This is a genomic window from Gordonia terrae (assembly GCF_001698225.1).
In the GTDB taxonomy this organism is placed as follows: Bacteria; Actinomycetota; Actinomycetes; order Mycobacteriales; family Mycobacteriaceae; genus Gordonia; species Gordonia terrae.
In genome coordinates, this window is sequence record NZ_CP016594.1 from 4,712,429 (window position 1) to 5,173,801 (window position 461,373).

The following is a 461,373-nucleotide window of genomic DNA, read 5'->3' on the forward strand; positions in this document are numbered from 1 at the left end:
GGTGACCGTGGCCGACGTGAATCTCGAAGCGGCCGAGGCTGTTGCCGCAGACCTCGGCGGTAGCGCACAGGCGCGGTGGGTCGACGTGACCGACGAGGAGTCGGTGGCCGCGCTCTTCACCGGGCTGACGGACGACCTCGGCGGTGTGGACATCGCGGTGAACTGCGCCGGGTTGAACATCCCGGGGTTCATCGTCGACCTCGACGCGCAGCAGTGGCAGACGACCATCGAGTTGTGCCTCACCGGTTCGTTCCTGGTGACCAAGCACGCGGGACGAACGTTGAACGACGGCGGATCGCTCATCGGCATTGCCTCTCTCAACGCCCGCCAGCCTGCGGCCGGCTTCGCGGGCTACTGCGCGGCCAAGGCGGGCATGGTGATGCTCGCCGAGGTCGCCGCACTCGAGCTGGCCCCGCGCGGCATCCGGGTCAACTCGATCTCCCCGGGACTCGTGGACACCCCGCTGGTGCACACCCTCACCTCGATCCCGGTCATCCAGGACGACTTCACCGAGAACACCCCGCTCGGGCGGAACGGCCGGCCGGACGAGATCGCCGACGCGGTCCTCTATCTCGCCTCCGACGACTCGCGGTGGGTCACCGGGGAGACGATCAACATCAACGGTGGTGCGCACCTGCGCCGGTATCCCGATGTGATGCGCCACCTCGCCGACCTGGCGGCTGCCGAATGACGACGCCGACCGACTACCGTCTGGCCGAGCAGACCCGGCTCCGCGCACGCCTCGACGGAGACGCCCCGGCGCTGTCGGGGGCCGGGGTGCAGCTCACCTACCGGCAGCTCGACGACCGCGCCAACCGTCTGGCGAACGTGTTGCGCGACCGCGGTATCCGAGCCGGCGATCGGATCGCCGTGTTGGGGAAGAGCTCTCCGGAGATCATCGAGACGGTACTCGCCGCCGCGAAGATCGGCGCGGTCACCGTGCCGCTGAACTGGCGGCTCTCGGTCCGCGAGCTCGGCGAGGTCGTCGACGACGCACGGGCACGTCTTATCGTCTGCCACCGCGACTTTCTCGATGCGGTGACGGAGATCCTCTCCGGTGCAGACACTGTCATGGAACCGATCGCGTTCGGCGATCCACGACAACCGCTCTCGTACGAACAGTTGCTGGCGACGTCGTCCCCGGATGATCCGGGCCACGTCGGCGACGCCGACGACGTGGTCCTCCAGCTCTACACCTCGGGTACCACCGGCCGGCCCAAGGGCGTGCTCACCTCCAACACCAACCTGGGCGCCTGCACGCAGGCCGGCGGGCCGTGGGGGTTCGACGACTCGTCGGTCAGCCTCTGCGCCATGCCTCTCTTCCACATCGGCGGACTGGGCTGGGCGCTGGTGGGGCTGGCCAACGGCGCACACAACGTGGTCATCGCCGACTTCACCCCGGATTCGCTCCTGGACACCCTTGTCCGGGAACGCATCACGAACGTCTTCCTGGTACCGACCGTCATCGGCATGCTCGTGGACGTACCGGGCGCCGACCAGGCCGATGTCGGGGCATTGCGGTCGATCGCGTACGGGTCCGCGCCGATCACCCCCGCCCTCCTGCGCCGGACGCTGCGCACCTTCGGCACCCCGCTGTTCCAGGTGTACGGACTCACCGAAACCCACGGCGCGGTCACCCAACTCGACGCCGCGGACCACAGCACCGACCCCGAGCGCGCACATCTGCTCCGCTCCGTCGGCCGCCCGTACCCCTGGGTGGAACTGACCATCAGAACCGCATCGGGCACCGAGGCGACGTCCGGCGAGCAGGGCGAGATCTGCATCCGGACACCGCAGGCGACCCGCGGCTACCACCGGCGCGACGCCGAGACCGCGGCGACCATCGACGCCGACGGCTGGCTGCACACCGGCGACATCGGCCGCGTCGACGCCGACGGTTACGTGTACGTCACCGACCGGCTCAAGGACATGGTCATCACCGGCGGTGAGAACGTCTATCCCACCGAGGTCGAGGCGGTTCTCGGCGACCACCCGGACGTCGCGCAGGTCGCGGTGGTCGGGCTGCCGCACGACACCTGGGGCGAAGAGGTGACGGCGTTCGTCGTGCCCGCCCCGGGGCACGAACCCACCGAAGCCGATCTCCGCGCCTTCGCCCGGTCCCGGCTGGCCGGCTACAAGGTCCCCAAGACCGTGCACATCGTCTCGGCGCTTCCGCTCGGCGCGACCGGGAAGATCCTCAAACGCTCTCTGCGAGAACAATTCGCAGCACGACGCGGGCCGGTCGCGTCAACTCCGGCGACCGCCGACGAGTGACGTCACATAGCGCGCGGGGACATCGAACCACACCTCGCGCGCCGGCGTCCGCTGCAGTACCGATTCGGGCAGCTCGGTGGAGTAGGTCAGACTCAGCGTCCCGGTGAAGTCGGGATGGACGCGATCGAGCGCCGGGATCTCGATGACGAGACCGCCGGGGACGATGACCGCGCGGACCATCGAACCCGGCGGGGCCGCCCACTCGTGGTCGACGGCCCGGCCGGCGCGCCCGGGAACGGTCGACATCGTCGCCAGGACTCGACGAGGCGTCAAGACGAGGGCACCGGTGAAGGGCCGGACGCTGCCCTGCGCCGATCGGCCGGGCACGCGGCCGCTGAATCGCAGTGTCACGGGCACGAATTCGACGATGTGGTGGGCCTGCTCGGAAGCGGCTTCGGCGCGAAGGTCATCGGGGAGCTTGCCGATGCCGAGCATCCGCCGCAGGGAGGCCATGGCAGCACCCTAGATCCCGCGGCGACGCTCCGTCAGGAGAATGCCGCGGCCACGTCCGCGGCTCGCCGCAGTTGATCGGGATCGGAACTCGTCGGGATGAGTTGGACCTCGTCGGTGCCGATGTCGGCGAAGCGCCGTAGGATCTCGGCCAGCTCGGCCTCGGTGCCCGCCCACCCGGTGGTGGGTGCGATCGCGTCGACGAACTCCGAGGGGATCCAGTTCATGTAGTGGTGCAGGTGCCGGGTGACCTGCGCGCGCGGACCGTCGCCGTCGCCGATCGCGAACCAGAACGACGTCGCAAGATGCGGTGCCGCCCGCCCGGCCTCGGCCCACGCCGACCGGGCGACGTCGAAGAGTTCGTTCTGCTTGACGGTGTCGAGATCCAAGGTGACCCCGGCGATCCCGTCCGCCCAGTCGACCGCGCTGCGGATGGTCTTGGGTCCGGTGGTGCCGACATGCAGTTCCGGCCCACCCTTGCGGTGCGGCGGCGGACCGACCGGCAGGACCGACTCGGTCAGCTTCTCTCCGGCCCATACCCGTTTCATCGTCGCCGCGCGGTCGGCGAGTTGACGCATCGTCTGCGTCGACGGGTCCGCGCCGACCGCCCGATAGTCCTCGTGTCGCCCGCCGACGCCGAGGGCCACGGTGAGGCGGCCGGCCGACAGCATGTCGCCGGTCGCCAGTGACTTGGCGAGCATCACCGGGTCGTGCAGCTGCGGCACGACGACCGTCATCACCAGCGGTACCCGAGCCGTCCAGGCCGCCAGCGCCCCGAGGAAGGTCAGGCATTCCGGGTTGTCGAACGCGATGCGTTCACCCCAGCACAGGGAGCTGAACGGACCGTCGTCGATGGTGGTGGCCCAGGAGTGGAGCATCTCGGCATCGAGATCGGGCTCCATCACGGGCATCGTCATCCCGATGCGCACGAGCGCCATTCTGGCACGGACGACCCAGGACCGGACAAGGTTTCGCAGATGCCGCGCATCGTTGCGGCAAACGCAACGATGCGCGACATCGGTTCTGTCAGTGCTGGTTCCGCCCCGGACTACCGGACGCGGCCCGGCCCACATGCGCGGCCCGCACCGGCGAGTTCTTCAGCTCACGCAACGCGGTCCGCAGACCGCGGCGCTTGCCGGTCTCCGGGTCGACGCCGAAGTGATCGCTCATCCCCTCGCGGATCGCGAAGCGCAGCTCCGACGCCGTCTCGGGCGCGTCGTCGGACGTGGCCTTCAACAGTGAGTTCGGCAATGCCAGCTTCGCGATGGTCCGGAACGACTGCGCATACTGGCCCAGGAGGGTCCCGGTCGTGTACGGCAGGTCGTACTTGTCGCAGAGCTCGCGGACGCGCACACCGATCTCCTCGTACCGGCTGCTCGGCAGGTCGGGGAACAGGTGGTGCTCGATCTGATGACTGAGGTTGCCGCTCATGAACCGCATCAGCGGGCCCGCCTTGAAGTTGGCCGATCCCAACATCTGCCGCAGGTACCAGCGCGGCTGATCCTCGTTCTCGAACTCCTCGACCGTGAACTTCTCGGCGCCGTCGGGGAAGTGACCGCAGAAGATCACCATGTACGCCCAGTAGTTGCGGACGATGTTCGACGTGAAGTTCGCTGTGAGCGTCGTCTTCCAGTTCGGTCCGGCCAAGGCGGGGTAGATGAGGTAGTCCTTGGCGGCCTGCTTGCCGACCTTGGTGCCGATCACCCGGAGATCCTTGGCCGCCTGGCGGTAGGTCTTCTCCTTGTTGCGCAGCTTCTCCGTCTCCAGATGGTGCAGCGCGACACCGTATTCGAAGAACGTACCCAGCGTCAGGTTGTAGATCGGGTTGCCGACGTTCCACCACTCCCAGGGCTGGTCCCGGGTGACGCGGAGGATACCGTAGCCCACGTCGTCGTCCATCCCGACGACGTTCGTGTACTTGTGATGGACGAAGTTGTGCGAGTGCTTCCACTGCACGCTCGGGCAGGTGGTGTCCCACTCCCACGACGCCGAGTGGACCTCCGGATCGTTCATCCAGTCCCACTGACCGTGCATCACGTTGTGGCCCAGTTCCATGTTCTCGATGATCTTGGCCAGCGAGAGCATCGCGGTACCGGCCGCCCAGGCGACCTTCTTGTTGCTGAACATCAGGGCGAGCCGGCCGCCGGCCGCGAGACTCCGCTGGATGGTGATGGCCCGCCGGATGTACTTGGCGTCGGCCTCGCCACGCGACTCCTCGATGTCACGGCGGATGGCGTCGAGTTCGGCGCCGAGGGTCTCGACGTCGCTGTCGGTGAGATGTGCGTACTGATCGATGTCGGTGATGGCCATGAAGCCTCCTACAGATCGAGGGTGCATTCACCAGACACGGCGCTGATGCATGTCTGGATTCGTTCTCCTTCGCGACGCTCCTCGCCGGTGCGCAGGTCACGAACGTAACCCCCGGCGAGTGGCACGACGCAGGTCTGGCAGATGCCCATCCGGCATCCGAATGCCATCTGGATGCCCAGGTTCTCACCCGCCTCGAGCAGCGTTGTGGCGCCGTCGATCTCGGCCTCTTTGTCCGAGATCGCGAACTTCACGGTGCCACCCTCGCCGCCGTGGTCGGTGCGCGCGATGGCGAACCGCTCGACGTGCAGCCGCTCGCGGAGACCACCGTCCTCGTAGTGGCTCTCCATCGCGTCGAGCAGCGCCACCGGCCCACAGGCCCAGCATTCGCGCTCGCGCCAGTCCGGCGCCCACTCGTCCATCCGGGAGACGTCGAACTTCCCCATCTCCTTGGTCAGCTGGAGGTTGAGGTCGTAGTCGTCGGCCTCCTCGGCCAGTTTCTCCATCTCGTCGAGGAAGATCACGTCGTCGCGCGTGGGCGCGGAGTGGATGTGCACGATGTCGGGCGTCTCACCGTGCGAACTCAGCTGTCGCAGCATGGCCATCACGGGGGTGATGCCGCTGCCCGCGGTCACGAACAGAATCTTGCCCGGCACCGGTTCGGGCAGGTGGAAGTCACCCTTGGGTGACTGCAGCCGGATGATCGTCCCGGGGCTGACGCCGTCGACCAGGTGCGACGAGAGGAACCCGTCCGGGTTGGCCTTCACGGTGATCGCGATGGTCTTGTTCTCGCCGGCCCCGATGGACGTCAGTGAATACGACCGCCAGTGCCATTTGCCCTCGATCTGCAGACCGATGCCGACGTACTGGCCCGGTTTGTACGAGTCGGGGAAGCCCCAACCCGTCCGGATGGTGACGGTCGCGGTGTCGTCGGTCTCCTTGGTGACGTCGAGCACCTTGCCGCGGAGTTCCCGTGCGCTCCACAGCGGATTGATCAGGTGTAGATAGTCGTCCGGCAGGAGCGGAGTGGTCGCTCGCGCCACCAGACCGCGGATGATGTTGACCTCGGGCTTGCGGGCCTCGACCCCCGCTGCCGGCCTCTTGCTCCACTTCAATAGGTTCACACAAACTCCTCCCCTGGAATCCCCTTGGCTGGAGTTACTGACGGGTATTTACCCTTCGGTGCACGACTGTACACATGCAATCGGTGACCGCGGTCACAAGCTTCGATATTGCCAGTTCAGACGCGGATCGGCGACCCCCGCAGGTCACCAGACGAAGGCGCCGCCGGTCCAGATGCCGGTCGCGATCAGCGCGAAGAGCAACTCGATGCCGATCGTCTTGACGGCGGCTCTGAGTGCCGAGAACGCGCCGCGCCAGGCTCCGTCGAAGCTCCGCGTGCGGACCAGTTCCGACGCCAGTGCGCCGACGATGAACCCGAGCAGCAGACCGATGACCGGCACGACGAAGAAACCGACGATGCCGACCAGGCCGCCCACCACGATCGTGCGGTTCGGGATCGCGTCCGCGCGCAGGGACCGCCCGGCGACCAGGTACTTGAGCACCTCACCGGTCGCGATCACGACGAGGGCCAGCGCGAACACCGACCAGGCCCAGCCGCCGACGATCAGCGCCCACACGAACAGCGCACCGACGATGAGCAACGTGCCGGGCAGGATCGGCACGACGATGCCCACCAGTCCGACCATGATCACCGCTGCGACCAGCAGCTCACCCCAGAACGGCACCCGCGTGTCGTCCGGTCACTCGCCGGGTGTCGACGACGCGTCGGGGCGTACGTCGGTGGTCCGGCCACCGGTCTTGACGATCGAGGTCATCGCCGGAGCCGGTTCGTTCGGGGACTGGTCCTTGGGAGCCGTCCGCGGCGGCGGGCCCGCGGGACGCGGGGGCGTTCCCGGCGGGGGTGTCGAGGGCGGGGGAACCGGGCGTGGACCACCTGCCGGCCGAGGGACCGGTCGAGGCTGCGGCGGCGGGCCCGGCCGGCGGGGCGGCGGACCCGGCGGTCCACCCGCAGGCTTCGGCACGCCGGGTGGCGGGCCCGCGGGTCCACGCGGTGGGCCGACCGGTCCGGGCGGCGGCCCGGGCCGTCGGGGAGGCGCCGTCGGGGGCGGGGTCGGCGGAAGTGCGGTGACGGTGCGGACGGCGGCGCGACCCGGCACCGGGGTGACGAGCGAGGCGGCGCGGACGGCGCGCTCACGGGCGGCCGGGACGTCGTCGGCGGTCGCGGTGATCACGCCCATCCGCCGGCGGTGGAAACTCTCGGGCTTGCCGAACAGCCGGATGTCGGTCTCGGGGACCGCCAGCGCCGCGGCGACGTTCTCGAACCCGATCGCCGGCTCGTCGAGCTGCCCGTAGATGACGGCCGACGCGCCCGGGGACGCGAGTGTGACGTCGACCGGGAGGCCGAGGATCGCCCGGGCGTGCATCTCGAACTCCGACAGGCGCTGCGTCGCCATCGTCACCAAACCGGTGTCGTGGGGTCGCGGACTGACCTCGGAGAAGTAGACGTCGTCCCCCTTGACGAACAGCTCCACACCGAAAACCCCGCGCCCGGCGAGCTTTCCGTCGCCGAGCGCGGTGGCGATACGCGCCGCGATCGACGTCGCCGATGCATGCGCGTCGCTGCTCATCTCGTGCGGCTGCCAGCTCTCCACGTAGTCGCCGTTGATCTGCCGGTGACCGATGGGCGCGCAGAAGTGCGAGGTGAGCCGGCCGGTGGCCGGATCGATCGCCCGGACCGTGAGAAGGGTGATCTCGTAGTCGAATTCGACGAAGCCTTCGACGATCACCCGAGTACCCCGTACACGACCACCGGTGTTCGCGGTCTCCCACGCCGACGCCAGGTCCTCAGGACCGCGCACCACCGACTGCCCCTTGCCCGACGAGGACATGACCGGCTTGATGACGCACGGGAACCCGATCTGGCGCGCGGCGACGGTGACTTCCTCGAGCGTGTCCGCGAAGAGGTATGGCGAGGTCGGCAGGCCGAGCTCCTCGTCGGCGAGGCGCCGGATGCCCTCACGGTTCATCGTCGCGACGACCGCGCTCGCGGTCGGGATGACCTCGGCGATACCGCGTTCGGCGATGTCGACCAGGGCCTCGGTGGCGATCGCCTCGATCTCGGGTACCACATACGCGGGACGATGTTTGTCGACGACGGCGCGCAGCGCATCGGCATCGGTCATGTCGATGACCTCGGCGTGATGGGCGACCTGGTGGCCGGGTGCGTCGGCGTAGCGATCCACGGCGACTACCTCGACACCGAGGCGCTGGAACGCGATCACGACTTCTTTGCCGAGTTCACCGGCTCCGAGGACCATCACCTTGGTCGCGGTCGGACTCAGCGGCGTGCCGATGACGTCCGGTGGCCCGGTCGTCGGCGCCGGCTGGGCTGCGCTGATCGCGCTCTCGCTGTTCGACGTCATCCTCAAATCCTACTTGCCGTCAGCACACATCCCGACGCACTCATCCCGTCACCTCGTGCACGAAGCACCACCGCCACACCTCACCCGGTTCGGCCGAACGCATGACCGGGTGCCCGGTGTCGTGGAAGTGTCCCGTCGCGTGCCGGCGCGGGCTGGAGTCGCAACAACCGATGTGTCCGCACGTCAGGCACTTTCGTAGGTGGGCCCAGTGGGTCTCCCCGATCGCGACGCAATCCTGGCAGCTGCGGTCGTCGCCGGCGGCCGGGGCCGGGTCGTCGGCCGGCGCGGCGCCGAACGCCTCCAGTTCGGCGCAGCGTGCGGTGGCGGTCGAGCCGGCCGACGCCGACTCCGGCGGACCGGACGAGGACTTCCGGCGAAAGATCTGCATGCTCGACATTATCCACCGCGCCGGGCGCCATTAGAGTCGCTCGAATGGGCGCATCGCTACTGCTGGTCGCGGTCATCGCCGTGGCGATCGCGGCTCTGTGCCGTCGCTACGGGTTGTCCTCGCCGCTCGTGCTGGTCACCGTCGGGCTGGGCATCGGCTGGATTCCCGAGCTGCCGTCGGTGGCCCTGGAACCGGAGCTGGTGCTGTTCCTCATCCTGCCGCCGCTGTTGTATTCGGCCTCGCAGGAGAGTTCGTATCAGGCGTTCCGCGCCAACTGGCGCGCGATCGGGTTCCTGGCCGTCGGCCTCCCGCTGGTGACGACGCTGGTCGTCGGGTACGTCGCCTACCTCGTCGTCCCCAATCTCCCGCTCGCCGCGGCGCTGGTGCTCGGCGCCGTCGTCGCGCCGCCGGATGCGGTGTCCGCGCAGGCCATCGGCCGCCGGTTGGGTCTCCCGCGTCGGATGATGACGCTGCTCGGCGGCGAGAGCCTGCTCAATGACGCGACGGCCTTGACCGCCTTCCGGATCGCGCTCGCCGCAGCGGTGGGGGCCACCGCGACGGTCGGCGAAGGGGTCCTGACGTTCGCGGTGGCCGCCCTCGGCGGCCTGATCATGGGGCTCCTCGTCGGGATGGTCGTGTCGTGGGTGCGCGTCTGGCTCACCGACCCACCGATGGAGACGGCCATCGGCATCATCGTCCCGTTCGCCACGTATTACGCGGCGGAGGAGCTGCACGGTTCTGGTGTCATCGCGGTGGTCACGGCCGGTCTCTACCTCGGCCACCGGTCGGTGCGGCTGGGTTATGCGACACGCCTGCAGGACGAGGCGGTGCGCAAGTCGATCGACACCATCCTCGAGTCGTTCGTCTTCCTGCTGATCGGCCTCCAGCTGCCGATGCTCATCGAGGGTGTCGAGAACGAGTCGTGGACGCAGATCGCCATCGACGCCGCGGCCGTCCTGGCGGCGACGATCCTGGTACGGATCGTCTGGGTCTTCCCGGCGACGTATCTGCCCCGTCTGCTCTCACGACGGATCCGCGACCGCGAACCGCCACCCACCCCGGCGTCGGTGTTCGTCGTGTCCTGGGCGGGTATGCGCGGTGTGGTGTCGCTGGCCGCCGCCTTTGCGATACCGGTCTTCACCGAGATGAACGAGCCCTTCCCCGCCCGCGCGGAGATCTTGTTCCTCACCTTCGTCGTCGTGGTGGGAACGCTGCTGATCCAGGGCACGACCCTGCCCTGGGTCATCCGATTCCTCGGGGTCAGCGGCGACGAGCATGCGCAGGACCGGCTGGCGTACGCGGCCGCCCAGGACCGGGCGTCCCGGGAAGCCGAACGCCGTCTCGACGAATACGCCGCCGAGCTGACCGACGACGACCCGCGCCGCCTTCAGGTGGTGATGCTGCGCAAGTGGGTCACGACGCAGCGCAACGTGGCGTGGGAGGAACTGGGCCGGGGCCCCGAAGATCTCGGGGAGAGTCCCTCGTCCGCCGGCGCGCGCCTGCGGACGGAGATCCTGCAGATCCAGCGCGCGGCGTTCATCGCCGAACGCGACGCGGGCCGCATCGACGACGAAGTACTGCGGATCGCGTTGCGCCGCCTCGACTTCGCCGAGGGGCAGGGCGACCGGGACGTTTAACCCCTGAGGAGCCCGGAGCCTGCGGAGCGCGCACCGTCGCCCACCCGAACGACTCCGGGGAGTTCTGCCCATTTCGCGTTCGGCGGTCCGGCCCTACCGTCGGTTCCCATGACCACGACCCTCACCCGCCTGGCCACTGCCGGCGCCTCCCTCGTCCTCACCGCAGGCGCGCTCGCCGTCGGCACCTCCGCCGCGGCTGCTGCGCCGTCCGCACCGTCCTGCGACGCCGGGCAGCGGCTCGTCACCTCCGTTGTCACCGCGCAGTCGGCGGCGTCGATCTGCCAATGGCGCACCGACGGCGCCCTCGAGTACCGGGGTGTCGCACGCTCCACCGGGAACACGCTGTGCATCCCGGTGTCCGAGGTGCACGTGCAGGAGAACGGCAGCGGCCGCGCCTATTACGTCGCCTACAACAACGGATACAAGTACCTCGTCTTCGACGGGCTGGGCCTGAGCATCGTCGGCCCCGACGGGTTGCTGATCAGCTCCGAGGACGCGATCGGCTGAGCGGGACCGTCATCCCTCGCCGACGAACGCGGCGAACACGGTGGTCTCCTCCGTACGACCCCGCAGTGACGTGGTCTCCTGCTCCTCCCAGCGGTCGGCCTCTGTCCGCTGCGCGGCCTCGACCGCACGCCCAGAGGCCAACGGCCGCCGCGGATCCCGCTTGGCCAGCTCCGACAACCGGGCACTCTCGTTCACCGGATCGCCGATGACGGTGTACTCGAATCTCTCGATGGCACCGACGTTCCCGGCGACCACGGCCCCGTGACTGACCCCGATCCCGGCAGACAGCTCCGGGACCTCCTCGGCCAACCCGTACGCGATGTCGCGGGCGGCGGCGAGTGCGCTGCCGGCCGCGTCGTCGAGGTCGATGGGCGCACCGAAGATGGCGAGCACCGCGTCGCCCTCGAACTTGTTGACCAGGCCGTCGTGTTCCTCGACCGCCCGCACGATCACGGCGAAGAACTTGTTCAGGATCTCGACGACCTCGGTCGGACGCCGTTGCGCGGCAAGCGTCGTCGAACCGATGACATCGACGAACAGCGTGGCGGCCAGGCGTTCGGTGCCGCCGAGTTCCGGGCTCGACGACATCGCCGCCTCGGCGACGTCGTGTCCCACATGACGTCCGAAGAGATCCCGGATCCGTTCACGCTCACGGAGTCCGGCGACCATCGAGTTGAAACCGACCTGGAGATCGCCGAGTTCGGTGCCGTCGTAGACGACTAGGTCGGCGTTGTCGAGGTCGCCGTTGCTCACGCGGTTCATCCCGGCGCGCACGCTCCGGATGGGTCCGGTCACGCTCATACTCGACAGCAGTGTGAGCAGCAGGCCGGTGAACAGCGCAGTGATCCCGAGGACCGTCGCCCCGACGAACAGATCGAGTTTGGAGGTCTCGTCCCGCGCGAGCCCGAAGGCCAGCACGAGCAGGATCCCGATGATCGGGATGGCCGAACCCACCATCCACGAGACGACCGAGCGCGCCTTCACACCGGTACGTTTGCGTCGGCGATGCCCGGCCGAGATCAGTTCCGCCGCAACGGGACGCAGCGTGAAGTCGATGAACAGGTACGAGATCGCCACCACCACGACGCCACTGAGGCTCACCACGAAGAGCGTCTTCGGGATCAGCTGCGGGTCGACGATCCCGTACATGATGGTGAGCATGACGGTGGCGATGCCCCACAGGAATCCCTGCACCAGCGACAACCGCCACGGCAACCGCATCGTCCGACGGGCATCGCGTTTGGTCGGCGCGACGTCGCGGATAGCCCAGCGCAGGTCGCGGACGCCGACGTAGGTGCCCCACCCGATCCCCACCACGAAGGCCGCGGTGATGTAGACGGGCACCACGATGAAATTGACCCACCACAGTTCGGCGGTGAAGATGGTCGGCTGCGGGATGCCGACCGCGGTGAGCGAGACCGCGACGATCGCCCCGAACAGATTGGCCACCACGATCGACCCGGTCAGCAGCGTCTGGATGCGAACCCGCTGTTTGACCGAGCTCTCGCCGACGGAACCGAGCAGGATGGACCCGTAGTCGCGGCTCCCCCGCTTCGCACGCATGGGCACTAGCTAATCACGAGCCGTGCCCGGATCCGCGACGAGCTTCGCGGAGCCATTTCCGGAGCGTCACCCCGCCCCTGAGCGGGAGCACCCCCATTGCTCCCTGAGGTGCGAGGAGCGCAAGCGACGAGCCACGAAGGGCCTGGTGACGCGCCTCGCCAGCCCCTTCGTGGCTCGCTTCGCTCGCACACCTCAGGGAGCAGGAATCCGGCTCTCAGGCGGCTCTTTCGTGGTTCACGACGGCCGCCGGGCCGCAGATACTGAGAAGCGAAGTGTCAGACGATCTCGCGCCGCACGATCGTCTGATCCCGACCCGGACCGACGCCCACGCACGAGATGTGCGCACCCGAGAGCTCTTCGAGCCGCAGGATGTAGTTCTGCGCGTTCTGGGGCAGTTCCTCGAAGGTCTTGCACTGGGAGATGTCCTCCCACCAGCCGGGCATCTCCTCGTAGATCGGCTTCGCGTGGTGGAAGCCGGTCTGCGTCATCGGCATCTCCTCGACACGTTCGCCGTCGACTTCGTAGGCCACACAGATCGGCACGGTGTCGAGGCTGGAGAGGACGTCCAGCTTGGTGAGGAAGTAGTCGGTGATGCCGTTGACGCGGGTCGCGTAACGGGCGATCACGGCGTCGAACCAGCCGCAGCGGCGGGCACGTCCGGTGGTCACGCCCACCTCGCCGCCGGTCTTGGCCAGGTATGCGCCCCACTCGTCGAAGAGCTCGGTGGGGAACGGTCCCGATCCCACGCGCGTGGTGTAGGCCTTCAGGATGCCCAGGACGGTGGTGATCTTGTTGGGGCCGATTCCGGCGCCCACCGCGGCACCGCCGGCCGTCGGGTTCGACGACGTCACATACGGATAGGTGCCGTGGTCGACGTCGAGCAGGGTGCCCTGCGAACCCTCCAGCAGCACCGTCTCGCCGTTCTCCAGGGCCTGGTTCAGCAGCAGGCGGGTGTCGGAGATGCGGTGCTTGAAACCCTCGGCCTGCCCGAGGACCTCGTCGACGACCTGCGCCGGGTCGAGAGCCTTGCGGTTGTAGATCTTGACCAGGATCTGGTTCTTCAGCTCGAGCGCGGCCTCGACCTTCTGGGTCAGGATCTTCTCGTCGAGGACGTCGGCGACGCGCACACCGACGCGGGCGATCTTGTCCTGGTAGCAAGGGCCGATGCCGCGACCGGTGGTCCCGATCTTCTTGTTGCCCAGGAAGCGCTCGGTGACCTTGTCGATCGCGACGTGGTACGGCATGAGCAGGTGCGCGTCGGCGGAGATCAGGAGGCCGGAGGTGTCGACGTCGCGGTCCTCGAGGCCACCGAGTTCGGTGAGCAGCACGCCGGGGTCGACGACGACGCCGTTGCCGATCACGTTCTGCACACCGGGCGTCAGAATGCCGGACGGGATGAGGTGCAGCGCGAAGGTTTCCCCGTTGGGGAGTACGACGGTGTGCCCGGCGTTGTTGCCGCCCTGATAGCGGACAACCCAGTTGATCCGGCCTCCGAGGAGGTCGGTCGCTTTGCCTTTGCCCTCGTCACCCCACTGGGCTCCGATAAGCACGATCGCGGCCATGTCCGGTACTCCTTTGTGTGGCGCGCTTGGGACCAAACCTGACCAACACTACTGGGTCGGCGCGCTCGATACGCTATCCGCGTGCCGTTTGCCCTCCTGACCCAGACCAGCCGCGCCGACGACAAGAAGGCCGTCCGCGCCGCGGTCGCCGATGCCCTGGCCGATCCCGACGTCTCCCGCCTCGTCGTCGAGCCGCGCGTCGCCGAGCGGTTCGCGCCCACCGTGGCCCACGAGAACGACATCTTCCTGTCCCAGGTGCTCGCCGCACTGATGGTCACCGAACGACTCGACGTCGAGGTCGCGTACGTCTCCGCCGAGGCCACCCCGGCGACGCGCCGCTACGGGTTGCCGCACGGGCCGGCAGCACGCGACCTGGCCGAGCACGGCACCGCGGTCGCGGTGCCGCTCATCCGCGACGACGCCGCGACGGTCGTGGTCGGCAGCGCCCGCCACCTGGGTGCCGAGGGCGCGAAGCTGCACGGCGAGACCTACGTCGACAACGAGCGCCTGTTCGACGGCGAGGTGCGTTCCGTCCTCATCGAGCCGACCCTCACCGCGCCCGGGCTGCGCGCACAGGTGGAGCGGATGTTGTTGCCGGGCAAGTGGTTCGCCGGACGGGCCTGCCAGACCGGGGGCACCAACGTCGTCGTCGAACGCGAAGGGGTGGTGAACCCACGCGTCGTGAAACGGTCGACGTTCTACCGACACGTCACCGATCTGCTGCTCGTGCGTCCCTGACGGGTAGCGCCTCCGGCCCCGTCGTGAGGTGGAGGTCGTCGCGTCGGATGAGGGCGGTCGCCACAACGCTGATGATCGCGGTGAGCACCAGGTATCCGGCTGCGAGCCACGGCGACCCACTCGCCGCGCCGATCAGCGCGGTGAGGATGAGCGGCGTCAGACCCGATGCGTAGATGCCGGAGAACTGGTAGACGACCGACAGACCGGTGTAGCGCACCGGGGTCGGGTACAGACTCGCGAACAATGTGCCCTGCGCGCCGTAGAACAGTGCGTGGATCACGCCGAAGACGATCACCAGCCCGACGGTGAACCACAGCAGGTTCGACGTCCCGAACAGCACGAACACCGGGTAGACCGCGACGCCGTAGGCGGTGATCCCGACCAGATAGATCGTCTTGGCGCCGTAGCGGTCGGTGAGCAGTCCGGAGAACGGCAGCAGGGCCGCCATGACCAGCGACGCGATCGTCACGGCCACCAGGACCGGGACCTTCTCCATGTCGAGTTCGGTGGTCGCGTAGGCGATCGCGAAGACGCCCCAGGTGTTGAAGGCCGATCCCTCACCCCACCGGGCGAGGAGGCCGAGGACGGTGTTGCGTGTGTTCGGCGGGACCACGACGTCGCGCAGCGGTGCCGTGGACTTCTTCGCGAGTTCGGCGACCTCGGCGAAGGCCGGCGTCTCGTCGACCTTGAGGCGTACGACGAACCCGATGACCACCAGCACGATGCTCACCAGGAACGCGATACGCCAGCCGTAGGTCAGGAAGGCCTGATCGTCGAGCGCCACCTGCAGCAGCGCGAACACACCTGTGCCCAAGGCGAGTCCGAGCGCGAGACCGATTTGCGGGATGCTCCCGAACAGACCGCGTTTGCCGTCCGGGCTGTGCTCGACCGACAGCAGGACGGCGCCCGCCCACTCCCCGCCCAGCGCGAACCCCTGAACGATGCGCAAGAGCAGCAACAGGATCGGGGCGAGCACGCCGACCGACGCCGCGGTCGGGAGTACACCCATGAGCGCGGTCGCGACGCCCATCATCACCATCGTGATCGCGAGCGTGCGCTTGCGGCCGATGCGATCGCCGATGTGCCCGAACACGATTCCGCCGATCGGACGCACCACGAAGCCCACCGCGAAGGTCGCGAAGGACAGCAGGGTTCCGACGAACGAACTCTGGTCGGGGAAGAAGAGCTGGTTGAACACCAGGCTGGCCGCGGTCGCGTAGAGGAAGAAGTCGTACCACTCGACGGTCGTGCCGAGAAGGCTTGCCGCGACGACGGTCCGGAGCCGCTTGCGACGCTCGGCCTCGGTCTCGCCGGCCGCGGCGGGGGTGAGTGTGGAGGTAGCCATGACCGACACACGGTAACGACGCGACGTCCCGATCCGGCGACTACGAATCAGGGTGAGCGAAAAGTTGCGGCCGTGTGCAACCGTCGCCGGTCAGGGCAGGAGGCAGGAAGTCGCGTCGTTCCATGCGCCGCAATGTAAGGCATAACCAACATTCACGACGCAGTGACGAACGGTCACCAGGTCATCTCGTCCCGACATCGTCGCTGGTGGTCGTCGGGATCGATCTGCACCGTCGCGTGCTCGAGTCCGTGCCGGGCCAGGACGGCCTGCGCGGCGGGCAGCACCTCACCGTTGGGGCGACTGCTGCCGAGATGGACGGTGGCCACGTCCATCCCCGTCGTGAGCGTCCAGACATGGAGATCGTGCACGTCGTCGACCACGGGGATGTCGGCCAGATCGGCCCGCAACGCCTCGACGTCGACGTGGGCCGGCGCCTGCTGGTTGAGGATGCGAAGCGCATCGAGCGCGAGTCGCACCGCGCGCGGGACCACCCACAGCGCGATCAGCACCGCGACGACGATGTCGGCGTAACCCCATCCGGTCGTCATCGCGACGATGCCGGCCACCAGGACACCGACGCTGCCGACGGCGTCGGCCAGGACTTCGAGGTAGGCGCCGCGTACCGCGATCGACTCCTTGGCGTCCGCGCGCAACAGCAACATGACCCCGAGATTCACCAGCAGACCGATCAGGGCCACGACGATCAGCGTGAGTCCCGGGACCTGCGGATCGCTGCCGATGCGTTCCACCGCTTCGTAGAGCACGAACGCGGCGACGCCCATCAACAGCACGGCATTGGCGACCGCGGTGAACACCTCGGCGCGGTGCCAACCGAAACTACGGGTGTCGGTGATCCGCCCGTGCCGGCCGAGCAACAGCGCGATCAGCCCCATGACGAGCGCGACGACGTCGGTCAGCATGTGTCCCGCGTCGGCGATCAGCGCGAGCGAGTTCACCAGGATGCCGGTGACGAGTTCGACGACGAAGTAGCTGCCGATCAGTCCCACCGCCAGCACCATCGGCCAGAGCCGCCGCTGCCCACCGCCCGCGGGAGCGTGCGAGTGCGAATGTGAATGCCCCATGATGCCGGTCAATATATGCAGAATTTCGCATATGTGGCAACAGGCCGGTCAGCTCCGCAGGGTCGCCAGCGCCGAGGACCTGCGCAGACCCGCCGTCATCAGCAGGTCGACGAGCAGCGAGCGGATCTCCGCGAGCAGCGCAGCCTCCGACAACTCGCTGTTGGTGACCAGGTCGATCCGGGCCTTGCGCACGATGCTGCGGATCACCCTGGCCGCATCGGCCTGATCGGGTTCCTCGCCGGGGTCGGCCATCATCATCGCGCGCAGCACCTCGAAGGCGCCGGCGAGATCGTCGATGATCTCGATCAATTCGGGGAGCACCGGCACCCCCCGCTGGGTCATGCCGAGCGAACGCCGCGCGATGATCCGGAAATTGCGCACGGCGTTGTCGATCGGGTCGGCGGTGGCCGAGATCCGGTCCAACCGCATCCGCGAACCCCAGTAGAGCGGTGAGATCCGGGTGACCTCGCGTCCGCCCGTCATGTCCGACCGCATCTTGTTGATCTCCGCCTGCGTCCCGCGGCCGGCTTCGAGTGCGGCCGCGATGAGTTCCTCGTCGCGCTCGCGGAGTCCGGTGGCCAGCTGGCGGGCGGCGTCGCGAACCGTGGCGAGGACCCCGGCCGCGTCCCGGCGCGCCCGGCTCGCCGGGTTCACCGGCAGCAGCGCCCCCACGAGGATGCCGACCAGCCCACCGATCAGCGCGTCGAGCGCGCGATGGAAACCCGCCACCCCGCCGGGCGGGAGAAGCGTCGCGACCAACGCGGCCGACGAGGCCGCCTGCATGGGGACGAGCGGACCGTCGTCGAGGAAGACCGCCACCGTCATCGCCAGGGCGACGACGATCATGATCTGCCACGCCCCCTCACCGACCAGGCTGATGAAGAGGTCGCCGACGAGGATCCCGATCGCGACGCCGCCGACGAGTTCGGCTGCGCGCCGCCACCGCTGCCCCAGCGAGAGGCCGAGCGAGATCACCGCGGCGATCGGGGCGAAGAACGGGTCGGGATGGATGAAGATCTCCACCGCGATCCACCAGGAGACGCCCGCCGCGAGCGCGCACTGGACGATGGGGACGAGCGAGACACGCAGCCTGCGCAGCCGGTTCTTCAGCGGCGCGGGCATCGCGTTGAACACCCGGCGCGGGTACGACGGGTTCGCGGCGCTCGATCCCATCAGGCGGACGTCATCCCGGGATGACCGGTCGTCTCGGTGCCGTCACACAAGGCCGAGTTCGGCGGCCGCGCGTGGATCGCTGTCGTTGAGCAGGTCGAGGCAACGCAGGTGCTCGTCCTCCTCGCCGACCAGTTCGGCGGCCCGGGCCAGCGCCCCGACACACCGCAGGAAGCCGCGGTTCGGTTCATGGCTCCACGGCACCGGACCGAAACCCTTCCAGCCGTGCCGGCGCAGCTGATCGAGGCCGCGGTGGTAACCGGTCCGCGCGTAGGCATAGGCCGCGATCACCGCGGGCATGTCGATGTCGCCGCCGGCCGCGGCGCCCTTCGACGACTCGAGAGCCGCCTCGGCCAGATACGCCCAGGCGATCGACGCGGTCGGGTGCGCGGCCGCGACCTCCGCCGCGACGGCGCCGTTGAGCAGGTCCGATTCGGCGTCGTCGTCCCCGGTGAGCAGAACCGGTTGTGGGCCGAGAAGATCTCCGAAAGACGTCATGCCCTCTATTCAAGCATCGTGTCGCCGGGGACCCTTCGTTCGATCAAACGCCCTAGTGCTGGATTGTCGGGCCATTCGCTAGGGTGAATGGCGCAATCGGTCCTGCTGCCCTCCCGCTGATCCGGTGTCGTCGGGCGGCCGGACCGAAGTCGTGCAATGGCGGAATGCGGGGTGAATCAGTCGATGGCGCGATCTGAGAGGCCGAGAGCTGCTGTCACCAGGGCTCTGTCGACCCTGAAACAGGTCCGGGAGGATCGTCGTGCTCGCCTGGCGGGTGCCCGACCGACCCCCGATACTGTTCCGACCGGCACCGACGCCACGCCACCCAGCACCAGCAGAGAGGGCCGCGAGCCAGCTGTGGACGATTCCACCCAGAACGAGACCGCCGAGGGCAAGGCCACCGAGGACACGGCCACCGGGACCGAGGCGACCGCAGCGGAGTCCACGACAGACGCGTCCACTGCGGCCGGCGCCGCGAAGAAGTCCCCGGCACCGAAGCCGAAGGGTGGACGCGGTATCGACGGCGCCACCCAGGTGATCAATCGCGACAGCCTCCCGTCTGCCGAGGATCTCGAGGATCTCGACGACATCGACCCGCTGAGCGACGAACCCGAGTCCGCCTCGACCGAGGAGACGGCGACCGACGACGCCACGAGCGAGGACGCCCCCGCCCCGAAGCGCCTCGGGCCCAGCGATTCGAAGACCACGGTCATCCGACGGTCGGACCTCCCCGACGCCGAGGGGCTCGAAGACCTCGACGACATCGACCCGACGGCCCCGGAGCCCGAGGCAGCCTCGCCCGAATCCGAGGCCTACGCGGAGGGTCCGACAGACGAGGCCGCCGAGGCAGAGCCGTCCGAGTCCGAGTCCGAGTCCTCCGCAGCGGAATCGACGGAAAAGTCGGATCTGGACGACGAGGCGGACTCCGACACCGACGCGGCGGCTGAGCCGGTGGTCCCCGAGGACGACACCGACCCGTCGACGGGTACCGCGGTCAGCGCGGGTGTCGCAGCGGCCGGCGCGGCTGCCGTGGCGGCCGGCACGACCGAGACCGACGACGACGTTGCAGACGCGGAGTCGACCACAGACGAGTCCGCGACAGACGAGGCCGGGGACGCCACCGAGGCAATCGAGGTCCCGGCCGCCGAGTCAGACGCCGAAACCGGGGCGATCGAGACCGAGCCGATCGAGGACGAGCAGACCGAGCCGACCGAGACCGAGCCGACCGAGGACGCCGCGGCGACGGACGATACAGAGGCTGAGGCAGAGTCCCCCACCGAGGCGATCGTCGTGCCCGCCGGCGGGACCACCGGCACACCCGAGACCGACACGGCTGTCACGGACGACGCTGCTGACGACGCCGACGCCGACGCCGACGCCGAGGAACCGGACGCCGCCACGACCGTCATCCCCGCGGCTGCGGCTGCGGCGGCCGCCGCGTCCGCCCGAGACGAGCCCGCCACGGCAGATGACGAGGTCCGGACCACCCCCGAGCCGGCCGTTCCCGCCTCGACCGCGGGGTGGACGACCACCGACCGCGAACCCCAGGTCATCCCGGGAAGCGGCCCCGCGTCGCAGAAGAAGAAGCGCGGCAAGGGCCTGCTGATCGCGGCGGCGGTCGTGGTGGTGATCGTGGCCGTCGTCGGCGGCATCTTCGCCTACAACAGCCTGCGCGGCCCAGCACCGGCCGACGAGGCCGCGACCGTCGCGATGGACTACACGACCGCGCTGTATGAGGGCGACCTCTCGACCCTGCGGTCGGTCACCTGCGGTGAGCTCAACGCGTTCTACAGCGACTTCGACGATGCCGCGTACGAGCGGACCTACGAGGCGCAGCGCGCCCGCAACGAGCTTGTACAGACGCAGGCGATCAACGCGGTCCGGGTCGTCGAGGGCGGCAATCAGGCCGTCGTCGAGGTCGTCGCCGTGCACACCAACACACCCGACCAGCCCGAGACCGTCACCCTCAACCTGCAGCGCGACGGCGACGACTGGAAGGTGTGCAACCCCACGTGACGAACGGACACCGGTGCGGCCCGCCGCCGGCCGGCCCGGGTGACCGTTCTGCACCTGGATACTTCACGCCGCCGGCCCGACCGGCGCCGGCCGTGGGCACGGCGCCCAGCCGGACTCCCGGGCCGGACAACCGGGTCCGCACCAGTCGGATCCGTCCCTACGAGGTCGGTCCACCGCAGCGGACCCGGTCACGCGTCGACCCGGCCGTCGTGATCGCGGCGCTGGTCATGATCGCGCTCGCCGCCGCGGTCGTCGTGGGTCTCGCCCTCACCTGAGTGCACGGACAACACTGCCCGCACCCCTCGTCGGAGTGCGGGCAGCGGTTGATCACCTCTGTCAGGCGGTCAGGGACTTGCCGTTGGACTTGAGGTCGTTGCACGCCTCGACAACGCGCTCGCTCATGTTGCTCTCGGCCTTCTTCGACCAGCTGCGCGGGTCGTAGACCTTCTTGTTGCCGACGTCGCCGTCGACCTTCAGCACACCGTCGTAGTTGCCGAACATGTGGCCGGCGACCGGGCGGGTGTAGGCGTACTGCGTGTCGGTGTCGACGTTCATCTTGATGACGCCGTAGCTCAGCGCCTCGTCGATCTCGCTCTTCAGCGAGCCCGAACCGCCATGGAAGACGAAGTCGAACGGCTTGGCGCCCTCGGCCAGACCCAGCTTCTTGGTCGCCACTTCCTGGCCGGTGTTGAGCACATCGGGACGCAGCTTGACGTTGCCCGGCTTGTAGACGCCGTGCACGTTGCCGAAGGTCGCGGCCAGCAGGTAACGGTTGCCGCTGTCGCTGGCACCGAGCGCCTCGATGGTCTTCTCGAAGTCCTCGGGGGTGGTGAACAGCTTGTCGTTGATCTCGTTCTCGACGCCGTCCTCTTCGCCACCGACCACGCCGATCTCGATCTCGAGGATGATGTTGGCGGCACCGGCCTTGGCCAGCAGTTCCTTGGCGATCTCCAGGTTCTCGTCGAGCGGCACGGCGCTGCCGTCCCACATGTGCGACTGGAAGAGCGGATTGCGGCCGGCGTCGACGCGCTCCTGCGAGATCTGCAGCAGCGGCCGGACGTAAGTGTCGAGCTTGTCCTTGGGGCAGTGGTCGGTGTGCAGACCGATGAGGACGTCGTACTTGGCCGCGACGACGTGCGCGAACTCGGCGAGTGCGACCGCGCCGGTCACCATGTCCTTGACACCCTGGCCGGACCCGAACTCGGCGCCACCGGTCGAGAACTGGATGATCCCGTCACTGCCTGCGTCGGCGAAACCCTTGATCGCGGCGTTGATCGTCGACGACGAGGTGCAGTTGATCGCGGGGAATGCGTAACCGCCCTTCTTCGCCTTGTCGAACATCTCGGCGTACTGCTCCGGGGTTGCAATGGGCATCGACGAATCCTCCAGGGTGTTGATGTGCTCTGGTGTTCGGGTTCTCTCGCCTCGAGTGGTGCTTCGGTGGCGAGCAGCCGGACTTCCCGCGGCCGGACTCCCCCCAGTATGGCAGGTGCCACATCGCCCGGCGCGGGCACCATTCGTGCCCGGACCTGCTGGAAAACGACGATGGCGGAGCCGTGAGATTCTGTCCTCGACGCACCCGCAGGTACTCTGGGTCCCCGTGATCGACTCCGCTCTTGCCACCACGACCACCAACCTGGCGCTCCTGCCGGGATTCCTGGATCCGGTGAACCTGCTCAACTCGTTCGGCACATGGATGCTGGCCGGTCTCCTGCTGGTCGTGTTCATCGAGTCGGGTCTGCTGTTCCCGCTGCTCCCCGGCGACTCGCTGCTCTTCACCGCGGGTCTCATCGTGGCGGCGAAGTCCGCGGAGATCGAACCGTTCGCACCGCTCTGGGTGCTCCTCGTGCTGATCCCCATCGCGGCGTTCCTCGGCGACCAGGTCGGCTACTGGATCGGCAAGAAGGCGGGGTATTCGCTGTTCCGGCCGGACGCGAAGATCTTGAAGCAGGTCTACATCGAGGAAGCGCACGAGTTCTTCGAGAAGCACGGCCCGGTGACGATCATCCTCGCGCGCTTCGTCCCCATCGTGCGGACCTACGCACCGCTGGTCGCCGGTGCCGCGAAGATGCGGTACCCGATCTTCCTCACGTACAACATCATCGGCGCGATCGCCTGGGGCGCGGGTGTCACGCTGCTCGGATACTTCCTGGGGCAGATCGAGTTCATCCGCGACAACATCGACTACATCTTCCTGTTCATCGTCTTCATCTCGGTTCTGCCGATCATCACCGAGATCGGCAAGCGCATCCTGCGCTCGCGCAAGAAGGTCGTCGAGGAAGCTCCGCTGCCCGCGTCCGACGATGCGACGAATCAGACCGCCGAGAACTGATCGGCCCCTCGGCCGGCGCGCCGAGTCATCCCGTCAGCTCGATTCTTAACCTTCCGCCGGGGCGCCTGCGCGCTTAGCGTCGCCGATCATGGCAACTCCGACCGTCACGGCGACGGGTCCCGTGCTCGACGCCGCCCCGTCACAGATGCGTCTGGTGGGCCGTCGCCGCCCTGGGCGCTGGGTCGCAGCGACGGTGGCCGTCGTCCTGGGCGCGATGTTCGTCAACACACTGGTGACCAACGAGCGCTTCGAATGGCCCACGGTGGCGCAGTACTTCACCCAGGAGTCGGTGCTGCGCGGCTTGTGGCTCACACTGTGGCTCACCGCGGTGACGTTCGCCGCCGGATTCGTGCTCGGCATCGGACTGGCGGCGATGCGCTTGTGGGGCGGCCCGCTGCTCCAGTCGATCTCGTTCGGATTCGTGTGGATCGTGCGGTCGGTGCCGCCACTGGTGCTGCTGCTGTTCTGGTTTCAGCTCGCTTCGCTCTATCCACGCCTGTCGCTGGGCATCCCGTTCGGGCCCGAGTTCACCTCGGTGGACACCACTCACCTCATCGGTCCGCTGACAGCAGCCTTCATCGCGCTGACCATCGACGTGGCAGCGTTCGCGGCCGAGATCGTGCGCGGCGGACTCGTCTCGGTCGACGACGGACAGACCGAGGCCGCCCGCTCGCTGGGGCTCGCTCCCAGCCGGATCTTCCGGCGCATCGTCCTCCCCCAGGCGATGCCCGCGATCGTCCCCGCCTCCGGCAACCTGCTCATCGGCTTGCTGAAATCGACGTCGCTGGTCAGCGTGATCGCCGTGACCGATCTGCTGTATTCGGTGCAGCTGGTCTACAACCAGAACTTCAAGGTGATGCCGCTGCTGCTGGTGGCCACCATCTGGTACATCGTGATCACGTCGCTGCTGGCGATCGGTCAGTACTTCGTGGAGCGGCGTTTCGCCCGGGGCCGACGCGACGCACGTCCGTTCGCCGACATCCTCCGCGACGCCGCGCGTCTGCGCCCGCGCCTGCCCGGGACGCCGCGATGAGCGCCGTGGAGATCCGCGGCCTCGAGAAGTCCTTCGGCGGCCGGGAGGTTCTACGCGGCATCGACCTCGATGTCGCCACCGGGGAGGTGGCCATCGTGCTCGGACCGTCGGGGTCCGGAAAGTCCACTCTGCTGCGGTGTGTCAACCATCTGGAGCGCCCCGACCGCGGTCATGTGCGGGTGCACGGCGATGTCATCGGTTACCGCGAAGCGCGCCGACGCAACGGCGAGACGGTATTGCGCGAACTGCCTCCCCGTGAGGTCGCTCGACAACGCCGCCGGATCGGCATGGTCTTCCAGCAGTTCAACCTGTTCCCGCACTTCACCGTCCTGGAGAACCTCACCGAGGGTCAGCTCGCGGCCGGCACCTCACCGGACGAGGCGGACGAGCGGGGGCGGGTGTTGCTCGCCCGGGTGGGCCTCGCCGGACGTGAGAAGTCGTACCCGTCGCACCTGTCCGGCGGCCAGCAACAGCGGGTGGCCATCGCTCGCACCCTCGCCATGCAACCCGACGTCGTCCTGTTCGACGAGCCGACCTCCGCGCTCGACCCCGAGCTGGTGGGCGAGGTCCTCGCCGTCATCCGCGACCTCGCCGAATCCGGAATGACCCTTGTCGTCGTCACCCACGAGATCGGTTTCGCCCGCGATGTCGCCGACACCGTGATCTTCATGGACGACGGCCTGATCGTCGAGACCGGTTCGCCCGAGCGCATTTTCGCCGCCGCCGAGCACCCCCGCACCCGCGAATTCCTCGCGGCCGTGCGCTGACCTTCCCACACCACTGACGACGCCAAGGAGAACCCATGCGCAGCCGCGCTCTGCTCGCCCTACCTCTGATCGCAGCCGCGACGCTGATGATCGGCGCATGCGGTGGCTCGACCGACCCGGCCGGCGAGAGCTATGCGATCCCCACCCAGGACGTGGTGTCGTCGGTGGCGGTCGATCCCGCCGCGCAGGCCCTCCTGCCGCCGGGGACCAGCGAGCTCACCCTCGGCCTCACCCGCGCGCCCGGGGTCAACAACCTCCCGCACGCGGGCGAGGTCCCGGAGGGCAACCCGGTTGGCCTCGATGTCGACCTGCGCAACGCGGTCGCCAAAGCCCTCGGCGTGACGTGGAACGAGGAGGTCGGCACCTTCTCGACCATCATCCCCGGCGTGCAGAACGGCCGATATCAGGTGGGGCAGGGCAACTTCGGTGTGACGAGGTCTCGGCTCGAGGTGGTCGACTTCGCCACGTACCTCAATGACGGACAGGCCTTTGTCGGCTCATCCGGGTCCGGTCTGACCTCCGTCACGACGCTGGAAGACCTGTGCGGCAAGAAGATCGTGACCGGATCCGGCACCACCTTTCAACAGATCCTGGAGAAGGGCGTGCAGGAGTGCACGACACACGGCAAGCCCGCCTACTCGGTTCAGTACCTCGACGACCAGGGCGCGATCATTCTCAGCCTGCAGAACAACAAGGTCGACGCCTACTTCGGCCCCACCCTGTCGCTGCGGTACCTCGTCGACAAGGTGCCCGGGACGACGTTCCTCGGCGAATACTCCACCACCGTCGTCGGATTCGTGACGGCCAAGAACTCCCCGGTCGCCCGGGCGATCAGTCAAGCGGTCAACACCCTCATCGCCCGCGGCGAGTACCAGCGGTTGTTCGACAAGTGGAATGTCCCCACGTCGGCGCTGCCGAGGTCCGAGATCAACCCCACCGCAGGATTCTGAGCCGCCCGTCACCACGCGGCGTCGAGGTCGGCGTGCTGCCGGACCCACGCGTGCATGGCGATTCCGGCGGCGACGCCCGCGTTGATGCTGCGCGTCGAGCCGAACTGGGCGATGGACACCGTGAGATCGGCCTCGCGCTGCGCGTCGTCGCTGACCCCCGGGCCCTCCTGACCGAACAGCAGCACGCAGTCGCGCGGTAGATCCGCCGTCTCGAGGGGCCGCGCACCGGGCGTGTTGTCCACCGCCACCACGGTGAGTCGCGCGTCCCGAGCCCAGGCGATCAGGTCGGACACCGTCTCGTGGTGCATCAGGTGCTGGTATCGGTCGGTCACCATCGCTCCGCGGCGATTCCAGCGGCGCCGTCCGACGATGTGGACGGCGGCCACCGCGAAGGCATTGGCGGTGCGCACCACGGTGCCGATGTTGGCGTCGTGCGCGAAGTTCTCGATGGCGACGTGGAGTGGATGCCGCCGGGCGTCGATGTCGGCGACGATCGCCTCTCGCGACCAGTACCGATACGCGTCGACGACGTTGCGGGTGTCCCCGTGGGCGAGGAGCTCGGCGTCGAGGCGCGGATCGTCGGGTACGGGCTCGCCGGGATGCTCGACGGTCCAGGGCCCGACCCCGACGGCCGGCCCGGTCTGCCACTCGGTGGGTCCCGCGGCGTCGTCTCCGCCGTGACCGGCCGACTCGTCAGGCAAGCCCGAGATCGCCGAGGTCGAGGAGGGAGCGGTACGGCACGCCGAGGGCCGTGATGACCGCGTCCGCGCCGGTCGCGCGGTCGACGACGGTGGCCACCCCGACGACGTTGCCACCGATACCGCGGACGGCTTCGACAGCCGTGGACGGGGAGGCCCCGGTCGTGCTGGTGTCCTCGACGACGAGCACGTCGCGGCCGACGATGTCGGGCCCCTCGATCTGACGTTGCATGCCGTGCGCCTTGGCTGCCTTGCGGACGACGAACGCGTCGACCGACCGGCCGTCCGCGTGCATGATCGACGTCGCCACGGGGTCCGCGCCGAGGGTCAGGCCACCGACCGCGGCGTACTCCCAGTCCGCGGTCAGCTCCCGCATCAGCGTGCCGATCAGTCGCGAGGCCTCGTGGTGCAGCGTCGCCCGGCGCAGGTCGACGTAGTAGTCGGCCTCTTTACCCGACGACAGGGTCACCTTGCCGTGGACGACGGCGAGGCCGCGGACGAGCTCGGCGAGCCGCGCCTTCGCGGTCGGGTCGACCTGCGGGGTCTCGGCGGGAACCGGGGCGGACGAGGACATGCGGCTTCCCTCTCGGTCGAACATGGAGCGTCAGGCGATCAGTTGCGGTGCCGGTTGGGCCGCTCGCCCGTGTCCCGGCGAGGTGCCTCGTCGGAAGTCGCGCCGGACCCGCGGACGGGCATCGGCGACATCCGGCGGCCACCGGTGGTCGGTGACGGGGGTGTGCGCGTCGGTGCCGGATTGTCGGACTCCGCCGACGCGCCGGCCGGGGAGCCGCCGGCCCACGACTCGCCCTGGGCCTGCCGCCTGCGCTTGTCCCGCAACGATTCGGTCTTCTCGTCGGCGAGTTCGGCCCGCGTGGGTCCGTGCGGGTCGCGCGGGTCGGGCGAGTCCTCGGGTTCCCGGACCGGCGGCAGCACTCGCAGCAGATCGGCGAATCGGCGGACGACCTCCAGACCCGTGTTCAGCTTGGCCGGGTCGTTCGTCACCGGCATCGAACCGAGCGCCCAGTTGCCCTCGTTCCACAGGACCTCGACGAACGCGGGCGCCTTGTTGGCGAGCGCGACCATCCGGCGGTCGCAGACCCGACGGGCGACGTCGAGATTGTTGGAGAACATGACACGCGGGCCCATCGCACCCAGCAGTTCCACGTCTTCCTCGGCGGGGGCGAGGACGTCCTCGTGCCGGAGGTCGACGACGACATGCGACGGCGAAGAGCGTCGGACGGCGATCACGGTCGCGGTCTCGGCGAGGTCGAAGACCACGGCCTCCACCCCGGCGAAGTGTCCGTATGCGACGTCCTGGACCGGGATGTGGTCGCCCACGTTCATGGTGGCGCGCCGAAACACCTTGCGCAGCTTGGTGTCCGACTCACGGAACTTGAACTCGTGTTCATCGCCCCAGACCGCACGCTGGTGCCGTGCATCGCTCGACCGCTGGCGGTCGAGCCACAACAGGACACCCGCACCCAGTAGGGCCACGGCGGCGATCAGGAAATAGACGGTGGTCATCGCGCTACAGCCTACTATCGGCGGGCCCGCGGTGAGGTCATCCGCCTACCCGGATGTACCCGCGTTCCTTGTCGACGACGTTGACCAGCACGTCGGCCGGCTCCTCGGTGCCCGCGGCGACGTAGCGCCGGAGGTTGTCGAGGACCTGCTCGGCCAACGCATCGCGCCACCCGACGGCGTCCCCGCTCATGTGCGCCGAGATCGCGACCCCGGGCAGGTCCCACAGTTCACTGTCGGCGGGCAGCGGCTCGGTGACGAAGACGTCGAGCGTGGCCGCGCCCAGGTGTCCCGATCGGAGCGACCGCACCAGGGCCGGCTCGTCGACGAGCTCGCCGCGTCCGACGTTGACCAGATGTGCGCCGGGCTTCATCGCCGCCAGCACGGTCGCGTCGATCATTCCGGAGGTCTGCTCGGTCAGCGGCGCGATCGCGACGACGGTGTCGAAGTCGCCCACGTGCGCGGCGAGGTCGTCGGTGGCGACGACGTGTCCGAAGTCCGGGTCCGACGCGCGCTCGGTCCGGCCTGCCCCGGTCACCCGTACCCCCACGGCGCGTAGCAGTTTCGCGGTCGCGCGGCCGATCCCGCCGGTGCCGATCACGAGCGCGGAGGTGCGGTGGGTCGCCACGGTCTCGCGGTGCCGCCATTCATGGTCGCGCTGCAACGCCATCGACTCGTGTAAACCCTTGTGCCGCGCGAGGACAGCGGCGAGGACGAATTCCGCGATCGGCCGGTCGAAGACGCCGTGCGCGTTGGTCACCACGACGTCCGAGGCCCGCAACTCGTCGAAGAGCAATGAGTCGACGCCGGCCGCACACACATGCACCCAGCGCAACGATGCCGTCGCGTCGCCCCAGTGGTCGGCGAGCCCGCGGGAGAAGAAGTCCCACAACACGAAGACGTCCGCACCCGGCAGGGCGGAGCCGAGATCGTCAGCCGTGCAGAGCCGTACCGTCGCGAGCTCCTCGATCTCGGCGAGGTTCCCCGGCAGAGGGGCGTCGGGAGAGATCAACAGGGCAACCACGGGCGCATGCGGGGTCATGACCCCACCGTAGGTGACGGGTCGGTGTGTTCGTCGATCACGAAGAGCAGCAGCGTCACCGCGAGGAAACCGGCGGGCACCCAGGCGGCGCGACCGCCCAACAGTTGGGTGCAGACCGCCCCGACGAGTGCGCCACCCGCGAACGCCCCCACCAGGCGGCCGTAGACCGCGAGGGCCTTGCGCGCATCCGGCGACCGGTCGACGGTCACCCCGTAGCCGGCCTCCACGAGCCGCATGAGATTCCCGGTCGTGGCCACCGCGATGTAGTTGAGATCGCCGATGTTGCGGAACAACTCGATCTGCATCGCCGTGATGAACGAGATGGGGATGGTGACGAACGAATGCGGCACCGAGGTGGGGACGAAGCCGATCACCACGAGGATCGCCACCTGCAGCGCCATCGTCACCCGGATCGGATAGACGAGCAGGCGGTCGAGCCGGCCGGCCTTCACGTGCACCGCGAGCACGACGCCGACGAGAAAGGCGAGGATCGGCCACAGATGACCGGACGCCTGATGCCATTGCCGCTCCGACAGATTCAGCGCGAGGAGGATGACGTTTCCGGTCTGGGCATTGGCGAACACCCCGCCCCGGGACAGGTACGTGTAGCTGTCGAGGAAGCCACAGGCCGCGGTGATCAACAGGGCGAAGCGCAGCGAGGTCGACGTGGTCATCTCACAGCACCACCGGAACCGAGCCCGTGCGGCAGCCCGACCGGTCCAGCAGTGTTCCCAGCCGCTTCGGGGTCTCCAGGGTGACCGAACGGTCGGCGACGACGAGCCCCGGCACCCGGCTCTCGAGCTGCTGCTCGAACTCAGACAGTTCGCCGACGGTGTGCAACCAGACGCCCATCAGGATGTTCGCGGTGCCCGTGACCTCGCAGCAGACACGCACCTGGGGCAGTTCGTCGAGCGCGTCGACGAGCGCCGAGATCGACCTCGACGACGCGCGTGCCCACACGTTCGCCGTGACGGGCCATCCGCTGATGACATGGGCCACCTCGCATCTGATCGACAGGACGCGTTCGGCGACGAGTGCGGTCAGTCGGCGTCGGACGGTCGGTGCGCTCAGGCCGCTCGCAGCCGCCAGATCGACCGCCGAGCGTCGGCCGTCCTCGGCCAGTGCGGCGATGAGCCGCAGATCCATCTCGTCGGGTTCGTGCGCCAGCGGGCGGTGCTCGGGACGGTGCTCGACGAGCACCGATTCGTCCGCGTCGGACAGCGTGTGCACCCGCCAGCGTTCGCTCTCGCCGAAGACCCGCATCACCAGCCTCGTCCGGGTCCGGGCGACGCCCTCGGTATCGGCGAGGCGCTGTACCCAGTCGCCGAGGAAGCCGAGGTCGGGCACCATCACGGTCAGCAGCAGGTCGCCGTCGCCTGCGGTGCGCTGGATCGTGGCCACGTGTCGGTCCCCCGCGAGTCGCTCGACGAGCGCCTCCCGCCGCGACGACGCCTGGACCTCGACGAACGCGCTGCAGCGGGTGTTCAGGTACGCGGCCCCGGGATAGGTGACGATCCAGGCGAGACCGCTGTCGACGAGCCGCTCCCAGCGGCGGGCCGCGGTCGCCGCGCTCACGCCCACGACGTCGCCGACGACGCCCCACGGCGCCCTCGGCGCGACCTGCAGGGCGTGAACGATCTGATAATCGAGGTCGTCCGGCACGCAACAATCCTGCATCACGAGGTGAACTTTTTTCGTGTTCGGCAGACGCCGGGACAGTCCGCGGCAGCGCTCCTACGTTTCCTCCCAACACCCCAGTGGCCGCACGGGCGGCCCGAGATCGAGGAGGACGATTCGTGAAGGTCTGCATCATCGGCGGAGGTCACGGCTCTTATGCGGCCGCGGCCGAGCTCAGCGAGAAGGACCACCATGTCACCTGGTGGCGGCGGGACGGCGCGGCGTTCTCGTCGCTGGTCGAGCGCGGAACCCTCGACCTCGACGACCATCGCGGCAGCAGGCAGATCACCGTCGACAACGGTGACGGCAGGGGCATCTCGATCGTCACCGACCTCGCCGAGGCGGTGTCCACCGCCGAGGTCATCGTCGCGCCGGTTCCCGCGTTCGCCCACGAGTCGCTCGCCCGGCAACTCGCCCCGCATCTGCGCGACGGTCAGGTCGTCTATCTGCCGCCGGGCAGCTTCGGATCCATCGTCTTCGCGCAGGCGGTACGCGCCGCGGGCAACCCCGCCGACGTCGCGTTCGCCGAAACCGGGACCCTGCCCTACCTCGCACGCAAGCACGGCGACACCCGCGTCGTGGTCAGCGGATACGCCACGCGTCTGCCCACCGGCGTCTTCCCGGCGCGGCACACCGACCGGGCGCTGGCGGTCCTCGGCGAGGTCTACCCCGCCGTCGAGCGCGTCGAGGACGCCCTCAGCGGCGCGCTGATGAACGCCGGACCGATCATCCACCCGCCGCTCATCCTGATGAATGCCGGTCCGCTGGAACACTTCCCGTCGTGGGACATCCACAACGAGGGCACCCAGGACTCCATCCGGCGGGTCACCTCGGCGCTCGATGCCGAGCGCATCGCGGTCCGCGAGGCGCTCGGCTATGCCGCACCGCATTTCCCGCTCGCCGACCACTACACCGCCGACGGCGACGAGTGGATGTACGGCAACGCCGCCCACGAGAAGCTCACCGACAGCGGCGACTGGCGCGAGAACATCGACCTGCACACCCACCGCTACATGGTCGAGGACGTCGAGATCGGGCTGGCGCTGCTGAGTTCCGTGGCGCGGTGGGCGTCGGTGCCGTCTCCGGTGGCCGACGGTCTGCTCGCCCTGGCCGGCGCGGTCACCGGCCGTCCCGCCGCGACCGGCGGGCGGACCCTGGAGAGCCTGGGGTTGGCCGAACTCGACCCGTCCGGCATGCGGGCACTGCTCCACGACGGACCGGCGCGGTGACGGGCCGTCACGTCGCCGTGGTCGGCGCCGGCCGGATGGGCCAGGGCATCGCCGCGGCACTGGCCTTCGGGAACGTCGCGGTGTCGGTCGTCGACCTCCGTGACCGCGGCGCCGACGCCGCGGCCTACCTCGAGGGAGTCCGTGCGTCGATCCGACAGGCACTGGCGCACAAGGTCACGCTCGGCCTGCTCGCGGTCGAGGACCTCGAGGATGTCGCCGCGCTGGTGACGGTCGTCGGCGAGGTCGACGCCCTCACCCCGATGGCCGCGGCGGATCTCGTCTTCGAAGCCGTGCCGGAGGTCGCCGGGATCAAACGCGATGCGCTCGCGTGGATCGAGGCGATGGTCGGCGACACCGTCCCCATCGCGTCGACCACGTCGAGCTTCCTCGTCGACGAACTCGCCGGCGCATTGTCGGCGCCGGCGCGTTTCCTGAACGCGCACTGGCTGAATCCGGCCGATCTCATGCCGCTCGTCGAGGTGGCGCCCGGCACGGCGACGGGTCCCGGGGCCGTCGACGCCACCCGTGAGCTGCTGCTCGGGGTCGGCAAGGTGCCCGTGGTGTGCGCGCCGTCGCCCGGATACATCGTGCCCCGGCTCCAGGCGCTGGTGATGAACGAGGCCGCACGCATGGTGGCCGAGGGCGTGGCCAGCGCCGAGGACATCGACACCGCGGTCCGCATCGGATTCGGCTCCCGCTTCGCGGTTCTCGGCCTGCTCGAGTTCATCGACTGGGGCGGCTGCGACACGCTCTTCCACGCGTCGAACTACCTGAGCCGCGAACTCGGCGAGAGGTTCGCACCCGCGCCTCTGGTCGAGACGAACATGACGTCCGGGCGCCGCGGGATCTCCGACGGCGCAGGCTTTTACGAGTTCGACCCGTCGACCGTCGACGACTATCGAGCACAGCGCATCGCCGATTTCGCCCGTGTCCTCGACGCGGTCGGACGCCTCGCCCGCCATGAGGAGTTCAGCACGGCCGACTGACGTCTCGGGCGATCCCCGCACCCCGCCACCGGGCCGGACCCGGTGGCGCGGTGAAACGCGCTCGAACGCGTCCAATAGCTCGGCGTTGTAAAGCTTTTCCCGATTCCCCGCGTCGCGCGGATTCGACACAATCGATCCATCCACGAGTACAGCCAACGAACGCCGGCCTCGACGGTCCGTTCGCCCACCGATGAGGAGTGATCCGTGGTAACTCTCGACAATTCTGCACCGCCCGACCCGACGGCACCGAGCACCGAGCAGCCCCGGCGGGAACGGACCACCCGGGTCGCCGTCGCATCCGGCGTCGGCACGATCATGGAGTTCTACGACTTCGCGATCTACGGCACCGCGACGGCACTGGTCTTCAACAAGATCTTCTTCAACGTCGACGATCCCTGGTTCGGCACCTTCCTCGGATTCGCGACCTTCGCGGTCGGTTTCGTGATGGCGCCGATCGGCGCCCTGATCTTCGGACATTTCGGGGACAAATTCGGCCGACGAAAGGCGCTGACCGCGGCCTTCCTGCTCATGGGCGGGTCGACGCTGGCGATGGGCATCCTCCCCGACTACCAGGCCATCGGGATCGTGGCACCGATCATCCTGGTCTTCCTCCGCATGGTGCACGGCATCTCGCGAGGCGGTGAGATCGGCGGCGCCGCCCTGCTCGCCGCCGAACACGCGCCGGCGCACCGGCGTGGCCTGTACGGCTGCTTCGTCACCCTGGGCTCGCCGGTCGGCGGCATCCTGGCCAACCTGTCGTTCGCACTCGTGCTGCTGATGCCGATGGAGCAGGTCCTGGCCTGGGGTTGGCGCATCCCCTTCCTCATCGGCGGAGTCGTGCTGGCGATCGGGGTGTGGACGCGATCGAGGGTGAGCGAGACACCGGACTTCGTCGCGTCCAAGCAGGCCGAGGAGAGCTCACCGCCGGCCTTCGCCGTGCTCCGGCAGAACTGGCGTCGTGTCGCCCTGGCCGCCGGGATCAACGTCGGGCAGAACTGTTACGCCTTCCTGTTGTTCACGTTCATGCTCTCCTTCCTGACCGAGACCGATCCGGGACGCGGCTTCGAGCGGTCGCCGGTGGTCCTCGGCAGCACGCTGGCGCTCGCCTGTCATGCCGCGACCGTCGTGCTCGGCAGTTACCTGTCCGACCGGCTGGGCCGCAAGACGGTGATCGGATTCGGCATGATCACCTCACTGCTGTTCGCGCCGATCCTGTTCTGGGTCACCGCATCCGGGTCGCTGACCGCCTGCATCACGGTCATCTCGATCGGCTTCGCCCTGACCGGCTTCGTCTACGGTCCGATGCTCACGACCTTCGCGGAGCTGTTCCCGATCACGCAGCGCTACAGCGGCATCGGGATCGGCTTCCAAGTCGGCGCGGTGCTGGGCGGCGGGCTGGCCCCGATGATCGCGAACCGGATCGTTAGTGCCACCGGCAGCGTGATTCCCGTCGGGATCTATGCGGCGGTCCTGATGGCGATCAGCCTCTGCTGCCTGATGGTCATCCGGGAGACGGCCCCTGCCCTCGTCGGCCGACCCTCGCGCGGGCAGCGTCTGCGCAACTGACGCACACCTCGGACGATTGACAGCATCCTGTCATATATGACAGGATGCTGTCAATCGTCGTTCACGAGGAGGCATCATGAGAACCGTCCATCTCGCCCTGTATCCGACGCTCGCGGACTGGGAGTTCGGCTATGTCGCAGCGGGCATCAACAACCCCGACTACCAGGCTGAACCCGGATCGTTCCGGATCGTGACCGTCGGCGCGTCCGCCGAGCCGATCCGCACGATCGGCGGGGTCACGATGGTGCCCGACACCACACTCGACGCCATCGGACCCGAGGACAGCGCGATGCTGCTGCTGCCCGGCGCCCAGATCTGGGAGTCCAACGACGCCTTCGTCGACGCCGCCCGGCGGTGGGCGGACGCCGGGACACCGGTCGCCGGGATCTGCGGCGCGACACTGGGACTCGCGCGCGCCGGACTGCTCGACGACCGCCGCCACACCAGCAATGCGCCCGAGCAGCTCACACCCACGGGATATGCGGGCGCCGCACACTACGTCGACGCTCCCGCCGTCACCGATCGCGGGGTGATCACCGCCGCGGCGATAGCGCCCGTCGACTTCGCCCGCGAGGTCTTCGCGCTGCTCGGTCTCTACACACCGCCGGTTCTCGACGCCTGGTATCAGCTCTACGGCCATCAGGACCCCAGCGGCTTCTACGCCCTGGCCGGGGAGCAGTGAGAGACCATCAGGACCTGCTGTCCGCCTCGGCACTGACCGCGTTTCGCCTCAACGGCCAGTTCCTCGCCCTCGCCGAGCGCCTCGCCGCCCCCGCCGAGCTGACCGCCACGCGATGGCAGGTTCTCGGCGCGGTCCTCGACGAGCCGCTACCGGTCGCGGGCATCGCACGGGCGATGGGGATCACGCGGCAGAGCGTCCAGCGCACCGCCGACCTCCTCGTCGCCGACGGACTGGCCGAATACCGGGACAATCCGGCCCACCGCCGGGCCAAGCTCGTCGCGCCCACGGCAGCGGGACTCGCCGCCGTGCGAGCGATCGACCCCGGGCACCGCGAGGCGGCCGATCGCTTGGCGACCGTCCTCGACCCCGCGCGGTGGGAACAGGCCCTGCACGCGCTGCATGACCTCAGCGCCGCCCTCGACACACTTGATGACCAGGACTGATGTCCAATTGTTGACAATCGTACGATCGAGCGTCACCGTGTACCCATGACCGCCAGTGTTGACTCCCCGATCCGCTCCGGCCAGACCGCGTCGCTGAGCCCGGCGCTGAAGCAGGCGACCCCCGTGGTCGTCGACACCGCGGCTGGCTCGTGGATAAGGGGCACCGACGGTCGCGACTATCTCGACTTCACCACCGGTATCGGTGTGACCAGCACCGGACACTGCCACCCGCACGTCGTCGCGGCCGCGCAGGCACAGTGCGCCAAGGTCATCCACGCGCAGTACACCACCGTGATGCACACCCCGCTCCTCGAGCTCACCGCGCGCCTCGGGTCGGTACTGCCCGCCGGACTCGACTCCGTCTTCTATGCGAACTCCGGTTCCGAGGCCGTCGAAGCCGCTGTCCGCCTGGCGCGGATGGCCACCGCGAAACCCAACATCATCGTGTTCCAGGGTGGTTTCCACGGCCGTACCGTCGCGGCGGCCAGCCTGACGACCGCCGGGACGCGTTTCTCCGCAGGCTTCTCCCCGCTGATGAGCGGCGTGCACATGGCACCGTTCCCGTACGCCTACCGCTACGGCTGGGACACCGACACCGCCGTCGATTTCGCGCTGCGCGAGCTCGACTATCTGCTGCAGTCGCGGGTCGCGCCCAATGACACGGCCGCCTTCCTCATCGAACCGGTTCTCGGCGACGGTGGATACCTGCCCACCCCGCCGCGCTTCCTCCAGGGTCTGCGGGATCGCGCCGACCGCCATGGCATCCTCCTCGTCCTCGACGAGGTGCAGGCGGGATTCGGCCGCACCGGCAAGTTCTGGGGTCACCAGCACGCGGCGGGCCTGACCCCCGACATCCTGATCACCGCCAAGGGCCTGGCATCGGGATTCCCGATCTCGGCGATCGCGGCACCGAGGGAGTTGATGAGCAAGGCCTGGCCCGGCTCGCAGGGTGGTACGTACGGGGGCAACGCCGTGGCGGCGGCCGCCGCGATCGCCACGCTCGACGTGATCGAGTCCGAGGGCCTCGTCGAGAACGCCCGCGTGCGCGGTGAACAGTTGCTCGCCGGCCTGCGGCAGGTGTGCGCCGCCTTCCCCGGCGTCGGGGACGTCCGCGGCCTGGGACTGATGGCCGGCATCGAGTTCATCACCACCGACGCCGCCGGGAACACCGCGCCCGACGCGGCGGCCGCGCTCGCCGTGCAGCAGGCCACCACCGCCCAGGGGTTGCTCTCGCTCACGTGCGGTCCGGCGGCCAACGTCGTGAGACTCATTCCCGCCCTCGTGGTCACGGCCGAGGAGATCGATCTCGGTGTCGCCCGTTTCGGCGCCGCACTCGCCGCGGCGCTCGGCCAGAACTGACAGCTCGGTCACACATGCCACGGGTGGACATCGCAGCCGAACTCGCCGAACTCGGTGTCGACGCGGACTCCTCGACGCGTCGCCTCGCCGAATACTCTTACGACGCTTCCAATTACCGGGTCCCACCGCTCGCCGTCACCTTCCCCCGCACCGCCACAGAGGTCGCGACGGTGGTCGAATGGTGTCATGACCGCCGGATCCCGGTGGTTCCCCGCGGTGGCGGAACCTCCATGGGCGGCAACGCGATCGGACCCGGCGTCGTGATCGACCTGTCTCGGCATCTCGACCACGTCCTGTCCGTCGACGCCGAATCCGCGACCGCGGTCGCGGGTGCCGGCATCGTCCTGACCACCCTCGCCGCCGACGCACGAGCCGCCACCGGCGGCAGGCTCACCTTCGCGCCGGACCCGTCGTCGGCGTCGCGCGCGACGCTGGGCGGCGCGATCGGCAACGACGCCTGCGGCAATCACTCGGTCCGACACGGCCGCACCAGCGATCACATCGTCGAACTCCATCTCGTCACGGCAGAGGGGTTGCTGCTCACCGCAACCCGCGACGGCCTGCGGGCCACCGATCCCGCCGACGCCGCGGCGGGGGCGCGAGCGGCCGAGATCACCGGGTCGCTGCGTGACCTGGCCGCCGCGAACCTGGCGATCCTGCGCACCCAGCTCGAGACCATTCCGCGACAGGTCTCCGGTTATCATCTCGCGAAGCTGCTGCCGGAGAACGGGTTCGACGTGGCGCGCACCCTCGTCGGCAGCGAGGGAACCTGCGCGATCGTCGTGTCGGCGACCGTGACGCTCGTGCCGGTCCCGACCTCGCAACTCCTGCTGTGCGTGGGCTACCGCTCCCCCGCCGACGCCGCCCGGGACGTCCCGGCGATCCTCCCGTTCGCGCCGTCGGCCATCGAAGGCATCGACCGTAAGATCGTCGCGACGATGGCGGCGCGACGTGGCCGCGAGTCCGTCGCCGGTCTGCCCGACGGATCCGCATGGCTCTTCATCGATCTCGACGACCACAGTGCCACCGTGCAGTCGGAGGCCGACGTGCCCGCGACCGCCAAACGCCTTCTGGATCACCTGCGCGCGCAGGGTCGGATGATCGACGCAACGGTTGTCGACGACCCGGCCCGCCGCAAGGCACTCTGGCGGGTTCGCGAGGACGGCGCGGGGCTGTCGTCGCGCCTCGCCGATCCCGATGACGAGAGCATCGGCGACGGTTACGAATCCTGGCCGGGCTGGGAGGACGCCGCCGTCGCACCCGAACGACTCGCCGACTACCTCGACGACTTCGCCGAACTGCTCGACCGGCACGGCCTCACCGGCGTCATGTACGGGCACTTCGGCGCCGGTTGCATGCACGTGCGGATCACATTCGACCTGCGCTCCCCCGAGGGTCGTGCGGTGATGGCACGCTTCTGCGCCGAAGCCGCCGAACTCGTGGTGCGCCACGGCGGTTCGCTGTCCGGCGAGCACGGTGACGGGCGGGCCCGATCGGCGCTCCTGCCCGTCATGTACACCCCGGCGATGATGTCGACCTTCGCCCGGTTCAAGGCGATCTGGGACCCGCACGGAATCCTCAACCCGGGCAGCATCGTCGACCCGCCCCCGATCACCACCGACCTCGCTCTCGCCGAGGTGCCGCGCCGGAGCTGGCCCACGGCTTTCGATCTCGGACCCGAACTTCCCCTGCTCGACCCGTTCGTGCACGCCGTACAGGGATGCATCGGCGTGGGGAGGTGCCGTGCGGATTCCGGCGGGGTGATGTGCCCGAGCTACAAGGCCACTCGCGACGAGAAGGACTCGACCCGCGGCCGGGCGCGCGTGTTGCAGGACATGGTCCGCACCGCGCCGAGCGTCGACGAGGGCTGGCGGTCGACCGATGTCGCCGAGGCCCTGGACCTGTGCCTGTCCTGCAAGGCCTGTTCCACCGACTGCCCGACCGGCGTCGACATGGCCACCTACAAGTCCGAGTTCCTCCATCACCACTATCGGCGCCGGCTCCGGCCGCTGTCGCACTACTCCCTCGGCTGGATGCCCGCGTGGTTGTCGGCGGCCGGGCTCACGGCACCGGTCCTCAACCGCGCACTGCGATCCCGGCTCAGCGGTCTCGCCGCGCGCGCAGGCGGACTCGACCCCCGGCGCACGATGCCCGCGTTCGCCACCCGACGGTCACGGCGCACCCACCTCGGATCGCTCTCCCCCGTCGATGACAGTTCCTCGGTCGTGCTGTTCGTCGACTCCTTCACCCGCGCCTTCCGGCCGCACGTGGCCACCGCCGTGGCCGAGATCCTCCGAGCCGCCCACCCCGTCGACCGTGCGTCGGATCCCGTCGGCTGTACGGCCGACAACTGTTGCGGTCTCACATGGATCTCGACGGGACAGCTGGATCGGGCCCGAAAGGTGCTGCGTCGCACCGTCGCCGATCTCGACGACGGGACGGACCGGCCGATCGTGGTGGTCGAACCCAGTTGCGCCGCGGCCCTGGCGAAGGATCTGCCCGAACTCGTCCCGACGGAGGCCGCACGTCGCGTCGCAGCACGCGTCCGGAGTTTCGCCGCCCACCTTCCCGCACTGCTCGACGCGGGGTGGCGACCACCGCCCCTACCCGATGAGGTGACGGTGCAGACCCACTGTCACGAGTACTCGGTGTTCGGCGCCCGGGTGGGCGTCGCCGCTCTCGAGGCGCTCGGAATCACCGTGCACACCGCAGACGGATGCTGCGGTGTCGCCGGCAACTTCGGCTTCGAGAGAGGGCACTACGAGGTCAGCATGGCCGTCGCCGAGAACAGTCTGGCTCCGGCCCTGCGGAGCGCCCCCGACCGGCCGGTGATCACCGACGGTTTCAGCTGCGCGATGGCCGTCGAACACCTCGCGACCGTGGACGACGGCCTCTCCCCCGGCCGTGTCCGCGGAGTCCATCTCGCCGAATTGCTCACCTCAGCACCCGACACAGCCACCGACCTCCGAGGAGTACGACCGTGACCGCCTCAGTGACCGCAACCCCCCACTCCGCACCCGATGTCGTGTCGCGCGTCAGCACCGATCTCTTCATCGACGGAACATGGACCCCGGCCGCCTCGGGTCAGCGATTCGACGTGGTCAACCCGGCCACCGGCGACGTACTCGCCCGAGTGGCCGACGCCGACGCCACCGACGCCCGGCGCGCACTCGAGACCGCGGCGGCACATCAGGCCGACTGGGCCGCGACCTCGCCCCGCCACCGCAGCGAGATCCTCTACCGCGCACATCAGTTGATCATGGCGCGGGTGGACGAGATCGCCGCGGTGATGACCGCCGAGATGGGCAAACCCCTCGCCGAGGCCAAGGGCGAGGTTGCCTACGGCGCCGAGTTCTTCCGCTGGTTCGCCGAGGAGGCGGTCCGCATCGGCGGCGACTCCACCACCACCGGCGACGGATCGCACCGGATCGTGGTGACCAGGCAGCCGGTGGGGCCGTGCATCCTCATCACGCCGTGGAACTTCCCGCTGGCCATGGGAACCCGCAAGATCGGTCCGGCGGTCGCGGCCGGCTGCACCATGGTTCTCAAACCGGCCGAGTTGACCCCACTCACCACACTGTTGCTGGCCGACATCCTCGTCGAGGCGGGTCTGCCGTCGGGGGTGCTGAACGTCGTCACCACCAGCGACCCGTCGACCGTCGTCACCGAGTGGATGGAGAGCGGACTCGCCCGCAAGATCAGCTTCACCGGGTCGACCGAGGTGGGGAAACTCCTCCTGCGCCAGGCTGCGGGGACGGTCATGCGAACGTCGATGGAACTGGGCGGCAACGCGCCGTTCATCGTGTGCGCCGACGCGGACATCTCCCGAGCCGTCGACGGACTCATGTTCGCCAAGATGCGCAACATCGGCCAGGCGTGCACGGCCGCCAATCGGGTCTTCGTGCACCGCAGCGTGATCGACGAGTTCACCGATGCCTTCGCCGCGAAGATGTCCGCGCTGCGGGTGGGTGATGGTGCGGCCGAGGGCGTCCAAGTCGGGCCTCTCGTCGAATCGAGAGCCGTCGAGAAGGTCTCGGCACTGGTGTCCGACGCCGTGGCGAAGGGCGCCTCGGTCGTCTGCGGGGGCGAGAACCCGGCCGGCCCGGGCTTCTTCTATCCGCCGACCGTCCTGACGGATGTCGGGCTCGACGCGGATCTCACGCGCACCGAGATCTTCGGACCCGTCGCCGCGATCATCCCGTTCGGCGACGCCGACGACCCGGGCGATCCCGCGGCCGACGACGAGGTCCTCGCGCTGGCCAACGACACCCCATGGGGGCTGGTCGGTTATCTGTTCAGCCAGGACGTCGACCGCTGCGCCAGACTGTCGGCTGCGCTGGAAACCGGTATGGTCGGGGTCAACACCGGCGCCGTGTCCAATCCGGCAGCCCCGTTCGGGGGTGTCAAGGAGTCCGGACTCGGCCGCGAAGGCGGACGCGTGGGCATCGAGGAGTTCCTCGACGTGAAATACACGGCCACGCCGATTCCCCGTCGCTGACAACACTTCCCGGAACCAGTCCCGTTCAGACAGGAGCGCGAAGACCATGTACCTGGGGGCTCAGCTCTTCACCGACAGCGAGTACGAACAGCGCCTGACCCGAGTCCGTGAGCTCATGGACCGACAGGGTCTGTCGGCGATCATCGTCACCGATCCGGCCAACATCTTCTATCTGATCGGGTACAACGCCTGGTCGTTCTACACCCCGCAGATGCTGTTCGTGCCGATCGACGGCGAGATGGTCTTCTACGCCCGCGAGATGGATGCGCATGGCGCACACCGCACGACGTGGTTGTCCGCCGACCAGATCGTCGGCTATCCGGAGAGCTACGTCCACCGGCCGCACCTGCACCCGTTCGACTGGGTCGCCTGGTCGTTGCGTCAGCGTCACCTCATCGCCCCGGCGTCCAACACCGGGTCGGTGGGCCTGGAGATGGACTCGCACTTCTTCTCCCCCAAGGCCTACCGCGCGCTCTTCAACGCGATCCCGGAGTGGAAGCTCGTCGACAACTTCGAACTCGTCAACTGGGTACGATCGGTCAAGTCCGAAGCCGAGGTGCAGCTCATGCGCCAGGCGGGCATGGTCTGCTCGAAGGCGATGCGCGCCGCCATCGACACCATCGACATCGGTGTCCGGCAATGCGATGCGGCGGCGGCCATCTCGCAGGCGCAGATCACCGGGACCCCGGAGTACGGCGGCGACTACCCGGCGATCGTCCCGATGATGCCCACCGGCGCGGCGGCCGACACCCCCCATCTCACCTGGCATCAGGGAACTTTCGCCGAAGACGAGGCGGTGGTCATCGAATTGACCGGTGCGCACAGCCGATACCACTGCCCGCTCGCCCGCACGGTTTCGCTGGGCACCCCGAGCAAGGACCTCGACTACGTCGCCAAAGCAACCGCCGAGGGGTTGAACAACGTGCTGGAGGCCATCAAACCGGGCGTGGCCACCCGCGAACTCGCCTCCACGTGGAACTGGACGCTCGCGAAGTACGGCCTCGAGAAACCCTCACGTCTGGGTTATTCGATCGGGATCGGCTATCCGCCCGACTGGGGTGAGCGCACCATCAGCATCCGAAGCGAGGACGAGTCGGTGCTCGAGACCAACATGACCTTCCACATTGTCTGCGGAATGTGGATGGACAACTACGGTTTCGAGTTGTCCGAGTCGGTGCGCGTCAGCCCGACCGGCGTCGAGACCTTCACCGACTTCCCCCGCGAACTGATCCAGAAGTAGCCACAAACCATGCCCCCTGAGAGTCGACCCCAACACAACGACCGAGCACAACCCTGATCCCTGAGGTGCGAGGAGCGCAAGCGACGAGCCACGAAGGGCGAGAGACGAGGTGACGAGATGACCACAACCGAAACCGCCTACCAGAACCGGCATTCGGCACCGACACTGCCGCTGGCGGGCCGCGCCAAGGACCTCGTCGGCTCGATGATCGACTCGTCGACCTCGCTGCTGGCCGCCCAGTCCCACGACATCGTGCGTTTCGCGATGGGTTCGCCGGCGGACGAGGCCGTGCCGGCCGACGAGTTCCGGCAGATCGCCGGGGAGATCCTGGACAACACGTCGTTCACCTACGGGGCGACGGAGGGCGAGCCCCGACTGCTGCAGCTCCTCGTCGACTATCTGGCCACGACTCCCGATCCGTCGTCCCTGGACCGGCTGGTCATCACCACCGGGGGAATGCAGGGACTCGACCTCGCCTGCAAGCTGTTCGTCGACCCCGGCGACCTGGTCGTCGTCGAGTCCCCGACGTACACCAACGGCAGCGCCACCGCGCTGTCGTATGGCGCGCAACTGCTCGAGGTGCCCGTCGACGACGACGGCATGCAGGTCGATCAGTTGGAGGCGCTGGTTGCTCGTACCCGTCAGACGCCCAAGGCGATCTACACCATCCCGACGTTCCAGAATCCGTCCGGCGTCACCATGTCCGAGGAACGACGCCGCGAGCTGCTGCGGCTGGCGCACACCTGGGGGTCGGTGATCATCGACGACGACCCGTACGGGTTGCTGCGGTTCGCCGGCACCGACATCCCGACCTTCCAGACCCTGAGTCCCGGTGATCCGCTGATCTTCTCGGTGCGCACCTTCTCCAAGATCCTCGCCCCGGGCTGGCGGGTCGGCTGGGTCGACGCCGATCCGTCACTGCGTCAACTGCTCATCAACGGCAAGCAGGCGATGGACACCTGCACCAACGTGCCCAACCAGCACATCGTCGCGGAGTACATCGCACGCGGCGGTCTCGAGGACCACCTCGCCGGGATCCGGGTGCTGTACCGGGAGCGCAAGAACGCCATGCTCGACGCCATCGGGCGTCATCTGGGCGATCGGGTGGTGACCACGAATCCCGAGGGCGGCTTCTTCCTGTGGGTCACGCTGCGCGACGAGTTCGCCGAGATCGACACGCGGGAACTCTTCGAGGTCGCCCTCGCCGACGGGGTCGCGTTCATCCCCGGACCCGCGCTGTCACCGGGCGGCCGCTTCCGCAATTCGATGCGTCTGTGTTTCGCGTCGAGCACGCCCGAGCGAATCGACGAGGGTGTTCGACGTCTCACGGCCAGTCTTGAGAAGATGGCCGGGTGAGTGGTGAACAGGACCTGACCGCAGCCGAGTCCGCAGTACTCGGTTTCATCGACGAGGCCGCCATCACCTCGCTCACCTCGGCCCTGGTCGAGGCGCCCAGCGAAAATCCCGGCGGCACCGAATCGGCCGCGGTCGCGGTGCTCGGCAACGCCTGCCGCGCGCTCGGTTTCGAGGTCACGACGCATGAGGTGGCCCCCGGGAGACCCAATCTCGTCGCCACCGTGGGTGCCGGGACAGCACCGGGATTGATGTTCCTCGGTCATTCGGACGTGGTCCCGGCCGGACCCAACTGGTCGGCCGACCCGTACACGGTCCGCATCCGCGACGGCCGCATCTACGGTCGCGGTGCCACCGACATGAAGGGTGGACTCGCCGCCGTCGTCGCGGCGATGAGCGCGCTGACTCGGACTCCTGAGGTCGGCACCGACCTCGCCGGACCGGTCCGACTGGTGTGCACGGTCGACGAGGAGGAGCACGGAATCGGAGTGCGGGACTTCGTGAGCCGTCCCGCCGATCATGAGTTCCTCGGTTGCGTGGTCGCCGAACCCACCGCCATGCAGGTCGTCCGCGGCTGCCGCGGCGCGTCGTACATCGAGATCGAGGTGACCGGACGCGCCGCGCATTCCGGACGCCCCGCGGACGGACGCAGCGCCATCGACGCCGCCGCCGCCATCGTCGAGATCATCCGCGTGGACGCCGCGCGACTGGCCGGGAACTCCGACGACCTGCTCGGCCACGGCACCTGGAATGTCGGGACGATCGCGGGCGGGCAGGGCATCTCGGTGGTCGCACCGGGTTGTTCGCTGGGCATCGACCGGCGACTGATGCCCGACGAGGACCCGCATCGGATCGCCGAGATGCTCCGAACCACGATCCGCGAGAAGGGGATAGACACCGACGGCATCACCGTAGACGTCCGGGTGACCATGGAGATGCCCGGTTTCGCCACCGACGCCGCACATCCGCTCGTCACCACGGCCGTCGGCGCGGTCATCGATGCCGGTGCCGACACGTCGGTCGGCGGCTGGACCGCCGCCTGTGACGGCGGGTTCGTCAGCCGCGACCTCGGCGTCCCGTCGATCGTCCTCGGTCCGGGCAACATCAACACCGACGCCCATCAGCCCGACGAGTCGGTGGCCATCGCCGATCTGGTCATCGCGGCGAGAGCGTACGCCCTCGCCGCGATGCGATTACTCGGCTCATCCGCCGGTCAAGCCGGCTCCGCCGGTTGAGCCCAGCTCCGCCGGTTGAGCCCAGCTCCGCCGGTTGAGCCTGTCGAAGCCCCCCGCCTACTTCCCGACTTTCTGACCCTGCAGCGCCGCGAAATCGTTCTCGAGGCTCGGGATCTCGGTGCCGCGGAGCGAGGCCCCCGCGGTCTCCTTCAGGAAGCACAGGGCGACCATGCCGATGGCACACGCGCCCATCATGTAGACCGCCGGGAACAGGTTCCAGTCGGTGCTCTCGACGACGGCATCGTTGACCAGCGGGGCTGTGCCGCCGAAGGCGGCGGTCGCGACGTTGTAGGAGATCGCGAAACCGGCGTACCGGACCTGCGTGGGGAACATCGCCGGGAATGTCGCCGAGATGGTCGCGAGCTGCGGTATGTAGAGCACGCCCAGGATGACGAATGCCACGATCGCCCAGGCGAACCCCTGCCCCATCAGCCAATAGAGCGGCAAGGCGAGGACGAACAGGCCGATCAGCGAACCCCACCACATCGGTTTGCGGCCCGTCGAATCCGACCACCATCCGAAGAACGGGATCAGCAACATCATGACCAGCTGACCGATGAGGTTGACGACGCTGGCGGAGGTCTCGGACAGATCGATCGTGTTCTGCAGATAGGTCGGCTGGTAGGCCAGCAAGGTGTAGTTGGCGACGTTCAGCGCGATCACCAGACCGAACATCGTGATGATCGGACGCCGGTAGTTGACCAGCAGGTCCTTGAACCGGGTCCAGGCCGACCCCTTGATCTCGTTGTCCTGCTCCAGTTCCTGGAACACGGGGGTGTCTTCCATCTGCGACCGCAGGTAGAGACCGATCAGGCCCATCGGGAGAGCGAGCAGGAACGGGATACGCCAGCCCCACTGGTCCATCTGGCTGTCGGTCAGCGCCAGCTGCAACAGCAGGACGAACAGTGTGCCGCCGCAGAAGCCGGCCAGCGTTCCGAATTCGAGGAACGATCCGTACTTGCCGCGCTTGTTGTCGGGCGCGTACTCGGCCATGAACGTTGCGGCACCGCCGTATTCACCGCCGGTGGAGAAGCCCTGGATCACCCTGAGCAGGATCAGCAGGACCGGCGCCCAGAAGCCGATGGACGCGTGTGTGGGCAGCAGACCGATCAGCGCGGTCGCGCCGGAGATGAGCAGGATGGTCATCGCGAGAACGGATTTGCGGCCGATACGATCGCCGATGGGTCCCCAGACCATGCCGCCCAGGGGCCTCAGCACGAAGGAGATCGCGAAACCGAGCATGGTGCCGACGGTTCCGAAATCGCCCGGGAAGAATGCCTGGGTCAGATAGACCGAGGCCGCGGCGTAGACGCCGTAGTCATACCACTCGGTGGCGTTGCCGATCGCCGAGGCGCCGATGGCCTTTCGGAGGAGTTTCTTGCCCTCGGGAGAGTTCGGGTCCGGTGCGAGCTGCTCGTATGTGTCTGCTGTCGTCGTGTCGCTCATCTGCGCTTCCTGATTCGTGGGGCCGCTGAGGGTCGAGCTCGTCGTGCAGCGCTCGGTGGACCCACGAGATGCACTCAGCGACGTTCTCGACTGTGTGCTCTCCGGCCGCGGGCGATCAGCCCCTGGCCACCTGAAGGTTCGCGGCGTCCTCGCCGTCACCGATCAGGCGACGCAACCCGTCGGCCATGTGCTCGATCATCAGAGCATCCGCCGCCGCGGCATCTCCCGCGGCGATGGCGTCCACCAACGCCTGGTGTTCGTCGATCCGATCCTTTCCCGAGGAATACGTTCCCCGCATGGCTCGCAGGCACATTCGCGTCTCCACGAGAATCGTCTCGTGCAGGCGCGAAAGCCTCTGACTTCCGGCGTATTCCACCAGGGTCTGATGGAAAGCCATGTCCGCCTCCGCCATCCCGGCGCCGTTGGGCTCGCCGATGTGGTCACGCATCGCGTCGACGGCCTCACCCAGCGCCTGCACCGCCTCCTGCTCGCGATGCGCAATCACCTGCTGCGCGGCAGCACGTTCCACGGCGGTCCGCGCTACGTACATGTCCCGGATGTCCTCGTCCTCCATCGACACCACGAACAGCCCGCGGTTGCGGTGGCTGACCAGCAACCCCTCGGCGGTGAGACGCTGCATGGCCTCGCGGAGGGGACCACGACTGACGCCCAGGTCGGCCGCCAGCCCCGACTCCGTCAGTTGCGAGCCGGGTGCGAAGTCCCCGTTTGCGATCGCATCGTGCAACTTACGCGCGATGATCGCCGGTGTCGATTCCTGAACCAGCGGCGACAACACCCGGCGACGTGGCGATTTGCTCCGTTTTGGCTGGTGAACGACGGTTCGATCAACTCCCGGATCCTCCGGACCCGGAGTCTCGGCCCCCACCTTCATCGTCACCGTCATCCCCTCTTTCTTACCGTGAATGGCGCGCATAAGTCAGTGTTTCCCCGCGCGCGCCGCCCATCCAGACGTCGTTGCAGGCAGCTGCGAACTCGTCGAGACCCTCGACGATGGTCGCGAACACGTTGCCCGGGACCCAGCCCACATCGCCGTTGACCAGCAGATTGTTGCGGCCGTAGAACACCGCGAGGTCGATGAGCAGCCGATGCTCGGCGGGGGCCGATCCGCTGTCGTAGCCGTAGGCCGGGTTCTCGAGCACCCCGTCGAAAGTGAAATAGCACAGATCACCCGGGATCGGGGTGATGGTGGTGTTCTCCATCCCCGGTTCCGCCGGAGCGAAGGCCGGCAGCAGCGTGTAGATCTCGTTGCGCGCGAACTTGCCGTGGAAAACCTGCCCTCCCAGCGGCAGTGCGTCCCAGACCGCGGCGGCGGTGCGCGGCGCCTCGGCATCCAGCATCCGCGCCACCGCGCGCACGCCTCGCTTCTCCAGTGTCACGGTGATGAATCGGTCATCTCGGGACCGTGCGCCCGTCCGCTGTTCCTCCGTCACGGCCGATCCCCCAACATGGTGAAGCCGGCGGCCGCCTCGTACGCCGCCGCGACGCGCAGAACGGTTGCGTCATGATGGCGTGCGCCGACGAACTGCGCCCCGGTCGGCAGACCATCGGCGAATCCGCTCGGCACGGAGATCGCCGGTTGGCCGGTGAGATTGAACGGGTAGGTGTAGGGGGTCCACGAGGTCCAGTCGGGAGATGCCGACCCGTCGGGAACCGTGCGACCGGCCCCGAATGCGACGGTCGGCATCGACGGGGTCAGCAGGACGTCGAATTCCTGGTGGAGAAGGCTCATCTGGGTGCCAATCTCCATCCGCAGGGCGGTGGCACCGACGACATCGGCCGCGCTGAGGTCGCGGTGGCGCTCGAGCGCTTCGATCAGCAGCGGATCCACCCGCTCGGCGGCATGCGGGCCGAGCCCCCGCACGACGACGCCGGCACCGGCGAACCAGATGACGTGATAGGCCCAGGCGGGGTCATCCCAGCCCAGATCGACCTTCTCCACCGTCGCCCCGAGCTGCTCGAGGACTGATGCGACCCGATCGGTATTCGCCTGGACACCTGGGTCATTCGAGCCGAATCCGAGATCGGCGCTGTACCCGACACGGAGATCCGCGAGGTCGCGAACCTCGTGGACCGCCGTGGCCATACTCGTCGACGACGGGGGCAGGGCGGACCAGTCGCGCGCGTCGAATCCGCTCAAAACATCCAGCAGCGCAGCACAATCCGACACGGTCCGTGTCATCGGGCCGACGTGTGCCACCGGCGCGAACGGACTCGGCGGATACATCGGCACCCGTCCCATCGTGGGTTTGAACCCGACGACGCCGCAGTAGGCGGCCGGTATACGGATGGAACCGCCACCGTCGGTGCCGACCGACAGCGGCCCCAGACCGGCGGCGAGGGCCGCGGCACTGCCCCCGCTCGACCCGCCCGATGTCCGCGTCGTATCCCACGGGTTGCGGGTGACACCGGTCCGCGGACTGTCGGTCACGCCCTTCCAGCCGAACTCCGGCGTGGTGACCTTGCCGAGTAACACCGCACCGGCCTCACGCAGACGGGCGACGGCCGGCGCGTCGGTGTCCCAGACCATCTGATCGGGTTCGATCATCAGCGAACCGCGCAGTGTCGGCCATCCGGCGGTGAGGAGGAGGTCCTTGATCGAGACGGGCACTCCGTCGAGTGGACCGATGGGCGTCCCGGCCGCGAATCTCGCCGTGGATTCCACGGCCGCAGCCATCGTCCGGCCCCGGTCGACCAGGCAGAACGCATTGATCGGCGGATCGACGTCCTCGATGGCGTCGAGCAGCTCCGTGGCCACCGTCTCCGGTGTGAGCGCACCGGTACGGTAGGCCTCGGCCAGTTCCGTGGCGCTGAGCCACCGCGTGGCGTCCGACATGCGCCCCCTCGAAGAGTTGGTAGATTGTTGACAATCTACCTTGGAGGTGTGGGCGTGACAACTGCCGTCGCCATGCTGTATCCCGGCCACGCCGCCGAGGACGACTACGAACTCATCGAGGCGGCCATCGGTGCCGCGGCACCCTCCCTCGGGGTCCGATTGCCGGTCCTCATCACCGAGGTGGACTCCGACGATCACACCGTCGAGGCCATGGCGGCGGTCGGCGAACGGGGCCGCCTCGCCGACGGCGTTCGGCGAGCGCTGGACCACCATCCATCGGCGGTCATGTGGGCGTGCACCTCCGGCAGTTTCGTCTACGGCTTCCACGGCGCCCGACGCCAGGCCGCCGACGTCGCCGACCGGGCGGGCCGTCCGGCCTCGTCGACATCGCTAGCGTTCGCCGGGGCGTGCCGGCATCTCGGCCTGTCGCGGGTCGCGATCGCCGCGACCTACCCGGAGCCGCTGGCCGCCCGGTTCATCGGGTTCCTCGCCGACGCCGGTGTCGAGGTTGTTGCCCTGCGCGCCAACGACATCGGGACCGCCACCGAGGCAGGCACGTTCGACGGTGACGGGTTGTTCGAGATGCTCGCGGCTGCCGACTGCGATTCGGCACAGGCGATCGTGGTTCCCGACACCGCATTACACACCGCGACGTGGATCACCGGCCTCGAGGCCTACGTCGGCAAACCCGTGCTCACGGCGAACCAGGTCACCGCGTGGGAGGGGCTCCGGCTTGCCGGTCTCTCGGTCGAGGTGCCCGGCCTCGGGAGCCTGTTCACCTCTCCGCCCGACCCACCCGCTGATTGAGCAGCGAGGAGCCCAGCGAAACCACATGCCGCACAACAGGTTGCACTGGTTCCGCCATAGCTCCGCTGTCCCCAGCCCCGAGGGATGAGATCGTCAGAACGGCGGCGGGTCGAGGCGGTCGAGTTCTTCGCGGGCTCGTTTGTTGCGGGCGCGTTCGTGTCGCCGGCGGGCCAGTTTGGCGTCCAGTCGGCTATAGGGGCGCTCCGAGTTGTCGGCGGAAGCGATGATGTGTGGGGTGGGTGGGGCTTGAGCGGCTTGTTCGAACCGGATTCGCCGCAGGTTGGGGAAGGTGTCTTCGAGGGTTTCGGCATCCCCGGGCAGGGTGACCCCTTCGGGGGTCTCGTATTCGGTGACCAGGCGGCCGTCTTCGTCGCGGTATTGCACGTCGACCCAGTCACCGTGGGTTTTGAGGAGATGACTGGGGCGGCATTTGGCGTTGAGGTTCTCACTCGACGTCGCCCCACCCCGGGCAGGGTCGGTGTGGTCGTATTCGGAGACGTGGTCGAGATCGCAGGCGAACGCTGAACGGGTGCAGCCGGGTTCGGTGCAATAACCGTCCCGCACCCGCACGAAGTCAGCGCACGACGTGGTCGGCCGGTACCCGTTGCCGGGATGGGTTGCCGGATACACCACTGCGACCGATGCGGTGGTGGCATCGGTCGAGTCGTCGAATTGCGCTGCGGTGGGATAGTTTTCGCTGTCGGACTGCGGTGTCTCGTCTGGTGCCGGGCGCCCGGCGGTCCGCCGCTGCGCATCGTCGCTGCTGCGGGCCACATAGGTCGGTTGGGTGCGGGCCGGGGTGACCGGGGACAGCGTGGCGTCCGGGCGGGCCGCGAGGTCACGCACATGCTCATCGGAGATTATGCCGTGCTCATCGAGGAACCCCACCCCCGGCGCACCAGCCAGGGTCGCGGCATCGGTCACCACATGAATCACGACCTCGGCGCGGATCGCGTCGAGGACACTCTGCGGGTCCGGGATGTCCGCGGTGCAGGGCTCGTCGTCGGCGCACTGGCACTCGAATGCCGTGCGGGTCAACAGCGCGAACATCGCATCGGACTGGCGGTGCCCGCGCTTGCGCCCGTCTCGTTTGCATACCGCATCAGCGAGGACGCGGACGGCTTTTGCCGAGATCCGCACGTTCTCTGCCGACATCACGGCGGTGAGTTCGGCGGTGCCGTCGGGCAGTTCATGGGTCCACACCCCCCGTTGACCCATCGCGTCTTTGCGGCGTTGGCGTACCGCATCGGGGTCGTGCCGGAAGACCAGTCGGTCGACCATGTCCCGTAGCCGCGCCCGGTCCCACACGCCCGAGCGCCGGCGAATCGTCGCGGCGATCTCGGCATCCAGGCCGGGGGTGATCGGGTCATCGGCGGGGATCAACTCGGTGCGGGAGATGATCAGCCGAATCTGCCACTGCGACAGGATCCCGTCACGCAGGGTGTCCGCGACCTCGGGGAGCCGGTCTCGTAGCGCGGTAGCGTCGTCGATGAGTATCTCTGCCTGCCGTCGCGACACCGCGGCTTGACGGGCGATCCGGGCGGCGCAGTCGGCGTGGCCGTCCATCACGAATCCCGACGCGCTGGTGGTGACCAGGCGGTCGACCATCACCGCGATCGTCTGATACCGATGCCAGGCGAGATAGGACTCTCCGCGTCGTGACGCGTCGAGGCCGGCCATCAACATGACCATGTCGGTCTCGGCCGCGCAGGCAGGGTCGACCCCGGCGACGAACTCGCCCGGCAGATCGGTCCACACCCTCACCACGCCCCCCGACGCCTGTTTCGTCACCCGCCCCGATCGCGCGTGATCTGTTACCAACCAATGTAAACCCGACCACCGACAATTTCGAAAGAGTCTCCACCGCAGGTGAGATCGTCGTCGACGAAATGAACTCTGCGAGTTGCAGTATGGTTCTGGCCGGTTTGCGGGTGGCTGAGTTCCTCGGGTCACCAGGTGGTTTCGACACGGCGCCTCGCTCCGCTCGGGGCCGGCTCAACCAGCGGGTTGGGGGCTCAACCAGCGGAAGGGGCGCCGGTTCAACCCCACAGGAGGCGAACTGTCGAAGAAACCGGAGGCCGCAACAATGCACAGTCAACGGGATCCGACGCATAGTCGACACAATCGGACGCACGGTCGACGAGAACTGACGCACAGTCGACGAATCACGACACCCAGTCAACAGGATCGGACGCACGGTCAGTCGATCACTGCCTTCGCGACCGTGACGCACGTCGTGATCCACTCACGGTCGGTCGGGCGCAGTGCGCGCGACGCACGGTCGGCATCCTCGATCGCCCAGTGCGCGTGGAGGATCATCCGCACGATGACCCAGTCGCGCGCACGATCCGGATCGAGGTTCGCTGCGTCGGTGATCGTGGAGAAGCGCCGGCGGATGTCGTATCGCACGTCGGAAGCGCGCGTGTCCAGACGGTTCCACAGCATGGGGGCGAGTTCGTAGTGTGCATCACCCGACATCGGGCTGGGATCGATGGCGACCCAGCGGCCGTCGGCATCGGCGAGGACGTTCTCGTGGTGGAGGTCGCCGTGCACGATGACGCCCACGGTGGCGGCGTCGGCGAGGAAGTCCCGGCCGAGGGAGAGCGCTTGCTCGACAAAGCGTCTCGGCACCGGCGCGTCGCGCGGGATGCCGGCCAGGTCGTCCAGCCACCGCTCCAGATGCGCGGTGAGTGGCGTGAGCCGGCCCGGCGCCGGGATGTGCAACCGGCCGTAGAGACCGGCGACCACCAGACAGGCCTCGTCGTCGTCGACGGTCGTCAGGTCGCGTCGGGTGAGTCGTTCGAGGAGGATCGCGCGGCGACGGGGATCGGCGCGCAGCATTCGCACCGCCCCACGACCGTGCCAATGGTGCAGTCCCAGAGCCTCGTGCGCGCCCTCGTCGTCTCCGTCGAACGCCACCTTCAGGACAGCCGGCGCACCCTCGCGATCGAACACCGGGACCACGAGCGATTCGAACCCGTGCCACAACTCGTCGCCGTCGCGGCGCAGGGCCCACTCGTCGAGGAGTCCCGAGATCGTGACCGGGAGGCGTCGCAGCCAGTCCGCCCAGAGCGGCCCCAACTCGGCCTGATCCGACAATCCGGCCGGGATGTCGGAGGCGGCGATCATCCCGGCCCCGACCGGACGAATCGGTAGCCCATCCCGGCCTCGGTGAGGAGGTGGCGGGGATGTGCTGGATCCTCTTCGAGTTTGCGCCGCAGGCTCGCCAGGTAGACGCGCAGATAGTTGCTCTGACCGAGATATCCCGGACCCCAGACCGAGGTCAGGATATCGCTCTGCGACACCAGCTTTCCCTCGTGACGTACCAGCAGTTCCAGGATGCCCCACTCGGTCGGCGTGAGATGGACCGGAACTCCCCCGCGAGTCACCTGTTTCGCGGCGAGGTCGACGACGAACGCGCCCGCGTCCACCACCGGGGACTCCGACGTCGCGTTCGACGCGGAGCCACGCCGCAGTGCGGCCCGCAACCGGGCCAGGAACTCCTCCATGCCAAAGGGTTTCGTCACATAGTCATCGGCCCCCGAGTCCAGGGCGACGACCTTGTCGGCGGCATCGGTCCGCGCCGACAGGACGATGACGGGAACGGTCGTCCATCCGCGCAACCCCTCGAGAACCGTCAGGCCGTCGATGTCGGGCAGGCCCAGATCGAGCACCACCACGTGCGGGTTCTCCCGCGCCGCCGCCGTCAGCGCGGCGGCACCGGTGGCCGCGGTCGTCACCGCGAAGCCGCGCGCGTTGAGGTTGATCCGCAAGGCCCGCAACAACTGCGGCTCGTCGTCGACGACCAGGACCCTCGTCTTGTCGGTCGTCGATGTCTCCGGGTTCATCCGGCCGGCCCTCCCGCCACCACGGGAGCGTCGTCGTCGGTCGCGGGCAGGTCGACGACCATCGTGGCACCGCCACCCGGCGTGTCCTCGATGGCGAGCACTCCCCCGATCGCGGTGACGAATCCCCGTGCCACCGACAACCCCAGACCCACCCCCGACGACGCGCCGCTGGTGTCACCTCCCTGATGGAAGGCCGCGAAGACCCGGTCGCGGTCCTCGACCGGGAGACCCGGTCCATGGTCCACGATGCGGATCACACATCGGGGCGGGTCGGCCGCGGTCAACCCGGCGGTGATCTCCACATGGCCGCCGGCGTGGCGCCGCGCGTTGTCGATGAGGTTCGCCAGCGCACGTTCGAGCAATCCGGGATCCGTGTAGGCCCAGGCGTGCCCGAGGTCGAAGGACAGGGCGGGCTCCGGATCGAGTCGGGCCACCGCCGCGGCGGCGCGATGCACGACCTCGGGGAGGAAGGTGCGCTGCCGGTGCGGCCGGACCGCGCCCGCGGCGAGCCTGGAGGAATCCAACAGGTTCCCCACCAGCGAGGTGAGGTGGTCGACCGACTCGTCGACGGTCGCCAGCAGTTCTGCGGTGTCCTCGGCGCTGAAGGTGACGTCGTCGCTGCGCAGGCTCGACACCGCGGCCTTCGCCGCGGCCAGTGGTGTCCGCAGGTCATGGCTGACCGCCGAGAGCAGAGCTCGGCGTAACTCGTCGGTGCGCGCGAGCGCCTCGGCCGTCGCCGCCTCGGCTTCCAGGGCGTGACGCTGCACCGCGCCCGCGGCCTGCCCGGCCACCGCCGCGAGTACACGGCGGTCCCGCGCACCGAGTTTCGGTCCGCGCAGGAGCAGTTCGAACGTCTCGCCCGGCACGACGCACACCGTGTCGGCGTCCTCGGGTGTCGCCGGTGGCGAGGGACCCACCGCGGCCTCGACCGTGCGAGTCGAGCGTGAGGTCCGCCGCACGACCGCCACCGCCGCCTGGTCGTAGGTCTCTCGGAATCGTTCCAGCAGGACCGGCACGTCGGCACCGCCGAGCACGACGCTGGAGAACAGCGCCAGCAACTCGGCCTCGCGCGCGGCGTCCTGCGCCTGCGCGCGCCGGACGGTTGCCGAATCCACCAGCGCGGCAACCGCGATCGCGATCATCAGCATGACCAGGATGGTGATCAGATTGTCGGGCTGGCTGATCGTGAACGTGAATCGCGGGTCGGTGAAGAAGAAGTTCAGCAGCAGCCCCGAGATCACTGCCGACAGAGCAGCCGGCAGGATGCCGCCGAGCATCGACACCGCGAGCACCGCGACGAAGTACAGCGCCGACTGGCTGGCGAAGCCCAACCACGGATCGAGTGCCTGCAGCAGCCCGGTGAGACCGACCGGGACCACGACCGCGAACACCCAACTCAACGGCCGGTGGAAGCGGGTGTCCCGGATGTCGAGCCGGGACCGTCGTGTCGTCTCGTCATGGGTCACCATGTGCACATCGATGCGGCCGCTCTCGCTGACCACGGCGGCCCCGACACCCTCGTCGAAGATCCGCTGCCACCTCGGTCGCCGCGACGTCCCGAGAACGAGCTGGGTGGCGTTGACCCCACGGGCGAACTCCAGCAGCGTGCTCGGGATGTCGTCGCCGACGACGGTGTGGATCCGTGCCCCGAATCCCGCGGCGAGCTCCTTGAGCGCGGCGAGGTCGATCCCCGCACCGGTCAGCCCGTCGCCGCGGACCACATGGACGGCCAGCAGTTCCGCGCTCGAACGCGATGCGATCCGACTCGCCCGCCGGAGCAGCGTCGGCGACTCGGCGCCGCCGGTGACGGCGACGACGACCCGCTCACGCGCTTCCCACGTCTCGGTGATCGAATGTGCCGCACGGTAATCCGCGAGCTTGTCGTCGACCTGGTCGGCCAGCCACAGCAGCGCGAGTTCGCGGAGCGCGGTGAGATTGCCCTGCCGGAAGTAGTTGGCCAGGGCACCCTCGACACGCCCGCCCGGGTAGACCTTGCCCGCGGACAGGCGCTGCCGCAACGCCTGCGGATCGATGTCGACGAGTTCGATCTCGTCGGCACCGCGCACGATGTCGTCGGGCACGGTCTCCCGTTGCACCACTCCGGTGATCTGGGCGACGACATCGTTCAGGCTCGCCAGGTGCTGGATGTTGATCGTCGAGTACACATCGATGCCGGCACCGAGCAACTCGTCGATATCGGCCCACCGCTTGCGATTTCGAGATCCGGGGACATTCGTGTGCGCGAGCTCGTCGACGAGTGCCACCTGCGGTCGGCGACCCAGCACCGCGTCGAGATCCATCTCCTCCAGCGGCGTCCCGCGGTACGACCGGCTGATGCGCGGAACGGTCTCCAGTCCCTCGGCAAGCGCGGCAGTGGCCACCCGGCCGTGGGTTTCGACGATGCCGATCACGACATCCGTCCCCTCGTCGACGAGGGTTCGGGCCTGGGCGAGCATCTCGTAGGTCTTCCCGACACCGGGTGCACAGCCGAGGAACACCCGCAGTGTCCCCCGCCCCTCGGAGAGTCCGGCCGGTGAGGTCATCGGCCGAGTCTAACGTCGGTCACGGGGCGCGACAGCCGGGCGGCGCATGACCCAGCGCGAGGTTCACCTCGAGGACGTTCACGCGTGGTTGCCCGAGGAATCCGAACTGTCGGCCCTCGGTGTGCTCGTCGATGACTGCCTCGATCTCCGCGGGCGTGCGACGGTTCTCGCGGGCCAGCCTTGCGACCTGCAGACCGGCGTATTCGGGACTGATGTGCGGATCGAGTCCCGAGCCCGATCCGGTCACCGCGTCGGCCGGGACCTGTGCCGGTGCGACCCCCTCCCGTTCGGCGATCAGCGCACGTCGCGCGGCGACGTTGGTGAGCAGGACCTCGCTGTTGGGTCCCTGGTTGGTCGCCGCCGACGCCGACGGTTCGCCGGTCGCCATCGGCTCGCCGGCAGCCCCCAGGACCCGGGCGTGCAGGTACGGGTCGGGCGCACCCGGTTCGACCTGCGGATCGAGACCGATCAGCGTGGATCCGACGGGGCAGCCCGCGGCGTCGGAGACCTGCGACCCCTCCGCGCCTGCGGTGTTCACCCGCGAGATCGCCCACACCGCAGCCGGATAGGCGAGGCCGAGGATCAGCGTGAGACCCAGGATCATTCCCGCGGCGGCGACACATTGCCGGACGAAGCCGGACCAGACAGTGTTCATGACGTCATCCCATTCCCGGAAGCAGACGGACGACGAGGTCGATCAGCCAGATGCCGACGAACGGCGTGACGACCCCACCGACCCCGTATACAGCCAGATTGCGGCCCAACAACTTCGACGCCGTGTCCGGCCGGTAGCGCACGCCGCGCAACGACAGCGGGATGAGTGCCACGATGATCAGCGCGTTGAAGATCACCGCGGACACGATCGCCGACTGCGCCGAGTGGAGACCCATGATGTTGAGGGCGTCGAGCTGCGGATAGACGGCGGTGAACATGGCGGGCAGGATCGCGAAGTACTTGGCGAGGTCGTTTGCGAGCGAGAACGTCGTCAGCGCACCCCGGGTGATCAGCAACTGCTTGCCGATGCCGACCACCTCGATGAGTTTGGTCGGGTCGGAGTCGATGTCCACCATGTTGCCGGCTTCCTTCGCCGCCGAGGTCCCGGTGTTCATCGCCAGCCCGACGTCGGCCTGTGCCAGCGCGGGTGCGTCGTTGGTGCCGTCACCGGTCATCGCGACCAGACGTCCGGCGGCCTGCTCGGCGCGGATGAGGTCGAGTTTCTGTTCGGGGGTGGCCTCGGCGACGAAGTCGTCGACGCCTGCCTCGGTCGCGATCGCCCGGGCGGTGAGCGGATTGTCGCCGGTCACCATCACGGTGCGGATGCCCATCGCGCGCAGCTGCGCGAACCGTGCCGTCATGCCCGGTTTCACCACGTCGGACAACGCGATCACACCCATGACCCGGGCCGGTTGCCCGTGGGTGCGAACCCCGACCACGAGCGGTGTACCGCCCGCCGACGAGACCCGCTCCACATCGGCGGCGACGGTGTCGTCGACGGTGCCCTCGCCGGCGGCGACCCATCGGGCGACCGCATCGGCGGCGCCCTTGCGGTACTCGACGAGTGCACCACCGTCGTCGGAATCCACGCCGCTCATCCGCGTCTGCGCGGTGAACGGGATGGTCGTGTCGGCCCCGCCGTCCGTCGTGACGCCGTACGCGGACCGGCAGAGGTCGACGATGCTGCGGCCCTCGGGTGTGTCGTCGGCGAGGCTGCACCGACAGGCGACACGCGCCAGTTCGTCGACGGACACTCCCGGTGCCGGGTTCAGGTCGGTGGCGCGGCGGTTGCCGTAGGTGATCGTCCCGGTCTTGTCCATCAGCAGCGTGTCGATGTCACCGGCCGCCTCGACCGCGCGTCCCGACATGGCCAGGACATTGCGCTGAACCAGCCGATCCATGCCCGCGATCCCGATCGAACTGAGCAGGGCGCCGATGGTGGTCGGGATGAGGCAGACCAGTAGCGCGATCAGCTTGACCGGATCGGGCGATTGCCCGGCGTACTCCTGCATCGGCGCGACCGCGACCACCGCGAGCAGGAAGATCACCGTCAGGCTGGTCAGCAGGATGTCGAGCGCGATCTCGTTGGGGGTCTTCTTGCGAGCGGCACCCTCGACGAGGGCGATCATCCGGTCGACGAAGGTCTCCCCGGGTGCCGTGGTGATCCGGACGACGATGCGGTCGGAGAGCACCACGGTTCCACCGGTGACCGCCGACCGGTCGCCACCGGATTCACGGACGACCGGCGCGGACTCACCGGTGATCGCCGACTCGTCCACGGTGGCGATCCCGTCGACGACGTCGCCGTCGCCGGCGATGACCTCGCCCGCCTCGACCAGGACGAGGTCGCCGACCCGCAGGTCGCTGCCGGAGATCTCCTCGGTCGCCCCGACCCCGGCAACGTCATCGCCGTCGATCAGTCTGCGGGCGACCGTGTCGCGCTTGACCTTTCGAAGGCTGTCGGCCTGCGCACGACCACGCCCCTCGGCGACGGCCTCGGCGAGGTTGGCGAACAGAACGGTGAACCACAGCCAGGCGGCGACGGTCCAGCTGAACCAGGACGGATGCAGCGCCGCGAGCACGGTGGTGACGACGGCTCCGAGGAACACGACGAACATCACCGGGTTCCGGGCCTGGGCCCGCGGGGCGAGCTTCCGTAGCGCGAGTGGCATCGACGTCACCAGCGAGCGGATGTCGAAGGCGCCGCGCGACACCAGTGGCGATGCCGGTTCATCGGACTTCTCGGCGCCCGGCGTCGCGGGTTCGTCGGTGGGGACGAATTGTGTGGTCACAGGAGTGCCTCGGCGATCGGTCCCAGCGCCATGGCCGGGAAGAAGGTGAGTCCGGCGACGAGCACGATGGTCGCGGCCAGCAGGAATCCGAACAGGAGACCGGAGGTGGGCAGGGTCGAGCGCGCCTCCGACGCACCGACATCCGGAGCGATCTCGGTCGGCCCGGGCACCACCGCGGTCGACGATCCGCTCGCGCGGTTCACCGCGACGGCGACGGGTGCGACGGCAGGTGCAGCGGTGCCGCCGCCGCGCGGGATCTGCCGGGCGAGAAGTCCGGCCAGCGCGAGCACCACCACGATGGGCAGGAACCGGCCGAGCAGCATGGCCATGCCGAGCGAACCCTGGAACCAGTCACCGGTCGCCGTGAGGCCACCGAAGGCGCTGCCGTTGTTGTTGGCCGCCGAGGCGTAGGCATACAGGACTTCGCTGAAGCCGTGGATCGAGCCCGGACTCCCCGGGTCCCCGCTGTTGCCCTGCGCCTCGGTCGTCGATCCCAGGATCATCGAGATCCCGGTGCCGGTCAGCACGAGGGCAGGCATCACCAGCACATACAGTGCCGCCATGGTGATCTCGTGCTGTCCGATGCGTTTGCCGAGGAAGGTCGGTGAGCGTCCGACGAGCAGCCCCCCGATGAACACGGTGATCATCGCCATGACGAGGATGCCGTACAGACCCGACCCGACGCCGCCGGGTGCGACCTCGCCGAGGAGCATGTTCCACAGGACGGCGCCGCCGCCGACCGCCGAGAAACTGTCGTGCGCGGAGTTCACCGCGCCGGTCGACGTGCCGGTGGTCGAGACCGCGAACAGGGCTGATCCGGGGATCCCGAACCGGACCTCCTTGCCCTCCAGCATCGCCCCGGCGGCCGCGGAAGCGCTTCCGGCGGTGCGGCTCTCGAAGACCCACACGAGGGTGAGCATCAGCGACCAGATGGCGGCCATCACGGCCAGCAGTGTCAGACCCTGCCGCCGGTCGCGGACCAGGGTCCCGTAGGTGCGCGTCAGGCAGACCGGGATCAGCAGGAGTGCGGTGATCTCCAGCAGGTTCGACAGCGGCGTGGGGTTCGAGAACGGGTGTGCCGAGTTCGCCGACAGCGTCCCGCCCCCATTGGTGCCGAGTTCCTTGATGGCCTCCTGCGAGGCGAACGGACCGAGCATGCTGCGCGCATCGGCACCGTCGAGGGTGGTCCACCCGAACCCGGTGTGCCAGGACTGGACCAGGCCCTGCGTGATCAGCAGGGTCGCGAGGACCAGGCTGAGCGGCAGCAGGATTCGGATCGATCCACGCACCAGGTCCACCCAGAAGTTCCCGATCTCGCCGGTCCCACGACGACTCACGATGCCGCGGATGACCGCCATCGCGACCGCCATGCCCACCGCTGCGGAGACGAAGTTCTGGACGGCGAACCCGACCATCTGCGTCAGGTTGCTCATCACCACCTCGGGCGAGAACGACTGCCAATTGGTGTTGCTCACGAAGGAGATGGCGGTGTTGAACGCCATCGAGGGAGGCACGCCGGACTTGCCGTCGGACCACGGCAACACCCCCTGCAGACGCTGCAGCAGGTAGACGACGAGGAACGAGATCAACGAGAAGGCCAGCACCGCAAGCGCATAACCCACCCAGGTCTGCTGACGACGCGGGTCGACCCGCGCCATCCGGTACAGGACGCGCTCGACTCGGAGGTCTCGAGCACCGGTGTATACCCGCGCCATGTAGTCGCCCAGCGGGACGTAGGCGACAGCGAGGATCACGAGGAGAGCGGCCACCTGGAGGAGTCCCGCAACAGTTGTGTTCACGCCGTCAGAACCTCTCCGGGAACACGAGCGCGACCAACAGGAACAGCACCGTCGCGCCAGCCAGGGCCAGCAGCACGATGGTGGTCACCCCGTCCGCGGTCACGACTTGGTCCTGACATCGAGGGCTCGCACCGCCGCCACGCACAGGGCGAACCCCGCGAGGGCCGGCAGCACGTACACGAGGTCCGCCACGCAGTCACTCTCCGATCACATCGACGTCCACCGATTCGGTGGCCACATCGAAGGATCACGCAACCCGGCCGGCTGCGGGAGAGTCCTTAACGCGTTCCATACGCGGACCGCGCGGTTATTGACGCTGCGTTGACGTCTCGCTCGGTCCGCCCGGTCGGGGAGCGCTATGCCGCGGGCGTGATGACGATCCCCACGCTGCCGTGCTTGCCGCGGCGGATCTTGCTGCCGAGGATGGTGATCTTGCCGAGCAGTCCGTACTTGCGGGCGATAGCGCGCTTCACGCTGTCGCTGCCGGCCTCGTCGAGCACCTCGGCGGTACCGCTGACGGGTTCGCCGAAGGTCTTGTGGCCCCGAACATCACAGGCCTGTACGACGACGCGGGGGTCGCGCCGCAGGCGCTTGACCTTCCATGAGTCAGCGACGGTCCACATGACGAGACGGTCGCCGTCGAGCGCCGCCCACAGCGGTGAGGTCACCGCGGTGCCGTCCTTGCGATAGGTCGTCAGGCTCACGTACTTGGCCGTGCCTGCTTCGCCGAAAGCCGCCGCGCTCGAGGTCATGCGGCCATGCTACGGGCAAACAGCGCCTGCGAGTGGCCTCTCGACGCGCCCGCGAACCCGGCGCTGTCACCGAGCACCCCGGCGTCGCAGAGTGTCGCCCAGGCGGTGACCTGATTCGCCGACAGGACCGGTTTGCCGAGCTCGGCTTCGAGGCCGGCGAGGATGTCGTAGGTCCAGAGGTTGGTGCAGGACACGAAGATCGCGTCGGCGTCGGGGTGGTCTGCGGCCCGGATGAGGTCTGCGGTCACGGGGTACGGGATCGTCCAGATCTCGTGGTCACGACCGAGTCCCGCCTGCGCGACGACGCCCCGGCCGGATTCGGCGAGGAAGTCGCACAGCAGCCCGGTGAGCGCCGCGGTGTACGGGGTCGCGACCGAGAGCGTGCCGATGTCCAGCGCGTCGAGGGCGCGGATCAGGGCCTCGGATGTCGTCACCGCCCGGTCGGCACCGGCTGCGACCATGCAGTTCGAGATCTCGAGCGCGCCCGCCATCCCGTAGACGAAGCTGCCCGACGCGCAGGCGTAGCCGAAGGAACGGGGTCCGACGGACGACACGGCTCGCACCGCGGCGGCGATCTCGGCGTGATTGTTAAGGTCGCGACACAGCTCGACGTCGACGGGTGCGTCGATGAACCCGGTGCGGGTGAAGTACAGGGACACCGAGTCCGGCATCCAGCGCCACAGCTCACGATCGAGAGCCATGTCGAACGGGCACACCATCCCGATGCCGATCTGGGCGGTCATGCAGGGATGATGGCATATTGTCAGATTGTCTACAATCGCTGGGGATAGGCGGCCCGGAGCGCCGCGTCCACGTCCGCCCGGATCACGCAGTCGTAGGCGTGGTCGTTGACCATGCCGGTCGCCTGCATGAGGGCGAACATCGTCGTCGGACCGACGAACCGCCAGCCACGCTTCTTCAGGTCCTTCGACAGCGCCACCGACTCGGGCGAGGTCGTCATCGAGCCGGGTTCATGCTCCCCGGCAGGGGCGTATCCCCAGAAGTAGGACTCGAGCGACCCGTGCTCGTCGATGAGCTCGATCGCCCGGCGCGCGTTGTTGATCGACGCCTCGATCTTGCCGCGGTGCCGGATGATGCCGGCGTCGGCGAGCAGCCGGGTGACGTCGGCGTCGGCGAATCGGGCCACCTGCTCGATGTCGAATCCCGCGAACGCCGCCCGGAAGTTCTCGCGCTTCGTCAGGATGGTCCGCCAGCTCAGCCCCGACTGGAAACCCTCGAGGCAGACGCGCTCGAACAGCGCCGTATCGCCGGCGATCGGAAATCCCCACTCGGTGTCGTGGTAAGTGGTCTCCGGCTCCCGCGCCGCCCACAGGCAGCGCGCCCGACCGTCGGCAATCGTTATGGTGTCGTCAGGCAAGGCATGCCCCTCTCGTCGCGAGGAGGCTACTCCGCGAGACCGACAGCCCTGCTCATCGCCGCCACGCGGCCCCAACGCATCGTCGTTATCTCACCGTTACCAAGTATTGCGAAACCATCCCGTTGTGTCTCGCGATGATCACTCCACGGCGCCACCCGCCTAGCGTTGGACACATCGCATCGCAGGGCACCCCGGACTCACCGACGACCGGACCCGCGATCGCCACAATCCACCTTCGGCAAGGAGCTTCGTGATGAAAGACACCGATCTGAGCGCCCTCCTCGCCCGGGTGGCCACCGGCGACATGGACGCCTTCGCCCAGTTCTACGACGCGACCTGCGATCGGGTGTACGGCATGACACTGCGCGTGCTCCGCGACCCGGGCTACAGCGAAGAGGCGACGCAGGAGACCTTCCTCGCGGTGTGGCGCAACGCCGATGCCTACGACCCGGCATCCGGTTCGGCGCTCTCCTGGATACTGACGCTCGCGCACCGCCGAGCCGTCGACCGTGTCCGCTCGGAATCCGCCGCGACTCGGCGCACCGTCGCCTATGGCATCGCCGACACCGGCCGAGAGGTCGATGAGGTCAGCGAGTCGGTGGAGCGACGCGAGATCGCCCGTCTCATCCACACCGGCCTGGAGACCCTCACACCGCTGCAGCGACAGGCCATCGAACTCGCCTACTTCCACGGGCTCACCTACCGCGAGGTCGCCGAACATCTCGAGGTCGCCCTGCCGACCGTCAAGTCCCGCATCCGCGACGGCCTGATCCGACTGCGGCAGACCGTGCCCGGCCGCGCCGCCTGACACCGGCCCGCCCCCACCCCCGCCCGTTTCCACAGACCCCGCTCGACGGCGATCTCCCGCCACCCGAGTGGGGTCGAGTCATGTCGTGACCCATGGGGTCCCACTGTGTCCTCGACCACACAAATTTTGAGACGCAGGCCAGGTCACAGCCGTTACCACCTCGAGTTCTGTCCGATTCCACCCACCACGTCTCCCGCCGTTCGCGGTGGACAGGCAAAATCATGGGTGGATGTCGCACGGGTACATCCCCGTCGTGATATCGGTAAAGCCGGACCCACAAGGCCGCACACTGAAGCGTCAACCAAGACAGAATCGAGAACACATCGCATGAGTGCCGAACAGCCGACCATCATCTATACGCTGACCGACGAGGCACCCATGCTCGCCACTCACGCGTTTCTGCCGGTGGTGCGCACGTTCGCCGGAGCGGCCGGGATCGCCGTCGAGACGAGTGACATCTCGGTCGCGGCTCGTATCCTCGCCGAGTTCTCCGACCTCCTGCCCGACGACCAGAAGGTCACCAACAATCTCGGTGAGCTCGGCAAGCTCACCCAGGCTTCCGACACCAACATCATCAAGCTCCCCAACATCAGCGCATCTGTCCCCCAGCTCCTCGCCGCCATCAAGGAACTCCAGGACAAGGGCTACGACCTCCCCGACTTCCCGGGCAACCCCAAGACCGACGACGAGCGCGCCATCCGCGACCGCTACACCAAGTGCCTGGGCAGCGCCGTCAACCCCGTTCTGCGCGAAGGCAACTCAGATCGCCGCGCGCCGAAGGCGGTCAAGGAGTACGCGAAGAAGCACCCGCACAGCATGGGCGAGTGGTCGATGGCGTCGCGTACCCACGTCGCCCACATGCGCGAAGGCGATTTCTACCACGGCGAGAAGTCGATGACCGTCTCCGGCGACCGCAAGGTCAAGATGGAGCTCCTCACCGACTCCGGCGAGACCCTCGTCCTCAAGCCCGAGGTGTCGCTGACCGACGGTGACGTCATCGACAGCATGTTCATGAGCAAGAAGGCCCTCATCGAGTTCTACGAGGAGCAGATCGAGGACGCCTACAAGACCGGCGTGATGTTCTCGTTGCACGTCAAGGCGACGATGATGCGCGTCAGCCACCCGATCGTCTTCGGTCACGCCGTCAAGGTCTTCTACAAGGACGCGTTCGAGAAGCACGGCGAACTCTTCGACGAGCTCGGCGTCAACGTCAACAACGGCCTGTCGGATCTCTACAGCAAGATCGAGTCCCTCCCCAGCGCGCAGCGCGAGGAGATCATCGACGACCTGCACAAGTGCCACGAGCATCGTCCCGAGCTGGCGATGGTCGACTCGGCCCGCGGCATCACCAACTTCCATTCCCCCAGCGACGTCATCGTCGACGCCTCGATGCCGGCCATGATCCGCGCCGGCGGCAAGATGTACGGCGCCGACGGCCGCCTCAAGGACACCAAGGCCGTCAACCCGGAGTCGACCTTCTCCCGCATCTACCAGGAGATGATCAACTTCTGTAAGACCAACGGGCAGTTCGATCCCACCACGATGGGCACCGTCCCCAATGTCGGTCTGATGGCGCAGAAGGCCGAGGAGTACGGCTCGCACGACAAGACCTTCGAGGTCCCCGCGGGCGGCACCGCCAACATCACCGACCTCGAGACCGGCGAGGTCCTGCTGACCCAGACCGTCGAAGAGGGCGACATCTGGCGTCTGTGCATCGTCAAGGACGCCCCGATCCAGGACTGGGTCAAGCTGGCCGTCAACCGCTGCCGCGACTCCGGGATGCCGGTGCTGTTCTGGCTGGACCCGTACCGCCCGCACGAGAACGAGCTGATCAAGAAGGTCCACAAGTACCTGCCCGATCACGACACCGAGGGCCTCGACATCCAGATCATGTCGCAGGTGCGCGCGATGCGGTACACCCTCGAGCGCGTCGTCCGCGGCCTGGACACCATCTCGGCCACGGGCAACATCCTGCGCGACTACCTCACCGACCTGTTCCCGATCCTGGAACTCGGCACCAGCGCCAAGATGCTGTCCATCGTCCCGCTCATGGCCGGCGGCGGCCTCTACGAGACCGGCGCGGGCGGCTCGGCCCCCAAGCACGTCAAGCAGCTCATCGAGGAGAACCACCTCCGGTGGGATTCGCTCGGTGAGTTCCTCGCGCTCGCGGTGAGCCTGGAGGACGTGGGCAAGAAGTTCGACGACAAGCGCGCCGTCATCCTGGCCAAGGCCCTCGACACCGCCACCGGCAAGCTGCTCGAGAACGACAAGGGACCGTCGCGCAAGACCGGCGAGCTCGACAACCGCGGCAGCCAGTTCTACCTCGCGCTCTACTGGGCGCAGGAACTCGCCGCGCAGACCGAGGACGCCGACCTCGCCAAGCACTTCGCCTCGCTGGCCGAGACCCTCGCCGCCAACGAGGACAAGATCGTCGACGAGCTCAATTCGGTGCAGGGTGAGCAGGTCGACATCGGCGGCTACTACTACCCCGACTGGGACAAGACCGCCGCCGTCATGCGTCCGAGCACGACGTTCAACGACGCACTCGCGAGCGCGCAGCGCTGATCGCCCGCCTCATGGCGAGGGGTGCCGACTACGGCGCCCCTCGCCGTGAGGGATACACGTAGTGTCGGGACATGACCGACGCCGACGTCTACTTCTACTTCGACCCCGTCTGCCCGTTTGCATGGATGACCAGCAAATGGGTGCGAAAGGTGCAGTCCCAGCGCGATTACACGGTCGACTGGCGTTTCATCTCGCTGCGCCTGCTGAACGCGCACGTCGATTACGACGCGCAGTTCCCGCCGGAGTACGAGGCCGGGCACACGGCCGGGTTACGGCTGCTGCGAGCCGCGGCGAGCATCCGCCGCGACCACGGACGAACCGCCATCGGCCCGCTCTATGAGGCGCTCGGGACGCGAATCTTCGACGCGCACATCGGTTCTTACACCGCCGATGCCACCGACTTCCGCGGTACCGCGGACTTCCTCGGACCCGTCCTGGAGGAACTCGGGTTGCCCGCACATCACCTGGACGCCCTGGACGACACCGCCTTCGACGCCGAGATCCAGGCGGAGACCGACGAGGCCCTGACATTGACCGGCCGCGACGTGGGTACGCCGATCATCCACTTCCAACCGCCCGAAGGCGTGACGTTCTTCGGACCCGTGATCAGCCGGCTACCCGGCGACGACGAGGCGATCACGTTGTGGGACCACGTCATCGGGCTGGCGAGCTTCCCGGGCTTCGCCGAACTCAAGCGCAGCATGCGGGAGAAGCCGCAGCTGCGGGCCTTCGGCGTATCCGATGACGAGACGGGCGTCGAGGAGGACTGGCACGGCGGAAGCCGGCGCACCCACAAGTGAGCCTGGACGTTCCTACTTGAACGGGTTGAGCGTCCGGCCGAGAAAATACTGGACACCTGGCGGGAGCGGCCGCACAGCCGCCGTCACCAATTTGTTCACCGTGCCGGTGACGCACACCGGGTCGCCCTTCATCACCGCGTTCCATCCCTCGCGCACGACGTCTTCGGGCTCCTGCCACAGCACACCCGGCAGTCGATCGGCGGTCTTGCGGGTCTCGGCGCCCATCGCGTCGTGGAACTCGCTCCGGGTGAATCCGGGACACAGCGCCGTCACGTGGATGCCGTGCGGCTTCAGCTCCATGTCCAGCGACTGCGACATCGTGAGCACATACGACTTGATGGCGTTGTAGAGCAGGCCCTCCGGCGGTGGCAACAGCGCCGTGATGGATGACAGGTTCACGATCCGTCCCCACCTGCGCTCCTTCATCCCCGGGAGCACTCGATGGGTCAGCTCGGTCAGCGAGGTGAGCATCAATTGGAGCTGACCTCCCACCTCCTCCCACGGTGTCTCGCCGAACTTCGTGCTCAACGACATCCCGGCGTTGTTGATCAGCACGTCGATCCCCGACCCCAGCTCGTCGGCGTGTTCGATGATCGCGGCGGGCGTCGTGGGATCGGACAGGTCGCCGGCGAAGGTCGCGCATCGGACACCGTGTTCTCGACCCAGTCGCGCGGACAGGTCATCGAGCCGCTCGGCTCGGCGGGCGACCAGGATGAGGTCGTATCCCTGTCCTGCGAGATGGTCTGCGAACGTCTTGCCGATGCCGGCGGAAGCGCCGGTGATCAGGGCCGTGCGGTGGTCAGGCGACCCGTCTCGATCCGATGACATAGCGGACTTTCTCCTCGATGGACGATGCCGCGAGTTCTACCAGGGCGCACGTCGCGTCATTGGCGACAACAGCAGGATTCGTTCCAACGCCCGGCCGCCGGTCTCAGGACACGTGACCGTACGGGTGCCATCCGGAGGGGTTCCATTTACCGCCGCGCTCCCGCCGGACCTCGCGCAGGCTGGTCCCGACGTATCGCGCCTCGAGGTCGGGGTCGGGTTTCCCGGTGTACACCCACCGCTTCGGGTCGAGGTTGCCCTCGGCGTCGCGATAGGACTCCCAGTAGTCGACGCGATGGACCGCACGGACGAGGTCGTCGGCGAAGACCAACACGGGCAGGTCCGGAACGGTCCGGTGCGGTCCCGCGCGCCAGGCGCTGCGAGAGAGTTCGTAGATGACGTCGGCGGTGGCGTCGCCCCGGGCCGCCGGGTCGACCTTCACCAGGACGCACGGATCCGGTAGCGGCGGCGACACCGGCGCCGCATATCTCAAGACGAGTTCTTCGATTCGCCACGGCCCCTGCGCGTTCGGCGCTTCCGACGAGCCCGGCCCGGCGAGGGCGACGACGTCGAGTCCCGAGCGTTGCAGCGAGGTCGCATGCAGCTCAGCAGAATCCGCAGTGCCGATGTCGTAGTGCAGAATCCAGTGCTCGACGCCGAACCCGTCGGCATCGATGTCGCGGATGCGTTCTTCGATCGCATCCGCGATCGCCACCGGATCGTCGTCACCCACGATGTCGGCGGGGTCCGGCACGACGCCCGCCAGTGCGGCGGCCGAATGGCGATGCACACGGTCACCACGACCCGCACCGACGTGGAACAAGGACGAGTCCCGCGGATCGACGAGCGCGTACACATAGACGCCGAGCGCGGACTGCGCCTCGTACGGAACCGGTTTCGGCGGGCCGGGTGGCGGGACCGTGACCGGTCGCAGCAGGGCGAGCACCTCGTCGACAACCGACGGCCGGACACCGAGCCCGCCCCCGGTGACCCCGCCGAAGACGACTTCGCCGGCACGCTCCCGGTCGACGAACCGCCGGCCGGCGAATCGGTCGACGGCGCGTATGACATCGGCGACCTCGGCGCGCCGCGCCGCAGCGCTCCGAGATGCTGTCCGCTCATCGCCGGGGTCGAGCATCTCGGCGAAGGCTGCCGACGAGAGGAAACTGTCGAGTGCCGCCCGTGGCAACTCGACCGCATCCATCCTGCGCACCGCCATGGTCGCATGATGCCAGCACTCGGTCCGGAAACCGCCGAAGCGTCAGTGTACGTTTGTACATGTACATACGTACATCAACGTCGAGAGGACCGGACCGTCATGAGAAGACCGTCATGACCGAGGCCCCGGTCCGTCGCCGCCGGAACCCCGAAGAACGTCGTCGCATCATCGTCGAGGCCGCCGCCACCCTGATCACCGAAGTCGGTTCCGACGGTCTCACCCACCGACTCGTCGCCAAACGCGCAGGTGTACCACTCGGTTCGACGACGCAGTACTTCGCCACGCTCGACGATCTGCGCGAGGCTGCGCTCGCCCATCTGGCCGACGACATCGACTCGGGCCTGGCCGACGTCGCGGAGACACTCGGCGAGCACGGCCCGTCGGCCGCGGTCTTCGCCGAGGCGCTCCACGAGTACCTGTCCGACGAGCGGCTGATCCGTGCCGACCTCGCCCTCGTGTCGGCCGCGGTGATCGACCCCTCGCTCCGTCCGCTCGCGATTCGGTGGACCGACGGACTGGTCGAGACGCTGATACCCCATGTCGGGCGGACTGCCGCCCGCGCCATCGCCGCGTACACCGACGGGGTGGCGATGCACGCACTCCTCTACGGGTCACCGCTGTCAATCGACGACCTGACGGCCACCCTGACCGCTCTCACCGCGCTGCCCTCCACCCCCTCGACCACCGATCAGAACCGGAGCCGACGATGACGCAGCATTCATCGAAGACCACCTCGTCACCCGGCATGCCCGGCGCCGGACAGGACCTGTCCGTCCGGCGCCGGTGGGCGTCGGCCGCGGTGCTGTCGGCCAGCCTGCTGGTCATCACCGTCGATCTGACGATCCTCAACGTCGCGCTGCCCGATCTGGCCGCCGACCTCCGCCCGACCGCCGATCAGCAGTTGTGGATCATCGACGCCTACTCGCTCGTCCTGGCCGGCCTGCTGCTCTCGATGAGCTCGCTCGCCGATCGGTGGGGCCGAAAGCGGATGCTGGTCACGGGCTTCGCGGTGTTCGGCGGCGCCTCGGCACTCGTGCTCCTGGCCGATTCACCCGGAGCGGTGATCGCGGTGCGGGTGCTGCTGGGTGTCGGCGGCGCGATGATCATGCCGACCACACTGTCGCTGCTGCGCAGCATCTTCACCGACCCCGCCGAACGAGCCACCGCACTCGGGCTGTGGGCCGCGGTGTCGGGTCTGGGTGCGGCCATCGGCCCGATCGTCGGCGGCGTTCTGCTGGAGTACTTCTCGTGGCGCGCCGCGTTCCTGGTCAACGTTCCACTGATGGCCGTCGCCATCGTTGCCGCCCTGCTGATCCTGCCGGAGTCGAGGCATCCGCAGCCGGGCCGGTGGGATGCTGTCGGCGCATTGATGTCGATCGTCGGCATGGTGGCGCTCGTCTGGGCGATCAAGCGGTTCGCCAAGGAGGAGAGCCTCCTCGCACCGGCGGCCTGGTTGGCCCTGCTCGGCGCGATTCTCGTCCTGACCCTGTTCGTGCGGCGATGCCTGCGTCGCACCGAACCGCTCCTCGACGTCTCCCTCTTCCGCAGCCGGCCCTTCAGCGCCGGTGTCCTGGCAGCGCTCGGGTCGATGTTCGGACTGGCAGCGGCACTGCTGCTGCTGGCGCAATGGCTCCAGCTGGTCGAGGGCCACTCCCCGATCGCGGCCGGGATCCGGTTGCTGCCGGTGGCGGGAGCGGCGATCGTGTCCTCGATGATCGCCGCCCCGCTGTCCCGCCTGATCGGCGCGCGTGCCGTCGTGGCCGGCGGCATCGGCATCGCCGGTGTCGGCATGGCCCTGATGTCGCTCGGTTCCGACGGACTCGGTTACGGCACGGTCGCCGTCGCCCAGGTCCTCGTCGGCTTCGGCATCGGCTCGCTGGCGATCGCGTCGGCGATGATCATGGCCGGGACCCCGGATGCCAAGGCGGGCAACGCCGCTGCGCTGGAGGAGACCGCGTACGACCTCGGCAACGTGCTCGGCGTCGCCATCCTGGGCAGCGTCGCGTCGATCCTGTACCGGTCCACACTGACCGCCGAACCGATCCCCGGTGTACCGGATGAGGTGACCGATGCGGCCGCCGAATCCCTCGGCGCCGCGATGGGTCTCGCCGAGGCGGCCGGTGCGCCGGGCCTCGCGGAGCGGGCGGCGACCGCGTTCACCGACGCCATGCAGGAGACGAGCCTGATCGGCGGGCTCACGCTCGTCGCCGTCGCCGCGGCCGTCTTCGTGCTCGTGCCGCGCGGCACGGATGTCACGGCCGCGCAGCACTGACGCCCGTCACGACGCGGTGACGACAGCCTCGGCCGAGGGGAGAACAGCCTCGCGCACCCGGACGGCCCGCGGGAGCAGACCGTTCGCGTGGAGGAGGTCGGCGGCACGCTGCTGCTCGTCGAGGAAGTCCTCCGTGACGGGCCCGATTCCGAACGGCCGGTTGCGGATGGCGGCTTCCCAGGCGTCGAGACTCGCGTCGCCACCCCGATCGACGACGTCCTGCACGAAGTACTCGGCCGCCTCTCGGGGATGATCGACGATCCACTGATCCGACTCACGGAGCGCGTCGACGATGGCGGCCAGTTCCGCGGGATGCTGTTCGGCGAAGTCGCGTCGGGTGAACCACAGCGACGGGTGGCTGAACAGGCCCTCGGTGTCGATCAGAGTCCGGAGTTCGAGATCACGCTCGACGGCGGCCAGGCCGGGGTAGGCGCCGACCCAGGCGTCGATCGTGCCATTGCGGAACAGGTCGGCGCCATCGGTGACCGAGGTGTTGACGGGAATGATGTCGCGCCAGGTCAATCCGACCGAGTCGAGCGCGAACAGCAGCAGTGTCGTCTGCCACGAACCGTGGGCGATGCCCACCCGCTTGCCCTTCAGTGCGGTCACCGAGTCGATGTCCGAGTCGGCCTTCACGACGAGACGCCCGTTCTCGGTGCGCGGTCCGGACACCCCGACGTAGACCAGGTCGCGCTCCTGCGCCAGACCGGTGATCGGCGGCGTGAAGCCCGTGCCGATGAAGTCGTATCCGCCCTCGGTGAACAGCCAATCCGAGTGCAGCGTGGGCAGGCCCGTGGTCGGGTCCGGCTCCGATGTGGCGGGCAGGCTGCGCAGATCGACCCACTCGACGTCGATGCGCTGCTCCAGGATGCCCCGGTGGCGGAGCACGAACAGGGAATTGTTGTGCGGGAAATAGCCGACTCGAACGGTCATTGTCTCTCTCGATTCCGGCAGCCTCGCGGCCGTCATTGTTGGTATTCCTGGTGACTGCGATAGCGACCACACCCCTGCTCCCTGAGGTGCGAGGAGCGATAGCGACGAGCCTCGAAGGGCTGGCGAGGCGGGTCATCACGCCCTTCGTGGCTCGCTTCGCTCGCACCTCAGGGAGCAGTGGTGGGTCACTTCTTCTCGGATGGGGGCATAGGGAGGCTCGCGCCTCAGGCAGGGGTCAGAGTTCGGGGATGAGGCCGCGCTCGCGTGCCTCGGACAGCAGACCGCTGCGCTTCCACTGGACCTCGAGGTTGGTGGGGTGGAACTCCGCCGACCCGCCGAGTCCTTCGGCGATCGCCTGGAACTGGGCGCCCTCCTCCAGCAGGACGATGAACTTCGCGGTGTCGAGCAGTCCCCGACGGCCGATCACGTTGGACCCGCCGTTGGCCTCGAAGATCGCGGCGAGGTGCGGATCCTCCTGGAGACGCTCGAGGATGAACTCCGACGCCGGCTGGTGACGATTGATGTGCGGCTTGATCTCCCGGGACAGCGTCAGCCGCTGGGAGGCCGCGTACCGGATCGGGAGGGTCCGGTGGGTCTGCGCCCAGGCACCCAGCCAGGGCGTGTGAATGTGCACGACGGTCGTGATGTCCTCGTGGGCCCGGAACACCGGCGCGTACGATGTCACGAAACCCGCTGCGCCCGATCCGGACAGGATCTCCCCGTCGAAGGTCGCGACCACGGGGTGCACGGTCAGGTCGTCGGCCCAGGGACCCGGGTCGTTCAGTGCGACGGCGATCTCACGGCCGGGTACGCGTTCGACGAAGTTGGCGGTGCCGTTCGCCGACACCGTCCCGGTGGTCCGGAAGACGTCGAACGCCTTCTGTGCGTGCTCGGTCGCCTCGGCGACGAATTCGGCGACCTCGCGGTCGAGGCCGGTTTCTACGGTGGTCATGTCTCTCCTTGCGTCACATGGGTTGTCTGTCTTCGGCGATGGCGTGTGATAGAGAAAGCGCTGCTGCTCAGGCCACGCCCAGAGCGGAACCGGCGGTGTTCTCGGCGCGGCCGAGCCGCGATCGTCCCAGGAGCGGGAGGACCTCCTCGCCCACGCGGTAGGCCTCCTCGAGATGGGGGTTGCCCGCCAGGATGAAGGCGTCGACGCCGAGATCGATCAGCTCGTCGAGCCGTTCGGCGACCTGCTCATAGCTGCCGACCAACCCGAACGCCGGGCCGCCGCGCATCAGGCTGAATCCGCACCACACGTTGGGCTGGACCTCGAGATCGGAATAGTGGGTGATGTTCTCGGGCACCCAGCCCTTGATCCGGCCCGCGCCGACGGAGTCGCCCTGCGCCTGGCGGTTCGCCGCCGCGCGGTCGACGTGCTGCCAGCCCTCGGCGATCTCCGCCCACGCCGCCTCGGCGGTGTGCCGGGCGAGCACGTCGATGCGGACGGCGAACCGCGGACGCCGTCCCAGCCGCGCCGCGTGCTCGCGTACCCCGTCGAACTTGGCACGCAGATCCGCGAAGGGTTCGAGCCAGGACAGGTAGTAATCGGCGTGGCTGCCCGCGGCGTTGACCGCGGCGCCGGACGACCCGGAGAAGTAGATCTCCGGAAACGGTGTCTCGGCGAGTTGTGGTGGCAGCACCGCACCCTCGGTGGCGAAGAAGTCGCCGTCGTAGTCGAACGGCTCACTCCCCCATACGCCCTTGAGGACGTCGAGGAACTCGCTGGTCCGGCGATAGCGGTCGTCGTGGGCGACCTTGTCACCCCACCACAGCTGCGCCGGGCCGCCGCCCCCGCTGATGATGTTGTAGACGAGGCGTCCTCCAGTCGCGCGCTGCAGGCTGGCCGACATCCGGGCGGCCTGCAGCGGATGCAGGAACCCCGGCTGGAACGCGACCATGAACCGGTATGTGCTGGTCTCTCGGGCCAGCGCCGCAGCAGCCGCCCACGGATCGTCGGTCCCGGGGAACGACGGGAGCAACCCGCCGACGAAGCCGGCGCTCTCCGAGGCCTTGGCCACGGCCGCCATGTGGTCGATGTAGCTGTACGAGTCACGTTCTCCCGCACGGATCGCCGGCGTCAGGTTGCCCGGCTGGACGCCGCGCCAGTCGCCCCGGTTGAGCCGGCGCGGCGTGCGCAGGGTGGCATGGTCGCCACCCATGCCTATCCGCCAGTAGAAGTCGATGGTCATGGGTCTCCGCTCGTCGATGGGAAACGGGTCGGTCAGGGAACGGTCAGGACAAGACGCGGTTTCGTTCGTCCGCCCGGAAGAGGAGGTGCTCGGTGTTGCGATTGAGTTCCTCGATGTTCGGTATGCCGGACAGGACGAACCGCTGGAAACCCTGCTCGGACAGTCCGACGATCCGTTGCGCGACATCGTCGTACGAGCCGACCAGACCGATCGGGTGGCGGTGGCCGATCCGGTCGAACCCGGCGAACGTGAGGTCGTCGACCCAGAGATCCTCGGCGCGGATGTCGGCGTCCGCGCCGTAGGCGTCACGCCATTGACGGCGCAGGCGTTGCACCGCCTCGTCTTTCGTCGCGCGTGCGATCACCGGTAGGTAGAGGCCCGCCTCGACGGTCCGTCCGAGTGCGGCCGCCCGTTCGGAGAGCGATCCGATCGCGGGTGCCGCGCCGGTCGAGGACAGTTCGAACAGATGGATGTCGCCGTGCCTGGCCGACAGCGCGAGCGCGTCGTCGCTCTCCCCGGTCAGGCGGACGGTCGGGAATCGATGGCCGTGCACCGACCGGTCGAGCCCGCCGTCGATGACCTCGTAGAACTCGCCCGCGTGGTTGAACTCGCCACCGTCGAAACCACCCTGGCGTCCTCCGGCCCCGTCCCACACCCCTTTCGCCACGGTCAGGAATTCGTCCGCTCGGCGGTAGCGCGCGGTTTCCGTCAGTCGATCTCCGCGAGCCCGGTTGTCCGCGGCGTCGGTCACCACGCGCACCTGCCACTGCAGCCGGTCGTCGGAGTTCCGCTGCAGGGTCGCCGACACCTTCGCCGCGTAGACGGGTGTCCCGAAACCGGGATGGAACTCGACGGCGACGCGCGCATGTCGCGTGCGTCGCAACGCGATACCCGCCAGGATCCACGATTCCTCTCCGGCGGGGTCGTACGGGGCGATCACCGAGTCGTAGCCTGCGGTGTCGATCGCGGTGATCACCTGCTCGGTCGGATCGAACGGATCCCACCGGCCACCCGTTCGCAGGTCGGTGGCCACCGCGGATCCGGGCGTGGGCGCCCAGCCACCGCGGTGCCTCCCGACGGAGCCGACGTGCCTGCTGTCGCCGCGAGTCGGCACCTCCCATTCGAACGCGACCATCACGCTTCTCCGGAGATCTCTGAGATGGGTGTGGCCCCACCGATCTCGGCGCGCGCACGCCGCAGTGGCTCGACGTCGACCCAGCTCTCGATGTCGAAGTCGGCGGGCAGGAAACCATAGGTGTAGAGGAAGCGCTTCTGGACTCCCAGCAGATCCAGCCGCTCCTCGGAGAGCGATGGGTGTAACGAGGTGTGGAAGCCGTCGCCATACGCCGCCGCGACGCCTTCTGGCCCCGAGAACGTCTCCTGCGCAAGCACTTCACGGACCGTTCCGAGATTTCCGGCCGCCCAGTCGGCCGCACGGAGGCTGGCGGCGAGGAAACCGACGACGACCTCGGGATGATCCTGCAGCAGCGACTCGTGGACGGTGATCGGCCGCGGCGTACCGTTGTTGACCCGCGACCGCCTCGACTCGGTCGAATCGAGGTCGACGAGGACCCGCAGACCGTGCTCGGCGGCGGCCTCAGCGGCCCGGGCACCCTTCACGTAGATGGCGTCGACGTCACCGTTGAGCAGTTCCGGGAAACCGGACGGCACCGATCGCAACCGAGCCGCTTCCTCGGTGCGTACGCGTGGTTCCCAGTTGCCGGCCGTCTCGACGACGATCACGTCGCCGAACGAGAGTCCGGCGAGTGCCAGCGCGGAAGCGAAGCCGTGCAACGACATCGCGCGCGGAAAGCTGCGTGCCTGGTCGACCGCCCACGCGGGAACACCGACTCGTCTACCGCGGAGCCCGGCGGCATCGTCGATGTCGGAGTCGGGTCCCACCAGAATCGACTGCGACTCGTCGATCCAGGTCAGTCCGATCAGACGTGTCGGCGAACCCGAGGCGCGGGCGACGATCGCCGGCACGTTGCCGCCTTCGCGGATCAGGCCCGACAGCTGATGATCGAAGTGGCGGGGCGCGAGTTCGGCGCCCGCGTCCTGGAGGATCGAGAATCGCAGGCCCGCAGCCGATGCCGGCTCGCCGAGCCAACCCAGGCTGTTGGCCAGACCACTGGCGGTGGGGACCGGGCACCGGGTGTACCAGACGGTGTCGGCATCGGTAGCGCCCGCCGGGGTGGTCGCGGTGTCGATGGGAGTCACGCTGTCGATGGTCATGATGTTCCTCAACTCTCGGTGTCGGGATGTATGCGGCCGACGCCGAGTTCGCGGAGGAACTCGGCGCGGTAGCGGAGCGATTCGGGGTCGGAGCGGTCACGTGGGCGGGGCAGGTCGATGTCCTCGTCGACGCCGAAGGTGCCGTGCGACAGGATGATCACGCGGTCGGCCAGCCGGACCGCCTCGTCGACATCGTGGGTCACGAGAAGCACCGCGGGCTGGTGTCGGGCCACCAGGTCGCCGACCAGGTCCTGCATCTGGAGCCGGGTGAGGGCGTCGAGTGCCGCGAACGGTTCGTCGAGCAGCAGCAGTTCCGGTTCGCGGACGAGAGCCCGGGCCAGCGCGACACGCTGCGCCTCACCGCCGGACAGAGTCGCCGGCCAGGCGTCGGCCTTGTCCGCGAGGTTGACCTCCGCCAGCGCGGCCCGACCGCGGTCCTTGGTGCTCTTGCCACCACGCTGACCGATGGTCACGTTGGCCAGCGCCCGCTTCGAGGGCACCAGCCTCGGCTCCTGGTAGACCGTCGTGCGTGCTGCGGGGACGAGGATCTCGCCGGAGTCGGGCTCTTCGAGGCCGGTCAGCAACCGCAGCAGCGTCGTCTTCCCGGTTCCCGATGGACCGAGCAGCACCACGAACTCGCCGCGCCTGATGGTCAGGTCGACCGAGTGCAGCACGGTCTTCGGTCCGAAGGTCTTGGTCACTCCGGTCAGCGAGACCGCAACCGGTTGGCCCGCACGACGTTCGCGCGCGGTGACCTGCGTCGGCTGCCGTTCGAGGAGTGGGGGCAGCGGAGCCTCCGGGCTCATCGGACGGTCACCCCCGCCCGCCACGGCATCGAGTACTTCTCGAGGATGCGGACGATCAGGTCGAAGATCAGGCCGAGGATGGCGTACAGCACCACGCACAGGATCATGTAGTCGGTGCGGTTGTACTCCTGCGCCAGACTCACCAGATAACCGATGCCCTCTCGGGTGCCGACCTGCTCGGCGGCGATGAGTCCGGTGATCGAGATCGACAGGCAGATCCGGAGTGCCATCAGGATTCCCGGCAGCGCCGCCGGGATGATCACGCCGAGGATCAGACGGCCCCCGGTGAGCCCGAAACCCTGTGCCGCCTCGATCATCTTGCGGTCGACGTTGCGGACCCCGAGGTAGCTGTAGGCGTACATCGGCGACACCGTGGCGATGGCGATCAGCAGCACCTTGAAGGTGTTGTCGATGCCGAACCAGGCGATGAACAGGGGTACCAGCGCGAGGAACGGGATGGCCCGGTTGATCTGCATCGTCGAGTCGATGAGTTCCTCACCGAGGGTGTACAGGCCTGCGAGCACCCCGAGGATCAACCCGACGCCGACGCCCAGACCGACACCGAGCGCAGCGCGCTCCAGCGACGCCAGCGCGAAGTCGATGAGCTGACCGGTGCGGTAGAGCTCGACGAACGCGTCGAACACCGCCCCGGGTGAGGCCAGCACCGACGGTGAGATCGTGCCGGTGGCGGTGCCGATCCACCAGACGGCCACGATGACCCCGGGCACCAGGAACCGCAGCGGCAGCGAGAGCCAGACGGGCCGGCTGCGTTGCTTCCGAGTCCGGGGGGTCTCCAGACCTATCCGTGACACCCGCTGCGATGCAGCGTCTCCCGCGGTGGACTTCGCGACCGTTGCCGAGGTCACTTCTGTCCGCTCTCGTACTTCTGCAACTGTGCGGGCAGATCGAAGAAGATGTCCTCGGCGGTGACCGGCTTCTGGATCACGCCGGCTTCGACGAACAGTGCCGACACCGATTCGAGGTCCTCACCGTCTTCCGCCGTGGGGTAACGCGGGGTCGACGCGTCGGCGCCGAGGGCGAGGGCGCGGGTGAGCCGGTCTCCGCTGAGCGCCCGAGGACCCGCCTTCTCGAAGACGTTCTCGTAGTCGTCGGGATTCTCCCGCTGCTGATCGGTCAACTGCTGCAACGTCTTCAGGTACACGTCGGCGACGTCTGGCCGCTCTTCGAGCACCTCGGTCCGGAAGGCGACGATGGTGTTGTCGACCGAACCGATGCTCTCCTCGGTGGCGATCTCGACCCCGCCGGCGGCCTTCGCCTCCTGGTAGGGCTGGTTGAAGGACGCCCACGCGTCGACCTGACCGGTGGAGAACGCCGACCCTGCCTCGGCCTGCTGCAGGGGCACCCGCTCGACCTTGTCGAACGGAATACCCGCCTGCTGCAACGCCTTCAGCGTGATGTACTCGCCCTTGCCCGCCGGATTGACCGCGATCCGCTTGCCGACGAGGCCGGCGACATCGGTGACCCCGGAGTCCTTGGTGACGAGGATGCCGTTCTGGTCCTTGCCGGCCGGGTCGGCCACCGCGATGATCTTGACGCCGACGTTCTTCGACAGGGCGCCGACGACCGGGCTGTAGGCACCGCCGGACACGTCGAGCTGGCCGGTGTTGAACAGCTTGAGGTTGGACGAGAAGCCCGGTGTCGAGTTGACCCATTCGATCTTGGCGCCGAGCGGGGCCAGCGCCTCGTCGAAGGTCCCGTCACGTTTGCCGACGGCCAGTGGCCCGGCGTTGCCCGGGTCGGTCACCTTGAGCACGTACTGGTCGCCACCGCCGGCAGCGTCGCCGTCCGAGTCGCCCGACGCACACCCGGTGGCGACGGTGAACAACGCTGCCGCTGCGACCGCGGCGGCGGCGAGGCGAAATCGTGGGGATCCGGGCATGAAGGGCTCCTGTTCGACAGGTGGAGACCGTGTTCAGGCGAACACGAGGACTGGGCTACCGCAGACGCTATGTGGACTCGGGCGCCGCGCACACCTCTGCGTTTCCATCAGTTGGAAAGCTTGACAACTTCGCTGAAGGCTGGGTCAGTCGGCGCGTAGCTCTCCCACAGATCGCGGTACGGACCCGGCCTCGACACCAGATCGGCATGGCGCCCGACCTGGACGGCCCGGCCGTCGCGCATCACGACGACCCGGTCCGCCCACGCGGCGGTGGTGAGTCGGTGCGCCACGAGGACCGTTGTGCGACTGCGTGCGACGGCTCGCAGCGCGGCGAGCACCTGGGCTTCGGTACCCGGATCGATGTCGGAGGTCGCCTCGTCGAGGATCAGCAGGTCCGGCTCGACGAGTTCGGCGCGCGCGAGACAGATCAGCTGCTGCTGTCCCGCAGACAGGGTGGCCCGGCCCGGCCCGACCGGTGTCTGGTAGCCGAGCGGAAGGGCCGCGATGCTCTCGTGCGCGCCGACCGACCTCGCCGCGCGCTCGATCTCCGCCTGCCCGGCGTCGGGACGCCCGAACGCGATGTTGGACGCGACCGTCCCGGCGAAGAGGTAGGGATCCTGTGGCACATAGGCGATCCTCGGCCGGGTGCGCGGTGAGCCGGGATCACGCAAGTCGACGCCGCCGACCCGGACGACGCCGCGGTCGGGCGAGTAGAACCGCAACAGCAGCTTCATCACGGTGCTCTTGCCCGCGCCGGTCGTGCCGACCACGGCCGCGGTCTCGCCGTCGGGGATGGCCAGGTCCAGCCCGTCGAGCGCAGGACGACCACGCGTCCGCGTCGTCGACGAGTAGCCGAACACCACCCGGTCGAATTCGACTGCTGCGCCGCTTGGTCCGGCTGTTCCGGTCGCCTCCGGCCGCACGTCCGCGTCGGCGGAGGTGTCGACAGGGGTGTCGAGGAAGCCGCGCATCCGCTGGGTGCCGACCCGAGCCTGAATCCAGAGGTCGAGCACGATCGACAACTGTTGGAGCGGGGTGAAGAACAGATCGACGTAGAGGAGCGCGGCGACCAGCACACCGGTGGTGAGCGTGCCCGCGTCCATGAGATGCGCGCCGACGATCAGGATGAGCGCCTTGGCCACCACCGCGAGCAGGTTCAGGAAGGGGAAGAACACCGAGATGTAGAGCATCGAACGGCGGCGCGCGTCGCGGTAGCGTCGCGAGTGCCCGTCGAAGGCGCCCGTCGCCCACTCCTCGGCGTTGTGCGCCTGGGTGACCCGCACCCGCCCGAGGTGTTCGGAGAGCAGCGCGGTGACGGTCGCGATGCGTGAACGTGCCTGCAGATAGGCCCGATTCGAGCCTCGGACGAAGACCCACGACCCCACCGCGAGCAACGGGATGGTGACGAGCATCGCGGCCGCAAGCCGGATGTCGAGCAGGGCCAGCACCGCCAGGATGCCAGCACACGTGCACACGTTGACGATCGCGTTGACCATGCCCTGCGTCATCAGCTGCCCGACCGCGTCCACATCGCTGGTGAGCCGGGTGACGATGCGGCCCGACTGCCGCCCGTCGAAATAGTCGATGCGCAGTCGCTGCAGGTGCCCGAACAGCCGGAGCCGCAGCGCGAAGAGCACCCGCTCGAAGACCCGCGCCGCCCGCAGCGCCAGCACCCACGAGTTCAGCCAGGACACCAGCGCTATCACCAGGACGATCGCGGTGGTCACCCAGAACACGGTCGTCGCGTCCACCGAGACACCCTTGTCGATGGCGTGGCGGAAGAGGGCGGGGACGGCCAGCGTCGTCGCCGCGTCGACGATGACCAGGACGACGCACAGCGCGACGGGCCACCAGAACGGCCGCAGGGAACCGGTCAGTCCGAAGACCCTGGTGCGCGCCGACCTCGGCGGCGGACGGTCGTCGCCGGGTGCGGGCACCTCGGTCAGCGGCGGGAGCGCCAGGAGCGCCTTGCGCAGGTGCGAGTCCACCTGCTGGACCTGCTTGCCGCTCTCGTCGGCGTCGAGACCCAACCGGGCCCGGATCACCGGGTCGGCGCCGGCCTCGTCGACTTCCGGCCAGCTCTCCGCACTCGGGATCGCCTGCCCTTCGTGAGGCCTGGTCGCGCCCCGGACCGCGCCGCCGGCCAGGAGCTCCGCGACGCGCGGGTCGGCGAGCACCGCCGACGGCGGACCGTCGTGCGTGATGCGACCTGCCTCGAGGACGATGACCTGGTCGGCGAGTTCGGTCGTCGCCGGCCGGCGCGCGATCAGGATCGTGGTCCGGCCGACCATCAGCCCTTCCAGGCCCGCCAACACCGTCCGCTCGGTCGTCGGGTCGAGCGCCGACGTCGTGTCGTCGAGGATCAGGACCGCCGGGTCGGCGAAGAAGGCGCGGGCGAGCGCAATCCTCTGGCGTTGACCGCCCGACAACGAGATCCCGCCCGGTCCGACCACGGTGTCGTAGCCCGCGGGCAGCCGCTCGATGAACTCATCGGCCGCGGCGGCGCGGGCAGCAGCGGCGATTCCCGCGTCGTCGGCCGGGGTCCCCATCGCGATGTTGTCGCGGAGGGTGCCGGAGAACAGCAGGCTCTCGTCGAACACCATCATCACCGCCGACCGCACCGACCGTGGCGACACGGCGCGCAGGTCGGTGCCGCCGATGCGCACCGTTCCCCGATCGGGATCGAACTGACGGGCGATGAGTGCGCCGAAGGTCGTCTTGCCCGCGCCGGACGGACCGATGATCGCGACCCGGCTGCCCGGGGCGATCGAGGTGGTCACACCACGCAGGACGGGGTGGCCGCCGAGCGCCAGGTGGACATCGGTCACCTCGATCGTCCCGCCCGGCGACGGGAGATCCGGACCGGTGGGGTCCACGGCCGGCACGGTGTCCAACAGCGCGAACACCCGGCGCGCCCCCGACCGAGCCAGCTGCATCGTCGTCACCATCGCCGCGAGCAGCCGCGCCGGAGGCGCGAATTGCAGTACGTACGAGGCGAATGCGAGGAAGACACCCACCGAGACGTGCTCGTTCATGGCCAGCCAACCGCCGACCACCAGGACGCCGAGCTGGGTGAAGACGGGGATCGCGACCATCGCCGCGCTCCACCGCGCCGAGATCCGCGCACTGCGCAGCCGCGAGGAGAACAGGCGGGTCGCGCGGGCGCGGAACCGATCCAGCCGCGTCGACTCCTGACCGAACGCCCGGATCAGTTCGACCCCGGAGATCTCCTCGTCGACCGCCGCGGCCACCTGGCCCAGCAACACCTGATCGCCGAACGACGCGGGATACAGTTCGCGGCGGAGCCGGCGGGTGACCCAGAACAGGACCGGGACGCTGGTCGCCACGACCACGAACAGCGGCGGGGACAGCGTGAACATCACGATCAGCCCGACCGCGAGCAACGTCAGGTTGGCGACGAACAGCGGCACCTGCGAGAGGAACATCTGGATCAGGTTGAGATCCGACGTGCCCCGCGAGATGACGTCGCCCGCAGCGAGTTCCGCGCGGCGTCGCGCATCGAGCGCGTGCAGGTGACGGTGGACCGCAACCCGCAGATCGTGCTGCACGTCGACGGCGCACCGGCTGCCGATGTAGCGGCGCAGCGCGTGGGAGACGAAGCTCAGCACGCCGATGGAACACAGGATCGCGATCCAGAACGCAAGGGACTGCGTCGGGTCGAGCAGGACGTCGTCGACGATGATCTGTTGGACCAGCGGCACCAGCGCCAGCAATCCCTGCCCCACCACCGCGAGCACGAGCGCCACCGACACCCGCCCGCGGTACGGGCGGACCCACTGCCAGAGCCGTCGCAACCAGCCCGCTCCACTCTCGTCGGTCACACGTCTCCTCATCGATCTCGCGATTGCCCTGATTGCTGAACTGCCGAGCTCGAACCGCGCTGATCCTGATGTCGACGGCTCACTCCGCGAGGAGTATCTTCCGAATAGTGGAAAGTGGCCAGGCACTGAATCAGGCCGATTTCTAATCGGGAGGCACGGAGGCGATGGCGGGTTCTGGTGTGCAGACCGTGTCGAGGGCGCTCGCCGTTCTCGGCTGTTTTCGCGGCGGGGACGAGCTCGGCGTCACGGATGTGGCACGCGCACAGGGCCTCGCCCTCAGCACGACGCACCGGCTGCTGACCGCGTTGGTCGACGCCGGGTTTCTCGAGAAGACCGCGGAGGGCAACAGATACCGCCTCGGCGGCGCGTTGGCGCAGTACGGCCAGATCGCCTACCGCCAGCACCGGATCTACCTCACCGAACCGCACCTGGAACGGCTCGCGGCCACCACCGGCGCATCAGCCTCGGTCGCGATGCGATACGGCAACGAGGTGGTGCTGCTGGGTACCAGCCGCTGGCGCGAAGCGGAGGGGCATGCCCTCCAGGGCGTCCTGCTCCCGCTGCACGCCTCCGCACTCGGCAAGGCGCTGCTCGCCTTCTCGAATGTCGGTCAGGACGAGCTCGAATGCCTCCCTTACGGAGACGGCACCGACCGTGCCGTCCGAAACGCCGACGAGCTCGCGAAAGAACTGGCCCTCACCCGCGAGCGGGGTTATGGCTTCAACGACGAGGAGCTGAGCCCGGGCCACCGCACCATCGGACTCCCCATCTTCCCGGCATCCGACGACCAGGAGGTGCGCTTCGCGTTGGGTATCCGTGGCGCAACCGAACTCATGAGTCCCGAACGCATCCCGTTCCTCGTGGATCTCGGCCGGTCCACCGCTCGCGACATCGGCGTCGCACTTACGCAGTGAGCGAAGAGGTCTAGACTCGAACCCGTGCCAGCCTTCAGCCCCCTCGAATGGCCGGTGTTCCGCCAGCTGCGGTCGGGCGACGTCTTCGGACGCGGGCCGGCGGTCACGTCGGCGAAGACACGCGGCATCGAACCGCGCACCGCCGCCGCGGACCGCGTGGTCCAGAGCGTGTGCCCGTTCTGCGCGGTCGGTTGCGGACAGAAGGTGTACGTGAAGGACGAGAAGGTCGTCCAGATCGAGGGCGATCCCGACTCACCGATCTCGCGCGGCCGCCTGTGCCCCAAGGGGGCGTCGAGCGAGCAGCTGGTCAACAACCCGATGCGGCAGACCGCGATCCGCTATCGCGCCCCATATGCGACGGAGTGGCAGGACCTCGACCGCGACACCGCGATCGACATGATCGCCGATCGTTTCCTCGAGGCCAGGCGCCGCGGATGGCAGGACCACGACGACGAGGGCCGGTTGCTCCGGCGCACGATGGGTATCGCCTCGCTCGGTGGCGCCACCCTCGACAACGAAGAGAACTACCTGATCAAGAAGCTGTTCACCGCCGCGGGTGCGATCCAGATCGAGAACCAGGCACGTATATGACACTCCGCCACGGTCCCCGGTCTGGGGGCCTCGTTCGGACGCGGCGGCGCGACGCAATCACTGCAGGACATGGCCAACGCCGATTGCATCGTCCTCATGGGCGGCAACATGGCCGAGGCGCACCCGGTGGGTTTCCAGTGGGTGTCGGAGGCGAAAGCCAAGGGCGCGAGGGTCATCCATGTCGACCCTCGCTTCACCCGCACCTCCGCGGTGGCGGACAAGCACATCTCGATCCGGGCCGGTTCTGACGTCGTCCTGCTCGGCGCGCTGATCAACTACGCCATCACGCACGAGAAGTACTTCCGCGAGTACGTCGTCGCCTACACCAATGCGGCGACCCTGGTCTCGGCGGACTTCCGCGACACCGAGGACCTCGACGGCCTCTTCTCCGGGTTCGACGCCGAGACCGGCGAATACGACGCCTCCAGTTGGGCATACGAGGAACCGGCCGCCCAGTCGGACGACAGCGGAGGCGGCGAGGACGGCAAGGTCGAGTCGCCCGGACACCCCGACGACGGACCTCCCGTCAAGGACCGCGCCGTCGGCCACGAACACGGATCCGGCGGGCCGCCGCTGGAGCACGGTGCGACGGTGCGCGACGACTCGCTCGAACATCCGCGCACCGTGTTCCAGATCGTCAAGCGCCACTACTCGCGCTACACCCCCGAGATGGTGCGCGACATGTGCGGGATCTCGGTACGCGACTTCGAGTATCTGGCCCGGGCCGTCACCGACAACTCCGGCCGCGAGCGCACCACGTGCTTCGGGTACGCGACCGGCTGGACCCAGCACACCTTCGGAGCCCAGTTCATCCGCGCCGCGTCGGTCCTGCAGCTCCTGCTCGGCAACATCGGGCGCCCCGGCGGGGGCATCATGGCCCTCCGCGGACACGCGAGCATTCAGGGGTCCACCGACATCCCGACGCTGTTCAACCTGCTGCCCGGCTACCTGCCGATGCCCTCGGTGGGTAAGCACGACAGCTTCGCCGACTACATCGACGCGATCACGTCGAAGGCCGAGAAGGGTTTCTGGGCCAACGCCGAGGACTACACCGTGAGTCTCCTCAAGGCGTGGTTCGGCGATGCCGCGACCGCCGAGAACGACTGGTGTTACGACCATCTGCCGCGACTCACCGGCCCGGCGGGCACCTTCCAGACGACCGTCGACATGCTCGCCGACAAGGTCGACGGCTACTTCGTCCTCGGTCAGAACCCCGCAGTGGGTTCGGCCAACGGCCGCCAGGCGCGGATGGCGATGTCGCACCTCAAGTGGCTCGTCGTCCGCGATCTCAACATGATCGAGACGGCCACCTGGTGGAAGGACGGACCGGAGATAGAGTCCGGCGAGCTGCGCACCGAGGACATCGCCACCGAGGTGTTCTTTCTGCCGGCGGCCACACACGTCGAGAAGGCCGGCTCGTTCACCCAGACCCAGCGCATGGTCCAGTGGCGTCACCAGGCCGTCGAGCCACCGGGCCAGTGCCAGAGCGAGATGGACTTCTTCTACGAGCTCGGGCGACGCATCCGCGAACGTCTCGCCGGGTCGACCGACGAGCGCGACCGTCCGCTGCTCGACATCACCTGGGACTATCCCCTCGACCAGCACGGCAACCCCGATCCCGAGGCGGTGCTGTCGGAGATCAACGGCTACCACGTGACCGGTCCCGACGCAGGCAAGAACCTCACGTCCTACACCCAGATGCGACGCGACGGTTCGACCGCGGGCGGCTGCTGGATCTACACCGGCGTGTACACGGGCGCCGACACCGACGGGCCGTCGAACTCCGCCGCCCGCCGGGTCCCGCAGGGCGGTGGCGGTGTCACCCAACACGAGTGGGGCTGGGTGTGGCCTGCGGATCGTCGAATCCTCTACAACCGCGCATCGGCCGACCCCGACGGCCGGCCGTGGAGTGAACGCAAGCGGTATATGGAATGGGACGCCGACGCGGGTCGATGGGTCGGTCCCGACGTACCCGACTTCCCCGTCGACCTCGCACCCGACGCGCGACCCGACCCCTCGGTCGGCGGCGTCGAAGCCCTGTGCGGCGACGATCCGTTCGTCATGCAGGCCGACGGCAAGGGTTGGCTCTACGCCCCGCGGGGATTGGTCGACGGCCCGCTGCCGACGCACTACGAGCCGCAGGAATCGCCCGTGGTCAACACGCTGTATCCGCAACAGCAGTCGCCCGCCCGGGTCCTGTTCCCCCGCGCGGACAACCTCGACGCGCCGAGCGGCGATGTCCCGGGCTCCGAGGTGTACCCGTTCGTGTTCACCACGTACCGCCTCACCGAGCATCACACCGCGGGCGGCATGAGCCGGTGGTCGCCGTATCTCTCGGAGCTGCAGCCGGAGATGTTCTGCGAGATCTCGCCCGAGCTGGCCGCGGAGCGCGGCCTGACCAACGAGGGCTGGGCGACGATCGTCTCGCCACGCGGCGCGATCGAGGCACGCGTGCTGGTGACCGACCGCATGATGCCGCTGACGATCAACGGCCGGCAGGTACATCAGGTCGGTCTCCCGTACCACTGGGGCGTCGGTTCCGACGCGGTGGTCAGCGGTGACGCCGCGAACGACCTGATCGGGGTCACACTGGATCCGAACGTCCAGATCCAAGAATCCAAGGTCGGTTCGTGCGATGTCGTCGCCGGACGCCGACCGCAGGGTCGGGCACTGCTCGACCTGGTGCGCACCTACCAGGAGCGAGCCGGGGTCACGGTCGAGACAGACAATCAGCACATCACCGGGAAGGTGGACGAGTAGATGGGGCAGCTGTCCGGACCCTCCGACCCCAGTGTCGACGCGCACTGGGCCACGCACGAATCCCGGAAGGGGTTCTTCACCGACACGTCGATCTGCATCGGCTGCAAGGCCTGCGAGGTGGCCTGCAAGGAATGGAACTCCAACCCGCGCGACGGCGACCTGGCGCTGACCGGGATGTCGTACGACAACACCGTCGCACTCGGTGCGAGCACCTGGCGGCACGTCGCCTTCATCGAACAGAACTCCGACCGCATCGCCGAGGCCCGCGAATCCGGCCGCATGCTGGTCGGTCTCGGGATGCCCGCCATGCCCGAACACGAGGGATCCGGTGGTGCCGATCAACCGGTCGGTACCACCCTCCCGCCGGCTGAGCCGGCGAGGAGCGAAGCCGCCGGGCCGAGCAAGCGACGAAGGAGCGCGTCGAGGTCGACGAGCCGAGTCGAAGTCCCGGACACCCCCGAGTTCCGCTGGCTGATGTCGTCGGATGTGTGCAAGCACTGCACCCATGCGGGATGCCTCGACGTCTGCCCGACCGGCGCGCTCTTCCGCACCGAGTTCGGCACCGTGGTGATCCAGGACGACGTCTGCAACGGGTGCGGGACGTGCGTCGCGGGATGCCCGTTCGGCGTCGTCGAACGTCGCGCCGACGGCACCGCGGCCCCGACGACGCGTTCCGGCGAGCGCAAGGGTGAACAGCCCGATGTGCCCAAACGCGGTGTCGCACAGAAGTGCACGCTCTGCTACGACCGCTTGGTCGACGACGAGACGCCCGCGTGCGCCAAGACCTGTCCGACCACGTCGATCAAGTACGGCGACCACGACGACCTCGTCGACGACGCCCACGCCCGCGTCCGGGCGCTGCACGATCAAGGCATGACCGAGGCGCGGCTGTACGGTGCCAACCCGAATGACGGTGTGGGAGGCACGGGTTCGGTGTTCTTGCTGCTCGACGAACCGGAGGTCTACGGGCTGCCGCCGGACCCGCGGGTGTGCACCGCCGACCTGCCGGCCATGTACAAACGCGCCGGGATCGCCGCCGCCGGAATGCTCGCCGCCGCCGCACTCTCGTTTCTGCGGGGCGGCCGATGACCTCGTCGGAGTTCGACTCGTTCCGTCCGCCGGAGCCGCCCCGGCGGCGCGGCCGGGGTTTCGGCCGTGGCGGACAACGCAAGCCACGCAAGAACTTCGGCCAGGACGACGGCAACCGTGAGATGTCGATGGTTCCTGACGCCGAGTTCACCTCGTACTACGGACATCCCGTGGTCAAACCGCCGCCCTGGGACGAGAAGGTCGCCGCCTACCTGTTCCTGGGCGGTGTCGCCGGCGGTTCCGGTGTCCTCGCCGCCGGCGCACAGCTCACCGGACGGGATGTGTTGCGCCGCAACGCCCGTCTCGGCGGCCTCGGCGCTGTGGGCCTGGGTGCGATCGCGCTCGTCGCCGACCTCGGCCGGCCCGACCGCTTCTACAATATGCTGCGAACATTCAAGGTGACCTCACCGATGAGCGTCGGCTCGTGGATCCTGTCGGCGTTCAGCGGCGCGCTCGGTGTGGCCGCGGTCGGCGAGATCGACCGGATGTCCGGGGCACGTCTCCCGCTGGGGCCGCTACGTCCGGTGCTTCGCGCCGTCGAGGCCCCGGCCGGGCTGGCGGCGGGTCTCGCGGGACCGCCGCTCGCGGTCTACACCGCGGTGCTGCTCTCCGACACCGCCGTGCCGACCTGGAACGCCATGCACCGCGACCTGCCGTTCGTGTTCGTCAGTTCGGCCAGCCTGGCGTCGAGCGGGCTGGCACTGGTCACCACGCCCACGCGCCAGGCGGCCCCGGCGCGCACCCTGGCCGCCATCGGCGTGATCGGCGACCTCACCGCGATGCGACTCATGGAACACCGGATGGACCCGGTGACGACCGAACCGATGCACGACGGTACCGCCGGAAAGCTGCTGCGGTGGAGTGAGCGGCTGGCCGTGGTCGGCGGCGTCGGCGCCCTCCTCAGCAGCCGGTCCCGGCCGCTGGCCGTCGCGTCGGGACTGGCGTTGCTCGCCGCGTCGGCGTGCACACGTTTCGGCGTCTTCGATGCCGGGATCGAATCCGCGAAGAACCCGCGCTACACCATCGAACCGCAGAAACGGCGCCTCGCGGCCCGTCGCGCCGCCGGGATCACCGACGACTCGATCACCACCGGACCGCCCGCGCCCTGAGTGTGGGTAGCGCTTCTGCTCCGTGAGTGCCAGGAGCGTCAGCGCACCGTGATCCCGGAGTCGGCCACCGTCTCCCCGATCACCGGATAGCCCGGGACCTCACCGACCACGAGGAGCCCGCCCGATGTCTGAGCGTCGGCCAGGAACAGCAGGTCGTCGTCGCTGATCCCGGCACCGAGGGTCAGGTGCGGGCGCACCCAGTCGAGGTTGCGGCGGGTTCCACCGGACACGAACCCGTCGCGCAGGGCCTCGGCCGCGTCGCTCACCGCGGGTACCGCGCTGCGGTCGAGCACCGCGCCGACGCCGGACGCGCGGCACAACTTGTGCAGGTGACCGAGCAGGCCGAAACCGGTGACGTCGGTCGCCGCGCGGGCACCGGCTGCGACCGCGGCCGTCGAAGCGTCGCGATTGAGCGTCGTCATCAGGGCGATCGCCTCGTCGAACACCTCGCCGGTCTGCTTGTGCCGGTTGTTCAGCAGCCCGACCCCGATCGGTTTGGTGAGGGTGATCGGCAGGCCCGCCTCGGCGGCGTCGTTGCGCAGCAACCGGTCGGGGTGGGCGACTCCCGTCACCGCCATGCCGTACTTGGGTTCCGGGTCGTCGATGGTGTGCCCGCCGATGACCGGGCAGCCCGCCAGCGCCCCGACGTCGAGACCGCCGCGCAGCACCTCGGTCATCAACTCCATCGGCAGGACACCTCGTGGCCACCCGACCAGGTTGATCGCGACGACGGGGGTACCGCCCATCGCGTAGATGTCGGACAGCGCGTTTGCGGCGGCGATGCGGCCCCAGTCGTAGGCATCGTCGACGACCGGGGTGAAGAAATCGGCGGTGGAGAGCACGGCGAGGTCGTCGCGGACGCGCACGGCCGCGGCGTCGTCCCCGGCGTCGAGCCCGACGATGATGTCGTCGCCGACCTGGCCGGTCAGCCCGGCGACCGCCTGCTCGAGCTCGCCCGGCGGGATCTTGCACGCGCATCCGCCACCGTGGGCGTAGCCGGTGAGTCGGACGGGAGCATCATCACGCACAGTCACCGTGCCGAGGGTAGCCCTCACGCAATCAGACATGTCCCCGACCGCGGATCGCTACCATCGGGCACATGAGGCAGGCAGACGGCGAGTACTTCGTCACCGCAGACGAGTTACAGGCGTTCTGGGAGTCGGGTCACGACTACTGGTACATGCGGGAGGACGGTTCCACCGACCTGTATGGCGACGAACTCGACATCACCCACGGCTGGCCAATCTTCCTGATGAAGCGGGACGACGACTGGTTTGCGAAGTGGGACGGCGATTTTCGACGAGCGGTCGAGGATGATCTCAATCCGAAGCTGATCCGCCACTTCGAGGAGCTGATCACCCAGGGGAACTGGCCGCACCAGCAGGACTGACGGTTCTCGCCGTCGGATACGTTGGACGGCGCAGGGAGGCGTATGGGTCCTGGTGGGCTCCCCGGTCTTCAAAACCGGTGAGATCGAGTATCTCGGTCTGGCGGGTTCGATTCCCGTCCGCCTCCGCCACCCACCGCCGGCTGAGCCGGTGACAAGCAGGGCGAGAGCCACCCACCGCCGGCTGAGCCGGTGACGAGCGAAGCGAGGAGCCGTGTCGAAGCCCCCCGTCACCGACCCGCGTCGCCGGATTCCACGCACCGATGCCCTGCTGTCGCTGCCCGCCGCGATCGACGCGCGAAAGCGGCTGGGCGACGGGACGGTTCGCGCCACCATCCGTGCCGCCCAGGACGCCGCGCGGCGCGGTGAACTGCCGCCCGACGACGTCGAGCAGGCGGTCGTGGACGCACTCTCCGGTCACCGCGCGTCCTCGGCACGCCCGGTGCTGAACGCCACCGGCGTCGTCGTGCACACCAATCTGGGTCGGGCGCCACTCTCCCCCACCGCACTCGAAGCAGTGGTCGCAGCATCGGGCTATGTGGATGTGGAACTCGATCTTCGGACCGGGACGCGGTCGAAGCGCGGGGCGGCCACCCGCGCGGCGCTCGTGAACGCGTGTCCCGCCGCCGGAGATGCGTTGATGGTCAACAACGGTGCCGCTGCGCTGGTGCTCGCGACGACCGCGCTGGCCGCCGGCCGGGCGGTGGTGATCAGCCGTGGCGAGATGATCGAGATCGGTGCCGGCTTCCGGCTCACCGAGCTGATCGCGTCGACCGGCGCACGGCTGCACGAGGTCGGTACGACCAACCGGACCCATGCACGCGATTACGCCGACGCCCTCGCCTCGGACGACGTCGGTGCCATCCTCAAGGTCCACCCCAGCAATTTCCGCGTGGAGGGCTTCACCAGCGACACTTCGCTGGCGGAGCTGCGCGACCTCGGCCGGGCGCACGACGTGCCCGTCGTCGCCGACATCGGCAGCGGACTCCTGCGACCAGACCCGCTGCTGCCCGACGAGCCGGACGCGACGACGACACTGGAATCCGGTGCCGATCTGGTGATCGCGAGCGGCGACAAGCTCCTGGGCGGTCCGCAGGCCGGACTCCTCCTCGGTGATCCAACCCTCGTGCAACGGTTGGCGAAACACCCTCTGGCGCGGGCGGTTCGCGCGGACAAGCTCGCACTCGCCGCCATGGAGGCCACCGTCGGCGGGCCGCGGCCGCCGGTCTGGAAGTACCTCCATGCCGACTCCGAGAACCTTCGCGTACGCACTGAATCCCTGGCTACTGCACTCGGTTTCCCGGTCGTCGCACACGACGGGCGGGTAGGTGGCGGTGGCGCACCCGGTGTGCCGCTACCAGGGTGGGCGGTGCGGCTCCCGGTCGCCGCGGCCGGGCGCCTTCGCCTCGGCGATCCCGCTGTGCTGCCCCGCGTCCACGACGACGCATGCCTCGTCGACGTGCGGTGCGTCCCCGAGGCCGACGACCCGCGACTCCTCGCCGCGATCGTGCAGGCCCTGGACGAACTGTGATCCCCGAATCATGAAGTTCAGCGCATGAAGTACTGCTCATGAAATACGTGGTCGCCACCGCCGGACACGTGGACCACGGCAAGTCCACACTGGTGCGGGCTCTGACCGGCATCGAACCGGACCGGTGGGAGGAGGAACGACGCCGCGGCCTGACCATCGACCTCGGCTTCGCCTGGACGACACTGCCTTCCGGCGCCGATGTGGCTTTCGTCGACGTCCCCGGTCACGAGCGGTTCATCCCGAACATGTTGGCCGGCCTGGGACCTGCGCCGGTCGTCCTGTTCGTCGTGGCCGCCGACGAGGGGTGGCGTGCCCAGTCCGACGACCATCGCGACGCCATCGCCGCACTCGGCATCCAATCCGGGTTGCTCGTCATCACCCGCGCCGACCGGGCATCGGCTGATCGCATCCGCGAGGTGATCGACGAAGCGCGACACCGGCTGGGCGACACCGGTCTTGCCCATGTCCCCGCGGTGGTGGTGTCCGCAATCGACCACTCCGGCATCGACGAGTTGCGCACGACCCTCGATGATGTTCTCGCGCAGTCACCTTCGCAACCGTCCTCCGGTCGTGTGCGGTTCTGGGTCGACCGGGTGTTCACCCGCACCGGGGCCGGTACGGTCGTCACGGGCACCTTGGCGTCGGGAACGATCTCGGTCGGCGACACCCTGGAACTACATACTCCCCACGGCGGCCGCCGGGTCGATGTTCGCGGATTGCAAAGCGAGGGAACGACTCTCGCGACCGCTGGTCCGGTCAGCCGGGTCGCGGTCAACCTCCGCGGTGCGGGTGTCGACGACGTCGCGCGCGGTGACGCGCTCGTGACTCCGGGCGCCTGGCACGCGTCCGCCCTCATCGACCTACGACGCGCGAGCGGCACGCCGTTCGACGAGGCCCCCGAGCACCTGATCGCCCACATCGGCACGGCCGCGGTACCGGTGCGCGTGCGACCGCTCGACCCCGATCATGGCCGACTCACGCTCGCCCACGCTCTCCCGCTGTCGAACGGAGACCGGGTGGTACTGCGTGATCCCGGGCAGCGGATCGTCGGCGGCGGCGTCGTCCTGCACCCCGATCCGCCGCCACTGACTCGCCGGGGTGACGCCGCACGTCGAGCGGCAATCCTGGCGGCCACGACCGACGGCGCGGGAGCTGCCGAGGAGGTCATGCGACGGGGCGCGGTGCGCGTCGCCGATCTCGCGCGACTCGGTCTCGTCGGCGACGCGGACTCCGTACCCCGGTCCGTCCGCGTGATCGACGGATGGTGGGTTGCCGAGGAGTCACTCGCGGCCTGGGCCGGACGACTACACACCTCCGTTCTCGAGCTGCACGAGCGGGACCCGTTGTCCGCGGGCATGTCCGCGGCGGGAGCGCCCGCACTGTTGGGTCTGCCGGACTCGGCGTTGCTGGACGCCGTCGTCGCCGAGGCGGGTCTCGCGTCTTCCGATGGCCACCTGTCGGTGCCCGGCCACATCCCCTCCCTCGGCGACGCAGAGGACGCGGTCCGCGCCTTGGAGCGACGTCTCACCGACCAACCGTTTCGTGCTCCCGAGGCCGACGACCTCAGCACACTCGGACTGGGCGCCAGGGAACTGGCCGCAGCCGAGCACACGGGACGAGTGCTCCGGTTACGCGACGGGGTCGTGCTGTTGCCGGCCGCCCCAGCCATGGCGATGCGCATCCTCGCCTCGCTCGATCAACCGTTCACCACCAGTGCCGCCCGTCAGGCGCTGGGAACAACTCGGCGCGTGGTGATCCCGCTGCTCGAGTATCTCGACTCCCGCAGGTGGACCCGACGCATCGACGCCGGGCACCGCGAGGTCGTGCGGTGAACTCGACGCGAGGCGGCTCGACGGACTCGTCCGAGTCAGCTGCCGGACGGCGGCCCCGGCACCATGAGGTCGAACATGCGCCGAAGACAGTGCCCGAGCTCGAGATCGTCTCGTCGGAGCCACATCTCGTGTGCAGCAGATGATCCGGCGATGACCGCGTACGCCACCGCGGTCGGGTACGCGTCATCGCCACGACCGGCGGCACGCGTCCGGACGTGGTCGGCGATGACCGTCCGCCACCGCCGATAGACGATATTCGCCTGCGCCTGCACTGCGGGCACGGTGAGAATGAGTTGCGCCCGATGACGCGCCCACCGCTCTTCGGCTCGTCCGTGATCGATCGCCGTGATGAACGCTTCGGTCACCGTCAGGTGGGGTGGCGTGTCGGTGGACGCCGCTGCGACGAGCCGGCGGAAGTGATCGAGTTCGGCCGCCGACTCGACCCACACCACGTCGGCCTTCGTCGGAAAGTAGCGAAAGAAGGTCCGGCGGCTGACTCCCGCCGCATCGGCGATGTCGCCCACACTCGTCTTCTCGAAGCCGCGCTCGAGGAACAATTCCTGTGCTCGTGCGGCGAGCTCATGCGCGCTGGTCGTGGCGGGACGGCCGCCCCGGTCGACGCGCACCTCCTCAGACCGTGCGGTTTCCATGCCCGCCATCGTGTCACCCCCGCCTGCCGCGGACGCCTGACACCGGAAAAGTCGGTTTCGGCACCGTTATGGCACGCTGTGACATATCGTCACCGGTGAGACGTGCATCACTCGTCGCACGTCGTGTCGAAGGGATCACCATGGGCAAACTCGAGGGCAAGGTCGCCTTCATCACCGGAGCCGCACGCGGTCAGGGACGCAGTCACGCGATACGCCTGGCCCAGGAGGGCGCGGACATCATCGCGGTCGATGTCTCCCAGCAGGTCGAGACCGTCCCCTACGACACCGCCCGCCCGGGCGACCTCGAGGAGACCGTGCGCGAGGTGGAGGCACTCGACCGCCGGATCATCGCCACCGAGGCCGACGTGCGTGACCTGTCCGCGCTGAAGCAGGCCGCCGACGACGGGGTGGCACAGCTCGGCCGCATCGACATCGTCCTCGCCAACGCCGGTATCAGCACCATGGCGCCCACTCTCGAGATGGACGAGACCATGTGGCAGACCATGATCGACATCAACCTGACCGGAGTGTGGAAGACCGTTCGCGCGGCGGCACCACACATCGTCGCCGGTGGGCGCGGCGGCTCGATCGTCCTGACCAGTTCACTCGCCGCGATGTGGGCCAACGAGAACATCGCGCACTACTCCGCGGCCAAGGCAGGACTGATCGGCATGATGCAGGTCCTCGCGAAAGAGTTGGCGCCGCAGAGTATCCGCGTGAACACGGTGCACCCGACCACGGTGGCGACCGAGATGATCCTCAACGACGCCACCTACAAACTCTTCCGTCCCGACATCGAGCAACCCACCCGAGCCGATTTCGAGGAAGCCGCCCGAGAATTGAACAGGCTGCCGGTGTCGATGGTTGAACCGGTCGACATCTCGAACGCGGTCCTCTACCTCGTCTCCGACGACGGTCGCTATGTCACCGGGACCACCCACGTCGTCGACGCCGGCGGACGACTCTAGGAAGGGATACTGACATGGGACTCCTCGACGGCAAGACCGTACTGATCACCGGCGGAGCCCGCGGCCAGGGTTGCGCGCACGCGCTCACCTCCGCCCGCGAGGGCGCGGACGTCATCCTGCTCGACATCACCCGGCAGCTCGACTCCGTCGAATATCCGCTGGCCACAGCCGATGACATGACCGAAACCGTGCGCCAGGTCGAAGCGCTCGACCGGCGGGCTCTGACCTTCGACGCCGACGTCCGCGATCAGACGCAACTCGACGACGCGGTGGCCGCGGGGATCGCCGAGTTCGGCAAGATCGACGTCCTGATCGCCAACGCCGGCATCTGGACCCGCGCCCCGTTCTGGGAGATGTCCGAACAGATGTGGTCGGACATGATGGATGTCAACCTCACCGGGGTGTGGAAGTCCGCCAAAGCCGTTGCACCGCAAATGATCGAGCGACAGAGCGGGTCGATCGTCATCACCTCGTCGGTGAACGGACTCGAACCCGGCATGAACTACGCGCACTACGTGGCCACGAAACATGGCGTGATCGGGCTGATGAAGAACATCGCGCTGGAGCTCGCGCCGCACGGAATCCGCTGCAACTCCATCAATCCGGGCGCGATCCGTACCCCGATGACCGATCAGCAGGGCGCGTGGGACATGTTCGCCGGCCACGAGGGCGGCACCCCCGACGACCTGATCGAGGGCGGATATCACTTCCACGCACTCAAGGGGCACTCGTTCATGCCACCCGAGGTGATCGCGAACACCGCCCTGTACCTCAACTCGGACCTGGCAGCTTCTGTCACGGGCGTGACCATCCCGGTGGATGCCGGTCACCTTCTCCTCACCGGGGTCAACCAGGAACCGGTCAGGTGACCTCACTTCGGCCGATGGAGACACATGGCCTCGCGGCGATCCGGGCACGGATCGCCGCCGAGGTCGTCGGCCGCGATCGCGAACTCGACCTCGTCCTGGCCGCGGTGGCCGCAGGCCGGGACCTGATCCTGGAAGGCCCACCGGGAACATCCAAGAGCACACTGCTGCGCTCGATCACCGCCGACTGGGGCATCCCACTCGTCCTGGTGGAGGGCAATGCCGACCTGACTCCCGGACGCCTGGTGGGGCACCACAACCCGGCGCGGGTCTTGCGCGAGGACTACTCCCCCGACAACTTCGTCGACGGCCCGCTCATCGAGGCCATGCGCGCCGGCGGGTTCCTCTATGTCGAGGAGTTCAACCGCGCGCCGGAGGACACCATCGACACTCTGCTCACCGCGATGGCCGAGCGGACCATCACCGTCCCGCGCGTCGGCACCATCGCCGCCCAGCCAAGTTTTCGCATCGTGGCGTCGATGAATCCCTTCGACAATGTCGGCACCACGCGCCTGTCGACCTCGGTCTACGATCGCATGTGCCGGCTGGTCGTCGACTATCAGGACGACGCGGCGGAGCGCGAGATCGTTTCGCGCAGGACAGAATTGTCGTCGGCGAGAGTGGTCGCGGATGCCGTCGCCGTCACCCGCGACACCCGTCGACACGACGCCGTCCGTCAGGGCAGCAGCGTACGCGGAGCGATCGACACCGCACTCCTCGCGCACCAGCTGTGCGAGATGCGCGGCACAACCGTCCCGGTCGACGACGCGGTCGAACCGCCACGCGACCTGCCGTCGGCGTACACCGCCACCTTCCTCGACGCCATGCAGGTTGCCCTGTCCGGGCGGATCCATCTCGACGACGTCGCGTTCACCACCGCCGAACAGGTGCTCGGCGAGATCTGGCAGAACCACTTCCTACTGGCGCCGGCGGCGGCCGAACCGGGTTGAAGAGCGGTCGACGCCGATTCACCGCTCCGGCGCGATGAGGTCAGCACTCAACCCCGTCAACGGAAGCCACTGCGGCGCAGACCCAAACAGCTGTCGGAAAGCCCGGTGTTGTTCGAGCCCGCGGGCCGCGGCGGCGCCGTCGCCCCGATCGGTCGACGTGGACGTGCCCGGGACGTGCCCCGCGGGACCTCGGGTGCGGTCGTCGCGGTCACCGATGACGCAGGTACCCGTGACGACGATTCCCCTGCAGCACAGACCGACCCGGTCGCGCGAGAGCGGGCGATCGGACTCGCCAGACGACTCCGACTCGCACGTCCCGTGGAGACACGGAACGCACGCCGCAGCGCCAACGGTGTACTCACGAGCCAGCGTTGGCGGGGTGGCTCCGATGAGCTCGATCTCGACGCGACCCTCGAGGCACTCATCGGCAACCCGATTCCTGAGGACGACGACATCCGCGTGCGCGAGCGCGTCCGGCGCCGACGCTCCATCGTGCTGGCGGTCGACGTGTCCGGCTCCGCCCGCGGCGAGCAGGTCCGCACCGCGGCCGCGACAGCCGGCGCACTCGCCGGTGAACTCGGTCGCGACGACCTCGCCGTCATCGCCTTCTGGTCCGACGCCGCGCTCATCGTCCCTCTCGGCCGACCGGTCACCACCGAACAACTCGTCGACGAACTCCTCGCACTGCCCGCACAGGGCCTGACCAACGTGGCCTTCCCGCTGCAGACCGCCCTCGAACAGTTGGCCGACGCACCTTCGGCCGACGCTCGCGTGATCCTGTTGAGCGACTGCGTCCACAACGCCGGACCCGACCCCCGGGACGCGGCCGGCCGGTTGCCCCGCCTCGATGTGCTGTTCGACATCTCCGGTGAACATGACGCCGAACTCGCACAAGACCTGGCGCTCATCGGCCGGGGGCGGTGCCGGCCGATCCGGGACCACCACGACGTGGTGCCCGCCCTCCAGGCGATCTTCGCCTAGGCGGTGGCGGGCAACCAGCCTTACCACACGGCACCGACAGAATTTGATCACTCAGATCCATTGCACACCAACACTTTCGGTGTTGTCAGACGGCCCAGGTCGTGTACACTCGAAAGCACATTCGCATCAACGGCTCCCGGGGGAGGTGACCGTCATGACAGATACCCAACGACACGATGGCACCGGCGTGCCGTCCCCTGGTGCGGTCGAGTTGGTGGCCGAACTGCACGCGATTCTCGACAAACTGCAGACCGTCGACCTATCGCCGTGCACCGATGCCGAACTCGCCGACATCGCAGCCGACACCGAATGCGCCATCGCACGACTTACCGTCGCCGGCGACCGGCAGATCGATCAAGTCGAAGCCCGTGACCTCCCCCGCAAGGCCGGTTGCCGAACGCTCATGCAGTTCATGACCCACCGGCTGCGAGTGTCGAACCCGACGCGTCGCCGCAAGCAGATGGACGCCACCGCCACCCGCACCAGCCTCGGCGGTGACATCTTGGAGCCCGAACACCCCTGCCTGGCTGAGGCATTCGCGCGAGGCGCCGTCGGCACCGCACACGTCCAAGCCGCCCTCGACGTCCTCGACCGGATCCCGAACGCTGTCGACCACGACGTGAAAGTCGCTGCGGAACGGCAGATGGCCGAGATCGCCATCGATCACACCCCGGCCGACATCACCCAATTGGGCGCGCGCTTGTTGGCCCATCTCGACCCGGACGGCACACTGGCCGACGACACCGACCAGAAACGACGCCGCGGCGTGTGGATCGGGCGGCAACGCGCCGACGGCACCGCCACCATCTCCGGCACCCTCAGTCCTGAACTGAATGCCCGGCTGACGATGATGTTCGCGGTCTGGGGCAAACCCGGACTCAACAATCCCGACGACCCCGCCTCACCCAGCGGACCGGCCGGCACCGCCGACCCCGACGCCCTCGCGCTCGCAGCCGATCGTGACGGCCGCACCCTCGCCCAGACGAATCACGATGCGCTCGACGCCGCACTCACCGCTGGCTTTTCAGACGGGATTCTCGGAAAGTCGCACCGCGGCCTGCCCGCCCATCTGATCATCAAAGCCGACCTCAATGATCTGATTCGTGAAGCCGGGCTCGCCACCACCGCCACCGGCACCCTGCTGCCCATCCCCGACCTGATCGCGATGGCCGACGAGGTTCAGCCGTGGCTCGCGATCTTCAAAGATCACACCGCCGTGCCACTGTACTTCGGGCGCGGGAAACGCTTGGCAACCCGCGAACAACGCCTCGTCTCCTTCGCGCGCCCCGACGGCGAAGTGTGCTCGGCTCCCGGGTGCGATCAACCCGCCACCCACGTCGAACTCCATCACGCCCACAAGGATTGGGCCAAGGGTGGTCTCACCGACATCGACGACCTCGCACCCGCCTGCCCGCGACACAACCGCATGGTCGGCGACCAACCCGGCCAATACACCACCCGGATCGAACGGTCCGGACCCGACGAAGGCCGCTGCGTCTGGCGGTTGAATGCCGAGCCCGGCGCGCCACCCAACCCCGAACACATCAACCGCCGACCCGACATACCCCGGCGATTCGCAGAACATCTGAACACCGTGCGCACCGAGATCCACGGACCGCCAACCCGGCCCGACGATCAAGCACGCCAATCATGGCTGACAATCAGCCACGTCATCGACGTCCGACCACCCCGACCCGGACCACCCTCACCCCGGCCCTCGCTCGTCGAAGCACACCTCATGGAGCTACTCGCCACCCTTTGAACCATGCACAACGACAAAGGGACCCATCCCGAAGGATGGGTCCCCTGTCTTGCGATGAACTCCGCTGGGCTGAGATCAGCCGAGCACCAACGAGTCTCCGTCGGCACTGACGTTGACCGGCACCACGTCACCGTCGCGGATGTCTCCGGCGAGCAGTTGCTTGGCGAGCTGGTCACCGATGGCCTGCTGCACCAACCGGCGCAGCGGGCGCGCACCGTACAGCGGGTCGAATCCACGTGCGCCCAGCCATTCCTTGGCCTTGAGCGACACCTCGAGGTCGAGGCGACGCTGCGCGAGGCGCTTCTTGAGCTGGCCGAGCTGGATGTCGACGATCGACACCAGTTCCTCCGGGCTCAGGGCATCGAAGATCACCACATCGTCGAGACGGTTGATGAACTCCGGCTTGAACGCCGACCGCACCGCCATCATCACCTGGTCCTTGTCGCCACCCGCACCGAGGTTCGAGGTGAGGATCAGGATGGTGTTGCGGAAGTCCACCGTCCGGCCCTGGCCGTCGGTCAGTCGGCCTTCGTCCAGCACCTGCAGCAGTACGTCGAAGACGTCCGGGTGGGCCTTCTCGATCTCGTCGAACAGGACCACCGTGTACGGACGACGCCGCACCGCCTCGGTCAGCTGGCCGCCGGCCTCGTACCCGACGTAACCGGGCGGGGCACCGACGAGCCGTGCGACGCTGTGCTTCTCGCCGTACTCACTCATGTCGATGCGGACCATCGCCCGCTCGTCGTCGAACAGGAACTCGGCGAGCGCCTTGGCGAGCTCGGTCTTGCCGACACCGGTGGGGCCGAGGAACATGAAGGAACCGAGCGGCCGGTTCGGGTCGGCGACGCCCGCGCGGGCACGACGCACCGCGTCGGACACCGCCTGCACCGCGTCCTTCTGGCCGATGACCCGGTGTCCCAGTTCCTCTTCCATGCGCAGCAGCTTGGCGGTCTCACCCTCGAGCATGCGTCCGGCCGGGATTCCGGTCCACGCCGACACGACCTGGGCCACATCGTCGGGTCCGACCTCCTCCTGCAGCATCACGTCCTGTGACGGATCGGTGCCGGTCTTCTCGATCGCGGCCTCGAGTTCCTTCTCCAGGCCGGGGATCTTGCCGTACCGCAGCTCGGCAGCGCGCCCGAGATCACCGTCGCGCTCAGCCCGATCAGCTTCGCCGCGAAGGCGTTCCAGCTCCTCCTTGAGGTCGCGGACCGCGTCGATGGCGGTCTTCTCCGACTGCCACCGGGCGGAGAGCTCGTTGAGCTTCTCCTTCTGGTCGGCCAGCTCGGCGCGCAGCTTCTCGAGTCGATCCTTCGACGCCGCGTCGGTCTCCTTCTCCAAGGCGACCTCTTCGACCTCGAGTCGGCGGACGATCCGCTCGACCTCGTCGATCTCGACGGGACGCGAGTCGATCTCCATCCGCAACCGCGACGCGGCCTCGTCGACGAGGTCGATGGCCTTGTCGGGCAGGAAGCGCGAGGTGATGTACCGGTCGGACAGCGTTGCGGCAGCGACCAGTGCGGAGTCGGTGATGCGCACACCGTGGTGCACCTCGTACCGGTCCTTGAGGCCGCGGAGGATGCCGATTGCATCTTCGACCGACGGCTCACCGACGTACACCTGCTGGAAGCGACGCTCGAGTGCGGCGTCCTTCTCGATGTACTTGCGGTACTCCTCGAGGGTCGTGGCACCGACCAGCCGCAGCTCACCACGGGCGAGCATCGGCTTGATCATGTTGCCGGCGTCCATCGCGGAATCGCCTGTCGCACCGGCACCCACGATCGTGTGCAGCTCGTCGATGAAGGTGATGACCTGTCCGGCCGACCCCTTGATCTCGTCGAGCACGGCCTTCAGGCGCTCCTCGAACTCGCCTCGGTACTTCGCGCCGGCGACCATCGATCCCATGTCGAGGGAAATGACGGTCTTGTTGCGCAACGACTCCGGCACGTCGCCGGCGACGATGCGCTGGGCGAGGCCTTCGACGATCGCGGTCTTGCCGACGCCGGGCTCACCGATGAGGACCGGGTTGTTCTTGGTCCGACGGCTGAGCACCTGCACGACGCGACGAATCTCGGTGTCGCGGCCGATGACCGGGTCGAGCTTGCCCTCGCGGGCGGCCGCGGTGAGGTCGGTCGAGTACTTCTCGAGAGCCTGGTAGGTGGATTCGGGATCCTCGGAGGTGACCCGCGCGCTGCCGCGCACGGCGACGAACGCCTCGCGCAGGGCCTGCGGCGTCGCACCGAGGTTGTGCAGCAATTTCGCGACATCGGAGTCGCCGGTCGCCAGACCGACGACGACGTGCTCGGTCGAGACGTACTCGTCGTCGAGTTCACCGGCCAGCTGCTGGGCTGCGGTGATGGCCGCGATCGATTCACGGGATAGTTGAGGCGTCGAGCTGGCGCCGGACACCGTCGGCATGCGATCGACCAATCCCTGGGCCTGCGCACGAACGCTCGACGGGTCCACGCCCACTGCCTTCAGCAGTGGCGACGCGATGCCGTCGGACTGATCGAGCAGTGCCACGAGGATGTGGGCCGGTCGCACGTCGGGGTTTCCAGCGCTGGCCGCCGCCTGCACAGCAGCGCTCAATGCTTGCTGCGTCTTGGTGGTGGGGGTGAAGCTGTCCACTCGCGTGCACCTTTCTCTTTAGTCCAACAGGCTCAAGTATGAGCCATACGTGGTCTACAACGCCAACAGAGTTGAGTCCATTCCGCTCATGTTAATTGGGCGTGCGATCTGCATCACTCCTTCCCGCGTCGGCGAGCAGGTTCGCTCTCCGCGCGTATCCGACCTCCGGCAGCGTCGATGGGCACTATTGATGCATGACCGCAGACAGCTCCGCACCGGAGAACGCGACACCGTCCGATTCTGACGCGGACTCAGCAGTGATCTTCGTACTCTTCGGGTCGACCGGCGACCTCGCGAAGCGGATGGTCCTGCCGTCGCTGTACGAACTCCACCGCCGCGATCTGCTCCCCCGCGGATGGCAGCTCATCGGCAACGGGCGGGGCGACCGCACCGACGACGAGTTCCGACAGCACGTCAAGGATGCGATCGAGGAGTTCGGTGCGGACGGGTCGGGCTCGTCGGACGAGTGGAAGTCGTTCGCCGAGACCATCCGGTTCGCCGGCGGCGGGTTCACCGCGGACGACCCCGGCCGTCTGCTGGAGGTGATCGACGCCGCCCGCAACGCCGTCGGGGACACCGCTCAGCTGGTCCACTACCTCGCCCTCCCGCCGACCACTTTCGTCGACTACACGAAAGCCATTGCCGCGCATGGTCTCGCGAAGGGTTCGCGGGTCGTCTACGAGAAGCCGTTCGGGACGTCTCCCGACGGATTCCGGGCACTCGACGAAGCGGTGCACGAATCCCTCGACGAAAAGCAGATCTACCGGATCGACCACTTCCTCGGGAAGGAGAGCACCCAGAACCTGCACGTCCTGCGCTTCGCCAACGGACTGTTCGCCGGGGTGTGGAACCGCGAGCACGTGGCCGAGGTCCAGATCGACGTCCCGGAGACCCTCGACATCGCCGACCGCGCCGCGTTCTATGACGCCACCGGGGCCTTCCTGGACATGATCGTCACGCACCTGTTCCAGGTGGCGGCCGAGGTCGCCATGGAACCTCCGGCGTCGCTCGGCGCCGACGACCTGCTCGACGCGCGGGAGTCGGTCATCGCGGCCTTCCGTCCGCTCGACCCCGCCGAAGTGGTCTACGGCCAGTACGAGGGGTATCGCGACACCAAGGGGATTCCGGACGATTCCACCACCGAGACGTTTGCGGCAGTCCGCCTGTGGGTCGACACCGACCGCTGGCACGGCGTCCCGTTCCTGCTCCGGACCGGCAAGATGCTCGACCACAGCTCGCAACGACTCAGCCTCGTGTTCCGCGCCCCCAGCGACGGTCCGCTGACCGATACCCCGGAGGACGGCACCGTGCTGACCTTCGACCTGGCCGGTGACGGTGCCATCGATCTGGCCGTCACGGTCAAGGAACCGGGGTCGGGCACGGACCTCTCCGTCGCGCACATGACCGAACAGCTCGACGAGGTGGCCGACGGCCTGTCGCCGTACGCGCGACTCATCGTCGACGTGCTGCGCGGTGACCGATCGCTGTTCACCCGGCCCGACGGCCTCGCCCACGTGTGGGAGGTGGCCGCGCCGGTGCTGGACAATCCGCCTGCTCCGCAACCGTATGCGGCCGGATCGACCGGCCCCGCGGCCGCCGACGACCTGTGCGGCGGGTCCGGCTGGATCTGAGGCGCGCCGGCTCTACTCGCCGAGGCGCCGATCGAGATTGATGGCCGCGCTGATGAGGGCGAGGTGGGTGAACGCCTGCGGCATGTTCCCGAGTTGTTCGCCGGTGAGGCCGACCTGCTCGGCGTACAGGCCGAGATGATTGGCGTGGGTGAACATCTTCTCCAGCGCCAGCCGGGCGTCGCCGAGCCGGCCGGTCCGGGTGAGCGCTTCGACGTACCAGAACGAGCAGAGCGAGAACGTCCCCTCGGCTCCGTCGAGGCCGTCGTGTCCGCCGTCGGTGTCGTACCGGAACACCAGGGAGTCGCTCACGAGCTCTTCCTCGATCCGCTCGAGGGTGCGGACGAAGCGCTCGTCGGTGGGTGACAGCAACTTCACGGCGGGGATCAGCAGCAGCGCCGCATCCAGACGGTCGGAGTCGAGGGTCTGGACGAACGCCCCCACCTCGTCGTTCCAGCCGCGCTCCATGATCTGCACGAAGATGTCGTCGCGCGCCTTCATCCAGCCGGCGATGTCGCCGGGTAGTCCGCGCTGCCGGCTCATCCGGATCATCCGCTCGAGGGCCACCCACGACATCACGCGCGAGTAGACGTAGTCCTGCGGCTTGCTGCGCACCTCCCAGATGCTCTGGTCCGGACGGTCCCAGTTGTCGACGAGCCACCCGGCCACCGTGCACAGATGGGTCCAGGCCCCGTACGAGATCCCCGGTCCGTATTTGTTGTAGAGGTACACCGAGTCGATGAGCTCGCCGTAGATGTCGAGCTGGAGTTGGTCGGCGGCGGCGTTTCCGATCAACACCGGGGAGGTTTGCCGGTAGCCCTCCCAGTGGTCGAGTTCGGTCTCCTTCGGTGGTGGATCCCCGTCGAGGGTGTACATCAATCGCAGCGGCCCCAGATCTCCCGACTCGTCGGCACCGTCGTCGAACCGGCAGGTCAGCCAGTCCATGAACGCGCCGGCCTCGTCGGTGAAACCCAACCGGAGCAAGGCATACAGCGTGAACGCCGCATCGCGGATCCACACGTAGCGGTAGTCCCAGTTCCGTTCGCCACCGATCTCCTCGGGAAGCGCGGCGGTCACCGCCGACACCACTGCCCCGGACGGTTCGTGCGTCAGCAGTTTGAGTGTGAGCGCCGACCGATGCACCATCTCCCGCCACCGACCGGTGTACGACGACCTCGACACCCAGTCCTGCCAGAAGGCGACCGTCGCGGCGACGACGGCGGGCGAACTGTCGTGGTCGAGCAGCTCGTCGTCGACGGGGTCGGGCGCGAGGACGAACGTGACGCACTCGCCGGTTTCGACGGTGAAGTCGGCCTGCGCGTCCCGATCGTCCATCGTGTCGACATCGACCGTCGAGACGAGATGCAGCACCAGGCCGTCGGTCTCGAAGCGAACCCGACGCCCGTCCTCGACGACCAGCTTGTGTGCCTCACGGCCGTAGTCGAATCGCGGTGCGATCGTCACGCGAAATCGGACGGAGCCCCGGACACAGGAGATCCGACGGATGATCCGCGTCCGGTGGTCGGGGTCGTGTGGTCTCGCGATCGGCATCAAGTCCTGCACCTCGGCGACGCCGTCCTCGCTCAGGTAGCGGGTGACGAGCACGTTGGAGTCGGGCAGATAGAACTGGCGCGTGGTGACGTCGCCGTCCACCGGTTCCACCGTCCAGGCGCCGCCTCGTCCGGCGTCGAGCAACGAGCCGAACACGCTCGGCGAGTCGAATCGCGGACAGCAGAACCAGTCGATGCGCCCATCCACCCCCACGACGGCTGCGGTCCGCAGGTCACCGATCACACCGTGATCGGCGATCGGTAGGTAGTCGCCGGTGGCGTCGGCCGTCGTGGCGCCGTCGCATCGGGAAGTCGGATTCGCGTCCTCGCCGGATTCGGTCGCGGTGCTCATGGCGGCGATTCGGCGCGCGCCCTATCCCGGATGGGCCGCGACAGCCGAGCCCGATCCGATCGGCTTCGTCAATCCGGCCAACTGGAACACCCCGATATCGGACACTCGGATCCAGAATCACCCTCGACCGAAGGACGCACCCGTTGACGACAAGCGACGTGAGCACGAGCACGGCAGACGACGCCGCCACCATCTTCGCCGACGCCAAGGCCTACACCGACGAGCCGCGCCTGTACGCGGCGATGGCATATCTGCGGGCACACAATCCGGTACCGCGCGTCGACCACGGCCCCTACCGACCGTTCTTCGCCATCACCAAGCACGCCGACATCATGGACATCGAGCGCGACAACACCCTGTGGCTGAGTGAACCGCGTCCCGTGCTGACCACCGCCGCCGCCGACGATGTCGCACGGGCGCAGCTGGAATCCGGTGCGGGCCTGCGCACCCTGATCCACATGGACGATCCGCACCACCGCAAGGTCCGCGCGATCGGCGCCGATTGGTTCCGGCCGAAGGCCTTGCGCGACCTGCAGACCCGCGTCGACGAGCTCGCCAAGCGCTACGTCGACCGGATGCGCGACATCGGACCGGAATGCGACTTCGTCGAGGAGGTCGCGGTCGGCTTCCCGCTGTATGTGATCCTCTCGCTGCTGGGCCTGCCCGAAGCGGACTTCCCCCGAATGCATCAGCTCACGCAGGAACTGTTCGGCGCGGACGACGTCGAATACCGGCGAGGGGTAACACTCGAGGAGCGGATGGCGACGCTTCTGGACTTCTTCGCCTACTTCAACGAGCTGACCGCGTCCCGACGCGCTCACCCCACCGAGGACCTGGCCTCGGCCATCGCCAACGGCCTCATCGACGGGGAACCCCTGTCCGACGTCGACACCGCGTCGTACTACGTGATCGTGGCGAGTGCGGGCCACGACACCACCAAGGACGCCATCTCCGGCGGGCTCCGGGCGCTCATCGAGAATCCCGCCGAGCTCGACCGTCTCCGCCGCGAACCCGAGCTCATCGGCACCGCCGTCGAGGAGATGATCCGGTGGACCACGCCGGTCAAGGAGTTCATGCGCACCGCCGCCGCGGACACCTCGGTCCGCGGTGCACCGATCTCGAAGGGTGAATCCGTCTATCTCGCTTACACTTCGGGCAACCGGGACGAGGAGGTCTTCGACGATCCGCACACCTTCGACGTCGGCCGCTTCCCCAACAAACACCTGTCGTTCGGGTACGGCGTCCACTTCTGTCTGGGCGCGGCGCTCGCGCGGATGGAGATGAGGAGTTTCTTCGCCGAACTGATCCCGAGGCTCGATTCCATCGAGCTCGCCGGAACACCCGAACTCGCCGCGACCGTCTTCGTGGGAGGACTCAAACACCTTCCGATCCGGTACTCGCTGCGCTGACGGCGAGCGAGACCCGTTCGTCGTAGAAGCAGATGAGGTCGCGCACGGGCTCGGCATCGGTCAGCGGGTCGGTGTACGTCCACGCGACGTCGGACACCACATGGTCGCCGACGACCGCCGACCAGTAGGTCGCCTGGCCCTTGTACGCGCACACCGTCACGGTGTCCGACGGCACGAGAAGGTCCACCCGGACATCCTCGCGCGGGAAGTAGTGGCGCGGCGGCAGATGGGTTTCGAGCAGCAGGGTCGGGCGGCGGCTCTCCGCCAGGACCGTGTCACCCACCGTCACCACCACGTGTCTGCTGGTGGCAAGGCAGTCGATGCGCTGGAACGGATCGTGCGGGTGACCGATCGCCGTCTGGTCCTCTTCGCGCCATTCGTCGAAGGCCGACCAGTCCAGGAGAACGTGGCCGGCGAGGTCCGGATCCCGCGGGCGGAACCCGGCGCCACGCAGCGTTCGTCCGTCGGCCTGCAGGTCGTAGACCGTACCGGGTGTCGTGTGAATCGCGAACGGGTCGTCGGGTGTCAGGATCGGCGCATGCTCGGCGACGGCGTCGACCACCTGCGGATCACCGAGCGGCGCAACGACATCGGCAGTCGGTACCGCATAGCATCCGACCACCCGGTAGGGCTCCCACACCTGGATGGCCGATGCCGAATCGACGACGACCTGCCCGTCGACCATCGCGCGCACCCGCCTGCGCATGTCGGCCCAGCGCAGCGAACCGAGTTGGGACATCGTGAGTTCATCCATCGACGTGGCCATGGTCCGATGGTCCTCCGATCACGCGGCACGCGCCAGGCCGCATCGGGTTCCCGGCAGTTCGCCGGTGGTGCCCAAGCGACCGTTCGGCGAGGCAGCGAAGAATTCGTCCACCTCAGCTCCGTGGAAGGGCACCATCGGGCTGTCGGGATTTGTTGGCCACGATTCACGGGTGTCGGACCTCTAAATCGGGCTTTGAACTGCGATGATGTGTGGATGGCGAAGAATTATCGGCCGGTTGATCGTGACCAGGTATTCCTGCTTCCTCCGGATATGCGGGACTGGGTCGGCCGCGATGACCCGGTATGGCTGGTGATCGCCACGGTGCAACGGATGAACACCGCCTCCGTGCACAAGCTGCGCAAGACCGGCGGTGTCGGGCGGCGTGGCTATGACCCGGACATGTTGTTGACCTTGCTGATTTGGGCGTGGGCTCATGGGCAACGGTCCTCGCGGCAGATCGAGCGTTTGTGCCATCGGGACCTGACCTACCGGGTCATCTGCGCTGGCGATGTCCCCGATCACTCCACGATCGCCCAGTTCCGCAAAGATGCCTCGGCGGTGATGGCTGATTTGTTCGCTGAGTCGTTGACGGTGTGCGCGCAGCTAGGGATGGGCCAGTTGGGTGTCGTCGCTCTTGATGGAGTCAAGATCGCCTCGAATGCCTCGCAGTCGGCCAACCGCACAGAGAAGCATCTGGTCAAAGAACGTCAGGCAGAGGCTCAACAGCTCCGCAGCAAGCTCAAAGACGTTGGTGCACAGTCGGATGCCGAACATGCCGCCAACGATGACGATGGCGATGGCGATGGCGGTGACGAGATCCCGCCGGGTCTCATCAATGCTCCCGGCGCTGAACGGCTCGCCCGAATCGACGCTGCGTTGGCTTCGGCTCGCGAGCACAACCAGGCAGCGCGAGACGCCAAGCCGACCCAGACGCGCGCAGAGATCAACCGTGATCACACGGTTCGGCGCCGCGCGGCCGAAGACGCCAAAGCCCAGCAGTGGGTGGTGGCCTACACCGCCCATCTCGCCGGTGACGGCGACTATCCAGGGGCGCCGCCGATGGCGGCGCAGCTTCAGGCCGCTGTGCTGCGGTTGAGCAAAGCACGTGCTGATCAGCAGACCAAGATCGATGCGTGGGAACGCAAACCGCGTAAACGTAGGCCGCCGAGCGCAGTTGATGACCACAGCTCAGTTCGACAAGCGCGCACACGTGTTAAGCGGGCCGAGGTCCTGGACGCGCAGCTGCGTGCCCGGCGTGTGGCCGAGGACGAAACCTACGCCGCCGCGATCGTGGCCGCCCGCAACCACACTCGCACACCACATCGGGCCAATACCGACACCCGCCGCAACATCACCGACCCGCAGTCCCGGGCCCTGTCGTTGCGTGGTGGTGGCTGGATCCAGGGATACAACTGTCAAGCCGTCACCAGCAGCGACGGCTTGATCATCGCGACCATGGTCACCAACGGGGCCATCGATACCCCACACTTCGTACCGATGATGAACAAGGCCGTCGCCGCCGCTGAACACATTCAGTCCCACCAGCACCCACCACCGGACACGCCGGGAATCGGGCTCTTGCTCGCCGATGCCGGCTACCACTCTGAAGCCAACATCACCGCCGCTGGACCCGACCGGCTCATCGCTTCGACCAAAACCCACAAACTTCGCGTGGCGCGCGCCGAACACTCCACCACCGAAACCACGGCATCCTCACCGGCCCAATCAGATACCGTCGCCACCCCGATCGAGGCAATGGCAACCCGATTGCTCACCGAAGAAGGCCACGCCGCCTACAGCAGACGCAGCCACATCGCGGAAACACCGTTCGGGTGGGCTAAACACACCCTCGGTTTCCGTCGATTCACCGGCCGCGGACTCGCACGAGCAAACGCCGAGTTCACCTTCCACGCCATGGTCAACAACATCTGCAAAGCCCTCACCGCCGGCCACCTCGCCACAACCTGACCCGTCACGGGGGCCACACCCCCTCACAGCCCAGAGCTCTCGTGATCCCCGGAGACCACCGGGAAGACCACCGGGAACTTCAAATCCCGACAGCCCGCCATGCCCTTCGGTCATCGTCAGCTGGACGAGAATTTCGGACCCGCCTCGCCCCGGTACGGTCCGACGTCATGGGCGAGGACAGACGGGCGCACCATCGCTGGACCGAAGCCTCGGCCACGATCGACGTCTCCGACCGTCCGTCGTGGGCGGAACTCTGGTGAGCACCAGCACTCTTCGCGTCGCCGCAACAGCATAGACAGCACAGCCGAGTGATTTACGAACCGTTTACTTTGCGGTATTCCGACCGAATCCAGATCAAATAATATTAGAACTGGCTCGGCCACAGCCCTCGCGACAAGGTCGTCGCGAAATCAGCCGGCTTTCCTTTCCGCTTCCTTGGACATACGAAGCGGCCTGCATTCGAGGAGCACCCTTTCGATGACCGACCCCTTGTTCGACGACGTCCTCGCACGTCTGGATCGCCTCGAGTCCCAAGACGCCATCCGCACCGTCAAGGCGAACTACATGCAGTGGGCCGACGACAAACGACGCCTCGGCATGGGCGGGTTGTTCTGGGACGACGCGATCTGGGAAGAGGTCGACGCCACAGGAGAGGCGATCGCCGGTGCCCGATGGGAGGGGCGCGACGCAATCGCCGAGATGTTCAACCTGAGCCCCGACCGGCTGTGGTTCACCGTCCACTATCTGACCAACGAGACGATCCAGGTGTCTGGCGATCGGGCGGTCGGCCGATGGAAATTGTTGGAGCCCTGCACTATCCGCGACGAAACAGCCGTATGGCAAGGAGGCCACTACGTGGACGACTTCACCCGGCGGGACGGGATCTGGAAGATCTCACACCTTCGCCTGACCTTGGATTTCCAGACTCCCTACGACGAGGGCTGGCTGCGACGCCGCCACCTCTCCGACTCGACGGCCCCGGCCTCATGAAATATGCACGCTTCGCCCAGGGCGGCGTTGTCGGTGTCGGCGTCGTCACCGCAGACGTCGTCCAGCCGATCGGTGAAACCCTGGACGACATCATCCGCGGCGCCCAACCCACACCTATCGGTACTCCGGTGCCGCTCGATGATGTCGGGCTGTTGGCACCGGTTCCCGAATCCAGCCGCGGCGTCTACTGCTTCGGCATCAACTATGTCGCCCATCAGCGAGAGTCGGCCGAGCACTTCGCCGCGACGGTTCCGTCTGACCCGATCGTGTTCTTCAAGACTCCGTCGGCCCTGACAGGACCCTTCGCCGACATCGTCACCGACGACGCGGTTTCTGCCCAGCTGGACTGGGAGGTCGAGCTGGGAGTGCTCATCGGTAGAGCCGGACGGAACATCGCGCCCGATGCCGTGGCCGACCACATCTTCGGCTACACCGTGGTCAACGACGTCACCGCACGCGACCTCCAGAAGCGGTTCTCGCAGTGGCACATCGGGAAGAACCTGGATGCGACGACACCGGTCGGACCGTGGATCGTCACCGCCGACGAGATCGCCTTCCCCCCTCGTCTCGAGATCGCGCTACAGGTCGACGGGGTGGTCAAGCAGCGAGCCGTCACCTCCGACATGATCTTCTCCATCACCGAGCAGATCTGCGCCCTGAGTCGCTACATCGAATTGCTTCCCGGCGACCTGATCGCCACCGGCACCCCTGCCGGGGTCGGCTTCACCCGCACTCCGGCCGAATTCCTCGCGCCGGGATCCGTGGTCACGGCGTCCATCTCCGAAATCGGCAGCATCGTCAACCCGGTTCGCCGGGAGATCGACATCGCATCACTCACCGAAACCCCCGCCGACCTCACAAGTATCGAAGGAGTCCGATGAACAGCGCCGTCTTCACCGAAGCCGAGACGGTCGGGTTCTACAGTCCCGCGGTGGTCGCCCCGGTCGGCGCGCAGCTCGTCGCGATTGCCGGCGTGCTGAGCACGGATGCGGCCGGGAACTCGGTCGGCACCGGCGATTTCGAGAAGCAGCTGCGAACCGTGTTCACCAACATGGCCACGACTCTCGAGGCCGCGAACTCCTCCCTCGTCGACGTCGTGAAGTTCACGACGTATCTCGTGGACCCCGACCACATCGCCGAGTTCTACCGCGTACGCGAACTGATCTTCGCCGACCTTTATCCGAACCGGCGCCCGCCCGGCAACACACTCTTGGTCGTCGCACGCCTCGTCCGTCCCGAGTTCCTCGTCGAGATCGAGGCCATCGCCACCACACACACCCCGCTCTCGGAAGGCTTCCCCCATGTCGGATAGTCCCATCTCCCCAGAGGTTTCCGGTGACACCGCCACCTACCCCAGCGGAAGCCGCCTCGTCGACTCCGGTCTGGTCGCCGACAACTCGGAGTCCGCCGGCGGCGGATCCGGCTCGCTCGCTCGCGGTTCGGCGGCGTCGGCCGGTGGCATGTGGATGGGTGTGAGCAAACTTCCGCCCGGACACCAGTCGGTTCCACATCATCACCAGGACCAGACCTCGATCGTCTGCATCGTCGACGGTGCCATGCGGTTCCGCGTGCATGGCCCTGACGGCGCCGAGGAGTTCACTGCCTCGGCCGGTCAGATCGCGGTCATCCCAGGAGGATTGGTTCACGAGGAGTTCAACGACCTCGACATCGAGTGCGTATGCGTCGTCACCCGCAACAACGAGAACCCAGTGGTACGGAACGTCTGATCACGAGCCGTCCGTCCCGCTCACAGCCCACATCCAGGAGCACCCATGAACACCATCCACCAGCTCGTCCAGGACGTCCTCGACCGTTTGGGCGTCCCCGATGCCGACTTCGCGGCGACCCGCACCATGCCCACCGAGGTGTACACCTCCGAAGAGTTCTTCGAGTTCGAGAAAGAAGCCATCTTCGCGAAGGAGTGGCTGTGCCTCGGCCATGTCAGCCAGGTCCCGAATGTCGGTGACTTCTACTCGATCACGGTGGGTGACGAACCACTGATCGTCACCCGTGACAACGACGAGAACGTCCGGGTGATGTCGGCCATCTGCCAGCACCGTGCCTATCCGGTGGTCGATGCGAACGAGCAGGGCAATACCAAGCAGTTCCGGTGCCCCTACCACTACTGGGCCTACGATCTCGACGGTCGACTGAAGGCGGCCCCCGAGATGAAGCAGACGTGCCCGATCTCGCAGCTCCGCTCGGAGACACGTCTACCGAACCTGAAGGTGGAGATCTGGTACGGAATGATCTTCGCGAACATGGATCTCGAAGCCGAACCACTGGCGTCGCAGCTGACCAAACTCGCGGGTGAGATGGAGATGTACGACGTGGCGAATCTGGAGATCACCTCACCGCAGGAGTTCCCCGGATTGGAGTGGAACTGGAAGGGCATGCACGAGAACGCCCTCGAGCCGTACCACACGTCGTTCGTGCACATGGGCTACCACGACATCGCGCCGGCTTCGATGGCCGAGTTCGTCGAGTTCGAGGATTCCGACAACGTCATCATGCACCCGACCAACTACCGCTACATGGATGCCGGATTCAATCCGACCGGCAAGGCGATCCTGCCGATCCTGCCCGGTCTCGACGAGTTGCATCGCAGCCGGATCATGTTCGCCTCGATTCTGCCGACGGTGTTCTTCGCGCTCAGTCCCGAACAGGTCTTCTACTTCCTCATCACGCCGGAAGGAGCCAACAAGATGACCTTGCGGGTCGCGTGGCTGTTCCCGGCCGAGACGAAGAAGGCGGCCGGGTTCGACTGGGCCTTCGAGATGCAGAATGCGGTGAACCAGGTGATCAACGACCAGGACATGGTCACCAACAAGCGCATGCAGGACGGGCAGCGGTCGCGATATGCCAAGCGCGGACGCTACTCGTGGCAGGAAACCACCCTCCCCCAGGTCAATCGCTGGCTGGCTCTGCGGTACCAGGCACATGCCAAGTCCCTCAGCGAAGTCGACTGAGCCGCCGACCGATCGGAAAGGTTGCATCGCCATGACTCTCGGAGAGATCAGCTCGCCGGCGACCGTGGGCACGCTCGTCGCCCCGGCTCGGCCTCGCGCCGGGGCCGAACGGTCGGTGACATACCGCCGGGCCCGGTCACTGCTCGGCGTCGGCATGTGGGGGGCGGCAGCCGTCCTCGTGATGGTGTCCGTGTTCGAGGCGGCCAAGGCTCTGTTCGGGGTGTCCGACGTCACGATGCCGCACAGCTGGTCGATCGTGTCCGCGTTCGCCGACACCACTCCGAGCGGACAGATCCGCGCGGCGGCATTGGCCGAGAACATCGCGGTGACCCTGCAGCAGTCGATTGTCGGCGTGGCGCTGGGCATCTCGGTGGGTGCCGTACTCGGTTTGGTCACCGCCAGATCCGAGTTCATCTCCCGAACGCTGACCCCGGTTCTCGTCGCCACGCAAACCCTGCCACTCGTCGCGATCGTTCCGGCCTTGATCATCCTCCTCGGCGACGGATGGTTCTCGCGGGCGGTCATCGCGTCGCTGCTCGCGTTCTTCCCCGTCTATGTCGCGGTGGCGAGAGCGCTCGGCGACATCGGGGCCGACCGGCGGCAACTCTTCGCAGCCGCCGGCTTCTCGCGGGGCAGAACACTTCTCAGTCTCGACCTACCGGTTCTCACGCTCGCTGTCACGTCCACGGTCCGGACGGCAACCGCGCTGGCGGTGACCGGATCCATCGTGGCGGAGCTTCCCAGTGGCAGCGACCGAGGAATCGCCGCAACCATGCTGACCGCCGCCTCGTACTACCTCACCGACCCCGAAGCGCTCTGGTGCTCGGCCCTGGTGGCCATGGCCGGTGGCGTCGCCCTGGTATTCGTGCTCTCCGCCATCGCGTCGTACACCACCCGCACCATGCTTCGCATGCCCGCCGACGGAAAGACCGGACAATGACAACCTCCGCCAGCCGGATCGACGACCTGTCGGTCGACCAGCCACCTCGCCCTGACGGGATCGTGCTCGACGCGGTCACCAAGTACTACGGCGACAAGCTGATCCTCGACGCCGTCGACCATGTCTTCGAGCCCGGATCGTTCGTTTCGTTGATCGGACCGTCGGGGTGCGGCAAATCCACCCTGCTCAGGATGATCGCCGATCTGGAGCCGGTGAGTTTCGGGGAAGTGCGTATCGGCTCCCGTACGCCTGCCGAGGCACGACGGGACCAGACCATGTCGATGGTCTTCCAGAGCCCCAATCTGATCCCGTGGCGGTCGGTTCGGCGCAACGTCGAGCTGCCGCTCGAGGCGATGGCCATGGACAGGGCACAGCGTCGGCTACTGGCCACCGCAGAACTCGAGCGGGTCGGCCTCGGTCAGTACCTCGATGCCCATCCCCGCACGCTGTCGGGCGGGATGGCCCAGCGTGCCGCGATCGCACGCGCTCTTGTCAGCGATCCGCGAATCGTGTTGATGGACGAGCCGTTCGGCGCGCTGGACGAGATTCTGAGGGAGCGCCTGAACTACGAGTTGCACGCGTTGTGGGCAAGTACCGGCAAGACGATCGTGTTCGTCACCCACAGCATCGCCGAAGCGGTCGCGTTGTCGACCGATGTCGTCGTGATGGGCCGTAACCCCGGACGAATCCATGCCCGTCTCCCGGTCGATCTTCCTCGCGAACGCACCCCCGAACTGGCCCAGACGACTCAGTTTTTCGAGATGACCAGCGAGGTTCGTCGACTGCTGGCGAGTGCCTCATGACCACGACCAGATCCGCTGTTCGACAGTCGTTTCCGGCGGCCGACCGTGCCGGGTTCGGCCAGCGGATACTCACTGTCGCCGGCCCGATGGGCGTCGTCGTCGTCGCACTGCTCGGGTGGGAGCTATGGGTCGAGGCGGCCGGCATCAAACCGTTCATCCTGCCGACACCCACCGGAATCTGGGAGGCATTCGCCGAGCGTCCCGTGTTCTTTCTCGACCTCGGACTGCACACCCTCCAGGAAGCGTTGGCGGGGTTGGTGATCGGTTCGGTCACGGGGGCGATCAGCGCTCTCGTGGCGTTCCGGATCCGAGCCCTGGACCAGACCGCGGAGGTGGCTTGCGCGGCGATGCTCGCGCTCCCGATGGTGGCCCTCGTCCCCATCTCGAATGTCTTCTTCGGGCTGACGCCGTCGTCCCGGATCTTCGTGGTGTCGGTGGCGGTGTTCCCGATCGTGCTCTCGTTTCTGCTCCGCGGCCTCCGCGACACCGATCCCGGGCTCGTCGAGGTCTTCCGGTCGATGTCGATCTCACCGGCGCGCACTGTCCGCGACCTCTACCTCCCGTCGATGCTTCCCGCCTGTATGAGCGCGCTCCGAGTTGCGTTACCGACCGCATTCTCGATCGCGATCGTTGCCGAATTCTTCGGTGGTGAGCTGAACACTCTCGGGACGTTCATCAAGTCCTCCGCAGTGCAGTCGCGAGTTGCCGACACCTGGGGTGCCGCATTCGTCGCATTCGTTTTCGCAGTGGTGCTCTACCTCGCTCTCGCGATCATCGAGCGCCGAATCCTGCGATGGCACCCGTCCCGAACCGATTGACCCACACCCTTACCGACCAGTCCAGCAACCCCAGCTCCACCACAGCCACACGGCGTCAACCGCCAGTAAAGGAAACCATCATGTCGATTCTCCGAGCCCGGCCTCACTCTGCTGGGCCCCGATCCCGAGCCCTGCGGCTCGCCGGCGCAGCAGTCGCCACCGCTGCAGCCATCTCCCTGACCGCCTGCGGCAGTGGCGATTCCGCAGGAAGCGACGGCAAGGTCGACGTCGTACTGGGGTGGGTGATCCAACCCGAGTTCGCCTCCGTCTACGCCGCCGAAGCACTCGGTTACTACGACGAGGCCGGCCTCGACGTCACGATCAAGCCAGGGGGTCCCGAGGTCAACGCCGAGCAGCTGGTCGGCGCCGGGAGCGCCCAGTTCGGGGTCGACAACGGCTCGAACGTTTTCTTGTCCAACGACGTCGGAACCGGCCTTGTCACCCTTGCCCAACTCGAGCAGGAGACCTCCCTCCGTCTCGTGTCACGGGCCGCGGATGGCCTCCAGGGTCCCGAGACGTGGGCAGGGAAGCGCATCGGCGTCTGGTCGTCGGCGAACTCGCTCTATGCCTCGCTCGCCAAGCACGACATCGACAAGGACACCGACGTCACCCTCGTCGAGCAGGGCTTCGACATGTCGCAGTTCCTGAACGGTGAGATCGACATGGCATCGGCCTATGGGTACAACGAGGTCGGCCAGATCCTACAGGCCGGCGTTCCGATGTCTGATCTGACGATCTACGACTATGCGGACGACAGCACTGCCACCCTTGGACTACAACTGTTCGGCAACGGCGAATTCGTGGAAGCCGAGCCCGAGAAGGCCGCCGACTTCACCGCCGCGACCATCCGCGGCCAGGTCTATTGCCGCGACAATCCGGAGGAATGCGTCGACTTCGTCAGTGACGCAGGCGCATCGATCGACCGGGACTTCATGCTGTGGCAGATGAACGAGGTCAACAGGTCGGTGTGGTCCACCGAGGTTCCGATCGGGACGCTTGACCGCAACTCGTACCAGCAGACCGCCGACGTCCTCACGGGTACCGGGGTCATCGAGAACCAGCCGGACCTCGACGCTGTGATGGGTACCGAGATCTACGACGCGGCGGTCGCGAAATTGACCGACATCGACCTCACCAACACGGGCTTCGCCCCCAAGGAGAACCTCGTCCCGTGACCACCATGCGCGACATCATCTTCACCAACGTCTACCATCCACTCACCGGCGAGCACTCCGACATCCCCATCGCAGTACCATCGCCGCCTGCGCCTGAACCCACGACCGTCGACGGTTCCGAACTCTGGGCCCTGCCCGGCATCTACGACGCCGACGCGCACATCCCGCTACTCAGCCTCGGGCTCCGCCACCAAGAGATGCACAGTCCGCGGATGGGCGGGATCACCCACGTCAACACCGCCCTTCAGTGGCAACAGCTTCGCGGGTTCGACGTGGCCGCCATCGGTGACTACTGCGCCGAGACCGTGCTCCCCCGGTACATCCCGACCCTCTCGGTGGAGCCCGAGGACACCGACGGATTCGCCGACTGGCTCGATGCCAATGCGCAAACGTTGCAACAGCACTGGGCCAAGGTCTGCAAGTTGTACTCGCCCGACCCCAATTTCGAGGCGAACATCGAAGCAGTGTGGCGAGCGGGACTCACGGCAGTCGTCTACTCCTGGGACGACGACGATCTGGATCGGGTTGCGGCACTGCGTGGCGGGCCACTCCATCACCGACATGCACGGTCGAAGACCTCAGCGCAGGTCATGCAGTCGACCCCGGGCGCCACGCTGCAGACCTCCCCGCACTACCTTCTCGAACTGGTCGACGAGCACGCTCGGGACCTCCATGTTCTGCCGCCGGTACCCGGTGGAGGCGACCGCACCTCGCTGCTCGACATGCTCGTGTCCGACATCGACATGATCGCGACCGACGACAACGCGCCCGTTTACGGAAACACCGGGCCGGGCCTCTCCAGTCAGCGGTATCTGTTGTCCACTCTGCTCACCGTCGCCAAGATCGAGGGAATCCCACTGGCGGCTCTGTGGGAAAAGGTGACCACCAAGCCGGCGGCGATCTTCGGAACAGCGCATATGATCGACGAGTCCGTCATCGTCGTCGACCCGAAGCGAAGGACCCCGGTCGGTTTCGAAACCGGTGAGGGCCCTCGAAACCCCTACGTCGGACTGGTATTGTCCGGCGCGGTTGTGGCCATGGCCACCGGCGGGCAGGGAGTGGTGCTGTGACGATCGGGGGATCGAGATGACATGTACACATCAGTCCACGGCACGGCGGCCAGGATGACGGCCCTGCCGCCGCGGATTGCCAAGCCCGCTCCGACCCGTGCGACAAGCACCGCCAATCTCGATGTGGCCGAACGTCTTCGTCGGGCGATCGTGAGCGGAAACCTGCCCGCCGGTTCCCGAATCGTGCAGTCGGATATCGCGTCACGGCTGGGGGTCAGTGTCACGCCGGTCCGTGAGGCTCTCCGGCAGCTCGAAGCAGAAGGACTGGTCGACTTCGATGCGTTTCGGGGGGCGACGATCCATCAGATATCGCGAGAAGAACTCGTCGAGGTCTACCAACTCCGCAAGACACTGATTCCGTCGAGCGTGACCGCCGCGGTGCTCGAAATCACCGAGCAGCAACTCGACGAGGCCGAGATGCTGGCGACCTCGATGACCATGGACATGCCGGCGAGCGATTGGGTCGAGGCGAACCGTCGGTTCCATTGGCTGATGGACACCTGCGACAGCCAGCCCCGGACCCGCGTGATCCTCGGCAATCTCACCGACCTGTCGACCCTGTACGTCGGGATGGCGATCGTGTCGGAGCACGCCCGCCGGAGTCGAGCACAGGTGGATCACCTGGAGATGGTGCGCATCACTCGGCGCCGGGATGTGGACGCCGCTGTCGCACTGGCCGTCGATCACCTCGACGACACGCTGCGTTCCGCACTGAAAGCCATGCCGGAGTAACACTTCCGCGTCACCCCCCGGCCACATCATCGCTGTCGGCGCCGGTGGCAACTCCTCCTTCATCGAAAGGTCAGACCCTCCCATGCCCACGACTGACAGCCGCCCGCTGCGGGTTGCGATCGTCGGTGCCGGTCCCGCCGGGATCTACGCCGCCGACGCGTTGATGAAGTCCGACACCGCCAAGGACCGCGGCGTCAGCATCGATCTGTATGAGCGGATGCCCGCTCCGTTCGGTCTGATCCGCTACGGCGTCGCACCCGACCACCCGCGCATCAAGGGCATCATCACCGCCCTGCACAAGGTCCTCGACAAACCACAGGTACGCCTGCTCGGCAACGTCGACTACGGCACCGACATCACCATCGACGAACTGCGCGCCCACTACGACGCGGTCATCTTCTCCACCGGCGCCACCGACGACCGCGTCCTCGACATCCCCGGCATCGACCTCGACGGCAGCTACGGCGCCGCCCAGTTCGTCGCCTGGTACGACGGCCACCCCGACTTCCCCCGCACCTGGCCCCTCGAGGCCGAGAAGGTCGCAGTCATCGGCGTCGGCAACGTCGCCCTCGACGTCGCACGCGTACTCGCCAAGACCGGCGACGAACTGCTGCCCACCGAGATCCCCGCCAACGTCTACGAAGGACTCAAAGCCAACAAGGCCATCGAGGTCCACGTCTTCGGCCGCCGCGGCCCCGCGCAGGCCAAGTTCACCCCCCTCGAACTCAAAGAACTCGACCACTCCCCCAACATCGAAGTCATCGTCAACCCCGAAGACATCGACTACGACGAGGGCTCGGCCGTCGCGCGCCGCGGATCGAAGATCACCGACCAGGTCGCCACGATCATCGAGAACTACGCGATCCGCGAACCCAAACAGGGCGCGATCCACAAGCTGTTCCTGCACTTCTTCGAAAGCCCCACCGAAATCCTCGGCGAAGACGGCAGAGTCGTCGGTCTGCGCACCGAACGCACCCAGCTCGACGGCACCGGCAACGTCAAACCCACCGGCAAGACCACCGACTGGGAAGTCGGCGCGGTCTACCGTGCGGTCGGCTACCTCTCCGACAACCTGCCCGAGATCCCGTTCGACTCCCAAGCCGGCGTCATCCCCAACGAAGCCGGACGCGTCTTCGACGAAGGCCACCAGCTCACCGGCATCTACACCACCGGCTGGGTCAAACGCGGCCCCGTCGGCCTCATCGGCCACACCAAGGGCGACGCCAACGAGACCGTCGACTGCATCCTCAAAGACATGGAAGCCGGGGCCCTCAACCAACCCGGCAAACCCGGCGAGGACGCCATCATCGAACTCCTCGAGTCCAAGAGCATCCCGTTCACCACCTGGGACGGCTGGTACCGACTCGACGAACACGAACGCGCACTCGGCGCCGCCGAAGGCCGCGAACGCGTCAAGGTCGTCGAACGCGAGGACATGCTCGCCGCCAGCCGGGGCTGACGCTCCCCGACCCCGAGTGGTGACCGCTTCGAGACCCCACGGCACGGCTCGACGAGACCCGACGGTGCGACGATGAGCAGGTGACCAGCCCGTCGGACACCGACCGCACCCGCTCCGGCGCAGGCGACGCCGAGTGGAATCGCGCCCAACGCGACGAGACCGAAACACAACGGCTGGACCGCAACTGGAATTCGCTCCTCCAGGAGCTCCGCGTCGTGCAGACGGGAGTTCAGATCCTGACCGGGTTCCTGCTCACCCTGCCGTTCCACGACGGGTTCGAGGAACTCGGCGGCACACTCCGCGTGATCTACCTGATCACCGTGTCGTGCGCGGTCGGTGCGGCCATCCTGCTCGCCGCGCCGGTGGCCCTGCACCGGGCACTGTTCCGTCAGCATCAGCTCGCGCTGATCGTCACCTACGCGCACTATCTCTCGTTCGCCGGACTCACCCTGTTGGGACTGGCGCTGTCCGGCGCGGTCACGGTCGTCTTCGGTGCGACCGCCGGACCGGTCCCGTCGGCGATCGCCGGGGTCGTCACGCTTGTCGTGTTCTCACTCGCGTGGCTGATAGTCCCACTGTGGCTGCGCGCGATGACCGACTCGCCGGCGGGTTCCACCGACGACCCGCGGCGTTGACAGCGTTCACCTGCCCGGGGTACGCAGACGACGTGACCCTCGCGCCGAGTTTCATCCAGAACCGCTACGACGAGGTGACCGTGCTCGCGTCGTCACACGGCGGCGCGTTTCCCTACGGCAACACCGTCGTCGTCCGCGGCTCCGCTGCGACCCTGGTGATCGATCCCTCCCTCGAGGTCGACCACGATCCTGTGCACCCTGACGCGGTGATGATCAGTCACGCCCACGAGGACCACATCGCCGGCCTCCGGCACTTCGCCGCGGACAAGTTCGCCCACCACGCCGATGTCGACGGCGTGCGATCCCTCCAGGTCCTCCTCGACAACTACGGTCTGACCGACGAGCAGCGAGCAGGTGTCGACGCCCAGATCGGTGACACCTTCGACCTGACGCCCGGCTTTCCCGACGCCGCCGGAGTCGACGATGGGCACGTCTTCGACCTGGGCGGCGTCACGGCAACGGTCGTACACCTGCCCGGCCACACCGCGGGACATTCCGGCGTACTCGTCGAGCCCACCGGCTTCCTCTATCTCGCCGACATCGACCTCACCTCGTTCGGCCCTATGTACGGCGACCTGGGGAGCAGCGTCGACGACTACCTGGCGTCGATCGCGCGGGTCCGGGACATCGATGCCCGTTGGTACGGGACCTTCCATCAGAAGGGTGTCGTCACCGGCGCCGACGACTTCCGCGCGCGGCTCGCGGACTACGAGGGCGTCATCCATCGGCGCGACGATCGGCTGCTGGAACTGCTGAAGCGGCCGCGCACCGTCGACGAGATCGTCGTCGAACGGCTCGTCTACCGCCCGCATGTGCGGCTGCCCTTCGTCGACGCGGTGGAGAAGCGCACGGCCGAACTCCATCTCGAGCGGCTGATGCGCCACGGGCAGGTCATCCGCTCCCCGGAAGGTGTCTACCACCGCACATAGACGATCGCCTGCTCTCCGCACGTTTACCGGATGTCCGGTTCGGTCACCCTGTGTCGACGACACGAGCGAGAGTGAGGAGCTACAAGTGCCCACCGACACCACGCGCCCGAACAGCTGGGACTTCGGCCTGGACAGCGCGATCCCCGACCTCGGCAGCTCCGGCGACGTCGAGGTCTCGTCAACCGATTTCAGCGACACCTACTATGACACCGAGGACCGGGACCTGCTCGCGCACGGTACGACCGTCGTCTTCCTCGACGGCGGGGACGAGGAGGGCCGGGAACCGGGGTGGCGGGTCACGACGCCGTCCACCGGCGAGGACATCGCCGAGCAGATCGACGCACCCTCCACCGCCGTGCCGTCGGTGATCGCCGACGCCCTGTGGGGTCTGAGCGGCGGCAAACCGTTACGCGTGGCGGCGATCGTGCACACGCACCGGACCCGCCACCGGCATCTCGACGCGACGGGGGAACACGCCTACGACGTCGTCGACGACACCGTCTCGGCCACGGTCACCGGCCCGGTGGCCACCGCCACGTCGTGGCGCGAGGTCGGGGTGCAAGCGGAGTCGAACGCGATCCCGAAGAGTGTGCGCAAGCGGATGGCCGGGGCCGGCGCGCGACCCGCGTCGGCATCGTCGACCTTCGAGCGCGCGATCGGCCACGAGGTCCCGCGCCCCGCTGCCCCTGCGTCGCCCGCCGCAGGCGCGGTTCTCGACTACGTCCGGGAACAGATCGCGACGATCTTCGCCGGTGACGTCGCCCTCCGACGCGGCGCGAACCCGGTGCACGGCGTCCGTGTGGCCATCCGGCGGCTGCGCAGCACGCTGCGGACTGCCGCTCCCCTCTTCGTGCCGGAGGGTCTGTCGGACCTCGACACCGAACTCCAGTGGTTCGCGGGTGTGCTCGGCGAAGTGCGCGACCGTGAGGTCTTGCGCGCGCGATTCGCCTCGGCGGTCGCCGATCTCCCTGACGAGTTGGTGCTCGGGCCGGTCGCGGCACGGATCGAGGAGGAGCTCTCCGCGCAGCAGCACCATCACCGGCAGACCGTCACCGACGAGATGCGGTCGGACCGGTACCGCGGACTGTTGTCGACCCTCGGGACCTGGAACGAGTCGGTCCCGCTCGCCGACGACCAGATCTCGACGAAGCAGGTACGTCAGATCGCCACTCGCGCGGCGCGCAAGGCGGACAAGCGTCTTGCGCACGCGCTGGAGACCGGGAACGAGGAGGACCTCCACCGGGCGCGCAAGGCGGCGAAACGGGCCCGGTACGCGGGTGAGCTGGCCGCGCCGGTCGTCGACAAGTCGATGGGTCGGTCGCAGGCCAAGCGATACAAGAGGATTCAGACCGTCCTGGGCGAACACCAGGATTCCGCGGTGGCCGCCCGCGCGCTCCGTGAACTCGGCGCGGGCGCCGGAGTCCGCAAGGGAGAGAACGGCTTCACCTACGGGATCCTGTATCAACGTGAACTCGCCGCCGCTGCCGCGGCGCGCGAAGCCGTGCTGTCCGGGAAGAACTGACGTCGGCCGCGCCGCCCGCTACGACGTCTCGAGGATCGCGCGCCGCAGCTCGGTGTGATCGTCGAAGAACGTCGTCGCCGGTCCGTACCGCCGGAAGGTGTCACTACCCCGGCCGGTGACCACGACGACATCGTCGTCACCGGCCATGGTCGTGGCGATCGCGAAGGCGGCCTGCCGGTCGGGTTCCTCGATGACGAGCGCCGACGCCGCGCGGCGTGCACCCCGGAGCACCCGGGCCCGAATGGCATTCGGGTCCTCGTCTTCCGGGCTCTCATCGGTCACGATCACCACGTCGGCGTACTGTGCCGCGACCTCGCCCAGGGGTTCTCGCTTGCCCGGGTCACGCCCGCCGGTCGCGCCGACGACCACGATCAGTCGCCCGCCCTCGGTCAGCGACCGCAGATACGGGAACAGCGCATGCTGACCAGCGGTGTTGTGCATGTAGTCCACGATCGCCCGGTAGGGCTGCCCCGCGTGCACGGGTTCGCAGCGGCCCGAGATGCCGGTCACCGCCGAGATCCCCTCGGCCGCGGCAGCGAGGTCGACGCCGTCGGCCACCGCGGCGGTGAGCGCGAGCAGGGCGTTGCCGACCTGGTGCGGACCCAGCACCTGCAGGCCCATCCGGGCCCGCCCGTGCGGCGTGTGGACGGTGAACTCGGTCCCGAGCCGGCCGGTCCGGATCTCGGTGGCGACGACATCGGCATCCGGGCGGGAGGTCGAGCACGTCCAGGTCTCCGTCGTGGTGCCCGTGGCCAGTCGCGCGCCCCAGGCGTCGTCGATGTCGATCACGGCGATCTGCGTCCGTTCGGCGGTGAACATCGCGGCCTTGGTCGCGAAATAGTTCTCCACCGAGTCGTGATAATCCAGGTGATCATCGGACAGATTGGTGAACGCCATCACCCGGAACACCGTGCCGTCGACCCGCCCCTGGTCGATTGCGTGAGACGAGACCTCCATGGCGCAGCAGGTGACGCCGTGGCGCCGGAACATCGCCAGTGTCCGTTGCAGCATCGGCGCCTCCGGCGTCGTGCGCAGCGGGACGACGTCGCATCCGGGTCCTCGGATGCGCGCGCCGGAGATGAGTCCGGCGGCCTCACCCCCCCGCAGCCAGCGCGGCGTCGACGAAATGAGTGGTGCTGGTCTTCCCGTTCGTTCCCGTGACACCGAAGACCCGCAGGTCTCGCGACGGCTCGCCGTGGAACCAGGAGCTCAGCGGCCCCATCACGCGACGCGGTTCATCGACGAGAAGTGGGGCGGCCGAAACGCCGGCCGGTCGCTGATCACCAGCACGGCACCGGCGGCGGCCACCTCTCGCTCGAAGTCGAGTCCGTGCCAGCGGCTGCCGGGTATCGCCAGGTAGGCGTCCCCGGGACGGATCGTCCGGGAATCGTCGTCGATGTCGCGGACGATGATCGAACCGACGTCGGGTCCGCCGACGATCGGCGTTCGGAGATGGTCGGCGATCTGCGCAACGGTGAGATGCGCACCCGGATGGGGGTCCATCCTGCGACTCCGCTCCGGGTTCATCGCGCCGAGGTACCCGGGCCGCGGGCGAGCCCAAACCTCGACGTCGGGGTGCCGTTCGGTCGGTATCCGCCCCGGTACCGAGCAAAGCTCGACAATCGGACATGGACCGCCCGGTCGGGCGCAACTGTGACACGCTTCACATACGTTCGGAAACGTTGTGACACTTGCTCTTTGCCGACCCGACCAGGGCCGATTCCGGCCGAGGTGTTACATCTGCCCTCGTCGTGGCAACACTCGGGTTGTAGCCCATTCCGACCCGCACCAGAGGGGAGCAAGAACCGATGACCGTTTCCACCACCACCGTTCACCAGCAACTTCGCGCGATCCTCGCGCTGACCCACACCGAGATCCAGATCGCCGAGACCCGGCAGGCCCAGGCACGCACCGACGCCATCCGCAAGGAACTCGCACAGAATGCCGAGAACGCACGCGAGCGTGCCCTGACCATCGAGAACGCGCTGCGCGACCGCGGCGGCCTCGTCGATGTGGTCCGACCGGTCCTCGGCCGCTTTGGAGCCGTCGCCAAGACCCTGGCCGAGCAGGCCCAACCGCTGGACGAGGCCCTGCTCGACGACCTCGCGCTCGAACAACGACTCGTCGCACGCGCCACCTACCTGAAGGCATTGGCCACCGGCCAGGAGGACCAGGCACTCGTCGCGCTGGCCGATCAGCTCATCGACGCGCACACCGCCACTGTCCACTGGCTCACCACCGTGCTCGCCGAGGAGGCGCTGGGTGGCCCGGCTGCCCTGCGTCGCGGGCCCTCGCAGTGGGCCAGCGGCCTCGCCGCGCGCGCTCTCACCGCTCCCGCACTCGGCGCATCGTGGGCGATCGACCGGACCGCCGAATTCGCCCGCCAGCTGCCCGACCCGGTGGACTCGATCCGCAGCCGATTCGGGCGCGCCGTCGACGACGCATCGGAGACCGCGGCGCGGGCGACCGACGCCGTGAGCAACGCCGGCGCAGCCGTCTCCAAGACGGTCGCGGCGGGACGCGACGCGGCCCTCGAAGCCGTCGAGGACAGCGCCCGCGACAATGGCGCCGACGGTGCCGCCGACGCGCTCCACCAACTGCGCGAGATCACCGGAACCGTTGAGGCCGAGGACCTCCCGATCGAGGGATACGTCGACCTCAACGTCACCGACGCGGTCGCCGCGGTCAAGGAACTGACCAAGCCGGCCGACCTGCGGGTCACCCTCGCCTACGAGGAAGCACACAAGAACCGCCAACGCGTGGTCTCGGCGATCGAGATCCGATTCGCCGAACTCGCGAAGGACCTGGTCGGCATCGACAGCTGATCGCTCCGCACCGACCCGACGGCCGCCATCCATCTGATGGCGGCCGTCGTCGCGTGCGGACCGGAAAGGAATTTGGATCAGATCCAGAAAAACCGTGCGCGGTCGCGACGACGCCCCTATGGTGGGTCACGTGGCATCGACATCGGACTATGCCCAGCAACTCCGGGCCGCAGATCTTCGTGTCACCCAGCCGCGGGTGACGGTGATGCACGCCGTCGACGATCACCCACACGCCGACACGGACACGATCTACCACGCGGTGCGCGAAACCCTCCCCAAGGTCTCACGTCAGGCCGTCTACGATGTGCTGCACGCCCTGACCGAGCGCGGTCTCATCCGCCGAATCCAACCGTCGGGTTCGGTGTCGCGCTACGAGTTTCGTACCGGAGACAATCACCATCACGTCGTCTGCCGCGCCTGTGGCGCGATCGCCGACGTGGATTGCGCAGTCGGGGAAGCCCCATGCCTGACCCCATCCGAGGACCACGGTTTCGCGCTCGACGAGGCCGAGGTCATCTTCTGGGGACTCTGCCCCGAGTGCGTCAGCACGGCCCCGACCTGATCGCACCCTGTGATCATTCAGCCCATCAGCAGTTCCCCCTCGAAAGGAATGTCGTGACCTCCGACAGCCGCCCGCCCAATTCCGACGAGCAGACCCGTAGCAACAGCGAGAGCGAGAACCCGGTCATCTCGTCGCCCGAGCCGAAAGCTCATGCGCCGCTGACCAACAAGGACTGGTGGCCCGAGCAGATCGACCTCTCGATCCTGCACGCACACTCCTCGCTCTCCAACCCGCTCGGTGAGGATTTCGACTACTCGGCGGAGTTCGCGAAGCTCGATGTCGAGGCCCTCAAGGCCGATCTCGTATCGCTCATGACCACCTCGCAGGACTGGTGGCCCGCCGATTACGGCCACTACGGCGGCCTGTTCATCCGCATGAGCTGGCACGCCGCCGGCACCTACCGCATCTTCGACGGCCGCGGTGGCGGTGGCCAGGGTGCGCAACGCTTCGCCCCGTTGAACAGCTGGCCGGACAACGCGAACCTCGACAAGGCACGCCGCCTGCTGTGGCCCATCAAGCAGAAGTACGGCACCAAGCTCTCGTGGGCCGACCTCCTCGTCTTCGCCGGCAACGTGGCGCTGGAATCCATGGGCTTCAAGACCTTTGGATTCGGTTTCGGCCGCGAGGACATCTGGGAGCCCGAGGAGGTCTTCTGGGGACCGGAGGATGCCTGGCTCGGTACCGACAAGCGGTACTCAGGTGAGCGGGAGCTCGCGAAGCCGCTCGGCGCCACCACGATGGGTCTCATCTACGTCAATCCCGAGGGCCCCGAGGGCAAGCCGGACCCGATCGCCGCAGCTGAGGACATCCGCGAGACGTTCAGTCGCATGGCGATGAACGACGAGGAGACCGCCGCCCTCATCATCGGCGGTCACAGCTTCGGCAAGACCCACGGTGCCGGCAACGCCGACCTCATCGGACCCGAGCCCGAAGGCGCACCCATCGAGCAGCAGGGACTGGGCTGGAAGTCGGGTTACGGCAAGGGGAAGGCCGAGGACACCGTCACCAGTGGCCTCGAGGTCGTCTGGACCTCCACCCCCACCCAGTGGGGCAACGGCTTTCTCCAGAACCTCTACGGCTACGAGTGGGAGCTGACCAAGAGCCCCGCCGGCGCCTGGCAGTACGTGGCGAAAGACGGTGCGGGAGCAGGAACCATCCCCGATCCGTTCGGCGGACCCGGGCGCGCCCCGACGATGCTGGTCACCGACGTGGCACTGCGTGAGTCGCCGATCTACGCCGACATCACCCGCCGCTGGCTCGACCATCCCGAGGAGCTCGCCGAGGCCTTCGCGAAGGCCTGGTACAAGCTGCTCCACCGCGACATGGGACCGGTCAGCCGCTACCTCGGTCCGTGGGTTCCCGAGCCGCAGATCTGGCAGGACCCGGTGCCCGTCGTCGATCACGAACTGATCGACGACGCCGACATCGCCTCTCTCAAGAGCACTCTGCTCGACGCCCTCTCGCCGACGCAGCTGGTGAAGACCGCATGGGCATCGGCCGCCAGCTTCCGCAGCACCGACAAGCGCGGTGGCGCCAACGGCGCACGCATCCGCCTGGAACCGCAGAAGAACTGGGAGATCAACGAGCCAGGCGAACTGGCCAAGGTGCTACCGGTCCTCGAGCAGGTCCAGAAGGACTTCAACGACTCGGCGTCGGGCGGCAAGAAGGTGTCGCTCGCCGACATCATCATCCTCGGCGGCGCGGCCGCGGTCGAAAAGGCCGCGGAGGCGGCCGGATTCCCGGTCACCGTGCCCTTCACCCCGGGTCGCACCGACGCGTCGCAGGAGAGCACCGACGTCGACTCGTTCGAGGTTCTCGAGCCACGCGCGGACGGCTTCCGCAACTACAGCAAGGGCGGCGAGAAGACACCGCTGGAGTCGCTGCTCCTCGATCGCGCGTACATGCTCGATCTGACCGCGCCCGAGCTGACCGCACTCGTCGGCGGTCTGCGCGTACTCGACGTCAATCACGGTGGCAGCAAGCACGGCGTGTTCACCGACCGCCCCGGCGTCCTGACGACGGACTTCTTCCGGAACATCGTCGACATGAACACGGAGTGGAAGAGCGGCTCCGACGAGAACGTCTACGAGGGAACCGATCGGGCCACCGGTGAGAAGAAGTGGACGGCAACGGCTTCCGACCTCGTCTTCGGTTCGCACTCTCAGTTGCGTGCCCTGTCGGAGGTCTACGCCCAGGACGACTCGGCGGAGCGATTCGTGAACGACTTCGTCAAGGCGTGGGTGAAGGTCTCGAACAACGATCGGTTCGATCTGGCCTGATCAGCCACGGCCGTCACGACACAGAACACCCCGCGGGCCCGTTGCCCGCGGGGTGTTCCGCATTCAGCAGCCCTTCAACTCGGCCGAGCTAGGTTCACGGTGTGGACACCATCAACGGGCTCCCCCTTCACCCACTCCTCGTGCACCTGGTCGTGGTCCTCGTTCCCCTGACCGCGCTGATGGCGATCGCAGGTGTGGTGTGGCCGGCCGCGCGTCGTCGGCTCGGCATCCTCACCCCGCTGGTCGCGCTGGGCACCCTCGTCGCGGTCCCGCTGACCACCTCCGCGGGCGAATCGCTGGAGGAACAGGTGCCCGCGAGTGCGGCGGTCGAACGTCATGCAGGCCTCGGTGACCAGCTGATCTACTGGGTCGGGCCTCTCGTCGCCCTGACCGTGCTGTGGTGGGCTGTGCACGACGACCGGTTACTCACCGCCGTCCGCACGAGGGTGTCCAGAACGACGATCCCGACGAGCCGACCCGTCGCCATCGCTCTCGGCGCGCTGCTCGTCGTCGTGGCCGTGGTGTCGGTGATCATGGTGTACCGCATCGGCGAGAGCGGGGCACGCGCCGTCTGGACATGAGACGCGCGGGGTCGACGGGTCCGCGGGCTGCGACCCCAGCCGGTGATACTGGGACGCATGCGCGTGCTGGTGATCGAGGACGACCCGCGGGCCGCCGAGACCCTCCGCCGCACCCTGGCGGCCGAGGGCTGGACGGTCGACACGGCCGACAACGGGGTCGACGGCGTCGAGTGCGCCTGCACTCGGACCTACGACGTGATCGTCAGCGACATCATGATGCCGCGCCTCAACGGGTACGAGGTCGTCCGCGAGCTCCGCAGGCGCGCCGTGTGGACGCCGGTCCTGATGCTCACCGCGAAGGACGGCGAATACGACGAGGCGGACGCCTTCGACCTCGGTGCCGACGACTATCTCGTCAAACCGTTCTCGTTCGTCGTGCTGTCGGCCCGCCTCCGGGCGCTGGTGAGACGCGGTGCGCCCGAGCGTCCCGCCGTGCTCCGTGCCGGTTCGCTCACCCTCGACCCCGCGACGCGGGAGGTCCGGCGCGGCGACACCCCGATCCGCCTCACCGCCCGTGAGTTCGCCGTGCTCGAGTTCCTGATGCGGCACAAGGGAACAGTCGTCAGCAAGACCGAGATCCTGCAATCGGTGTGGGACGCGCACTACCGGGGCGACGACAACATCGTCGAGGTGTACGTCGGCTATCTGCGCCGGCGCATCGACACCCCGTTCGGTTGTCGAACCATCGAAACCGTCCGGGGCGCAGGCTATCTCCTCGCCGGTGACGGCGGGGGCCCGCTGTCGTGAGGTGTCGTGCGCGGTAGCGACAGCTCGATGGCGAACCCGTCGCCCCCGGTGTCGGCGACCGCGACCGTCCCGCCGTGCGCGTGCACGATCTCGGCCACTATCGACAGGCCGAGACCCGTCCCGCCGCCGCGTTCACGAGCTGTGTCCAGGCGGACGAACCGGTCGAAGATCCGATCCCGGTCCTCGTCAGGAACGCCGACACCGTCGTCGGCGACGGTCACCGCCACCCGCTCCGGTCCGACCGCCATCGTGACACTGACCGCGCCGTGGGCGTGCCGGGTCGCGTTGTCGCCGAGATTCCGCAACGCTCGCGCGAGTTGTCGCCGGTCGCCGGTCACCCGCACCGGGAGAACCGTGGCGTCGACGTCGAGTTCGGTCGTCAGGTCGAGCCGGGTCACCTCGTCGTTGACGATGTCGTCGAGATCCACGTCCTCGAACTCGGGGCGCAGCCCGTACTCATCGGCGCGCGCGAGCAGCAGCAGGTCGTCGATGAGGTCTCGAAGGCGGTACGCCTCGGGTAGCAGAAGCGTCGACACCGAATCGTCGTCGATCGGCTCGCCGGTCCGGTCGGCCAGCTCGAGCAGTCCGATGATGGTGACGAGCGGGCTCCGCAACTCGTGCGACGAATCACCGACGAAACGGAGCTGCTGGTCACGAGCGAATGCGAGCCGGTCCAGCATCTCGTTCATCGTCTCGGCGAGGGTCGCGATCTCATCTCCGGTGTCGGGGACGGGCACCCGACGGGCGACGCCCGCACGGGAGATGTCGGCGACTTCGGCGCGGATGGACTCGACCGGACGCAGCGCTCGCCGTAGCAGCTGATCGGTCGCGATGACGGCCGCCGCGAGAATGATCGGGAACACGACGCACAGCACGGCGAACACCGTCCACACGGTGGCGTGGATGCTGCCCTCCCCGGCTCCGACCACCACTGTGACGAGGTCACCGGACACCTCGGCACCCTGGACGGTCGCGCGATACTCGGTGTCGCTCCCGGGGAATGCGGCGTCGATCACGTGGCTCACACCGGCCCGGCCCGCGGGCGGGACGAGCGCCCGGTCCTGCTCGACACCGGGCGTGGCGGCCAGCACGTCGCCGTTGCGACCGACGATCTGGACGATGTCGACGGCCTCCGTCCGTTCCAACAGCGACGGATCGAGTCCGGCGACGCCCGACCGCGACATCGCATCGACGATCTCTCCGCTGCGTGCGGCGGTCGCGCCATCGGCGGCGGTGTTCAACGAGTGGTACAGGACGAACAGCACGATCGCGCCGGCGATCAGCAGTGCGGTGAACAGCATCGCCGCGCCGACGACCGTCAGTCGCATGCGAACGCTGGCCGCCCGGAATCGCCGTCGGCGGTCGGGCACCGCGGGTGTCACGCCCGGCGCACGCACGCGACGACCTCGGCGAGGACCTGCTCGACCCGGGATTCCGCGAGGGCGGAGGCCGCACCGGTCACCAGGACCTGCAGCTCCCCCTGCGCGGTCGGCGAGCCCTCGATCTGCAGCATCCATCGCGTGATCCGCGGGGGGAACACGTACAGATGACCACCCGCGCTCGGCCGGGTGATCGTCGGGACCCAGCCCAGGAGAACCGGAACCGGGAAGAGGCGACCGTCGACGACCGGGCGTCCCAGTGCGTCCAGCACGTCTTCCATCGGCCCCGTCGCCGCGCCGATGCACCGGCGGGTCCGCTCCACCGAGTCGCGCGCATCCGCTCGGGCGTCCAGCGGCGTCATCGCGGAGATCACGAAGTCCCCCACGGTGTGCTCGGCACCCGCCGGCCGCGTCGACGCCGCGGTGGCCGCCATCACCCGATCTTGTCCGGTCAGCCTCGCCAACGCCTCGGACACCGATCGACCGAACGCCTCGAACGACGTCATGCCCCGCTCGGACGCGTCGGCGTGGAATCGTGTGTGGACATCAGCGTCGACGAGGGCTCGACGGCGGATCGCCGCTGACTGTGTGCGCGAGACCGGGTTCACCCCGTCCAGCGTGAACGATTGCTCGGGCGGCAAGCCGAGCAGCTTCTGCCACGACGCACCGTCGACGCCGCGGTCGGCGCAGGGTGCGGGCGGCGAGATGGATTGCACGGCCGGGACATCGGCCCTGCGAGCGATCAGGTCCGCCTCCCGAGCCAGTGTTCCGAGCGACTGACCGTCGACCGCGATGTGATGGAACACCGCGACCGCGGCCTCCACATCGCCGTCGGCATCCGACAGGATGCGGACGCTGAACGGCGGAGTCACCCGGACGTCGAGCGTCGCCGACATCTGCTCGGCCAGTGCACTCAGCCGCTCGCGTGTCGGGTTCGGATTCGACTCCGAAACCACCTGCACGGCACCATCGATCGCGGCGTCGGCGCCCCCCGCCAGCGCCCGCTGGACCGGCCCGGCGGGGGTGTCGGGGTAGATCGACCGCAGGGCAGGGTGCCGAACGGCCAACGTGCGGAGCAGTTCCCGCAGTTCGGCTGAGGTGGGTCGCCCGGTTTCAGGGGGAACCCATGCGACGCGGACGAGCTGCCCGTGCGGGTGCCCCGGCGCGCGTTCGACCGTCCGTTCCGCGGACGTGAGCGGCCGGTCGTCGTCGGACCCGGCCTCCCGCGGTGAGGCGATGTCCGAGTACACCGGCGCGACCATCCGCCCGGCCAGTGTCTCCAGGTCGGGGGCGGTGAGTATGTCGTCGGGCCCGATCTCGGAATGCCCCGCCGCCGTGAGCGAGCCGACGACCCGCATGACCGCCAGAGAGTCACCGCCCTGCTCGAGGAAGCCGGCGAACAGGTCCACCGCGTCGGTTCCCAGCGCCTCACCCACGACCCGCACCAGGAGGGTCTCGTGCGAGCCGATGGGTTTACGCGCCGACCGGCGACCGGGGATCGGGTGGTCCGCCAGCTTTCCGACGTCGAGCTTGTTGTTGCTGGTACGGGGCAGCGCGTCGATGCCGACGACGAGCGCAGGGACCATGTACGACGGCAGCACACCGGCGACCGCGCGACGCAGCCCGGGTGCGTCGACGTCCGTTCCGGTTCCCTGCGGCACGACGAATGACACCAGCGCGGTACGGCCCGACGGCAACTCACGCAGGATCGTCGCGGAACTGCGCACACCGGTGCATCGCCCCAGCGCGGCGTCGATCTCGGCGAGTTCGATGCGCAATCCTCGCAGGGTCACCTGGCTGTCGCGCCGTCCGAGCACACGGACTTCACCGGCCTCGGTCCACTGGGCAAGGTCCCCGGTCCGGTACATGATCTCGTCGTCGGAGAACACACTCTTCGCGAAGACCTCGGCCGTCGACGCCGGGTCGTCGAGGTAGCCGTCGGCCAGTTGCGGACCCACACAGTGCAGGGTGCCGAGCGCACCAGGAGGCTGTGGCCGCCCCCGGCGATCGAGGACCGCCTCGCCGACCCCGACCATCGGCGGGCCCACCGTGATCGCCCCGCCCGGAGACAGCGGCGCGGAGATATTGATGCTACATCGAGACTCGGTGGGTCCGTACGCGTTTCGTAGTCGGACGCGCCCTGCCCACCGGTCGACCAACCGCGGCGAGGGCGGTTCGCCGCCGATGATCACCTGCACCAGGTCGTCGGCGAGATCCACGGGCAGGGTGTCGAGGACCGACGGGGTGACGATGAGATGGGTGACGCGATGGCGTCGGATCAGGTGTGCGAGACCATCCCCGCCGGGAGTCGAGTTCGGCGCGACGACGACGGTCGCCCCACAGACGACCCCGCACAGCATCTCGACGATCCCGGTGTCGAAGGTCGGGGACGAGGCGTGCAGGATGCGTGACCCGGACGTGAGCGCATACGTCTGTCGGATCTCCGCGATCAGGGCGGGCAGGCCGCGGTGGGTCATGATCACGCCTTTGGGGGTTCCCGTCGACCCCGATGTGAACAACAGGTAGGCCGCGTCGTCGGGCCCGCAGTCCAGTCCCGGCCTCCGGTCGGCCTCCGGGGAATCGGGGTCGCTGTGCTCGAGATCCAGCCACCGGATCGAGCCCGGGCGTGGGGCGCCCGGCACGCACAACCCGACCTTGGCGCCCGAGCGATCGAGCAGATCACGCGTTCGCGCCTCCGGTGCGAACGGGTCGCCGATCGGCACCCATACGCCGCCCGCACACAGCACCGACCAGAACGCGACGACGGAGGCCGCCGACCTCTCGATGGACACCGCCACCCGGTCGCCCGCACCGACCCCGGCCTCCACGAGCAACCGGGTCCCGCGATCCACCCGGCGGGCGAACTCGCGCCGGGACACCGAGACCTCTCCGTCGATGATCGCGATGGCCTCGGGGTCCGACGTCCAGTGGTTCTCGAGGTGGCTCACGGTCGGCGTGAAGGGCGGCGTCGGCGGCCCGCTCACGCACCGGAACCGCTCCCATTCGCCGTCGACGAACACCGAGTCGTCGGGAATCGTCGGGCCGCCATCCAGTTCAAGGAGGGTGGCGGTGAGATGTCGGTCGAAGCGTCGGGCGAGGGTGGCCAGCGCGTCGCTGTCGAAAACGGCAGCCGGGGCTTCCCAGGTCACCGCCTGACGCCCGTCCTGGTCCGCGGGGTGCAGGGTCACCGCGACGTCGGAGATCGGACCGGTCCGCATCACCTCGAGTCCCCAGTGCAGACCGTCGACGGCGGGCGGATCGAAACCCGGCAACAGGTTGACCACCGCGCCGAAGTCGTTGAGCTCCTTCCGGTTCCGCAGCATGTCCTCACGATGAAAACGCTGATGGCGCAGCGCGTCGACCAGGGCCGACGACACGTCGGCGAGGGCCTGACCTGCGCCCCGGTCGCCGATTCCGGCGAGGCGCAACGGCACGACGTTCGAGACGGGTTGCACCGCCCGTAGACGCGCCGCCGAGGTACGTGCCGCCACCGGAAGACTCAGACCCACGTCCGGGGTGTCGAGGAGCCGGGCGCACAGACCGGCGAACCCGGTGACGAACTCCGCCGATGACGCGGTGCGCGGACCGGTCAGGGTGTGGGTGACGCGCACGATCGACGACGTGAGGCGCGGGACGGTACCGGCGAGCCGAGAGGGTTCGAGGGCGTCGAGTCGTCGCGCCCAGTGTTCCTCGTCGACTCCTCGGCGTCGCGAGTCGCGATACCTCTCCTCTTCGGCCTCGAGTTCGAGGTCGTCGGCGAGGGGCATTTCATCCGCCCGCGCGGCACCCGCGTAGACGGCGGCGATGTGCGCCATCACCCGCAAGGCGCCGGCGCCGTCGGTGAGCACGTGATGAACACGCACGATCCACCGGTGGAGGTCGGGAGCGAGAACGTGCAGTTCACTGCGGAACAGCGGGAGTCCGAGGTCGGCGCCCGCGGGATCATCGAGGAAACGCTGCGCTCGCGACTCGCTCTCCGCCGCCGGGTCGGCACACGCGGACAGGTCCACGCACGCCACCGGGTCCAGTCCGGAGCCGGCGGGTTGCACGGGATGCGGATGACCGTCGGCCGGCGAACGGTCCGGACTCAGACGTACGTCGCACCAGCCGACGTGGTCGAGCACTGCGCCGGCCGTGCGGCGGAGTAGTTCGGCATCGAGCGGGCCGGACAGGGTCAGGCCGAAGGCGACGACGTGCGAGACCTCGGGATGCAGCAGTTGCGACAGCCACAGGCCGCGGCGGGTGACGGTCATCGCGGATCGCCCCCTGGACATCGTCTGGTGGAGCCGTGCCCCGAGATCACGTCCCGACCGTAGGTCCGGCGAGTTGAACGGACGCTGAAACGCGAGGTCCGGCGGTCGACGGCGACCGCCGCCCGCGGTGCATCTCCCGCGGCGTCACGCCCCGAGCGCGCGGGCGAACATCGGCCAGGACTCATGCATCTGGTCCTCCCAGTACCCCCAGGAATGCGTACCGGTCGCCGGGAGCCGGACGACGGCCGGGATGCGGAGCGCGGCGAGACGATTCGCCATCGTCACCGTGCACGATCGTGCGGTCGCCTCCGCGAAACCGCCGGCGGCGACCTGCTCGGCGAGTTCGCCCACGTTGCCGGCAACTCGCCGGTCGGACAGGTTGTCATGCGCGCCGGGCAGACCGGTCGCCGCGCTGATCCACAGGGCGGGGGTGCGGCGAGCGAGCTTGTAGGCGTTGATCACCGGGTCCTGTGCCGCCCACTGCGGATCGCCGGGCGGCCCGTACATGTTGCTGGCGTCGGCGAGTCCGGGCACGAACGCCACATTGCGCAGGAGCAGCTGTCCGGTGGGCGACGCGGTGTCGGCGCATCCCGAGTAGGAGCCCACCGCCCGGTAGAAGCCCGGGTGGTTCTCGGCGATCCGGAGCACCGCCGTACCTGCCATCGAGATCCCCGCGACGCCGCGCGAGCGCCCCGGACCAGATCGTCCCCCGTGCGCGTTCTCGAACGCCGCGGGCAATTCCGACGTCAGGAAGGTCTCCCACCGCAGGGGCCGGGACGACTTCACGCCGAAGCGGAAGTTCGCGGCCGGATCGACGCGGCGCCAGTCGGCGTAGTAGCTCGCGGCACCGCCGATCGGGGTCACGGTCCACACGTTCTTGTTGGCGTAGAAGGAGTTGGCGTCGGTGGCGTGCGTCCAATCGTCGTTGTCCTCGCCGCCCGTCGATCCGCTGAGCAGGTACATCACCGGTGCGGCCTGGTTCCGGTTGGCCGGCGTCTGTACCAGCGACGGGACCTGGGTCTGCATGGACCGCGACCACACCGACACCACCAGGTTCCGCGGCGACACCCAGGTCTCCCGGTACGGCGCGCCCGCGGTCGCCTTGGCGTAACGGACCCCGGCGAGGGTGTCCGCGGCCGCGGTACCGGCCGACGGCACCAGCAGCCCCGTCACACCGAGCACCGAGCAGAGGAGGGCAGCGCCGACGACGATCGCGACATGGGACAAGCGAGACATCCACGGCTCCCTGGGTTCGGGCCGGGTCATCGACCCGGCTCCGCCATCGTAGGCACATCGACCTGTACCCAGAACCGTTCGGGTCAATCGTCCAGAGCTGTCCCCCAGCGGAATCGGACGAATCGGTTATCCCCTCCGCCCGGTCGACGTACGGTCGGACGATGACACCTCTCCTGCGCACCGCCGTCGCGACGCTCGCCGCCGCGGCCGCTCTCCTTACACCCCTCGCGATGTCGTCGACGGCGGCGAATGCCACGCCCTCGTCCGGGATCTCGGCGGTCAGCCTGGCCAAGGCGGACATCCCGGCGGATCTGCTGCCCTTCGTGCCCGACGGCGTGCACGTCGAGGTCCGCGAGATCACCATCGCTCCCGGCGGCACCACGGGCTGGCACTACCACGACGGCACGCTCATCGGCCTGGTCCGCCAGGGCACGCTCACCCATCCCGGCTCCGACTGCAAACCGGTCGTCTACCGGACCGGCGAGATCATCCAGGAGCCCGGGGGCAAGGCGAACACCCATGAGGGAACCAACCTCGGGACCACCCCGGTCGTCCTCGACGTCCTGTACCTGATGCCGCTGAACAAGCCGCTCTCCGAGGACGCCCCGGCACCCCCTTGTGCGACAGGCCCATCCGCTCCCTGAGGTGCGAGGAGCGCAAGCGACGAGCCACGAAGGGCCTGGTGAGGCACTTCGCGTGACCCTTCGAGGCTCGCTTCGCTCGCACCTCAGGGAGCAAGGAGCCTCGTCGCTCGCACCTCAGGGAGCGGGGGGGTTACGTCAGCAGCCCTCCGAGTTCGGTTGCGAGCGTGCGGGATTCCGCGGTGAGGAGTCTGCCGTCGCGCACCACCCACCGTCCGCCGACCATGACGTCGCGGGGTCGACGGCCCGGGCCCGCCCAGAGCAGTCCGTCCACCGGGTCCGGGACCCCGGCGTCGAAGACGTCCGAGCAGTCCCAGACGCACAGGTCGGCCGCGGCGCCGGGCCGCAGGTGCCCCAGCTCGGCGCGGCCGAGTCCGGCCGCCGAACCCTCGGAGGCCATCGCGAGAGCCGCACGGGCGGTGACGGGTTCACCGATCAGTCCCGAGACCTGCACGGCCAGACGGGCGTCGGCGAGCAGGTGCCCGGCGTCGTTGCTTCCCCCGCCGCTGGTGCCGAGCCCCACCCGCACGCCCGCCGACATCAGCGCGGACACCCGCGCGACACCCCAGCCCATCGGCACGTCGCATCCGGGGGCATGAGTCGCCGACGCGCCTGATCGCGCGAGCACGCCGACTTCGTCGTCGGTGATGTCGCACAGGTGCGCCACCGTGACGTCGTCATCGAGCCAACCCCACTCCTCGAGGAGGGCGAGGGGGCGTCGACCGTATCGTTCCGCGGCGACCTGCACATCGATCTGCTCGTTGGCCTGCGTGCGGCGACGGAGGCGGAGCCGGGCCGCCACCTCGGCGAGCGTCGCGAACGTCTCCGGCCCGTCGGCGTGTACACCCGACGGCCCGACGGCCAGCTGGAGCATGCCGTCAGCGCTCGTCCCTCCCGCTGCCGCACCGAGATACATCCGATGGATGTCCTCGACCGATGCGGCAGCCAGATCCGGGTCGTCACGAGCGGTGCCCCGCACGAACACGAGCCGTGCGCCGACCCGCGCGGCGGCACCGATCGTCGCACCCGCCAGCGCGACCGGGTCCTGATCCCGTGGCCAGGTGAGGTGGTGGTCGGCCACCGTGGTCACACCGCACAGCAGCGATTCCGCGAGTCCGACGGACGCCGCCGCGGCGGTGAGTTCAGGGTCCACACCGATCGACGAATAGCGCTGCGCCATCGAGTCGAGCCACTGCGACATCGGGACGGATCGACTCTCCGGGCGCGATCGGAACGCGGTCTGCAACAGATGATGGTGGGCGTTCACCAGGCCGGGGGTGACCACGCACCCCGAGACGTCGACGACCTGATCTGCCCCGTCCTGTCGGTCGGCGCCGTTGCCGATCCACCCGTCCACCACGACGACCGGGTCCCGCGCGACCGTCGAGGCGTCGCGCAGCACCGCCGCGGCCCCGGTGAGCACGGTCGTGGTCACAGTTCGAGAACCAATCGGCCACTCGTGCACCGAGACACGCAGATCATCATGGACTCGTTCTCGGACCTCTCCTCCGGGGACAGGATCGAGTCCCGATGGTCCACCTCGCCGCTGACAACCCCCGTCTCACAGGTTCCGCACACCCCCTCGCGACACGACGAGGGTGCCACCACCCCACGCCCATCCAGGACGTCGAGGATGGTGCGGTCCGCCGGCACCGTCACCGTCACACCCGAGAAGGCGAGCGAGAGTTCGAACTCCGCGTTGGCCTCGGACTCCGTCGACGTCGCGGTGAACTTCTCCGCGAACGAATCGACCGCCGGTTGCGGTTCACACACGCGCGCAACCGCATCCAGCATCGACGGCGGGCCGCACGTGTACACGGCGGTACCGCGTGCCAGCCCGGCGAGCACGTCGCCGACATCCAGGCGACCCGATCTACCCGACTCGTGGACCGTCACCTGCCCGGGGTACCTGGACTCGACGTCCTCGACGAAGGCCATGTCCGCGCGGGACCGCCCGACGTACACGAGCCGCCACGGCCGGCCCGAGCGGTGGGCCTCGTCGACGAGGGCGAGGACGGGAGTGATGCCGATGCCGCCCGCCACGAACACGTACCCGAGTGCGCGTGTCAACGCGAAGTGGTTGCGCGGCATACTGATCGTCACCTCGGCGCCGACCTCGACGTCGTCGTGCGCGGAGACCGAACCCCCGCGGCTGTCGAGCCGGCGTTCGACGGCGATCCGATACTTGTCCGTGTCATCGGGCGCGGACAGCAGCGAGTACTGCCTCACCGGTCCGGCAGGCGTGTGGAGATCGATGTGCGAACCGGCGGTCCACGGCGGCAGCGCCTCACCTCCGGACGACGTGAGGACGAATTCGTCCACCCGCCGGGCGATCCGGCGCCGAGACACCACACGAACACGTACGGTGTCCTGGATGTCGTTCACTGACAATGACATCGGAGATCTCCTCGATACTTCGACCTCCGCCGGAATCCCAGCCACGGGAACCAGCCCCACCACCGCGGGTCAGGGCACCTGCGCCGACGCCTGGACAACGATCAGGCGAGCAGCCACGGCACCGATGAGCCGCCATCGGTGGGGAATGCCGCCAGCGTAGTAAAGGCTGTCGCCTCTTCGCAATTCGAGAACACTGTCATCCCCGAGGTCCACCTCGATCTCGCCGTCGACGACGTGCAGCCATTCGTCCTGCTCGTGCTGGAAGTACTCGCCGTGGTCCCTCCTGTTCAACAACTGCTCCTGCGGGAAGAAGACGGCGTCGCCGCGGACGAGCAGGCGCGCATATCCGGCGTTGTCCCCGGCCTGCGGGAGGGTCGCGCCCTCTCCCGCGCGTACCAGTTGTGCCCCCATCGGTGCCGCGGGCGGGACTCCTGCCACGTGCGTGGGATCGGCGGCCAGCATGAGACTCACCTGCGTGGTGTCCAGGGCTCGGGCGATCCGTTCCAGCGTCGTCATGCTCGGACGCGCGTAACCGCGCTCGAGCTGGGACAGGAACGGGTGCGAGATACCGGCCTGTGCAGCCAGATTCGCCAGTGTGAGGCCGTGCTGCTTACGGCGTCGGCGGATTTCGGTACCGAGTGACACCTGCGCGAGATCCGGCTCATCGAGCGCCATGCGGCCACCCCTTCCTCCGGCGAGAAATCGCCACCGATGGTTACACGCCCGCAGCGCTGGTTAACGTCGCGGCAACAGCGCATTCCTATATTCGGTCGTGTTGACGTGATCAACAAGTATCACGAACCGCCCCACCCCCGCCGACCCCAGCCACAGCGGGACCACCGACCTCTCGTGCACCGTCGCACGCCATCGCACCGTCTCGAGGAAGTTCCGTATGCAGGCTCCGCAGACCACGCCCGCCCCGGGCATCACCGGGTCGCTCGCCGATGGATCAGTGGTCGACGTCGAGTTGTCGACCGATGTCGACGGTATTCGTCGGGTACGGGCCGTCACACCGTTCGCGCCCGACGCGTCGCGTCCGGCCGATTGGCTCGATCTCCGCGGCCACCTGCTGCTGCCGCCCGCGGCCGAACCCCACGCACACCTGGACAAAGCCCTGTCCTGGCCGGAATTGTCGCCTCCGAGTGGTGATCTCGCCGATGCGATCGCCTCATGGCGGGCGGGCAGCATCTTTCTCGACGAGCAGTCCTTCCGGACGCGTGCGCTACAGGCGACCTCGTCCATGCTGGCCAACGGCATCACCGCGGTGCGCACCCATGCCGATGTGCTCGCACACGAGGATCCCCTGCGTGCCGTACGTGTGCTCACCGAGGTCCGGGACTCCGTGAGTGGACTCATGGACATCCAGATCGCCGTCCTGGTCAGCCCGTCGACGCCGACCGCACACATCGAGGCCGCTCTCGACGCGGGCGTCGATCTCATCGGCGGCGCACCACACATCGCCGACGATCCGCTCTACGAGCTCACGAGGCTGCTCGACCTGGCCGAGGAGCACGGCATCGGCGCCGACCTGCACGTCGACGAGTTCCTCGACGGCGACCACCTGACGATCGAGGTCTACGCCGACCGTGTCGCCGACTGGCCCGAGGACCGGATCCGCACGGCAGGCCACTGCTGTCGCCTCGACACCCTGCCCACCGACGCCCTTCAGCGCGTCGCACGGGCGCTCGCGCGCGCCCGCGTCTCGGTGGTCGCGCTGCCGGTGACGAATCTGTATCTGCAGGGCCGCTCCGGTCCCTCGGCCGGGCGTCGGGGGATCACCCCGATCGACGTACTGCGCGACCACGGCGTCCGTGTCGCCGGCGGCGCCGACAACATCCGCGACCCGTTCAACCCCGTCGGCCGGGCCGACCCCCTGGAGACTGCCGCCCTGCTGATCACCGCAGCACATCAGAGTCCCGACACAGCAACGGATCTGGTGACCGGCCAAGCGCGTGCCGTGCTCGGACTCGAGCCCGCGGGACCAGTTGTCGGTGCGCGAGCCGACTTCGTCGCGATTCGCGGCGCCGACCTCACCGAGGTGATCGCGACCGCCCCGGCCGACCGCGTCGTCATCGTGAACGGCATCACGGTGGCGCGCACGGAGACGACGACCTGGTCGGCGTTCCCGTCGCTACCGGATCTTTCCCCAGCAGGAGTGACCCGACCACAAGTGATCCAGCCAGCCATGTCCCCCGTCGGTATGGAGAGATGATGAGTTCACCCGCAACGACCCCCAGACCGGCACTCGGTCACCCGCTCGTCGGCTTCGAACACGTGGAACTCACCTATCCGGACGGCACCCATGCCCTCCGGGATGTGAACCTCACCGTGCGCGAGGGCGAATTCGTCAGCGTCGTGGGCCCATCCGGCTGCGGCAAGTCGACCCTGCTGCGCTTGTCGTCGGGATTGGAGACGATCACCGACGGCTACCTGCAGAGCGGAGCCGAGCGGATCGGTTACGTCTTCCAGGACGCCACCCTGCTCCCGTGGCGGACGGTGGCCGACAACGTCGCACTGCTCGGCGAGCTCGACGGCGCACCGAAAGCCGAACGGCGCGAGCGAGTTCGCGCCGCGCTCGAGACAGTCGGCCTGACCGGCTTCGACAAACACCTTCCGCACATGTTGTCCGGCGGGATGCGGATGCGGGTGTCGCTGGCCCGGTCACTGACCCTCGACCCCGACCTGTTCCTCTTCGACGAGCCGTTCGCCGCCCTCGACGAACTCACCCGCGAGCGACTCGGCACCGATCTGACCGAACTGTTCGCCGTCAAACGCTTTGCCGGCCTGTTCATCACACACTCGGTGGCCGAGGCCGCGTTCCTGTCCACCCGCGTCCTGGTGATGTCCGGACGTCCGGGGACCATCGTCGACGAGATCGAGGTCCCGTTCGACTACCCCCGGTCGCCCGACCTGCGCTTCGAACCGGAGTTCGGCGCGATCGCAGGCAGGATCTCCCGCGCACTCCGAGAGGCACATTCATGACCGCCCCCGAGACCGACACCGACACCACCGCGAGCGTGCGAACCCCGAAGCCCGGCAAGGCCGGGACCCCGGACCCTGGATCCACCACCGAGCTCGCCGTGGCGGCGCGCACGAGCCGACGCGGACGATCTCGCTCGAAAGCAGTGGGGGTCGCCGCACCGCTCGTCGTCCTGGCACTGGTCATCGGTGTCTGGTACCTCGTGAGCTACGCGGTCCTCGATCCCGGGCGACGATTCCTGATGCCACCTCCACATCAGGTCGTCACCGACGGCCTGCTCGGCGATGCCGCGCCGGCGATGTGGGAAGCGTTGAGCCGTACGGCGACCGTCGCACTGACCGGTCTGGTGATCGCCGCCGCCATCGGCATCACCTGGGCCGTGATCATGTCGCAGTCGCGCCTGATGGAGAACGCCCTGTTCCCGTATGCGGTGGTCCTGCAGTGTGTCCCGATCCTCGCACTCGTTCCGCTGGTCGGATTCTGGTTCGGATTCGGTTTCAGCGCCCGCGTTTTCGTCTGCGTGCTGATCTCGCTGTTCCCGATCGTGTCCAACACGCTGTTCGGCCTTCGGTCCGTCGATCGGCAGATGCGCGACCTGTTCGCCCTGCATCATCCGAGCCGCCTCACCATCTTGCGCAAACTCGAGTTCCCTGCCGCGATGCCGGCGATCTTCGCCGGCCTGCGGATCTCGGCCGGCCTGTCGGTGGTAGGCGCCATCGTCGGGGACTTCTTCTTCAAGCAGGGAAATCCTGGTATCGGCATCCTGATCGACAACTATCGGTCTCGGCTGCAGGCCGAGGAGTTGTTCGCCTCGATCGTGCTCGCCTCTCTTCTCGGCGTCGCCGTCTTCTGGTTCTTCGGGTGGCTCGGCAACCGCATCGTCGGACGCTGGTACCAGCACTGACCACCCTCGATCTCCGATCCGCCCCTGCCTCTTTCCTCACCCCTGACCACCTCATCGCCCCGAATCCCCCTGCACGAAGGAAGAACTCATGAGCACACACGTCTGGCGTCGTCTGTCCAAGACCACCGGTGTCGCGGCACTGGCCGCCGCCCTCGCGTTCACCGCAGCGTGCGGTTCCGGTGAGAGCACCGAGTCGTCCGGTTTCAGCGGGGCGGTCGGGCCGGTCGATCTGAGCGCGAACTGCCCGGAGAAGATCGTGGTCCAGACCGACTGGAACCCGGAAGCCGAGCACGGCCACCTCTATCAGCTTCTCGGCCCCGAGCCGACGATCAACGCCGGCAACAAGCGCGTCGTAGGGCCGCTGTTCGACCGCGGGGAGTACACCGGAGTCGACATCGAGATCCGCTCCGGCGGACCGGCAATCGGCTTCCAGTCGGTGACCTCGCAGATGTACTCGGATCCGGAGATCCTCCTCGGCTACGTGGACACCGACCAGGCGATCCAGAACTCGAAGGACAACCCGACGACCGCGGTGATGGCACCGCTCGACATCAGCCCGCAGATGATCATGTGGGACCCCGCCACCTATCCGCAGGCGCAGGGCATCGCCGACCTCAAAGCCGCGAACGCGCGCGTCCTCTACTTCGAGGGCGCCACCTACATGGACTACCTGACCGGTTCGGGCGTCCTCTCCCCCGATCAGGTCGACGGCAGCTACGACGGGTCACCGGCGAACTTCGTCTCCGACGGCGGCAAGACCGCCCAGCAGGGATTCGCGAGCTCTGAACCGCAGGTCTACCAGGAGGAGGTCGAGGGTTGGCAGAAGCCGGTGAAGTACCAGCTGATCCACGACGTCGGCTTCCCGTCCTACAAGTCGGCGGTCGCGGTTCGATCGGCGGCACTGGAGGAGAACGCCGCCTGCCTCGAGCAGCTCGTCCCCGTGTTGCAGCGCGGGTCCGTCGACTACCTGGCCTCGCCGCAGGCCGCGGACGCGGTCATCCTCGACGCCGTCGAGCAGTACGACACGGGCTGGGTGTACTCCCAGCGCAATGCCGACTACGCCCGCCAGACGATGGCCGACCTGAACCTGATGAGCAACGGCACCAACCAGACCATCGGCGACTTCGACACCGCCCGCGTCGCCCGCGTGATGGAGGTGACCGGTCCGATCTTCACCGAGCAGGGCACCCCGGCCGCCGACGGCCTGACCCCCGAGGCGATCGCGACCAACCGCTTCATCGACACCTCGGTGGGCCTGCCGTCATGACCGCGCCGGTGGTCGCCGTCGGCACCGATGAGGGTCGCCCCGACTTCGGACCCGACGACGTCGACGCGCTGGCCGACGACCTGCTCGCCATCGTCGGCCCGCGCGGCATCAGCTCCCTGCCCCGCGCACTCGAGCGGGCGGGGCGCGACGGCTCCGGAATGAGTCCGATCCTGTCGGCGCAGGACCTCGGGCAGCCCGACCTCGTGTGCTACCCGCGCTCGGCCGATGCGGTGCCCGCCATCGTGCGCGCAGCGGTCGCGCGCGGGGTGCCGATCACCACGCGCGGCAAGGGCACCGGCAACTACGGTCAGGTCATCCCTCGCTTCGGCGGCCTCGTCCTCGACATGACATCGTTGACCGAGATCAGCGACGTCACCGAACGTTCGGTCACCGGACAGGCCGGCGCGCGGATGATCAACCTGGAACAAACCGCCTGGGCCCACGACCGCCAACTGTGGATGTATCCGTCGACGGTCCAGTCGACGCTCGGCGGGTTCCTCGCGGGCGGCTCGGCAGGCACCGGCACGATCGTGCACGGACGCAACCACCAGGGCTTCGTGGACGCGCTCGACGTCGTCCACGCCACCGGCGATGCCGAGGTGGTCCATCTCGAGGGCGACGACGCGACTCCCTTCGTACACACCTACGGCGTCGCCGGCATCATCGTCGGCGCCACCATCCGCATCGAACCGTTGCAGCAGTGGCGTTGTGTCTATGCGAGTTTCGAATCCGGGCGGGAGGCGTTCGACGCGGCATACCAGCTGGCGGCGGTCGAGCCGAAGCCGCGTCTGCTGTCCGCGGACGGTCCGGTCATCACCGCGGCGCTGCCCGACGACCCCGCACTCGTTCGTGGACGCGCCAGCGTGCGCGGGATCATCGACGCTCGGGCGCTGACGGAGACCGCCGACCTGATCGCGGCCGCAGGCGGCCGCGTCGAAGCGATCCGGGAGGGTATCGCCGAGACGGTCAAGCTGTCGACGCTGTCCTACAACCACCCGACGTGGTGGTTACAGAAGTCGCAGCCGGACAGGTGGTTTCACATGGAGGTACGCGGCGATGCACTTGTCACCCGGCTCGACGAGGTCGAGCAGGTCTACGAGGGCGGGATGCTGCACCTCGAGGTCGGCCACGAGATGATGTTCGGGATGCTCAACGGGATCTACCGCAGTCCCCAGCAGGTCATCGACGGGGTCGCCGCACTCGAGGAACTCGGGGTCGGGGTCCACTCCCCGCACCAGTGGTACGTCGATCTCGACGCCGAGCGCGTGCGCGCGCTCGCTCAGCAGACCGATCCGAAGGGGTTGCTCAACCCGGGAAGGTGGATGTGAACGTGGTGGACACGGTGAACACTGCGAACCCAGGGACCGCGAGTCCGGCCGCGCATCGGCGGTACGCCGAGTTGACCACCGACGAGATCGACACCGCCCTGACGCGGGATTCGATCCTCGTCCTGCCCACGGGCGCAATCGAACCGCACGGACCCCACCTCCCGCTCGCCACCGATCTCATCGTCGCGGAGTCGGTTGCCGAGGCCGTCGTCGACCGCGGTGCCGCGGCGGGGCACGACGTCTGGCTGCTACCCGCGCTGGGATACACCAAGTCCGACGAGCATTCGCGGTTGCCGGGCACGATCTGGCTGCGCGCGACGACCCTGTTCGAGACGATCGTCGACATCGGCGCCTCGCTCGCACAGACCCCCGCGCGGCGGGTGCTGTTCCTGAACGCCCACGGCGGCAACTCCGCCTTGATCGAGGTCGCGGCGCGCGAGCTCCGGCGGCGGTTCGATCTGCAGACGTTCTTCTCCTCCGGCCCGGGGCATCCCGGCCCCACCGAACGCGGCCTCGGCATCCATGCCGGGTGGGCGGAGACGTCGATGATGCTGCACCTCCGACCGGATCTGGTGCACATGGACAAGGCCGTGGCATCGGTGGCGGACGCTGTCGCCGACGCCACGCACATAGGATTCGCCGGGACCGTCCGATTCGGCTGGCTCTCCACCGATTTCGCGGAGTCGGGCGTCATCGGCGATCCCACCGGCGCCGATGCATCGATCGGCGCGGAACTCTTCGACGAGCGCGTCGACGCCCTGGTCGCCGCGCTCCCGGAGATCGCCACATTCGACCCGGGCCGGGTCGGGCGGTGATCACCAGCGGCACCGGATTCGGAACCGACTGCGCGACCGAGGATCAGCTCACGATCCACCCGATGAGACTACTGCGGGAGTGGCTGCCGGCACCGCACGAGCCGCGTCCGTTGATGGCACTGGCCACGTGCGGGCGCGACGGCTATCCCCGGGTTCGGCACGTGCTGATCACCGAAGCCGACGACACCGCGGTGTACTTCCACACCGACACCAGGTCGGCAAAGGTCGCCGAACTCGCCGAGAGTCCGCGCGCCTCGGTCGCGATCGCCTGGCCCGCCGCCGGCCGTCAGGTCGTCGCACACGGTGACGTCCGGCGGGCGCCGGATGATGAGCTACACGAGGCGTATTCGCGTCGGTCTCGCTACCTGCAGCTGTTGGCGTGGCTGAACGACGACGACCTCGCTGCACTGTCACCCGACGAGCGACGGCGACGCTGGGCCGACTTCGACGCGACTCACCCTCGACTGACCGCACCGCCGACCTGGACCGGGTACGCCGTCGACCTGCGCGAGATCACCTTCTGGCGCGGCGACCCGGATGGACCGTCGCAGCGAGTACGGTTCACCCACAACGGAAATCATTGGACATCGGAGGTTCTACCGGGATGACCGGCACTTATCACAACGCCCTGATCCTGCCGGTCAGCGGAGAGAAGCCGTGGTTCTGGGGATGGCTGTCGGTCGGGGACGACGGCCGGATCTCCGGGATGGGCGAGGGCTCTCCCCCCGCCGACGCGCCATTTCCCCGTCACGACCTCGACGGCGCCTTCCTCGCACCCGGTTTCGTCTCGGCGCACAGCCACATCTACACCGCCGGGATGCGCGGGGTCGCCCCGAACAGTCCGTTGTACGAATGGGTCACGCTCAACAGCACGATGCTGCTCGGCGCCGAGGCGGAGGACCTGTATTGGATGACGCTGGCCGGCGGGCTCGACCACCTGTCCTCCGGCATCACGTCCGTGTACAACTTCACCCAGTCGCGCGTCCTGGCCCTCTTCGACTACGACGAATCCGTCTTGAAGGCGGCACGGGTGCACCCACCGGAATTCGTCACCTCCCAGGTGGACGGCCTGGCGGCCAGCGGAATCCGGTTCGTCACCAGCGTGCGACTCGACGACGAGCAACTCGGCGAGGATGCGGCCTTCGCCGGTTTCGACGAGGTGATGACCCACCTGGCAACAGTCGACCGCGGCCTCGATCTGGGCGGTTCGGTCTACGGCTCGGTGCAGTGGTCGTCGTCACAGGCGACCGCGGAACGCGAACGCGCCCTGATGGATCGGTACGGGATCACCAATCAGGCGCACTTCGTCGAGACCGCCGAACAGATCGAGATCCAGCAGTCGAAGTTCGACTGGTACGACGCCGCGGGCGTGTTGGGTCCCGACTTCGCGTTCGGCCATTTCGTCCATCCGACCGAGGACATGTTCACGCGCGTTCGCGAGACCGGGTCGGCGGTGGTGTGGCAACCGATGTCCAACGGACGCCTCGGCTCCGGGATCGCCGATGTACCCCGCCTGCTGCGGGATTCGGTCACCGTCGGCATGGGCGTCGACGACCAGTCGTGCACGGACGTGTCCGACCCGTTCGAGAACATGCGCACCGGGCTGTTCCTCCAGCGCGGAAAGCGCAGTGACGCAGCGATCCTGACGCCGATCGAGGCGCTCACGCTGCACACACTCGGTTCGGCGTCGGCGATGGGCGTGGCCGACCGGGTCGGTTCGCTGGAGGTGGGGAAGTTCGCCGATCTCCTCGTCGTCGATCCACGCTCGCCCCATCTCGGACCGATCTGGGACCCGATCGCCACCTATGTCCTCGGGTGCGGATTGCGGAACCTGCGCGAGGTCGTCGTGGGCGGTCGGTCGGTCTGGCACCGCGACGTGGCCGACCCCCGACGTGCACAGGCGGATTCCGAACTCACCGAACGGATGATCGCGTCAGCGGCGCAGTCCGGGATTCATCCGGTCGTGCCTGCGCTCCGCGGTCCGGACCGCACGAGCGCCGATGACCAGCGGTCGGTGTAGTCGGCGATCCGGGAATCGGTGGTGTAGGTGGAATCCATCAGGTACAGGCCCGGAGCCGGGCACACCGCGCCGAGTTCGACCAGGACCGGTTTGAGCAGCAGGTCGGGTGCCATCGCATGCGCCGGCCCCGCCCCCAGCATCAGTGGGACGGCCGTGACATCGCGCAGGCCCTCGCCGGTGGCGAACTGGTCGAGGAAGAGTTTGAGGACGCCGGTATAGGTCGCCTTGAAGGTCGGGCTCGCCACCACGACGAGGTCCGACGAGGCGACGGTCTCGACCGCACCCTGGACCGCGGTGTCACCCCACGCGAGCACGCCCGGCCCGAGTCCGATCACGTCCACGACATGGTCGGGTTCGGTTCCGGTCAGCGCTCTCGCCAACCGGCGGGCGGCGTCGAGCGTGCGCGAACCGGGCTTGGGGTTCCCGGCGACAACGGTGGTGGTCATGGTCCGCCTCTCGCAGTATCGGTCTCGCCTATCGTGCCGCAGCCGGAGCGGGCGCACCCGCCCGGCGCCGCAGTATCGTCACCGCCGCCGTGGTGACGACCAGCGCGACGATCGTCCCGACCGCGACTCCCACGACGGCCGTCGACTCACCCTGCGCGGACACGATGATCCCGACGAGCGCCCAGATCAGCGTGAGCGGGTAGGCGACGAGCACCGACCCGACGACGGCGGTGACCGCCAGCCCGACCAGGGCGCACGCGAGCAGGACGGCCAGCTGCCATCCCAGGGACTGCGGATCCGCCAGGTCGGCGCCGATCGCCGCGGCCCAGTTCTGGAACACAGCCGCGGTCGCCCACGCCGCGTAGACACCCACGAGGACCCGGGTCAGGACCGTGAGCCATCGAGGCGCCGAATCGTCGGCCGGCCTCGCGGCGATCCGGGCCGCGTCGAGCAGGACCACCGTCATGACCGTCAGCACGATCGGTGTCACCCATGTCCACTCCGCCGCCGACACGAGAATCCACACCGCTGCGCCGGCGAACGCGACTTCGAGGTCGACGAGCAACCGCCGCGGGTCACCGGTCCCGGTGGCCCCCTTCCACACCACGGCGACGGCGAACACGATCGACAGCAGGTAGATGAGGCTCCAGATAGAGAACGTGTAACCGGCCGGGGTAATCAGCAGATCGGTCGTCGACTCGTTGGGCGAGGCGCCGAAACCGGAGAACGGGACCACAGGCGCGAGTACCTGCGCCACGGCGAGCACTACGGCGAGCCAGGTGATCGGACCGGAGATGCGCGTGGGTGTCATGTGTCCCAACGTAGGCGTAATTTGTCGGATTCACGCGCGGAGTGTCGTCGAGATGCGAGCGAATCCCCTTGCTGCCTGGTCCGAGAGAAACCACAGAAAAACTGATCCCTGAGGTGCGAGGAGCGCCGACGACGAGCTGGTCCTACACCCGGTCTCACTGCCTCGAAGACATCCCAGGGGTGCAGGGTGTCAAGCGGCGAGGTTGGTGCGGTGGTTCCAGGCGGTGTGTTCGTTGTAGTGGGTGCGGTGGGCCAGGCAGCCGTGGAGGATGCCGACGAGCCGGTTGGCGACCGCACGCAATGCTTGGCTGTGGGACTTTCTCTGGTCGCGGAGAGTGTCGTAGTAGACGCGGGCGCCGGGACTGCCGGTCAGAGCGCTTTGCGCCATGCACAGTGCGGCGGCGTTGAGTCGGGTGTTGCGGATGTGGCGGGCCAACACGACGTGCCCTTTGCCTGAGGCGATGGTGCGTGGTGAGGTGCCGGCATAGTTTCTGCGAGACTTGGCAGTGGCATAGCGTTCGGGGTCATCCCCGAACTCGCCGAGCATCCGGGCGCCGGTGATGTCACCGACTCCGGGCATGGACAGGTAGATCTCGGCGTCCGGATGCGCTCTAAAAGACTGGGCCATAGTGGTTTCCAGTTGGATGATCTGGGTGTTGAGAGCGGCCAGCATTTCCACGGTCGCTGTCACGGTCGCCGCGTAGGCGGCGGTGAGTGCCTCGGGTGCGCCCAGATGGCCGCCACCGCGTAGGGCGTGCTGGATGTCGCGGGCACGGGTGTCGATATTGCGTTGTCGGCCACCCTTTTTCAGAGCCGATCGGATCGCCGCGACCGATAGTGCCGCACCCTGTCGTGGGGTGGGAGCGCGACGCAACACCGCCAGACAGTCTTTGTGGGCGAGGTCGCCGCCGAAGGCATCGACCGCGGCCGGGTAGTAGGCGCCCAGTTGGGAGCGCAACACATTCTGTTGCGCTGAACGCGCCCACACCAGGTTCTGGTGCGTGCGGGCCATCACCGTGATCGCGTCCGCGGCGACGGTATCGGCGGCGACGAGCCGATGGTTGTGCCGGTCGGTACGCACCAGATCAGCCAGCGTTTTCGCATCAGCCTTATCGGATTTGGTGCCCCCGACATGGTGGCGGTCGCGGTACCGCGATACCGACAACGGATTGATCGCGAACACCTGATAGCCCGCGGCGACCAGGGCGGTGACCCACATGCCGTGATCGGTTTCGATCCCGATCACTACCTCGCCAGGCTCTTGGGCATACCGGGCGATCAGTTCATGCATGGTGGTGGCGCCGGCAGCGTTCTCGGGTATTCGGCGGGTGGCCAGGGTGGTGCCGTGCTCATCCATCACGCACACATCGTGATGATCTGATGCCCAGTCGTTGCCCACAAAGATCATGACACTCGTTCACCTCGTCTTCGGTCGTCTCGACGATCTCGATGTGAACCTTGTGTGATCACCCTGACGCGGCCTAATGGATCAGTGCTCACCCACACGTTCAACGGGGCACGACATCCCAGAAGCGTTCTAGCGGGTGATCCTCGCCCGGCCGGGCCACGGTCTTCGTGTAGAAATCCGACACCGTTTCAGGGCCTGGCAGTGGTCACCGACCGGGAAGGCTCACACGACCAGCATCCCCCAAAAGGAAGCCGATCCACCCCCATTAGGGTCGCGCGAGCAACCCGCCGACTGATGAACCTCATCTCGACCGATCGACTTCGATCGAGGTTCATCGGTCGAGTTCGAGTTCATCGGTGAAAGGTGCAGTGCCGCAGGACCGGGTCGGCCCGGCGAGGGTCGTGCATCACATTTCCACACTGAATGGCGCCGCAGGAACCATCAGTCCGCGTCCCGAACCCGACGGCGCCGACCTCGGCGCGCCCTTCTGCTCCCTGAGGTGCGAGCGAAGCGAGCCTCGACGCGCTCCTTCTGATTGGAGACCGGTGGTGGGCGATATCGGCCGCATCGGCGCAGCAACTGTCGTGTGACGGCGGAGTCGCCGAGATCGTCGTCGACCCCGATGCCACAGGTCCTTTGACAACTCCACAGTGTGACACCTCCGTCGCATCAACGGGATCCCGTGGATCGGGAGGATGAACCATCCCCGGAAGCGCTTGCCAGAACATGGATTCCACGATCGGTTCTCGGAGCAGTTGTCATCGGAGAACTCGAACCGATGGTGTGACACCGGGAGTGATCAACCCACCGGGCGGAGGTCCGAGGTCGTACCCGGACGCGGTCCCCAGTACTTCTCGACCCAGCTGTCCGACCCGGCCCGTGGATCGGTCTCGGTGATGTCCCAGTCCACGAAGTCGTAGAGGTCGTGCGACATCTCGACGATGACGTCGTGGAGTTCGAGGGACTTCAGCCATCGCGGCGGGATCGCTGCCGCGCCATCGCGGGCCCCCAGCAGATTACCGGCGATCGCGCCCGTGGAGTCCGAGTCGCCGTCGTGGTTGACCGCGATGATCACCGCGTCCTCGAGGTCATCGGCCACGAGCGCGGAGTAGGTCGCGATCGCGAGTGCTTCCTCTCCGACCCAGCCTTCGCCGAGGCGTGCGATCGCCGCGTCGTGGGACAGGCCCGAACCGGCCAGTGCCTCGGCGGCGTCGAGCGCCGCCAGGGTCTCCCCGTGCCCGGCACGAGTCCGGAGAACCCCTTTCGCGACCGACAGCGCGTCGGGCAGGCTCGCCCCGCCGACCAGATCGCGGATCGCGACCGCGAGGACTCCGGCGGGGAGCGACCCGGAGGGATGTCCGTGAGTGAGCGAGGCGAGGGTGGCCGCGAGATCGAAAGTACCTGCGGCAGACCACTCTGCGCGTGCCGCGAACAACCCCACGGGCGCAACGCGCATCACGCCGCCGCACCCCTTGCTGTCATTGTCGGCGCGGGCTCCGGGGCGAGTGGTCACCCGGAGCGCTTCCAGACAGGTGGTGCCGGGTGCGCGACGGTCGTGCAACTCCTGGTGTCCGGACAGCCAACTCGACCTCTCGGCCGTCGCCAGCACACCGTGCCGGGGGTGACCGCCCTGGGTGATGAACCAGCGCAGATAGGCGCGGGCGGTCGTGGCCGCGTAGCAGGAGATTCCTCCCGCACAGTCGCGCGCCCAGGAACGCAGCAGACCCTCCGCGGTGAAGAGCGTCATCTGCGTGTCGTCGGTGACGGTGCCGACACCGCCGTACGCCTCGGCGTACGAGGTGATCCCGGTAGGCCCGAACGCGTCGAGAATCGCATCCCGCGTCGAGAACTCGACCGCTCCGCCGAGAGCGTCGCCGGCAGCCCCGGCGAGTAGACATCCGGTGTATCGATCCATGGTCGCCCCCTAGAGTTCTCCCCGGCGTTTCCCCATGGTCACACGCGCGGCCGAAACCTGCTGAACAGCGGACCGGCGGGGTATTTTCGGAGAACCTCGAGACGAAGGGGCCGGTCGGTGCTCTCCCTCATCCCCGATTCACAGCGACGCACACTCGACGAGATCGGTGAACGTCTCGACTTCTCCGTCGGCGACCGCACCGCCAAACGCAGCGCCTTCTGGCTGATGCTCACCCTGTCCGGGATCATCGCGGTGTCCGGAGTCGTCGCCGACAGCACGGTAACGGTCATCGGCGCGATGATCGTCGCGCCGCTGTCGACTCCGATCCTCGGCGTCGGCCTCGGGATCGTCACCGGCCGCGGCCGGCTCGTGCTCGCGAGCCTGGGTTACGTGCTCGCCGGGGTGATCCTGGTGACGATCCTCGGCGTCGTGTTCGCGCAGTTGCTGCCCAATCCGACCAGCGTGCTGTCCAATTCGCAGGTTCTGGGCCGGACATCACCGACGCTCGTCGACCTTCTGGCCGCACTGGCCACCGGCATGGCCGGCGCGGTCGCCATCACGCGTCGCGACGTCGGCGACGTGTTGCCCGGCGTGGCCATCGCAATCTCCCTGGTGCCGCCGCTCGGGGTCGTCGGGGTCTGCCTCGGGTCGGGGGCGCCGTCGCTCGCGATGGGAGCGCTCGTGCTGTTCGCCTCGAACGTCGTCGCGATGATCATCACCAGTCTGATCGTGCTGACTGTCGCGGGTTACGGCCGGGAAGCCGCCGAACACGCCCGCGAGCACCACTCGAGACCCTCGCCACGACGGGCCTACGCGGTACTCGCCGTCGCGCTCGTCGTCGTCACCGTCCCGATGGTCGCGAACTCGCTCTCCTCGCTGTGGTCCCGCCAGATCGCGACCGCGGCGGACTCCTGGCTACAGGCAGGCGGGAACGACACCGCGCAGGTCACCGACGTGTCCTGGACGGGCAGCACCGTCACCGTCAGTGTGCTGTCCCCGCAGGATCTGCCATCGGTCGGCGAACTCCAGACGACGGTCGATGATCTCGTGCCCTGGAACCCGGAGGTGGTGGTCGTGCACACGGTCGGCGAACGCGCGACCGCCGATTGAGAAACCCGAACCCAGGCAAGGCACGTCGACCTCTGCAAGAGTCGTACCCACGCAGTCGGACACCCACATCAGAATGGCGAGGTCAAGTACATGGCACTGTCTCGAGACGCAAGCCCCGCAGTGGCAGAAGCGAATTCGGTCGCCCGCGCCGAGCTTCCCTTCGAGGACACGCGAGACCTCGACGCCACCACCCGTGGATTCATCGCCGAACTCGATCCCCCGGCCATCGCGGACGCCGACGGTAACCCGGTGTGGGATTGCGATGAGTTCTCCTTCCTGAACGACGAGGCGCCGTCGACCGCACACCCCAGCCTCTGGCGGCAGTCGAGGCTCGTCGCCCAGCAAGGGCTGTTCGAGGTGACCGAACGGATCTACCAGGTCCGCGGGCTGGACTTGTCCAACATGACCGTGGTCGAGGGGGACACCGGCGTCATCGTCATCGATCCGCTCATCTCCGAGGAGACCGCAGCCGCCGGGCTTCGCCTGTACCGCGAACATCGTGGCCATCGCCCGGTGACCGCGGTCATCTACACCCACTCGCACATCGATCATTTCGGTGGCGTCAAGGGAGTCACCTCTCAAGAGGCCGTCGATGCGGGCAGGTGCCTGGTCATCGCACCTGCAGGCATGGTCGAGCACGCGGTCGCCGAGAACGTGTACGCGGGAACCGCGATGGGGAGACGGGCCGCCTACATGTACGGCGCCGCGCTGCCGAGAGGCCCACGAGGTGCCATCGGCGCCGGGCTCGGCCAGTCCACATCGACCGGAACGGCGACCCTGATCGCGCCGACGCTCGACATCACCGCCACCGGACAGACCGAGACCGTCGACGGCGTCACCATAGAGTTCCAATTGACCCCCGGGACCGAGGCGCCTGCGGAGATGAACTTCTACTTCCCGCAGATGCGCGCGCTCTGTATGGCCGAGAACGCCACACACACCCTGCACAACCTGCTCACGTTGCGCGGTGCCCTGGTGCGCGATCCGCACGTGTGGTCGCGCTACCTGACCGAGGCGATCAACGACTTCGCGGCGCGTTCGGACGTGCTCTTCGCCTCCCACCACTGGCCGACGTGGGGCACCGAGGAGCTGACAGAGTTCCTGTCACTCCAGCGCGATCTCTACGGCTACCTCCACGATCAGACCCTGCGGCAACTCAACAAGGGGAGGACCGGCCTCGAGATCGCCGAGGACATCGAGTTGCCTCCCGCGCTCGAGAACGTCTGGCACACACACGGTTACTACGGCTCGGTGAGCCACAACGTCAAGGCGATCTATCAGCGCTACATGGGATGGTTCGACGGCAATCCGGCACATCTCTGGGAGCATCCGCCGGTGGAGTCCGCGACGCGGCACGTCGAATTCATGGGCGGCGCCGATGAGGTCGTGCGAAAAGCCCGCCGCTCGTTCGACGCCGGCGATTTCCGTTGGACGGCACAGGTTCTGAACTACGTGATCTTCGCCGACCCGTCGCACGAGGAGGCGCGGGAGCTTCAAGCGGACACACTCGAGCAGCTGGGCTACGGCTCCGAGAACGGTACCTGGCGCAACTTCTTCCTCATGGGGGCGTACGAGTTGCGCAACGGACCGATCGGGACCCCCACCACCGCCGCAGCCGCCGACATCGTCGCCGCCATGTCGGTCGACCAGCTCTTCGACGCTGTCGCCCTGCGGGTGGACGGACCGGCGGCCTGGGACGCCCACATCGTCCTCGACTGGCACATCACCGATGTCGACCGCCACCATCGGTCCGAACTCCGTAACGGCCTCCTCGTGCACTTCGACGTCGATCAGCCCGACACCGACGATCGTGCAGCGGCGACGTTCACGCTGACGAAGCAGACCCTGCTGGCACTACTCCTCGGGCTGGTGGACCTGAGCACCGCCGTCGACGCCGGAAACGTCGCAATCGAGGGCGATGCAGGTGCGTTCGGCGAACTGGCCGGCTACCTGGACAACCCCGATCCCGACTTCGCCATCGTGACACCCTGACGCCGACCGCCCCTGCTTCTGCTGCCGTGCGGTCCCTCGACCGGAGGTGACACCACTCGAACACACGTGCGAAACTGTGCGGGTGGGCATGCAGTGGATTGGCGGGGACAACGGCCAACCACACCGGCCCGCCTTCGTGCGGGTCGGCCACAAAGCCGTGCTCATCGACCTCGGCGCGCTGTATCCCACCGCACCGCACTTCAGCGGCGAGTACCACCCCGACGGGTTACAGATCCGGTCCGTGCACCTCGGGGTCCTCACCGAATGGGGGCGGGACGAGTGGGGCGCCTGGTACGGCAAGGTCACCTACACCATCACCTCCAAGGACCGGCAGGAGAAGGTCACACACTGGGTGCCGTCGTGGGCACTACGCCCGGCCGGTGACCGGCCGCCCGGGCGACGAAGGAGCGACAAAACCACTGGTCCCCAACCCGAGTGACCTGTTGCCCCCTTGCTCCCTGAGGAGCGCCTGGAGCTTGCGGAGGCCGTCTTACTGCTCCCTGGGAGGCCGGAGCTTGCGGAGGCCGTCACGAAGGGTCTTGGTGAGATGTGTCGCCAGGCCCTTCGAGGCTCGTCGCTATCGCTCCTCGCACCTCAGGGAGCAAGGGGCTGGGACCTTTAGTTTGCGGTTCTTTCGGATCAGGGAGCAGAGGGGACGGCGTCTCAGCGGATGAGCGGGTCGCGCGGCAACCCGAGGATGCGCTCGGCGATCTGGTTGCGGGTGATCTCCGACGTCCCGCCCGCGATCGACATCCCGCGGGCCCCGAGTATCAGCAGGCCGGCCAGCTTGCCGGGGCCGGCCGAGAACGCGACATCGGGTCCGAGCAGTTCCGCCGCGAGATGGGCACGATCGCTGAGGTGTTCGGCGAGCAGCAGTTTCGTGACGTTGCCCTCGGGTCCGGGGGCCGCGCCGACGACGGACCTGGCGGCGCGACGCAGATTCAGCAGTCGCAGCGCATCCTCGACAGCGAGGAACTCCCCGACCTTCGTCGCCGCCCCCTCGACCCGGTCCCCGTAGCCCTGGACGAGCGCCACCATCTGCTGCACCGCGCCATCGCTGCCCGGTGCTCCGCCGCCGATGCTGACCCGCTCGTTGCCGAGGGTCGCGCGGGCCACGGCCCAGCCATCGTTCGGGGTGCCCACCACGTCGGCGTCGGGGACGAAGACGTCGGTGAAGAACACTTCGTTGAACTCCGATCCGCCGGTGATCTGACGCAGCGGCCGCACCTCGACCCCGGGCGCCTCCATGTCGATCAGCACCGCGGTGATGCCCTTGTGTTTGGGAGCTTCCGGGTCGGTCCGGACCGTCGCCAGGCCGCGGCGACACAGGTGCGCGCCGCTGGTCCACACCTTCTGGCCATTGATACGCCAGCCACCGTCGACGCGTGTGGCCCTCGTGGTGACCGCCGCCGCGTCCGACCCCGCGCCCGGCTCGGAGAACAACTGACACCACACCTCGTCACCGAGCAGCGCCGGCCGTACGAGACGGTCGATCTGGTCCTGCGTGCCCTGTTGGATGAGGGTGAGGATGACCCACCCGGTGATGCTGTAGTCGGGCCGCTTCACCCCCGCCGCCGCCATCTCTTCGTCGATGACGAGCTGTTCGACCGAGTCCGCGGCGCGTCCCCACGGCGTGGGCCAGTGCGGCATCACGTACCCGGTGTCGATCAGCTTCTCGCGCTGCTCGGACTCGTCGGCCGCTGCGATCTCGGCGATGTCGGCGCGCACGCGCGTCCGCAGTTCCTCGGCCTCCGGCGGGAGGTCGAGGCTGTTGGCACGGGTGATGCCGGCCGCGGAGAAGGCATACACATCGTGCGCCGGCCGCTGCCCTCCGAAGAAGGCCTGCAGCACGGTGGCCCGACGCAGGTGCAGGTGCGCGTCGTGCTCCCAGGTGAAGCCGATGCCGCCGTGCACCTGGATGTTCAGTTCCGCATTCCGCGTGTACGTGGGCAACGCAAGCGCCGCGGCCGACGCCGCCACCAGTCCGAGGGCGTCGGCGTCCTCGTCGGCTGCCCGCGCGGCGTCCCACACGACCGCCGTGGCGGCCTCCGCGCCGACGAGCATGTTCGCGCAGTGGTGTTTGACGGCCTGGAACGACCCGATGGTCCGACCGAATTGTTCGCGGACCTTCGCGTAGGCGACCGCGGTGTCCAGTGCATCGCGTGCCCCGCCCACCGCTTCGGCGGCGACCAGCGTCCGCGTGAGGGCCAGGGCGGTGGCGGCGAGTCTCGGCAGACGGACGACGGCGGCATCGGTCAACGACACCCTGGCCGAGCGCCGGGTCGGATCGAGGTCGGCCTGCGCACCCACGTCGACGCCGGCCGCCGTCGATTCGATCACCAGTACGTCGTCATCGGTGATCAGCACCAGAAGGTCGGCGAGCGGTGCGCCGAGCACCGCGTCGACGACACCGGACGACTTGCCGTCGGACTCGGTCAGCCCCGGGGCGAGTCCGAGACCCGCGGTGATCGTGCCGTCGACGAGTGACCGCAACCAGCGGGCACGCGCCTCGTCGTCGGCACGGGCCAGGATCGCAGAGGCGAGCACGGTGGGCAGGAACGGCCCGGGTGCCACAGCGCGACCCAATTCCTCTGTCACCACGACCAACTCGGCCACACCGAAGCCGGACCCGCCGTACTCCTCGGCGACGTGCAGGCCCAACCACCCGAGGTCGGCGATCTCCTGCCAGAAGGTGGGCCTGGCCTCCTCCGACGCGTCGAGACGATCTCGCGCCTGCGCTCGCACCTTGCGGTCGACGGCGAATTCGCGTACCACCGAGGCGAGTTCGACGTGGTCTTCGGTCAGGGCAATACTCATGGCGACTCCCGGGATCGTCGGTCACCCGATCACACCATCTACCCGGCCCGCGGCGGGCCGCCTTGGGACAAAACGTCCGAGTTCGTCCCATCAGAGCCGGTTGCGATGAACGTCCTCAGGGCCGGTCGCCCTCGGCGACCGGCCGCTCCGGGTCCGACGACCACTGCGAGAACGACCCCGGGAACAAGGACGCGTCGATGCCGGCGACGGCGAGGGCCGCGATCTGGTGCGCCGCGTTGATCCCGGAACCGCAGTACACCACCACCCCGGTTCCGGCCTCCGCGTCGATGCCGACACCCGCGAACCGCCGCCGTAGCTCGTCGGCCGGATGAAATCGGCCGGACGTGTCGACGTTGTCCGCGGTCGGGGCGTTGATCGCCCCGGGAATGTGACCCGCACGCGGATCGACCGGTTCGACATCGCCCCGGTAGCGTTCGGCGGCCCGGGCGTCGAGCAGGTGGTCCGGTCCGGCCGCCACATCGTCGATGGTCGCGACCGGCAGGTGTCCGGCGGTGAGCGTCACCCGACCGGCCCGCGGGCGACCGCCGTCTCCCGTCGTCGTCCGCAGACCTTCGGCGCGCCACGCCGCGAGACCACCGTCGAGGAGTCGCACGTCGGCGACTCCCGCCCAGCGCAGCAGCCACCAGGCCCGGGCGGCGGCAAGATTGCCGGAGTCGTCGTAGACCACCACCGGGACGCCGTCGTCGATCCCCCATCGCCGGGCCGCCTCCTGGAGATCGGCAACGGCAGGCAGCGGGTGCCTACCCCCGACCGGCCCGGAGGGCGGGGCGGCCAGTTCGGAGTCGAGGTCGACGTAGACCGCGCCGGGGATGTGCCCCTCGCGGTAGGCACCCCGGCCGTCGAAGTCGCCCAACTGCCAGCGCACGTCCAACAGGACCGGTGGAGTGGACAGGAGCATCTCGGCCAGTTCGAGCGGGGCGATGAGGACCTCAGCCATGGCGGCGAGGGTACCAACGCACACCGATGGCAGAATTGGAGCAATCCGCCCATGCCCGGGCGCTGGCCATCCGCCGCCCTGTCGTCAACACCCTCAGGAGTCCATCCGTGGCGTTGTTTCCTGCCGTCGTCTTCGGACTCATCACGTTCTGGCTGCACCGGCGCATCGTGCGAGCGACTGCGATGCCACGTCCCTGGTCGATCATCGCCGACGTCGCGCTTGTCGTCCTGTGGGCGCTCGCCCTCATCGGCTTCGCCACCGGACGCGTGCTCGACCCGTCGTGGGCGCGACCGATCGGCACCATCGGGCTGATCTGGCTCGCCGCCGTTTTCTACCTGTTCCTGGGCCTCGCGGTGGTGGGTCTCGTCTCGTTCGCCGCGCACGTCATCCGCTCGATCCGGCGTCGCCGTTCCGGCGTGCAGGACACCCCGGCCCTCGCCGCGCGTCGGGTCAGCAAGCTCCGGTTCGCAACCGCCGCGGTCGTGGTCGTCGCGCTCGGAGTCACCGGCTACGGCGTGTACGAAGCGTCTCGCCCCCAGGTCGTCGACGTCGACGCCACATTCGCGAGCCTGCCCCAGCAGTTCGACGGAACGCGCATCGCGGTGATCTCCGACCTCCACGTCGGTCCGGCCCGCGACGCGTCGTTCACCCAGCGCGTCGTCGACGAGGTCAACGAGCAAAAGCCCGATCTCGTCGTCCTCGTCGGCGACCTGACCGATGGCACGATCCCGAACGTTCGCGACACGCTGGAACCCCTTGCAGACCTGCAGGCACCGCTCGGTGTGTTCGGCGTCAGCGGCAACCACGAGTACTACGCCGACGACGGCGGCCGGTGGCTCGACGTCTGGGAGGAACTCGGCGTGCGCACGCTGCGCAACTCGCGGGTCCCCATCGAGGTCGACGGCGCGACCATCACACTCGCCGGTATCTACGACGCCACCGCCCCGGAACCATATGAGCCGGACCTGCCGGCGGCCCTGGCCGGATCGTCCCCCGACGACTTCACCCTCCTTCTCGCCCACCAGCCCAAGCAGGCGGTGGAGGCCTCCGATCTCGGCGTCGACCTGCAGCTGTCGGGGCACACGCACGGTGGCCAGCTCTGGCCCATCCGCTATCTGGTGCGCGCCCAGCAGCCGACGATCACCGGGCTCGACCAGATCGGCGACACCGTCATCTACACGACCCGTGGCGCCGGCGCGTGGGGCCCGCCGGTCCGCGTCCTGACGCCGCCCGAGATCACGATCCTCACGCTGCGATCGGCGCCCGCTGCGCCCTGAGGTTTCGCGCACGAAATCCGTTCCCGATCACCTTCTTCGATGAGCGGGAACGGACCGTCAGCCGTTGATGTCCGATGGATGGGTTGCCAGCGGGGTGACCTTGATCTGCATGTACGGGAACAACGGCAGACCCGAGAGCAGGGTGTGCAGTTCGTCGTTCGACTCGACGTCGAATATCGAGTAGTTGGAGTACTCGCCGACGATCCGCCAGATGTGCGGCCACTTCCCTGCACGCTGTAGATCCTGGGAGTACGCCTTCTCCCGCGCGACGGTTTCCGCACGTACCTCGGGATCGAGGTCGTCGGGGATGGCGACGTCCATCCGCACGTGGAACAGCATTACTTCGCCGGGTCCAGCACGAAGTCGTAGGAGATGGTGAAGCCGCCCTGGCCGTCGTCCTTCGGGTCCAGCACCAGCTCGGGCTTGACCGCGCTCGCGACGTCGTCGTCGTTGTGCGGGTCGCCCGGGAAGTACAGCTGCGCGGTGAGCTGCTCGTGGCCGGGCGCCGACACCTTGAGGTGCAGGTGCGCGGGACGCCACGGATGCCAGCCGGCAGCCGAGATCATCTTGCCGCACGAGCCGTCGGTCGGGATCATGTACGGCGCGGGTCGGATGGTGGTGATCTCGAACCGGCCGTCGTCATCGACGGTGAAGGTGCCGCGCAGGTTCCACTCCGGGATGCCGGGGGCGAACTGCGAGTAGTAGCCGTCGTCGTCGGCGTGCCAGAGCTCGACCGTGGCACCGGCGAGCGCGGAGCCGTCACAGGAGCGAACCTGACCGGTCCACACCAGCGGATCACCGGGCTCGTCGTCGCGCATCGGAACCGTGCCCTTGGCGCCGAGCTCCGGAGCGTCCGGAACGTAGTACGGGCCTTCGATGCTGCCCTTGTTGCCCTGGCGGTGTTCGGTCGCAACGTCTTCGACGACGTGCTCGACCCACACGTCGAGGAACAGCGGCCACTCGCCGTCCTCGCCGACGTTGATGAGCCACGCCTTGAGCGCGTTGTACTCGTCGTAGGTGACCTTGTGCTTGCGAATGGTCTCGTGCACGCCCGCGAGGACGTCGTTGATCAACATCGACACACGCTCGGGCGGGGTGTCCTTGACGGCCTCGAACGGCGACTTGTCCGCATGGAACCGTTCGGTCGCGGAGGCGCCGGACGCGGCGGCGGTGGCGACTTCCTGGGGATGCTCGGTGGTGGTCATGTCCTTCTCCTTGTTGCTCCGAGTTCGTGGGGCTGCCACGAGACGTGTTGTGGGGTCGTGCTTTCAGTTGTCGGTGCGGTACTTCTCGAGCTTCTCCGGGTCGACCTCGAAGCCGATGCCCGGCGCGGTCGACCGGTGCAGGTGGCCGTCGCGGATCTGCAGCGGCTCGGTCAGCAGGTCGTCGCTCATGTCGAGGAAGTTCGACAGCTCACCCGCGTAACGCGAGGTCAGCTCGAAGGCGCTGCCGAAGGCGAGAGTGCAGGCGGTCCCGATCTGGCCGTCGATCTGGTTGCCCATGACGACCGGGACGCCGAGACCCTCCGCGAGATGGTGCGTACGCCGCGAGGTGGTGAAACCCGAACGCGCGGTCTTGATGCTGATGGCGGTCGCCGATCGGCCGAGGACCTCGCGGGTGACGTCGGCCGGCGTGGGCACCGATTCGTCGGCGATGAACGGTACCGCCAGCTGTTCGACGAGCCAGCGTCGGCCGAGGACATCCGCTGCGTCGCACAACTCTTCGGCGAACAGCAGATCGAGGTCGGCCATCTCCCGCATGGCGCGCGCCGACTCGGCCGCCGTCCAACCCCGGTTGCCGTCGACGTACAGTTCGACGTCGCCGCCGAACCGCTCGCGCAGCGCGCGGACGACCGCGGTGTCGAGGGAGGCGGGATGACGTCCGACCTTCACCTTGAACGTGCGGATCCCGTAGGTGTCCACCATCTTCTCGGCTTCGGCGACCATCGCGGCAGGCTCCGCGAAACCGAGCATGTGACTGACCCGCAACCGATCGGTGTACCCGCCGAGCATGTCACCCACCGGAAGCCCGAGGACCTTGCCGAGTGCATCCCAGATCGCCATGTCCACAGCGGATTTCGCAGCGGGGTTGCCGACCGTCCGGGCCATCCGGGCGGCGACCACCTCGCGTTCCAGCAGGGTGAGGCCGACGACCGCGGGCGCGAAGATGCCCTCGATCACGGCGATGATGCCGTCCTGGGTCTCGCCGTAGGTGAACGGACGGGGCGGCGCCTCGGCGACGCCGACCGCGCCTGCGTCGGTGTGCACCCGTACCAGCACGTGGGTGGCGGCGTGCACCTCGCCGGAGGCGAACCTCAACGGCTTCACATACGGGATGGCGAACGGGATCGCCTCCACAGCGGTGATTTTCACGATTTCTCTCCAGATCGAGCACCTGTCCGGGCACTCAGGGAACGATGGTCGGCGACCCGATCGCCGCCGGCTGCGGTGACGAAGGCCGGATCGGTGTCGATGGCGTCATCCGGGGCGAAGGCTGCGGCGATGACGTCGGCGACCGCGGCGACGACCGGGTCGCCGGATCCCGATCTCCGGGCGAGTGCGACCTCGACGGTGTCGGCGTCGGCGAGGTCGCGCACCACCAGCCCGTCGAGCGGGAGCGAACGCACCGAAGCCGGGAGCAGGGAGACCCCCAGCCCCGCGGCGACGAGGGCCAGCAGCACCGCGGTGCCCGGCGCCTGGTGCGCCCGATGCGGGACGAATCCGGCTGCGCGACAAGTCCGCATCGCGGCATCGTTGACCGCCGAGTCCCGGCTGTCGTAGAGCACGAACGGTTCGTTGCGGAGGTCGGCGACCGAGACCACCGGCTCGACGGCCAGACGGTGATCGACCGAGACCGCGAGCACCATCGGCTCGACGTCGATGACCCTCGTCTCGATGTCCTCGCCGATCGCCGGCGGGCGGAGCACCCCGAGGTCGAGGACACCGGCACGCAGGGCGTCACACTGGCCCGGTGTGAGCATGTCGGACTGGATGCGGAGATCCACGTCAGGCAACTCCCGTTTGACCACCCGAGCGATGCGCGGGAGGTGCGAGAAGGCGGCGATGCCGGTGATGCCGACCCGGACGACGCCGCTGCGGCCGGCGGCGATCCGACGCACGCCGTCCACGGCCTCGTCCACGCCCGCGAGAATTCGTTCGGCCTGGACCCGAAGGTATTGCCCGGCCGGGGTGAGCGACACCTGGCGGGTGGTCCGCGTGAACAGCGTGACGTCGAGCTCGGCCTCGAGCTGGCGAATGGCGTAGGACAGCGCGGGTTGCGCCACGTGCAACGACTCCGCCGCCTGTCCGAAATGGCAGGTGTCGGCGACGGCGGCGAAGTACCGCAAGTGCCGTAGCTCCATGACCTGCCTCGTCTCGTACCGATCGACACCGCGGCTGTGACCGCGGACACGTCTCACGGTAGAGCGTCGATCCATACATGACAAAGACACAAATTGCGTCGATTGATGAATCAGATCGATCAATCGACTACTGGGCCAGGACTGGCAATAACCCCGGTGTGATCGCCACCACGTGCTGCCACAGTGCAGAGAGCAGCCCACTTTCTGGAGGTATACGACCATGACCGCGTCAGTATCGGAACACCTGAACCATGTGAACTCGGTCCTCGGCGACGCGGTCGTCGACGACCGTGACGCCGGTGTCTACCGCGCCAACCGGCGGATCTTCACCGATGAGGACATCTTCGAGCTGGAGATGAAGCACATCTTCGAGGGCAACTGGATCTACCTCGCACACGAGAGTCAGGTCCCCGAGCCCGGCGACTACTTCACCACCTACATCGGCCGGCAGCCCGTGGTCATCACCCGCGACAGGAGCGGCGAACTGCACTGCCTGATCAACGCCTGCGCGCACCGCGGCGCGATGATCTGCCGGCGCAAGACCGACAACCGGATGACCCTCACCTGTCCGTTCCACGGGTGGACCTTCCGGAACGACGGCACGCTGCTCAAGGTCAAGGATCCGGACGGCGCCGGGTACCCGGACAGCTTCGACGTCGACGGTTCGCACAACATGACCAAGGTCGCCCGCTTCGACAGCTACCGCGGCTTCCTGTTCGGCAGCCTGAACGACGACGTCAGTTCGCTCGGCGACCATCTCGGCGACACACGCGTCGTCATCGACATGCTCGTCGACCAGTCCCCCGAGGGACTCGAGGTCCTGCGCGGCGCATCCACCTACACCTTCGACGGGAACTGGAAGGTGCAGGCGGAGAACGGCGCTGACGGCTACCACGTCACCGCCACCCACTGGAATTACGCGGCCACCACATCTCGACGCGGCACCGGCGAGTCGAAGAACGACACCAAGGCACTCGACGCCGGCGGCTGGGGGAAGTCCGGCGGCGGCTACTGGTCCTACCCCAACGGTCACCTGTGTCTGTGGACCTGGGCGGCCAACCCGCAGGACCGTCCGCTGTGGGATTCGCTGGGGCAGCTCAAGGAGATACACGGCGACGCCAAGGGCGAGTTCATGGTGAAGGGTTCGCGCAACCTGTGCCTGTACCCGAACGTCTATCTGATGGACCAGTTCTCGACGCAGATCCGCCACTTCCGCCCGATCTCCCCGGACAAGACCGAGGTCACCATCTACTGCATCGCCCCCAAGGGGGAGAGCGACTCCGCACGGGTGCACCGCATCCGCCAGTACGAGGACTTCTTCAACGCCTCCGGCATGGCCACGCCCGACGACCTCGAGGAGTTCCGCTCGTGCCAGCTCACGTTCCGGGCCCAGGCCGCCCCGTGGAACGACATGAGCCGCGGTGCCGAGCACTGGTTGACCGGACCAGACGCCGTCGCCGAATCGCTGGGCATGTCCGGTGTCATCTCGGCCGGCGTCAAGAACGAGGACGAAGGCCTCTACCCCGTCCAGCACGGCTACTGGCTCGAGACCATGCGTGCTGCCGCAGCCGCCGAAGAACACGCCGCCGCGAAGCACTGAAAGGGACGGCCATGACGAACATCCGCACCGATTCCACTGCACCGATATCCACCGGAAGCAACGCCGAAGCGCCCGGAAAACTCATCACCCAGAACATGATCGAGCAGTTCCTCTACCGCGAGGCGCGCCACCTCGACGATCGCGAGTTCGAGAAGTGGCTCGACTGCTACGCCGACGACGTCGTCTACTGGATGCCGTCGTGGGACGACCGGGACCGTCTCACCGAGGACCCGCACCGTGAGATCTCACTCATCTACTACGGCAACAAGGGTGGCCTCGAGGACAGGGTGTTCCGGATCCGTACCGAGCGGTCCTCGGCGACGTCACTGCCCGAGCCGCGGACGAGTCACAACATCACCAACGTGGAGGTCATCGACCGCCGCGGCGACCTCGTCGACGTCCGATTCAATTGGCACACGATGTATTTCCGGTACAACACGGTCGACCCGTACTACGGGACCTCGTTCTACACGATCGACTTCTCCGGCGAGCAGCCACTGATCCGGCGCAAGACGGTCGTGTTGAAGAACGACTACATCCATCACGTCGTCGACGTGTACCACTTCTGATCCAACACAATCGATCACCGATCCCTATCTGAGCGAGGACCGACCCATGACTGTCACCACCGAGGCGGGTGTCCGCAGCGGCACCGGCGACGCCGACACGGCCACCCACCAGGTGGCGCTCTCCTTCGAGGACGGGGTCACCCGATTCATCACGTGCCGGGAGGATCAGACCGTCGCCGACGCATCGTACCGCCAGCGCATCAACATCCCACTCGACTGTCGCGACGGCGCATGCGGCACGTGTAAGTCGTTGTGCGAGTCCGGGGACTACGACGGCGGTACATACATCGAGGATGCGCTCACCGACGACGAGTCGGCACAGGGCTACGCGCTGCCCTGCTGCATGAAGCCCCGATCCGATCTGGTACTGCAGATCCCGGCGACGTCGGACATCGCCAAAACACAGGCGGCCAGATTCACCGGGACCGTCGCCGAACTCGACCGACTGTCGGAATCGACCTTCCGGCTGGGCATCCGGATCGAGAACCGCGGCCGGCTGGCGTTCCTGCCGGGACAGTACGTCAACATCGAGATCCCCGGTACCGACGACGAGCAGGGCAACCCGGTCACCCGGTCCTACTCGTTCGCCAACGGACCGCACGAGGATCGGCTGATCTTCCTGATCAAACTGACGCCCGGCGGTGCCATGTCGACCTATCTCACCCAACGTGCCACACGGGGCGAGCCGATCGCCTTCACCGGGCCGCACGGCTCCTTCTTCCTCCGCGAGGCGGACCGGCCGGTGTTGTTGCTGGCCGGCGGAACCGGCCTCGCCCCCATCCTGTCCATGCTCCGGAAGATGCACTCGGACAACAGCCGGCGCAAGGTCCACCTCATCTATGGAGTGTCGACAGATACCGACCTGGTGGCAGTCGACGAGATCGACTGGTTCGTCGGCAAACTGCCTGGATTCACATGGGAACACTGCGTCTCCGATCCCGCGAGCTCGGCACCCAACAAGGGTTACGTGATGAGTCTGATCGAACCGGCCCACCTCAATGACGGCGACGTGGCGATCTACCTGTGCGGGCCTCCTCCGATGGTGGAGGCGGTACGACAGCACGTCGCGCAGGCGGGTATCGAGCCGACCGGCTTCTACTACGAGAAGTTCGCACTCGCCGCGCACACGGCTCCGGATACCGAGGCCGGCTCAGACGCCGGCAGCGAGATCAACACGGAGGTCGTTCGCGACGAGGTGTCCGAGGTCGCCGCGCCGGAAGCCGCTCTGTCGCACGATGCTGACGCCTCGGGTTTCGTGGATACCCTTCTACTCGCACCGGACGCACGGGCCATCGCGGGACAAGAGACGCTCCCGTCCTCGGACCTCGACGCGTGGTCTGGCCCCCGCCCGGTCGCAACCGAGGACACCCGCACCTGTATCGGTGGTCAACCCGTCTGGCGCAGCGGTTCTGGCGCCACTGCACTCGACTCGGCGACGGATTGGTTGCAGGCCACCGCCGCGCAACCGGGTGGAGCGGCCCGGTCGATAGCCGGGCAGGAGATGTTCGCCGCGACGGACATCACCCAGCTTTACGAGTCCATCGAGGCGACCACCAACCCGCCGGTGAGTCCCGACAACGAAGCGCCGCCCGCGTCGACCGTCGTCGGATCACACGGATATCAGATCGGCGAGGAGCATCCGGGGATCTCGGAGTCCGACGCACTCTTCGAGGCGCGGGCCGCCCTCGAATTGGGCGCACTGGAACTGACTTTCGGCCGGTTGTCCACCCAGCAACTCGTCGGCTACCGACTGCTCGCCGACGCCACGGCGCCCTACGTCGACGGTGACCGGTTCGTGGATTCCGCCGAGTACACCGAGACCAACGCCGCGTTCCACGACTATCTGTTCACCCTCACCGGCAACGACCACCTACTCGAGGCCTACAAAGCTCTCGGTGTGAAGGGCCGGATGAGCGAGGTGTTGCGGAACGCGACGTGGTGCCATCCCCGTTGCGCCCAGGACCACCTCGACATCGTGACCGCGTTCGAATCCGGCGATCACGACGCTGCGCGCGGGCTGATCGTCGCCCACGCCGACCGCTCGAAGCAGACCATGCGACGAGCGATGTCCGACGAGATCGGCTCGCCGCGTCCGCGTTTCGTCACGCCGGGTCGGTTCGCGGGCAAGGTCGTGGTGATCACCGGTGCCGCGCAGGGCATCGGGGAGCAGACCGCGCGACGGATCAGCGCCGAAGGCGGGCGGGTCGTGCTCGCCGATCGTTCCGACCTCGTCGACGAGGTCGCTCGCGATCTCGCCGACACGGGCTCCGGGGCGGTGTCGGCCGTCGCCGATCTCGAGACCTTCGCCGGAGCCGAGGCCGTCGTCCGGCGCGCCGTAGACACCTTCGGTCGCGTCGACGTCCTCATCAACAATGTGGGCGGCGCGATCAACTTCAAACCGTTCACCGAGTTCACCGACGAACAGATCCGCGCCGAGATCGACCGGTCACTGATGACCACGCTGTTCACCTGCCGCGCGGCGCTGCCGTCGATGGTGCGGTCAGGACGCGGCGTGATAGTCAACGTCTCGTCCGCCGCCACCCGGGGAGTTCATCGAATTCCCTACTCCGCGGCCAAGGGTGCGGTCAACGCGCTGACCGCGTCGCTGGCGCTCGAGTACGCCGACCACGGCATCAGGGTTGTGGCCACGGCACCGGGCGGAACCGAGGCACCACCGCGTCGCATCTCACGCGGCACCCCGGAACCGCGCAGCGTCACCGAAACACAGTGGTACCAGGCGCACATCGACCAGACCCTGTCGTCGTCGACGATGCACCGGTACGGCACGCTCGACGAGCAGGCGGCAGCCCTCTGTTTCCTCGCCTCGGACGAGGCGTCCTACATCACCGGGACCGTGCTCCCTGTCGCCGGCGGTGACCAGGGTTGAGCCGCCCGGCGAGCCCCTAGTATGGACCGATGATGGTCACCGGCGGGTGTGTCGGCCGCGACCGCGAGATCGAGTTGCTGTCCTCGCGGCTCGATGCCGTGTCGGAGGCAGGTGTGCTGGCCGTCACGGGAGATCCCGGCATCGGCAAGTCGACACTGCTGAGGCACCTGGTCCGGCGGCGATTGTCCGCTCCGACAACCGGTCCCACGTTGTGGGCCGCGGTGTCACCATGGCGAGCGCACACGCCCGGCGCGCTCATCCGGCAGCTGGTACAGGACCGGTCCGACGTCACACCTGCGACCGATACCGTCCCGTCCCCGGACGACCTGCTCGACGGACTGCTCGCAGCGGTCGCGGCTCCCGCGGAGCCATCGAGCGAGATGACGAGTGACATGGCCGCACTCATCGCCATCGACGATGCCGACCTCGCCGACGAGGAGTCCCTGCAGACGCTGGTCTCGCTGACGCGTGAGCACCGGGATCGTCGAATCCTGGTCATCGTCACCATGTCTCGTCCGGGCGCCCGGCTCATCGGCAGTGCGCTCGAGGAGTTGCGGCTCGACGGCCTGGACACACAGGGCACGGCGGACATCGCCGCGCAGCGTGGCATCGTGCTGCACCCGTCGATGCAGACGGAACTGGCCCGGCACACCGGCGGTAATCCACGCGACATCGTGGCCCTGCTCGACGAGGTCCCGGCGCTCACCTGGTCCCGCACCGGCGTGGCGCTGCCTGCACCGTCCCACGTCGTCGTCGCGGTCCGAGACCGATTGCCGGACAACGGCACGCCCGCCCGATCGCTGATCGAGGCGCTCGCCATCCTCGACCCTGCCGAACCCCTGGCCACCGCGATCGCCCTCGCCGGGATCACGGACCCGCTCGGCGCCATCGACGACGCGCAGGCGACCGGACTGGTGACGGTCGACCGAGCGCTGACACCCGCAGAGGCGCAACCGCGCCTGGCCGGCCCGCTGGTCCGAGCCGCCGTCCTCGAGGTCCTCGGCACGAAAGCAGTGGGCGAGGCCCACCGCCGGGCCGCGGACACGGTCGACGACCCCGCCCGGCAACTCCATCACCGCGTCGCGGCCACCTCGACCGTCGACGCCACCCTCGCCGACGACCTCGCCGCTCTCGCACGGGCCCGCGGCGCCGACGGCGCGTGGGCCGAGGCCGCCGGGCTGTACCGGCAGGCGGGCCGACTCACCCCCGACCCGCTGCGGCGCGACACCAGGATGACGCTCGCGGTCGATTCGCTACTCGCCGCGGGAGATTGCACAGGCGCCGGCGCCCTGGTCCCGACCGTGGAGAGCCTGCGCGAGACACCCCTGCGCAACGCGACCCTGGCGTACCTCGCCATCCTGCGGGGCCGGTCGGCGGAGGCACAGCTGCGTCTCGACCGGGCGTGGGCGATCGTCAACGTCGAGCGCGAACCCGATGTCGCCGCCCTGATCGCGCAGCGTCACGTCCTGCACAATCTGGTCCGATGCCAGGGCACCGAACTGGTCGACTGGGCCGATCGCGCGAACGCGATGGCCGACGCCGGGTCGGCCGCCCGAGTGGAGGCCGCCGTCATCCGCGGGCTGGGACTGGCGTGGTCGGGACACCCGGATGCCGCACGCGCCGAGTACGAGACGGTCTCGGAGCGCGTCCGCTACGGAGCGCAGGCGCAGCGCGCGATCATGGGACGCGGCTGGCTGCGCCTCGGTCTCGACGAGATCGACGCCGCCCGCAGCGATCTCGAGACCGCCGTGTCGATGGCACAGCTCGGCGGGTCCACCCGGATCACCCTGTGGGCACTGGCCTGGCTCGCCCGCGTCCAGTTCCTCACCGGCGACTGGGATGGCGCCCTGCGTGGCGTCGAGGCCGGTCGCGCTCTGGCCCGCAGCAGTGGCATCGCGTTGACCACTCCCCTCCTCAACTGGACTGCGAGCCAGATCCATTCGCTGCGCGGCGACTGGGAGGACGCCCACCGGAGTGTGGCACAGAGCAGCACCTCCATCGGCGACTACGAGATCATGCGGATACCCGACCTGCTGGCCCGGGCCCAGCTGGCCGAGGCCGCAGCGGATTACGGCAAGGTCCGACGAGTACTCACCCCGCTGGTCGCAATGGCCGAGTCCGTCCCGGCGCTCTCCGAGCCGGGCTTGTGGCCGTGGGTCGACGTCCTCGCCAACGCACTGGTGCTCGAGGGGCGACACGACGACGCCGACGATCTGCTGTGTCGCTACGAGTCCCGGTCCGCCGAGCGGGGACACCGATCGTCGGCTGCCCGGATGAAGTACGCACGTGGTCGCCTCCTTGGCGCGACCGGTGACATCCACGGCGCACGACGGACCTTCGAGGAGGGCATCGAACTCCTCGACGGTCTCGGGCTCCGCTACGACCAGGCACGGGTGAACTTCGCCTACGGCCAGACGTTGCGACGCGCCGGCAAGCGCCGCGCCGCGGACGCCGTCATCGGGACTGCCCGCGATCTGTATCTGTCGCTGGGCGCCACCACCTATGTCGAACGCTGCGAACGCGAACTGAAGGCCGGCGGTCTCGCGACGTCTCGTGGCGAGAACCACACCGTCGCAACGGGTGCCGTCGAACTCACGCCCCAGGAGGAGGCGGTGACCGCCCTCGTCGCGCGTGGCCTGTCGAACCGGGAGGTGGCGGCCGAACTCTACATCTCACCGAAGACGGTGCAGTACCACCTGACCCGGATCTACGCGAAACTCGGCGTGAAGTCCCGCGCCGAGCTGGCGGCCTCGCGCCGGTGAACTCCCGGTTTCAGTCCTCGATCGCGTCGACAAGGCCCCACGACAACGCTCGAGAGGCCTCGATGGTCTCGCCGGTGACGAAGAGATGCAGCGCCCGCCACCGGCCGATGCGCCGGGGCACACTCACGGTGCCACCGGCACCGGGGATGAGTCCCATGGACACCTCCGGCAGTCGGAGCCGAGTGTCCGGTCTCGCGACGACCCGTCGCGCAAACGCGGGAATCTCGATACCTGCGCCCACACAGTGCCCGTGCAGCCGGACCTCGACGCGATCGGCCAGAGCAGCCATCATCCGTCCGGCCCCGCCCCGCGTGCGAACGAGATGTGCCGTCGTCGCGTCGGGCATGTGACCGAACTCGTCGAGATCGCCGCCCGCACAGAAGGAGCTTCCCGCGCCGTCGAGGACGACACGGCGGATCGTGCCGTCGACGACCGCGACCCGCAACGACTCGACCAGTGCGTCGCGCACCGCCATGCCGTAGGCGTTACGGCGCTCGGGCCGGCTGAGGGTGATGTACAGGGTGTCGTCGACACGATCGAGCAGGACGGGGTCGACCGTCATCGGCGGAAGTGGTCGTCCCTGGGCGCGCCGCGCGGTGAGCCACGCGCCGAACTCGGGGCCCGCCTGCAGTGTCGAGTACGCGAACGACTCGACGTCGATGGCCGGGATCGGTTCGAGGGGCTCGGCGGCTCGGAGCACCTGTGCCGCCACCAGAGCCGCGGTCGGGGTCCGGCCGACCGATTCCAGGAACCGTCCGATCGCCGCATCCACGTCGTCGACGGCGACGACGGCCCGGTCGTCGCACCCGGGCGCGTACGTGACATCGAGTGCGGCGAGGACGGGGCGCAGCGCGGGGTCCGGCGTCCGTCGAGAAACACCGACGAGGATGGTCTCGGCGGTCGCCGCCCGTTCGGCGGCGCCGGCGATGTCGGTGACCGACCGATCGTCCGCATCGAGGTCGACCACGACAACCGGGTCGGTCAGCGCCGCGTGGTGACCGAAGAGCTCGCCCCCGCCGATGGCCGGTGTGCCCGCCAGATCGGCGATCGAGAGACGGCGACTGCCCATGCCATGACCTCCTGTGTGCCCGTGCGGACGGTAGCATTTCGGCCGTGCACAGCGACGCGCCCCGTGACCCGGTGCGTGCATGGGCAGACAGCGGGATTCCCCACCTGACCGGCCGCCCCGACGGCCCGCCCGTGATACCGATGGGTGACGCCGCGGCCCGGGCACGGGATCTCACCGACCACATCCGGCTGGCCAGCGACGGCGCGGTCGACGTCGACGGGGCCGTCCTGCTGTCCGAACGAGCCGCTCTGACCGGATTCCACCGCCGCGGTGCGGTGACCCTCGGCGGGACGGGACGACTGCTGCCGGCCACCGACGGGTGGGTCGCGGTGAACTGTGCCCGCCCCGACGATGTCGCGCTTCTCGGCGCTGTCGTGGGACGCGACATCGGGAATGATCCCTGGCCGGCGGTCGCGGACTGGCTCGGCGAACACAGCCGGGCCGAGTTCGACGAACGAGCGGCGATGCTCGGCGTCGCAGCCGGTTCGGTGGCCCGCGACGACGAGGTGACTGCCGCCGCGTGCGGTGCCCCGACGCCGACGGGCGACCCGCGTTCGGTCGCGGACATGCTGGTGGTCGACTTCAGCGCGCTGTGGGCCGGCCCCTTGTGCGCACACCTGCTGGGTTCGGCGGGTGCGCGCGTGGTGAAGGTGGAGACCCCGCAACGCCCCGACGGGGCGCGCAGCGGGAACGCCGACTTCTACCGGCTACTTCACGGCGGCCACGAGTCCGTCGTCCTGGACCCGGCGGTGGCGGCCGAACGCGGCGCTCTGCATCGGCTCGTCGCATCTGCCGACATCGTCATCGAGGCGTCGCGTCCACGAGCCCTGCGCGGGTTCGGTCTGGACAGCGCGGAGTTCGTGTCGGCCGGCGCCACGTGGATCTCGATCACGGCCGCGGGACGTGGTTCGGAGCGAATCGGTTTCGGCGACGACGTCGCCGCGTCCGCCGGTCTCGTCGCCTACGACCACACCGGGGCGATGTTTGTCGGGGATGCCATCGCCGACCCGTTGGCCGGACTCACCGCCGCGGCTCTCGCCATGAGTGCCACCGACGGCGGTGTGCTGTGGGACGTCTCGATGCGCGCGACCGTGGCCGCGACGGTCGGCGCGACACCCACACCGGCGGCCCGTTCCGACGCCGGGCGATGGATTGTCGACACCGCATCCGGTCCCGCGGTCCTGGCCCCGCCCACGCGACGTCCCACGGCTCGGCACGCACCGCGGTCCGGACGCGACACGTCCGCGGTCCTCGACTCTCTCGGGATCCGGCTGTGAGTCGGCTCGTGATCACGAACGTGACACTCCACGAGGGCATTCGGGACGTGGCGGTGGAGAACGGACAGATCTCCGAGATCGGGGTGGGCCTGCCGACGACCGGCGCCGAGGTCATCGAGGGCCGCGGCGGCGCGCTCATCCCCGGCCTCCACGACCACCACATCCATCTGCACGCACTGGCCTCGGCACGCAACTCGGTCCGGTGCGGCCCACCACACGTGACCGGCCCCGAGGAACTCGCGGCCGCGCTCGCCACCGCACCGTCATCGGACAATCAGGGATGGGTGCGGGGCGTCGGTTACGTCGAAACCGTTGCCGGACTTCTCGATCTGGCCGCGCTCGACCGATTGCACGCCCGGCGGCCCGTCCGCGTGCAACATCGGAGCGGTGCGGTGTGGTTCCTCAACTCTGCCGCCGCAGCCGCGGTGGACCTCGCGTCCGGAGACCACCCCGGCATCGAACGCGACGAGTCGGGTTCACCGACCGGGCGCCTCTGGCGCGCCGACACCTGGCTGCGCGAGCGACTCGGCGGCGCGGGCCCGCCCGATCTGGCAGGCGTGGGAGCCGAACTCGCCCGGTTCGGTGTCACCGGCGTCACCGACGCGACGCCGGATCTCGCTCCCGGCAGCCTGGTCCACCTGATCGACGAGCACGTCACAGGTGCACTGCCCCAGCGTCTTCATCTCCTCGGCGCCGAGCAGGGGACCCCGCTGCCGCGTCCGACGGTGACCCTCGGACCCCACAAGATCGTGCTCGCCGACTCCGCCCTCCCCGACTTCCCCACCCTGTGCCGCGCCATCCGCGACGTCCACCTCGGAAACCGAGGGGTCGCCGTGCACTCGGTCAGCCGAGAGTCCCTGCTCCTGTTCCTCGCGGCACTCGACGAGACTGGCGGTCACCCTCAGGACCGGGTCGAACACGGCGCGATCATCGCCGCCGAGACCGTCCACGAACTACGGCGACGAGGCCTCACCGTGGTCACCCAGCCGGGTTTCATCTCCGACCGCGGCGACGACTACCTCGACCGGCTCGACGGCGATGACATCGACGATCTGTACCGGTGCCGCTCTCTCGTCGACGCCGGCGTCACCGTCGCCCTGTCGAGCGACGCCCCATACGGACCCACCGATCCCTGGTCGGTCATCGCGGCCGCGGCCGACCGACGAGCTCCGGACGGGCGCGTCGTCGGACCCGGTGAGCGAGTGGACCACGCCGGCGCCCTGGGCATGTATCTCGCTCCGCCGGAGGCACCGGGGAAATCCCCACGCACCGTTGAAGTGGGCCGGCCCGCCGACCTCGTCCTCCTCGCGGAATCTCTCGAACACGCGCTGACCGACGGATCAGATGCAGTGCAATGCACCATGATCCGTGGCGAGGTCAATTATCATCGCTGACTCGTGGCCAGGGTCCGGTCGACCACAGGCGCACCGGTCTTGTCCGCAACGACTTCCAGGTCGACACCCGGGGCGAACTCCACGACGTCGAAACCTGTTCCGGCGATGTCGAACACACCGAGGTCGGTGATCACGCGACTCACCACACCGCGGCCCGTCAGCGGGAGCGCGCAACCCTCGAGCAGCTTGGGTTCACCCTTCTTGGTGACGTGGTCCATCAGCACGATGACCCGGCCTGCGCCGTTGACCAGGTCCATGGCGCCACCGATGCCCTTCACGAGGGCCCCCGGCACCATCCAGTTGGCCAGGTCGCCGTTCATCGCGACCTGCATGCCACCGAGGACCGCGACGTCGACGTGGCCGCCCCGGATCATCGCGAAGCTCGTGGCCGAATCGAAGTACGACGCCCCGGGCAGCACCGACACGGTCTGCTTGCCGGCGTTGATGAGGTCGGGGTCGACCTCGTCGTCGTAGGGAAACGGTCCGACGCCGAGGATGCCGTTCTCGGCGTGCAGGTGAACACCCGAGTTGTCGGGCATGAGGTCGGGAATCATCGTGGGCAACCCGATTCCCAGGTTGACGTAGTCGCCGGGGGCGAGTTCGCGGGCGGCGCGGGCGGCCATCTCGGTGCGGTTCCAGGTCATCTCGACACTCCTAGGCTGACGGTGATGCGGTGGGACGTTCACGGACGGTGCGCTTCTCGATCCCCTTGCGTGCGACCTGCTCCGGGGCGAGTTCGACGATCCGCTGCACGAAGATGCCGGGCAGATGGATCTCGTCTGGTCCGAGTTCGCCGACCTCGACCACCTTCTCGGCCTCGACGATCGTGACGCGGCCGGCCATAGCCGCCGGCGGGTTGAAATTGCGTGCGGCAGCGTGGAATCGGCAATTACCGTCGGTGTCGACGACCGCGGCTCGGATGAGTGCGTAGTCGGTGACGATCGACTCCTCGAGGACCATCTCCCGACCGTGGAAGGTCCGAACCTCCTTGGGCGGCGACGCCTCGGCTATGGTGCCGTCGGAGTGGTACCGCCAGGGCAGTCCGCCCTCGGCGACGAGCGTGCCGACCCCGGTGGGGGTGAAGAACGCACCGATCCCGCTTCCGCCGGCGCGCATGCGTTCGGCGAGGGTGCCCTGCGGGGTGAGTTCGACGGTGACCTCGCCGGACAGGAACTGGCGCCCGAACTCCTTGTTCTCCCCGATGTAGGACGCGACCACCCGGTCGATGCGACGGGCCTCCAGGAGCAGCCCCAGGCCCGCACCGTCGGCTCCGCAGTTGTTGGAGACGATGGTCAGGTTCGCCGCACCCTGCTCGAGAAGCGCGTCGATCAGGAAGCCTGGGATCCCGGCCAGCCCGAAGCCGCCGACCGCGATACTCGCACCGTCGGGGATGTCGGCGACCGCGACGGCCGCCGACGCCGCTAGTTTGGCCGGACCGCCGCCGAGACGGTCGACGACCGTCGTCGTGGCGGCACTGTCGCGAGTGCTCATTGCTGCTCCAGGTGTTCGAGAAGTGCGGGTGTGATGGCGCCGGGTTGTTCGGCGTTGGCGAGGTGGGCCGAGTCCGGTACCACCAGCAGGCGCGCGTGCGGCACGGCATCGACGATGTCGCGCAACAGATCCGGCGGGGTGGCCGGGTCGTCGGCGCCGGCGATCGCCAGTGTGGGCGCGATGATCGACGACAGTTCGGCCCGCTGATCCATCGCGGCGATCGCCTCGCAGCAGGCCGCGTACCCCTCGGCGGGGGTGGCGGCGACCATGGCCTCGTACCCCTGTTGCGCTTCGGTGTTCGCGGCGAGGTATCCGGGGGTGAACCACCGCTGGACCACGGCCGCGGCTACCGCCGATGTACCGTCGTTGCGCACGAGCGCGGCCCGGTCCGTCCACCCCCGTGCGGGAGGCAGATACGCCGCAGTGCACAGGAGGGCGAGCCGATCCACACGTTCGGGATTCCGCGCGGCGGCGCGCATCATGGTCATGCCGCCCAGCGAGAGTCCGACGAGGTGGGCACGTTCGATATCGAGTCGATCGAGAAGCCCGATCACGTCGTCGGCCAGTTCGTCGATCGAGTACGGGCCCGGTGGTACAGGCGAAGCTCCGTGCCCGCGGGTGTCGTAGCGCACGACGCGGAATCGCTCTTCGAGCGCGGCGATCTGGGCGTCCCACATCCGATGTGTCGACCCCAGCGAGTTGGACAAGACGACGGCCGGTCCGTCGGGACGACCCGTGACGACGGCGTGGACCTGCTCGCTCATCGGGTCGCCTCGAAGATCGCGGCGAGGCCCTGTCCGCCGCCGATGCACATCGTCTCCAGGACGTACCGAGAGTCGCGGCGGCGCGCTTCGTACGCCGCCGTGGCGAGGATGCGGGCGCCGGTGGCTCCGATGGGATGACCCAGCGAGATACCGGACCCGTTGGGGTTGAGCCGTTCGTCGGTCGGGTCGATCTTCCACTCCGCCAGGCAGGCGAGCACCTGGGCGGCAAAGGCTTCGTTGAGTTCGATGAGGTCGATCTCGTCCAGCGTGAGGCCGGCGCGGTCGAGGGCGGCGGCGGTGGCCCCGACCGGGCCAATGCCCATGACCTCGGGCTCGCAGCCGGTGACCGCCCAGGAACGCAGCGCCAGAAGGGGTTCGAGCCCGCGGCGCTCGGCCTCGGCGCGCGTGGTGACCACGGCCATGGCCGCGCCGTCGTTCTGCCCGGATGCGTTTCCGGCCGTGACCGTCGAGTCAGCGTCGACCTTGAGTCGCACGGGGCGCAGGGCCGCAAGCGATTCGACTGTGGCGTCGGCGCGCGGGTGCTCGTCACGATCGACGATGGTGTCGGGGCGGCCGCGGCGGCCGGGGATGGTGACGGGCACCAGTTCGTCGGCGAAGCGGCCGCTGTCGTGCGCCGCGATCGCCCGTTCGTGGGAGCGGGCCGCGAACTCGTCCTGCTCGATCCGCGAGATGCCGTATCTCGCACGCAGGTTCTCGGCGGTCTCGATCATCCCGCCCGGAACCGGGTGCGACTCGCCGCTGGCCGTCAGACGCCCGCGATCGAGACGATCGCGGAGGTCGACGCCGCCTTGCCTGATTCCCGACCGGAGACCGAGCGCGTAGTGCTCGACGGTCGACATCGACTCCGCGCCACCGGCGACGACGAGGCGGGCACCACCGGCGCCGACGGCCGCGGCCCCGGTCAGGATCGCCTGCAATCCGGATCCACAGCGACGGTCGATCTGCATCCCCGGTACTCCGACACCGAGACCGGCGTCCAGCGCGGCGATCCGCCCGAGCGCCGGTGACTCGCCGTTGGCGTAGCCCTGCCCGAGGATCACGTCGTCGATGTCGCCCTCGCCGAGTCCGGTCCGATCAGCGAGCTCGCGCAGGAGGTCGGTGGCCAGGCGGGTGACGGGCACCGTCGACAGCGCGCCGCCCATGCGCCCGACCGGGGTGCGCAGCGGAGAACAGACGACGACGTCGGTACCGGCGGCCGTACTGGAAGAAGCCATGCGTCCACCCTAGGGACCAGGGTCGATATGGAGAAGTATCCGTATCGGGACGTTTGATATGCAGCAGATATCAAGCGCCTAGACTGGCAGTATGGAACTGCGACACCTGCGGTACTTCCGCGCCGTCGCCGAGGAGCTGCACTTCGGCCGGGCCGCCCAGCGCCTTCACATGGCCCAGCCACCGCTGTCTCAGCAGATCCGCCAACTCGAGGACGAGCTCGGTGTCGCGCTGCTGGTCCGGTCGACGCGGCGCGTCGAACTGACCCCGGCGGGCGCGGATTACCTGCAGCGAGCCGTCGCGATCCTGGACTCGGTCGACGCCGCATCCCGGCAGGCGCAGCGGATTGCCGACGGGCGTCAGGGCAACCTCGCGATCGGCTGCGTGGGTTCGGCCACCTACTCGCTGCTGCCCGCACTCGTGCGCGCACTGAGCGACGAACTGCCGGATGTGGACGTCAGCGTTCGCGGCGAGATGCTGGCGCCCGCCCAGATCGCCGCGCTCGCATCGGGGGACATCGACCTCGCGTTGCTGCGCATGCCGATCGACACGAGCGGACTCCAGGTCGAATCGATCCGCAGCGACCGCCTCATCGTGGCACTGCCCCACGACCATCCGCTCGCCCACGGCGCACCGGATGCGACCGTCGACCTCGCACTGCTGGCCGGTGACGACTTCATCGTGCACGCGGGCGGCGGGAAGTCGATCATGCACGGGGTCCTGTCGGCGGCCGCCGGACGCGCGGGATTCGTCCCGCGCATCCGGCACGAGGTCGAGGAGACGTCGACCCTCGTGACACTGGTCGCCGCCGGGGTGGGGGTCGCCCTGGTGCCCGAACCCACCTCGGCGCTCGGGGTACCCGGCGTCGTCTACCGGCCGCTGGCCACCGACGACGAGGTCGAACTGGCCGTCGCGTTCCCGGACGGGCGCCGGACCCCGCTCGTCGACCGGGCCCTGGCGGTGCTGCGCACCCTCTCCTGAACGCCGCAATCCCACCCCTTTTCGGCAGATCCACCCACCGCACAGGGGGTGGAGATACCGAAAATGGGTGGGTTTGCGGACGTTTCGACTCAGCGGTGGGTGAAGTTCGGGTCCCGCTTCTCGACGAAGGCGGCCATGCCCTCGGTCTGGTCGTCGGTCGCGAACGTCGAGTAGAACAGCGCGCGTTCGGCGCGGACGCCTTCGACCAGGCTCGACTCAAAGGCGCGGTTGACCGCGTCCTTGGCGGCCGCGGACGCGATGAGCGACTTCGAGGCGATGACCTCGGCGACCTCGATGGCGGCGGCGCGGCAGTCCTCCTTGGGAACGACCCGCGACACGAGGCCGAGGCGTTCGGCCTCGTCGACCTTCATCTGCCGGCCGGTCAGCACCATGTCCATCGCCTTGGCCTTGCCGACGGCGCGAGTGAGACGCTGCGAGCCGCCGATGCCGGGGATGACACCCAGGTTGATCTCGGGCTGGCCGAAGACGGCGTTGTCGCCGGCGATGATGGTGTCGCACAGCATCGCGAGCTCGCAGCCGCCGCCGAGTGCGTAACCGGTGACCGCGGCGATGATCGGGGTGCGCGCCCGCGACAGCTCATCCCAGGCGCCGAAGAACTGCTCGTTCACCACGTCCGCGTACGACTTCGACGACATCTCCTTGATGTCGGCGCCCGCGGCGAACGCCTTCTCCGAACCGGTGATCACGATCGCGCCGATCCCCTGGTCGACGTCGAATTCGCGGACAGCGCCGACCACTTCGTTCATCAGCTCGGTGTTGAGAGCGTTCAGCGCCTTCGGGCGGTTGAGGGTGATAATGCCCACCCGGCCGCTGGTCTCGACGACGATGGTCTGGTGTTCGGTCATGGTGAGTCCTCTTTCGGTCGGTGACGGCCCGGGATCGTACGGGGCTGGTCGTACGGGGCGGGATGCTACGGGTTGATCGCGAACGCCGGAAGGTCCGGCGTCGGACCGGGGAGTGCCGCGGTCAGCGTTCGCCGAACGTGAGGTCGTCGGGAAGCGGCGCGAAGAAGGCGTCGACGGCATCCTCGGAGAATGCCGCCCACTTCGGATTTCGGTCCTTGTCGATGACCTGGGCGCGGATGCCCTCGGCCATGTCGGGATGCAGCAGGCACCGCACCGAGACGCGGAATTCACGGACGAGCGTGTCCTCGAGGGTCGCGTCGCCGGCTGCCTCACGCAACGATCGCAGCGTGACGGCCAGTGCGGTCGGGCTCTTCGCGGCGATGGCGTCGGCGGTCTTGTCGGCGAAAGGTGTACCGATCGCGCGGCAGCGTTCGATGATCTCCGAGACATTGTCGGCCGCAAACGCTTCCGCGATCCACTCACGCTGCTCGGCGAGTTCGGAGGCCGGCGCGTCGACGGCGTGGGCGGACAACGCCGCCTCGACACCCGACTCGCCGATCGCGGCGAGAAACGCCGGGAGGGACTCGGACGGGACGAAGTGGTCGGCCAGCCCCATCGCGATGGCGTCGGCGCCGCGCAGGTGACCGGCGGTGAGACCGGCGTACGTTCCGAGTCCGTCCGGAACGCGCGAAAGAAGATGAGTGCCACCGACATCGGGAACGAATCCGATACCCACCTCGGGCATCGCGAGCTTCGTGCGGTCGGTGACGACACGGATGTCGCCGTGCGCGGAGACTCCGACACCGCCGCCCATCACGATGCCGTCCATGATCGCGACGTACGGCTTGGGGTAGCCCGAGATCAGCGCGTTCAGCCGGTATTCGTCGAACCAGAACTTCGCCGACGGCGACTGCTCGGCATCACGGTCGGTCGACTCGGGATTCCCGCTGAGCGCGGACGCGTCGCGATGGATGGCGACGATGTCGCCACCGGCGCAGAGCCCCCGTTCACCGGCACCGGAGAGAACGACGGCCTCGACCGCGTCATCGTCGGCCCAGGCCGCGAGGTGTTCGGCCATCGAGCCGACCATCTCGTGATCGATTGCGTTGATGGACTTCGGACGGTTCAGGACCAGCGACCGCGCCGACCCGTTCTTCTCCGTCACGACCGATGGTTCCGACACGGACGAACTCCTCTCCACACCGACAGACGTCGCAGATGGTTCTTCTCAGATAGTTGCATATCCTAGTAACCCGGGTCCAGACAAGTCAGGTTAGGGTTACCTCATGGGCTACTCCAGAGCACGCGTTGCCGACGTCGCCGACCTGACGCCCAATCTGCGTCGTATCGTCTTCGACGTGGCCGATCTGCCAGGACTCGGCTTGCCCGGCGGCGCCGACGAAGCCGTGGGCATCTACTTCCCACACGACCCCGAGCGTGTCACACCGGATATGGAATGTCGTGACGGCACGTGGGCCTACTACGACATCGACCCGGCACCCGACGGCCGGAACTACTCGATCCGGTCGGTCGACCACTCCGCCTGCACCATGGTCGTCGACTTCGTCATCCATGCGGCCGGCCCCGCGACGCTGTGGGCGCAACGCGCCGAGGCGGGGCATGACGTGGTGATGACGCATGCGCGGAGCTGGTACGCGCCACCCGCCGGCGTCGAACGCCTGATCCTCGCCGCCGATCTCGCCGGGCTCCCCGCTCTGGCACGCATCCTCGACGAACTGCCGTCGACCGACGGGGTGACCGCCGTGGTCGAGGTGCCCGCGCCGAGCGAACTGTCCTACCTACCCGAGCGGGATGTCGAGTTGATCACGCTCGTCGGCGGAAACTCCCGTACGCCGAGCCGGCTTGCCGACACGGTCTGCGGGCTCACCCTGCCGGACTCCGGCGCGTACTGCTGGTTCGCCGGCGAGGCAGCGGAGTCGCGCGCGATTCGCAAGCACCTGCGCGGCAATCTTCGCTGGGACCGCGGGTCCTACGACGTCATCGGCTACTGGCGTGTCGACGCCGAGCGCTGGACGCAGGCCTATGTACAACGAGGCGCCGAACTGTTCGCCGTCTATCGTCAGGCGCTCGAAGACGGCAAGAGCGAGAAGCAGGCTTCGGAGGAGTTCGACGAGGCGCTCGAACGGGCGGGGCTGTAGGCGCGACCCACCACTAGTACTCCGCGACCATTCCCCTCCTTGGGGCGCGGTACATCGTCCACAGGAACCGTGGCACCGCCCGCAGTGGCAGCCGAGACGGCCAGTCGCGTGCGCGCATGAGGGCATCGGTGCCGCCGTCGACGGTGACGACCGCGCCGGCCATGAAATCGGCCGCCGGCGACAGCATGAGCAGGACCCAGGACGCGAGTTGCCCTGGAGTCCCGTACTCGCGCACCGGCACCGGGAACGACTTCACGTGTCCGCCCTGCGGACTGTCGAGTTGGGACTGCAGCAGTGGCGTCATCACCGGGCCCGGCGCGATGACGTTGACGCGGATACCGGCGCCCGCCCACTCGGCCGCTGTGCCATGGATACGGCACCACTGCGTGATCGCGATCTTCGACGACGCATACGCGACGGGGCCGGTGACGCCCCGTCGGCGTCGGATCACCCGGGTGGCCCCCTCGGGGTCGTCGTTGAGCAGTCGGCGTATCGCGGACATCGGCACCAGCGGCGTCACCGTCGTCGAATTGGAGCCGAACACAACCACTTTCGACTTCGTACCGGCGGCCAGCGCCGAACGCCAGGCGGTCAGCAGGTCGGTCACGCCGAACACGTTGACCTCGACGATCTCCCGTTCCCGCCCAGCCGCGGGGCCCATGCCTGCGGCCAGCACGGCCCCGTCGAGCCGCCCGCCGGATCGGGCGAGGACCTCATCGGCCGCGCCGCGTCGACCCTCGGGTGTCGACAGATCGGCGATGACCTCGGCGTCTCGCTGATCGACCCCGATCACGGTGTGCCCCTCCGCGCGCAGGGCCGCGGCCACCGACGCACCCATCCCCGACGCCGAACCGGTCACCACGTATGTGCCGGCCGAGGTCACGCCGATCCTTTTTTCCCGGTGTCGGATTCGTCGGTGGCGCCGTGCCGGTGCTGGGTCCGTTCGTACGCGTCGTTGAAGGCGCGCAGTTCGTCGAGCAGCGCCTGCGGGGAGCCGGGGGCCAGGTCGGCGAAGACCTGCTCGAGACGCTCGGCACGCAGCAGGCCGTCGCGCCGGAACGCCGCCCGCCCGGATTCGGTGGGACGGATCATCTTCGACAGCGAATCCTCGACCTCGAACCGCTCCACATACCCGTGTTTGATGGCGGCGTTGACCTGGCGGTTGACCGTCGACTGCTCGAGTTCGAGGTCGGCGGTCAGCTCCCGCAACGTGCGCGGCCGTCCGTCGGAGAGAACCCAGAGGATCGCGAAAGCCGAGCGTTCCAGCCCGACGCCGGGGTGCACCAGGCTGCGACGCCGTGACATCCGCAGCAGTTCCTGCGCCAGGTCACGATGCACCGGCGACTGCCAGGGCGCGTGGTCCTCCGACATCTCTCCTCCATCTGTCGACGTGGACAATCTACTGTCCGATTTGCGTGTGTACATTACATATGTATGCTGCATACCTCGAAGGAGGTCTCTCCCATGGGCCAAGTACGAGGTTCGGCACCCGAACTGACCGACGACGCGTCGGACGCCATCGAGATGGCACCCGCGGGCGCCATCGGCAGCGTCGTGGTGCTCTGTTTCGGCGGTCTGGTCGCCTCGCTGATGCAGACGCTGATCATCCCGATCCAGCCCGACCTGCCCCGTCTCCTCGGGACGTCGATCGGCAACGCCTCCTGGATCATCACCGCCACCCTGCTCGCCGCCGCCGTGGCCATGCCGATCGCCGGACGCCTCGGCGACATGTTCGGCAAGCAGCGCGTCCTGCTGGTGAGCGCGGTGCTGCTCACTCTCGGTTCGCTGATCTGCGCGCTGGGCGATTCGCTCATCCCGCTGATCATCGGGCGCGGCGTGCAGGGCCTGGCCATGGGTTTCATCCCCGTCGGGATGAGCCTCATCCGCGAGATCACCCCACCCCGGATCACCTCGATGGCCGTCGCCGCGATGAGCGCGACCCTCGGTGTCGGTGGCGCGATCGGCCTGCCGCTGGCGGCGTGGATCGTGCAGACCTGGAACTGGCATGCGCTGTTCTATGTGGCTGCCGGCCTCGGCGTCCTCGTCACGCTGGCGGTGCTGATCCTGGTCCCGCGCGTCAACGACGCCGCCGGCGGTCGCATCGACATCCCCGGCGCCATCGGCCTGGCCGTGGGTCTGTCCGCCTTCCTCATCGCGGTGTCGAAGGCCAACGACTGGGGCTGGACGTCCGGCGCCACACTGGGACTGGGCATCGGCGGGATCGTCGTCCTGGTCGGTTGGGGATTCGTCGAACTGCGCCGGAGTGAGCCGCTCGTCGACCTGCGCACCACCGCACGGCCCGCCGTCCTGCTGACCAACATCGCCGCCGCGGCAATCGGATTCGGCATGATGGCCCAGTCCATCGTGCTGCCGATGCTGCTGCGCCTACCCGAGGCCACCGGTTACGGCCTGGGGCAGTCGCTTCTGGCCGCAGGTCTGTGGATGGCGCCCGGCGGACTGATGATGATGATCTTCGCGCCCGTCTCGGGCATCCTCATCAACCGGATCGGCGCCAAGATCACGCTCGCCATCGGCGCCGCCATTCTGGGATGCGGCTACCTGCTCGCGTTCTTCCTCATGGACGCCGCGTGGAAGTTGATGCTGGCCTCGATCGTGTGCGCCATCGGAGTGGGCGTCGGCTACGCGGCGATGCCGACCCTGATCATGGGGTCGGTCCCGGCCACGGAAGCCGGCGCCGCGGTGGGTCTCAACGGACTCATGCGTTCGTTGGGCACCACCATCGCCTCCGCCGTGATGGCGCTGATCCTGGCCAGCGCCACGATCTCGCTGGGCGGCACCGAGGTGCCCGACGAGTCGACGTTCACCTGGTGCTTCCTCGTCGCCGCGGCCGCCGCCTTCGTCGGCATGGCGATCACACTGACCATCCCCTCGCGTCGCGGATCGTCGAATGTGCCCGAGGAGCAGCCCCTTCCGGCTCGGGGTTGACAGGGATACCGCCACCTGAGGCCCGGCGAGCCACCAACCGCTCCCTGAGGTGCGAGCTTGCGAGCGTCACGAAGGGTCTCGCAACCTGGACCACCAGACCCTTCGTGACGCGCCCTCCGCAAGCTCCGGGCGCTCCTCAGGGAGCAGAACGCCTGCGCAGAGTCACCCGGTACGTGTAGTGCTCGGGGAGGAAGTGGCTGACGGCGAGTTCGACTGCCCGACCCCGTGAGTCGGTGTACAACCGGTCGACGCGCAGCACCGCGTGTCCGACGGGGCATCCGAGTCGGGCGGCGGTCCCGGCGTCGGCGACGGTGGCGGTGATCGACTGCGCGCACTCCTCGATCGGATGCACCAGATGGGGTTCGAGCAGTCCGATCATCGTGTGTTCGCTGCGCGCACCGGCTTCGACCTCGGGGGCGTCGATCACCAGGCGCGCGACCGACTCCGGCCACCACACGGTGGTCACGACGAACGGGACCCCGTCGTGAAAGCGCTGGAAGACGATGCGGTACGCCACGTCGGTGTCCAGTCGCAACCGTCCCGCGGCTTCGAGATCGACTCGGCGCGCGGGTGCTTCGAGGACCTGCATCTCGGTGTCCGCGGACAGGTTCATCAGGTCTTCGATCGAACCCAGTTGGCGCAGGTACTGTCCCGCGTTCTCGGTCGCGAAGGTCCCGCGGCCGGGGACGCGGTAGACCGAGCCCTCGGTCACCAGCTCCAGGAATGCGCGGCGGACGGTCTGCCGACTGAGCCCGTGTTCCTGCGACAGTTCGGATTCGGTGGGCAAGCGGACGCCGCCGGCATATCTCCCCGCGACGATCTGTGAGCGCAGCTCGGCGGCCAGCGTCTTGTACGCAGGCGCGGACTGATCTGGCTCGTCCATGGAACCCACTCTCCGGCCGGGTCGACGCTCGTCGACTCAGATACCGCCGCGCGAGACGAGCTGGGCCGCGATCACGTTGCGCTGGATCTCGTTGGTGCCCTCCCCCACGATCATCAGCGGTGCGTCGCGGAAGTACCGCTCCACATCGAACTCGGTGGAGTAGCCGTAGCCGCCGTGGATGCGCACCGCGTTCAGGGCGATCTCCATGGCCACCTCCGAGGCGTAGAGCTTGGCCATGCCCGCCTCCATGTCGCAGCGTTCGCCCTTGTCGTACTGCTCGGCGGCGTGCCAGGTCAGCTGCCGCGCCGCGGTGAGCTTGGTGGCCATGTCCGCCAGATAGTTGCCGATCGACTGATGCTTCCAGATGGGCTGCCCGAACGACTCCCGTTGCTGCGCATACGCCAGCGAGTCCTCCAACGCTGCGGTCGCCACCCCGAGCGCGCGGCACGCCACCTGGATGCGGCCGGTCTCCAGACCCTTCATCATCTGGCCGAACCCCTTGCCGGGAACCTCGCCCAGGATCGCCGACCGCGGTGCGCGATAACCGTCGAAAGACAGCTCGCAGCTCTCGACGCCCTTGTAACCGAGCTTGGGCAGGTCGCGTGAGACGGTCAGTCCCGGACCGTGTTCGACGAGCACGATCGAGATGCCCCGGTGCCGTGGCTGCGCTCCCGGATCGGTCTTGCACATCAAGGCGATCAACCCGGAGCGTCGCGCGTTGCTGATCCAGGTCTTCGACCCACTGATGACCAGATCGTCTCCGTCGACCTTCGCGACGGTCGTCATCGCCTGCAGGTCCGATCCCCCGCCCGGCTCGGTCAGCGCCATCGTTGCCCGAATCTCGCCCGTCGCCATCCGCGGCAGATACTGCTGCTGCTGCTCCGCGGTGCCGAACAGCGTGAGGAGCTTCGCGACCACGGTGTGCCCGCCCATCGCCCCGGCCAGACTCATCCATCCGCGCGCGAGCTCTTGGGTGACCCGCGCGTAGCACGGCATCGACACCGGCGAGCCGCCGAACTCCTCGGGAACGGCAAGTCCGTAGATCCCGATCTGCTTCATCTGATCGATCCACTTCTCGGGATAGGAGTTGGCGTGCTCGACCTCCTGCACGGAGGGCCTGACCTCCCGGTCGACGAACGACCGCACGGTGTCGACCAGGAATGACTCTTCGGCGGACAGCGTGCTCATGACGGGTTCCCTACGACGTGCGGTCAGATTTGTACGGCCATTTTGTCCACCGGAACGGTCGCTGTCAACACTTCCAATGTAGGCGTCGGTCTGATAGAACCGGAACGGCATCGAATTTGGCCGCACATTTGACCTCACACCTTTGGAGCAGCAGTGCAGAGAAGACGAGCCGTCCTGGTCGCGCCGGCCTCCGACGACCGCAAGGCCCGCAAGGCCCTGGGCTCGATCGCCGACGAAGTGGTCCTCGACCTCGAAGACGCGGTGACTCCGCCGAACAAGGACTCCGCGCGCGCGGCGGCCGCCGACCTCGTCGCCGAATTCGGTGCCGAACGCGCGATCTCATTGCGCATCAACGCCATCGACACACCCTGGGCTGCCGCCGACCTCGCCGCGTGTGCACAGATGCCGAACCTGTCGTCGGTCGTGCTGCCGAAGGCCGACTCGCCTGCCGACCTCCGGTCCGCCGACGAACAGCTCGGCCGAGCCCCGGTCCGTCTGCAGGCGCTGCTCGAATCGCCCCGCGGCATCCGCGACGCGGGTGCGATCTGCGCCGCCACCACCAGGCTGGACGCCGTCCTCATCGGATACGCCGATCTCGCCGCGTCGCTGGGACGCAGCTCCGGCCTGCCGATGCAGACCTGGCACGTAGTCCAGGACTCGGTGCTGCTCGCCGCCCGTGCGGCCGGCGTCGACGTCATCGACGGACCGCATCTGACCATCGCCGACGACGACACCTTCCGCGACGCCAAGCGCTGGGTACGCGACCTCGGCTTCGACGGCACCTGGGTCATCCACCCGGCGCAGCTGCAGTCCGCGATCGAGATTTTCACCCCGGACGCCGGGGCCGTGGAGGACGCACGCCGGGTGCTCGACGCGCTCGAGAAGGCCGCCGCCGCGGGTGCCGGCGCCGCCGAACTCGACGGCCGGATGCTCGACGAGGCGCTGGCCGTGTCCGCGCGGCGCGTCCTCGCGAAGGCAGCCGAATGACCTCGCCCGATCGGACCGGCAGCGAGGCCATCGCCGTCGGCGGGCCCTACTTCGACGAGCTCTGCCACGGGCAGGTCTTCGACGACGCCCCGTCGCTCACGGTGACCGACGGCCTCGCCGCGGCGCACCAGATGATCCTCGGCGATCGTCTACGCCTCGCACTCGACGCGCATCTGTCCGATCGGGTGATCCACGGTGGCACGCTCGCTCATCCCGGACTCATCACCGACATCGCGATCGGGCAGTCCACCCTGGCCACCCATCACGTGAAGGCGAACCTCTTCTACCGCGGCCTGCGGTTCCTGAGCCACCCCCGGATCGGCGACACGCTGACAACCGCGACCGAGGTGGTCGGGCTGCGCGAGAACAAGTCCAAGCCGGGCCGCGCGCCGACCGGGCTCGCCGCGCTGCACATGGTCACGACCGACCAGCACGGCGCCACCGTCCTCGACTTCTACCGCTGCGCGATGCTGCCGCTGTCTCCGGATGCCGATCCCGGGCGGACCGTCCACATGGACGACCTGAGCACCATCGGACCGGGAACGGACGTGCCACCGTTCCTCCCCGAGTGGGACCTGGCGGTCTACCGTACATCCGCACGCGGACAGCACTTCTCGCCCGACCTGGCCGGCCGCTCCTTCACCTCCAGCGCCGACGTGGTGTCCAGCGCGCCGGAACTCGCCCGGCTCTCGCTGAACATCGCGGCCACCCACCACGATGAGCGGGTGGCCGGCGCGGCCGCCGGCGGACGCCTCGTCTACGGCGGCCACACCATCGGACTGGCTCTCGCGCAAGCGAACCGGGCGCTGCCGAACCTGGTGACGGTCATCGGTTGGGACTCGTGCGATCACACCGGCCCGGTACACGAGGGCGACACCCTCAGTTCGACGATCCTGGTCGAGGAGGCCACGCCGCTGGCCACCGGCGGCGGTGTGCTGCGCCTGCGCTCCACCGTCGTCGCACATGGCGTCGACGCCGACCGGGATGTCCTGGACTGGCGTTTCCGCGTCCTGATGGCCTGACCTCACTCACCGCACCGCACCCCCCACGTCCCAGGAGTCTGTCGCATGAGCTCGAATCCCCGTCCGCTCGAGGGTCTCCGCGTCGTGGAGGTGTCGAGCTTCGTCGCATCGCCGCTGTGTGGCCTGACGCTCTCGCAACTCGGCGCCGAGGTCATCCGCGTCGACCCGATCGGCGGTGGCGCCGATGTCAACCGATGGCCGCTCACGGCAGACGGCCACTCGATCTACTGGACCGGGTTGAATCGCGGCAAGAAGTCGGTCACAGTCGACTTCCGCGATCCCGGTGGCCAGAAGTCGGTGCAGGACCTGGTCATCGACAGCGGGCCGGGCGGGGGAATCCTCGTCACCAACGCGGGTGGGCGGTCGTGGATGAGTCACGAGACACTGTCCGCACGGCGGTCCGACGTCATCACGCTGGAACTGCTCGGCCGCACCGACGGCACCCCGGGCGTCGACTACACGGTCAACGCGGCGTTGGGATTCCCGGCGATCACCGGTCCCACCGATTACGCCGGCGTCGTCAATCACGCACTGCCGGCGTGGGACATCGCCTGCGGTCTGTATGCCGCGCTGGCGATCACGGCGGCCGTCCGCCGCCGGGAACAGACCGGTTCCGGGGCACAGATCACCCTGCCCCTCGAGGACACCGCCCTCGCCATCGCCGGGGCGCTCGGATATCTCACCGAACCGCAGCTCGGCGGTGGCACACGACCGGCGACCGGAAACGATGTATACGGCACCTACGGAACCGATTTCGTGGCAGCCGATGGCGGCCGGTTCATGCTCGTCGCGCTCACCCCGCGCCACTTCCGCGGCCTCGTCGAGATGACCGGGACCGGTGACGCGGTCGCGGCCGTCGAGCGGGCGCTGGGCGCGGACTTCAGCACCGAGGACGACCGGTACATCCACCGTGGTGTTCTCACCCCGTTGTTCGCAGCATGGTTCGCGCGGCACACCACCGCGGAGGTCGAGGCCGGCCTGGCAACGGCATCCGTACTCTGGGAGCGGTACCGAACCTTCGACGAGGTCGTCGAATCGGGCGTCCTGGAGCGCAATCCGCTCTTCGGCGAGTTGGACCAGCCCGGGATCGGCACCTACCTCGCGGCCGGCCTGCCCGCCCGGTTCGACGGTGCGCACCTCTTCGCCGGACCGGCTCCCGACCTGGGTTCGTCGTCCGGGTTCTGAGGAGCGACGCCCGTGCTCCTGCGAGGAGCGCAAGCCACCCCCTCCTCCCCCTGAGCGCAAGCGACCCCCCTTGCTCCCTGAGCGCAAGCGACCCCCCTTTGCTCCCTGAGCGCAAGCGACCCCCCTTTGCTCCCTGAGGTGCGAGGAGCGCAAGCGACCCCCCTTTGCTCCCTGAGGTGCGAGGAGCGCAAGCGACCCCCCTTTGCTCCCTGAGGTGCGAGGAGCGCAAGCGACGAGCCTCGAAGGGTTTGGCGACGCATCTCGCCAGGACCCTTCGAGGCTCGCTTCGCTCGCACCTCAGGGAGCAGAGGGTGGGCCTTCGCTCGCACCTCAGGGAGCAGGGGTGGGCCTTCGCTCGCTCCTCAGCTCAGGGAGCAGGGGTGGGCCTTCGCTCGTACCTCAGGGGCAGGGGGCGGGCCTTCGCTCGCGGGTCAGCGCACATCCGAGCTCACCTGTGCGCCAGATGATCCGGACGTGGCGCGGTCCCGCCGTACGGCTCCTGCAAGGCGTTCGACTTCGCGTTGAAGACGACGAACAGGTTGCTGCGCGGGTAGGGCGTGATGTTCCCGCCGGACGCGTGCAGGCAGTTGGAGTCGAAGTACAACGCAGACCCGGCCGGTCCGGTGATCGTGTCGATACCGAGTTCATCGGCGAGGCTCGCGACGTCCTGCTCCTCCGGCGTCCCGAACGGCGGCCGGTAGGACGTCAGCGATTCCCGGTGATAGTCGCCGGGTGTCGAGCCCACACAGCTGACGAACCGCCGGTGCGAACCGGGAATGATCATCAGCGGGCCGTTGGTCGTGACGTTGGGTGTCAGGGCGAGGGACACACTCAGCGCGCGCGGCGCGGGCATCCCGTCCTCGGCGTGCCAGGTCTCGAAGTCCGAATGCCAGTAGAACGGACCGCCCGCGAACCCCGGCTTGAGGTTGATCCGGCTCTGGTGGATCGTCACGTCATCGTCGAGGATCTGACGGGCGACGCCGACAATCGATTCCCGCGCACAGATCTCGGCGATGACGTCACTGAGCTGATGCGCCGCGAACAGCGACCGCACGTCCCCGCTGGACGACTCGCGGATCACCCGGTCGTCGTCACCGAGCCGCTCGGTGATCGCTTCCACCTCACGGAGACACTCCGCGATGTCGCCATCGGCGAGAACGTTTGTCTCCGTGTGGTATCCGCGATCGGCGTATCGGCGGAGCTCAGGGGCGGACAGCGGTCCGGGGTTTCCCATGCTCCCCCACACCGTGTTGTGCGGTCGCGGTTCGATCTGGCTGTGGTGCGCGAGCCGCGTGCGGTAGACGTCGACACCGACGCTCGTCGACCGGGCGCCCGCCGAGACGGTCGGCGCTGCGCTCGTTCCGGCGGTGTCGGGCATCGTGGTTGCTGTGTGAGTTGTCACGATCTCTGCGATCCTTTCCCTCATCCGGCAGGCCGCTCTCGAAGCAGGTGCGCCTCGGCGGCGGGCAAGGTGATTGTGTTGTGCGCGAACGTCGGACGGCGACGCATCGCGATGTGACGGCATCGGTGGCGCGAACGATTTTCACGCGCGCCGGAATCGGCCGTATGTCTGCACCCTGCCAGGGACCGACAACCCCCGCAACCATGCAGGTATGCCGCACGCGAGAGCTCAGATGTGCTGGAGCACGACCGTCGCGATCGCCGCGGGCTTGGCTCCGCGGTTTGCCGCCACCACGCGCACCACCGACAGCGATCGGCCATGGTGCATGACCTCGGATGTGAACGTCGCCGTCTCAGCCGCGTCGCACGGGCGGACGTAGGTGATGTCGACGCTTGTCGTCCGCATGTCGCCTGCGGCGCGGACACACGACGCGGCCGCGAGTTCGGAGGCACAGACCAGGATTCCGCCGTGCACGCTGCCCATCCCGTTGGCCGACAAGACCGTGGGCGCCATGCTCAGGACGTTCGGCGCGACCTCGACGAGTCCGAGCTGCTGACGGACCGGCTCGTCCGGGATCTCGAGGACCCGCGCTGACGCCCGCGGGCCGGGAGTCCTCGGCGCGTCGATGAGGTGCGACCGCTGGATGATCGTGGCGATCGTCCGGCCCGACGGATCAAGGACGGCCCCGGTGGTCATGGCACCCCGGTCATCTCGCGCCACGAGTTCACCGGAGACATGCAGCGAGGACCCATCGAGGGGCGGGTCGGCGAGGAAGTCCATCCGGATACCGAGCGAGACCGGCCACCGGTGCCGTGGACCACCGGCGGCGACGAGGTATCCGGTGACGTCGTCGCACGACACGGCCAGAGCCCCACGGCTCACTCCCGCCGCAGGGTCGGCCAGCCACGGTCCGGCCTCGGTGTGGGCCTCACTGCGTTCACCGGAAACGGAGACCTCGCCGATGCGGAGCATCACTTCGGGACCGCCGAGGTGGAAGGCGGATGCGGACGTCGTCATGGCTGCCGGGCGCCCTGCCGACGGCGCTGCGCGTGCTCCAGGATGATGTCGACGGCCCGGGCCGCGCTCTGGCATGCCCCCTCCATCGTCGTGGTCCAGTCGGTGCGGGTCCAATCGCCGGCAAGGGCGAGGCCATCGACCTCGGTGCGCTGGTCGGGACGTAGACCGAACGTTCCGGGTCGTTGCGCGAAGGTCGATTTCGGCATCCGGACCACGTGGCTGTGGACCACCTCGGCGTCGGCAGCCTGCGGAAAGTACCGGCGCAGCATATCCATCTGGATCTCGGTGATCTCGGCGTTGGTCTTCGAGATCAGCTCGTACGAGGCCGACACCGTCGTCGAATAGAAGTGATTGTCGCGCGATTCGCGACCATGCATGCGCTGGCGGTCCCAGACCTGTTCCAGCACACCCTCACCGCCGTAGAGGATCTCGCCCCAGTCGGCCATGCCGATCGAGCGGTCGAGGTAGAGGTTCACACTGACGATCGGAACCGGGGTCAGGTTCTCGACGGCCCGATAGATGCGATCGTGCCCCGGGACCTGGTCGAGGAGCCCCTTCACACTCCACACCGGTACCGCGCAGATGACGGCATCGGCGGCGATCTTCTCGCCGTCGGCGAGGGTCACACCGCTCACGACCCCGTCGGTCACGTCGATCGACGACACCACCGCGCGGTGGCGGACCTCCACACCGGCGTCGGCGAAACGCTTCTCGGCGCCCTCGATGAACAGCGTGTCGAGATCGACGGTGGGGTACCCGATGGAGATCGGCGTGCGCGTCTCCCGTGCCCGCCGGGCGCCGGTCACCAGCAGATCGGCCGGGACCTTGGCCGAGGAGATGTCCGGCTTGTCCCCGGTGAGGCCGATGACGATGCCGTCCCACAGCGCGTCCCGCGCGGACTGCGGCATGCCGATACGCCGGAACCACTCGTCGGCGGTGATGTCGTCGAGCCAGTCGGGTTGCCGAAATGCCTGGCGTATCAAAGTGATCTGTGCCCGAGCGGTCCGCAGCCGGTCGAGGCCGGTCACGCCGGGCAGGTCGCCGAGCGCCGCGCGGAGTCCGGACACGCCCGCGAATCCGGATCTGCGGGTCGCCCCGCCGGGCATGCGCACCGTCATGTGCCCCGGGAACGCCACGTGTCGGCGGGTGCCCACGCTGTCCAGGTAACGCATGAGGTGCTCGTATCCGCTGGCGAACACATGCTGGCCGTTGTCGGGGACATCGTCGACGACATGCAGGGGCATCGAGATGGTGCGGCCGCCGAGTGAACCGCGCCGTTCGAGCAGGGTGACACGCTGACCTGCCTCCGAGAGCCACACCGCCGACGCCAGACCGGCGAGTCCCCCACCCACGACCACACAATGCATGCGCCACAGATTAGCGGTCAGGGCTGACCGGTACCGGCGTTGCGCGGATCCGCCTGCGGCATCGGGCCGGCTCGGGCTCAGCCGGTCATCTTGACGTTCTTGGCCGCGCCGAGCACAGAGACGGCCTGCGGCACCAGCACGAGACCGAGAACCGCCATCGCAAGCGTCCACGAACCCGTGACGTCGTGAATCCCGCCGATGGCGATCGGTCCGGCTGCCGCAGCCAGATAGCCGACGGATTGTGCCATCCCGGACACCTGCCCCGTCTGCTCCGAACCCGAGCTCCGCAGCACCATGAAGAGGAGAGCCAGACTGATCGACGAGCCGGGCCCGACCATCACGCAGGCGGCCCAGAACCCGGGCCACACGTCGGTGCTCAGCAGACCCACGAAACCGATGGCACACACGGTGATCACCGACAGGGTCACGACGCGCTGATCGGCGAAGCGGCCGGCGACGATCGGCGCGAGCAGTGACATGATCAGCGCGACCACCTGCGCCGACGCCAGAACCGCACCCGCCCGCAGTGGCGACATCCCGGTCTCGACGAGATATTGCGGCAGCCACGCCACGAACGTGTAGAAGATCAACGACTGCGTGCCCATGAACACCGTGATGGCCCACGCGATCGGGTTCGTCAGCAACGACGTCGTCGGCGAGGCAGAGGTCACCCGGTGAACCGAGGGGAGCTGCGGAATCCAGACGACGACGGCCACCACCGCGAGGAGTCCCCACGTGGCGAGCGCGAGACGCCAGTCTCCGCCCAGTGCATCGTTGGTGGGCACGCTCACCCCGGAGGCGACCGCGGCTCCACCTGACAGCGTCATCGAGTAGAGACCGGTCATGAGCCCGGAGCGGTGCGCGAAGTCGCGTTTGATCAGCGCAGGCAACACGACGTTGCAGGTACCGATGGCGGCTCCGATGATGGCCGAGCCGGCGAAGAGTGCTGCTGCGGAGGGAATCAGACGCACGAGGATTCCGGCGATCAGCACGAGCAGCGCGCCGAAGATGACCCGCTCGATGCCGAAGCGGTTGGCCAGGCGCGGCGCAACCGGCGCCGAGATCCCGAAGAACAGGACGGGCAGGGCGGTGAGTAGCCCGGCGACCGCGCTGCTGAACCCGGCGTCGTCGGAGATCACGCCGATGAGTGGCCCGACGGCCACGACGGCCGGTCGCAGATTCGCGGCGACCAGCATCACCCCGACCGCGGTGACGATCACCCCGATTCCGGTCCGCTCATGCGTGGACAGACCCCGCCCGCTCATTCCGGCACCTCGGTGAAGTCGACGTAGGCGTACACCGCCGCGCGCGCCGCGACGGCGTCGCCGCGTTCGATCGCATCCACGACGTCGCGATGGCCACGCGGGTGTGACTGCTCGGCCAACGGACGACGCAGCACCGACGGATGGGTTCGAGCGATCGCCTCGGCGATCCCGTCGTACATCTCGATGAGCAGCACGTTGCGGGACGCGAGGACGAGTTCGGCGTGAAAAGCGATGTCGGCCTGTGTGTATCGATCCAGATCGCCGTCGGTCAGCGCATCCTCGGTGCGCGCGAGCAGCGTCCGTAGGCGTTCGACGTCGCGGGCATCCCCACGACCGGCCGCACCGGCCGCCGCCTCGCTCTCGAGCGCACGGCGCACTTCCAGTAGATCGCGTAACTCAGATGGCGCCGAGCGTCGCGCGATCGCTCCGGCGAGCGGACTCCGTCCACGTACATAGGTGCCGTCGCCGCGCCGCGGCTCGAGCATGCCGGCGTGTTCGAGCGCCCGCGCGGCCTCCCGGATCGTGTTCCGTCCCACCCCGAATTGCGCCACGAGCTCGGGCTCGGCGGGTATCCGCTCGCCGATCGGCCAGGTGCCGTCGGCGATCAGCTCCTGCATCCGTTGCACGACGAGCTCGCTGGTCCTGCGGGGCGGGATGATCTGGCCGGTCACGCTAAACAACCTAACATCCCATGTTTGAGTTCAGGAGACGCCCGGTCTCGCCGCCCGGATACCTCAGGCGGTGGCCGCCCGGTGCAGCGCACCGGTGAGGTCGTCGATGGTGTTCGGCATGAGGCGCTGATCGTCGAGAAAGAACGTAGGGGTGCCCTGCACGCCCAGGGCCAGCCCGTCCGCGACGTCGGCGCGAATCCGCTCCAGCGTGGCCGGACTGTTGTACGCGGCGTCGAACGCGGGCATGTCCAGTCCGAGGTCGATCGCGAAACCGCGGAACACATCGTCGGCAGGAACCCGCTGCTCACCCCAGTGCGCCTGGGTGGCGAACATGCGCTGGTACATCTGCTCGAATCTGCCCTGTGCCGCAGCGGCTTCGACGGCGCGGGCCGCTCGCTCGGCGTTGACGTGGCCGGGCATCGGGAAGTAGCGGACCACGAAGGCGATCCGGTCGCCATACGTGCGCCGCAGGTCCTCGATGATCGGGTAGACCGCGCCGCAGGCCTCGCATTCGAAGTCGAGGAATTCGACGAATCGCGCGCGCTCGTCGGCCGGGGCCGTCAGGCGATGGCTGTCCGGGCGCACCAGGCGATCGACGGCGACCGTCGTGTCCGCGGGCGCGGGGGCGGGTTCGCGGTCGATGAGCACGGCGACACCGAGGACGACGACGATGGCCACGAGGGCCGCCCATGCGATCTTGGTCGGTCTGCTCATCCGTCCAACGTAGAAGCAACGGGGTCGGCGGCCGGACCGACCCCGCAACAGACAGCCCTCACCGGCCGCCGGGAGGACAGCTTCGGTTGATCTGAATGATTGGTTACCCTAACCTAATCTCCATGCATCCGAAGCGGTATCTCGCCGCCCCGTTCCTGCTCGTCGCCGTGCTCGTGTTCGCCCTGGGATGTTCATCCGGGAATGACGGCAACTCCGGCAAGAACTCGACCGAGTCGACCGGCTCGACCACCGTCGACCATCAGTACGGGTCGACGGTGGTCGAGGGCACGCCTGAGCGGGTGGTCACCCTCACCGGCGCGACCGCCTGGTCCGATTCGCTCATCAGACTGGATGTCCCCATCACCGCCGAGTTCGTCTCCACCGGATACTCGGGCCCGGGCAACCGGTTCGCGTGGACCCCACCTCACGAGTCCACCGTCATCCCGGTCGATGTCGGCGCCTCGCCGGGCGTCGCCGAGATCGCGAAACTCGATCCGGACCTGATCCTGGCGGGGTACCTGCCCGATCGTGCGGCGTACGACATCCTCGCCAAGATCGCGCCGACCATCCCGGTGATGAGCACCGAGACCGTCAACGACACCTGGCAGCAGGTGTTGAGCACCGCAGGAAAGATCTTCGACAAGGAAGAGCAGGCGGCGGAAGCGCAGACCGAGGTCGAGGCGAAGATCGACGCGGTCAAGAAGAAATACCCTGCAGCACAGGGCAAGACAGCGACCTTCGGCCAGCTGACTCCGGAGCGGCAGTTCGGTGTCGTCACCTCCGACAACGACCCGTCGGCCAAGCTCCTCGCGGAGGTCGGCCTGCGCTTGGACCCCGCGGTCACCGGGCTGTCCGACAACGGCCAGCGCGTCGTCGTCTCGAGTGAACGGGTGGATCTGCTCGGCTCCGATCTGCTGATCTTCTGGCCGTTGGTCGGCGGACCCGAGGTCTTCGGGACGATCCCGGGATGGGATTCGCTGACCGCGGTCCGCTCAGGCGCGACGGTCTTCCTGACGAACGACACCGCCTCCGCGTTCGGCTCGCCGACGGTGTACTCGGTTCCGTGGGCGGTCGACGCCCTCGAGCCCGCACTGGCGAAGCTGACCACATGAGCGGTGCGGTGGACGACGTCGCTGTTGGGTGACCTCCCCCATCCCGGCCCATTCGATGTTTAGATGAGCCATGTCGTTCGGGGTGCGCACGAGTTGGCTGCGCGTGGGAGTCATCGGTCTTGTCGTCGGCGTGATCGCCGGAGTGCTCGCAAGCGCACCTCCCGCGCAGGCGGCACCCGGCCCGGGTTCGCCGCTTCCGTCGGCCGATCCGTTCTACTCGTACAACGGCTCGTTGGCCGGGGTGGCACCCGGCGCGGTGCTCCGCAGCCGCCCCATGCAATTCCGGACACCGACGCTGTCCACACCGATCACCGGCTCGCAGGTGCTCTATCGCACCACCGACCAGTTCGGCGAGAGCGTGGTGACGGTCGCGACGGTGCTCCGACCGCTGACCCCGGGCCCCACCCGACTGGTCTCGTACCACATGGCCTACGACGCGCTGGGTTCGCAGTGCGACCCGTCCTACACACTCAGCGGTGGCTACACCAACGGCACCGCGACCGCCGAACAAGGCGTCATCGCAGGCTATCTCGCTGCCGGTTACACCGTCGTGGTGCCCGACTACGAGGGCGAGAAGCTGCAGTGGACGATCGGCAGGCAGTCGGGGTACGCCGCGCTCGACGGCGTGCGCGCCGCGCAGTCGTTCCTGCGGCTGCCGCGGTCGACCCCGGTCGGCCTGGTCGGTTATTCCGGCGGGTCGATCCCGACGCAGTTCGGCGCCGAGGTCGCGCCGCGATACGCGCCCGAACTCAACATCGTCGGCGCCGCCGCCGGCGGCCTGCCCGTGGACCTCGCACACAATCTGCCGTACATCAACGGCAGTGCGAAGTGGGCGGGCGTGATCCCGGCACTGGTGGTCGCCTACCAGCGGACCTATCGCCTCGACACCTCGACCTTCCTGTCGGCACGCGGCAAGCAGGTCGCCCAGGACGTGAGCGACGAGTGCATCTCGGGGTTCGCGTCGAAGTACGCGGGTCTCACGAGTGCGGACATGGTCAAGCCGCCCTACACCGGGTTGCTCGACGTGCCGCAGGTGGTGCGCGCGATCAACGACAACATCATGGGCCGGTCGGGCACCCCGTCGACGAAGATGCTTCTCGCGGTGGGTCACTACAACGCGATCGGCGACACCCTGATGATCACCGGCGACGTCATCGGCCTGGCGAACGAGTACTGCTCACGCGGCGTCGACATCACGTACCGCCAGATCAACGGCCTCACGCATCAGGAGGCGTTCCTGCCGTTCGAACCCCTTGCCCTGCAGTACCTGACGGAGCGGTTCGCAGGTGCTCCGACGCAGAGCAACTGCGGTTCGCTGCCGCGCGGGAACAGTTTGGCACCGCTCCCGGTGCCCTGAACCCGCGCCTAGCCCGGGAGCGTCTCGCCGCCGATCGGCGCGAGGACCTCGCCGGTGTAGTACGACGACAGCTGTTCGGCCGCGAAGAACACGTATGACGGCGCGATCTCGTCGGGCTGGGCGGCGCGCCCCATGGGCGCCTGCGTACCGAAGTCCTTGACCGCGTCAGCAGGCATCGTGGCCGGGATCAGCGGTGTCCAGACCGGGCCGGGAGCGACACAGTTCACGCGGATCTTCCGCTCCATCAACGACTGTGCGAGCGAATAGGTCAGCGCGAGAACCGCTCCCTTGGTCGCCGAGTAGTCGATGAGACTGTCGTTGCCGCGCAGGCCGTTGATGGACGACGTGTTGATGATGGCGCCGCCGCCGGTCAGGTGCGGGACGGCGGCGCGGGTGGTGTGGAAGAAACTGTCGATGTTGACGGCGAACGTGCGGCGCCACTGCTCCGGCGTGAGTTCCAGGAAGTCATCGACGATCTCCTGGTAGGCGATGTTGTTGACCAGGATGTCCAACGCGCCGAGTTCATCGACGGTTCGCCTCACGATGTCCGTGCAATGCGCCGGGTCGGCGAGGTCGCCGCGATAGGCGCGTGCCTGCCGTCCCTGGGCCTCGATGAGCTCGACGGTGTGCCGGGCGTCGTTGTCCTCTTCGAGGTAGGCGATGGCGACGTCGGCACCCTCCTTGGCGAAGGCGACCGCGACTGCGCGGCCGATACCCGAATCGCCACCTGTGATGAGCGCGGTCTTGCCCATCAACAGATCGCGACCGCGGTACTCGCGCATCTCGTCCCGTGGGCGGTCACCCATCTCGTCGGTCTCCCCGGGGTACGGGATCGTCTTCGCCACGTGCTCGGGATTCTCGTCACTCATGGGCGGCGGATGCCCGAGCGGGCGGAGCCGGAAACATCACCCGGAGGCCCGCCGCGCGCGGCTCAGGGATGCTCGTCGGGAATCTCCTGGTCGAGCTTGTCGTCGAGGGACTCCCCTTCGCGCTGCTCCCGGGCGGTCGTTCCGGTGCGGTCGCTGGCCGACCAGTCCTCCGGCGGATCCATGCCCTCCTCGAGCGGATCCCGACCGAGACGGTCCTCGTCGAGGTCCTCGAAACCCGCCGTCGACGTCAGATCGGGGTTGATGCCCTCGGTCGCTGCTGTCGCGCTGTCACCCACGTTGTCGGTGCTCATTCTCGTCCTCCTCGTCGTGACCGGATTCGGTGTCCGGGTCGGAGCCGCGTCGCACGCCGCCGGCCCACGCGGACGCTGGTACCCGAGCGGCACGGAGCCGAAACGATCTCCGCGAGTCCGGCATCGACGACACTGACCAGGCCGATTCCCGCTCGGCAGGACAGCCAGGTAAGCTCATTTTTCGCCCGAGACCGCTGGCTTCCATGTTGATTTGTGGTTTGTAGGGGTGAGGGTGAGAGACGCCAACGATCACACCGCCGGCGAGTCCCGCATCAGTCACGTCGGCAGCTTCCGGTTCTTGTTCGACACCCAGGAGTGGGAGTGGTCTGACGAGGTCGCCGAGATGCACGGATACCGGCCCGGTGAGGTGACCCCGACGACCGAGCTGATCGCCGGTCACAAGCACCCGGACGACCGGCAGTCGTTCGAAGAGTTGCTCGCGACCATGCTGGACCGCCGGATTCCGTTCTCGAGCCGACATCGCATCGTCGACACCCAGGGCGAGGTTCGTCATGTCGCGGTCGTCTCGCAGCAACTGACCGACGAGGCCGGAGCCGTCATCGGCGCTGAGGGCTTCTATCTCGACCTGACGGCGATCGAGGAGAAAGCGGTCAAGGATCGCGTCGACGAGCACGTCGCGCGTTTCCGCGAGCACCAGGGCGTCATCGAACAGGCCAAGGGCATGATCTCGCTGGCCTACGGGGTCAGCGCTGATCGCGCGTTCGAGGTCATGCGGTGGCGATCGCAGACGGCGAACGTCAAGGTGAACGAACTCGCGCGGTCGATCGTCACCGGGGTCCACAAATACGTGGTGCTGCCGGACCCGGTCCGGCAGTCCTTCGACCACCTGCTGCTCAATGCGCACCATACCGACGGCCAGGGCACCCCACACTCGAACTCACACTGATCACCACACCGCTCATCGCACTCGTCGACGGTTTCGTCCGACGCCGTTCTGGGTAACTCGGCTCGCACGAGAACTTGCCGGAATTCGGCAGTCGTCGGCGGCTTGCGAAGCCGCGATCGCGCAGGCCCGGTTGAGAACACAGCCGTTGCGACCCGAGTGAACGGATGTGGCAGTGAGTAGTGGGCAGCCCAGCGGAACAGCAACCCTCGACACCACGGGGGTGAGCACGACACGGGACCGTTCGGTACGGGCGGGTCTACGCCCGCGCGCGAGTGTCGGCCCCACGCGCGTGCGCGTCGCCTCGGTGCCGCACTCGCATGTGTACGTCCGGCACCTGTCTCCGCTCAACGGGACGGCCAGCGACCTCGACACCGGACCGGTGTCGGTGGTGCGCCTGCCCGACCCGGCGCCGGCCGACGGCGAAATGGTCCCGGGTCGGTGGTGGCCACCGCTGATGCTCGATCCCGCCTGGATCGCGCGACATCACAACGAGTTCGATGTCTTCCACCTCCATTTCGGGTTCGACGCCATCGAGCCGGCGACGATGTCGGCGGTCATCGACGAACTGCGCACCCACGGCAAGCCGCTCGTCTACACGCTGCACGATCTGCGCAATCCGCATCACGCCGAGCCGGGTCATCACGAGGAGGTACTGGACATCCTCGTGCCCGCGGCGGACGAGGTGGTGACGCTGACCCCCGGCGCGGCCGCCGAGATCACACGCCGCTGGCACCGGGAGGCGACCGTTCTCCCCCACCCGCATGTCGTGCCACCGGGAAAATTCGGCGCGCGAGAGCCGCACACCGACGAGTTCGTCGTCGGGGTCCACGCCAAGAGCATCCGCGCGAACATGGATCCGTTGCCGGTCATCATGACCCTGCTCGAGGCCGCCGCCGATTACCCGGACATGACCGTCCAGATCAACCTGCACGACGAGGTGTTCGTCCCGGGGACCCACGCGTACAACCCCGACTTCGGCACGACGGCTCTGGCGCTGTCGCGTCATCCCTACGCGCGCGTGCGGGTTCACGACTACTTCACCGACGACCAACTGTGGGACTATCTGCGAAGCCTGTCCGTATCGGTACTCCCGTACCGGTTCGGCACGCACTCGGGCTGGCTCGAGGCCTGCCACGATCTCGGTACCGCCGTCATCGCACCGAGCTGCGGCTTCTATCGCGAGCAGCAGGACTGCCTGTCCTACGAGTTCACCGCGGACCACTTCGATCCGAACTCGCTGGTTGCCGCTCTGGCGCAGGCCTATACGGCTCGACCGTCGGCAGCACTGTGGCCGGAACGACGCGCCCAGCGCCAGTCGCTCGCCGAACACCACGCCGCCCTCTACACCCGGATTCTGGATGCGTGACCCCCTGAAGATCGCCATCGTCGCGTCGAGCCGCTACCCGATCGCGCAGCCCTTCGCCGGCGGACTCGAGGCCCATGTCTGGCATCTCACCCGCGCCCTGACGCTCGCCGGACACGAGGTCACGCTGTTCGCAGGTGACGGCAGCGATCTCCCGGTCGACTCGGATCGCCTGCGCGCCGAGCTGTTCGAGCCATCCGCGGCCGCACGCTCGGATGTGTCGATGCCCCAGCTCGAAGTGTTGCAGGATCATCACTCGTATCTGTCGCTGATGCTCTCGTTCACGCGCAACCCCGGCGACTACGACGTGATCCACAATCACAGCCTGCACTACCTCCCGGTCGCCATGGGGCCGGCGGTGCAGACCCCGATGGTCACCACGTTGCACACCCCGCCGACGCCGTGGCTCGAGTCGGCCCTCACCCTCGCGCCCGATACGCGTTGCGTTGCGGTCAGCCGGCACACGGCGCAGTCCTGGTCACATGTTCTCGGCGACATCCCGGTGGTGCACAACGGCGTTCAGCTGGACCGCTGGCCCGCCGGTCCCGGTGGGGACGATCTGGTCTGGTTCGGCCGTTTCGTCCCGGAGAAGGGTGCGCATCTCGCGATCGAGGCCGCGCAGCGCGCCGGACGACGGCTCCGACTGGCCGGACCCATCAGCGACGCAACGTATTTCGAACAACAGATCGCCCCCTCCCTGGGCCGCCTCGTCCACTACGAGGGGCACCTCCACCAGCACGACCTGGCCCGGCTGGTGGGTTCCTGCGGCGCGACCCTGGTGAGCCCCGTGTGGGACGAGCCGTACGGCCTCGTGGTGGCGGAGTCCCTCGCGTGCGGCACCCCGGTGGCGTGCTTCGCGCGCGGAGGCATCCCGGAGATCGTCGGCGCCGACGCCGGTGTCCTCGTCCCGCCGGGCGATGTCGATGCGCTGGCAGTCGCCGCGGAGGAAGCGCTCACCATCGACCGGCAACTCGCCCGCCGTCGCGCGGAGGAACACTGCTCCGACACCGCGATGATCGGCCGGTACTCCGACATCTACGCCGATCTGGTCGCCGGACGTTCGACCCTCGGCACCGACTCGCTCACCCGCCGGGTACCGGCGTGATCGGTTACTACGTGCACCATCAGGGACGCGGACACTGTTCCCGCGCCACCGCAGTCGCCGGGCAGATCGGCACCGACGTCGTCGCGTTGACCAGCGCGTCGCTGTGCGATCCGGCGTTCAGTGAGGTGATCTCCCTCGACCGCGACGACGCCGACCCGGAGCCGAGTGATGTCGCCGTGAGCGGCCTGTTGCACTGGGCTCCGCGGCACGACGCCGGGCTGCGGACGCGCATGGCGCAGGTGGCGGAGTTCGTCGCCGAGCGCACACCGGCTGCCGTCGTCGTCGACGTCTCGGTCGAGGTCACCCTGTTCCTCCGGCTGCTCGGAGTGCCGGTGATCGTGACGGCGCAGCCCGGGGTCCGGGACGACCTGCCGCATCAGCTCGCCTACCGGGCGGCCGATGCGATCATCGCGCCCTGGCCTGCCGAGTTGTATCAGCCGGAGTGGCTCCGGGAACATCTGTCGAAGACGGTCTTCACCGGGGGCATCTCCCGCTTCGACGGCCGACCTCCCGTCTCACACCCCACGTTCGCCTCGGATGTGCTGGTCCTCACCGGTGCCGGCGGGGAGCACGGCCTGCCGCACCCGGCGACCACTCTCGCCGACGAACTGCCGGGGCGCACCGTCGTCGGACTCGGACCGGCATTCGATACATGGGTCGATGACCCATGGCCCTTCCTCTGCAGCGCCCGGGTGACCGTCATCGGCGCAGGTCAGGGCAGCGTGGCCGACGCCGCTGCGGCGGGCCGACCGGCGGTCGTGATCCCCGAGGACCGACCGTTCGCCGAACAGCGGGCGACCGGCGACACGCTCTCGCGCTCCGAACTGGCGCTCGTCACGTCGACGTGGCCGGACGCCGAGAGATGGCGATCGATCCTCGACACCGTCGGGGACTCGACGCCGACGTGGTCGCGCTGGCACACCGCGGGTGCCGCCGGGCGTGCCGCCCGCGCGATCGAGGCGGTCGCGAGCCGATGACAGGCTCCCCCGAGGTGGTCGCGGTGATCACGATCGTGGCGGGGCGACATCTCCACCTGCGACGCCAACTCGAGGCCTTCGCTCACTCGTCCAGCCGGCCCGACGTCCACATCATCGTGGCGATGGACGATCCCGACGTCACCACGGTGGTCGAGGGCCATCCGGTGCACGTCATCCATGTCGGTGTCGACGAACCGGGCACACTCCAACTCGCCGACGCGCGCAACGCCGGAGCGGCGGCCGCGATCGCGGCGGGAGCGTCGATCCTGGCGTTCCTCGACGTCGACTGCATTCCCGGTCCCGACATGCTCGGACGCTACCTGCAGGCCGGCGCGGCGACGCCGGACCGCAGGCTCCTCTACTGCGGCCCGGTCACCTATCTGCCCGCCGATCAGCCGACCTTCGAGGCTCGTGAACTCCCTCGATTCACCGACCCACACCCGGCACGCCCGGCACCGGCGTGCGGACAGACGCAACTCTCGTCGGAACTGATGCTCTTCTGGTCGCTGTCGTTCGCCGTGCGGACCTCCGACTGGCTTGCGCTCGGCGGCTTCCACCCGGGCTACCGCGGATACGGCGGTGAGGACACCGACTTCGCGATGTGCGCGCGGGAGAACGGTTTTCGCATCGCCTGGGTGGGTGGAGCCCATGCGTATCACCAACACCACCCGGTGTCGAATCCCCCCGTCGAGCATCTCGACGACATTCTCCGCAACGCCCGGGTCTTCCACGGCCGCTGGGGTACGTGGCCGATGGCGGGGTGGTTGAACGCCTTCGCCGACCTCGGTTTGTGCGCCTACGATTCCGCCGTGGACGACTGGCGGATCGTCAGCGACGGAACTTCGAGAACCGGATGACGACGCCGTGCGATCCCGAGTCCGACAGCGGTTCGTCGTAGGAGATCGTGTGGGTGTCGGTGACGGTCTGCACGATTCGCCACCCGAACGTGGACTGTTTGAGGGTCACACCCCCGACGAGTTCGCCGCGGATCTCCCCGACCACGCCCTGTGACGACAGGTGCAGCGTCAGCTCGATCGACGACCCCTCCGCCGCCGCAGAGATGATCTGAGAGCAGATCTCGTCGACGGCGACCTTCGCGTCGATGACGTCGTCGAGTGCCCAGTCGTCGATGTAGAGAGCGGTCTCGACCAGTCCTCGTATCAGTGCGAGGCGATCGGTGGCGGCCGGAACCCGCAGGATCGTCGGCGTACCGCCGTCGATCGCTAGCTGGGACGTCGCGTCGGAATCGGTCATCAAATGAGTCTTCTTCGCCCGTTGCTTGGTGGTGCCGATCTCGGCTGGTCTCGTCATGAGTGCCCCGTGATTCCCTGTTCCAAACCGCGGCTCGAGAAGATGTACCGCGCTGAACACGTGCCCCCCGAACACGTGTGGACACGGTAGCAGAGCATTCCTCGAGGACCTGACCCCATGAGATTCACATCTCGTTCGGTCCCGATTCCGGCGGACGGTTCGCACCACGACGTTTCGTTGTCGCCCCGTCGCGGTACACCGTCCGCACCGAGGCCGGTCGTCCAGCCACGTCGGCCACCGAGCCACAACCAGACAGCGCAGGGAGTGCACCATGCCAGATCTGACACCCGACCGAGAGGTCGCCTCGCGCGAGGCCATCGCCCGGCGTCCGGCACGAAAGTCACGAGGGCTGAAGGCCATCGGCCTCCTCGGCTTCGTCTGTCTCGGACTCATGCTGGTCCTCGCCGGCCTCGCGATCGCCGCCGGCGCGGGCGACCGCGACGCGACCGTATGGCTGGCGGTGGGCGCCGTTCTCGTCGGCCTGGTGGCGCTCGGCCTGCTGATCGGCAGCCGCGTCCTGCTTCGACGACGCGCCGCCCGAGACGGTGATCGTGCCCATCAGGACCCGATCCAGCCGGAGACCACTGCCGAAGAGGCCGAGCGTTACGAGGAGCGCTTCCACGATTTCCCGGTGGAACACGCGGGAAAACGAGAGCGAGGGCGGGACGACCGCCTGGAAGAAATGCACGACGAGGGTCATCGACACAACCGGGGACACAACGAGGGAAAGGCCTGAGAATGCGCGCAGTGACCTGGCAGGGCAAACGACACGTGTCGGTCGACACCGTGCCCGACCCGAAGATCATCGAGCCCACCGACGCCATCATCAAGGTCACCTCGACCAACATCTGCGGATCCGATCTGCATCTGTACGAGGTCCTCGGTCCGTTCATGCAGGCCGGCGACATCCTCGGGCACGAGCCCATGGGGATCGTCGAAGAGGTCGGCAGTGAGACCGGCGACCTCCGCGTTGGCGACCGGGTCGTCATACCGTTCCAGATCTCTTGTGGCTCATGCCTTTTCTGTCACGACGGGCTCATGACGCAGTGTGAGACGACGCGCGTCACCGAACAGGGGACGGGCGCCGCGCTGTTCGGCTACTCGCAGCTCTACGGCTCGGTCCCCGGCGGGCAGGCCGAGTACCTACGCGTACCTCAGGCCCAGTTCACCCACATCAAGGTGCCGCTGGAGAAGCCCGATTCCCGTTACGTCTATCTCTCGGATGTGCTGCCCACGGCCTGGCAGGCCGTGGCCTATGCCGAGATCCCCCAGGGCGGAACCGTCACCGTGCTCGGCCTCGGCCCCATCGGCGACATGGCCGCCCGGATCGCAGCGCACCAGGGCGCTCGGGTCATCGGTGTCGACCGGGTACCCGAACGGCTGGCCCGGGCGGAGGCCCGCGGTATCGAGACCGTGAACTTCGACGCCGTCGACAATGTCGGCGACGCCATTCGCGACCTCACCGGCGGGCTGGGTACCGACGCCGTCATCGACGCCGTCGGCATGGAGGCCCACGGATCGCCGATCAACAAAGCGCTGCAGAGCGTCGTCGGATTGCTGCCGGATGCCGTGGCCCGCAAGGCGATGTCCGAGGTGGGCACCGACCGGCTGGGTGCGCTCTACTCCGCGATCGACATCGTCAAGCGCGGCGGAACGATCTCGCTGTCCGGGGTCTACGGCGGCGCGGCCGACCCGCTTCCCATGCTGACCATGTTCGACAAGCAGATCCGGCTGCACATGGGGCAGGCCAATGTGAAGCGGTGGGTGGACGACATCATGCCGTTGCTCACCGATGACGACCCGCTGGGCGTTGACACCTTCGCCACCCACGAACTGCCGCTCGACGAGGCCCCGCAGGCTTACGAGACCTTCCAGCGGAAGGACGACGGCATGGTGAAGGTGATTCTCAAGCCGTGAACCCGCGAGGCGTGCCGCGCCCCCTCGCCGCGGCACGCTCACCGTCGGCCTGCGGGGTGTCGCTGTCCTCGGCCTCGTCCTCCTCGACGACGACCTCGGACCGCAAGGTCTCGAGAATGCGCGTCAGCAGGCGCGACACGTGCATCTGGGAGATCCCCACCTCGCGCGCGATCTCGCTCTGCGACATCGACTTGAAGAACCGCAGGGTGAGAATCGTGCGCTCGCGCTCGGTGAGCCGCTCGAGTGCGGGCTGCAGCGTGACGAATTCTTCGACGAGTTCCAACCGTGCGTCCTCGTCGCCGAGGGTGTCGGCAAGGGTCCAGCCGTCGGTGTTCGAGCCGGCCTCGGCGTCGATCGAACTCGCGGTGTACGCCGAGCGGGCGACCATGCCCTCGATGACCTCGCCGACCGGCAGGTCGAGATGCTTGGCGATCTCACTCGGGCGTGGCGACCGACCGAGGGTCTGCAACAGTTCTTCACTTGCCTTGGCGATGTTCAGCGAGGCCTCCTGCGCACGCCGGGGTACGCGGATGGACCAGGTGCTGTCCCGAAAATAGCGCTTGACCTCGCCCATCACGGTCGGCACCGCGAAGGCGAGGAAGTTGTTGCCGCGCTCGACGTCGAACCGGTCGACAGCGTGCATCAGACCGATCCGCGCCACCTGACGCAGATCGTCGATGGGTTCGCCACGCTCGGAGAACCGCCGCGCGACATGATCCGCCAGGGGCAGGCACCGCGCGATGACCTCGTCCCGAAGTCGAGCACGACGATCGTCGTCCTTCTCCTCGTGCATCGCACGAAGAGAAGGGAGGACGTCGCCGTAATCGTCGTGATCGCCCCGGTCTCCCGACGCCATTCTCACCACCAGACTTAGAAGACAGCACGAGAACTGATGCGCAGACCTCGTGCCGCAACCAGAACAGGAATGATGTGCGCACGGGTTCGACGCATATCCGAGTCCAGCCAACCACGGTCGTACGACAGCGTCCAGCCACGCCGGGTGCGGCCTGGTCAGAGCGGTGTGTGGCAGGAACTCGGCGCATAGAAACTGCCGAAGTGGGCACAACCTTGTACGCCGTGCTCGCGCAACGTAGGGTAAGGGATGCGGTTCAGGTAGCAGCTGCGTTCTAAGCGACAGGCGCCCAGGGCCTCTCCGCTTCCCACCATCACGTGTCAATCTTTTTCCGACGGTCGTGAACTTGGGTTACTCCCAACCACATTCGGTGGAGTATCAAGGCCTTCGATCCAGAGGTGACGGTCGGGCCAGACGCGCGCTTACCGAAACGAGAACATCATGGCTCTCACTTCTTCGACCACCTTTCGTTCGGCCTTCGATCACGCAACCGAACCTGCGCCGAAGACACACCCGCACCAGTTCGTCTCACCGAAATCGTATTGCGTACAGGGCTTTTCGGGCAGCGTCGATCGCGATTCCGCCGCCGATTTCGCGGCTGCGCTGGATCGGGTGATCAGCGGCCCGGTCGACGGCATCGTCCTCGACTTCTCCGGCCTGAACTTCTTCGGAACAGTGGGTCTCGTGCTGCTGCGGTCCTTCATCGACGACGCCGGTCGACGATTCGTCCCGGTCGTGGTCGTCGGCGGCCGCAGTGTGACCCGCCCGCTCGAACTCTGCGGGATGGCGCCCTACGTCAAGGCTTTCGAGACACTCGAGGAAGCCGGACGCGCCCTGACCCAGAACGAGGTCGCCCCCAGCACGATGGAATTCACCGTCGCCGAGTAAGCCACCCCTGCTCGGCCGCTGCTCCCCGAGGTGCGAGGAGCGCCGGCGACGAGCCTCCCCTGCCCCCTGAGGTGCGAGGAGCGATAGCGACGAGCCTCGAAGGGCACGTCAGGTCACCGCTTCGTGGTGACCTGACGTGCGACGTCGACCAACTTGGTGTTCGAGTCCTGCGACAGCCGCTTCAACAGCTCGAACGCGGCGATCGCATCGATCTCGAACCGCTCCATCAGCATGCCCTTGGCCTGGCCGATCACGTCGCGATTGGCCAGGGCGCTGTGGAACTGCTTGTCCTTCCTGACCTTGTTCCACGCGAGCGCGGCGTGAGTCGCGAAGACGGCGCCGAGATCCTCGGCGTGGAGGTCGAAGGCGCGGGGCACGTCGGCGAACAGATTCAGCGCCCCGATCGTCGTGGTGTCGGCGAAGAGCTGAAAGGACAGCACCGAGCGGATCGAGGTCTCCGCCAGCGCCCGCTGCCGGTACTCGGGCCAACGTTCTTCCTTCGCGAGGTCGTCGACGCGCACGACGCGGTCGGCAAGCGCCGCCGAGATACACGGTCCCTCACCGAGTTCCGCCTGGATGCGGTCGTGCACGTCAGCGACGTCGTGGGTCGAGCCGAAGGACTCGATCGACTTCCGATTGGTGGTGACGGTGAGGCCGGCGTACTCGACGCCGGGGATGTCGATGAGCGCGTTCTCGACGATCGACTTGGCGACCTGTTCGTCGGAGTCGTCCCCGTGGAGCTCACGCGCCAGATCGGCGATCCTTCGGTGGACGTCCTCCTCGGATGGATGTGTCATGATCGAGCCCCTTTCAACGCCCGACGTGAACACCAACGACCACGGACGCGCATTGTTCGGCGTACTCACCCCAACGTAGCCCACCGCGACGTGCCTGTTGTCGGCTCGGGAAAGGCGTTCGGACCCTACGCCGGCAAGTGGCTCAGCGGAACGCCGAAGCACCGGTCAGCGCGCGACCGATGGTGAGCTGGTGGACCTCGGAGGTCCCCTCGTAGGTGAGTACCGACTCCAGGTTGTTGGCGTGCCGGATCACCGGGTACTCGAGGGTGATGCCGTTCGCCCCCAAGATGGTTCGGCATTCGCGGGCGATCGCGATCGCCTCCCGCGTGCTGTTCAGCTTGCCGGTGCTGACCTGCTCGGGGGTGAGTTCACCGCGATCTTTCAGACGGCCGAGATGGTAGGCCAGCAGGTGGCCCTTGCCGACCTCGAGCGCCATGTCGGCGATCTTGGTCTGGGTGATCTGGTAGCCGGCGAGCGGCTTGTCGAACACCTCGCGGGACTGCGCGTAGTCGATGGCCGACTCGAGACAGTCGCGAGCCGCGCCCATGGCCCCGAAGATGATGCCGAATCGCGCCTCACCGAGAGCGGTGAGCGGTCCGCGCAGACCCTCTGCCTTCGGCAGCATCGCCGACGCGGGAAGCCGCACCTCGTCGAACACGAGCTCCGAGGTGACCGAGGCGCGCAGCGACATCTTCTTGGTGATCTCCGGCGCCGAGAACCCGGGCGTGTCGGTGGGGACCACGAATCCGCGGATACCGCCCGGACTGTCGGCGAGATCGGTCTGCGCCCACACCACTGCGACATCAGCGATCGAACCGTTGGTGATCCACATCTTCGTTCCGTTGAGCACCCAGTCGTCGCCGTCGCGCTTGGCATGGGTGCGCATGCCCGACGGATTGGATCCGAAGTCGGGCTCGGTCAAGCCGAAGCAGCCGATCGCCTCCCCCGCCGCCATCCGCGGCAGCCACTCGTTCTTCTGTTCTTCCGAACCCCAGTGATGGATGGAGAACATCGCGAGTGACCCCTGCACCGACACCAGGCTGCGGATTCCGGAATCGACGGCCTCGAGCTCGAGGCAGGCCAGTCCGTAGGACATCGCACTCATCCCGGGACAGCCGTACCCCTCGAGGTGCATTCCCAGGGCCCCGAGCCCGCCGAGCTCCCGGGCGATGTCGCGGGCAGGTAGGCGGGCCTCCTCGAACCACTCCGCGATGTGCGGGCGCAGCTTCGACGCGGCGAAGTCGCGCACACTGTCGCGGATGGCGATCTCGTCCGCGTCGAGCAGCGAGTCCAGGGCGAAGAGCTGGGGCAACGTGCTGGGGCGGGACATCGAGACCTCCGTGAGAACGTTTGCAAGAACGATTGCATCGCCTAAGGTAGGTGGTCGGCCGCCGCCGGTCAATGTGTGGGGTGGGCTCGAGCTACCGGGCCGAGAGGAGAGCCAGCGTGATCAGTGGTCAGCGCGCACCCACGCTCAAGGAGATCGCGCAGCGTGCCGGCGTGCACGTGTCCACCGCGTCCCGCGTCCTCCGCCAGGCCGAACCCGCCGACGGATGGTCGGAGTCGGCGCTCCGGGTCCGGGAGGTCGCCGACCAGCTCGGGTACCAGCGCAACGTGTGGGCGGCCAGTCTGCGGACCCGCAAGACCACCACGATCGGTGTCGTGATGACGCGACTCACCGACGGCGTCGTCGCCACGACCTACCAGGGCATCGAGCAGGCCGCCACCCGGGCCGGTTACTCGGTGCTGCTGTCGAGCCCGCCTGACGAGGAGGCCGCTCAGCGGCGGGCCATCGAACTCCTCGTCGGGCGGCAGGTCGACGGTCTGTTGCTGAGCGGGCTCCATCGGCCGGGTGGCGATTTCGTCGAGTCGCTGCGGATCGGCGACCTTCCGTTGCTCGCGCTGACCCGGCACGCCGAGGCCGGGCTTCCCTTCGTCGGCGGTGACGACGTGCGCGGCGGCCGCATCGCGGCCCGGCATCTCCTGGATCGGGGGTACACCGACCTCGCCGCCATCGCCGGTCCCGCCCACGCGACCACGGCCACCGACCGACTCAGCGGGTTTCGCGCGGAGTTGCGCGAGGCCGGGATCACGCTGCCCGACGACCGCATCGTCGCGTCGAACTTCGAGGTCGACGGCGGTACGGCGGCCGGTCGCGCACTTCTGGATCGTCCGGACCGCCCGCGGGCGATCTTCGCGGTGTCGGACACGATCGCGGTGGGGGTCCTGGGCGTGGCGCGCGACCTCGGACTCCGCGTCCCCGACGACCTCGCCCTGATCGGCTACAACGACATCCCGGTGGCCGCCCAGCTGCCGGTTCCACTCACGACGATTCGTTCCCCGGCCCGGGAGATCGGTGAGACCGCGGTGCGCGGTCTCCTCGACCTCGCGACCGGACGCGACGTCGAATCCCGGCGCTTACCGGTCGAACTCATCGCACGCGGCAGCACGTGATCGGTTCGCCTCCGCGCCGGCCTCAGGGCACGACCGGCTCGGGCCGTCGACGCACCGCGACGGCGCGGGCGACCGCGAACGTCGCGGCCAGGACCATCGTCACCACGAGGATCGTGGCGATCCACGTCGGCGAGGTGGTCGTGTACCCGAACCAACCGGCCACCCCGACGCCGGCGGCCGTCGCCAGCACGGCCCCGACCGGGAGCGAGATCGCGGTCGTCCGAACGGTGGCCCGGGTGTGCGCATCACCGGACAGTCGCAACACACCGAGGATGCCGACGAGCACCAGCACGTAACCGAGCACCCCACTCACGGCGTAGACCACCAGGACGGGGTACCCGGCGCCGGAGTCGGCGGTGAACGCGTTCGCCAGCAGGATGATCGCCGGGGCGAGTCCGACCACGACACCGATCAGCCCGGCGCCCACCACCCGGCCGAGCCGCAAGCCGCTGCGCTCCGCCAGACGTACACCGACCGCCCAGAGAACTCCCGCAACGAGCGCACCGGTGACGGCACCGACCCCCGCCGCGACGATCACCGAGTCAGTCGGGTCTTGCGCGACACCCGCCGTGTCCCCGGTGCCCCACACCATCCAGATGTCGGGACCGCCCACCGAGCCGCCGCCATCGGACAGGGACAGGGCCGCGCCCAACGCCGCGATCACTGCACCGAACAGCCCGAACCCGACGAGTTGCCTCCACATACGGCCACTATCGCCGGTCTCGGCGTCGTCGGGCTTCCGGACACGCGGGAACACTCGTCGCTTGCGTTTCCGAGACAGTGTTTCGCGGTTCTTCCGGATCAGGAAGCGGCGGGGGAGTTCTCCTGCGCCGCACGGAACATCGCGACGACCGCGGCGCGAACGTCGGCTCGGTCGCGAACCGGCCGATCCCACGGGAGCCGTACACCGACAGTCCCGTCGGGGCCGGAGACGTCGAAAGTGGCTGCCTCGTGGTCGAATCCGGTCATCGTTGCCGCGACCGCATCCGGACGTCCGCCCAGCACCCGGCAGATGAGCAGCGAGTCCTCGGCATGGTCGTCGTTCATGTGCGCGAGTACGGCCGCCACGACATCCGGCGCGAACTGCGCCGTGTCCGAGACGTTGTCGTCAGTCACGCGCGGCCTCCCCCGTCTCGGTGCGCACGAAGTTCCCGACCCACCGCCGGAAGCGCTCGACGTCGCCGCCCTGTTCTTCGAACCAACCCCAGGCGCCGCCGCGGGCACCCGTCACGTCGCCGACGACCAGTTCGATGGCCTCGCGCGGGGTGCGCAGGATGGGGGCCTCCAGGGTGGTGCCCGCCGGAATCCGCTTGCGGGACCGCAGACGCTCGAAGACGCCGGCGATGCCATCTTCGGTCCGGTGGTAGTCGGCGATGACCGACGACTCGTCGACGCCCGCCAGCAGCAGCGCGATGGCGATGATCACCCCGGTCCGATCCTTGCCGGCCGCGCAGTGCACCAGAGTCGCGCCGCTGGGATCGAATTCGTTCAGCGCGGCGGTCAGCCGGTGACCGCCCGTCCGCATCATCGCGGTGTAGATGTCGACGAGAGCGGTGTCGGCGAGCCGGTCGACCCGGGCACCCGACGACACCGGACGGTGCACGACCCGCACGTTCGCCGGCCACGTGACGGCCATCCGGCCCAGCTCCGTGGGGTCTCGCAGATCGACGACGGTGGCCGGCGGCCAGGGCATGCCGACCGGGTCCTCGTCGTCGGGATACGGTGCGTCGCTGCGGATCAACACATTGGCGGCGGTGATGCCGCCGCCGGCGACCCGCATACCGCCCAGATCCCGGATATTGGCGAAAGTCCGCAGGTCAGAGGCAGAGGAGAGAGTCACAGCTTTCCCGATCGTCGAAGTGCGCGGTGGTCGGTCGCACCTCACCTTACGCAGGCAGCGGCACGTCCGGCCGCTGACGTACCGTTGCGACGGTGACGACCTATCACTCCTACGAACCGTCGCACGGCCATCGGCTGTCGCACGATCCCGTCAACGCGATCGTCGCGCCGCGACCCATCGGCTGGATCTCCACCGTGTCCGGCACCGGGGTGCGCAATCTCGCTCCCTACAGTTTCTTCAACCTCTTCAACTACACGCCGCCGATCGTCGGCTTCGCCAGCGTCGGCTACAAGGACACCGCCGCCAACGCGATCGAATCCGGCGAGTTCGTGTGGAACCTCGCCACCGACGACCTCGGCGAGAAGATGAATGCGACCTCGGCGGCGGTGCCCGCCGGCGAGGACGAGTTCGAGGTCGCCGGCCTGACACCGCTGGCCGCCGACCTCGTCGCGCCGGCACGCGTCGAGGAGAGCCCCGTGGCCTTCGAGTGCCGGGTCACCCAGTCGTTCCAGTTGCGCACCGCCGCTGACGACCCCGTCGACAGCTGGATGGTGTTGGGCGAGGTCGTGAAGATCCACATCGCCACCCACCTGCTTCGCGAGGACCAGACCTTCGACACGGCGGGTGCGCGCCCGCTGCTACGCGCCGGCGGACAGGGCGACTACTTCCTGCCGAGCGACGACCACCACCGGTTCATGAAGCGACCGAAACCCGCCACGCGCTGACCGCCCGGTCGACGGGTTCGCTCACAACGCGCTGCGAATCTCCTGGTCGCTCGGCATCCCGGTCCGTGCACCGACCGCGGCCACCGACAACGACGCCGCCGCGACACCTCGCTTCGCCGCGTCGACGACCGTCGAACCGCCGGCGAGCGTCGCCGCGAACACTCCGTTGAAGGTGTCGCCCGCCCCCGTGGTGTCGACCACGCGGTCGACGTGCCCGGCGGGAAGGACGACCACCTCAGATGCCGGATCGGCGATGAGGACGCCCTGCGCACCGAGGGTCACCAGAACCGGGGCACCCGTCCGCGACGCCACCGCCGTTGCCCGCTCGGCCGCGGGAACGTCCGGGGCGTCCCGACCGTCGGTGATCAGCCGGTGCAGGTCACGAAGTTCCGACGCGTTGGGCGTGAACACCGGCCGCGACTCCATCAGGTCGACCGTCGACGGCAACACCGGGGCGGGATTGACGACGCATCGGATACCTCGCGCAGCGGCCGTCGTCACCGCCGCGGCCACGGCGCCGGGCGGGATCTCGGTGCTGACGAGCACACACCCGGCCCAGCTCGCCGCGCGATCCACCGCGGCACGGACCATCTCGGCGTCGACGGCGGCGTTCGCGCCCGCCCCGACGGCGATCTGATTCTCACCCTGTGGATCGACGACGATCAGCGCCATTCCGGTGGCGACGCCGTCGAGCACGCCCACGTCGGTCACGTCGACGCCGGAGTCCCGCAACTCGGCGAGTGCCTGCGCGCCGGTGTCGTCGGAACCCACTGCCCCGCAGTAACGCACCTCGGCACCCGCCCGCGCGGCGGCAACAGCGGCATTCGCGCCCTTGCCGCCGCCGTGCCGCGTCACCGTCGGGCCGACGACCGTCTCACCGGGACCCGGGAGACGATCGGCTTCCACCACCAGGTCGACGTTGACGGCGCCGACGACGAGCAGTCGGGTCGCGCGATCGTGAGAATTCATCGTGCCTCCGAACCCGTGAGCGCCCCCGGCGTCCAGTCGGGCCAGTCGGGCACGCCCGCGACCATACCGTCGACGTACCTCGCGACGATGCGCGTGGTCGCTCGCTCGTTGGCGTACACGGTTGCCTGGTCACTCCGCAGGATCGCCGTGCGGACGAGCGGCCACAGGCGTCGGAACCGCTCGCGGATCTTGACCTCCGGGACCGCATGCCCCCCACTGTCGACGCGTAGCCGCACCCGATGCACGGCGAGATCTTCGGGGATCATCACGACATGGAGAGCGACCCGGTATCCGGCGGTGTGCGCACGGTCGATGAGTTCCAGTTTCGACGGATGCGAGAAGACCGTCTCGGCGATGAACGAGGCACCGGCCTCGATGAGGTGGTCGCGGGTGGCCGCGGCCAACCGGGCCGCGTCGTAGGAGTGGGCTTCCGCGGCGTCGGGCCACTGCTGCCGGGCGATCAGGTCGGCGTTCACGAAGGGTGTGCGCACCAACGGCTGTAGATGATGCTCGACCAGCGTCGACTTTCCCGCGCCGTTGCATCCGACGACCAGGTCGAGCCTCGGTGTCACCGGTCGAAGACGACGCTCGTCCCGTCGGGCCGGAGTTCGACGAGCCGTCCGGCGTCATCGACGACGACCGAGGCGAACCCCTCCGAGGCGCGTCGGACGACATGGTCGTCGGTGGCCAGCCGCGCCTCGATGTGCGCGTCGATCTCGGCGTCGTAGACGACGGCTTCCTCTGCGGTCAACGTCTCTGCCGGTAGGTCGCCGGCCAACGCGGCCTCGACCCGCCGACGCGACGCGGTGGTGCGCTGTGAGACGCTGCGGCCGAGACGTGCCCAGTGTTCGAGTTGCTGCCGCGCCGATCGCTGCTCGCGCGCGCCCTCCCGGGCGGCATCGGTCACCAGTGCAGCAGACAATCGGGTCACCTTGTCCGTACCGGTGCTCATCGCACACCTCCCGTGTGGATGTAGCAGAGTGCTACATCGACCCAGCATACGCCGACGAACCCGTCGACGGTCGTTGTCGGACGACCGTCGACGAGCGCCGGCACTCTCAGCCGGTCTCGGGTGTCACCGCGTCGAGGCCGCATCCCGCTTCGGCAACACCCATCCCGGTCGCGGGAAATGGCAGGTGTAGCCGTTCGGGAAATTCAGCAGGTAGTCCTGGTGCTCGGGCTCGGCCTGCCAGAACGGACCCAACTGCTCGATCGTGGTGACCGCCTTGCCCGGCCACAGACCCGAGGCATCGACGTCGGCGATGGTGTCGCGAGCGACCTGCTCCTGCTCCGGGGTCACCGGGAAGATCGCCGAACGGTAGCTCGTGCCGACGTCGTTGCCCTGCCGGTCGCGCGTCGTCGGGTCGTGGATCTGGAAGAAAAACGCCAGGATGTCGCGGTACGTCGTCTGCGTGGGGTCGAAGACGATCTCCACCGCCTCCGCGTGACCGGGATGGTTGCGGTAGGTGGCGTGGTCGTTCTGTCCGCCGGTGTAGCCGACCCGGGTGTCCAGGACACCGGGCTGCTTGCGGATCAGGTCCTCCATCCCCCAGAAACACCCGCCCGCGAGGACCGCGGTCTCGGTGCCGGGGCGGACGGTGATCTGACCGGTGTCGGTGGTCATGCGTTCTCCTCCTGGGTGTCGGTGGTGGTGTGGTCGTCGGTGAACAGGGCGGCGTACTCGCCATACCCCTCGGCGTCGAGTTCGGCCACCGGGATGAACCGCAGCGATGCCGAGTTCATGCAGTACCGCTGTCCGCCCGCGTCCCGCGGCCCGTCGTCGAAGAGGTGTCCGAGGTGGCTGTCCGCCCCGGCGGACCGTACTTCGATGCGCCGCATGAACAGGCTCCGATCGACCTTCGTCGCGACGGCGTCGGGGTCGATGGGCCGGGTGAAGCTCGGCCACCCGGTTCCGCTGTCGAACTTGTCGGTCGACGAGAACAGCGGCTGCCCCGACACGACGTCGACATAGATCCCGGGTTCGTGGTTGTCCCAGTACTCGTTGTCGAAGGCCCGCTCGGTGCCGTCCCGCTGGGTGACGCGGTACTGCACGTCGGTGAGGCGGCTCAACGCCTCGGGGGTCTTGCGGTAGGTGTTGCTCACGTTTCCTCCTGCCGACGCTCCCCCGCTCCGTCGATCGACGGCGCATCTCGGAGGGCGTCACCGTGCACAACACCACGATGCCCGGATTTGGTCCCGACCCGCGACCGGGCCGCCGCCCACCAGGTGGACGGCGGCCCGGACACGCCTGGCTGACTCCGATCAGCCCACGACGTCACGCCCGAAGATCTGCCGGGCGAGGACCCAGCGCTGCACCTCGCTGGCACCCTCGTAGATCTCCCCGATCTTGCTGTCCCGGTAGAGCGCCTCGACCGGACCCGACGAATCGTCGTCACCCAGTTCCTGGGTGAACCCGAACCCGCCGAACGCCTGGACCGCGTCGCGGGCCATCAGGACCGCGACCTCGGTACCGCGCAGTTTGGCCATCGCCGCCTCCGGTTCGGGGAACCGCGTGCCGGAGTCGAGCCGCATCGCCGCCTTGAGGTACAGGTCGCGCGAGATCGCGATCTCGGTCGCGCGGTCGGCCATCAGGAACTGCCAGTGCTGCCGGGCTGCGAGCGGTTCGCCGAAGGCCACCCGGGTGCGCAGGTGGGCAGCGGTGCGGTCGAAGGCGGCTTGCGCCATGCCCACACCCGCCGCCGCGATCCCGATACGTCCGTAGGTCAGCGTCTGCAGGGCGACCTTCAGCCCGCCGCCCTCGGTCCCGAGCAGGGACTCACGCCCCAGCTCCACCTCGTCGAGGTGCACGTCGGCGGTGATCTGGCCCTTGTTCCCGAGCTTGCGATCCGGCGTACCCACCCGGACCCCCGGGGTGTCGGTCGGGACGATGAACGTCGAGAGCCGGTCACCGGTGCGAGCGAGGACCACGACGAACGCGGCGACGACGGAATTGGTGATCCACCGCTTGCGCCCGTTCAGCACCCATCCGTCGCCGCGGCGGTGCGCCACGGTCTGGACCGCCTCGGGTGAGAGATCACTCGACGCGGCCGGCTCGCTGGTGGCGAAGGAGCCGACGATCTCGCCGGCGACGACCGGGGCCAGCCACCTGCGGCGCTGCTCCGGCGTGCCCTGGTTGACGGCATTGCCCGCGAGGATGCAGTGGACGTCGAAGATCGCGGCGACGCTGTTGGAGAAGTACGCCACTTCTTCGACGGCGGTGGCCGTCGCGGTGGCCGGGTGAGCCAGTCCGTCGCCGCCGACATCGGCCGCGAAGGGGATGCGGTAGATCCCCGCCGTGGCCAGCCGATCGAACACGTCACGTGGGAAGCCGTCGAGTCGCTCGTCGCCCCGCGCGATCCGGTCGGCCACCGGCGCGACGTCGCGAAGCGCGACCTGCCGAACCCTGCGACGGACCTCGACCACCTCCTCGGGCGACACGAGGTCGTGGTACAGGGTGTCGGCGATCCGCGGCGGCTGGTCGGGCATGTCGTCGGACGACGACACCCTGGTGATGTCGATGACACTCAAGGAGTCTCCTGTTCTGATCGAACCGATCGACCCGGCTCAGACCGGCGCATCGGCCACGGCACGGGAGTGCTCGATCTCGTCGGGCACGAGTTCGGCCGCGGTCTCCGGCGCCGCTGCGCCCGGACCGAAGTCGGCGAAAGCCGTGATGTGCTCCTCGAGCGGCAGCGGGTTGGGCGTGCCGTAGGTGAAGTAGGTCTCCCACGGCAGCTTCGCCCCGCCGATGGCCAGGCCGGTGTCGATGTCGGACATCTGCCAGGTCTTCGTCTCGGCAGACGGGTCGAGGTGCAGGTATCCGGACTCACCGAACAGCTCGATGCGATTGCCGCCCGGTTCGAACACGTAGAGGAACTGCCCCTGGGTGATCCCGTGCCGGTCCGGTCCGGCTTCGATCCGGATGTCGTACTCGCGGAACATCTCCACGGCGTCGATGTTGTGCTGACCCGTGCCGTAGTAGAAGGCGAGGTGATGCAGTTTGCCGCGCCCGCCGGTCATGTCGCGCATGCACGCGACCTCGTGGCCGAGGATGTTCGAGCTCATCCAGGCGCCGATCTCGACGTCACCGTCGACGACCCGCTCGGTGGTTCGGAACCCGAGGTGGCGTTCGAACTCGGTCTTGACCGCGGTGACGTCCGAGGCCATCAGGTTGAGGTGGTCGATGCGCTTGACCGGGATGCCCTGCAACGGCTTCTTCGACGGCCGGGTGAGGATCTTGCTCTGCAGTTCCGGTGGCGCGACGTACTTCTCGGCCTCCCAGACCAGAGCGAAGTCATGACCGTCCGCGGTCTTGTACGCCAGGGTCTTTCCGTAGCCGAATTCGTCCTCGTGCCAGGAGGTCTCGATGTTCGCACCCTGCAGCGAGGCGGCGCGACGTTCGAGCGCCTCCGGGGAGCTGGTCCGCAGACCGGCGTGACCCATGCCCGGTTCGCGAGACTCGGTGATCTTCAGACTCCAGGGGTAGGGGTCCTCGTACGCCCGCAGGAAGACGGACTGGCCTTCGCTCCGGGTCACGTACATGCCCAGGAATCGGGTGAAGAAGTCGAGGGTTTCCTGCGGCTTGGGGCTCAACAGTTCGGCTCGCGCGAGGTGCGCGACATCGAAGCGTGCGGCGTTCTCGGTCATCGGTTCTCCTGTGGATCGTGCGACACCGGATCTCGGTGGCTGCTGGCTGATGTCCGTCAGCATGGCGTCGAGGTGTGACTGTCGTCACCGGCGTTCGGGATATCCGAACAACGGCGCTGCCGATTGACTCCGCATTCGGACTGCCCGGTCCCCGCCCCGCAGACCGCCCCTGCTCCATAGCGTTCGGAGTCGAGCACGCCGCCGGCATCGGAGGCCGAGCGTGCGCGACGAGCTAAGGAGACATGCGATGAGCCGGTTGACTGCCGCCATTGTGGGATCGGGCAACATCGGGACCGACCTGATGTACAAACTGCTGCGATCCGTGTACGTCGACCCGGTCTACATGGTCGGAATCGACTCGGCCAGTGAGGGTCTGCGACGAGCTCGTGCCGAAGGGCTCGAGGCGTCGGCAGAGGGCGTGGACTGGCTGCTGCAGCAGTCGTCGCCTCCCGATCTCGTCTTCGAGGCCACGTCGGCCAAGGTGCACGCCGCGGTCGCTCCGCGCTACGCCGACGCGGGGATCACCGCGATCGATCTGACGCCCGCATCGGTCGGCCCCTACGTCGTCCCGGCGGTCAACCTCCGCGAACACGTGAACGCGCCCAACGTGAACATGGTGAGCTGCGCCGGGCAGGCCACGATCCCGATCCTCTATGCGATCAACCAGGCCGCCGACGCCACCTACGGTGAGATCGTCGCGGCCATCGCGTCGGCGAGCGCGGGCCCGGGCACCCGGCAGAATCTCAGTGAATTCAGCGAGAAGACGGGGCGCGCACTGGCACAGGTCGCGGGAGCGGACCGGGCCAAGGCGATCTCGGTGATCAACCCGGCCGAACCGCCGATGAACATGCGCGACACGGTATATGCGAAAGTGCGCAACCCGGATCCCGCGGCCATCGAACGCGCCGTGGTCGACATCGTCACCGAGGTCCAACGCTACGTCCCCGGTTACACCCTGAAACTCGTCGACGTCGACGGTGATCTCGTGACCGTGATGCTCGAGGTCGTCGGAGCGGGCGACTTCTTGCCCACCTACGCAGGCAATCTCGACATCATCACCGCGGCCGCCGTGCAGGTCGCCGAGGTGATGGCGCAGGAGAAGGCCGTGACAACGACACTCCAGACAGGAGCACTGCGATGACCAGTCAGTCCCCGGCCCACGGGCCCCGTTCGGTCACCCTCGTCGACACGACGCTGCGTGACGGCATGTCGAGCGTCTCGCACCGGTTCACCACGCGCGACGTCGCCGCCATCGCTTCCGGCCTCGACCGGGCAGGTGTCCCGACGATCGAGGTGGCACATGGCATCGGCCTCGGCGCGTCGTCGGTCCAGTACGGCTTCGCCGCGGCCACCGATGCCGAATACGTGCGCGCCGCCGTCGACGCGGTGGACAACGCCGACATCGCGGTCCTCTACGTGCCGGGTATCGCGACCCTGAACGAACTGCAGGCGGCGGTGGACGCCGGCATCTCGACCGTCCGCGTCGCCGTCCACTGCACCGAGGCGGACTGCGGACAGCAACCCGTCGAGTGGGCCAAGGAGAACGGGCTCGAGGTCATGACATTCCTCATGATGAGCCACAAACTCGAACCCGACGCACTCGCCGAGCAGGCAGCGAAGCTCGACTCCTACGGCGCCGACGTCGTGTACGTCGTCGACTCCGCAGGTGCGCTCGTCCCGCAGCAGGCCGGCGAGCGGGTCGCGGCACTGCGCGAGGCGATCTCCGCGGACATCGGCTTCCACGCACACAACAACCTCGGTGTTGGGATCGCCAACGCGCTCACCGCCGCCGAGAACGGAGCCACCTACATCGACGGTTCCTTGCGCGGTCTCGGCGCGAGCGCCGGCAACGCCCAGACCGAAGTCCTCGCCGCAGCATTCGCACGCGCGGGATGGGACACCGGCGTCGAGCTGTTTCCGCTCATCGACACCGCCGAGAACGTCGTGGCACCGCTGATGACCGAACCGCAGATCGTCGACGAGACCGCGCTCGTGCTCGGTTACGCCGGCGTGTATTCCACGTTCTTCCACCCCACCAAACGCGCCGCGAAGAAGTTCGGTGTCCCGGCCCGGGAGATCCTGCTCGAACTCGGCCGGCGCGGCGTGATCGGCGGTCAGGAAGACATGATCATCGATGTGGCCTCGGAACTCGCGGGCCGCACCTACGAGACGCCCGTCGCGGCGGAGGTGTGAGGAAATGACTCTGTTGGTCACCGATCAAGACAGCACCGATCAGAACGGTACCGCCGAGGTGCGTCACCTCATCGGGAACGACTGGCGCACGGCGTCGGACGGCGCCACGTTCGAGTCGCGCGACCCGCACGACGGCGCGTTGCTCGCGACGGTGGCGCGCGGCACCGCCGACGACGGGATCGCCGCGATCGACTCTGCCCGCACCGCTTTCGACGACGGACCGTGGCCGCAGATGTCGCCCAAGGAGCGCGCGGCGATCCTGCATGCGGTCGCCGATGCCGTCGACGACCATCGAGAGGAGCTGGCACAGCTCGAGACCCGGGACGGCGGCAAGACGATCACGCAGTCGCTGCACGCCGAGATCCCGCGGGTGGCACACAACCTGCGCTTCTTCGCCGACTACGTCTCGATGGCCGCGAACGAGGCATACCCGGACGGCGACCTGCTGTCCTACGTCCTCTACCCGCCCGCCGGGGTCGTGTCGGCGATCAGTCCGTGGAACGCGCCGCTGATGCTGGCGACATGGAAGATCGCGCCTGCTCTGGCCTTCGGCAACACCGTGGTCCTCAAACCGGCACCGCAGACGCCGTTGACCGCCAACCGATTCGCACAGATCGCGCTCGAGGCGGGACTGCCGCCGGGGGTGCTGAACGTCGTCCACGGCTTCGGCGGCGAGGCCGTCGCCGGACCGCTGACCTCCGATCCACGCGTCGACCGGATCACCTTCACCGGATCGAGTGCCACCGGCGTGAAGATCTTGCAGGCCGCCGCGGCGAACCACACGCCTGTCTCGGCCGAGATGGGTGGCAAGTCGGCCAACATCGTGTTCGCCGACGCCGATCTCGACGTCGCCGTACCGATGTCGATCCGGGCCATCTTCGGCGGCAACGGGCAGGTCTGCCTGTCGGGTTCCCGCCTGCTGGTGCAGAACTCGATCCTCGAGGAGTTCGTGGAGCGCTTCGCCGAGGAAGCACGCAAGCTCGTGGTCGGCGACCCCAAGGACCCGGCGACGTTCATGGGCCCGCTCATCGAGCAGCAGCACCTCGACAAGGTGCACGGCTACGTCGAACTCGCGCAGGACGAAGGCGGCAAGATCATCACCGGCGGCGAACGACTCACCGACCCGGACCGGGCAGGCGGCTTCTACTATCCACCGACCGTCATCACCGGCCTCACCAACGACTCCCGCACGGCACGAGAGGAGATCTTCGGTCCGGTCGAGACGGTTCTGGGCTTCGACACCGAAGCGGAGGCCCTGCGCATCACCAACGATTCCCCTTACGGCTTGGCGGGCATCCTGTTCACACAGAATCTCGACCGGGCTCATCGGATGGCCGCACGCTGGAAGGCCGGCACGGTCTGGATCAACACATTCTTCGAACGCGATCTCCGGCTGCCCTTCGGCGGTGAGGGCATCAGCGGCCTGGGCCGTGAGGGTGGCCAGTACTCCCGCGAGTTCTTCACCGAACCCCGCGCGGTGACCCTGCGCATCCGGAAGTAGGACCCGTGTCGACTACCGAGACATCCGTGGTCGTCGGCGCGACCGGCGCCATGGGAACCGTGTTCACGCGCCGCCTGGTGGCGCGCGGGATGCGGGTTCTCGCGGTGGGCCGCCGTGCCGAGGAACTCGAACAGCTCGCGGCGACAGACGAACTGATCGTCCCGTGCGCCGCCGACATCGCCGAGGACTCGTCCATGGACGCGATCCGCGCCTGCCTCGACGGGCCCGTACGACTCGCGGTGTTCGCGGCCGGTCTCCCGGTCCGCGGCTCCGCCGACGCGATCGAACCCTCGTTGCTGGCCACCGCCGCCAACATCAAGGTGGCCGGCACGGTCCGGTTGCTGCGAGCCGTCCGCGACCACCTCGCCGACGGCTCGCGGTTCGTCGCGATCGCGGGTTCGCTCGGACTCGAACCGGGGCCCCTCGACGCCGGCCCGGGCACCGCCAACGCCGCCCTGTTCAATCTGATGCGACAGATCGGCGCGTTGTACGGACCCAGAGGGGTCACGGTGCACACCATCGCACCCGGACCCATCGACACTCCTCGGTTGCGCGCCTTCGTCGACACCGAATCGCGCGAGACCGGCGCTACGCCGCAGGAGATCTGGGACCGGTACACGGCCAAGACCTCGCTGGGTCGTCTGCCCACGCTCGACGAGATCGCCTGGCTCGTCGAGATGCTGCTCCAGCCTCAGGCCGCCGTCCTGCACGGCAGCGTCCTCAATGCCGATGGCGGAACTCGCCACGGCATCCAGTAACCCGGTCCGGAACGGACGCGGGCACTTCCGATCGGAGCCGACGTGCCGGTTGCACACTTCCACATCCCCATCGGCAGCGCGTCCACCGAGCAGCGCGCCGCGCTGTTGACCGCCGCGAGTGCGGCCTACTCCCGCGTCCTCGACTCACCGATCGAGCGGGTACGCACCTTCGTCGTGCAGTACGACCCCGCCGACATCGCCGTCGGCGGGCAGCTCGTCGCCGACGGCGGCGCGATCGCACCGTACTTCACCGCGATCGTGCTCGCCGGCCGGCCTGCCCGCCAGCGTTCGGAGCTGCTCGCGGCGTTCACCGACCTCGTCGTCGATCATCTGGACGCCGAGCGATCGCGTGTCCGCGGACAGATCATCGAAGTCGCGCCGGAGAACTGGGGCATCGCGGGCGTGCCCGCGAGTGACGTTCGGGCAACGGAGATCTCGATGCGCGCTGCCCGCCCTGCTGCTCCCTGATCCGAGAGAACCCACACACCCACTGGCCCTGGGGTGCGAGGAGCGCACGCCACGACCAACCCCTGCCCCCCCTGAGATGCGAGGAGCGCACGCCACGACCAACCCCTGCCCCCCTGAGGTGCGAGGAGCGCAAGCGACGAGCCTCGAAGGGCCGGCAACCGCGCCCGCCGGTATCTGTAGCGAATCTTTCTGCCACCTGCCATCTTTCGACACGAGATCCCGGCGTTCATAGCCTGTTTCACACTGTGGAGTTGTCAAAGGTCGTGTGGCGTCGGGTCGGCGCCGGAGGGTCTGGGGGCGGGTCGGTTAGACGGGGGCGTCGTCGAGTCGCAGGGTGCGCCGGTTGTAGGCCGGGCGGGGTCGGCGGCGGGGGTCGATGTCGGCCGGCGGGATCAGCCACGGGTGCCGGTCGGGTCCCATCACCACCTGCCAGCCGTGGTGATGCACCTGGGTGTGGCAGCGCTGGCACAGCAGGCACCCGTTGTCCAGATCGGTCGCACCACCATCAGCCCAGTGGATGAGGTGGTGGACTTGGGTATGCGCGGCGGGGGCACCGCATTTCACACAGCACTGATCGCGCACGACGATCGCCTGCCGCAGATGGTGCGGGAACAATCGTTTCGTGGTGCCCATCCGCAACGGCACGCCCTCGTCGTCGAGGACGATCTCGGCCACGCCGCCGTCACACGACAGGCGTCGGGCTGTCGATGCTGTGACCGCCCCGACCCACGGCAGGCGCGCCGGATCAGCGCCGTCCGCGGGGATGGTGACCAGGACTTGGGTGCGGGGTGCACCGGCGGTCGTCATCGCCGCACCGATCGCCGCTTGATCGAGAAGTAGTTCCAACCCGTCGGCGCGACGCTGCGTCACACCACGGCGATCGTCAGCGCCGTCGGGTTCCGGGCGCGGGCAGGAGCGTTCGTCGATCATCGACAGAAATTTCTCGCCGATCACCGCGGTCACATCGGCGGTGATCGCGACCCTGCCTTCCTCGGTGACGCGGGTGTGCACGGTGTTCAGTGACGCATCATCAGCCGCCGGAACCGCGTCCGGGTCAGTGGCTGCGACCCGGACTGCGATACTCCGGGCGTGGTCGTTGATCTCGGCGGGTGTGGCACCGGAGAACGCCTGGGTGAGCAACTCGCTCTCGACCGCCGACCGGTCGCCGTCGGACAGCGCTGCCGGAGCACGTGTGTCGATGAGAGTGATGCCGCGGACCACCGCATCCACGCACTCGGCAGACAGATATCCGTCGGCGGCGCAGTCGGCGAGTTTCGGCAACGACGCCAGGCCACCGGCGATCCGCACACCACGGCCGGCGGCTGCCGGGGGCATTCCCATCTCGATCAGAGCGGTGCGGGTGGTGGTGCCGGCGCGCGCTGCGGCATCGGAGGCGTCGAAAAGCGCTATGTGGACGGCGATCTGGTGATCGACCACGTTGCGCAGCACCCGCAGTTCGTCGAGACGCTCGAACACGGCGCGACCACTCCCGTCGTCGGGTGGTGGCGGCAGGCCGATGAGGGTGTCGCGGAGTGCGGTGATCGAGGTCATGACACCAAGGTACTCGCTCAAACGTGGCTCTTCTGACGTAGAAGTGGGCGCCTTTTCGCGCGCCTAACGCACGCAACGCCCACTGTCCCTTAGGTTTTGATTTGCGAAGACCAAGACTGAAGGGGTGGGCGTTGCGCACTGTCAGAGTACTGCAGAAGTTGCTCGGAATCGAGCGTGCCCGAGTGGTGGGTGTCAGGTTCGATGAGGATGATCGCGGGCAGATCATGGTGGTGTCGCTGGAGTTGCACAGCAGGGCACGGTCACGGTGCCCGCAATGTCGGAAATTCTGCCCTGGTTACGATCAGCCGTCGGCGCGGCGACGGTGGCGCCATCTCGACATGGGTGGCTGGCGATGCATTCTCGAGTTGCCGGCCAGGCGGGTGCAGTGCCCGCGCCACAATGTGGGTAGCGAATGGGTTCCGTGGGCGCGTCCGAAAGCGAAGATGACCAGGGCTTTCGACGACGCCGTCGCGTGGATGTGCGCGCACGCGCCGATGAGCGCCGTGAGTGCTTATCTCCGGGTCTCCTGGCGGACGGTGTCTCGTATCGTTGAGCGCGTGGTCGACGATCATGTCGGACTGACCAAACGCTTGAACGGGTTGCGACGCATCGGTATCGACGAAATCTCCTACCGTAAGGGCCACCGATATTTGGTCGCCGTGGTCAACCATGACTCAGGTCAACTGGTGTGGGCGGGTGAGGGTGCCAAGAAGGAGACGATCGAGCGATTCTTCGATGAGCTCGGTGATGTGCGCGCCCGTAGGATCACCCACATCAGCGCTGACGGCGCCGAGTACATCGGCGCAGTCCTCGCCGAGCAGGCGCCGCACGCCTACTGGTGCATGGACCCATTTCACGTGCTGCAGTGGGTCAATCAGGCGTTGGACAGGTGCCGCGCTCGGGTGATGAACCGAGTTGTTGGCTTGTCGAAGGTAGAACGCGGGCGACTGAGGTGGGCGTTATTGAAGAATCCCGACAACCTCACCGACAGTCAACGGCGGCTGCAATCCATTGTTGTCTGTAACGTCAACAGCCAACTTGCCCGCGCTTATCAGATGAAAGAGGAGATACGGCACATACTTTCAGGCGCTTACCGATCAAGTTGGGCGCCTTTACGGCGATGGATCCGTAAGGCGGAGTCCTCCGGTATTCCCGAGTTTCGACTCACTGCGCAGAGCATCCGCAAACGGGAGGTGCAGATCCACAACGCGGTCGCGTGTCAAATGAGCAATGCGCGAGTCGAGGCAACGAACTGCCACCTCCGGTCATTGACAAAGCGGTCGTACGGATTTCACACACCCGACGCCCTGATCGCGATGGCCAACCTCACACGAGGCGGCGCGTGTCCGAAACTTCCGCATCACGATTGAACCCGGAATCCGCCCACTTCGACGTCAGGAGATCCTCAAACGTTCGACGACGAAGTTTCTCCACAACCCATTCTTCGCCGAATCCGACTGCGCGACAGTATATGTCACTCACGCAACAGCGGTGAACCGTGGTGAACTGTGGTGAACAGAAACCCCATTAGTCACACGGGTGGACGGCCTACTTGGAGACGGATCACTGCCGGAGGCGGGGTGCTTCACCTTCGCCGGTCCGGCCGGTTGTGCGGCACTGCAGTTGTCACCGATGAACTCGAACTCGACCGATGGACTTCGATCGAAGTCCATCGGTCGAGGTGAGGTTCATCAGTCGGAGGGGGGCTCGGGAAGACCCTTCGTGACGCGCCCTCCCCAAGCTCCGGGCGCTCCTCAGGGAGCAGAGAGTAGTAATAGCCTGGCGGCCGTCGTGGACCACGAAAGAACCCCGCTCCCTGAGGAGCGAGCTTGCGAACTCACACCCCAGGATCACACCTGAGAAAGCACTTCAGGCCGCTTCTTCCAGATCCGGGAGCAGAGCGGATCGCTTCGTTCGGGGCGGGCAGCTGAACGTGTGCGCGAGAGAATCTCCGCGCCTCACGATTCCGAGATCGTCGCCTGACGCTCGGCGACGGTGACGTCGCCCGCCGACCAGTGGGTGGGCGGGACCTCGCGGACACAGACGCGGATGTTCGCGACCGGGGCGCCGATCGCACGATGGGCGGCCGCCGTCAGCTCGCGCATGAGTGCGCGCACCTCGTCGGGCGAACGCCCTTGGGCGATGGTCACGTCGATGAACGGCATCTCACCCTCCCGCGACCGTGATCGAACCGAGCGTGGTGAAGTGTGCCGCGACCCGGCTACCCGGCTCCACCGGGACAGCGTCCGTCATACCCCCGGTGAGGACGACCCACCCCGCCTCCAGGGTGATGCCCCGCGCACCGAAGGTGTTGGCCGCGAACGCCAATGCCTCCGCGGGATGTCCGAGCACTGCTGAACCCGTCGCGGTGGCGACGATGTCACCGTCGACCTCGAGCAGGCACGCCTCGAGTCCGAAGTCCACGTCCGCGACATCGCGGATGACCGGGCCGGTCACGTAGACGCCGGAAGAGTTGTTGTCGGCCACCGCATCCGCGAGGGTGAACTTGAATCCCGAGTAGCGACTGTCGATGATCTCGATCGCGGCCATCGCATGATCGACCGCGGCGAGTGCCGTGGCCGCGGTGACACCGGGACCGGCGAGGGGACGCCCGAGCACGAAGGCGATCTCGGGCTCGGCGCGTGGATGGATGAGTCGCTCACGCGGGACCGGCAAGCCCGCGGGCAACGCCATGGCATCGGTCAGCCACGCGACCGAGGGCTCGTCGACGCCCATCTGCTTCTGCTTGGCCCGCGAGGTCAGGCCCAGCTTGATCCCGGTCACGGTCTCCCCGCGCGAGCGGCGGTCGGCGAGCGCGATGTCCTGGGCGGCGTAGGCGACGTCGAGGCTCAGTCCCGGCCACTCGTGCTGGATCGAGGTCCGCGCCGTCCGCGAGCGCTCCGCGGCGAGCAACGAGCCGGCCACGCGAACCGCACTCCAGTCGTCGATTCCGTTGTCTGTCACTTCTTCTCCTGATGATTCGAGAACACGAGCACTCACGCACCCAGCACCGCGGTCACGCTGCCGACGCCGGCGATGGTGGCGACCACGGTGTCCCCCGGCCCGACCGGCACCGCCGCGGTCATCGAGCCGGGCAGCACCACATGGCCGGGTTCGAGCGTGACGCCGAGGGGCCCGACCGTGTTGGCCAGCCAGACCAGGGCGTTGATCGGCGACCCGAGCACCGCACCACCGGCGCCGGTGTGGACGAGTTCGCCGTTCACGTGCAGGTTGCAGCCGGCCATCCGCAGGTCGACGTCGACGAGCGGCACCGGCCGCCCGCCCAGGATGACCCCGCCCGATGACGCGTTGTCGGCGATGGTGTCGAAGATGTTGATCTTCCAGTCGCGGATGCGGGAGTCCACGATCTCCAGTGCGGGGAGCACGAAGTCGACGGCCGCGGCCGCCTCGGCGACCGTGACTCCCGGTCCGCGTAGTGGCCTCGCGAGGACGAAGGCGACCTCCGGCTCGATGCGCGGTTGGATGAACGTGCCCGCCGGGATCGGGGCGTGCTCGAGGTGGAACATGCTCGCCGTGAGGTGCCCGAAGTCCGGCTGGTCGACCCCCATCTGCCGTTGGATGGCACGGGAGGCCAGCCCCACCTTGTGCCCTTTCACCACGTCGCCCTGCTTCTCCCAGTCCTGGACCTGGGCGAGGGCGATCTCATAGGCGGTCGACAATGGGTGGTCCGCGAACCGCCCGGCCAGGGGTTCGATCGGGGCGTGGTCTCGATAGGCGTCGAGCAACGCATCGGCGGCGTCGCGCACGAGGCCGGCATGGTCGGTCATGGGAGGCATGATCTTTCTGGGTTGAGGAACGGTGACCGCGGGGTCATCCCGCCACCGCGTGCAGGACGGAGACCTCGCGCTCGGGCAGACGGATGGGCGTGGACAGGTCGCCGGACGAGGAGTTCAGCGCGCGGGACGCGTCGGCGGCGGCCGCGATCACCGCACGCCGGAATTCGTGCTGTGCCGGGATGAATCTCGTCGCGGGCGCGGTGATCGACATCGCCGCCACGACGACCCCCATCTCGTCGCGGATCGGCGCCGCGACGCAATGCACGTCGGGAACCGCTTCGGCCAGGTCGAAGGCGCAGCCCCGGCGCAGCACACCCTTCAGTTCCGCGGCCAGTTCGTCCGGGTCGGTCAGGGTCGAGGACGTGTACCGCCGGAGCTGCTTGTCGGTCAGGTTGCGAGCCAGCTGAGCCGGATCGCAGTGCGCGAGGAGCACTTTGCCGACCGCGCTGCAATGCGCATCGAGCTGGGCGCCGATCCGGGCGCCGGACACGTTGATGACGTGGTTGCCCAGAACCTTGTCGACGTAGATCACCCGATAGCGTTCCATGACGGCGAGATGGGTTGTCTCGCCGAACTTCTCCGAGAGCGCCTGCAGGATCGGGGCAGCACAGGACTTGACGTCGACCGTGCCCTGCAGCGCCTGGTTCAGTTCGACGACGCGCCAGCCGATACGGTAGCGGCCGCGGGCGCGACACTGCAGCAGGCCGATGTCGACCAGCGAGGCCAGCAGCGCGTGCGCGCTCGACCGGGGGACGCCCAGTTCGCCGGCGACCTCCGACACACCCCACTCGGGACGTTCGACGGTGAACAGATCCAGGACCGGGCCGATTTTCTGGACGGTCTGCAGCGCGGCCACCTCAGGGACCCACCATCGACTCGTCGCTGAACAGCAGGGTCGCCCCACCGGTGGCGAAGTTGGCGACATCGCCGGCCGCGGCCTGCCCCTCAGGCGATCCGAGGGCCTGGGCAAGGGCGTCTTTCGAGTCGAAGTACAGCTCGGCCACCGAGTACGAGGCGGGCTCGGTGCCGTCGAGGGAGTCGCACTTGCCCGCGGCGAACCGGCGCAGTCCGGGGATACGGCGGACCAGTTCGGCATGCTCGTTCTCGTAGTGCCGGTCGAAGGCCTGCGGGTCGAGCGGATGTCCGTAGATCACGGTGAGTCGGTACATGACTTGCCTTTCGGATTCGATCGAGGTGTCACGATGCCGCGGTGGTCGCCACGGGGGTCGCCACGGAGACCGCCACGGTGAACTCCTCACGGAAGATGAGACGGGGCGCCATCCGGCGACGTTTCAGCGCCCGGACGCCGGCCTCGATCATGGCCGGCGGGCCACAGAGATAGGCGCTCAGCCCTTTACAGCTGCGGAAGTCCTCGACGACGACGTCGGTGACCATCCCGGTGGCGCCGTCCCACTGCTCCTCGCTGAGGACCGGCCGGTAGTGGAAGTTGTCGTACCCGGCCTCGAGTTCGCGGAAGAACTCGACGTCGTAGAGGTCGTCCCGTCGTCGGCCACCGTGGTACAGGTACAGCTCGGGTACCAGGCCGTGGTCCAGCACGTGGCGGGCGATGGACTTCAGGGGGGCGAGTCCGGTACCGCCGCCGATGAGGATCGCCGGCTCGGCCTGCTCGCGGACGAGGTGGAACTGGCCGAGCGGTCCGCGGAGTTCTACCCGCTCCCCCACCGTCAGCGAACCGAAGATCCAACCCTCCGTGGCTCGTCCACCGACGGTGCGCTTGACGTGGAACTCCAGGAGCTTCGACTCCGACGGCGGGTTGGCCATCGAGTACTGACGCCCCACACCGGTACCGGGGATCACCAGCTCCGCATACTGGCCCGCGTTGAACGTCATCGGCTCGTCCAGTTCGACGACGAGCCGGCGCGTGTCGGTGGCGATGTCGTCCAGGACGACGACGGTGCCGTCGTGGTCGCGCAGCGGATGTCGGGGCGCTCCGTCGTCGACTGCGGCGCCCAGCGGTTCGACGACCAGGTCCGAGCACGGCGTGGCCATGCAACCCAGCGCCAACCCGGCACACCGTTCGGCCGGCGTCAGCGTGTAGTCGGGTGAGTCATTGTGCGCCACTTCGCCGTCGAGCACTCGGAGCTTGCAGGTACCGCAGGTCCCCTGGGTGCAGGAGTGCGGCAGCCACTCCCCGGCGCGCAGCACCGCATCGAGGACCGACTGATCGGCGGCCACGTCGAGCGGCGTGTCCGAGCCCTGGATACGAACCCGATGTGTGGTGTTCACGCCTCAGACCTCCCACTTGACATGGAGTTCCTTGGGGCCACGGAAGCCCCAGCCCCAGAAGTCGACCTCGTGGTCGGTGTCGCGCTCGATGTTGGGGATCGTCTCCAAGAGCTCCTCGAGCGCGATACGAACCACGTTGTTCGCGAAATAGGTTCCGGCGCAGGCATGGACACCGCCGCCGAAGGTCATGTTCGGGATCACCGCGCGGTCGAGGTCGTACGCGGTCGGGGAGTTGTAGGCACTCTCATCCTGATTCGCCGAACCGTAGGACAGCATCACCACGGAATTCTGCGGGATCGTCACGCCGCCGACCACGACCTCGTCGGTGGCGATCTTCGCGGCCGCCGACCAGATCGGCGCGACCCACCGCATGCCCTCACCGACCGCCCGCGGGATGAGGCCCGGGTCGTCGACGACCCGCTCCAGCTGATCCGGCCGGCTGAACAAGCCGGCCAGTGTGGTGGCCATCGCATGACCCGGCTCCTGCATCGCGCCGAGCAGGAACACGTAGAGGTTGGGGTAGATGACGTCGCGGCTGCGCGTCTGCCCCTCGGGCATCCCGTCGTGCAGCCAATGCGAGATCGCGCTGTGGTCGGGGTTGACGATCCACTCGTCGATCTTGGGGTCGACGTGCGCGATGATCTCGGCCTTCGCCTCGTCGCCGGGGACGAAGCCGTCAGGGTTGGCGAACTCGCCGTCGGGCGTCATCGCGGAATTCGTGAACGAGACGCTGAGCTTGTGAAACCACTCCCGCAGCTTGTCGGTGCTCACGTCGCTCAGGCCGAGCAGATCGCCGAGGGCCCGGACACTGACCGGTTCGCAGTACTCGGCGACGATGTCGGCCGAGCCGTTGTTCTCGATCCGCTCGAGCAGTTCGCGGGCGTACGGCCGGACCAGGTCGTCGATGTAGTTGTCGACGGCCGACGGCTGTAGATGCGGCTCGACCATGTCGCGCAGATCGCGATGCTCGGGACCGTTCGTGTTGAGCAGCGCCCCGTGACCGAACGTGCGGCCGCCCGCCGGGGAGATCACCGCAGGCCAGTTGTCCGAATCCTTCGCGATCTGCATGCACAGCTCGCGGGTCGAGACGATGTACATCCCGAGGGAGGGCACGAACGCCACCGGCGCCTCCTTCCGCAGCCGCTCGTAGAACGGATACGGATCGGCCTCGAGTTCGGCCATCGTGATCTCTTCCACGAACTTCGGGGTGACCTCGTGCGAGGGCTGGACTGCGGTCATGGTGACTCTCCGTTGTCGTTCCGGATATCGGTTGTCGGGAGCCGGTTCGTTCGGTCATGCCGCCGGCCACCGTGACAATGTCTTGTGATCTGGAACACTATGGGTGGAGGTGAGGGGAGAGAATGACTGCGAATGCACCGATGGATGACTCCGCGTGCACAGCGGGAACCGTCGAACTGAGCACCCGCGAACTCGCGAGCGCCGAGGGTCGGGTCCGGTGGGCGGAGGCGCTCGACGCCACCTTCTGCGAGATGGACATCGACTGGCCCCAGGACCGTCGCCCGTTCACCGCTCAGATCGTCGCGCGCCCCGTCGGAAGCCTCTCGGTGAGCGTGGTCCGCGCCGATCCGCACACCGTCGTCCGCACGCCGGCGATGATCGAATCCGATCCGGCCGACGACTATCTGCTGTGCCTCATCACCCAGGGCGCCGCCACGATCTCGCAGGGCGAACACACCGGACTGTTGCAACACGGCGCCTTCGGGATCATCGATGCCACAGCTCCTTTCGTCGTCAGCGGTGCCACCGAGTTCGAGCAGATCGTTGTGCGTGCGCCTCGTGGACAACTGGCCGCGCGGGCGACGTACGACGTCATCGACGACGCGACGGGCCGGGCCATCGCGGTCGATTCCGGTATCGGACGACTCGTGTCGAGCTTCCTCGTCGACGTCGCGGCCCAGGTCCAAGGAATCTCCGTGTCGTCGTCCGGCACGGTGGCGAGCGCAGTGTTGGACATGGTCGCCGGCGCGGTGACCGAGCAGATCTCACACCGCACCGCGACCGACCGGATACATGCCGCCGACCTCCGCGCGGTCCAGAACGCGATGGCCGATCACCTGCACGATCCCGACCACACCATCGCGCTGGTGGCCGCCGAGGTCGGGATGTCGATGCGATACGTCCACAAGCTGTTCAGCACCACCGGCACGACACCGCGGGCCTGGCTGTACGCCCGACGGCTCGACCGGGCCCGCGCGCTTCTCGCGCAGACCGATCTCTGTGTCGCCGACATCTGCGCACAGGTCGGGTTCCGCGATGCGTCGCACTTCAGCCGCGCGTTCAGCCGCACGTTCGGAGTCAGCCCATCCCGCTATCGGGCCACCGCTCCCGAGCGGCATCGTCCCTAGGATGGTCCGTACGCGACCGCAGGAAGGGACCCATGACGATTAGTGACACCGACCGCAGTGCTCGATTCACCCACTCCGAATCCATCCGCATCGACGCCACACCCCAGCAGGTGTGGGACCTGGTGACCGACATCGGTCGTACCGGCGAGTGGAGCCCGATCTGCAAGGCGTGCTGGTGGGCGGAACCGGCGACCGGTCCCGAGGTCGGTGCGTATTTCCATGGCCGCAACGAAACCCCCGAACGTGTGTGGGAGACCCGTTCCCGTGTCGTCGCCGCCGACGAACCCCGCGAGTTCGCGTGGATGGTGAACGAGAACGCGGTGCGCTGGTCGTACACGATCACGCCCGACGGCGACGGGACGTCGCTCACCGAGTCCTGGGCCGTACAGCCCGCGGGGTTCGACCTGTTCGCCGAACGCTTCGGCGACGACGCATCGCATCAACTCGAACAGCGTCGCGACGCCGCGCTGGCGGGCATCCCGGCCACCCTCGCCGCCATCAAGGAGATCGCCGAGCGCGGCCCCTCTGCCCCCTGAGGTGCGAGGAGCGAAAGCGACGAGCCCCTCTGCCCCCTGAGGTGCGAGGAGCGCAAGCGACGAGCCTCGAAGGGCCTGGCGACTATTCTCACCAAGCCCTTCGAGGCTCGCTTCGCTCGCACCTCAGGGAGCGCAGGCGTTACGAGCTGACCACCTCGGAATCCTGCTTGCCCCAAGCCGGCGACTTCTCGATCGCGCCGATGATCTGGGGCCGGAGCTCGTCGGCCTGGATGACCGCGTCGACCGAGCCGACCTCGACGGCACGGCGGATGCTGTGCACCGAGTCGAACTCGGCGGCGATCTCACTGATCTTCTCCGCGCGCACCGACTGTCGGAGGTCGGCCAGTTCGGCGTTGAGCCGCGAGCGGTCCGGACCGGTGGCCTGTGCCGTCTCGGCCTCGAGTTCGCGCACCCGCGCGTCGGCACTCACCCGCTTGGCCACATCGCCGGCGAAGACGACCGCGGCCGCCGGCGCACCACCCAGCACGGAGGCGAACGAGCCGTCGATCGCCAGCACGGTCATGTTGGGGTTCAACGCCTTCGAGAACACCACGAATGCGCCACCGTGGTAGCGCGAGATCACGCAGAACACGATGGGGCCCTCGAAGTTCACGATGGCCCGGCCGATCTCCGCGCCGTACTCCAGCTGCAGCTTGCGCAGCGACTCCGGCGATCCGTCGAACCCGGACAGGTTCGCCAGCACCACGAGTGGTCGGTTGCCGCTGGCCACGTTGATCGCGCGCGCCGCCTTCTTCGACGATTGCGGGAACAGCGTGCCGGCGGTGTAGGTGTCCGGACCGTCGGTCGGTGTGTAACCGCGGCGCGGTACCTCCCGTGACTCGATACCCAAGAGACACACCGGGATTCCACCCATGTGCAGATCAGTGACCACCGCGGTCTCCGCGTCGGCCATGCCCGCCCAGCGCTCGAGCACCGGGTGATCCTGGTCGGCGACGGCGCGGATCACGGTGCGGATGTCGAACGGCTTCTTGCGATCCGGGTTGGAGGCCGCCGAGAAGATCTGCCCGACGGTGGTGAAATCGCTGCCCGCGAGGACGTGCGGGTAGTCGGAGATGTCGCGGTCGACGGGGTCGCTCGTGATCGCGCGGCGCGGCGTCTGCTCGCCCGGCAGCACGTAGGTGTGCTCGTAGTGAGCCATCAGGAGGTCCCGTGCCGCACCGAGGTTCGGTGCCCAGTACTGCGCCTGGCCGTTGGGGCCCATGACGCGGTCGTAACCGCCGATGCCGAAGTTGTCCTCGGCTGACACGCCTCCGGAGAAGTCCAGCGACTGCTTGCCGGTGAGCACCATCGCCGACTCCGGGGTCATCACCAGGATGCCCTTGGTGTGCATGAGCATCGTCGCCTCGGCGTTCCAGTACGGCTGCCCGCCCACGTTGATGCCGGCCACGACGATGTTGATCTCGCCGCCGTCCTGCGTGAACTCGACGATCCGCTTCAGCGCCCGGGCGATCCAGTCCATGTTCTCCGTACCGGAGTCCATGGAGATCCGCGCGCCCGACGAGAGTGCGTACCACTCGAGCGGGACCTGCATCTGCTCGGCGAGGTCGAGCGCCGCCACCAGCCGACTGCACTCCGGTTCCGCAAGCGCGCCCAGCGATTTCGTCGGATCGCCGAGCAGGACCACACGGGTCACGCCGCGCGGGTACTTCTCGGTGGGTGTGGTGACCACACCGGCGACGATCGCGGCCGAATTGCGACCCTTGGGGCGGTCGACCTGCACCAGTCGCTGCTCGGCGTCGAGGTCGTACTCGGTGAAATCGCCCAGGATGGCCGCCAATTCGTACGGGTAGACGGTGTTGCGCTTCGCCGCGCGCAGTACCTTCTGCCGGTATTCGTCGACCGGCTCGATGGGCTCGTCGCTCGGCTCGACGACCCGGACGTCGAATCCGCCGGTGGGGTTGCCCGAGAAATGCACCGAGACCTTGCTCAACTCACCGGTGTCGCGGTCGCGGCGGCGCGCGATGAGCTGGACCTCTTCGAGTCCGACGCCCTGCGTCGTGCCGCTGATGTGATCGGCGATCAGATCCAGGATGTCGGCGTCGACGTCGATCGGCGGCCACACGTACATGATGATCCGGTTGGCGCTCGACAGGTTGGTGGAGCCGCGCTGCGCACGCCGGATCGAGTCGACGCACGACGCGAGCGCGGCTTCGGCGGTCGGCAGCGTCAGCAATCGGCCGTCCTGCTCGCGCAAGGCGGTCAGGTCACGCACCTGGGCGAAGGCGACGAGTCGCCGGTCGGACGGGTTCTCCCGTGCGACACAACGGAAGAGGTACACCTCTTCGTCGTCCGACGAGGGCAGGCGGGTGAGGTCGAACTTGCGCAGACGCTCCATCTGCATCCGCTGTGCGATGTAGGGGTGCAGGCCCCGGATCAGACGTTCCTCGGCCATACCGGTGGCCGACGGCCGGAACGTGACGTGGTGGTGCATCCGGGCGTCGGCGCTGCCCGCGACCGTGATGGTGACGCGATGCACCTGCGGCGGAAGCGAACTCGTGGCGACGATGTCGTGCAGCGTCCCGGCGAGGACGTCGAAGTCGTCGGGCTGCTGCTCCCAGGCGAGATAGATGTCCGCGTCGACGGCCGCGGTCTCGCGAGCGAGCTCGGCGAGTCCGCCGATGGCTGCGGGCAGCGCATCGAAACCGACTGCGGCCGAGGCGATGTTGCCTGCGTCGCGCTCGGCGACCACGAAGGTCGCGCCGCCGGCCTCACGAATCCGGATGTCGGAGAGACCACGGTTGCCGTAGTAGCGCCGGGTCAGCACCTCGAGCATGACCGTGTTGTCGGCGTGCCGCTCGATGCGCTGGCCGAGCAGCCGGACGAGCGGTTCGGTGCTGCGCACCATGTCGTCGATGCGGCTCGTACGGTCGGCGGCGTCGGGATTCTCGTCGAGATACTTCAGCTGCTTGCGCACGTTGCTGTACACGCGTGCGCGGTCGCGGAGCAGCAGCGGCTGTCCGTACCAGGCGTAGATGACGCCGCGCGCGAGGTCGGAGACGGCCGGGAAGCGGACCTGTGTGGCGGCGACGAGGCGGTCGAGGGCGGTGCCCACCGCCTCGCGCAGTTCGTCTCGCGGGGTCGGCTCGTCGAGCCATTCGAGCAGCAACGCGCTGATCACCGAGGCGGAGTCGTTCGGGTTCTGCAGCGCGAGGAAGATCCGGAAGACGGCGGCTTCGAGCTCGGGGGTGCGCTCGAGTTCGGTGACGCCGTAGTGGCCGAGTGCGCGACCCAGCTGATCGTGGAACGCCGCGGGCAGTCCGTCGCGTTCGACGTCGAGACTCTGCAGGTAGGTGTGGAAGTTCTCCCGTGCGCTGTGTACGTGCTCGACGCCGACCTCGTGGCTCGACGGCCGGTTCTGGCTCAACTCGGCGAGGTCGGCGAACACCGTCACGAGTTCGAGTTCGTCGGCCAGCGGTCGACGTCCGCTGTCGATGGCGGCACGGCGGACGGACAGGTATTCGTCGAGCAGTCGTGTCCGGTGGTTCGGGTCCACGTCGTAGCCGAGCAGCTGGCTGCGGAGGTCCTCCTGGCTACGGGTGGTCCGCTCGGTCGGGTCGACCTGCGGCTCCTCCGGCAGTTCGAGGTCGACGGTCGCACCGACTTCCTCTTCGACCTCGTCTCCCTCATCGGCCAGCGGCTCCAGCCGCATCAGGGTCGCGCCGGTCTCGACCTGCGTGCCGACCGACACGGCGCACTCCTTGACGCGCGAGCGCACCGGGGCACGCAGCACGGTCTCCATCTTCATGCTCTCGAGCACCAGGATGGGAGCGCCGGCCTCGACCTCGTCGCCGGCCTGGATCGGTGTGGCGACGACGAGCGCGGGTGCGGGCGAGCGCACCACACCGCCCTCGTCGCGACTGACGCGGTGGGTGACCCCGTCGACGTCGACGAGGTGGATCGGTCCATGGGTGTCGGTGAGCAGGCGGTAGCGGACCCGGTTCACCACGAGCTGCGCGGCGTGGTCGTCGAAACGCTCCAGGTCGACGTCGGCGGTGCGGGTCTCCCCCGGCGCCTCGATGACGACCCGGAAGCGATGAGCACCGATGGCGGCGACACGCACGCGGTAGGCGACGCCGCGCAGCTTGAGGTCGAGCGGGCGCCCGCTCTCGTGCTGCACCTGCGGGCGGCCACCGGAGGCCGTCGACATCAGGCGCTGCCGTTCGACGAGTTCCTCTTCCTCGTAGGCGTCGATCGCGGCGGCGATGAGAGCGATGGCCGAGTGCCGGTTGGCGACGAGGCCGCCCTCGGCGCGCACGCGGTCGATCCAGCCGGTGTCCGCGCTGCCGTCGATCACCTGCGGCTGATCCAACAACTCGAGCACGAAGCTCTTGTTCGTCGCTCCGCCGGCGATGATGACGCGGGTCTCGCGGATCGCGCGGCGCAGACGGCCGAGCGCCTCGTCGCGATCGCGACCGTAGGCGATGATCTTGGCGATCATCGAGTCGAAGTCGGCGGGGATGGTGTCGCCCTCGCTCACACCGGTGTCGACGCGGATACCCGGTCCCGCGGGCAGCTCCAGCAGGTCGATGCGGCCCGGAGCCGGCGCGAAGTCGCGGTCGGGATCCTCGGCGTTGAGGCGGGCTTCGATGGCGTGTCCGCGCTCGCTCGGCGCCGCACCCTCGAGCCGCCCGCCGGAGGCGACGTGCAGCTGCGCGCGCACCAGGTCGAAGCCGGTGGTCGCCTCGGTGATCGGGTGCTCCACCTGCAAACGGGTGTTGACCTCGAGAAACGCGAGGAGATTCTCGCCCGGGTGGTAGAGGAACTCGACGGTGGCCGCGCCCCGGTAACCCACGGCGACGGCGAGCCGCTCCGCCGAGGCCTTGAGCTCGGCGACCCGGTCCGCGGGGAGGACCGGCGACGCCGATTCCTCGATGATCTTCTGGTTGCGGCGCTGGACCGAGCAATCACGCACGCCCAGCGCCCAGGCCGTGCCCTGACCGTCGGCGATGACCTGGACCTCGACGTGACGCGCGCCGGTCACGAGACGTTCCAGGAACACCACGCCGCTGCCGAAGGCGCGCTCGGCCTCCTCGCGGGTGCGGGTGTAGGCGTCGCGGAGATCGGCGTCGCTGGTGACCTTCCGGATGCCGCGGCCGCCACCGCCCGCGGTCGCCTTCAGCATCAACGGGTAGCCGATCTCGGCTGCCGCGGCCACCGCCTCGTCGAGGGTGTCCACACCGCCGCGGCTCCACGCCGCCACGGGGACGCCCACCTCTTCGGCGATCAGCTTGGCGCCGATCTTGTCGCCGAGCTTGCGCATCGCCTCGGCCGACGGCCCGACGAAGGTGACGCCGATCCGGTCGCACAGTTCGGCGAACAGCGGGTCCTCGGCCACGAAGCCCCAGCCGACCCACGCCGCGTCGGCACCGGTCTCGAGCAGAGCGTGCTCGAGCACCTTCATGTTCAGGTAGGGACGCGATGCCGCGGGCCCGAGGTCGTAGGCGACGTCCGCCTCGCGCACGAACGTGGCGTTTCGATCCACGTCGGTGTGCAGTGCGATGACCTCGATGGGTTGCCGGGTCTCCTCCGACAGGCCCCGAACGGCGTGGATGAGCCGCATCGCGGCTTCACCTCGGTTCACGATGGCGATACGAGAAAACAACACCGACTCCATTCACGTCGTCGTCGTGCGGCTGAAGGTCCGCAGGTACGGTACAGCGCGGCGACCCAGCTCAGTGGCGATCCGGGACGCGCGGGGTGGTTCGACGGTGTGATTCTTACGAGTCAAATCGCTACGCGCGAGTACGGCGCGTCGGAAGGTGGCCGGAAGCACCTGTTCCGGACGCCGGGAGAGCGGGTTTTCGCATGCTCCCTACGAGGAGCCCCGCTGGGGAGCCGGGATGCCGTGATGCAGTTCCGCGACGTCGGGATGAGCACGCGTACGCGACTTCCAGGCGTTCTCGCCGTAGGTGGCGAAGATGGGGTTGTCGGGATCGGTCTCGACGCCGCGCGACCGGCGCGCGAGGTCGGGCGGCAGGTCGATGATCGGAACCACCGCGTCCAGGGCCGGATTGAGAAAGAACGGGATGGACACGCGATCGGTGCCGGGCGCGGGGGCCTGGACCCGATGCCGGGTGGCCCGCAGGTAACCGCCGGTGGCGACCTCCAGCAGCTCCCCGATGTTGACGATGAACGCGCCATCCATCGGCGGCACGTCCACCCACTGTCCAGGCGTCAGCTCCACCTGGAGGCCCGCCGAGTCGGGCTCGACCAGCAGGAGAGTCAACACGCCCGAATCCTTGTGTGCGCCGACCCCCTGGCTTCTGTTCGCGGTGCCGGGATACCGCACCACCTTCATCAAGGTCGCGGGCCGATGCGCGAAGGCATCGTCGAACACCGTCGGTTCGGCCCCCAGCGACGACGCCCAGTGACGCAGCAGCCGAAGACCCACAGCCGACAGAGCGGCACTCCAGTCGTCGAAGACCTCCCGGAATCTCGGGATCGACGTGGGCCACAGATTGGGGCCCTGCAGATGCCAATACCCCTGCGCTCCATCGATGACGGCGCGCTCCGGGCCGATATCGATCTGCTCACGCCAGTCGACCTGCCCGTTTGTCAGCTCGCCACCGAGCCGTGAATAGCCGCGAAACTGCGCGCTCTGCAATTGACTGATCTCGTTCTTGTCGGCGTCGGGCAGAGCGAAGAACTCACGCGCCGTCGACAGAACCTCCGCCTGACGGTCGACGCCGACGCCATGCCCGACCAGATAGACGAAGCCCGAGGTGTGCGCAGCCTCGCGCAGTGCCACCGCGAATTCCTCCGGCGCGTCGTCGGCCGTGGACAGATCAACCACCGGCACAGTCATGACGCCATCCTCACTCCTGTCGGCGGCCGAGGCCACCCGAGTTCACGGTCGGGGCCGAGAAGCGGCGTCGATGACGTCGTCGAGCACGGCCCGAGAGTTTCGCAGCTCACGTATCGCGTCGTCGATACGAGCCCGTTCGGCGGCGAGGCGTTCGACCAACTCGGGCGTCGCAGTATCGGAAGGACCACCGTCGGAGTCGCGCATGCACGGCAGCAGTGCTGACATCGTCTGGCTGCCGAGTCCGGCGGCGTAGAGCTCCTGGATGTGGAAGACACGGTCCACCGCGGCCTCTGTGTACTCACGTTGCCCTCCGGCCGACCGGTTGGAAGCCAGCAGACCACGCTGCTCGTAGTAGCGCAGCGACCGCTCGCTCACGCCTGTTCGTCGTGACAGCTCCCCGATCCGCATGGCTCCGTTATACGCAACCGGCCAGGCGCGGCCCGCCGTGCCGGTGGGGACCGTCGGCCGGATCGCGCTTGACCCTGACATGCGTGTCAGGTCTTACGGTCGGCGCCATGACGAACCCGACTCCCGCGCCGCCTTACGAGTACTGCCCCATCGTCGACCGCGACCCGATCAGTTGGCCCGACGGCAAGAAGGTCGCCGTCTACATCGGTCTGAACGTCGAACACTTCTACTTCGGCCGCCCGTCGACGAGCATCTGGCCGGGTACCACCGAACTGACCCCGGATCCGCTGAACCACGGATGGCGCGATTATGGCCCGCGCGTCGGGATCTGGCGCACCATCGAGTGTCTCGACCGGCACGGTGTCCGACCGAGTGTCCTGCTCAACTCCTCCGTCGTGGATGCCCACCCACAGATCGTCGTGGCCGGCGTAGAACGTGATTGGACGTGGCTTGCACACGGACGCAGCAACTCTGAACTCCACACCGACCTCACCGTCGACGAGGAGCGTCGAGCACTCGCCGAGATCACCGACACCATCCGTTCCGCGACCGGCCGCTCGCCGCGGGGGTGGATGGGACCCGGCCTGACCGAGACGCACCGGACGCCGGAGTTGCTCGCCGAGCTCGATTACTCCTATGTACTGGACTGGACACACGACGACCAGCCATTCCCGTTGACGGTTCCCGAGATGTACAGCGTCCCTTACTCGGTCGAACTCAACGACCTACTGTTGTTCGGTCATGGTCTCACCGGGCCGGACTTCCTGCAGATGATCATCGACAGCTACGAGCAGCTCCGCGCGGACTCCGCGACGAGTGGCCGGGTACTGCCGATCGCCCTGCATCCGTTTGTGATCGGCCAACCGTTCCGCCACCGGTACCTCGATGAGGCGCTCGCATATCTCACCGCCCAACCCGACGCCTGGCTCACGACGACCGATGACATCGTCGATGTGTATCGCGCACAGGCCTGACGGCCGACGCCGGTCCCGCACATGGCCCATTGCCGAGCGAGGGTGGCGGCTGGTCCGCACGAACCGGCGACCGTGCGCGACGCGCCTACGCCGACTCCGCCGCCAGTGCACGCACCTGTGCCACCGAGTCCCAATCGACCACCGCGGCGCAGTTCCGCCGCAGCAACGCGAGGATGAGGGTGTTGACCGTCTCGTTGTCGGGGAGCACGTCGATCGCGGCCAGGGTGATGTACAGGCCGCTGAGCAGCTGCACGCGGTAGTCCCTCAGCGCTGTCGTCTCGTCGTAGCCGGTCGACTTCTGCGCGAAGGTCTCCGCGTAGTGGGTGATCAGCCGGCGCTCGTGCGCTCGACGATCCTCGACGTCGACACTGCCCGACATGAAGTACCCGACGTCGTACATGGGATTGCGGAGCCCGGTGACCTGCCAGTCGATCAAGACCGCGCGTCGGACGTCTCCGACCGACTCGAACAACACGTTGTCCACGCGGGGATCACCATGAGTGAAGGTGAGGTGCTCCTGCGGGAGCAGGTGCCACACCCGGACGAGCTCGATCGCCTGACGGATCGCCTCGAGATGGTCGTCGGGAAGGTCATCGGCGAACCGGGTGAGTGCCTGCACCGCCCCGCGTTCGGCCGCGTCGGACCAGTAGTCGCAGACATCGCTCAGCCGGATCATCCATGCCGGCGCGGTGGCGGTGTCCATCGGATGGAACTCCGAGTGCACATTCGCGAGTTCGGTCAGCACCGCTGTCGCGTCCTCGACGGTCGCGCCCTGAACCTGGTTTCCCGCAACGGCACTCGTACTCAGGTCCTCCATCACCAGATTGATCGTGGTCTCGTCTCCGGCCACCCAGTACTTCAGTGGGATCCGGCAGGCGTTCCGCGCGGAGATGTCGACATACGCGCCGATCTCGCGATGGTATGCACCACTGCGCAATCCGTGCGCGTGTACATCAGGGTCACGGGGTTTCAGCTTGACCACGACCGCATCGGGCGCTCCGGGAGACGGCCTGGCATAGGCGACACTCACCCGTACGGTGTCGCTGACATTGCCCGCGCCGATCGGCTCGATCGTGATCGCCGCGATCGATGTGTCGTGGCCGGCGTGGCAGAGGACTTCCTCCATCCAGGCTGCGGTGATGTCGTCGGTGGTGTCGATGAGCTTCGGCGTTGTCAGCGTCATGACCAGGATCCTTCGAGGTAGTCGGGATTCCACACATCGGTGATGACACCGTCGTGGACTTTGAAGATCTCGATGCCGCAGAGACGCTCGCCCGTCGTGAGACGTTCGGCGTTCCAGGTGAGGGACGCGAACGTCTCGTCGCCGACGAGTGTGACCACGGTGAACTTCGGCTGATGCGCGGCGAGGTCGGCGACGATGCGCTCTCGTTGCTCGCGTCGGCTGAGTGACCGGATACTGCCCGCCCCGTGGCGTGTCATCGGGTCGCCGCAGATCTCGTCGACCAGGTCGATCTGCTCGTCGTTGTACAGTTCGTAGACGTAGCGTTCGACGAGTCGTACTGCGCCAGTGCTCATGTGATGACTTTCTGATGGATTCTGTCGGTCAACTGCCGAGAGCGACGAATTCGGAGACCGTGCTGTCGAGCTCGGTGGGTGTCGCGCCGTGCATGATCACGCCGTCGACCCCCAGGTCGAACTGCGCTCGCACTCTCTCTGCGCAATGCCGTGGCGTCCCCATGGCCGCGCAGTCGAGCCACTCGGCGGGGATCACGTCGCGGAGACGTTCGAACGTGGCGGTGTCCCCGACGGCATCGGCCCATCCCGGTAGCTCGCGCACCACCTCGGACTCCCGGAACCTGTTCAGCGCGGCTACATCCCACCGGTTGGTCGACACCAGAAGATCCCCGTAGACCTGGAGGTAGGTGGCGATCCGGCCGACCGTCTTCTTCGAGATGTCCTGTTCGTCGAGCTCGTCGGTGACGGTGGCATAGCACGACCACACCTCGACCGAGTCGGGGTCGCGTCCGGCCGCGGCCGCGGCGTCCTTGACGGTGCGTACGACCCTGGCCGTGGTCTCGTCGGAGAAGAACGTATGCAGCACGACGAGGTCGTAGGCGCGACCGGCCATGGCGAGGGTCTCGGGCCCGAAGGCCGTGGTGGCCAGCTTGATGTCCTCGTCGAAACCGGGGTCGAGTTTGATCGCCGGGAACCTGCCGAGCGCCCCGTCGTAATCGGTCACGGTCTCACCACGCCACAGTCTGCGCATCAGATGAGCGAACTCTTCGAGTTGTGCGGTGGTCGTGTGCGCGAGTCCGAGCCCGGCGATCTGGGGGCGCAGACCGCGGCCGACGCCGAGGGTGAAGCGGCCACGGGTGAGGCGATGCATGGTGGTCGCGAAGGCCGCGGTGATCGCCGGGTGGCGGGTGCTGATGTTGGTTGCCGCGGTGGTGATCCCGATGCGATCGGTGACCGCTCCGGCCGCCCCGGACAGGGCACACGCCTCTTTGACGTTGAGCCGTTCGGAGATGAATGCCTGCCCGAGGCCGAGACGCTCAGCGTGCGCGAGCTCGCCCAACATCTCTCGGGGGTCGTCGACGTGCCCGCCGAGCGTGTAGAAGCCCAGTCGGTCGGTTCCGATCGAGGACGCGGCGACCTGCGGTCGACCTTCTCGGACGGCGGTGTCAGACATGAACTGCCCCTTGCCCGCTCAGTGCGGCGATCCGCGCGAGCGCATCGTGGTCGCGGGCGTGCGCCAGCGAGTTGGCCACCATGGCCGTGAACAGATCGTCACCCCGATCGGATCGCGCGACGAGCATCGCGGCGGCGACACCGATCACCAGGTTCTGGAAGGTGCCGACCGGGTAGTCCCGCATCAGTTCGGCCAGTGAGTAATCCGTGACCCCGTGCGCGAGGAGCCCTCGGTGGTAGTGCTCGAGGAGCTCGGCTTCGGATGCCCGACGGGTCTCCGGGTCCAGCGCTCCGCCGATGAAGTAGGCGACATCGACGACCCCGGGCGCGAAGATGACCGTCTGCCAGTCGAGAACGGCGAGGGGTACGTCGCCGCCGGCCGCGTCGAAGAGGACGTTGTCCGGCCGGTAGTCGCCGTGCTGGATGGTGAACGGCATCGTACGCAGTGCGGTGTAGTAGTCGGCGATGCGCTCGGTGAACGCCGTTCCGAGTTCGATGTCGGCCGCGGACAACCGGGTTCGGTACCGGTCCACGAAACCGGCCCACCATTCGGGCATCATCTCGGTGAAGCGGGCCCAGTAGGTGTCGGAGATGTCGAGCCAGGGCGTACCGGCGAGTTGCGCCGATCCCCAGTAGGGCCCGTGGATGCCCGCGGCCTGCTCCACCGCGAGTCGCACCTCGCCGACAGTGCACCCGGCCAGCTGGTTACCCGGCCGGGCCGGCGTCAGGTCCTCCAGGACAAGTGCGAACTCAGTGTTGTTGGAGTCGATCTCAGCGTGATGGCAACGCGGGACGCGCACCTGCAGGTTGGGTGCGATGTCTTGATAGAACCGCACCTCGCGCAGGTAGTTCAGCTCACTGCGACCGGCCGCGCGGCTCTGCTCCTTGTCGGAGGTGACCTTGATGACGAACGACGACGGGGCTGACGTGGGTGCGGAGTAGCTCACGGTCGTCCGGATGCTGTCCGCGACCTGTCCGGTTCCGATGGGACTGGTGGCGAACTCGGTGATCGCCACCGTGCCGTCCTTCGTCCCGGTGGTGGTGAGCACGGTGTCGAGCCAGGTGGGACAGATATCAGAGGCGTGCATCGCTCTCCTCGGTTGCGCACGGGTGGAGCGGCCGGCCCCGAGGGGATTGGCTCTCTCGGGGCCGGCCGAGTCGAATAGCGAGATGGGACTTCAGATGAGGGTGACGGTGCCCGCGGTCCCGTCGACTTCGACGGTCGCGCCGTCGGTGATGCGTCGAGTCGCCTCGGTGGCCGACACCACGCACGGGATGCCGAGTTCGCGGCTCACGATCGCGGCGTGCGAGAAGGGTGCGCCCACGTCCACGACGACCGCGGCTGCGGTGACGAACAGCGGCGTCCACGACGGGTCGGTGATCGGCGCGATGAGAATGTCACCCGGTTCGAGTGCCGACGGGTCCGAGGCCTCGGTCAGCACCCGCGCCCGGCCGCGTGCGACACCGCCGCATGCGGGAACTCCGGTGATGGTGTCGCCGGCGGATGCGGCGGCGACGGTCGACTCCGAGCGCAGCGGCCACTCGGAGATCGGCGCAGGGGTGCCGTCGACGACGAACGGCGGCGTGCGGTCGAACAGGTCCAGGTACCCCTTCTCGCGTTCGACGAGAGTGTCGCGGTACGACGCCGGATCGTCGAGGAACCCCGCCAGCTCGTCGGCGAAGAGCATGAAGATCTGACGCGGCGAGTCGATCGCACCCCGGGCCGCGAAGCGACGGCCGAGTTCGAGTGCGGGCAAGCGCAATTCGTGGATCAGCATCGCGGCCGTGGTGCGGCCGCGTTCCCGGCCGCGCATCCACAGAGCCGACGCATTGAGCACCGCCTCGAATTGACCTGCGGTCTCGGCGTCGCCGGCGAGCATCTCACGGATCGCCGCCGCGGCGGCGTCGCGCTGGGCGGCTCGCTGCGCCGACTTGGCCTCCGGCGCTTCCCCATCCGGAACGTCGCGCATCGTCTCGATGGTTGCCAGGGCGAGGTCGGGGTCGACACCCCACGTGATCGCGCGGATCTCCCACTCGGCAGGTCCACGGAAGTCCCAGTCGGCGAGGAACGCATCCAACTGCGCGGCGAACGCGCCGACCGCCTGCGACTCCGAGGCCATGAGCTTGGCGTAGAGCCCCTTGGTGCCGGCATCGAACAGCGCTGAGACATCGGGATGCTGCGCCTGACGGCTCAATTCCCACATCCGCAGCGAGGGGCCTGCGGAGTCGACGTTGCCCAGCCCGGCCACCAGGGTGAGTGCCTGCTCCGGTTTGCCGACCGCCTCGGCGAGCTGCGCGATGGCACCGAGTCCGACGCCGCACTTCAGGCTGGCCTCGATGTGATGTTTGAAGAGCCGGCGGAGCAAGGTCTCGAACGAGTTCATCCGCTCGACGAGGTCACTGTCGGACAACTGGGTCAGATCAGGCCGACTGCGACGGATCTCGTCGACCTCGACGCGATCGGTGTCGTAGGCGGCGAGGTCGGTGGCGCCGAGGACCTGCTCATTGAGCCAGGCACCGGCTTTCGCCTCGTACTCGGCGTTTTCGTCGAAGTCGCGTTTCTCGCTCTCGTAACTCGGGATGCCGGGCATGTCCCCGAAGTACTGCAGGTCGACGGCCTCGGCACTCATGCCGGGCACCCGCACGCCGAACAGCCGCATCAACGACATGTTGATGTAGAGGTAGCTGCCGAAGGCCGGGAGGATGTTGAACGCCACCGCGTCGTCGTACAGGTCGTCGTCCCATACGCCGCATGCCACGAACGCGTCGCGCCATCCGGGTTCCAGCGTGTGCTGGAACCCGAGGGAGGCGTTCAGCGGGGTGATCGGGTCCGGGAAGATCTCGCCGACGTTGGCGCGAGAGTACAGCGGGAACAGTTTCGAGGTCTCGTTCGAGATCGGCCAGGCGGTCATGTCCGGGCGTCCTTCCAGTTGGTCATGAGCGAGCGGCCGAGTCCCTCGGCCCGCTTCTGCATCTCGCAACCACACATCAGTGGTTAGCGAACGCTGCGTCACATTATTCTGTGATCCCACTCACGTTGTCAACCACTCGGATCGCAGACTTGCGGTTCTGTCCACGCTCTTTACCTCCGCGACGCACGTACGGCTGGACAGATATGTGATGAGTGAGTCACTATTCAACCAGGCGGCGCGGTACTGGACGGGCTGCCGAAAGGAGAGTTCGGATGCGTGTGCTGGTCACCAACGACGACGGTTACGACGCCGATGGGTTGATCGCGGTGGCCACCGCGCTGATCTCCGCCGACCACGACGTGGTCGTCGGCGCGCCGAGCTCCGAGCGGAGCGGGAGCGGGAGTTCTCTCGGCACGATCGAGGACGGTGCGCTGATCACCACGACCGAGCACCGTATCCCCGAGCTCGGCGACACCCCGGTCTTCGCTCTCGACTGTCCGCCGGCGCTGACAGTGGTGGCGTTCTGCGCCGGAGCCTTCGGGCCGCCGCCCGAACTCGTCGTCAGCGGGATCAACGAGGGCCACAACACCGGGCGGTCGATCCTGTTCTCGAGCACCGTGGGCGCAGTGCTGGCCGCGCGCGTGGCCGGAGTCAGCGGTATCGCGGTCAGCTGCGGGTTCGCCCCAGACCACCGCTACGACACCGCGGCAGCGGTGACCGAGCGCGTCGTCGGATGGATGTCCGACTCCCCCACCACCCCGATGACGTTGAACGTCAACGTCCCCGACGTCGACTTCCCCGATCTGCGCGGTATCCGGGTGACACCTCTGGCGAACCGGAGCATGTTCACCTTGCGGTTGTCCCGTACCGAGGGCGGCCTGCTGATCAATCGCGACGAGCGGCGCGGCGGCCGGTTCCGCGAGGGAACCGACAGTGCGGCGGTCGCGGACGGGTACGTCTCGGTGTCCGGGTTGAGCGGAGTCGACGCGGACAACGACTCCCTGGCGGACGCCGATACCGCACTGCGACAGGCGATGTCACGGGACGACGTGTTCGGGCTGGCGCAACTGCGCTGACTCCGGTGGTGGCGTCGACGGGCGCGGCGGCCTCGCTGCGCTCGGTCGACGCTGCTCGACCAGCGGGGGGGTGCGACCATTCCCGCTGGTTGAGCCGTGTCGAAGCCACCTGGTGACCCGTCAGGCCCTACTCGTCACCCGCGCCACGCTGGTGACCCGAGGTCAGCAACAGATCCTGGTGGAGTTCCATCCAGATGTCGTGGTAGCTGTCGTACATCGGGCGCGCGAATGCGGCGGTGTCACCGCCGTGCACCTTCTCCAGTGCCGCCGAGAGCCGACTCCGGTAGCGGCCGAGTCGCGGGAGTTCGGCGCCGACCTCGTCGAGCGCCTGCGCGATCCGGTGGTGGATTCGGTCGAGTTCGGCGACGACGGATGCGTCGTAGTCGGCATCCGCGTGATCGTTGGGGGTCTCGTCCGGGCGAATCTGCCACGCCGCGCACACCTTCTTGAAGTCCCCGTTGATCGAGCCGAAGCCCTCGTGGAACGTGTCCACCGCGGCACGTTCTGACTCACTCAGCGTGAGTTCCGAGGACAGTCGCTCGTACTCGGTTTTCCCGGCCGGGGTGATCATCGTGCCCGAGATCCGGCCGCCCTCGCGACGCATCACGAACCCGGCGTCCGCCAGCTGTTCGATGGTCACGGCCAGGGCGTCCGCGTCGTGGCCCGTCAGCGCGGTCAGGGTGTCGTCTGTTGCGAGCCCCTTCACCTTGAGGGCATGCAGCACGTCGAAGTGTGCGGTGGAGGTCTCGGTCGTCATACTCGTTCTCCTTGCTGGAATGGATCTGTGGGCATCGTCGGATCTCCCTGTGTCGCGGACGATCCGCTCGGCCGACCGGCATCGGCCCCGGGTGTGGCGAACCGGTCGACCAGCCGCCGTTTGTCGAGTTTGCCGGTGGGAAGGCGCGGTAGGTCGGTGGTGAACTCGACCGACCGGGGCGCCTTGAAGTGCGCCAGGTGTTCGCGCGCATGGGCGATCAGGTCGTCTTCGCTCACCGACGCGCCGGCACGCACCTCGACGACCGCCTTGACCGACTCGCCGAACTCGGTGTCCGGCACGCCGACCACCGCCACATCGGCGACCGCGGGGTGTGCCAGCAGTGCCGATTCGATCTCCTCGGGATAGATGTTGACCCCGCCGGAGATGATCATGAAGCCTCGACGCCCCACCAGGTAGAGGAATCCGTCCGCGTCGAGGTATCCGATGTCGCCCATCTGTTTCAATGCCGGCCGCGAAGCGTCGGCCGGACCGCCGGCGGCCTCGAAGCACACCGTGCCCTCCACGCCGGGACCGACATCGTCGCCCTCGGAATCGGTGATGTGTACCCGTGCGGCGCCCAGTGGCCGGCCCACCGACCCCGGATGTGACCGGGCCTCCGACGGCGAGATGTAGGTGTGGCCGTAGCCCTCGGATGCTCCGTAGTACTCGTGGAGGACGGGACCCCACCACTCGAAGATCGCCTCCTTGACATGCGGCGGGCACGGCGCGCCCGAGGTGAACGCCACTCGATGCCGCGGGGAGAGCGCGATCGTCTCCCGGTCGGGCAGGTTCGACAGGCGGATCAGCATGGTCGGCACCCACTGCGAGTGCGTCACACCGTATTCGGTGATCGCGCGCATCGCCCCCGCTGCGTCGAACCGCTCCATGCACACGACGGTGCCGCCGGCCGCCAGCGTGATCAGCTGGAACGTGAACGGCGCCGCGTGATAGTTCGGCGCGGGTGACAGCAGGACCGAGTCGGCTCCGACGCCGAGTTCGTCGACGAGGCCCGGGTGCCGCCGCGGCGCATCCGCGGGATGCACGCCGAGCAGCGGTTGAGCGAACCGCTTCGGCCGTCCGGTCGTCCCGCCGCTGTAGAGCACTCGAGCACCGAGCAACTCACGCTCAAGGGGCTCGGACAACTGGCCGGCGAGCGCGTCGGACAGGGCGACGCACCCGTCGGCCGGGCCGTCGGCGCACACGATCACGGTCTGGTCCCGTCCCGAGCCGTCGACCGAGTCGTCGACCGCGGCGACGACCCGGTCGGCGAGCGCCGTACTAGTGACGATCGCGGCCGGGCGGTCCTCTTGGATGAGTGCGGCGAGCTCGGTCGGCTTGAGATGCCAGTTCACCGGTGTCACGTACAGTCCGCTGCGCATCCCGGCGGCCACTGCCACCGGCCACGCGAGACTGTTCTCCATGACCAGCACCACCGAGTCGCCCGGGCCGACGCCGCGGGACTGCCAGAATCGGGCCAGTCGATTCGATCGACGATCGAGCTCGGCGTAAGTGATGCGCTCCCCCGACCCCGCCATCACATAGGCGATGGCGTCGGGGCGGGTACGCGCGGTGGACGGTGGGTACACATCACTCCTGTTTGCGAATCAGATGTCGCATTACCTTCACCGGCGGTGATCACCGATTGGTGCAGGTAGGCAATCTCAGACTTTTATCCTGTTGTGGTTCACAACACACCATAGACTATGGTTTAGTGAAAATGCAGTCGCAAACGAGAGTTCATTGGAGAAGACATGACCATCGCTGACGACATCGACCTGATGGACCTCCGCCCGTTCGCGGCCGGTGTCGACCATGACATGTTCGCGCGACTGCGCACCGAGGACCCGCTGCACTGGAACGCCGAGCCCGACGGCCGTGGATTCTGGTCGGTCACCCGCTATGAGGACGTCAAGGCCGTCGCCTCCAACGCCGAGGACTTCACCGTCACCCAGGGCACGCAGATCGCGAGTCGCCGCGCGGAGGGTGAGGGCGCGCGCAGTATTCACCATGTCGATCCGCCCGAGCACGGCAAATTGCGGGGGATCGTCACGCCACACGTGCGGCCGGTCAAGCTCAAGTCGCTCGAAGGTGACATCTCCGCGGTCATCGACGAGTTGCTCGACGCCCACACCGGCGCCGGCGACATCGACTTCGTGGCCTCCGTCGCCGCGCAGCTCCCGCTGGTGATGATCGGGCGACTGCTCGGCGCGCCGCTCGAGGACTGCCCCAACCTGTTGCGGTGGACGAACCAGATGGCCAGTGAGGACCCCGACTACTCAGAGGGTCCGGAGACCGCGGTGAAGGCACGCGACGAGGTCTTCGACTATTTCCGCGGATTGGAGAAGCTGCGCCGGGAATGCCCCGCCGACGACCTGATCAGTGTGCTGACCGCGGCCGAGCTCGATGGTGTACCCCTCTCCCGCGGCTACCTCGACGCCTACTATTTGATCCTCATGGTCGCCGGGAACGAGACGACCCGCAATCTGCTGTCCGGCGGCGTCAACGTCCTGGCCGAGAATCCGCAGTGGTGGGACTTCATGCGAGCGAACCCCGCCAAGATCCGGGTGGTCGTCGAAGAGATGGTCCGCTGGGTCTCGCCTGTCCTGTCCATGCGCCGCACCGCCACCCGCGACATCGAGATGCACGGCAAGACGATCCGCGAGGGCGACAAGGTCGTGATGTGGTTCTGCTCGGCCAACCGCGACGAACGCGCCTTCGACGATCCGGAGACGTTCATCGGCAACCGGTTCCCCAACGAGCATGTCGGCTTCGGATGGGGCGCGCATGCCTGCCTCGGCTCGAACCTCGCCCGTCTCGAAGCACGGTTGTTCTTCACCCGCATCATCGAGCGGGGACTGGGCATCACCGTCCTGGACACGCCGAACCGATTGCAGAGCAACTTCTTCCGCGGTATCAAGACGCTCCCGGTCCGGATCGAGGCCACCCGATGAGCATGGGCACGATCGGCGACCCCCCGACGATCGCCGGTGTCGGTCCGGCCGCGCTGATCGAGGATCGTACGATCCCGGGTGGCGCGCCTATCCCGGTCGTCAATCCTTTCACCGACCGCGAGATCGGTGTGACCCATGAGGCGGGCGCAGCCCTCGTCGACGAAGCTGTTGCCGCCGCGGTCGCCGCACTCCCGGGGTGGTCGCGGACACCCGCGTCTCGGCGAGCTGCCGTGCTGCGGTCGACCGCGGATCTCATCGAGCGGCCGAGCCACCGGATCCCGGCCATGGTGACCGATGAAATGGGAATGCCCATAACGCTTTCGACTGTCACACAGCAGGCATTGCCGGCAACGGTCCTGCGGGCAACCGCAGATGCCGCCGAGAGCTTTCCCTGGGAGCAGACCTCTGACGGGACGATCCTGCGCCGGGTGGCCGGCGGCGTGGTCGCGGCCATCACTCCGTGGAACATGCCCGTGCACCAGATCATCGCCAAGGTCGCGGCCGCATTCGCCGCAGGGTGCACCGTGGTGCTCAAGCCTTCCGAGGCCACCCCGTTCGACGCGATGCTGGTGCGCCGGTGCTTCATCGACGCCGGCCTACCCGCGGGTGCCTTCGCCATCGTCAACGGCACGGGACCGGTGACCGGGCAGGCCCTGGCGTCGCATCCCGACATCGCGCACGTGTCGTTCACCGGCAGCGTACGCGGTGGAAAGGCCGTTGCCACAGCAGCTGTGGAGTCGCTCGCACGGACCACGCTCGAACTCGGCGGCAAATCGCCCGCCGTGGTTTTGCCCGACGCCGACCTCGACGCCGTGGTACCGCGAGTGCTGGCGTCCGGGTTGGTCAACTCCGGGCAGGCCTGCAACGCCACGAGCCGCCTCGTGCTGCCCGCCGCACACGCCGACCGCATCGAGACGTTGATCGACACCGCACTCGGGCACTTCGTGTTCGGCGACCCGACCGCGTCGGAGACCACTCACGGCCCGCTCGCCTCCCCTGCGCACGCCCGACGAGTTCTCGACCATGTCGATCGTGCTCGTCAGGACGGCGCCCGGGTGATCGCCGGCACCGGAAGCCAACTCGACATCGGCGACTCCCGTTCGTTCGTCTCTCCGATCGTGTTCGGCGATCTCGACCCCACCGCCGCAGCGGTCCGCGAGGAGATCTTCGGTCCGGTCCTGGTGGCGCAGTACTACCACGACGTCGCAGAGGCCATCGAGCTGGCGAACGACAGCCAGTACGGGTTGTCGGCAGAGGTGTGGTCGGCCGACCGGGATCACGCGCTCGAGGTCGCGACGCAGCTGGAAGTGGGCCAGGTCAAGGTCAACGGGGTTCGTACCCGCGAACGACCGACCGTGCCCTTCGGCGGGGTCAAGAAGTCCGGTCACGGTCGCGAGCTGGGCAGTGCGGGAATCACCGAGTTCACCGAGATCATGGCGGTGATGGCATGACCGTCCCCGCACGCACTGTCGTCATCACCGGCGCCGCCTCGGGGATCGGGCTGGCCCTGGTCCGGCGGATTCTCGATCGGGAACCCGACACCCGACTCATCGCCGTCGACATCGCCGACTGCCCGGATGAGCGGGCCGACTCCCTGCTGTGCGACCTCTCCGACCTGGAGGCAGTTGCCGCGCTGGACCTGCCCGATGCCATTGACGCGCTGGCCAACGTCGCCGGTGTCCCCGGCACCGCACCGGCCGAGACCGTATTGGCAGTGAACACACTCGGATTGCGGGCGCTGACATTCCGGGCTCTCGAACGGATTCCGGCCGGCGGCGCCATCGTCAACGTCGCCTCGATCGCGGCGAACCGGAACACCGTCGCGCACGACGACATCATCGGCCTGCTCGAGGTTCGCGACCGGGAGGAATTGCGTAGCTGGATTTCTCGGGTGCGGATCGAGGGCCCAGCCGCCTACGACGCCTCCAAACGCGCGGTCGTCGACTGGACCGTCGCACTGTCGGCGTCGCTGCAGCCCCGGGGAATTCGAGCCCTGTCGGTCAGCCCGGGCCCCACCGAGACCCCGATCCTGTCCGACTTCGAACAGTCGATGGGCGCCGAGGCCATCGCACGATCGGCGTCGATGGTCGGCCGCCACGGCACGGCGACCGAGTCGGCGTCGGTGATCGACTTCTTACTCGGCCCGGACGCCGCCTGGGTCAACGGCATCGACGTACCCGTCGAGGGCGGACTCACCGCACTGCGCGCCACAGCCATCCCCCTTCCCCTGTCCCGACCCCGTAGCCGGGTCGACATCGCCGAGTGAAAGGACCACTCATGACCACACCTGCTGTCCTCGCACTGGACGGAACCGCGCCGGCCGATCGAGAGCTGCTCGGCGGCAAGGCCTACAGCGTGAACCGCATGCGGTCGCTGGGATTACCGGTCCCACCTGCCTTCGCCCTCACCACACCCGTCTGCGCCCAGTTCACCGAAGCAGGCGGTCAGCTCCCCACCCGCGTCTGGGAGGGGGTGCTCGCCCAGCTCCGCGTCCTGGAGCAGCAGACCGGAAAGGTCTTCGGCGCCGGCCCGTTCCCTCTGCTGGTCTCGGTGCGCTCGGGCGCTGCCCAGAGCATGCCCGGCATGATGGACACCGTGCTCAATCTCGGCCTCACCCGCGAGCTGGTCGCACAGCTGGCCGAGGCGACCGGCGACCCCGACTGGGCCCGTGACACCTGGGAGCGATTCCGCGCCGGATACGGCGACATCGTGCTCGGCGACGCCACTGCCGCACCACCCACCGACCCGTACGACCAGTTGCGCGAGGCGATCGGCGCCGTCTTCGGTTCATGGAGCAACGAACGGGTCGCAGCCTATCGACGTCACCACGGTCTGGGCGAGGGCGGCGGCACCGCGGTGACCGTGCAGGCCATGGTGTTCGGCAACCGCGACGATCAGTCCGGGACGGGCGTGGTGTTCAGCCGCGACCCGGCCACCGGCGCACCCGAGCTGTTCGGCGAGTGGCTCGCCCGGGCGCAGGGTGAGGATGTCGTCTCCGGTGAGCGCACACCCGAGAGCATCGACTCCTTCCGCACTCACTCGCCACACCTGCACGCCGAGCTCAGCACGATCGCGCGGACGCTCGAGAACGAACACCGCGATCTCGTCGACATCGAGTTCACCGTGGAGAGCGGCACGCTCTACATGCTGCAATGCCGCTCGGGCAAGCGATCCGCGCGTGCCGCGGTCCGCATCGCCGTCGACCTGGTCCGCGAGGGGCTCATCAACCGAAACGATGCCATCTCGCGGATCAGTCCCGAACAGGCGAAGTCGTTGTCGCAGAACAACTCGGCAGACGCCGGGGCCGACGTCCTCGCCACGGGCACGGGCGCCGGCCCCGGTGCCGCGGTCGGCGTCGTGCACACCGACACCGACGATGCCTGTGCCGCAGCGGCACGCGGCGAGCACGTCGTCCTCGTCCGGCCCTCGACCTCGCCGGCCGACGTGCCCGCGATGTTCGACTCCGTGGCGGTCGTGACCGAGGTCGGCGGTACGACGTCCCACGCCGCCCTGGTGTGCCGCGAGATCGGGGTGCCCTGCGTGGTCGGGTGCGGGATCGGACTCTCCGACGCCCTCGCCGGGCAGACGGTCACCGTCGACGGAACAACCGGAAAGGTCTATGCCGGTGACGTTCTCAGTGCCGGCACCTCCGCCGACGAGTACGTCGACGAGTTGGTGTCCTATCTGCCGGACGCGCCGCCACCCGAACACCCACTGGCCGAGCTAATCACCGCACGAACACTCCAGGGGGCCTGATGAGCACCGACACCGGACCGGACGCCCGTGCGCACGATGGGATCGACGCTGCTTACTCGGCAGCCGGCCTTCTCGATCACACCGCGGCCCCGGCCAAGCGCGCGAACAAACGCGGTGAACAGACTCGTGACAAACTGGTCAAAGCGGCCACGGAGTGCTTCACCGAATACGGGTACACGCGCACCCGGATCTCCGACATCACGCACCGCGCGGAGATCTCGCAGGGCAACTTCTATCGGCATTTCGTCGGTCTCGACGACATCTTCCTCGCCGCGTTGCGACCATCGTTGCTGGAACTGGCCAATGCACGATTGCGTCCCGATCGCGCCCAGGGCGAGTTGCAGTCGCTGATCGAGGTCAACACCACGTATCTCCAGGCCTACGCTCGCAGTCGCCACATGCTGCGACTGCTCCGCGAGGCGGCCGCGGCCAGTGAGAACCGAGGGTTCCAGCAGCTCTGGCTCAATCTGCGGGGCGACTTCGTGCGACGCACCGAGCGCTGGCTCGACCGCCTCGTCGCCAACGGGACCATCGAGGCCTGTGACACCGAGTTGCTCGCCGAGACCCTGGGCTGCGCCACCGAGCAGATGGCCTACATCCACGTCGGTCTGCCGGCCAGCACCCCGCGACGAGAGCGCCTCGAGGCACTCGGGACCGCGCTCGGCGAACTCTGGTACCGGGTCATCCCGCTCACCTCCAGGACGACGGCATGACCCGCTCCGTCGCCTCGCCGGTCGAGCGCACCCTCGGGATCGACGTCACCGTGACCGCGGTCCGCGACGAGACGTCCGAGGCACGCACGATCGTGCTGGACTTCCCCGCGGGCAGCGACTACCGACCCGGGCAGTTCATCACCGTGCGCATCCCGAGCGATCGGACCGGCTCGGTCGCGCGCAGCTATTCGTTGTCGACCGCACCCGGGGTCGACGCCACTGCGGCGATCACCGTCAAGCGAACCCGCGACGGCTACGGATCGAACTGGTTGTGCGACAACGCCGAAGCCGGCCTGACCCTGCACGTCATCCCACCGTCGGGGGCCTTCACGCCGCGCTCCTGGACACACCCGCTGTACCTGTTCGCGGCCGGCAGCGGCGTGACGCCGGTGATGTCGATCCTGCGTTCGGCCCTTGAATCCCACGACACGGCGGTGACCCTGTTCTACGCCAACCGGGACCGCGCGTCGACCATCTTCGCCGACGCGATCGACGAGCTGGCCGTGCGTCATCCCGACCGGTTGACAGTGCATCACTGGCTGGAGGCCGATCGGGGTCTGCCCACCGCGGAGGCGATCGGCGACGTCGTCGCCGACGCCGAGGACTGCGAGGCCTTCATCTGCGGTCCGGCGCCGTTCATGGACCTCGTCGAGCGCGCCGTGCGCGAGCGCGGTCTGCACCATGAGGCGGTTCACGTGGAGAGGTACGTGTCGCTGACCGGCGACCCGTTCATCCTCGCCACGCACGACGACGAGTCGGACGCCCAAGAGGTCACCGTGCACATCGACGGCGACGTCCGCACGGTTCGCTGCGGCACGGACACCGTGCTGCTCGACGCACTGCTCGCCGCCGACGTCGATGCACCGTACTCCTGCCGGGAAGGTGATTGCGGGTCGTGCGTGGCCCGACTGACCGCAGGCGACGTCGACCACGGCAACGGCATCGCGTTGGAACCCGAGGACATCGACGACGGATACCTGCTGGCCTGTCAGGCGACGCCGAAGGGTCCGGTCACCATCGAGTTCGACTGATCAGATCCCGAGATCCGGCGCCTGCGCATACTCCTCGTCGGTGACCGGGTCGAGCCACTCGACGGCGTCGTACTGATCGTCGGCCTCGTTGATGGCCAGATGGACCATCAGCCGCGTCGGGGTGGCACCGTGCCAATGCTCCTCGTCGGCTTCGAAGAGCACGCGGTCACCGGGGCGGATGACCTCGACGGGGCCACCGCGCCGCTGGCACAGGCCGATCCCCTCGGTGACGAAGATCGTCTGGCTGAGCGCGTGCCGGTGCCAGTGCGTCCGCGCTCCGGGCATGAAGTGGACGAGGTTCGCCGAGACCCGCGAGGGCGCCGGAGCTGCGGCGACGGCATCGATGTACACGTCGCCGGTGAACCAGTCGCCGGGTCCTTTGACGGTGTCGATGGAGCTGCGGGTGATCCTCATATTGAGCACCTTTCGTTTGACGTGAGGGTACCGGCGGATGCCGATCGGCGACTCCGGACAGGGGGCAGACGGTGAGCAAGACCTTCGTCGCGCGTCGTTCATCCATGGCCCGATAGCCCTCGGCCGCGTCCTCGAGCGGGAGAGTCAGGTCGAAGACCTTGCCGGGATCGATCTTCCGGTTCCAGATGAGGTCGATCGGACTGGGGCCTGTTCGCCGAGATGTGTGTCGCCATCATGAGGGCGGAGGCGGGTCGCGATCCGCACGACAAGGCGCTGCAGGACCTGGTCGGCGAGTTGTCCACGCGTAGTGACACATTCCGGACTCTGTGGGCCGCCCACGACGTCCGCACCCACGGAGCCGGGACGAAGCGCTTTCACCACCCGGTGGTCGGCGAGCTGACCCTGGCCTACGAGGAACTCGCCGTCACCGCCGACCCGGGCACGATCATGATGATCTACACCGCTGAACCCGGCTCACCCAGCGCCGAGCGCCTCCAACTCCTCGCCTCCTACGCCGCCAGCGAGGTGGCCGAGTTCTGAGGGCCGCGCCGCCAGAGACCGACGTTGAGACGACAATCACTGTTCATTTCTTTCGGTGCCCCCGCTGCAGCTCACGCCGGACGTGCGCGCTCATACCCTGTCCGAATAGTGCCTTTTGCAGCACTTTCGGGGAGCCTCACTTCTGACTACATGTGGTATCAGATATCTGTTCCAGTCCGCATTTCAGAGGAGAAGCAGATGATCCGAGGCAGAGCGCTGGTCGCCGCCACCGTGGCCGCGATGCTGACATGGACGGGAGTCGGCGCCGCGGTGGCCGATCCGAACATCCAGCTTCCCGGCCGAGACGACGGCACGTCGAACTGCGCCGTCCTCAACGGGCGGGCCTTCGCCGGGTACATCGGTACCGGTGACCCACAACCGACCCGGCCGATCGACGAACGTTTTGCCACGGCACCGACCGACTGGTGCAACACGAATGTCGGCTACAGCAAGACGTCATACGGCTCCGACGGCGTCACGTTCAAGGCGCCGCCGACCGTCGAGGGCCTGTTCCCGTACAACAATGCGGAGATCCTCGCCAAGCCCGTGTTCGAGCCGGGCCAGACCATGACGATGCGTGTCGGCGGTACCGAGCAGATCAAGTCCTGGAACGGAACCACCGGCTGGGGAGTCTCCAATCGCTCCATCGACCCACTGGGACTGGAGATCGCCTGGTTCATGTACAACGGCTCCGCCGGCCTGGTCGGCCAGGCCAGCACGCTCACCGCACCGATCGCGCAGGCCCTCGGGCAGGACTTCCCCAAGGGCTTTTTCATGATGGTCAAGAAGTCGGGAACCCTTGTCCCGCAGGCCAGACTGCTACCGATGAGCATTCTCGACAAGCAGCACGACTATGCCGTCAAACTCGGCAGCAAGCAGGTCGGGTTCTTCGTCGATGGCAAGGAGGTGGGGACGTTCGACAACGCCCCCACCGGCAAGTGGACCGACATCTCGCGTCAGCCCGTCCCGCTACTGGGTCAGATGTGGCTGGATTCGAGCTATTGGTTCCCGCTGCCGATCCCGGAGTACAACGGCCGCTGGCAGACAGCCACGATGAGCCACTACCGTCAGGGCCCCTCCGCCACGACCCCGTTGACGTTCGACAACTGATCGACGTCTCCCCGGCCCGATGGCCCATGCCGACCACGTGTGGGCAGGAGCCATCGGGCCATCGGCATTCACCGGGTCCCGAGCATCACGATCATCCGACGTCGTTCAGAGCGGGCGGATGCGGACCTCGGTTCGGTCGGCGAGGTCGACGTCGAGAGTCGCGTGTCCGGAACCGTCAGCGGTCACGGTGACCACGGCCGGCGTTGCGGGGTTGTCGACGCGGTATCGTCCGGCGGGAGTCAATCGCGCGAGTCGCAGCGTCGACCGGCGAACGTCACTGCCGGGCCGGAGCACCAATTCGAGTCCTTCGCCGTCGGTGACCGCCTTGGCCACGAGCACATCCGGATAGTCCGCACCGGCGAGAATCGGCCCTGTCGTCCACGCAGCCGGGAGGTCACCGGCGGACAGGCCACGCAGCCCGTCGGGCACCATGAACCGGCTCAGCGCATATGCCAGCGACACCCAGGTGGAGACGCCACTCATCTTGCGCGCACCCGAGTCCGACGTCTCGAACCGGAATCTGTCGGTGATGGCCAGCTCGAGTCCGTCGGCGGTGTCGGTGTCACCGATCTCCCGCGCCGCGCACAGGACGTTGACCCACGCCCACGCGTCACCCATCCGGTATGAGCCGACGTCGAGGTGGTCGATCGGTTCGGTACGTAACCGCACATCCGACCCGGACCCCTCGATTCGCTTGCGCCGCAGCGTCTCCCACGTCGACTCCGCCAGATCCGGCATGACGCCGTTCAGCCAGTAGGTCATGATCGCGTCGTTCGACAGCGTCGGTGGCAGCGCGAGGCCCGCGGGTCCGCGACCGAAACGGAAACGCCCGGAACGGGTCAGGTATCCGTGATCGGTGAACGCGGCGCGGGTCCGGGTGACGAGGTCACCCGTCAGGTCGGTGTCGTGCAGGCGGTCGTACCCCCGTAGCCCGACGAGGGCGATCGTGTTGCACATCGGGTAGATCAGGTGCGGTTCACAGGGATACATCGTGTGCTTGCTCGCCCGCATGTTCCGCACGATCGCCTCGGCGATCGATGTGTATCCGTAGTCGTAGCGGCGAGTCGGACTCCACACCAGGGGGAGGGATCCGTCGACGTCGAACGAACGGTCGTCGTTGAGCGTCTGCTGGAACGCGATCATCGCGGCGAAGAATCCGGTGTACATGACGTTGCCGAACACGATCGGGTCCGGGTTCCAGCGGAGGTAGCCGGCCAGACGTTCCGTCGCCCAGTATCCCCAGACCTTCTTGTCGCACATCTTGCGGATCATCGTCGCCTGCGCGTCGGCGAGATAACCGGTGAACGCCGGGGTGCGGGTGTATTGCGCCATCGACAACGCGTAGCCGACATAGTTGAGCTGGTAACGAAGCGCGCTCCCGCCGATCTGCTCGAGACGGGTGAACCCGTCGAACCGGTCCAGCGGTTGCAACGCGAGGTCGAGCAGGTACCGCTGCGTCGCCAGTTCGACGGGTGTCGACTCCCTCACTGTCGGAACGGTTTCCGGAATGGTCATGAGCGTCCTCGTATCAACGTCGCGGTCGGTCTGGGCACGGGGTGCGGACGGTCGCCGAGCAGCACCACGCCGATCCCGGCGGCGAGCAGACACGACGCCTGGAACATGTGATGGGCGAACGAATCCGGCAGGTGATACAGGCCGAGGACGTGCATGTCGACGACCATGAGTTCCAGGAACACGACGCCGGCGGCCAGTGATCCGCAGCCCGCTGTCTGCGTTCTGGTCAACGGGTCGACGCCCCTGGCCGACAACACCCGGCCGAGGCCGGCGGCGGACGCCGCGATGAGCACGACCCCGACGCTGCGGATCAGCCACGACGAGGAGTCGGCGACATCGTGGGCCACACCGAGGACCACGAGCACCGCCGAGGTCGCCAGGTACAGGCCCGCGGCGATCGCACCCAGACGCAGTGTCCATGCGGCGATCGCCCGGCGCCGGGGTAGCACCGGCAGCTCTCGATGAGTCCGGTCGAACGGAGCCCCGACGACTTTCATCCCGGTCGCGGGCCTGCGCACCGCGGGCGCGAAGCCCGCGTCGGTGCTCGTGCGGCGCCACGGGAGCAGCCGGTGCACCACGGCCAGCACCAGCGTTGCCACGATGCAACACACCATGAGTCCTCCCGTATCAGCTGCTGAAAGGGACGATAGACCGAATTCGTCTCATCGGTACGCGGTTTGCGATCGTCGGGTGCGCGGCCGAATGTCTACTTTTGCGGACTTACCCGACCTGTGCGGTGCGTCATAGCTTCGTGGACGTATCACCCACGTCACACAGGAGTGTTCGCCATGAGCAGGCTGAAGTTCGGTACCTTCCTCGCCCCGATCCACGAACCGGGGCAGAATCCCACGCTGCTGCTGCAGCGCGACCTCGAGTTCGTGCAGTACCTCGAGCAACTCGGGTACGACGAGGCCTGGTTCGGCGAACACCACTCGGCCGGTGCCGAGATCTACGCATCGCCGGAGATCATGATCGCCGCCGCCGGCGAGCGCACCAGCCGCATCAAGCTCGGCACGGGCGTCACCTCGGTGTCGTACCACAACCCGCTCTGGGCGGCCGAGCGCATGATCATGCTCGATCACCTGACCCGCGGGCGCGTCCTGTTCGGCCTCGGGCCGGGATCGCTCCCGACCGACGCCGCGATGCTCGGCCTCTCCCAGATCGACACCCGAGAACTGCTCGCGGAGAACACCGACATCATCATGCGCCTGCTCCGCGGCGAGACGGTGACGGCCAAGACCCGCACTCACGAACTGTTCGACGCGAAGATCCAGATGGCCCCCTACTCTGATCCGCTGTTCGACGTCGTGGTCGCCGCGATCGCGTCGCCGACCGGCGCGCGCCTCGCGGGCAAGTACGGCATCGGCCTCCTCTCGATCGCCGCCACGCTGACCGCGGACGGATTCAGTGCACTGCAACATCATTGGGGCATGCTCGAGGAGTTCGCCGCCCAGTCCGGGCGCAGCGACGAGGTGGACCGGTCGACCTGGCGGCTGGTCGGGCCCTTCCACATCGCGGAGACCAAAGAGCAGGCCTACAAGGACGTCGAACACGGCATCGAGTACTGGTTCAACTACCTCCAGCACGTGGCGGCCTTCCCGCAGATGGATGTCCGCGGGACCAACAAGCACGAGATGATCGACTTCATCAACACCTCCGGGATCGGTGTCATCGGCACCGCCGACGAGGCACGCGCGCAGGTCCAGCGCCTGATCGACCAGTCCGGCGGTTTCGGCACGCTGCTGATCCAGGGCCACGACTGGGCGAACCCGCAGGCCACCAAACGTTCCTATGAGCTGTTCGCCCAGGACGTCATGCCGTACTTCCAGGGGCAGGCGCAACCGATGATCGACGCCGCGGAGCGCGCCCAGGCTGTCCGCGAGGGGCAGGCGGCCGAACATGTGAAGGCCGTGGAGCACATGACGAAGAAGTACGAAGCCGAGCTGGGACGGGTGTGACATGGCGAGCATCGAGGTGACCAAGGACTTCTCCCGATCGGCGGAGGCGGTGTGGGCCTGGATCGGTGACACCGGCGGTGTGGCCGCGTGGATTCCGGCCATCGACGCATCGCGGATGGACGGCGACGTCCGTCACGTGGTCTTCACCGACGGCGCACCGGCGCGCGAGCGCATCGTCGCCTTCGACGAGGAGGCGCGCACGTACTCCTACGAGTACATCGACGGCCCGCTTCCGCTCGAGCACTACCGCTCGACCGTCTCGGTCGCCGCCGACGGCGACGACCACTGCACGGTCCGGTGGTCCGCGGAGTTCGGCGCCGAGTCCGCCGAGGTGGAAGCCGAACTCGCCACGGCCATCGAGGCAATCTACTCGGCCGCTCTCGACGAGCTGGCCATCAAGGCCGTCAGGGTCTGATCCTCCAGGTCTGATCCTCCAGGTCTCGGCGGGTGCGCGGCAGGACGCACCCGCCGGGGCCGCATCGGAAGGAAATCCATTGAATCCCAGTCATACCGCCGACGCGGCGTCCGTGTACGCCGCCGACGCGGACTCGGTCCGCGATCGATACCGGGAGGTGCTCGCGCACTTCGGTTCCGGCGTCGTGGTCATCACCTCGGCCAGGCCGGACGGCTCACCCGTCGGGATGACCGTCGGCTCCTTCACGTCCATCTCGATGGAGCCACCGCTCGTCGGCTTCTTCGCGGGCAACACCTCGACGACGCTGCCCTCGGTCGTGTCGAACGGCGCTTTCTGCGCGAACGTCCTCGCCGAAGACCAGCACCTCCTGGCCCGTACATTCGCGCGCAGCGGCGCGGACAAGTTCGCCGGCGTGGACTGGACCCGATCCGCCAACGGCTCGCCCCGACTGGCCGGTGCGCACGCGTGGATCGAGTGCACCATCGACGACCACCGGCCCATCGGTGATCACGATCTCGTCGTCGGACGGGTCGACGCATTGGGTGTGCCGACTGCCAGCGAGCCGTTGATCTTTCATCGGTCGGTCTTCCACGGATTGCGAGCTCACCGATGATCCCCGACGACCAGATGCGTACGGCCCGTTCCGCGGTCGAGCGGTGCGTCGATCAGCTCCGCCTCGGCCGTCCGGTCATCGTCGTCGACGACGCCGACCGCGAGAACGAAGCCGACCTCGTGATGCCCGCTCAGTTCGCCGACGTCGACGACATCGCCTTCTTCCTCGAACACGCCTCCGGATTCCTGTGTGTGGCGATGACCGCGGACCGTCTGGCCGAGCTCGAACTTCCTCCGATGGTCGATGATCCGACCGACCCCCTCGGCACGGCTTTCACCGTGAGCGTCGACGCGGCCGTCGGTGTCACGACCGGCATCAGCGCGGCCGATCGGGCACGGACGATCCGCAGCCTTGCCGATCCGGACGTCGGCCCGACAGACCTCACGCGTCCGGGTCACGTGATGCCGTTGCGCGCCAGGGAAGGTGGGGTACTCGAACGACGTGGGCACACCGAGGCCGCCGTCGACCTGTGCACCGAAGCCGGCCTCGAACCCGCCGGCCTCATCTGTGAACTCGTCAGCCCGGACCGGCGCGCGATGCTCGGGCGGGCAGACGTCCGGGACTTCGCCGCGCGTCACGGACTCGAGGTCATCTCCATCGCCGACCTCGTGGCCCATCGCCGGGCGGGCTCGTCGGTGGAGCGGGGTGCGACCTGCGCTCTGCCGACCGATCACGGCGTCTTCGAGGCCACCGTCTACCGATCATCCGGTGGCGCCGAACATCTCGCCCTGGTGGTCGGCAATCCCGCGCAGGGTGAGCCGCTGGTTCGCATCCACAGCGAGTGCCTCACCGGTGACACGCTCGGGTCGCGGCGCTGCGACTGCGGCGCCCAGCTGCGAGCCGCACTCCAGCACGTCGCGGACGCCGGCTCCGGGGTCGTGGTGTACGTCGGCGGCCACGAGGGTCGCGGCATCGGTCTCGCGGCCAAGATCGCCGCCTACCGACTCCAGGACCTCGACGGCGTCGACACCGTCGATGCGAACCTGCGCCTCGGCCAGCCCATCGACAGGCGCGACTATCGGGACGCCGCAGCGGTGCTGACAGACCTCGGTATCCGACGCGTCCGGTTGCTGACCAACAACCCGGCCAAGGTCGACGGGCTGGCCTCCGAGGGGGTCGAGGTCGTCGAGGCAGTCGGACTCGAGATCGAGGCCACCGCGGACAACGCCGGATACCTCGCCACCAAGCGCGATCGGCTCGGTCACCGGCTGGCACCGGCGGTGGCGACGACGACAGCGGCGGTGGTCTGAGTGTCTGACGAGAAGACCACGGAGACCATCGGATTCGGCTCGCTGTTCGAGCGGGTGACGGTGATGCACGCGACCGATCGGTGGGCCGGTGTCGCCGGTGACGTCGAAGCGGTCCTGGGATCACCGAAGTTCTCCGACGGTTCAGCGTGGGCGGCCTGGAGTGCGTTGAGCGTCTCCGACGAGACTGACGGGCCGGCGTGGTCACTCCTCGCGCGGACCCCCGACCTCGCGGCGACGATCGAGGTCGCGCACTCGCTGGGGTGGCATGTCGGTGAGAGGTCGGTGGGAGGTCATGAGACCCGGGTCCCCCTCCGCTCGCCGAACGGTCTGACCGTGATCGCATACACCCCGACGTCGTGACCGGAGCGACCCGCTCAGCGTGCCCGTCGCCGAGAACGCAGCACGGTGGTCGCGAGTTCGGCCCGGTTGCGCAGTCCGGCGGCCTCGAAGATGCGGCTCATGTACTTCTTCACCGACAGCTCCGACAGCGACAGTCGCTGGGCGATCTCGGCGTTGCTCAGCCCGTCGCTCACGAGTTCGGCGACCTCCAGTTGCCGCGGCGTGAGTGCCGCCAATGGATCGACGGGCTCGTGCGCCGCGGACACCGTCGCGGTCCGCGCGCGGAGCTGCCGCGCGAGAATGCGCATCGCGAGCATGTCCGACTCGTCCCACTCGCGGACGCGGTCGAACATCCCGATGAGAGCCTCGCCGTCGGACAGTGGCAGGTGAAGGGCCGAGGCGGTGTCCATGTCGTTGGGGTGCAGATAGTCCACGACGTACGAGCGCTGCGGAACCGGCAGGCGGGACAGCTCCTCGAGAGTGGCGAAGCCCTCGGCGGTGAGCACCCGCCTTGCCCGCGGCAGCGCGAAGATGTCCTTGTCGCGCCAGCGTTCGCGGTAGTCCCGCAGCAGCGGGGCCGCGGCGCCGGTCAGCAGCGGTGCCGGATCGTCGAAGATCTCGCTGTAGGTACGGCCGTGGAAGAACGTCACGTCACGAACCCCGAAGTACGTGGAAATGGCCTCGACCAGGCCTTCCTTGAAGTGCTGGCCGCCGGCCGTGTGCTCACACTGTTCGAGCACGGCCAGGACGCCCAGCATCTGTCGACGCGACAACAGGTCCTGCCATCCCCCGCGAGGCGCCACCGACTCGGCGCCGGGCCTGCATCGGGCGCCCGGCTCAGAACTACCGCGCATAGCTATGAACAGTACCCATCGACCCCGAGCCACCGGCTCGGGTCGCACTATTTCACCGGACCGAGAGACACCTGACCATGACGACTTCTCCCCTCCCGACCGACCTCATGGCCGGCCTCATGACCGTGGCCCGGTCCCACTCGCTCGGTGACATCCCACGTCGTTCGGCGGCCCGGACGCCCGACAAGCCGGCCGTCATCCACCGCGACACCCGGCTGACCTTTCGCGAGTTCGACGACGCCGTCGACCGGGTCGCCGCCGCACTGCACGCTGCCGGCCTCAGACAGGGACAGACCCTCGGCATCCTGTCGCACAATTGCTGGCAGTTCCCCGTGGTCGTCTTCGCCGCTGCCCGGATCGGGGTGGTGTCGGTCCCGATCAACTTCATGCTGACCGCGCCGGAGATCGCATACATCCTCGACGACTGCGAGGCCGCCGGCCTGATCGCCGAGGACTCGCTCGTGCCCACCGCCGACGCCGCGATCGCCGCATCGGCGGCACCGGTGACCGTGCGCCGGTCGATCCCACTCGGCCCCGACGGTTCCGACACCCGCTGGCCGTCCATCGACGACTGGCTGAGCGAGCCGGCCGGCGCATTACCCGACGTCCGCATCGCCGACGACGACGTCATCCGCATCATGTACACCTCCGGCACCGAGTCCCGGCCCAAAGGCGCGATGCACACGAGCCGAACGCTGATGTGGCAGTACATGAGTTGTGTGGTGTCGGGCGGCATGACCGACGACGACATCGAGGTGCACTCGCTCCCGCTCTACCACTGCGCCCAGCTGGACAACTTCCTCATCACCGACATCATGCTCGGCGCGACGAGCATCATCCTCGACCGTCCGGAGGCCACGACGCTGTTGCGGACGGTCGCGCGGGAACGAGCGACCAAACTCTTCTGTCCACCCACCGTGTGGATCTCGTTGCTGCGCTCCCCCGACTTCGACCCGGCGGCGCTGTCGTCGCTGCGGAAGGGCTACTACGGGGCGTCGGCGCTCCCCGTCGAGGTGTTGCGCGAGCTGAGCACCAGCCTGCCCGACCTCCGGCTGCGAAACTTCTACGGCCAGACCGAGATGGGTTCCCTGGCCACGGTCCTGGCGCCCGACGACCAGGCGACGCGCGGGGGTTCCGCCGGTCGTCCTGCGCTGAACGTCGAGACGCGGATCGTCGATTCCGACGGTGGTGTAGTGTCGACCGGCAGTGTCGGGGAGATCGTGCATCGCAGCCCGCAGGTCACCGTCGGGTACCTCAACCTGCCCGAGAAGACCGCCGAGTCGTTCCGCGGCGGGTGGTTCCACAGCGGCGATCTCGGCTACTTCGACGACGACGGTTACCTGTGGGTGGTCGACCGGCAGAAGGACATGATCAAGACCGGCGGCGAGAACGTGTCGAGCCGCGAGGTCGAGGAGGTGCTGTTCTCCCACCCCGCCGTGCACGAGGCGGCTGTCATCGGAGTCCCGCACCCGCATTGGGTCGAAGCGGTTGCCGCAGTAGTCATTCCCGCTGCCGAACACACCGTCGATCCGGCGGAGATCATCCAGTACTGCCGGGATCGGCTCGCCCCGTACAAGATCCCGAAGTACGTCGTCGCCGCCGAGTCGCTGCCCAAGAACCCCAGCGGCAAGATCCTGAAACGCGACCTCCGCGACCGCTACGCCGACGTCGTCGACGGTTGAGCCGGTCTCAGCCCGGTCCGAGCCGCTCGACGGTCCCGTGATCGCCGTCGACCCGCACGCGGTCGCCGGTTCGCAGCACGCGGGTGCCCACCAGGGTGTTCACGACGCACGGCAGGCCGTACTCGCGGGCGACGACCGCGCCGTGGGACACCGAACTGCCGATATCGGTGACCAGGGCACCGATGACGGTGAAGTACGGGGTCCAGCCGACATCGGTGACGGGTGCGACGAGGATCTCGCCACGCTGCACCTCGCGCGCCTCGACGATCGACTTCGCCACGCGCACCACACCTTCGACGGTGCCGCGGCTCGCGGGACGCCCGACGATGCGATCGTCGGTGGCACCGCGTCGCGGGGCGGCGACGAGCGGGAACGGTCGTCCCACCGACACATCCTCGAACTCGAGAGAGTCCTGGAACGACAAGGCTTCTCGACGCTGCCGCGCGCTCTGCACCAGGCCGGTTGCTTCCGCGGGTTCGGCGTCGACGAGACGCTGCAGCTCGGCGCGGTCGAAGAAGAAGACGAGGTCGGCGTCCGGCAGTCGTCCGGCCTCGGCCAGCACCTCACCGAGATGCCGGTATCCGCGCTTGAGTGCATGAGCCATCAGCGCCATCCGGGACTTCGTCTCCTCGCGACCGCGTGCGCCGCCCTGCGCCAGGCGGGCGAGGAGCCGGATCGCGGCCGGCGGCGTCTCGTCGACGGCGGCCGGGGCCGGAATCCGGGCGACGGGGTCGAGCGCCGACCGCACCATCACCTGCATCATCGCGCCCAGGCCGCCGGGGTCGTCGGCCCAGGACGGGTCCCGCATGCACAGTTCGCGGTACCCGCGGTGACCGTGCCATTCGAGGAAATGCCGCAACGCGCGACCGGCGTCGCCGGAGGCCGACCGCAGGTCGATGACCGCGTCATCCGGTGCTGCAGCAAGAAACTCCCGGGCAACCGCGGGGTCGGCCGCGATGGTGTGGACGACCGCGTCGAGTTCCGCGAGCATCATGGCGCTCTCGACTTCCGACGCACCGGCCATGAGCCGCGCGGCCTGCGCCTTGCCGTCCTCCTCGGTGCGTCCGTCTTTCACCGCCTGGCGCACCAGGACACCCTCCAGGACGTTGGCCGCCACCGCGGCGCGCGACGACGAGCGCACATGGGTCAACGTCACATCGCGGTACTGCTCGACACCGGTCTCCAACTGCTGCAGCACAACCCGCGGATCGCGGCTCGTCGGAACCGGGAAGGCCGCGATCTCGGCGGGCAGTCGCCGGATGGCCGGGCCCACCGACAGGGCATGTGACGTGAGCCGGATCGTGTTGCCGAGCTTCCGTCGGAAGGGCTGTGCCGGCTTCGGTGTCAGCTCGTCGATCACCCGGCCGCAGATCGACATGGAGAACTGTTCGAGCGAGTTGCCGATGATGCCCGAACTCAGCGCCGTCCCCTCGGTCAGGTTCAGGAACATGTGCCCGTAGAAGTAACCGACCTGCAGCCAGGGCTTCTCGTAGCTCTCCTGCGCCCTCGCGACCACCTGCACCATCTGCATCGCGTAGTCGATCGCGAAGCCGGAGACCGACGCGGTCAGGGGGCAGAACGCGCCCGGCATCATCTCGCCGATGTTGCATCGCGTGTACACATGGTCGGCACCGGCCAGTGGCGAGTCCATCTCGTTGAGGTCACCGGGGAGCGTGGTGATCGGCCGTGCCTGCAACCACCACAGTTCGCCGGCTTCGTCGATGGCCCACTCGAGGTCCATCGGTCGACCCCAGTGCTGCGCGGTGCGCAGGGCACCCGCGCGGACCTGTGCGATCTCATCCGGGGACAACACCGGCGCGGCAACGGATTCGTGCACCACCGTGTTGCCGTCCACATCGAGCACGAGGTGGTCGGGAGCGGCGGACCCGTCGACGAGTGCCTCCCCCAGTCCCGCGACGGCGTCGATGACCATCAGATCGCGGCGCCCCGACGTCGGGTCCGCGGTGAACACCACGCCTGCGGCGCGTGCGTCGACCATCCGCTGGACGACCACGTGCATGGTCGGCGCGGCGTGTCCGCTGTAGGCCGAGGCACGACGGGAGTGCACCGAGGCCGCGCACCTACGGACGGCGTCGGTGAAGGCGTCGACGGAATCGACGCCCAGCACCGTGTCGTACTGGCCGGCGAAGGACTGGTCGTCCCCGTCCTCCCCCACCGCCGAGGACCGCACCGCGACCGGAGTCGTACCCGCGGCCACCAGGTGGCCGAACCGGGCCGTCACGTCGTCGAGAGCCCCGTCTACAGACGCATCGGCGATGACGAACCCCGTCGGGACCGGCAGACCCAGACGACGCAGTTCCGCCAACCCGGCCGCCTTGCCCCCGTAGCGGTCGTCGACGATGTCGTCGAACTCGACGACGCTCGGCGTCACGTCGATCTCCTGCGTCATCTGGAGCCGCCGAGCGCGTCGACGATCTCGGCGAGCGCATCCACGGCGATGGGACCCGGCTGATAGAGGCAGATCCGGTCCGACACACCGTCGACCCGGTCGCGGATGTGCGCAGCGACCTCCTGGGGCGTTCCACACGCCGCGATCGTGTGCAGCATCTCGTCGTCGATGAGGCCGGCCATCTCCTGCCACCGGCCCTGCTTGGACATCATGTTGAGCTCCGGTTGTAGATCTCCCCAACCGTGCGCTTCCAGCACCGGCCGGTATGCCGGAGTGGAACCGTAGAACGCCAACAACATCCGCGTCGAGGCGTGGTCATCGTCGAGATCTGAGCCGACTGTCACATTCGGCCCGCTCGCTCCGCTCCCGGCAACCGAGACGATGATCTCGGGCACCACCTCGAAATCGTCCTCGGACCGGCCGGCCGCCGCGAGACCGTCGCGTACGGCGGGCAGCGTCGTCTCGTGCAGGAACCGCTTGGTTCCGAACGGCATCACCAACAGGCCGTCGGCGACCTCGGCGGTCGCCCGGGTGAGCCGAGGCCCCAACGCGCCCAGGTAGATCGGCGGCGGCCCGTACGGGTTCGGCCCCGGGACGAAGGTCGGCGTCATCAGCGTGTGCCGGTAGTACTCGCCGCGAAAGTCCAAGCGCTCGCCGGAGTTCCACGTCGCGAAGATCGCGCGCAGTGCGCCGACCATCTCCTTCATCCGCTCGACCGGACGGTCGAACTCGACGCCGTAGCGCTTCTCGATCTGAGCGCGGACCTGAGTGCCCAGACCCAGGATGAATCGCCCCTCGCTGAGCAGTTGCAGGTCGTTGGCCTGGTGCGCGAGCTGGATCGGGTTGCGCGGGAACGCGATCGCGACGTTGGACATGATGTCCAGGCCCGTGACCGACGATGCGAGCACGAGCGGGGAGAACACGTCGTGCGGCCCCTCGAAGGTGAACACCCCCGATGCGCCCGCCTCCTGCAGGAGCTGTGCGCGTTCCACCGCATCGGTCGGGTTGAACAACGCCGTCATGATCTTCATCGCGCGCCTACTTCGCCACGTCGGTCCAGTCGGAGAAACCCGACGGGTGGTGCGGGCCGATCACGCCGTGCTCGAACAGGCCGGCGCCTCGTCGGACGGTGCCGTCGGGCTCGGTGCACACGGCCGACCCGACATGGTCGATGAGACTGAACGGCGCGCGGGCCATGACATCGTCGTCGGTCAGGTCGAAGGTGACGCGTTCGGCGAACGCACCCTCCTTCCAGGTGCCGTGCGCCCACGAGGTGTCGCCACCGTATCCGGACCCGAAGGCGATGGGAGCGAACAACTTCGACTCGACGTCGAGCTCGATCCGGTCACCGGACCGATTCAGGAACTCGACGTGTGCGCCGTGGGGAATCCTGGTGCCGGACGTGTAGTGGATGGTGACCCGCACACCGTCGAGCTGCTCCACACGGCCGTCCCGCCAGCGACGCGTGCAGTCGTACAGGCTCCGATGGCCGTCCGGGTCCTCCTGCAGGATCAGGAACAACTGGAAGTCCTCGAAGGCCAGCGGGAGGTAGAGCCACCACATCCCGCGGAAGGAGGCGTCGGGCCGTCCCGCGGGTTCGGCTTCGCCCACCGGCCTGATGCCCCAGGACCGATCCCGGCTGGCCACACTGCTGTCGTGATCGACGGGCAAGCGCTCACCGTCGATGTCGATCCACCCCTCCCACGACCCGACCTGGGCAAACCGACACGCCTCCAATGTGACCCGACGTTCGGTCAGCATGTCGTGGGGCTTCTCCAGTGCCGCCGGGAACAGTCCCCGCCACGTGAGATCGGCGGCGACACCCTCGGTTTCCGCGAGGGTCAGGTGCATCTCCTGCAGCGGTTCGACGACGTCGAGACGGTACCCGTTGACGTTCTGGTGGAGCCGGTCGTCGTCGATGGCGTCGCTCAGGTGCACCGCGGTCTGCGTGTCCCCGCGACGCACCACGAAGTAGGCGTCCTTCACCCCGAGCCGGGGGTAGTAGCCGATGCCGGTCAGTGCCATGAACCGGCCCTCGCGGTCGAGCACGTTGAAATACGAGCGGTCGTAGAAGTTCCGGTCCGACGTCGCAGGCCAGGTGACCGGGGCCGCCGTCTGATGGATCGGGTACTCGTCGAGCGGACTCAGTTCCACGAAGACTCCTCTAATACGATGCACACTGTATTGGAACTACGATGGAACTCATGACAGCAGATGGCCAGAGGGAAAACAAGAGGTCGACGTCGTCGGCACCCGGGCGGCCACGCGACGGGCGGATCGACGCCGCGATCATCGCGGCGACCCGCGAACTGATCCTCGAGACCGGTTACCCCGCCCTGTCGCTGTCCGCGATCGCGGCCCGTGCCGGCACGACGACGGCCGCCATCTACCGGCGATGGTCGGGCAAGCCCGAACTCGTCCACGAGGCGGTGCTGTCCGCCGAGACCCTCGCCCCGCCAACCGGTTCCGGAGACGTGCAGCAGGACATCCGTGCCCTCGTCGAGATCGTCCGCGCGATGTTCAACCGACCCGAGGTGCGGGTGGCCCTCCCCGGCCTGATCGCCGACACAGTCGCATCACCCGACGTCCACAGTCAGATGATCGCCCGGCTGGCCGGCGACCTCACCGCCTTCGAGTCCCGCTTTGGCCAGGAACGCCGCGACGACGACCGGTTGCCCATGCTGGCGGAGGTCGTCGCGGGCACCGCGATATTCCGCATCCTCATCCGCAGCGACGCCGCGCTCGACGACGCCTGGGTCGATCAGATGGTCGAGCTCATCACAGAACGCTGGCCGGCGGGCTGATAGGCCCACGTCCCAGATCGACGAGCGCCTGGAACACCCGCGTCGGGTCCTCGGCGATGCGATTGAGAACGTACAACCACCATTCCGAGCCGAAGATGCAGTACTCGCGAGTGGAGATCCCGTCCGTCGCCAACCTGTCGAGCAGGTCGGTACCCAGACCCATCAGCATCTCGACCTCGACAGACCCGACGGCGCCGACCGCCCCGAGGACGTGCGACAACAGCGTCTCGTCGTGCGTCGCAAGGGTGAGCGAGCCGCCGGCGTCGGCGATGCGGCGCGCCAGTCGTTCGTAGCTCCGAGCGATGGAGCCGTGCCTGCAGGGTGATGCCCACGTTGTCGTAGCGGTGCGCCAGCCAGTCGTAGACGTCGAGAACCTGATCGGTCCGGTCCGACCCCTCGGCGGAGATCATGAACACGGAATCGACTGCGGCGCACGCCTCTGCCAGGCGGGCGCTGTTGTCCCGCACCAGATCTTCGGAGACGAGAAGTCCGATGTGCGACAGATCGCCGGAGACCGTCGACGGCAGCCCGGTCCGACCGATGTGATCGGCGACGGAGACGAACACATCGGTGGCCGCACTGGCCTCGGCGGCGTCGCGGACGCTCTCGCCCGTGAACTCGATGCTCACCCGATGTCCGCGCTCCACCGCGCGCCCTCCGGCGCGGATCGCGGATTCGACATCCTCTCCCGCCGTGTACCGATCGGCGACTCGTCGCGCACACTCGGCGAGCGCGGGATCGGCCATGACCCGGGACTTCAACTCTTCGTCGAGCGCCCACCGGCGGAGTGTGTCTGCCGCACTTGTTGTTTCCATGTCATACCGCCTCTGCTCACGCGCCTGCCGACCAGCACACACTACGCGGAACACGCCGAAAGTCGATGTACTGTACCGCCATGGAACGACACGCCTCGGAGGCGTTCGGATGCTCGAGCGATCCCGCCGATCGAGGAGAGGTGAGATGATCACCCTGCACGAGGACTTCACCGGCGACCGTTTCGACAGCCGGACGTGGATCGCCGACTACCTCCCGCACTGGACGAGACCGTCGAACTCCGCGGCTCGGTGGACCACGTCCGGGGGACGTTCGAGACTGTGCATCGACGACGACCAACCCGCATGGCGGCCGTCGGAGTCGACGATGCGCGTCTCGAGCCTGCAGACCGGACACCACGCCGGTGAGGTCGGCGGCGTGGTCGGTCAGCACGCGCACCGAGACGGGCTCACCGTGGCCACCCACCGTCCGTCGGAGATCCTGTTCGCACAGCGGCACGGCCGCTTCGCAGTCACGATGAGTGCGATTCGCGACCCGGCGTCGATGGTGGCGTTCTGGCTCCTCGGAACGGAGCAGCGACCGGAGGAGTCGGGGGAGATCTGCGTCGCGGAGATCTTCGGCCCGGGGCCCGGCGAGCCCTGGACGCTGGGTGTCGGCGTGCACCCGCACCGGGATCCGCGCATCGTCGACGACTTCTCCGTCCTCGAGATGGCCGACGATCTCGCCGACCTCCACGAGTACGTCGTCGATTGGGGGCCCCACCGTCTCGTGTTCAGCATGGACGGACGCGTCGTCAAGGAGGTCCGGCAGTCCATCGATTACCCGATGCAGCTCATGCTGAGCATCTTCGACTTCCCCGACCGCGCGATCTCGGACTCTCCGCTCGCCTACCCCCGCATCCTGGATGCGGCGTATGTGCAGGTCAGCACACTCGACGGCGACTGAGTCCGGCCCCGCCGCCGGGTCTGCCGGCAGGCGAACCTTGCCGGACCCGCGTCCCTCGTTTTATTGTTTGCCATACAAACACTGTCGCAGGACATTGACGACGAGGATTCTCATGCCCACGACCGGACGCGCAACGAGAGAGGCCGGCAAGACCACGCGCAAGTCGCTGCTGCGCGCTGCCGCCGAGGTGTTCGCCGAGAACGGCGAGTCGGCGTCCGTGGCGCAGATCTGTCAGCGTGCCGACGCCTACCCGAACCAGGTCACGTACTACTTCGGCTCCAAGGAGCAGCTGTTCGTCGAAGTCGCCGGCGCCGGCGTGCTGCGTGCCGGGCGTCGCGCTGAGGAAGCCGCCGCCGGCGCCGAGACCGTCCGCGAGTACACGAACACCCTCGTCGGCACACTCCTCGGACCCTGCGCGCGGGACGTCGAACTCTTCGCGACGGCAATGCTTCTCGTAGCGCGTCGTACCGATCTGCGGCCACTCATCACGGACACACTCACAGTGCTGCACGAGCGCGGTGAAGAAGCGTTGCTCTCCACGCTCGTCCGCACCGGCTGGCAGCTCCGCGCCGGGATCGACGTCGAGGCGCGGGCGTTCTGGTCGGCGATCTTCGGACTTGCGGTCCAGAAAGCCTCCACCGGAGCCGATTTCGGCTATCGACTCGAAGACGCGGTGGCCGTCGTCTTCACCAATCTCCAGATCCCCGACGAGGTGTTGGACAGTCCGCTCCGCCCGGTCGGCCCGCTCCGCCCGGTCGACACCGACACCAACACCGACACCGACACCGACACCGACACGCCATCACCCGCAGCACAGGAGGCATGATGACCCAGTCCGCGAGTTCCGTTCGGCCGCAGCCGCATCTCACCCACGAGGTGTTCAACCAGTCGGCGCCGCGGGTCGACGTGAACGAGTACGAACTCGACACGGTGCTACGGGAGTCCGTCAACCGCCACGACGCGGGCTGGGGTGATGCCGAACTGCGCGAGATCGGCGCCCTCGTCGGCAGCGAATCCTTCAAGCACGACGCCCAACTGGCGAATACCGTCATCCCGACGCTGCGCACGTTCGACCGATGGGGCAATCGCATCGACGAGGTCGAGTACCACCCGGCCTATCACCGCATCATCTCCGCGTCGATCGCCCACGGGTCCCACACCCGGTGCTGGGCGGACCCGCAGCCCGGTTCTCATGTCGTGCGGGCCGCGGCGTTCATGCTCTTCGGCCAGATCGAGCCCGGTCACGCGTGTCCGGTGTCGATGACGAATGCGGTCATCCCGTCCCTCGAGCTGCAGCCCGACGTCGCGGCCCAGTGGGTACCGAAGGCACTGTCGCGCAACTACTCCCCCGACCTCTCCGCAGGCAAGGACTCGGCGATCTTCGGGATGTCGATGACCGAGAAGCAGGGCGGCTCCGACGTACGCGCCAACACAACGGTCGCGGTTCCCGCCGGCGTCGGCGGCCCGGGCGCGGAGTACCTGCTGACGGGGCACAAGTGGTTCTGCTCGGCCCCGATGTCGGATGCCTTCCTCGTCCTCGCACAGGCCCAGGGCGCCGGGGGCGAGGGGCTCTCGTGTTTCCTGCTCCCGCGCATCCTGCCCGACGGCACCCGCAACGTCTTCCGCATCCAGCGGCTGAAGGACAAGCTGGGCAACAAGTCCAACGCATCGAGTGAGATCGAACTCGACGGGACCGTGGCGATCATGGTGGGTGAACCCGGCCGCGGCGTGCGCACCATCATCGAGATGGTCGCGCAGACCCGCCTCGACTGCGTTCTCGGTTCAGCTGCGGGCATGCGTCAGGCCGTGGCGGAGGCGGTCTGGCACGCCCGGCACCGCAGCGCCTTCGGCGCGACCCTGGCCGACCAGCCCGCGATGACCGCCGTATTGGCCGACCTCGCACTGGAATCCGAAGCCGCGACCACCACCGCCATCCGACTCGCACGCGCGCACGACGAGGACGCCGGCCCGCAGGAGCGGGCCTTCCGCCGGCTCGCGACGGCGGTCTCGAAGTACTGGATCTGCAAACGCGGCCCCCACCACGCCTATGAGGCCCTGGAATGCCTGGGCGGAAACGGCTACACCGAGGACTTCCCGCTCGCCATGCGCTACCGGGAGCAACCGGTGATGGCGGTGTGGGAGGGCTCGGGCAATGTCATCGCACTCGACGTCCTACGGGCCATGACCCGCGAACCCGAGTCGATCGCCGCGTTCGACGCCGAGGTCTCACTCGCCCGCGGAACCAGTCGCACCCTGGACATCCACCTCGACCACCTGCGCGACCGGCTCGGCGAGCTGTCCCGGCTCGACGCCGCCGATGCCCAGCGGCGGGCGCGGTCGACCGTCGAGGCCATGGCCCTCGCCCTCCAGGCGTCGCTGCTCGTCCGGCACAGTCCCACCGCGGTGGCCGATGCGTTCATCGCCGCGCGACTCGGCCCCGACCGCAGCCTCGAGTACGGCGCACTCCCGGCCGGCGCCGATCTGCGCGCGATCCTCGAGCGGCACTGAACAGCGAATCACGTCAGAGCGAGTTCTCGGCAGCGGCGAGGATCTGGCGTCGCAGGGTCGAGGACGTGTTGGGCAACCACATGGCGCGGACGGGCGCGAACGGCGGGTCGGTGAACTCGACGATCCGGATGCGATTGACGTAGATCCAGCCGGGTTCGTTGGTGACGAAGGCACACGCATCGGGATGCGCGATGACGGCGGTGTGCGGGGGCGTGCCCAGCAAGGTCGACAGGATGATCCGCGGTTCGAAGCCGGCGCGCCGGCACATGCCGACCAGGATGTCGGTGTACTCGTACTCGTGCTCGGGGCCCCACACGACGATCTCGTAGCCGGCGAGGTCGGCCATGTCGACCCGGTCGTGCGCCGCGAGCGGATGGTCGGCGCGCACTGCCAGGCGCAACTCGTGCTGTGTCGCGATGGTCGTGGCCATGTCCGGTGGCGCCGCCACACCACGACCGAGGGCCATGTCGATGGCGCCGGACAGCAACTCGTCGCGGATGAGTTCCGCGAAGACCGGCCGCACGGTGATCGGCACCGACGGATCGGCGAGGACCACCGGTTCGATGATGCGGAACACCTCGGAGGAGGCCAGGTCGGGGGCGTGGCCGATGACGAACGGGGCCGGCGACCCGGCGTCGACGCGCCGTACCTGGGTCGCGAGTTGCTCGCCACCGGCCAGCAACGGCACCGCCCCGCGGTAGAGCGCTTCGCCCGCGGGGGTCGGCGTGAGGCTTCGGCGTGACCGCGAGAAGAGCTCGACACCGAGGTGGCGCTCCAATTCGCGGATGGCCGAGGAGAGCGCCTGCTGGCTGATGAACAGGTCATCCGCGGCGACCCGAAGGCTCGGTGCCTCCATCACGACGACGAACATTCGTAGCCGCCGTAGGTCGATATCGCGTAGTCCGGGGTCCCCAGGACCATTCATCAACCATCTCCTGTCAGTTATCCCGATTGATGTGATTGTAGGTTGACCATCGAGACCATATGCTGAATTCTGCGAGGCCGGGTTCGCGCCGGCCAGATCGCATTCGGACTACCTGCTGGGGTCCCTCCCGCGGAGGGGACGGGAGGACCCCAGCAGGAAGCGGCTGATCGGGCCCGATTGGCACGACCGTCTCAGCACGCATCAGATCGACGGCGATTCTGCCGATTCTTACATCTTTCGCTCCGTCGGGTCATATCGCCGAATTCGGGACGAAACGATCTTTAATCGTCCTCTAAACTACGTAATGTGCGTTCGACGATTTTCGCCGCCGCATGCGGGTGCGTGTCGCGCATCACGAGCGAGAAAAGAGGGCGTCGCCATCGGGTACCTGGAACGCGAGGGCAACGAGGCGCGGCCGACCGCACGTTTCCGGGCGCTTCGCCACGGGCCGATGTCCGACGAGACCTCCGGCCACCGCGACCTCTACGACGACGCCGATCATGTCCTCGAACAAGTGCGTATGCGCGAGTGGCATGTCCGCTTCACGATCGCCGTGCTGGTCGCGGTGTGCGGGGTACTCGGAACGATTGCACTCCTCACACCGAGCGGCACGCAGGGTTCCGTTCCTCGCTCGATCGCGCTCGGGATCGTCGTCGCCTCGACCATCCCGATGGCCTTCGTCGTCAGCCGGGTTCACCTCGGCGTGATCTGGTGGACCAAACAATCCTCGGTCCGGGGATTCAACACCGCATTCGTCCTGTGGGCCGACGCCGTCCTGACCGTCGCTCTCGTCGCCATCACCGATATCGTGCTGGCCCAGTTCTGCGCTGTCATCTTCGCGGTGATCGGTTCTTACGTCGCCCATTTCGTACGCAGTGTGGTCGCATACGCGCACATGATCTACTCGAGCATCACCGTGTGCGCTCTGGGAATTGTCTCCTGGTCCGACGGAACCCCGTTCATGAATGTGCTGTTCACCTCGCTCGCACTATTGGTCGCGACCAATGGCACGACGGCTCTCCATCGCAGTTACACATCCGATTTCCAGCGATCGCTGAAACATCAGCTCATCATGGCCAACACCGATTCACTCACCGGGTTGTTGAACCGTCGTGGCTTCATCTACGCGGCCACCACGATGCTCCGCCGCAACCCCGCCGTTCCGTTCGCGCTGATCGCCGCGGATGTCGATCGTTTCAAGGGCATCAACGACGAACACGGGCATGCGACCGGTGACGACGTCCTGCAGCGGGTCGCGGAGATCCTGCAGGGCGCGAAGGCCGAACACGCAGTCGTCGCGCGGCTCGGCGGCGACGAGTTCGCGATCGCGACACTCGCGGACGAGGGCTCGGTGCGCGCTCTCGCCGAACGCATCCGCACCCAACGCATCACGACTCGCGGCGGTGCAACGGCCTCCATCAGCCTCGGCATCGCCGTCGGTGTCACCCCCGGCGGCCACATGTCCTCCGACGACGCCGACGCGTTCATCAGGGGCGAGTTCGACGTCGCCGACGAGGCGCTCTTCGACGCCAAGGCCGCAGGGCGCGGCACCTACGTGGTGGCGGGCCGGTCGACCTCCGGACCGCCTACAGGAGCACGCCCGGATTCAGCAGACCGTCGGGGTCGAGAGCCCGCTTGATCCGTGCCGTCAGTTCCATGACGTCGGCCCCGACCTGATCGGGCAGCCAGCCCTTCTTCAGACGTCCCACCCCGTGCTCACCGGTGATGGTGCCGCCCAGACGGATCGCGAGATCCATGATCTGACCGAAAGCGACCTGCGCGCGTTCCGCCTCGTCGGGGTCGGCGGGGTCGAAGACGATCAACGGATGGGTGTTGCCGTCGCCGGCGTGGGCGATCACCGAGATCATGACCCGATTGCCGGCCGCGATCTCGGCGACCCCGTCGATGAGCTCGGGCAGGGACGGCAGCGGAACACCGACGTCCTCGAGCAACAACGATCCCAGCTTCTCCACGGCCGGGATCGCCGCGCGGCGGGCCGCGGTGAACGCCTCCCCCTCGGTGGGGTCGTCCGTCGCGAAGACCTCCCCCGCCCCGTTGCTCTCGAACGCCTTCTGGATGAACTCGACCTCGGCCGCACCGGCGGCCCCCGGAGCGTCGGACTGGGCGACGAGGAGCGCACCGGCCTCCCGGTCGAGGCCCATCCGCATCAGGTCCTCGACAGCGTTGATGGCCACCGAATCCATGAACTCGAGCATCGCCGGCCGGATCTCGGCGGTCACCGCCAGAACGGCCCGGCTGGCCTCGTGCACCGAGGAGAAGACTCCGACAACGGTGCTCGCCGGCCCCTGCGGCGGCAGAAGTCGCAGCGTCACCTCGGTGATGATCCCGAGGAGTCCCTCGCTCCCGACGAACAATTTGGTGAGCGGCAGCCCCGCGGAGTCCTTGAGCTGCTTGCCCCCGACCCGGACCGCGCGGCCGTCGGCGAGCACCACCTCCAGACCCAGGACGTAGTCCGTGGTGACGCCGTACTTGACGCAGCACAGTCCGCCGGCGTTGGTGGCAACGTTCCCGCCGATCGAGCAGATCTCGAACGACGACGGGTCCGGCGGATACCAGAGCCCGTGAGCCGAGGCCGCCGCCTTGACCTCCGCGTTGAACAGGCCGGGCTGCACGACGGCGGTCCGCGTCGCCGGATCGACCTCGATGTCGCGCATCTTCTCGGTGGAGAGCATGATCGCGCCGTCCACCGCCGTCGATCCCCCGGACAGGCTCGTACCGGCGCCCCGCGTGATGATCGGGACGCCGTTCGCCGCGCACCAGCGCACGGTGTTCTGCACCTGCTCGGTGGTCGTCGGCCGCACCAGCGCGAGCGGAGTGCCCGCCGTCGGGTCGGCGGCGCGGTCCTGCCGGTAGCCGGCGAGGATGTCGGCGTCGGTGACCACCATGCCGTCGGGGAGGGAAGCGGCCAGCGAACTCGGGTCGGCACTCATCCGTTCAGAGTATTCGCCACGCCGACGACCACGGTTTCAGTTTGATACATGGCCGGACGCGGCCCCTGCCGGGACAATGAGCGTCGTGAACGATTTCAATGCGACCGTCATCAACGAGTTCCGATCCAACAACGGACATGTCGAGACCGCCGGCTTCGGCAAGAATCTCGTGCTGCTGCACACGCTGGGCGCCAAGTCCGCCGAGCCGCGGATCAATCCCCTCTTCGCGCTTCCCGACGGCGGCAGCTGGCTGATCATCGGGTCCTTCGCAGGGTCACCGAAAGCCCCCGCCTGGGTGCACAATCTCCGTGCCCACCCCGATTCGGTCGCTGTGGAGGCACCGTCGGAGGACGGCGTCGAGCGCCTCGACACCGCGGTGAGCGAAGTCGAGGGCGACGACTGGGAACCGGCGTGGCAGAAGTTCATCGAGGCGTCCGAGCAGTTCCTGAAGTACACCGAGACCGCACAGGGTCGCCGATTCCCGATCTTCCGCCTGACCCCGACTCGCTGACACCGGCTCGCTGACACCGGACTTCCCGTCGCACGAGGATCGGCACAACTACCCTGTCAGGGGTGTTCGAGGTTGGTGAGAACGTCGCCGGCTTCACCATCGACGACTTGCTCGGTGGCGGGGCGAGCGCGGATGTGTTCCGGGTTCGGGATCTGCAGGATCGGTGCGATGGGCCGATTGCCCTGAAGGTCCTGCACCCGAACGCGTCCGATCACGCGCGAGTCCGTGAGCGCTTCGAACGCGAGTTCGGGATCGCATCACTGCTGGACCACCCGCACATCGTGCGTATGCTCGCGCACGGCGAGATCGCCTCACCGCGTGGGTCGCTCGGCCCACGACACCTGCCGTCGATGTGGCTGACCATGCAGTACATCGGCGGACCCGCCGCGACCGCACTCGTCCCGGAGCGTGGCGACGAACCGGACATGGGCACCATCCTGCGCGTGGCGACGCAGATCGCCGGGGCACTCGACTACGCGCACGCCCAGGACATCCTGCACCGCGACGTCAAGCCCGCCAACATCCTGCTCTCCCGCACCCCCGACCCGCGATCGGGAGACGGCGCACCCCGCAGTGCCGATCCCCCCGATGCCTACCTCTCGGACTTCGGGATCGCCCAATTCCTCGACGACACGCGGCCGCTCGCCCGCAACGGACGCGTCCAGGGTTCGATCGGCTACGCCTCACCGGAACTCCTCCAGGCCCAGAAGCTCACGCCGGCAACCGATTTCTACGCGTTCGCCTGCACCCTCGTCGAACTCATCACCGGCACACCGCCGTATCCGCGCAACACCGCCTTCGCGATCACGCATGCGCACCTGAACGACGACCCGCCGAAACTCACCCGGCGCCGCCCCTGGTTGCCGTCGGCGACGAACTCGATCTTCGCCAAGGCGCTGGCGAAGAATCCCGAGGACCGGTACCCCTCGTGCACGGCGCTGGTGGAGATCCTGACCCGGCTCATGCGCGACGTGCCCGTACCGGAGCCGGCGCGGCGCTCGACGTGGTGGACTCGGACCCGCTGAGCGCTCAGCGCGTCGGACCGTCGATGGAATACACGCGGAACGCTGTGTCGCGGAAAACTTTTCGCAGGGCCTCCGAGCCCCACTGGGAGACGCAATCGGCGAGCGCGCCCACGAGGACGTCGACCGCGGCGTTGGGCCGATCGATCGGGTAGTTGGACCCGAACATGATGCGGTCGGACCCGAAGTGGGTGATGACATGCTCGACGAAGGGACCGATCATCTCGGCGAGGGTGGCCTGGCCGCCGATGTTGCCCCAGCGTTCGTGACCGTAACCGAGGATCGGCATCGCCAGGCCGGACAGCTTGACCACCACGTTGCGATAGGTCGCAAGCGTCGTCATCCGCTCCCGCCACAACCGCCAGATGTCCGCGCGCGCAGCCGCTGTCGCACCGGTGCGCACCCCCACAGGACCGAAGACCCCGGCCGGTATGCCGAAGTGGTCGAGGATGATCGTCGTGTCCGGATACTCCCGGGCCAGCAGGATGACGTCGTAGAGCTGGTGTGAGTAGACCGACGCCTCGAAGACGAGATCGCGGCTCGCGAGTTCGGCGAACCCCTCCAGGAACGCCGTCGAGGACAGTAGGTTGTCGGTGTCCCCGCCGTCGCGCACGCGCGGATCGGGATGCCGCGATGCGACGATGCGGATGCCGCGGAACCGCGGGGACGCCGCGAACTGCTCGTCGAGCATGTCCGCGAACGTCCGGGTGCGCGGATCGCCGTGCGAGATGACGGCGCCGAGACGCGGCGTGCCGGCCTGACCGAACGGCAGACTCTCCAGATACCGCGTCTCCTCCACCGCGGTGCTGTCCACCGGGGGTTCGGTGGCGTCGGCGGCCTCGCGGCGCCAATGCGACTCGACGTGGACCACGGTGTCGATCGGCACCCCCACCACGGTCGGGACCAGCGCCGCGTCGGTGGCGTACTGCCGCGGCTCGTAGGCCCGGGCGACGGTGCGCGGGGTCAGGATGTACTCGCGGTCGGCGCGCGAGACCACCAGGGGGAACACCCGGTCACCCAGGGTGGGGAGGAATCCGTACAACCTCGACGCCCGCGTGGCCGCCCACGGGGTACGCCGCGGGTTCCAGTGCTGCACATGGGCATCAACGATGCCCGTGAGGACCCCTTCGAGGGACGTCATCCCCGTACCTTGCCACACCTCATCACTGCCCGACATGGGATGCCGGATCCTGAATTGTGCCGTGTCGAAGGACTAGTGTGGGTCTCTTGAACCGGGTGGGGACACGAGCCGCGACGGAGGTGTGATCTTTTCGATATGGCGACACATTCGCGCCATGCGCTGCATCAGCTGCGGACGGCTGTCAATCGGCACCCCGACCGGTTCGTCACCAACGTCTACACCCGGATGTTCGCGATCGACCCGGACCTGCGTGACCTGTTCGGTGTGTCGATGGCCGCCCAGCGGGTCGCCTTCCATCGCGTCATCGACCATGTCCTCGAAGCGATCCCGGCCGAGTCCGGCCATGCCGAACTCGTGGAGTTCCTCGCGCAACTCGGACGCGACCATCGCAAGTTCGGGGTGCAACCCGAGCATTACCACGTGATGTACGCGGCGCTGATGGGCGAGTTCGGCAGCCTCATGACCGGATACTGGGACGCCGAGACCGAGCAGACCATCTCGCAGGCGATGATGCTGGTGACCGGGGTGATGCGCGGCGCGGCCGAGAGTGCGACCCATCCCGCGCGCTGGACCGCCGAAGTCGTCGAGAAGTACCGGATCACCCGCGACCTGGCGGTCGTCCGGCTCCTCGCGCATTCGCCGCTGACCTTCAACGCGGGGCAATACCTCGAGGTGCACACCCCGCAGTGGCCGAAGCAGTGGCGCAATCTCTCGCCCGCCATCCCGCCCAACCCGGCGGGAGAGCTGGAGTTCCACGTCCGCGCGGTGCCCCGGGGAACGGTCAGCACCGCGATCGTGAGCGAGACCAGCATCGGCGACGTGTGGACGCTGGCCCAGGGCCACGGCACCTTGCATGTCGACCGCGACAGCAAAGTCCTGATGGTCGCCGGCGGCACCGGACTCGCGCCGCTGCGGGCACTGTTGATCGAGATGTCCTCGCGCGTGGATTCGCCGGAGACGCACATCTTCTACGGGATGCGCCACCCGGGCGAGCTGTACGACCTGACGGTGCTGCGACGCATCGCGTCGACCAATCCGTGGCTGCGCGTCACCGCCGTGTCCCAGGAGCGGACCGATCCGTGGTGGATCAACGCGGTGGCCACGCCCGCCGAACTCGGCGTCGACCACGAGATCGGCACACTGGCCGACGTGGTGGTCCGGGCAGGCAACTGGGAGAACCACCAGGTGCTGATCGCAGGGTCGCCACAGATGATCGAGAACACCCGGCGCACCCTCATCATCGCCGGTGTGCGGGCCAGCCGCATCCAGCACGACCCCGTGTTCTAGGACCGCTCAGGGGACCTCGAGGCTAGGCTCACCGGCGGCCGGGGACGTGACCGTCTCGGTTTCGGTCACGGTGTACGTCTCCGGAGCCGACTCGGTGACCGTCTCCGTCCGCGTGACGGGGCGGGGGGTGCGCGTGACGGTCGTCGTACGAACGCTGGTCTCGGTCTCGGTTTCGGTGACCGTCGCCTGCTCGGTCGAGGTGACCGCCGCGGGGGTCTCGGTCACCGTGACGGGGGCCGGTTCGGCGATGGTCGACTCGGCGGTGAGGATCAGCGTGATCCCGACGGCACCGAGGAAGACGGCGGCCCCGATCGCGGCACCGACGAACCACCATCGGCGACCGGTCGACGTCCGGGCGGCGACGGCAGTGGTTGCCGGCGCGACCACCGCGGCGTCGGCAGCGCCGAGTGCGGAGGCGAGCGACGGATTGTCCGCCACCGTCACCGGCCGCTGTGACGCGTACTCGAACGCCGGCGCGATCCCGGGGAGCTGAGCACCGGGGCCGACCACGATCACCGAGGTGATGTCGCGACCGCGAGGCAGCCTGGTGACCGCCGTCGCGAGCTGCGACGCCGCCTCCGGGTCGGTCATTGAGGCGACCTGGCCCGGCGTGAAATCTGCGGTGCCGAGGACGGCGCCGGACGCGGAGTCGACGGTGGCGAGGGTGGTGCCGGCCGCGGGCGCGGCGTTGCGATCAAGATCGACGACGGCCACCACCCCGCCGCGGGTCGAGTGGGTACACGCGATCTCGGCGAGAGCGGCGGCGTATCCGGTGACGACGACCTTGCCCGACCAAGACGGCCCGGTGCCCGCGCCCGGCGCGAAGACGCGAGCCAGATGATCGCGAACGTCGGCGCGGGACGCCGAGATGCCGATCCGGTCGACCTCGACGGGCACGGAGTCGACGAGTTCGACGATCGCGGCTTCGGCACCGGCGGCCGACGCATCGGGGAGGTCGACCAGGTTGCTCGCCAGGATGTGCCCGTCGGCATCGCGGACCACCGAGCTGATCTGATCGTCGACGACGGAGATGCCCAGGACCACGAACCCCGGCATCGGACCGTTCCCCGGTACCTCGGACATGGTTCACCTCCCGTCGCCGACCTGCTGTGGCGTTCTGACCCGCAAGCCTAGCGGCTGGGGGCCGGACGCCGTGCACCCGGCTGTGCGAGGTGTACCGCTCAGATCGGCTCGGCGGGATGCTGGGTGTAGGCCGCGTCGCGGACCGCCTCGTCGGTCTCCAGGCCCGCACCCAGCGCGCCGCCGACGGTCGCGAGTGAACAGGTCAGCCAGGCCACCTCCAGGTAGTCGGTGAAGCCGGCCGGGTGACCGAGCGTCGCACCGAAGACCTGCGGCACCACCAGGCAGAGTGCCCCGACCGCGGACAGCACGAACAACGCCGCGTAGAAGGCGGCGACGCCCAGCACCACCGTGATGACCGTGACGATGTTGAACAGCGCCACCTGTTCTCGCGTCTGACGCGAACTGCCGCGTTCCCAGAGGTCGGCACCGATGATGAGTGTCGCGGTGATCGCGACGATCGAGCCGAGTGCGACCCCGGTCAGCCGGATCGCACCGAAAGTGTCTGCGAGCAACCAGATGTCGGCGGTCACCAGCGCGAAGACCCCGGCCGCGATGGCCCCGGTGAGCGCTCGGCTGAGACCGAGCGCGAGACGCCACGGACGATTGGCCCGCACCATGCCGGTGAGCAGACGCAGGTTCCCGGTCAGCACACGTGCGGTGAAGGCGGTGCCCGCCTCGTCGACGTCGGTCCCGAGCTGCCGGACGCGATGGCGGAGCGCCGACCGCGCCGGCGACTTCTGGTGTTCGCGGAGGTCGTCGGCGTCGGCACCGAGGAGTTGCCCGACGAGTCCGATGATGGTCCCGCGTGCCCGTTGCCGTACTCCGGTCGCGCCGAGTGCCGGCACCGAGAGGACCGCGACGCCGTGCACCGCGTTGGCATGCGCCACGACCGGACGTTTGCCGACGTGCAGCGGCAGGTCGGTCAGACAGAGCACCAGATCCCATTCGTGTTCGAGCAGAAGGTCTCTGGTGGCGTCGACGATCTCGGCGTCACCGGCCGGTGGTTGGACGACGCCGGCCTCGAGGAGCTCGAGCTGCCAGCGGGCGCCGGGGAAGGTCGTCTGGATGTGGTCGGTCAGGTCGGCCTCGACCAGCTTGCGGGCGAGACCGATGGCCTGGCCCGGCGCGGCGACGACACCGAGGACGACGACGGGTTCATCCGGGGAATCCGGCCCGGGCGGCGGACCGGCGGAAGAGTCCATGGATGGTTCCGGATTCAGGCGAACCGGCCCGCGAGAGCGCGGAGGGTGCTCTCGATCCCCTTGCCGTTCTTCTTGTCGTAGCCGATGAGTTCGATGATCTTCGGCAGCCGGAGCGTCGAGTAGTCGAAGGTCTCGGTCACGGCGGTGGTGGTCGGCGAGGTCGACTCGAGCTCCCACCGCCAGCGGTGACCCATCGGATGCTGCCACTCGACGACCCGGCCGGGTTCGAAGTCGGTGACGGTGGAGGTGATCTTGTACGGCACGCCGTACTGCTTCATCCCGACGCTGAAACGCGCCCCGCGGGTCAGCGTCTCCGGCCCGCTCACGGGGGTGTCGCGCACCGTGCCCGAGCCGTCGAGCTCCGGATGCCTGTGCGGGTTCGACACGAGCGCGAACACATCGGCGGCCGGGGCGTTCACGACGACCCGACGCGAGACCTTGTGCGGCCCGGCGTCGACGGTGGTGACGGGTTCAGAAGCCATGCGGTCAACGTTACGCACCTCTGCGGGCCCGCGCCGAAACCACGGCCGGGCACCAGGACGCCGGGCCCGGTGGGCCGTCAGTCGGTGGTGCGCTTGCGCCGCGGCTGCCACACGACGAGAGCGTTGGTGCGCGGTACGGGCACGAGTTCGCCACCACGCCGGGCCCGCGACGCCTGCACCTCGTCGGTGAGTTCGCGGACGCGGTGCTGGAGCGCCTCGACCTGATTGCTGAGGTCGATGATGCGCTTGATACCGGCGAGGTTGACGCCTTCCTCCTGCGAGAGACGCTGGATCTCTCGCAGGAGTTCGACATCGCGGGACGAGTAGCGGCGTCCGCCGCCACTCGTCCGCTGGGGGGTGACCAGACCCAGTCGGTCATAGGTGCGCAGGGTCTGCGCGTGCATACCGGCGAGTTCGGCGGCCACCGAGATCAGAAAGGTCGCGCCGTCGGCGTCGAAGTTCTTCTGGCCGGCCATCGCTCATCGCCCCCAGTCCGCCCGCGGATCGAAACCACTCGCCCGCTCGGCCTGGTCGTAGGCGCGCATCGCCTCGACCGCGGCCTCGTCCAGCTTGTTCGGGACCGCGACCTTCACGGTGACGAGCAGATCGCCTGCCCCGCCGGAGCGCTTGGGCACTCCGCGACCGCGCACGCGCAGCGTGCGTCCGTCGGTGGTGTTCGGCGGGATCTTCACCCCGACCGATCCCTCCAGGGTCGGCACCGAGACGGTCGCTCCGAGAACGAGTTCGGAGATCCGTACCGGCAGTTGCACCCGAAGGTCGTTGCCGCTGCGGGTGAACTGCTTGTGCGGGGTCACGTGCACGACGACGTAGAGGTCGCCCGATGGGGCGCCACGCCGGCCGGCCTCGCCCTGTCCGGCGAGCCGGATGCGTTGTCCGTCCTCGACGCCGGCGGGGATCCGCACGTTGATGGTGCGCGCGCGGACCTTCACCCCGCTGCCGTCGCAGTCGGTGCATGGATCGTCGATCCGCGAACCGGTGCCCTGGCAGTCCTGGCACGGCTCACTGAAACCGAATGCGCCCTGATTGCGGCTCACGAATCCGGAGCCGTTGCAGTTCGCGCACACCCGCGGACTCGTCCCGGGCTTGGCGCCCGAACCGTGGCAGGTGGTGCAGGGCGACGGGCTGGTCACCCTGAGTGGGACGGTCGTGCCGAGCGCGGCATCGGAGAACGAGAGCGTCGTCTCGGTCTCGAGATCCTTGCCGCGACGCGGGCGGCTCGCCGTCGAAGTACGTTGCGTTCCGCCGCCGCGGTTGAACAGTCCGTCGAAGATGTCGCCGAAACCGCCTCCGCCGCCACCGGTCTGCGCCCCGCCGAACAGGTCGCCGAGGTCGAAGTCGTTTCCGCCGCCGGTGGTGTAGGTGTTTCCGCCGCCGGGGAAACCGCCCGGGAAGCCGTTGCCGCCGCCGCGGAATCGTCCGCCGGCGAACATGGCGCGCGTCTCGTCGTATTCCTTGCGCTTCTCGGCGTCGCCGAGCACGCTGTGGGCTTCGGACACCCGCTTGAAGCGCTCTTCGGCCGCGGTGTCACCCGGGTTGGCATCCGGGTGCAGCTCGCGCGCGAGCTTGCGATAGGCCTTCTTGATCTCTTCAGCCGAAGCGTCAGAAGCAACGCCCAGGTCCTTGTAGAAGTCGTGTTCTAACCACTCACGTTGTGGTGCCACCAGACGTCACCTCCTTTGAGTTCTGTTGTCTGGGTTGGTTTTTTCAGTTGGGGACACCCGCTCCCCGAGGTGCGAGCCGACCATCTGCTCCCTGAGGTGCGAGCGAAGCGAGCCACGAAGGGTTCGTCGCCCTTCGTGGCTCGTCGCTTGCGCTCCTCGCACCTCAGGGATCAGTGGTGAGTTCGCCCACTCAGGATCGAGCGACGGTCGCTCTATTGTGCACCGGGTGCGTCGCCCGCAGGGGCGGGATCGGTGACCGTCACCATCGCGGTGCGGATCACCTTCTCGCCCAGGCGGTAGCCGCATCGGTACACCGATCCGATCACCGGATGCGCCCCGGTGCCGTCGTGCTGCACGGCTTCGTGGAGTTCGGGGTCGAACTCGTCACCGGCCGCACCGAAGGCCACGAGACCTTCGGCGGCCAGCACCCCGGTCAGCTTGTCGGCGACCGAACGCAGCGGACCGCTGTCGAGGTCGCCGTGCTCGCGGGCACGGTCGAGGTCGTCGATGATCGGGAGCAGCTTGTCGATCAGGATCTGCTTGCCGTAGGCGACCGAACCCTGCTTCTCCTCGGCGGCACGCCGCCGGAAGTTGGCGAATTGGGCTCGCTCGCGCTGCAGGTCGGCGGTCAGTTCGGCGACCCGGGCATCCGGTTCGCCGGCTGCCCCGTCCGCCTGCTGCTCGTCACTGGCCTGCTCGTCGGTCTGGGACTCCTCTGCGACCGGTCCGGCATCGGCCGGGCCGGGGCCGGCGGCCGGCTCGTCGCGCACCTCACCCGTTTCCGGGTCGATGCGACGACGGTCGGTCACCGTCACCGGCTCCTCGCCGGACCCATTCGCCGAATGGGCTCCTGCGGTCACTTGTTCTCCTTCGAGTCCGCGTCGTCGACGACCTCGGCGTCGACGACGTCCGGGTCACTGTCGGCCGCGGCGGCCTCACCGTTGGGGGACTCGGCAGCGGCGTTGGCGTAGATCGCCTGGCCGAGGGCCTGCGACTCCTCCGACAGCTTCTCGATCGCGGACTTGATCGCTGCGGTGTCGTTGCCCTTGAGCGCTTCCTGCGCTCCGGCGACGGCCGCTTCGACCTTCTCCTTCAGCTCCGCCGGGACCTTGTCCTCGTTCTCCTTGAGGAACTTCTCGGTCTGGTGGACCAGCGACTCCGCCTGGTTGCGGGTCTCGGCCTCCTCGCGGCGCTTGCGGTCCTCGTCGGCGTGAGCTTCCGCGTCCTTGATCATGCGGTCGATCTCGTCCTTGCTCAGGCCGGAACCGTCCTGGATGCGGATCGAGTTCTCCTTGCCGGTGCCCTTGTCCTTGGCGGTGACGTGCACGATGCCGTTGGCGTCGATGTCGAAGGTCACCTCGATCTGCGGGACACCCTGCGGTGCGGGGGCGATGCCGCCGAGCTCGAAGCTGCCGAGCAGCTTGTTGTGCGAGGCGATCTCGCGCTCACCCTGATAGACCTGGATCTGCACCGACGGCTGGTTGTCCTCGGCGGTCGTGTAGGTCTCCGACCGCTTGGTCGGGATGGTGGTGTTGCGCTCGATCAGCTTGTGCATCACGCCGCCCTTGGTCTCGATACCGAGGGACAGCGGGGTGACGTCGAGCAGCAGCACGTCCTTGACCTCACCGCGGAGCACACCGGCCTGCAGTGCGGCACCGACGGCGACGACCTCGTCCGGGTTGACGCCCTTGTTGGGCTCGCGGCCACCGGTCAGTTCCTTCACCAGATCGGTGACGGCCGGCATACGGGTCGAACCACCGACGAGCACGACGTGGTCGATGTCGCCGACGGAGATGCCCGCATCCTTGATGACGGCCTGGAACGGTGCGCGGGTGCGCTCCAGCAGATCAGAGGTGATCTTCTGGAACTCGCTGCGCGAGAGCTGCTCGTCGAGGAACAGCGGGTTCTTGTCGGCGTCGACGGTGATGTAGGGCAGGTTGATCGAGGTGCTCTGCGAGCTCGAGAGTTCGATCTTCGCCTTCTCGGCAGCCTCACGCAGACGCTGCAGGGCCATCTTGTCCTTGGTCAGGTCGATGCCCGAAGTGCTCTTGAACTTCTCGACGAGCCAGTCGACGACGCGCTGATCCCAGTCGTCACCACCGAGGTGGTTGTCACCGGAGGTCGCACGAACCTCGACCACGCCGTCGCCGATCTCGAGCAGCGAGACGTCGAAGGTACCGCCACCGAGGTCGAAGACCAGGATGGTCTGTTCCTTCTCGCCCTTGTCGAGGCCGTAGGCCAGGGCGGCCGCGGTCGGCTCGTTGACGATGCGGAGCACGTTGAGGCCGGCGATCTGACCGGCTTCCTTGGTGGCCTGACGCTGTGCGTCGTTGAAGTAGGCCGGGACGGTGATGACCGCGTCGGTCACGTCCTCACCCAGGTACGACTCGGCGTCGCGCTTGAGCTTCATGAGCGTGCGCGCGCTGATCTCCTGCGGGGTGTACTTCTTGTCGTCGATCTCGACGGTCCAGTCGCCTTCGCCCATGTGGCGCTTGACGGAGCGGATGGTGCGGTCGACGTTGGTGACCGCCTGGTTCTTTGCGGGCTGGCCGACCAGCACCTCGCCGTTACGCGCGAACGCGACCACCGACGGGGTGGTCCGTGCGCCTTCGGCGTTGGCGATGACGGCGGCTTCGCCGCCTTCGAGCACGGCCACCACCGAGTTGGTGGTACCGAGGTCGATTCCAACAGCACGAGACATGTTTGGCTTCCTCCTAGTTTGCGGGTGTGCACCCGAGTCCTTGTCCCGAGGTCTCGAGACCGCGGGGATGTCGTGGTGAAACTCTGCGGGACCGGACTTCAGTGCGTCCGACTCATGTCCTACTGAAAAAGCGGGTCCGAGTCAAACCTACTTGAGTCTGGATCACTCAGGTTTCTCGAAGTGTGTAACGGGCCCCCTCGCCGGATTGTTCCCGGATCGGCCAAAAAAGTTGAGCGGGGTCCGCTCATGCGGTCCGAGCCTTGACACCCGGGGGTCGGCGCGGCAGATTTCAACAGGAACCATATGATTCAACTTGGAGCAGCCGTCAACGCGGCGCCCCACGAGACTCGAGGACGGCCGATGACGCCACGCCCGCCACTACCCGACGCCGCTTCGCCCGAACGTCCTCTACGGATCGCCGTGTGGGGACCGGGTGAGGTCGGGGGCGCGATCATCCGCGCCGCCGTCGCCGATCCCGCCTTCGACATCGCGGGCGCACTCGTCCACAATCCGAAGAAGGACGGCCGCGACATCGGCGAGCTGGTGCGCATCGACCCCATCGGGGTTCCGGCCACCACCGACCGCGACGCGATCAAGGCACTCGACGTCGACTGTGTCGTGGTCACACCTGCGCCGGCCGCGGTGCTCAAGGGCCTCGACGACGACGTCGTCGACCTGCTCGCGTCGGGGAAGAACGTGGTCGCCACCGCGGCCTATCACAACGTGTCGATGCCGAACTGGATGAGCCCGTTCCGCAAGTCGCCGCAGCAGCTGCTCGAGGCATGCCAGAAGGGCGGTTCGACGCTGCACGGGACCGGCGTCCATCCCACGTTCATCGTCGAACGGCTGGCGATGACGATGGCCACGGCGATGTCGTCGGTCAGCCACGTCCGATCGGTGGAGGCGGTCGACTTCACCAGCGCGGGCTCGATGTGGGGCGGTCTCGGCGCACTGGGCTTTGGCGCCGACCTCGATTCCCTGGGCCCGGATTCGCCGGTCGCCCGCGGGGGCGATCTCTACTACGGCGACCTCACCGGCAACGTCGCACATGCGCTCTACGGTTCGGACAGCTCCGAGGTCCGCGTCGAGACGTCGCTGCGGGGCCTTCCCGCCGCCGCCGACGCCCAGGTCGGCAAGACAACCATCACGAAGGGAACCGCGGCCGCACTGCACCTGACCCATCGCGGCTACCTCGGCGATCACCACTTCTTCACCAACGAGGAATGCTGGTACCTTGCCGCCGCAGACGTCGTCTACCGCGGCGACGATCTCCCCTTCGGCGGGTTCACCAGTCCGATCGCCTATACGCTCGTCGTGAGCGGCGAGCCGGCCGAGATCCGCACCCAGATGGAATTCGGTGTCGGTGCGGGCCACACGAATCCGATCACCACGGCATCCGTGCGAGCGGTGCTCGACTCGATCCCCGCGATCGTGGCCGCCGAGCCGGGAGTGCTCATCGACGACATCGGCCCGCACTACAAGCACGACGACCGGGTCCGGCTCTCGTGAGCGACTCGACGCGGCCCGAGGTCGAGGCGTGGAACGGTCTGGTCGATGCGCTCCGGACCGCGGGCGACAAGCTCGCCTCGGACACGGCCGGCCTCAGCCCGCTCGAACAGGCCGATGGTTATCGCGCCCTCATCCGCGGATTGTCGAATCAGTTGTCCCGCTTCGACGTCGACCGAGAACGGCCCGAACTGGTGTCGTTCAACGGGTGGCGTCACAAGTTCCTGATGGACAACCCGGATTTCCGCTACTGGGTCGCCGACGTGCGAAGCGATCGGTCATATCGCATCCGCGGGAATCGCGGCGACGCCGTCTACGTTTCGATCACCGCCTACCGACGCACCGGAGGTATCGGTTCGGGCGGCATCAGTTCGGAGTCGACCGCCCGGATCGACAGCGACACGATCGTCTTCGACGACGACGGGTCGTTCGAGATCCTCGTCGGCGGTGATGCCGGGATGGACCGCGGCGCAGACCATCTGGATCTGCCCGAGAAGTCCTCGGTGATCTGGGTGCGCTTCTTCCACGACGACGCCTCCCGCGGCGAGGCGGGACGGTGCTCCATCGAACCGCTCGCCGAACCACCCACTCCCCCGGCGCTCGACCCGGCGAAGTTCTGCGCGCAACTCGGCACGCTCGGCACCATGACGTCGATGTTGCCGACGATCTTCGAGGCGTCCACCAAGGACGACCACGATCCCCCGAACACGATGCGGCACTGGTCGGAGATGTCCGGCGGCGCGGTGTTCACCGAACCGGGCATCCACTACGTGCGCGGCGGTTGGCAGCTCGACCCCGGGCAGGCGCTGGTGATCGAGGGAGACGTCGTCGACTGCCGGTACTGGAACATTCTCGCCTACAGCCGATTCCTGAACTCGCTCGACTTCCGGTACCGCCCCGTCTCGTACACGGGCGGAACGGCGACCCTCGTCGACGGCCGCTATCGGTTCGTCGTCGCCGCCGAAGACCCCGGCGCAGGAGACTGGATCGACACGGAAGGCCGGGATTTCGGCATCGTCGTGATGCGTTTCCTGCAGCCGGCCGACACCCCCGCACTCCCCTCCGCCCGGGTCGTCGGGCTCGACGAATTGCGAGATGCCCCATGACCCGTTGGGCAGCGCCCGAGCGGACCGGGACAGCACGGAACATCTACGCCTCGGCCGAGGCTGACCGCGCGGCCCATCCCGACCGCTACCGGCTCGGCGCCCAGACCGCGGACGGGCTCGTCGAACGCGCGACGGGCGAGCACGGCGTCGAAGGACTGGGCGACCCCGCCGAGTGGCGGCCGGGCCTGGAGCAGTATCTCGAGTCGGCAGCAACCGACGGTCGGTTGAACGCGGTCGGGGTCCGTCACGCCCAGGACGCGGCCGTCGGAAAGCTGCGTGCCCGCTCGATCTTCGACAAGACGCTGCGTACCGATCCCGCAGTGGCACAGCGGTCCATCGCACCACCCATCGTGATCATCGGCGGGTGGCGTACCGGTACCACGTTCCTGTTCCGGCTCCTCGCCCGCGACCCGCGCCTGCGGGCACCGCGACCGCTGGAACTGTACGCTCCCTGGCGGGCCGCGCGGATGACCCCCGACGAGCGCGAGCGGTTCGTCGAAGATCAAGCGCGTCAGCCGAATCCACTTCAGCTGCTCAATCCGTCCATGGCCGCCGTCCACGACTCCGGACCGCTCCTCCCGGAGGAGTGCGTTCTGGGGATGGGGACCACCATGCGCAACTGGGGATTCAGCTCCACGATGCGCCTCGACGGGTACTCGTCGTGGCTCGCCACCCAGGATTTCGCCGCCGAGTACACCAACCACCGGCGCATGTTGCAGATCCTCGACGACGGTTCGGATCGACGCTGGTTGCTCAAAGCGCCCGCGCACACACCAGAACTCGGCCACCTCGCCGCCACGTATCCCGGTGTCTGCATCGTGCACCTGCACCGCGACATCGTGGAGACCGTGGCATCGGGGGCCAGCCTGTTCGCGACGTACCGCTCGACCTACAGCGACGACGTGGACGGCCACGATGTCGGACGATTCCAGGTCGAGCAGTCCGAACGGTGGTTCCGGCGTGCACTCGACTTCCGGTCCTCGCCCGCGGCCGCGTCGGCGACCATCCTGGACCTCGACTACCGGGACCTGGTGGCGAGCCCCGCGACCATGGTCGGCCGGGTCTACGCCGCGGCCGGGATCGACCCGCCGGACGTCGCCACACTGCTCGCCGAACACGAAGCCGCGCAACCCCGCCACGGCAAGGGCCGACACCGGTACACACCCGAGGAGTTCGGCATCGACCCCGACGCACTCCGTGAACGGATGGCGTTCTACACCGATGCCCTGACCGTCCAGCGGTGACAACCCCAGAGGTTCAGCGGCGGCGGGTGAGCACCAACCGGGCACCCGCATCGAGGACGAAGCCGAGGATGCCGATCACCACGATCAGAGCGGCGACCTGGTCGTACGCGAGCTGATCGCGGGCGTTGAGGATCTGGTAGCCGAGACCCGAACGCACGCCGAGCATCTCGGCGGGTACCAGAACCACCCAGGCGATGCCGAGCGCCACGCGGATGCCGGTCTGCACGTTGCCGCGGATCGCCGGGATCACCACGGCCGTGAGGACTTCGGTTCGGGTGGCATGGAACGATCGCGCGACCTCGACGAAACCGGGGTCGATCGACTTCTCGCCGGCCGCCGTGTTGATGACGATCGGCCAGATCGCCGCGATGGCGATCAGGAAGATGACCGGTTCGTTTCCGATCCCGAACACCATCACCGCGACCGGAGCCCACGACAGCGGCGAGATCATCCGCAGGAAGGCGACGATGGGGTTCGCGGCGCGCTCCGCGGTCAGGCTCAGCCCGATCAGCAGGCCCAGCGGGAACCCGAGCACGACGGCGATCAGCAGTCCGATCGACAACCGCCACAGGCTCAGTCCGATGTCGGGCAGCAACACCCCGCGATCGAGGAGTTCCAGCATCGCCGGGAACACCTGTTGCGGGGCGAACTGGCGGGCGAGGGAGTCCGCAGCGGGGACGACTGTGGTCGTCGCCCACCAGATCGCGACGAGCACCGCGATCGCGATCAGCGGTGGGGCGACGGTGGAGCCGGTTCGGCGGCGCGGGGCCGCCGCGGTCTCGTCCTGGGTCAGCAGCATCATGGCGTCACCTGTTCGGTTCTCGTGAGATCGGCGGGTAGTCCGAGAGCGGCCGCACCACCGCGCGTTCCGATGGCGCTACGGATGAATCGGTCGTCGACGAGGTCGGCGTGGACGGTGGCCGGATCCAGGCGCCCGAGGAAGCGCCGATCACCGTCGACGAGGGTGTTGTCCATCTCGGTGACGAGCCGCTCGGTGAAACTCGCGAACGGGAAGGGTTGGAATCCGAGTCGCTGCGGCTGCCAATCGACATTGCTCACGGCGAAGTCGGCCGGGTCGTAGGTGAGCGCCTTGGCGATGGCCGGTTTCGGTTGCGGGAGATACCCGCCGGCGAGTTCGGCCGCGGCCCGGGGACGATCGAGGTCGATGTGGTGCTGTGCCGCAACCACGGAGTCGGCGAGGGATTGGACCGCCGCGGGGCGTTCGTCGATGGCCGCCTGGTGGACGAGGAGCGCGCAGCAGGCGTGCTGGCGCCACACGTCGCCGAGAAAGGTGTGGATACGGCCGATCTTGCGTACCTGGGCCATCGCGTTGAACGGATCGGCCACGACGTAGCCGCCGATCGATCCGTTCGCCAACGCCGGCACCATGTCCGAGGGGCTCATCACGATCAGTTCGACGGTCTTGTCACCCCGGGACGCCCCGGTACGGATGACCGGCCGCAGTCCGTGGGTCCGCAACATCCGCTGCAGGATGATGTTGTGGATCGACCACCACGCCGGGATGGCCACCTGGGCGCCGGCGAGTTGCTCGAGGTCGACGATGTCGGGCGCCACGGTCAGCGCCGATCCGTTGGTGTGATTCCAGCCCAACACCTGCACAGGGCTTCTCATCGCGTAGCGGAGTGCCACCGCCATCGGCATCAGCAGATGGACGACGTCGACCTTGCGCGTCACGAAGGCCTCCGCGAGCGAGGACCAGCTCCGGAACAGCACGGGTTTCGTCGAACTCACCGCCGCCGGGTCGTAGAGCCCCGCGGCGTGTGCGACGAGAAGCGGTGCCGCATCTGTGATCGGGAGGTAGCCGACCCGCAGCGCATCGGACGCACTCGGTGGCGCTGCTGTGGCGGCCCGGCCCAGACCGACGATGCCCCCGATGCCGCCCGCCACGGTGAGACCACCGACCCCGGCCACAAGCAGTCGGCGTGAGATGGGCGCGTTCACACCTGCTGCCCCACCTGGTGACCGAAGTGCGTCAGGATCTCCGTGCGCCGGTCGGGATCGGTGCGGCCGAGACCGGCTTCGAGCCGCCATTCCCCACCGATCCGGCCCGCCTCGGACAGCAGGACGATCCGGTCGGCGAGTTCGAGCGCCTCGTCGACGTCGTGCGTGACGAGGACGACGGTGATCCCCAGCTCGGCGGCCAATTCGGCCAGCCAGCTGCGCAATTCGCCGCGCACGGCCGGATCGAGGGCGCTGAACGGTTCGTCGAGCAGGAGCAACCTGGGCCGGATCGCCGCCGCGCGGATGATCGCCACGCGTTGCGCCTGACCGCCCGACAGCTGATCGGGATAGCGGTCGGCGAGACCGTCGAGCCCGAAGCGGCGCAGCAGACCGAGTGCGTAGTCGTTCTCGAACGACGCACGGTGCGCGGCAAATCGTCGTCCGAACCGGATGTTCTCCGCCACGGTCAGCCACGGCATCAGCAGCGCTCGCTGGAAGACGACCCCCGTGTGAGGTCGCGGGCCGCCCGAGGTGTCCTGCCACTCCAGGCTGCCGGCATCGAGGGTCTCGAGACCGGCGAGCACACGCAACAGCGTGGTCTTTCCGCTGCCGCTGCGGCCGAGGACGGCCACGAACTCCCCGTCGTCGACGGTGACGTCGATGCCCGTCAACACAGATGTGCCGCGAAAGGCTTTGCGGCCACCGACTATTCGAACTGCGCGAGTTCCCACCGCAGTTGTCCTTCCGAAGGTGATTGGATGGGGATGAAAGCTGTCTCCCGGAACCGCCGGTTGGTGGCGCTCGCGGTCGCATAGCCCGCACCGCCGCGGACGGTCGCCTCGAGCCGGGAGGCCGACACCGCGGTACGGGCGGCGTCGAGGCGCAATCGGATCAGATCGGCCGGCGACGGTGTCGTCGGATCGGCGGCGAAGGTCGCAAGACGTTCACGTATCGACTCGAATTCGGCCGTCCGGTCGTCGAATTCGGGGCGGAACACCTTGTTGACCCCGGCCAGCGACTCGACGGCACCGTCGAGGGCGGCACCGATTGCTCCGCTGCAGAATGCGGACTGCAGCAGCAGGAAGACCGGTCGTATCCCCCGGACGAACGCGGTCAGGTCATCGGAGATCACGCTTTCCGCACCGATCGTCACGTCGACGAGCTCGAGGGACGTCGAGGCTGTGGATCCCAAACCGATCAGGTCCGGCGCGGAACGGATCTCGACACCGGGCGCGTCCGCGTCGACGACCGCGACGAGGGTCCTGTCGCCGGTGCGCACCGGGAGAACGATCAGCGATTCGTCGTAGACGTTCGACGCCCAGCGGATGGGCCCCGTCGCCACCACACCCGCCCGGCCGCGACGCCCCGTGATGGGCACCTCGCCGAGACCGGCCACCTGTTTCAGACCTGCCGCCATGGCCGTCACACCGATCCGCTCGCCGCTGAGGAGTGACGCGAGGTGTTGCTCCCGCAACGGCTCCGGCGATCGGGCGACGTACTCGATCGCCATCCGCTGAGCCCACAGCGAGAATCCGGCCGACAGGCTCACTGCCGACACACGTTCGAGGACGTCGATCATCGACGCCAGCGACCCGTCGACCACGCCCCGGCCCAGGAGTCCGGCCGCACCGGCCGCGGCGATGTCGACCCGGGTGTCGGTCTGCCCGGCGTCGAGGTCGCGGGCACGATCGGCCACGGACGCGACGACCTCGCCGAGCTCATCGGTCAGCGTCGGCGCCATACCGGTCAGCCCTGCAGACGGTGGAGGCGATCCACCGGGGTCGAGACGACCTCGCGAGCGTGACGGACGGCCGCCTCGTCCGGGGCGTTGTAGAAACACAGGCACTTGTCGGTGTCCTCGCGGACATAGGTCCGCAGGAAGCTGACCTCGGGGACGTCGGCGTACTTCGGCGAGTTCGCCTTCTTGCGGGCCAGGTAGGTCTCCATGTCGATGGCTTCGGGGATGTCCCACTCGACGAGATAGCCGGCGGTGGGGCGCGCCTTCTTCAGCTCGTCCAGGTCCGCGCCGACCAGCCGGACCTCGTCCGGACCGGCAGCGACGATCCCCCGGAGGGCCTCGACCTCGTCGAGCCCCGCGGCCCGGCACCCCTCGAACTCCGCGATCGCGAACAACCGGGCAGCGCCTTCGGTCACCTGCGTCTCGATCAGTTCGCCGCCGGCGGTACGCAGGTGCGCGTCGAGTCCTTTGATGAGTTCCTCGACCTTGCCCGCATCGCTGTCGGCAGGTTCGAGTTCGTAGAGGAAGAGCGCCATGGGTGAGCCTTTCTGCGTCGGTGTGCCCGCTGGTGACCGGACCGACCCTGGCATAGACAGACCGGTCTGTCTATGGTCGCTCGTGGTTTACCCTTGGCGATGTGAGCAACCCCGCACAGGCGAGCACCGGCCGCGCGACCGCTGCTGCCGGGCCCGGCAGCCCGGCCGACCGACTGCTCGCCACCGCGACCGAACTCTTTGCCGCACAGGGCATACGGTCGGTCGGCATCGATCTGCTGCTGCGTGCCTCCGGCGTGGCCAAGGCGAGTTTGTACAACGCCTACGGCTCGAAGGACGGGTTGGTCGTGGCCTATCTGGAACGTTTGGATCAGGCTGATCAAAACCGGTGGTTCGAGGCGACGAAGGCCATGAGCGATCCTCGCGAGCGCATCCTGGCCTTCTTCGACCTGGCCATCGCCGGGGCCCCGACTCGCAATTTCCGCGGCTGTCAGTACGCCAATGCCGCGACCGAGTTCCCCGACACCGACCTGCCTCCCATCACGGCGCACCGCGCGTGGCTCCTCGACACCCTCGGCGACAACCTGCGCACCCTCGGCGCCCCGGAGCCCGATGTGACCGCGCGACAGATCCAGGTGGTCTACGACGGTGCGCTCTCGGGGTCGAAGATGGCTCGCTCCACCGCCCCCATCGAGACGGGCCGATTGCTGGTCGAGGCACTCCTCGACGGTCACCCGCCGGTTGCGTAGCTCCACCCCCGCTGGTTGAGCAGGCGACGAGCGCAGCGAGGAGCCGTGTCGAGCAAGCGCCACCCCCAACTGATCGAGCGAGCGCCACCCCCGCTGGTTGAGCAGGCGACGAGCGCAGCGAGGAGCCGTGTCGAAGCCACCTCGCAACACGCCGCGCTGTTGGTTACCCACTCGTCCCGGTCGCGCCCGGCTACCGTCAGTTCATCCCCTCGACGCGGAGGTGGCGATGAACGAGACCACACCGAGCGATCCGCGATGGGTGCCGTGGCGGGTCGCGCCGACGTCGGGCTTCGAGGTCGACGACCCGACCCGGCGTGGCGAGGTCGAGATCGCGCAGATCGACGAACGACAGTTTCTCGTGCGCAACGCCTTTCGGTTCTCCGATTCCGCGGTCGAGGAGTACCTCGTAACACAACTGGTCGAGCGAGGACAGACGGAAGCCCATGCGCGGGGCGCCGTCGACGCGGCCCGCACGTTTGTGCCCGGCGACGACAACCCCACCGACCTCGCCTCGATCCCCCGCTTCCTGCGCTGGTTCGAGAACCCCTACGGCAGACATTCACTCGCGGCACTCATCCACGACGAGCTCATCACGGGCACCGTCAACTCCGGCGCGCTCGGGAGTGACACCCTGTCCGACCGGTTCTTCCGCGAGATGATGCGGGCGTCCGGCGTCCCCTGGCTGAAGCGGTGGATCATGTGGTCGGCAGTGGCACTTCGCACGCGATGGGTCGCCGGCGGATGGCGACGTGTCAGTGTGGTCGCGTGGCTGGTGCTGAGCGTCGTCGGCATCTGCGCGGCGGTCGGTTCGAGCGGGGCGTTGCTGTTCGATTGGTCGTGGCCGACAACATCGCCGGCGGTCTCGCTCCTGCTCTCACTGCTGATGATCTTCGTCGCCGCGCCGCTGTGGGGACGCCAGTGGGCGGCGAGTCTCATTGCGGCCGTGGCCGCCCTGTGGGTTCTCCCCGCGGCGATCGTGGCGTACTTCGCCTATGCGCTGTATCTGTTGTCGGAGAGGATCGCTCGCTCCGTCGGGCTCAGATAGCGGTTCGGCCGAGCATTCTTGTCGGTGGTCGGGTCTATCTTGGATGTATCAGTTGGACCGGTCAACCAGGCCGGGCGGCAACGGCTTCGGGGGGAGTCACCGTGGGGGCATGGACGGATCTGCCGGGCGAGTTCCTCGCCGGGGTCGATCCTGCCCGCCCGGCCGATGCCGACACCGCCACCCATATGCAACGCCTGGGGTCGATCCGTGCCGGGGAGTCGTATCTGGCGTGGTGCCGCTATCAGACGATCCTGGTGCTCTGCGACCGGTTGTTGAATTCGGTTGGCAACAGCTACATCTCTGATGGTTTCGGTGACATCGTCGCCCGGGTGTCGCGGGAGGCCGGGATCAGCCGCTACCGCGCCGGGGTGCTGGTCGATGAGGCGCTGTGTCTTCGGGATCGGTTGCCGCGGGTGTTGGAGACGTTGCGCGACGGTGTCATCGGGCCGCACCAGATCCGCGAGATCATCGGCCGCACCCATCTGGTGGCCGATGACCACCTGCTCGACCCCGCCGACCCCGACAGCCGTCGGATCATCGAGGTCCTCGACGAAGCCATCGCCGAGTTGCTGCGCAACCGGGCCGGGTCGTGGTCGACGTCAGGTTTGCGCGACATGATCGACCGTCTGGTCTTCGGCCATGACGCCGACGCGGTCCGCGAACGGCGCCGCGAAGCGCTAAACAACCGTGGCGTGTGGACCGAGAACCACGGCGACGGGACCGGTGAGATCACCGCGGTGATGGCCGCCGAGAACATCCGGGCCTGCGACGCCTCGGTACGTGAGTTGGCCGCATCGGTGTGCGACCGCGATGGCCGCACCCTCGGGGAACGGAAGTCCGACGCCATGTGCGCGTTGCTCACCCGAACGGAGTTCACGTGCGCGTGCGGTCACTCCGATTGCACCGCACCACCGTTCAATCCTGCCGGCGCCACCGGTGCGACGGCCGGTACCGAGGTCGTGATCCATGTCGTCACCGATGCCGACACCCTGGCCGGCGGCTCCGGGCCCGGTTGGGTCGACGGGCACGGGGTGATCTGCGATGAGCATGTGCGCGATCTCGCCGCCCGGCCTGACGCGACGATCAGACCGGTCACCCCGGTGCGGACGCCACCGTCGCATGTCGCCGGCGGTCCAGCCGGGAGCGGTGAGGGCGGATTCGACGACGACACCGGGCGAACCGCGAACATCACCGCGCCACCGCAGGGTACCGAGGACACCGCCACCGGCCGTAGTGGCGATGCGTCGACACCCCCGGCTCCGGTCACACCGTCGACGTCGTCGGAGATCGTGGTGGTCTACCCGGCTGCCCTGCCCGGTGACCCGTATCGGCCGACGAGTGCGTGTGCCGAGTTCGTGCGGGTACGGGACGGCTACTGCACCGAACCCGGGTGCACGCGTTCGGCGTTCACCGGCGACGTCGATCACGTCGCCGAGTACGACCACGCCCGGCCCGCCCGCGGCGGCGCGACCTCGAGTGAGAACCTCAACGCCAAATGCCGCGCCGGTCATCTACACAAGACGCACGGGGATTGGACCGACGTGCAGTACCGCGACGACGAGGGCCGTCTGGTCACCGAATTCGTGACGCCGGAAGGCTTCGTGATCCCCGGCGAGGCCGAAACCCTCGAAGATCTCTTCCCGAACCTACGTCGTATCCGATTCGAGCAAGCAGCGAAAGCACCACCGACACCGCGCATCATCGTGCCCGACCACCACGGCCGACCACCCCGCACGATCACCGAACGAACCGCCGCGAAACACGCGAAGCGGCGAGAAGAACGTGCCCGCAACAAGACACAGCGCGACAAGAATCGACGGGCCCGGACCGAAGCAGCCCACCATCAGCCGCCAACAGGAGACGACGACCCGCCACCGTTCTGACAAGGCCGACACCCCGGCGGAACGTGGTGGTCCACGCACCCGCCGGGGTGTTGACTGATAATGCCTGTCGTCAGGCCGCGCTGACCTGCTCGCCGACGGCCGGCTCCAGCGCCTGCGCAACGATCTCGGCGACGTCGGTCATCGGCCGCACGTCGAGAGCGTCGAGCACCTCGGCCGGCACATCGTCGAGGTCAGGCTCGTTGCGCTGCGGGACGAAGATGGTCTTCAGCCCGTTGCGTTGCGCGGCAAGCAGTTTCTGCTTGACCCCACCGATCGGCAGGACGCGCCCGTTGAGCGTGACCTCGCCGGTCATCCCGACATCGCTGCGCACCTGACGTCCCGTCGCCATCGACACCAGCGCGGTGACCATGGTGACGCCGGCACTCGGACCGTCCTTGGGCACCGCTCCGGCCGGAACGTGCACGTGGATGGTCTTGTCGAGCGCCTTCGGGTCGACGCCGAGTTGCTCGGCGTGTGCCCGCACGTACGACAGTGCGATCTGCGCCGACTCCTTCATCACGTCGCCGAGCTGGCCGGTCAGCTTCAGACCCGGCTCGCCCTCGGTCGCGTTGACCTCGATGAAGAGCACATCGCCGCCCATGCCCGTGACCGCGAGACCCGTTGCCACGCCGGGGACCGCAGTGCGTTCCGCCGACTCCGGGGTGAACCTGGGCCGCCCCAGATAGTCGCGCAGGTCGGGCTCGTCGATGGTGACGGGTTCGCTCTCGCCCCCGTCCCCCGCTGCGACCGCGAGATTGGTCGCCGCCTTGCGGAGCGCCTTGGCCAGCAGGCGTTCGAACTGTCGCACACCGGGTTCACGGGTGTAGTTGGCCGCGATCTCACGTAGTGCGGCATCGGTGACGGTCACCTCGTCGGGCGTCAATGCCGCGCGCTCGGCCTGCCGGGGCAGCAGGTAGTCGCGGGCGATGGCGACCTTGTCGTCCTCGGTGTACCCGTCGAGCGTGACCAGTTCCATGCGGTCGAGCAGGGCCGACGGGATGTTCTCGATGACGTTGGCGGTCGCGAGGAACAGCACGTCCGACAGGTCGAGATCGAGGTCGAGGTAGTGATCGCGGAAGGTGTGATTCTGCGCGGGGTCGAGGACCTCGAGCAGCGCGGCGGCCGGGTCGCCCCGGTAGTCCGAGCCCACCTTGTCGATCTCGTCCAGCAGCACAACGGGATTCATCGATCCCGCCTCGCCGATGGCCCGCACGATCCGGCCCGGCAGCGCGCCGACGTAGGTACGCCGGTGACCACGGATCTCCGACTCGTCGCGCACACCGCCCAGGGCGACGCGCACGAACTTGCGGCCCAGCGCCCGGGCGACGCTCTCACCGAGCGACGTCTTGCCGACACCCGGAGGACCGGCGAGCACCATCACGGCACCCGACCCCCGTCCACCGACGACCTGGAGGCCGCGTTCGGCGCGACGGGCCCGCACCGCTAGGTATTCGACGATGCGGTCCTTCACGTCATCGAGACCGTGGTGATCGGCGTCGAGGATCTCGCGCGCGCCCTTCACGTCCGTGGAGTCCTCGGTGCGAGTGTTCCACGGCAGGTCGAGGACGGTGTCGAGCCAGGTGCGGATCCATCCGGTCTCCGGCGACTGGTCACTGGCCCGTTCGAGCTTGCCCACCTCGCGGAGCGCTGCTTCGCGCACCTTCTCCGGCAGGTCGGCCTCTTCGACGCGGCCGCGGTAGTCGTCGGCGCCCTCGGGCTCGTCCTCGCCGAGCTCCTTGCGGATGGCGGCGAGCTGCTGACGCAGCAGGAATTCCTTCTGCTGCTTGTCCATCCCCGCACGGACGTCCTCGGCGATCTTCTCGGTCACCTCGGACTCGGCGAGATGGTCGCCCGTCCACTCGATGAGCAGGCGCAACCGTGCCGCGGTCACCGGCGTCTCGAGCAACTCGCGCTTCTGTTCGTCGGACAGCCACGACGCGTAGCCCGAGGTGTCGGCGAGATCCGCCGGATCGGACATCTTGTTGACGGCGTCGATGAGCTGCCAGGCCTCGCGGCGCTGCAGCATGGCCAGGACGAGCTTCTTGTACTCGGCCGCCAGGTCGCGGTCTTCGTCGGTGATGTCGGCGGACTCGGCCTCGGTCACCTCGACCCAGAGCGCTGCTCCGTGGCCAGGTGTTCCGGTACCGATCTGCGCACGCTGCTCACCCTTGACGACGGCGGCGAGGCCGCCACCCGGGATACGCCCGACCTGCACGATCGACGCGATGACACCGTAGGTGGGATACCGGTCGTCCAGACGTGGCGCGACCAGCAGTTTCCCGGTCTCACTCGCCCGGGCGGCGTCGACGGTGGCCTGCGCGGCATCGTCGAGCGGAATGGGCACGACCATGCCGGGCAGCACGACGACGTCGGGAACGAAGAGAACCGGCAGTGAATATGTCTGGGACCGATCAGCTTGGGACATGAAACCTCCAGAGTTAAGTCTGACCGACTCAACCCAGGTGGCAGGAATCTTGTTCCCGAGCGATTTATGCCAGGAGCGAACGGGGTGTGACAGCCCAGGCGAACCCGTCCGGATCGGTCAGCTCCCCAACATCGCCGCCGATCACCAGCCGATGGGAACCCGAACCGTCCGGCTGGACACCCGCATCTTTGGCCGCGGCCTTGCAGCCGTACAGCGCGAGCTTGATCGAGTCGGGAGCGCTCTCGAACTCGACGTACTTCCGGCCGAAGCTCTTGGCCACGACGAATCCGCGGCTCACGTAGAACTCCTTCGTCGCCGCGACGTCGTCGACGCCGAGCAGCAGGACCAGATCGTCGACCTGGCGCTCGGGCGCGCCGCTCGGCTTCTTCGAGGAACTGGCGACCTTCCAGATCGTGCCGTCGGGCGCCTGAACCACGCCGCCGTACCCCCAGAAGGACTTCTTGGCGGGTTTGAGCACAGTGGCGCCGGCCTCGATCGCCGGTTGCAGGAAGGAGTCGGCGACCGTCGGGTCGGCGACCACCAGGGAGACCACGAAGCCGCGGAAGCCCGACGTCGGTGAGTCTCCGGTGCGGAAGCGCAGCCGGTCGCCGAGTCCGAAAGCTTTGTCGTAGAACGTCTGCGCCGTTGCAGTATCGGGAACTTCGAGTGTGAGTGCGTTGATGTTCGTCATGCTTCGACGCTAAGACGCCGACCCGCCCGGAGGCTTCTCGATTCCTGACCGGTCGCGAACCTCAGGTGAGATCGGCCGCGGCGCGGGTGGCGACCACGACGACCTGGGCGATCACCAGGACCGCGATGGCGACGAGAAATGCCGCGGTGGTCACGACGACTCCCGCAGCACCCTTGAGCGCGCCGGACACGGAGTCGACCCACGACGCGGAAAAGTGGTGTGACGGTGCGGTGTCGAGTGTCATGGCTGTCCCCTGCGTACTGAAGAGCAATCCCGGCCAAGTGGTCGGAGTCACAACACTCAATCACAAGTAAGTACTTCTGTGCCAGAAATCGACGCCAAGACTCACGCCGACGCGAACTCGGCGCCGTCGGCCGTCCGAAACCCGGCTCGCCACGAAGTGCGGTAGAACCGAACCGACGCCCATCCGAGGAGCCTGCATGTCGATCCTGACCCCCACGACCACTCGCCAGCCGCTGGGCCGGGCCATCGCCCGCATCGCGCTCGGCGCCATCCTGGCGATCGCCGGTGTGGGTCATCTGACCGCACAGCGTGAGGAGTTCCAGGCGCAGGTCCCCGACTGGGTGCCGTTCAGCAAGGACTTCGTGGTGCTGGCCTCGGGTGGCGTCGAGATCGCCCTGGGCGCAGCCCTGATCGCGCTGCCCAGACACCGCAAGGTGGTGTCGTGGATCGTCGCGGCATTCTTCGTCGCCATCTTCCCCGGCAACATCAACCAGTACGTCGAGCACATCGACGCCTTCGGCCTCGACACCGACCAGAAGCGCCTGACGCGACTGTTCTTTCAGCCGCTCCTCGTGATCTGGGCCATCGCGGCCGGCACCGGGGAACGCCGGACCTAACCCGCCCGGGTCGCCGCATCCTGGCACGCGGCGTCCACGCCGGCACGTACCTGCGGGTGCACCTCGGTGCTCGAGCGGATCGTGCACGCCGCCACGATGCCGCCGACCGCGCAACACGCCGCGCAGATGTACATCGCTGCCCGAAAGCCGTCGCCGAGAGGATCGCCGGGACCCGCGTCGATCCCGGCCACGGCCGGCAGCACCGCCACCGCGAGCAGTCCCGCGAGACGCGCCACCGCGTTGTTCACGCCCGACGCCGTGCCGGCGAGCGCGTCGTCGACGGCGGCGAGCGCGGCCGAGGTGAGCGGCGCGACGGTCACCGTCATCCCCAGACCGAACAGCAGCACGCCCGGTAGTACGGCGTCGACATACCCCGAGCCGGGCTCCACCCGGGACATCAGCGCGAACCCGCCGGCCGCGATGAGCGGACCGACCGTCATCGGCAGTCGCGGGCCGATGCGCTGGGCCAGCGTGCCGACCAACGGCGACCCGAACAGCATGATGAACGTGCTCGGGAACATCGCCGCGCCGGCCTCGAACGCCGAGTACCCCAGACTCTGCTGCAGTTGCAGGGCCAGCAGGAACAGCGCACCGCCCAACGCCGCATAGACCAGCAGCGTCGTCAGGTTGGCGCCGGTGAACTGCGATGAGCGGAACAGTCTGAGCGGCAGAAGCGGCGCGGCCACCCGTGACTCGATCACCACGAAACCCGCGAGCGACACGACACCGACGATCCCGGCGGCGACCGTCTCGCCACTCCACCCGTTCGACGGCCCCTCGATCAGCGCGTAGATCACGCCCGCCAGCCCGACGGTCATCGCCAGCGCACCCGCCACATCCAGCCGGGCGCTCGACGGCGTGCCGCGCGATTCGGGCACGTGCCGGATCGCGATCCACAACGCTCCCAGCGCGAGCGGCACACTGAGCAGGAACGTCCACCGCCACGACGCCGCGTCGACGAGCCAGCCACCGAGGAACGGGCCCAGAGCCGTGGTCGCGCCGGACATCCCGGCCCACAGTCCGACCGCGGCACCTCGATCGGCGGGCTGGATCTCGGCGTTGATCAGCGCCAGACTGCCCGGCACCACCGCGGCCGCGGCGATCCCCTGCACGATCCGCGCGGCGACGAGGAGCTCGACGGTCGGCGCCAGCCCGCACGCGACGGTCGCCACCGCGAACACCGCCAGACCACCGGCGAACACCAGTCGACGCCCGTACCGATCGCCGGCGACGCCACCGATCAGCAACAGCGCACTCAAGGTCAGCAGGTACCCGTCGAGCACCCATTGCTGGCCGCGCAGACCCGTGTCGAGGTCGCGCGCGATCGCGGGTAACGCGACGTTGACCACGGTGCCGTCGATGAAGGCGACGCCCGAACCGAGAACCGCGGCGACGATCAGCCACCGGCCCGCCCGTGACGCGGCCGGCACCCCACGGGACTCGGCAGCGGCCGGGCTGGGGTCGGTCATCTGTTCTCGTCCATGTGGGCCTTCCGGACCGCGGGTCGTGTCCTACCCAGGGTCGGGGGCGGACCTTCCGCGCGCAAGTGCGCTCGCACCGAGGGCATCGGCGGCGATCAGCTCGGCGAGTCCGTCGAACTGGTGACCGCCGGTCGGGTGTCGATGCACCGTCGCCGACGGCAGGAGCGCCGTGTTCAGGTCCAGATGCTCGACGGGTACCACGTCATCGTCGACGCAGTGGTGGAGGGCAACGCCCTCAGGGAGCGGGGCATCGGCGTCTGTGTCGGTGAACGCGTACTGCGGGACGTCCCATCCGTCGGGACCCCAATTCGGCATCGCCAGCAGCACAGCAGGTCTGGGTGCGGACACCGCGGCCTCGGCGAGGACGTGCACCAGCACCGTCGCCCCGAAGGAGTGCGCGACGACGAGGTCGTCGGCGCCCAGCCCGGCGAGGTGCTCTCGGACCGGCCGCGCCCACGCCTCGATCGACATGTCGTCGTCGGAGAACACCGGCATGACCAGGGTCGCGCCGAGCGCCGCGGACAGCGCCTCGGCGAGCGGGCCGTCGTCGACGTAGCCGCCCGCACCGTGGACGAAGAAGAGTCGGCGCTGCGTCATGGGGTCTCCTCGAAGTCGCGTGTCGTCATCGAGGCTGACTTCGACGCGCGCCTGTTCTCATCGCCCCGCGTTCTCGAGTTCTGCAGGCGATGCACCGGAACCGATCAGCAGCAGACCGACCATCGCCCGGGCGTCGGCGTCGGTGTATCCGGGTCCGACGATGCACAAGTTGCCGATGGCGCGCAGGAAGGTCAGCGCGGTGATGTCTGCGCTGACCGCCCCCGTGGCCTGGGCCGGCTCGAGCAGCGAGGCGAACGCGGGCACGAGGGTGTCGAAGATGAGCGCGTGCAGGTCGACCAGGCTCGGATCGTCGGAGCTGAGCGCGTCGCTCAAGCCGTGTTTGGTGACGAGGAAGTCGGTGAACGCCGACGTCCACCGGCACAGCGCCGCACGCGGCGGGACCTGTTGGGCCAGCAACTGTTCGGCCAGTGCAGCACACTCGTCGACCTGGTGCCGGTACACCGCGGTGACCAGATCCGCCCGGGTCGGGAAGTGCCGGTACACGGTGCCGACGCCGACCCCGGCGCGCGCGGCGATCTCGCGCACCGGAGCCTGCACGCCCGCGTCCACGAAGGCCGCGGCGGCCGCCTCGAGGAGGGCCGTGCGACTCCGTTCTGCCTGCACTTGACGTGCGGTTTTTCTCGCGGACACCGTCCACCCCTTGCTCGCGGAACATTGTTCCGCTAGTTTGGCGGAACATCGTTCCGCCACGATACCCCGTACCGACCTCCTGCCGAAGGAACCCTCATGTCCCCGGAATCGCCCACCCGTCAGATCGTCGCCGTCAAGCCCATTCCCGTCCCCACCTCGGACCGTCCGTTCCCGCTGACGGTGAAGGTCACCGCACCGGTCACCGGCGGCCACCTCCCGGTCATCGTGTTCTCCCACGGCAACGCCTGGTCGATGGACGGTTACGCACCGCTCGTCGATCGTTGGGCCGCTTCGGGTTTCGTCGTCGTACAGCCGACGCACCTTGATTCCCGGCACTACGGGATCGGATTCGACGACCCGCGGTTCGCGTCGATCTGGCGCACGCGAGTGGACGACGCACACGCGGTGATCGATCACCTCGACGAGATCCTCATCGCGGCCGGTGGGGACCTCCGCTCCCGCGTCGCCATAGATCTGCTCGCCGCGGCCGGCCACTCGTGGGGCGGTCAGACCGTCGGCACTCTCCTCGGCGCGCGTGTGATCGGGCCGGACGGGGCCGTCGGCCCGGATCTCGCACATCCCGCCGTACGAGCGGGCGCACTGATCGCGACGGCCGGGACCGGCGACAGCCTGAGCGAGTATGCGCGCGAACACCTGCCGTTCATGCGGCCGGACTTCTCGACGATGTCCACCCCGGCACTCGTCGTCGCCGGCGGCAAGGACGACTCGGCCCTGTCGACACGCGGCCCGGAGTGGCTGACCGACGCCTTTCACCTATCCCCCGGCGCGACGGATCTGATGTGGATTCCGGACGGCGAGCACACTCTCGGCGGCATCGCCGGTGAGGCGGTACGCGAGACCACGGATGAGGATCCGGCCAGAGTCGCCCTGGTCGCCGACGCCGTCGCCGACTATCTGCTCGACGCACTCGGCGTCAGCTCGGCCGAGTGGGATTCTTTGGGGCGAGCGGACTCTGCGGAATACACGCTGACGCACAAGTGATGTTCGAGGTTCGGTGCGGCGGGCCTAGGCCGGACTGCCCGTCTCGAGCAGCGACTTCAGCTGTGCGAGATCCTTTTCCACCATCTGGGTGTCGCGGTCGAATTCGTCGTCGGACATGCCCAGCTGCCGGATGGTGAAGACGACTTCGGCGCCTTCTGGATGCGGCAGGACCCGAAGTGGATTGAGCACGGTGTCACCGGTGGGGAGCACGACCTCGTGGTCGACGACGCCCAGCGCGTTGCGCGGGACGAACCGGACCGTGACGGTGCCCATCGGCGACTCCACGAGCAACTCGTCACCCCGCCGGACCACCTCCGACTTCGCCAGCCCCGCAGCCCAGCGCGGCAGGTTGTCGGGTTCGGCCGCGAAGTCGTAGACGTTCCCGGGTTCGGCGTTGATGACCACACTCACGTGTCGGCTGCGCATGTGGCCAACCTAGTCGCCGCGCGGGGGCCGGGTCAGGACATCGACTCGGTTCCCGCCTCGCCGGATTCGCTGAGCTCCCGCTCGATGAGCTGCTCGGCGACCTTTGCCAGCGGCGTGTTGGTGTCCTGGGACAGTCGTCGGAGCAGAGCGAAAGCGGCTACCGCATCAATGCGGAACCGGTACATGATCATGCCTTTGGCCTGGCCGATGACGTCTCGGCTCGCCAGGGCGCTCTGGAAGTGCTGCTGCTGACGGGCCGCTCGCAGCGCCAGCGCGGCGTGCGTCGCGAACAGCAGCCCGACTTCCAGGGACTCATCGCCGAACACGTCGGTCTCTTCGGAGAACAGGTTGAGCGCGCCGATGGTGCCCTTGTCGGTGAACAACTTGAACGACAGGCTCGACCGCAACGGCGTCTCGTCGATGACGCGTGCGGAGAACGCGGGAAACCGCTCGTCGGTGCGGATGTCGTTCACGAGCACCGTGTGGTGGTCCCAGGCCGCCAGCAGGCACGGACCCTCGCCGGTTTCTTTCTGGATCTGGTCAGCCGTGATCATCAGGGAATCGGTCGGCGCCAGGGTGTCGAAATTCTTCTTCTGGTCGACGAGCAGAACACCGGCGTACTGGGCGCCGGGGACATACTCGACGGCCCCGGCGGTAATGGAGCCCAGAACCTGGCCGGTGGAGTCCTGGGTGCTCTCCGGGACTGCATGCATCTGCCGCGCCAGTTCGGCGATCTTGTGATGGACGTCTGTTGCCACAGGCATTCAACCTCGATTCGATGTGCCGGGGGCTGCCCGGCGAGCCTCGTAATCGTACAGAATATTGCACGGGCTCAACCCGGTTGTTCGTGTCGAAGCGCCTCCCGGATGGCCCCGGATTGCCTCATTCTTTGGGACGATGAGCCCCTTAACTCAGCCGTACGTGATCTCTACCATGAGCCAGGTGATCAAACGGTTGAGTGTTTCCGTCCTCTGTGTCATCGCTGCGATCACGGGGGCGGTGGCCGTCGGCACACCGACCGCCCAGGCCGCGCCATCGTGCTCCGACGTCGAGGTGGTGTTCGCGCGCGGCACCGTCGAGACGGCGCCGCCGCTCGGTCTCACCGGCCTCTCCTTCGTCGAGGCCGTTCGTTCGCAGCTGCCGGGCAAGACCGTCAGCTCCTACGGTGTTCCGTATCCCGCGAGCGACCAGTTCAACAACCGCCTGAAGTTCGCCCAGACGGTGGCCGACGGTGTCCGCACCACCCAGAACCGCATCAAGTCCCTGGCCGCGAAGTGCCCGGGCACCAAGGTCATCCTCGGCGGATACTCCCAGGGCGCCGTCGTCGCGGCCTACTCCGTCCAGGCCGAACTGGATCTGCCGGCGCGATACGCGACTTACGACCGGTTCGTGCCGCCGCCGCTGCCGGCGAACATGGCGCGCAACGTCGCCGCGATCGTGCTCTACGGCGCGCCGTCGGATCGCTTCATCGACGACATCGGCGCTCCCCCGGTGAAGGTGGCCGCGCCCTACCGCAGCCGCACGGTTCGCTACTGCGTCCCCGGTGACACCATCTGCAACGGTTCTCCGGTCGGCGGTCCCAACGCCCTGCACGTGCTCTACTCGGTGAACGGCATGACCCTCGAGGGCGCCCGGTACGCGGCCCGGCGCGTCTGAACGGAGAAGCTCACACGGCTCAGAAGTCCGGCGCCGGCACGACCTTCGCGAAGGTCCGGCCGGCGTCGGACTTCGTCGCTTCGTAGACGAGAGCGAGTTCGGCGCGCTCGAAGTTGCGGAACCACTCGTCCCAACTGATGTGCTCGACTTCGTTGTCTGTGCGTTGACCACCTGACAACCGAAGACGACCAGAAGGTTGTGGACCCGTGAGGCCGAAACGACGGGTTCGCAAACGCATGCCGCATGTCCCCCAACCGACGGCGACTGAAGGTTCCTGACCGCCGTGGCCCCCGGCGCTCAGCCCGCGAGAAGCGCGACGATGGCCCTGGCCAGGCCGCGGCGGGCGAGTTGCTGGTCCTGAAAGGTGCCGAGCTGTTTCTCCGACACCAGCCCGCGCATGGCCCCCGGGAGAAACGCCGCCACCTCCCGAACCCGCTCCGGGTCGACGTCGAGGTCGGCGAACGCGCGCTGGCATGAGTCGATCCAGGACGGTCCCCACGAGGCGAATTCGGCCGCGGTCTTGGGGAACAGGCGACGCAGCTCGTCCGGGTCCCGTGGCAGCGCGGCCCGCAGTGTCTCGATCGCCCGCGACTCGGGTGCGGTCAGTCCGTCGTACATGAGGTCGACGATGGCCGCGACCCGTTCCGCCAACGGCGCTTCGGGTTTCACGCTCACCGGCAGGTCGCCGCGATGTTCCGCGGTCCGATGCAGCACCGCCGCCCACAGACCGTCGATGTCGTCGAACTGATACTTGATCGCGCCCCACGTCGCACCGATGTCCTTGGCGATCCGGTTGCCCGACACCGACGCGGGGTCACCGGTCGCCAGCGAGACGAGCGCGGCGTCGAGCATCGCGTCGCGCGTCGCCTGGCCGCGCTTGTTCGCCCGCCGCGGGACGCCGGCAGTACCGCTGTCGGGGATACCGGCGTCCGCGGACCGTGTGTCGGAGATGCGGGAGTCACCGGAGACCATGGCTGCCGATCGTAGTCGGACCGTTCGCGGCCACGACGCTCCACCAACGCCCTCACGGGCGAGATGTTTGGCGATCGTTCGCTCGGCTACCCGTCCGATCACCCGATGGTGACGAACTGCGGAGGACCGATGGACGAGCCGGCGCTCGGCCGGTTCGACACAACCCGACATATGGCACAAACCGTGATTCCGAAACACTAGGAACACATCGCATGGGTTTGTATCATCAAGGTCTCCTGTGACACCTGTCACGAGGCGGGGGCGAGGAGGACGACATGATTTCCACCGGTGTACTGGGTTCGGCCCGACACACCCTGGCCGGTTTCTCGCCGGCCGAGGCTCGTCGGCGGCTGCGCAACCGTGAGTACGTGGACGCCCTCTTCAACAGCCGGGAACCCGAACGAACCTCATGGGCGGTCACCGACGACGGCGCACGGCTGCGTGTCGTACACCACGGCCCCGCAGACGCACCCGTCCTGGTCCTCGTGCACGGCTGGTCATGTTGCGTGGAGTACTGGAATCCACAGGTCAACGCCCTTGCCGAGCGCTACCACGTGATCGCCTACGATCAGCGCGGACACGGCGAGAGCACCTGGGGCAAACGGAAATTCGACGCCGACGTGCTGGCGGACGATCTGTCCACCGTGGTGTCCCAGACGATCCCCGACACTTCCAAGGCAGTCTTCGTCGGCCACAGCATGGGCGGCATCACCCTGCAGGCGTGGGCGCACCGACATCGCGGCCAGGCCGAGGCTCGAGCAGCGGCAATGATCCTCGCCAACACCACCTGGGGCGGCATCGCCACCGAGAGCCGCGTACTGCCGCTCGTGAACGGTCCGATCAAGGCGCCGCTGTGGCTCCTGCAGATGGCACTGTCGGTACCGATCCCGTTCCCCGGTGACCGGTTCACGAGGAGCGTGATCCGCCATCGCGTCCTCAACGGCCGGTCCGCGACCGTCGACCACGCCGCATTCGTCCTCGCGATGACCCGCTCGTGCACCCCGAGCTCGCGAGCCAAGGCCGCAGTGGCCCTCCTTCAACTGGCGATGGGACCCACCGGCGCGGAGGCGATCTCGGTGCCGACGACGGTGATAGGCGGGCGGCACGACCTCCTTCTCCCCCATGCGATGACCCAGCGCATCGCACACGCCCTGTCGATCCGCGGCCAGCTCGACCGCCTCGTGGTCCTCGACACCGGGCACGCGTCGAACATCGAGGCCGCCGAGGACTTCACGGCCGAGATCCACCGGGTCATGCATGCGGCGTCGTCGACTCCGGAGTTGGTCGAAACCGCCAGCTGACCAGGAGGGACAACTTTCAAAGAACCCTCTTGCATTCCGCGTCGGCGGGACCTACCGTTGCCCCATGGCGAGAACGCCCCTGTCGATGACACCCACCGGCTGGTTCCAGGTCGCCTGGTGCTCGGAGATCGCCGTCGGGGCCGTCCACACGATGAAATACTTCGGCCGCGAGATGGTCGCCTGGCGGTCCCGCTCGGGCGCGGTCTCCGTCTTCGATGCCTATTGCGAACACCTCGGCGCCCATCTCGGTCACGGCGGCCACGTCGACGGCGAGAACCTGGTGTGTCCGTTCCACGGCTGGGAGTGGAACCGCGAGGGGCGCAACGTGTGCATCCCGTACGAGAAACACCCCAACCGGGGACGCCGCATCCGCAGCTACCCCGTCCTCGAACGCAACGAGGCAGTCTGGATCTGGCACGACACCGACGGTCGCCCACCATATTTCGATGTTCCCGACATCTTCGGCGACTTCGGCGACGACCGCACCGCGGCCGACTACTACCCGCCGGTCCCCGCCGCCACCCTGTTCCGGCCGGGACTCGAGATCCATCCGCAGTACATCATGGAGAACGGCGTCGACTTCGCCCACTTCAAGTTCGTCCACAAGACCCCGTTCATGCCGGAGTTCACCCGGCACGACTTCGCCGGTCCGGTGTCCCACGTCGACTTCACGATCGCATTCGAGGACGGCGCGACACTCGAGAACGCCACCAGTGGAGTCGAATCCATCAACGCCGGGCTCGGGTGTTCGGTGACCAAGAGCTGGGGCATGGTCGACAATCGCACGATGCCGGCGGTCACCCCGGTCGACGAGCACACCTCCGACGTCCGGTTCACCGTGTGGATCGGCCGCAAACCGGGTGAGGAGACCGGCGAGATCACCCGCTACGGCACCGTCATGGCCGACCTCGTCATCGAGCAGTTCGCCGCCGACATCGACATCTGGGCGCACCAGCGCTACTCCGACCCGCCCGCCCTGTCCCGCAAAGAGTTCGAAGGCTTCACCGCCCTTCGGAAGTGGGCGCGCCAGTTCTATCCCGACGGCGGGCCCGACGGCGCCGACCCGTCCGCACCGAGCGGCGCCGTGCCGTCGGCGGAGGAGTTCGTCCGCATCCGCCGATCCGAGCTCGACGCGCTGCGCGCCGCCGCGCAGCCCTGACCGGAACTGCTTCCGCCGAAAGGATCTGTCATGACCGCCTCCCCACGTATCCGCGTCTTCCAAGTCGCCACCGGAAACCTCGGCACCGAGATGATCGGACGCATCCAGTCGCATCCGGACCTCGAACTGGTTGGCCTGCACTGCTATACGCCCGACAAGATCGGCCGGGATGCCGGTGAGATCGTCGGCATCGATCCGGTCGGTGTGACCGCAACCGGCACGGTCGAGGAGATCATCGCCGCCCGTCCGGATGTGCTCACGTTCCACGGCGTCTTTCCCGACGAGGATCTCTACGTCGAGGTTCTCGAGGCCGGGATCGACGTCGTCACCACCGCGGACTGGATCACCGGGTTCCACCGCGACACCAACCACCCGCACCAGTCCGGGCGCAAGGTCAGCGAGGTCATCGCCGAGGCCTGCGAGCGCGGTGGAGCCACCTTCTACGGCACCGGCATGAATCCCGGTCTGGCACAGATCCTCGGGATCGTGCACACCGCCGACGTCGCCGACATCGAGAACGTCACGGTGATCGAATCCGTCGACGTCTCCTGCCACCATTCCGTCGACACCTGGAAGGCGGTCGGATACGGCCTGCCCGTCGACGACCCCAACATCCCCGATTCGCTGTACAAGTACACCGCGGTGTTCGCGGACTCGGTCTACCTGATGGCCGACGCCTTCGATCTCGAACTCGACGAGGTGACCTTCTCCTACGAGCTGGGCGCCTGCACCAAGGACGTCGACCTCGGCTGGTATCAGCTCCCGCAGGGCTCACTCGGCGGCAGCTACATCAAGTACCAGGGCATGGTCGACGGCGTTGCGCGCGTCGAATCGCATCTCGAATGGCAGATGACACCGCACACCGATCCGTCGTGGAACATCCAGGCCTGCTACATCACCCAGGTGACCGGCGACCCGAACATCTACTCCAAGCACATGATCTTCCCGCGCAAGGGTTTCGACCTCTCCAACCCGGAGAACTTCGCGTCCATCGGCATGACCGTCACCGGACTCCCGGCCCTCAACTCGATCCGGTCCGTCGCGGCGGCACCGCCGGGCATCGTGACGAGTGCCGACCTCCCGCTGCGATCATTCGCCGGGCGGTTCGCGATCTGACGGAACGTGTTGCGACCCTTCGTGGCTCGTCGCTAGCGCTCCTCGCACCTCAGGGAGCGGGGGTCAACCGAGGTCGATGGTCACCCCGGTGAGTTCGGCACCGATGTCCCACAGTCGTGCGGCGACGTCGCGGTCCTTGGCCTTCACCGACGGCTCGACCAGTACGGGCGGACCGGCGAGCCCGAGACTGCCGACGGGACCGTAGTATTCGCCGCCCTGCGCCTTCGGATCGGTGGCCGCACGAAGGACGGGCAGGGCACCGTCGGGCGGGTCCATGATGAACCGGTCGGTGAGCCAGCGCAGCGACGGTGCGTGGTAGGCCCACTGGAGGAACCGGCTCTGCTCACGCATCACCCCGGTCCGAGTACCACCGGGGTGGGCCGCCAGCGAGATCGCCGACACCTCGGCGTCTCTCATCCGACGGTCGAGTTCCATCGCGAACAGCATCTGGGCGAGTTTCGCTCGCGAGTACGCACCCGCACTGCTGAAGGTCCGGTCCATCGGTAGATCGGAGAAGTCGATGGCGCCGGCGCGGTGGGCATGACTGCCCACGGTGACCACGCGTGCCGAGTCCGCGGCGAGCAGGCGATCGGCCAGGAGCCCGGTGAGTGCGTAGTGACCGAGATAATTTGTGCCGAAGTCGATCTCGAAACCGTCGGGCGTCAGTTCGCGCCGCGCCCGCATGACGCCGGCGTTGTTGACCAGCAGATCGATCCGTGGATGACGCCGCCGGATCTCGGCGGCGGCGTCATGGACGGAATCCAGACTCGCGAGGTCGAGATCGACGAGCTCCAGCTCTGCCCCGGGGACCTTGCCCACGATGTCGTCGCGGGCCTCCACCGAGGTCTGGGGATTGCGGCACGCGAGCACGACACGCGCGCCCAGCGTCGCCAGCCCGAGCGCGATCTCGCGTCCGATCCCCGAATTCGCGCCGGTCACCACCGCGACCCGACCGGTCTGCGGTGGCGCGTCGGCCAACATCCACCCCGACTTCACATCTGCCCCCTCCGGCGTCGACTCGAACGACGATGTCGTTCGTATCACATCGACGCCGGAGGGCGGGCGTCAGGCGCTCACGGCCGCCGGGGTGGCGCTGCTGAACTGTCCGGCCGGCGCGAAGCGGGCGAGGACCTCCTCGTGCGGCTCTCCGGCCACCGCGGCGATGAAACCCTCCACGTCCTCACGGGTCCGCAGACCGAGCAGCGGATTCGGTTCGGAGAGCAGACCGAACAACGCCGACGCGATGGCGGGACTGACGGCGGCAGCCGGAAACGACAACTCCAGGTGGGTCGCGTAGTCGGGGTCGCCCAGGTAGAGCCGGGTGACCTCGACCGCGGCCCGTCCACGTCGCTCCCAGTGCTTCTCGAACTCCGCCGACAGCCACTCGGCGGTGAACTCACCCTCGTGGTCCCGTGCGGCCTTGACGAGTTCGGCGACCTGGAACAGCGTGTTGGCTGCCCCCTGGCCCGCGACCGGGTCGACGGCGATCGCGGTGTCGCCGATCGCCGCCACCGGGTGTCCGCCCGCGGTGGTCGCGACGGACTGCCGGACAGTCGGGGTGACCGCGCCCTTGAGCCACGACACCGGATCGGACTCGATGACCTCGAGCTGGTCGATGACCGGTGCGTCCTCCGGGAAGTACTCCGCGAAGATGCCGGAGATCGTCTGCCGGGCGGACACCGCGTCGTGGACGTCGTCGAGCCGGGCCGCCCACGCTCCGGCGGGCTTGGCGAAGACGATGAACGACCACGTCGGCCCGGCATCTTTGTGCAGGAACGGTCCGACGAAGATCTCCCCGTTCTGGGCATCGAGGTTGAACAGCGAGTGGTCGCCGCCCGCGCTGCTGCGGTAAGCGAAGGATTCGGGGCCGTGGTCGACGCCGGTCAGGGTGACCTGCAGCAGACGACGCTGCGGTTCCCGGTAGTGACTACGTGATTCGTCGACCGGGAAGAGCGTCGACAAACCGCCCTTGCCGGTCGCGACGAGGGTGATGTCGGCGTCGGCCGCGATCGCGTCGAGGCGGTCGAGCCCGATCTGCCCGACCTCGAATCGTCCACCGCGGTCCAGGAACCGGGCCAGGCGGTCGTCGGCACGCAGGCGCAGGTCGACAGCCTGTGCGACGTAGCCGTAGTCCGGATTGAACTCGAGGACCGCGGCGCGCTCGTCGCCTGCACCTGAGTACAGACGAGCGCTGATACCCGTCGTGTTGCCGACCTCGTACAGGTCGTCGATGATCTCGGCGTCCCACTCGCGCGGCTTTCCGAAGAGCACCCCGACCCCGGTCGGCGGCACCTTGTCGCGCAGCGACTCGCGGTCCCGGTCGCTGTAGAGCGTGACGTCGAATCCGGCGTCGACGAATCCGAGTGCCGCGCTGGTCCCGGCCAGCCCGGCCCCGATGATCGCGACCGATCGTCGTGCTGTCATGAGTGGATCTCCCCTGGTTGTCGGCGTGGAATGACTGCTCGACAGGGTGCCGGGGCGAGTGCTGTGGCTGAAGGTTTAGACGCACCGAGAACGAATGGCGTGCGTCGTACCGGGAAAGCGGAGAGCCTACGTGTCGTCGCGCACGCGGCGGTAACGTTCGTAGATCACCTGGCCGCCGTAGGTCCGGGTCTCGGCGAGGTCGAGCCGGACAGCGTCGGTGACCGGCGGGAGCAGCGGTGTACCGCCACCGACGATGACCGGGTACCGGAAGATGCGGAATTCGTCGACGAAGCCGAGTTCGATTGCCTGCCATGCCAAGTCGGCACCACCGATCTCCACGTCGGCGTCCGTGGAGTCCAGTACCACGGTGAGCTCGTCGGCCAGGGACCCCTGCGCCAGCCGGGCGTTGCCCTCGACCGTCGTGAGGGTGCGGCTGAAGACCACCTTGGGCAGCGCCGACCAGATGTCGGCGAACGCGGCATCCGCCTCGTTCTCGCGCATCCGCGGGTCCGTCTCCCACACCAGCATCGTCTCGTAGAGGCGACGGCCGCACACGAAGGCACCGAGTTCGCCAACCCGCTCGGTGTGGAACGCGAACAGGTCGTCGGATGGAACCGACCAGTTGAAATTCCCGTCACGGTCGGAGATGAAGCCATCGACCGACACACCCATCGACAAGAGCAGCATGCGGGGGATGGTACGACGCCCTGCCGACCCAGGCACCGACTCCGAGCGGATGGGCGAACCGAAGAGTCTGCTGTGAGGTCCGGCGACACCCCGCTCGTGCCAGGCTGCGCTCAGGTGCGGCCAAGTACCATCGCCCTCTGTGCGTACGCCCCTGACCGATGCGACACCTGTCGCGACCCCGAACGAGGACGCCGCGACCGGCAACACCTCCGGGTACCGGCTGGACCTCGACGGGCTACGCGGTATCGCGATCGCACTGGTGGCGATCTTCCACGTCTGGTTCGGCCGGGTGTCCGGCGGCGTCGACGTCTTTCTCACCCTGTCCGGCTACTTCTTCGTCGCGTCTCTGCTCAAGCACGTCCTGGCGACCCAGCCCGCGACGAGTTCCTGGGGCGCGGCAATCAATCCGTGGCCGCGGTTCTCCCGGCTCCTGCGCCGGTTGCTGCCCGCTCTGCTGCTGGTTCTCGCGGTCACCGCCGGACTGATCGCGCTGATCATGCCGACGACGCGTTGGGGACCGCTCGGGGCCGAACTGCAGGCCAGTGCGCTGTACTACCAGAACTGGCACCTCGCGTTCGAGTCGCAGGACTACGCGGCCGCCGACTCCGCGAACAGCCCGATGCAGCATCTCTGGTCCATGTCGATGCAGGGCCAGTTCTTCGTCCTCACCCTCGTCTGCGCGCTGGCACTGGGCGCGGTGCTGCGTGCCCTCGGCCGGCGATCCGCGTTCTTCGCGGACCCCAAGGTGGTCCGTGGAGTCGTCGGGATCGCGCTCGGCGTCGTCGCACTGGGCTCCTTCGCGTGGGCCAACTACCGCCACGGGATCAACCAGCCCTTCACCTACTACGACACCGTGGCCCGTCTGTGGGAACCGCTCGTGGGCGGACTCCTCGCGGTGTGGATGCCGCGGATCGCGCTGTCGCGGTTGGTGCGTGACCTACTGGGACTCGTGGCCCTGGGCCTCATCGTGACGTGTGGCTGGTGGATCGCCGGCGTCCAGGAATACCCCGCGGCGTGGGCGCTCGTCCCCGTGGGCGCGACGCTGATCCTCATCGGGGTCGGCTCGTCGCAGACCGCCCCCATCGATCAGGCCCCCGTCGACCAGAAGACGGCGTCCGGACAGACCTCGATCCGATCGGGGGTGAGCCGCGGTCTCGCCCATCCCCGGCTGGTGTGGCTGGGCTCGATCGCCTACGCGCTGTACCTGTGGCACTGGCCGCTGCTCATCTTCTACCTGGCGTGGCGCTATCAGGACGATGTCTCGTGGTTCGAGGGCACCGCCATCCTGGCCGTGTCCGTGCTGCTCGCCTGGCTGACCACGAAGTACGTCGAGGCGCCGCTGCGTGCCGGGTCGGCGAAGCGGAAGCAGTCCCCGGTGCCGCCCGATGCCGATGGCGTGGTCGCGCGGCCGCCGTTCGAGAAGACCAGAGGCTACCGGCGCGCCCTCGTCGCGGTACTGGTCGTCATCAGCGTCGCAGCCGGCGCCGCCGCGGTGAGCTGGCAGCGCGACGCCGCCAACGCCACCCTCGACACCCAGAACCTCGACCCACGGCTGTACCCGGGTGCGCGGGCCTTCCTCGACGGCGCTCCGGTACCGAACGTGACCGCACAACCGAGTCCCCAAGTCGTCGACATGGACTGGCCGATCACCTCCTACGACTCGATCATCAGCGGCTGGAAGGACCCGTCCATCAAGGTCGGCTACTACGGCAACGTGAACGCCACCCGAACCATCGCGCTGGTCGGCGGTTCGCATGCGGAACAGTGGATCACCGCGCTCGACGCCATCGGCAAGCGCCACGACTTCCGCGTGACCACCTACCTCAAGGTCGGGTGCGCCCTCACGACCGAGCACGTGTTCACGTGGTTCGGCCAGAAGTACTACCAGTGCAACGACTGGTCGCGGCGCGTCATGGAGCGGCTCGCCGTCGACAAGCCGGATGTCGTGTTCACCAACAGCACCCGGCCCGTCGAGTCGGGCGACGGCGACTACGTCCCGAAGGACTACGAAGAGATCTTCGCCGAGTTCCGCGACCGCGGGCAGCGGGTCGTCGCGGTCCGCGACAACCCCTGGGCGACCGGACAGCTCAAGCCGCCGGAGTGTCTCGCCAGCGGTCGCAAACCCGAGGTGTGCGGCGTGCCCCGCGCTCAGGCGATGGCGCCGGCCGACCCCGCCGCCGCACTCGCCGGCGAGTTCCCCAACATGAGCTTCCTCGACTACACCGACGCCATGTGCGACGACCGGTACTGCCCCGCGGTGGTCGGGAACATCCTGGTGTGGCACGACTTCCACCACCTCTCGGCGACCTTCGTCCGCAGCCTCATCCCCGCCGTCGAAGCCGATCTCCAGCGGTCGCTGGGCTGGTGGTGAGGGTCACCCGACCGCCGTCAGCACCGCCCGCGGCCCGGCGAACACCGTCTCGCGGACGTGGTTCCGGGCGAGAGTCCAGGCGGGACAGTCACATCGGGCCGCGACTCCGCGCGCGTCGACGCCCTGGTCGCGGCACAACGCGATGGCACGGCGCAGGTGGAAACCCTGCGTCACGATGACCACCTCGTCGACGCCGAACACCTCGCGGGCGCGTCGGCAGCTCGCCGCGGTGTCGAGACCGGACGGGTCGTCGACGATCGCCCGCGGGTCGACACCGCGTTCCTCGAGATAGCTTCGCATCACCGCGGGTTCGTTTCCCGCCTCCTCGGAACCATTGCCCGAGTTGATGATCCGGCCCACTCCCCCGGACCGGTACAGCTCGAGCGCCGTGTCGAGCCGGCCTCGCACATAGTCGCCGGGTGAGCCGTCGTCGTAGACGAGGGAACCCAACACCAGCAGCGCGGGCCGGCGGGCGGGCGCCGTCGCGTCGTCGATCCTGCCGACCGACGAGAAGTACATCCACGTGACGGCCAGGGTGATCCACAGTTCGACCAGCACCAGCAGCACCGGTACGACGAGACGAGCACCTGACCTCACCCCTACAACGTAGGGGGACCGACTCCCAACATGCCCATTCGAGCCCCGACCCGGCGGTCGCCCCGTGATACTGAGGAGACCTCGGTCGCGCTCAGCCTGTGCGCGCATCCATTTCGTGGTGTGAAAGTGATGGTGCGATGCCGTACATGCCGGTCACCTCGTCGATGTTCCTCCTCGCCGAGACGCGGGAGCAGCCCATGCACGTGGGCGGACTCCAACTGTTCGTACCGCGCGAGGGCCAGTCGTCGAGCGAACTCGCCGAAGAGATCATCGAGGCGTTCTGCGGCTGCACCGAAGTCCATCCGACCTTCCGCAAACGGCCGGCGGTCCCGGTGACCCTGCTGGGCAACGTGGCGTGGTCCTTCGACGACGAGATCGACTTCGACTACCACGTCCGGCGGACCGTGCTCCCCCGCCCCGGCCGCGTCCGCGAGCTGCTGCGATACGTCTCCCTCAACCATGGGGCCCTGATGGACCGGTTCCGACCGATGTGGGAGATCCACGTCATCGAGGGTCTCGACGACGGCCGGGTGGCGCTCTACAGCAAGATCCACCACTCCGTCGTCGACGGCGTCTCCGCGTTGCGCCTGCTCCAGCGGACCTTGTCCGACGACCCCGACGACCGGTCGGGTACCGCACCCTGGGACCCGGCGCTGGTCGAGCGTCGACCCCCGCGCCCCTCGCCGAGTCTGCGCAGCCGGGTGTCCGGCCTGGCGAACGCGGCAGGCCAGGTCGCCGGCCTCGGGCCCGCGGCCGCGAAGGTCGCGGTGGCCGGCCTCCGCGACCCAGAGTTCGTCGCCCCACTGGGACGGGCCCCGCGCACGATTCTCGACGTCGCGATCGGGAGCGCCCGCCGGTTCGCCTCGCAGCAGTGGGAGATCGACCGTCTGCGGGCAGTGGCCGACGCCCGGAACATCACCCTCAACGACGTGATCGTCGCCATGTGTTCGGGGGCCCTGCGGTCGTACCTCATCGACCAGGACGCGTTGCCCGACGCCCCGCTCATCGCGGCGGTGCCGGTGTCGATGCACACCGACGGCGATGACGACGGCAACGCGGTGACCGCCATCCTGGTGAGTCTCGCGACCGATGAGCCGGATCCCGAACGCCGCCTGGACAAACTCGTCGAGTCGGCGCGCCATAGCAAGTCGGTGGTCCGGGGTCTTCGTCCGCTGCAGGCCCTCGCGCTGGGCGCGGCGAATTTCGCGCCGCTCGCCTTCGCGACCGTGCCCGGCTTCGTCCAGTACGTCCCCCCGCAGTTCAACATCATCATCAGCAACGTCCCCGGGCCGTCGAAGCACCTGTACTGGAACGGCGCCCGCCTCGACGGCGTGTACCCGGTCTCCATCCCGACGCAAGGCCTGGCGCTCAACATCACCGTGACCAGCACCGCCGAGCACATCAACTTCGGGCTGATCGGTGCCCGGGCCCAGCTCCCGAGCCTGCAACGCCTGCTCACGCACCTCGACACGGCGCTCGAAGAACTCGAGAAGGTCGCGCGAACGCGGTGACGTCTCCGGTCGCCCGCGGCCCGGACGTGGCCTCGGACACCCTGACTCGACAGTAAGTTACTCGCGAGTATCATCTGATATGAGGTAGACCAGCGTAATTAGGCCAGCCTTGGCAGCGCGCCGGTGGCGCAACGAATTACGGTTACCTGTAGTACACCGCCCCGTGGTACCCAGCCTCGCGTTCCGCGACCGGGGGCGGACGACCTAGACGAAAGGCCGGTACGCGCCCGTGACTACCACGACGATTGCCATCGGCACGACAGCCGCGGTGATCAGCCTCCTCTGCTGGTACCTGTTCCTCGGTGGCGTGGTGCGGATCTTCCGCACCATCAAGCTCGGGCACAAGGTCGACAGCTCCCGCTTCTGGCCCATCCTCCCGCGTTTCCTGACGATGATGAAGGAATTCATCGTTCACACGCGCATGGTGAAGTTCCGCACTGTCGGCTGGGCGCACTGGCTCGTGATGGTCGGCTTCCTCGGCGGATTCCTGCTGTGGTTCGAGGCCTACGGACAGTCCATCAACCCGGAGTTCCACTGGCCCGTCTTCGGTGACACCTTCGCGTGGCACCTCTGGGACGAGCTGCTCGGCATCGCCACCGTCGTCGGCATCATCGTGCTGATCGTGATCCGCCAGCTCAACCACCCGCGCGTCCCCGAGCGGTTGTCGCGCTTCGGCGGTTCCCGGTTCGCGCCGGCCTACTTCGTCGAGGTCATCGTGCTGCTCGAGGGCCTCGGCATGATCTTGGTCAAGGCGTCGAAGATCGCCACCTACGGTCACGCCAACGCCTACTCCGACTTCTTCACCATGCAGGTCGCGAAGATCCTCCCGGCCTCGCCGACACTGGTGTCGATCTTCGCCGTCATCAAGCTGATGAGCGGCATGGTCTGGCTGGCGATGGTCGGCATGAACATCAGCTGGGGCGTTGCGTGGCACCGCTTCTCGGCCTTCTTCAACATCTACTTCAAGCGCGAGCAGGACGGCGGCGTCGCCCTCGGTGCCGCGAAGCCGATGATGAGCCAGGGCAAGGTCCTCGACATGGAGACCGCCGACCCCGACGTCGACGCGTTCGGCGCGGGCAAGATCGAGGACTTCTCGTGGAAGGGCTGGCTCGACTTCACCACGTGTACCGAGTGTGGTCGCTGCCAGTCGCAGTGTCCCGCGTGGAACACCGGTAAGCCGCTGAGCCCGAAGCTGCTGATCATGTCGCTGCGCGACCACGGCAACGCCAAGGCGCCCTACCTGCTGGCCGGTGGCCGCAAGGACATGGGTGGCGACGAGGTCGGCCTGGTCGACGCGGACGGCAACGTCCTCACCGACAAGCTCAACGCCATCCCCGAAGCTGCGCGAGCCGAGGCCGCACGCAAGCTCGTCGGCGAATCGAAGGGCGATCTCGGTGGCGGACAGGCCATCGAGGCGGTGGACGGTGAGTTCGATCCCGAGGCGCTCGGCGCGGTCATCGACACCGAGACCCTGTGGAGCTGCACCACCTGTGGTGCGTGCGTCGAGCAGTGCCCGGTCGACATCGAGCACGTCGACCACATCCTCGACATGCGCCGCTACCAGGTCCTGATCGAGTCGGACTTCCCGACCGAGCTGGCCGGCATGTTCAAGAACCTCGAGAACAAGGGCAACCCGTGGGGTCAGAACGCCTCCGCGCGCACCGCCTGGATCGACGAGATGGACATCGAGATCCCGGTCTTCGGCAAGGACGTCGAATCGTTCGAGGGCTTCGAGTACCTCTTCTGGGTCGGCTGTGCCGGTGCTTACGAGGACCGCGCGAAGAAGACCACCAAGGCCGTCGCCGAGCTCCTCGACATGGCCGCGGTGAACTTCATGGTCCTCGGCGAGGGCGAGACCTGTACCGGTGACTCCGCACGACGTGCCGGCAACGAGTTCCTCTTCCAGATGCTCGCGCAGCAGAACATCGAGATGCTCGGCGAGGTCTTCGCGACCGCGCCCGAGCAGCGCAAGAAGGTCGTCGTCACCTGTGCGCACTGCTTCAACGCACTGGGCAACGAGTACCCGCAGCTGGGCGCGAAGTACGAGGTCGTCCACCACACGCAGCTGCTGAACCGTCTCGTGCGCGAGAAGCGACTCGTTCCGGTCGCACCGCTCGGCGAGGGTGTCACCTACCACGACCCGTGCTACCTGGGCCGCCACAACAAGGTCTACGACGCCCCGCGTGAGTTGATGGGTGCGGCCGGTTCGACGCTGACCGAGATGCCGCGCCACGGCGAACGGTCCATGTGCTGTGGTGCCGGCGGCGCCCGCATGTGGATGGAAGAGCAGATCGGCAAGCGGATCAACATCGACCGGGTCGACGAGGCGCTCGATACTCTCGGCGACACCACCGGCGATCAGGTCAAGAAGGTCGCGACCGGCTGTCCGTTCTGCCGCGTCATGCTCACCGACGGTGTGACCGCCCGGACGAGCGGTACCGAGTCCGAGGGCAAGGTCGAGGTCGTCGACGTCGCGCAGTTGCTGCTCGAATCGGTGAAGCGCGACCGGACCGAGGTCAAACTCGGCGGCCGGTTCCTCGGACCGCGTCCCACCCTCGTCGAGCCGGAGCCGGAACCCGAGCCCGAGAAGGTGCCCGCGGCGGCAGCTGCGACTGCGTCGGCCGCGACCACCGAGGCCGCGCCGAAGCCGAAGGTCGGCCTGGGCATGAAGGGCGGCAAGAAGCCGGGCGCGGCGGCCAAGACCGCGGCACCGGAAGCACCCGCCGAGAAGGCACCCGCCGAGAAGAAGCCGGCATCGAAGGGTTTCGGCATGAAGGGCGGCAAGAAGCCCGGCGCCGCAGCGGCGTCGGCTGCCCCCGCGACGGAGTCGGCTCCCGCCGGGACCACTGCCGAGGCACCGGCCGAGAAGAAGCCCGCCGCCAAGGGCTTCGGCATGAAGGGCGGGGCCAAGCGTCCCGGCGCCGCGAGCAAGCCTGCCGGGGGTACCGCCGAGCCGGTGCCGGCCGAGACCGAGTCGTCCGAAGCGGTCAAGGAGGAGGTCGCCGAGACCGCTACCGAGACGGCGCAGGCCGAGAAGAAGCCCGCCGCCAAGGGTTTCGGCATGGGCAAGGCCAAGCGCCCGGGTCAGAAGACCACCAACGCGGCGGCCCCGGCCGCCGGGGTGACCGCGCCCGCCGAGAGCAAGGTCGACGAGACCGAATCGGCCCCGGATGCCGCCCCGACCGTGGACACGGAATCGGCTTCGGCGACAGCGGGAACGACGACAGCGGAGTCGGCTACAGCGGGAGCGGCGACGGAATCACCTGTTGCTACCGCAACGGAAGAGAAGCCCGGCAAGGCCAAGGGCTTCGGGATGGCTGCGGGCAAGAAGCGTCCCGGCGGTATCGGCAAGGCGGCGGCCACGCCGGCTGCCGCGGCGGCACCTGCCGAGGCTGCACCCGCGACAGCCGAAACGGAGCCGGTTTCCGAGGCGGTCGACGCCCCGGCGGCCGAGGCAGCCGAGACCGTCGAGGCATCGGCAGCGGAGGCGCCGGCAGCGGAGGCGCCGGCAGGCGAGGCACCGCAGGGCGGTTCGGCCGCGGTGCTCACCGAGGAGAAGCCGGCCAAGGCCAAGGGCTTCGGGATGGCCGCGGGCAAGAAGCGGCCCGGCGGCGCACGCAAGGCCGCCCCGGCGGCTGCACCGGCACCGGAAGCAGCTCCCGAGCCGGAACCGGCGCCGGAAGCAGCTCCCGAGCCGGAACCGGCGCCCGAACCCGAAGCCCCGCAGGCCGACGCGGACGAGACCGACACCACCGATGCGGCGCCTGCGGCGTCGAGCAACGGTTCGTCCGCGGCTCGCACGATCGCCGAGACCGGGGCGTCGAAGGCCAAGGGCTTCGGCATCGCGGCCGGTAAGAAGCGGCCCGGCCACAAGTAGTCCGCTACACACGCAGAACGGGCTCCGACCGTGAGGTCGGAGCCCGTTCTGCATCTGTGCCGAGGACTCCGCGTGGCACGCGAACGCCCGGCCTCTCACACCGCGACGTCACCGACGTATGGTCTCCGCAGCCCGGAATGGTGCCAGCACCGGAAGGTCGAAGAACCCGGGTTCGGCATCGACCACACCGGGGATCAAGCCGAGGAGTACCGAGGCCGTTGCGTCCATTGCCGGCCGGGACGAGGGGATCGCTGGATCCGAGTCACTGAGGTCGAGGCTCATCCGAACGTTCGGTCGGCCGTCTATCTCCACGCGCCAGTGTCCCCCTCCATCAGCGAGCTGGGGATGCAGGTCGACCGACGACGTCCACAGAATCTCGTGCAACATCGAAGCGCCAGAGGCGAACTCACCTCGCCAGCGCCAGGTTGTCGCTGCCACATGACCACGCCGGATCGTCATTGCCGGGAGTTCGATGTCGTGCGGAGCCAGGGTCACCTCGTGCTGGGGGGTGATCGACTCGACCGTGGTGTTCAGCGCCTCGGCGACGAACTGCAGCGTCTCGGCGTAGTACGCGTTGTAGACGTCGGCGAGTGGGCTCGTCGTCAGGGACGTCTCGTCCGGATCTGTTCCGAAACCCATGACTGCCTCCAGCAGTCTCCGGGATGGCGATCTCGATGCGTCAAAGGTCTCATAGCAGCGGACTTCGGCCAGATCGGCGAGAAGGCCGGTCCCGAGGAGCGCCAGCCGCTCCGCGACGAATCCAGGGTTGAGTCCGGCCCCGGCGAGTGTGACTCCGCCGGTGAGAGCAGCGTTCTCCAATGGACGCCAGTAGTTCTCGGCGTGCACCCGAGGACGGTAGAAGCCGTTGGTGGAGATCAGGTTCTTCCCACTCGCGAGAACCTCGGCGACAGCTTCATTCTGGGCCTCGTACGGCACCGACAGCAGGGCGGTGTGAAGGACGATGTCAGCGTCGGTGGCGAGGATCTCCCCCAGGTCCCTGGTTGCGTATATCCCCGTTCTGGGTCGTTTCACCAGGTCCCCGGCGTCGACGCCGTGCTTTGCCTCGGAGGTCACGTAGACGCCGGCCAGCTCGTATGCGGGACCATCGATGATGCGACGCAGGGCGGTCCGGCCGACCGACCCGGTTCCCCATTGGATGACTCGGTACTTCCTGGACATTCGGGAGTCCTTTCTGGTGTGCGTCATCGACCGGGACGCAGTCAGTTCGACTGCGCCAGTTGATCGCTGCGAATCCAGCACGCGTGAAAGCCGGACGGGACCCGCTGCGGCAGGAGGACGCGGGCGATCGGCCCACCCTCGACGTTCTCCGCGTCGAAGATGTTGATCTCGCCACGGTCTTCGGCTTCATCGTTGACGAAGCAGACCAGGTAGCCATCCGTCTCACCGGTGGAGTCGTCGCGCGGCGCGAAGGGGGCCTCGGCGCCCCAGCGTCCATTGCCGAACTTGTGCTCGACCTTCGTCCCGGTCTGCGAGTCGAATCGCACCAGGCCGTCGAACAGCAGCAGGGGCTCGTTGCCCAGGCTCATGTTGTATGAGTAACGGTGCGGCTTGCCCATGATCCTCGAGTCCACACTGGGGAACTCGATGTTCGCATCGTCCAGTGCGGTCTCCGTGGTCTGCCCTGTCCGCAGGTTGAACCGGTACCGGTAGAGCTGCGCGTCGAGTCGCATGTACGCCAACATGCTGGCCAACGGGTGGTCGAACGTCGTCTGGTGCTGCGGATTCTTGACCCGACAGGCGTCCATCACGATCTCGTCGCCCTCTTCCCACGAGTTGACCACGTGGTAGATGTAGCAGGGCTTGGCCTCGAACCAGCGGACCTCCGCGCCGCTACCATGCCGCGGAATGACAGCGAAGCGCGACATCAGTTCCCGGTCATAGAAGATGCGGTACTTACCTGCTCGCCGGGCGTCCTGATCCTGCACCAGAGGAAGATCCATGAGAATCGCGTAGTTCTCGGTGATCGCCATGTCGTGTGGCAAGCGTGGCGCCGGTATGTCGATGTGGGCCAGGTGCGTCTGCTTGCCCTCGGCGCCGATCACGCCGTACCGCAGATAGTTCTGGTCCGGTCCGTAATCGAACCAGAACAGCTCATCGGTGGCCTCGTCGACTTTGGGGTGCGCCATCATGTCACCGGCGAACGTACCCAAGAAGTCCTGCGCACCCAGCGTTTCCAGCGAGAGTGGGTCGACTCCGTACGGTGTGCCGCACAGATACCATGTCGCCAGCACCTGGCCCCGGTGGAAGATCACGTCGGTGTTCGCGCCATCTTTGATGCCGAGCCCGTGACCGTTGCCGAATGGGTTGTCCTTGGGGTTCTCCATCAGACCGGTCCAGAGGGCGCGACCGGCCTCCGACTCCGCCTGGAAAGCGCGGGTCTGCACGTAACGGTTCCGGTAGCGGACTTTCCCGTTCTCGAAGTGGGCGGCATGGATCATGCCGTCACCGTCGAACATGTGGTAGCGGCCGGGCGCGGCGAACTGTCGATTCGGGCCGTTCCGCAGGTACACGCCGTTGAGGTCCTTGGGGATCTCGCCGATCACCTCGAGGTCGTCGAGCGTCAACTCATCGCGAACCGGCGCGAAAACCCCTAGTACATAGGGATTCTCGACGCCGTTGTCGGCCGGGGCAGCGACTGCGATCGGCGCATTGTCCGCGGAGAACTGGGTGTTGGTCATTGGTCTTCCTTTCGTTGTCCCTAACGGGCTCGGTCAGGGTCGGAGCACGAGTTGTGTACAGCGGAACAGCGCGATTGTCCGGCCGTCGCCGTCGTGCACAGTCGCGTCCCACGTCTGGGTCCGTCGGCCGGAGTGGCTGGGGGTCGCGGTGGTGGTGACCACCCCCGACCGTGCGGTGCCCAGATAGTTGGTCTTGACTTCGAGCGTCGTGAATCCCGTCGCGCCCTCCGGCAGTGACAGACGCGTTCCGATTCCGCAGGCGGTATCTGCCAGCGCGACCACGGTCGCCGCGTGCAGGTAGCCATTCGGCGCCAGCACGCGTTCGCTCACCGTCAGCTCGCCGATCACCTTCTCCGCGGATGCCTCGAGGACCCGCATGCCGAGCACCCCCGGAAGACGTCCCGCAAGCATGGTTGTCAAGTCGTCGGCCAGCTGGGCCCCCGCGCCTGCCGGTGTGGGACGTGGAGCGGCGACCGGAGATTCGTTGCCCGACATGGCTTACTCGTCCATCGCGATCTCGCGACGGATCTCGCGGCGCTGGAGCTTCCCGACCGCGTTACGGGGAAGGTGGTCCCTTATCACCAGCCGCTCCGGCAGCTTGAAGGAGGCGAGGTCCTTCTCCCGTAGGAAGTCGACCAGCGCCTCCAGCGACACCGATTCCGCTGGCTTGGGAACGACCGCCGCACAACATTTCTCGCCGAGGACGGGGTCGTCGTACCCCACCACTGCGATGTCTGCGACCGCGGGATGATCGATCAGCAGTCCTTCTATCTCAGCCGGCGCGATGTTCATGCCGCCCCGGATGATGATCTCTTTGCTGCGATCGACGAACTTGAGGTATTCGCCTGAGTCACCGCACAATTCGAAAACATCGCCGCTGCACAGGTAACCGTCTTCGTCGAAGGCGCTCTTCTCTGCTGTCCCGTCGAGATAGCCGGCGAAGACCGTCGGTCCCTTCAACCGGAGTTCACCACGATCGCCGACGCGTGTGACCTGACTTCCCGTTGTGACATCCACCAGACGGACATCCGTCTGCTGGGCTACCGGTGTGGCCCAGGTCCGGCTCGTGGTGCCGTAGTTCGGCAGGTACTCAGCCCGGATCATCGGGTCCGGTGTGTCGGACGGAGCGCCGAGCAGACAGATGCCCTCGTTCGAGCCGAAGAAGTTGAGAACCTCGATACCGAGGTCGTTCTGCCAGTCCCGCACCACCCCCGGCGGGAGCGGTGCCCCGCCGGAACCGACTGTCCGCAACGTCGACAGGTCGAAGTCGTTCCGCAGCGCCGGATTCTGCAGCAGCATGACGAGGAGTGCAGGCGGCATGCTGGCGTGCGTGACGTGGTGCCGCTCGATCTGGTCGAGGAACACCCGTAGATCGAGCGGGTGGTGCTGTACGAGATGTGCGCCGCTCAACAACCACGGCAGGAGGGACGTCGAGAATCCTGCCATGTTCACCATCGGGAACGGGCCGAGCATCACGGAGGAGGATGTGACTCGGAGACCGTCCTGCGCTGTCTGCCCGATCGCGAGCCAGTCCGCATGACATCGTGGGACCCCTTTCGGTGCGGCCTCGGTACCGCTGGTCCAGCAGATCGTGATGCAGTCGTTGACAGTTCGATCGATTCGGCGGGCCGCCGACCGCGCCGCTTCGAGCTGATCCGCCGAGGGACTTCGCCCATCCAGCGCTCGTTCGGTATCGCCTTCGACAGGTCCGAAGGTGAACACCTGGCGGAGTGACGGCGACGTCGCGCGGAGTTCGAGTGCTTCCGTGTGCGGATCTCGATCGTGGAGGCGAGTGGAGGTGACGACTGCAACGGCACCGGCCGAGTCGACGATTCGGCTCAGTTCGTGTCGACGATACGAGGCGGGCATCGGAGCGGCGATCGCACCCAGCCGCCACAGTGCGAAGTACGTCGAGGTGAGCGCGACCGAATTGGGTAGGAGGACCGCAACGACATCACCCGGGCCGATTCCGTGAGCATGGAGTCGCGCTGCGATGGCGTCGACTCGGGCGTCCAGTTCGCTCCAGGTGAGCGACCTCGCGTCGATCGCCGCGATCTCGGTGAGGTTCCCGGGATCGGTGATCGCGGTCGCGTCGCCGCGCGAGCGTACGTGGCCGTCGAACAGATCCAGTAGGGTCTCAGCGCGCCACCAGCCCCGTTCGAGGTTGTCGCGGACGGTGGTGCTCGGGTGACAGCCGCGCAGATGCACCGGAGTCCGGTCATGGTTGTCGTTCATTGATCTTCCCGTTTCGATGGTGAGGTTGATGTCGTCGCTCATGCCATGCGCCGGATGACGAGTGCAGCACCGAGTCCCAGGGCCGCCGGGATCGTGACGAGTGCGTACTCACCGTCGACCCTGCGCAGGTGATCGAGCGCGTTGACCAACAGCACTCCGCCCCCGGCGCCGAGCGGATGACCGGTGGCCATGGATCCTCCGACCGGATTGACCTTGGCCGGCTCGATGCCGAGCTGGTCTCTGATCAGCAGAACAGAGGCTGCGAAGGACTCGTTGGCCTCCACGGTGTCGAGGTGCGCTGCGGTGATCCCGGCACTGGCCAGCGCGCGCCGCGCCGCGTCGACCGGTGCGGTGAGCAGCGGCGAGCGGACTGCCGCCTGGGCGACCCCGACGATCTCCGCGATCGGCTTGCGACCGAGAGCTTGTTCTGCAGAACGCGATCCGAGTACGGCGAGGGCTGCGCCGTCGGCGAGGGCGGGCGCCGTGGCAGCGGTGTGGAGTCCGACCTCCGGGCGGGCGACACCCGGAAGTCGGTTCGCGACGCGTTTCCAGGACGGGTCGTCACCGAAGATCGGCTTCAGTTCCGCGAGGGCCGCGAGGTCCAGACCGGGGCGGGGCCCCTCGTCTGCCCCCAGGAAGCTCCCCTCTCCTGTCTTGATCGGCACGACCGAGTCAGATGTGGGTGCGGCAGCCGCTCGCTCGTGAGAAGTGACTGCGGCCTGATCGAGATCTGCTCTGCTGAAGCCGTATCGAGCCGCGGTGAGGTCGGCCGAGACGCCGATCGTCACGAATCCGGTCCGCTCACCGAGTGTGTCATCGAAGGCCATGGCGGGCTTGTCGGCCATCATCGGGACGCGCGACATCGACTCGACGCCACCCGTCACCACGACGTCTGCGATGCCCGATGCGACTTTGGCGGCGCCGGTCTCGATGGCATCGAGGCCTGAACAGCACAACCGGGAGACCACACCCGCGTTGACGGTGTCCGGCCATCCGGCCCACAGCGCGGCGGCGCGCGCAATGTTCCCACCCTGCTCGCCGACAGCCGTACTGGTCCCGATGAGGATGTCCCCCACGGTGTCCACGGGAAGGCCTCGCTCGCGGACTCCGATGAGTAGTTGACCGAGAAGATCGTGTGCGGGGACGTCTGCGAAAGTACCGCCCTGTTTGCGGACACGAGCTTTCGGTGAGCGGACGGCGTCATAGACGTAGACGCCGGAACTGAACTGGGCCATCGTGTCATCCCTCGATCTGGCGGCGGTCTTGGACGATCCGGAATCGACCGGCTATGAACGCTTCGTCGGTCAGGGTGGCGTTGCCTGCCGGGTTGAGTCCGGTGACGTGGTAGTCGCTGTAGGCCGCGGCGTACTGCATCGGCATCGAGGAGATGAGGTTGGCCGACAACGATGCACCCGCATCCGCGTATGCATCCGCGATCGTGTCGACGGCTGCGTCGTCGGTGCAATACAAGTAGGAACTGATCGCTCCGTGACGACGGATGCTCGCGGTCGCGTGCTCCACCGCGGAGTCGCGATCGGCACAGTCGATCAGGTAGGCGATGGGGCCGAACTGTTCACCGTCGGGCACTTCGTCACCGCGACGCGGATCGATGCGGATCAGCAACGGAGTCACCACGCGGGCCTGCGGATACACCGGATGTGCGTATGGGGTGTGTCGACGGACGAGCGTGTCTCCGGCGGTGCCGGCAAGTGAGTCGAGAGTTCGCAACGTGGCGTCGGACTGGAGTGCTCCGCACACGGCTGCGGCGCGACGCGGTGCGGCCGCAAGGTCGTCGAGCGCTGCGCGCAGTGCTGCCACGACGTCGTCTCGGGGCACGCTTCCGTCCGCTGTTCGTACACCCGCGTCCGGGATGTAGATGTTCTGGGGGGAGGTGCACATCTGACCGCTGAACAGCGACAGCCCGCCGGCAAGTGTTCTCAGCGTCGCTGCCAGATCGTCTACTGAGTCGAGGATGACCGTGTTGACGCCTGCGGTTTCGGTGAACACCAGTGCGTCACCGGAATTGCGTTCGAGCCAGGTACCGAACGCCTGACTCCCGGTGAAGTCGACGATGCGGATTGCGGGATGGGTGGCGAGGTCACCGGCGATCGGAGCATCCACGGTGTCGACAACCAATTGGACTGCGTCCGTGGGCAACCCGGCCTCGTCGAGTACTTCCCGGATGACCTGCACGGCGAGTGCGGTCCCGAGCACCGAACGTGGATGTGGCTTGACCAGGACCGGATTACCTGTGGCGAGGTTTGCCAGGATCGCTGGGTAGGCGTTCCATGCGGGGAACGACGCACATGCGACGACGAGGGCGGTTCCGACCGGGCGCGGGCGGAATCGCTTGTGCAGCGTCACCGGGGTCTTACCGAAGGTCTGCTGCCAGGTCACGGTTTCGGGGACCCTCGACATCGAGGCCCACGCCATCGCCACGGCCTCGAGACCGCGGTCGAGGGCGTTCGTCCCGCTGCCACTGCACGCCATGCTCAGACTCTGACCGGTCGTGTGGGAGGTGACGGCAGCGAACTCCTGGCCGCGCTGGTGGATTCGGTGCAGGGATTCGAGGCACACCCCCACACGCTGCTCGACGCTCGCCTTTCCGAGTTCCACGGCGGCACACGCAGCGCCTCCCAGCACTTCGTCGACCGAAGGCGCAGCGTAGGTGACGTTGAGCGGTTTCCCGGTGTAGGGAGAGACCTCGTCCGCGGTGATGACAGCGGCGGCCGGGGCCGAGAGTTGCAGTGTGACACCGTCGTATGCGCCAACCAGCGCTTCCGCGTGCGCGGGCTCGGGTGGGGTGATCGAACTGAAACCCGTCCACGCAGACCGAGTCCGATTGGCCTCGACTGCGGAGTTCAGAAGGGAGAGATGGGGCGCGAAGAACATGAGGGCTCGTTTCTGTCCACGATGGGCGACTGGGCACAGGAGGTCGTCGTCGCGAGGACCGACGTCCTACTACCGTTAATGAAGTGAACCAATAGGTACGCGACTTTGTCAACGGTCGAGTTCCGCGCGGCAGGGCCGGAGAACGTCGGTATGTGTGGGCGTGGACCGATCAGGGGTTGTTCAGGTCGCCGGCCAGGGCTCGAACACCACCGAGGTGCGCTCGAGAATGGCGTCGCATCCGCGGCAACGCAGAGCAGGGATCAGCGGCTGCCCACAGTCGATGTGCTGGAGCCGAGGACCGAGGTCCTCTACCGGGATGTCGGGGTTGGCGCGCCGGGTCCAGGCCATCTGGAAGGCGAAGATCGGGAACAGCGCCCGCCCACGTGGGGTGAGTGTGTATTCGCGGCCACCATCGGCGCGCCGGAGGATGCCGACGCCGGTCAGTCTGGTCAGGCGCTCGGTGAGCGTGGTGGGCGACATCATCAGGAGCGATTGGAATTCCCCGAATCGGCGTATGCCGGACAACGCGAGTCCGATGACCAGCGCGCTCCACCGATCCCCGATCGCCTCCATGATCACCGAGAACTGCAGGCCGGCCCCGTTGATCTGGAGTGGGCCACGCGAGGACCGACGCCGCTTGCTGCGTCCCGCCAAGACCAGAGTGGCGGGTGTGACCTCGAGATGAGCGTTTCGCGCCTTGACCGTGCGCTCGCAGCTTCGGCAGGCGAGATCGGGGGGGCCGCGGTGGCCGCAGTCCACGTGTACGAGCTCGGGCTGCAGCAGCCCCTCGGATGACCATTCGCGCTGCCAGGTCCAGACACTCACGAGGAACTCCCAGGTGGCCAGCCCGAGATCGGTGAGCAGGTAGTCGTGCCGGTCATACGAGCCCGGCTGGGGCCTGCGTTCCATCAGTCCGGCCTCGAGCAATGCGTTCAGTCGCGAGGTCAGGACCGCAGGAGGGGCACCTGTCCTCTCGATCCAGGCGCTGAACCGCCGGACATGGTCCACGAATGCATCACGGAGGATGACGACCGTCAGCCGGTCCCCGAGCAGATCGATCGTCTGCGCAATGGGGCTCGGCGACACCGCCATCGGATCCCGCTCCCCCATGTGCACCACCTTTGTCGCGCCACTCGCAGTCCCCGACCGCGTCAGGCCTCCACCACGATAGCGATACCTTGGCCGACCCCTATGCAGGCCGCCGCCACACCGATTCCGCCACCCAGCCTTCGCACGTGCCGAAGGCAGTCGATGACGACTCGTGCCGCGGATCCACCCAGCGGGTGTCCCATCGCGATGGCGCCCCCACATGGGTTGACCCGATCAGCTGGGATGTCGGGCAGCTCACGAAGGCACGACAGGACCACGGCCGAGAACGCTTCGTTCAGCTCCAGGACCCGAACATCTGCGAGGCGCCGTCCCGCCCGGTCGAGCGCTTTCCGTATCGCGCCGACCGGCGCGATCGCGAACCTGTCCGGCGCGACCCCGACGACGGCCGAGGCCAGCACCCTACCCAGCGGTTCGACCTCGAGGTCTGCCACGAGGTCGCCACGTGCGATCAGTGCTGCGACCGCTCCGTCGCTGATCGGCGAAGAGTTTCCGGCAGTCACACTGCCCTCCGGCGAGAAGGCCGGTCTCAGCCTTGCCAGCGCCTCCGGCTGAGCTTCTCGGATCGGCTCGTCGCGCTCGAGCTCCGCATACGGCACGGCGAAGCCGTCGTGCACGCCGTCGGCCCACGCCGCGGCCGCGAGCTCATGTGATCGCAGCGCCCACTCGTCTTGTTCGAGTCGTCCTACTCCCTTCTCCTCGGCGATCAACTCCGCGGAACGTCCGAGCGACTCGACCCACGGCGCGGGAAAACGCGGATTCACCATCCGCCACCCCACGGTCGTCGGGACGAGGTCCAGTTTCCGCGGAAATGCCGATTCGACGGGTGGAAGCACGTGAGGGGCCCGGCTCATGCTCTCGGAGCCCCCCGCGATCACCACGTCGGCGTCACCCGACCCGACGAGCCGGACACCTGCGAGAACCGCCTCGGCTCCCGACCCGCACAACCGGTTCACCGACACACCGGGAACGGTGTCGGGGAGACCCGCCAGCAACGACGCCATCCTGGCGATGTTCCGGTTGTCCTCGCCGGCGCCATTCGCGTTGCCCCACACCACATCGTCCACCCGCGCGGGATCCAATGCGGGATGACGTCTGATCAGTTCGATCAGCGGCAGTGCCGCGAGATCGTCCGCTCGAACGGTCGAGAGCGCACCTCGCGCCGAACCGAAAGGTGTTCGAGCTGCATCGATCACCCACGGCGTGCGTGCACGCGGTCCCGTCACATCCGCCATCTGGGGCTCCACTTCTCTCCGGTTCGGTCCACTTGCCAAAAGCGAACCGTACGTTGTCTACTTCAATAAGTGTAGCGATAGCGAAGTTTGGAGTACGCATGTCAATCGCGAATGTGATCCACACCGCCGCCGAGGCGTTCGGAGAACGCGTCGCTGTGGAGGACCGCGACGGGTCGGTGACCTTCACCGACCTGCGCGACCGTGTTCATCGACTGGCCGCCGGACTGGCCCCCCTCGGCGTAGACCCCGGCGACACCGTCCTCGTCCTCCTGCCCAACTCTGTCGCGGCAATCGAGGTGGACCTGGCGCTGACCATCAGCGGGCGCGTTCGGGTGGCACTGAACCCCCGGGTCGGCAAGGTCGACTGGACCCGCATCATGCAGGATTGCAGCCCGGTCGCTCTCATCTTCGACCCTCGCATCGTTGATGCGGCCGAGTTCGCCGCGCGGTCATCGGTCTCGGTCCTGATCGCGACAAGCACCACCGACGTGACACCGCACACTCTCGATGGCGTTGCCGCAACGGCCCCGGAACGCGTCGCGCTCGATGCCGTCGATCCCGACGCTCTCTGTGCCCTGCACTACTCATCCGGGACAACCGGAATCCCGAAAGGCGCGAAGCGGTCCCATGCCAATCGCCTGGCCTCGCTGCGCTCGATGCGCGAACACGTCCTCGCCGGGACCCTCGAAGGCCCCACACCCCCGGTGTTCGTGCACGCCGGCCCGGTCATCCACACCAGTGGCCTGTTCGTGTTGCCGTTCCTCGAGTCCGGTGGAAAACAGATCCTGCTGGAACACGCCCGCCCAGCGGATGTCGCGGAAGCGATCGGACGGCACGAGGGGACCCACACGGCGCTGGTGCCGACCGTCGTCGCCCGCCTACTCGACCTCGATGACGAGCAACTCGCCCCGATGCGGCGCATGCGCATGCTCGCATACGCCGGCGCCCCAATGCCGGTCGAACACCTCCGGCAGGCTTACCGACGGATCACTCCGAACCTCGTCCAGTACTACGGCATGGTCGAGGCGATTCCTCCGCTGACCGTGCTCACTCCGGCGGACCACGAACTCGGCATGACCGGCACGCCGGACATACTCGGATCAGTCGGGCGGCCGTGCACCGGAGTCGACATCGAATTCTGGGACGAGGACCGGCGTTGCGCCGACGACCAGGTCGGAGAGCTTGTCGTGAGCGGGCCCGCGGTGAGTCCGGGCTACCACAACGCCGGCACCCGAACCGACCTCGGCAAGGACCACACCGACGGGCACCTCCACTCCGGCGACCTCGGCTTCCGATCGTCGGACGGGTACATCCACCTCACCGGCCGAAGCAAGGACATGATCATCACCGGCGGTTACAACGTGTACCCCCGTGAGGTCGAAGAGGTACTGTCGGCGATTCCGGGCGTCAACGATGCGGTCGTCGTGGGCCTGCCCGATCCGATATGGGGCCAGCGCATCGTCGCCGCGTACACCGGGGAAATCCCAGACGACACAGCTGTTCTGGCCGACCTCCGACTCCGGTTACCGGATTTCAAACGCCCGAAATCCGTACACCGTCTGGACGCACTCCCCTTGACCCCTCTCGGGAAGGTCGACCGGGCACACGCATCCCGATTGCTCACCGAGCTCACTTCATCCCAATCGTATGCCCCACTGTCACAATCACACTCAGAGTAGGAAACCATGAACCACGCCATCGCCGGTGCTCTTCGCGTCCCTGTTGTCGCGGCGCCGATGTTCCTCGTATCCGGACCAGACCTCGTCATCGCCACCTGCCGAGCCGGAATCATCGGTTCGTTCCCCACCCAGAATTGCCGCACGGTTGCCGATCTCGACACGTGGATGGGAACGATCACCGATCGTCTGTCCACAGGCGGGGAACGGCCACCGGCACCCTGGGCGGCAAACCTCGTCACGCACAGCAGCAATGAACGGCTGAAAGACGACCTGCAGCTGATCGCCGAGTACAAACCGCAGGTCGTCATCACGGCTCTGGGCTCCCCCAGACCCGTGATGGAAGTCGTGAAGGGCTACGGCGGCACGGTCATCGCCGATGTCGTCAACATGAAGCTCGCCCACAAGGCGGCCGCCGCGGGCGTCGACGGAATGGCCTGCATCTCAGCCGGAGCGGGCGGCCACACCGGTCATCTGTCGCCTTTCGCCTTCACCTCGGCGGTTCGCGAGTTCTTCGACGGCATGATCGTCATCGGTGGCGGTATCACTGATGGTCACGGTGTCGCCGGCGCAATCACCGCGGGCGCCGACCTCGTCTACATGGGCACCCGGTTCCTCGCCGCCCAGGAGAGCATGGCCGAATCAGAATACAAGCAGATGATCGTCGACAACGGCCCCGACGACCTGATCGTGAGCTCGGCCATCACCGGCACGCCGGCATCGTGGCTCAGGCCCAGTCTCGTCGCGTGCGGGCTCGACCCTGACAACCTCCAGTCGCCGACAGGTTCGAAGAACTACACCGCCGGCGGGGCGTCGATCAAGAGATGGCGAGATGTGTGGGCGGCGGGTCAGGGGTTGCAGACCGTCCGCGCGATCGAACCGGCCGGCACCATCGTCGACCGGATCGCAGCAGAGTACGACACGGCCCTGGGTCGTGCCTCGACAGCGCATGACGCGCTTCGCGTGCCGGGAGGAACGGTGGTCGCATAGACGCAGCGTCGATGGAGGAACCGTCAGCGAGGCGTGAAGGGAAAGCGTGCATGACAACGTATGGGACAGTCGGCGCCAGCGGGACCGATCACCGTGAAGACCTGCCTCCGAGACGATCCCGCGATCTGAGGGGTGATGTGGACGGGGTCCTGGCCGCGCTCGACGTAGTCGAACGGGGGCCGGATACCTTCGTCGCCGAGAGCGTCTCTCTGGGCCTGCCACGGTTGTTCGGCGGGCAGATCCTGGCGCAGGCGTTCGTTGCTGCATCGCGCACCGTTCCAGCGTCTGCACGAATGCACTCACTGCATGCCTACTTCCTGAGGTCGGGAGACCCACGAGCTGTCGTCGAACTGGAGGTGGCGCGCCTTCGGGACGGTCGTACCCAGTTCGCGAGATCGGTCACCGGCTTCCAGAACGGGCGCCCACTCGTGACGGTGATGATGTCCTTCGCCCGGGGAGCAGATGGCATCGATCACCAAGTCGACATGCCCGCCGTTCCGCATCCGGCCGGCCTGCCCTGCTTTGCGGACTGGCGGCGTGAAGTAGGTGCAACCGACGGAAGCTGGGGTACGACAGAGGCAATCGACGTTCGCGTTGTCCCAGCGGGAACGGACTCCACCGACAGTTTCGTGTGGCAGCGCGCGGTGTCACCGATCCCGGACGACCCGACGCTGCAGCAGGCAATGCTCATCTTCATGTCCGACATCACGACCCTGGCGGGCGGATTGGTTCCGCATGGGGTTCAGATCGGCCATGAAGCCGTTGGGCTACCCCGTCGATCAGGCGTGTCGTTGGATCATGCCATCTGGTTTCACCGGCCGGTTCGCGCAGACAACTGGCTCCTGTTTGCCCAGAGTTCGCCTGCGAGTGCAGCGGGGAAGGGGTTGATCCGGTCGGATGTCTTCAGTGAGGACGGTCGACTGGTGCTGTCTCTGGCCCAACAGGGGATGTACCTCTCCGAATAGCTCTCCGAATAGCTCTCCCGATCTGTGCGCTCATCGCGAAGGATCTGTGGAGTCCAGCGCGTCTCGTGGAACAGACGGTTCGTGCGCCAGTTGTTCTGAGCGCTCACGACTGGTCGGCGCCAGCTGCTGTCGATTGTCATGCGTCGAGCTCCCCGGAACCATCTGCGGCAACCGATGATCGAGCGCTGCCTTCGGCTGTCGACGACCCCCGTGTCGTCCGGGACAAGTACGCGACCAGGACCGCCGTGACGATCGCCGGAATCGCCATGATCTGAAAGATCGCGGCCGAGGGCCAGGACCAGTCCACGAGAACACCTACAGCAAGGGGCATGACGATGATGCCGACTCGGCCGACGCCGATGCCCAGGCCCATCGCGGTGGTCCGTACGGCGGGAGCGAACAACACCACCCCGAGCGAGTACACGCACACGATGACCGCACACTGGCAGAGACCGAGTACCGGAGCAAGGAGCAACGACATCGTGAGGCTCGTGGACGCGGCGGAGAACGCAACCATCATGACGGCCGAGCCGATCGAGAAGCCGATGGCCAGAGCGAAGGTCGAGAATCTACTCGACAGCAGAACGATCACGCCCCCCGCCAGGGTTGCACCAAGGGAGAGCAACAGAACTCCGTTGATCCCCCCGGAAGAAGACATTCCAGCGTTCACGAGGAGTTTCGGCAACCACATCGTACTGAAGTAATAGGAACTCACCGCGAACAAGAACATCAAGACGACCGCGACCATCCGTGGTGAACGGAGCGCGATTGTGACCACCGGTGCGGATGCGACGACACTGCGTGAATTACTGACGTCCCGATTGGCTACTCGCACAACCGGACTCGACTCGATCCTGTCGAGGAGCCGCGCCAGTCTGCGCTGCGTTTCGGCAGTGTTCCTGCTGGCGAGGAAATCCGGTGTCTCCGGAATGCCCACCGCGACGAGTACCGCGACGGCCGCTGTGAGCACCGCGCCGAGCACAAAAGCGCTCGCCCACCCCGTGGCCGCCATGAGTGCGCCGGCTGCGGCGCCACCGACAGTACTTCCCAGCGGAAGCCCGATCGACAGGACACCCAGCGCAGCCGATCTCCGGCGTGCCGGCGAGTACTCGCCCACCACGATGGGGAGGACGGGCAGAATGCTGCCCATGCCTATCCCTGCCAACAGGCGATAGATCGCCAGATCGGTCGGCCCGGATGCGGCGGCGGAGGCCAGGAGGAACACCGCGATGACCACCAGAGACAGGAGCAGTAGCGGCCTCCGGCCGAACCGGTCCGACAACGGCGCCAGCAGCAGCGCCCCGATCGCCATTCCCACCGGCCCGATGGCGAGCAGGAAGCCGATCTGGGTTCCGGACAACGACCATTGGTCGGCGAGTGGGATCACGGCCAATGTCATGGACAGCAGGTCGTAACCCTCTGCCATGTTGATGAGGATGCAGATGCCGAGCACTCTGATCTGAAACCTGCTCACCGGAGCAGTGTCGAGCCTGTCTCTCGCTGTTAGCATGCGTAACCTGTTCTCTGAGTTCGGAATCGGGACCGCGTTTCGCGGGGTTTTCAAACGGAGTTGACAGACAACGCGCCGTCAACGGTGACAGTTGATCCACTCATGTAGCGGCCCGCATCTGATGCGAGAAGCAGAAATGGACCGTCGAGCTCGGACAGGTGACCAAGTCGCCGGAAGGGAACCTTGCGGCTCATTGCCTCCAGCACCCTGTCGTCCGCGAACTGTGCTGCCTCCGTGGGGAAGTAGCCTGGGCACAGTGCGTTCACCCGAATTCCGTATCGGGCCCATTCGAGTGCGAGCTGCCTGGTGAGCTGTAGGACGGCAGCCTTCGACGTTGCATAGGCAGTGGTCTGCGGCATCACCCGATGGCCGAGAACCGACGACAGATTGATGATCGACAGCGGAGCGTCGCGATCGACGGACCACTGGGCGATGGCTTGCGACATCCGCCAGGTGCCCCCGACATTGGTGTCGAGCACGCTGTTCCATTCGCTCTCCGCGAGTGTGAGCGCGGGATGGAGGTCACCGCCGCCGGCATTGTTGACGAGGACGTCGATGTGCTCGATCTGCGCCCGCATCGTTGCGATTGCCGTAGCGACCGATTCGCGGTTCGTGACATCCAGGGGTACCGTCACGACGCGACAGTCGCCGGCACCGAGTTCCGTTGCGAGTTCATCGAGTCGGTCGATCCGGCGTGCTGCCACGATCACGACGGAAGCCCCGGCCGCGACGGCGGTACGAGCGAAGTGTTCGCCGAGGCCGGATGACGCGCCGGTGATCAGAACCGTTTTACCGCTCAGTGGTTGCACTTTCTCGGTCTCCTAACGTGATTCAGGCCGTGACGATGTGATGACGCACCGTGTCCCGAACGACGGACCTCTTCGTGCGTCGGAGTCGACGAATGCGGAGTTCAACGGATGGACCGGCGCCGGATCATGCGCCGAGCAGGTCGCGTGGCACAGGAACTGTCGGTGAGCTCCGTCTGCCGCGCTGTCGTCGATGTGCGGTCGGCTGAGCTACAGTTAGTGAAGTTAGATGCATCACACTATTGCTGTCAAGAGGTGCTTCGCGGTTCACGTCGCCGCTCTCGGGAACCGGTGAAAACCGGTCGGCCTGAGCGCTCATCACGCCTATGCGCTACGGATGTTCGCGCCGAAATGAAAACTGGTGCACGCAGAACGCGCCTCATTGATACTTCAATAACTATATTGAAACGTCTCGAGTTTTGTGTTCCACGGACCGGACCCCGCGTCGCGGTTCTGATCGGCCGGCCGATCACCCGATGATCCGGTCACCTCGAGGGGCGCGACACGTCCGACGCGACGTCACGGAGCGGCCGTCCGCTCCTCGGGGACGCGGCGACCACCGGCCCCCGGAGCGGCCCGCCACCGGCCGGTTCCCGGACACCGCTCACACTGGCAGAAACGCATTTGCCACCGGCTGCGACAATGTACCCGTGAGTAGGCCCCATGTTTCGCACCTCAACCAGAACCTCAAGCCGCTCGAGCAGTCGCTCAAGCTGCAGAACGTGTGCTACGAGATCCGTGGACCCGTCCATGCGCACGCGCAGCGGCTCGAGGCGGAGGGCCATCGAATCCTCAAGCTGAACATCGGCAACCCGGCGCTGTTCGGTTTCGAGGCCCCCGACGTGATCATGCGCGACATGATCCACGCCCTCCCCTACGCGCAGGGCTACTCCGAGTCCGCCGGCGTCCTGTCCGCACGCCGTGCCGTGGTGACCCGCTACGAGCTCATCCCCGACTTCCCGTACTTCGACGTCGACGACGTCATCCTGGGCAACGGCGTCTCCGAGCTCATCACCATGACGATGCAGGCGCTGCTCAACGACGGCGACGAGGTCCTGATCCCGGCACCCGACTACCCGCTGTGGACCGCGATGACCTCGCTGTCCGGCGGGCAGCCCGTGCACTACCGCTGCGACGAGGAGAACGGGTGGAACCCCGACGTCGCCGACATCGCCGCGAAGATCACCGACCGCACCAAGGCGATCGTCATCATCAACCCGAACAATCCGACCGGGGCGGTCTACTCACGCGAGGTCCTCGAGCAACTCGTCGAACTCGCCCGCGAGCACTCGCTCCTCATCCTCGCCGACGAGATCTACGACAAGATCATCTACGACGACGCCGAGCACGTGAACGTGGCCTCGTTGGCGCCGGATCTGTTGTGCCTCACCTTCAACGGCCTGTCGAAGGCCTACCGCGTCTGCGGCTACCGCGCCGGGTGGGTCGTGATGACCGGACCCAAGGACCACGCGCGCGGGTTCATCGAGGGCATGGGCATCCTGGCTTCGACGCGCCTGTGCGCCAACGTGCCGGGCCAGCACGCGATCCAGGTGGCGCTCGGCGGTTACCAGTCCATCGAGGCGCTCGTCTCCCCCGGCGGCCGGCTGTACGAACAGCGCAACGTCACCTGGGAAAAGCTGAACGAGATCCCCGGGGTCAGCTGCGTCAAACCCAAGGGCGCGCTGTACGCCTTCCCGCGCCTCGATCCCGAGATCTACGAGATCCACAACGACGAACTGTTCGTCCAGGACCTGCTGCTGCAGGAGAAGATCCTCGTCGTCCAGGGGACGGGGTTCAACCTCGACGACCACAATCACTTCCGCATCGTCACGCTGCCGTGGTCCCGGGATCTGACCGAGGCCGTGGAGCGTATCGGCAACTTCCTGTCGTCGTATCGGCAGTGATCCCGCGGACTCCCGCGAGAACCCCCAGGTGAGGGCCCGGTCATCCGACCGGGCCCTCAGTGCATCTCCGGGTCTGGACATTTGTGTAACCGTTGGTAACGTGTACCTCCATCGGCGCAGCACACACAACGAGGTGACAGATGTCTGGACAGGCGATCCGACGACCCGAGTGGCGTCCGGGGAGTGTCAGCAACAACGGGATCCGGCTGGCGACCTACGAGCTGGGCGATCCGTCGAAACCGACGGTGCTGCTGGTGCACGGTTGGCCCGACAGCCACCACCTGTGGACCCATGTCGCACCTCAACTCGCGCAGGACCACCACGTTGTGGCCTACGACTGCCGCGGCTTCGGCGACAGTGACCACCCCGACGGAGACGATGCCTACCGGCTCAGCGAGCTGGCTGACGACCTGTTCGCGGTCGTCGACGCAATCAGCCCGGAACGACCGGTGCACGTCGTCGCGCACGACTGGGGGTCGGTGACCGGGTGGGAAGCCGTCGCGCGTCCGGATGCCACCGCGCGCATCGCCTCGTTCGTGTCGATTTCCGGACCAAACCTCGATCAGCTCGGTGCCTGGGCGCGTGACAATCTCTCCCGGCCGACGCCTCGCCGACTGGCCCTGAGCCTCGCCCAAGGTGGCTCGTCGGCGTACACCGCGTTCTTCCAGCTGCCGGTCCTACCGAAGCTCTTCTTCCGGATCGCTGGCTCGGAACGTCTGTGGCGGGAGTTCCTGCACCGAGTCGAGGGCACCCCTCGCGAGAACGCAACCTTCCAGCCGAACCTCCGCACGGACATGATCTCGGGTCTTCGTCTGTACCGCGCCAACATCCGCGCCAAGCTCGGCAACCCGAACCCCCGGCCGACCTCGGTTCCCGTGCTCGAGGTGATCAACGAACGCGACATCGCCCTACGACCCGCGATCTTCGACGACACTCACCTCTACGCAAAACGCCTGTGGCGGAGACGAACTCCGACCGGACACTGGCTACCGCTCACGCGGCCGGACTACGTCGCCGCACTGGCCCGCGAATTCGTCGCCGAGCAGTCGGCAAACGCGACACTCGAGCACCCATCGAAATTCGCCCGCACTCGCGTCGTCGGGCCACCCAACAGACTCACCGGCCGGCTCGCCGTGATCACCGGCGCCGGTAGCGGTATCGGACGCGAGACCGCCTACGCGCTTGCCGAGCGCAGCTGTGAGCTGATCCTCGCCGACCTCGACCTCGAGGCCGCGGAAGAGACCGCCAGAGAGACAAAGCGATTCGGCGCACAAGCGACTGCATACCAGCTCGACGTGTCGGACACCGCCGAATTCGCAGCGTTCGCCGCTCGCGTCCGGGAGGCCCACGGCGTCCCCGACATCGTGGTCAACAACGCCGGAATCGGTTTGGCCGGCGGGGTGTTGGCGGCCACCGACGAGCAGGTCGACCGGCTCCTCGACGTCAACCTGCGCGGCGTCGTCACCGGCAGCCGGGAATTCGGCCGTCAGATGGTCGAGCGCGGGGTCGGCGGGCACATCGTCAACATCGCATCGGCCGCGGCGTTCACGCCGTCGCGCAGCCTCGGCCTGTACTCGGCGTCGAAGGCGGGTGTACTCCTCTTCTCCGAGTCGCTCCGCGCCGAGCTCGCCGAACACCGCATCGGCGTCAGCGCGATCTGTCCCGGACTCGTCGACACCAACATCGTCTCGTCGACCCCGATCGCCGGTCTCGACGCCGACGCCGAACAGTCCCAACGGGATCGACTCGACCGGTTCTACCAGCGCCGCGGATTCACCCCCGACCGGGTCGCGAGCGAGATCGTCGCCGCGATCGAACGCAACAAGGCGGTGGTGCCGGTGACCGTGGAAGCGAAGGTGGGATACCGGATCTATCGCTTCGCGCCGTGGCTGTCGCGCATCGGCGCCCGCCAGAAGGTCACGGGGTGAACGACATGACACACACCGACGATCACGCACACGGCGACGGCACTTCGGCCGATCCGGGACCCGTGGAGCTGCACGCCCGCAACGTCGCGTTCGACTGGGACGACGTCCCACTGCACTGGATCCCCGGCCACCCGGTCGCGTCGAACTTCATCAGCGTGCTCAATCTCCTGCTCCCCGAGGGCGAGCGGTGGTTCGTGCAGACCTACAACGAGGCCCTGCCGCTGGTCGCCGACGACGAACTCGCCTCTCGGATGCGAGGATTCATCGGCCAGGAGGCGATGCACGCCGAGGCGCACGACCACGTCCTGTGGGAGTTCCTCGATCACCACGGCATCGACCCGCGGCCCTACCAGCTCCAGATGGAGTGGATCTTCCGCAAGGTGCTCGGCCCGCTCGACACCGGCAGCCAGGCTGCTCGCGACAAACACCTCGTCGAACGCCTCTGGCTCATCGCGGCGTTGGAGCACTACACGGCCATCCTCGGCGACTTCGCGCTGAACAACACCTGGACCCGGCTCGGGGCACACCCCACGATGGCCGACCTGTTCATGTGGCACGGGGCCGAAGAGGTGGAGCACCGCGCGGTGGCACACGATGTCGCCGCGTACTTCGGCGACGGATATCTCCGACGCGGACGTGCGATGTTCGTGGTGCTGCCGATCCTGCTGATCCTGATCCAGCGGGGCTACCGCTTCATCATGGGCCAGGACAGGTCGTTGTCGTACAACTACTTCCAGAAGACGTGGCACTACCACCGCGGGGTGCGGGCCGGCGTGCTCCCGAAGATGCGGACGATCGTCTTCGCCACCTTCAGCTACTTCCGGCCCGGGTTCCGACCGGAGGACATCGGCAGTACCGCACAGGCCGTCGCCTACCTCGCCAGCTCGCCCGCCGCGCGCAACGCGGCGTGATCACGGGCCGAGGGAGACCGTCATGAACCAACGCGCACATCCGCATTCGACGACGCTGACCGAGCCGCCGCCGCACCTGCACGGTCGCTGGCGACACGATCCACTGCTCACGGTCGGGACCATGGTGTTCCGGGCGTGGTGGCCGGTGTGGCGGCCGCTGTCACCGCTGCACCCCGGCGCGGTCAGCGACGGGACCACGCGGGTTCGGATCGTCGGACGCGAGGTGGTCGCGCGCGACGAGAACGTCATCGCGCTCACCCTCGCCGCCGCGGACGATGGCGCGCTACCGAACTGGCACGCCGGGGCGCACATCGATCTGCTGTTGCCGTCGGGACGCATGCGGGAGTACTCGCTGTGCGGTGACACCGCGGATCGGGAGCACTACCGGATCGCGGTGCGCCGGATTCCCGACGGCGGTGGCGGTTCGGTCGAGGTCCACGACTCGTTGCGTATCGGCGACGTCTTCTCGATCAAGGGTCCCCGCAACGCCTTTCCGTTCGCGGTCCCCGGCCACGGATCACCTGCGCGCCGAATCCGCTTCGTCGCAGCCGGCATCGGCATCACCCCGATCCTGCCGATGCTCGCCACGGCCGAACGCTTCGGGCTGGACTGGTCGATGATCTACACCGGCCGCACCGCCGAGTCGATCCCGTTCCTCGACGAGGTGGCAGCGTTCGGCGACCGCGTCACCATCCGGACCGACGACGTCCACGGACTGCCGAGCATGGCCGATCTGGTCGGTCCCGTCGACGCCCCCGCCGACCTCGCCGTCTACTGTTGCGGCCCGGTTCCCATGCTGGAGGGGCTTCGCCGTCATCTCGCGACACGCGCCGACATCGAGCTGCACTACGAGCGGTTCAGCCCGCCACCGGTGGAGAACGGCTCCGAGTTCACGGTGACGCTGGCCTCGACCGGTCAGGAGATCCCGGTCGCCGCAGACGAATCGGCGCTCGCCGCGATCCGCCGAGTGGTGCCGTCGGTACCGTACTCGTGCCGGCAGGGATTCTGCGGCACCTGCAAGGTCAGGACGCTGTCCGGCGAGGTTGACCACCGCGACAACATCCTGACCGAGCCCGAGCGCGCGGCCGGGACCATGCTGACCTGCGTCTCACGCAGTCCCGGCGGGAACCTCACCCTCGATCTCTGAGCCCTTCTGCTCATCAGTCCCAAGGATGCGACCCCCTTCTGCTCCCTGAGGTGCGAGGAGCGTTAGCGACCAGTCCTTCTGCTCCCTGAGGTGCGAGGAGCGTTAGCGACGAGCCACGAAGGGCCCCGTCGCCGACTTCGTCGACAGCGGCCTGCGACCCGGTCCCACTGCCGCGCAACAGGAATGCTGCCGCGATGCCTGCCGTCGCGGTGATGGCGACCGCCGCCCAGACCGCGTTGTGCAAGCCGTCCATGAAGACCTGTTGAACCGCGACCTGAACCGCATCGCCCATCGCGCCCGGCAGGCGGTCTGCCACCTCGACACCGGCCATCACGGACTGCTGCGCCGCGTCGATCGCCTCGGCAGGCACGCCGCCACCCGACAGCCGTTCCCCGACACCGGCGACGTAGGCCGACGTCAGGATCGAACCGAGAACGGCCACACCGAGCGTTCCGCCGATCTCCCGCGTCGTGTCGTTGACCGCACTGCCCGCGCCGGCCTGCTCCGGACGCAGCGCGTCCATGATGAGCTGGGTGCACGGACCGGAGATGAACGCGAGACCCGCCGCCATCAGTGCCATCGACCACACGATGAGCTCCCAGTAACCGGAAGCGCGCGAGGAGATCTCGACGAGTGCGAATCCACCCGACATCAGGAACGCACCGATCACCGAGACGACCCTCGGCCCTACACGTTGCGACAGCGCCATCGCGACCGGCGACAGCGCCGCCATCACGATCGCGAACGGCAGGGTACGGATCCCGGCGGCCAGCGGCCCGTAACCCTTCACCGCCTGGAAGAACTGGGTGATCAGGAAGATGAAGCCGAACAGTGCGAAGAACGCCACGCTGATCATCCCGGCCGCGGTCGCGAAACGCCGGTTGGCGAAGAGTCGCACATCGAGGATCGGATGCGCGATCCGGAGCTGCGTCGTGACGAACACGGCGAGGATCGCCAGCGCGACAACGACTCCGAGCACCGTGCGCACTTCGGCCCAGCCGACATGCGGTGCCTCGATCAGGGTGAAGGTGAGCAGGCCCAGTCCGGCGACAGACAGCACGACGCCGACGGCGTCGAAGCGTGGCACCGCCAGCGGACGGGTGCCGGGAACGACGGCCAGGATCAGCACCAGGGCCAGCACACCGAACGGAATGTTCACCCAGAACACAGAAGTCCACGAGAAGTGTTCGAGCAGCCATCCGCCGAGGACCGGCCCGATGGCCACCGCCACCCCGGACACGGCCGCCCAGATCCCCACCGCCATCGCGCGTTCCCGCGCGTCGACGAAAATGGTGGTGATGATCGCGAGCGTGGCCGGGAAGACCAGCGCCGCAAAGACTCCGAGACCGGCTCGGCTCGCGATGAGCTGCCCGATGTCCTGCGACGACGCCGCCAGCACCGACACCCCCATGAACCCCACGATGCCGGCGAGGAGCATCCGTCGGTGCCCGAACCGGTCACCGAGGTAGCCGCCGGTCAGCAGCAGACCTGCGAAGACGAGGGTGTAGGCGTCGACGATCCACTGCAGGCCCGAGATCCCGGCGCCGAGGTCGCGAGCGAGCGTCGGGAGGGCCACGTTGACGATCGTGTTGTCGATCATGACGAGTAGTTCGGCGAAGCTGAGGGCGCCGAGCGCCCACCAGCGGATGTGTGCGCGTTCTGTTCGCATCGGATTCTCCTGATCAGGGCCGCTCGGGCGATCGTGCTGTCAGCCGGACGAGATTGGTTAGAACATTGTTCCATTGTTGTAGGACACTGTTCTAATCAAGAAGAACACTGTTCTAGTAGGTTGTCAACATGTCCCCCGCGAAGCCCCGCACCCGCACCTCGGCCGCCGAGGTCCGTTCCGCCCTGCTCCGGGCCGGACGAACAATCCTCGAGCGGGACGGCGAGGCCGGGCTGACGGTCCGTGCCGTCGCGGCCGAGGCACAGGTGGCCCCGATGGGGGTCTACAACCACTTCGACGGCCGCGACGGCCTACTCGACGCGCTGGTCACCGACGGGTTCGTCGAGTTCGGCCGCGCCATCGCAGCGACCGACGACGACCCGGTCGCCCGCCTCATGAACTCCGGTCGCTCCTACCGGGCGTTCGCGATCGCCAATCCGGTGATCTACCGGTTGATGTTCTCCGCACAGTGCGCGCCGGAACCGGACGTCGCGCTGGACGCGTTCGCCGTCCTCGTCGACGTCATCCGATACGGCCAGGTGGCCGGGGTGATCATGGCCGGGGACCCGGCCGACCTGGCGATGCTGGCCTGGTCGGCCGTGCACGGCGCGGTGGGACTCGAACTCGCGAGCACCCACCCGCCCCAGATCGACGCGACGGCGGGTTACGAGAAGGTCCTGACCTTCGTGGCGCGCGGGCTGTCCCCGCACCCGGGCTGACGTCAGGGCAGGACGATCGGCGGCAGACCGGGGATCGGGATCGTCACACCGCCTGGCGCACGCGGGGTCCGCGACCGGGGACGAGGTCGGGGCGCCGACTCTGAGGAGGGCGTCGTCGTCTCGGGCGGCGGAGGCGTCGTGTACCGACGCGCGGGTTGCCGGGCCTCGGCAAGGATTGCGGGGTCGGCGAATTCGGGTTCGGTGGTCACGATCGTGCGCTGGGGAAGCGGCGCGGCGACGGCCGGGGCCGGCTCATCGTGTGCGACCGCCAATGCCGTGGCCACACCCACGACGGCCACCGCGCACAGCAGAGCGATCCCCGCGAGCACACGCTTGCCCCCACGCCTCCGCCCGGCACCGACAGCTTGCGGGCCCGTCGTGGGAACGTCGACGAGTTGGAGCGGCCCGGTCGGCGCCGAATCGTCCGGCGGCGAATCCGATGCGGGAGCGGTGTCGACATCCCGTCCGATAAAAGGCGCAGCCACCGAGGGCGATCGGGTCGCCGACGATGATCCCGACGCGGTGTCCGTCCCGTCGTGTGACGCGCCCCCGCCGTACGCCGGACCGCCATTCGGCGGGTCCTCGCGAATCGGTTGTCCGACTGCACCATACGTCGCCAGCGCCCCGAACGCCGTGGCCATCGGCGGCGGTGCGCGCTTCACCGCCTCGAAGATCGGGGGGTCGTGGGGTGGATCGTCGCCCTTGTCCGGGCGAACCGTTTCGTCCGGCGACGGGTTCGGCGTATGCGAGTCGGTCGTGTGCTCGCGTTCCGACGTGATGGCCGGCGCAGGCCAGACGGGGACACCGTCGCCGGCGCCCTCGTCGGGTTCGGCTGCGTGCCCGCCGGTCGCCACGGGCCGGATCGCGCTCCCCGCGGATTCGGCGTCGACAACGGGCACCGGGACCGCTCGCGCAACGGCGTCCCGCAGTCCCGGCCAGGCACTCACGCGACCGGTGATGACGACTGCGGGGGCAGCCGCGCCGGCCACGGCCGCGCGGGCGAGTTCTTCGGCCCGCGCGGTGAGTGGGGCGCCGGCTTCGGCGACGTCGCGACGCGCCATCCGGAACAGCCTGATGTGGTCACGGCCCATCAGGAACGTGCCGTCGGAGTCGCGGAGCCGCTCGCGACCGCGCGTGACGAGGTCGAGGACCTCCTCGTGCCAGTCGCGCGAGGTCGGCGCGGCCACGCGCCCGACGCGGACGAGGTGCTCGGCGATCACGTGATCGAGGGCGTCCAGGGTGAGACCGGAATCGGAGTAGGAATCGGCGACGGTCCCGCGGGCCGGGTCCATGCGTCCCACCGAGACACCTGCGCACGGATCGAGATCGAACAGGACGATCTCGGCTGTGTCGGGGATTCCGCGGTCAGCCAGCTGGGCGCGCACGGAGTCGGCGACGACAGCGCTGACCGTGACCTCTGCCTGGGCAGACGTCGGTGTCACGGCCGGGTCGGCCACCGTGTCGGTCATCTGGTCAGTTCCTGCACCTCACGTGCACCTCGCCGCAAGCCCCCACCGGCGAGAAGGTGCCCCCTGGACAGTCGCGAGACTCAACCTAGCACGACTCAGCGGATCGAGGCCCCCGGCGCGAATCCGTTCACCTGCTCGGACGGGCTGTTTCGCGGTGCGGGGCGGGTGGGTGCCGGACCGCCCAGCGCGCGGTAGTCCCAGCCGGCGTCGCGCCACATCTGCGGGTCGAGGCAGCGCCGGCCGTCGACGATTCGTCTGGCGCGGACCACGCCATCGAGTTCCTCGGGCGCCATGTGGACGAACTCCGCCCATTCGGTGGCGATGACGACGACGTCGGCCCGGTCGCATGCGTCGCGCGCGGTGGCGGCGTACTGGAGACTCGGTTGCATGCGTCGGCAATTGTCCATCGCCTTGGGATCGAAGACGGTGACCGACGCGCCTTCGAGAGCCAGCCTGCTCGCGACGGCGAGGGCCGGCGAATCCCGGACGTCGTCGCTCTCGGGTTTGAACGCGGCACCGAGGACGGCGACGTTGCGGCCCAACACCTCGCCGCCCAACGCCTCGTAGACCAATTCGACGGCCGCGCCCCGGCGACGCATGTTGATGGCGTCGACCTCGCGCAGGAACCCCACGGCGCGTGGCGCACCCATGTCGTCGGCGCGGGCGGTCAGCGCGCGAATGTCCTTGGGCAGGCATCCCCCGCCGAAACCGAGTCCGGCGTTGAGGAATCGGCGTCCGATACGGGGGTCATACCCGATGGCGTCGGCGAGCGTGTTGATGTCGGCGCCGGCGATCTCGGCCAGTTCGCTGATCGCGTTGATGAACGAGATCTTGGTGGCGAGGAACGCGTTTGCCGAGACCTTGACGAGTTCGGCCGTGGCCCAATCGGTTTCGATGAGCGGAACGCCGGTTTCGAGGATCTCACGGTAGATCTCGCGGATGACCTCGCCCGCCGATGATTCGGCGGCGGGATCGTAGGACGGATCGTCGAGCGACCCCAGACCCAGCACCAGGCGGTCCGGTTCGAGGGTGTCCTCGACGGCAAACCCCTCCCGCAGGAATTCCGGACTCCATGACAGCTCGATGTCGGCACCGGAGTGCGTCAAGACCGAGATACGCTGCGACAGTTCGGCACACGTGCCGACGGGGACGGTGGACTTCCCGATGATCAGGTGCTTGCCGCGCAGTGTGGGCACGAGTGAGTCGACGGCGGCGTACACATGCGACAGGTCGGCGCGATGCCCGCGCGGCTCCTGCGGGGTACCCACCCCGAGAAAGTGGACCGAGGCGTGGTCGGCGGCGGCGAGATGGTCGGTGGTGAAGCGCAGCCGTCCGGCGTCGATGTTCCGCCGGAGGATGTCGGAGAGACCGGGTTCGAAGAACGGGACCTCACCGGCCTGGAGACGCTCGATCTTGTGCGCGTCGACGTCGATGCCGACGACGTCGTGCCCGAGTTCGGCCATGCAGGCCGCGTGTGTGGCACCGAGGTAGCCGCATCCGATCACCGTGAGCTTCATGAAGGCTACGGTTACCCACGCGGTGCGGCCGGTAACCATCTCCGCCGTGGCGGAGGGTGATCCGGTAGGTGAACTTCCGGTCGGCCCTAGTCGTTCTTCTGGAAGTTGAGGTACGCCTTCGACGGTGTCGGACCGCGTTGCCCCTGGTATTTCGAACCCACCGACGCACTGCCGTACGGCTCCTCGGCCGGGCTGCTGAGGCGGATGAGGCAGAGCTGGCCGATCTTCATCCCGGGCCAGAGCGTGATCGGCAGGTTGGCCACATTGGAGAGTTCGAGGGTGATGTGGCCGGAGAAGCCGGGGTCGATGAAGCCCGCCGTCGAATGCGTGAGCAAGCCGAGCCGGCCGAGCGACGACTTGCCTTCCAGCCGGCCGGCGAGGTCGTCGGGCAGTGAGCACACCTCGAGGGTCGACCCCAGCACGAATTCGCCCGGGTGCAGCACAAAGGGCTCGCCGTCGGCCGGTTCGACCAGCGAGGTGAGTTCGTCTTGGCGCTGCGCGGGGTCGATGTGGGTGTAGCGGGTGTTGTTGAACACCCGGAACAGACCGTCGAGCCGGACGTCGACGCTGGAGGGCTGGACGAGGGCGGGATCGAACGGATCGATGGCGAGGCGCCCGTCAGCGATCTCGGCGCGGATGTCGCGGTCGGAGAGCAGCACGGTGTCGAGGTTATCGAACGGTCAGGGAGGATCTGCGCCGGTGTCGGTCGGCGCCGACCCTCCGCTCTCCGGCACCGCTGTTCTGCGCCGCCGGACATCAGCGCGCATGCGGTCGAGAATCGCGTCGGTGCGATGGGCATGGTTGATCCGCGGCGTCGACGACGGGTGCGAGCGGGGCGGGTGCCAGACGGCGCGGCCGGCGTCGATCCCATCGGTGGCGATGGTGGTGGCCCACTGATCCGCGCCGGTGCCGACCACCCGGTTGTGTGGCGGGCAGGCGGTCGCGAGAGTGTCGAGGTCGGTGGAGCCGTGGTGGGCGTCCCACTCGACGACGTGGTGGATCTCGCAGTCGAACGACGGCCGCGTGCATCCCGGGAAGGTGCAGCCACCGTCGCGGGCGACCGCGGCGATTCGTTGTGCGCGGGAGGCCAATCGCCTGGACCGCCCGAGGTAGAGCACCTCACTGGAGTGGTCCCGGAACACCGCGAGATGATGCTGCGCGTCGGCGGCGAGGTCGATGGCGTCCTTGATGGGAAGGAGGGTTCCCGTCGCGGTCCGTGCCGGGTCGCCGGCCGCGTCGCGCAGCGCCGATTCCGTGATGGAGACGACAAGATGTGCGGGCAGCCCGTGGTGCGAACCCCCAAGCGCGCCGGCGTCGAGCACGAAGCGCAGCATGGCGCGCAACGCGTCGTGGTTCCGCTTCTCGGCCGAGCGCTCGTCGCGTCCGGCAGCGGCGGCCAGCGCGTCGGGGTCCGCGGCGGCGGGGTTCCCGGTGGGCGACTCGGGATCGGCGGGATTGTTCATCCCAGGGGCGGCCCACACCGACAAGACGACGTCGAGCATGGCGCGCGTTGTCGGGTCGAGGGTTGCGGTGAGCCGGGACATCAGCTGGGCGTCTTGCGGCCCGAGTTTGAGGCCACGGTTGCGGGCGCGGTCGCGATCGTCGGTGATGGTTCCGTCGGGGTCGAGGTGGGCCAGGATGCGGGCGCCGAGGTCACGGAGCGACGACGGGTCGTACTCGCGTGCGTAGTGCGCAAGCGTCGCCTCGGCGGCTTCCCGGTCGGCGGGGTCCACGTCGGCGGGGATCTTGCGCATCACCTCGATGACGACGTCGACATGGCGTCCCGAGATCTCACCGTCGGCAACACCTTTGGCGGTCTCGGGGAAGCGCGGTTCGAGCGGCACCCCCTGCATGTCCGGAAACCTGCCCAAGGCCCAGACCCGGTTCATCAGGCGGGTCGCCTCGCCGCGTCGGTTCAGCGCGTGGCACAGGAAGTTGGAGACGGTCTGGCACCCCATCTTCCGGTACGCCGACCGCTCGTCGATGTCGACGATGTGATCGGTGAACAGCGACAACATGCGCCGTTCGGCACGCTCGTGCTCGATCGCGACCTGCAGCAGTTCGGTCTCGGAGCAGTCCGTGGACTGCGTCTCGGCAATCTCGTCCAGCAGCGCACGTAGGCGCGCGTACTGGTCGAGAAGAAGTGGTAGTGGTGGTGCAGATGGCTCGGTGAAAGCCATGATTTCATCCCCCGACATCATGGCTCTACTCGAAACTGCGTTCGAGACTACCGGCCGACCAGCCGATGCGCAACCCCTTCCGGTGAGTTGTTCTGCGTCGCAACCGAATCGCGTCGCCCCGCCGAGACCCGGTCTCGCCCAGATGTCGCGGTTCGTTGCGCCTGACGCCACGATCCGCGACATCTGCGCGTGCCGGCGACCGGCTCGGCCACGGGTTTGCTAGGCTGTCGTTCGCGAGTCCGGCACTCGCACGCCGATGTAGTTCAATGGCAGAACATCAGCTTCCCAAGCTGAATACGCGGGTTCGATTCCCGTCATCGGCTCCGACGAAAGCCCTGGTCAGAGCGTTTTGACCGGGGCTTTCGTGGTTCGTTCGGATGATTTGGGGCCGCGTTCGGGCCGCGCCGAGAGTGTCTACCGCTGCGCGCCCGACGGCGGGACTAGCATTTGCCCCGATACGCGACGTCCCCACACGTCCCCACCCATCGGAAGAGACGCGACACCCTGTGACTGCCGAAGCGATCGTAATGAACCGTAGCGCCGTGGCTTTGGCGGCCGACAGCGCCGTGACTATCTCAAACCGCCGGACTATGAAGACCTACGAGTCCGCGAATAAGCTGTTCGAGTTGGTAAAGGGCAGCAACATCGGCGTAATGGTCTACAGTTCCGCGACCGTGGATGGCACACCTTGGGAGACGGTGATCAAGACATACCGTCAGGAACGCGGCGCGAATCCAATGCCACACGTCGAGGACTATGCGGAAGACTTCATCGACTTCCTGGCCGGCCACGGAGGCCTGATAACGCCCGCCGCCGAACTCGAAACAGCCTTGTCGCTTGGTTACCAGTTCTTCCTGGACCAGATTATTAAGCGCTTAGTTGAATGGCCAGATGATCTAGCGTCGAGCACCGGTCGGATAGTCCAAACTCGAGTTAAAGCAGCGTTAGAGGAAATCCTCAATGATCTCGAATCCGAAATAGATGGACTCGAAGACATCTCAGCCGATACTACGTTCCCAGATTCTCTCCATCGGGAGTTCAAGGATCCCATTACGAGGCTAGTCGAAGTCGAGTTAGAAGAGAATGGACTGAAGGTAACCCGGGCGCAGATTAGGCGCGCGGCCGCACTCTCGTCACAAAAGCAATGTCCAAGAAGGGCGGCGTTCCAAGCGACTCCGGCCTCGTGTTCGCAGGCTTCGGTACCACCGATTACTTTCCCAAGCGGTTCGCCACGCGAATCTCAGGTCGATTCTGCGGCCATGTGGGTCGCTACAACGAAACCCTTGTAGAGATCACCCCTTCGTACGGTGGCCATTGGGAAACATTCGCTCAGGACGGACCTGCCCAGGGGTGGGTAAACGGTATTACAGATGAGATGCGCAAAGCCATCGTTGGTAGTTGGGCAAGTTGGGTGCACGAAAAGCTCCCGAGGAAATCCATAGAAAGCTTGAAGAAGGAGGGGTTCGGGGCCGCCGACGCCAAGAAGGCGACTGGTGTTTTTCATTCGCTCACGGTTGACGCCTTGAATGAATTCGGCCAGTTCATGAACGACTGGGAGAACAATTTCTATCGCATCCCTATGCAATCTAGTGTGACCATGCTTCCCAAGGATGAGTTAGGTCTGCTCGCCGAAAGCCTGGTGAACATCACTTCTACTAGACAACGCATGAGCGTTCACCAGCAGAACACTGTTGGCGGCGCGATCGACGTTGCGTTGATCTCTATTGGCGATGGCTTCATCTGGCTAAACCGTAAGCACTACTTCGACAACACCCTGAACCCGACCTGGCACTTGACGCACGGTGCTACGATCAAAACTACTTAACCTGCCCTAAGGAGCGATCATGAGCGATGCTAAACAATCTCGTTTCGTCTCCGCACGCCGTGAGGCTGCTGTCCGCAGGAACCTATCGAGCCAGGTCAATCGGTATCTGGACACACGGTCGGCGGCAGACTCCTGGGCGACGTCCAGGCACCGAGTCAGCGTTGCCACGCAGCGGCACTGCGAAGCAACCGAGCAGCAGTCTGCGTAGCGACCATTCAACCGTCCGCCCACAAAGCGTCTGGGTAGCCGCCTGGCCCTGACGGGTTAAGCACCGCTGTCTGACCTAGATAGTTCCATCGCTTGACGGTTAAGCCAGGGCGCGGTTGCGCCCAGGGAGCCCCGGCTGCCGTCCCCCAATGCCGCCACATCAGACATGGTCTCTTCCTCGTCTGCCACGTTCGATCGTTCGTCTGTCATCGGAACGGTGGAAGTTTCCCGGTTTGATCAGCACACATGCTTGCATACGCATACGATGGCCCTCCACCGACGCATACAGCGCAACAACCTTGGAGGCACGAGTGCTGCTCACCGGATCAACTAATCCCGCCCCTGAACTTTCCGGCTGCTGCGGCAGTGAAGTGGAGTGGGACAACAGCGGAAATAAGCGTTGCTCGGAGTGCGGCAACAAGTGCTAGCCGCCAGGGCTGACGTCTAGTCGACTGTCGAGAAGTTCCGTTAGCTCTATCTAGTACTAATTAGACAGAATTTCATCACATGGAGTGGCCGTGGCTAACATATATCTGAAACTATTGAACGATGCCAAACAACTTCCGGCAGCGTACCGCGCCATGGGGACGCGCGCTGGAACATTCACAGATTCCCGAAACGGCCGCTCGATTACTGGATGGAATATCTGCCAGTTCGTCTACAAGCACAATACCGACGGTGACGAGTGGTGGACAAACGAGTACTGCCTACTGGTCGACGAAGCTGGAAACTTGTGGGAGTACTACAAGGGCGATCAGTACGAACCGCATGCTACGCCTGAGCGATCTTCCAGCGTGAACTTGAACATGGTGGACGGCGAACAGCTACGGATGTGGCACACCAACGGGTGGGATTTCGCAAAGATGAAACGATCTATCGAAGCTATGGTCTAAGCATTTCTGACGTATGGCAGGAGAATTAAATAGGAATTGACCTGCTATCAAACGCGGTGAAAGCCGTCGCGTGGGCCATAGCGCGAGGGAGTCGAAAGACAAAACTACCTAACGCCAACGCTCCGAGCCAGAGAAGGTGAAAGACGACGGTCGAGATGCTGGGAATGCGTCCATCAAGCGTGAGAACGAGCCGGGCAGCAATGGCTGACTAAGGCGTCAATGAACTAGCCCGCAACCGCACCACGTTCTCGCTAAACGCGGTCGTCCCCATCGCGCCAAGCGCACGCATCGCGTCTGCGTGGTCATCTTCGAAGAGGTGCGCGTACACGCTGAGCGTGGTCGTGACCTTCGCGTGGCCGGCCATCTTTGCGATCTCCAAGGGTTGGATGCCTGCCGCAACGCACAGCGACACGTACGTGTGCCGAAGGCTGTGAAACTTGAGGTCAGCAGGCAGCAGCACCTCGCCGGCCAGTCGGTTGGCGCGCAGCACCGCAGGCCGGAACACGGCCTTGCAGAACGTCGGGTGCCGCACCGGCTCAGTCCAGTCCAGCGCCAACCGCGCCTCCGCGTCTCTTACGTCGAGCGCTGCCAGGGCGTCTGCCTGTCGTCCGGCCTTCGCCCTGGCCGTTCGCTCGCCGTCTGCCCTGATCCCTGTCGGTCGCTCGGTTACGAGCCGCATCGCCGGGAACAGCGGGGCCGTCGGGTCGTCGGCGCGCGGGTGCTCGGCAAAGTAGCTCCGCAGTAGGTCGACCGTCGCCGGGGTCAGCGGTACGCGCCTGCGACTGCCTCGGGTCTTCGGGGCGACGTAGCTGGCGACGCCGTCGACGACCTGCACAGTCCGCTCCACGCGCAACGTTCCCGGCTTCGGGCGGGCGTTCGGGTTCATCGTCCGCGTGGGCAGCTCGACGTCCCCAACCTGCAACCCCGCCAGCTCCGCTGCCCGCAGTCCGGCCCATGCTGCAACGTGGACGTAGACGTTGAACGGCCAGGGCGTCGCTGCGACGAGGGCGGCAACCTGAGTCGCGGTGAGGAACTGGGCCGGGTCGTCTACGACGCCAGCCGTGCCGCCCGTTGCGCTGTGCTCCCCAGGTAGGCGCACGTAATCGGCCGGGTTCGTCGTCAACCGACCGTCCACCACTGCCTGCGCCAACACCATCCTCACCAGGAAGTAGGCATGCCGGACGGTGCTCGGCTTCTTCCCCGCCCTCACCAGCAGATCGACCCACTCCGAGATGCGCTCGCGCTTGATTGCGTTGAGCGGGTAGCCGCCGAACACCGCGTCAATCCCCAACGTGCCCATCTCGCCCCGTCGCTCGGTTGCTGGGGCGAGGGCGTACGCGTATCCGCGTCGGGTCGTGGCTTTAAGGTCGTGGCGACTGTCGAGCCATGCCGCCGCCGCTACGCGGAACGTAACGTCACCGGACCTCGGATCGAACGTGGTTCCGCGACGCTGATTGAAGTCGACTGTAGTGGCGTAGGCGTCCGCTTCTTTCCGCGTCCGGAAGCCGCCCTTGGTGCGGTGCTTGCCGTCCGGCGTTCGCCATTTCACTTTGTAGTAGGGCTTGCCGTCCTTCTTGGACGTGAACTTCCTGACCGATGCCATCTCAGGCCACCCCTTCCCTACTCAGCACCCGACGAACTGTCGCGTAGTGCCAGCGGTAACCACCACCCGGCGTTGCGATTCCGGCCTCATCGAGCCAGTTAGCGATAGCCTTCGGCCCCAGCCCTTCCTCGCGGCGCATGCTGACGATCTCCTTCACCACGAGCGGGTCGATACGACTTGGCCGGCCAAGCTTCTTACCCTCGCGCTTCGCTCGGGCCAGCCCCTCCCTGGTGCGGACGCTGATGCGTCGGCGTTCCTCCGCAGCCACCGCGAGGCGGATGTCGGCGGTGAGTCGCTGGCTGGGTTCGCCGCTGTCCGCGCCCTCGCAGTCCAGCAGTCGCCAACCATGCAACTCGGCGCGCTTGTAGAGTTCGGCAGCGTCGAGTTGGTCGCGGGTCGCACGGTCTAGTGCCCGCACCAGTAGCGCATCGGCCATTCCCGCTTCGAGGGCGTTGATCGCGACGGCTCGGCCGTGCATCTCCGCAGCTTTGCCGCCACTCACCACATCGCTTGTAACAGTGAGCAACTGGTGACCTCGGTCCAGGCAGTACTTGGTCAGGTAATCCTGTTGGGATCGCAGGCCGTAGCCCTTGGTGTCCTGCACGGTTGTTGAAACCCTCACGTAGCCACTACATTTCAGCGGCTGATACTCGGCCACCTCCGGCTCGGCGGGCTGCGACTTGTCGGCCAAGGCGCGGCGTAACGCCTCCGCTCTGGACGTGGACTTGCTCTTGGTCATCGTGCTCTCTCCTGCGTCTCGGCATAGTGCGTGGTGGACGGGCGTCGGAAACGTGAAACGGTCGTTACCACGGTTCCGACGACGCAGACGGTACGCCACCTCAACACTGCCGATACGTCCACAGTTGTTCGGTGGCAACTTATTTCGTGCCCCTTAGGTCCCGCCCGGACCCTCCGAGTCTCGCTACGATCGCGGTTCTACCCAGGTAGCTCCAACGCTCCCCACGTTGAACGGTCGGTCGGCCTACCGGGAAGGGTCCGGCGTCTCAGCGGCTTAGCGTGGCGATGGACGTGGCCGGCGTGGGGCGGATAGCCGAGGCGGGTCGGTGCGGGAGGTTATCGACGGCCAGACGGAAACAGGCATTCAAGTCGGTGACTAGATCGGTCGCCAGCAGCTCGCCCAGCGCGAAGTCGCTTAGATTCCCTCTCGCGCGAAGCCCCCTCCTCTTCTTCTAGTTCTTCTAGGGGTATCTAGTTCCTCTAGGTGCCCCTGGGTACTTCTGGACGTCTCATCGGTACGTTTTCTTGGTCCGACCTAGGGGACCTAGCGGCACTAGGGGAAGGGGTACGAGAAGGGGGAAACCCTTTCCCCTACGCCTTCTCGGGTGCGCTTTCAGCCGCTCCCCGTCCGGTTCGAGTCGTCTCCCGGTTTCATGCGGCCAGGCAGGGACCACGTCCAGTGGTCAATCTGCATGCTCTCACCCCTCCGCACCGGCGTCTTGTTGACCAACAAGCGTTTCGCCGCATTGGTCACTGTCCGCTCGGAACATCCCGCCTCGGCCGCCACAGCCCTACGAACCTCCTTCGCATCGCGGGGCCCATCAGCCAACATCTCTCGAATCAGACGCTCAGCTTCATCGCGGGCGGGAGCACTGGTCCGAGCATCAGTCTTGGCTCCGTCCGCCCCGACGAGTTGGTCTGCGCTTTCCTCTAGAACACCGGCCCAGCGGACGACCGGCGAGTCTGGATCGCTAGGGCTGGAGCGTAGTTCGTACCCCATCGTCTTCGGTGCTCGGGCAAGGTTCCCTTTGGTGGACGCGAGGGCGTGTGTTGCGTTGGTGTTCTCGCGATCCTCGCTCGGGTCCAGCTTCGCCGCCAACAGGACCGACCTCGCGAGCGCTGTAAAGGCGATAGATCCTCCCCCACGATGCTTCGCGCTCATACCCGTGCCCTTGTTGAGGTGGCGCACGAGGACGATCGCAGCTCCAGTTTGCTCAGCGACATCCGCGAGGGTCATGAGCGCCTTGCGGTTTGCGGTATCGCTACCTGGCTTTACCGCGTCCGACATGAAGGCGCTGATCGGGTCGATCACGACCAGCTTCGCGTCTACCTCTTCGATTGCGCGGCGCAGCTTGTCCACGTCGTCGGGAACGAGGAACGGAATCGGCTGTCCGTTTGCGTCTCGCGGTCTTGCCATTGCCGAAACATGGTCCAGGTCGGCCTTCGCTGCGCGCAGTCGCGGGACCACCGTGTCGGCTAGGTCATCCTCCACGCCCACGAGGACAACAGAGGCCGGGGCGGTCAGCCCTTTCTCGTTGCGGCTAGTGTCGCCGCTGATGTCGACGCGTGGCCACGGGCCACCGTTGCTCACCATCGCCGCGAGCTTCAGCGTCATGGTCGACTTGCCGACATCTGGTTCGCCCTCGAAGATCGTGAGCTTGCCCAGCGGAATCCAGGGGTGCCATAACCATTGCACCTTAGTCGGTGTCACCTGAGCCAGCGACTGCGTGAACTGGCGTCCATCGTCCTGCGGCGGCGGATCGGCGCGTTGACCCCGCCGATGAAGGCGGTAGACGTTGCCCTTCGGGTTGTCCGGGTGCCACATGCCGCCGGGTGCAAACGCTTCGCGCGCCAACGCCACGTCGTCTTCGCTCCCGATCAAACGCGCCTTGCGCTCGCGCAGCTCGCTTGGGTCGGTGGATACCACTTGCGCTGCCGCCCACGCTGCGGTCGCTTGAAACTCGCGGTCGTCGGGACGTCTACGCCTCCCCTTCAATTCGTTCTCGTCGCCGTCGTCCGGGCGGAACGCGTCCTCGAACGCGGCACGGAGCCTTTCGGTCGCTTCCCGCGCGGGGTACAAACCCGCCATCGCATCGCGATAGGCCATCGGAATCACTTTTACCAGCGCGTCATGTCTCGACATCCCCTCGGCGACCATCGCGGAGAACTTGTCTAGGGGCACCTCAAGCAACTCGGGACGCGCGGAGTCCACATAGCTGTCGAGGAAGTCGGTCAACTCCTGCCGTGCCAGCGGTGCAGCCTGTACCCCCGATGCCTCCCGTAGACACTCGCGCAACCGCTTGGGGAGGCGAGGGACCGGCCCCGTCTTCACCCAGCGGTACTCACCGTCGTTGTCGACGTGCTCGGTGGGAGCGACGATGATGACGCCGTTCTTTCCGCGAACCTCACCGAACTGCGCGAAGGCTCCGGCGCTGTTGCCAAAGTTGCCGTCGTTGACGAACAGGTAGTGCCCGCGATCAGGGTTAGACGAGTCCGCGCGGCGGGACCGCTGCGATACGCCTTGGCGTAGTGCCGCAACAAGTTCGTCGGGCAGGTCAGCCAGAGGTTTATCGAGATCGAATACAACCAGACCGCTCCGGCCAACGTGCAGAGCTATTCCGTAGTCGGGATTCCTACCCCACCAGCGCCGCACTACAACTGGGTCGCGGCTGGACTTCTCGTGCCACCCCTTGCCGACGACACTGCCGGGATTCTTGGTGCCCGGCTTCACAGGCAGGACGTAGAACCCAGCCGCGGCGTACGCCTGGGCAGCATCACCGTTGACGACAATTCCCGACACATCGGGGACGGTAGGTGGTCGGGACTCGTCGTCAGCTGCATCGAACGACGGGTTAGGTAGGATCATGTTGCGAGTCTTTCTGTTGCGCAGATGGATTCGAAACCAGGTTGCCCGCTCCCTGGATCAAAGTCGCTGGCGTCCACAGAGCTTCATCCCGGCCTCTGTGGACGCCAGTCGGCTTCTACGGGCTGGCGAAGGCTAGAGCCATCGGTCCTCAAACCACCCGTGATCGTCGTGGAAACCATCGTTGCGAACGACATCCAGAGAGTTGTCTAGTAGCTTCAGCTCGTAGACGTCGGTCGCGTCGCATAGGCACGTGGAGCAGATCGGCAGAACATGAATCCGTTGCCCTCGGCGTACGACCACCCCGCCCCAGTCCGGCGCTCGGTCCCCTCCTGCGCGCTCACAGAAGATGCATGTTGAAGCGAAGCGGTGCATCAGCCAAGAGACGAGCCTCCGGACCGACCATGCCTCCTGCGGCTCTGCGTCTTTGCTCGATGCGGGACGCGCCCACGGTTCGGTGTCCTCCGAAAGATCATCGTCGAAGTCTTCGAAGTCGAAATCGAAGTCATCCAAGTCCTCGTCGCCATCCTCTTCGTCCCTGGGGCGAAGGGGGAGGACAGGGCAGGCCGGACCATCTTCGTCGCGTGGCGAGTTGTCTCGCGGAGGAAGGCAGCTGACGTTGTCGTACGGCAGCACCGACGCAAACGGGTTCGCAATGGTCGGGAATGCAACCAGCGCACCCCCGACGCACGGCGCAGCAGGATCGTGGAGGATGACCTCCAGTTGCCCAGCAACACCCAGGACGGCCAGATCAAGCATGCCCTCGTATGTCTCTACCCGATCGGCCCGCAGCAGGGCCGGGTCCGTCGCGTCCCGCAGCTCGTCCGTCGTGTAGCCGCCGAGACGGAAGTCGAGCATGCACCGTCTGGCCAAGTTCGAGAACATGTACTCCAGCAGCTCTGCCAGGTCCGATGAATCAGGGTAGGTCACCGGCGTATCCACCACCTCGGCGAGTACCGGACCCACAATTGGATTCGACCTCGCCCCAGGGGAGTACCGCTTGACGTCGCGGAGACTCGCCTCATCCGCATCCACTTCAGGGTTTGTAGTCCTATGCCGCAAAGCCATGTTCGCCATGGAGGACTTCGCCATAGCCCTCGCACGGCGTTCCGGCGTCATGCTGCACCGCCCGTGCCCTCGCGTCGCATACTTTCGAGCCATGCCCTGACATCGTTCTCGCTGTACAGGTTTCGGTTCGCGACACGGTACGTGGGCAGATGTCCGTCTATCGTTTGCCAGCGCACGAATCGTTCCGTGATAGCTGGTACCCCAAGCGCTCTGCAGAACTCCACGACGCCCTGGCGGTTCATCGTAGGCAGCGTGGGATCAGATTCGGTAGATAGAGGTGGTCGGATTTCAGTCATGATCGAGGGGTCCCCTCAGGCCAGCGCCGCCCGCAAACAGCGGCAAGTCAACAAGGATTGATGACCCTGGGCGTGACGCGACCAACCCGGCTCGCCCTATCCTCGCTGCGCTGGATTCCGTCACCCTTTCGGGGCGTCTCCAGGGCCTGCGACGCGCGTTCGTTCGCTAATGGAGGGCCTTTGCCTACCTCGGGTACTTTCCGAAGCCGCCTCTAACTATACCGCCATCGATTCGGAGTCGTAGCTCTTCCGTTCGCTGGGATCACACTGCAGCACAGCACTTATCCCAGATACTCACTTCTGAGGCTTTCGCGCCGGTAGCCACGTACCGACCCAAAATCTCGACTCGCCAGAGGGCGACTCCTGATATGACGCAGATCACACGGCTACAGCACCCGTCGGACCCGCTTCGTCGGTAGCGGAGCTGTGGGAGGAGGAAGCAACCGAGCTTGCGACTCGACCGCCTCAGCTGTGGTGTCGCTTGCGACTGTGCCGCGATAGGTGTGTCCACCCTCCACGCTCAGCGGGGTGACGATCGGACCTGGGTTGCCCGGCATGGCGCCCCGCGCCGGACGATAGGGATCAGTCGTGTTGCGGCGACCGTTCGACCGCCCCGTCGAGAACTCCGATTCGCCGGGGTCTTGTGAGCGACGCATTGTGTCTCCTTAGATGGGTCTGCCCCGCCTCGGTTGAGCTCGGGGAGGTGAGCTAGCCGGGGCGGGGCAGGTTTCGAATGCCGGGTCAGACTGCGAACGTGGGCGGTTCGTAGTCGCCCGTCGCCTTCACCTGGATTACAGCGGCCGCACCGCGACGACGGGTGCCAACACCGAACGACCTCTGGAGGTAGGAGTTCTGGAGAGGGTACTTCTCCGCCCCTGGGATGACCCGCAAGCCGTGATAGGCGGTGTTGTTGTGCTGCCGAATCGCGACCGGGTTGACTTCCGAGTTGGGTCCGCCCGTCGCCGCGACTGCCACATACCCGGCGGGAATCAGGTTCGATGTGATTACGAGCGCGTGCCCGTAGCTTCCGAAGACTGGCAGACCCTTGTAGGTTCCGGGTGCCTGCTGACCGACGATCGTCTCCTCAGTGAGATATGCCGGAGCTGACTCCGAAAGCACAAAGTCGTACTTGGCAATTGGGCCACCGTCACGGGACTCTTCACCGCGTCGGAATGTCGCGATCACGTCCGCATCGAATTCGTTGCACAAGATAATGAGCTGGGACCCGGCCACAGGGCCATAACCCTTGGACGTAATGGTCTTGATGGCCTCTTCGAGGTCCCCGGAGTCGATTGTGTTGGCACCGCTGACGAGGTAGTGCGACGTGGTTTCGGGAAATTCAACTCCCATGTATGGCGGCGGGGCGATCCCGTCGTTGCCGTTGTAGAGGCCATATACAGTCGTTGCATCCTCATTGGCGCCGGGAGTTGGGTCAAACAACCGATTCAGCACAGTCCCGGTCAGCAAGCGGTTGTCGGCCTCGATTGCCTGAGTGAGGTTGGCGTCGAGCTGCCTCGAATCGGCGTCGCGCAGGAACTTCCATGTCGTGCCCAGGCGCAGATCGTAGTCGTGAAAGGTGTAGCCGAGGCGCAGGACTTCCGCCTCAGCACGCCCCGATACCGGAACACCAAACTCGGACGCTTCCTCAAACTTCATCTGCGCCAACGTCTGCGGCACGGCCTCGCCTCGCAGCGTCGTATAGAAGCTCAGCAGCGACGCAATCGAGGTGCGCTCCTCGTTCCAGACGTCGAGCACCGCCGCCCACTCGTCCCAGATGACGTTGAGGTCGATGCCGTCGGCGGTGGAGTTGACGAGGACGTCAGCCTGGTTGCTGATACCTCGGCCTCGCCGGACTTCCGCACCGAAGATGGGCGCGAGTGCGAGCTGGCGGATGGATTGCACGGACATGGTTGTCTCCCCTGCTGTTTGGGTGGCGGGATCTGAGGGTTGCTCTAGCTCCAGGCCACCAGCCGAGGGAGTTGCTACGCACCGCGCAGCGGGATGAGCGGAGTATGAGGTGAGCCTGTCGCCTCCGACGACGGCTCGGCCCTAACTCTACACGCGTCGATGACGAACTAGATTGTCATGCGGTAGTTTTGGCGTTGGCCACGACTCTCTCATTGGATACGAACTTCGAACGAGTACACACTAAGTCGGATCTCGCCTGACGTGACCACCAACTCGTGCACTCCGGGAGCCTCAAACTTAATGGACGCGCGAACGGAACGACATACCCTGTTGAGCGGTCCCGTAGGTTCGGGCACCTCCACATCGATCCTACTGAGGTGTCGTCTGTTTTCTCCGGGGTCCAGCACGGAGACATCGAAGCTCAGCATCGAGTTAGGCTGTGTCGTGCCGAACTCGACAACCAGCGCAGCGTCTATGATCGTTGCGAACGGCAGTTCGGGAACTCTGTAGTACTCCCAACCTCCACCGAGCAGATGCACGAGCCCATCCGCGACGGCAACACTGTTCGCTGGGAAGAACACCGGGATCTTCAGCCCAGCAGCGATGTCGTCAGTTTCTACGGTTCTTCCCTCGAACTTGAGAACCCCGCCGCCACCTCCGCCGCCTCCGGGATAACTCCCCGGCCCGCCTGCAAGGTCAATCGTCATCTCGGCCGCTATATCGTCCGGGAGGCTGCCGATCCCAACAATCGTCAGGACACCACCCTCACCCCCGCCCCCTAGTGGGTAACCCCCGTCACCCCCCACTTTGAATACGGCGTTACGGAAGTCCATGTGGGTTGCCCCGGCCTCGTAAACAGCGACTGTCCACTGCAGCGCAGTGATTACCTGCGAGGGTGCGTCTATCGCACCGGCGGCCGCGCCAGCCTCCTCATGCCTACGTTTGATCTCAACCAGCGCCTCCACAGTGTAGATTTCCAGATTTTCGAGCGCGTCGATCAGCTTGTGGCAGTTGCGGCACAGGAGAACTAGATTGCCAAATCCGTGGCGCTCCTCGTCCGTTTGACTGTCTAGGTACCGAGGACCACCAGGGTTATGAGCGCGTATGTGGCAGACCTCGCCAAGAATCGTCCCGGTCTCGGATGACACCAGTTGTGTCGTGCAGTCTGGCATTGCGCACTGGTTCATCGACACTGCGAAGAGCCGCCGAACAACCGCCTCACGCGGACGGGTAAGAGTCGCCACCAGTTCGATTCTAGGGACTCGATCCAGAACGCCGACGCGTATCGGGGCCGCGCAGGGGCCGCGTCCGGGAGCGAATCCCAGCCGTCCGGGACCGAATCCGGGGCGTCCCGAAGCGAGCCGGAAGCGACCTCATTACCTGGTCTGACCAGCGCTTACGCGCGTCCCGCCGAGGCGTCTACCTGCACTGACTCGAACCCACGTGCGGACCCTGAAAATTCTTCCCAAGCTGAATACGCGGGTTCGATTCCCGTCATCGGCTCCACCATCACGGGGTCCGCAAGGCACTCCCCTGGTCCACTGTCGACTAGCCGAAGAGAGCCACAGCGGTGCCGGAGATCAGCGGCACGCTGAGTAGGACCAGGACGACTGAGTTGATCCATCCGTGGTCACGCAGAACCGCCAAGAACTTACGGACCTGGGCGTTGGGGACGAAGTATCGCGCGGTGTGGGCGCCGGTCGAGAATCCGTCGATCCCAGCAGACCGCATGAGCATCGCTCCGCGGAAGGCGTGATAGCCGCTCGTCACCACCGCGACCGGTTCGGTCACTCCACGCTCGTCGAGCACACGCCTCGAGTACCGGAGGTTCTCCGCGGTGTCGGTGGATCGATCCTCGAGCGCAATGGCATCACGATCGACGCCCTTCGAGACGAGGTACTCGGCCATCGCCGCGGCCTCCGACAGCCGCTCGTCGCCACCTCTGCCTCCGGAGCAGATGATCAGCGGGTCCAGGCCGGAAGCCCGGGCCAGATCATAGATCTCGCGACCGCGGTCGAGTCGTGACGCCAGCAATGGACCAACGCGCGACCCGTCGAGGAGACCGGCACCCAGGACGATGATCGCGCCGACCTTCGCCCGTCGCGCCCGCCACTTGCTCCACCGACCGTACAGCCACGACCAGAGGAGCAGGGAGGCGAATACGAATCCCAGGTAACCGGCCGGAATGCCCACCGCCAGGAGGAAGTTGAGCAGAGCGTTGCTCGTCGACACGTCGAACCATCCGACGATGATCCCGAGCAGGACAGCGAGCGCGTAACCGGACAGGAGTGAACCCAGGAGCGCCGACAGCAGGTTCGCGGGGCGGCGCCCCTCTCGGCGCAGCAGCGTCACGCCGTTGGCGATCAACGACGCCCCGAGAATGAGAGTGGCAAGCAGCGCAACGAGTCCGAGGGCCACGATGACCACCGCCGGCGCGAGAACCGAGCCGTCGTCGTCGATGCCCCTGTCCACGGCCACGATCACCGCGGCGAGCATCACGCCCGACAGGCCCGCGGTCAGCAGGATGCCGGGGCTCAGACGACGTGGGTCCTGCCATGCGAGCACCGCGCTCGCGATGAGCAGCACTGCAGCCACGATGAGTACGCCCATCACGAACTTGATGGTGTCACAGCTGTCGCGCAGGTCGGGACATGAGGTACGAGCGCGGTCGGCGTGCAATCATCAGACGAACCGGGCCGTCGCCATCGTCGGTCCTCGTCATCCCAGGACGCACACATGCATCTGCCCGCGGTGAGAATTCCGATTCTGGCGCTGAGCATCGGCCTGCTCGTGAGCTGGATGATGCCTCCGCCCGCACAGGCGGCGCCCAACCGGGTGGATGCGACGCCGACGGGATTGACGCTCGACGGACGCCAGTGGTGGCCATCCGGATTCGACGCGTACCAGCTGGCCACCGACTGGTCGGTGAACGCCGGGTGTGGAGCGATGGTGGATCTCGACGACTATTTCGCTGCCCTACCCCCGCATTCGCTCACCCGCTTTAATCTGTTCGCTCGACTGGCGGTGAACAAGTACACCCAGCAGTTGGATTTCGGGCCGATGGACGCCGTCTTCGACGCCGCGGCGCGGCACGACCAGATGGTGCTGCCGGTCCTGGCCGCGGCCGACGGCGCCTGCGAGAGCGGAGTTTTCAAGGAACGCGACTGGTACCGATCGGGCTGGCGAACGGCCGCCGGAGCGGGCGGACTCACGTTCGAGGAATGGGTGCGGACGGCAGTGAGACGCTGGAAGGCCAGCCCGGCGCTGGCGGGATGGGAATTGGTGGGTGAACCCGAGCCGTCCGTCTGTGGCGATCAGACGTGTGCCTGGCAACAGCGGTCGTGCCCGGTCGACGCCGCGCGCGTACTGCGGTCCTTTTTCGGCGCGGCAGGTGCCATGGTCACCCGACTGCACGGCGGGGCGGTGATCTGGTCCGGCTTCACCGGCGGTGGCCAGTGCGGCACCGCCGGACCCGACTATCAGTACGTCGCGGGCTCCCCGTATGTGGATGTCCTGGACTATCACGACTACGGTGCGGACGGAGTCGCGCTCCCCGGGGATCAGTGGAACGGGCTGGCCGAACGTCTACGACAGGCGCGCGCAGTCGGAAAACCTCTCGCCGTGAACGAGATCGGCCAGTTCGCCGGTTCGTGCGGTTCGAGGTCCGGGCGCGTCGACGACTTCCGGACCAAGGTCGCCGGTCAGCGGGCGGCCGGGACGGCAACCGCACTGTTCTGGGCGTTCGTCCCGGACCCGCGGGACGACCAGTGCACTTACGACATCGGTCCCGGCGACCCGGTGCACGACCTGGTCGCCGAACTGACCCTTCTCGATTGAGGCCCGGCACCCAGGCAACTGCGCAACGCCCGGCCGACGGGCCGACCGGCCGTTAGACTCTGCCGGTGTCCAGTCCTCTGGGGATCACCCCCGACGAGTCTCTGCGCAAGGGACTTCAGAGTCGCCACATCAGCATGCTCGCGCTCGGCGGCGCCATCGGCACCGGCTTGTTCGTCGCGTCGGGCGCCACCATCTCCGACGCGGGTCCGGGTGGCGCCATCCTGGCGTATCTGCTGATGGGTTGCATGGTCTTCTTCCTCATGCAAAGCCTCGGCGAGATGTCGGCATACATCCCGTGCAGCAACCCATTCGAGGAGTACGGCAAACGCTTCGTGAGCAAGTCCTTCGGTTTCGCCGCCGGGTGGAACTACTGGCTCAACTGGTCGGTCACCCTGGCCGCCGAGTTGGTGGCCGCCGGGCTGATCATGAAGTACTGGGCCCCCGACGTGCCGTCGTGGATCTGGTCGATCGTGTTCCTGGCGGGTCTGCTGGCCCTGAACCTGTTCGCGGTCAAGGCGTTCGGCGAGGCCGAGTTCTGGTTCGCGGCGATCAAGGTCATCGCGGTGGTCGTCTTCCTCATCGTCGGCGTGCTGCTGATCCTCGGGGTCGTCGGCGACCGCCCGTCGCCGGGGTTCAGCAATTGGACGATCGACGACGCTCCGTTCGTGGACTTCCCGCTCGGCATGTTGTCGGTCTTCCTCATCGCCGGCTTCGCATTCCAGGGCACCGAGATGATCGCGGTCGCCGCCGGCGAGGCAGTCGAACCGAAGACCGCGATTCCGCGTGCGGTGCGCACCGTTTTCGTGCGCATCCTGCTGTTCTACATCGGCACCCTCACCATCATCGCGTTCCTGATCCCCTACACCGACCCCAATCTGCTGAATGCATCCGAGGAGAACATCGCGGTCGCCCCCTTCACCCTCGTGTTCTCCGAAGCGGGGATCGCGGTGGCGGCATCGATCATGAACGCCGTGATCCTGATCGCGATCCTGTCGGCGGGCAATGCGAGCCTGTTCGCGGCAACCCGCGCGTTGTACGGCCTGTCGGTTCAGGGCAACGCGCCGCGTGTGTTCTCGTGGGTCACGCGATCAGGTGTGCCACTCCTCGCCGTGGCCGCGACGACGGCCATCGGTGCCCTCTGCTTCCTGGCGAGTCGGGTGGGCGACGGTCGCGCCTACGTCTGGCTCGTCACCGCCTCGTCGGTGGCCGGTTTCATCACGTGGATGGGTATCGCCTGGGCCCACTATCGGTTCCGGCGGGCGTGGCACGCGCAAGGTCTGGACCTCGGCAGACTCCCCTACAAGGCCTGGCTCTATCCGGCCGGACCGATCATCGCGTTGCTCATGAGCGTTGCAGTCATCGCCGGCCAGAATCTCCCGGCGATCCGCGACGGCTCCGCGGGAAATCTCGAACTGTGGCTCACCGCCTACGGTGCGCTGTTCGTGTTCCTCGCGCTGTGGTGGGGCCACAAGGTGATCACGCGCAGCCCGAGCGTGGACCTGCTCACCGCCGATCTGTCACCCACGTCGGCTGCGTCGGCGCACCGCGACCCGGATCCGGACCTCGTCGGCTGACCCGCTCGTCGGGCACTAGCCAAGTGGGGCACCGGGTCTCGCCCAGTCAGCTCGCGCCGCCGCGAATGGGCAGTAGGCTCGGTCCATGCAGATCGTTCCCGAGATCGTCGACGTCGACCCGGTCGAACTCGCGGTGGTACGAAAGACCGTGGCCATGGACGAGATAGAGGCCTTCTACGACTCGGCGTTCCCGCTTCTGGTGTCGAGCATCGAGCAGTCGGGGCGCACGATCGCCGGACCGGCGTACGGCTTGACCTTCTCCATGCCGTCGGAGACTCCCGACGGCATGGTCATGGACATGGGGGCCGCGTTCCCCGTCGATGCGCCGTTCCCCGACACAGATCAGGTGTTCGGGATGCGGACTCGGGGCGGGCAGATCGCCCGCCATCTACACCAGGGCAGCTACGACCTGCTGCCCGAGTTGTATGCGGCGGTCTTCTCGTGGATAGACGAACAGGGCCTCACGCCTGGCGAGTTCGCGTGGGAGGTTTACGTGACCCAGCCGACTCCCGACGCCGACCCGGACAGCCTGCTCACCGAGATCGTCGTGCCATTGTCCGTCGCGGACATGTAGGCCGCCTCGAGGCCGGGCCGATCAGCCGACGAGCTCGGCGATGTGGTTCAACGAGTTACGCAGATGGTCGTCGGCGAACGGCGGGAACTCGATGTACTCGCGGATGTAGGTGGGTACGGCCGACCAGTCGTAGGTCAAGGTGAGCTCGGTGCACGACTCCCCAACCGGCGCCAGGTCGTACCGCCAGGTCCAGCCGCCGAACTCGAGCTCCCCCGAGTCGTTGCGCTGTCCTGGTTGCCACGCTATCGCCGACACCGGTTCGATCACCTCGACCCGGTTCTCCATCAGGTAGTCACCGTCCGGATGGTTCGAGTGGTACATGTTCATCCGGAAGAGCTGACCCACCTCCCGCAGCGGTGTCGTGTCGACTGCGCCCCGAACCCAGCCGGTGCCGTCGATGGCCTGGTGGGTGCGCGGGTCGGCGAGGGTCGCGAACACCTCGTCGGGTGTGGCGGAGATCGTGAGGCTGACGGCAACGCTGTCGTGAGTCATGCTGCTGACCCTTTCTGGTCGGGTTCCCCGGATCGGGGCGTGGACACAGGGGTTGACCCGAACCGGCATCGACACTCATCGGTGACTCGAGCCTCATCTCTCCGCGACGTTCCGGACGTCTCCGTAGCCCGGCTCGACACCCGAACGCATGTCATCCTCGTGAGATGGACCTGCGCCTGACTCGCGAACGTTTCGCCGCCGCGCGATCGGTCACGCTCGCCACGGTGTCGCCCTCCGACACACCGCACCTGGTCCCCGTCGTATGCGCAATCGATGACGACGTCATCTACACGTGCGTGGATCACAAGCCGAAACGCACCACCGCACTCCGTCGTCTCGCCAACATCGCGAACAATCCCGCGGTGTCGCTCTTGGCTGACCAGTACTCCGACAACTGGGATGAACTCTGGTGGGTGCGGGTCGACGGCCGGGCACACGTCGTCGACGCCGGTGAACCCGTCGGCAGTCACGGCATCGACACGCTGGCCGCGAAGTACCCGCAGTATCGACAACGACGGCCCGAGGGACCGGTGATCGTCGTGGAGTCCCTGACGTGGCACAGCTGGTCGGCGACCGCATAGTCACGGCGGGACCGAGGAGGCGCTCGTCACCCTTCATCGGGCACGGGAATGACCCGCCACACGCCCTCGTTGCGCGAATGGTCATCAAGATCGTCCACCAAGAGGCAGAGGTGCAGTTGTGAAGATCGGGATCATCGGTGCAGGATTCATCGGCGGGACGCTCACGCGTCGTCTGACATCGCTGGGACACGAGGTGCGGGTGGCGAACTCGCGCGACCCGGAGACGCTGGCCGAACTGGCCTCCGAGACCGGTGCCACGGCGGTGTGGGCGGCCGACACCGCGCAGGACGCCGACCTGGTGATCGTCAGCATCCCGCAGAAGAACACCCCCGACCTCGCGCCGGGCATCCTCGACGCCCGCAAGGCCGACGCGCCGGTCATCGAGACCAACAACTACTACCCGCAGCAGCGCGACGGGAAGATCGAGGCGATCGAGAACGGCACACCCGAGAGCGTCTGGGTGTCGGAACTGCTCGGCGTGCCGGTGTACAAGGTGTTCAACGGCATCTACTGGAAGCACCTGCTGAACAAGGGCGTACCGGCGGGCACAGCGGGCCGGATCGCGCTGCCGATCGCCGGCGACGACCCCGCCGGCAAGGAGATCGTGTTTCGGGTCGTCGACGAACTCGGGTTCGACCCGGTCGACGCCGGCCTGCTCGCCGAGTCGTGGCGCCAGCAGCCGGGTACTCCGGTGTACGGCAAGGACTTCGGCGTCGACGACACGGTCAAGGCGCTCGCCGAGGCGTCACCCGAGCGCACCGCGGAATGGCGCGCCTGACGCACCCTCTCCCGGGGGCGGCACGCCACGGCTGAGGTCACCGACGTTTCGGACGTCCCGACCCGCGCCGCGCACTCTTGCCGGGGATCTTCCCGGCCGCCTCGCGTGCCGCCCTCTTCGCCGCCGCTTTCTCCTTGGCCGATCGCTTCGGCGCCTCGCCGGTGCGTCCGCGCGACGACGTCGGCTTACGGCCACGCACGATGCCGATGAACTCGTCCGCCGATTCTGTTGTGGGAGCAGGCCACAGGAGCCCCACGGCACTCGTCGGCGCGTCGATCACCGGACGGTAGACCAGGTCCTTGCGGTGGTGCAGACGCGCCAGCGACTGCGGCACGAGCAGCACACCGACGCCGGCTGCGACGAGTTCGACTGCGTCACCGGCGGTCTCGGGCCGGTGCTCCACCGCCGTGCCCGGGCGGTCCGGCACCGTCAACGGCTCGTCCAGCGGCCAGAGGAACTGTTCGTCGGCGAGATCGGCCAGCGTCATCTCCTCACCCGCCGTCAGGACATGGTCTTTCGGCACGACGACGACGGTGATCTCCTCGTACAGTTCGATGGTGTGGTGCTGCCGCGCATCGCCGTACCGGAGCGCCTCCGGCAACCGCGTGATCGCCATGTCCACACGCCCCTCCGCGACCGCCTCTCCGCAGTCCGCGACATCGAGCGCGACGAGTTCCAGCGGCACATCGGGACGACGCTCCGCCCAGATCCCGACCCATTTGCTCGGTGTGACGCCCGGGACGTACGCCAGCCGGAACGCGGGGGCCTCGCCGGCAGCGTGATCGTCGGGTGTTATCACGTCCACAGGCTACCGCCCGATACCCTCGACGAATGAGCTCGCAGTCGATGAAGCCGGCCACCGCCGCCAAGAAACTGGACGTGTACCTGCCGGCCACTCCTGCGGAGTTCCAGCAGGGCCCGATCACCCGGGCCGAACTCGCCGCCCTCCAGGCCGACCCGCCGGAGTGGCTCCGCACGCTTCGTGCCGACGGACCCCATCCGAAGAACCTCGTCGCCGCCAGGCTGGGGATCTCCAATTCGGGCCTCGTCCGCGGCGGCATCACCGAGGCCCTCACGACGGCCCAGATCGACGACCTCCTCGCCGAGATGCCGGATTGGCTGGCCGCCGAACGCGCCACCCAGATCGAGGTCCGGCGCGAGGAGCGGCGGGTCAAGTCCCTCCACGCCGACAAGCAGCGTGATCGCGACCAGGCCGACGCCGACCCCGAGGGCTGACCGGCCCTGCGCAACCGCTCCTGATACCGGCGAGATCTGGGTACACTACGTCCGATTCGCTCCCGACCCCCGAACCCCGGTCTGCGACGGCAACTACCTGTTCCGCTTCGCGCCGAACGGCACACTGGTCGGCGGGCGACCCCTCACGGGCGGCGGGCTCAGCGGAGCGGGCTACGGCATCACCCGCAACCACGACGGCGACATCTGGGTCAGCAACTTCGGTTTCGCGGCACCGGCCCCGGGCTGCCCCACCGACCGTCAGCCGCCGCACAATTCGATGTCGGAGTTCAGCGCCGACGGCCGGGCGCTCTCGCCCGCGACCGGCTACCCCGAGGGCGCGATCAGCTGGCCGCAGGGCATGGCCACCGACCGCAACGGACGCGCACTACGCGCTCCGATCACCGGCCCGCAGGTCGACAATCCCCTCGGCCTGGCAACCGACGCCAGGGGCACTGTGTGGGTGACCAATTCGGGCGTGATCACACTGCCGTGCCCGGACCGCCCCACCCAGACGTCGTCATCGTCGACCCGTCGGGCAATCTCTGGGCGACGAACAACTGGAAAGAGGTTCCGCTGCAGACGAACCCCGGCGGATTACATGTCATCGCCTTCGTCGGCGCCGCGGCACCCGTGCCGCTGAGCTGACGAGCCGCGCTCAGGACTCGGCGCGCAACCCCGCCAGATGGTCCCGTAGCACGCGCTGCGCGCGAGCCGGCGAATCCGTGTCGGCGAGGAGCAGGTGCATCGCCAGGCCGTCGACGAGAGCGTGCAACGCCATCGCCTGCGAGTCGAGATCGAAATTCGCGCTGATCATCTCGTGCTCGTCGAGGACCGTCAGCACCGTCCGGCAGAGCGAGCGCAGGCCGTCGTGGGCCTCACGCGCCGCAGCCGCGAGCCCCGGATGGGCCACCGACTCGGTCACCATCGCGATGTTCACGTGCATCTCGACGCGCCGGTCGTTGTCGAGCGGCAGGACCTCCGACAACACGGCCTCGGCCCAGCGCAGCGGATTGCGGATCCGGTCGTGGCGTCGGAGTCGAACGGCGACGCGCTCGTAGATCAGCCGCATCGAGAACTCGAGCAACTCCTCTTTGTCGGCGAAGACGTGCCGGAGCGAACCCACCGAGATCCCCGCCTCGGCCGCCACCTCGCGGACCGACACTCCGGACGCACCGTCCCGCAACACGATCCGCCACAGGGCCTCGGCTATCTCGGCACGTCGCCCGTCCCGGTCGATCAACTTGGGCATTGACTCATGGTAGTACACCCGTGCTACGTTGACCCCGAGTTTTAGTAGCACGGATGTGTCAACAAAGAACGGAGACACGATGGCGACCCGACACGCGGCACTCGACGTCCTGCGCGGCATCGCGATCCTGGGCACCCTCGCCACCAACATCTGGATCTTCACCAACCCAAAGGGGTTGGTGGGATACATCCAGGGCGCGAATCACGCGACCGGCTCCTGGTCGATGGTCGAGGACCTCCTGCAGCAACTCGCCCAGGGAAAGTTCTTGGGCCTGCTGACGATCATGTTCGGAATCGGACTGGCCATCCAGCAGCGGTCGGCCGTTCGACGAGGCCGACCCTGGCCCGGTAGCTACTACTGGCGAGCCGCCTTGCTGTTCGTCGACGGCGTGATCAACTACTTCCTCTTCACCGAGTTCGACGTCCTCATGGGATACGCGGTCACCGGACTCATCGTCGCCTACCTGTTGTCGATGCGGCTTCGGCGCCAGTATGTCGCCATCGCGGTCGCGGCCTCGACACATGTTGCGCTGCTGGGCCTGGTGACGTGGGCCCTCCTCGCCGCCCCGGCCGGGTCGGGCGTCGGCACCGAACTGTCCCCGAATCCCTATGCGAACGGTAGTTTCGTCGACCTCATCGCATTCCGCGCCGAGAACCTGCTGATGTTCCGTGCCGAAGTCGTCTTCATCCTGCCGATGTCGATCGCCCTGTTCCTCGTCGGCGCCGCCCTGCTACGCGCCGGCGTTCTGGAACCGCACGGCGCCCGGCTCCGCCGACGCCTGATGGTCGCCGGGCTGGGGGTCGCGCTTCCTCTCGACCTCGCCGTCGGGCTTGCCGGTGGCGACGCCGGACTCGTCGTCGGACGGTACGGGCTGGCGCCGGTCGTCGCACTGGGGCTGCTCGCCTGGGTGGCCGGGTACTACGCCGACGGTCACGCGCCCGGGCGGTTCGGCCGGGCGTTGACACCTGTCGGACGAATGGCGTTGTCCTGCTACGTCCTCCAGAACGCGATCGCGGGTGCCGTCTGTTATGGCTGGAGAGTCGGCCTCGCGCAGCACCTCGACGGCACGACGCTGGTCCCGGCCACCGTCGCCCTCTACCTCGCGATCGCCGCGATGCTCATGCTGTTCTCCCGCGTCTGGCTCAGCCGATTCGAGCGAGGTCCCCTCGAATGGTTGTGGCACCGCGGCTATGACCGCATCACCGGTTCCACCGAACGGCGGGTCGCACAGCCGAGCGTCGACGCACCGCGGTGACGGGCTCTCTCCCGCAGGTCGGAGCACCATCCGAGGTGGGTTAGGCATCCGCACCGCGGGGTACCCGACGCGCACCATCATCCGATCGAGGAGTGAGTCGTGGACACCGCCATCTGGATCATCATCGCCGTCGTCGTCGTGATCATCATCCTTGCGCTCGTGCTGTTGCTGATGCGTCAGCAGAAGGCGCGCCGCCGGGTACAGGCCGAGGAGATCAGGCAGAACGCCGCCCAGCAGGTCTCGTCGGTCCGCCATCGTGAGGCCGTTGCCGAGGAGGCCGACGCCCGGGCCCGCCAGGCCAAGGCCGAGGCGGATGCGAAAGCAGCCGAAGCCAAGCGCCTGCAAGAGCAGGCACGCCACCACCAGGGGCATGCCGCGGAGTCGCGGCAGGAGGTCGAGAGCGAGTTCGCTCGCGCGGACCGACTCGACCCAGACGTTCGACGAAACGCCGACGGGCGGAACACTGAAGGACCGAACACCGAAGGACCGAACACCTACGGACGGAATTCCGACGCACGGGACGACTCGACCAGCGCAGGTCGTCACTCCGGCCAGCCGTCGAACAACCCGATCGATCCGCGAAACCGGCCCGGCGCAGACCCTCGCGGAGACCAGACCCCGCGGAACGCTCGCTGACGAGTCCCTTTGACATGCGCGTGACGTGAGCGACCTGGCTCACGTCGACATGGAAGTGTGACCGAGCTCTTCATAAAAGTGGTACTCAGTACCGAGTGTGAGTGGCTACCATTTTGGTGATCACTCGCCGCGCCCGTCGGGGGCCGGTTCCACGAAGACCGGAAGGTTCCCACGCCATGGCGTCGTTTCTGTTCAAGCTCGGGAGCTTCTGCTTCCGCCACAAATGGTCGGTGATCGCAGCCTGGCTGGCCGCGCTCATCGCGGTCGCCGGCCTGGTCGGCGCACTCCAGCCCAAGTTCGCGCAGGACTTCAGCCTCCCCGGCACCGACTCGGGAATTGCCACCGAACAGGTGGAGCAATACTTCCCGCAGGTCATGGCCCAGCAGGAACAGGCGTCCACGAGCATCCTCGTCGCCGCCGAGGACGGGCTGCAGAACCACACCGCGCAGCTGAACGAACTCGCCGCGGCCCTCCGCGGACTCCCCGATGTGATCGAGCCGCAGACCGTCGTCAACCCGCTGACTGTTGCGGCCGCTGATCCAGCACTGGCTGCACAGGTCGTCGGCGACAACGGCCGCGTCGGCCTCATCCAGGTCCGTCAGGACATCCCGATCCTCGACCTGACCGTCGAGAACAAGGACGAACTGGTCTCGATCGTGGACGAGTTCTCCGCCGACGGCCTGCAGGTGGCGGCAACCGGGTCGCTGATGCAGGTGATGGAAGCCGGCGGCACGGCCGAACTGCTCGGTTTCGCCGTCGCCTTCGTCGTGATGATCGTGGCGTTCGGAGCTCTCATCGCCGCCTTCATACCTCTCGTGACCGCGATCGTCAGTGTCGGTATCACCATCCTGCTGCTCACGCTGTCGGCCGAGGCGCTGTCGATCAACGAGTCCGCCACCGCCATCGTCACGATGCTCGGCATCGCCGTCTCCATCGACTACGCGCTGTTCATCGTGTCGCGGTACCGCGCGGAACTCCTCCGCGGGGGCGCGCCGTCAGATGCCATCGGCCGAGCCGTCGGCACCGCCGGGTCGGCGGTGGTGTTCGCCGGCCTGACCGTGATCGTCGCGGTGGTGGCCCTCATGGTGATCGGCATCCCGATCATCACCCAGATGGGCGCGGGCGCCGGCGTCGCCGTGTTCATCGCGGTTCTGGCTGCTCTCACCCTCATCCCGGCCATTCTCGGTGCGTTCGGGCGGTTCGCCTTCCTACCTCGAATCCCCTGGATCAAGCACGCCGTGGAATCTGAGGACGACACCCTGGGTGTCAAGGTCGGGCGCACTGTCGTCAAGTGGCCCATCCCGTTCATCGTGATCGGCCTGCTGGCGCTCGCGGGCGCGGCCATCCCGGCCACCAAGCTGGAACTCGGTCTGTCGCTGTCCAGCGAAGCCGAGGCACCCGCGCAGGAACTGCTGAGCCGAGGGTTCGGTGAGGGCATCAACGGCCCCTTGCTCGTCGTCGTGCACGACGAGGACGGCGCGATCAACGCCGCGGCCGAGGAAACCGTCCGGCACATCGCGACACTGGGCGATGTCGCCAACCCCGAGGGGCTCACCTGGACGGGCAATCGGGCCGGCGACACCGCGCTCATCATGGTCACCCCGGAGAGCGCGCCGTCGTCAGCCGCCACACACGACCTGATGGAGCAGATCCGCGCCTTCGCACCGACGGTCGAGAATCGTGGCGCCGAACTGCATGTCGGCGGTCAGACAGCCATCATGTCCGATCTCTCCCAGAAGCTCGACGATGCACTCATCCCGTACCTGGTCGTGGTCGTCGGTCTCGCCTTCCTGATCATGATCGGCGTCTTCCGGTCACTCTGGGTCCCGCTCATCGGCACCCTCGGATTCGTCTTCTCGGTCCTGGCGACCTTCGGCGTCACCGTGGCGATCTTCCAGGAGGGCTGGCTGGGATTGATCACCCACACGCAGCCGATCATCTCCTTCCTTCCGATCTTCCTCATCGGTGTGGTGTTCGGGCTCGCGATGGACTATCAGGTGTTCCTGGTGACACGAATGCGTGAGGAGTTCATGCACGGCTTGTCGGCCAAGGAGGCGATCGTGGCCGGTTACCGGCACGGCGCACGAGTGGTGACCTCGGCGGCGATCATCATGATCAGCGTCTTCGCCGCATTCATGCTCTCCCCGGAGACGACCGCCAAGATGATGGGCTTCGCCTTGGCCGCAGCAGTGTTCTTCGACGCCTTCGTGATCCGCATGCTGGTCGTACCCGCGGTCATCGCACTTCTCGGTGACCGCGCATGGGGACTGCCGCGCTGGCTCGACCGTTTCGTCATCAACTTCGACATCGAAGGCGAGGCCGTCCGCCACCGCGGGCTCGAGGAACCGGACGACACCAAGACCCCGGTCCCCGCGAACTGAGCGGCTGCACAACCCTTTTGATGAAGAGTGAGCACACATGGGCGACCGCCTGACGGTGCACGCCACCTCCGACGCCCCGGGACCGATCCCGGGGCGTCGGATCGGCCTGCGCGAGAAGAACAAAATGCGCACCCGCAACGCGATCCGGCAGGCCGCGCTCACGCTGATCGCCGAACAGGGATATGCGAAGACGACCGTCGAGCAGATCGCCGAGGCGGCCGGGGTGTCGCACACGACGTTCTTCCGCTATTTCCCGTCGAAGGAACAGGTGGTCATCGGTGACGAGCACCTGCACGCCGAGGCGCACGCGATCGTCGAAGCGATGCCGCCCGGGCTCAGCCACTTCGACCTCATCCGGCGACTGATGACCGAGCTGCACCGCCTCACCGTCGACGACCCGTGGGTGGGCAATCCCCTACGCATGCAGCTCATCCGCACCGAACCGTTGCTGCAGAAGACCTTTCAGGTCGAGTCCGAACGGATGATCTCCGACATGACGCAGCTGATCGCCGACTACCTCGGGGTCGCACCCGACGACTTCCGGTTGAAGGTCTTCCTCGACGCCGTGGCCGGGGTGACCTTTCATCTCGCCACCGAACTCGACGACAACCGCGAGGTGCCACAGCTCGAGACCACCCTGCGCGCCATCGACCTGCTCGAGCAGGGGTTACCGGTCGGGTCGACGGACCCGTCTGACCGTTCGCCCGGCGAACATTCCGACTAGGATCTGGACCGTGATCTCGGACAGCGCCGCCCGACCTGGAACGACCGGCCTTCGACTCGGCTCCGCAGCAGGGGGGAGGTCCCGCCGGTCACGGTTGGCCACGTCTCTGGTCGGTACCGCAGCGGCACTCGCGGCCACCGTCTCGCTCGCGGCGCCGGCCCAGGCCGCGCCCGCCCGACCGACGCCGACGCCGTTCCCGGTCACCGACATCGCGCGGCTGTATGCGTCGGACATCTCGTCGTATCCGGGCGGCGTCTACCTCCAGCCCGTCGAGACCTTCACCGCGTTGCGGCGGGACCACCCCGAGGTGATGACCCGCAATCTCGAGACCGCGGTCGCGATCAACCAGTCCGCGGCCGACAACCCGGGCCTGCAGCGTCGCGCGCTCGCCGATGCCCATGACGATCCGCTCCAGACGATGTCCGACGCCTTCGGCGCCCGCCTCGGACGCCACTTCCGCGACGCCCTCGCCGCCGGCCGGCTACCGAAGACCACAGCTCTGTTCGGCGACTACCTCGCCCGCGCGGGCGGAGTCGCGAACGCGACCCTCGTCGAGAAGTACGTGTTCGGCTACGAGCGGCCGTTCATCGTGGCGCCGGAGCGGATCCGCAAGTACATGCGCGCCGGCGCGAGCGAGTACGACGCGCTGGGCAGCAATCCGTCGTTCCCCTCCGGTCACACCAGCCTGTTCTTCTGGCGGGGCACATTGTTCGCTTCGATGCTGCCCGAGCTCGCGCCGCAGTTCCTCGCCCGCGCCTCCGAGGGCGGATTCCACCGCATCGTGCTGGGTGTGCACTACCCGCTCGACGTGATCGGTGGTGCGATGGTCGGCCAGGCCGCCGCCGCCGACCGCTGGAACGACCCCGACTTCCGCCGGCTCCTGATCGCGTCCGCCACCGAGATCCGCAAGGAACTCGAATGGCGTTGCGGCGCAGCCCTCTCGGTGTGCATCGCGCGTGATACGCCCTATGCCACCGACGCCGAAGCCCAAGCGATCTACGCGCAACGCATGACCTACGGGTTCGGTCGCGTCGCATCGTCGACCCACCCGATGACGGTGCCGCGGCAAGCCGTCGACCTGATCGCCTCGGCGTTTCCGCGGCTCACCGACGAGCAGCGACGCCAGGTCCTGGCCCAGACCTCGGCCCCCGCCGGATATCCGCTCGACGATCAGCGCCCCGGGCGCTCCTCCTGGCAGCGCCTCGACCTCGTGCGGGCTTACACCGCCGACGTCGGCGTCGGCCCCGACGGCCGCGTGACCGTTCGCCAGGACCCGCCGACCCGGCGGTAACCTAATCGTTTGTCCCACTGCCCGTTGCGAACTCATCGCGACGGGCAGTGTCGTCACCATCTGATCCAGAGTGTGTCCAGTTTGCGTCAACAGCTTGACACCGAAGTAAGGATGTGGCTACTTTTCGAGTGGCCCACATCACATCCGACGTGGACTCACCGCCGTGAACTGCGCGGACGGTGCCGGAATCGCGGACCCAGATACAGCGCTGGGTCGATGAACTCATTCCTTCTAAGCCCCGCCGGGGCGATGTCGCCATGCCCCTTTCCGGGGCGGTTCCGTCGTGCCCGGAGATCATCGGGAAAGGCAGTCGAAACATGCGTTGGTCGAATTCACGCAGGAGAGCCGGACGGTTGGCGGCAGTGGCCGTCGCCGCGGCGTGCATCTTCTCGGTCGTGTCGTGCAGCAGCGACGACGGCGGATCGTCGGACGGCTCAGCCGCGGATGCCAGTGGCACCAAGGCGTCGGGCGAGACGATCAAGGTGGGGTTGTTCAACCCCACCAAGGGACCCGCCACCCAGGGTGGCGTGACCACCGGCAAGGACGCCGCCCTGGACTACATCAACAACCAGATCGGCGGCATCGGCGGCCGGCCCGTCGAGATCGTCGACTGCGGGATCGACCAGACCGCACCGGAATCGACGGTGTCGTGCGCCAACCAGTTCGTCGAGGCAGGCGTGGTCGCCGCCATCGACGGTTACAACGCCGAATCCGCCTCCGCTGTACCCATTCTCACCTCGGCCGGCATCCCACTGGTCGGTCAGATCCCGTTCAACACCTCCACCGGCGCCTCGGCGGAGAACCGCGTGTACTTCGGTCCGCCACCCGCCGCCTTCCTCGTCGGCTTCATGCAGCAGCTCAAGGCCGCGAACAAGAACTCGCTGACGCTGGCGAATGCCGACCTCCCACAGGCACATCAGGTGTTCGACGGTTTGATGAAGCCGCTCGGCGCCCAGCTCGGCATCGACGTCAAGTCGGTCTACTACCCGCCGACCGGCCCGAACTTCACCTCGTTGGCCACCACCCTGGCCGAGGGCAATCCCGCCGCGGCCGGTCTGATGACCTCCCAGAACGACAACGTGTGCACCAAGCTCGCCCAGTCGTTGCGCTCGGTGAACTACGAGGGCACCATGTTCATGGCGGCCTGCACCGACTTCATCGACACCATGGGTGCACAAGCCGTTGGCGCACAGACGTACTCACCGATCTGGCAGCCGCCGGCCATCGACTCCGCACCGGAGCCGGCCAAGGCCAACCTCGAGATCGCCCAGAAGTTCATCGACGAGCAGGGCGGCACCGGGGGCTTCTACGCCTACGGCACGTTCGCGACCCTCGCCGACTTCGCGATCACGCTCAACAACGCCAAGGTGACCGACTACACCGGACCCAACGTGCTCGGTGCGTTGAAGGCAGTCACGGATTACCAGTCCTTCATCGGCCCGAAGCTCAACTGCGGTAAGCCGACCACGCCGAACTGCACCACCGAGATGCTGCTGTTCGACGTCGTCGCCGAGAAGAAGACCGAACCCGCCACCGGCGGTTTCATCACCCCGCTCCCGGCTGCGCTGCAACGCATCCCGGGCGCCTACTGAGACAGGTCGTGACGTGGCGGGGTGGACACCCACCCCGCCACACCCGGCTCTGCACCCCACCATCCTGAAGCCTCGACCCCCGAATCCCGCACCCCTCACGCGCGTGAGATCCGTCCGCGCCGAACGAATGAGTACGCCACATGGGCCAGTTCCTCCAGTTCGTCTTCCTCGGACTATCCGCCGGTGCCATCTACTCGGTGCTCGCGTCGTCCCTCGTGGGCATCTATGCCGCCACCGGCATCATCAACTTCGCGCAGGGCGCCATCGGCCTGTACTCGGTCTACCTCGTCGCGGCGCTACGCACCGACGGCAGTCTCGTCCTGCCGATCGGCACCCTGCAACTCGGCAGTGAATCCGAGCCCACGTCAATGGAACTCGCGGTGGTGCTCGGTGTACTCAGCGCGGTGGTCTGGGCGCTGCTCGCGCATGTGCTCATCTTCCGGCCGCTACGCTCGGCTCCGGTGCTCGCACAGGTGGTCGCCTCCGTGGGCCTCATGCTCTTCATCCAGGCCCTGGTGCATCTACGTTTCGAGACCGAGAACCTCTTCGCGGAGGCGATCCTGCCGGAGAACACCATCGACATCGCCGGTGCGGTCGTGAACGTCTCGGATCTGATCCTGGCCGGTGTCGCCATCGTCATCTCCCTCGTCCTCTGGGCCTACTTCCGACTCACCACCCTGGGTGTCGCGACTCGCGCCGGGTCCGAAGACGAACTGGCGGCGCGACTCTCGGGCTACTCCCCCGACCGCCTCGCGGGCATCGTGTGGGCATTGACGGGAGCGGCCACCGGACTCATCGTCGTGCTCGCGTCGTACACGATCGGACTCACCGAGACCAGCTACACCTTCTTCGTCATCCCGGCGCTGGCAGTCGCACTCGTCGGCCGGCTCACCTCCTTCGGAATCGCGTGCGCCGCAGGCCTCGTCCTGGGCGCCTTCCAGTCGGTGATCACCTGGCTCACCACCAAGGACTGGTGGCCCGAATGGGCGCAGGCCGGCCTCGGCGACGCCGTCCCGTTCATCATCGTCGTCGTCGCCCTCTTCCTCCTCGGCGGGCGCATCCCGTCCCGCGGTTCGCTCGGCGAGGTGCGGATGCCCGCGGTCCGCATCCCACGCATCCGGGTGATCCCGACGGTCGTCTGCATCGCCGTCGTCGTCGTGGCCATCCTGGTCACCTCCGGCAGCTGGCGTTTCGGCGTCGTCACCTCGGTGATCCTCAGCCTCATCGCCCTGTCCCTGGTGCTGCTCACCGGTTATCTCGGCCAGATCTCGCTGGCCAGCATGGCCTTTGCCGGTGCGGCCGGTTTCGCGCTCTCGAAGCTGACCACCAACTGGGACGTGCCCTTCCCGTTCAGCATGATCTTCGCGGCGCTGATCGCGACCGGTCTCGGCGTACTGGTGGGCGTACCCGCACTGCGGATCCGAGGCGCCCAGCTCGCCGTCGTGACATTGGCGGCGGCACTGGCGATCCAGAGCTTCGTCTTCAACAACCCGGCCATCACCTCCTTCGAGGGCAACCTCATCGCGGACCCGACGATCTTCGGCATCGACCTCGGTGTGCGCGACGGCACCAACCTCGTCACGATCCGGTTCTCGCTGATGGTCCTCATCGTCGTCGCGATCGCGACCCTGGTGGTGCTGCGCTTCATGGGTGGCTCCATCGGCCGTGCCTTCCTGGCCGTGCGGTCCAACGAGCGCGCGGCGTCGTCGGTCGGGATCAACGTGGCCGCGACCAAGTTGCTCGGTTTCGCGCTGTCGGCGTTCCTCGCCGGCATCGGTGGCTGTCTCATCGGCTACAGCCGGGGCCAGCTGTCGGCCGGCTCGTTCACGGTCATGATCGGGCTCACCCTGCTCGCGATGACCTACGTCGGTGGCATCACCTCGTTCGCCGGCGCGGTCCTCGCCGGCATCATCGGACCGCTGGGCGTGGGCTACGTGTTCCTCAACCAAACCCTCAGCCTCGGTGAGTACTACGAGCTCTTCGCGGCCGGCAGCCTGCTGCTGATGGCCGTGCTGAACCCGGTCGGCGTCGCCGGTGCGATGTCGGAGTTCGGCGAGCGGATACGCGCACACCGCCACCGACCGCCGCCCCATCCGGAAGCGCCGGGGGCGGCCCAGAACGCACCGGAGGGCGCACATGTCTGAGTCGACACTCGACAAGCCGGCCACGGCGACGACACTTCTCGAGACCGGTGGACTGTCGGTCCGGTACGGCGGCGTCAGCGCCAATTCCGACATCGACATCTCGGTCGCAGCAGGCGAGATCGTCGGGCTGATCGGCCCCAACGGCGCAGGCAAGACCACGTTCGTCGACGCGGTCACCGGGTTCACGAAGGCCACCGGCACGGTGTCACTGCGCGGGGAGCGACTCGACAAGGCGAGCCCGCATCGCCGACGCCGGGCGGGTATGGCCCGGACATGGCAGGCGGGCGAACTGTTCACCGATCTGACCGTCGCCCAGAACCTTGCCGTGGCAGTACAACCCGTCGGCCTGCGGGCCATGCTCGCCGACGTCGTCAACGGGTCCCGACCCCCGGCCGACGTCATCTCCTCGGCGCTCGAACTCGTCGGCCTGGCCGATGCCGCCGATCAACTCCCCGGCGAGCTGACCCTCGGGCAGCAGAAACTCGTGGGCGTGGCCCGCGCGCTGGTCGGCGGGACCCAGCTCGTCCTGCTCGACGAACCGGCCGCCGGGCTCGACACCCACGAGAGCCGCGACTTCGGCATCGAACTCCGTCGGATCGCCGCGACCGGCATCGGCATCCTGCTCATCGACCACGACATGTCCCTGGTGCTCGACGTCTGCGACCGTCTGTACGTGCTCGACTTCGGTCGTGTCATCGCCAGCGGACCACCGGCCGCCATCCAGGACGATCCCGCGGTCATCTCGGCCTACCTCGGCAGCCCCGAGGTGGACCCGGATGCGGTCGTCGATCCACCTGTTCCGCCGGCCGGCCCGTCCGGTGGGGGCATCGACACCGAACGACCGTCAGACATCGGCCCGACCGGGCACGCCCCGAAGGAGACGCCATGAGCACGCACGCCGAGTCGTCGTCCACGCCGAACGGGCCGGGATCGACGACACCCGACCCGGCCGCACCGGTGCTGGAGATCGACCAGATCACCGTCGGCTACGGCGGGGTCCCTGCCGTCCGCGGTCTCAGCGCGTCCGTCCGGCCGGGCGAGATCCTGGCCCTGCTCGGCCCGAACGGGGCCGGCAAGACGACGAGCCTCCTCGCTGCGGTCGGTGCGCTCGGCCTGATGTCGGGCACGGTCACCGCCCTGGGCGATCCGATCGACCGCCGGATCGAACGCAATGCGCGTCGCGGGGTGACTCTGGTACCCGACACGCGCGGGGTGTTCCACCGGCTGTCGGTGTCGGACAACCTCCGTCTCGCCAGACGTCGCAACGGACCCGATCTCGACACCGCCTACCAGTACTTTCCCAAACTCAAGACGATGCGGGGGCGGCGCTGCGGCAATCTGTCCGGTGGCGAACAGCAGATGCTGGCGCTCGCCAAGGCGCTGCTCGCGAATCCGAAGGTGCTGCTCATCGACGAACTGAGCCTTGGTCTGTCCCCGGTCGCGGTCCAGGACCTGCTGCCCCGCTTGCGGTCGATCGCCGACGAACACCAGATGGCGGTCGTCCTCGTCGAGCAGCACATCGACCTGGCCCTCGGCATCGCCGACGCCGCGATCGTGCTCCACCACGGTCGTGTCGCACTCTCGGCGCCCGCAGGCGAACTCCGCAGTCGCCGAGACATGGTCGAGGCGGCCTACTTCGGCCGCACCGTCGACGATCTCGCCTCCTAGGCCGCACGAGAGCAGAGGCGCAGGACGAGACGAACGGGGACCGGACGACGTGGCCGTCGAAGACGAGAACGATCCGGTGCGGACGGATGCCGACACCGCACGACCCCCACGCAACACACGCAACCGGCCCACCGACGACGAATTGCTCGACGCCGCGTGCGCGGTCATCGCCGAGGTCGGTGCCGAACGCGCCACGATGACCGCCATCGCCGAACGCGGCGGCACCACCCGGGTGACCCTGTACGCGCACTTCGACTCCCGCGACGAGCTGGTCAATCGCGTGATGACCCGCGAACTCGACACCTTCACCTCGTTCATGTTCGAGGTGTACGACGCGAGTGAGAACATGCCCTACGGGGCCCGTGCCCGCCATTCGGTGCTCGCCTTGTTCGACTACGCCCGACGCCACCCGGAAGGCCTGCGCGTCCTCATCGGTCATCGGGAGGGCGGCAGCGACCGCCGGCTCTATGCCGCGCTCGAACCCCGGATCGCCGCACGCCTGCGTGACAACTACGCCGAACGCGGGGCGCGGATCGCCGCCAGTGCGGACACCCTCGCCTCGCTCCTGCTGGGCATGAGCCTCGACGTCGCGCACCGCGCGCTCATCGTCGACGGCGCCGGCGTCGACGAGGCCTGCGACCTCGCGATCACCGCGACCCTCGCCGTCCTCCGCGACGTGCGCCCGGAACAGCTGCGGGCGCTCGACGAGTCACTCGGCGGGCGCTGACGACCGGATCGATCACCCCAGCCAACGTCCCGCCCGGCGGCTGTGCGCCGCCTTCGTGCCCGACGGCAGCCGATCGTAGGCCCGCGCGAGGAAGCTGGAGCGCGCGTTGGCCTCGAAGACGTCCCGGTGGTCGCGCACGAACGTCCAGTAGAGCCCGTCCCAGTCCTCGGCCCAGTCCCCGGCCGGGATGTCCGACATCTTCTTCAGGTAGTTGCTACCCGAGACGTAGGGCTTGGTGGTGATCGCCTCGCCCGCCGCGAACTGACTCATCGCGTACACGTTCGGGACCATCACCCAGTCGTAAGCGTCGACGAACATCTCCATGAACCACTCGTAGATCTCCTCGGGGTCGATACGGAGCAGGCACATCGCATTGCCGAGGACCATCAATCTCTCGATGTGGTGGGCATACCCGTGTGCGAGGACCCGCCGGATCACGAGACCTACCGGTTCCAGGCCGGTCTCCGCGGTCCACCACCCGTCCGGCAGCCGGCGATCGTGACCGAGGTGGTTCCGGCTGCGGAGGCCACGTCCGCGGATCTCATACGAGGCCCGCATGTACTCCCGCCAGCCGATCAGCTGCCGCACGAAACCCTCGAGGCCGGCCAGCGGGACGCGGTTGCGAGCGCCGACCTCCAGCGCCCTGGTCAGCACCGTGCGCGGACTCAACAGCCCGATGTTGAGGCCGGGCGTCAGCAGCGAATGGAAGACGAAGGGGTGCTCGGCGCTGATCGCATCCTCGTACGGACCGAACTCCGCGAACCGGTCGGCGAGGAACTGTTCGAGCATCGCCCGCGCCTCGTCGTGAGCCGTCGGCCACCCGAAGGCGTCCGCGTCGCCCGGGTTGTCGGGGAACGCATCCGACACCCAGGCGATCGCGGCGTCGACCTCCGGATGTCGCGCAGGCGGTGTCGGTTGCGGAACCTCGTGGCCTTTCGGCAGCTTCTTCCGGTTCTCGGAGTCGTAGCTCCACCGGCCGCCCTCCGGCTTGCCCCCAGTCGACGTACCACTGTCGTCGACGAGGATGCCGAGCCGCCGGCGCTGCCAGGTGTAGAACTGCTGCATCCGCGGCCGGCTGCCGCCGAAGAACTCCCGGAGCTGGCGACGGGTGGTCAGGAAGTTCGGGCTCTCGGCGATGTCGTCGACCGCGAGCGGGCACCCGGCATGGTCGAAGGCCGCCAGCAGATCCCCGGACAGCCAGTCGTCGACGACGTCATAGAGGTGGATGGACGACGGCTTCCGACGCGACAGGTGGGCGACGAGTTTGTCGTGACTCGACTCCCGGGCATCGGTCTCCAGGATCTCGGCGTCGAAGCCCCGGTCCCGCAACCGATCGGCGAACCTGCGCATACTCGCCCGGTGCAGGACGAGCTTCTGTACGTGGAACCGGTACTGCCGGAACATGAGATCGTGTTCGACGAGAACGAAGCGGGTGCCGGGCTCCGCGTCGAGGTGTGATTCGAACAACTGATGCGGGAGCACCACCCGGACCACACCGCCGGACGGAACGGACATCGGCTCTCCTCTCTGCCTCCGCTGGTCGAGCGCCCCAGCTGGTTGAGCTTGTCGAAACCACTCCGACGCAGCCTCCACTCCCGACTTGGACGCGCCCCTCAAGGACCGGACAAGTCGACCCCAAGTTCGCACCAAGCGCCTGGCGACATCCTGTTGTCCATCACCCGATCACCACGATGAGCAGCCGAGACCGGGCATCCGCCCACTCCAGACGATAGGAACGACGATGTCGCGCAGCATCCCCAGCCATTCGCAAGCCTCCGCCGATCGGATTGCCGGACCCGGCGACGACGTGCCGCCCGTGGCCAGGCCCTTCTGGCAGTTGGGTCGGCGTGCCGCGGTGATCGCGGCCTGCGTGGGCTTCTCGGCGCTGGCGGCCTGCAGTGTCAGCGTCGGCACGCAGTCGATCGAGGAGGCCTCCGACATCGACGTGGGCGAGTGCCTGCAGATCGGCTCGGAGGCCGGCGAGGGCAAGGTCGAGGCGACGAAGGCCGACTGCGAAGGAACCGAGGGGCTGACCTTCTACGCCGCCGACAAGGTCAACACCTCGGCGGAGTGCGGCACCCCCAACACCTCTGCGCTCACGTTCGGTGAGGGCGACCAGAAGCTCTGCCTCACACCTAACTTCGCGGTCGACGCGTGCTACCAGATCCCGGTCAACGGCGGCAAGCTCGCCGACTACCGCGAGGTCGAGTGCAGCGCCTCCCCCGCGGACAGCACCATCCTCGCCAAGACCGTCAGCCGGGGCGGGGATTCCCTCACCTGTACCGAGGACGAGACGAAATGGTCGTTCGCACAGCCTGTCTCGGTCGGCTACTGCCTGACCGAGGACGTCACCGCCGCCAGCCGCTTCGAGGGCTGATCGGCGCTCTGGGGTCCGGGCGCGGCGTCGACCAGGTCGTGGGTGACGCGGTAGTCCGTGCGCATCCGCGCCATCGCGACGTCCCGTGCGCGATAGGCTTTCTCGAGCCGAGTCCGCGCGCGTCGGGCTCCCCCGACCCGCTGCACCGACCCGGCCGCCGCGAGGACCGGCCCGACCCGGCTCAGGACATGCTTGAGCCGGCCGTCGGGAATCCGGAGCGCATCCGCGTCGGCGTCGCCGATGAAGACCCGCTGCAGGCCGTGCATCGTCGTCGCCGCAAGCCGATGTCGGAGCGCCGCCGGTCCGGGGAAGACCGCGGCCAGTTCCGGTACCAGGTAGTCGTCGGTCAGCGCGACGACGAAGTCCCGGTCATCGGGGCCCGGCCCCGGCGAGGTCAACCGGTAGAGGTCTTCGATGCGGACGTGGTCGGCCTCGCACACCGGGTTGAGCTCGGGACTCATGCCGACGACGTGCCCGACGTATCGCCACAGGTGGTAGATGTCGTCGAGTTCGCGGTCGGTGAACCGCACCCCGAGCTTGTGCATCGCGTCGATCGCGATGTGCCCGAACTCGGCGATCGTGAACGCCATGTACGGCTGCGGGATCGGCACGCCCCAGGCCTTCTCGTCCCAGTCCCCGCGTGTGAGCAGCATGTGGCGGACGTGCGCGTGGATCATCCGGACCCGTACCGTGTACGCGAACCCGGGTCCGTCACGACGCATCCCGCCGGGCGTGAGCACCTGACCCAGCCATTCACCGACCTCGACCGAGCGCACCGCCGGCTGTGACACATACCGTCCGGTGACCGCGAGCGGCTTGCCCGCGATCGTGTTACCCGCCCCGCGGACCAGCGAGGCCGCGCCGAGCACGATGCCCAGCGGCGCGGTGTTGACGACCAGCGCATCAGCCGCACGGCTCATCCGGTCGTGATCGACCCAGTCGGGCTCGTCGTCGAGGAACCCGAACAATGCGCGCAGCGAGTCGGTGGCGTCGTCGACCGAGTCGATGCCGCTCTCCAGCGCCGCCCGCAGCACGGTCGTCGTGGGGCCGCCGGGCTGCCGGTCGGCGGCCACGGCGTCGGCGAGTGGGTCCGCGAGCCACATCTGGTCGAGCCAGTCACGGCCGGCCGTCCCGAACCGCTGTACGGCGAGGTCGGTGTTCACGAGGTCGGCGGGCGCGGTCCGTTCCATCAATCCATGAGAACACGAGCAATCCTCACTTACCATTCACTTTTGATGGCATCGTCGACGAACTCGAAAAGTACAGCACTGCAACGACGCAGTGCGCCGAAACAGCAACGCGGCCGGGAGATGCGCCAGCGGCTGCTCACATCTACCCTCACTCTTTTGGAGCGTCGCCCCGGCCGCCGGCCGACGACCGCCGAACTCGCCGGCCACGCGCACGTGAGCATCGGGACGGTGTACCGCTACTTCGCCGACATGGACGCGATCGTCGAGGAGCTGCGCCTCGCCGCCGTCCACGACATCACCGCGACCCTCGCGAGCGGTATCGGCCGGGCGATGGACCAGCAACCGGACATCGCGATGGTCACGGTGGTCGAGACCCTGGTGTCGTCGTTCGAGTCGCACGCGCCGGTACTGCGTGCCTCACTCGAGATCGGCGAGCACGGCTTCGGCGACGCCTGGGCGGAGGTCGAGGGACCCCTCCTCCCGCTCGCGCGGATTCTGCCGTCGCGTCTGCGGCCCGACCTCGACGACCGGGCCATCGACGAACTGGTGTTCCTCACCATGGGCGCGACCGCCAGCCTGTGCCTGCGCATCGCGTTGCAGCGGCCGCGGGACGCCGACCGGGCGTCGCTCGTCGCGATGGCGGCGCGAATGCTGCTGGCGGCTTTCGATTCGCCACCGGCCGATGCTGCCGGTTGAGGTCCGGGTCTCAGAGGCTGCGCTGTTTTGCGTACTCCGCCATAGCCGTTCGCTCCGCCTCGTGTTTGGGGTAGAAGAAGAACACCACGGCCGCACCGAGCAGGACGATGCCGGCCGCCGCGCCGTAGGCGTTCTTGTCACCCTGGACGAACGCGTCGCGGGCCGCACCGATGATCTGATCGGCATACTGCGGGTAACGCTCGGCCATGACCTCGGCACTCGAGAACGACTTCGTGAGCGCGGCTTCGGTCTGTTCGGTCACCTGGTCGGCCTGCGGTGAATCGGAGATGCTCTGCTGCAACTGTTTTGCGTAACCCGCCGTCAGGATCGCGCCGAGGGTGGACTGCAGGATCGCGCCGCCGAGGTCGCGTTGCAGATCGGACATGCTCGACGCCATCCCGGCGCGCTGCACCGGCACCGAGCCGGTGAGCGACTGCGACGCCGGGGTGCCGGCGAGACCGACGCCCACCCCGACGAGGACGTAGACCAGGCCCACATGCCAGAAGTGGGCGTGCTCGTCCCAGGTGAGCATCGCGAGCACCAGGCCGACGACGATGAACGCGTAGCCCGACAGCAAGGTGAAGCGCGAACCCATGTTCTGCACCAGCTTTGCCGACCGTGGTGCCACGACGATCATGGCGGCCGCCGCGGGGAGGATCGTGGCGCCGGCCGCGAGGGTGGAGTATCCGAGCACGTTCTGCATGTACTGCTGCCCGATGAACATCGCTCCCATGAGCGTGCCGAACACGATCAGCCCACCGACCGCCGCGACCCAGAAGGTGCGTCGGGCCGCGATCCGGAGGTCGAAGAGCGGCACCCGCACACGCAGCTGCCGCCAGACGAAACCAGCCCCCGCCAGCAGCGCGATCGCGGCCAGGATGTAGACCTGCAGTCGCTGATCGGAGTTCGGGGCGAAGTTGATCGCGAGCACGAGTGAGCCCACCATCACGATGGACACGACGCCGCCCAGGTTGTCGACGACCGCCGCTTCGTCACCGGTGTCGGTGGGCACCAACCGCCACGCCGCGAGCAGGGCGACGACGGCGAGCGGCAGGGTCACCAGGAACACCGAGTGCCACGAGAAGACCTCGAGCAGGGCTCCGGACAACACCGGTCCCAGCGCCGAGATCGCACCGCCGAACGCCGACCACGCGGCGATCGCCCGCACACGTTTCGGTCCGGACCAGAGGGCGGTGATCACCGCGAGGGTGGTCGGGAAGGCCAGGCCCGCGGCGATGCCACCCACCAGTCGAGCACCGAACAGGACCTCGACGTTGGGCGCGAACCCGGCGACGAGCGACGCCGGGATCGACAGGCACATCCCGATGACGAGCATTCGCTTGCGGCCGTGCCGGTCTCCCAGCGCGCCGAAGTAGAGCACCGACGCCGCGAGGCCGAGCGAGTAGCCGACCGCGACCAGGTTCAGCTGCGTCGAACTCGCGTCGAGCGCCTTCCCGATGTCGGGTAGCGCGACGTTCGCCACCGCGAGATTGATGTTGGCCACCCCGGCGACCAGGATCAGCGCGACCAGGATCGCTTTCGCCCGCTTGGGAGCCGTCCCCGCCTCGGCCTCGGCCGTTGTCGACGTCATCGGGGAATCGTACGTGCGCGAGGACCATTGGGCCCGGGATCTCAGCGGACCGGGCACAAACCGGTCACGCGATCCCGTTGCTGTTCGTCCCGGAGGCCGGGACGAACAGCAATGGGATCTCAGTGAGTCCGATCAGAGACAGACGCTGATGGTGACCGGCCCGATCGGGATGCCGAAGCAGATCGCGACCGAACCGACAGCCTGGACGGGCTGCACCGGTTGCACTGCCGGCGCGGCCGAGGCCGTCGGCGCGGTGGCCAGACCGATCGCGCAGGCGGCACCGGCGGCGGCCACCCCGACAGACGTACGACGCATGATCCTGGACATGCTCATGAGCAGCTCCCCTCGAGCTCGAGTCCCCCCGGACAACCCTGCGGATGGGGTCAACACGCAGGTGATGGTGACTGCAGAGTCTACGCCTCGGCGCCCGCGTCGTACCCGTCCCGGAGATCGAATCCCAGGAGAGGTCACAGGCTGATACGGAGACCGTCCCACTCGTGGTCGTGCATGAAACCCTCGGCGAGTCCGACGCGGTACTTGAGGCAGCTGCGGAGGATTCCGGCATACGCGAACGGGAGCATCAGCGCCGGCTTCTGGTCGCCCGGAGACGTGACCACGTCGGACGCGCCGCGAAAATCACGGACGAAGTCGCGCAGGGTCCGGTCCTTGCGCGACGAGGAGCGCCACCCGTAGAGCAGCATGCCCAGCCCGATCATCTTGTCGACGCCCGAGCCGGGGGTGATCGGCCCGTCGTCGGGGTCCCAGGTCCCGAGGAACGCGCGGTCGACTCCGTCCTCGGGTGTGAACATCATGATCCCGCTCGTCGCGCGCGGATTGCATTCGATGCAGAACAGATCGGCGGCGTCCCCCGAACCGTTCCGGTCCTCGATGAAGTCGAATCCGATCTGGCCGGTGAAGTTCACCCGGCGGACGAAGTCACGGACCCAGCCGGCGATCTGCGGATGGTCCACCGATCGGAAGTTGAGGCACGAGCTGCCGTCGATGGCGTAGTCGACGGGGTAGGTGGCGTGCGCGTAGACGCGGCCCTCGTGGCAGACCGAATAGGTGCAGTAGTTGTTCCCCGACGCCCACTCCTGCGCGATCCACGGGTTCTGCTCGTCGTGCTCCAGCCACGTGAGCGGATCGCCGGGGGTCACCTTGTGGACCTTCTGCGACCCGCGCGAATAACACCGCTTGAGCGCGAACGGCTGGGAGAAGTCGAGCGCTCCGACGTCTTCGGGACCGGTGACCCGCGCGAACTTGCGCGTCGGGATGCCCAGTTCGACGAGAAGCTCTTGGAAATCGTATTTGTTGTGCAGCCGGTTCTCGGTGGTGAAATCGGAGAGGAACAGGCGGCATTCGGGTGGGAACAGATCGGCGAGCATCGCGATGATGTCGGTCTCCTCGTGCACCGGTATCACCATGTCGACGTCGTTCTCGCTCACGATCCGCGCGAGCGCGTGGCAGTACGCGAGCGGCTCGAACTTCGGTGGCGGCACCCGGTGAAAGTCGCTCACCGCGTTGGAGAACCGGCCGATCCCGACCGGGATGGAATCGACGATGCTGACACGGTGCCCGGCCGCGGCCATGAGCCGCGCGAGTTCCAGGGTCAGGAACGACCTGCCGAATGTGATCAGTACATGGGCTTTTCCGGCGCTGTTCACCCGAGCGAGTCTAGTGCCGCCGGCGCGCGACCTACGGGCGGGCGATCGTCGAGGGGATCCCGCCCACAATTCTGTGCGCGAGGGAATATTCGATACCGTCCTGTCGGTTCGTGCTGTTAGTTTCTCCACGATCGGCCGGCACGTCGCACCTGCGGTATCGCGACCAGCACCAGCGCGGAGCCGGTGTCACCTGGGCCGATCGCGCGAGTTCGTAGTCGGGGTGGTCGGCGGTCCGGGCTTCACCAGAGGCTCATCCAGGCCGAATTGGAGGAGGCATGCAGCTGTTCGTCATCGGCGTGATCGCCGCCTGTCTCGCCGCAGTCGCCTACGGGATGTCGACGGTCCTGCGCGCGCTCGGTGCGCGCCGCGTCGCCGAAGCCGCCGCCGACGAGGGCGAGGGCATCACCAACGAGAACGGCGCACCGACCCTCTCGTCGACCATGTCGACGCTGGTCGATCCCGCATTCATCCTCGGCACCACGCTGGTCGTCCTCGGGTTCGCCGGTGGTGCGCTCGCCGCCCGGTTCCTGCCCCTGTTCCTCTCCCAGACCATCGTGTCGGCCAACCTCGTCATCACCGCACTGCTCGGCACGATCATTCTCAACATCGCGCTGCACACCCGCGAATGGGTCGCGATCTGGCTGGTCGTGATGTCGCTCTGCCTGCTCGGCGTGGCGTCGTCCCACCACACCGGCGGTGGCGAGGAGGTCGGATTCCACTGGGGCCTGTTCGTCGCGACCCTCGCCCTGTGCGCCCTGGCCCTGGTGGGCGTCTACAACCTCGGCCCGGCCGGTGCGATCGTCGGCGGGGCGTCGGCCGGCTTGCTGTTCGGAATCATCGCCATCGCGGTCCGCATCCTCGACGGAGTGCAACCGTTCGACCCCGTCGCCCTGCTGAGCGATCCGGCCGCATGGACCATCGCCGCGGCGGGCGCGGTCGGCTTCTACGTCCAGACGGTCGCACTGCAACTCGGCGCGGTGAACGGGGTGACCGCTGTCCTCGTGGTCGGCGAGACGGCCGGTCCGAGTCTCGTGGGGGTCGTGTTCCTCGAGGACACGGCCAAACCCGGACTCGGCTGGCTGGCGATCCTCGGCTTCGTCGGCGCGGTCATCGGCGCTGTGCTGGTCGCGTGGTACGGCTCGGTCGACCCGGACCACCTGGGCGAGGCGCCGCCGATGAAGGGCGGCTGGCGCCGTGGCCGCGAGGAGCCCGAATCCGACGAGGCGTCCGCCGACACACCTGCGGGGACCGACGGGGCGGCGCTGACCGACGGGTTCCGCGCGCCGGACGACGACCCGCCCCCGAGCGACCCGTCACCCGATCCCGGCTTCTGGTCGGTCGACGACGACTCCGTCTACGGCGGCCGGGACTCCCGCCGCAACTGACCGCTGCGCCTGCTCCGCAGATGGTTGACACCCGCCCCGCAGATGGAGAGGGTGGGTTGATGACATCGACCAGCACGGGCTCCGCGGCCCGGCTCGCCTACGAGACCCTCGAGCCCTTCCATATCCTGGCCTACTTCAACCCCGGACTGAAAGGCGCACAGGAAGACACCGGGCTCGATCCGTACGCCTTCTACGTCGGTGCGCGGGGTGCGCCGTTCGGCCCGTGCACGGCCTCGGTCGTCGCCTCCGCCTTCTACAACTTCAACCCCGAACTGATCGCGAAGAGTTGGACGGCCGCCATCGACGCCGGGCTCGAGCGGGTCCACGACCGGCGCAACCAGATGCTCGACGATTCGCTGCGCGACATCCTCGGCGACTCCATCGACGATGCAGAGCTCGATGAACTCGCTTCTGCCTATTACGATCTCGCGGCCGGCCTGCCGCTCGGCGGTCGCCCGCTGGCCGCCGCGTGGTCGACGGCTCCGACGCCCGACACCGCACGACTGCGGCTGTGGCACGCCATCGCGGTACTCCGAGAATGGCGCGGCGACAACCACATCGCCGCCCTCGCGCTCCATGGACTCAACGGATTCGACGCGGCCGTCTTCCACGAGGCACAGCTGCCCGACCCCACCGTCCGACGGCGCACACTCGGCAAACGCATCGTGCTGATGACCCGCGGGTGGTCCGAGCAGGACTGGGAGGACAGCATCGATCGTCTCGCCGACGCCGGGCTGGCCGAACGCATCGACGACGGGCACCGACTCACCGCCTCCGGTGCGGCGACCTACGACGACATCGAGGCCACCACCGATGCTGCGGGAGAGTCCATCTGGACCGGAACCGAGGACCTCCTGACGCGAACGAGGCCGGTCGTGAAGGCCGTCATCGATGCCGGAATCCTGCCGGGGACGAGGACGAAGTGAGCGCAACCGACGGTCGACTCGAGGATCTGCGGGCGATCGAGAACCTCAAATACCGTTACCTGAGGTCCCTCGACACCAAGGACTGGACGACGTTCGCGTCGACTCTTACCGTCGACGTCACCGGCAATTACGGTGAGGGACTGAGCTTCTCCGACCGGGACGAGTTGGTCGGGTACATGCAGACGAACGTCGGGCCCGCGGTGATCACCGAACACCGTGTCGCGCACCCGGAGATCGAGATCGACGGCGACACCGCACACGGTCGCTGGTACCTCCAGGACCGGGTCATCGTCGCCGAGTTCTCGTTCATGCTCATCGGCGCCGCGTTCTACGACGACACCTACCGTCGCACCGCGGACGGTTGGCGCATCAGCAGCACGGGCTACGACCGCACATACGAGGCGACCATCGGTCTCGCGGACCTGCCGAGCTTCGCACTGAAGGTCGGTCCCGCAGTGCGGGTCTGAGGCCGGACGATGGGCCCGCGCACCTTCGCCGACCGTCGCGAGGCGGGCCGCCTGCTGGGTGCGCGGGTCGTCACGGTGACGAACATCCTCGCGCCACCCGTTGTCCTCGGCCTCGCCCGCGGTGGGGTCCCCGTGGCGCGGGAGGTGGCCGACGCGATCGCAGGGACGGCGGGTGCCTGCGACCTGGATGTCCTGGTGGTCCGCAAGATCGGGGCGCCGGGTCACGAGGAGTTCGCGATGGGCGCGGTCACCGCTCGCCATCTGGTGGTCAACGACGACATGCCCCGTCACCTCGGGGTGTCCCGCGCCGAGTTCGAGGAGGCCGCCGACCGGCAACGCCGTCTTCTGCACGATCGCGAACGACGCTATCGCGGCGATCTCCCGGAAGCCGAACTCCTCGGCCGGACAGTCGTTCTCGTCGACGACGGACTCGCCACCGGATCGACCATGGCCGTGGCGGTCGACTCCGTCCGGGCCGTCGGGGCCGCCCGCGTGGTGGTGGCCGTACCGACCGCACCGTCGGATTCGGTTCACCGCCTACGGGACCGCGGTGTCGACGAGGTGATCGTTCTCGTGACGCCGGAACCGTTCCGCGCCGTCGGCCTGTCCTACAGAGATTTCGCCCAGGTGGACGACGACGAGGTGATCACCGCCCTCCGCCGGCCGGGCGACTGAGCCGCCGGCGCACCCCTGAAAACAACCCGTCAGGGCGACACCGCCGACATGCCGTCGACTGTCCGTTTCCTACGGGTGGTTGTCAGCGCGGCTGCGGCCGAGCGTCTTTGAGCAGGAGCTCGGCCAGTTCGGCGCGGTCGCCCACATCGAGCTTGGTGTACGCGCGGAACAGGTGCCCCTCGACGGTGCGGACCGACACGGTGAGCCGTTCGGCGATGTCCTTGTTGGACAGGCCCGCTGCCGCGAGGTTGGCGATCTCGCGCTCGCGGGAGGTCAGCGGCAACGGCTGCGCGGCCGAGATCAGCGCCGGTGTCCGCAGGCCTCCGCACGCCGACGCCAGCCGGTTCGCCACCGCGGCCGACGCCACGGTCGCCGACCGCTTGTCCGCCGCGTCGTGCAAAACGCTGGCCTGCGCCGACGCATCGGCGGCGGACAGACACACCCCGGCGTCCTCGAACGCCGCCGAACACAGATCGAGTTCGACCGCGTCGCCGTCACGCAGCGCCGCGGCGTGACGCGCGTACAGGTCCGACAGCGGACCGTCGACGCGCTCCGCAAGTTCGGCGAGCCGATCGGCGACGCCCCCGTCCCCGAAGCGTGCCGCGGTGTGCAATGCCTCGGCCTCCACCGCGAACTGACCCGCGGCGCGCGCGGACGCCGCCGCGGAATGGGCGAGTTCGACGGCGGGCGTGACGGTTCCGGCCGCGGCCGCCTGCCAGGCCGCCGCGATGGCGAGCATGGGCCCGAACACCGCCACGTGCGTGCCGGACTTCTCCCGAGCCTTGGCCAGCGCGGCGGCGGCACGGTCTGCCTGCCCCAGTGCGCTGAGGGCCTGCACCAGGAAGATGTGGGCGGGGAAGTTCCAGGACTCGGAGAACCGGCCGCTGTCGAGAATCGCGAGTGTCTGCTCCATCCGCCGGGTCACCGACGCACACGATCCGCGCGCGAGTTCGACTGCCGCGACCAGGATTCCCGACATCGCCCAGCCCAGGTACTGCGCGGTCTGAGCGGCGGACACGAAGCGTCCCGCCGCGACGTCCGCGTCGCCGAGCCGGCCGGTGAGGGTCAGCGCGAGGGTCTCGCCGAAGCCGGTGGGGAACCGGAGCAACCCGTCGACCTCGACCTCCCGTGAGTGCTCGGCCAGCGCCCGGACCTCCGCTCCCCGGCCGGCCACCGCGCGGGCGAGGCTGCCGCCGAACACCGCCCATTCGACCGCCCAGGGAAGCACCTTGGACTCGGCCAGGACGGAGTCGGACAGCGATATCGCCTCGTCGATCCGATTCTCGAAAAGCGCACATGCCGAGGCGATTCCGGTGACGATCGGCGTGAGTGCGGGGTGGGTGACGCGCTCGGTCAGCAGCTGCAGTATCTCGTCGGCCCGCTCGGCATCACCGAGCGCCCAGAATGTGTTGCCGATGATCGAGTTGCCCCACAGCACCAGCCGGCCCTCGTCGAGGTCATCCGGCGAGAATCGCGCCAGGATGTCCCGCGCCTCATCCGGATGCCCCTGCCACATGACCGCCCGCGCGAGCAGCTCGGCCTCCTCGAGTCCCCCGCCCTCGTCGAGTGCCGCGCGCGCAAAGCGTTCGCCGAGTGGTGTCTGCGCGAGATTCAGTGCGTCGCGGGCTGCTGTCCGCACCAGCGACAGATCGATCTCCACGTCGCTCTCGATCGCGAGGTCGGCGAGACGAATGCGTTCGGCCGGAGTGTTCGTGGGACGCGACCGCAGCGCCTCGACGAGTCGGCCGCGCAGCCGTCGCGACGAGACCAGACCCAGCCGGCGTCGGATGACCTCGCCGAACAGCGGGTGGTGGAACGCGACATCGAGGCGCCGCCCGTCGCGGGTGATGCGTACCAAGCCGGCGATCTCGGCCTCCTCGATGGCCTCTTCACCGGCGAGTTCGGCGAGGACGTCGATGTCGAGCGGCTCGCACAGGCTCAAGTACTTCAGCGCGCCCAGGACCGAACCGTCCAGTTGCTCGATCCGGCCCTCGAGCAGCGACGCGAGCTCCGAGGTGATGGCGGCACGCCCGCGGAGTTGCCACACACCGTTGACCTGCCGCAGGGTGTCGGCCTGCCGGGCGCCGTCGACGAGATGCCGGAGGAACAGTGCGTTCCCACCGGAGGCCTCCCACATGAGATTCGCGGAGTGCTCCTCGAGCTGGCCGCCGAGCACGGACTCGATGAGCTCGACACTCTGTTCTTTGGTGAACGGCGACAACGTGATCCGTGTGAGATGGTTGTCCTTCCACAGCGAGGTCACCGCATCCGGGACGGTCTCGCCGCTGCGCACGGTCGCCACGATGTGCACCGCACGGTCGATCGCGAGTTGATGCAGGAGCGTCGCCGACAGTTCGTCCAGGAGGTGGGCGTCGTCGACACCGATGACGACATCGCCGTCGGCGAGCAGTGATTCACGCGCTGCCGCAAGGTAGGTGACCGGATCGCTCGACGTCGCCGGGCCGACGAGATGAGCGAAGACGCCCAGCGGGATCGACCGCGCGGACTCGGTACCCGCGACCCATCGCACCCCCGTGGGCAACTCGGCGGTGACATGCCGCGCAAGGGTGGTCTTGCCGACGCCGGAGTCGCCCGTCAGGACCACGCCACAACCGGTCGTCTCACCCCTGAGTGCCGCCTGGATCGTGCGGAACTCCCGATCGCGCTCGACAAGCGGCCAATTCGTGGACATAACCGCGAATTTTAGTCTGCCGGTGCCTACAATGGGCCGCGCCGAAGCACCAATGTGGTCCAACCGGATGGCAGTGGCCAGCACTCAGCGAATCCCGGATTCGACATCAGCGGATCGAAGTACGCGAACTACGCATCCCGGGCGTTCGTGACCGCCACCGCCGCCGCCAGGAGCACGAAAGTGAACGCCGCGAAGTACAGCAACGATCCGTAGGCGTTCCAGTGGAAGGTGTCGCTGCCACCCGCGAGGAAGTTCCAGCCGTTGAGGAACGGCAGGAACGACACGATGTGCTCACCCACACGCGGGAGCACCGACACGATGCGCTCGAGGGCCAGCATCCAGACGAGCATGATCGCCACCGCGCCCGCCGAATGCCGCACGAGCGCCCCCACCGCGAGGCCGATCAGCGCGCACAGCATCGCGAAAGCCGGCGTGCCCCAGAGATGTCGGACGGTCTCGGACCCGGTCAGTGAGACCCCGACACCGGACAGCATCTGCGCGACCACCACCGCGACGACGCACAGGATCGCGACCACTGCGAACGAGAGTCCGCCGAACACCACCGCCTTCGCGATGAGGACCCGTGGGCGGCGCGGAATCGCGGCGAAGGTCGGGCGGATGGTGCCGAAACGATACTCGGTGGTGACACCCAGGATCGCCATGATCGCCAGAACCGCGACCCCGAACTGGTCGACGCCGATCAGGAAGTCGCCGGTGAGGGTGTCGGCCTCGCCGGGACTTCCGTACGAGGTTCCGGCGACGGCACCGAGCAGCACCGCAATGCCCAGACCCAGCACGACGACGACACCGAGGCACCAGTACGGCGACCGCGTGCTGGCGAGCTTGATCCGTTCGGCGTTGATCGCGGCGATCACCGGTTCACTCCCCCCTGATTGTCGGTGGCGGTGTAGTCGACAGCGTGGGCCGTCATCGACATGAACACCTCTTCCAGCGACGCCGACTCGGCGGAGAGCTCGTGCAACGTGATGCCCGCGGCGGCGGCGAGATCGCCGACGTGATCGGTCGTGGTGTCCGGTATGCGCATCACCGGACGCCCGCGATCATCCGGGTCTCCCGGTGCGGGGTTCAGCCCCGCCGCGGCGAGCGCGGCATGCAACTGCTCCAGCTGCGGGCCGCGCACCCGCACCGACTGCCGAGCCCGTCCGGTGAACTCACCCACCGAGCAGTCGGCGATCAGCCGCCCCCGCCCGATGACGACGAGATGATCTGCGGTGAGCGACATCTCGGTGAGCAGATGACTCGACACCAGCACCGTTCGACCCTCGGCGGCAAGCTTGCGCATGAATCCGCGGATCCACACGATCCCCTCCGGATCGAGGCCGTTGACCGGCTCGTCGAACAACAGCGTGTGCGGGTCGCCGATAAGGGCACCCGCCAGCCCGAGTCGCTGCGACATGCCGAGCGAGAAGCCGCCCGCGCGTTTCTTGGCCACCGAGGTGAGCCCGACCGTCTCGAGCACCTCGTCCACCCGGGCGACCGGGATCTGGTTGCTCGCCGCCAGCCATCGCAGATGGGAACGCGCACTGCGGTTCGGGTGCACCCACCGGGCGTCGAGCAGCGCGCCGACCTGACGCAGCGGATGGTCGAGGTCGCGGTAGCGCTGACCGTTGATCGTGGCCGTACCCGAGGTCGGGCGATCGAGACCGAGCATCATGCGCATCGTGGTCGACTTGCCCGCACCGTTGGGCCCCAGGAAGCCGGTCACCCGTCCTGGCCCGACTTCGAAGGTGAGGTCGTCGACCGCGCGTTGACCGCCGAAGTCCTTCGTCAGATTCGCTACCCGCAACACGCCTCGACCTTAGCCGTCGAACCCGGAGCGGCCCGGTCCGTCATTCGGACGGCCTGTCGCGGGCGACCGTCGGCTCTGCTCCCGGCCGGGCGAGGACGCGTGGGCCCAGAAGCGCTTGGGGATCCGGCCCGCCCGCGCGGCCAGCCGACCCGCGATCACCGCATGCCGCATCGCCGTCGCCATCTGTTCGGGGTTCTCCGCGCGGGTCACCGCGGTGGCCAGAAGCACTCCGTCGCAACCGAGTTCCATCGCCAGGGCCGCGTCGCTCGCGGTACCGATGCCGGCGTCGAGGATGACCGGCAGCGGGTCGTCGAAGCGGGTGCGGCAGTCGTCGACGATCATCTCGATGTTGTGCGGGTTGAGGATTCCGAGGCCGGTCCCGATGGGCGAACCGAGGGGCATCACCGCGGCCACGCCGAGATCGGCGAGTCGTGCGGCCAGGACCGGGTCGTCATTCGTGTAGGCCAGGACGACGAAGCCGTCCGCGACCAGGGCGGCCGCCGCGTCGACGAGCTCGATGGCGTCGGGCATCAGAGTGCGCTCGTCGGCGACCACCTCGAGCTTGACCCAGTCGGTCTCGAACGCCTCGCGCGCCAACTGCGCGGTCAGCACCGCCTCGGCGGTGGTGTGGCACCCCGCCGTGTTCGGCAGGACCGCGATGTCGAGCCTCCGCAGCAGCTCGAAGACCCCGGTGCCGGAGGCGGCGTCGACGCGGCGGACCGCGACGGTGGTGAGTTCGGTGCCCGACGCGACCAGTGCGCGTTCCAGGGTCGCGAGATTCGACGCCCCCCCGGTGCCGGTGATGAGCCGAGACGAGAACTCGCGGCCGCCGATCCGCAACGGGTCGTGTGTCAGATGGTCAGCCACCCTGCACCGCCGTGACGATCTCGACGACGGCGCCATCGGTCATGGTGTGCCGGTCCCAGCGGCCGCGCGGGACGACCGCGCCGTCCACCGCGACCGCGATCCCACGATCCGGCAACCCGAGTCCGGCGACCACATCGCGCACCGAGGCGTCGGCATCGATGTCCACTGTCTCGCCGTTCACCGTGATACTCATTCCTCGACTCCTTCCAGGATCGACAGGACCCGCTCCGCGGTACCGGGAGCGAGGACGATCCCATTGCGTCCGTGCCCGGTCGCCACGACCGTGCGGGCGTCCACGCGGGTGACGAGCGGCAACCCGTCGGCGGTGCACGGCCGCAGGCCGGCCGCCGCTTCGGTCAGCTCATACGTCCGCAGCCCGGGCATCACCTCGATCGCGTCGGCCAGCAGGTCGGCGACCCCACCGGCCTGCGGCGTCCGGTCGGCCATCCCCGCCGCCTCGTACTGGGTGGCCCCGACGACGACCCCGTCCTCGCGCGGGACCACGTACACGGCGCGGCCGTGCAGGCGAGCCCGGACGACGTGGTCGGGCGGGGGCACGGACCACCGCGTGCGACGAAGCCGCAGGATCTCCCCCTTGGCCGGGTGCAGGTCGACGTCCGGCCACAGTGCCGCGGTGCCGAGTCCGGCGGCGAGCAGGACCTGCGCGTCAGGGCCCAGGTCGTCGACATCGGACAGGGACTCGAGGCGAGCGGAGACGAGTTCCACGCCGGCACTGGTGGCCGCGGCGCGCAGAGCCTCGAGCAGTCGACGGTTGTCCACCGACCATTCCCCGATCGCGCGGTAGCCACCGACGAGTCGCGAACTCAGTGACGGTTCCAGTGTTCGGATGTCGCGGCCGGTCACCGGCTGCAGCGCGGCATCAGTGCCGGGCTGACCGGACCAGACGAAGTCGGCGAGGTGCCGCAGATACTCGATGTCGGTGGCCGAGGCCGCGACGAAGAGCGAGTCGGTGGCGGTGACGACGGCCGGATCGTCGAGTCGTTTCACGAGCGCAGGCCAGCGGCGGACCGACTCGACCGACAGGGCGAGCGATGCCTCCTCGCCGGGGATCCCCTCGCCGAGCGAACCGAGCATGCCGCCCGCGACCCACGAGGCGCGCTCCTCGGTGCCGGCGTCGAGTACGCGAACCCGCCACCCGGCGTCGGCCGCGGCGAGCGCGCACGTCAACCCGATGACGCCGCCGCCCACGACCGTGAGCGGGCGGTGCGCAGGCTTCTGCTGAGGGGAATTCACGCTGGAATCACCTTCCTTCGCCGGAATGACCCGGATCAGGTTCGACGGTCAGCGGATGGGTCCGCACTCTCAGCCCGGCCGATCCGGGCTCCCGTGTGTTCGTGCGGTCCACCCTACGCCCGGGCCTCGGGCGTCCGGTTAGCCTGGTCGGCGTGACGACCCCGAACCCCACCACGTCAGCGTCCGCGGACTCCGGCCGCGCGGCGGACCGTTGTCGTCGGCTCTCCGCGGCCCGCCTCTACCTGTGCACCGACGCCCGGCGCGAACGCGGCGACCTCCTCGACTTCGTCGATGCCGCGCTCGCGGGCGGCGTCGACATCGTGCAGCTCCGTGACAAGAACTCACCGGGCGAACGCGAGTTCGGGACCCTCGAGGCGGGGGAGGAACTCGAGATCCTCGCCGGGTTGCGGGCCGTCGCCGATGCGCACGGCGCATTGCTGGCGGTCAACGACCGCGCCGACATCGCGGCGCTCTCCGGCGCCGATGTCCTGCACGTGGGACAGGGCGACCTCGCGCCGTCGGCGGCCCGCCGGATCATCGGCCCGGGGGTGATCATCGGCGCCTCGACCCACGACCCCGAGCAAGCCGCCGCCGCGATCGCCGACGAGGACGTCGACTACTTCTGCGTCGGCCCGTGCTGGACCACGCCCACCAAACCCGGCCGCGCCGCCGCCGGCCTCGACCTCGTCTCCGCCACTTCGGAAATGCTTTCGAGGACACCACAATCGACGAAGCCGTGGTTCGCCATCGGCGGCATCGACGCCGGCCGCGTCGGCGAGGTGACCGCGCTCGGGGCCAGGCGGATCGTCGTCGTCCGAGCCATCACCGCGGCCGCGGACCCGGCCGCCGCGGCCCGCGACCTCGCCGGGATGCTGTAGCGGCTCACCGCCGGCCTCGGGCAAACACGTTTGCCCGGTCGATACCTCGGGTCTATGGTGGACCGATCATGTTGTGCATCACGAGCGTTCTCGTAACCCGCCGCAGCGGGGTCTGAATCTGACCGACCCCCCGCTGCGGGTCGGTTGCGCTCTCCAGTCGGTCATCCGTTCTTCGACCGAAATCGGTTAATGAGATGCACCCACTTCATCTGTCCCATCCATCCTGTTCGTGGCATGAGTGCGGCGACCGCCGCGGTGACGATCTGTTCACCGAGCGGTACGGACGTCCGCTTCCCCCTGGAATGCACGAGGAGGCGACCGGGATGACCTGGCAGGAATTCACCGACGAATACTCCCGCGGCGGCGCGATCCGGCTCGGATCATGGTCGGTCGTGTCGTGTCCGGGCGACCTGGTCGAGTGCCGGGCGACGCTCGCGATCGCCGACCGCATCAGGTCGTGCAGCGCGGTCGCCGCCGGTCCGGTCGGCGCGATGACCTCGATCCTCCACGACGTCGGCGCCCCGGTTCAGATCGTCCGCCTGCATCAGCGGGTGGTCGACGGCGTGGTCACGACGTTCCTGCTGTGCGAGAACGACGGCCGCCAGGCGTGGGCCGCCGGCGAGGGTGCGAGCGGCGACGAGGCCAACGTCCACGCCCTGATCGCCGGCGCGAACCGTTTGCTGGATGTCGCAACCCCTGCTCCCTGAGGAGCGCCCGGAGCTTGCGGAGGGCGCGTCACGAAGGGTGTGACGGGTAGGGAGCGGGACTCAGCTCTGGGGGTCGAGCATCGCGATGCGCTCGCGAAGCGTGGGCCAGGCGAGCCCGAACGCCGGGTGCAGCGGCAGCTGGTCGACGCGCTTCTCGTCGACCCACCGCAGCTCGGTGGATTCGAAGTTGGCGACCGTGCGGACCGGCGAATCGGTCTCGGCGATCACGGTCGTGTAGGTCCATCCGCCGGGTGACTCGTGGGTGACGACGGCCGCGACGACGCGCAGGTCGTCGCCGGTGATACCGGCTTCTTCCTCGGCTTCGCGAATCGCCGTGTCGACGGCGCCTTCGTGCGAGTCGCGCGCGCCGCCGGGCAGCGCCCATGTCCCGCCCTGGTGCGACCAGGCGGCGCGATGCTGGAGGAGCACACCGGTCGATCCCTCCGGCAACGGCGCCCGCAGCAGCAGACCTGCCGCGCCGTGGATACCCCAATATCGTGAACCGTCGGGATCGATCACCCAGCCGTCGCCGTCGCCGCGCACCACGCCTCCTCGCAACCCGATCGCGTCGACCGGGTGCCTCCACCGTAAGTGAGACGCGCGCCACCTGCCAGGGAGTCCGCGCAGCGCTTGCGGATCCCGGGTGGCGAACCCTGAGGCGACCCGGTTGCACGCACTGCGAGCCGAACGGTCGAGGTCGGCGACGCGGGGCCGGTCGAGCCCGAAGGAACCCCGCCCGATGGCATAGGGTGAAACACGCACGACCCGGTGAACGATGACCCAGATGACACAACACCTGGCGTTGATCGCCCGGTCACGCGAATCCGGAACGGGGAACCGGTGACCGTACGACCGCACCGGAGACGATCCAGCGTTCGAGAAGGGATCAGGTAGGTGACCGGCGACGCGTCCTCCGTGCGGACGGCGCTGACGCGTGGCGGTCGCACGATCCGACCGGCGCAATCCTCACCCCCGATCCGACAGGTGCTCGCCGACCGGCGCGAACTCGTCGCCACGGCCCGGGAACGCGCCCAGTCGCCCTTCCAGACCCTCCGGCACTTCGCGGTCACCACCCCCGGCAAACTCATCATCATCTGCGGCATCCTGGCGCTCGGCTGTCTGAGCACCGGGCTGTACGCGTCGACGGTTCTCGAGGACCGCACCCAGACCCTGCAGCGCCTCATCGATCGGACCGAACCGCTCGCCGAGGCCGCACAGGTCCTCTACAGCTCGCTGTCGATCGCCGACGCCTCCGCGAACGCCGCCTTCATCTCGGGCGGTCTCGAGACCCCCGAGTTGCGGCAGCGCTACTCCGACGCGCTCGCGACGGCATCGTCGTCGTTGATCCTGGCGACCGGTACGTCCAGCGAACCCGGTTCCGGCATGGCGTCGGACCGGGCGGAGCAAGCCGTCAGCGCCGACCTCGAGACCCTCTCCACGTCGATCCCGGTGTACAGCGGTCTCATCGAGACGGCGCGAACCAACAACCGGCTCGGCAACCCGGTCGGCTCGGCGTACCTCGGCCAGGCGTCGTCGATGATGCAGGACGAGATCCTCCCGGCCGCACAGCGCCTGTACGAGCGGCGGTCGATGGCCATCGCCGATCCCCAACACACGCTCACCCGCCCGCCCTGGACTGTGTACGCGCCACTGTTGTTCCTGCTCGCCGCGCTGGTGCTGACCTCGCGTTACCTCGCGCGCCGAACCCGCCGCCGGTTCAACCTCGGGATCGTCGCGGCCATCTTCGCCCTCAGCATCGGGACGCTGTGGCTGCTCGCCTCCGGCCTGATGTCGGTGGCGGCGACCAGCGACGCCCGCACCGAGGGCGCCGACCCGCTCCGCGACCTGACCGCTGCCCGCATCCTCACCCAACAGGCCCGGTCGGCCGAGACGCTGTCGCTGATCCGCCGCGGCGACCAGGGCGGACTCGAACGCAGCTTCTCCGCGGCGACCAGCGAGATCGGCAACATCGTCGACGACGTGCGCGGCGGAACCGAGGACGGCGACAGTGCGGTCACCGCCGAGCAGCTGGACACGGTGACCGCGGCGCTGACGGAGTGGAAGCGCACCGACGCCGCCGTCCGCCGCTACATCCAGACCGGGAACTTCGGGCTCGCGCGGCTGCACACCGTCGGCGACGGGCCGGACAGTTCCGCGCGCGCCTACACCGCGGTCGACACCGCGCTGGTCGACGCGATCACCACCGCCCGGAACTCGTTCCGCGACGACATCAACACCGCGCAGCGCGTCCTCGGGTTCACCGGCACCGGCATCCTGCTGCTCACCGTCTTCGCCGGTGTCGCGATCGTGGGCGGTCTCATCCCCCGGATCCGGGAGTACCGATGACGACCATGCCCGCACCTCGTATCGCCTCACGTCACCGCCTGCTGACCATCGCGGTCCTGCTCGCCCTCACCGGCCTCGTCGCCACGGGATGTGTGCGGTTTCCCGCACCCGAATCACCTCCGCCCACGGCCACCGCCGGACCGCCGGTTCTGCCCGGCGTCCAGGTCGACGTGCCCGTCGAGCCCCTGCCGAGTTCCGAGGCGTGCAACGCGACCCTGACCCTGCGTCCGCCCGCCCAGATGCCGCTCCCGCGCCAGATGCCGCCGAACTCGACGATGGCCGGGATCCTCGAACGCGGACGGCTCATCGTCGGCCTCGACATCGGCTCCAACCTGTTCAGCTTCCGCGACCCGATCACCGGCGACATCCAGGGCTTCGACGTCGACATCGCGCACGAGATCGCCGGCGCCATCTTCGGCGACGACCGTCGCGTCGAGTTCCAGGTCCTGAGCTCCGCCCAGCGGATCGACGCCCTGCGGGACATGACGGTCGACGTGGTGATCAAGACGATGAGCATCACGTGCGACCGGTTGCGCGACATCAGCTTCTCGGCTCCCTATTACGTTGCCTCGCAGCGCATTCTGTCGTTCCGGAATTCGAATGTCACCGGACCGGCGCAGCTGGCGGACAAGCGTGTCTGCGCGGCGCGCGGGACGACCTCGATCGGCCGCATCCAGGCCATCCAGCCCCGCGCCACCATCGTCAGCACGACGACCTGGGCCGACTGCCTGGTGCTGATGCAACAGGGGCAGATCGACGCGGCGACCACCGACGACGCCATCCTCGCGGGTCTGGCCGCACAGGACCCGTGGTTGCGGGTCGTCGGCCCCAGCCTCGGGGAGGAGTTCTACGGCGTCGGAATCCCGAAGGGCCAGGACGACATGATCCGGTTCGTCAACGGGGTCCTCGAGCGCATCCGCGTGACCGGTCGCTGGCAGGAGATCCGCGACCGGTGGTTGTCCATCCTCGACAGCGGGTACGGCGCGCCCCAGCCGTACTACCGGGACTGATGCCCATGGACGGCGCAGCGCGCAACGATCACGACACCGACGATGTCCGCCACGATCAGGCGGGCGACGATCGGGGCGAGGACGATCGGGGCGGGGACCTCGGCACCCAGCGCGTCTCGCTCGACGCGCTTCTCGGCGAGGACGAGGTCGGGCAGGACGAGGTCGGGCAGGACGAGGTCGGCGAGGTCGGCACCCAGAAGGCCGACCTCGCGGCGCTGACCGCCGGCTCCGACGACACGACCGATCCGCGGCCCGGTCGGCGCACCGACCCCGATGTCGGAACACAGGCTGTCGCACCGGTGTTCACCGTCGGGGTGGACCCCGACGATCGGACCGACCGCGTCGTGCGGTCCCGTCCGGCCGTGCCCCATCCGGAGCCCGACTCGGGTCCGCTCGGCCGGCGACTCGTGCCGCGGCGCCGTCCTCCGGTGCACGAACGCCGGCTCGGCAGCGGCCTGGTCGAGATGCCGAAGATCACCGACATCGAACCCGAGGACGCCGTCATCGACGACCCGGTGATCGCCGACAACAAGCGGTTCTGCTGGCGCTGCGGCAAACCGGTCGGCCGCGTCGAGGGCGAGGGCGCCGGTCCGCCGACCGGTGATTGCGGGAACTGCGGCGCGCGATACTCGTTCGTTCCCGGTCTCGCTCCCGGCACGCTGGTCGCCGACCAGTACGAGATCGCCGGTGCGATCGCCCACGGCGGCCTGGGCTGGATCTACCTGGCCATCGACCGCAATGTGAGCGATCGGCCCGTCGTCCTCAAAGGCCTGCTGAACTCCTCGGATTCGGAGGCGCAGCGCGTCGCGGTCGCCGAGCGGCAGTTCCTGGCCTCGGTGAATCATCCCGGGATCGTCAAGATCTACAACTTCGTCGAGCACGTCGACGACGATGACCGCTTCGGCTACATCGTGATGGAGTACATCGGCGGTCAGACGCTCAAGCAGATCACCGCAGGCGACCCGGACAACTCGTTGCTCTCGGTCGAGCAGGGTCTGGCCTACATCCTGGAAGTGCTTCTCGCCGTGGGCTACCTGCACTCGGTCGGCCTGGTCTACAACGACGTCAAGCCCGAGAACATCATGGTCGGCAGTGACGAGGTGAAGCTGATCGATCTCGGTGCCGTCTCCCCGATCAACGGTTACGGTCACCTCTACGGCACGCCCGGGTTCCAGGCGCCGGAGATCGTCAAGACCGGACCGCAGATCGCGACCGACATCTACAGCATCGGACGTACCCTCGCAGTGCTCACCGTGCCGATGGAGATGCGCCACGGGCGCTACGTCGACGGCCTGCCCACCGCGTCGAAAACGCCGCTGTTCCGGAACAATCCGTCGTATTACCGCCTCTTGCAGCGCGCCACCGCACCCGATCCGGCCGACCGCTTCGTCTCCGCGGAGGAGATGAGCACGCAGGTGCTGAACGTGTTGCGCGAGACCGTCGCCGTGCACACCGGCGTTCCGCGTCCCGCGCTGTCCACGGTGTTCACCCCGCAACGTTCGACGTTCGGCACCGACCTCATGCTCGCGCCCGTCGACGGCTTCTTCGACCCCGATCAGGCGGCGTTCTACGACCCGGTGGACATCGCCAACGCGCTGCCCGTCCCACTGGTCAACCCGCTCGACCCGGCCGCGAGCCTGCTCACCTCGGCGGCGCTGTCGGATCCGCGCCAGACCCTCGACTCCATCAACACCGCCCGCGCAGAGGGTTTCGCGTCGCTCTTCGGCGGCCGACCGGTCAAGAACGCCCACCCCTCTCGGGAGATCGATCTCGCCGAGGCACGCGCTCATCTGCAACTCGATGACGTCGACACCGCGCTCGCCCTTCTGCAGGAAGTCCGGGCCCACCACGGTGATTCGTGGCGGGTCGAGTGGTACATGGGCATCTGCGCGCTGATGAACGACGAGCCCGAACTCGCCTACGAGCGCTTCGACGAGGTCCTCGGCGCGATGCCCGGCGAGGTCGCACCGAAGCTCGCCGTCGCCGGCACGGCCGAACTCATCGGCCGCTGGCTGGCCGACGAGAAGGGCCCCGCGAAGTCCGCAGAGAAGATCGCCAAGCTGTATGACGTTGCGCAGCACCACTATCACGATCTGTGGCTCACGGACCACAGCATCGTGACCGCCGCCTTCGGACTGGCCCGGCTCGCGGTGGCCGCCGGTGACATCGACGCCGCCATCCAGCCGCTCGACGAGGTGCCGGCCACCAGTCGCCACTTCAACACCGCACGAGCGACGGCGATCATCGCGCTCGTCCACGGCCGGCCCACCACGCAGGTGACCCGTGAGCAGATCGTCGAGGCGGCCCGGCGTCTCGAGCAGATCCCGGACACCGAACCACGTAAGGCCCGGATGCTGCTGATCGTGTTGGGTACCGCGCTGGGCTGGATCCACGACAACCCCGAGGATGCCGCACAGGACAAAGAACCCTCGACGTTGCTCGGATTCCCGTTCACCGAGTACGGGATTCGCACCGGCACCGAGCGCTCGCTACGTCAGCTGGCCCGTCTGACCCGCACCAACCGAGCACACCGGTTCATGCTGGTCGACCTCGCCAACTATGTCCGACCGAACACGTTGTTCTAGGGCGTTTCGAAAGGCGTCCCGGTTGCGTTGCACACGAGCGGTTCTTGCCTGAGGAGATCCTCGAGGTGCGCCTCGACCGGCGTTGGACGTCGGCGACGCATGCGCCGTGGTGGTCGGACGTCGATGACGTGGCTGGTTTTCAACCATGATTGGCGTGCGTCTTGGCGGTGTGGCGTCTCCGGGCGTGCTTGATCGCCGGGCCGGGTGGTCGGTCCGTGGATCTCGGCGCGTATGTCGCGTAGAAATTCTGCGAACCGCCGGGGTATGTCGGGTCGGCGGTTGAGGCGGTCGGGATTGGGTGGTGCGCCGGGTTCGGCGTTGAGTCGCCAGACGCAGCGGCCTTCGTCGGGTCCGGACCGTTCGATGTGGGTGGTGTACTGGCCGGGCTCATCACCGACCATGCGGTTGTGTCGCGGGCACGCTGGTGCGAGGTCGTCGATGTCGGTGAGACCACCCTTGGCCCAATCCTGTTCGGCGTGATGGAGCTCCACCTGGGTGGCGGGCTGATCGCAGCCGGGTGCCGAGCACACTTCCCCGTCGGGGCGGGCGAAGGAGACGAGGCGTTGTTCGCGGGTGGCCAGACGCTTGCCGCGTCCGAAGTGAAGCGGAACGGTGGTGTGGTCTTTGAAGATCGCCAACCACGGCTGCACATCCGCGGCGAGCGCGATGACGTCCCGGATGGGCAGCAGGGTTCCGGTGGCGGTGGTCGCGAGTCCGGCTTCGCGGATCAGGTCACTGAGGTCGGCTTTGATGATCAGTTGCACGGGCAGGCCGCGGTGCGACTTTCCGAACGCGCCGTCTGCGAAACCGGCGGTGAGTGCGGCGTCCAGTGCGTCGTGATTGGTCTGCGCGGGGGTGCGTTGGTCGCGGTCGGCTGCGAGGGCCAGGGCGTCGGGATCGGCGGTGCCGGCCGGCCCGCTGGGCGAGTTCGGGTCGTCGGGGTTGTTGAGTCCGGGCTTGCCCCATACCGCGAACATCATCGTCAACCGGGCGGCGAGTGCGGGAGTCAGCGTGCCCGAGATCTTCGCGGTGCCATCGGCGCGTTGCCGACCGATCCACAGGCCTCGTCGTCGTTGCTGATCGGTGTCGTCGGACAGTGTGCCGTCCGGGTCGAGGTGCGCGAGGAGTCGCGCACCGAGTTGGGTGATGTCGGCAGGCGTGTGACCGACGGCGATCTCGGCCATCTGCCGTTCCGCAGCAACTTTCACGTCGTGTTCGATGGCGTGGGGAATCCGGTCGAGGACATCGAGGGCCGCCTGGACGTGTGCGGTCCCGGCAGACCCTGCAGCGAACGCTTCGGCCAGTGTGGGGTGTTCGGGTTCCAGGCGATCGCCGTTGAGGCACGTGAGCGTGGCGGTGGCATTGAGGTGCTTGCGCCGTCGCACCGGGTTGGTGATGCGGAGGCGGTGATTCATGAACTGGATGAGGGTGCGGTACCCGGTCTTGCGAGGAAGATCGCGAGCCTCGACTTCGGCAACTTGCCGGTCGCCGGCGTACGTGGTTCGAGCGATGGCGCGTTCGGTCGCCGATGCGACGTCGATCAGCTCGTCGTCGGTGCACGGAGACAGGTCGACCGTCTGCAGTTCGTCGAGGATCGCATGCAGCTCGGCCACCAGCTCGACGGCACGAGGTTGCAGCGAAGCGGATTCGTCGGACATGGTCACCCCCCGGAGACGATTGCGCGAATACATGTTCGATACTAGCGGCTATGCGTATGGAGCGCAATACTTTTCGTTGTCTAGGCGCTGACCGGATCTCGTCGGTGGTGCGTGGTAAAGGCAGCCGATTCTCGAGCCGTCCTGCGGCTCGGTCATTCATCCGATCGCCGACAAGCGCTCCGGCCCTTCGGTCTTCCGCGACGCCGGCCCTTCTTGAGAGCCGGTACGTCGACCTTCGAGTACTCGCCTATGCCGGTTTACCCCGTGGGGGAGGTCATCGTACGAGCCCTGATCGTTGTCCGGCTGTCCCGCGTCAACGACGCTACAACCTTCCCTGAGCGACGGCTTCAAGCCTGCCGCGAGCTGTGCGCTCAGCGTGGCTATGAGGTCGTCGGAGTGGCTGAGGACGCTGCGTAGTTGTGGCGGGTCCGTCGGGGGCGATCCCTGTTTGCGTCACCCCCGACGCTCCTCAGATTTCAGCGGCCACACCCTTGAGGAACTGCCTGGTAGCTCGAATGATCTGGGGTACTTCGGTAATGAGATCCAGTCGATATGCGCCATACTCGATTACGCCGTCACCGACTACCTGGTCGTGTTTGAAGATCGTCAACGCGTCGGGGTGTGGACCGTGGCGCTCGTTGCCCAACGCCCGATCCTCGATGTGCTCGTACGCGTTTCGAATCTTCGTTACCGCATCGCACGTTGTAGTGATCTCGTTCGGAACTCGAACTATCGTGCCGATCGCCGACTCTGCCTGCCTACACATGTCGATGGCTCGACTCAGTGAGACGACGGCCAACTCGGTAGCGCCAACAAGCTCGAAGATCGCTCGACTAGTGGCAGGGGCGCCCTCGTGGTCGGACTGGCGAAGCTCCTCGATCCGCCGAAACAGGTTCTGTGCCTGGTCGAGACGTCGCGCAGCTGCAAGCAGGTACCGCCGCTTGTCCTCGGAATTGTGTTCCCCGAGGGACATCCACGCCCATAGAACCGGCGTCAAAGGAACGTAGCCGCTGACATCTCGGCCCTCCCATTCGTCGATGTAGTCCAACTCGACCGCGGGCAGAATCTCCACTTGATCGCCAGGCCTGACGTGGCACCGGCGACCGTCGTCGGGCTCGCCATGCCGCAGAGGTCTGGCGACGACCTTGCCGTGTTCTTCCCGGACCGGAACGAGCCTCTGGCTTATCAGAAAGCCAGCTGGCCCCTCCGGTTCGGTGTGGATGCTCATGTGTGAGACGTGTTCCAGGACTACTACTTCGTCGCCCTCGTAGACCGGAATTGGTTCCGAAGCCGGGTCACACGGATCTGCGCTGCGGAGGTACAGGGTCTTACCGACGCGGGAATGGAATACTGCTCGTTCGGGATGGTCCCAGTTATCACGTTGCACTGTGCCTATGACGCCGACAAGCGTGCGTCCGCCCTCGATCAGATCAGCCATCGACTGCGTACTGTCATGCGCTTCCACCGCCACATAGTCACAGGTCACGCGATCCGGTTCAACTGTGTTTCGCCACACTTCGGCAAGCACCTCAGGGTGCTGGTGCTGGCACCCAGGGGAGGACCCCAATACCCCGTCTCCGACCGGGTGGTTATGCGACCGAGTCATCCCACGAGGGTTTCAGAATCTCGTTTTTCACTGGACGCCCTGATCAGGGCCTAGTTCGCACTCCCGATCAAGGAGTTGTTACGCCTATGCGGCCACGAATGCCGAAGGGTTCGGGTCGGCGTGCCGGAAGCTTTGGCGAACCGTGCTCGACAAATACGAGCTGGACTACGAGCCCCACAAGATCGAGATTCTCGCCTACGCCTGCTCGCAAGGGACACCCACCAAACTAGTGTCGCCCTCCCTGAGCCGATTCAGCACCAGGGCGCCGAAGGCCGGCATACCGTTCCCGGGAACCCGCGTTCACGCGCAATTGCAGCAGGACGCCGGGGCCTAGTCCGGGAGATCAGCCCCCAACCACCGCCGCCGATTGCCGTGCGATGGCGAGCTCTTCGTTGGTCGGCACGACGAGCACCTCCACTGCACTGTCATCCGCCGAGATCCTGCGAGCAGCCTTGCCGCGCATAGTGTTCCGCCCCTCGTCGACGACGATCCCGAATCCTTCCAAGCCCGCCAGCGCACGAGAGCGAACGACTGCCGAGTTCTCCCCCACCCCCGCCGTGAAGGTGATGGCATCGACGCGGCCGAGCGCGAAGGCGTAGGCGCCGACATAACGGCGCAGGCGGTGGATGTAGACGTCGAAGGCGCGTCGGGCGGAGTCGTCGCCGGAATCCATCAGCTCCGTGATGGCACGGAAGTCGTTCTCCCCGCACAGGCCTCGAAGTCCCGACCGTTTGTTGAGCAGTGTGTCGATCTCGCCGACGGACAGGTTCGCCACCCGGTTCAGGTGCAGCACGAGCCCGGGATCCAGATCGCCGCTGCGGGTTCCCATCACCAGCCCCTCGAGCGGAGTCATGCCCATGGAGGTGTCGATGGGCTGCCCACCCGCGATGGCCGACGCCGACGCGCCGTTGCCGAGATGCAGCACGATCTGGTTCAGCGACGCCGGGTCGCGGTCCAGGAACTCGGCCACCCGCCCGGACACGTACTCATGGCTGGTGCCGTGAAACCCGTAGCGGCGGATGGCATGCTCGTCGGCGACCGCACGGTCGATCGCGTACGTCGCCGACGCATCCGGGAGCCCGTGGAAGAAGGCGGTGTCGAAGACCGCGACCGACGGGACGTCCGGCAGCAACTCCTGCGCGGCAAGGATTCCGACCAGATTCGCGGGATTGTGCAACGGTGCCAGCGGGGAGATGCGCTCGATCTCCGAGATCACCTCGGGGGTCACGACGGTCGGCTCGTAGAACGACCTGCCGCCGTGGACCACCCGATGCCCGACCGCGCTCAGTCCCGCGTCCGCCAGATCGGTTCCGTTGTCGGCGAAGAACCGCTCCGCACGCCGGACCGCGGCGAGATGATCGTCGAGTTCCAGCGTCTCGGTGACCGTCTCGCCGTTCTGTTCATGCGTCATCGACGAGCCGGTGTCGCCGATCCGCTCCGCGATGCCCTCCGCGAGCACCGTGCCGTCGGCCGGTTGCACCAGTTGATATTTCAACGACGACGAGCCGGCGTTGAACACCAGCACCGCACCGGACGCCGCGCTCATCGACGATCCTCCTCGTCGGCGGCGCCGGCGTTCTCGGCGATCGGGTCCACACCCTCCTGCTGGGCTTGGATCGCGGTGATCGCCACGGTGTTCACGATGTCGGAGACGAGGGCTCCGCGACTCAGATCGTTGATCGGTTTGTTCAGGCCCTGCAGCACCGGTCCGATGGCGATGGCTCCGGCGCTGCGTTGGACCGCCTTGTACGTGTTGTTGCCGGTGTTCAGGTCGGGGAAGATCAGCACGGTCGCGCGACCGGCGACCGGCGAGTCGGGCATCTTGGTCTTCGCCACCGAGGGTTCCACCGCGGCGTCGTACTGGATCGGCCCCTCGACCAGCAGCTCGGGTTCCCGCTCCCGCACGAGTTCGGTCGCGGTCTTGACCTTTTCGACGTCGGCGCCCGATCCGGACGTTCCCGTGGAGTAGGACAGCATCGCGACCCGGGGGTCGATACCGAAGGCCGCCGAGGTCTGCGCAGACGAGATGGCGATGTCGGCGAGCTGCTCGTCGGACGGGTCGGGGACGATGGCGCAGTCCCCGTACGCGAGGACCTTGTCGGCCAGACACATGAAGAACACACTCGAGACGGTGGACACCCCGGGTTTGGTCTTGATGATCTCGAAGGCCGGTCGAATGGTGTGCGCGGTGGTGTGCGACGCCCCCGACACCATCCCGTCGGCGCGCCCGGTGTGCACCATCATCGTGCCGAAGTAGGACACGTCCCGCATCTTCTCCTGCGCCCGTTCGAAATCCATGCCCTTGTGCTTGCGCAGATCGGTGTAGATCCGGGCGAACTCGTCGAGGTACTCCGACTCGGCCGGGTCGATGACCATCACGTCGGTCAGGTCGAGTCCGAGTTCGATGGAGCGCTCGCGCACCGCGTCGGGATCACCGAGCAGGGTGAGGTCGGCGACCCCGCGCCGGGCAAGCCGGTTGGCCGCGCGCAGGATCCGATCGTCATCCCCCTCCGGCAGCACGATGTGCTTCCGGTCGGCACGCGCGCGCGAGATCAGGCGGTACTCGAACATCTGCGGCGTCACCACGGTCGGCGTCGACACGTTGAGGTTGAGCATGACCTTCTCGGGGTCGACGTGGGTCTCCATGAGCGACAGCGCAGCCTCGATCTTGCGCGCCGAGCCCACCCCGAGCCGGCCGCGCGTGTGGGCGGCGGTGCGCGCGGTGTCGTAGGTGCCCTGTGGACAGCTGATGATCGGGAGGGTCGGCTTCAAGCCGCTCACCAGCGCCTCGATCATCGGATGCGGCTTGAGGCCGCCGTTGAGGATGATGCCCGCCAGGCGCGGAAACCCCTGTGCGGTGTTGGCGTTCACCAGGGCGAGAAGGACATCCGACCGATCGGCGGGCGTGATGACCACCGTGCCGTCGGTGAGTCGTTCGAGGATGTGCTCGACGGTCATGCCCCCGACCATCACCCGCAGCGCCTCACGATCGAGCAACTCCTCGTCGCCGCTGTACATGGTCGCGCCGAGCGCTTCTTTCAGCTCGCCCATCGTGGGAGCGAACAGCACCGGCTCCTCGGGCAGACACAGTGCGGGAACACCGGTGCTGCGCAGCTGGTCCCGGATCTCGTCGAGACGGTCGGGATCGCACCGGTTCGCAACCAGCGCGATCGGGGTCGCATGTGCGGCCGTCACCTCGGCGATCAGCCCCTCGGCCAGACCATGCAGTTCTGCCGGCGACCGGTCGATCGCCCTGATCGCCAACACCATCGGAGCAGCGAGGTTGGCGGCGATCCGGGCGTTGTAGCTCAGCTCCGACGGGGTTCCGACGTCGGTGTAGTCCGAGCCCACGATGACGACGCGGTCGCACCGGGACTGGATCGCGTGAAAGCGGGCGACGATCTCCGCGATCGCGCCCTCGGGATCGTCGTGGACCTGTTCGTAGGTGACGCCGAGACAGTCCTCATACGGGATGTCGGCCGAGTCGTAGTCCAGGAGAAGGTCGAGGATCGGATCACGGTCATCGGTGGCCGTCCGCGAGATCGGTCGGAACACGCCGACGCGTCCGCCGGTGGCCGACAGCAACGCCAGCAGTCCCAGCGCGACGATGGACTTGCCGGTCTCGCCCTCGGCCGAGGCGATGTAGATACTCGTCGTGGTGTCGGTGACGACCTGTTCCGCACTCGCGGGTCCGTCGGCGTTCGCGGTCTGGACTGCATCCGTGGCCATGCGCCCCAGCATAGTGGCGGTCGCGCCGGGCGCCGGGCCGTCGGATGGAGCGTCAGATCAGAATCCCGGGATTGCACACCCCGGTCGGGTCGAGCGACCCCTTCACCGCCCGCAACGCGTCGAGGGCCAGCGGTCCGATCTCGTCGTGGTAGGCGTCCCGGTGATCCCGCCCGACCGCGTGATGGTGGGTGATACTCGCGCCGGACGCCCGGATCGCGGTATTGGCCGCGGTTTTCGCCGCCGCCCATTGCGCCAGCGGGTCCTCGCCGAACGGCGCGACGACCGTGAAGTACAGCGACGCCCCCGACTCGTAGACGTGGCTGATGTGACACATCACCAGCGGTGGCGTGCCCGACGCCGTGAGCGAGTCCGTGACGGCGGCCGTCACCGCGGCGCGCACCTCGTGCAGCCGCGACCAGAAGGCGACGGTCTCGAGCGTCTCGACGAGCACCCCGGCGTCGAGCAACGGATCGCGCAGATACGGCCCCGCGAAACGGCCTGTACGCCAGGCCTCCCCGGGACCGTCACCCAGAGCGTTGCCCCCGACATCGGTCAGCACCGCCGACGCCGCGTCCCGCCGCCGCGCCACCTCGTCGGCCGCACCCTCGTACCCGGCGACGACCAGACACCCGGACCCGCCATCCGCTTCACTCTCGGCGCCGGAATCATTCGGCCCGCTCGCTTCGCTCCCGGCGCCGGCGCCGGAATCATTCGGCCCGCTCGCTTCGCTCCCGGCGCCGGCCGGATCGGCGAGATTCAACGCCGTCTCCACCTCATCCGACAGCCGGAGCACGGTGGGTAGCGGACCGTCCTGGGCGAGCCGACGGAGCGCGGTGGCGCCGTCGGCGAACGACGCGAACCGCCAGGCGTCGAAGACGCGGGTCGTCGGGACGGGCCGGATGCGCAGCTGGACGCTGGTGATGACACCGAACACGCCCTCCGAGCCGAGGACCAGCTGACGTAGATCGGGGCCGGCCGCCGAGCGGGGCGCGGTGCCGAGTTCGATCGTGCCGCGCGGAGTGGCCAGCACCAGCCCTTCCACCATCTCGTCGAACCGCCCGTAGCCCGCCGACGACTGACCGGCCGACCGGGTGGCCGCATACCCACCGATCCCCGCGCCCTCGTAGGACTGCGGGAAATGTCCGATGGTCCAGCCCTTCTCGCGGAGGAGCGCTTCGGCGGCCGGTCCCCGCAGGCCTGCCTCCAGCGTCGCCATGCGGGAGATCTCGTCGATCTCGACCACGCGGTCGAGGCGTCGCAGGTCGAGGCTGATCACACCGGCGACCCCGGAGCGGTCCGGCGTCAGACCGCCCACCACCGATGTCCCGCCGGTGAACGGCACCACCGCGATCCGCCGCTCCGAACACAGTCGCAGGATCACGACCACCTCGTCGTGGTCACCCGGGTACACGACCAGATCGGGTGCGTCGTCGGCGTCGCCCGCACGCAACCGCAGGATGTCCGGGGTGGAGTAACCGCGCGTGTGCTGAACCCGTGCGGCATCCGCATCGGAGACGTTGTCGGCACCGACGATCTCCGAGATCTGATCTCGCACAGCGGCATCGACGACCGGTCGGGCGAGCGTGATCGTCGCCGGGTCGACACCGGAATCGACCGGTCGGTCGCCGGCGAGAGCAGCCGCCGCACCCGGCAGTTCGGCGCTGCGCGCCGGGTCTCCCCATCGCGGCCGCTGCATTTCGACGACGGGGATCGCGGTTTCGTCGGACATCGGATCGCCGCCGCTCATCGCGCCGTGCCCGGCCCGGTACCGCCGGTCGGCGCCGCGCCCCCGGCGTCGTCTCGCACGACCGCCCGGACGACCAGTTCGGCGATCTGCTCGTCGCTCAGGAAGCTGTCGGGGATCAGCATGAGGGAGTAGATGGTCCGCACGAGGAACTCCGCGGCCCCCCGCGGATTCGGGAACAACTGGTCCCCGATCTCGGGTTCGAGGTCGGGAAGGGTCTCCGCCACGATCTGGTGGATGAGCGTCGGCCCGGCCGGATCGCTGGTGGCGACCAGCGCGCGGACGACCTCCTCGGGCTCCTTGCGCAGCACGTACTGCAGCGCATCGTGGTTGCGGATGTACGGCAGGACGTTCACCACCTGCGCGTGGATCTTGCCCGCCGCGTCGGGCGCACTCGCCGACCACTCGACCAGCTTCACCCGCAGCAGCGAGACCTCGCGCTCCACGATCGCCGCGACCAGCGCTTCGCGCCCGCCGAACATCCGGTAGGCGGTGGCGCGCGCGACCCCGGCGTGCCGTGCCACCGACGTCAGACTCAGCGTCTTGGCCCCGAATCGGGAGACGAGCCCGACTCCGACATCCACCATGCGGTCACGATCCATGCGAAAACCGTAGCGAATCAGCCTGAGGCGGGAACCGTCGTGGTGGTCGTCGTGACGGTCGGCGCCGTGGTCGTGGTCTCGTCCGGGACGGCATCTCGGGTGCTCGTCTGCGGTGTCGGGTCGGCGGGCCGATCGGACTCACGTGACTGCGACGGCGCGGACGGGGCCGGCGGAGGTGACGATCGTCGGAACGACGGCGTCGTCCGCTCGGGCACCGGCGCCTCGGCCCGCGCGGTGATCGTCGTCTGACGCTCCACGCGGTCGGTACCCGAACCGCCGCCCCGGCACTCGACGACGAAGGTTCTCGACACGTTCGGGAACACCGTGGCCACCAGAGAACCACGCGAACCGGGCCCCATCGCCGTCGAGTCGGTGGGCCGCAGCGCACCGCTCGGCGTGAGGGTGCACACCACGGCCGGGTTGCGCGTCGCGTTGTTGTACAGATCGATCTGGACGCGAGTCCCGTCGACGTGTACCGAACAGCCGGGGACGGGCCCCGACCCGGCGAACGGCGGACAGCTCACATTCGGCGGCGCCGCAGGCGATTCCGAGTCGACGGTCAGAAGCGTCACCGCCGCGCCCAGGGTCAACGATCCGCCGATCGCGAGACCGGCGACGAGCTTGCGCATGACGGTGTCCCCTCGGTTGCGGTCGTGCCGGGACCCCGTTGTGGGTGTGGAGGCGCCATCGCCGGCGACGATGCGTCCAGGCTACGCGCAGGGCGGGCCATGCGCGGCCTTCTCGGCAGCAATCGGCGCGCGATGGCGACCCCGGCGAGGCAGAGCAGTCCACCGACGATGCCGACGCCGGTCGGCAACTCGTCGAGCAGCACCCACGACAGGACGATGACGATCGCGGGGACCACGAGCGTCGTGGCCGCCATCGCGCTCGCATCGGTGCGCGCCAACGCATACGCCCACGTGGAGAAGGCGATCGCGGTCGGCCCCACGCCGAGGTAGATGACCGCCCAGATCGCCCCCGGCTCGGCGCCGGCCAACTCGCCGACGGCGACCGGGGCGAACGGCGCGGTCGCCACGAGACCCGCGACCGCACCCAGCCAGGTGGCGGTCAGCGCGTCGACGGTGCGCAGTGCGGACTTCTGGATCAACACACCGGTCGCGTACAGGACTGCCGCGGCGACCCCGAGGACGATGCCCAGCCAGTCGGCGTGCGCGTCCGCGGTCGCGGATCCGCCGAGCGCTATCAGCACCACGCCGGCGAAGGCGATCGTCATGCCGATCACGAGATGGCGCGGAAATCCCTCTCCCAGAAACAGACCCGCGGCAACGGCGACGAGGATCGGCGCCAGGTTCACCAGCAGCGCCGCGGTCCCGGCGTCGAGGTGACGCTCGGCCCAGTTCAGCAGGATCGTATAGCCCGCGAACCACGCGACGCCGTAGGCGACGACCATTCCCAGTGCGCGACCCCGCGGGAACAGCGGACGTGTCGGCGTTCCGGTGGTCCGCGCGCGCAGACGCACCACCGCCATGAGGACCGTCAGCGGGATGACCGCGGCGAGCAACCGCAGTAAGGCCATGGCGCCCGGGGAGAACGTGTCGCCCAGCGCACGGATCCCGACGAAAGCCGACGCCCACAACACGACGGTGACGATCGCTGCCAGCGCGGGCAGCGATGCGGAGGCGGACGCAGCAGATGCCGGCAGGCGCGGGGACATACGGTCCAGAATCGCCCATCCGGCAATTCAGCACAAGTAAATACTTGAATCCAACACTTCAGTGACACTGAAATGACCGCGTTATACTCGCCGCATGGTCGACATCCACCGACTCCGCGTCCTGCGTTCGGTCATCGGCGAGCAGTCCATCGGCGGGGCCGCGGCCGCGCTCGGGTACACACCGTCGGCGGTCAGTCAGCACATCGCCACGTTCCAGCGCGAGACCGGACTGTCGCTGGTGGAGCGTGACGGTCGTGGCATCGTGCCGACCGAGGCCGGCACCATCCTGGCGCGCGAGTCCGACACGGTCTTCGAGCAGATCGCCCGCGTCGACGGCCTGATCTCGGAGCTGCGCGACGGACGGCTCGGCCAGTTGCGGATCAACTATTTCGCCTCCGCCGGCGCCACCTGGATCCCGCCCATCGTGGCGGCGATCTCCCGCGAATTCCCCGGACTGCGACTCGATCTGCGCCTCATCGAACTGATGGGCCCCTCGTCGACATCACCCGACATCGAGATCTACGTGGCGGACAGTCGACGCCCCGCTGCCGAGGTCGGCGGCTTCGACGATCGCCGACTGGCCACCGACCCGTATCACGCTGTCGTACCGGAGGATTCACCGTGGGCGGCGCTCGAGTCGGTGACCCTCCGTGAGCTGTCCCAGGTCCCGTGGGTCGACAACGACGTGGCGCGCGGCCCGTGCCGTCAGGCACTGCTGGACGCGTGCACGTCGGTCGGATTCGTGCCCGATTTCAGCGTGGAGACACAGGACTACCCGACCGCGATCCGGTTCGTCGCGGCCGGGGTCGGCCTCACCGTCGTCCCCCGACTGGCCCTGATCGACCTGCCGCCGGGCGTCGTGGCGATCCCGATCGTCGATCCCACGCCCGCGCGCGAGGTGCGGGTCCGGGTGCGCCAGGCCGGACTCGACCTACCGCCGGTGCGACAAGTCCTCGACATGCTCGACTCCGCTGTGGCGCACAGCTTTTCGTAGGAGCTTCGGCAAGCTCAGCCTCACCGCTGGTTGAGCCGGGCCGGAGCGAAGCGACGCCCCGAGTCGAAGCCACTCCCGCGTCAGCCGAGCTTGCGCAACCGCGGGGCGAGGTCGCGTTCGAAGTTGTCGAGGAACCGCTGCTGGTCGTGTCCGGGGGCGTGGAAGACCAGGTGGTTGAGCCCGGCGTCGGTGTAGAACTTGACCTTCTCGACGGCCTCGTCGGGATCGGAGGACACGATCCACCGCTTGGCGACCTGCTCGATCGGCAGCTCGTCGGCCAGGCGCTCCATCTCGGTGGAGCTGTTGACGCTGTGCTTCTGCTCCGGGGTCAGCGACAGCGGAGCCCAGAACCGCGTGTTCTCCAGCGCCAGTTCGGGATCGGGATCGTAGGAGATCTTGATCTCGATCATCTTGTCGATGTCGTCGACGTTGCGTTCGGCCTTCTGCGCACCTTCGGCGACCGCGGGCAGCAGCTTCTCGGTGTAGAGCTCCGGACCCTTGCCCGAGGTACAGATGAAACCGTCACCGGCGCGACCGGCATAGCGGGCCACGACCGGGCCGCCGGCGGCGACATACACCGGGATCGGTTGCTCGGGAATGTCATACATGTACGCGCCCTGCGTGTGGTAGTACTCGCCGTCGAAGTTGATCTCCTCGCCGGTCCACAGCTCGCGCATGAGCGTGATCGACTCCCGCAGGCGTGCGAATCGTTCCTTGAACTCCGGCCACTCGCCCTGGAAACCGGTCGCGTACTCGTTGAGCGCTTCGCCGGTTCCGACGCCGAGCATGATGCGTCCGGGGTACAGGCAGCCCATCGTGGCGAAGGCCTGCGCGATGACCGCGGGGTTGTAGCGGAAGGTCGGGGTCATCACCGAGGTGCCGATCTGCACCCGCTTGGTGCGCTCACCGACCGCCGCCATCCAGGCCAACGAGAAGGGCGCGTGACCGCCGTTGTGCCGCCAGGGCTGGAAGTGATCGCTCACCGCAACCGAATCCATGCCGTGCTCTTCGGCCGCGACCGCGATCTCCACCAGCTCGCGCGGATCGAACTGCTCCGCCGATGCCTTGAAACCGAGCTTGAGTTCTGCCATGTCCATCGCTCCTCTGCCACCGGCCTCACCGCCGGCGCGGGCCGGTCTGCGGAGTCGGCCGAATCGTGTTGTGACCTCGCATACCAACGTAGAGCATGTGCGCAGACAGCGGCGTCGCCAGCCTGTCGCCCCGTCAGCCGGCCCTGCTGCCGGCCGCAGACGCCTCGCCGGACTCGCCAACGGTCAACGTCCGTGACGCTCCGGCCCGTGTGTCGGCGATGTGCCGCTCCAGCAGGTCGGCCGCACGCTCGGAGTCGCGGTCGCGCACGGCGTCGAGGATCGCCCGATGCTCGGCCACCGACACGTCGTGCCGCCGGCCCGCGGTCGGCAGATAGTAGAAACGCACCCGCTTGTTCACGTCGGCGACCATCGACTCGAGGACTCGGTTGTGCGCACAACTCGCCAGTCCGACGTGGAAGTCGCAATTGATCGCGGACAGCGCCGCGTCATCTGTCGTCGCATCCTGACGTTCGACGACCTGCACCAACTCGTCGAGTTGCGCGGCGGTGCGTCGTTGCGCCGCCAGCCACGCCGCTTTCCGCTCGACGATGAGCCGTGCCTCGAACAGGTCCGACAGTTCGGCGGCATCCCGGTCCCGGACGTAGGTGCCGCGATTGTGACGACGGACGACCCACCCCTCGGCTTCCAGGGAACGGAGGGCCTCGCGCACAGGGATGTGACTGACCCCCGACTCCCGGGCGAGCTCGTCGGCGTTGATGCGCGTACCGGGCGCGAGTCGTCCGGACAGGATGCCCTCCTCCACCTCGGCGCGAATCCGGTCCGCCGGGGCCGGGGTGACGCCCACGGCGCTCTCACTCATGGCGAGATCCTATATGAATTCTCGATTCTCGTTCTACGCGCTCGACGCCGGCCACCGTCGTGACGAGAGTTCGCCGCGAATGCCCTCCTGTCGTGGTTAATCGGTTGTTAACGACGCGGCAACGAGAGCGCGACGACTCGAGCGTTTCCTATAGGAACATGCATCGAGGTTCGGGAGGAACCCATGAGCTCTACCTCAGACATACCCGTCGCCGGGACGGGACCCGGCAACACCGCCCCCGACGCGGCGGCGACCTTCGACGAGTACGAGGACCGGCCCGTCCCGGCGTCGGCGCGCAAGTCACTCTTCGCGGTGTCATCGGTGTGGCTCGGGTTCCCGATGATCCTCACCTGCGCGGTCTTCGGCGGCATGATCGTCTACTCGCTCGGCTTCTGGCCGGGCATGGCCGCGATTGCGGCCGGCAACCTGATCCTGATGGCCTACGTCGGCCTGCTCAGCTATCAGGCGGGACGAACCGGCGAGAACTTCGCGTTGATGGCGGCCCGGACGTTCGGCGCGAAGGGTTATCGCATCCCTGCGGCCTTCCTCACCACTGTCGTGATCGGCTGGTTCGCCTTCCAGACCGGCCTCACCGGCTCGACGCTCGAGGCGAGCATGGGGTGGAACGCCACAGTGATCGCGCTGATCGCCGGCGTCGGGTACGTGGCGGCGACGCTGCTGGGTATCCGGGCGCTGACCGTGATCGGCGTCATCGCGGCACCGCTCTATCTCGTCCTCGGTGTCCTCGCCATCGTCGACGCCTCGTCCGCGCCCGGCGCCGGTGAATTCACCTCGTACGCCGGTGGCGCCGGCGCCACCGCGCTCACCTTTGGTGCCGCGGTCACACTCGTGGTCGCCCTGTTCGCCGATTCCGGAACCATGACAGCCGATTTCACCCGTTGGTCGGTCAACGGCAAGCAGGCGTTCCTCGCCGCCTTCAGCGCCTTCCCGGTCGGCAACACGATCGCGCTGACCATCGGCGGCATCATCGTCGCGATGGGCGCCGGCGACGATCCGGCGACCAACGGTGGCGGATTCCTCGGCATCCTGATCGACAACGGCGGCGTGCTGGTCCCGATCGCGATCGCCTTCGTGTTCATCAACCTCGGATCGGTGTGCACGCATTGCCTCTACAACGGCGCCGTCGGCTGGAGCGAGCTGACCGGCATCAAGATGCGTGTCCTGACCGTCGCACTCGGGGCCGTCGGTGTCGCGCTCGCCGTCGCCGGGATCTGGCAGCACTTCGAGGATTGGCTCAACCTGCTCGGCGTCGTCGTCCCGCCGCTCGGTGCGGTCCTCATCGTCGACCAGGTGCTCCCACGGACGAAGCGGGCCGCACCGGCCGATTCCCCGGTCGCCTGGCGCGCGACGTCGTTCGTCGCGTGGGGCGGCGGCGCGGTCGCAGCCCTCGTCACGCACTACATCGCCCCCGTTCTGTGCGTCGTCGCGGTGGGGATCCTCGTGTCGGGAGTCCTTGCCGCGCTCCTGAGTCGGCGGTCATGCGTTCCGGCGGCGACGGCACCCGCAGCCACCGAGGGTGTCGAATCGGCGACGGTCTGACGCCGGCCCTTCGAGGCTCGTCGCTAACGCTCCTCACACCTCAGGGAGCAGAAACGGCATCTCATCGCCAACGCTCCTCACACCTCAGGGAGCAGAAACGGCATCTCGTTGCCAACGCTCCTCACACCTCAGGGAGCAGAAACGGCATCTCGTCGCCAACGCTCCTCACACCTCAGGGAGCATCCTGTGGCTCTCTCATCACGGAGCAGCAGTCCCCACCCACCGAAGCAGGAACCATCCATGACATCCTCTGCATCACATCGCTTTTCGACGATCGGCGCCGCACGGCCGTACGCCTGGCCCTACGACGGCGGTTTCGACCCCACCGCCACCGCACTCCTCTGCATCGACTGGCAGACCGACTTCTGCGGCCCGGGCGGGTACGTCGACTCGATGGGCTACGACCTGTCGTTGACGCGGGCGCCACTCGGACCGACCGCCCGGGTCCTGGCCGCGGCGCGCGACGCCGGCCTCACGATCATCCACACCCGAGAGGGCCACCGCGCCGATCTGTCCGATCTCCCGGCCAACAAACGCTGGCGGTCGGGACGGATCGGAGCCGAGATCGGCTCCGCCGGTCCCTGCGGTCGCATCCTGATCCGCGACGAACCCGGATGGCAGATCGTGCCGGAGGTCGCTCCCCGCGACGGCGAGATCGTCATCGACAAGCCGGGTAAAGGCGCCTTCTATGCCACCGACCTCGACCTCGTGCTGCGCACCAACGGGATCACGCACCTCATCCTGACCGGGATCACGACCGATGTCTGTCTTCACACCACGATGCGCGAGGCCAACGACCGCGGTTACGAATGCCTCATCCTCTCCGACTGCACGGGCGCGACCGATTCCGCCAATCACGAGGCCGCCCTGAACATGGTCACGATGCAGGGTGGCGTGTTCGGCGCCGTCGCCGCGTCGTCGGATCTCCTCGCCGTGATCGCCCCGCGAGCGGGCGTCGATATCGCCGTGTAACACCTGTGCCCCTGGTGAGGGGCGTGTTCGCGGCTGGCGATTCCTCCGGCAGCGAACAGACTGGACTTGAAGCTCAGTTGAAGTTCTACCGTGGTTGGCATGAGCATGCAGTCCGTGGCGTGGGACATGATGTACAAGTCCTCCACCCAGCCCAACAGCAAGCGGTTGCGGGGCGACCGCCGGGTGACCCTCCGCCGGATCGGCGAATTCGCCCGACCCCACCGGCGTCGTATCGCCCTGTTCCTCGTGCTGTCGATCTTCACCGCGGTGCTGACGGTGGTGACCCCGCTGCTGGCCGGCCGGGTCGTCAACCTGATCACCGAGAGCGGCTCGGAGACGATGATCGTCGGACTCGCGGTCGCCATCGCGCTGATCGCCGTCGCCGAGGCCGCCGCGGGGATCGGGGTCCGCTGGCTGTCGGCGAACATCGGCGAGGGTCTCATCCTGGACCTGCGTCGAGCCGTCTTCGACCACGTGCAACAGATGCCGGTCGCGTTCTTCACCCGCACCCGCACCGGAGCCCTGGTGAGCAGGCTCAACAACGACGTCATCGGCGCTCAGCGTGCATTCAGCGACACCCTGTCGGGCGTCGTCTCCAACATCGTCACGCTCACCCTGACCCTCGCCGTGATGATCGCGATCAGCTGGCAGATCACGCTGCTCGCGCTGATCCTGCTGCCGGTCTTCGTCGTGCCGGCGCGGCGGATGGGCCGGCGAATGGCCGCGCTGTCCCGCGAGGCCGCCGAGCACAACGCCCGGATGTCGACACAGATGACCGAGCGGTTCTCCGCCCCCGGCGCCACGCTGGTGAAACTCTTCGGGCGGCCCGACCTCGAGTCGCGCGAGTTCGCCGAGCGCGCCGACCGCGTCCGCGACATCGGCGTGCGCCGGTCGATGCTGCAGGCGTATTTCATGACGACCCTGATGCTGGTCTCGGCGCTCGCCCTCGCCCTGGTCTATGGGCTCGGCGGATGGCTTGCGGTGCAGGATCATCTGTCCGCGGGCGCGGTCGTCTCACTGGCACTGCTGCTGACCCGGATGTACGCGCCACTGACCGCCCTGGCGAATGCCCGTGTCGAGATCATGAGTGCGCTGGTCAGTTTCGAGCGCGTCTTCGAGGTGCTCGATCTCCGGCCCCTCATCACCGACGCCCCGGACGCGATAGCGGTGCCCGGCACCGAGAGTGGGCGGCCCGTACCGGTGTCCGTCCGGTTCGACGACGTCTCGTTCGGCTATCCAGCGGCCGACAAGGTGTCGCTGGCCTCACTGGAAGAGGTTGCCCAGCTGGACAACCGAGCCGGGACGACGGTGCTGCACCACGTCGACCTGGATGTCCCGGCCGGCAGCATGGTTGCCCTGGTGGGCAGTTCGGGTGCCGGTAAGTCGACGATCGCGAGTCTCGCGACTCGCCTCTACGACGTCGATGAGGGGTCGATCGAGCTGGCCGGGGTGGACATCCGGAAGTTGCAGACCGCGTCGGTCCACCGGACAGTCGGCCTCGTCACCCAGGACGGCCACCTCTTCCACGACACCATCCGCGCCAACCTCGTTCTCGCGCAGCCGAACACCTCCGACGACCAGATCTGGGACGCGCTCCGTCGCGCTCGGCTGGACGACCTGGTCGGCTCGCTGCCCGAGGGGCTCGACACGGTCGTCGGCGAACGCGGCTATCGCCTGTCCGGCGGTGAGCGGCAACGGATGACGATCGCCCGTCTGCTCCTGGCCCAGCCGTCGGTCGTCATCCTGGACGAGGCGACCGCACATCTCGACTCGACGTCGGAGGCGGCGGTTCAGGAGGCGCTCGGCGAGGCTCTCGAGGGACGGACCTCGATCGTCATCGCCCACCGGCTCTCGACGATCCGGGCCGCCGACGAGATCGTCGTGCTCGAGGGTGGGCGCGTCGTCGAACGCGGTGATCACCCGACGCTCCTCGCCCGCAACGGGCGCTACGCCGAGCTCTACCGCACCCAGTTCGCCGACGACGACCCCGAGGACTCGGATTCGCTGACGGCGTGACCCTTCGAGACGCTTCTTCGGGAGGCAGAGGTGAGATCAGTCGTCGAGGTCGTCGAAGTTGTCGATCAGCCCGCGGCGCCGGGGACGATCGTCGGTGTCCTTGACCCGCTCACCGAGGCGGCGCCGGAGCTGCATGGCGATCAGCACGATGTTGACGACCACCACGGCGATCCCGACGGCCACCCAGAACCAACGGCCTTCCTGCCACCAGCCGACGGTCAGCCAGCCGATGCAGAAGATGAGGATCGTCGCGCCGACGATGGTCAGTGTCATCGAGAACGTCTGCGCGCTCCGCGAGAAGTCGGGGCCGGTGGTCACGATGATCTCCTGCATTCGGGGACAACTGTTGGCTCGGCCGCCCCGGCGGAAAAGATGTCGTGGTGGGCGCAGGTCAGGACTGGATCACCATGACGACCGCGACGAGGACAGCCACCACCACTATCGCAGCGACCACGAGCATGACCTGCTGCGGCCCCGGCATCTCGCCGCCGGTGACCAGGGCCCGCGACGTCCGCCGCCATCGCCAGGCCCCGAGAACCGCCAGCGAGGCGCCCAGCGCGACCATGAGGACGCCCAGCACGATGTCGAGGAGCGGGGTGGCCTCGTCGGGCGACAGGTAGACGACGGCGATCCCGGCCGCGATGAAGCCGAGGGCGGTCCGGACCCACGCGAGCAGGGTGCGTTCGGCGGCCAGGGTGAACCGGGCGTCCACCGCGCCGGGCGGCCTGATCTCCAGGTCGTCGTCGTACGACGGGCCCGGCGCCGCCGGAGCACTCACACCGTCAGCCGGCCCGCTTACCCGTTCGTTCGTCAGTGCTCTTGCCCTCTCGAATCGCTTCGGTGGCGAAGGCCGCGGTCACCTCGACCGCGTCCAGGGTCTCGGGGTGGTGGGCGCTCAACACCGGAAAGGCGTGTACCTGCCACGCGTAAGTGTGCGCCACCGCGGTGACGCCCAGCTCGTCGAGTGACTCGACGAGGTCGATGACGTCGGGCTCGAGCATCTCCCCCTCGGCCGCGACGAGCACGGTCGGCGGGAACGAGGTGAGGTCGGCGTCGGCGATGCGCCGGACCCCGGTGAGCTCGACGGGCCCCTTGTCGAACTGGGGCGCCAGCCGGGCCATCTTGGACTTGGGCAGATAGGCGTCGGATCGGCTGGACCGGTCCGGGTGAACGCCGAGATCCATGTCGAGCAGCGGCGAGAACCCGATCAGCGCCGCCGGCGTCGGCAACCCGCGCGTGACGGCCGCCTCGACGACCTTCGCCGCCAAGAACCCCCCGGCCGAGTCGCCCGCGACGATGACACGGCGGAAGCCCCGCTCGTTGATCAGTTCGGCATATGCGTCGACGGCGTCGACGACGGAGGTCCCGACCCCCGCCTTCGGTAGTTGGCGGTACTCCAGCGAGAAGACCGGCACCTCGCATGCTCGCGCCATCCGCGCCGCGATCGATCGATGCGTACCGAGTCCGCAGACCACGAACGCACCACCGTGCAGATAGAGCATGGCTGTGTCGCTGTCCCGGCGTGAGGGTCCGACCGGCATGATCAGCTCGGCCGGCCGACCGGCCAGGACAAGCTGTTCGCGGACCACGCCGCGGGGCTTGGGTCCGACCGCCATGATCCGGTCGATGAGGAACAGGCCCGCCAGCCCCGGCGTGTTGACCGGCCACAACGCCAGCGCCGGCTTGAGGAACACTCGTGCGCCGAACCACATGGGGAAAGACCGAAGGCTCGGGCGACGGTGGTGAACGATGGGCATCAGATCCTCCTGGCCCGAAGCTACACCCCGTGGCCGTCCGTTTCAGTACGTTCGTCGGGGTCGCCGTTCACTGTGTCGAGGTCGTTCGGTCACCTTGGTCGGCTATATTCTCGGACTCGTGACCAGATCGCGGATGTGCCCGGCAGGTGCCGTTTAGGTGCCGATCCCTCCCCAGTTCCTGTTGTCTGCGCAGGCAGCCCCCCCTCGCACCCTCTGCGATGTACTCACCGCCACCGCGCGGGCGCACCCGGACGCGGCGGCCATCGACGACGGTGAGATGACCCTCACCTACGGCCAGTTGCTGGCCGTGGTCCGTCGTACCGTCACGCGCCTCGGCGAGGTCGGCGTCGGGCGGGGCAGCCGGGTCGGGATCCGGATGCCCTCGGGCTCGCGAGACCTCTATGTCGCGATCCTGGCGACCCTCTACGCGGGCGCCGCGTACGTGCCGGTCGACGCCGACGACCCGGACGAACGCGCCGAACTCGTCTTCGGCGAGGCCGGTGTCGACGCCATCGTCGACGCCGACGGACCGCGGTCGACCACAGCGACGTCGACGCCCGCGGAACCCCCCGCCCGCCCCACGCCCGACGACGACGCATGGATCATCTTCACGTCCGGGTCCACCGGAAAGCCCAAGGGCGTCGCGGTCACCCATCGCAACGCCGCGGCCTTCGTCGACGCCGAGGCGGCCATGTTCCTCCCGGATGCCCCCATCGGCCCACACGACCGGGTCCTGGCCGGGCTGTCGGTCGCGTTCGACGCGTCGTGTGAGGAGATGTGGCTCGCGTGGCGCAACGGCGCCTGCCTGGTGCCCGCACCGCGCTCGCTGGTTCGCAGCGGCATGGACCTCGGACCGTGGCTGGTGGCACGGGACATCACCGTCGTGTCGACAGTGCCCACGCTGGCCTCACTGTGGCCGCCGGAGGCCCTGGAAGCGGTGCGGCTGTTGATCTTCGGCGGCGAGGCCTGCCCGCCCGAGCTCGCCGACCGGCTGGCCGTCCCGGGCCGCGAGGTCTGGAACACCTACGGCCCGACCGAGGCGACGGTCGTCGCCTGCGCCGCACCACTGGGCGGCGGCGGTCCGGTACGCATCGGATTGCCCTTGCGCGGTTGGGATCTCGCCGTCGTCGACGCCCAGGGCCAACCGGTGGCCGAGGGCGAGGTCGGTGAACTGGTGATCGGCGGCGTCGGCCTGGCCCGGTATCTCGATCCCGCAAAGGATGCGGAGAAGTACGCTCCGATGCCGACACTCGGCTGGGAACGTGCTTATCGCAGTGGCGATCTGGTGCGCCTGGACAACGCAGGCCTGCTGTTCATGGGCCGCGCCGACGACCAGGTCAAGGTCGGCGGCCGGCGTATCGAGCTCGGCGAGATCGACAATGCACTGCAGAACCTGCCCGGGGTGAGCGGCGCCGCGGCCGCCGTTCGCAAGTCCGCGGCGGGCAACAGCCTGCTCGTCGGCTACCTCGTGTCGGCCGATCCCGGCTTCGACGTCGCCGACGCGCACGCCGAGTTGCGCCGCCAACTGCCCGCCGCGATGGTGCCCACCCTTGCCCTTGTCGACGAACTGCCCACGCGCACTTCGGGGAAGGTTGATCGTGATGCGCTGCCCTGGCCCCTGCCGGGCAGCAGCAGACCAGTGGATGACGACGTCGAACTGAGCGAGACCGAGCTCTGGCTGGCGCAACTGTGGACCGATGTCCTCGGGATGACCGTCTCCAGCCCGGACGTCGACTTCTTCGCCGAGGGCGGCGGCTCGCTGGCCGCGGCGCAGCTCGTCACCGCAGTGCGCGAACGATATCCCGACATCTCGGTCGCCGACCTCTACGACCATCCGCGCCTGGGGTCGATGGCCGAGATGCTCGACGCCCGCCGCCCGACGACGAGCATCGACGAACGCCACATCGCACCGACCCCGCGCTCGGCCGGGCTGGCACAGCTCGCGCTGACCGTCCCGCTGACGACGCTCACCGGACTGCAGTGGGCCACCTGGCTCGGCGTGGTCAACAACCTCGCGGTGCTCGCCGCCGAGCGGATGGACCGCACCGTCGAGTGGCTGGTCGAGATCAACTGGTGGGTCCTGCTGGCGGCGTTCCTGATCTTCATCACCCCGCCCGGACGCATGTGCATCGCGGCTCTCGGCGCCCGAGTGCTCCTCGCCGGCGTCTCGCCGGGCGTGTACCCGCGCGGCGGCAGTGTCCACGTGCGGTTGTGGGTCGCCGAGCGACTCCTCGACGCCAGCGGCGCCGCCAACCTGTCCGGGGCACCGTGGATGATCTATCTCGCGCGGGCTCTCGGAGCGACGATCGGGCGCGGCGTCGACCTGCACACCATCCCGCCGGTGACCGGATTGCTCACGGTCGGCGACGGCGCGTCCGTCGAACCCGAGGTCGACATATCCGGCTGGTGGATCGACGGCGACGATGTCCACATCGGGGAGATCGCCATCAAACGCGGCGCGTCGATCGGCGCTCGGTCGACGCTCACCCCGGGCGCGGTCGTCGGACGCGATGCCGTCGTCGCCCCCGGATCAGCGGTGTTCGGCCGGGTCAAGGCCCGCCAGCACTGGGCCGGTTCCCCTGCGGTCAAGATCGGGAAGGCCGAGCATCCGTGGCCCGACCACCGGCCCCCGCGGGCGACCTGGTGGGTACCGATCTACGGGCTGTCGTCGCTCGGGCTGGCCGCGATCCCGCTCATCTCCCTCGCATCCGGCCTGGCGGTGATCGGGGCCTGGGCACTGACCGCGGACCGGTTGCGCGACGCCGGGATTCGCGCGCTGATCCTGCTTCCCGCAGCGACGATCACGAGCCTCTTCGTGTTCGCGGCGATCACCGCGGGCCTGGTCCGGCTCGCCGCGATCGGCCTGCACACCGGGTACCACCCGGTTCGTTCGCGTGTCGGCTGGCAGGTCTGGATCACCGAGCGCCTCCTCGACGCCGCGCGCACGTACCTGTTCCCGCTGTACGCGAGTCTGCTGACCCCGACCTGGTTCCGCGTCCTCGGCGCGAAGGTCGGTGTGGGGACCGAGATCTCCACCGCGCTCGTGCTCCCCCGGTTCACCACCATCGGCGACGGCGCGTTCCTCGCCGACGACACGATGGTCGCGTCGTACGAACTCGGCGGCGGCTGGCTGCACATCGACGAGGCGAAGATCGGCAAGAGGTCCTTCCTCGGCAACTCCGGTATGACCGGTCCCGGCCGCAAGGTCCCCAAGAACGGGCTGGTGGCGGTGTTGTCGGCAACGCCCGATCGGGCGAAATCGGGGTCGAGCTGGCTCGGCAGCCCGCCGGTGCGCCTGCGCCGGACCGCGGCCCAGATCGACACCTCGCGCACCTTCGACCCGCCGGCCACCCTGAAGATCGCCCGCTCACTCATCGAGACGCTGCGCCTGGTGCCCGTCATGGTGTCGTTCGGGCTGGGCGTCGGGCTGCTGCTCGCGCTGCAGTACGTCGCGGTACACGTGCACTACGGGGTCGCGGCCCTGGTGAGCGGCCTGCTCCTGCTCGTCGTCGGCGCGATCGCCTGCATCACCGCCGCCGCGGCCAAATGGCTGGTCGTCGGCCGCATCACAGTGAGCGAGCACCCGCTGTGGAGTTCGTTCGTCTGGCGCAACGAACTGTCCGACGCGTTCGTCGAGACCGTTGCGGCCCCCTGGTTCGCCAACGCCGCGACCGGCACGCCGATCCTCAACCTGTGGCTGCGGATGCTCGGTGCCAAGATCGGCCGGGGCGTCTGGTGCGAGACCTACTGGCTCCCCGAAGCCGACCTGGTCACGCTCGGCGACGGCGCGACCGTGCAACGCGGCTGCGTGGTCCAGACGCATCTGTTCCACGACCGTGTGATGGCCATCGACCGCGTCACGCTCGGGGCCGGGGCGACCCTCGGCCCGCACTGCGTCGCGCTGCCCGCATCCGGACTCGGCGACTCGGCGACCGTCGGGCCGGCGTCGCTGGTCATGCGCGGAGATGTGGTCCCGGCTCACACCCGCTGGCAGGGAAATCCCATCGCTCCCTGGCCCCGCTGATCCGAAAGAACCACATAACTAGTTCCTGCTCCGAAAGAACCACACACACCCACTGCTCCCTGAGGTGCGAGGAGCGCCGGCGCCGGCTGACCCACTGCTCCCTCAGGTGCGAGGAGCGATGGCGACGAGCCACGAAGACATCCCAGGGGTCCAAGGTGTCAAGCGGCGAGGTGTGTGCGGTGGTTCCATGCGGTGTGTTCGTTGTAGGGGGTGCGGTGGGTGAGGCAGCCGTGGAGGATGCCGATGAGCCGGTTGGCGACCGCGCGTAGTGCTTGGGTGTGGGACTTCTTCTGATCGCGGAGGCTGTCGTAGTAGACGCGGGCGCCGGGGCTACCGGTCAGAGCGCTTTGCGCCATGCACAGTGCGGCGGCGTTGAGTCGGGTGTTGCGGATGTGGCGGGCCAACACGACGTGCCCTTTGCCTGAGGCGATGGTGCGTGGTGAGGTGCCGGCATAGTTTCTGCGAGACTTGGCGGTGGCATAGCGTTCGGGGTCATCCCCGAACTCGCCGAGCATCCGGGCGCCGGTGATGTCACCGACTCCGGGCATGGACAGGTAGATCTCGGCGTCCGGATGCGCTCTAAAAGACTGGGCCATAGTGGTTTCCAGTTGGATGATCTGGGTGTTGAGAGCGGCCAGCATTTCCACGGTCGCTGTCACGGTCGCCGCGTAGGCGGCGGTGAGTGCCTCGGGTGCGCCCAGATGGCCGCCACCGCGTAGGGCGTGCTGGATGTCGCGGGCACGGGTATCGGTATTGCGTTGTCGGCCACCCTTTTTCAGGGCCGAGCGGATCGCCGCGACCGATAGTGCCGCACCCTGTCGTGGGGTGGGAGCGCGACGCAACACCGCCAGACAGTCTTTGTGGGCGAGGTCGCCGCCGAAGGCATCGACCGCGGCCGGGTAGTAGGCGCCCAGTTGGGAGCGCAACACATTCTGTTGCGCTGAACGCGCCCACACCAGGTTCTGGTGCGTGCGGGCCATCACCGTGATCGCGTCCGCGGCGACGGTATCGGCGGCGACGAGCCGATGGTTGTGCCGGTCGGTACGCACCAGATCAGCCAGCGTTTTCGCGTCAGCCTTATCGGATTTGGTGCCCCCGACATGGTGGCGGTCGCGGTACCGCGATACCGACAACGGGTTGATCGCGTACACCTGATAGCCCGCGGCGACCAGGGCGGTGACCCACATGCCGTGATCGGTTTCGATCCCGATCACTACCTCGCCAGGCTCTTGGGCATACCGGGCGATCAGTTCATGCATGGTGGTGGCGCCGGCCGCGTTCTCGGGTATTCGGCGGGTGGCCAGGGTGGTGCCGTGTTCATCCATCACGCACACATCGTGATGATCTGATGCCCAGTCGTTGCCCACAAAGATCATGACACTCGTTCACCTCGTCTTCGGTCGTCTCGACGATCTGGTGTGAACCTTTGGGTGATCACCCTGACGCGGCCTAATGGATCAGTGCTCACCCACACGTTCAAGGGGGCACGACATCCCAGAAGCGTTCCAGCGGGTGATCCTCGCCCGGCCGGGCCACGGTCTTCGTGTAGAAATCCGACACCGTTTCAGGGCCTGGCAGTGGTCACCGACCGGGAAGGCTCACACGACCAGCATCCCCTCTAACAGGAAGCCGATCCACCCCCATTAGGGCCTGGTGAGACACCTCGCCAGACCCTTCGTGGCTCGCTTCGCTCGCACCTCAGGGAGCAGATTCGTGGCTCGCTTCGCTCGCATCTCAGGGAGCAGAGATGTGGACCCTTGAGAGTGTTCGTTCGTTGTTCGAGCTCAGACCGTCGGCTCGCCGGCGACCGGCTGCTCGACCTTCTTCGGCAGCGTGAGCAGTGTGGCGATCGACAGTGCGACGAGCATGATGCCGCCGACCCAGGCGAGCACCTCGAGCGAGAAGGCGGGCAGCACCATCATCACGATGCCCGCGATGATCGCGATGATGCCCGAGACGATCGAGAACCAGGTGGGGGCGTGACCGGATCTGGTGATCGCCGCGTACAGGTCGGCGACGCCCTGGAAGATCCAGCCGATGCCGATGAACACCGCGAGCAGCCAGACCGCGTCGCCCGGGCTGAACAGCGCGATCACCCCGGCGAGCAGCACGATTGCGCCCACGATGCCCAGCATCACCCGGACCCCGGTGCCGAGGAACGACGCCGCGAACGCCTGGTAGATACGGAAGATGCCGGCGATGATCAACGAGATCGCGAACAGGACAGCGAGAACGACGATGGTCGGTCCGGGCCACAGGATCGCGATGACCCCGATCACGATGCCGACGATCGACGTGATGATGAGTGCCGTGCGCACGGCACCGACCAGTTCGTCGGGGAAGTGTTTGGTGTAGACCGTGGCGAAAGTCATGGTCGGAGGTTATCGGGCAGTGGAGGATCCGGCGCGCTATTCGCGCAGGAGTGGCACAAACCCGACCGTCGTCGTCGGCCTCGGATGAACAGGGGGTAAAGAGTAACGATGACCAACATCGCGTTCTTCGAGCCGATCAGCGCAGACGGCCGGCCCGACGAGGGAATCCGGTACCGGCCGACCACCTTCGCCGCCAGCCTGTGGGCACCCGGGACCCTGAACGGCCCCGCGGTGTGCGGCCTCGCCGCGCGAGCAGTCGAGGCCGAGTTCGGCCGTCACGAGTCAGGCGGGGACGAGTTCGTACCGGCCCGATGCACGATCGATCTGTTCAAGGCCGCGCGGGACATCGTGACGTCGACGCGAGTCCGCGTCGTCCGATCCGGCGGCCGCATCCGAGTCCTCGACGTCGATGTGGTGCAGCATCCCGACGACGCCGACGAGGTGGTCGTCGCCCGCGCCACGACGGTGTTCCTGCGCACCTCGACCAATCCCCCCGGCCGGCGGTGGCATCGCCCCGCGGACGCGGTCACCTTCCATCCGCCGGAGATCGCCTCCGACGACGATCTGTCGCCCCGGTTCGCCTCCGACGCCGCGGACGACACCGTCGGCGAGTGGGAGCGGGACATGGCGAATCACCAGAACGGCCATCGCAAACGGATGTGGTCTCGCGCCGCACCCATCGTGGCGGGTGAGAAACTCACCCCGTTCCAGCGTGCGGTCATCAGCGCCGAGTCCGCGAGCCTCGTGTCGAACTGGGGCACCACCGGCATCGGCTTCATCAACTGCGACCTCACCGTTGCCCTGAGCCGGCTGCCGTCGGGTGAGCGGATCGGCGTCGAGGCCGACGTCCACATCGAGGACGACGGCGTCTCGGTCAGCAACGCGGGCCTCTTCGACGCGCATGGGATGTTCGGGACCGCGCTGGTGACCGCGGTGAACAACGCCGCGGCGCAGATCGACTTCACCACCGTGGACACCTCGGAGCGCTATCGGGAAGCCTGAGGCCACACGACATTTAGCCGTGCAAAGCACCGTAGTGCACCTCACACATCTCTCTCAGGTCTTGATAAGGTCACGGCCATGACACGGCGCCTCTCACGGCTTTTCCTGGGTCTTGTCGTCTCTGTACTGGCTGTTGCCTTGACGACCACCCTGGCCGCCTCACCCGCTCACGCCGCCCGCTACGCCAACGGCCCGGCGACCATCGTCAACCGGCTGACCGGCCCGTTCGCCATGAACGACACGATCGGACGGTTCAACATCGTCGGCACCGATCTCGGTGTCATGTGGGACAACGGACGGGGCGAGATCCTCACGGCCTTCGGCGACACCCAGTCGTTCAACGGATGGTCCCTGCTGTACGGCGAGCTCTTCTACTGGCGGTCGAACGTCCTGCTCCGGAGCACCGACCGGCATCTCAACGACGGCATGACATTCACCTCACACGCGGGCCGCCCCGGACATGCCAAGCGGTTGCTGAAGCCGAACGTCCGGCGCGAGGTCACCATCATCCCGACCGCCGGCGTGGCCGCCAACGGCAAGCAGTACATGACCGTGATGTCGGTGAAACGCTGGGACTCGCCGGGCATCTGGACCACCAACTGGGCCGGCCTCGTCTCCTCCTCGGACAACGGCGAGAACTGGCGAGCGGTGAACGCCTTCCGCCCCAACGGCGGCGGCAACAAGAAGTTCCAGATGGGCGCCTTCCTCAAGGTCGGCAAGACCGTCTACTACTACGGCACCCCCGACGGACGCTGGGGCGGCGTCTATCTCGCGCGCGTGGACGAGAAGGACATCGAGAATCTCGGCAAGTGGCAGTACTTCTCCTACGGCCGGTGGGTTCCGGGCAACCCCGATGCCGCCACCCCGGTGATGGGCGCGCCGACCGGTGAACTGTCGGTGCAGTGGAACGACTACCTCGGCAAGTACATCTCATTGGCCAGCCAGGACGTCGGCGTCACTCTGCGGACCGCCGACAACCCCTGGGGCCCATGGACTTCCGGCGAGATCGTCGCACCCTCGGTGGACCCGTACACGGGGTACGCGCCCTACATCCATCCGTGGTCGAAGGGCAGCACGCTCTACTTCACCTACTCGATCTCGATCGGGTACCAGGTCTATCTGATGCGGCTCCCGCTGCGCCGCGGTTGATCTCGATCCCTGCCACCGACGCGTCGGGGCGGCCGACGTCCGTTTCCGGATGCGACCGCCCCGACGCCGTCTCCCGGGACGATCAGCTCTGGCCGAGCATGCCCTTCATCTGATCGATCTCGGCCTGCTGAGTCCTCTTGACCTCCTGGGCAAGAGCTTTCGTCGCCGGGTCGACGCCGTCGGCGAGTACCGCATCGGCCATCGCGATGGCGCCCTCGTGGTGTCGGATCATGCCCTCGAGCCACAACCGGTCGAACTCCGTGCCGCGCGCGTCCCGCAGGGCGGTCATCTGGTCCGGGCTGAGCATGCCGGGCATCGCGGAGTGACCGCCATGCCCCATGTTCTCGTGGCTGTCGTCGGGATCGTCTTTACCGACGCCCCAACTCTCGAGCCGGTCCTCCATCTGCTCGATCTCGGCATCCTGCGCCTTCTCGATCGTCGATGCGAGGGCGATCAGCTCCGCATTGTCGGTACGGCCCTCGACGAGTTCGGCCATCGCGACGGCCTGCCGGTGATGTCCGATCATCGTGGAGGTGAATTCGACGTCGGCCTCGTTGTGGGCAGCCGACGCCGACGCGGACGCCGTGGCCGACTCCGACACCGAGGTGGACGCGGACGGAGTGTCACTCGGCGATTCGTCGGGCGAACAACCGGCGATCGCGATGAGTCCCGCCGCGGTCAGGCCGATTGCTGCTACCGCGCGGATTCGGCGTCGAGAGGTGTTGTGTGCGTGCATAGTGAGTTCCTTGCTGCTTGTTGAACACCCGGCGGGCGCGACGGCCGGCCAGGGTGAGAAGAGATGACGGCATGACGGACCGAGCGGTCCGCGGGGGTCACCTCAGCAGCGAATCACCTGTAGTTGCAGATGGGAATACACGGCCCACGGCGGCGGTCGGCCCAGGACCGTCGTACGTCGTCGCGCGGTGTCGGAGATTCGTGGCAGAACGGCGAGCGACCAGACGAGCAACACGAGCACCACGGCCGGGAGGTCGACACCCGAGGCGCGGATGAAGACGCAGTCATGGGAGTGTTCGCCGCAGTCGTCGGTCCCGGTCATCTCGGGTGCGGCGGTCATCGTCGACGACGAGGTGAACGCCGAATGGTCCGCGTGGTGGGACATACCGCGGTCAGATCGTCCCGGCTCGCTCGCTTCGCTCCCGGCGCCGGGATGGCCCGACACCACCGTGTGCATCAGCATCACGGCGACTGCGAGCGCGAGGATGAACCCGCGGCGCCGGACCTCGGCGCCGCGACCGGTTTCTCGGCGACGACTCACGGTGGCCAGGTTACGAGGTCACGATGCCGACGTCGACGCCCTGGCGTCATCGGGAACGGGGTCGTCCCCCGATTCGGCCGCCTCCTCGGCGGCTCGCCGGCGTTGACGTGGGATCAGTATCTTGCGGTCGATGATCTGATAGGTCGCCACCACCGCCGCGGCCAGCGCCCACCCGAGCACGATGTCGAAGATGTAGTGCTCGGCCGTGTACACCAGGGCGAACGCCATCGCGAGCGCATAGCCCATGAACAGTGTTTTGCCCAATGCCTTCACGCGTGGCCACATGAAGAGCGCGAGGAGCATCGTCAGACCGGCATGCAGCGACGGGATCGCGGCCACCAGGTTGGACTTGCCCTGCCCGACCTCGACCAGGTTCGACGCCGCGTGGATGTTGAGGAAGCCCCAACCGCGCGCGGAGATCCGTTCGACGTACGGATTGGCGTCGGGGTACTCGTTGTCGAGCGGGCCGAGCAGCCCGCCCGGTTCCTTCGCCTCGGGCGAGTACATGCAGATGGGGTCGCGTGGGAAGTCCTGGACCTCGGCGGCGGTGCAACGCGCGGCGGCCCACGGCGGCGCGCCCGGGACGAGCGTGTACCCGACGAGGGCGAGGAACGTCGTCGCCACGAAGCATGCCGCGTAGCGACGCCACGCGGCCCGATCCTTCAGCCACAACACCGCCGCGACGGCGTACGGAATGATGAAGTACGACATGTAGACGACGCTGACGATGACCTCCCACCAGGGCGGGCTCGCCTGCTTGAGGTGCTCCTGCAGCCACGCGGTGGGATTGACCCCACCGGTCAGCCAGGCGTCGAAGTCGATCGCCAGATGCCAGTGGGTGGGCATGTCGACGATGCGCGCGACGTCGCGCGTCCAGTCGTAGAGGATCAGGATCAGCGCGAACGGCGCCCAGTCGATGAGGATCGTGATGAACTTGCGCCGGCCGATGCAGGCGGCCGCGAGTCCCAGGCACATCAGGACGATCAGGCGCGTGCGGTCGAAGGCCAGGCCGTAGAGCGCGACGTGCACCGCCATCAGCACGATCCAGGCGCCGATCGCGATGCGTCGGACCATCGTCAGATCACGACGGCTCTCCGGGTCGGCCTCCATCTCGGCCGCGGCGGCCAGATCGTCGAGGACCGGGGACACTCCCGCCGGGCCGGTGTCGTCGCCGTCGACGTCGTCGCGTTCGGTGTCCACCGAGGAATCCGATGTGGCGGTGGTCGTCTCGGCACTCTCGCGCTCATCGCGCTTGGAAGATCTGCCCGGCTGCGGGACGCCCACCGACTCGTCGACACTCACCCGACACAACCCCGCCTGTCACACCCCGCAGGGCAACCACCCACTTAACCTGCCGTCAGTGTAATGGCCATCTCCCGTTGGCGAGCCACCCCGACGGCCAGGCATGTCGGATTCGAGCGCTTTCGGCGAGGCGGCACGCACCCGACCCGCGCCTTCGGCGGTTTTCTCGGACGCCTCGCCCGGCGGGGTGTTGTGGATCACACTGGAGGCGTCGATCCCCTGAAGGAGGTCTCGGTGCCCAATCGCTACCTGCGCTACGGCGACCAGCGCTACATCATCAACAAGGAGGCGGAGGCCCGCCTGAACCGCACCCTCGACGCGGTCTACGCCGACGGAACCCGCGGACACGAGTGGCTGAACCTCTATCACGACAGCGCGGCACCCTGTCGGCTCCTCATCGCCCCCGGGGTGCCGATCACCATCGAGACCGAGCCGTGCCTGGGTGAGTGACGCACGGGTCCGGGGTCGAGACGCGGCCGGACGTACGTCGCCCCTCCTCGGGTGTGTCCGCGTATCGGCGTCGACGGGGGCGTCGGCCCGTCGGTGAGGGCAACTATCGTTGTCGCATGCGCATCGGAGCACATCTTCGCGAGGACGCCGACCCACTGGCCACGGCCGCCGAACTCGGGATCGACGTCTTCCAGATGTTCGTCACAGACCCTCAGAGCTGGAAGAAGCCGCAGCCCAACCCTCGGGCGGCGGAGTTCCGTGAGTCCGACATCGACGTCGTCGTGCACTCCAGCTACCAGATCAACGTCGCGAGCCTGAACAACCGGTTGCGGATGCCGTCGCGCAAGGCCGTCGAACAGCAGGCGGCCGCTGCCGCCGAGCTGGGTGCCTTCGGACTCGTGGTCCACGGCGGCCATCTGCGTGACGGCGAGGACAGCGCCGAGGGTTTCGCCAACTGGCGCAAGCTCTTCGACCGCCAGATCGACAAAGGCGGCTTCGGCGTCCCGATCCTGATCGAGAACACCGCAGGCGGCGACCACGCGATGGCGCGCACGCTGGAGTCCATCGACCGGCTGTGGGAGGCCGTCGGCGACTTCGATCAGGCGGGCTTCTGTCTCGACACGTGCCACGCCTGGGCGGGCGGCGAAGACCTCGTCGGGCTCGTCGAGCGGGTCCGCCAGATCACCGGCCGGATCGATCTGGTGCATCTCAACAACTCTCGCGACGAGTTCGACTCCGGCCGCGACCGGCACGCCAACCTCGCGTCGGGCCACATCGACCCCGAGGTCCTCGTCGCGGTCGCCGAGGCGGCGGGCGCGCCGGTCATCCTGGAGACCCCGGGCGACGGCATTCCCGACGACCTCGCCTATCTGCGCGAGTCGCTGTAGTTCGTCACGTCACCGGACCGGGTAGGCGGCGACGTTCATGACGACCGTCCCCCGGCAGGGCCCGCCGTAGATCGTGGTCCGCCACACGCCCTTCAGGGATCCGTCGCTCTGCGGCTTGTAGGTCGCGACCGACCGCGCCGGACGCCACACCTTGGGCACGCCGACCCCCTGCCAGCAATCCCACTGCCAGCTGTAGCGATGCACCCAGGAACCGTTCTGCCAGGTGTATCGCGGTGGTTGCGGCAGCGTCGGATTGGCCGGCTTGGGTCCGCCGACGACGGTCGCGACGCATCGGCTGCGCACACAATCGGTGTCGAAGGTGTAGTCGTCGGAGAAGTCGGGCTCGCGTTGGCGTGCCGCCAGGCTGGTCCCGGTCTTGGAAGCCGCGAACCGCTTGAGCGAGTACACGCCGTCCCAGGTCGGCTTGGGCGCCGCGTCGGCGGAAGCGACGCTCACCAGCAACCCGGCGGCCAGGGCGAGGATCACGGTCACGATGCTCGCCGGAACGACCACCATATTTCGGCGTCCGGCGATGGGAGATCTGCGCATTCACCCATTGCAGCGCAGATCCGGGCGGCGCGTCGGCGTTGGGCGATTCTCGTCGTCGTACCCGCGGGCGCAGATCACACATCTTCCGATTGATCCGGCGAGAAGATGGGGCTATTCTATGGTTACCGGCGAGTAACATAGCTCGGACCGACCAGGCCCCTCACCCGGCCGGTACGCGCACACCCGTGGGCGATCGGACCGGGTCGAGGATGCCAACGCAGACGGCCACACCAGACAAGGAACCACCATGGGCCATTACAAGAGCAACATGCGCGACCTGCAGTTCAACCTCTTCGAACTGTTCGAGCTCGACAAGGTACTGGAGTCCGGCGACTTCGGTGACCTCGACCGCGAGACCGCCGTCGACATGCTGCGCGAGGTCCGCGCGCTGGCCGAGGGTCCGATTGCCGAGTCCTTCGTCGACGCCGATCGCAATCCCCCGGTCTTCGATCCCGACGAGCACAGCGTCACGATCCCCGAGTCCTTCAAGAAGTCCTACAACGCCCTGGTCGAGGGCGGCTGGGACAAGATCGGCATCGCCGAGGAACTGGGCGGACTCCCCGCTCCCCGGTCGCTGTACTGGGCGATCGGCGAGATGATCCTCGGCGCGAACCCGCCCGTGTTCATGTACGCCGCCGGCGCCGGCTTCGCCAACATCTTCTACAACAACGGCACCGATGAGCAGAAGAAGTGGGCCGCCATCTGTTCCGAGCGCGGCTGGGGCGCCACCATGGTGCTGACCGAGCCCGACGCCGGCTCCGACGTGGGCGCCGGACGCACCAAGGCCGTGGAGCAGGAGGACGGCTCCTGGCACATCGACGGCGTGAAGCGGTTCATCACCTCGGCCGATCAGGACA

At 67.8% G+C, this 461,373-nt stretch carries 407 protein-coding genes, 2 tRNA genes, 4 pseudogenes and 1 riboswitch (2 of these 414 only partly in view); of the genes and pseudogenes, 198 read left to right on the top strand and 215 right to left on the bottom strand.

Annotated features, from left to right (window positions below):
• Together BCM27_RS20865 and BCM27_RS20870 are read left to right on the top strand one after the other, a co-directional pair.
• On the top strand, window positions 1–691 hold the 3' portion of the coding sequence (locus BCM27_RS20865) for an SDR family NAD(P)-dependent oxidoreductase (RefSeq protein ID WP_004020768.1). Its footprint begins 101 nt before the window's first position; only the last 691 of its 792 coding nucleotides appear in the window; its start codon lies off the left edge, out of view; it ends in the stop codon at window positions 689–691.
• Window positions 688–2,274, top strand: a complete 1,587-nt coding sequence (locus tag BCM27_RS20870) for a long-chain-fatty-acid--CoA ligase (RefSeq protein ID WP_004020767.1) — start codon at window positions 688–690, stop codon at window positions 2,272–2,274. The genes BCM27_RS20865 and BCM27_RS20870 overlap by 4 nt, the downstream gene beginning before the upstream one ends.
• On the opposite strand, the gene BCM27_RS20875 is transcribed toward BCM27_RS20870, so the two are convergent.
• The 7 genes from BCM27_RS20875 to BCM27_RS20905 all read right to left on the bottom strand — a co-directional run bounded on the left by BCM27_RS20875 (window position 2,248) and on the right by BCM27_RS20905 (window position 8,865).
• Window positions 2,248–2,727: a hypothetical protein gene (locus BCM27_RS20875; protein ID WP_004020766.1), complete on the bottom strand. Its 480-nt coding sequence runs from the start codon at window positions 2,725–2,727 to the stop codon at window positions 2,248–2,250. The genes BCM27_RS20870 and BCM27_RS20875 overlap by 27 nt on opposite strands.
• Window positions 2,728–2,759: 32 nt before the next feature.
• Window positions 2,760–3,662, bottom strand: coding sequence for an LLM class flavin-dependent oxidoreductase (locus BCM27_RS20880; RefSeq protein ID WP_004020765.1), 903 nt, complete (start codon window positions 3,660–3,662; stop codon window positions 2,760–2,762).
• An 88-nt stretch (window positions 3,663–3,750) separates the two neighbouring features.
• Window positions 3,751–5,034 carry a fatty acid desaturase family protein gene (locus BCM27_RS20885; protein WP_004020764.1) on the bottom strand — a complete coding sequence of 428 codons (1,284 nt, stop codon included), beginning with the start codon at window positions 5,032–5,034 and terminating at the stop codon, window positions 3,751–3,753.
• 8 nt (window positions 5,035–5,042) lie between these two features.
• Window positions 5,043–6,155, bottom strand: coding sequence for a ferredoxin reductase (locus BCM27_RS20890; protein ID WP_004020763.1), 1,113 nt, complete (start codon window positions 6,153–6,155; stop codon window positions 5,043–5,045).
• Window positions 6,156–6,299: 144 nt separating this feature from the next.
• Window positions 6,300–6,779, bottom strand: a complete 480-nt coding sequence (locus tag BCM27_RS20895) for a DUF456 domain-containing protein (protein WP_004020762.1) — start codon at window positions 6,777–6,779, stop codon at window positions 6,300–6,302.
• 15 nt (window positions 6,780–6,794) lie between these two features.
• Window positions 6,795–8,477 carry a formate-dependent phosphoribosylglycinamide formyltransferase gene (purT, locus tag BCM27_RS20900; RefSeq protein WP_004020761.1) on the bottom strand — a complete coding sequence of 561 codons (1,683 nt, stop codon included), beginning with the start codon at window positions 8,475–8,477 and terminating at the stop codon, window positions 6,795–6,797.
• A gap of 40 nt (window positions 8,478–8,517) precedes the next feature.
• Window positions 8,518–8,865 (bottom strand): UBP-type zinc finger domain-containing protein, encoded by a 348-nt coding sequence (locus BCM27_RS20905; protein WP_004020760.1) that lies wholly within the window; start codon window positions 8,863–8,865, stop codon window positions 8,518–8,520.
• Window positions 8,866–8,909: 44 nt separating this feature from the next.
• On the opposite strand from BCM27_RS20905, the gene BCM27_RS20910 reads away from it, so the two are divergent.
• Window positions 8,910–10,502: a Na+/H+ antiporter gene (locus BCM27_RS20910; protein WP_004020759.1), complete on the top strand. Its 1,593-nt coding sequence runs from the start codon at window positions 8,910–8,912 to the stop codon at window positions 10,500–10,502.
• Window positions 10,503–10,610: 108 nt separating this feature from the next.
• Window positions 10,611–11,009 carry a hypothetical protein gene (locus BCM27_RS20915; protein WP_004020758.1) on the top strand — a complete coding sequence of 133 codons (399 nt, stop codon included), beginning with the start codon at window positions 10,611–10,613 and terminating at the stop codon, window positions 11,007–11,009.
• 9 nt (window positions 11,010–11,018) lie between these two features.
• On the opposite strand, the gene BCM27_RS20920 is transcribed toward BCM27_RS20915, so the two are convergent.
• On the bottom strand, window positions 11,019–12,572 hold the full coding sequence (locus BCM27_RS20920; RefSeq protein WP_004020757.1) for an adenylate/guanylate cyclase domain-containing protein: 1,554 nt from the start codon (window positions 12,570–12,572) through the stop codon (window positions 11,019–11,021).
• Between the two features lie 275 nt (window positions 12,573–12,847).
• Window positions 12,848–14,134, bottom strand: coding sequence for an adenylosuccinate synthase (locus BCM27_RS20925; RefSeq protein ID WP_004020756.1), 1,287 nt, complete (start codon window positions 14,132–14,134; stop codon window positions 12,848–12,850).
• 81 nt (window positions 14,135–14,215) lie between these two features.
• Between BCM27_RS20925 and BCM27_RS20930 the strand changes: the two genes are divergently transcribed.
• The gene (locus BCM27_RS20930; RefSeq protein WP_004020755.1) at window positions 14,216–14,872 is read left to right on the top strand and encodes a hypothetical protein; all 657 of its coding nucleotides are present in this window, start codon (window positions 14,216–14,218) and stop codon (window positions 14,870–14,872) included.
• On the opposite strand, the gene BCM27_RS20935 is transcribed toward BCM27_RS20930, so the two are convergent.
• The 4 genes from BCM27_RS20935 to BCM27_RS20950 form a co-directional block, all read right to left on the bottom strand.
• A complete protein-coding gene (locus BCM27_RS20935; RefSeq protein WP_051987066.1) occupies window positions 14,844–16,217 on the bottom strand; it encodes an MFS transporter in 1,374 nt (457 codons plus the stop codon). The two genes, BCM27_RS20930 and BCM27_RS20935, sit on opposite strands and share 29 nt — an antisense overlap.
• A 173-nt stretch (window positions 16,218–16,390) precedes the next feature.
• Window positions 16,391–17,299, bottom strand: coding sequence for a cation diffusion facilitator family transporter (locus BCM27_RS20940; RefSeq protein WP_033206121.1), 909 nt, complete (start codon window positions 17,297–17,299; stop codon window positions 16,391–16,393).
• A gap of 48 nt (window positions 17,300–17,347) precedes the next feature.
• The gene (locus BCM27_RS20945; RefSeq protein WP_004020752.1) at window positions 17,348–18,472 is read right to left on the bottom strand and encodes an FUSC family protein; all 1,125 of its coding nucleotides are present in this window, start codon (window positions 18,470–18,472) and stop codon (window positions 17,348–17,350) included.
• 42 nt (window positions 18,473–18,514) lie between these two features.
• Complete coding sequence (locus BCM27_RS20950) at window positions 18,515–18,967, bottom strand: DUF3151 domain-containing protein (protein ID WP_004020751.1); 453 nt, start codon at window positions 18,965–18,967, stop codon at window positions 18,515–18,517.
• A gap of 357 nt (window positions 18,968–19,324) precedes the next feature.
• Here BCM27_RS20950 and BCM27_RS20955 point away from each other — a divergent pair, with 357 nt between their 5' ends.
• Window positions 19,325–20,983 (top strand): Rv0361 family membrane protein, encoded by a 1,659-nt coding sequence (locus BCM27_RS20955; RefSeq protein WP_081908918.1) that lies wholly within the window; start codon window positions 19,325–19,327, stop codon window positions 20,981–20,983.
• Window positions 20,980–21,258: a hypothetical protein gene (locus BCM27_RS20960; RefSeq protein WP_239450627.1), complete on the top strand. Its 279-nt coding sequence runs from the start codon at window positions 20,980–20,982 to the stop codon at window positions 21,256–21,258. The genes BCM27_RS20955 and BCM27_RS20960 overlap by 4 nt, the downstream gene beginning before the upstream one ends.
• Window positions 21,259–21,319: 61 nt before the next feature.
• Here BCM27_RS20960 and fbaA read toward each other — a convergent pair whose 3' ends face one another.
• Complete coding sequence (gene fbaA / locus BCM27_RS20965; protein WP_004021344.1) at window positions 21,320–22,357, bottom strand: class II fructose-bisphosphate aldolase; 1,038 nt, start codon at window positions 22,355–22,357, stop codon at window positions 21,320–21,322.
• A 226-nt stretch (window positions 22,358–22,583) separates the two neighbouring features.
• Between fbaA and BCM27_RS20970 the strand changes: the two genes are divergently transcribed.
• From BCM27_RS20970 to BCM27_RS20985, 4 genes are all read left to right on the top strand, one after another.
• On the top strand, window positions 22,584–23,315 hold the full coding sequence (locus tag BCM27_RS20970; protein WP_004021343.1) for a VTT domain-containing protein: 732 nt from the start codon (window positions 22,584–22,586) through the stop codon (window positions 23,313–23,315).
• 88 nt (window positions 23,316–23,403) lie between these two features.
• The gene (locus BCM27_RS20975) at window positions 23,404–24,348 is read left to right on the top strand and encodes an amino acid ABC transporter permease (protein WP_004021342.1); all 945 of its coding nucleotides are present in this window, start codon (window positions 23,404–23,406) and stop codon (window positions 24,346–24,348) included.
• Window positions 24,345–25,115 (top strand): amino acid ABC transporter ATP-binding protein, encoded by a 771-nt coding sequence (locus BCM27_RS20980; protein ID WP_004021341.1) that lies wholly within the window; start codon window positions 24,345–24,347, stop codon window positions 25,113–25,115. Before BCM27_RS20975 ends, BCM27_RS20980 begins: the two co-directional genes overlap by 4 nt.
• Window positions 25,116–25,150: 35 nt before the next feature.
• The gene (locus BCM27_RS20985; RefSeq protein ID WP_004021340.1) at window positions 25,151–26,065 is read left to right on the top strand and encodes an ABC transporter substrate-binding protein; all 915 of its coding nucleotides are present in this window, start codon (window positions 25,151–25,153) and stop codon (window positions 26,063–26,065) included.
• An 8-nt stretch (window positions 26,066–26,073) separates the two neighbouring features.
• Here BCM27_RS20985 and BCM27_RS20990 read toward each other — a convergent pair whose 3' ends face one another.
• Genes BCM27_RS20990 through BCM27_RS21015 form a run of 6 tightly spaced genes read right to left on the bottom strand, consistent with a single transcriptional unit; the run spans window position 26,074 to window position 30,988 of the window.
• Window positions 26,074–26,766, bottom strand: coding sequence for a TrmH family RNA methyltransferase (locus BCM27_RS20990; RefSeq protein ID WP_004021339.1), 693 nt, complete (start codon window positions 26,764–26,766; stop codon window positions 26,074–26,076).
• Window positions 26,759–27,337, bottom strand: a complete 579-nt coding sequence (pyrE, locus tag BCM27_RS20995; protein WP_004021338.1) for an orotate phosphoribosyltransferase — start codon at window positions 27,335–27,337, stop codon at window positions 26,759–26,761. Before pyrE ends, BCM27_RS20990 begins: the two co-directional genes overlap by 8 nt.
• A gap of 38 nt (window positions 27,338–27,375) precedes the next feature.
• The gene (locus tag BCM27_RS21000; RefSeq protein WP_004021337.1) at window positions 27,376–28,287 is read right to left on the bottom strand and encodes a type III secretion system chaperone family protein; all 912 of its coding nucleotides are present in this window, start codon (window positions 28,285–28,287) and stop codon (window positions 27,376–27,378) included.
• A gap of 37 nt (window positions 28,288–28,324) precedes the next feature.
• A complete protein-coding gene (locus BCM27_RS21005; protein WP_004021336.1) occupies window positions 28,325–29,326 on the bottom strand; it encodes a D-2-hydroxyacid dehydrogenase in 1,002 nt (333 codons plus the stop codon).
• Entirely contained in the window at window positions 29,323–30,000 is a 678-nt protein-coding gene (locus BCM27_RS21010) for a YoaK family protein (RefSeq protein WP_004021335.1), read from the bottom strand. Before BCM27_RS21010 ends, BCM27_RS21005 begins: the two co-directional genes overlap by 4 nt.
• A gap of 1 nt (window position 30,001) precedes the next feature.
• A complete protein-coding gene (locus BCM27_RS21015) occupies window positions 30,002–30,988 on the bottom strand; it encodes an Lrp/AsnC family transcriptional regulator (protein ID WP_004021334.1) in 987 nt (328 codons plus the stop codon).
• Between the two features lie 134 nt (window positions 30,989–31,122).
• Between BCM27_RS21015 and BCM27_RS21020 the strand changes: the two genes are divergently transcribed.
• The 11 genes from BCM27_RS21020 (at window position 31,123) to BCM27_RS21070 (ending at window position 45,594) form a co-directional block, all read left to right on the top strand.
• Window positions 31,123–32,232 (top strand): NAD/NADP-dependent octopine/nopaline dehydrogenase family protein, encoded by a 1,110-nt coding sequence (locus tag BCM27_RS21020; protein ID WP_004021333.1) that lies wholly within the window; start codon window positions 31,123–31,125, stop codon window positions 32,230–32,232.
• The gene (locus tag BCM27_RS21025) at window positions 32,229–33,218 is read left to right on the top strand and encodes a 3-hydroxybutyryl-CoA dehydrogenase (RefSeq protein ID WP_004021332.1); all 990 of its coding nucleotides are present in this window, start codon (window positions 32,229–32,231) and stop codon (window positions 33,216–33,218) included. The genes BCM27_RS21020 and BCM27_RS21025 overlap by 4 nt, the downstream gene beginning before the upstream one ends.
• A gap of 204 nt (window positions 33,219–33,422) precedes the next feature.
• Window positions 33,423–34,784 carry an MFS transporter gene (locus BCM27_RS21030; RefSeq protein ID WP_004021331.1) on the top strand — a complete coding sequence of 454 codons (1,362 nt, stop codon included), beginning with the start codon at window positions 33,423–33,425 and terminating at the stop codon, window positions 34,782–34,784.
• A 76-nt stretch (window positions 34,785–34,860) separates the two neighbouring features.
• Window positions 34,861–35,466, top strand: a complete 606-nt coding sequence (locus BCM27_RS21035) for a DJ-1/PfpI family protein (RefSeq protein WP_004021330.1) — start codon at window positions 34,861–34,863, stop codon at window positions 35,464–35,466.
• Complete coding sequence (locus BCM27_RS21040) at window positions 35,463–35,909, top strand: MarR family winged helix-turn-helix transcriptional regulator (protein ID WP_004021329.1); 447 nt, start codon at window positions 35,463–35,465, stop codon at window positions 35,907–35,909. The genes BCM27_RS21035 and BCM27_RS21040 overlap by 4 nt, the downstream gene beginning before the upstream one ends.
• A gap of 45 nt (window positions 35,910–35,954) precedes the next feature.
• Complete coding sequence (locus tag BCM27_RS21045; RefSeq protein ID WP_004021328.1) at window positions 35,955–37,268, top strand: aspartate aminotransferase family protein; 1,314 nt, start codon at window positions 35,955–35,957, stop codon at window positions 37,266–37,268.
• A 14-nt stretch (window positions 37,269–37,282) separates the two neighbouring features.
• Entirely contained in the window at window positions 37,283–40,252 is a 2,970-nt protein-coding gene (locus BCM27_RS21050; RefSeq protein WP_004021327.1) for an FAD-binding and (Fe-S)-binding domain-containing protein, read from the top strand.
• Window positions 40,249–41,766, top strand: a complete 1,518-nt coding sequence (locus tag BCM27_RS21055) for an NAD-dependent succinate-semialdehyde dehydrogenase (protein WP_004021326.1) — start codon at window positions 40,249–40,251, stop codon at window positions 41,764–41,766. Before BCM27_RS21050 ends, BCM27_RS21055 begins: the two co-directional genes overlap by 4 nt.
• 46 nt (window positions 41,767–41,812) lie before the next feature.
• Window positions 41,813–43,006, top strand: a complete 1,194-nt coding sequence (locus tag BCM27_RS21060) for a M24 family metallopeptidase (protein ID WP_004021325.1) — start codon at window positions 41,813–41,815, stop codon at window positions 43,004–43,006.
• A gap of 117 nt (window positions 43,007–43,123) precedes the next feature.
• Window positions 43,124–44,362: an aminotransferase-like domain-containing protein gene (locus BCM27_RS21065; protein WP_004021324.1), complete on the top strand. Its 1,239-nt coding sequence runs from the start codon at window positions 43,124–43,126 to the stop codon at window positions 44,360–44,362.
• Window positions 44,359–45,594: a M20 family metallopeptidase gene (locus BCM27_RS21070; protein ID WP_004021323.1), complete on the top strand. Its 1,236-nt coding sequence runs from the start codon at window positions 44,359–44,361 to the stop codon at window positions 45,592–45,594. The genes BCM27_RS21065 and BCM27_RS21070 overlap by 4 nt, the downstream gene beginning before the upstream one ends.
• A gap of 57 nt (window positions 45,595–45,651) precedes the next feature.
• Here BCM27_RS21070 and BCM27_RS21075 read toward each other — a convergent pair whose 3' ends face one another.
• From BCM27_RS21075 to BCM27_RS21090, 4 genes are all read right to left on the bottom strand, one after another.
• Complete coding sequence (locus BCM27_RS21075; protein ID WP_004021322.1) at window positions 45,652–47,040, bottom strand: MFS transporter; 1,389 nt, start codon at window positions 47,038–47,040, stop codon at window positions 45,652–45,654.
• 115 nt (window positions 47,041–47,155) lie between these two features.
• The gene (locus BCM27_RS21080; RefSeq protein ID WP_172622069.1) at window positions 47,156–47,944 is read right to left on the bottom strand and encodes a GntR family transcriptional regulator; all 789 of its coding nucleotides are present in this window, start codon (window positions 47,942–47,944) and stop codon (window positions 47,156–47,158) included.
• Window positions 47,945–47,954: 10 nt separating this feature from the next.
• Window positions 47,955–48,491, bottom strand: a complete 537-nt coding sequence (locus BCM27_RS21085) for a DUF3830 family protein (protein WP_004021320.1) — start codon at window positions 48,489–48,491, stop codon at window positions 47,955–47,957.
• The gene (locus tag BCM27_RS21090) at window positions 48,488–49,894 is read right to left on the bottom strand and encodes an amidase (RefSeq protein ID WP_004021319.1); all 1,407 of its coding nucleotides are present in this window, start codon (window positions 49,892–49,894) and stop codon (window positions 48,488–48,490) included. The genes BCM27_RS21085 and BCM27_RS21090 overlap by 4 nt, the downstream gene beginning before the upstream one ends.
• Window positions 49,895–49,948: 54 nt before the next feature.
• Between BCM27_RS21090 and BCM27_RS21095 the strand changes: the two genes are divergently transcribed.
• A complete protein-coding gene (locus BCM27_RS21095) occupies window positions 49,949–50,701 on the top strand; it encodes a maleate cis-trans isomerase family protein (RefSeq protein WP_004021318.1) in 753 nt (250 codons plus the stop codon).
• 93 nt (window positions 50,702–50,794) lie between these two features.
• On the opposite strand, the gene BCM27_RS21100 is transcribed toward BCM27_RS21095, so the two are convergent.
• From BCM27_RS21100 to BCM27_RS21145, 11 genes are all read right to left on the bottom strand, one after another.
• Window positions 50,795–52,459 (bottom strand): HNH endonuclease signature motif containing protein, encoded by a 1,665-nt coding sequence (locus tag BCM27_RS21100; protein WP_039866060.1) that lies wholly within the window; start codon window positions 52,457–52,459, stop codon window positions 50,795–50,797.
• A gap of 441 nt (window positions 52,460–52,900) precedes the next feature.
• Window positions 52,901–53,830 carry an aminoglycoside phosphotransferase family protein gene (locus tag BCM27_RS21105; protein WP_004021316.1) on the bottom strand — a complete coding sequence of 310 codons (930 nt, stop codon included), beginning with the start codon at window positions 53,828–53,830 and terminating at the stop codon, window positions 52,901–52,903.
• Window positions 53,827–54,549 carry a response regulator gene (locus BCM27_RS21110; RefSeq protein WP_004021315.1) on the bottom strand — a complete coding sequence of 241 codons (723 nt, stop codon included), beginning with the start codon at window positions 54,547–54,549 and terminating at the stop codon, window positions 53,827–53,829. The genes BCM27_RS21105 and BCM27_RS21110 overlap by 4 nt, the downstream gene beginning before the upstream one ends.
• The gene (locus tag BCM27_RS21115; protein ID WP_004021314.1) at window positions 54,546–57,092 is read right to left on the bottom strand and encodes a sensor histidine kinase; all 2,547 of its coding nucleotides are present in this window, start codon (window positions 57,090–57,092) and stop codon (window positions 54,546–54,548) included. The genes BCM27_RS21110 and BCM27_RS21115 overlap by 4 nt, the downstream gene beginning before the upstream one ends.
• 19 nt (window positions 57,093–57,111) lie before the next feature.
• Window positions 57,112–57,747, bottom strand: coding sequence for a potassium-transporting ATPase subunit C (locus tag BCM27_RS21120; protein WP_004021313.1), 636 nt, complete (start codon window positions 57,745–57,747; stop codon window positions 57,112–57,114).
• A 4-nt stretch (window positions 57,748–57,751) separates the two neighbouring features.
• Window positions 57,752–59,878 carry a potassium-transporting ATPase subunit KdpB gene (gene kdpB, locus BCM27_RS21125; protein WP_004021312.1) on the bottom strand — a complete coding sequence of 709 codons (2,127 nt, stop codon included), beginning with the start codon at window positions 59,876–59,878 and terminating at the stop codon, window positions 57,752–57,754.
• Window positions 59,875–61,677: a potassium-transporting ATPase subunit KdpA gene (gene kdpA / locus BCM27_RS21130; RefSeq protein WP_004021311.1), complete on the bottom strand. Its 1,803-nt coding sequence runs from the start codon at window positions 61,675–61,677 to the stop codon at window positions 59,875–59,877. The genes kdpB and kdpA overlap by 4 nt, the downstream gene beginning before the upstream one ends.
• A gap of 4 nt (window positions 61,678–61,681) precedes the next feature.
• Window positions 61,682–61,780, bottom strand: a complete 99-nt coding sequence (locus BCM27_RS25565; protein WP_051987087.1) for a potassium-transporting ATPase subunit F — start codon at window positions 61,778–61,780, stop codon at window positions 61,682–61,684.
• Between the two features lie 253 nt (window positions 61,781–62,033).
• Window positions 62,034–62,429, bottom strand: coding sequence for a PPOX class F420-dependent oxidoreductase (locus BCM27_RS21135; protein ID WP_004021310.1), 396 nt, complete (start codon window positions 62,427–62,429; stop codon window positions 62,034–62,036).
• Window positions 62,426–63,172, bottom strand: a complete 747-nt coding sequence (locus BCM27_RS21140) for a maleate cis-trans isomerase family protein (protein ID WP_004021309.1) — start codon at window positions 63,170–63,172, stop codon at window positions 62,426–62,428. The genes BCM27_RS21135 and BCM27_RS21140 overlap by 4 nt, the downstream gene beginning before the upstream one ends.
• Before the next feature lie 29 nt (window positions 63,173–63,201).
• Window positions 63,202–63,807 carry a DNA-3-methyladenine glycosylase I gene (locus BCM27_RS21145; protein ID WP_004021308.1) on the bottom strand — a complete coding sequence of 202 codons (606 nt, stop codon included), beginning with the start codon at window positions 63,805–63,807 and terminating at the stop codon, window positions 63,202–63,204.
• 253 nt (window positions 63,808–64,060) lie between these two features.
• On the opposite strand from BCM27_RS21145, the gene sigK reads away from it, so the two are divergent.
• The 3 genes from sigK to BCM27_RS21160 all read left to right on the top strand — a co-directional run bounded on the left by sigK (window position 64,061) and on the right by BCM27_RS21160 (window position 67,980).
• On the top strand, window positions 64,061–64,615 hold the full coding sequence (gene sigK, locus BCM27_RS21150) for an ECF RNA polymerase sigma factor SigK (RefSeq protein ID WP_004021307.1): 555 nt from the start codon (window positions 64,061–64,063) through the stop codon (window positions 64,613–64,615).
• Window positions 64,616–64,942: 327 nt separating this feature from the next.
• Window positions 64,943–67,180: an NADP-dependent isocitrate dehydrogenase gene (locus BCM27_RS21155; protein WP_004021306.1), complete on the top strand. Its 2,238-nt coding sequence runs from the start codon at window positions 64,943–64,945 to the stop codon at window positions 67,178–67,180.
• 71 nt (window positions 67,181–67,251) lie between these two features.
• A complete protein-coding gene (locus BCM27_RS21160; protein WP_004021305.1) occupies window positions 67,252–67,980 on the top strand; it encodes a mycothiol-dependent nitroreductase Rv2466c family protein in 729 nt (242 codons plus the stop codon).
• A gap of 12 nt (window positions 67,981–67,992) precedes the next feature.
• On the opposite strand, the gene BCM27_RS21165 is transcribed toward BCM27_RS21160, so the two are convergent.
• Window positions 67,993–68,808, bottom strand: a complete 816-nt coding sequence (locus BCM27_RS21165; protein ID WP_004021304.1) for an SDR family NAD(P)-dependent oxidoreductase — start codon at window positions 68,806–68,808, stop codon at window positions 67,993–67,995.
• Window positions 68,809–68,911: 103 nt separating this feature from the next.
• Window positions 68,912–70,009 carry a GIY-YIG nuclease family protein gene (locus BCM27_RS21170; RefSeq protein ID WP_004021303.1) on the bottom strand — a complete coding sequence of 366 codons (1,098 nt, stop codon included), beginning with the start codon at window positions 70,007–70,009 and terminating at the stop codon, window positions 68,912–68,914.
• A 128-nt stretch (window positions 70,010–70,137) separates the two neighbouring features.
• Between BCM27_RS21170 and BCM27_RS21175 the strand changes: the two genes are divergently transcribed.
• On the top strand, window positions 70,138–70,734 hold the full coding sequence (locus tag BCM27_RS21175; protein ID WP_004021302.1) for a TetR/AcrR family transcriptional regulator: 597 nt from the start codon (window positions 70,138–70,140) through the stop codon (window positions 70,732–70,734).
• Entirely contained in the window at window positions 70,731–72,296 is a 1,566-nt protein-coding gene (locus BCM27_RS21180) for an MFS transporter (protein WP_004021301.1), read from the top strand. Before BCM27_RS21175 ends, BCM27_RS21180 begins: the two co-directional genes overlap by 4 nt.
• 6 nt (window positions 72,297–72,302) lie before the next feature.
• Here the strand turns inward: BCM27_RS21180 and BCM27_RS21185 are convergent, their stop codons facing one another.
• The 9 genes from BCM27_RS21185 to BCM27_RS21225 all read right to left on the bottom strand — a co-directional run bounded on the left by BCM27_RS21185 (window position 72,303) and on the right by BCM27_RS21225 (window position 84,204).
• A complete protein-coding gene (locus BCM27_RS21185) occupies window positions 72,303–73,229 on the bottom strand; it encodes an ABC transporter substrate-binding protein (protein ID WP_033206262.1) in 927 nt (308 codons plus the stop codon).
• A gap of 235 nt (window positions 73,230–73,464) precedes the next feature.
• Window positions 73,465–74,181: a class II aldolase/adducin family protein gene (locus BCM27_RS21190; RefSeq protein ID WP_004021299.1), complete on the bottom strand. Its 717-nt coding sequence runs from the start codon at window positions 74,179–74,181 to the stop codon at window positions 73,465–73,467.
• Between the two features lie 67 nt (window positions 74,182–74,248).
• A complete protein-coding gene (locus BCM27_RS21195; RefSeq protein WP_004021298.1) occupies window positions 74,249–75,421 on the bottom strand; it encodes an LLM class flavin-dependent oxidoreductase in 1,173 nt (390 codons plus the stop codon).
• Between the two features lie 43 nt (window positions 75,422–75,464).
• Entirely contained in the window at window positions 75,465–76,556 is a 1,092-nt protein-coding gene (locus BCM27_RS21200; RefSeq protein ID WP_004021297.1) for an LLM class oxidoreductase, read from the bottom strand.
• On the bottom strand, window positions 76,556–77,656 hold the full coding sequence (locus tag BCM27_RS21205; protein WP_004021296.1) for an ABC transporter substrate-binding protein: 1,101 nt from the start codon (window positions 77,654–77,656) through the stop codon (window positions 76,556–76,558). The genes BCM27_RS21200 and BCM27_RS21205 overlap by 1 nt, the downstream gene beginning before the upstream one ends.
• Window positions 77,657–77,664: 8 nt before the next feature.
• A complete protein-coding gene (locus BCM27_RS21210) occupies window positions 77,665–78,462 on the bottom strand; it encodes an ABC transporter ATP-binding protein (RefSeq protein WP_004021295.1) in 798 nt (265 codons plus the stop codon).
• Window positions 78,459–79,328 (bottom strand): ABC transporter permease, encoded by an 870-nt coding sequence (locus BCM27_RS21215; RefSeq protein WP_004021294.1) that lies wholly within the window; start codon window positions 79,326–79,328, stop codon window positions 78,459–78,461. The genes BCM27_RS21210 and BCM27_RS21215 overlap by 4 nt, the downstream gene beginning before the upstream one ends.
• Window positions 79,325–80,362 carry an NrtA/SsuA/CpmA family ABC transporter substrate-binding protein gene (locus BCM27_RS21220; RefSeq protein ID WP_004021293.1) on the bottom strand — a complete coding sequence of 346 codons (1,038 nt, stop codon included), beginning with the start codon at window positions 80,360–80,362 and terminating at the stop codon, window positions 79,325–79,327. The genes BCM27_RS21215 and BCM27_RS21220 overlap by 4 nt, the downstream gene beginning before the upstream one ends.
• Before the next feature lie 107 nt (window positions 80,363–80,469).
• Complete coding sequence (locus BCM27_RS21225; RefSeq protein ID WP_004021292.1) at window positions 80,470–84,204, bottom strand: ABC transporter ATP-binding protein; 3,735 nt, start codon at window positions 84,202–84,204, stop codon at window positions 80,470–80,472.
• A 164-nt stretch (window positions 84,205–84,368) separates the two neighbouring features.
• Between BCM27_RS21225 and BCM27_RS21230 the strand changes: the two genes are divergently transcribed.
• The 4 genes from BCM27_RS21230 to nrfD are packed head-to-tail and all read left to right on the top strand — an operon-like array spanning window position 84,369 to window position 90,667.
• The gene (locus tag BCM27_RS21230; protein WP_004021291.1) at window positions 84,369–85,118 is read left to right on the top strand and encodes an IclR family transcriptional regulator; all 750 of its coding nucleotides are present in this window, start codon (window positions 84,369–84,371) and stop codon (window positions 85,116–85,118) included.
• A 24-nt stretch (window positions 85,119–85,142) separates the two neighbouring features.
• Window positions 85,143–88,469 carry a formate dehydrogenase gene (gene fdh / locus BCM27_RS21240; RefSeq protein WP_174316849.1) on the top strand — a complete coding sequence of 1,109 codons (3,327 nt, stop codon included), beginning with the start codon at window positions 85,143–85,145 and terminating at the stop codon, window positions 88,467–88,469.
• Window positions 88,470–89,558: a 4Fe-4S dicluster domain-containing protein gene (locus BCM27_RS21245; RefSeq protein ID WP_004021289.1), complete on the top strand. Its 1,089-nt coding sequence runs from the start codon at window positions 88,470–88,472 to the stop codon at window positions 89,556–89,558.
• The gene (nrfD, locus tag BCM27_RS21250; RefSeq protein ID WP_004021288.1) at window positions 89,555–90,667 is read left to right on the top strand and encodes an NrfD/PsrC family molybdoenzyme membrane anchor subunit; all 1,113 of its coding nucleotides are present in this window, start codon (window positions 89,555–89,557) and stop codon (window positions 90,665–90,667) included. The genes BCM27_RS21245 and nrfD overlap by 4 nt, the downstream gene beginning before the upstream one ends.
• Window positions 90,668–90,705: 38 nt before the next feature.
• Here the strand turns inward: nrfD and selD are convergent, their stop codons facing one another.
• On the bottom strand, window positions 90,706–91,734 hold the full coding sequence (selD, locus tag BCM27_RS21255) for a selenide, water dikinase SelD (RefSeq protein WP_051987086.1): 1,029 nt from the start codon (window positions 91,732–91,734) through the stop codon (window positions 90,706–90,708).
• A 32-nt stretch (window positions 91,735–91,766) separates the two neighbouring features.
• Here selD and BCM27_RS21260 point away from each other — a divergent pair, with 32 nt between their 5' ends.
• From BCM27_RS21260 to selB, 4 genes are all read left to right on the top strand, one after another.
• Window positions 91,767–92,057 (top strand): hypothetical protein, encoded by a 291-nt coding sequence (locus BCM27_RS21260; RefSeq protein WP_004021286.1) that lies wholly within the window; start codon window positions 91,767–91,769, stop codon window positions 92,055–92,057.
• A 34-nt stretch (window positions 92,058–92,091) separates the two neighbouring features.
• Window positions 92,092–92,186, top strand: a tRNA-Sec gene (locus tag BCM27_RS21265).
• 82 nt (window positions 92,187–92,268) lie between these two features.
• Entirely contained in the window at window positions 92,269–93,585 is a 1,317-nt protein-coding gene (selA, locus tag BCM27_RS21270; protein WP_004021285.1) for an L-seryl-tRNA(Sec) selenium transferase, read from the top strand.
• A 38-nt stretch (window positions 93,586–93,623) separates the two neighbouring features.
• Window positions 93,624–95,417, top strand: coding sequence for a selenocysteine-specific translation elongation factor (selB, locus tag BCM27_RS21275; RefSeq protein WP_004021284.1), 1,794 nt, complete (start codon window positions 93,624–93,626; stop codon window positions 95,415–95,417).
• Window positions 95,418–95,452: 35 nt separating this feature from the next.
• On the opposite strand, the gene BCM27_RS21280 is transcribed toward selB, so the two are convergent.
• Window positions 95,453–96,076 (bottom strand): acyl-CoA-like ligand-binding transcription factor, encoded by a 624-nt coding sequence (locus BCM27_RS21280; protein WP_004021920.1) that lies wholly within the window; start codon window positions 96,074–96,076, stop codon window positions 95,453–95,455.
• A 131-nt stretch (window positions 96,077–96,207) separates the two neighbouring features.
• On the opposite strand from BCM27_RS21280, the gene BCM27_RS21285 reads away from it, so the two are divergent.
• From BCM27_RS21285 to BCM27_RS21305, 5 genes are all read left to right on the top strand, one after another.
• On the top strand, window positions 96,208–97,035 hold the full coding sequence (locus BCM27_RS21285; protein WP_004021919.1) for a mycofactocin-coupled SDR family oxidoreductase: 828 nt from the start codon (window positions 96,208–96,210) through the stop codon (window positions 97,033–97,035).
• Window positions 97,036–97,049: 14 nt separating this feature from the next.
• Window positions 97,050–97,904, top strand: coding sequence for a mycofactocin-coupled SDR family oxidoreductase (locus tag BCM27_RS21290; protein ID WP_004021918.1), 855 nt, complete (start codon window positions 97,050–97,052; stop codon window positions 97,902–97,904).
• Window positions 97,905–97,918: 14 nt separating this feature from the next.
• Window positions 97,919–98,851 carry an AAA family ATPase gene (locus tag BCM27_RS21295; protein ID WP_051987114.1) on the top strand — a complete coding sequence of 311 codons (933 nt, stop codon included), beginning with the start codon at window positions 97,919–97,921 and terminating at the stop codon, window positions 98,849–98,851.
• A gap of 105 nt (window positions 98,852–98,956) precedes the next feature.
• The gene (locus BCM27_RS21300) at window positions 98,957–99,832 is read left to right on the top strand and encodes a vWA domain-containing protein (protein ID WP_004021916.1); all 876 of its coding nucleotides are present in this window, start codon (window positions 98,957–98,959) and stop codon (window positions 99,830–99,832) included.
• A 154-nt stretch (window positions 99,833–99,986) separates the two neighbouring features.
• Entirely contained in the window at window positions 99,987–101,594 is a 1,608-nt protein-coding gene (locus BCM27_RS21305) for an HNH endonuclease signature motif containing protein (RefSeq protein WP_004021915.1), read from the top strand.
• Window positions 101,595–101,669: 75 nt separating this feature from the next.
• Here BCM27_RS21305 and clpB read toward each other — a convergent pair whose 3' ends face one another.
• The gene (gene clpB, locus BCM27_RS21310) at window positions 101,670–104,222 is read right to left on the bottom strand and encodes an ATP-dependent chaperone ClpB (RefSeq protein WP_004021913.1); all 2,553 of its coding nucleotides are present in this window, start codon (window positions 104,220–104,222) and stop codon (window positions 101,670–101,672) included.
• A 194-nt stretch (window positions 104,223–104,416) separates the two neighbouring features.
• Here clpB and BCM27_RS21315 point away from each other — a divergent pair, with 194 nt between their 5' ends.
• Window positions 104,417–105,853 carry a glucose-6-phosphate dehydrogenase gene (locus tag BCM27_RS21315; protein ID WP_004021912.1) on the top strand — a complete coding sequence of 479 codons (1,437 nt, stop codon included), beginning with the start codon at window positions 104,417–104,419 and terminating at the stop codon, window positions 105,851–105,853.
• A gap of 12 nt (window positions 105,854–105,865) precedes the next feature.
• Here BCM27_RS21315 and BCM27_RS21320 read toward each other — a convergent pair whose 3' ends face one another.
• Window positions 105,866–107,752, bottom strand: a complete 1,887-nt coding sequence (locus BCM27_RS21320) for a glycoside hydrolase family 15 protein (RefSeq protein ID WP_004021911.1) — start codon at window positions 107,750–107,752, stop codon at window positions 105,866–105,868.
• Window positions 107,753–107,910: 158 nt separating this feature from the next.
• On the opposite strand from BCM27_RS21320, the gene BCM27_RS21325 reads away from it, so the two are divergent.
• On the top strand, window positions 107,911–109,161 hold the full coding sequence (locus BCM27_RS21325) for a cytochrome P450 (protein WP_033206278.1): 1,251 nt from the start codon (window positions 107,911–107,913) through the stop codon (window positions 109,159–109,161).
• Here BCM27_RS21325 and BCM27_RS21330 read toward each other — a convergent pair.
• The gene (locus BCM27_RS21330; RefSeq protein ID WP_033206280.1) at window positions 109,127–109,927 is read right to left on the bottom strand and encodes a DUF427 domain-containing protein; all 801 of its coding nucleotides are present in this window, start codon (window positions 109,925–109,927) and stop codon (window positions 109,127–109,129) included. The two genes, BCM27_RS21325 and BCM27_RS21330, sit on opposite strands and share 35 nt — an antisense overlap.
• A 213-nt stretch (window positions 109,928–110,140) precedes the next feature.
• Here BCM27_RS21330 and BCM27_RS21335 point away from each other — a divergent pair, with 213 nt between their 5' ends.
• The 16 genes from BCM27_RS21335 to BCM27_RS21410 all read left to right on the top strand — a co-directional run bounded on the left by BCM27_RS21335 (window position 110,141) and on the right by BCM27_RS21410 (window position 125,937).
• The gene (locus tag BCM27_RS21335) at window positions 110,141–111,895 is read left to right on the top strand and encodes a transposase (RefSeq protein ID WP_068884415.1); all 1,755 of its coding nucleotides are present in this window, start codon (window positions 110,141–110,143) and stop codon (window positions 111,893–111,895) included.
• A 477-nt stretch (window positions 111,896–112,372) separates the two neighbouring features.
• Entirely contained in the window at window positions 112,373–112,885 is a 513-nt protein-coding gene (locus BCM27_RS21340) for a nuclear transport factor 2 family protein (RefSeq protein WP_004019126.1), read from the top strand.
• Window positions 112,882–113,766, top strand: coding sequence for a fumarylacetoacetate hydrolase family protein (locus tag BCM27_RS21345; protein WP_004019127.1), 885 nt, complete (start codon window positions 112,882–112,884; stop codon window positions 113,764–113,766). Before BCM27_RS21340 ends, BCM27_RS21345 begins: the two co-directional genes overlap by 4 nt.
• Window positions 113,763–114,197, top strand: coding sequence for a RidA family protein (locus BCM27_RS21350; protein ID WP_004019128.1), 435 nt, complete (start codon window positions 113,763–113,765; stop codon window positions 114,195–114,197). Before BCM27_RS21345 ends, BCM27_RS21350 begins: the two co-directional genes overlap by 4 nt.
• Window positions 114,187–114,612, top strand: coding sequence for a cupin domain-containing protein (locus tag BCM27_RS21355; protein ID WP_004019129.1), 426 nt, complete (start codon window positions 114,187–114,189; stop codon window positions 114,610–114,612). Before BCM27_RS21350 ends, BCM27_RS21355 begins: the two co-directional genes overlap by 11 nt.
• Before the next feature lie 45 nt (window positions 114,613–114,657).
• The gene (locus BCM27_RS21360) at window positions 114,658–115,854 is read left to right on the top strand and encodes an aromatic ring-hydroxylating oxygenase subunit alpha (RefSeq protein WP_004019130.1); all 1,197 of its coding nucleotides are present in this window, start codon (window positions 114,658–114,660) and stop codon (window positions 115,852–115,854) included.
• 31 nt (window positions 115,855–115,885) lie between these two features.
• Window positions 115,886–116,794: an ABC transporter permease gene (locus BCM27_RS21365; RefSeq protein ID WP_004019131.1), complete on the top strand. Its 909-nt coding sequence runs from the start codon at window positions 115,886–115,888 to the stop codon at window positions 116,792–116,794.
• Window positions 116,791–117,597, top strand: a complete 807-nt coding sequence (locus BCM27_RS21370; protein ID WP_004019132.1) for an ABC transporter ATP-binding protein — start codon at window positions 116,791–116,793, stop codon at window positions 117,595–117,597. Before BCM27_RS21365 ends, BCM27_RS21370 begins: the two co-directional genes overlap by 4 nt.
• Complete coding sequence (locus BCM27_RS21375; protein ID WP_004019133.1) at window positions 117,594–118,415, top strand: ABC transporter permease; 822 nt, start codon at window positions 117,594–117,596, stop codon at window positions 118,413–118,415. The genes BCM27_RS21370 and BCM27_RS21375 overlap by 4 nt, the downstream gene beginning before the upstream one ends.
• An 80-nt stretch (window positions 118,416–118,495) precedes the next feature.
• Entirely contained in the window at window positions 118,496–119,590 is a 1,095-nt protein-coding gene (locus BCM27_RS21380; protein WP_004019134.1) for an ABC transporter substrate-binding protein, read from the top strand.
• Window positions 119,587–120,660 carry an amidohydrolase family protein gene (locus tag BCM27_RS21385; RefSeq protein ID WP_004019135.1) on the top strand — a complete coding sequence of 358 codons (1,074 nt, stop codon included), beginning with the start codon at window positions 119,587–119,589 and terminating at the stop codon, window positions 120,658–120,660. Before BCM27_RS21380 ends, BCM27_RS21385 begins: the two co-directional genes overlap by 4 nt.
• 21 nt (window positions 120,661–120,681) lie before the next feature.
• Complete coding sequence (locus tag BCM27_RS21390) at window positions 120,682–121,392, top strand: GntR family transcriptional regulator (protein ID WP_004019136.1); 711 nt, start codon at window positions 120,682–120,684, stop codon at window positions 121,390–121,392.
• An 82-nt stretch (window positions 121,393–121,474) separates the two neighbouring features.
• Window positions 121,475–122,851, top strand: coding sequence for an FAD-dependent oxidoreductase (locus tag BCM27_RS21395; protein ID WP_004019137.1), 1,377 nt, complete (start codon window positions 121,475–121,477; stop codon window positions 122,849–122,851).
• An 80-nt stretch (window positions 122,852–122,931) separates the two neighbouring features.
• Window positions 122,932–123,486, top strand: coding sequence for a DUF6328 family protein (locus BCM27_RS21400; protein ID WP_004019138.1), 555 nt, complete (start codon window positions 122,932–122,934; stop codon window positions 123,484–123,486).
• 32 nt (window positions 123,487–123,518) lie between these two features.
• Window positions 123,519–124,415 carry an MBL fold metallo-hydrolase gene (locus BCM27_RS21405; protein ID WP_004019139.1) on the top strand — a complete coding sequence of 299 codons (897 nt, stop codon included), beginning with the start codon at window positions 123,519–123,521 and terminating at the stop codon, window positions 124,413–124,415.
• Between the two features lie 85 nt (window positions 124,416–124,500).
• Window positions 124,501–125,937 carry a CYTH and CHAD domain-containing protein gene (locus BCM27_RS21410; RefSeq protein ID WP_004019140.1) on the top strand — a complete coding sequence of 479 codons (1,437 nt, stop codon included), beginning with the start codon at window positions 124,501–124,503 and terminating at the stop codon, window positions 125,935–125,937.
• 18 nt (window positions 125,938–125,955) lie between these two features.
• Here BCM27_RS21410 and BCM27_RS21415 read toward each other — a convergent pair whose 3' ends face one another.
• Window positions 125,956–127,101: a Mur ligase family protein gene (locus BCM27_RS21415; protein WP_004019141.1), complete on the bottom strand. Its 1,146-nt coding sequence runs from the start codon at window positions 127,099–127,101 to the stop codon at window positions 125,956–125,958.
• A 57-nt stretch (window positions 127,102–127,158) separates the two neighbouring features.
• Window positions 127,159–127,440, bottom strand: coding sequence for a Mur ligase domain-containing protein (locus BCM27_RS26125; RefSeq protein WP_004019142.1), 282 nt, complete (start codon window positions 127,438–127,440; stop codon window positions 127,159–127,161).
• A gap of 305 nt (window positions 127,441–127,745) precedes the next feature.
• Between BCM27_RS26125 and BCM27_RS21420 the strand changes: the two genes are divergently transcribed.
• From BCM27_RS21420 to BCM27_RS21440, 5 genes are all read left to right on the top strand, one after another.
• A complete protein-coding gene (locus BCM27_RS21420) occupies window positions 127,746–128,762 on the top strand; it encodes a hypothetical protein (protein WP_004019143.1) in 1,017 nt (338 codons plus the stop codon).
• Window positions 128,763–128,892: 130 nt separating this feature from the next.
• A complete protein-coding gene (locus tag BCM27_RS21425) occupies window positions 128,893–129,324 on the top strand; it encodes a Fur family transcriptional regulator (RefSeq protein WP_174316841.1) in 432 nt (143 codons plus the stop codon).
• A 53-nt stretch (window positions 129,325–129,377) separates the two neighbouring features.
• Window positions 129,378–131,603, top strand: a complete 2,226-nt coding sequence (gene katG, locus BCM27_RS21430) for a catalase/peroxidase HPI (RefSeq protein WP_004019145.1) — start codon at window positions 129,378–129,380, stop codon at window positions 131,601–131,603.
• Window positions 131,604–131,704: 101 nt separating this feature from the next.
• Entirely contained in the window at window positions 131,705–132,184 is a 480-nt protein-coding gene (locus BCM27_RS21435; RefSeq protein ID WP_004019146.1) for a DUF2231 domain-containing protein, read from the top strand.
• A 57-nt stretch (window positions 132,185–132,241) separates the two neighbouring features.
• Entirely contained in the window at window positions 132,242–132,931 is a 690-nt protein-coding gene (locus BCM27_RS21440) for a response regulator transcription factor (RefSeq protein ID WP_004019147.1), read from the top strand.
• Here the strand turns inward: BCM27_RS21440 and BCM27_RS21445 are convergent.
• The 3 genes from BCM27_RS21445 to BCM27_RS21455 all read right to left on the bottom strand — a co-directional run bounded on the left by BCM27_RS21445 (window position 132,892) and on the right by BCM27_RS21455 (window position 139,799).
• The gene (locus BCM27_RS21445; protein ID WP_004019148.1) at window positions 132,892–134,328 is read right to left on the bottom strand and encodes a sensor histidine kinase; all 1,437 of its coding nucleotides are present in this window, start codon (window positions 134,326–134,328) and stop codon (window positions 132,892–132,894) included. The genes BCM27_RS21440 and BCM27_RS21445 overlap by 40 nt on opposite strands.
• On the bottom strand, window positions 134,310–138,563 hold the full coding sequence (locus BCM27_RS21450) for an AMP-binding protein (protein ID WP_004019149.1): 4,254 nt from the start codon (window positions 138,561–138,563) through the stop codon (window positions 134,310–134,312). The genes BCM27_RS21445 and BCM27_RS21450 overlap by 19 nt, the downstream gene beginning before the upstream one ends.
• Window positions 138,564–138,707: 144 nt before the next feature.
• Complete coding sequence (locus BCM27_RS21455; protein WP_004019150.1) at window positions 138,708–139,799, bottom strand: alpha/beta hydrolase; 1,092 nt, start codon at window positions 139,797–139,799, stop codon at window positions 138,708–138,710.
• 161 nt (window positions 139,800–139,960) lie between these two features.
• Between BCM27_RS21455 and BCM27_RS21460 the strand changes: the two genes are divergently transcribed.
• Window positions 139,961–140,443, top strand: coding sequence for a cupin domain-containing protein (locus BCM27_RS21460; RefSeq protein ID WP_004019151.1), 483 nt, complete (start codon window positions 139,961–139,963; stop codon window positions 140,441–140,443).
• Window positions 140,444–140,573: 130 nt separating this feature from the next.
• On the opposite strand, the gene BCM27_RS21465 is transcribed toward BCM27_RS21460, so the two are convergent.
• The 3 genes from BCM27_RS21465 to BCM27_RS21475 form a co-directional block, all read right to left on the bottom strand.
• Window positions 140,574–141,875, bottom strand: a complete 1,302-nt coding sequence (locus BCM27_RS21465; RefSeq protein ID WP_004019152.1) for an amidohydrolase family protein — start codon at window positions 141,873–141,875, stop codon at window positions 140,574–140,576.
• Window positions 141,872–142,837: a PDR/VanB family oxidoreductase gene (locus tag BCM27_RS21470; protein ID WP_004019153.1), complete on the bottom strand. Its 966-nt coding sequence runs from the start codon at window positions 142,835–142,837 to the stop codon at window positions 141,872–141,874. The genes BCM27_RS21465 and BCM27_RS21470 overlap by 4 nt, the downstream gene beginning before the upstream one ends.
• A gap of 69 nt (window positions 142,838–142,906) precedes the next feature.
• A complete protein-coding gene (locus BCM27_RS21475; RefSeq protein WP_004019154.1) occupies window positions 142,907–143,512 on the bottom strand; it encodes a helix-turn-helix domain-containing protein in 606 nt (201 codons plus the stop codon).
• A 217-nt stretch (window positions 143,513–143,729) separates the two neighbouring features.
• On the opposite strand from BCM27_RS21475, the gene BCM27_RS21480 reads away from it, so the two are divergent.
• From BCM27_RS21480 to BCM27_RS21515, 8 genes are all read left to right on the top strand, one after another.
• Entirely contained in the window at window positions 143,730–145,049 is a 1,320-nt protein-coding gene (locus tag BCM27_RS21480) for an amidohydrolase family protein (protein ID WP_004019155.1), read from the top strand.
• Window positions 145,049–145,819: an ABC transporter ATP-binding protein gene (locus BCM27_RS21485; RefSeq protein ID WP_004019156.1), complete on the top strand. Its 771-nt coding sequence runs from the start codon at window positions 145,049–145,051 to the stop codon at window positions 145,817–145,819. The genes BCM27_RS21480 and BCM27_RS21485 overlap by 1 nt, the downstream gene beginning before the upstream one ends.
• Window positions 145,816–146,721, top strand: coding sequence for an ABC transporter permease (locus BCM27_RS21490; RefSeq protein WP_004019157.1), 906 nt, complete (start codon window positions 145,816–145,818; stop codon window positions 146,719–146,721). Before BCM27_RS21485 ends, BCM27_RS21490 begins: the two co-directional genes overlap by 4 nt.
• An 88-nt stretch (window positions 146,722–146,809) precedes the next feature.
• A complete protein-coding gene (locus tag BCM27_RS21495; RefSeq protein WP_004019158.1) occupies window positions 146,810–147,988 on the top strand; it encodes a hypothetical protein in 1,179 nt (392 codons plus the stop codon).
• Entirely contained in the window at window positions 147,985–149,316 is a 1,332-nt protein-coding gene (locus BCM27_RS21500) for an FAD-binding oxidoreductase (RefSeq protein ID WP_004019159.1), read from the top strand. The genes BCM27_RS21495 and BCM27_RS21500 overlap by 4 nt, the downstream gene beginning before the upstream one ends.
• Before the next feature lie 14 nt (window positions 149,317–149,330).
• A complete protein-coding gene (locus tag BCM27_RS21505) occupies window positions 149,331–150,131 on the top strand; it encodes a creatininase family protein (RefSeq protein ID WP_033206487.1) in 801 nt (266 codons plus the stop codon).
• On the top strand, window positions 150,128–150,739 hold the full coding sequence (locus tag BCM27_RS21510; RefSeq protein ID WP_004019161.1) for a pyridoxine/pyridoxamine 5'-phosphate oxidase: 612 nt from the start codon (window positions 150,128–150,130) through the stop codon (window positions 150,737–150,739). Before BCM27_RS21505 ends, BCM27_RS21510 begins: the two co-directional genes overlap by 4 nt.
• Window positions 150,736–152,151: an amidohydrolase family protein gene (locus BCM27_RS21515; protein WP_004019162.1), complete on the top strand. Its 1,416-nt coding sequence runs from the start codon at window positions 150,736–150,738 to the stop codon at window positions 152,149–152,151. Before BCM27_RS21510 ends, BCM27_RS21515 begins: the two co-directional genes overlap by 4 nt.
• Here BCM27_RS21515 and BCM27_RS21520 read toward each other — a convergent pair.
• The 4 genes from BCM27_RS21520 to BCM27_RS21535 form a co-directional block, all read right to left on the bottom strand.
• On the bottom strand, window positions 152,085–152,597 hold the full coding sequence (locus BCM27_RS21520; protein WP_004019163.1) for an NADPH-dependent FMN reductase: 513 nt from the start codon (window positions 152,595–152,597) through the stop codon (window positions 152,085–152,087). The genes BCM27_RS21515 and BCM27_RS21520 overlap by 67 nt on opposite strands.
• A 28-nt stretch (window positions 152,598–152,625) precedes the next feature.
• On the bottom strand, window positions 152,626–153,408 hold the full coding sequence (locus BCM27_RS21525) for a hypothetical protein (RefSeq protein ID WP_004019164.1): 783 nt from the start codon (window positions 153,406–153,408) through the stop codon (window positions 152,626–152,628).
• Window positions 153,409–153,597: 189 nt separating this feature from the next.
• The gene (locus tag BCM27_RS21530) at window positions 153,598–154,815 is read right to left on the bottom strand and encodes an IS110 family RNA-guided transposase (RefSeq protein WP_004019165.1); all 1,218 of its coding nucleotides are present in this window, start codon (window positions 154,813–154,815) and stop codon (window positions 153,598–153,600) included.
• Window positions 154,816–155,614: 799 nt separating this feature from the next.
• The gene (locus tag BCM27_RS21535; RefSeq protein WP_033204792.1) at window positions 155,615–156,730 is read right to left on the bottom strand and encodes an ADP-ribosylglycohydrolase family protein; all 1,116 of its coding nucleotides are present in this window, start codon (window positions 156,728–156,730) and stop codon (window positions 155,615–155,617) included.
• A gap of 117 nt (window positions 156,731–156,847) precedes the next feature.
• On the opposite strand from BCM27_RS21535, the gene BCM27_RS21540 reads away from it, so the two are divergent.
• The 3 genes from BCM27_RS21540 to BCM27_RS21550 all read left to right on the top strand — a co-directional run bounded on the left by BCM27_RS21540 (window position 156,848) and on the right by BCM27_RS21550 (window position 160,271).
• Window positions 156,848–157,840, top strand: a complete 993-nt coding sequence (locus BCM27_RS21540; protein ID WP_004022237.1) for a TIGR00341 family protein — start codon at window positions 156,848–156,850, stop codon at window positions 157,838–157,840.
• Between the two features lie 90 nt (window positions 157,841–157,930).
• A complete protein-coding gene (locus BCM27_RS21545; protein WP_004022238.1) occupies window positions 157,931–159,832 on the top strand; it encodes an alkyl/aryl-sulfatase in 1,902 nt (633 codons plus the stop codon).
• 88 nt (window positions 159,833–159,920) lie between these two features.
• Window positions 159,921–160,271: a hypothetical protein gene (locus BCM27_RS21550; RefSeq protein ID WP_004022239.1), complete on the top strand. Its 351-nt coding sequence runs from the start codon at window positions 159,921–159,923 to the stop codon at window positions 160,269–160,271.
• A gap of 224 nt (window positions 160,272–160,495) precedes the next feature.
• Here the strand turns inward: BCM27_RS21550 and BCM27_RS21555 are convergent, their stop codons facing one another.
• Together BCM27_RS21555 and BCM27_RS21560 are read right to left on the bottom strand one after the other, a co-directional pair.
• A complete protein-coding gene (locus BCM27_RS21555) occupies window positions 160,496–162,649 on the bottom strand; it encodes an acyl-CoA dehydrogenase family protein (RefSeq protein WP_004022240.1) in 2,154 nt (717 codons plus the stop codon).
• 115 nt (window positions 162,650–162,764) lie between these two features.
• Window positions 162,765–163,607 (bottom strand): sulfurtransferase, encoded by an 843-nt coding sequence (locus BCM27_RS21560; RefSeq protein ID WP_004022241.1) that lies wholly within the window; start codon window positions 163,605–163,607, stop codon window positions 162,765–162,767.
• Between the two features lie 107 nt (window positions 163,608–163,714).
• Here BCM27_RS21560 and BCM27_RS21565 point away from each other — a divergent pair, with 107 nt between their 5' ends.
• Entirely contained in the window at window positions 163,715–164,884 is a 1,170-nt protein-coding gene (locus tag BCM27_RS21565) for a metallophosphoesterase (RefSeq protein ID WP_033204796.1), read from the top strand.
• Window positions 164,885–164,941: 57 nt separating this feature from the next.
• Here the strand turns inward: BCM27_RS21565 and catC are convergent, their stop codons facing one another.
• The 4 genes from catC to BCM27_RS21585 all read right to left on the bottom strand — a co-directional run bounded on the left by catC (window position 164,942) and on the right by BCM27_RS21585 (window position 168,245).
• Window positions 164,942–165,223, bottom strand: coding sequence for a muconolactone Delta-isomerase (catC, locus tag BCM27_RS21570; protein ID WP_004022243.1), 282 nt, complete (start codon window positions 165,221–165,223; stop codon window positions 164,942–164,944).
• On the bottom strand, window positions 165,223–166,089 hold the full coding sequence (gene catA, locus BCM27_RS21575; RefSeq protein ID WP_004022244.1) for a catechol 1,2-dioxygenase: 867 nt from the start codon (window positions 166,087–166,089) through the stop codon (window positions 165,223–165,225). The genes catC and catA overlap by 1 nt, the downstream gene beginning before the upstream one ends.
• Before the next feature lie 63 nt (window positions 166,090–166,152).
• A complete protein-coding gene (locus BCM27_RS21580) occupies window positions 166,153–167,256 on the bottom strand; it encodes a mandelate racemase/muconate lactonizing enzyme family protein (protein WP_004022245.1) in 1,104 nt (367 codons plus the stop codon).
• Entirely contained in the window at window positions 167,253–168,245 is a 993-nt protein-coding gene (locus BCM27_RS21585; RefSeq protein WP_004022246.1) for a LysR family transcriptional regulator, read from the bottom strand. The genes BCM27_RS21580 and BCM27_RS21585 overlap by 4 nt, the downstream gene beginning before the upstream one ends.
• A 220-nt stretch (window positions 168,246–168,465) precedes the next feature.
• Between BCM27_RS21585 and benA the strand changes: the two genes are divergently transcribed.
• From benA to BCM27_RS21605, 4 genes are read left to right on the top strand one after another with little or no spacing between them, the layout of a single operon-like run.
• Window positions 168,466–169,845: a benzoate 1,2-dioxygenase large subunit gene (benA, locus tag BCM27_RS21590; RefSeq protein ID WP_004022247.1), complete on the top strand. Its 1,380-nt coding sequence runs from the start codon at window positions 168,466–168,468 to the stop codon at window positions 169,843–169,845.
• 11 nt (window positions 169,846–169,856) lie between these two features.
• On the top strand, window positions 169,857–170,414 hold the full coding sequence (benB, locus tag BCM27_RS21595; protein ID WP_004022248.1) for a benzoate 1,2-dioxygenase small subunit: 558 nt from the start codon (window positions 169,857–169,859) through the stop codon (window positions 170,412–170,414).
• Between the two features lie 46 nt (window positions 170,415–170,460).
• The gene (gene benC, locus BCM27_RS21600; RefSeq protein ID WP_004022249.1) at window positions 170,461–173,301 is read left to right on the top strand and encodes a benzoate 1,2-dioxygenase electron transfer component BenC; all 2,841 of its coding nucleotides are present in this window, start codon (window positions 170,461–170,463) and stop codon (window positions 173,299–173,301) included.
• A gap of 29 nt (window positions 173,302–173,330) precedes the next feature.
• Complete coding sequence (locus BCM27_RS21605) at window positions 173,331–176,063, top strand: LuxR family transcriptional regulator (protein ID WP_033204799.1); 2,733 nt, start codon at window positions 173,331–173,333, stop codon at window positions 176,061–176,063.
• A 10-nt stretch (window positions 176,064–176,073) separates the two neighbouring features.
• Here BCM27_RS21605 and BCM27_RS21610 read toward each other — a convergent pair whose 3' ends face one another.
• Window positions 176,074–177,132 carry an enoyl-CoA hydratase/isomerase family protein gene (locus BCM27_RS21610; protein ID WP_004022251.1) on the bottom strand — a complete coding sequence of 353 codons (1,059 nt, stop codon included), beginning with the start codon at window positions 177,130–177,132 and terminating at the stop codon, window positions 176,074–176,076.
• A 44-nt stretch (window positions 177,133–177,176) separates the two neighbouring features.
• On the opposite strand from BCM27_RS21610, the gene BCM27_RS21615 reads away from it, so the two are divergent.
• Together BCM27_RS21615 and BCM27_RS21620 are read left to right on the top strand one after the other, a co-directional pair.
• Window positions 177,177–178,409 (top strand): CoA transferase, encoded by a 1,233-nt coding sequence (locus BCM27_RS21615; RefSeq protein WP_033204801.1) that lies wholly within the window; start codon window positions 177,177–177,179, stop codon window positions 178,407–178,409.
• The gene (locus BCM27_RS21620) at window positions 178,406–179,803 is read left to right on the top strand and encodes an amidohydrolase family protein (RefSeq protein WP_004022253.1); all 1,398 of its coding nucleotides are present in this window, start codon (window positions 178,406–178,408) and stop codon (window positions 179,801–179,803) included. Before BCM27_RS21615 ends, BCM27_RS21620 begins: the two co-directional genes overlap by 4 nt.
• Here the strand turns inward: BCM27_RS21620 and BCM27_RS21625 are convergent.
• From BCM27_RS21625 to BCM27_RS21640, 4 genes are read right to left on the bottom strand one after another with little or no spacing between them, the layout of a single operon-like run.
• Entirely contained in the window at window positions 179,794–180,447 is a 654-nt protein-coding gene (locus BCM27_RS21625) for a 3-oxoacid CoA-transferase subunit B (RefSeq protein ID WP_004022254.1), read from the bottom strand. The two genes, BCM27_RS21620 and BCM27_RS21625, sit on opposite strands and share 10 nt — an antisense overlap.
• 10 nt (window positions 180,448–180,457) lie before the next feature.
• On the bottom strand, window positions 180,458–181,294 hold the full coding sequence (locus BCM27_RS21630) for a CoA transferase subunit A (protein WP_004022255.1): 837 nt from the start codon (window positions 181,292–181,294) through the stop codon (window positions 180,458–180,460).
• The gene (gene pcaD, locus BCM27_RS21635) at window positions 181,291–182,058 is read right to left on the bottom strand and encodes a 3-oxoadipate enol-lactonase (RefSeq protein ID WP_004022256.1); all 768 of its coding nucleotides are present in this window, start codon (window positions 182,056–182,058) and stop codon (window positions 181,291–181,293) included. The genes BCM27_RS21630 and pcaD overlap by 4 nt, the downstream gene beginning before the upstream one ends.
• On the bottom strand, window positions 182,055–183,293 hold the full coding sequence (locus tag BCM27_RS21640; protein ID WP_004022257.1) for an acetyl-CoA C-acetyltransferase: 1,239 nt from the start codon (window positions 183,291–183,293) through the stop codon (window positions 182,055–182,057). The genes pcaD and BCM27_RS21640 overlap by 4 nt, the downstream gene beginning before the upstream one ends.
• A 91-nt stretch (window positions 183,294–183,384) precedes the next feature.
• On the opposite strand from BCM27_RS21640, the gene BCM27_RS21645 reads away from it, so the two are divergent.
• Window positions 183,385–184,272 carry a LysR substrate-binding domain-containing protein gene (locus BCM27_RS21645; RefSeq protein WP_004022258.1) on the top strand — a complete coding sequence of 296 codons (888 nt, stop codon included), beginning with the start codon at window positions 183,385–183,387 and terminating at the stop codon, window positions 184,270–184,272.
• A gap of 89 nt (window positions 184,273–184,361) precedes the next feature.
• Here the strand turns inward: BCM27_RS21645 and BCM27_RS21650 are convergent, their stop codons facing one another.
• Together BCM27_RS21650 and BCM27_RS21655 are read right to left on the bottom strand one after the other, a co-directional pair.
• Window positions 184,362–185,138 (bottom strand): enoyl-CoA hydratase, encoded by a 777-nt coding sequence (locus tag BCM27_RS21650; protein ID WP_004022259.1) that lies wholly within the window; start codon window positions 185,136–185,138, stop codon window positions 184,362–184,364.
• A 121-nt stretch (window positions 185,139–185,259) separates the two neighbouring features.
• Window positions 185,260–186,321, bottom strand: coding sequence for an enoyl-CoA hydratase/isomerase family protein (locus BCM27_RS21655; RefSeq protein WP_004022260.1), 1,062 nt, complete (start codon window positions 186,319–186,321; stop codon window positions 185,260–185,262).
• A gap of 103 nt (window positions 186,322–186,424) precedes the next feature.
• Here BCM27_RS21655 and BCM27_RS21660 point away from each other — a divergent pair, with 103 nt between their 5' ends.
• Window positions 186,425–187,297: a siderophore-interacting protein gene (locus BCM27_RS21660; RefSeq protein ID WP_004022261.1), complete on the top strand. Its 873-nt coding sequence runs from the start codon at window positions 186,425–186,427 to the stop codon at window positions 187,295–187,297.
• A gap of 13 nt (window positions 187,298–187,310) precedes the next feature.
• On the opposite strand, the gene BCM27_RS21665 is transcribed toward BCM27_RS21660, so the two are convergent.
• Together BCM27_RS21665 and BCM27_RS21670 are read right to left on the bottom strand one after the other, a co-directional pair.
• On the bottom strand, window positions 187,311–188,180 hold the full coding sequence (locus tag BCM27_RS21665; RefSeq protein WP_004022262.1) for an SDR family oxidoreductase: 870 nt from the start codon (window positions 188,178–188,180) through the stop codon (window positions 187,311–187,313).
• Complete coding sequence (locus tag BCM27_RS21670) at window positions 188,177–188,668, bottom strand: MarR family winged helix-turn-helix transcriptional regulator (protein ID WP_004022263.1); 492 nt, start codon at window positions 188,666–188,668, stop codon at window positions 188,177–188,179. The genes BCM27_RS21665 and BCM27_RS21670 overlap by 4 nt, the downstream gene beginning before the upstream one ends.
• Before the next feature lie 93 nt (window positions 188,669–188,761).
• Between BCM27_RS21670 and BCM27_RS21675 the strand changes: the two genes are divergently transcribed.
• Window positions 188,762–190,243, top strand: coding sequence for an MFS transporter (locus BCM27_RS21675; protein WP_004022264.1), 1,482 nt, complete (start codon window positions 188,762–188,764; stop codon window positions 190,241–190,243).
• 136 nt (window positions 190,244–190,379) lie between these two features.
• On the opposite strand, the gene BCM27_RS21680 is transcribed toward BCM27_RS21675, so the two are convergent.
• Both BCM27_RS21680 and BCM27_RS21685 read right to left on the bottom strand, forming a co-directional pair.
• Window positions 190,380–191,126, bottom strand: a complete 747-nt coding sequence (locus tag BCM27_RS21680) for a GntR family transcriptional regulator (RefSeq protein ID WP_004022265.1) — start codon at window positions 191,124–191,126, stop codon at window positions 190,380–190,382.
• A gap of 36 nt (window positions 191,127–191,162) precedes the next feature.
• Window positions 191,163–192,314 (bottom strand): acyl-CoA dehydrogenase family protein, encoded by a 1,152-nt coding sequence (locus BCM27_RS21685; protein ID WP_004022266.1) that lies wholly within the window; start codon window positions 192,312–192,314, stop codon window positions 191,163–191,165.
• 153 nt (window positions 192,315–192,467) lie between these two features.
• Between BCM27_RS21685 and BCM27_RS21690 the strand changes: the two genes are divergently transcribed.
• The 3 genes from BCM27_RS21690 to BCM27_RS21700 are packed head-to-tail and all read left to right on the top strand — an operon-like array spanning window position 192,468 to window position 195,508.
• Window positions 192,468–193,301 carry an HpcH/HpaI aldolase/citrate lyase family protein gene (locus BCM27_RS21690; RefSeq protein WP_004022267.1) on the top strand — a complete coding sequence of 278 codons (834 nt, stop codon included), beginning with the start codon at window positions 192,468–192,470 and terminating at the stop codon, window positions 193,299–193,301.
• Window positions 193,298–194,323, top strand: coding sequence for a MaoC family dehydratase (locus BCM27_RS21695; protein WP_004022268.1), 1,026 nt, complete (start codon window positions 193,298–193,300; stop codon window positions 194,321–194,323). Before BCM27_RS21690 ends, BCM27_RS21695 begins: the two co-directional genes overlap by 4 nt.
• Window positions 194,324–194,368: 45 nt before the next feature.
• The gene (locus BCM27_RS21700; protein WP_004022269.1) at window positions 194,369–195,508 is read left to right on the top strand and encodes a CoA transferase; all 1,140 of its coding nucleotides are present in this window, start codon (window positions 194,369–194,371) and stop codon (window positions 195,506–195,508) included.
• Between the two features lie 448 nt (window positions 195,509–195,956).
• Here the strand turns inward: BCM27_RS21700 and BCM27_RS21705 are convergent, their stop codons facing one another.
• The 6 genes from BCM27_RS21705 to BCM27_RS21730 form a co-directional block, all read right to left on the bottom strand.
• Window positions 195,957–196,886 (bottom strand): phytanoyl-CoA dioxygenase family protein, encoded by a 930-nt coding sequence (locus tag BCM27_RS21705; RefSeq protein WP_004022270.1) that lies wholly within the window; start codon window positions 196,884–196,886, stop codon window positions 195,957–195,959.
• 252 nt (window positions 196,887–197,138) lie between these two features.
• Window positions 197,139–197,927: a PaaI family thioesterase gene (locus tag BCM27_RS21710; RefSeq protein ID WP_004022271.1), complete on the bottom strand. Its 789-nt coding sequence runs from the start codon at window positions 197,925–197,927 to the stop codon at window positions 197,139–197,141.
• Window positions 197,924–199,294 carry a hydroxysqualene dehydroxylase gene (locus tag BCM27_RS21715; RefSeq protein WP_004022272.1) on the bottom strand — a complete coding sequence of 457 codons (1,371 nt, stop codon included), beginning with the start codon at window positions 199,292–199,294 and terminating at the stop codon, window positions 197,924–197,926. Before BCM27_RS21715 ends, BCM27_RS21710 begins: the two co-directional genes overlap by 4 nt.
• A 77-nt stretch (window positions 199,295–199,371) precedes the next feature.
• Window positions 199,372–200,559 carry a CynX/NimT family MFS transporter gene (locus BCM27_RS21720; RefSeq protein WP_004022273.1) on the bottom strand — a complete coding sequence of 396 codons (1,188 nt, stop codon included), beginning with the start codon at window positions 200,557–200,559 and terminating at the stop codon, window positions 199,372–199,374.
• On the bottom strand, window positions 200,556–201,230 hold the full coding sequence (locus BCM27_RS21725) for a FadR/GntR family transcriptional regulator (protein WP_033204807.1): 675 nt from the start codon (window positions 201,228–201,230) through the stop codon (window positions 200,556–200,558). The genes BCM27_RS21720 and BCM27_RS21725 overlap by 4 nt, the downstream gene beginning before the upstream one ends.
• Before the next feature lie 63 nt (window positions 201,231–201,293).
• Window positions 201,294–201,944, bottom strand: a complete 651-nt coding sequence (locus BCM27_RS21730; RefSeq protein ID WP_004022275.1) for a DsbA family protein — start codon at window positions 201,942–201,944, stop codon at window positions 201,294–201,296.
• A 122-nt stretch (window positions 201,945–202,066) separates the two neighbouring features.
• Here BCM27_RS21730 and BCM27_RS21735 point away from each other — a divergent pair, with 122 nt between their 5' ends.
• Complete coding sequence (locus BCM27_RS21735; RefSeq protein WP_033204809.1) at window positions 202,067–203,056, top strand: ABC transporter substrate-binding protein; 990 nt, start codon at window positions 202,067–202,069, stop codon at window positions 203,054–203,056.
• A 70-nt stretch (window positions 203,057–203,126) separates the two neighbouring features.
• Window positions 203,127–204,413, top strand: coding sequence for a lipase family protein (locus BCM27_RS21740; RefSeq protein WP_004022277.1), 1,287 nt, complete (start codon window positions 203,127–203,129; stop codon window positions 204,411–204,413).
• An 8-nt stretch (window positions 204,414–204,421) separates the two neighbouring features.
• Here the strand turns inward: BCM27_RS21740 and BCM27_RS21745 are convergent, their stop codons facing one another.
• Together BCM27_RS21745 and BCM27_RS21750 are read right to left on the bottom strand one after the other, a co-directional pair.
• Window positions 204,422–205,282, bottom strand: a complete 861-nt coding sequence (locus BCM27_RS21745; protein ID WP_004022278.1) for an SDR family oxidoreductase — start codon at window positions 205,280–205,282, stop codon at window positions 204,422–204,424.
• 62 nt (window positions 205,283–205,344) lie between these two features.
• Window positions 205,345–205,593 (bottom strand): hypothetical protein, encoded by a 249-nt coding sequence (locus tag BCM27_RS21750; RefSeq protein ID WP_004022279.1) that lies wholly within the window; start codon window positions 205,591–205,593, stop codon window positions 205,345–205,347.
• 232 nt (window positions 205,594–205,825) lie between these two features.
• On the opposite strand from BCM27_RS21750, the gene BCM27_RS21755 reads away from it, so the two are divergent.
• From BCM27_RS21755 to BCM27_RS21775, 5 genes are all read left to right on the top strand, one after another.
• Complete coding sequence (locus BCM27_RS21755) at window positions 205,826–206,500, top strand: PAS and ANTAR domain-containing protein (RefSeq protein WP_004022280.1); 675 nt, start codon at window positions 205,826–205,828, stop codon at window positions 206,498–206,500.
• 220 nt (window positions 206,501–206,720) lie between these two features.
• Window positions 206,721–207,866: a glycosyltransferase family protein gene (locus tag BCM27_RS21760; protein WP_033204811.1), complete on the top strand. Its 1,146-nt coding sequence runs from the start codon at window positions 206,721–206,723 to the stop codon at window positions 207,864–207,866.
• Window positions 207,859–208,968: a glycosyltransferase family 4 protein gene (locus BCM27_RS21765; RefSeq protein WP_004022282.1), complete on the top strand. Its 1,110-nt coding sequence runs from the start codon at window positions 207,859–207,861 to the stop codon at window positions 208,966–208,968. The genes BCM27_RS21760 and BCM27_RS21765 overlap by 8 nt, the downstream gene beginning before the upstream one ends.
• A complete protein-coding gene (locus tag BCM27_RS21770) occupies window positions 208,965–209,945 on the top strand; it encodes a hypothetical protein (RefSeq protein ID WP_004022283.1) in 981 nt (326 codons plus the stop codon). The genes BCM27_RS21765 and BCM27_RS21770 overlap by 4 nt, the downstream gene beginning before the upstream one ends.
• Entirely contained in the window at window positions 209,942–210,802 is an 861-nt protein-coding gene (locus tag BCM27_RS21775) for a glycosyltransferase family 2 protein (protein WP_004022284.1), read from the top strand. The genes BCM27_RS21770 and BCM27_RS21775 overlap by 4 nt, the downstream gene beginning before the upstream one ends.
• On the opposite strand, the gene BCM27_RS21780 is transcribed toward BCM27_RS21775, so the two are convergent.
• Window positions 210,774–211,199 carry an ATP-binding protein gene (locus tag BCM27_RS21780; protein WP_004022285.1) on the bottom strand — a complete coding sequence of 142 codons (426 nt, stop codon included), beginning with the start codon at window positions 211,197–211,199 and terminating at the stop codon, window positions 210,774–210,776. The two genes, BCM27_RS21775 and BCM27_RS21780, sit on opposite strands and share 29 nt — an antisense overlap.
• Before the next feature lie 328 nt (window positions 211,200–211,527).
• Between BCM27_RS21780 and BCM27_RS21785 the strand changes: the two genes are divergently transcribed.
• Together BCM27_RS21785 and BCM27_RS21790 are read left to right on the top strand one after the other, a co-directional pair.
• Window positions 211,528–211,992 (top strand): DUF7269 family protein, encoded by a 465-nt coding sequence (locus tag BCM27_RS21785; protein WP_004022286.1) that lies wholly within the window; start codon window positions 211,528–211,530, stop codon window positions 211,990–211,992.
• Between the two features lie 2 nt (window positions 211,993–211,994).
• On the top strand, window positions 211,995–213,173 hold the full coding sequence (locus BCM27_RS21790; RefSeq protein ID WP_004022287.1) for a zinc-dependent alcohol dehydrogenase: 1,179 nt from the start codon (window positions 211,995–211,997) through the stop codon (window positions 213,171–213,173).
• Here BCM27_RS21790 and BCM27_RS21795 read toward each other — a convergent pair.
• On the bottom strand, window positions 213,163–214,029 hold the full coding sequence (locus tag BCM27_RS21795) for a SigB/SigF/SigG family RNA polymerase sigma factor (RefSeq protein ID WP_004022288.1): 867 nt from the start codon (window positions 214,027–214,029) through the stop codon (window positions 213,163–213,165). The genes BCM27_RS21790 and BCM27_RS21795 overlap by 11 nt on opposite strands.
• A 438-nt stretch (window positions 214,030–214,467) precedes the next feature.
• Here BCM27_RS21795 and BCM27_RS21800 point away from each other — a divergent pair, with 438 nt between their 5' ends.
• The gene (locus BCM27_RS21800) at window positions 214,468–214,914 is read left to right on the top strand and encodes an STAS domain-containing protein (protein ID WP_004022289.1); all 447 of its coding nucleotides are present in this window, start codon (window positions 214,468–214,470) and stop codon (window positions 214,912–214,914) included.
• A gap of 113 nt (window positions 214,915–215,027) precedes the next feature.
• On the opposite strand, the gene BCM27_RS21805 is transcribed toward BCM27_RS21800, so the two are convergent.
• Window positions 215,028–215,711 carry a GAF and ANTAR domain-containing protein gene (locus BCM27_RS21805; protein WP_004022290.1) on the bottom strand — a complete coding sequence of 228 codons (684 nt, stop codon included), beginning with the start codon at window positions 215,709–215,711 and terminating at the stop codon, window positions 215,028–215,030.
• 142 nt (window positions 215,712–215,853) lie between these two features.
• Complete coding sequence (locus BCM27_RS21810) at window positions 215,854–217,041, bottom strand: acyl-CoA dehydrogenase family protein (protein WP_004022291.1); 1,188 nt, start codon at window positions 217,039–217,041, stop codon at window positions 215,854–215,856.
• Window positions 217,042–217,157: 116 nt separating this feature from the next.
• On the opposite strand from BCM27_RS21810, the gene BCM27_RS21815 reads away from it, so the two are divergent.
• The gene (locus BCM27_RS21815; protein WP_004022292.1) at window positions 217,158–218,165 is read left to right on the top strand and encodes a LacI family DNA-binding transcriptional regulator; all 1,008 of its coding nucleotides are present in this window, start codon (window positions 217,158–217,160) and stop codon (window positions 218,163–218,165) included.
• Window positions 218,166–218,187: 22 nt separating this feature from the next.
• On the opposite strand, the gene BCM27_RS21820 is transcribed toward BCM27_RS21815, so the two are convergent.
• The 3 genes from BCM27_RS21820 to BCM27_RS21830 form a co-directional block, all read right to left on the bottom strand.
• Window positions 218,188–218,868: a hypothetical protein gene (locus BCM27_RS21820; RefSeq protein ID WP_033204814.1), complete on the bottom strand. Its 681-nt coding sequence runs from the start codon at window positions 218,866–218,868 to the stop codon at window positions 218,188–218,190.
• Between the two features lie 98 nt (window positions 218,869–218,966).
• A complete protein-coding gene (locus BCM27_RS21825; RefSeq protein WP_004022294.1) occupies window positions 218,967–219,281 on the bottom strand; it encodes a DUF2470 domain-containing protein in 315 nt (104 codons plus the stop codon).
• Window positions 219,274–220,005: a tyrosine-protein phosphatase gene (locus BCM27_RS21830; protein WP_004022295.1), complete on the bottom strand. Its 732-nt coding sequence runs from the start codon at window positions 220,003–220,005 to the stop codon at window positions 219,274–219,276. The genes BCM27_RS21825 and BCM27_RS21830 overlap by 8 nt, the downstream gene beginning before the upstream one ends.
• A gap of 92 nt (window positions 220,006–220,097) precedes the next feature.
• Here BCM27_RS21830 and BCM27_RS21835 point away from each other — a divergent pair, with 92 nt between their 5' ends.
• The gene (locus BCM27_RS21835; RefSeq protein WP_004022296.1) at window positions 220,098–220,730 is read left to right on the top strand and encodes a flavin reductase family protein; all 633 of its coding nucleotides are present in this window, start codon (window positions 220,098–220,100) and stop codon (window positions 220,728–220,730) included.
• A gap of 21 nt (window positions 220,731–220,751) precedes the next feature.
• Here the strand turns inward: BCM27_RS21835 and BCM27_RS21840 are convergent, their stop codons facing one another.
• From BCM27_RS21840 to BCM27_RS21870, 7 genes are all read right to left on the bottom strand, one after another.
• The gene (locus tag BCM27_RS21840; protein ID WP_004022297.1) at window positions 220,752–221,699 is read right to left on the bottom strand and encodes a PfkB family carbohydrate kinase; all 948 of its coding nucleotides are present in this window, start codon (window positions 221,697–221,699) and stop codon (window positions 220,752–220,754) included.
• A complete protein-coding gene (locus BCM27_RS21845; RefSeq protein WP_004022298.1) occupies window positions 221,696–222,271 on the bottom strand; it encodes an ATPase in 576 nt (191 codons plus the stop codon). Before BCM27_RS21845 ends, BCM27_RS21840 begins: the two co-directional genes overlap by 4 nt.
• Window positions 222,268–222,651 carry a TA system antitoxin ParD family protein gene (locus tag BCM27_RS21850; RefSeq protein ID WP_004022299.1) on the bottom strand — a complete coding sequence of 128 codons (384 nt, stop codon included), beginning with the start codon at window positions 222,649–222,651 and terminating at the stop codon, window positions 222,268–222,270. Before BCM27_RS21850 ends, BCM27_RS21845 begins: the two co-directional genes overlap by 4 nt.
• Window positions 222,652–222,774: 123 nt before the next feature.
• Entirely contained in the window at window positions 222,775–223,323 is a 549-nt protein-coding gene (msrA, locus tag BCM27_RS21855; protein WP_004022300.1) for a peptide-methionine (S)-S-oxide reductase MsrA, read from the bottom strand.
• Window positions 223,320–223,802, bottom strand: a complete 483-nt coding sequence (msrB, locus tag BCM27_RS21860; protein ID WP_004022301.1) for a peptide-methionine (R)-S-oxide reductase MsrB — start codon at window positions 223,800–223,802, stop codon at window positions 223,320–223,322. Before msrB ends, msrA begins: the two co-directional genes overlap by 4 nt.
• Window positions 223,803–223,961: 159 nt before the next feature.
• The gene (locus BCM27_RS21865; protein ID WP_051987126.1) at window positions 223,962–225,185 is read right to left on the bottom strand and encodes an acyl-CoA dehydrogenase family protein; all 1,224 of its coding nucleotides are present in this window, start codon (window positions 225,183–225,185) and stop codon (window positions 223,962–223,964) included.
• A gap of 78 nt (window positions 225,186–225,263) precedes the next feature.
• A complete protein-coding gene (locus BCM27_RS21870) occupies window positions 225,264–226,346 on the bottom strand; it encodes a VOC family protein (protein WP_004022303.1) in 1,083 nt (360 codons plus the stop codon).
• A 247-nt stretch (window positions 226,347–226,593) separates the two neighbouring features.
• Between BCM27_RS21870 and BCM27_RS21875 the strand changes: the two genes are divergently transcribed.
• Genes BCM27_RS21875 through BCM27_RS21895 form a run of 5 tightly spaced genes read left to right on the top strand, consistent with a single transcriptional unit; the run spans window position 226,594 to window position 231,266 of the window.
• Window positions 226,594–227,487: an acetaldehyde dehydrogenase (acetylating) gene (locus tag BCM27_RS21875; protein WP_004022304.1), complete on the top strand. Its 894-nt coding sequence runs from the start codon at window positions 226,594–226,596 to the stop codon at window positions 227,485–227,487.
• Window positions 227,484–228,539: a 4-hydroxy-2-oxovalerate aldolase gene (dmpG, locus tag BCM27_RS21880; protein WP_004022305.1), complete on the top strand. Its 1,056-nt coding sequence runs from the start codon at window positions 227,484–227,486 to the stop codon at window positions 228,537–228,539. The genes BCM27_RS21875 and dmpG overlap by 4 nt, the downstream gene beginning before the upstream one ends.
• Before the next feature lie 4 nt (window positions 228,540–228,543).
• A complete protein-coding gene (locus BCM27_RS21885; RefSeq protein WP_004022307.1) occupies window positions 228,544–230,040 on the top strand; it encodes an aldehyde dehydrogenase in 1,497 nt (498 codons plus the stop codon).
• Between the two features lie 5 nt (window positions 230,041–230,045).
• Complete coding sequence (locus tag BCM27_RS21890) at window positions 230,046–230,798, top strand: SDR family NAD(P)-dependent oxidoreductase (RefSeq protein WP_004022308.1); 753 nt, start codon at window positions 230,046–230,048, stop codon at window positions 230,796–230,798.
• Between the two features lie 42 nt (window positions 230,799–230,840).
• Entirely contained in the window at window positions 230,841–231,266 is a 426-nt protein-coding gene (locus tag BCM27_RS21895) for a tautomerase family protein (RefSeq protein ID WP_004022309.1), read from the top strand.
• Window positions 231,267–231,572: 306 nt separating this feature from the next.
• Here the strand turns inward: BCM27_RS21895 and BCM27_RS21900 are convergent, their stop codons facing one another.
• Window positions 231,573–232,817: an HNH endonuclease gene (locus BCM27_RS21900; RefSeq protein WP_033204817.1), complete on the bottom strand. Its 1,245-nt coding sequence runs from the start codon at window positions 232,815–232,817 to the stop codon at window positions 231,573–231,575.
• Between the two features lie 131 nt (window positions 232,818–232,948).
• Between BCM27_RS21900 and BCM27_RS21905 the strand changes: the two genes are divergently transcribed.
• Window positions 232,949–234,187, top strand: a complete 1,239-nt coding sequence (locus BCM27_RS21905) for an ISL3 family transposase (protein WP_033204819.1) — start codon at window positions 232,949–232,951, stop codon at window positions 234,185–234,187.
• Window positions 234,188–234,775: 588 nt separating this feature from the next.
• On the opposite strand, the gene BCM27_RS21910 is transcribed toward BCM27_RS21905, so the two are convergent.
• Genes BCM27_RS21910 through BCM27_RS21940 form a run of 7 tightly spaced genes read right to left on the bottom strand, consistent with a single transcriptional unit; the run spans window position 234,776 to window position 240,100 of the window.
• Window positions 234,776–235,060: a tautomerase family protein gene (locus BCM27_RS21910; RefSeq protein WP_081487025.1), complete on the bottom strand. Its 285-nt coding sequence runs from the start codon at window positions 235,058–235,060 to the stop codon at window positions 234,776–234,778.
• Complete coding sequence (locus BCM27_RS21915) at window positions 234,984–235,781, bottom strand: 2-keto-4-pentenoate hydratase (RefSeq protein ID WP_004022313.1); 798 nt, start codon at window positions 235,779–235,781, stop codon at window positions 234,984–234,986. The genes BCM27_RS21910 and BCM27_RS21915 overlap by 77 nt, the downstream gene beginning before the upstream one ends.
• 32 nt (window positions 235,782–235,813) lie before the next feature.
• Window positions 235,814–236,605 (bottom strand): 2-keto-4-pentenoate hydratase, encoded by a 792-nt coding sequence (locus BCM27_RS21920; RefSeq protein WP_033204821.1) that lies wholly within the window; start codon window positions 236,603–236,605, stop codon window positions 235,814–235,816.
• Window positions 236,606–236,648: 43 nt separating this feature from the next.
• Window positions 236,649–237,470 (bottom strand): IclR family transcriptional regulator, encoded by an 822-nt coding sequence (locus BCM27_RS21925; RefSeq protein ID WP_004022315.1) that lies wholly within the window; start codon window positions 237,468–237,470, stop codon window positions 236,649–236,651.
• A 1-nt stretch (window position 237,471) separates the two neighbouring features.
• Complete coding sequence (locus tag BCM27_RS21930) at window positions 237,472–237,783, bottom strand: EthD family reductase (RefSeq protein WP_004022316.1); 312 nt, start codon at window positions 237,781–237,783, stop codon at window positions 237,472–237,474.
• A gap of 28 nt (window positions 237,784–237,811) precedes the next feature.
• Window positions 237,812–238,861, bottom strand: coding sequence for an NADH:ubiquinone reductase (Na(+)-transporting) subunit F (locus tag BCM27_RS21935; RefSeq protein ID WP_004022317.1), 1,050 nt, complete (start codon window positions 238,859–238,861; stop codon window positions 237,812–237,814).
• A gap of 3 nt (window positions 238,862–238,864) precedes the next feature.
• Entirely contained in the window at window positions 238,865–240,100 is a 1,236-nt protein-coding gene (locus BCM27_RS21940; RefSeq protein ID WP_004022318.1) for a cytochrome P450, read from the bottom strand.
• Between the two features lie 122 nt (window positions 240,101–240,222).
• Between BCM27_RS21940 and BCM27_RS21945 the strand changes: the two genes are divergently transcribed.
• Both BCM27_RS21945 and BCM27_RS21950 read left to right on the top strand, forming a co-directional pair.
• A complete protein-coding gene (locus BCM27_RS21945; RefSeq protein ID WP_004022319.1) occupies window positions 240,223–241,227 on the top strand; it encodes an AraC family transcriptional regulator in 1,005 nt (334 codons plus the stop codon).
• A gap of 32 nt (window positions 241,228–241,259) precedes the next feature.
• Window positions 241,260–241,763 (top strand): SRPBCC family protein, encoded by a 504-nt coding sequence (locus tag BCM27_RS21950; RefSeq protein WP_004022320.1) that lies wholly within the window; start codon window positions 241,260–241,262, stop codon window positions 241,761–241,763.
• Window positions 241,764–241,902: 139 nt separating this feature from the next.
• On the opposite strand, the gene BCM27_RS21955 is transcribed toward BCM27_RS21950, so the two are convergent.
• The 3 genes from BCM27_RS21955 to BCM27_RS21965 form a co-directional block, all read right to left on the bottom strand.
• Window positions 241,903–247,398, bottom strand: a complete 5,496-nt coding sequence (locus tag BCM27_RS21955; RefSeq protein ID WP_004022321.1) for an ATP-binding protein — start codon at window positions 247,396–247,398, stop codon at window positions 241,903–241,905.
• 198 nt (window positions 247,399–247,596) lie between these two features.
• Window positions 247,597–248,589, bottom strand: coding sequence for an isopenicillin N synthase family dioxygenase (locus BCM27_RS21960; RefSeq protein WP_004022322.1), 993 nt, complete (start codon window positions 248,587–248,589; stop codon window positions 247,597–247,599).
• Window positions 248,590–248,631: 42 nt separating this feature from the next.
• Window positions 248,632–248,997 (bottom strand): MerR family transcriptional regulator, encoded by a 366-nt coding sequence (locus BCM27_RS21965; protein ID WP_004022323.1) that lies wholly within the window; start codon window positions 248,995–248,997, stop codon window positions 248,632–248,634.
• Window positions 248,998–249,104: 107 nt separating this feature from the next.
• Here BCM27_RS21965 and BCM27_RS21970 point away from each other — a divergent pair, with 107 nt between their 5' ends.
• Window positions 249,105–249,971, top strand: a complete 867-nt coding sequence (locus BCM27_RS21970) for a polysaccharide deacetylase family protein (RefSeq protein WP_004022324.1) — start codon at window positions 249,105–249,107, stop codon at window positions 249,969–249,971.
• Between the two features lie 85 nt (window positions 249,972–250,056).
• On the opposite strand, the gene BCM27_RS21975 is transcribed toward BCM27_RS21970, so the two are convergent.
• The 5 genes from BCM27_RS21975 to BCM27_RS21995 form a co-directional block, all read right to left on the bottom strand.
• The gene (locus tag BCM27_RS21975) at window positions 250,057–251,154 is read right to left on the bottom strand and encodes a phosphotransferase (protein WP_004022325.1); all 1,098 of its coding nucleotides are present in this window, start codon (window positions 251,152–251,154) and stop codon (window positions 250,057–250,059) included.
• Window positions 251,151–251,507 carry a hypothetical protein gene (locus BCM27_RS21980; RefSeq protein ID WP_004022326.1) on the bottom strand — a complete coding sequence of 119 codons (357 nt, stop codon included), beginning with the start codon at window positions 251,505–251,507 and terminating at the stop codon, window positions 251,151–251,153. The genes BCM27_RS21975 and BCM27_RS21980 overlap by 4 nt, the downstream gene beginning before the upstream one ends.
• Before the next feature lie 28 nt (window positions 251,508–251,535).
• Window positions 251,536–252,621 (bottom strand): TIGR03857 family LLM class F420-dependent oxidoreductase, encoded by a 1,086-nt coding sequence (locus BCM27_RS21985; RefSeq protein WP_004022327.1) that lies wholly within the window; start codon window positions 252,619–252,621, stop codon window positions 251,536–251,538.
• Window positions 252,614–253,708 carry a phosphotransferase gene (locus BCM27_RS21990; protein WP_004022328.1) on the bottom strand — a complete coding sequence of 365 codons (1,095 nt, stop codon included), beginning with the start codon at window positions 253,706–253,708 and terminating at the stop codon, window positions 252,614–252,616. Before BCM27_RS21990 ends, BCM27_RS21985 begins: the two co-directional genes overlap by 8 nt.
• A 90-nt stretch (window positions 253,709–253,798) precedes the next feature.
• A complete protein-coding gene (locus BCM27_RS21995; RefSeq protein WP_004022329.1) occupies window positions 253,799–255,532 on the bottom strand; it encodes a PEP-utilizing enzyme in 1,734 nt (577 codons plus the stop codon).
• Window positions 255,533–255,804: 272 nt separating this feature from the next.
• Here BCM27_RS21995 and surE point away from each other — a divergent pair, with 272 nt between their 5' ends.
• Complete coding sequence (gene surE / locus BCM27_RS22000) at window positions 255,805–256,608, top strand: 5'/3'-nucleotidase SurE (protein ID WP_004022330.1); 804 nt, start codon at window positions 255,805–255,807, stop codon at window positions 256,606–256,608.
• A gap of 127 nt (window positions 256,609–256,735) precedes the next feature.
• Here the strand turns inward: surE and BCM27_RS22005 are convergent, their stop codons facing one another.
• Together BCM27_RS22005 and BCM27_RS22010 are read right to left on the bottom strand one after the other, a co-directional pair.
• Window positions 256,736–257,365: a hypothetical protein gene (locus BCM27_RS22005; RefSeq protein WP_004022331.1), complete on the bottom strand. Its 630-nt coding sequence runs from the start codon at window positions 257,363–257,365 to the stop codon at window positions 256,736–256,738.
• Window positions 257,362–258,951 (bottom strand): AMP-binding protein, encoded by a 1,590-nt coding sequence (locus tag BCM27_RS22010; RefSeq protein WP_004022332.1) that lies wholly within the window; start codon window positions 258,949–258,951, stop codon window positions 257,362–257,364. The genes BCM27_RS22005 and BCM27_RS22010 overlap by 4 nt, the downstream gene beginning before the upstream one ends.
• 165 nt (window positions 258,952–259,116) lie before the next feature.
• Here BCM27_RS22010 and BCM27_RS22015 point away from each other — a divergent pair, with 165 nt between their 5' ends.
• From BCM27_RS22015 to BCM27_RS22040, 6 genes are read left to right on the top strand one after another with little or no spacing between them, the layout of a single operon-like run.
• On the top strand, window positions 259,117–260,316 hold the full coding sequence (locus BCM27_RS22015; RefSeq protein WP_004022333.1) for a cytochrome P450: 1,200 nt from the start codon (window positions 259,117–259,119) through the stop codon (window positions 260,314–260,316).
• Window positions 260,313–261,767, top strand: a complete 1,455-nt coding sequence (locus BCM27_RS22020) for an aldehyde dehydrogenase family protein (protein WP_004022334.1) — start codon at window positions 260,313–260,315, stop codon at window positions 261,765–261,767. Before BCM27_RS22015 ends, BCM27_RS22020 begins: the two co-directional genes overlap by 4 nt.
• Window positions 261,764–262,582, top strand: a complete 819-nt coding sequence (locus tag BCM27_RS22025; protein WP_004022335.1) for an SDR family oxidoreductase — start codon at window positions 261,764–261,766, stop codon at window positions 262,580–262,582. The genes BCM27_RS22020 and BCM27_RS22025 overlap by 4 nt, the downstream gene beginning before the upstream one ends.
• A gap of 11 nt (window positions 262,583–262,593) precedes the next feature.
• Entirely contained in the window at window positions 262,594–264,072 is a 1,479-nt protein-coding gene (locus BCM27_RS22030) for a pyruvate, phosphate dikinase (protein ID WP_004022336.1), read from the top strand.
• Window positions 264,072–264,785 carry a TetR/AcrR family transcriptional regulator gene (locus BCM27_RS22035; RefSeq protein ID WP_004022337.1) on the top strand — a complete coding sequence of 238 codons (714 nt, stop codon included), beginning with the start codon at window positions 264,072–264,074 and terminating at the stop codon, window positions 264,783–264,785. The genes BCM27_RS22030 and BCM27_RS22035 overlap by 1 nt, the downstream gene beginning before the upstream one ends.
• Window positions 264,782–265,816, top strand: a complete 1,035-nt coding sequence (locus BCM27_RS22040; RefSeq protein WP_004022338.1) for a ferredoxin--NADP reductase — start codon at window positions 264,782–264,784, stop codon at window positions 265,814–265,816. The genes BCM27_RS22035 and BCM27_RS22040 overlap by 4 nt, the downstream gene beginning before the upstream one ends.
• Here BCM27_RS22040 and BCM27_RS22045 read toward each other — a convergent pair whose 3' ends face one another.
• Both BCM27_RS22045 and BCM27_RS26130 read right to left on the bottom strand, forming a co-directional pair.
• Window positions 265,817–266,230, bottom strand: a complete 414-nt coding sequence (locus tag BCM27_RS22045) for a (R)-mandelonitrile lyase (RefSeq protein ID WP_004022339.1) — start codon at window positions 266,228–266,230, stop codon at window positions 265,817–265,819. It lies immediately after the preceding gene.
• 67 nt (window positions 266,231–266,297) lie between these two features.
• Window positions 266,298–266,447 (bottom strand): annotated as a pseudogene (locus BCM27_RS26130) (IMP dehydrogenase); the annotation flags it as partial.
• Between BCM27_RS26130 and BCM27_RS22050 the strand changes: the two are divergent.
• Window positions 266,429–266,770: pseudogene (locus tag BCM27_RS22050) on the top strand (MmyB family transcriptional regulator); the annotation flags it as partial. The pseudogenes BCM27_RS26130 and BCM27_RS22050 sit on opposite strands and share 19 nt — an antisense overlap.
• A 198-nt stretch (window positions 266,771–266,968) precedes the next feature.
• Window positions 266,969–267,880 (top strand): hypothetical protein, encoded by a 912-nt coding sequence (locus tag BCM27_RS22055; protein ID WP_004022341.1) that lies wholly within the window; start codon window positions 266,969–266,971, stop codon window positions 267,878–267,880.
• Window positions 267,881–267,985: 105 nt separating this feature from the next.
• On the opposite strand, the gene BCM27_RS22060 is transcribed toward BCM27_RS22055, so the two are convergent.
• Together BCM27_RS22060 and BCM27_RS22065 are read right to left on the bottom strand one after the other, a co-directional pair.
• Window positions 267,986–269,395, bottom strand: a complete 1,410-nt coding sequence (locus tag BCM27_RS22060) for a linalool dehydratase/isomerase domain-containing protein (protein ID WP_004022342.1) — start codon at window positions 269,393–269,395, stop codon at window positions 267,986–267,988.
• Window positions 269,392–269,994: a hypothetical protein gene (locus tag BCM27_RS22065; protein WP_141638831.1), complete on the bottom strand. Its 603-nt coding sequence runs from the start codon at window positions 269,992–269,994 to the stop codon at window positions 269,392–269,394. Before BCM27_RS22065 ends, BCM27_RS22060 begins: the two co-directional genes overlap by 4 nt.
• A gap of 189 nt (window positions 269,995–270,183) precedes the next feature.
• Here BCM27_RS22065 and BCM27_RS22070 point away from each other — a divergent pair, with 189 nt between their 5' ends.
• The 5 genes from BCM27_RS22070 (at window position 270,184) to BCM27_RS22090 (ending at window position 273,991) form a co-directional block, all read left to right on the top strand.
• Window positions 270,184–271,353 (top strand): LLM class flavin-dependent oxidoreductase, encoded by a 1,170-nt coding sequence (locus BCM27_RS22070; RefSeq protein ID WP_004022344.1) that lies wholly within the window; start codon window positions 270,184–270,186, stop codon window positions 271,351–271,353.
• Window position 271,354: 1 nt separating this feature from the next.
• Window positions 271,355–271,768, top strand: a complete 414-nt coding sequence (locus BCM27_RS22075; protein WP_004022345.1) for an SRPBCC family protein — start codon at window positions 271,355–271,357, stop codon at window positions 271,766–271,768.
• Window positions 271,769–271,847: 79 nt separating this feature from the next.
• Window positions 271,848–272,381, top strand: a complete 534-nt coding sequence (locus tag BCM27_RS22080; protein ID WP_004022346.1) for a flavin reductase family protein — start codon at window positions 271,848–271,850, stop codon at window positions 272,379–272,381.
• A complete protein-coding gene (gene ribB / locus BCM27_RS22085) occupies window positions 272,378–273,631 on the top strand; it encodes a 3,4-dihydroxy-2-butanone-4-phosphate synthase (protein WP_004022347.1) in 1,254 nt (417 codons plus the stop codon). Before BCM27_RS22080 ends, ribB begins: the two co-directional genes overlap by 4 nt.
• Window positions 273,632–273,991, top strand: coding sequence for a hypothetical protein (locus BCM27_RS22090; RefSeq protein ID WP_004022348.1), 360 nt, complete (start codon window positions 273,632–273,634; stop codon window positions 273,989–273,991).
• Between the two features lie 14 nt (window positions 273,992–274,005).
• Here BCM27_RS22090 and BCM27_RS22095 read toward each other — a convergent pair whose 3' ends face one another.
• Window positions 274,006–274,824: a helix-turn-helix transcriptional regulator gene (locus BCM27_RS22095; protein ID WP_110117443.1), complete on the bottom strand. Its 819-nt coding sequence runs from the start codon at window positions 274,822–274,824 to the stop codon at window positions 274,006–274,008.
• Window positions 274,825–274,901: 77 nt separating this feature from the next.
• On the opposite strand from BCM27_RS22095, the gene BCM27_RS22100 reads away from it, so the two are divergent.
• Window positions 274,902–276,506 carry a fatty acyl-CoA synthetase gene (locus tag BCM27_RS22100; RefSeq protein WP_004022350.1) on the top strand — a complete coding sequence of 535 codons (1,605 nt, stop codon included), beginning with the start codon at window positions 274,902–274,904 and terminating at the stop codon, window positions 276,504–276,506.
• A 7-nt stretch (window positions 276,507–276,513) separates the two neighbouring features.
• Here BCM27_RS22100 and BCM27_RS22105 read toward each other — a convergent pair whose 3' ends face one another.
• From BCM27_RS22105 to BCM27_RS22115, 3 genes are read right to left on the bottom strand one after another with little or no spacing between them, the layout of a single operon-like run.
• Window positions 276,514–278,916, bottom strand: coding sequence for a PEP/pyruvate-binding domain-containing protein (locus tag BCM27_RS22105; protein WP_004022351.1), 2,403 nt, complete (start codon window positions 278,914–278,916; stop codon window positions 276,514–276,516).
• Window positions 278,913–279,947, bottom strand: coding sequence for a TIGR03617 family F420-dependent LLM class oxidoreductase (locus BCM27_RS22110; protein ID WP_004022352.1), 1,035 nt, complete (start codon window positions 279,945–279,947; stop codon window positions 278,913–278,915). The genes BCM27_RS22105 and BCM27_RS22110 overlap by 4 nt, the downstream gene beginning before the upstream one ends.
• 7 nt (window positions 279,948–279,954) lie before the next feature.
• Window positions 279,955–281,070, bottom strand: coding sequence for an Rv3169 family protein (locus tag BCM27_RS22115; RefSeq protein WP_004022353.1), 1,116 nt, complete (start codon window positions 281,068–281,070; stop codon window positions 279,955–279,957).
• Between the two features lie 50 nt (window positions 281,071–281,120).
• On the opposite strand from BCM27_RS22115, the gene BCM27_RS22120 reads away from it, so the two are divergent.
• A complete protein-coding gene (locus BCM27_RS22120) occupies window positions 281,121–281,720 on the top strand; it encodes a TetR-like C-terminal domain-containing protein (protein ID WP_033204865.1) in 600 nt (199 codons plus the stop codon).
• Here BCM27_RS22120 and BCM27_RS26135 read toward each other — a convergent pair.
• Both BCM27_RS26135 and BCM27_RS26270 read right to left on the bottom strand, forming a co-directional pair.
• Window positions 281,695–281,940: a hypothetical protein gene (locus BCM27_RS26135; RefSeq protein ID WP_004022355.1), complete on the bottom strand. Its 246-nt coding sequence runs from the start codon at window positions 281,938–281,940 to the stop codon at window positions 281,695–281,697. The genes BCM27_RS22120 and BCM27_RS26135 overlap by 26 nt on opposite strands.
• Window positions 281,941–282,070: 130 nt before the next feature.
• Window positions 282,071–282,535: pseudogene (locus tag BCM27_RS26270) on the bottom strand (proline dehydrogenase family protein); the annotation flags it as partial.
• A 145-nt stretch (window positions 282,536–282,680) separates the two neighbouring features.
• Between BCM27_RS26270 and BCM27_RS22130 the strand changes: the two are divergent.
• The 3 genes from BCM27_RS22130 (at window position 282,681) to BCM27_RS22140 (ending at window position 285,947) form a co-directional block, all read left to right on the top strand.
• Window positions 282,681–283,439: a glycoside hydrolase family 16 protein gene (locus BCM27_RS22130; protein ID WP_004022357.1), complete on the top strand. Its 759-nt coding sequence runs from the start codon at window positions 282,681–282,683 to the stop codon at window positions 283,437–283,439.
• A 112-nt stretch (window positions 283,440–283,551) separates the two neighbouring features.
• Window positions 283,552–284,265, top strand: coding sequence for a TetR/AcrR family transcriptional regulator C-terminal domain-containing protein (locus BCM27_RS22135; protein WP_004022358.1), 714 nt, complete (start codon window positions 283,552–283,554; stop codon window positions 284,263–284,265).
• Window positions 284,265–285,947 (top strand): acyl-CoA dehydrogenase family protein, encoded by a 1,683-nt coding sequence (locus BCM27_RS22140; RefSeq protein WP_004022359.1) that lies wholly within the window; start codon window positions 284,265–284,267, stop codon window positions 285,945–285,947. The genes BCM27_RS22135 and BCM27_RS22140 overlap by 1 nt, the downstream gene beginning before the upstream one ends.
• Before the next feature lie 13 nt (window positions 285,948–285,960).
• Here BCM27_RS22140 and BCM27_RS22145 read toward each other — a convergent pair whose 3' ends face one another.
• On the bottom strand, window positions 285,961–286,872 hold the full coding sequence (locus BCM27_RS22145; RefSeq protein WP_004022360.1) for a LysR family transcriptional regulator: 912 nt from the start codon (window positions 286,870–286,872) through the stop codon (window positions 285,961–285,963).
• Window positions 286,873–287,323: 451 nt separating this feature from the next.
• Here BCM27_RS22145 and BCM27_RS22150 point away from each other — a divergent pair, with 451 nt between their 5' ends.
• Window positions 287,324–288,511, top strand: coding sequence for a GGDEF domain-containing protein (locus BCM27_RS22150; protein WP_004022361.1), 1,188 nt, complete (start codon window positions 287,324–287,326; stop codon window positions 288,509–288,511).
• On the opposite strand, the gene BCM27_RS22155 is transcribed toward BCM27_RS22150, so the two are convergent.
• Window positions 288,459–289,823, bottom strand: a complete 1,365-nt coding sequence (locus BCM27_RS22155) for an FAD-binding oxidoreductase (RefSeq protein WP_004022362.1) — start codon at window positions 289,821–289,823, stop codon at window positions 288,459–288,461. The two genes, BCM27_RS22150 and BCM27_RS22155, sit on opposite strands and share 53 nt — an antisense overlap.
• 85 nt (window positions 289,824–289,908) lie before the next feature.
• Here BCM27_RS22155 and BCM27_RS22160 point away from each other — a divergent pair, with 85 nt between their 5' ends.
• Both BCM27_RS22160 and BCM27_RS22165 read left to right on the top strand, forming a co-directional pair.
• Window positions 289,909–290,334 (top strand): nitroreductase/quinone reductase family protein, encoded by a 426-nt coding sequence (locus BCM27_RS22160; RefSeq protein ID WP_004022363.1) that lies wholly within the window; start codon window positions 289,909–289,911, stop codon window positions 290,332–290,334.
• 62 nt (window positions 290,335–290,396) lie between these two features.
• Window positions 290,397–291,359 carry a serine/threonine-protein kinase gene (locus BCM27_RS22165; RefSeq protein ID WP_004022364.1) on the top strand — a complete coding sequence of 321 codons (963 nt, stop codon included), beginning with the start codon at window positions 290,397–290,399 and terminating at the stop codon, window positions 291,357–291,359.
• A 4-nt stretch (window positions 291,360–291,363) separates the two neighbouring features.
• On the opposite strand, the gene BCM27_RS22170 is transcribed toward BCM27_RS22165, so the two are convergent.
• Entirely contained in the window at window positions 291,364–292,497 is a 1,134-nt protein-coding gene (locus BCM27_RS22170; protein ID WP_033204872.1) for an amidohydrolase family protein, read from the bottom strand.
• Between the two features lie 126 nt (window positions 292,498–292,623).
• On the opposite strand from BCM27_RS22170, the pseudogene BCM27_RS22175 reads away from it, so the two are divergent.
• Window positions 292,624–293,784 (top strand): annotated as a pseudogene (locus BCM27_RS22175) (FAD-binding oxidoreductase); the annotation flags it as partial.
• 6 nt (window positions 293,785–293,790) lie between these two features.
• Here BCM27_RS22175 and BCM27_RS22180 read toward each other — a convergent pair.
• From BCM27_RS22180 to dnaK, 7 genes are all read right to left on the bottom strand, one after another.
• Window positions 293,791–294,867 (bottom strand): hypothetical protein, encoded by a 1,077-nt coding sequence (locus tag BCM27_RS22180; RefSeq protein ID WP_004022367.1) that lies wholly within the window; start codon window positions 294,865–294,867, stop codon window positions 293,791–293,793.
• A 98-nt stretch (window positions 294,868–294,965) separates the two neighbouring features.
• Entirely contained in the window at window positions 294,966–296,069 is a 1,104-nt protein-coding gene (locus tag BCM27_RS22185; protein ID WP_004022368.1) for a hypothetical protein, read from the bottom strand.
• A 14-nt stretch (window positions 296,070–296,083) separates the two neighbouring features.
• The gene (locus BCM27_RS22190; protein ID WP_004022369.1) at window positions 296,084–296,551 is read right to left on the bottom strand and encodes an SRPBCC family protein; all 468 of its coding nucleotides are present in this window, start codon (window positions 296,549–296,551) and stop codon (window positions 296,084–296,086) included.
• Between the two features lie 77 nt (window positions 296,552–296,628).
• On the bottom strand, window positions 296,629–297,027 hold the full coding sequence (locus tag BCM27_RS22195; protein ID WP_004022370.1) for a heat shock protein transcriptional repressor HspR: 399 nt from the start codon (window positions 297,025–297,027) through the stop codon (window positions 296,629–296,631).
• 3 nt (window positions 297,028–297,030) lie between these two features.
• Window positions 297,031–298,233, bottom strand: coding sequence for a molecular chaperone DnaJ (gene dnaJ, locus BCM27_RS22200; RefSeq protein WP_004022371.1), 1,203 nt, complete (start codon window positions 298,231–298,233; stop codon window positions 297,031–297,033).
• Between the two features lie 212 nt (window positions 298,234–298,445).
• On the bottom strand, window positions 298,446–299,093 hold the full coding sequence (gene grpE, locus BCM27_RS22205; RefSeq protein WP_004022372.1) for a nucleotide exchange factor GrpE: 648 nt from the start codon (window positions 299,091–299,093) through the stop codon (window positions 298,446–298,448).
• On the bottom strand, window positions 299,090–300,934 hold the full coding sequence (gene dnaK, locus BCM27_RS22210) for a molecular chaperone DnaK (RefSeq protein ID WP_004022373.1): 1,845 nt from the start codon (window positions 300,932–300,934) through the stop codon (window positions 299,090–299,092). The genes grpE and dnaK overlap by 4 nt, the downstream gene beginning before the upstream one ends.
• Before the next feature lie 360 nt (window positions 300,935–301,294).
• On the opposite strand from dnaK, the gene BCM27_RS22215 reads away from it, so the two are divergent.
• The 3 genes from BCM27_RS22215 to BCM27_RS22225 are packed head-to-tail and all read left to right on the top strand — an operon-like array spanning window position 301,295 to window position 304,790.
• The gene (locus BCM27_RS22215; RefSeq protein ID WP_004022374.1) at window positions 301,295–302,443 is read left to right on the top strand and encodes a hypothetical protein; all 1,149 of its coding nucleotides are present in this window, start codon (window positions 301,295–301,297) and stop codon (window positions 302,441–302,443) included.
• On the top strand, window positions 302,440–303,546 hold the full coding sequence (locus BCM27_RS22220) for a DUF1214 domain-containing protein (RefSeq protein ID WP_004022375.1): 1,107 nt from the start codon (window positions 302,440–302,442) through the stop codon (window positions 303,544–303,546). The genes BCM27_RS22215 and BCM27_RS22220 overlap by 4 nt, the downstream gene beginning before the upstream one ends.
• The gene (locus BCM27_RS22225; RefSeq protein WP_004022376.1) at window positions 303,543–304,790 is read left to right on the top strand and encodes a sulfotransferase family protein; all 1,248 of its coding nucleotides are present in this window, start codon (window positions 303,543–303,545) and stop codon (window positions 304,788–304,790) included. The genes BCM27_RS22220 and BCM27_RS22225 overlap by 4 nt, the downstream gene beginning before the upstream one ends.
• Before the next feature lie 13 nt (window positions 304,791–304,803).
• Here the strand turns inward: BCM27_RS22225 and BCM27_RS22230 are convergent, their stop codons facing one another.
• From BCM27_RS22230 to BCM27_RS22250, 5 genes are read right to left on the bottom strand one after another with little or no spacing between them, the layout of a single operon-like run.
• Complete coding sequence (locus tag BCM27_RS22230; RefSeq protein WP_239450714.1) at window positions 304,804–305,589, bottom strand: ABC transporter permease; 786 nt, start codon at window positions 305,587–305,589, stop codon at window positions 304,804–304,806.
• Window positions 305,589–306,752: an ABC transporter substrate-binding protein gene (locus BCM27_RS22235; RefSeq protein WP_004022378.1), complete on the bottom strand. Its 1,164-nt coding sequence runs from the start codon at window positions 306,750–306,752 to the stop codon at window positions 305,589–305,591. The genes BCM27_RS22230 and BCM27_RS22235 overlap by 1 nt, the downstream gene beginning before the upstream one ends.
• Window positions 306,749–307,483, bottom strand: a complete 735-nt coding sequence (locus BCM27_RS22240) for an ABC transporter ATP-binding protein (protein WP_033204834.1) — start codon at window positions 307,481–307,483, stop codon at window positions 306,749–306,751. The genes BCM27_RS22235 and BCM27_RS22240 overlap by 4 nt, the downstream gene beginning before the upstream one ends.
• Window positions 307,459–308,493 (bottom strand): acyl-CoA dehydrogenase family protein, encoded by a 1,035-nt coding sequence (locus BCM27_RS22245; RefSeq protein ID WP_004022380.1) that lies wholly within the window; start codon window positions 308,491–308,493, stop codon window positions 307,459–307,461. The genes BCM27_RS22240 and BCM27_RS22245 overlap by 25 nt, the downstream gene beginning before the upstream one ends.
• Window positions 308,494–308,498: 5 nt before the next feature.
• Entirely contained in the window at window positions 308,499–309,026 is a 528-nt protein-coding gene (locus tag BCM27_RS22250) for a DUF4242 domain-containing protein (RefSeq protein WP_004022381.1), read from the bottom strand.
• 101 nt (window positions 309,027–309,127) lie between these two features.
• On the opposite strand from BCM27_RS22250, the gene BCM27_RS22255 reads away from it, so the two are divergent.
• The 3 genes from BCM27_RS22255 (at window position 309,128) to BCM27_RS22265 (ending at window position 312,661) form a co-directional block, all read left to right on the top strand.
• Window positions 309,128–309,733, top strand: a complete 606-nt coding sequence (locus tag BCM27_RS22255) for a TetR/AcrR family transcriptional regulator (protein ID WP_004022382.1) — start codon at window positions 309,128–309,130, stop codon at window positions 309,731–309,733.
• A 226-nt stretch (window positions 309,734–309,959) separates the two neighbouring features.
• Window positions 309,960–310,778, top strand: coding sequence for a DUF1353 domain-containing protein (locus tag BCM27_RS22260; RefSeq protein WP_004022384.1), 819 nt, complete (start codon window positions 309,960–309,962; stop codon window positions 310,776–310,778).
• A 101-nt stretch (window positions 310,779–310,879) separates the two neighbouring features.
• Window positions 310,880–312,661, top strand: coding sequence for a DUF222 domain-containing protein (locus BCM27_RS22265; RefSeq protein WP_004022386.1), 1,782 nt, complete (start codon window positions 310,880–310,882; stop codon window positions 312,659–312,661).
• Window positions 312,662–312,731: 70 nt separating this feature from the next.
• Here BCM27_RS22265 and lon read toward each other — a convergent pair whose 3' ends face one another.
• From lon to BCM27_RS22280, 3 genes are all read right to left on the bottom strand, one after another.
• The gene (lon, locus tag BCM27_RS22270) at window positions 312,732–315,086 is read right to left on the bottom strand and encodes an endopeptidase La (protein WP_004022387.1); all 2,355 of its coding nucleotides are present in this window, start codon (window positions 315,084–315,086) and stop codon (window positions 312,732–312,734) included.
• Window positions 315,087–315,150: 64 nt separating this feature from the next.
• Window positions 315,151–315,777 carry a VOC family protein gene (locus tag BCM27_RS22275; protein WP_004022388.1) on the bottom strand — a complete coding sequence of 209 codons (627 nt, stop codon included), beginning with the start codon at window positions 315,775–315,777 and terminating at the stop codon, window positions 315,151–315,153.
• A gap of 61 nt (window positions 315,778–315,838) precedes the next feature.
• Entirely contained in the window at window positions 315,839–316,021 is a 183-nt protein-coding gene (locus tag BCM27_RS22280) for a hypothetical protein (protein ID WP_004022389.1), read from the bottom strand.
• Window positions 316,022–316,217: 196 nt separating this feature from the next.
• Between BCM27_RS22280 and BCM27_RS22285 the strand changes: the two genes are divergently transcribed.
• Window positions 316,218–316,637: a DoxX family protein gene (locus tag BCM27_RS22285; RefSeq protein ID WP_004022390.1), complete on the top strand. Its 420-nt coding sequence runs from the start codon at window positions 316,218–316,220 to the stop codon at window positions 316,635–316,637.
• Here the strand turns inward: BCM27_RS22285 and BCM27_RS22290 are convergent.
• The 3 genes from BCM27_RS22290 to BCM27_RS22300 are packed head-to-tail and all read right to left on the bottom strand — an operon-like array spanning window position 316,634 to window position 319,366.
• Entirely contained in the window at window positions 316,634–318,106 is a 1,473-nt protein-coding gene (locus BCM27_RS22290; protein ID WP_004022391.1) for a DHA2 family efflux MFS transporter permease subunit, read from the bottom strand. The two genes, BCM27_RS22285 and BCM27_RS22290, sit on opposite strands and share 4 nt — an antisense overlap.
• 42 nt (window positions 318,107–318,148) lie before the next feature.
• On the bottom strand, window positions 318,149–318,715 hold the full coding sequence (locus BCM27_RS22295; RefSeq protein WP_004022392.1) for an alpha/beta fold hydrolase: 567 nt from the start codon (window positions 318,713–318,715) through the stop codon (window positions 318,149–318,151).
• A 57-nt stretch (window positions 318,716–318,772) separates the two neighbouring features.
• The gene (locus BCM27_RS22300) at window positions 318,773–319,366 is read right to left on the bottom strand and encodes a TetR/AcrR family transcriptional regulator (RefSeq protein ID WP_033205227.1); all 594 of its coding nucleotides are present in this window, start codon (window positions 319,364–319,366) and stop codon (window positions 318,773–318,775) included.
• Between the two features lie 96 nt (window positions 319,367–319,462).
• Between BCM27_RS22300 and BCM27_RS22305 the strand changes: the two genes are divergently transcribed.
• The gene (locus tag BCM27_RS22305) at window positions 319,463–320,368 is read left to right on the top strand and encodes an alpha/beta hydrolase family protein (RefSeq protein WP_004022394.1); all 906 of its coding nucleotides are present in this window, start codon (window positions 319,463–319,465) and stop codon (window positions 320,366–320,368) included.
• 24 nt (window positions 320,369–320,392) lie between these two features.
• Here BCM27_RS22305 and BCM27_RS22310 read toward each other — a convergent pair whose 3' ends face one another.
• Window positions 320,393–320,794: an SRPBCC family protein gene (locus BCM27_RS22310; protein ID WP_004022395.1), complete on the bottom strand. Its 402-nt coding sequence runs from the start codon at window positions 320,792–320,794 to the stop codon at window positions 320,393–320,395.
• Window positions 320,795–320,826: 32 nt separating this feature from the next.
• Window positions 320,827–321,558 carry a GAF and ANTAR domain-containing protein gene (locus BCM27_RS22315; RefSeq protein WP_004022396.1) on the bottom strand — a complete coding sequence of 244 codons (732 nt, stop codon included), beginning with the start codon at window positions 321,556–321,558 and terminating at the stop codon, window positions 320,827–320,829.
• A gap of 169 nt (window positions 321,559–321,727) precedes the next feature.
• On the opposite strand from BCM27_RS22315, the gene BCM27_RS22320 reads away from it, so the two are divergent.
• Window positions 321,728–322,450 carry a cutinase family protein gene (locus BCM27_RS22320; RefSeq protein ID WP_004022398.1) on the top strand — a complete coding sequence of 241 codons (723 nt, stop codon included), beginning with the start codon at window positions 321,728–321,730 and terminating at the stop codon, window positions 322,448–322,450.
• Between the two features lie 19 nt (window positions 322,451–322,469).
• On the opposite strand, the gene BCM27_RS22325 is transcribed toward BCM27_RS22320, so the two are convergent.
• Window positions 322,470–322,688 (bottom strand): hypothetical protein, encoded by a 219-nt coding sequence (locus BCM27_RS22325; RefSeq protein ID WP_033205222.1) that lies wholly within the window; start codon window positions 322,686–322,688, stop codon window positions 322,470–322,472.
• 59 nt (window positions 322,689–322,747) lie between these two features.
• Window positions 322,748–323,422, bottom strand: coding sequence for a TetR/AcrR family transcriptional regulator (locus BCM27_RS22330; RefSeq protein ID WP_004022400.1), 675 nt, complete (start codon window positions 323,420–323,422; stop codon window positions 322,748–322,750).
• Window positions 323,423–323,697: 275 nt separating this feature from the next.
• Here BCM27_RS22330 and BCM27_RS22335 point away from each other — a divergent pair, with 275 nt between their 5' ends.
• The 3 genes from BCM27_RS22335 (at window position 323,698) to BCM27_RS22345 (ending at window position 326,998) form a co-directional block, all read left to right on the top strand.
• Window positions 323,698–324,723: an alpha/beta fold hydrolase gene (locus tag BCM27_RS22335; protein ID WP_004022401.1), complete on the top strand. Its 1,026-nt coding sequence runs from the start codon at window positions 323,698–323,700 to the stop codon at window positions 324,721–324,723.
• A gap of 64 nt (window positions 324,724–324,787) precedes the next feature.
• Complete coding sequence (locus tag BCM27_RS22340) at window positions 324,788–325,882, top strand: aromatic ring-hydroxylating dioxygenase subunit alpha (protein WP_033205219.1); 1,095 nt, start codon at window positions 324,788–324,790, stop codon at window positions 325,880–325,882.
• Between the two features lie 30 nt (window positions 325,883–325,912).
• The gene (locus BCM27_RS22345; protein ID WP_004022403.1) at window positions 325,913–326,998 is read left to right on the top strand and encodes an NAD(P)H-dependent amine dehydrogenase family protein; all 1,086 of its coding nucleotides are present in this window, start codon (window positions 325,913–325,915) and stop codon (window positions 326,996–326,998) included.
• Between the two features lie 63 nt (window positions 326,999–327,061).
• Here the strand turns inward: BCM27_RS22345 and BCM27_RS22350 are convergent, their stop codons facing one another.
• From BCM27_RS22350 to BCM27_RS22360, 3 genes are all read right to left on the bottom strand, one after another.
• On the bottom strand, window positions 327,062–327,994 hold the full coding sequence (locus BCM27_RS22350) for an oxidoreductase (protein WP_004022404.1): 933 nt from the start codon (window positions 327,992–327,994) through the stop codon (window positions 327,062–327,064).
• A gap of 69 nt (window positions 327,995–328,063) precedes the next feature.
• Window positions 328,064–329,422, bottom strand: coding sequence for a styrene monooxygenase/indole monooxygenase family protein (locus tag BCM27_RS22355; protein WP_004022405.1), 1,359 nt, complete (start codon window positions 329,420–329,422; stop codon window positions 328,064–328,066).
• A gap of 126 nt (window positions 329,423–329,548) precedes the next feature.
• Window positions 329,549–330,109, bottom strand: coding sequence for a dihydrofolate reductase family protein (locus tag BCM27_RS22360; protein ID WP_004022406.1), 561 nt, complete (start codon window positions 330,107–330,109; stop codon window positions 329,549–329,551).
• Between the two features lie 139 nt (window positions 330,110–330,248).
• On the opposite strand from BCM27_RS22360, the gene BCM27_RS22365 reads away from it, so the two are divergent.
• On the top strand, window positions 330,249–332,480 hold the full coding sequence (locus tag BCM27_RS22365) for an acyltransferase family protein (protein ID WP_004022407.1): 2,232 nt from the start codon (window positions 330,249–330,251) through the stop codon (window positions 332,478–332,480).
• A 3-nt stretch (window positions 332,481–332,483) separates the two neighbouring features.
• On the opposite strand, the gene BCM27_RS22370 is transcribed toward BCM27_RS22365, so the two are convergent.
• Window positions 332,484–332,999, bottom strand: a complete 516-nt coding sequence (locus tag BCM27_RS22370) for a SanA/YdcF family protein (protein WP_051987129.1) — start codon at window positions 332,997–332,999, stop codon at window positions 332,484–332,486.
• Window positions 333,000–333,214: 215 nt separating this feature from the next.
• On the opposite strand from BCM27_RS22370, the gene BCM27_RS22375 reads away from it, so the two are divergent.
• Together BCM27_RS22375 and BCM27_RS22380 are read left to right on the top strand one after the other, a co-directional pair.
• On the top strand, window positions 333,215–334,588 hold the full coding sequence (locus tag BCM27_RS22375) for a WS/DGAT/MGAT family O-acyltransferase (RefSeq protein WP_004022409.1): 1,374 nt from the start codon (window positions 333,215–333,217) through the stop codon (window positions 334,586–334,588).
• Between the two features lie 229 nt (window positions 334,589–334,817).
• On the top strand, window positions 334,818–338,465 hold the full coding sequence (locus tag BCM27_RS22380; RefSeq protein WP_004022410.1) for a (Fe-S)-binding protein: 3,648 nt from the start codon (window positions 334,818–334,820) through the stop codon (window positions 338,463–338,465).
• Between the two features lie 108 nt (window positions 338,466–338,573).
• Here BCM27_RS22380 and BCM27_RS22385 read toward each other — a convergent pair whose 3' ends face one another.
• The 8 genes from BCM27_RS22385 to BCM27_RS22420 all read right to left on the bottom strand — a co-directional run bounded on the left by BCM27_RS22385 (window position 338,574) and on the right by BCM27_RS22420 (window position 348,633).
• A complete protein-coding gene (locus BCM27_RS22385; RefSeq protein ID WP_004022411.1) occupies window positions 338,574–339,644 on the bottom strand; it encodes an NAD(P)H-dependent amine dehydrogenase family protein in 1,071 nt (356 codons plus the stop codon).
• A 41-nt stretch (window positions 339,645–339,685) separates the two neighbouring features.
• Window positions 339,686–341,164: a carotenoid oxygenase family protein gene (locus tag BCM27_RS22390; RefSeq protein ID WP_004022412.1), complete on the bottom strand. Its 1,479-nt coding sequence runs from the start codon at window positions 341,162–341,164 to the stop codon at window positions 339,686–339,688.
• A gap of 33 nt (window positions 341,165–341,197) precedes the next feature.
• Entirely contained in the window at window positions 341,198–341,659 is a 462-nt protein-coding gene (locus tag BCM27_RS22395) for a PaaI family thioesterase (RefSeq protein ID WP_004022413.1), read from the bottom strand.
• 3 nt (window positions 341,660–341,662) lie between these two features.
• On the bottom strand, window positions 341,663–343,399 hold the full coding sequence (locus BCM27_RS22400) for a class I adenylate-forming enzyme family protein (RefSeq protein WP_110117444.1): 1,737 nt from the start codon (window positions 343,397–343,399) through the stop codon (window positions 341,663–341,665).
• Window positions 343,400–343,437: 38 nt separating this feature from the next.
• Window positions 343,438–344,634 carry a thiolase family protein gene (locus BCM27_RS22405; protein WP_004022415.1) on the bottom strand — a complete coding sequence of 399 codons (1,197 nt, stop codon included), beginning with the start codon at window positions 344,632–344,634 and terminating at the stop codon, window positions 343,438–343,440.
• Window positions 344,635–344,638: 4 nt separating this feature from the next.
• Window positions 344,639–346,291 (bottom strand): aldehyde dehydrogenase family protein, encoded by a 1,653-nt coding sequence (locus BCM27_RS22410; protein WP_004022416.1) that lies wholly within the window; start codon window positions 346,289–346,291, stop codon window positions 344,639–344,641.
• A 180-nt stretch (window positions 346,292–346,471) separates the two neighbouring features.
• On the bottom strand, window positions 346,472–347,401 hold the full coding sequence (locus BCM27_RS22415; RefSeq protein WP_004022417.1) for a winged helix-turn-helix transcriptional regulator: 930 nt from the start codon (window positions 347,399–347,401) through the stop codon (window positions 346,472–346,474).
• A 41-nt stretch (window positions 347,402–347,442) separates the two neighbouring features.
• The gene (locus BCM27_RS22420) at window positions 347,443–348,633 is read right to left on the bottom strand and encodes a thiolase family protein (RefSeq protein WP_004022418.1); all 1,191 of its coding nucleotides are present in this window, start codon (window positions 348,631–348,633) and stop codon (window positions 347,443–347,445) included.
• Window positions 348,634–348,731: 98 nt separating this feature from the next.
• Between BCM27_RS22420 and BCM27_RS22425 the strand changes: the two genes are divergently transcribed.
• The 3 genes from BCM27_RS22425 (at window position 348,732) to BCM27_RS22435 (ending at window position 352,264) form a co-directional block, all read left to right on the top strand.
• The gene (locus BCM27_RS22425) at window positions 348,732–350,312 is read left to right on the top strand and encodes a class I adenylate-forming enzyme family protein (protein WP_004022419.1); all 1,581 of its coding nucleotides are present in this window, start codon (window positions 348,732–348,734) and stop codon (window positions 350,310–350,312) included.
• A gap of 6 nt (window positions 350,313–350,318) precedes the next feature.
• Window positions 350,319–351,299 (top strand): NAD(P)H-dependent flavin oxidoreductase, encoded by a 981-nt coding sequence (locus tag BCM27_RS22430; protein WP_004022420.1) that lies wholly within the window; start codon window positions 350,319–350,321, stop codon window positions 351,297–351,299.
• A 137-nt stretch (window positions 351,300–351,436) separates the two neighbouring features.
• Window positions 351,437–352,264, top strand: coding sequence for an acyl-CoA thioesterase (locus BCM27_RS22435; RefSeq protein ID WP_051987123.1), 828 nt, complete (start codon window positions 351,437–351,439; stop codon window positions 352,262–352,264).
• A gap of 136 nt (window positions 352,265–352,400) precedes the next feature.
• On the opposite strand, the gene BCM27_RS22440 is transcribed toward BCM27_RS22435, so the two are convergent.
• Window positions 352,401–353,738 carry an MFS transporter gene (locus tag BCM27_RS22440; RefSeq protein ID WP_157781287.1) on the bottom strand — a complete coding sequence of 446 codons (1,338 nt, stop codon included), beginning with the start codon at window positions 353,736–353,738 and terminating at the stop codon, window positions 352,401–352,403.
• 86 nt (window positions 353,739–353,824) lie between these two features.
• A complete protein-coding gene (locus BCM27_RS22445) occupies window positions 353,825–354,583 on the bottom strand; it encodes an SDR family NAD(P)-dependent oxidoreductase (protein ID WP_004022423.1) in 759 nt (252 codons plus the stop codon).
• A gap of 647 nt (window positions 354,584–355,230) precedes the next feature.
• On the opposite strand from BCM27_RS22445, the gene BCM27_RS22450 reads away from it, so the two are divergent.
• The 4 genes from BCM27_RS22450 (at window position 355,231) to BCM27_RS22465 (ending at window position 360,470) form a co-directional block, all read left to right on the top strand.
• Window positions 355,231–356,484 (top strand): pyridoxal phosphate-dependent aminotransferase, encoded by a 1,254-nt coding sequence (locus BCM27_RS22450; protein WP_004022424.1) that lies wholly within the window; start codon window positions 355,231–355,233, stop codon window positions 356,482–356,484.
• Window positions 356,485–356,624: 140 nt separating this feature from the next.
• Entirely contained in the window at window positions 356,625–358,412 is a 1,788-nt protein-coding gene (locus BCM27_RS22455) for an SDR family oxidoreductase (RefSeq protein WP_004022425.1), read from the top strand.
• Window positions 358,413–358,417: 5 nt separating this feature from the next.
• A complete protein-coding gene (locus BCM27_RS22460; RefSeq protein ID WP_033205270.1) occupies window positions 358,418–359,323 on the top strand; it encodes a metal-dependent hydrolase in 906 nt (301 codons plus the stop codon).
• 22 nt (window positions 359,324–359,345) lie between these two features.
• Window positions 359,346–360,470, top strand: a complete 1,125-nt coding sequence (locus BCM27_RS22465) for a PDR/VanB family oxidoreductase (protein ID WP_004022427.1) — start codon at window positions 359,346–359,348, stop codon at window positions 360,468–360,470.
• A gap of 13 nt (window positions 360,471–360,483) precedes the next feature.
• Here BCM27_RS22465 and BCM27_RS22470 read toward each other — a convergent pair whose 3' ends face one another.
• Window positions 360,484–362,139, bottom strand: a complete 1,656-nt coding sequence (locus BCM27_RS22470) for a DHA2 family efflux MFS transporter permease subunit (RefSeq protein WP_004022428.1) — start codon at window positions 362,137–362,139, stop codon at window positions 360,484–360,486.
• A 128-nt stretch (window positions 362,140–362,267) separates the two neighbouring features.
• Between BCM27_RS22470 and BCM27_RS22475 the strand changes: the two genes are divergently transcribed.
• Window positions 362,268–362,855 carry a TetR/AcrR family transcriptional regulator gene (locus BCM27_RS22475; protein WP_004022429.1) on the top strand — a complete coding sequence of 196 codons (588 nt, stop codon included), beginning with the start codon at window positions 362,268–362,270 and terminating at the stop codon, window positions 362,853–362,855.
• Window positions 362,856–362,857: 2 nt separating this feature from the next.
• Here BCM27_RS22475 and BCM27_RS22480 read toward each other — a convergent pair whose 3' ends face one another.
• From BCM27_RS22480 to BCM27_RS22495, 4 genes are all read right to left on the bottom strand, one after another.
• On the bottom strand, window positions 362,858–364,324 hold the full coding sequence (locus BCM27_RS22480; RefSeq protein ID WP_004022430.1) for a hypothetical protein: 1,467 nt from the start codon (window positions 364,322–364,324) through the stop codon (window positions 362,858–362,860).
• 95 nt (window positions 364,325–364,419) lie between these two features.
• Window positions 364,420–365,841 carry a UDP-glucose dehydrogenase family protein gene (locus BCM27_RS22485; RefSeq protein WP_004022431.1) on the bottom strand — a complete coding sequence of 474 codons (1,422 nt, stop codon included), beginning with the start codon at window positions 365,839–365,841 and terminating at the stop codon, window positions 364,420–364,422.
• An 86-nt stretch (window positions 365,842–365,927) separates the two neighbouring features.
• Entirely contained in the window at window positions 365,928–366,500 is a 573-nt protein-coding gene (gene dcd, locus BCM27_RS22490; RefSeq protein ID WP_004022432.1) for a dCTP deaminase, read from the bottom strand.
• Window positions 366,501–366,521: 21 nt separating this feature from the next.
• Window positions 366,522–368,021, bottom strand: a complete 1,500-nt coding sequence (locus BCM27_RS22495) for an HNH endonuclease signature motif containing protein (RefSeq protein ID WP_033205264.1) — start codon at window positions 368,019–368,021, stop codon at window positions 366,522–366,524.
• A gap of 252 nt (window positions 368,022–368,273) precedes the next feature.
• Here BCM27_RS22495 and BCM27_RS22500 point away from each other — a divergent pair.
• The 4 genes from BCM27_RS22500 (at window position 368,274) to BCM27_RS22515 (ending at window position 370,946) form a co-directional block, all read left to right on the top strand.
• Window positions 368,274–368,344, top strand: a tRNA-Gly gene (locus tag BCM27_RS22500).
• A 183-nt stretch (window positions 368,345–368,527) separates the two neighbouring features.
• Window positions 368,528–369,310, top strand: coding sequence for a hypothetical protein (locus tag BCM27_RS22505; RefSeq protein ID WP_004022434.1), 783 nt, complete (start codon window positions 368,528–368,530; stop codon window positions 369,308–369,310).
• Entirely contained in the window at window positions 369,283–369,846 is a 564-nt protein-coding gene (locus tag BCM27_RS22510) for a hypothetical protein (protein WP_004022435.1), read from the top strand. Before BCM27_RS22505 ends, BCM27_RS22510 begins: the two co-directional genes overlap by 28 nt.
• Before the next feature lie 725 nt (window positions 369,847–370,571).
• Window positions 370,572–370,946, top strand: a complete 375-nt coding sequence (locus tag BCM27_RS22515; protein ID WP_004022436.1) for a hypothetical protein — start codon at window positions 370,572–370,574, stop codon at window positions 370,944–370,946.
• Between the two features lie 208 nt (window positions 370,947–371,154).
• Here BCM27_RS22515 and BCM27_RS22520 read toward each other — a convergent pair whose 3' ends face one another.
• From BCM27_RS22520 to BCM27_RS22550, 7 genes are all read right to left on the bottom strand, one after another.
• On the bottom strand, window positions 371,155–372,549 hold the full coding sequence (locus tag BCM27_RS22520; protein WP_004022437.1) for a tyrosine-type recombinase/integrase: 1,395 nt from the start codon (window positions 372,547–372,549) through the stop codon (window positions 371,155–371,157).
• Window position 372,550: 1 nt separating this feature from the next.
• Window positions 372,551–373,288, bottom strand: coding sequence for a recombinase family protein (locus BCM27_RS22525; RefSeq protein ID WP_004022438.1), 738 nt, complete (start codon window positions 373,286–373,288; stop codon window positions 372,551–372,553).
• Between the two features lie 612 nt (window positions 373,289–373,900).
• Window positions 373,901–376,087 (bottom strand): AAA family ATPase, encoded by a 2,187-nt coding sequence (locus BCM27_RS22530; protein ID WP_157781288.1) that lies wholly within the window; start codon window positions 376,085–376,087, stop codon window positions 373,901–373,903.
• A 198-nt stretch (window positions 376,088–376,285) separates the two neighbouring features.
• The gene (locus BCM27_RS22535) at window positions 376,286–377,116 is read right to left on the bottom strand and encodes a hypothetical protein (protein ID WP_239450629.1); all 831 of its coding nucleotides are present in this window, start codon (window positions 377,114–377,116) and stop codon (window positions 376,286–376,288) included.
• A 1,139-nt stretch (window positions 377,117–378,255) separates the two neighbouring features.
• Window positions 378,256–379,422, bottom strand: coding sequence for a hypothetical protein (locus BCM27_RS22540; RefSeq protein ID WP_004022442.1), 1,167 nt, complete (start codon window positions 379,420–379,422; stop codon window positions 378,256–378,258).
• Between the two features lie 209 nt (window positions 379,423–379,631).
• Window positions 379,632–380,666 (bottom strand): HNH endonuclease signature motif containing protein, encoded by a 1,035-nt coding sequence (locus BCM27_RS22545; protein ID WP_004022443.1) that lies wholly within the window; start codon window positions 380,664–380,666, stop codon window positions 379,632–379,634.
• A 304-nt stretch (window positions 380,667–380,970) separates the two neighbouring features.
• Complete coding sequence (locus tag BCM27_RS22550; RefSeq protein ID WP_033205253.1) at window positions 380,971–382,032, bottom strand: YdcF family protein; 1,062 nt, start codon at window positions 382,030–382,032, stop codon at window positions 380,971–380,973.
• Between the two features lie 126 nt (window positions 382,033–382,158).
• Between BCM27_RS22550 and BCM27_RS22555 the strand changes: the two genes are divergently transcribed.
• From BCM27_RS22555 to BCM27_RS22565, 3 genes are all read left to right on the top strand, one after another.
• Window positions 382,159–383,259, top strand: a complete 1,101-nt coding sequence (locus tag BCM27_RS22555) for a hypothetical protein (protein ID WP_004022445.1) — start codon at window positions 382,159–382,161, stop codon at window positions 383,257–383,259.
• Window positions 383,260–383,324: 65 nt separating this feature from the next.
• Window positions 383,325–384,833, top strand: a complete 1,509-nt coding sequence (locus tag BCM27_RS22560; RefSeq protein ID WP_004022446.1) for an amino acid permease — start codon at window positions 383,325–383,327, stop codon at window positions 384,831–384,833.
• Between the two features lie 85 nt (window positions 384,834–384,918).
• Window positions 384,919–385,407, top strand: coding sequence for a GyrI-like domain-containing protein (locus BCM27_RS22565; protein ID WP_004022447.1), 489 nt, complete (start codon window positions 384,919–384,921; stop codon window positions 385,405–385,407).
• Window positions 385,408–385,428: 21 nt separating this feature from the next.
• Here the strand turns inward: BCM27_RS22565 and BCM27_RS22570 are convergent, their stop codons facing one another.
• Window positions 385,429–385,899, bottom strand: a complete 471-nt coding sequence (locus BCM27_RS22570; protein WP_004022448.1) for an SRPBCC family protein — start codon at window positions 385,897–385,899, stop codon at window positions 385,429–385,431.
• A gap of 164 nt (window positions 385,900–386,063) precedes the next feature.
• Here BCM27_RS22570 and BCM27_RS22575 point away from each other — a divergent pair, with 164 nt between their 5' ends.
• Both BCM27_RS22575 and BCM27_RS22580 read left to right on the top strand, forming a co-directional pair.
• Window positions 386,064–386,480 carry a TIGR03668 family PPOX class F420-dependent oxidoreductase gene (locus tag BCM27_RS22575; RefSeq protein ID WP_004022449.1) on the top strand — a complete coding sequence of 139 codons (417 nt, stop codon included), beginning with the start codon at window positions 386,064–386,066 and terminating at the stop codon, window positions 386,478–386,480.
• A gap of 118 nt (window positions 386,481–386,598) precedes the next feature.
• Window positions 386,599–387,258: an NADPH-dependent F420 reductase gene (locus BCM27_RS22580; RefSeq protein WP_004022450.1), complete on the top strand. Its 660-nt coding sequence runs from the start codon at window positions 386,599–386,601 to the stop codon at window positions 387,256–387,258.
• Between the two features lie 37 nt (window positions 387,259–387,295).
• On the opposite strand, the gene BCM27_RS22585 is transcribed toward BCM27_RS22580, so the two are convergent.
• Entirely contained in the window at window positions 387,296–388,063 is a 768-nt protein-coding gene (locus tag BCM27_RS22585) for a LysR family transcriptional regulator substrate-binding protein (RefSeq protein ID WP_004022451.1), read from the bottom strand.
• 41 nt (window positions 388,064–388,104) lie between these two features.
• Here BCM27_RS22585 and BCM27_RS22590 point away from each other — a divergent pair, with 41 nt between their 5' ends.
• Window positions 388,105–388,494, top strand: coding sequence for a DUF5997 family protein (locus BCM27_RS22590; protein WP_004022452.1), 390 nt, complete (start codon window positions 388,105–388,107; stop codon window positions 388,492–388,494).
• Between the two features lie 489 nt (window positions 388,495–388,983).
• Window positions 388,984–389,139 carry a hypothetical protein gene (locus BCM27_RS26140; RefSeq protein ID WP_231895893.1) on the top strand — a complete coding sequence of 52 codons (156 nt, stop codon included), beginning with the start codon at window positions 388,984–388,986 and terminating at the stop codon, window positions 389,137–389,139.
• A gap of 10 nt (window positions 389,140–389,149) precedes the next feature.
• Here BCM27_RS26140 and BCM27_RS22600 read toward each other — a convergent pair whose 3' ends face one another.
• Entirely contained in the window at window positions 389,150–389,743 is a 594-nt protein-coding gene (locus BCM27_RS22600; RefSeq protein WP_004022454.1) for a TetR/AcrR family transcriptional regulator, read from the bottom strand.
• 79 nt (window positions 389,744–389,822) lie between these two features.
• Here BCM27_RS22600 and BCM27_RS22605 point away from each other — a divergent pair, with 79 nt between their 5' ends.
• The 10 genes from BCM27_RS22605 (at window position 389,823) to BCM27_RS22650 (ending at window position 402,161) form a co-directional block, all read left to right on the top strand.
• The gene (locus tag BCM27_RS22605) at window positions 389,823–390,998 is read left to right on the top strand and encodes a DUF418 domain-containing protein (protein WP_004022455.1); all 1,176 of its coding nucleotides are present in this window, start codon (window positions 389,823–389,825) and stop codon (window positions 390,996–390,998) included.
• Between the two features lie 99 nt (window positions 390,999–391,097).
• Entirely contained in the window at window positions 391,098–391,634 is a 537-nt protein-coding gene (locus tag BCM27_RS22610) for a hypothetical protein (protein WP_004022456.1), read from the top strand.
• A gap of 176 nt (window positions 391,635–391,810) precedes the next feature.
• Complete coding sequence (locus BCM27_RS22615; protein ID WP_004022457.1) at window positions 391,811–394,015, top strand: MMPL family transporter; 2,205 nt, start codon at window positions 391,811–391,813, stop codon at window positions 394,013–394,015.
• Between the two features lie 37 nt (window positions 394,016–394,052).
• Window positions 394,053–394,739, top strand: coding sequence for a TetR family transcriptional regulator (locus tag BCM27_RS22620; protein WP_004022458.1), 687 nt, complete (start codon window positions 394,053–394,055; stop codon window positions 394,737–394,739).
• Window positions 394,740–394,845: 106 nt separating this feature from the next.
• Window positions 394,846–396,030, top strand: coding sequence for a phosphatase PAP2 family protein (locus BCM27_RS22625; RefSeq protein WP_033205245.1), 1,185 nt, complete (start codon window positions 394,846–394,848; stop codon window positions 396,028–396,030).
• 317 nt (window positions 396,031–396,347) lie between these two features.
• The gene (locus BCM27_RS22630; RefSeq protein ID WP_172622070.1) at window positions 396,348–397,622 is read left to right on the top strand and encodes an ABC transporter substrate-binding protein; all 1,275 of its coding nucleotides are present in this window, start codon (window positions 396,348–396,350) and stop codon (window positions 397,620–397,622) included.
• A 140-nt stretch (window positions 397,623–397,762) separates the two neighbouring features.
• Window positions 397,763–399,766, top strand: a complete 2,004-nt coding sequence (locus BCM27_RS22635; protein ID WP_004022461.1) for an ABC transporter permease — start codon at window positions 397,763–397,765, stop codon at window positions 399,764–399,766.
• Window positions 399,759–400,655: an ABC transporter ATP-binding protein gene (locus BCM27_RS22640; protein ID WP_004022462.1), complete on the top strand. Its 897-nt coding sequence runs from the start codon at window positions 399,759–399,761 to the stop codon at window positions 400,653–400,655. Before BCM27_RS22635 ends, BCM27_RS22640 begins: the two co-directional genes overlap by 8 nt.
• Window positions 400,652–401,434: an ABC transporter ATP-binding protein gene (locus tag BCM27_RS22645; RefSeq protein ID WP_004022463.1), complete on the top strand. Its 783-nt coding sequence runs from the start codon at window positions 400,652–400,654 to the stop codon at window positions 401,432–401,434. The genes BCM27_RS22640 and BCM27_RS22645 overlap by 4 nt, the downstream gene beginning before the upstream one ends.
• Window positions 401,435–401,483: 49 nt before the next feature.
• Window positions 401,484–402,161, top strand: coding sequence for a TetR/AcrR family transcriptional regulator (locus BCM27_RS22650; protein ID WP_004022464.1), 678 nt, complete (start codon window positions 401,484–401,486; stop codon window positions 402,159–402,161).
• A 12-nt stretch (window positions 402,162–402,173) separates the two neighbouring features.
• On the opposite strand, the gene BCM27_RS22655 is transcribed toward BCM27_RS22650, so the two are convergent.
• The gene (locus BCM27_RS22655) at window positions 402,174–403,676 is read right to left on the bottom strand and encodes a cryptochrome/photolyase family protein (RefSeq protein WP_004022465.1); all 1,503 of its coding nucleotides are present in this window, start codon (window positions 403,674–403,676) and stop codon (window positions 402,174–402,176) included.
• Between the two features lie 226 nt (window positions 403,677–403,902).
• Between BCM27_RS22655 and BCM27_RS22660 the strand changes: the two genes are divergently transcribed.
• Window positions 403,903–404,538, top strand: coding sequence for a hypothetical protein (locus BCM27_RS22660; protein WP_004022466.1), 636 nt, complete (start codon window positions 403,903–403,905; stop codon window positions 404,536–404,538).
• On the opposite strand, the gene BCM27_RS22665 is transcribed toward BCM27_RS22660, so the two are convergent.
• The gene (locus BCM27_RS22665; protein WP_004022467.1) at window positions 404,490–405,728 is read right to left on the bottom strand and encodes an oxygenase MpaB family protein; all 1,239 of its coding nucleotides are present in this window, start codon (window positions 405,726–405,728) and stop codon (window positions 404,490–404,492) included. The two genes, BCM27_RS22660 and BCM27_RS22665, sit on opposite strands and share 49 nt — an antisense overlap.
• A gap of 120 nt (window positions 405,729–405,848) precedes the next feature.
• On the opposite strand from BCM27_RS22665, the gene BCM27_RS22670 reads away from it, so the two are divergent.
• Window positions 405,849–406,424: a TetR/AcrR family transcriptional regulator gene (locus BCM27_RS22670; RefSeq protein ID WP_004022469.1), complete on the top strand. Its 576-nt coding sequence runs from the start codon at window positions 405,849–405,851 to the stop codon at window positions 406,422–406,424.
• Between the two features lie 10 nt (window positions 406,425–406,434).
• On the opposite strand, the gene BCM27_RS22675 is transcribed toward BCM27_RS22670, so the two are convergent.
• The 3 genes from BCM27_RS22675 to BCM27_RS22685 form a co-directional block, all read right to left on the bottom strand.
• Complete coding sequence (locus BCM27_RS22675; protein WP_004022470.1) at window positions 406,435–408,015, bottom strand: MFS transporter; 1,581 nt, start codon at window positions 408,013–408,015, stop codon at window positions 406,435–406,437.
• Between the two features lie 132 nt (window positions 408,016–408,147).
• Entirely contained in the window at window positions 408,148–408,348 is a 201-nt protein-coding gene (locus BCM27_RS22680; protein ID WP_033205197.1) for a hypothetical protein, read from the bottom strand.
• Between the two features lie 134 nt (window positions 408,349–408,482).
• On the bottom strand, window positions 408,483–409,679 hold the full coding sequence (locus BCM27_RS22685; RefSeq protein WP_004022472.1) for an ATP-grasp domain-containing protein: 1,197 nt from the start codon (window positions 409,677–409,679) through the stop codon (window positions 408,483–408,485).
• Between the two features lie 275 nt (window positions 409,680–409,954).
• Here BCM27_RS22685 and BCM27_RS22690 point away from each other — a divergent pair, with 275 nt between their 5' ends.
• Genes BCM27_RS22690 through BCM27_RS22705 form a run of 4 tightly spaced genes read left to right on the top strand, consistent with a single transcriptional unit; the run spans window position 409,955 to window position 413,132 of the window.
• Window positions 409,955–411,064, top strand: coding sequence for a hypothetical protein (locus BCM27_RS22690; RefSeq protein WP_004022473.1), 1,110 nt, complete (start codon window positions 409,955–409,957; stop codon window positions 411,062–411,064).
• Between the two features lie 59 nt (window positions 411,065–411,123).
• On the top strand, window positions 411,124–411,990 hold the full coding sequence (locus BCM27_RS22695) for an SCO6745 family protein (RefSeq protein WP_004022474.1): 867 nt from the start codon (window positions 411,124–411,126) through the stop codon (window positions 411,988–411,990).
• The gene (locus BCM27_RS22700; protein ID WP_004022475.1) at window positions 411,987–412,457 is read left to right on the top strand and encodes a nuclear transport factor 2 family protein; all 471 of its coding nucleotides are present in this window, start codon (window positions 411,987–411,989) and stop codon (window positions 412,455–412,457) included. The genes BCM27_RS22695 and BCM27_RS22700 overlap by 4 nt, the downstream gene beginning before the upstream one ends.
• A gap of 9 nt (window positions 412,458–412,466) precedes the next feature.
• Complete coding sequence (locus BCM27_RS22705; protein ID WP_033205193.1) at window positions 412,467–413,132, top strand: phosphoribosyltransferase; 666 nt, start codon at window positions 412,467–412,469, stop codon at window positions 413,130–413,132.
• Window positions 413,133–413,214: 82 nt separating this feature from the next.
• Here BCM27_RS22705 and BCM27_RS22710 read toward each other — a convergent pair whose 3' ends face one another.
• The 6 genes from BCM27_RS22710 to thiO all read right to left on the bottom strand — a co-directional run bounded on the left by BCM27_RS22710 (window position 413,215) and on the right by thiO (window position 419,755).
• Window positions 413,215–415,824 (bottom strand): helix-turn-helix transcriptional regulator, encoded by a 2,610-nt coding sequence (locus BCM27_RS22710; protein ID WP_110117446.1) that lies wholly within the window; start codon window positions 415,822–415,824, stop codon window positions 413,215–413,217.
• 128 nt (window positions 415,825–415,952) lie between these two features.
• The gene (locus BCM27_RS22715; RefSeq protein ID WP_004019750.1) at window positions 415,953–416,699 is read right to left on the bottom strand and encodes an ABC transporter permease; all 747 of its coding nucleotides are present in this window, start codon (window positions 416,697–416,699) and stop codon (window positions 415,953–415,955) included.
• Entirely contained in the window at window positions 416,696–417,634 is a 939-nt protein-coding gene (locus BCM27_RS22720; RefSeq protein ID WP_004019751.1) for an ABC transporter ATP-binding protein, read from the bottom strand. Before BCM27_RS22720 ends, BCM27_RS22715 begins: the two co-directional genes overlap by 4 nt.
• Before the next feature lie 9 nt (window positions 417,635–417,643).
• On the bottom strand, window positions 417,644–418,501 hold the full coding sequence (gene thiG / locus BCM27_RS22725; protein ID WP_004019752.1) for a thiazole synthase: 858 nt from the start codon (window positions 418,499–418,501) through the stop codon (window positions 417,644–417,646).
• A complete protein-coding gene (thiS, locus tag BCM27_RS22730; RefSeq protein WP_004019754.1) occupies window positions 418,494–418,694 on the bottom strand; it encodes a sulfur carrier protein ThiS in 201 nt (66 codons plus the stop codon). The genes thiG and thiS overlap by 8 nt, the downstream gene beginning before the upstream one ends.
• Window positions 418,691–419,755 carry a glycine oxidase ThiO gene (thiO, locus tag BCM27_RS22735; protein WP_004019755.1) on the bottom strand — a complete coding sequence of 355 codons (1,065 nt, stop codon included), beginning with the start codon at window positions 419,753–419,755 and terminating at the stop codon, window positions 418,691–418,693. The genes thiS and thiO overlap by 4 nt, the downstream gene beginning before the upstream one ends.
• Window positions 419,750–419,860: riboswitch (TPP riboswitch) on the bottom strand. Its footprint overlaps the gene before it by 6 nt.
• A gap of 47 nt (window positions 419,861–419,907) precedes the next feature.
• Between thiO and thiE the strand changes: the two genes are divergently transcribed.
• Together thiE and BCM27_RS22745 are read left to right on the top strand one after the other, a co-directional pair.
• Window positions 419,908–420,633 (top strand): thiamine phosphate synthase, encoded by a 726-nt coding sequence (gene thiE, locus BCM27_RS22740; RefSeq protein ID WP_033205188.1) that lies wholly within the window; start codon window positions 419,908–419,910, stop codon window positions 420,631–420,633.
• 323 nt (window positions 420,634–420,956) lie between these two features.
• Window positions 420,957–421,340 (top strand): hypothetical protein, encoded by a 384-nt coding sequence (locus tag BCM27_RS22745; protein ID WP_004019758.1) that lies wholly within the window; start codon window positions 420,957–420,959, stop codon window positions 421,338–421,340.
• A 60-nt stretch (window positions 421,341–421,400) separates the two neighbouring features.
• On the opposite strand, the gene BCM27_RS22750 is transcribed toward BCM27_RS22745, so the two are convergent.
• On the bottom strand, window positions 421,401–421,883 hold the full coding sequence (locus BCM27_RS22750; RefSeq protein WP_004019760.1) for an NUDIX hydrolase: 483 nt from the start codon (window positions 421,881–421,883) through the stop codon (window positions 421,401–421,403).
• Between the two features lie 351 nt (window positions 421,884–422,234).
• Between BCM27_RS22750 and BCM27_RS22755 the strand changes: the two genes are divergently transcribed.
• Genes BCM27_RS22755 through BCM27_RS22765 form a run of 3 tightly spaced genes read left to right on the top strand, consistent with a single transcriptional unit; the run spans window position 422,235 to window position 427,281 of the window.
• Window positions 422,235–423,686 carry a hypothetical protein gene (locus tag BCM27_RS22755; RefSeq protein ID WP_004019761.1) on the top strand — a complete coding sequence of 484 codons (1,452 nt, stop codon included), beginning with the start codon at window positions 422,235–422,237 and terminating at the stop codon, window positions 423,684–423,686.
• 5 nt (window positions 423,687–423,691) lie between these two features.
• Window positions 423,692–424,696, top strand: a complete 1,005-nt coding sequence (locus BCM27_RS22760) for a glutamate ABC transporter substrate-binding protein (RefSeq protein ID WP_033205239.1) — start codon at window positions 423,692–423,694, stop codon at window positions 424,694–424,696.
• A 5-nt stretch (window positions 424,697–424,701) separates the two neighbouring features.
• Window positions 424,702–427,281 (top strand): serine/threonine-protein kinase, encoded by a 2,580-nt coding sequence (locus BCM27_RS22765; protein WP_004019763.1) that lies wholly within the window; start codon window positions 424,702–424,704, stop codon window positions 427,279–427,281.
• On the opposite strand, the gene BCM27_RS22770 is transcribed toward BCM27_RS22765, so the two are convergent.
• From BCM27_RS22770 to BCM27_RS22810, 8 genes are all read right to left on the bottom strand, one after another.
• Window positions 427,278–428,939, bottom strand: a complete 1,662-nt coding sequence (locus BCM27_RS22770) for an HNH endonuclease signature motif containing protein (protein ID WP_004019765.1) — start codon at window positions 428,937–428,939, stop codon at window positions 427,278–427,280. The two genes, BCM27_RS22765 and BCM27_RS22770, sit on opposite strands and share 4 nt — an antisense overlap.
• 469 nt (window positions 428,940–429,408) lie before the next feature.
• The gene (locus BCM27_RS22775; RefSeq protein ID WP_141638816.1) at window positions 429,409–430,377 is read right to left on the bottom strand and encodes a light-mediated development protein DET1; all 969 of its coding nucleotides are present in this window, start codon (window positions 430,375–430,377) and stop codon (window positions 429,409–429,411) included.
• A gap of 511 nt (window positions 430,378–430,888) precedes the next feature.
• Complete coding sequence (locus BCM27_RS22785) at window positions 430,889–432,091, bottom strand: acetate/propionate family kinase (protein ID WP_004019770.1); 1,203 nt, start codon at window positions 432,089–432,091, stop codon at window positions 430,889–430,891.
• Window positions 432,088–434,286 (bottom strand): phosphate acetyltransferase, encoded by a 2,199-nt coding sequence (pta, locus tag BCM27_RS22790; RefSeq protein ID WP_004019771.1) that lies wholly within the window; start codon window positions 434,284–434,286, stop codon window positions 432,088–432,090. The genes BCM27_RS22785 and pta overlap by 4 nt, the downstream gene beginning before the upstream one ends.
• Before the next feature lie 40 nt (window positions 434,287–434,326).
• Window positions 434,327–436,003 (bottom strand): FAD-binding oxidoreductase, encoded by a 1,677-nt coding sequence (locus BCM27_RS22795; RefSeq protein ID WP_004019772.1) that lies wholly within the window; start codon window positions 436,001–436,003, stop codon window positions 434,327–434,329.
• 14 nt (window positions 436,004–436,017) lie between these two features.
• Window positions 436,018–436,620: a TetR/AcrR family transcriptional regulator gene (locus BCM27_RS22800; RefSeq protein WP_033205183.1), complete on the bottom strand. Its 603-nt coding sequence runs from the start codon at window positions 436,618–436,620 to the stop codon at window positions 436,018–436,020.
• Between the two features lie 17 nt (window positions 436,621–436,637).
• Window positions 436,638–437,249, bottom strand: a complete 612-nt coding sequence (locus BCM27_RS22805) for a hypothetical protein (protein ID WP_004019774.1) — start codon at window positions 437,247–437,249, stop codon at window positions 436,638–436,640.
• Window positions 437,207–438,295, bottom strand: coding sequence for a DMT family transporter (locus tag BCM27_RS22810; RefSeq protein ID WP_004019775.1), 1,089 nt, complete (start codon window positions 438,293–438,295; stop codon window positions 437,207–437,209). Before BCM27_RS22810 ends, BCM27_RS22805 begins: the two co-directional genes overlap by 43 nt.
• Window positions 438,296–438,389: 94 nt before the next feature.
• Between BCM27_RS22810 and BCM27_RS22815 the strand changes: the two genes are divergently transcribed.
• Window positions 438,390–439,289: a LysR family transcriptional regulator gene (locus BCM27_RS22815; protein WP_004019776.1), complete on the top strand. Its 900-nt coding sequence runs from the start codon at window positions 438,390–438,392 to the stop codon at window positions 439,287–439,289.
• Window positions 439,290–439,369: 80 nt separating this feature from the next.
• Here the strand turns inward: BCM27_RS22815 and fgd are convergent, their stop codons facing one another.
• A complete protein-coding gene (fgd, locus tag BCM27_RS22820) occupies window positions 439,370–440,380 on the bottom strand; it encodes a glucose-6-phosphate dehydrogenase (coenzyme-F420) (RefSeq protein ID WP_033205237.1) in 1,011 nt (336 codons plus the stop codon).
• Window positions 440,381–440,513: 133 nt separating this feature from the next.
• Window positions 440,514–441,200 carry a GntR family transcriptional regulator gene (locus BCM27_RS22825; protein ID WP_004019778.1) on the bottom strand — a complete coding sequence of 229 codons (687 nt, stop codon included), beginning with the start codon at window positions 441,198–441,200 and terminating at the stop codon, window positions 440,514–440,516.
• 183 nt (window positions 441,201–441,383) lie between these two features.
• Between BCM27_RS22825 and BCM27_RS22830 the strand changes: the two genes are divergently transcribed.
• From BCM27_RS22830 to BCM27_RS22840, 3 genes are all read left to right on the top strand, one after another.
• Entirely contained in the window at window positions 441,384–442,760 is a 1,377-nt protein-coding gene (locus BCM27_RS22830; RefSeq protein ID WP_004019779.1) for a cytosine permease, read from the top strand.
• Between the two features lie 240 nt (window positions 442,761–443,000).
• Entirely contained in the window at window positions 443,001–443,732 is a 732-nt protein-coding gene (gene biuH, locus BCM27_RS22835; RefSeq protein ID WP_004019780.1) for a biuret amidohydrolase, read from the top strand.
• Window positions 443,733–443,831: 99 nt separating this feature from the next.
• Window positions 443,832–445,748, top strand: coding sequence for an ABC transporter ATP-binding protein (locus BCM27_RS22840; protein WP_033205180.1), 1,917 nt, complete (start codon window positions 443,832–443,834; stop codon window positions 445,746–445,748).
• A gap of 36 nt (window positions 445,749–445,784) precedes the next feature.
• Here the strand turns inward: BCM27_RS22840 and BCM27_RS22845 are convergent, their stop codons facing one another.
• From BCM27_RS22845 to BCM27_RS22855, 3 genes are all read right to left on the bottom strand, one after another.
• The gene (locus BCM27_RS22845) at window positions 445,785–446,066 is read right to left on the bottom strand and encodes a hypothetical protein (protein WP_033205231.1); all 282 of its coding nucleotides are present in this window, start codon (window positions 446,064–446,066) and stop codon (window positions 445,785–445,787) included.
• A 73-nt stretch (window positions 446,067–446,139) separates the two neighbouring features.
• Window positions 446,140–446,526 carry a YidH family protein gene (locus tag BCM27_RS22850; protein ID WP_004019784.1) on the bottom strand — a complete coding sequence of 129 codons (387 nt, stop codon included), beginning with the start codon at window positions 446,524–446,526 and terminating at the stop codon, window positions 446,140–446,142.
• A 4-nt stretch (window positions 446,527–446,530) separates the two neighbouring features.
• Entirely contained in the window at window positions 446,531–447,505 is a 975-nt protein-coding gene (locus BCM27_RS22855) for an alpha/beta hydrolase (protein WP_004019785.1), read from the bottom strand.
• 157 nt (window positions 447,506–447,662) lie between these two features.
• Between BCM27_RS22855 and BCM27_RS22860 the strand changes: the two genes are divergently transcribed.
• Window positions 447,663–451,529 carry a Pls/PosA family non-ribosomal peptide synthetase gene (locus tag BCM27_RS22860; RefSeq protein ID WP_033205178.1) on the top strand — a complete coding sequence of 1,289 codons (3,867 nt, stop codon included), beginning with the start codon at window positions 447,663–447,665 and terminating at the stop codon, window positions 451,527–451,529.
• A gap of 158 nt (window positions 451,530–451,687) precedes the next feature.
• Here BCM27_RS22860 and BCM27_RS22865 read toward each other — a convergent pair whose 3' ends face one another.
• Together BCM27_RS22865 and BCM27_RS22870 are read right to left on the bottom strand one after the other, a co-directional pair.
• The gene (locus tag BCM27_RS22865) at window positions 451,688–452,905 is read right to left on the bottom strand and encodes an IS110 family RNA-guided transposase (protein WP_068884424.1); all 1,218 of its coding nucleotides are present in this window, start codon (window positions 452,903–452,905) and stop codon (window positions 451,688–451,690) included.
• Window positions 452,906–453,313: 408 nt separating this feature from the next.
• The gene (locus tag BCM27_RS22870; protein ID WP_004023718.1) at window positions 453,314–453,901 is read right to left on the bottom strand and encodes an HdeD family acid-resistance protein; all 588 of its coding nucleotides are present in this window, start codon (window positions 453,899–453,901) and stop codon (window positions 453,314–453,316) included.
• A 108-nt stretch (window positions 453,902–454,009) separates the two neighbouring features.
• On the opposite strand from BCM27_RS22870, the gene BCM27_RS22875 reads away from it, so the two are divergent.
• On the top strand, window positions 454,010–454,903 hold the full coding sequence (locus tag BCM27_RS22875) for an acyl-CoA thioesterase domain-containing protein (protein ID WP_004023719.1): 894 nt from the start codon (window positions 454,010–454,012) through the stop codon (window positions 454,901–454,903).
• A gap of 78 nt (window positions 454,904–454,981) precedes the next feature.
• Window positions 454,982–456,052 carry a DUF4185 domain-containing protein gene (locus BCM27_RS22880; RefSeq protein ID WP_004023720.1) on the top strand — a complete coding sequence of 357 codons (1,071 nt, stop codon included), beginning with the start codon at window positions 454,982–454,984 and terminating at the stop codon, window positions 456,050–456,052.
• A gap of 82 nt (window positions 456,053–456,134) precedes the next feature.
• Here BCM27_RS22880 and BCM27_RS22885 read toward each other — a convergent pair whose 3' ends face one another.
• The 3 genes from BCM27_RS22885 to BCM27_RS22895 form a co-directional block, all read right to left on the bottom strand.
• Complete coding sequence (locus tag BCM27_RS22885; RefSeq protein WP_004023721.1) at window positions 456,135–456,788, bottom strand: DUF305 domain-containing protein; 654 nt, start codon at window positions 456,786–456,788, stop codon at window positions 456,135–456,137.
• 102 nt (window positions 456,789–456,890) lie between these two features.
• A complete protein-coding gene (locus tag BCM27_RS22890; RefSeq protein WP_004023722.1) occupies window positions 456,891–457,328 on the bottom strand; it encodes a hypothetical protein in 438 nt (145 codons plus the stop codon).
• 18 nt (window positions 457,329–457,346) lie between these two features.
• Complete coding sequence (locus tag BCM27_RS22895) at window positions 457,347–458,630, bottom strand: phosphatase PAP2 family protein (protein ID WP_052369254.1); 1,284 nt, start codon at window positions 458,628–458,630, stop codon at window positions 457,347–457,349.
• A gap of 234 nt (window positions 458,631–458,864) precedes the next feature.
• Here BCM27_RS22895 and BCM27_RS22900 point away from each other — a divergent pair, with 234 nt between their 5' ends.
• Window positions 458,865–459,080 carry a hypothetical protein gene (locus BCM27_RS22900; RefSeq protein WP_004023724.1) on the top strand — a complete coding sequence of 72 codons (216 nt, stop codon included), beginning with the start codon at window positions 458,865–458,867 and terminating at the stop codon, window positions 459,078–459,080.
• 116 nt (window positions 459,081–459,196) lie between these two features.
• Complete coding sequence (locus BCM27_RS22905; protein WP_004023725.1) at window positions 459,197–459,967, top strand: deoxyribonuclease IV; 771 nt, start codon at window positions 459,197–459,199, stop codon at window positions 459,965–459,967.
• A 9-nt stretch (window positions 459,968–459,976) separates the two neighbouring features.
• Here BCM27_RS22905 and BCM27_RS22910 read toward each other — a convergent pair whose 3' ends face one another.
• Window positions 459,977–460,483 (bottom strand): Rv2253 family sensor-like surface protein, encoded by a 507-nt coding sequence (locus tag BCM27_RS22910; RefSeq protein ID WP_004023726.1) that lies wholly within the window; start codon window positions 460,481–460,483, stop codon window positions 459,977–459,979.
• 280 nt (window positions 460,484–460,763) lie between these two features.
• On the opposite strand from BCM27_RS22910, the gene BCM27_RS22915 reads away from it, so the two are divergent.
• On the top strand, window positions 460,764–461,373 hold the start of the coding sequence (locus tag BCM27_RS22915; RefSeq protein WP_004023727.1) for an acyl-CoA dehydrogenase. Its footprint extends 1,226 nt past the window's final position; the window shows 610 of its 1,836 coding nt (coding positions 1–610); the start codon lies at window positions 460,764–460,766; its stop codon lies off the right edge, out of view.

What these genes read in the sequence shown, in the direction of transcription:
- BCM27_RS21390 (WP_004019136.1), top strand. Translation starts at nt 120,682, where the DNA reads ATGTACACATCAGTCCACGGCACGGCGGCCAGGATGACGGCCCTGCCG.
- BCM27_RS21710 (WP_004022271.1), bottom strand. Translation starts at nt 197,927, where the DNA reads ATGACGACGTCCGCATCCGCCTTCCACCTCGGCGGTCCCGAAGTGATG.
- BCM27_RS22020 (WP_004022334.1), top strand. Translation starts at nt 260,313, where the DNA reads ATGAGCATGGGCACGATCGGCGACCCCCCGACGATCGCCGGTGTCGGT.
- BCM27_RS20980 (WP_004021341.1), top strand. Translation starts at nt 24,345, where the DNA reads ATGAGCGCCGTGGAGATCCGCGGCCTCGAGAAGTCCTTCGGCGGCCGG.
- BCM27_RS21740 (WP_004022277.1), top strand. Translation starts at nt 203,127, where the DNA reads ATGTCGTTCGGGGTGCGCACGAGTTGGCTGCGCGTGGGAGTCATCGGT.
- BCM27_RS21920 (WP_033204821.1), bottom strand. Translation starts at nt 236,605, where the DNA reads ATGACCGACCATGCCGGCCTCGTGCGCGACGCCGCCGATGCGTTGCTC.
- BCM27_RS22480 (WP_004022430.1), bottom strand. Translation starts at nt 364,324, where the DNA reads ATGACCGACACGGTGGCCGACCCGGCCGTGACACCGACGTCTGCCCAG.
- BCM27_RS22695 (WP_004022474.1), top strand. Translation starts at nt 411,124, where the DNA reads ATGACATCGACCAGCACGGGCTCCGCGGCCCGGCTCGCCTACGAGACC.
- BCM27_RS21870 (WP_004022303.1), bottom strand. Translation starts at nt 226,346, where the DNA reads ATGACCGAGAACGCCGCACGCTTCGATGTCGCGCACCTCGCGCGAGCC.
- BCM27_RS22525 (WP_004022438.1), bottom strand. Translation starts at nt 373,288, where the DNA reads ATGACCAAGAGCAAGTCCACGTCCAGAGCGGAGGCGTTACGCCGCGCC.
- BCM27_RS21105 (WP_004021316.1), bottom strand. Translation starts at nt 53,830, where the DNA reads ATGATCGCCGCCTCCGACATCCCGGCCGGATTGTCGGATCAGGCCGAG.
- BCM27_RS20985 (WP_004021340.1), top strand. Translation starts at nt 25,151, where the DNA reads ATGCGCAGCCGCGCTCTGCTCGCCCTACCTCTGATCGCAGCCGCGACG.
- BCM27_RS22520 (WP_004022437.1), bottom strand. Translation starts at nt 372,549, where the DNA reads ATGGCATCGGTCAGGAAGTTCACGTCCAAGAAGGACGGCAAGCCCTAC.
- pcaD (WP_004022256.1), bottom strand. Translation starts at nt 182,058, where the DNA reads ATGAGCGAGCAGGTCCACGCCGTCGTCACGGGTCGTCCCGACGGACCG.
- BCM27_RS22800 (WP_033205183.1), bottom strand. Translation starts at nt 436,620, where the DNA reads ATGGATCGTGACCGCATGGTGGATGTCGGAGTCGGGCTCGTCTCCCGA.
- BCM27_RS21810 (WP_004022291.1), bottom strand. Translation starts at nt 217,041, where the DNA reads ATGTCCCGCCCCAGCACGTTGCCCCAGCTCTTCGCCCTGGACTCGCTG.
- BCM27_RS22385 (WP_004022411.1), bottom strand. Translation starts at nt 339,644, where the DNA reads ATGTCCAGGAAGTACCGAGTCATCCAATGGGGAACCGGGTCGGTCGGC.
- BCM27_RS21355 (WP_004019129.1), top strand. Translation starts at nt 114,187, where the DNA reads ATGTCGGATAGTCCCATCTCCCCAGAGGTTTCCGGTGACACCGCCACC.
- BCM27_RS20870 (WP_004020767.1), top strand. Translation starts at nt 688, where the DNA reads ATGACGACGCCGACCGACTACCGTCTGGCCGAGCAGACCCGGCTCCGC.
- BCM27_RS21900 (WP_033204817.1), bottom strand. Translation starts at nt 232,817, where the DNA reads ATGACCTCGATCACCGCACTCCGCGACACCCTCATCGGCCTGCCGCCA.
- BCM27_RS21530 (WP_004019165.1), bottom strand. Translation starts at nt 154,815, where the DNA reads ATGATCTTTGTGGGCAACGACTGGGCATCAGATCATCACGATGTGTGC.
- BCM27_RS21775 (WP_004022284.1), top strand. Translation starts at nt 209,942, where the DNA reads ATGACAGGCTCCCCCGAGGTGGTCGCGGTGATCACGATCGTGGCGGGG.
- BCM27_RS21170 (WP_004021303.1), bottom strand. Translation starts at nt 70,009, where the DNA reads ATGGATGCGGTCGAGTTGCCACGGGCGGCACTCGACAGTTTCCTCTCG.
- BCM27_RS21735 (WP_033204809.1), top strand. Translation starts at nt 202,067, where the DNA reads ATGCATCCGAAGCGGTATCTCGCCGCCCCGTTCCTGCTCGTCGCCGTG.
- BCM27_RS22305 (WP_004022394.1), top strand. Translation starts at nt 319,463, where the DNA reads ATGTCCCCGGAATCGCCCACCCGTCAGATCGTCGCCGTCAAGCCCATT.
- BCM27_RS21210 (WP_004021295.1), bottom strand. Translation starts at nt 78,462, where the DNA reads ATGAGCCCGGAGGCTCCGCTGCCCCCACTCCTCGAACGGCAGCCGACG.
- BCM27_RS21950 (WP_004022320.1), top strand. Translation starts at nt 241,260, where the DNA reads ATGACGATTAGTGACACCGACCGCAGTGCTCGATTCACCCACTCCGAA.
- BCM27_RS21965 (WP_004022323.1), bottom strand. Translation starts at nt 248,997, where the DNA reads ATGCGGATCGGGGAGCTGTCACGACGAACAGGCGTGAGCGAGCGGTCG.
- BCM27_RS20945 (WP_004020752.1), bottom strand. Translation starts at nt 18,472, where the DNA reads ATGGGATCGAGCGCCGCGAACCCGTCGTACCCGCGCCGGGTGTTCAAC.
- BCM27_RS22225 (WP_004022376.1), top strand. Translation starts at nt 303,543, where the DNA reads ATGACCCGTTGGGCAGCGCCCGAGCGGACCGGGACAGCACGGAACATC.
- BCM27_RS20940 (WP_033206121.1), bottom strand. Translation starts at nt 17,299, where the DNA reads ATGGGGCATTCACATTCGCACTCGCACGCTCCCGCGGGCGGTGGGCAG.
- fbaA (WP_004021344.1), bottom strand. Translation starts at nt 22,357, where the DNA reads ATGCCCATTGCAACCCCGGAGCAGTACGCCGAGATGTTCGACAAGGCG.
- BCM27_RS21120 (WP_004021313.1), bottom strand. Translation starts at nt 57,747, where the DNA reads ATGAACACTGTCTGGTCCGGCTTCGTCCGGCAATGTGTCGCCGCCGCG.
- BCM27_RS21955 (WP_004022321.1), bottom strand. Translation starts at nt 247,398, where the DNA reads ATGGAGTCGGTGTTGTTTTCTCGTATCGCCATCGTGAACCGAGGTGAA.
- BCM27_RS21455 (WP_004019150.1), bottom strand. Translation starts at nt 139,799, where the DNA reads ATGTCTCGCTTGTCCCATGTCGCGATCGTCGTCGGCGCTGCCCTCCTC.
- BCM27_RS22810 (WP_004019775.1), bottom strand. Translation starts at nt 438,295, where the DNA reads ATGTCCCCGCGCCTGCCGGCATCTGCTGCGTCCGCCTCCGCATCGCTG.
- BCM27_RS21135 (WP_004021310.1), bottom strand. Translation starts at nt 62,429, where the DNA reads ATGACCTCGAGCGCGGCGGCTTTCGGCGAAGCAGGCACGGCCAAGTAC.
- BCM27_RS20950 (WP_004020751.1), bottom strand. Translation starts at nt 18,967, where the DNA reads ATGACGTCTTTCGGAGATCTTCTCGGCCCACAACCGGTTCTGCTCACC.
- BCM27_RS21790 (WP_004022287.1), top strand. Translation starts at nt 211,995, where the DNA reads ATGCGCGCAGTGACCTGGCAGGGCAAACGACACGTGTCGGTCGACACC.
- BCM27_RS20880 (WP_004020765.1), bottom strand. Translation starts at nt 3,662, where the DNA reads ATGGCGCTCGTGCGCATCGGGATGACGATGCCCGTGATGGAGCCCGAT.
- BCM27_RS22275 (WP_004022388.1), bottom strand. Translation starts at nt 315,777, where the DNA reads ATGACGAACATCAACGCACTCACACTCGAAGTTCCCGATACTGCAACG.
- BCM27_RS20925 (WP_004020756.1), bottom strand. Translation starts at nt 14,134, where the DNA reads ATGGCCGCGATCGTGCTTATCGGAGCCCAGTGGGGTGACGAGGGCAAA.
- BCM27_RS22680 (WP_033205197.1), bottom strand. Translation starts at nt 408,348, where the DNA reads ATGAGCATGTCCAGGATCATGCGTCGTACGTCTGTCGGGGTGGCCGCC.
- BCM27_RS22145 (WP_004022360.1), bottom strand. Translation starts at nt 286,872, where the DNA reads ATGAATGGTCCTGGGGACCCCGGACTACGCGATATCGACCTACGGCGG.
- BCM27_RS22645 (WP_004022463.1), top strand. Translation starts at nt 400,652, where the DNA reads ATGAGCACGCACGCCGAGTCGTCGTCCACGCCGAACGGGCCGGGATCG.
- BCM27_RS20905 (WP_004020760.1), bottom strand. Translation starts at nt 8,865, where the DNA reads ATGCAGATCTTTCGCCGGAAGTCCTCGTCCGGTCCGCCGGAGTCGGCG.
- BCM27_RS21585 (WP_004022246.1), bottom strand. Translation starts at nt 168,245, where the DNA reads ATGGAGCTACGGCACTTGCGGTACTTCGCCGCCGTCGCCGACACCTGC.
- BCM27_RS21560 (WP_004022241.1), bottom strand. Translation starts at nt 163,607, where the DNA reads ATGGCTGAGGTCCTCATCGCCCCGCTCGAACTGGCCGAGATGCTCCTG.
- BCM27_RS21500 (WP_004019159.1), top strand. Translation starts at nt 147,985, where the DNA reads ATGACCGCGCCGGTGGTCGCCGTCGGCACCGATGAGGGTCGCCCCGAC.
- BCM27_RS21155 (WP_004021306.1), top strand. Translation starts at nt 64,943, where the DNA reads ATGAGTGCCGAACAGCCGACCATCATCTATACGCTGACCGACGAGGCA.
- BCM27_RS21005 (WP_004021336.1), bottom strand. Translation starts at nt 29,326, where the DNA reads ATGACCCCGCATGCGCCCGTGGTTGCCCTGTTGATCTCTCCCGACGCC.
- BCM27_RS22095 (WP_110117443.1), bottom strand. Translation starts at nt 274,824, where the DNA reads ATGCGCGGTAGTTCTGAGCCGGGCGCCCGATGCAGGCCCGGCGCCGAG.
- BCM27_RS21865 (WP_051987126.1), bottom strand. Translation starts at nt 225,185, where the DNA reads ATGCCCGACCAGCCGCCGCGGATCGCCGACACCCTGTACCACGACCTC.
- BCM27_RS22455 (WP_004022425.1), top strand. Translation starts at nt 356,625, where the DNA reads ATGTCTGGACAGGCGATCCGACGACCCGAGTGGCGTCCGGGGAGTGTC.
- BCM27_RS22430 (WP_004022420.1), top strand. Translation starts at nt 350,319, where the DNA reads ATGAACCACGCCATCGCCGGTGCTCTTCGCGTCCCTGTTGTCGCGGCG.
- BCM27_RS22485 (WP_004022431.1), bottom strand. Translation starts at nt 365,841, where the DNA reads ATGAAGCTCACGGTGATCGGATGCGGCTACCTCGGTGCCACACACGCG.
- BCM27_RS22360 (WP_004022406.1), bottom strand. Translation starts at nt 330,109, where the DNA reads ATGCTGCTCTTGTCGATGGGTGTGTCGGTCGATGGCTTCATCTCCGAC.
- BCM27_RS22055 (WP_004022341.1), top strand. Translation starts at nt 266,969, where the DNA reads ATGATCCGAGGCAGAGCGCTGGTCGCCGCCACCGTGGCCGCGATGCTG.
- BCM27_RS21450 (WP_004019149.1), bottom strand. Translation starts at nt 138,563, where the DNA reads ATGACCGTCACCCGCCGCGGCCTGTGGCTGTCGCAACTGCTGCATCCC.
- BCM27_RS22405 (WP_004022415.1), bottom strand. Translation starts at nt 344,634, where the DNA reads ATGGCCCAGTTCAGTTCCGGCGTCTACGTCTATGACGCCGTCCGCTCA.
- BCM27_RS21185 (WP_033206262.1), bottom strand. Translation starts at nt 73,229, where the DNA reads ATGACCGTTCGAGTCGGCTATTTCCCGCACAACAATTCCCTGTTCGTG.
- BCM27_RS21440 (WP_004019147.1), top strand. Translation starts at nt 132,242, where the DNA reads ATGCGCGTGCTGGTGATCGAGGACGACCCGCGGGCCGCCGAGACCCTC.
- BCM27_RS22195 (WP_004022370.1), bottom strand. Translation starts at nt 297,027, where the DNA reads ATGGCCGGCCAGAAGAACTTCGACGCCGACGGCGCGACCTTTCTGATC.
- BCM27_RS21980 (WP_004022326.1), bottom strand. Translation starts at nt 251,507, where the DNA reads ATGAGCACTGGCGCAGTACGACTCGTCGAACGCTACGTCTACGAACTG.
- BCM27_RS22140 (WP_004022359.1), top strand. Translation starts at nt 284,265, where the DNA reads ATGACCCAGTCCGCGAGTTCCGTTCGGCCGCAGCCGCATCTCACCCAC.
- BCM27_RS21610 (WP_004022251.1), bottom strand. Translation starts at nt 177,132, where the DNA reads ATGGGCAGTCGCCGTCTCTCGATCGCCGATCTGGCGGGCACACCGGCC.
- BCM27_RS22245 (WP_004022380.1), bottom strand. Translation starts at nt 308,493, where the DNA reads ATGGCGCCGACGCTGACCGATGAGCTCGGCGAGGTCGTCGCGTCCGTG.
- BCM27_RS22760 (WP_033205239.1), top strand. Translation starts at nt 423,692, where the DNA reads ATGCCCGCACCTCGTATCGCCTCACGTCACCGCCTGCTGACCATCGCG.
- BCM27_RS22905 (WP_004023725.1), top strand. Translation starts at nt 459,197, where the DNA reads ATGCGCATCGGAGCACATCTTCGCGAGGACGCCGACCCACTGGCCACG.
- BCM27_RS20875 (WP_004020766.1), bottom strand. Translation starts at nt 2,727, where the DNA reads ATGGCCTCCCTGCGGCGGATGCTCGGCATCGGCAAGCTCCCCGATGAC.
- BCM27_RS21730 (WP_004022275.1), bottom strand. Translation starts at nt 201,944, where the DNA reads ATGAGCAGACCGACCAAGATCGCATGGGCGGCCCTCGTGGCCATCGTC.
- BCM27_RS21175 (WP_004021302.1), top strand. Translation starts at nt 70,138, where the DNA reads ATGACCGAGGCCCCGGTCCGTCGCCGCCGGAACCCCGAAGAACGTCGT.
- BCM27_RS21060 (WP_004021325.1), top strand. Translation starts at nt 41,813, where the DNA reads ATGTACCTGGGGGCTCAGCTCTTCACCGACAGCGAGTACGAACAGCGC.
- BCM27_RS22620 (WP_004022458.1), top strand. Translation starts at nt 394,053, where the DNA reads ATGGGCGACCGCCTGACGGTGCACGCCACCTCCGACGCCCCGGGACCG.
- BCM27_RS22015 (WP_004022333.1), top strand. Translation starts at nt 259,117, where the DNA reads ATGACCATCGCTGACGACATCGACCTGATGGACCTCCGCCCGTTCGCG.
- BCM27_RS20910 (WP_004020759.1), top strand. Translation starts at nt 8,910, where the DNA reads ATGGGCGCATCGCTACTGCTGGTCGCGGTCATCGCCGTGGCGATCGCG.
- BCM27_RS21715 (WP_004022272.1), bottom strand. Translation starts at nt 199,294, where the DNA reads ATGCATTGTGTGGTCGTGGGTGGGGGACTCGCCGGTCTGGCGTCGGCG.
- BCM27_RS21160 (WP_004021305.1), top strand. Translation starts at nt 67,252, where the DNA reads ATGACCGACGCCGACGTCTACTTCTACTTCGACCCCGTCTGCCCGTTT.
- BCM27_RS21975 (WP_004022325.1), bottom strand. Translation starts at nt 251,154, where the DNA reads ATGACGCTGACAACGCCGAAGCTCATCGACACCACCGACGACATCACC.
- BCM27_RS21420 (WP_004019143.1), top strand. Translation starts at nt 127,746, where the DNA reads ATGACCGTTTCCACCACCACCGTTCACCAGCAACTTCGCGCGATCCTC.
- BCM27_RS21285 (WP_004021919.1), top strand. Translation starts at nt 96,208, where the DNA reads ATGGGCAAACTCGAGGGCAAGGTCGCCTTCATCACCGGAGCCGCACGC.
- BCM27_RS22040 (WP_004022338.1), top strand. Translation starts at nt 264,782, where the DNA reads ATGACCCGCTCCGTCGCCTCGCCGGTCGAGCGCACCCTCGGGATCGAC.
- BCM27_RS22325 (WP_033205222.1), bottom strand. Translation starts at nt 322,688, where the DNA reads ATGCGTTTGCGAACCCGTCGTTTCGGCCTCACGGGTCCACAACCTTCT.
- BCM27_RS21945 (WP_004022319.1), top strand. Translation starts at nt 240,223, where the DNA reads ATGACTGCGAATGCACCGATGGATGACTCCGCGTGCACAGCGGGAACC.
- BCM27_RS21630 (WP_004022255.1), bottom strand. Translation starts at nt 181,294, where the DNA reads ATGAGCACTCGCGACAGTGCCGCCACGACGACGGTCGTCGACCGTCTC.
- BCM27_RS22465 (WP_004022427.1), top strand. Translation starts at nt 359,346, where the DNA reads ATGAACCAACGCGCACATCCGCATTCGACGACGCTGACCGAGCCGCCG.
- benB (WP_004022248.1), top strand. Translation starts at nt 169,857, where the DNA reads ATGACGAACATCCGCACCGATTCCACTGCACCGATATCCACCGGAAGC.
- BCM27_RS21885 (WP_004022307.1), top strand. Translation starts at nt 228,544, where the DNA reads ATGACTCTGTTGGTCACCGATCAAGACAGCACCGATCAGAACGGTACC.
- BCM27_RS21395 (WP_004019137.1), top strand. Translation starts at nt 121,475, where the DNA reads ATGCCCACGACTGACAGCCGCCCGCTGCGGGTTGCGATCGTCGGTGCC.
- BCM27_RS22280 (WP_004022389.1), bottom strand. Translation starts at nt 316,021, where the DNA reads ATGACACTCGACACCGCACCGTCACACCACTTTTCCGCGTCGTGGGTC.
- BCM27_RS22910 (WP_004023726.1), bottom strand. Translation starts at nt 460,483, where the DNA reads ATGGTGGTCGTTCCGGCGAGCATCGTGACCGTGATCCTCGCCCTGGCC.
- BCM27_RS21000 (WP_004021337.1), bottom strand. Translation starts at nt 28,287, where the DNA reads ATGACCACCGTCTATTTCCTGATCGCCGCCGTGGCCCTACTGGGTGCG.
- BCM27_RS21360 (WP_004019130.1), top strand. Translation starts at nt 114,658, where the DNA reads ATGAACACCATCCACCAGCTCGTCCAGGACGTCCTCGACCGTTTGGGC.
- BCM27_RS21380 (WP_004019134.1), top strand. Translation starts at nt 118,496, where the DNA reads ATGTCGATTCTCCGAGCCCGGCCTCACTCTGCTGGGCCCCGATCCCGA.
- BCM27_RS21875 (WP_004022304.1), top strand. Translation starts at nt 226,594, where the DNA reads ATGAGCCGGTTGACTGCCGCCATTGTGGGATCGGGCAACATCGGGACC.
- BCM27_RS21460 (WP_004019151.1), top strand. Translation starts at nt 139,961, where the DNA reads ATGACACCTCTCCTGCGCACCGCCGTCGCGACGCTCGCCGCCGCGGCC.
- BCM27_RS26125 (WP_004019142.1), bottom strand. Translation starts at nt 127,440, where the DNA reads ATGGACCCCCATCCGGGTGCGCATCTCACCGTTGCGCAGATCGCCGAC.
- BCM27_RS21535 (WP_033204792.1), bottom strand. Translation starts at nt 156,730, where the DNA reads ATGGATCGATACACCGGATGTCTACTCGCCGGGGCTGCCGGCGACGCT.
- BCM27_RS22865 (WP_068884424.1), bottom strand. Translation starts at nt 452,905, where the DNA reads ATGATCTTTGTGGGCAACGACTGGGCATCAGATCATCACGATGTGTGC.
- BCM27_RS21990 (WP_004022328.1), bottom strand. Translation starts at nt 253,708, where the DNA reads ATGCACGCCTCTGATATCTGTCCCACCTGGCTCGACACCGTGCTCACC.
- BCM27_RS21315 (WP_004021912.1), top strand. Translation starts at nt 104,417, where the DNA reads ATGACCGCAGACAGCTCCGCACCGGAGAACGCGACACCGTCCGATTCT.
- BCM27_RS21785 (WP_004022286.1), top strand. Translation starts at nt 211,528, where the DNA reads ATGCCAGATCTGACACCCGACCGAGAGGTCGCCTCGCGCGAGGCCATC.
- BCM27_RS21685 (WP_004022266.1), bottom strand. Translation starts at nt 192,314, where the DNA reads ATGAGCACGCTGTCCGCCGAAGAGTCATTCCTGGTCGACACCGTGCGG.
- BCM27_RS22400 (WP_110117444.1), bottom strand. Translation starts at nt 343,399, where the DNA reads ATGAACGACAACCATGACCGGACTCCGGTGCATCTGCGCGGCTGTCAC.
- BCM27_RS21605 (WP_033204799.1), top strand. Translation starts at nt 173,331, where the DNA reads ATGATGGTCACCGGCGGGTGTGTCGGCCGCGACCGCGAGATCGAGTTG.
- BCM27_RS21050 (WP_004021327.1), top strand. Translation starts at nt 37,283, where the DNA reads ATGCCACGGGTGGACATCGCAGCCGAACTCGCCGAACTCGGTGTCGAC.
- BCM27_RS21820 (WP_033204814.1), bottom strand. Translation starts at nt 218,868, where the DNA reads ATGTGGAGGCAACTCGTCGGGTTCGGGCTGTTCGGTGCAGTGATCGCG.
- BCM27_RS22635 (WP_004022461.1), top strand. Translation starts at nt 397,763, where the DNA reads ATGGGCCAGTTCCTCCAGTTCGTCTTCCTCGGACTATCCGCCGGTGCC.
- BCM27_RS21245 (WP_004021289.1), top strand. Translation starts at nt 88,470, where the DNA reads ATGGGGCAGCTGTCCGGACCCTCCGACCCCAGTGTCGACGCGCACTGG.
- BCM27_RS22045 (WP_004022339.1), bottom strand. Translation starts at nt 266,230, where the DNA reads ATGAGGATCACCCGCAGCTCCATCGACACCGTCAAAGGACCCGGCGAC.
- pyrE (WP_004021338.1), bottom strand. Translation starts at nt 27,337, where the DNA reads ATGTCCTCGTCCGCCCCGGTTCCCGCCGAGACCCCGCAGGTCGACCCG.
- BCM27_RS22565 (WP_004022447.1), top strand. Translation starts at nt 384,919, where the DNA reads ATGCAGATCGTTCCCGAGATCGTCGACGTCGACCCGGTCGAACTCGCG.
- BCM27_RS21675 (WP_004022264.1), top strand. Translation starts at nt 188,762, where the DNA reads ATGGGCCAAGTACGAGGTTCGGCACCCGAACTGACCGACGACGCGTCG.
- benA (WP_004022247.1), top strand. Translation starts at nt 168,466, where the DNA reads ATGACCGCGTCAGTATCGGAACACCTGAACCATGTGAACTCGGTCCTC.
- BCM27_RS21995 (WP_004022329.1), bottom strand. Translation starts at nt 255,532, where the DNA reads ATGACCGCCTGGCCGATCTCGAACGAGACCTCGAAACTGTTCCCGCTG.
- BCM27_RS22795 (WP_004019772.1), bottom strand. Translation starts at nt 436,003, where the DNA reads ATGTCCGACGAAACCGCGATCCCCGTCGTCGAAATGCAGCGGCCGCGA.
- BCM27_RS22615 (WP_004022457.1), top strand. Translation starts at nt 391,811, where the DNA reads ATGGCGTCGTTTCTGTTCAAGCTCGGGAGCTTCTGCTTCCGCCACAAA.
- BCM27_RS21650 (WP_004022259.1), bottom strand. Translation starts at nt 185,138, where the DNA reads ATGACCGAACACCAGACCATCGTCGTCGAGACCAGCGGCCGGGTGGGC.
- BCM27_RS21720 (WP_004022273.1), bottom strand. Translation starts at nt 200,559, where the DNA reads ATGAGCGGGCGGGGTCTGTCCACGCATGAGCGGACCGGAATCGGGGTG.
- BCM27_RS22345 (WP_004022403.1), top strand. Translation starts at nt 325,913, where the DNA reads ATGACCGCCTCCCCACGTATCCGCGTCTTCCAAGTCGCCACCGGAAAC.
- BCM27_RS21260 (WP_004021286.1), top strand. Translation starts at nt 91,767, where the DNA reads ATGAGGCAGGCAGACGGCGAGTACTTCGTCACCGCAGACGAGTTACAG.
- BCM27_RS22605 (WP_004022455.1), top strand. Translation starts at nt 389,823, where the DNA reads ATGGCGACCCGACACGCGGCACTCGACGTCCTGCGCGGCATCGCGATC.
- BCM27_RS21795 (WP_004022288.1), bottom strand. Translation starts at nt 214,029, where the DNA reads ATGGCGTCGGGAGACCGGGGCGATCACGACGATTACGGCGACGTCCTC.
- BCM27_RS22075 (WP_004022345.1), top strand. Translation starts at nt 271,355, where the DNA reads ATGGCGAGCATCGAGGTGACCAAGGACTTCTCCCGATCGGCGGAGGCG.
- BCM27_RS21470 (WP_004019153.1), bottom strand. Translation starts at nt 142,837, where the DNA reads ATGTCATTGTCAGTGAACGACATCCAGGACACCGTACGTGTTCGTGTG.
- BCM27_RS22120 (WP_033204865.1), top strand. Translation starts at nt 281,121, where the DNA reads ATGACAGCAGATGGCCAGAGGGAAAACAAGAGGTCGACGTCGTCGGCA.
- BCM27_RS21985 (WP_004022327.1), bottom strand. Translation starts at nt 252,621, where the DNA reads ATGTCTGACACCGCCGTCCGAGAAGGTCGACCGCAGGTCGCCGCGTCC.
- BCM27_RS21480 (WP_004019155.1), top strand. Translation starts at nt 143,730, where the DNA reads ATGCAGGCTCCGCAGACCACGCCCGCCCCGGGCATCACCGGGTCGCTC.
- BCM27_RS22105 (WP_004022351.1), bottom strand. Translation starts at nt 278,916, where the DNA reads ATGACGCAGGAGATCGACGTGACGCCGAGCGTCGTCGAGTTCGACGAC.
- BCM27_RS21800 (WP_004022289.1), top strand. Translation starts at nt 214,468, where the DNA reads ATGGCTCTCACTTCTTCGACCACCTTTCGTTCGGCCTTCGATCACGCA.
- BCM27_RS21645 (WP_004022258.1), top strand. Translation starts at nt 183,385, where the DNA reads ATGGAACTGCGACACCTGCGGTACTTCCGCGCCGTCGCCGAGGAGCTG.
- BCM27_RS20915 (WP_004020758.1), top strand. Translation starts at nt 10,611, where the DNA reads ATGACCACGACCCTCACCCGCCTGGCCACTGCCGGCGCCTCCCTCGTC.
- BCM27_RS22840 (WP_033205180.1), top strand. Translation starts at nt 443,832, where the DNA reads ATGAGCATGCAGTCCGTGGCGTGGGACATGATGTACAAGTCCTCCACC.
- BCM27_RS21340 (WP_004019126.1), top strand. Translation starts at nt 112,373, where the DNA reads ATGACCGACCCCTTGTTCGACGACGTCCTCGCACGTCTGGATCGCCTC.
- BCM27_RS21670 (WP_004022263.1), bottom strand. Translation starts at nt 188,668, where the DNA reads ATGTCGGAGGACCACGCGCCCTGGCAGTCGCCGGTGCATCGTGACCTG.
- BCM27_RS21745 (WP_004022278.1), bottom strand. Translation starts at nt 205,282, where the DNA reads ATGAGTGACGAGAATCCCGAGCACGTGGCGAAGACGATCCCGTACCCC.
- BCM27_RS21525 (WP_004019164.1), bottom strand. Translation starts at nt 153,408, where the DNA reads ATGACACCCACGCGCATCTCCGGTCCGATCACCTGGCTCGCCGTAGTG.
- BCM27_RS21165 (WP_004021304.1), bottom strand. Translation starts at nt 68,808, where the DNA reads ATGTCATCGGATCGAGACGGGTCGCCTGACCACCGCACGGCCCTGATC.
- BCM27_RS21485 (WP_004019156.1), top strand. Translation starts at nt 145,049, where the DNA reads ATGAGTTCACCCGCAACGACCCCCAGACCGGCACTCGGTCACCCGCTC.
- BCM27_RS22575 (WP_004022449.1), top strand. Translation starts at nt 386,064, where the DNA reads ATGGACCTGCGCCTGACTCGCGAACGTTTCGCCGCCGCGCGATCGGTC.
- BCM27_RS22775 (WP_141638816.1), bottom strand. Translation starts at nt 430,377, where the DNA reads ATGGCTGATCTGATCGAGGGCGGACGCACGCTTGTCGGCGTCATAGGC.
- dnaK (WP_004022373.1), bottom strand. Translation starts at nt 300,934, where the DNA reads ATGTCTCGTGCTGTTGGAATCGACCTCGGTACCACCAACTCGGTGGTG.
- benC (WP_004022249.1), top strand. Translation starts at nt 170,461, where the DNA reads ATGACTGTCACCACCGAGGCGGGTGTCCGCAGCGGCACCGGCGACGCC.
- BCM27_RS22390 (WP_004022412.1), bottom strand. Translation starts at nt 341,164, where the DNA reads ATGACCAACACCCAGTTCTCCGCGGACAATGCGCCGATCGCAGTCGCT.
- BCM27_RS21365 (WP_004019131.1), top strand. Translation starts at nt 115,886, where the DNA reads ATGACTCTCGGAGAGATCAGCTCGCCGGCGACCGTGGGCACGCTCGTC.
- BCM27_RS22285 (WP_004022390.1), top strand. Translation starts at nt 316,218, where the DNA reads ATGTCGATCCTGACCCCCACGACCACTCGCCAGCCGCTGGGCCGGGCC.
- sigK (WP_004021307.1), top strand. Translation starts at nt 64,061, where the DNA reads ATGAAAGACACCGATCTGAGCGCCCTCCTCGCCCGGGTGGCCACCGGC.
- BCM27_RS20920 (WP_004020757.1), bottom strand. Translation starts at nt 12,572, where the DNA reads ATGCGTGCGAAGCGGGGGAGCCGCGACTACGGGTCCATCCTGCTCGGT.
- pta (WP_004019771.1), bottom strand. Translation starts at nt 434,286, where the DNA reads ATGCTGGGGCGCATGGCCACGGATGCAGTCCAGACCGCGAACGCCGAC.
- BCM27_RS22600 (WP_004022454.1), bottom strand. Translation starts at nt 389,743, where the DNA reads ATGCCCAAGTTGATCGACCGGGACGGGCGACGTGCCGAGATAGCCGAG.
- BCM27_RS21940 (WP_004022318.1), bottom strand. Translation starts at nt 240,100, where the DNA reads ATGACCGCAGTCCAGCCCTCGCACGAGGTCACCCCGAAGTTCGTGGAA.
- BCM27_RS21090 (WP_004021319.1), bottom strand. Translation starts at nt 49,894, where the DNA reads ATGTCGGACGCCACGCGGTGGCTCAGCGCCACGGAACTGGCCGAGGCC.
- BCM27_RS22295 (WP_004022392.1), bottom strand. Translation starts at nt 318,715, where the DNA reads ATGACGCAGCGCCGACTCTTCTTCGTCCACGGTGCGGGCGGCTACGTC.
- BCM27_RS21295 (WP_051987114.1), top strand. Translation starts at nt 97,919, where the DNA reads ATGGAGACACATGGCCTCGCGGCGATCCGGGCACGGATCGCCGCCGAG.
- BCM27_RS21140 (WP_004021309.1), bottom strand. Translation starts at nt 63,172, where the DNA reads ATGACCGCCCAGATCGGCATCGGGATGGTGTGCCCGTTCGACATGGCT.
- BCM27_RS22540 (WP_004022442.1), bottom strand. Translation starts at nt 379,422, where the DNA reads ATGTCCGTGCAATCCATCCGCCAGCTCGCACTCGCGCCCATCTTCGGT.
- BCM27_RS21190 (WP_004021299.1), bottom strand. Translation starts at nt 74,181, where the DNA reads ATGACCACCGTAGAAACCGGCCTCGACCGCGAGGTCGCCGAATTCGTC.
- BCM27_RS22640 (WP_004022462.1), top strand. Translation starts at nt 399,759, where the DNA reads ATGTCTGAGTCGACACTCGACAAGCCGGCCACGGCGACGACACTTCTC.
- BCM27_RS21200 (WP_004021297.1), bottom strand. Translation starts at nt 76,556, where the DNA reads ATGGTCGCGTTCGAATGGGAGGTGCCGACTCGCGGCGACAGCAGGCAC.
- BCM27_RS22025 (WP_004022335.1), top strand. Translation starts at nt 261,764, where the DNA reads ATGACCGTCCCCGCACGCACTGTCGTCATCACCGGCGCCGCCTCGGGG.
- BCM27_RS22395 (WP_004022413.1), bottom strand. Translation starts at nt 341,659, where the DNA reads ATGTCGGGCAACGAATCTCCGGTCGCCGCTCCACGTCCCACACCGGCA.
- BCM27_RS21080 (WP_172622069.1), bottom strand. Translation starts at nt 47,944, where the DNA reads ATGACGGTGACGATGAAGGTGGGGGCCGAGACTCCGGGTCCGGAGGAT.
- BCM27_RS22335 (WP_004022401.1), top strand. Translation starts at nt 323,698, where the DNA reads ATGATTTCCACCGGTGTACTGGGTTCGGCCCGACACACCCTGGCCGGT.
- BCM27_RS21305 (WP_004021915.1), top strand. Translation starts at nt 99,987, where the DNA reads ATGACAGATACCCAACGACACGATGGCACCGGCGTGCCGTCCCCTGGT.
- BCM27_RS22215 (WP_004022374.1), top strand. Translation starts at nt 301,295, where the DNA reads ATGACGCCACGCCCGCCACTACCCGACGCCGCTTCGCCCGAACGTCCT.
- BCM27_RS22370 (WP_051987129.1), bottom strand. Translation starts at nt 332,999, where the DNA reads ATGTACTTCTCGTCGGTCGGCAGGATCGACGACGCGACGGCGCCCGCC.
- BCM27_RS21750 (WP_004022279.1), bottom strand. Translation starts at nt 205,593, where the DNA reads ATGAGCACCGACAACGTGGGTGACAGCGCGACAGCAGCGACCGAGGGC.
- BCM27_RS21960 (WP_004022322.1), bottom strand. Translation starts at nt 248,589, where the DNA reads ATGACTGTGCCGGTGGTTGATCTGTCCACGGCCGACGACGCGCCGGAG.
- BCM27_RS21335 (WP_068884415.1), top strand. Translation starts at nt 110,141, where the DNA reads ATGGCGAAGAATTATCGGCCGGTTGATCGTGACCAGGTATTCCTGCTT.
- BCM27_RS22320 (WP_004022398.1), top strand. Translation starts at nt 321,728, where the DNA reads ATGAGCCAGGTGATCAAACGGTTGAGTGTTTCCGTCCTCTGTGTCATC.
- BCM27_RS21230 (WP_004021291.1), top strand. Translation starts at nt 84,369, where the DNA reads ATGGCGGGTTCTGGTGTGCAGACCGTGTCGAGGGCGCTCGCCGTTCTC.
- BCM27_RS22070 (WP_004022344.1), top strand. Translation starts at nt 270,184, where the DNA reads ATGAGCAGGCTGAAGTTCGGTACCTTCCTCGCCCCGATCCACGAACCG.
- BCM27_RS21625 (WP_004022254.1), bottom strand. Translation starts at nt 180,447, where the DNA reads ATGACCTGGAACCGCACCGAGATGGCCGCCCGCGCCGCCCGCGAACTC.
- BCM27_RS21765 (WP_004022282.1), top strand. Translation starts at nt 207,859, where the DNA reads ATGCGTGACCCCCTGAAGATCGCCATCGTCGCGTCGAGCCGCTACCCG.
- BCM27_RS22230 (WP_239450714.1), bottom strand. Translation starts at nt 305,589, where the DNA reads ATGCTGCTGACCCAGGACGAGACCGCGGCGGCCCCGCGCCGCCGAACC.
- BCM27_RS22550 (WP_033205253.1), bottom strand. Translation starts at nt 382,032, where the DNA reads ATGGGCGTACTCATCGTGGCTGCAGTGCTGCTCATCGCGAGCGCGGTG.
- BCM27_RS22310 (WP_004022395.1), bottom strand. Translation starts at nt 320,794, where the DNA reads ATGCGCAGCCGACACGTGAGTGTGGTCATCAACGCCGAACCCGGGAAC.
- BCM27_RS21290 (WP_004021918.1), top strand. Translation starts at nt 97,050, where the DNA reads ATGGGACTCCTCGACGGCAAGACCGTACTGATCACCGGCGGAGCCCGC.
- BCM27_RS22590 (WP_004022452.1), top strand. Translation starts at nt 388,105, where the DNA reads ATGAAGCCGGCCACCGCCGCCAAGAAACTGGACGTGTACCTGCCGGCC.
- BCM27_RS21375 (WP_004019133.1), top strand. Translation starts at nt 117,594, where the DNA reads ATGACCACGACCAGATCCGCTGTTCGACAGTCGTTTCCGGCGGCCGAC.
- BCM27_RS22100 (WP_004022350.1), top strand. Translation starts at nt 274,902, where the DNA reads ATGACGACTTCTCCCCTCCCGACCGACCTCATGGCCGGCCTCATGACC.
- BCM27_RS22630 (WP_172622070.1), top strand. Translation starts at nt 396,348, where the DNA reads ATGCGTTGGTCGAATTCACGCAGGAGAGCCGGACGGTTGGCGGCAGTG.
- BCM27_RS22875 (WP_004023719.1), top strand. Translation starts at nt 454,010, where the DNA reads ATGACCAACATCGCGTTCTTCGAGCCGATCAGCGCAGACGGCCGGCCC.
- ribB (WP_004022347.1), top strand. Translation starts at nt 272,378, where the DNA reads ATGATCCCCGACGACCAGATGCGTACGGCCCGTTCCGCGGTCGAGCGG.
- thiS (WP_004019754.1), bottom strand. Translation starts at nt 418,694, where the DNA reads ATGAGTATCACGGTGAACGGCGAGACAGTGGACATCGATGCCGACGCC.
- BCM27_RS22855 (WP_004019785.1), bottom strand. Translation starts at nt 447,505, where the DNA reads ATGCCCATCGTTCACCACCGTCGCCCGAGCCTTCGGTCTTTCCCCATG.
- BCM27_RS22425 (WP_004022419.1), top strand. Translation starts at nt 348,732, where the DNA reads ATGTCAATCGCGAATGTGATCCACACCGCCGCCGAGGCGTTCGGAGAA.
- BCM27_RS21115 (WP_004021314.1), bottom strand. Translation starts at nt 57,092, where the DNA reads ATGACCTCACCGGCCGGACTCTCCGAGGGGCGGGGGACACTGCGGGTG.
- BCM27_RS22475 (WP_004022429.1), top strand. Translation starts at nt 362,268, where the DNA reads ATGTCCCCCGCGAAGCCCCGCACCCGCACCTCGGCCGCCGAGGTCCGT.
- catC (WP_004022243.1), bottom strand. Translation starts at nt 165,223, where the DNA reads ATGCTGTTCCACGTGCGGATGGACGTCGCCATCCCCGACGACCTCGAT.
- BCM27_RS22830 (WP_004019779.1), top strand. Translation starts at nt 441,384, where the DNA reads ATGAGCTCTACCTCAGACATACCCGTCGCCGGGACGGGACCCGGCAAC.
- BCM27_RS22675 (WP_004022470.1), bottom strand. Translation starts at nt 408,015, where the DNA reads ATGACGTCGACAACGGCCGAGGCCGAGGCGGGGACGGCTCCCAAGCGG.
- surE (WP_004022330.1), top strand. Translation starts at nt 255,805, where the DNA reads ATGCGTGTGCTGGTCACCAACGACGACGGTTACGACGCCGATGGGTTG.
- BCM27_RS22870 (WP_004023718.1), bottom strand. Translation starts at nt 453,901, where the DNA reads ATGACTTTCGCCACGGTCTACACCAAACACTTCCCCGACGAACTGGTC.
- BCM27_RS22110 (WP_004022352.1), bottom strand. Translation starts at nt 279,947, where the DNA reads ATGAAGATCATGACGGCGTTGTTCAACCCGACCGATGCGGTGGAACGC.
- BCM27_RS22355 (WP_004022405.1), bottom strand. Translation starts at nt 329,422, where the DNA reads ATGACAGCACGACGATCGGTCGCGATCATCGGGGCCGGGCTGGCCGGG.
- BCM27_RS22180 (WP_004022367.1), bottom strand. Translation starts at nt 294,867, where the DNA reads ATGTCCGAGGTACCGGGGAACGGTCCGATGCCGGGGTTCGTGGTCCTG.
- BCM27_RS22330 (WP_004022400.1), bottom strand. Translation starts at nt 323,422, where the DNA reads ATGGTCTCCGGTGACTCCCGCATCTCCGACACACGGTCCGCGGACGCC.
- BCM27_RS22765 (WP_004019763.1), top strand. Translation starts at nt 424,702, where the DNA reads ATGGACGGCGCAGCGCGCAACGATCACGACACCGACGATGTCCGCCAC.
- lon (WP_004022387.1), bottom strand. Translation starts at nt 315,086, where the DNA reads ATGTCCCAAGCTGATCGGTCCCAGACATATTCACTGCCGGTTCTCTTC.
- BCM27_RS22805 (WP_004019774.1), bottom strand. Translation starts at nt 437,249, where the DNA reads ATGCGCAAGCTCGTCGCCGGTCTCGCGATCGGCGGATCGTTGACCCTG.
- BCM27_RS21345 (WP_004019127.1), top strand. Translation starts at nt 112,882, where the DNA reads ATGAAATATGCACGCTTCGCCCAGGGCGGCGTTGTCGGTGTCGGCGTC.
- BCM27_RS21065 (WP_004021324.1), top strand. Translation starts at nt 43,124, where the DNA reads ATGACCACAACCGAAACCGCCTACCAGAACCGGCATTCGGCACCGACA.
- BCM27_RS21475 (WP_004019154.1), bottom strand. Translation starts at nt 143,512, where the DNA reads ATGGCGCTCGATGAGCCGGATCTCGCGCAGGTGTCACTCGGTACCGAA.
- BCM27_RS21520 (WP_004019163.1), bottom strand. Translation starts at nt 152,597, where the DNA reads ATGACCACCACCGTTGTCGCCGGGAACCCCAAGCCCGGTTCGCGCACG.
- BCM27_RS21695 (WP_004022268.1), top strand. Translation starts at nt 193,298, where the DNA reads ATGACCTCGCCCGATCGGACCGGCAGCGAGGCCATCGCCGTCGGCGGG.
- BCM27_RS22880 (WP_004023720.1), top strand. Translation starts at nt 454,982, where the DNA reads ATGACACGGCGCCTCTCACGGCTTTTCCTGGGTCTTGTCGTCTCTGTA.
- BCM27_RS20975 (WP_004021342.1), top strand. Translation starts at nt 23,404, where the DNA reads ATGGCAACTCCGACCGTCACGGCGACGGGTCCCGTGCTCGACGCCGCC.
- dmpG (WP_004022305.1), top strand. Translation starts at nt 227,484, where the DNA reads ATGACCAGTCAGTCCCCGGCCCACGGGCCCCGTTCGGTCACCCTCGTC.
- BCM27_RS21490 (WP_004019157.1), top strand. Translation starts at nt 145,816, where the DNA reads ATGACCGCCCCCGAGACCGACACCGACACCACCGCGAGCGTGCGAACC.
- BCM27_RS22885 (WP_004023721.1), bottom strand. Translation starts at nt 456,788, where the DNA reads ATGCACGCACACAACACCTCTCGACGCCGAATCCGCGCGGTAGCAGCA.
- BCM27_RS21035 (WP_004021330.1), top strand. Translation starts at nt 34,861, where the DNA reads ATGAGAACCGTCCATCTCGCCCTGTATCCGACGCTCGCGGACTGGGAG.
- BCM27_RS22745 (WP_004019758.1), top strand. Translation starts at nt 420,957, where the DNA reads ATGACCTGGCAGGAATTCACCGACGAATACTCCCGCGGCGGCGCGATC.
- BCM27_RS22670 (WP_004022469.1), top strand. Translation starts at nt 405,849, where the DNA reads ATGCGCCAGCGGCTGCTCACATCTACCCTCACTCTTTTGGAGCGTCGC.
- BCM27_RS20885 (WP_004020764.1), bottom strand. Translation starts at nt 5,034, where the DNA reads ATGGCCATCACCGACATCGATCAGTACGCACATCTCACCGACAGCGAC.
- BCM27_RS22420 (WP_004022418.1), bottom strand. Translation starts at nt 348,633, where the DNA reads ATGGCGGATGTGACGGGACCGCGTGCACGCACGCCGTGGGTGATCGAT.
- BCM27_RS22815 (WP_004019776.1), top strand. Translation starts at nt 438,390, where the DNA reads ATGGTCGACATCCACCGACTCCGCGTCCTGCGTTCGGTCATCGGCGAG.
- BCM27_RS22060 (WP_004022342.1), bottom strand. Translation starts at nt 269,395, where the DNA reads ATGACCATTCCGGAAACCGTTCCGACAGTGAGGGAGTCGACACCCGTC.
- BCM27_RS21195 (WP_004021298.1), bottom strand. Translation starts at nt 75,421, where the DNA reads ATGACCATCGACTTCTACTGGCGGATAGGCATGGGTGGCGACCATGCC.
- BCM27_RS22375 (WP_004022409.1), top strand. Translation starts at nt 333,215, where the DNA reads ATGCCGTACATGCCGGTCACCTCGTCGATGTTCCTCCTCGCCGAGACG.
- BCM27_RS21640 (WP_004022257.1), bottom strand. Translation starts at nt 183,293, where the DNA reads ATGGCTTCTTCCAGTACGGCCGCCGGTACCGACGTCGTCGTCTGTTCT.
- BCM27_RS22470 (WP_004022428.1), bottom strand. Translation starts at nt 362,139, where the DNA reads ATGCGAACAGAACGCGCACACATCCGCTGGTGGGCGCTCGGCGCCCTC.
- BCM27_RS22570 (WP_004022448.1), bottom strand. Translation starts at nt 385,899, where the DNA reads ATGACTCACGACAGCGTTGCCGTCAGCCTCACGATCTCCGCCACACCC.
- BCM27_RS21045 (WP_004021328.1), top strand. Translation starts at nt 35,955, where the DNA reads ATGACCGCCAGTGTTGACTCCCCGATCCGCTCCGGCCAGACCGCGTCG.
- BCM27_RS21110 (WP_004021315.1), bottom strand. Translation starts at nt 54,549, where the DNA reads ATGAACCCGGAGACATCGACGACCGACAAGACGAGGGTCCTGGTCGTC.
- BCM27_RS22415 (WP_004022417.1), bottom strand. Translation starts at nt 347,401, where the DNA reads ATGGGGGAGCGGGATCCGATGGCGGTGTCGCCGAGCCCCATTGCGCAG.
- BCM27_RS21550 (WP_004022239.1), top strand. Translation starts at nt 159,921, where the DNA reads ATGCAGTGGATTGGCGGGGACAACGGCCAACCACACCGGCCCGCCTTC.
- BCM27_RS22825 (WP_004019778.1), bottom strand. Translation starts at nt 441,200, where the DNA reads ATGAGTGAGAGCGCCGTGGGCGTCACCCCGGCCCCGGCGGACCGGATT.
- BCM27_RS22130 (WP_004022357.1), top strand. Translation starts at nt 282,681, where the DNA reads ATGATCACCCTGCACGAGGACTTCACCGGCGACCGTTTCGACAGCCGG.
- BCM27_RS22150 (WP_004022361.1), top strand. Translation starts at nt 287,324, where the DNA reads ATGTCCGACGAGACCTCCGGCCACCGCGACCTCTACGACGACGCCGAT.
- BCM27_RS21545 (WP_004022238.1), top strand. Translation starts at nt 157,931, where the DNA reads ATGGCACTGTCTCGAGACGCAAGCCCCGCAGTGGCAGAAGCGAATTCG.
- BCM27_RS22260 (WP_004022384.1), top strand. Translation starts at nt 309,960, where the DNA reads ATGAACGAGACCACACCGAGCGATCCGCGATGGGTGCCGTGGCGGGTC.
- BCM27_RS22555 (WP_004022445.1), top strand. Translation starts at nt 382,159, where the DNA reads ATGCATCTGCCCGCGGTGAGAATTCCGATTCTGGCGCTGAGCATCGGC.
- BCM27_RS22315 (WP_004022396.1), bottom strand. Translation starts at nt 321,558, where the DNA reads ATGCCTGTGGCAACAGACGTCCATCACAAGATCGCCGAACTGGCGCGG.
- BCM27_RS22155 (WP_004022362.1), bottom strand. Translation starts at nt 289,823, where the DNA reads ATGAGTGCCGACCCGAGTTCGCTGGCCGCTTCCCTCCCCGACGGCATG.
- BCM27_RS21680 (WP_004022265.1), bottom strand. Translation starts at nt 191,126, where the DNA reads ATGGACGAGCCAGATCAGTCCGCGCCTGCGTACAAGACGCTGGCCGCC.
- BCM27_RS21780 (WP_004022285.1), bottom strand. Translation starts at nt 211,199, where the DNA reads ATGACCGATTCCGACGCGACGTCCCAGCTAGCGATCGACGGCGGTACG.
- BCM27_RS22190 (WP_004022369.1), bottom strand. Translation starts at nt 296,551, where the DNA reads ATGGCTTCTGAACCCGTCACCACCGTCGACGCCGGGCCGCACAAGGTC.
- nrfD (WP_004021288.1), top strand. Translation starts at nt 89,555, where the DNA reads ATGACCTCGTCGGAGTTCGACTCGTTCCGTCCGCCGGAGCCGCCCCGG.
- fgd (WP_033205237.1), bottom strand. Translation starts at nt 440,380, where the DNA reads ATGGCAGAACTCAAGCTCGGTTTCAAGGCATCGGCGGAGCAGTTCGAT.
- BCM27_RS21555 (WP_004022240.1), bottom strand. Translation starts at nt 162,649, where the DNA reads ATGAGTATTGCCCTGACCGAAGACCACGTCGAACTCGCCTCGGTGGTA.
- BCM27_RS21660 (WP_004022261.1), top strand. Translation starts at nt 186,425, where the DNA reads ATGGGCTACTCCAGAGCACGCGTTGCCGACGTCGCCGACCTGACGCCC.
- BCM27_RS21350 (WP_004019128.1), top strand. Translation starts at nt 113,763, where the DNA reads ATGAACAGCGCCGTCTTCACCGAAGCCGAGACGGTCGGGTTCTACAGT.
- BCM27_RS22185 (WP_004022368.1), bottom strand. Translation starts at nt 296,069, where the DNA reads ATGGACTCTTCCGCCGGTCCGCCGCCCGGGCCGGATTCCCCGGATGAA.
- BCM27_RS22250 (WP_004022381.1), bottom strand. Translation starts at nt 309,026, where the DNA reads ATGGCGCTCTTCCTCTACGAACTCGAACCTGCCGACAGCGATGCGGGC.
- BCM27_RS22655 (WP_004022465.1), bottom strand. Translation starts at nt 403,676, where the DNA reads ATGTCCGTTCCGTCCGGCGGTGTGGTCCGGGTGGTGCTCCCGCATCAG.
- BCM27_RS21205 (WP_004021296.1), bottom strand. Translation starts at nt 77,656, where the DNA reads ATGACCATCGACAGCGTGACTCCCATCGACACCGCGACCACCCCGGCG.
- msrA (WP_004022300.1), bottom strand. Translation starts at nt 223,323, where the DNA reads ATGACCACCGACACCGGTCAGATCACCGTCCGCCCCGGCACCGAGACC.
- BCM27_RS21805 (WP_004022290.1), bottom strand. Translation starts at nt 215,711, where the DNA reads ATGACACATCCATCCGAGGAGGACGTCCACCGAAGGATCGCCGATCTG.
- BCM27_RS22340 (WP_033205219.1), top strand. Translation starts at nt 324,788, where the DNA reads ATGGCGAGAACGCCCCTGTCGATGACACCCACCGGCTGGTTCCAGGTC.
- BCM27_RS21220 (WP_004021293.1), bottom strand. Translation starts at nt 80,362, where the DNA reads ATGCCCGGATCCCCACGATTTCGCCTCGCCGCCGCCGCGGTCGCAGCG.
- BCM27_RS21180 (WP_004021301.1), top strand. Translation starts at nt 70,731, where the DNA reads ATGACGCAGCATTCATCGAAGACCACCTCGTCACCCGGCATGCCCGGC.
- BCM27_RS21840 (WP_004022297.1), bottom strand. Translation starts at nt 221,699, where the DNA reads ATGAATTCTCACGATCGCGCGACCCGACTGCTCGTCGTCGGCGCCGTC.
- BCM27_RS21700 (WP_004022269.1), top strand. Translation starts at nt 194,369, where the DNA reads ATGAGCTCGAATCCCCGTCCGCTCGAGGGTCTCCGCGTCGTGGAGGTG.
- BCM27_RS22665 (WP_004022467.1), bottom strand. Translation starts at nt 405,728, where the DNA reads ATGGAACGGACCGCGCCCGCCGACCTCGTGAACACCGACCTCGCCGTA.
- BCM27_RS22135 (WP_004022358.1), top strand. Translation starts at nt 283,552, where the DNA reads ATGCCCACGACCGGACGCGCAACGAGAGAGGCCGGCAAGACCACGCGC.
- BCM27_RS22705 (WP_033205193.1), top strand. Translation starts at nt 412,467, where the DNA reads ATGGGCCCGCGCACCTTCGCCGACCGTCGCGAGGCGGGCCGCCTGCTG.
- BCM27_RS21370 (WP_004019132.1), top strand. Translation starts at nt 116,791, where the DNA reads ATGACAACCTCCGCCAGCCGGATCGACGACCTGTCGGTCGACCAGCCA.
- BCM27_RS22770 (WP_004019765.1), bottom strand. Translation starts at nt 428,939, where the DNA reads ATGTCCGACGAATCCGCTTCGCTGCAACCTCGTGCCGTCGAGCTGGTG.
- BCM27_RS22785 (WP_004019770.1), bottom strand. Translation starts at nt 432,091, where the DNA reads ATGAGCGCGGCGTCCGGTGCGGTGCTGGTGTTCAACGCCGGCTCGTCG.
- BCM27_RS22660 (WP_004022466.1), top strand. Translation starts at nt 403,903, where the DNA reads ATGTCGCGCAGCATCCCCAGCCATTCGCAAGCCTCCGCCGATCGGATT.
- BCM27_RS22035 (WP_004022337.1), top strand. Translation starts at nt 264,072, where the DNA reads ATGAGCACCGACACCGGACCGGACGCCCGTGCGCACGATGGGATCGAC.
- BCM27_RS22170 (WP_033204872.1), bottom strand. Translation starts at nt 292,497, where the DNA reads ATGACGTCCCTCGAAGGGGTCCTCACGGGCATCGTTGATGCCCATGTG.
- BCM27_RS22690 (WP_004022473.1), top strand. Translation starts at nt 409,955, where the DNA reads ATGCAGCTGTTCGTCATCGGCGTGATCGCCGCCTGTCTCGCCGCAGTC.
- catA (WP_004022244.1), bottom strand. Translation starts at nt 166,089, where the DNA reads ATGACCACCACCGAGCATCCCCAGGAAGTCGCCACCGCCGCCGCGTCC.
- BCM27_RS21850 (WP_004022299.1), bottom strand. Translation starts at nt 222,651, where the DNA reads ATGAGCACCGGTACGGACAAGGTGACCCGATTGTCTGCTGCACTGGTG.
- BCM27_RS21930 (WP_004022316.1), bottom strand. Translation starts at nt 237,783, where the DNA reads ATGTACCGACTCACCGTGATCTACGGACATCCGCTCGACCCGCAGGCC.
- BCM27_RS21330 (WP_033206280.1), bottom strand. Translation starts at nt 109,927, where the DNA reads ATGGCCACGTCGATGGATGAACTCACGATGTCCCAACTCGGTTCGCTG.
- BCM27_RS21320 (WP_004021911.1), bottom strand. Translation starts at nt 107,752, where the DNA reads ATGAGCACCGCGACCGAATCCGGCGAGGACGCGAATCCGACTTCCCGA.
- BCM27_RS21280 (WP_004021920.1), bottom strand. Translation starts at nt 96,076, where the DNA reads ATGGCGGGCATGGAAACCGCACGGTCTGAGGAGGTGCGCGTCGACCGG.
- BCM27_RS22460 (WP_033205270.1), top strand. Translation starts at nt 358,418, where the DNA reads ATGACACACACCGACGATCACGCACACGGCGACGGCACTTCGGCCGAT.
- BCM27_RS22710 (WP_110117446.1), bottom strand. Translation starts at nt 415,824, where the DNA reads ATGTCCACGAATTGGCCGCTTGTCGAGCGCGATCGGGAGTTCCGCACG.
- BCM27_RS22495 (WP_033205264.1), bottom strand. Translation starts at nt 368,021, where the DNA reads ATGGCTTTCACCGAGCCATCTGCACCACCACTACCACTTCTTCTCGAC.
- BCM27_RS21075 (WP_004021322.1), bottom strand. Translation starts at nt 47,040, where the DNA reads ATGAGCGACACGACGACAGCAGACACATACGAGCAGCTCGCACCGGAC.
- selD (WP_051987086.1), bottom strand. Translation starts at nt 91,734, where the DNA reads ATGTCTGATTGCGTGAGGGCTACCCTCGGCACGGTGACTGTGCGTGAT.
- biuH (WP_004019780.1), top strand. Translation starts at nt 443,001, where the DNA reads ATGACATCCTCTGCATCACATCGCTTTTCGACGATCGGCGCCGCACGG.
- BCM27_RS22005 (WP_004022331.1), bottom strand. Translation starts at nt 257,365, where the DNA reads ATGACGACCGAGACCTCCACCGCACACTTCGACGTGCTGCATGCCCTC.
- purT (WP_004020761.1), bottom strand. Translation starts at nt 8,477, where the DNA reads ATGACGTCGAACAGCGAGAGCGCGATCAGCGCAGCCCAGCCGGCGCCG.
- BCM27_RS22410 (WP_004022416.1), bottom strand. Translation starts at nt 346,291, where the DNA reads ATGTTCTTCGCGCCCCATCTCTCCCTTCTGAACTCCGCAGTCGAGGCC.
- BCM27_RS21515 (WP_004019162.1), top strand. Translation starts at nt 150,736, where the DNA reads ATGACCGGCACTTATCACAACGCCCTGATCCTGCCGGTCAGCGGAGAG.
- selB (WP_004021284.1), top strand. Translation starts at nt 93,624, where the DNA reads ATGAAATACGTGGTCGCCACCGCCGGACACGTGGACCACGGCAAGTCC.
- BCM27_RS20935 (WP_051987066.1), bottom strand. Translation starts at nt 16,217, where the DNA reads ATGGCTACCTCCACACTCACCCCCGCCGCGGCCGGCGAGACCGAGGCC.
- BCM27_RS22030 (WP_004022336.1), top strand. Translation starts at nt 262,594, where the DNA reads ATGACCACACCTGCTGTCCTCGCACTGGACGGAACCGCGCCGGCCGAT.
- BCM27_RS21970 (WP_004022324.1), top strand. Translation starts at nt 249,105, where the DNA reads ATGACGAACCCGACTCCCGCGCCGCCTTACGAGTACTGCCCCATCGTC.
- BCM27_RS21705 (WP_004022270.1), bottom strand. Translation starts at nt 196,886, where the DNA reads ATGCCCGACACCGCCGGAACGAGCGCAGCGCCGACCGTCTCGGCGGGC.
- BCM27_RS21495 (WP_004019158.1), top strand. Translation starts at nt 146,810, where the DNA reads ATGAGCACACACGTCTGGCGTCGTCTGTCCAAGACCACCGGTGTCGCG.
- BCM27_RS22290 (WP_004022391.1), bottom strand. Translation starts at nt 318,106, where the DNA reads ATGACCGACCCCAGCCCGGCCGCTGCCGAGTCCCGTGGGGTGCCGGCC.
- BCM27_RS21010 (WP_004021335.1), bottom strand. Translation starts at nt 30,000, where the DNA reads ATGACCACGTCGACCTCGCTGCGCTTCGCCCTGTTGATCACCGCGGCC.